The organism is Stutzerimonas balearica DSM 6083, from assembly GCF_000818015.1.
Taxonomy (GTDB): domain Bacteria; phylum Pseudomonadota; class Gammaproteobacteria; order Pseudomonadales; family Pseudomonadaceae; genus Stutzerimonas; species Stutzerimonas balearica.
Genome location: NZ_CP007511.1, coordinates 2,470,988 through 2,920,684, shown reverse-complemented (window position 1 = coordinate 2,920,684; position 449,697 = coordinate 2,470,988). Strand labels below are relative to the sequence as shown.

421 protein-coding genes, 15 tRNA genes, 1 other RNA gene and 6 pseudogenes (2 of these 443 only partly in view) are annotated in these 449,697 nt (G+C 65.0%); 279 read left to right on the top strand and 164 right to left on the bottom strand.

Features of this window, described 5'->3' with window-relative positions; all coding sequences use genetic code 11:
• On the top strand, positions 1 to 708 hold the 3' end of the coding sequence (locus CL52_RS13340; RefSeq protein WP_041106556.1) for a DNA recombination protein RmuC. Its footprint begins 780 nt before the window's first position; the window shows 708 of its 1,488 coding nt (coding positions 781-1,488); its start codon lies beyond the left edge, outside the window; its stop codon occupies positions 706 to 708.
• Between the two features lie 10 nt (positions 709 to 718).
• On the opposite strand, the gene CL52_RS13335 is transcribed toward CL52_RS13340, so the two are convergent.
• Entirely contained in the window at positions 719 to 1,963 is a 1,245-nt protein-coding gene (locus CL52_RS13335) for an MgtC/SapB family protein (protein WP_043223183.1), read from the bottom strand.
• A 64-nt stretch (positions 1,964 to 2,027) separates the two neighbouring features.
• On the bottom strand, positions 2,028 to 5,489 hold the full coding sequence (locus CL52_RS13330) for a hybrid sensor histidine kinase/response regulator (RefSeq protein ID WP_043221209.1): 3,462 nt from the start codon (positions 5,487 to 5,489) through the stop codon (positions 2,028 to 2,030).
• Between the two features lie 229 nt (positions 5,490 to 5,718).
• On the opposite strand from CL52_RS13330, the gene CL52_RS13325 reads away from it, so the two are divergent.
• The 4 genes from CL52_RS13325 (at position 5,719) to CL52_RS13310 (ending at position 8,866) form a co-directional block, all read left to right on the top strand.
• Positions 5,719 to 6,282: a GNAT family N-acetyltransferase gene (locus tag CL52_RS13325; protein WP_043221207.1), complete on the top strand. Its 564-nt coding sequence runs from the start codon at positions 5,719 to 5,721 to the stop codon at positions 6,280 to 6,282.
• 133 nt (positions 6,283 to 6,415) lie between these two features.
• Positions 6,416 to 7,132 (top strand): AzlC family ABC transporter permease, encoded by a 717-nt coding sequence (locus CL52_RS13320; RefSeq protein ID WP_041106550.1) that lies wholly within the window; start codon positions 6,416 to 6,418, stop codon positions 7,130 to 7,132.
• Positions 7,129 to 7,455 carry an AzlD domain-containing protein gene (locus CL52_RS13315; RefSeq protein ID WP_043221204.1) on the top strand — a complete coding sequence of 109 codons (327 nt, stop codon included), beginning with the start codon at positions 7,129 to 7,131 and terminating at the stop codon, positions 7,453 to 7,455. The genes CL52_RS13320 and CL52_RS13315 overlap by 4 nt, the downstream gene beginning before the upstream one ends.
• A gap of 55 nt (positions 7,456 to 7,510) precedes the next feature.
• Complete coding sequence (locus tag CL52_RS13310; RefSeq protein WP_143008619.1) at positions 7,511 to 8,866, top strand: MFS transporter; 1,356 nt, start codon at positions 7,511 to 7,513, stop codon at positions 8,864 to 8,866.
• A 36-nt stretch (positions 8,867 to 8,902) separates the two neighbouring features.
• Here CL52_RS13310 and rdgC read toward each other — a convergent pair whose 3' ends face one another.
• Positions 8,903 to 9,823 carry a recombination-associated protein RdgC gene (gene rdgC / locus CL52_RS13305; RefSeq protein WP_043221199.1) on the bottom strand — a complete coding sequence of 307 codons (921 nt, stop codon included), beginning with the start codon at positions 9,821 to 9,823 and terminating at the stop codon, positions 8,903 to 8,905.
• A 202-nt stretch (positions 9,824 to 10,025) separates the two neighbouring features.
• Here rdgC and CL52_RS13300 point away from each other — a divergent pair.
• The 4 genes from CL52_RS13300 to CL52_RS13285 all read left to right on the top strand — a co-directional run bounded on the left by CL52_RS13300 (position 10,026) and on the right by CL52_RS13285 (position 11,697).
• Positions 10,026 to 10,101 (top strand) — tRNA-Val (locus CL52_RS13300).
• Between the two features lie 13 nt (positions 10,102 to 10,114).
• Positions 10,115 to 10,191 (top strand) — tRNA-Asp (locus CL52_RS13295).
• Between the two features lie 243 nt (positions 10,192 to 10,434).
• Complete coding sequence (bamJ, locus tag CL52_RS13290) at positions 10,435 to 11,187, top strand: BamJ family beta-barrel-assembly machinery protein (RefSeq protein WP_041106542.1); 753 nt, start codon at positions 10,435 to 10,437, stop codon at positions 11,185 to 11,187.
• 138 nt (positions 11,188 to 11,325) lie between these two features.
• Entirely contained in the window at positions 11,326 to 11,697 is a 372-nt protein-coding gene (locus CL52_RS13285; RefSeq protein WP_043221196.1) for a VanZ family protein, read from the top strand.
• Between the two features lie 379 nt (positions 11,698 to 12,076).
• On the opposite strand, the gene CL52_RS13280 is transcribed toward CL52_RS13285, so the two are convergent.
• Both CL52_RS13280 and CL52_RS13275 read right to left on the bottom strand, forming a co-directional pair.
• Positions 12,077 to 12,152, bottom strand: a tRNA-Asn gene (locus tag CL52_RS13280).
• A gap of 98 nt (positions 12,153 to 12,250) precedes the next feature.
• Positions 12,251 to 13,447 carry an amino acid aminotransferase gene (locus CL52_RS13275; protein WP_043221193.1) on the bottom strand — a complete coding sequence of 399 codons (1,197 nt, stop codon included), beginning with the start codon at positions 13,445 to 13,447 and terminating at the stop codon, positions 12,251 to 12,253.
• Between the two features lie 226 nt (positions 13,448 to 13,673).
• Here CL52_RS13275 and uvrB point away from each other — a divergent pair, with 226 nt between their 5' ends.
• The gene (gene uvrB, locus CL52_RS13270) at positions 13,674 to 15,689 is read left to right on the top strand and encodes an excinuclease ABC subunit UvrB (protein WP_043221192.1); all 2,016 of its coding nucleotides are present in this window, start codon (positions 13,674 to 13,676) and stop codon (positions 15,687 to 15,689) included.
• A gap of 22 nt (positions 15,690 to 15,711) precedes the next feature.
• Here uvrB and CL52_RS13265 read toward each other — a convergent pair whose 3' ends face one another.
• Positions 15,712 to 17,265, bottom strand: a complete 1,554-nt coding sequence (locus CL52_RS13265; protein ID WP_043221189.1) for an MDR family MFS transporter — start codon at positions 17,263 to 17,265, stop codon at positions 15,712 to 15,714.
• A complete protein-coding gene (locus tag CL52_RS13260; RefSeq protein ID WP_043221186.1) occupies positions 17,255 to 18,289 on the bottom strand; it encodes an HlyD family secretion protein in 1,035 nt (344 codons plus the stop codon). The genes CL52_RS13265 and CL52_RS13260 overlap by 11 nt, the downstream gene beginning before the upstream one ends.
• Positions 18,290 to 18,392: 103 nt before the next feature.
• On the opposite strand from CL52_RS13260, the gene CL52_RS13255 reads away from it, so the two are divergent.
• The 7 genes from CL52_RS13255 (at position 18,393) to CL52_RS13225 (ending at position 22,176) form a co-directional block, all read left to right on the top strand.
• Complete coding sequence (locus CL52_RS13255; protein ID WP_043221184.1) at positions 18,393 to 19,322, top strand: LysR family transcriptional regulator; 930 nt, start codon at positions 18,393 to 18,395, stop codon at positions 19,320 to 19,322.
• Between the two features lie 53 nt (positions 19,323 to 19,375).
• Positions 19,376 to 20,860 (top strand): glutamate--tRNA ligase, encoded by a 1,485-nt coding sequence (gltX, locus tag CL52_RS13250; RefSeq protein WP_043221181.1) that lies wholly within the window; start codon positions 19,376 to 19,378, stop codon positions 20,858 to 20,860.
• A gap of 143 nt (positions 20,861 to 21,003) precedes the next feature.
• Positions 21,004 to 21,079: transfer RNA gene (locus CL52_RS13245), tRNA-Ala, on the top strand.
• Positions 21,080 to 21,134: 55 nt separating this feature from the next.
• A tRNA-Glu gene (locus CL52_RS13240) sits at positions 21,135 to 21,210 on the top strand.
• Positions 21,211 to 21,261: 51 nt separating this feature from the next.
• Positions 21,262 to 21,337, top strand: a tRNA-Ala gene (locus tag CL52_RS13235).
• Positions 21,338 to 21,382: 45 nt separating this feature from the next.
• Positions 21,383 to 21,458: transfer RNA gene (locus CL52_RS13230), tRNA-Glu, on the top strand.
• Positions 21,459 to 21,726: 268 nt separating this feature from the next.
• Positions 21,727 to 22,176: an acyl-CoA thioesterase gene (locus CL52_RS13225; RefSeq protein WP_041106916.1), complete on the top strand. Its 450-nt coding sequence runs from the start codon at positions 21,727 to 21,729 to the stop codon at positions 22,174 to 22,176.
• 6 nt (positions 22,177 to 22,182) lie between these two features.
• Here the strand turns inward: CL52_RS13225 and CL52_RS13220 are convergent, their stop codons facing one another.
• Entirely contained in the window at positions 22,183 to 22,455 is a 273-nt protein-coding gene (locus tag CL52_RS13220; RefSeq protein ID WP_052264570.1) for a hypothetical protein, read from the bottom strand.
• A gap of 88 nt (positions 22,456 to 22,543) precedes the next feature.
• Here CL52_RS13220 and dinB point away from each other — a divergent pair, with 88 nt between their 5' ends.
• The 17 genes from dinB to CL52_RS13135 all read left to right on the top strand — a co-directional run bounded on the left by dinB (position 22,544) and on the right by CL52_RS13135 (position 40,483).
• On the top strand, positions 22,544 to 23,605 hold the full coding sequence (gene dinB, locus CL52_RS13215; protein WP_041106914.1) for a DNA polymerase IV: 1,062 nt from the start codon (positions 22,544 to 22,546) through the stop codon (positions 23,603 to 23,605).
• Between the two features lie 229 nt (positions 23,606 to 23,834).
• Positions 23,835 to 24,755 (top strand): type IV pilus biogenesis protein PilM, encoded by a 921-nt coding sequence (locus CL52_RS13210; protein WP_041106912.1) that lies wholly within the window; start codon positions 23,835 to 23,837, stop codon positions 24,753 to 24,755.
• On the top strand, positions 24,755 to 25,357 hold the full coding sequence (locus tag CL52_RS13205; RefSeq protein WP_043221178.1) for a PilN domain-containing protein: 603 nt from the start codon (positions 24,755 to 24,757) through the stop codon (positions 25,355 to 25,357). Before CL52_RS13210 ends, CL52_RS13205 begins: the two co-directional genes overlap by 1 nt.
• Positions 25,347 to 26,030, top strand: a complete 684-nt coding sequence (locus CL52_RS13200) for a type II secretion system protein GspM (RefSeq protein ID WP_043221176.1) — start codon at positions 25,347 to 25,349, stop codon at positions 26,028 to 26,030. Before CL52_RS13205 ends, CL52_RS13200 begins: the two co-directional genes overlap by 11 nt.
• Entirely contained in the window at positions 26,023 to 26,349 is a 327-nt protein-coding gene (locus tag CL52_RS13195; RefSeq protein WP_234292930.1) for a Type II secretory pathway component, read from the top strand. Before CL52_RS13200 ends, CL52_RS13195 begins: the two co-directional genes overlap by 8 nt.
• Entirely contained in the window at positions 26,346 to 27,947 is a 1,602-nt protein-coding gene (mshL, locus tag CL52_RS13190) for a pilus (MSHA type) biogenesis protein MshL (protein WP_043221171.1), read from the top strand. Before CL52_RS13195 ends, mshL begins: the two co-directional genes overlap by 4 nt.
• Positions 27,948 to 27,951: 4 nt before the next feature.
• The gene (locus CL52_RS13185) at positions 27,952 to 28,878 is read left to right on the top strand and encodes an ExeA family protein (protein ID WP_043221169.1); all 927 of its coding nucleotides are present in this window, start codon (positions 27,952 to 27,954) and stop codon (positions 28,876 to 28,878) included.
• Positions 28,875 to 30,251 carry a tetratricopeptide repeat protein gene (locus CL52_RS13180; protein WP_043221166.1) on the top strand — a complete coding sequence of 459 codons (1,377 nt, stop codon included), beginning with the start codon at positions 28,875 to 28,877 and terminating at the stop codon, positions 30,249 to 30,251. The genes CL52_RS13185 and CL52_RS13180 overlap by 4 nt, the downstream gene beginning before the upstream one ends.
• Positions 30,248 to 31,975: a GspE/PulE family protein gene (locus CL52_RS13175; RefSeq protein ID WP_043221165.1), complete on the top strand. Its 1,728-nt coding sequence runs from the start codon at positions 30,248 to 30,250 to the stop codon at positions 31,973 to 31,975. The genes CL52_RS13180 and CL52_RS13175 overlap by 4 nt, the downstream gene beginning before the upstream one ends.
• A gap of 172 nt (positions 31,976 to 32,147) precedes the next feature.
• Positions 32,148 to 33,386 (top strand): type II secretion system F family protein, encoded by a 1,239-nt coding sequence (locus CL52_RS13170; RefSeq protein ID WP_043221162.1) that lies wholly within the window; start codon positions 32,148 to 32,150, stop codon positions 33,384 to 33,386.
• A complete protein-coding gene (locus tag CL52_RS13165; protein ID WP_280137044.1) occupies positions 33,386 to 34,015 on the top strand; it encodes a type II secretion system protein in 630 nt (209 codons plus the stop codon). Before CL52_RS13170 ends, CL52_RS13165 begins: the two co-directional genes overlap by 1 nt.
• Before the next feature lie 19 nt (positions 34,016 to 34,034).
• Positions 34,035 to 34,484 (top strand): pilin, encoded by a 450-nt coding sequence (locus tag CL52_RS21665; protein WP_041106894.1) that lies wholly within the window; start codon positions 34,035 to 34,037, stop codon positions 34,482 to 34,484.
• A 180-nt stretch (positions 34,485 to 34,664) separates the two neighbouring features.
• Positions 34,665 to 35,117, top strand: coding sequence for a prepilin-type N-terminal cleavage/methylation domain-containing protein (locus CL52_RS20350; RefSeq protein WP_052264569.1), 453 nt, complete (start codon positions 34,665 to 34,667; stop codon positions 35,115 to 35,117).
• 280 nt (positions 35,118 to 35,397) lie between these two features.
• The gene (locus CL52_RS13150; RefSeq protein WP_041106892.1) at positions 35,398 to 35,808 is read left to right on the top strand and encodes a prepilin-type N-terminal cleavage/methylation domain-containing protein; all 411 of its coding nucleotides are present in this window, start codon (positions 35,398 to 35,400) and stop codon (positions 35,806 to 35,808) included.
• Entirely contained in the window at positions 35,799 to 36,707 is a 909-nt protein-coding gene (locus CL52_RS13145; RefSeq protein WP_080773375.1) for a PilW family protein, read from the top strand. Before CL52_RS13150 ends, CL52_RS13145 begins: the two co-directional genes overlap by 10 nt.
• A 49-nt stretch (positions 36,708 to 36,756) precedes the next feature.
• A complete protein-coding gene (locus CL52_RS13140; protein WP_224110139.1) occupies positions 36,757 to 37,113 on the top strand; it encodes a pilus assembly protein MshP in 357 nt (118 codons plus the stop codon).
• A gap of 1 nt (position 37,114) precedes the next feature.
• Complete coding sequence (locus CL52_RS13135; protein WP_041106888.1) at positions 37,115 to 40,483, top strand: LamG domain-containing protein; 3,369 nt, start codon at positions 37,115 to 37,117, stop codon at positions 40,481 to 40,483.
• A 242-nt stretch (positions 40,484 to 40,725) separates the two neighbouring features.
• On the opposite strand, the gene CL52_RS13130 is transcribed toward CL52_RS13135, so the two are convergent.
• The 5 genes from CL52_RS13130 to CL52_RS13110 form a co-directional block, all read right to left on the bottom strand.
• Positions 40,726 to 41,130 carry an META domain-containing protein gene (locus tag CL52_RS13130; protein WP_041106886.1) on the bottom strand — a complete coding sequence of 135 codons (405 nt, stop codon included), beginning with the start codon at positions 41,128 to 41,130 and terminating at the stop codon, positions 40,726 to 40,728.
• On the bottom strand, positions 41,130 to 41,564 hold the full coding sequence (locus CL52_RS13125; RefSeq protein ID WP_041106884.1) for a hypothetical protein: 435 nt from the start codon (positions 41,562 to 41,564) through the stop codon (positions 41,130 to 41,132). The genes CL52_RS13130 and CL52_RS13125 overlap by 1 nt, the downstream gene beginning before the upstream one ends.
• A 78-nt stretch (positions 41,565 to 41,642) precedes the next feature.
• On the bottom strand, positions 41,643 to 42,062 hold the full coding sequence (locus CL52_RS13120) for a DUF6306 domain-containing protein (RefSeq protein WP_041106882.1): 420 nt from the start codon (positions 42,060 to 42,062) through the stop codon (positions 41,643 to 41,645).
• Between the two features lie 126 nt (positions 42,063 to 42,188).
• Positions 42,189 to 42,743, bottom strand: coding sequence for a peptidylprolyl isomerase (locus CL52_RS13115; protein WP_041106880.1), 555 nt, complete (start codon positions 42,741 to 42,743; stop codon positions 42,189 to 42,191).
• 24 nt (positions 42,744 to 42,767) lie between these two features.
• The gene (locus CL52_RS13110) at positions 42,768 to 43,685 is read right to left on the bottom strand and encodes a LysR family transcriptional regulator (RefSeq protein WP_043221158.1); all 918 of its coding nucleotides are present in this window, start codon (positions 43,683 to 43,685) and stop codon (positions 42,768 to 42,770) included.
• A 64-nt stretch (positions 43,686 to 43,749) separates the two neighbouring features.
• Here CL52_RS13110 and CL52_RS13105 point away from each other — a divergent pair, with 64 nt between their 5' ends.
• Positions 43,750 to 44,073, top strand: a complete 324-nt coding sequence (locus CL52_RS13105; protein WP_043221156.1) for a hypothetical protein — start codon at positions 43,750 to 43,752, stop codon at positions 44,071 to 44,073.
• Between the two features lie 6 nt (positions 44,074 to 44,079).
• Here CL52_RS13105 and CL52_RS13100 read toward each other — a convergent pair whose 3' ends face one another.
• Positions 44,080 to 44,496: an anti-virulence regulator CigR family protein gene (locus CL52_RS13100; RefSeq protein ID WP_043221152.1), complete on the bottom strand. Its 417-nt coding sequence runs from the start codon at positions 44,494 to 44,496 to the stop codon at positions 44,080 to 44,082.
• A gap of 153 nt (positions 44,497 to 44,649) precedes the next feature.
• Between CL52_RS13100 and CL52_RS13095 the strand changes: the two genes are divergently transcribed.
• Positions 44,650 to 45,972: a DEAD/DEAH box helicase gene (locus tag CL52_RS13095; RefSeq protein WP_043221150.1), complete on the top strand. Its 1,323-nt coding sequence runs from the start codon at positions 44,650 to 44,652 to the stop codon at positions 45,970 to 45,972.
• Positions 45,973 to 45,987: 15 nt separating this feature from the next.
• Here the strand turns inward: CL52_RS13095 and CL52_RS13090 are convergent, their stop codons facing one another.
• Complete coding sequence (locus tag CL52_RS13090; protein WP_043221149.1) at positions 45,988 to 46,275, bottom strand: hypothetical protein; 288 nt, start codon at positions 46,273 to 46,275, stop codon at positions 45,988 to 45,990.
• Between the two features lie 122 nt (positions 46,276 to 46,397).
• Between CL52_RS13090 and CL52_RS13085 the strand changes: the two genes are divergently transcribed.
• Positions 46,398 to 46,781 (top strand): hypothetical protein, encoded by a 384-nt coding sequence (locus CL52_RS13085; RefSeq protein WP_041106868.1) that lies wholly within the window; start codon positions 46,398 to 46,400, stop codon positions 46,779 to 46,781.
• Positions 46,782 to 46,795: 14 nt separating this feature from the next.
• On the opposite strand, the gene CL52_RS13080 is transcribed toward CL52_RS13085, so the two are convergent.
• Both CL52_RS13080 and egtB read right to left on the bottom strand, forming a co-directional pair.
• The gene (locus CL52_RS13080; protein ID WP_043223180.1) at positions 46,796 to 48,556 is read right to left on the bottom strand and encodes a S8/S53 family peptidase; all 1,761 of its coding nucleotides are present in this window, start codon (positions 48,554 to 48,556) and stop codon (positions 46,796 to 46,798) included.
• Between the two features lie 83 nt (positions 48,557 to 48,639).
• Positions 48,640 to 49,935, bottom strand: coding sequence for an ergothioneine biosynthesis protein EgtB (gene egtB / locus CL52_RS13075; protein ID WP_043221148.1), 1,296 nt, complete (start codon positions 49,933 to 49,935; stop codon positions 48,640 to 48,642).
• Between the two features lie 133 nt (positions 49,936 to 50,068).
• Between egtB and CL52_RS13070 the strand changes: the two genes are divergently transcribed.
• Positions 50,069 to 50,884, top strand: a complete 816-nt coding sequence (locus CL52_RS13070) for an OBAP family protein (RefSeq protein WP_043221145.1) — start codon at positions 50,069 to 50,071, stop codon at positions 50,882 to 50,884.
• Positions 50,885 to 50,886: 2 nt separating this feature from the next.
• Here the strand turns inward: CL52_RS13070 and CL52_RS13065 are convergent, their stop codons facing one another.
• The gene (locus CL52_RS13065; RefSeq protein WP_043221143.1) at positions 50,887 to 51,582 is read right to left on the bottom strand and encodes an SDR family oxidoreductase; all 696 of its coding nucleotides are present in this window, start codon (positions 51,580 to 51,582) and stop codon (positions 50,887 to 50,889) included.
• Between the two features lie 8 nt (positions 51,583 to 51,590).
• Complete coding sequence (locus CL52_RS13060; RefSeq protein ID WP_041106860.1) at positions 51,591 to 51,902, bottom strand: hypothetical protein; 312 nt, start codon at positions 51,900 to 51,902, stop codon at positions 51,591 to 51,593.
• A 115-nt stretch (positions 51,903 to 52,017) separates the two neighbouring features.
• Between CL52_RS13060 and CL52_RS13055 the strand changes: the two genes are divergently transcribed.
• On the top strand, positions 52,018 to 56,289 hold the full coding sequence (locus tag CL52_RS13055; protein WP_043221141.1) for a DEAD/DEAH box helicase: 4,272 nt from the start codon (positions 52,018 to 52,020) through the stop codon (positions 56,287 to 56,289).
• Between the two features lie 7 nt (positions 56,290 to 56,296).
• Here the strand turns inward: CL52_RS13055 and CL52_RS13050 are convergent, their stop codons facing one another.
• The gene (locus tag CL52_RS13050) at positions 56,297 to 57,160 is read right to left on the bottom strand and encodes a DUF6279 family lipoprotein (RefSeq protein WP_043221139.1); all 864 of its coding nucleotides are present in this window, start codon (positions 57,158 to 57,160) and stop codon (positions 56,297 to 56,299) included.
• Between the two features lie 146 nt (positions 57,161 to 57,306).
• Between CL52_RS13050 and CL52_RS13045 the strand changes: the two genes are divergently transcribed.
• Positions 57,307 to 57,495, top strand: coding sequence for a hypothetical protein (locus CL52_RS13045; protein ID WP_041109621.1), 189 nt, complete (start codon positions 57,307 to 57,309; stop codon positions 57,493 to 57,495).
• Positions 57,496 to 57,511: 16 nt separating this feature from the next.
• Here the strand turns inward: CL52_RS13045 and CL52_RS13040 are convergent, their stop codons facing one another.
• The 4 genes from CL52_RS13040 to CL52_RS13025 all read right to left on the bottom strand — a co-directional run bounded on the left by CL52_RS13040 (position 57,512) and on the right by CL52_RS13025 (position 59,970).
• Positions 57,512 to 58,057, bottom strand: a complete 546-nt coding sequence (locus tag CL52_RS13040; RefSeq protein ID WP_043221135.1) for a hypothetical protein — start codon at positions 58,055 to 58,057, stop codon at positions 57,512 to 57,514.
• 80 nt (positions 58,058 to 58,137) lie between these two features.
• The gene (locus CL52_RS13035; RefSeq protein ID WP_224110133.1) at positions 58,138 to 58,908 is read right to left on the bottom strand and encodes a transporter substrate-binding domain-containing protein; all 771 of its coding nucleotides are present in this window, start codon (positions 58,906 to 58,908) and stop codon (positions 58,138 to 58,140) included.
• Positions 58,909 to 58,995: 87 nt separating this feature from the next.
• Positions 58,996 to 59,721: an RNA pseudouridine synthase gene (locus tag CL52_RS13030; RefSeq protein ID WP_043221133.1), complete on the bottom strand. Its 726-nt coding sequence runs from the start codon at positions 59,719 to 59,721 to the stop codon at positions 58,996 to 58,998.
• A gap of 66 nt (positions 59,722 to 59,787) precedes the next feature.
• Positions 59,788 to 59,970, bottom strand: a complete 183-nt coding sequence (locus tag CL52_RS13025) for a PFL_1563 family small protein (protein ID WP_041109617.1) — start codon at positions 59,968 to 59,970, stop codon at positions 59,788 to 59,790.
• Positions 59,971 to 60,156: 186 nt separating this feature from the next.
• Here CL52_RS13025 and CL52_RS13020 point away from each other — a divergent pair, with 186 nt between their 5' ends.
• From CL52_RS13020 to CL52_RS13010, 3 genes are all read left to right on the top strand, one after another.
• The gene (locus CL52_RS13020) at positions 60,157 to 61,299 is read left to right on the top strand and encodes a PQQ-dependent sugar dehydrogenase (protein WP_043221131.1); all 1,143 of its coding nucleotides are present in this window, start codon (positions 60,157 to 60,159) and stop codon (positions 61,297 to 61,299) included.
• A gap of 102 nt (positions 61,300 to 61,401) precedes the next feature.
• Positions 61,402 to 63,735, top strand: coding sequence for a membrane-bound PQQ-dependent dehydrogenase, glucose/quinate/shikimate family (locus tag CL52_RS13015; RefSeq protein WP_043221129.1), 2,334 nt, complete (start codon positions 61,402 to 61,404; stop codon positions 63,733 to 63,735).
• 49 nt (positions 63,736 to 63,784) lie between these two features.
• On the top strand, positions 63,785 to 64,621 hold the full coding sequence (locus CL52_RS13010) for a CvfB family protein (RefSeq protein ID WP_043221125.1): 837 nt from the start codon (positions 63,785 to 63,787) through the stop codon (positions 64,619 to 64,621).
• A 2-nt stretch (positions 64,622 to 64,623) separates the two neighbouring features.
• On the opposite strand, the gene CL52_RS13005 is transcribed toward CL52_RS13010, so the two are convergent.
• Both CL52_RS13005 and CL52_RS13000 read right to left on the bottom strand, forming a co-directional pair.
• A complete protein-coding gene (locus tag CL52_RS13005) occupies positions 64,624 to 65,214 on the bottom strand; it encodes a DUF488 domain-containing protein (protein WP_043221123.1) in 591 nt (196 codons plus the stop codon).
• Positions 65,211 to 65,420, bottom strand: coding sequence for a hypervirulence associated TUDOR domain-containing protein (locus CL52_RS13000; RefSeq protein ID WP_041109378.1), 210 nt, complete (start codon positions 65,418 to 65,420; stop codon positions 65,211 to 65,213). The genes CL52_RS13005 and CL52_RS13000 overlap by 4 nt, the downstream gene beginning before the upstream one ends.
• Positions 65,421 to 65,935: 515 nt before the next feature.
• On the opposite strand from CL52_RS13000, the gene CL52_RS12995 reads away from it, so the two are divergent.
• The 5 genes from CL52_RS12995 (at position 65,936) to CL52_RS12975 (ending at position 70,495) form a co-directional block, all read left to right on the top strand.
• Entirely contained in the window at positions 65,936 to 68,026 is a 2,091-nt protein-coding gene (locus CL52_RS12995) for a glycoside hydrolase family 5 protein (protein WP_041109376.1), read from the top strand.
• A gap of 401 nt (positions 68,027 to 68,427) precedes the next feature.
• On the top strand, positions 68,428 to 69,162 hold the full coding sequence (locus CL52_RS12990; RefSeq protein ID WP_043221121.1) for a hypothetical protein: 735 nt from the start codon (positions 68,428 to 68,430) through the stop codon (positions 69,160 to 69,162).
• Complete coding sequence (locus tag CL52_RS12985) at positions 69,159 to 69,596, top strand: phage holin family protein (RefSeq protein ID WP_041109372.1); 438 nt, start codon at positions 69,159 to 69,161, stop codon at positions 69,594 to 69,596. Before CL52_RS12990 ends, CL52_RS12985 begins: the two co-directional genes overlap by 4 nt.
• The gene (locus CL52_RS12980; RefSeq protein WP_043221119.1) at positions 69,583 to 70,344 is read left to right on the top strand and encodes a DUF3618 domain-containing protein; all 762 of its coding nucleotides are present in this window, start codon (positions 69,583 to 69,585) and stop codon (positions 70,342 to 70,344) included. Before CL52_RS12985 ends, CL52_RS12980 begins: the two co-directional genes overlap by 14 nt.
• A 75-nt stretch (positions 70,345 to 70,419) precedes the next feature.
• Positions 70,420 to 70,495 (top strand) — tRNA-Thr (locus CL52_RS12975).
• Between the two features lie 323 nt (positions 70,496 to 70,818).
• On the opposite strand, the gene CL52_RS12970 is transcribed toward CL52_RS12975, so the two are convergent.
• The gene (locus tag CL52_RS12970; RefSeq protein ID WP_043221116.1) at positions 70,819 to 71,151 is read right to left on the bottom strand and encodes a con-10 family general stress protein; all 333 of its coding nucleotides are present in this window, start codon (positions 71,149 to 71,151) and stop codon (positions 70,819 to 70,821) included.
• A gap of 286 nt (positions 71,152 to 71,437) precedes the next feature.
• Here CL52_RS12970 and CL52_RS12965 point away from each other — a divergent pair, with 286 nt between their 5' ends.
• From CL52_RS12965 to CL52_RS12945, 5 genes are all read left to right on the top strand, one after another.
• Entirely contained in the window at positions 71,438 to 72,313 is an 876-nt protein-coding gene (locus CL52_RS12965) for a YihY/virulence factor BrkB family protein (RefSeq protein ID WP_043221113.1), read from the top strand.
• A 156-nt stretch (positions 72,314 to 72,469) separates the two neighbouring features.
• Complete coding sequence (gene gpgS, locus CL52_RS12960) at positions 72,470 to 73,585, top strand: N-acetylglucosaminyl phosphatidylglycerol synthase (RefSeq protein ID WP_043221111.1); 1,116 nt, start codon at positions 72,470 to 72,472, stop codon at positions 73,583 to 73,585.
• On the top strand, positions 73,578 to 74,339 hold the full coding sequence (gene gpgD / locus CL52_RS12955) for an N-acetylglucosaminyl phosphatidylglycerol deacetylase (protein ID WP_041109308.1): 762 nt from the start codon (positions 73,578 to 73,580) through the stop codon (positions 74,337 to 74,339). Before gpgS ends, gpgD begins: the two co-directional genes overlap by 8 nt.
• A complete protein-coding gene (gene gpgF / locus CL52_RS12950) occupies positions 74,336 to 75,334 on the top strand; it encodes a glucosaminyl phosphatidylglycerol flippase (RefSeq protein WP_041109306.1) in 999 nt (332 codons plus the stop codon). The genes gpgD and gpgF overlap by 4 nt, the downstream gene beginning before the upstream one ends.
• A 56-nt stretch (positions 75,335 to 75,390) precedes the next feature.
• Entirely contained in the window at positions 75,391 to 75,582 is a 192-nt protein-coding gene (locus CL52_RS12945) for a CsbD family protein (RefSeq protein ID WP_041109304.1), read from the top strand.
• Between the two features lie 51 nt (positions 75,583 to 75,633).
• Here CL52_RS12945 and fdxA read toward each other — a convergent pair whose 3' ends face one another.
• Positions 75,634 to 75,957, bottom strand: coding sequence for a ferredoxin FdxA (fdxA, locus tag CL52_RS12940; protein ID WP_003285709.1), 324 nt, complete (start codon positions 75,955 to 75,957; stop codon positions 75,634 to 75,636).
• Positions 75,958 to 76,097: 140 nt separating this feature from the next.
• Positions 76,098 to 78,677 (bottom strand): DNA mismatch repair protein MutS, encoded by a 2,580-nt coding sequence (gene mutS / locus CL52_RS12935; protein ID WP_043221107.1) that lies wholly within the window; start codon positions 78,675 to 78,677, stop codon positions 76,098 to 76,100.
• A 225-nt stretch (positions 78,678 to 78,902) separates the two neighbouring features.
• Between mutS and CL52_RS12930 the strand changes: the two genes are divergently transcribed.
• From CL52_RS12930 to recX, 3 genes are all read left to right on the top strand, one after another.
• Complete coding sequence (locus CL52_RS12930; protein WP_043221104.1) at positions 78,903 to 79,400, top strand: CinA family protein; 498 nt, start codon at positions 78,903 to 78,905, stop codon at positions 79,398 to 79,400.
• 85 nt (positions 79,401 to 79,485) lie between these two features.
• Positions 79,486 to 80,538: a recombinase RecA gene (gene recA / locus CL52_RS12925; RefSeq protein ID WP_041104415.1), complete on the top strand. Its 1,053-nt coding sequence runs from the start codon at positions 79,486 to 79,488 to the stop codon at positions 80,536 to 80,538.
• 5 nt (positions 80,539 to 80,543) lie between these two features.
• The gene (gene recX / locus CL52_RS12920) at positions 80,544 to 81,005 is read left to right on the top strand and encodes a recombination regulator RecX (protein ID WP_043221101.1); all 462 of its coding nucleotides are present in this window, start codon (positions 80,544 to 80,546) and stop codon (positions 81,003 to 81,005) included.
• 98 nt (positions 81,006 to 81,103) lie between these two features.
• On the opposite strand, the gene CL52_RS12915 is transcribed toward recX, so the two are convergent.
• A complete protein-coding gene (locus tag CL52_RS12915) occupies positions 81,104 to 82,195 on the bottom strand; it encodes an LOG family protein (RefSeq protein WP_043221099.1) in 1,092 nt (363 codons plus the stop codon).
• 60 nt (positions 82,196 to 82,255) lie between these two features.
• Positions 82,256 to 83,665, bottom strand: coding sequence for an MBL fold metallo-hydrolase RNA specificity domain-containing protein (locus CL52_RS12910; RefSeq protein WP_043221097.1), 1,410 nt, complete (start codon positions 83,663 to 83,665; stop codon positions 82,256 to 82,258).
• A 130-nt stretch (positions 83,666 to 83,795) separates the two neighbouring features.
• Here CL52_RS12910 and CL52_RS12905 point away from each other — a divergent pair, with 130 nt between their 5' ends.
• Positions 83,796 to 86,201, top strand: a complete 2,406-nt coding sequence (locus CL52_RS12905; protein ID WP_041104422.1) for a phosphoketolase family protein — start codon at positions 83,796 to 83,798, stop codon at positions 86,199 to 86,201.
• A gap of 19 nt (positions 86,202 to 86,220) precedes the next feature.
• Here CL52_RS12905 and CL52_RS12900 read toward each other — a convergent pair whose 3' ends face one another.
• Positions 86,221 to 86,619, bottom strand: a complete 399-nt coding sequence (locus tag CL52_RS12900) for a quorum-sensing-regulated virulence factor family protein (protein ID WP_082041989.1) — start codon at positions 86,617 to 86,619, stop codon at positions 86,221 to 86,223.
• A 119-nt stretch (positions 86,620 to 86,738) separates the two neighbouring features.
• Here CL52_RS12900 and CL52_RS12895 point away from each other — a divergent pair, with 119 nt between their 5' ends.
• Positions 86,739 to 87,449 (top strand): tRNA-uridine aminocarboxypropyltransferase, encoded by a 711-nt coding sequence (locus CL52_RS12895; RefSeq protein ID WP_041104425.1) that lies wholly within the window; start codon positions 86,739 to 86,741, stop codon positions 87,447 to 87,449.
• Position 87,450: 1 nt separating this feature from the next.
• On the opposite strand, the gene CL52_RS12890 is transcribed toward CL52_RS12895, so the two are convergent.
• On the bottom strand, positions 87,451 to 88,359 hold the full coding sequence (locus CL52_RS12890; protein WP_043221090.1) for a DMT family transporter: 909 nt from the start codon (positions 88,357 to 88,359) through the stop codon (positions 87,451 to 87,453).
• A gap of 236 nt (positions 88,360 to 88,595) precedes the next feature.
• Between CL52_RS12890 and erdR the strand changes: the two genes are divergently transcribed.
• Positions 88,596 to 89,246, top strand: a complete 651-nt coding sequence (gene erdR / locus CL52_RS12885) for a response regulator transcription factor ErdR (protein ID WP_041104429.1) — start codon at positions 88,596 to 88,598, stop codon at positions 89,244 to 89,246.
• Between the two features lie 12 nt (positions 89,247 to 89,258).
• Here the strand turns inward: erdR and CL52_RS12880 are convergent, their stop codons facing one another.
• The gene (locus tag CL52_RS12880) at positions 89,259 to 90,185 is read right to left on the bottom strand and encodes a LysR family transcriptional regulator (protein ID WP_043221088.1); all 927 of its coding nucleotides are present in this window, start codon (positions 90,183 to 90,185) and stop codon (positions 89,259 to 89,261) included.
• Between the two features lie 119 nt (positions 90,186 to 90,304).
• On the opposite strand from CL52_RS12880, the gene fpr reads away from it, so the two are divergent.
• On the top strand, positions 90,305 to 91,081 hold the full coding sequence (gene fpr, locus CL52_RS12875; RefSeq protein ID WP_041104433.1) for a ferredoxin-NADP reductase: 777 nt from the start codon (positions 90,305 to 90,307) through the stop codon (positions 91,079 to 91,081).
• A gap of 49 nt (positions 91,082 to 91,130) precedes the next feature.
• Here the strand turns inward: fpr and CL52_RS12870 are convergent, their stop codons facing one another.
• Together CL52_RS12870 and CL52_RS12865 are read right to left on the bottom strand one after the other, a co-directional pair.
• Positions 91,131 to 91,619: a YchJ family protein gene (locus CL52_RS12870; RefSeq protein ID WP_043221086.1), complete on the bottom strand. Its 489-nt coding sequence runs from the start codon at positions 91,617 to 91,619 to the stop codon at positions 91,131 to 91,133.
• A 2-nt stretch (positions 91,620 to 91,621) separates the two neighbouring features.
• The gene (locus CL52_RS12865; RefSeq protein WP_043221084.1) at positions 91,622 to 92,116 is read right to left on the bottom strand and encodes a DUF6231 family protein; all 495 of its coding nucleotides are present in this window, start codon (positions 92,114 to 92,116) and stop codon (positions 91,622 to 91,624) included.
• Positions 92,117 to 92,243: 127 nt separating this feature from the next.
• On the opposite strand from CL52_RS12865, the gene CL52_RS21635 reads away from it, so the two are divergent.
• The gene (locus tag CL52_RS21635; RefSeq protein WP_479685647.1) at positions 92,244 to 92,882 is read left to right on the top strand and encodes an OmpA family protein; all 639 of its coding nucleotides are present in this window, start codon (positions 92,244 to 92,246) and stop codon (positions 92,880 to 92,882) included.
• Positions 92,883 to 92,933: 51 nt separating this feature from the next.
• Here CL52_RS21635 and CL52_RS12855 read toward each other — a convergent pair whose 3' ends face one another.
• Positions 92,934 to 93,398, bottom strand: a complete 465-nt coding sequence (locus CL52_RS12855; protein ID WP_041104440.1) for a CopD family protein — start codon at positions 93,396 to 93,398, stop codon at positions 92,934 to 92,936.
• 83 nt (positions 93,399 to 93,481) lie between these two features.
• Here CL52_RS12855 and dinG point away from each other — a divergent pair, with 83 nt between their 5' ends.
• The 4 genes from dinG (at position 93,482) to pdxH (ending at position 98,463) form a co-directional block, all read left to right on the top strand.
• The gene (gene dinG / locus CL52_RS12850; protein WP_043221080.1) at positions 93,482 to 95,626 is read left to right on the top strand and encodes an ATP-dependent DNA helicase DinG; all 2,145 of its coding nucleotides are present in this window, start codon (positions 93,482 to 93,484) and stop codon (positions 95,624 to 95,626) included.
• A 96-nt stretch (positions 95,627 to 95,722) separates the two neighbouring features.
• Positions 95,723 to 96,871 carry an EstA family serine hydrolase gene (locus CL52_RS12845; RefSeq protein WP_043221076.1) on the top strand — a complete coding sequence of 383 codons (1,149 nt, stop codon included), beginning with the start codon at positions 95,723 to 95,725 and terminating at the stop codon, positions 96,869 to 96,871.
• A 124-nt stretch (positions 96,872 to 96,995) separates the two neighbouring features.
• Complete coding sequence (locus CL52_RS12840; RefSeq protein WP_041104446.1) at positions 96,996 to 97,640, top strand: OmpA family protein; 645 nt, start codon at positions 96,996 to 96,998, stop codon at positions 97,638 to 97,640.
• A 175-nt stretch (positions 97,641 to 97,815) separates the two neighbouring features.
• Positions 97,816 to 98,463 carry a pyridoxamine 5'-phosphate oxidase gene (gene pdxH, locus CL52_RS12835; protein WP_041104448.1) on the top strand — a complete coding sequence of 216 codons (648 nt, stop codon included), beginning with the start codon at positions 97,816 to 97,818 and terminating at the stop codon, positions 98,461 to 98,463.
• Between the two features lie 55 nt (positions 98,464 to 98,518).
• Here pdxH and CL52_RS12830 read toward each other — a convergent pair whose 3' ends face one another.
• Positions 98,519 to 98,755, bottom strand: coding sequence for a hypothetical protein (locus CL52_RS12830; RefSeq protein WP_041104450.1), 237 nt, complete (start codon positions 98,753 to 98,755; stop codon positions 98,519 to 98,521).
• A 139-nt stretch (positions 98,756 to 98,894) separates the two neighbouring features.
• On the opposite strand from CL52_RS12830, the gene CL52_RS12825 reads away from it, so the two are divergent.
• The 7 genes from CL52_RS12825 (at position 98,895) to CL52_RS12795 (ending at position 105,257) form a co-directional block, all read left to right on the top strand.
• Complete coding sequence (locus tag CL52_RS12825) at positions 98,895 to 99,356, top strand: outer membrane lipoprotein (protein WP_043221073.1); 462 nt, start codon at positions 98,895 to 98,897, stop codon at positions 99,354 to 99,356.
• A 195-nt stretch (positions 99,357 to 99,551) separates the two neighbouring features.
• A complete protein-coding gene (locus tag CL52_RS12820; protein ID WP_043221071.1) occupies positions 99,552 to 102,344 on the top strand; it encodes a monovalent cation/H+ antiporter subunit A in 2,793 nt (930 codons plus the stop codon).
• Complete coding sequence (locus CL52_RS12815) at positions 102,344 to 102,673, top strand: Na+/H+ antiporter subunit C (protein ID WP_043221069.1); 330 nt, start codon at positions 102,344 to 102,346, stop codon at positions 102,671 to 102,673. The genes CL52_RS12820 and CL52_RS12815 overlap by 1 nt, the downstream gene beginning before the upstream one ends.
• Entirely contained in the window at positions 102,670 to 104,169 is a 1,500-nt protein-coding gene (locus tag CL52_RS12810; RefSeq protein ID WP_043221067.1) for a monovalent cation/H+ antiporter subunit D, read from the top strand. Before CL52_RS12815 ends, CL52_RS12810 begins: the two co-directional genes overlap by 4 nt.
• Positions 104,166 to 104,663: a Na+/H+ antiporter subunit E gene (locus tag CL52_RS12805; protein WP_043221064.1), complete on the top strand. Its 498-nt coding sequence runs from the start codon at positions 104,166 to 104,168 to the stop codon at positions 104,661 to 104,663. Before CL52_RS12810 ends, CL52_RS12805 begins: the two co-directional genes overlap by 4 nt.
• Entirely contained in the window at positions 104,648 to 104,917 is a 270-nt protein-coding gene (locus CL52_RS12800; RefSeq protein WP_041104462.1) for a K+/H+ antiporter subunit F, read from the top strand. The genes CL52_RS12805 and CL52_RS12800 overlap by 16 nt, the downstream gene beginning before the upstream one ends.
• 10 nt (positions 104,918 to 104,927) lie before the next feature.
• Positions 104,928 to 105,257: a Na+/H+ antiporter subunit G gene (locus CL52_RS12795; RefSeq protein ID WP_043221062.1), complete on the top strand. Its 330-nt coding sequence runs from the start codon at positions 104,928 to 104,930 to the stop codon at positions 105,255 to 105,257.
• Between the two features lie 16 nt (positions 105,258 to 105,273).
• On the opposite strand, the gene CL52_RS12790 is transcribed toward CL52_RS12795, so the two are convergent.
• Together CL52_RS12790 and map are read right to left on the bottom strand one after the other, a co-directional pair.
• Positions 105,274 to 107,976: a [protein-PII] uridylyltransferase gene (locus CL52_RS12790; protein ID WP_041104466.1), complete on the bottom strand. Its 2,703-nt coding sequence runs from the start codon at positions 107,974 to 107,976 to the stop codon at positions 105,274 to 105,276.
• 42 nt (positions 107,977 to 108,018) lie between these two features.
• Positions 108,019 to 108,801 (bottom strand): type I methionyl aminopeptidase, encoded by a 783-nt coding sequence (gene map / locus CL52_RS12785; protein ID WP_041104468.1) that lies wholly within the window; start codon positions 108,799 to 108,801, stop codon positions 108,019 to 108,021.
• A 261-nt stretch (positions 108,802 to 109,062) separates the two neighbouring features.
• Between map and rpsB the strand changes: the two genes are divergently transcribed.
• From rpsB to ispD, 24 genes are all read left to right on the top strand, one after another.
• Complete coding sequence (gene rpsB / locus CL52_RS12780; RefSeq protein ID WP_041104470.1) at positions 109,063 to 109,803, top strand: 30S ribosomal protein S2; 741 nt, start codon at positions 109,063 to 109,065, stop codon at positions 109,801 to 109,803.
• Between the two features lie 119 nt (positions 109,804 to 109,922).
• On the top strand, positions 109,923 to 110,792 hold the full coding sequence (tsf, locus tag CL52_RS12775) for a translation elongation factor Ts (protein WP_041104472.1): 870 nt from the start codon (positions 109,923 to 109,925) through the stop codon (positions 110,790 to 110,792).
• Between the two features lie 198 nt (positions 110,793 to 110,990).
• Positions 110,991 to 111,734 carry a UMP kinase gene (gene pyrH, locus CL52_RS12770; protein ID WP_041104473.1) on the top strand — a complete coding sequence of 248 codons (744 nt, stop codon included), beginning with the start codon at positions 110,991 to 110,993 and terminating at the stop codon, positions 111,732 to 111,734.
• Positions 111,731 to 112,288, top strand: coding sequence for a ribosome recycling factor (gene frr, locus CL52_RS12765; RefSeq protein WP_041104474.1), 558 nt, complete (start codon positions 111,731 to 111,733; stop codon positions 112,286 to 112,288). Before pyrH ends, frr begins: the two co-directional genes overlap by 4 nt.
• Positions 112,289 to 112,410: 122 nt before the next feature.
• Positions 112,411 to 113,172, top strand: coding sequence for a polyprenyl diphosphate synthase (uppS, locus tag CL52_RS12760; RefSeq protein WP_043221059.1), 762 nt, complete (start codon positions 112,411 to 112,413; stop codon positions 113,170 to 113,172).
• Complete coding sequence (locus CL52_RS12755) at positions 113,166 to 113,981, top strand: phosphatidate cytidylyltransferase (protein WP_041104476.1); 816 nt, start codon at positions 113,166 to 113,168, stop codon at positions 113,979 to 113,981. Before uppS ends, CL52_RS12755 begins: the two co-directional genes overlap by 7 nt.
• A complete protein-coding gene (ispC, locus tag CL52_RS12750; protein WP_200889398.1) occupies positions 113,978 to 115,165 on the top strand; it encodes a 1-deoxy-D-xylulose-5-phosphate reductoisomerase in 1,188 nt (395 codons plus the stop codon). Before CL52_RS12755 ends, ispC begins: the two co-directional genes overlap by 4 nt.
• 13 nt (positions 115,166 to 115,178) lie before the next feature.
• Positions 115,179 to 116,531, top strand: a complete 1,353-nt coding sequence (rseP, locus tag CL52_RS12745; protein WP_043221053.1) for an RIP metalloprotease RseP — start codon at positions 115,179 to 115,181, stop codon at positions 116,529 to 116,531.
• A gap of 69 nt (positions 116,532 to 116,600) precedes the next feature.
• Entirely contained in the window at positions 116,601 to 118,952 is a 2,352-nt protein-coding gene (gene bamA, locus CL52_RS12740; protein WP_043221051.1) for an outer membrane protein assembly factor BamA, read from the top strand.
• A 50-nt stretch (positions 118,953 to 119,002) separates the two neighbouring features.
• A complete protein-coding gene (locus CL52_RS12735) occupies positions 119,003 to 119,506 on the top strand; it encodes an OmpH/Skp family outer membrane protein (protein WP_043221048.1) in 504 nt (167 codons plus the stop codon).
• Position 119,507: 1 nt separating this feature from the next.
• Positions 119,508 to 120,566, top strand: coding sequence for a UDP-3-O-(3-hydroxymyristoyl)glucosamine N-acyltransferase (lpxD, locus tag CL52_RS12730; RefSeq protein ID WP_043221045.1), 1,059 nt, complete (start codon positions 119,508 to 119,510; stop codon positions 120,564 to 120,566).
• Between the two features lie 93 nt (positions 120,567 to 120,659).
• Entirely contained in the window at positions 120,660 to 121,100 is a 441-nt protein-coding gene (gene fabZ / locus CL52_RS12725; protein WP_043221042.1) for a 3-hydroxyacyl-ACP dehydratase FabZ, read from the top strand.
• Positions 121,097 to 121,873, top strand: a complete 777-nt coding sequence (lpxA, locus tag CL52_RS12720) for an acyl-ACP--UDP-N-acetylglucosamine O-acyltransferase (protein WP_043221040.1) — start codon at positions 121,097 to 121,099, stop codon at positions 121,871 to 121,873. Before fabZ ends, lpxA begins: the two co-directional genes overlap by 4 nt.
• A gap of 1 nt (position 121,874) precedes the next feature.
• A complete protein-coding gene (gene lpxB, locus CL52_RS12715) occupies positions 121,875 to 123,008 on the top strand; it encodes a lipid-A-disaccharide synthase (protein WP_043221039.1) in 1,134 nt (377 codons plus the stop codon).
• Positions 123,008 to 123,646: a ribonuclease HII gene (rnhB, locus tag CL52_RS12710; protein WP_041104490.1), complete on the top strand. Its 639-nt coding sequence runs from the start codon at positions 123,008 to 123,010 to the stop codon at positions 123,644 to 123,646. The genes lpxB and rnhB overlap by 1 nt, the downstream gene beginning before the upstream one ends.
• A gap of 87 nt (positions 123,647 to 123,733) precedes the next feature.
• On the top strand, positions 123,734 to 125,161 hold the full coding sequence (locus tag CL52_RS12705) for an alanine/glycine:cation symporter family protein (protein WP_043221037.1): 1,428 nt from the start codon (positions 123,734 to 123,736) through the stop codon (positions 125,159 to 125,161).
• Between the two features lie 93 nt (positions 125,162 to 125,254).
• On the top strand, positions 125,255 to 128,785 hold the full coding sequence (gene dnaE, locus CL52_RS12700; RefSeq protein WP_043221036.1) for a DNA polymerase III subunit alpha: 3,531 nt from the start codon (positions 125,255 to 125,257) through the stop codon (positions 128,783 to 128,785).
• A 185-nt stretch (positions 128,786 to 128,970) separates the two neighbouring features.
• Complete coding sequence (locus CL52_RS12695) at positions 128,971 to 129,918, top strand: acetyl-CoA carboxylase carboxyltransferase subunit alpha (RefSeq protein WP_043221035.1); 948 nt, start codon at positions 128,971 to 128,973, stop codon at positions 129,916 to 129,918.
• Between the two features lie 110 nt (positions 129,919 to 130,028).
• Positions 130,029 to 131,342: a tRNA lysidine(34) synthetase TilS gene (gene tilS, locus CL52_RS12690; protein WP_043221034.1), complete on the top strand. Its 1,314-nt coding sequence runs from the start codon at positions 130,029 to 130,031 to the stop codon at positions 131,340 to 131,342.
• 160 nt (positions 131,343 to 131,502) lie between these two features.
• Entirely contained in the window at positions 131,503 to 133,134 is a 1,632-nt protein-coding gene (pyrG, locus tag CL52_RS12685; protein WP_041104499.1) for a CTP synthase, read from the top strand.
• Positions 133,131 to 133,976 carry a 3-deoxy-8-phosphooctulonate synthase gene (kdsA, locus tag CL52_RS12680; RefSeq protein ID WP_041104500.1) on the top strand — a complete coding sequence of 282 codons (846 nt, stop codon included), beginning with the start codon at positions 133,131 to 133,133 and terminating at the stop codon, positions 133,974 to 133,976. Before pyrG ends, kdsA begins: the two co-directional genes overlap by 4 nt.
• A 33-nt stretch (positions 133,977 to 134,009) precedes the next feature.
• Positions 134,010 to 135,299, top strand: coding sequence for a phosphopyruvate hydratase (eno, locus tag CL52_RS12675; protein WP_041104501.1), 1,290 nt, complete (start codon positions 134,010 to 134,012; stop codon positions 135,297 to 135,299).
• A 133-nt stretch (positions 135,300 to 135,432) separates the two neighbouring features.
• Positions 135,433 to 135,711 (top strand): cell division protein FtsB, encoded by a 279-nt coding sequence (gene ftsB, locus CL52_RS12670; RefSeq protein ID WP_041104612.1) that lies wholly within the window; start codon positions 135,433 to 135,435, stop codon positions 135,709 to 135,711.
• Positions 135,708 to 136,412: a 2-C-methyl-D-erythritol 4-phosphate cytidylyltransferase gene (ispD, locus tag CL52_RS12665; RefSeq protein ID WP_043221032.1), complete on the top strand. Its 705-nt coding sequence runs from the start codon at positions 135,708 to 135,710 to the stop codon at positions 136,410 to 136,412. The genes ftsB and ispD overlap by 4 nt, the downstream gene beginning before the upstream one ends.
• A gap of 57 nt (positions 136,413 to 136,469) precedes the next feature.
• Here the strand turns inward: ispD and CL52_RS12660 are convergent, their stop codons facing one another.
• The 3 genes and pseudogenes from CL52_RS12660 to CL52_RS12650 all read right to left on the bottom strand — a co-directional run bounded on the left by CL52_RS12660 (position 136,470) and on the right by CL52_RS12650 (position 139,012).
• Entirely contained in the window at positions 136,470 to 137,633 is a 1,164-nt protein-coding gene (locus tag CL52_RS12660; RefSeq protein ID WP_043221030.1) for a baeRF3 domain-containing protein, read from the bottom strand.
• 46 nt (positions 137,634 to 137,679) lie between these two features.
• A pseudogene (locus tag CL52_RS12655) lies at positions 137,680 to 137,982 on the bottom strand (HPF/RaiA family ribosome-associated protein); the annotation flags it as partial.
• Between the two features lie 136 nt (positions 137,983 to 138,118).
• Positions 138,119 to 139,012 carry a LysR substrate-binding domain-containing protein gene (locus CL52_RS12650; RefSeq protein WP_043221028.1) on the bottom strand — a complete coding sequence of 298 codons (894 nt, stop codon included), beginning with the start codon at positions 139,010 to 139,012 and terminating at the stop codon, positions 138,119 to 138,121.
• A gap of 109 nt (positions 139,013 to 139,121) precedes the next feature.
• Here CL52_RS12650 and CL52_RS12645 point away from each other — a divergent pair, with 109 nt between their 5' ends.
• Positions 139,122 to 140,237, top strand: a complete 1,116-nt coding sequence (locus CL52_RS12645; RefSeq protein ID WP_041104511.1) for an S-(hydroxymethyl)glutathione dehydrogenase/class III alcohol dehydrogenase — start codon at positions 139,122 to 139,124, stop codon at positions 140,235 to 140,237.
• 86 nt (positions 140,238 to 140,323) lie between these two features.
• Entirely contained in the window at positions 140,324 to 141,169 is an 846-nt protein-coding gene (fghA, locus tag CL52_RS12640; RefSeq protein WP_043221025.1) for an S-formylglutathione hydrolase, read from the top strand.
• Between the two features lie 445 nt (positions 141,170 to 141,614).
• Here fghA and CL52_RS12635 read toward each other — a convergent pair whose 3' ends face one another.
• Positions 141,615 to 142,664: an alkene reductase gene (locus CL52_RS12635; RefSeq protein WP_041104516.1), complete on the bottom strand. Its 1,050-nt coding sequence runs from the start codon at positions 142,662 to 142,664 to the stop codon at positions 141,615 to 141,617.
• 49 nt (positions 142,665 to 142,713) lie between these two features.
• Positions 142,714 to 143,016: an ArsR/SmtB family transcription factor gene (locus CL52_RS12630; RefSeq protein WP_041104518.1), complete on the bottom strand. Its 303-nt coding sequence runs from the start codon at positions 143,014 to 143,016 to the stop codon at positions 142,714 to 142,716.
• 172 nt (positions 143,017 to 143,188) lie between these two features.
• Between CL52_RS12630 and ispF the strand changes: the two genes are divergently transcribed.
• The 8 genes from ispF (at position 143,189) to CL52_RS21235 (ending at position 149,686) form a co-directional block, all read left to right on the top strand.
• Positions 143,189 to 143,662 (top strand): 2-C-methyl-D-erythritol 2,4-cyclodiphosphate synthase, encoded by a 474-nt coding sequence (ispF, locus tag CL52_RS12625; protein ID WP_043223175.1) that lies wholly within the window; start codon positions 143,189 to 143,191, stop codon positions 143,660 to 143,662.
• Complete coding sequence (gene truD / locus CL52_RS12620; protein ID WP_043221023.1) at positions 143,659 to 144,699, top strand: tRNA pseudouridine(13) synthase TruD; 1,041 nt, start codon at positions 143,659 to 143,661, stop codon at positions 144,697 to 144,699. The genes ispF and truD overlap by 4 nt, the downstream gene beginning before the upstream one ends.
• On the top strand, positions 144,699 to 145,448 hold the full coding sequence (gene surE / locus CL52_RS12615) for a 5'/3'-nucleotidase SurE (RefSeq protein ID WP_041104524.1): 750 nt from the start codon (positions 144,699 to 144,701) through the stop codon (positions 145,446 to 145,448). Before truD ends, surE begins: the two co-directional genes overlap by 1 nt.
• Before the next feature lie 38 nt (positions 145,449 to 145,486).
• Positions 145,487 to 146,122 carry a protein-L-isoaspartate(D-aspartate) O-methyltransferase gene (locus CL52_RS12610; protein ID WP_041104615.1) on the top strand — a complete coding sequence of 212 codons (636 nt, stop codon included), beginning with the start codon at positions 145,487 to 145,489 and terminating at the stop codon, positions 146,120 to 146,122.
• An 18-nt stretch (positions 146,123 to 146,140) separates the two neighbouring features.
• Positions 146,141 to 147,076, top strand: a complete 936-nt coding sequence (locus CL52_RS12605; protein WP_043221019.1) for a polyprenyl-phosphate transporter — start codon at positions 146,141 to 146,143, stop codon at positions 147,074 to 147,076.
• An 11-nt stretch (positions 147,077 to 147,087) separates the two neighbouring features.
• Positions 147,088 to 147,951 carry a peptidoglycan DD-metalloendopeptidase family protein gene (locus CL52_RS20735; protein ID WP_369804669.1) on the top strand — a complete coding sequence of 288 codons (864 nt, stop codon included), beginning with the start codon at positions 147,088 to 147,090 and terminating at the stop codon, positions 147,949 to 147,951.
• 96 nt (positions 147,952 to 148,047) lie between these two features.
• Positions 148,048 to 149,040 carry an RNA polymerase sigma factor RpoS gene (rpoS, locus tag CL52_RS12595; protein WP_041104529.1) on the top strand — a complete coding sequence of 331 codons (993 nt, stop codon included), beginning with the start codon at positions 148,048 to 148,050 and terminating at the stop codon, positions 149,038 to 149,040.
• A gap of 505 nt (positions 149,041 to 149,545) precedes the next feature.
• Positions 149,546 to 149,686, top strand: a complete 141-nt coding sequence (locus CL52_RS21235) for a hypothetical protein (protein WP_158485399.1) — start codon at positions 149,546 to 149,548, stop codon at positions 149,684 to 149,686.
• Positions 149,687 to 149,693: 7 nt separating this feature from the next.
• On the opposite strand, the gene CL52_RS12590 is transcribed toward CL52_RS21235, so the two are convergent.
• Entirely contained in the window at positions 149,694 to 150,506 is an 813-nt protein-coding gene (locus CL52_RS12590; protein WP_043221017.1) for a GNAT family N-acetyltransferase, read from the bottom strand.
• A gap of 156 nt (positions 150,507 to 150,662) precedes the next feature.
• Here CL52_RS12590 and CL52_RS12585 point away from each other — a divergent pair, with 156 nt between their 5' ends.
• Positions 150,663 to 152,585, top strand: coding sequence for a sodium:solute symporter family protein (locus tag CL52_RS12585; protein WP_043221015.1), 1,923 nt, complete (start codon positions 150,663 to 150,665; stop codon positions 152,583 to 152,585).
• On the opposite strand, the gene CL52_RS12580 is transcribed toward CL52_RS12585, so the two are convergent.
• Positions 152,586 to 153,026 carry a group II truncated hemoglobin gene (locus tag CL52_RS12580; protein ID WP_043221012.1) on the bottom strand — a complete coding sequence of 147 codons (441 nt, stop codon included), beginning with the start codon at positions 153,024 to 153,026 and terminating at the stop codon, positions 152,586 to 152,588.
• Between the two features lie 123 nt (positions 153,027 to 153,149).
• On the opposite strand from CL52_RS12580, the gene CL52_RS12575 reads away from it, so the two are divergent.
• Positions 153,150 to 153,581, top strand: a complete 432-nt coding sequence (locus tag CL52_RS12575) for a universal stress protein (RefSeq protein ID WP_041104537.1) — start codon at positions 153,150 to 153,152, stop codon at positions 153,579 to 153,581.
• Positions 153,582 to 153,614: 33 nt separating this feature from the next.
• Here CL52_RS12575 and CL52_RS12570 read toward each other — a convergent pair whose 3' ends face one another.
• From CL52_RS12570 to CL52_RS12560, 3 genes are all read right to left on the bottom strand, one after another.
• Positions 153,615 to 153,956, bottom strand: a complete 342-nt coding sequence (locus CL52_RS12570; protein ID WP_043221010.1) for a YajD family HNH nuclease — start codon at positions 153,954 to 153,956, stop codon at positions 153,615 to 153,617.
• A 21-nt stretch (positions 153,957 to 153,977) separates the two neighbouring features.
• Positions 153,978 to 154,676, bottom strand: coding sequence for a YebC/PmpR family DNA-binding transcriptional regulator (locus tag CL52_RS12565; protein WP_041104540.1), 699 nt, complete (start codon positions 154,674 to 154,676; stop codon positions 153,978 to 153,980).
• A 92-nt stretch (positions 154,677 to 154,768) separates the two neighbouring features.
• Complete coding sequence (locus CL52_RS12560) at positions 154,769 to 154,963, bottom strand: hypothetical protein (protein WP_043221008.1); 195 nt, start codon at positions 154,961 to 154,963, stop codon at positions 154,769 to 154,771.
• 119 nt (positions 154,964 to 155,082) lie between these two features.
• On the opposite strand from CL52_RS12560, the gene dgt reads away from it, so the two are divergent.
• From dgt to CL52_RS12535, 5 genes are all read left to right on the top strand, one after another.
• On the top strand, positions 155,083 to 156,561 hold the full coding sequence (gene dgt / locus CL52_RS12555; protein WP_043223173.1) for a dGTPase: 1,479 nt from the start codon (positions 155,083 to 155,085) through the stop codon (positions 156,559 to 156,561).
• 350 nt (positions 156,562 to 156,911) lie between these two features.
• Positions 156,912 to 158,120: an ammonium transporter gene (locus tag CL52_RS12550; protein WP_041104543.1), complete on the top strand. Its 1,209-nt coding sequence runs from the start codon at positions 156,912 to 156,914 to the stop codon at positions 158,118 to 158,120.
• Between the two features lie 234 nt (positions 158,121 to 158,354).
• Positions 158,355 to 159,170 carry an inositol monophosphatase family protein gene (locus tag CL52_RS12545; protein ID WP_043221006.1) on the top strand — a complete coding sequence of 272 codons (816 nt, stop codon included), beginning with the start codon at positions 158,355 to 158,357 and terminating at the stop codon, positions 159,168 to 159,170.
• A gap of 131 nt (positions 159,171 to 159,301) precedes the next feature.
• Complete coding sequence (locus CL52_RS12540) at positions 159,302 to 159,562, top strand: hypothetical protein (protein ID WP_041104545.1); 261 nt, start codon at positions 159,302 to 159,304, stop codon at positions 159,560 to 159,562.
• A 265-nt stretch (positions 159,563 to 159,827) separates the two neighbouring features.
• On the top strand, positions 159,828 to 160,238 hold the full coding sequence (locus CL52_RS12535) for an HPF/RaiA family ribosome-associated protein (RefSeq protein WP_041104546.1): 411 nt from the start codon (positions 159,828 to 159,830) through the stop codon (positions 160,236 to 160,238).
• A gap of 53 nt (positions 160,239 to 160,291) precedes the next feature.
• On the opposite strand, the gene CL52_RS12530 is transcribed toward CL52_RS12535, so the two are convergent.
• A complete protein-coding gene (locus CL52_RS12530; protein ID WP_041104548.1) occupies positions 160,292 to 160,756 on the bottom strand; it encodes a DUF3597 domain-containing protein in 465 nt (154 codons plus the stop codon).
• Positions 160,757 to 160,900: 144 nt separating this feature from the next.
• Between CL52_RS12530 and CL52_RS12525 the strand changes: the two genes are divergently transcribed.
• Together CL52_RS12525 and CL52_RS12520 are read left to right on the top strand one after the other, a co-directional pair.
• Positions 160,901 to 161,806 carry a prenyltransferase gene (locus tag CL52_RS12525; RefSeq protein ID WP_043221003.1) on the top strand — a complete coding sequence of 302 codons (906 nt, stop codon included), beginning with the start codon at positions 160,901 to 160,903 and terminating at the stop codon, positions 161,804 to 161,806.
• A gap of 79 nt (positions 161,807 to 161,885) precedes the next feature.
• Positions 161,886 to 162,146, top strand: a complete 261-nt coding sequence (locus tag CL52_RS12520) for a DUF2789 domain-containing protein (protein ID WP_041106538.1) — start codon at positions 161,886 to 161,888, stop codon at positions 162,144 to 162,146.
• A 41-nt stretch (positions 162,147 to 162,187) separates the two neighbouring features.
• Here CL52_RS12520 and CL52_RS12515 read toward each other — a convergent pair whose 3' ends face one another.
• On the bottom strand, positions 162,188 to 162,469 hold the full coding sequence (locus CL52_RS12515; RefSeq protein WP_041106536.1) for a peptidylprolyl isomerase: 282 nt from the start codon (positions 162,467 to 162,469) through the stop codon (positions 162,188 to 162,190).
• A 159-nt stretch (positions 162,470 to 162,628) separates the two neighbouring features.
• Here CL52_RS12515 and CL52_RS12510 point away from each other — a divergent pair, with 159 nt between their 5' ends.
• Together CL52_RS12510 and CL52_RS12505 are read left to right on the top strand one after the other, a co-directional pair.
• Positions 162,629 to 162,856, top strand: a complete 228-nt coding sequence (locus CL52_RS12510) for a hypothetical protein (RefSeq protein WP_041106614.1) — start codon at positions 162,629 to 162,631, stop codon at positions 162,854 to 162,856.
• Positions 162,853 to 163,143: a cell division protein ZapA gene (locus CL52_RS12505; protein ID WP_043221000.1), complete on the top strand. Its 291-nt coding sequence runs from the start codon at positions 162,853 to 162,855 to the stop codon at positions 163,141 to 163,143. Before CL52_RS12510 ends, CL52_RS12505 begins: the two co-directional genes overlap by 4 nt.
• 4 nt (positions 163,144 to 163,147) lie before the next feature.
• On the opposite strand, the gene glpD is transcribed toward CL52_RS12505, so the two are convergent.
• From glpD to CL52_RS12470, 7 genes are all read right to left on the bottom strand, one after another.
• Positions 163,148 to 164,683: a glycerol-3-phosphate dehydrogenase gene (glpD, locus tag CL52_RS12500; RefSeq protein WP_043220998.1), complete on the bottom strand. Its 1,536-nt coding sequence runs from the start codon at positions 164,681 to 164,683 to the stop codon at positions 163,148 to 163,150.
• A gap of 148 nt (positions 164,684 to 164,831) precedes the next feature.
• Positions 164,832 to 165,590, bottom strand: coding sequence for a DeoR family transcriptional regulator (locus CL52_RS12495; protein WP_043220995.1), 759 nt, complete (start codon positions 165,588 to 165,590; stop codon positions 164,832 to 164,834).
• 132 nt (positions 165,591 to 165,722) lie between these two features.
• Entirely contained in the window at positions 165,723 to 167,231 is a 1,509-nt protein-coding gene (glpK, locus tag CL52_RS12490) for a glycerol kinase GlpK (protein WP_043220993.1), read from the bottom strand.
• A gap of 11 nt (positions 167,232 to 167,242) precedes the next feature.
• Positions 167,243 to 168,124, bottom strand: a complete 882-nt coding sequence (locus tag CL52_RS12485) for an MIP/aquaporin family protein (protein ID WP_041106524.1) — start codon at positions 168,122 to 168,124, stop codon at positions 167,243 to 167,245.
• Between the two features lie 196 nt (positions 168,125 to 168,320).
• Complete coding sequence (locus CL52_RS12480) at positions 168,321 to 169,085, bottom strand: YoaK family protein (RefSeq protein WP_043220991.1); 765 nt, start codon at positions 169,083 to 169,085, stop codon at positions 168,321 to 168,323.
• A gap of 50 nt (positions 169,086 to 169,135) precedes the next feature.
• The gene (locus CL52_RS12475; protein ID WP_043220989.1) at positions 169,136 to 171,505 is read right to left on the bottom strand and encodes a helicase-related protein; all 2,370 of its coding nucleotides are present in this window, start codon (positions 171,503 to 171,505) and stop codon (positions 169,136 to 169,138) included.
• 94 nt (positions 171,506 to 171,599) lie between these two features.
• Positions 171,600 to 172,397 carry an ion transporter gene (locus CL52_RS12470; RefSeq protein WP_041106518.1) on the bottom strand — a complete coding sequence of 266 codons (798 nt, stop codon included), beginning with the start codon at positions 172,395 to 172,397 and terminating at the stop codon, positions 171,600 to 171,602.
• An 86-nt stretch (positions 172,398 to 172,483) separates the two neighbouring features.
• Between CL52_RS12470 and CL52_RS12465 the strand changes: the two genes are divergently transcribed.
• Positions 172,484 to 173,230, top strand: a complete 747-nt coding sequence (locus CL52_RS12465) for a DUF72 domain-containing protein (RefSeq protein WP_043220986.1) — start codon at positions 172,484 to 172,486, stop codon at positions 173,228 to 173,230.
• On the opposite strand, the gene CL52_RS12460 is transcribed toward CL52_RS12465, so the two are convergent.
• On the bottom strand, positions 173,217 to 173,813 hold the full coding sequence (locus tag CL52_RS12460) for a hypothetical protein (protein ID WP_043220983.1): 597 nt from the start codon (positions 173,811 to 173,813) through the stop codon (positions 173,217 to 173,219). The two genes, CL52_RS12465 and CL52_RS12460, sit on opposite strands and share 14 nt — an antisense overlap.
• Before the next feature lie 378 nt (positions 173,814 to 174,191).
• Here CL52_RS12460 and CL52_RS12455 point away from each other — a divergent pair, with 378 nt between their 5' ends.
• Positions 174,192 to 175,817, top strand: coding sequence for a methyl-accepting chemotaxis protein (locus CL52_RS12455; protein ID WP_043220981.1), 1,626 nt, complete (start codon positions 174,192 to 174,194; stop codon positions 175,815 to 175,817).
• 79 nt (positions 175,818 to 175,896) lie between these two features.
• On the opposite strand, the gene CL52_RS12450 is transcribed toward CL52_RS12455, so the two are convergent.
• From CL52_RS12450 to CL52_RS12405, 10 genes are all read right to left on the bottom strand, one after another.
• A complete protein-coding gene (locus tag CL52_RS12450; RefSeq protein ID WP_043220979.1) occupies positions 175,897 to 177,900 on the bottom strand; it encodes a peptidase U32 family protein in 2,004 nt (667 codons plus the stop codon).
• A gap of 99 nt (positions 177,901 to 177,999) precedes the next feature.
• The gene (locus CL52_RS21660) at positions 178,000 to 179,313 is read right to left on the bottom strand and encodes a methyl-accepting chemotaxis protein (RefSeq protein WP_043220975.1); all 1,314 of its coding nucleotides are present in this window, start codon (positions 179,311 to 179,313) and stop codon (positions 178,000 to 178,002) included.
• Between the two features lie 87 nt (positions 179,314 to 179,400).
• Positions 179,401 to 179,736: a DUF3325 domain-containing protein gene (locus tag CL52_RS12440; RefSeq protein WP_052264567.1), complete on the bottom strand. Its 336-nt coding sequence runs from the start codon at positions 179,734 to 179,736 to the stop codon at positions 179,401 to 179,403.
• Positions 179,733 to 181,274, bottom strand: coding sequence for a PepSY-associated TM helix domain-containing protein (locus CL52_RS12435; RefSeq protein ID WP_043220973.1), 1,542 nt, complete (start codon positions 181,272 to 181,274; stop codon positions 179,733 to 179,735). Before CL52_RS12435 ends, CL52_RS12440 begins: the two co-directional genes overlap by 4 nt.
• Positions 181,271 to 181,573: a hypothetical protein gene (locus tag CL52_RS12430; RefSeq protein WP_052264566.1), complete on the bottom strand. Its 303-nt coding sequence runs from the start codon at positions 181,571 to 181,573 to the stop codon at positions 181,271 to 181,273. The genes CL52_RS12435 and CL52_RS12430 overlap by 4 nt, the downstream gene beginning before the upstream one ends.
• Before the next feature lie 112 nt (positions 181,574 to 181,685).
• A complete protein-coding gene (locus tag CL52_RS12425; RefSeq protein ID WP_043220970.1) occupies positions 181,686 to 183,740 on the bottom strand; it encodes a TonB-dependent receptor domain-containing protein in 2,055 nt (684 codons plus the stop codon).
• 125 nt (positions 183,741 to 183,865) lie between these two features.
• On the bottom strand, positions 183,866 to 185,203 hold the full coding sequence (locus CL52_RS12420) for a sensor histidine kinase (RefSeq protein ID WP_043220967.1): 1,338 nt from the start codon (positions 185,201 to 185,203) through the stop codon (positions 183,866 to 183,868).
• Positions 185,203 to 185,904: a response regulator transcription factor gene (locus CL52_RS12415; RefSeq protein ID WP_043220965.1), complete on the bottom strand. Its 702-nt coding sequence runs from the start codon at positions 185,902 to 185,904 to the stop codon at positions 185,203 to 185,205. The genes CL52_RS12420 and CL52_RS12415 overlap by 1 nt, the downstream gene beginning before the upstream one ends.
• Positions 185,905 to 185,976: 72 nt before the next feature.
• Positions 185,977 to 186,378 carry a hypothetical protein gene (locus CL52_RS12410; RefSeq protein WP_041106608.1) on the bottom strand — a complete coding sequence of 134 codons (402 nt, stop codon included), beginning with the start codon at positions 186,376 to 186,378 and terminating at the stop codon, positions 185,977 to 185,979.
• A 261-nt stretch (positions 186,379 to 186,639) separates the two neighbouring features.
• The gene (locus CL52_RS12405) at positions 186,640 to 187,770 is read right to left on the bottom strand and encodes an aminotransferase class V-fold PLP-dependent enzyme (protein WP_043220962.1); all 1,131 of its coding nucleotides are present in this window, start codon (positions 187,768 to 187,770) and stop codon (positions 186,640 to 186,642) included.
• A gap of 72 nt (positions 187,771 to 187,842) precedes the next feature.
• On the opposite strand from CL52_RS12405, the gene CL52_RS12400 reads away from it, so the two are divergent.
• The 3 genes from CL52_RS12400 (at position 187,843) to CL52_RS12390 (ending at position 189,837) form a co-directional block, all read left to right on the top strand.
• Positions 187,843 to 188,463, top strand: a complete 621-nt coding sequence (locus CL52_RS12400) for a TetR/AcrR family transcriptional regulator (RefSeq protein WP_041106499.1) — start codon at positions 187,843 to 187,845, stop codon at positions 188,461 to 188,463.
• Between the two features lie 184 nt (positions 188,464 to 188,647).
• Positions 188,648 to 189,253: a DUF4823 domain-containing protein gene (locus tag CL52_RS12395; RefSeq protein ID WP_041106497.1), complete on the top strand. Its 606-nt coding sequence runs from the start codon at positions 188,648 to 188,650 to the stop codon at positions 189,251 to 189,253.
• 17 nt (positions 189,254 to 189,270) lie between these two features.
• Positions 189,271 to 189,837 carry a DUF1285 domain-containing protein gene (locus tag CL52_RS12390; RefSeq protein ID WP_043220959.1) on the top strand — a complete coding sequence of 189 codons (567 nt, stop codon included), beginning with the start codon at positions 189,271 to 189,273 and terminating at the stop codon, positions 189,835 to 189,837.
• 45 nt (positions 189,838 to 189,882) lie between these two features.
• Here the strand turns inward: CL52_RS12390 and CL52_RS12385 are convergent, their stop codons facing one another.
• A complete protein-coding gene (locus CL52_RS12385) occupies positions 189,883 to 191,538 on the bottom strand; it encodes an electron transfer flavoprotein-ubiquinone oxidoreductase (RefSeq protein ID WP_043220956.1) in 1,656 nt (551 codons plus the stop codon).
• A 325-nt stretch (positions 191,539 to 191,863) separates the two neighbouring features.
• On the opposite strand from CL52_RS12385, the gene CL52_RS12380 reads away from it, so the two are divergent.
• From CL52_RS12380 to CL52_RS12350, 7 genes are all read left to right on the top strand, one after another.
• Positions 191,864 to 192,613 (top strand): electron transfer flavoprotein subunit beta/FixA family protein, encoded by a 750-nt coding sequence (locus CL52_RS12380; protein ID WP_041106491.1) that lies wholly within the window; start codon positions 191,864 to 191,866, stop codon positions 192,611 to 192,613.
• Entirely contained in the window at positions 192,613 to 193,557 is a 945-nt protein-coding gene (locus tag CL52_RS12375) for an electron transfer flavoprotein subunit alpha/FixB family protein (protein WP_043220954.1), read from the top strand. The genes CL52_RS12380 and CL52_RS12375 overlap by 1 nt, the downstream gene beginning before the upstream one ends.
• Before the next feature lie 110 nt (positions 193,558 to 193,667).
• Positions 193,668 to 194,471, top strand: coding sequence for a substrate-binding periplasmic protein (locus CL52_RS12370; protein WP_043220951.1), 804 nt, complete (start codon positions 193,668 to 193,670; stop codon positions 194,469 to 194,471).
• Between the two features lie 10 nt (positions 194,472 to 194,481).
• Positions 194,482 to 194,838, top strand: coding sequence for a DUF4398 domain-containing protein (locus CL52_RS12365; protein ID WP_041106606.1), 357 nt, complete (start codon positions 194,482 to 194,484; stop codon positions 194,836 to 194,838).
• The gene (locus CL52_RS12360; RefSeq protein ID WP_041106486.1) at positions 194,835 to 195,638 is read left to right on the top strand and encodes an OmpA family protein; all 804 of its coding nucleotides are present in this window, start codon (positions 194,835 to 194,837) and stop codon (positions 195,636 to 195,638) included. The genes CL52_RS12365 and CL52_RS12360 overlap by 4 nt, the downstream gene beginning before the upstream one ends.
• A 109-nt stretch (positions 195,639 to 195,747) precedes the next feature.
• Positions 195,748 to 197,208 (top strand): aminotransferase-like domain-containing protein, encoded by a 1,461-nt coding sequence (locus CL52_RS12355; RefSeq protein WP_043220949.1) that lies wholly within the window; start codon positions 195,748 to 195,750, stop codon positions 197,206 to 197,208.
• Entirely contained in the window at positions 197,205 to 197,696 is a 492-nt protein-coding gene (locus tag CL52_RS12350) for a hypothetical protein (protein WP_043220947.1), read from the top strand. The genes CL52_RS12355 and CL52_RS12350 overlap by 4 nt, the downstream gene beginning before the upstream one ends.
• Before the next feature lie 10 nt (positions 197,697 to 197,706).
• Here the strand turns inward: CL52_RS12350 and CL52_RS12345 are convergent, their stop codons facing one another.
• Together CL52_RS12345 and CL52_RS20730 are read right to left on the bottom strand one after the other, a co-directional pair.
• Complete coding sequence (locus CL52_RS12345; protein ID WP_052264565.1) at positions 197,707 to 200,292, bottom strand: bifunctional diguanylate cyclase/phosphodiesterase; 2,586 nt, start codon at positions 200,290 to 200,292, stop codon at positions 197,707 to 197,709.
• A gap of 121 nt (positions 200,293 to 200,413) precedes the next feature.
• On the bottom strand, positions 200,414 to 200,581 hold the full coding sequence (locus CL52_RS20730) for a DUF2897 family protein (protein WP_071222523.1): 168 nt from the start codon (positions 200,579 to 200,581) through the stop codon (positions 200,414 to 200,416).
• Between the two features lie 136 nt (positions 200,582 to 200,717).
• Here CL52_RS20730 and pyrF point away from each other — a divergent pair, with 136 nt between their 5' ends.
• Positions 200,718 to 201,413, top strand: a complete 696-nt coding sequence (gene pyrF, locus CL52_RS12340; RefSeq protein ID WP_043220945.1) for an orotidine-5'-phosphate decarboxylase — start codon at positions 200,718 to 200,720, stop codon at positions 201,411 to 201,413.
• 39 nt (positions 201,414 to 201,452) lie between these two features.
• Here the strand turns inward: pyrF and CL52_RS12335 are convergent, their stop codons facing one another.
• Positions 201,453 to 202,457, bottom strand: a complete 1,005-nt coding sequence (locus CL52_RS12335) for an NADP-dependent oxidoreductase (RefSeq protein ID WP_043220942.1) — start codon at positions 202,455 to 202,457, stop codon at positions 201,453 to 201,455.
• Between the two features lie 215 nt (positions 202,458 to 202,672).
• Here CL52_RS12335 and CL52_RS12330 point away from each other — a divergent pair, with 215 nt between their 5' ends.
• On the top strand, positions 202,673 to 203,434 hold the full coding sequence (locus CL52_RS12330; protein ID WP_041106601.1) for an SDR family oxidoreductase: 762 nt from the start codon (positions 202,673 to 202,675) through the stop codon (positions 203,432 to 203,434).
• Positions 203,435 to 203,911: 477 nt separating this feature from the next.
• Here the strand turns inward: CL52_RS12330 and CL52_RS12325 are convergent, their stop codons facing one another.
• Positions 203,912 to 205,099: a benzoate/H(+) symporter BenE family transporter gene (locus CL52_RS12325; protein WP_043220940.1), complete on the bottom strand. Its 1,188-nt coding sequence runs from the start codon at positions 205,097 to 205,099 to the stop codon at positions 203,912 to 203,914.
• 224 nt (positions 205,100 to 205,323) lie between these two features.
• On the opposite strand from CL52_RS12325, the gene fliE reads away from it, so the two are divergent.
• The 18 genes from fliE to flhB all read left to right on the top strand — a co-directional run bounded on the left by fliE (position 205,324) and on the right by flhB (position 220,784).
• Positions 205,324 to 205,653: a flagellar hook-basal body complex protein FliE gene (gene fliE / locus CL52_RS12320; RefSeq protein WP_041106474.1), complete on the top strand. Its 330-nt coding sequence runs from the start codon at positions 205,324 to 205,326 to the stop codon at positions 205,651 to 205,653.
• A 13-nt stretch (positions 205,654 to 205,666) separates the two neighbouring features.
• Positions 205,667 to 207,451, top strand: a complete 1,785-nt coding sequence (gene fliF, locus CL52_RS12315) for a flagellar basal-body MS-ring/collar protein FliF (RefSeq protein WP_043220937.1) — start codon at positions 205,667 to 205,669, stop codon at positions 207,449 to 207,451.
• Positions 207,444 to 208,460, top strand: a complete 1,017-nt coding sequence (gene fliG, locus CL52_RS12310) for a flagellar motor switch protein FliG (protein WP_041106470.1) — start codon at positions 207,444 to 207,446, stop codon at positions 208,458 to 208,460. Before fliF ends, fliG begins: the two co-directional genes overlap by 8 nt.
• Positions 208,461 to 208,467: 7 nt before the next feature.
• Positions 208,468 to 209,241 carry a flagellar assembly protein FliH gene (gene fliH, locus CL52_RS12305; protein ID WP_043220935.1) on the top strand — a complete coding sequence of 258 codons (774 nt, stop codon included), beginning with the start codon at positions 208,468 to 208,470 and terminating at the stop codon, positions 209,239 to 209,241.
• Positions 209,231 to 210,589, top strand: a complete 1,359-nt coding sequence (gene fliI / locus CL52_RS12300) for a flagellar protein export ATPase FliI (RefSeq protein ID WP_041106466.1) — start codon at positions 209,231 to 209,233, stop codon at positions 210,587 to 210,589. The genes fliH and fliI overlap by 11 nt, the downstream gene beginning before the upstream one ends.
• A gap of 63 nt (positions 210,590 to 210,652) precedes the next feature.
• Positions 210,653 to 211,102 (top strand): flagellar export protein FliJ, encoded by a 450-nt coding sequence (gene fliJ / locus CL52_RS12295; protein WP_043220932.1) that lies wholly within the window; start codon positions 210,653 to 210,655, stop codon positions 211,100 to 211,102.
• A 217-nt stretch (positions 211,103 to 211,319) separates the two neighbouring features.
• Positions 211,320 to 211,625: an STAS domain-containing protein gene (locus CL52_RS12290; protein WP_041106464.1), complete on the top strand. Its 306-nt coding sequence runs from the start codon at positions 211,320 to 211,322 to the stop codon at positions 211,623 to 211,625.
• A gap of 2 nt (positions 211,626 to 211,627) precedes the next feature.
• On the top strand, positions 211,628 to 213,313 hold the full coding sequence (locus CL52_RS12285) for an ATP-binding SpoIIE family protein phosphatase (protein ID WP_043220929.1): 1,686 nt from the start codon (positions 211,628 to 211,630) through the stop codon (positions 213,311 to 213,313).
• Positions 213,314 to 213,340: 27 nt separating this feature from the next.
• Positions 213,341 to 213,691, top strand: a complete 351-nt coding sequence (locus CL52_RS12280; protein ID WP_041106462.1) for an Hpt domain-containing protein — start codon at positions 213,341 to 213,343, stop codon at positions 213,689 to 213,691.
• Between the two features lie 61 nt (positions 213,692 to 213,752).
• A complete protein-coding gene (locus CL52_RS12275) occupies positions 213,753 to 215,012 on the top strand; it encodes a flagellar hook-length control protein FliK (protein ID WP_043220927.1) in 1,260 nt (419 codons plus the stop codon).
• Positions 215,013 to 215,329: 317 nt separating this feature from the next.
• Entirely contained in the window at positions 215,330 to 215,863 is a 534-nt protein-coding gene (gene fliL / locus CL52_RS12270) for a flagellar basal body-associated protein FliL (RefSeq protein ID WP_041106460.1), read from the top strand.
• Positions 215,864 to 215,875: 12 nt separating this feature from the next.
• Positions 215,876 to 216,847 (top strand): flagellar motor switch protein FliM, encoded by a 972-nt coding sequence (gene fliM, locus CL52_RS12265; RefSeq protein ID WP_041106458.1) that lies wholly within the window; start codon positions 215,876 to 215,878, stop codon positions 216,845 to 216,847.
• A 33-nt stretch (positions 216,848 to 216,880) separates the two neighbouring features.
• The gene (fliN, locus tag CL52_RS12260; RefSeq protein WP_041106456.1) at positions 216,881 to 217,360 is read left to right on the top strand and encodes a flagellar motor switch protein FliN; all 480 of its coding nucleotides are present in this window, start codon (positions 216,881 to 216,883) and stop codon (positions 217,358 to 217,360) included.
• A 2-nt stretch (positions 217,361 to 217,362) separates the two neighbouring features.
• Positions 217,363 to 217,782, top strand: coding sequence for a flagellar biosynthetic protein FliO (gene fliO / locus CL52_RS12255; protein WP_043220925.1), 420 nt, complete (start codon positions 217,363 to 217,365; stop codon positions 217,780 to 217,782).
• Positions 217,782 to 218,558 (top strand): flagellar type III secretion system pore protein FliP, encoded by a 777-nt coding sequence (gene fliP / locus CL52_RS12250; protein ID WP_043220924.1) that lies wholly within the window; start codon positions 217,782 to 217,784, stop codon positions 218,556 to 218,558. Before fliO ends, fliP begins: the two co-directional genes overlap by 1 nt.
• A 10-nt stretch (positions 218,559 to 218,568) precedes the next feature.
• The gene (gene fliQ / locus CL52_RS12245; protein ID WP_043220922.1) at positions 218,569 to 218,838 is read left to right on the top strand and encodes a flagellar biosynthesis protein FliQ; all 270 of its coding nucleotides are present in this window, start codon (positions 218,569 to 218,571) and stop codon (positions 218,836 to 218,838) included.
• Positions 218,838 to 219,614: a flagellar biosynthetic protein FliR gene (gene fliR / locus CL52_RS12240; protein WP_041106449.1), complete on the top strand. Its 777-nt coding sequence runs from the start codon at positions 218,838 to 218,840 to the stop codon at positions 219,612 to 219,614. Before fliQ ends, fliR begins: the two co-directional genes overlap by 1 nt.
• Before the next feature lie 33 nt (positions 219,615 to 219,647).
• Positions 219,648 to 220,784, top strand: coding sequence for a flagellar biosynthesis protein FlhB (gene flhB / locus CL52_RS12235; protein ID WP_041106447.1), 1,137 nt, complete (start codon positions 219,648 to 219,650; stop codon positions 220,782 to 220,784).
• Between the two features lie 43 nt (positions 220,785 to 220,827).
• On the opposite strand, the gene sodC is transcribed toward flhB, so the two are convergent.
• A complete protein-coding gene (gene sodC / locus CL52_RS12230; protein ID WP_043220920.1) occupies positions 220,828 to 221,349 on the bottom strand; it encodes a superoxide dismutase family protein in 522 nt (173 codons plus the stop codon).
• Between the two features lie 163 nt (positions 221,350 to 221,512).
• Between sodC and flhA the strand changes: the two genes are divergently transcribed.
• The 15 genes from flhA to CL52_RS12155 all read left to right on the top strand — a co-directional run bounded on the left by flhA (position 221,513) and on the right by CL52_RS12155 (position 236,115).
• A complete protein-coding gene (gene flhA / locus CL52_RS12225) occupies positions 221,513 to 223,633 on the top strand; it encodes a flagellar biosynthesis protein FlhA (RefSeq protein WP_041106444.1) in 2,121 nt (706 codons plus the stop codon).
• Positions 223,634 to 223,648: 15 nt separating this feature from the next.
• On the top strand, positions 223,649 to 224,932 hold the full coding sequence (gene flhF / locus CL52_RS12220; RefSeq protein WP_043220918.1) for a flagellar biosynthesis GTPase FlhF: 1,284 nt from the start codon (positions 223,649 to 223,651) through the stop codon (positions 224,930 to 224,932).
• Positions 224,933 to 225,017: 85 nt separating this feature from the next.
• Positions 225,018 to 225,848, top strand: coding sequence for a flagellar synthesis regulator FleN (gene fleN / locus CL52_RS12215; protein ID WP_043220914.1), 831 nt, complete (start codon positions 225,018 to 225,020; stop codon positions 225,846 to 225,848).
• Between the two features lie 17 nt (positions 225,849 to 225,865).
• Positions 225,866 to 226,591 (top strand): RNA polymerase sigma factor FliA, encoded by a 726-nt coding sequence (fliA, locus tag CL52_RS12210; RefSeq protein WP_043220912.1) that lies wholly within the window; start codon positions 225,866 to 225,868, stop codon positions 226,589 to 226,591.
• 72 nt (positions 226,592 to 226,663) lie between these two features.
• Positions 226,664 to 227,038, top strand: a complete 375-nt coding sequence (locus tag CL52_RS12205; RefSeq protein WP_173425371.1) for a chemotaxis response regulator CheY — start codon at positions 226,664 to 226,666, stop codon at positions 227,036 to 227,038.
• Between the two features lie 23 nt (positions 227,039 to 227,061).
• Positions 227,062 to 227,856, top strand: a complete 795-nt coding sequence (locus tag CL52_RS12200) for a protein phosphatase CheZ (protein WP_041106434.1) — start codon at positions 227,062 to 227,064, stop codon at positions 227,854 to 227,856.
• Between the two features lie 12 nt (positions 227,857 to 227,868).
• Positions 227,869 to 230,100 carry a chemotaxis protein CheA gene (locus CL52_RS12195; RefSeq protein WP_041106432.1) on the top strand — a complete coding sequence of 744 codons (2,232 nt, stop codon included), beginning with the start codon at positions 227,869 to 227,871 and terminating at the stop codon, positions 230,098 to 230,100.
• Between the two features lie 44 nt (positions 230,101 to 230,144).
• Entirely contained in the window at positions 230,145 to 231,248 is a 1,104-nt protein-coding gene (locus CL52_RS12190) for a protein-glutamate methylesterase/protein-glutamine glutaminase (protein WP_041106430.1), read from the top strand.
• An 18-nt stretch (positions 231,249 to 231,266) separates the two neighbouring features.
• The gene (locus CL52_RS12185) at positions 231,267 to 232,007 is read left to right on the top strand and encodes a flagellar motor protein (protein ID WP_041106428.1); all 741 of its coding nucleotides are present in this window, start codon (positions 231,267 to 231,269) and stop codon (positions 232,005 to 232,007) included.
• 10 nt (positions 232,008 to 232,017) lie between these two features.
• A complete protein-coding gene (motD, locus tag CL52_RS12180; protein WP_041106426.1) occupies positions 232,018 to 232,833 on the top strand; it encodes a flagellar motor protein MotD in 816 nt (271 codons plus the stop codon).
• A gap of 85 nt (positions 232,834 to 232,918) precedes the next feature.
• A complete protein-coding gene (locus tag CL52_RS12175; RefSeq protein WP_041106424.1) occupies positions 232,919 to 233,707 on the top strand; it encodes a ParA family protein in 789 nt (262 codons plus the stop codon).
• 87 nt (positions 233,708 to 233,794) lie between these two features.
• Positions 233,795 to 234,604 (top strand): CheW domain-containing protein, encoded by an 810-nt coding sequence (locus CL52_RS12170; protein ID WP_041106422.1) that lies wholly within the window; start codon positions 233,795 to 233,797, stop codon positions 234,602 to 234,604.
• 74 nt (positions 234,605 to 234,678) lie between these two features.
• Positions 234,679 to 235,158, top strand: coding sequence for a chemotaxis protein CheW (locus tag CL52_RS12165; protein ID WP_041106420.1), 480 nt, complete (start codon positions 234,679 to 234,681; stop codon positions 235,156 to 235,158).
• Between the two features lie 3 nt (positions 235,159 to 235,161).
• Entirely contained in the window at positions 235,162 to 235,575 is a 414-nt protein-coding gene (locus CL52_RS12160; RefSeq protein ID WP_041106418.1) for a DUF2802 domain-containing protein, read from the top strand.
• Between the two features lie 102 nt (positions 235,576 to 235,677).
• Positions 235,678 to 236,115, top strand: a complete 438-nt coding sequence (locus tag CL52_RS12155; protein ID WP_041106416.1) for a rhodanese-like domain-containing protein — start codon at positions 235,678 to 235,680, stop codon at positions 236,113 to 236,115.
• Here the strand turns inward: CL52_RS12155 and CL52_RS12150 are convergent.
• The gene (locus tag CL52_RS12150) at positions 236,096 to 236,428 is read right to left on the bottom strand and encodes an EscU/YscU/HrcU family type III secretion system export apparatus switch protein (RefSeq protein ID WP_043220908.1); all 333 of its coding nucleotides are present in this window, start codon (positions 236,426 to 236,428) and stop codon (positions 236,096 to 236,098) included. The genes CL52_RS12155 and CL52_RS12150 overlap by 20 nt on opposite strands.
• Positions 236,425 to 237,954: a flagellar hook-length control protein FliK gene (fliK, locus tag CL52_RS12145; RefSeq protein ID WP_043220905.1), complete on the bottom strand. Its 1,530-nt coding sequence runs from the start codon at positions 237,952 to 237,954 to the stop codon at positions 236,425 to 236,427. The genes CL52_RS12150 and fliK overlap by 4 nt, the downstream gene beginning before the upstream one ends.
• Before the next feature lie 135 nt (positions 237,955 to 238,089).
• Between fliK and ccmA the strand changes: the two genes are divergently transcribed.
• From ccmA to CL52_RS12070, 15 genes are all read left to right on the top strand, one after another.
• Positions 238,090 to 238,725, top strand: coding sequence for a cytochrome c biogenesis heme-transporting ATPase CcmA (gene ccmA, locus CL52_RS12140; RefSeq protein WP_043220903.1), 636 nt, complete (start codon positions 238,090 to 238,092; stop codon positions 238,723 to 238,725).
• Complete coding sequence (ccmB, locus tag CL52_RS12135; protein WP_041106409.1) at positions 238,722 to 239,393, top strand: heme exporter protein CcmB; 672 nt, start codon at positions 238,722 to 238,724, stop codon at positions 239,391 to 239,393. Before ccmA ends, ccmB begins: the two co-directional genes overlap by 4 nt.
• A 53-nt stretch (positions 239,394 to 239,446) precedes the next feature.
• Complete coding sequence (locus CL52_RS12130; protein WP_043220900.1) at positions 239,447 to 240,202, top strand: heme ABC transporter permease; 756 nt, start codon at positions 239,447 to 239,449, stop codon at positions 240,200 to 240,202.
• The gene (gene ccmD / locus CL52_RS12125; protein ID WP_041106406.1) at positions 240,199 to 240,375 is read left to right on the top strand and encodes a heme exporter protein CcmD; all 177 of its coding nucleotides are present in this window, start codon (positions 240,199 to 240,201) and stop codon (positions 240,373 to 240,375) included. The genes CL52_RS12130 and ccmD overlap by 4 nt, the downstream gene beginning before the upstream one ends.
• Complete coding sequence (ccmE, locus tag CL52_RS12120) at positions 240,372 to 240,839, top strand: cytochrome c maturation protein CcmE (RefSeq protein ID WP_041106404.1); 468 nt, start codon at positions 240,372 to 240,374, stop codon at positions 240,837 to 240,839. Before ccmD ends, ccmE begins: the two co-directional genes overlap by 4 nt.
• Positions 240,836 to 242,809: a heme lyase CcmF/NrfE family subunit gene (locus CL52_RS12115; RefSeq protein WP_043220898.1), complete on the top strand. Its 1,974-nt coding sequence runs from the start codon at positions 240,836 to 240,838 to the stop codon at positions 242,807 to 242,809. Before ccmE ends, CL52_RS12115 begins: the two co-directional genes overlap by 4 nt.
• Before the next feature lies 1 nt (position 242,810).
• Positions 242,811 to 243,344, top strand: a complete 534-nt coding sequence (locus CL52_RS12110) for a DsbE family thiol:disulfide interchange protein (RefSeq protein WP_041106400.1) — start codon at positions 242,811 to 242,813, stop codon at positions 243,342 to 243,344.
• Positions 243,341 to 243,814 (top strand): cytochrome c-type biogenesis protein, encoded by a 474-nt coding sequence (locus CL52_RS12105; protein ID WP_043220896.1) that lies wholly within the window; start codon positions 243,341 to 243,343, stop codon positions 243,812 to 243,814. Before CL52_RS12110 ends, CL52_RS12105 begins: the two co-directional genes overlap by 4 nt.
• Entirely contained in the window at positions 243,811 to 245,016 is a 1,206-nt protein-coding gene (gene ccmI / locus CL52_RS12100) for a c-type cytochrome biogenesis protein CcmI (protein ID WP_043220894.1), read from the top strand. Before CL52_RS12105 ends, ccmI begins: the two co-directional genes overlap by 4 nt.
• 26 nt (positions 245,017 to 245,042) lie before the next feature.
• Positions 245,043 to 245,477 (top strand): hypothetical protein, encoded by a 435-nt coding sequence (locus CL52_RS21465; RefSeq protein ID WP_074519898.1) that lies wholly within the window; start codon positions 245,043 to 245,045, stop codon positions 245,475 to 245,477.
• A gap of 111 nt (positions 245,478 to 245,588) precedes the next feature.
• Positions 245,589 to 245,885, top strand: a complete 297-nt coding sequence (gene fliT / locus CL52_RS12090; protein WP_041106392.1) for a flagellar protein FliT — start codon at positions 245,589 to 245,591, stop codon at positions 245,883 to 245,885.
• A gap of 375 nt (positions 245,886 to 246,260) precedes the next feature.
• On the top strand, positions 246,261 to 247,727 hold the full coding sequence (locus CL52_RS12085; RefSeq protein WP_041106391.1) for a sigma-54 dependent transcriptional regulator: 1,467 nt from the start codon (positions 246,261 to 246,263) through the stop codon (positions 247,725 to 247,727).
• An 89-nt stretch (positions 247,728 to 247,816) separates the two neighbouring features.
• Positions 247,817 to 249,025 (top strand): sensor histidine kinase, encoded by a 1,209-nt coding sequence (locus tag CL52_RS12080; RefSeq protein WP_082041988.1) that lies wholly within the window; start codon positions 247,817 to 247,819, stop codon positions 249,023 to 249,025.
• Positions 249,015 to 250,391, top strand: coding sequence for a sigma-54-dependent transcriptional regulator (locus CL52_RS12075; RefSeq protein WP_043220888.1), 1,377 nt, complete (start codon positions 249,015 to 249,017; stop codon positions 250,389 to 250,391). The genes CL52_RS12080 and CL52_RS12075 overlap by 11 nt, the downstream gene beginning before the upstream one ends.
• Before the next feature lie 53 nt (positions 250,392 to 250,444).
• Entirely contained in the window at positions 250,445 to 251,101 is a 657-nt protein-coding gene (locus tag CL52_RS12070; protein ID WP_043220886.1) for a thiopurine S-methyltransferase, read from the top strand.
• 14 nt (positions 251,102 to 251,115) lie between these two features.
• Here the strand turns inward: CL52_RS12070 and CL52_RS12065 are convergent, their stop codons facing one another.
• The 4 genes from CL52_RS12065 to CL52_RS12050 all read right to left on the bottom strand — a co-directional run bounded on the left by CL52_RS12065 (position 251,116) and on the right by CL52_RS12050 (position 254,484).
• Positions 251,116 to 251,769 (bottom strand): DUF2959 domain-containing protein, encoded by a 654-nt coding sequence (locus CL52_RS12065; RefSeq protein WP_043220883.1) that lies wholly within the window; start codon positions 251,767 to 251,769, stop codon positions 251,116 to 251,118.
• An 80-nt stretch (positions 251,770 to 251,849) separates the two neighbouring features.
• On the bottom strand, positions 251,850 to 252,722 hold the full coding sequence (gene htpX / locus CL52_RS12060) for a protease HtpX (RefSeq protein WP_041106387.1): 873 nt from the start codon (positions 252,720 to 252,722) through the stop codon (positions 251,850 to 251,852).
• Positions 252,723 to 252,802: 80 nt separating this feature from the next.
• Complete coding sequence (locus CL52_RS12055; RefSeq protein ID WP_052264564.1) at positions 252,803 to 253,267, bottom strand: hypothetical protein; 465 nt, start codon at positions 253,265 to 253,267, stop codon at positions 252,803 to 252,805.
• A gap of 5 nt (positions 253,268 to 253,272) precedes the next feature.
• Positions 253,273 to 254,484, bottom strand: a complete 1,212-nt coding sequence (locus CL52_RS12050; RefSeq protein ID WP_041106383.1) for a pyridoxal phosphate-dependent aminotransferase — start codon at positions 254,482 to 254,484, stop codon at positions 253,273 to 253,275.
• Between the two features lie 186 nt (positions 254,485 to 254,670).
• On the opposite strand from CL52_RS12050, the gene msrB reads away from it, so the two are divergent.
• Genes msrB through CL52_RS12035 form a run of 3 tightly spaced genes read left to right on the top strand, consistent with a single transcriptional unit; the run spans position 254,671 to position 256,505 of the window.
• On the top strand, positions 254,671 to 255,069 hold the full coding sequence (msrB, locus tag CL52_RS12045; RefSeq protein ID WP_043220877.1) for a peptide-methionine (R)-S-oxide reductase MsrB: 399 nt from the start codon (positions 254,671 to 254,673) through the stop codon (positions 255,067 to 255,069).
• A gap of 16 nt (positions 255,070 to 255,085) precedes the next feature.
• On the top strand, positions 255,086 to 255,568 hold the full coding sequence (locus CL52_RS12040; protein ID WP_043220873.1) for a glutathione peroxidase: 483 nt from the start codon (positions 255,086 to 255,088) through the stop codon (positions 255,566 to 255,568).
• A gap of 46 nt (positions 255,569 to 255,614) precedes the next feature.
• Positions 255,615 to 256,505, top strand: coding sequence for an ATP-binding protein (locus CL52_RS12035; protein WP_043220869.1), 891 nt, complete (start codon positions 255,615 to 255,617; stop codon positions 256,503 to 256,505).
• A 22-nt stretch (positions 256,506 to 256,527) separates the two neighbouring features.
• Here the strand turns inward: CL52_RS12035 and CL52_RS12030 are convergent, their stop codons facing one another.
• Together CL52_RS12030 and CL52_RS12025 are read right to left on the bottom strand one after the other, a co-directional pair.
• Positions 256,528 to 257,202 carry a glutathione S-transferase family protein gene (locus tag CL52_RS12030; RefSeq protein ID WP_043220867.1) on the bottom strand — a complete coding sequence of 225 codons (675 nt, stop codon included), beginning with the start codon at positions 257,200 to 257,202 and terminating at the stop codon, positions 256,528 to 256,530.
• Positions 257,203 to 257,238: 36 nt separating this feature from the next.
• Complete coding sequence (locus CL52_RS12025) at positions 257,239 to 258,006, bottom strand: hypothetical protein (protein ID WP_043220864.1); 768 nt, start codon at positions 258,004 to 258,006, stop codon at positions 257,239 to 257,241.
• 222 nt (positions 258,007 to 258,228) lie between these two features.
• Between CL52_RS12025 and CL52_RS12020 the strand changes: the two genes are divergently transcribed.
• Together CL52_RS12020 and CL52_RS12015 are read left to right on the top strand one after the other, a co-directional pair.
• Positions 258,229 to 258,304, top strand: a tRNA-Glu gene (locus tag CL52_RS12020).
• A 6-nt stretch (positions 258,305 to 258,310) separates the two neighbouring features.
• Positions 258,311 to 258,386 (top strand) — tRNA-Gly (locus tag CL52_RS12015).
• A gap of 99 nt (positions 258,387 to 258,485) precedes the next feature.
• Here CL52_RS12015 and CL52_RS12010 read toward each other — a convergent pair.
• Positions 258,486 to 258,761 carry a metal-sensing transcriptional repressor gene (locus CL52_RS12010; protein ID WP_041105764.1) on the bottom strand — a complete coding sequence of 92 codons (276 nt, stop codon included), beginning with the start codon at positions 258,759 to 258,761 and terminating at the stop codon, positions 258,486 to 258,488.
• Between the two features lie 162 nt (positions 258,762 to 258,923).
• Between CL52_RS12010 and CL52_RS12005 the strand changes: the two genes are divergently transcribed.
• From CL52_RS12005 to CL52_RS11990, 4 genes are read left to right on the top strand one after another with little or no spacing between them, the layout of a single operon-like run.
• On the top strand, positions 258,924 to 259,253 hold the full coding sequence (locus CL52_RS12005; RefSeq protein ID WP_043220862.1) for an ArsR/SmtB family transcription factor: 330 nt from the start codon (positions 258,924 to 258,926) through the stop codon (positions 259,251 to 259,253).
• A complete protein-coding gene (locus tag CL52_RS12000) occupies positions 259,250 to 259,684 on the top strand; it encodes a YeeE/YedE family protein (protein WP_041105760.1) in 435 nt (144 codons plus the stop codon). Before CL52_RS12005 ends, CL52_RS12000 begins: the two co-directional genes overlap by 4 nt.
• A 2-nt stretch (positions 259,685 to 259,686) precedes the next feature.
• Positions 259,687 to 260,106, top strand: coding sequence for a YeeE/YedE family protein (locus CL52_RS11995; RefSeq protein ID WP_043220859.1), 420 nt, complete (start codon positions 259,687 to 259,689; stop codon positions 260,104 to 260,106).
• Between the two features lie 15 nt (positions 260,107 to 260,121).
• Positions 260,122 to 260,313, top strand: a complete 192-nt coding sequence (locus CL52_RS11990) for a YgaP family membrane protein (protein WP_043220857.1) — start codon at positions 260,122 to 260,124, stop codon at positions 260,311 to 260,313.
• Positions 260,314 to 260,354: 41 nt separating this feature from the next.
• Here CL52_RS11990 and CL52_RS11985 read toward each other — a convergent pair whose 3' ends face one another.
• The 7 genes from CL52_RS11985 to CL52_RS11955 all read right to left on the bottom strand — a co-directional run bounded on the left by CL52_RS11985 (position 260,355) and on the right by CL52_RS11955 (position 267,094).
• On the bottom strand, positions 260,355 to 260,774 hold the full coding sequence (locus tag CL52_RS11985) for a DUF2141 domain-containing protein (RefSeq protein ID WP_041105754.1): 420 nt from the start codon (positions 260,772 to 260,774) through the stop codon (positions 260,355 to 260,357).
• 28 nt (positions 260,775 to 260,802) lie between these two features.
• A complete protein-coding gene (locus tag CL52_RS11980) occupies positions 260,803 to 261,183 on the bottom strand; it encodes a rhodanese-like domain-containing protein (protein ID WP_043220853.1) in 381 nt (126 codons plus the stop codon).
• The gene (locus CL52_RS11975) at positions 261,167 to 262,963 is read right to left on the bottom strand and encodes a SulP family inorganic anion transporter (protein WP_082041987.1); all 1,797 of its coding nucleotides are present in this window, start codon (positions 262,961 to 262,963) and stop codon (positions 261,167 to 261,169) included. Before CL52_RS11975 ends, CL52_RS11980 begins: the two co-directional genes overlap by 17 nt.
• 31 nt (positions 262,964 to 262,994) lie before the next feature.
• On the bottom strand, positions 262,995 to 263,858 hold the full coding sequence (locus CL52_RS11970) for an MBL fold metallo-hydrolase (protein ID WP_041105751.1): 864 nt from the start codon (positions 263,856 to 263,858) through the stop codon (positions 262,995 to 262,997).
• A gap of 136 nt (positions 263,859 to 263,994) precedes the next feature.
• Complete coding sequence (locus CL52_RS11965; RefSeq protein WP_041105749.1) at positions 263,995 to 264,729, bottom strand: ABC transporter ATP-binding protein; 735 nt, start codon at positions 264,727 to 264,729, stop codon at positions 263,995 to 263,997.
• Positions 264,722 to 265,942 (bottom strand): ABC transporter permease, encoded by a 1,221-nt coding sequence (locus CL52_RS11960; RefSeq protein ID WP_041105748.1) that lies wholly within the window; start codon positions 265,940 to 265,942, stop codon positions 264,722 to 264,724. The genes CL52_RS11965 and CL52_RS11960 overlap by 8 nt, the downstream gene beginning before the upstream one ends.
• A gap of 3 nt (positions 265,943 to 265,945) precedes the next feature.
• Positions 265,946 to 267,094, bottom strand: coding sequence for an efflux RND transporter periplasmic adaptor subunit (locus tag CL52_RS11955; protein ID WP_376752653.1), 1,149 nt, complete (start codon positions 267,092 to 267,094; stop codon positions 265,946 to 265,948).
• A 226-nt stretch (positions 267,095 to 267,320) separates the two neighbouring features.
• On the opposite strand from CL52_RS11955, the gene CL52_RS11950 reads away from it, so the two are divergent.
• On the top strand, positions 267,321 to 268,250 hold the full coding sequence (locus tag CL52_RS11950) for a ZIP family metal transporter (RefSeq protein ID WP_041105746.1): 930 nt from the start codon (positions 267,321 to 267,323) through the stop codon (positions 268,248 to 268,250).
• Between the two features lie 9 nt (positions 268,251 to 268,259).
• Here the strand turns inward: CL52_RS11950 and CL52_RS11945 are convergent, their stop codons facing one another.
• The 3 genes from CL52_RS11945 to CL52_RS11935 form a co-directional block, all read right to left on the bottom strand.
• A complete protein-coding gene (locus CL52_RS11945; RefSeq protein WP_041105744.1) occupies positions 268,260 to 268,976 on the bottom strand; it encodes an OmpA/MotB family protein in 717 nt (238 codons plus the stop codon).
• A gap of 1 nt (position 268,977) precedes the next feature.
• Positions 268,978 to 269,790, bottom strand: a complete 813-nt coding sequence (locus tag CL52_RS11940; protein ID WP_041105743.1) for a motility protein A — start codon at positions 269,788 to 269,790, stop codon at positions 268,978 to 268,980.
• Positions 269,791 to 269,904: 114 nt separating this feature from the next.
• Positions 269,905 to 270,891 (bottom strand): NAD(P)/FAD-dependent oxidoreductase, encoded by a 987-nt coding sequence (locus CL52_RS11935; RefSeq protein WP_043220850.1) that lies wholly within the window; start codon positions 270,889 to 270,891, stop codon positions 269,905 to 269,907.
• Between the two features lie 260 nt (positions 270,892 to 271,151).
• Between CL52_RS11935 and ffs the strand changes: the two genes are divergently transcribed.
• The 3 genes from ffs (at position 271,152) to efp (ending at position 273,126) form a co-directional block, all read left to right on the top strand.
• Positions 271,152 to 271,248: signal recognition particle sRNA small type (gene ffs, locus CL52_RS20415), an RNA gene on the top strand.
• Positions 271,249 to 271,380: 132 nt separating this feature from the next.
• Positions 271,381 to 272,517 (top strand): elongation factor P maturation arginine rhamnosyltransferase EarP, encoded by a 1,137-nt coding sequence (gene earP, locus CL52_RS11930; protein WP_043220849.1) that lies wholly within the window; start codon positions 271,381 to 271,383, stop codon positions 272,515 to 272,517.
• Between the two features lie 42 nt (positions 272,518 to 272,559).
• Positions 272,560 to 273,126 carry an elongation factor P gene (gene efp / locus CL52_RS11925; RefSeq protein ID WP_041105737.1) on the top strand — a complete coding sequence of 189 codons (567 nt, stop codon included), beginning with the start codon at positions 272,560 to 272,562 and terminating at the stop codon, positions 273,124 to 273,126.
• A gap of 98 nt (positions 273,127 to 273,224) precedes the next feature.
• Here the strand turns inward: efp and CL52_RS11920 are convergent, their stop codons facing one another.
• Positions 273,225 to 274,673, bottom strand: a complete 1,449-nt coding sequence (locus tag CL52_RS11920; RefSeq protein WP_043220846.1) for an SLC13 family permease — start codon at positions 274,671 to 274,673, stop codon at positions 273,225 to 273,227.
• 146 nt (positions 274,674 to 274,819) lie between these two features.
• A complete protein-coding gene (locus CL52_RS11915) occupies positions 274,820 to 276,169 on the bottom strand; it encodes a class II 3-deoxy-7-phosphoheptulonate synthase (RefSeq protein ID WP_041105734.1) in 1,350 nt (449 codons plus the stop codon).
• A 109-nt stretch (positions 276,170 to 276,278) separates the two neighbouring features.
• Between CL52_RS11915 and CL52_RS11910 the strand changes: the two genes are divergently transcribed.
• From CL52_RS11910 to CL52_RS11900, 3 genes are all read left to right on the top strand, one after another.
• Positions 276,279 to 277,028 (top strand): spermidine synthase, encoded by a 750-nt coding sequence (locus CL52_RS11910; RefSeq protein WP_043220844.1) that lies wholly within the window; start codon positions 276,279 to 276,281, stop codon positions 277,026 to 277,028.
• Positions 277,029 to 277,233: 205 nt separating this feature from the next.
• Positions 277,234 to 279,393 carry a methyl-accepting chemotaxis protein gene (locus tag CL52_RS11905; RefSeq protein WP_043220842.1) on the top strand — a complete coding sequence of 720 codons (2,160 nt, stop codon included), beginning with the start codon at positions 277,234 to 277,236 and terminating at the stop codon, positions 279,391 to 279,393.
• Positions 279,394 to 279,735: 342 nt separating this feature from the next.
• Positions 279,736 to 281,412 carry a DEAD/DEAH box helicase gene (locus tag CL52_RS11900; RefSeq protein WP_041105730.1) on the top strand — a complete coding sequence of 559 codons (1,677 nt, stop codon included), beginning with the start codon at positions 279,736 to 279,738 and terminating at the stop codon, positions 281,410 to 281,412.
• A 137-nt stretch (positions 281,413 to 281,549) separates the two neighbouring features.
• On the opposite strand, the gene CL52_RS11895 is transcribed toward CL52_RS11900, so the two are convergent.
• Positions 281,550 to 282,782, bottom strand: a complete 1,233-nt coding sequence (locus CL52_RS11895; RefSeq protein ID WP_043220839.1) for a DUF2254 domain-containing protein — start codon at positions 282,780 to 282,782, stop codon at positions 281,550 to 281,552.
• A gap of 305 nt (positions 282,783 to 283,087) precedes the next feature.
• Here CL52_RS11895 and acs point away from each other — a divergent pair, with 305 nt between their 5' ends.
• A complete protein-coding gene (gene acs / locus CL52_RS11890) occupies positions 283,088 to 285,046 on the top strand; it encodes an acetate--CoA ligase (RefSeq protein WP_043220838.1) in 1,959 nt (652 codons plus the stop codon).
• A 31-nt stretch (positions 285,047 to 285,077) separates the two neighbouring features.
• On the opposite strand, the gene CL52_RS11885 is transcribed toward acs, so the two are convergent.
• Both CL52_RS11885 and CL52_RS11880 read right to left on the bottom strand, forming a co-directional pair.
• The gene (locus CL52_RS11885; protein WP_041105724.1) at positions 285,078 to 286,172 is read right to left on the bottom strand and encodes a mechanosensitive ion channel family protein; all 1,095 of its coding nucleotides are present in this window, start codon (positions 286,170 to 286,172) and stop codon (positions 285,078 to 285,080) included.
• 283 nt (positions 286,173 to 286,455) lie between these two features.
• Positions 286,456 to 286,818, bottom strand: a complete 363-nt coding sequence (locus CL52_RS11880; RefSeq protein ID WP_043220835.1) for a rhodanese-like domain-containing protein — start codon at positions 286,816 to 286,818, stop codon at positions 286,456 to 286,458.
• 365 nt (positions 286,819 to 287,183) lie between these two features.
• On the opposite strand from CL52_RS11880, the gene CL52_RS11875 reads away from it, so the two are divergent.
• Positions 287,184 to 287,636: a hypothetical protein gene (locus CL52_RS11875; protein ID WP_043220833.1), complete on the top strand. Its 453-nt coding sequence runs from the start codon at positions 287,184 to 287,186 to the stop codon at positions 287,634 to 287,636.
• Here the strand turns inward: CL52_RS11875 and mapR are convergent.
• Both mapR and ccoG read right to left on the bottom strand, forming a co-directional pair.
• Positions 287,633 to 289,064 (bottom strand): annotated as a pseudogene (gene mapR / locus CL52_RS11870) (GntR family transcriptional regulator MpaR). The gene CL52_RS11875 and the pseudogene mapR sit on opposite strands and share 4 nt — an antisense overlap.
• Before the next feature lie 61 nt (positions 289,065 to 289,125).
• Positions 289,126 to 290,536 (bottom strand): annotated as a pseudogene (gene ccoG, locus CL52_RS11865) (cytochrome c oxidase accessory protein CcoG).
• 225 nt (positions 290,537 to 290,761) lie between these two features.
• On the opposite strand from ccoG, the gene CL52_RS11860 reads away from it, so the two are divergent.
• The 3 genes from CL52_RS11860 (at position 290,762) to CL52_RS11850 (ending at position 292,131) form a co-directional block, all read left to right on the top strand.
• Complete coding sequence (locus CL52_RS11860; RefSeq protein ID WP_041104774.1) at positions 290,762 to 291,133, top strand: CidA/LrgA family protein; 372 nt, start codon at positions 290,762 to 290,764, stop codon at positions 291,131 to 291,133.
• Positions 291,130 to 291,822 (top strand): LrgB family protein, encoded by a 693-nt coding sequence (locus CL52_RS11855; RefSeq protein ID WP_043220831.1) that lies wholly within the window; start codon positions 291,130 to 291,132, stop codon positions 291,820 to 291,822. The genes CL52_RS11860 and CL52_RS11855 overlap by 4 nt, the downstream gene beginning before the upstream one ends.
• A gap of 93 nt (positions 291,823 to 291,915) precedes the next feature.
• Entirely contained in the window at positions 291,916 to 292,131 is a 216-nt protein-coding gene (locus CL52_RS11850; RefSeq protein ID WP_043220829.1) for a hypothetical protein, read from the top strand.
• A gap of 58 nt (positions 292,132 to 292,189) precedes the next feature.
• Here CL52_RS11850 and CL52_RS11845 read toward each other — a convergent pair.
• A tRNA-Ser gene (locus CL52_RS11845) sits at positions 292,190 to 292,279 on the bottom strand.
• Between the two features lie 286 nt (positions 292,280 to 292,565).
• On the opposite strand from CL52_RS11845, the gene CL52_RS11840 reads away from it, so the two are divergent.
• The 3 genes from CL52_RS11840 (at position 292,566) to CL52_RS11830 (ending at position 294,938) form a co-directional block, all read left to right on the top strand.
• Positions 292,566 to 293,258 carry a crotonase/enoyl-CoA hydratase family protein gene (locus tag CL52_RS11840; protein WP_043220827.1) on the top strand — a complete coding sequence of 231 codons (693 nt, stop codon included), beginning with the start codon at positions 292,566 to 292,568 and terminating at the stop codon, positions 293,256 to 293,258.
• 123 nt (positions 293,259 to 293,381) lie between these two features.
• Positions 293,382 to 294,602, top strand: coding sequence for an aspartate aminotransferase family protein (locus CL52_RS11835; RefSeq protein ID WP_043220824.1), 1,221 nt, complete (start codon positions 293,382 to 293,384; stop codon positions 294,600 to 294,602).
• Positions 294,603 to 294,656: 54 nt separating this feature from the next.
• Positions 294,657 to 294,938 (top strand): hypothetical protein, encoded by a 282-nt coding sequence (locus CL52_RS11830; RefSeq protein ID WP_041104781.1) that lies wholly within the window; start codon positions 294,657 to 294,659, stop codon positions 294,936 to 294,938.
• A 10-nt stretch (positions 294,939 to 294,948) separates the two neighbouring features.
• On the opposite strand, the gene CL52_RS11825 is transcribed toward CL52_RS11830, so the two are convergent.
• Both CL52_RS11825 and CL52_RS11820 read right to left on the bottom strand, forming a co-directional pair.
• Positions 294,949 to 295,311: a YgaP-like transmembrane domain gene (locus CL52_RS11825; protein WP_043220823.1), complete on the bottom strand. Its 363-nt coding sequence runs from the start codon at positions 295,309 to 295,311 to the stop codon at positions 294,949 to 294,951.
• Between the two features lie 76 nt (positions 295,312 to 295,387).
• Positions 295,388 to 297,421, bottom strand: a complete 2,034-nt coding sequence (locus CL52_RS11820) for a S9 family peptidase (protein ID WP_043220821.1) — start codon at positions 297,419 to 297,421, stop codon at positions 295,388 to 295,390.
• Between the two features lie 409 nt (positions 297,422 to 297,830).
• Between CL52_RS11820 and fadB the strand changes: the two genes are divergently transcribed.
• The 6 genes from fadB (at position 297,831) to CL52_RS11790 (ending at position 305,454) form a co-directional block, all read left to right on the top strand.
• On the top strand, positions 297,831 to 299,978 hold the full coding sequence (fadB, locus tag CL52_RS11815; protein ID WP_043220819.1) for a fatty acid oxidation complex subunit alpha FadB: 2,148 nt from the start codon (positions 297,831 to 297,833) through the stop codon (positions 299,976 to 299,978).
• 18 nt (positions 299,979 to 299,996) lie between these two features.
• A complete protein-coding gene (gene fadA / locus CL52_RS11810; RefSeq protein WP_041104787.1) occupies positions 299,997 to 301,172 on the top strand; it encodes an acetyl-CoA C-acyltransferase FadA in 1,176 nt (391 codons plus the stop codon).
• 123 nt (positions 301,173 to 301,295) lie between these two features.
• Positions 301,296 to 301,523: a DUF1653 domain-containing protein gene (locus CL52_RS11805; RefSeq protein ID WP_041104789.1), complete on the top strand. Its 228-nt coding sequence runs from the start codon at positions 301,296 to 301,298 to the stop codon at positions 301,521 to 301,523.
• 237 nt (positions 301,524 to 301,760) lie between these two features.
• On the top strand, positions 301,761 to 304,358 hold the full coding sequence (topA, locus tag CL52_RS11800; RefSeq protein WP_043220818.1) for a type I DNA topoisomerase: 2,598 nt from the start codon (positions 301,761 to 301,763) through the stop codon (positions 304,356 to 304,358).
• Positions 304,359 to 304,472: 114 nt separating this feature from the next.
• Positions 304,473 to 304,994, top strand: a complete 522-nt coding sequence (locus CL52_RS11795; protein WP_043220815.1) for a DUF6586 family protein — start codon at positions 304,473 to 304,475, stop codon at positions 304,992 to 304,994.
• A 223-nt stretch (positions 304,995 to 305,217) separates the two neighbouring features.
• The gene (locus tag CL52_RS11790; protein WP_041104795.1) at positions 305,218 to 305,454 is read left to right on the top strand and encodes a hypothetical protein; all 237 of its coding nucleotides are present in this window, start codon (positions 305,218 to 305,220) and stop codon (positions 305,452 to 305,454) included.
• A 49-nt stretch (positions 305,455 to 305,503) separates the two neighbouring features.
• Here the strand turns inward: CL52_RS11790 and sulA are convergent, their stop codons facing one another.
• Both sulA and lexA read right to left on the bottom strand, forming a co-directional pair.
• Complete coding sequence (gene sulA / locus CL52_RS11785) at positions 305,504 to 305,974, bottom strand: SOS-induced cell division inhibitor SulA (RefSeq protein WP_041104797.1); 471 nt, start codon at positions 305,972 to 305,974, stop codon at positions 305,504 to 305,506.
• Between the two features lie 14 nt (positions 305,975 to 305,988).
• A complete protein-coding gene (lexA, locus tag CL52_RS11780; RefSeq protein WP_041104799.1) occupies positions 305,989 to 306,597 on the bottom strand; it encodes a transcriptional repressor LexA in 609 nt (202 codons plus the stop codon).
• Positions 306,598 to 306,791: 194 nt separating this feature from the next.
• Between lexA and CL52_RS11775 the strand changes: the two genes are divergently transcribed.
• The 8 genes from CL52_RS11775 (at position 306,792) to CL52_RS11745 (ending at position 313,705) form a co-directional block, all read left to right on the top strand.
• Positions 306,792 to 307,499 carry a TetR/AcrR family transcriptional regulator gene (locus CL52_RS11775; protein WP_043220813.1) on the top strand — a complete coding sequence of 236 codons (708 nt, stop codon included), beginning with the start codon at positions 306,792 to 306,794 and terminating at the stop codon, positions 307,497 to 307,499.
• A gap of 39 nt (positions 307,500 to 307,538) precedes the next feature.
• Positions 307,539 to 308,063: a L,D-transpeptidase gene (locus tag CL52_RS11770; RefSeq protein WP_043220810.1), complete on the top strand. Its 525-nt coding sequence runs from the start codon at positions 307,539 to 307,541 to the stop codon at positions 308,061 to 308,063.
• A gap of 14 nt (positions 308,064 to 308,077) precedes the next feature.
• Positions 308,078 to 309,073 (top strand): beta-N-acetylhexosaminidase, encoded by a 996-nt coding sequence (gene nagZ, locus CL52_RS11765; protein ID WP_043220807.1) that lies wholly within the window; start codon positions 308,078 to 308,080, stop codon positions 309,071 to 309,073.
• A gap of 19 nt (positions 309,074 to 309,092) precedes the next feature.
• On the top strand, positions 309,093 to 309,827 hold the full coding sequence (locus CL52_RS11760; RefSeq protein WP_043220804.1) for an S-methyl-5'-thioinosine phosphorylase: 735 nt from the start codon (positions 309,093 to 309,095) through the stop codon (positions 309,825 to 309,827).
• A gap of 117 nt (positions 309,828 to 309,944) precedes the next feature.
• Positions 309,945 to 310,442, top strand: coding sequence for an LEA/WHy family protein (locus tag CL52_RS11755; RefSeq protein ID WP_041104808.1), 498 nt, complete (start codon positions 309,945 to 309,947; stop codon positions 310,440 to 310,442).
• Between the two features lie 9 nt (positions 310,443 to 310,451).
• Positions 310,452 to 310,637, top strand: coding sequence for an SEC-C metal-binding domain-containing protein (locus tag CL52_RS20720; protein WP_074519896.1), 186 nt, complete (start codon positions 310,452 to 310,454; stop codon positions 310,635 to 310,637).
• Positions 310,638 to 310,644: 7 nt separating this feature from the next.
• A complete protein-coding gene (locus CL52_RS11750; RefSeq protein WP_043220802.1) occupies positions 310,645 to 311,109 on the top strand; it encodes a DUF2489 domain-containing protein in 465 nt (154 codons plus the stop codon).
• A gap of 61 nt (positions 311,110 to 311,170) precedes the next feature.
• Positions 311,171 to 313,705: a penicillin acylase family protein gene (locus CL52_RS11745; RefSeq protein ID WP_043220801.1), complete on the top strand. Its 2,535-nt coding sequence runs from the start codon at positions 311,171 to 311,173 to the stop codon at positions 313,703 to 313,705.
• A 6-nt stretch (positions 313,706 to 313,711) separates the two neighbouring features.
• Here the strand turns inward: CL52_RS11745 and tsaA are convergent, their stop codons facing one another.
• Positions 313,712 to 314,404 carry a tRNA (N6-threonylcarbamoyladenosine(37)-N6)-methyltransferase TrmO gene (gene tsaA / locus CL52_RS11740; protein WP_043220799.1) on the bottom strand — a complete coding sequence of 231 codons (693 nt, stop codon included), beginning with the start codon at positions 314,402 to 314,404 and terminating at the stop codon, positions 313,712 to 313,714.
• Between the two features lie 101 nt (positions 314,405 to 314,505).
• Positions 314,506 to 315,714, bottom strand: coding sequence for a tryptophan synthase subunit beta (gene trpB, locus CL52_RS11735; RefSeq protein WP_043220798.1), 1,209 nt, complete (start codon positions 315,712 to 315,714; stop codon positions 314,506 to 314,508).
• Positions 315,715 to 316,130: 416 nt separating this feature from the next.
• Here trpB and CL52_RS11730 point away from each other — a divergent pair, with 416 nt between their 5' ends.
• From CL52_RS11730 to betA, 3 genes are all read left to right on the top strand, one after another.
• A complete protein-coding gene (locus tag CL52_RS11730) occupies positions 316,131 to 318,197 on the top strand; it encodes a choline transporter (RefSeq protein WP_043220796.1) in 2,067 nt (688 codons plus the stop codon).
• An 85-nt stretch (positions 318,198 to 318,282) separates the two neighbouring features.
• Entirely contained in the window at positions 318,283 to 319,755 is a 1,473-nt protein-coding gene (gene betB, locus CL52_RS11725; protein WP_043220793.1) for a betaine-aldehyde dehydrogenase, read from the top strand.
• Positions 319,756 to 319,769: 14 nt separating this feature from the next.
• Positions 319,770 to 321,443 carry a choline dehydrogenase gene (gene betA / locus CL52_RS11720; protein ID WP_043220791.1) on the top strand — a complete coding sequence of 558 codons (1,674 nt, stop codon included), beginning with the start codon at positions 319,770 to 319,772 and terminating at the stop codon, positions 321,441 to 321,443.
• Between the two features lie 119 nt (positions 321,444 to 321,562).
• On the opposite strand, the gene rimO is transcribed toward betA, so the two are convergent.
• The gene (gene rimO, locus CL52_RS11715; protein WP_043220788.1) at positions 321,563 to 322,888 is read right to left on the bottom strand and encodes a 30S ribosomal protein S12 methylthiotransferase RimO; all 1,326 of its coding nucleotides are present in this window, start codon (positions 322,886 to 322,888) and stop codon (positions 321,563 to 321,565) included.
• Positions 322,889 to 323,063: 175 nt separating this feature from the next.
• Positions 323,064 to 323,966 carry a dTDP-4-dehydrorhamnose reductase gene (rfbD, locus tag CL52_RS11710; RefSeq protein WP_043220787.1) on the bottom strand — a complete coding sequence of 301 codons (903 nt, stop codon included), beginning with the start codon at positions 323,964 to 323,966 and terminating at the stop codon, positions 323,064 to 323,066.
• Positions 323,967 to 324,233: 267 nt separating this feature from the next.
• Here rfbD and CL52_RS11705 point away from each other — a divergent pair, with 267 nt between their 5' ends.
• A complete protein-coding gene (locus CL52_RS11705) occupies positions 324,234 to 325,517 on the top strand; it encodes an arsenic transporter (RefSeq protein ID WP_043220785.1) in 1,284 nt (427 codons plus the stop codon).
• Here CL52_RS11705 and CL52_RS11700 read toward each other — a convergent pair.
• Entirely contained in the window at positions 325,509 to 327,104 is a 1,596-nt protein-coding gene (locus tag CL52_RS11700) for a sensor domain-containing diguanylate cyclase (RefSeq protein WP_052264563.1), read from the bottom strand. The two genes, CL52_RS11705 and CL52_RS11700, sit on opposite strands and share 9 nt — an antisense overlap.
• 96 nt (positions 327,105 to 327,200) lie before the next feature.
• Entirely contained in the window at positions 327,201 to 328,067 is an 867-nt protein-coding gene (locus CL52_RS11695) for a helix-turn-helix domain-containing protein (RefSeq protein ID WP_043220784.1), read from the bottom strand.
• A gap of 265 nt (positions 328,068 to 328,332) precedes the next feature.
• Here CL52_RS11695 and CL52_RS11690 point away from each other — a divergent pair, with 265 nt between their 5' ends.
• The 14 genes from CL52_RS11690 to CL52_RS11625 are packed head-to-tail and all read left to right on the top strand — an operon-like array spanning position 328,333 to position 340,929.
• Entirely contained in the window at positions 328,333 to 328,524 is a 192-nt protein-coding gene (locus CL52_RS11690; RefSeq protein ID WP_043223159.1) for a Flp family type IVb pilin, read from the top strand.
• Between the two features lie 10 nt (positions 328,525 to 328,534).
• Positions 328,535 to 329,029 carry an A24 family peptidase gene (locus CL52_RS11685; protein WP_043220781.1) on the top strand — a complete coding sequence of 165 codons (495 nt, stop codon included), beginning with the start codon at positions 328,535 to 328,537 and terminating at the stop codon, positions 329,027 to 329,029.
• A gap of 10 nt (positions 329,030 to 329,039) precedes the next feature.
• Complete coding sequence (locus CL52_RS11680; protein ID WP_063613250.1) at positions 329,040 to 330,464, top strand: DUF8689 domain-containing protein; 1,425 nt, start codon at positions 329,040 to 329,042, stop codon at positions 330,462 to 330,464.
• Positions 330,371 to 331,159, top strand: a complete 789-nt coding sequence (gene cpaB / locus CL52_RS11675; RefSeq protein WP_043220779.1) for a Flp pilus assembly protein CpaB — start codon at positions 330,371 to 330,373, stop codon at positions 331,157 to 331,159. Before CL52_RS11680 ends, cpaB begins: the two co-directional genes overlap by 94 nt.
• A 49-nt stretch (positions 331,160 to 331,208) precedes the next feature.
• Positions 331,209 to 332,714: a type II and III secretion system protein family protein gene (locus tag CL52_RS11670; protein ID WP_043220777.1), complete on the top strand. Its 1,506-nt coding sequence runs from the start codon at positions 331,209 to 331,211 to the stop codon at positions 332,712 to 332,714.
• A 13-nt stretch (positions 332,715 to 332,727) separates the two neighbouring features.
• A complete protein-coding gene (locus CL52_RS11665; protein ID WP_041104832.1) occupies positions 332,728 to 332,994 on the top strand; it encodes a hypothetical protein in 267 nt (88 codons plus the stop codon).
• 10 nt (positions 332,995 to 333,004) lie between these two features.
• Positions 333,005 to 334,333: a pilus assembly protein TadG-related protein gene (locus CL52_RS11660; protein WP_041104834.1), complete on the top strand. Its 1,329-nt coding sequence runs from the start codon at positions 333,005 to 333,007 to the stop codon at positions 334,331 to 334,333.
• Positions 334,334 to 334,342: 9 nt separating this feature from the next.
• Positions 334,343 to 334,807, top strand: coding sequence for a TadE/TadG family type IV pilus assembly protein (locus tag CL52_RS11655; RefSeq protein ID WP_041104836.1), 465 nt, complete (start codon positions 334,343 to 334,345; stop codon positions 334,805 to 334,807).
• The gene (locus CL52_RS11650) at positions 334,807 to 335,301 is read left to right on the top strand and encodes a TadE/TadG family type IV pilus assembly protein (protein ID WP_041104838.1); all 495 of its coding nucleotides are present in this window, start codon (positions 334,807 to 334,809) and stop codon (positions 335,299 to 335,301) included. The genes CL52_RS11655 and CL52_RS11650 overlap by 1 nt, the downstream gene beginning before the upstream one ends.
• A complete protein-coding gene (locus tag CL52_RS11645; RefSeq protein ID WP_043220776.1) occupies positions 335,295 to 336,512 on the top strand; it encodes an AAA family ATPase in 1,218 nt (405 codons plus the stop codon). Before CL52_RS11650 ends, CL52_RS11645 begins: the two co-directional genes overlap by 7 nt.
• Before the next feature lie 3 nt (positions 336,513 to 336,515).
• Positions 336,516 to 337,946 (top strand): TadA family conjugal transfer-associated ATPase, encoded by a 1,431-nt coding sequence (locus CL52_RS11640; protein ID WP_041104842.1) that lies wholly within the window; start codon positions 336,516 to 336,518, stop codon positions 337,944 to 337,946.
• Positions 337,943 to 338,929 (top strand): type II secretion system F family protein, encoded by a 987-nt coding sequence (locus CL52_RS11635; RefSeq protein ID WP_043220773.1) that lies wholly within the window; start codon positions 337,943 to 337,945, stop codon positions 338,927 to 338,929. Before CL52_RS11640 ends, CL52_RS11635 begins: the two co-directional genes overlap by 4 nt.
• A 19-nt stretch (positions 338,930 to 338,948) precedes the next feature.
• Entirely contained in the window at positions 338,949 to 339,917 is a 969-nt protein-coding gene (locus CL52_RS11630; protein WP_043220772.1) for a type II secretion system F family protein, read from the top strand.
• Position 339,918: 1 nt separating this feature from the next.
• Positions 339,919 to 340,929, top strand: coding sequence for a tetratricopeptide repeat protein (locus CL52_RS11625; RefSeq protein ID WP_043220768.1), 1,011 nt, complete (start codon positions 339,919 to 339,921; stop codon positions 340,927 to 340,929).
• Here the strand turns inward: CL52_RS11625 and CL52_RS11620 are convergent.
• The 18 genes from CL52_RS11620 to CL52_RS11535 form a co-directional block, all read right to left on the bottom strand.
• Positions 340,923 to 341,996, bottom strand: coding sequence for an acyltransferase family protein (locus CL52_RS11620; protein WP_043220765.1), 1,074 nt, complete (start codon positions 341,994 to 341,996; stop codon positions 340,923 to 340,925). The two genes, CL52_RS11625 and CL52_RS11620, sit on opposite strands and share 7 nt — an antisense overlap.
• 14 nt (positions 341,997 to 342,010) lie before the next feature.
• Entirely contained in the window at positions 342,011 to 343,009 is a 999-nt protein-coding gene (locus tag CL52_RS11615; protein WP_043220762.1) for a glycosyltransferase, read from the bottom strand.
• A 56-nt stretch (positions 343,010 to 343,065) separates the two neighbouring features.
• The gene (locus CL52_RS11610) at positions 343,066 to 343,263 is read right to left on the bottom strand and encodes a hypothetical protein (RefSeq protein ID WP_043220760.1); all 198 of its coding nucleotides are present in this window, start codon (positions 343,261 to 343,263) and stop codon (positions 343,066 to 343,068) included.
• A 16-nt stretch (positions 343,264 to 343,279) separates the two neighbouring features.
• On the bottom strand, positions 343,280 to 343,561 hold the full coding sequence (locus CL52_RS11605; protein ID WP_043220758.1) for a hypothetical protein: 282 nt from the start codon (positions 343,559 to 343,561) through the stop codon (positions 343,280 to 343,282).
• Positions 343,562 to 343,592: 31 nt separating this feature from the next.
• Positions 343,593 to 344,783 carry a glycosyltransferase family 4 protein gene (locus CL52_RS11600; protein ID WP_043220755.1) on the bottom strand — a complete coding sequence of 397 codons (1,191 nt, stop codon included), beginning with the start codon at positions 344,781 to 344,783 and terminating at the stop codon, positions 343,593 to 343,595.
• A 91-nt stretch (positions 344,784 to 344,874) separates the two neighbouring features.
• Positions 344,875 to 345,978, bottom strand: coding sequence for a glycosyltransferase family 4 protein (locus CL52_RS11595; RefSeq protein WP_043220752.1), 1,104 nt, complete (start codon positions 345,976 to 345,978; stop codon positions 344,875 to 344,877).
• 62 nt (positions 345,979 to 346,040) lie between these two features.
• Positions 346,041 to 347,339, bottom strand: a complete 1,299-nt coding sequence (locus tag CL52_RS11590) for a glycoside hydrolase family 113 protein (RefSeq protein WP_043220750.1) — start codon at positions 347,337 to 347,339, stop codon at positions 346,041 to 346,043.
• On the bottom strand, positions 347,336 to 348,637 hold the full coding sequence (locus CL52_RS11585) for a hypothetical protein (RefSeq protein WP_052264562.1): 1,302 nt from the start codon (positions 348,635 to 348,637) through the stop codon (positions 347,336 to 347,338). The genes CL52_RS11590 and CL52_RS11585 overlap by 4 nt, the downstream gene beginning before the upstream one ends.
• Positions 348,531 to 349,835 (bottom strand): glycosyltransferase family 4 protein, encoded by a 1,305-nt coding sequence (locus CL52_RS11580; protein WP_043220749.1) that lies wholly within the window; start codon positions 349,833 to 349,835, stop codon positions 348,531 to 348,533. Before CL52_RS11580 ends, CL52_RS11585 begins: the two co-directional genes overlap by 107 nt.
• Before the next feature lie 50 nt (positions 349,836 to 349,885).
• Positions 349,886 to 350,377: a transcription/translation regulatory transformer protein RfaH gene (gene rfaH / locus CL52_RS11575; RefSeq protein ID WP_043220748.1), complete on the bottom strand. Its 492-nt coding sequence runs from the start codon at positions 350,375 to 350,377 to the stop codon at positions 349,886 to 349,888.
• A 51-nt stretch (positions 350,378 to 350,428) separates the two neighbouring features.
• Positions 350,429 to 351,172: a WbqC family protein gene (locus CL52_RS11570; protein ID WP_043220746.1), complete on the bottom strand. Its 744-nt coding sequence runs from the start codon at positions 351,170 to 351,172 to the stop codon at positions 350,429 to 350,431.
• Positions 351,173 to 351,185: 13 nt separating this feature from the next.
• Complete coding sequence (locus tag CL52_RS11565) at positions 351,186 to 353,387, bottom strand: polysaccharide biosynthesis tyrosine autokinase (RefSeq protein WP_043220738.1); 2,202 nt, start codon at positions 353,385 to 353,387, stop codon at positions 351,186 to 351,188.
• 48 nt (positions 353,388 to 353,435) lie between these two features.
• Positions 353,436 to 354,368: a glycosyltransferase family 2 protein gene (locus CL52_RS11560; protein ID WP_043220731.1), complete on the bottom strand. Its 933-nt coding sequence runs from the start codon at positions 354,366 to 354,368 to the stop codon at positions 353,436 to 353,438.
• 3 nt (positions 354,369 to 354,371) lie between these two features.
• On the bottom strand, positions 354,372 to 355,901 hold the full coding sequence (locus CL52_RS11555; RefSeq protein ID WP_043220730.1) for a lipopolysaccharide biosynthesis protein: 1,530 nt from the start codon (positions 355,899 to 355,901) through the stop codon (positions 354,372 to 354,374).
• 15 nt (positions 355,902 to 355,916) lie between these two features.
• Entirely contained in the window at positions 355,917 to 357,086 is a 1,170-nt protein-coding gene (locus CL52_RS11550; protein WP_043220727.1) for a DegT/DnrJ/EryC1/StrS family aminotransferase, read from the bottom strand.
• 57 nt (positions 357,087 to 357,143) lie between these two features.
• Positions 357,144 to 357,920: a hypothetical protein gene (locus CL52_RS11545; protein WP_043220725.1), complete on the bottom strand. Its 777-nt coding sequence runs from the start codon at positions 357,918 to 357,920 to the stop codon at positions 357,144 to 357,146.
• A 600-nt stretch (positions 357,921 to 358,520) separates the two neighbouring features.
• Positions 358,521 to 358,597, bottom strand: a tRNA-Met gene (locus CL52_RS11540).
• Between the two features lie 127 nt (positions 358,598 to 358,724).
• Positions 358,725 to 358,801, bottom strand: a tRNA-Met gene (locus tag CL52_RS11535).
• 391 nt (positions 358,802 to 359,192) lie between these two features.
• Between CL52_RS11535 and CL52_RS11530 the strand changes: the two genes are divergently transcribed.
• Both CL52_RS11530 and CL52_RS11525 read left to right on the top strand, forming a co-directional pair.
• Positions 359,193 to 359,519 (top strand): hypothetical protein, encoded by a 327-nt coding sequence (locus CL52_RS11530; RefSeq protein ID WP_052264561.1) that lies wholly within the window; start codon positions 359,193 to 359,195, stop codon positions 359,517 to 359,519.
• Between the two features lie 68 nt (positions 359,520 to 359,587).
• The gene (locus CL52_RS11525; RefSeq protein ID WP_043220722.1) at positions 359,588 to 360,568 is read left to right on the top strand and encodes a tRNA dihydrouridine synthase; all 981 of its coding nucleotides are present in this window, start codon (positions 359,588 to 359,590) and stop codon (positions 360,566 to 360,568) included.
• A 9-nt stretch (positions 360,569 to 360,577) separates the two neighbouring features.
• Here CL52_RS11525 and CL52_RS11520 read toward each other — a convergent pair whose 3' ends face one another.
• Positions 360,578 to 361,324 (bottom strand): SDR family oxidoreductase, encoded by a 747-nt coding sequence (locus CL52_RS11520; protein WP_043220719.1) that lies wholly within the window; start codon positions 361,322 to 361,324, stop codon positions 360,578 to 360,580.
• A 126-nt stretch (positions 361,325 to 361,450) separates the two neighbouring features.
• Between CL52_RS11520 and CL52_RS11515 the strand changes: the two genes are divergently transcribed.
• Entirely contained in the window at positions 361,451 to 361,894 is a 444-nt protein-coding gene (locus CL52_RS11515) for an Hsp20 family protein (protein WP_041104882.1), read from the top strand.
• Between the two features lie 40 nt (positions 361,895 to 361,934).
• Here the strand turns inward: CL52_RS11515 and CL52_RS11510 are convergent, their stop codons facing one another.
• Positions 361,935 to 364,880: an EAL domain-containing protein gene (locus CL52_RS11510; RefSeq protein WP_052264560.1), complete on the bottom strand. Its 2,946-nt coding sequence runs from the start codon at positions 364,878 to 364,880 to the stop codon at positions 361,935 to 361,937.
• Between the two features lie 32 nt (positions 364,881 to 364,912).
• Entirely contained in the window at positions 364,913 to 365,812 is a 900-nt protein-coding gene (locus CL52_RS11505; RefSeq protein ID WP_043220717.1) for a LysR family transcriptional regulator, read from the bottom strand.
• Positions 365,813 to 365,965: 153 nt separating this feature from the next.
• Between CL52_RS11505 and leuC the strand changes: the two genes are divergently transcribed.
• The 14 genes from leuC (at position 365,966) to CL52_RS11435 (ending at position 382,374) form a co-directional block, all read left to right on the top strand.
• Complete coding sequence (gene leuC, locus CL52_RS11500; RefSeq protein WP_041104884.1) at positions 365,966 to 367,390, top strand: 3-isopropylmalate dehydratase large subunit; 1,425 nt, start codon at positions 365,966 to 365,968, stop codon at positions 367,388 to 367,390.
• An 11-nt stretch (positions 367,391 to 367,401) separates the two neighbouring features.
• A complete protein-coding gene (gene leuD / locus CL52_RS11495; RefSeq protein WP_043220715.1) occupies positions 367,402 to 368,049 on the top strand; it encodes a 3-isopropylmalate dehydratase small subunit in 648 nt (215 codons plus the stop codon).
• Positions 368,050 to 368,155: 106 nt separating this feature from the next.
• The gene (gene leuB, locus CL52_RS11490; protein ID WP_043220712.1) at positions 368,156 to 369,238 is read left to right on the top strand and encodes a 3-isopropylmalate dehydrogenase; all 1,083 of its coding nucleotides are present in this window, start codon (positions 368,156 to 368,158) and stop codon (positions 369,236 to 369,238) included.
• Between the two features lie 53 nt (positions 369,239 to 369,291).
• The gene (gene asd, locus CL52_RS11485) at positions 369,292 to 370,404 is read left to right on the top strand and encodes an aspartate-semialdehyde dehydrogenase (protein WP_041104889.1); all 1,113 of its coding nucleotides are present in this window, start codon (positions 369,292 to 369,294) and stop codon (positions 370,402 to 370,404) included.
• Positions 370,405 to 370,611: 207 nt separating this feature from the next.
• Positions 370,612 to 371,610, top strand: a complete 999-nt coding sequence (locus tag CL52_RS11480) for an aspartate-semialdehyde dehydrogenase (protein ID WP_043220708.1) — start codon at positions 370,612 to 370,614, stop codon at positions 371,608 to 371,610.
• 147 nt (positions 371,611 to 371,757) lie between these two features.
• On the top strand, positions 371,758 to 374,427 hold the full coding sequence (locus CL52_RS11475) for a motility hub landmark protein FimV (protein ID WP_043220707.1): 2,670 nt from the start codon (positions 371,758 to 371,760) through the stop codon (positions 374,425 to 374,427).
• 2 nt (positions 374,428 to 374,429) lie between these two features.
• Entirely contained in the window at positions 374,430 to 375,302 is an 873-nt protein-coding gene (gene truA, locus CL52_RS11470) for a tRNA pseudouridine(38-40) synthase TruA (RefSeq protein ID WP_043220703.1), read from the top strand.
• A 59-nt stretch (positions 375,303 to 375,361) separates the two neighbouring features.
• Positions 375,362 to 375,979: a phosphoribosylanthranilate isomerase gene (locus CL52_RS11465; protein WP_043220702.1), complete on the top strand. Its 618-nt coding sequence runs from the start codon at positions 375,362 to 375,364 to the stop codon at positions 375,977 to 375,979.
• A gap of 191 nt (positions 375,980 to 376,170) precedes the next feature.
• Complete coding sequence (gene accD / locus CL52_RS11460; RefSeq protein WP_041104899.1) at positions 376,171 to 377,064, top strand: acetyl-CoA carboxylase, carboxyltransferase subunit beta; 894 nt, start codon at positions 376,171 to 376,173, stop codon at positions 377,062 to 377,064.
• Positions 377,061 to 378,332, top strand: coding sequence for a bifunctional tetrahydrofolate synthase/dihydrofolate synthase (gene folC / locus CL52_RS11455; RefSeq protein ID WP_043220701.1), 1,272 nt, complete (start codon positions 377,061 to 377,063; stop codon positions 378,330 to 378,332). The genes accD and folC overlap by 4 nt, the downstream gene beginning before the upstream one ends.
• A gap of 6 nt (positions 378,333 to 378,338) precedes the next feature.
• Positions 378,339 to 378,938, top strand: a complete 600-nt coding sequence (locus CL52_RS11450; protein ID WP_043220699.1) for an SPOR domain-containing protein — start codon at positions 378,339 to 378,341, stop codon at positions 378,936 to 378,938.
• A gap of 102 nt (positions 378,939 to 379,040) precedes the next feature.
• Positions 379,041 to 379,553: a CvpA family protein gene (locus CL52_RS11445; RefSeq protein ID WP_041104904.1), complete on the top strand. Its 513-nt coding sequence runs from the start codon at positions 379,041 to 379,043 to the stop codon at positions 379,551 to 379,553.
• 67 nt (positions 379,554 to 379,620) lie between these two features.
• Entirely contained in the window at positions 379,621 to 381,129 is a 1,509-nt protein-coding gene (purF, locus tag CL52_RS11440) for an amidophosphoribosyltransferase (RefSeq protein ID WP_041104905.1), read from the top strand.
• Between the two features lie 33 nt (positions 381,130 to 381,162).
• Positions 381,163 to 382,374 carry an O-succinylhomoserine sulfhydrylase gene (locus CL52_RS11435; protein ID WP_043220698.1) on the top strand — a complete coding sequence of 404 codons (1,212 nt, stop codon included), beginning with the start codon at positions 381,163 to 381,165 and terminating at the stop codon, positions 382,372 to 382,374.
• 66 nt (positions 382,375 to 382,440) lie between these two features.
• On the opposite strand, the gene CL52_RS21730 is transcribed toward CL52_RS11435, so the two are convergent.
• From CL52_RS21730 to CL52_RS11425, 3 genes and pseudogenes are all read right to left on the bottom strand, one after another.
• Positions 382,441 to 382,674 carry an SPOR domain-containing protein gene (locus CL52_RS21730; RefSeq protein ID WP_376746296.1) on the bottom strand — a complete coding sequence of 78 codons (234 nt, stop codon included), beginning with the start codon at positions 382,672 to 382,674 and terminating at the stop codon, positions 382,441 to 382,443.
• 75 nt (positions 382,675 to 382,749) lie between these two features.
• Positions 382,750 to 384,681, bottom strand: a pseudogene (gene gspD / locus CL52_RS11430) (type II secretion system secretin GspD); the annotation flags it as partial.
• A gap of 3 nt (positions 384,682 to 384,684) precedes the next feature.
• Entirely contained in the window at positions 384,685 to 385,308 is a 624-nt protein-coding gene (locus tag CL52_RS11425; RefSeq protein ID WP_043220696.1) for a type II secretion system protein N, read from the bottom strand.
• Between the two features lie 220 nt (positions 385,309 to 385,528).
• Here CL52_RS11425 and CL52_RS11420 point away from each other — a divergent pair.
• Both CL52_RS11420 and CL52_RS11415 read left to right on the top strand, forming a co-directional pair.
• Positions 385,529 to 385,604, top strand: a tRNA-Val gene (locus CL52_RS11420).
• A 37-nt stretch (positions 385,605 to 385,641) separates the two neighbouring features.
• A tRNA-Asp gene (locus tag CL52_RS11415) sits at positions 385,642 to 385,718 on the top strand.
• Between the two features lie 506 nt (positions 385,719 to 386,224).
• On the opposite strand, the gene soxR is transcribed toward CL52_RS11415, so the two are convergent.
• From soxR to CL52_RS11400, 3 genes are all read right to left on the bottom strand, one after another.
• The gene (gene soxR, locus CL52_RS11410) at positions 386,225 to 386,701 is read right to left on the bottom strand and encodes a redox-sensitive transcriptional activator SoxR (protein ID WP_043220692.1); all 477 of its coding nucleotides are present in this window, start codon (positions 386,699 to 386,701) and stop codon (positions 386,225 to 386,227) included.
• 86 nt (positions 386,702 to 386,787) lie between these two features.
• Positions 386,788 to 387,384 (bottom strand): LysE family translocator, encoded by a 597-nt coding sequence (locus CL52_RS11405; protein WP_043220691.1) that lies wholly within the window; start codon positions 387,382 to 387,384, stop codon positions 386,788 to 386,790.
• 67 nt (positions 387,385 to 387,451) lie between these two features.
• Positions 387,452 to 388,060, bottom strand: coding sequence for a GNAT family N-acetyltransferase (locus CL52_RS11400; protein ID WP_074519894.1), 609 nt, complete (start codon positions 388,058 to 388,060; stop codon positions 387,452 to 387,454).
• 632 nt (positions 388,061 to 388,692) lie between these two features.
• Between CL52_RS11400 and CL52_RS21630 the strand changes: the two are divergent.
• The 4 genes and pseudogenes from CL52_RS21630 to CL52_RS11385 all read left to right on the top strand — a co-directional run.
• Positions 388,693 to 389,868, top strand: a pseudogene (locus tag CL52_RS21630) (TonB-dependent receptor domain-containing protein); the annotation flags it as partial.
• Positions 389,869 to 389,932: 64 nt separating this feature from the next.
• Positions 389,933 to 390,694, top strand: a complete 762-nt coding sequence (locus CL52_RS21625) for a TonB-dependent receptor domain-containing protein (RefSeq protein ID WP_305809520.1) — start codon at positions 389,933 to 389,935, stop codon at positions 390,692 to 390,694.
• A gap of 148 nt (positions 390,695 to 390,842) precedes the next feature.
• Positions 390,843 to 391,376 carry an AAA family ATPase gene (locus CL52_RS11390; RefSeq protein ID WP_200889396.1) on the top strand — a complete coding sequence of 178 codons (534 nt, stop codon included), beginning with the start codon at positions 390,843 to 390,845 and terminating at the stop codon, positions 391,374 to 391,376.
• Positions 391,377 to 391,667: 291 nt separating this feature from the next.
• Positions 391,668 to 392,723, top strand: a complete 1,056-nt coding sequence (locus CL52_RS11385) for an asparaginase (protein ID WP_043220690.1) — start codon at positions 391,668 to 391,670, stop codon at positions 392,721 to 392,723.
• Positions 392,724 to 392,930: 207 nt separating this feature from the next.
• On the opposite strand, the gene CL52_RS11380 is transcribed toward CL52_RS11385, so the two are convergent.
• The gene (locus CL52_RS11380) at positions 392,931 to 394,355 is read right to left on the bottom strand and encodes an MBL fold metallo-hydrolase RNA specificity domain-containing protein (protein WP_043220689.1); all 1,425 of its coding nucleotides are present in this window, start codon (positions 394,353 to 394,355) and stop codon (positions 392,931 to 392,933) included.
• Between the two features lie 284 nt (positions 394,356 to 394,639).
• Between CL52_RS11380 and CL52_RS11375 the strand changes: the two genes are divergently transcribed.
• From CL52_RS11375 to CL52_RS11355, 5 genes are all read left to right on the top strand, one after another.
• A complete protein-coding gene (locus CL52_RS11375; protein WP_043220687.1) occupies positions 394,640 to 396,775 on the top strand; it encodes a dihydrolipoyl dehydrogenase family protein in 2,136 nt (711 codons plus the stop codon).
• A gap of 261 nt (positions 396,776 to 397,036) precedes the next feature.
• The gene (zigA, locus tag CL52_RS11370; RefSeq protein WP_041104921.1) at positions 397,037 to 398,239 is read left to right on the top strand and encodes a zinc metallochaperone GTPase ZigA; all 1,203 of its coding nucleotides are present in this window, start codon (positions 397,037 to 397,039) and stop codon (positions 398,237 to 398,239) included.
• Positions 398,239 to 398,847 (top strand): DUF1826 domain-containing protein, encoded by a 609-nt coding sequence (locus CL52_RS11365; protein WP_041104923.1) that lies wholly within the window; start codon positions 398,239 to 398,241, stop codon positions 398,845 to 398,847. Before zigA ends, CL52_RS11365 begins: the two co-directional genes overlap by 1 nt.
• A 213-nt stretch (positions 398,848 to 399,060) precedes the next feature.
• Positions 399,061 to 401,022, top strand: coding sequence for a methyl-accepting chemotaxis protein (locus CL52_RS11360; protein WP_043220685.1), 1,962 nt, complete (start codon positions 399,061 to 399,063; stop codon positions 401,020 to 401,022).
• An 83-nt stretch (positions 401,023 to 401,105) separates the two neighbouring features.
• Positions 401,106 to 401,750 (top strand): hypothetical protein, encoded by a 645-nt coding sequence (locus CL52_RS11355; RefSeq protein WP_043220684.1) that lies wholly within the window; start codon positions 401,106 to 401,108, stop codon positions 401,748 to 401,750.
• 25 nt (positions 401,751 to 401,775) lie between these two features.
• Here CL52_RS11355 and CL52_RS11350 read toward each other — a convergent pair whose 3' ends face one another.
• Entirely contained in the window at positions 401,776 to 402,069 is a 294-nt protein-coding gene (locus CL52_RS11350; RefSeq protein ID WP_041104929.1) for a GNAT family N-acetyltransferase, read from the bottom strand.
• A 163-nt stretch (positions 402,070 to 402,232) separates the two neighbouring features.
• On the opposite strand from CL52_RS11350, the gene CL52_RS11345 reads away from it, so the two are divergent.
• The 3 genes from CL52_RS11345 to CL52_RS20715 are packed head-to-tail and all read left to right on the top strand — an operon-like array spanning position 402,233 to position 404,848.
• On the top strand, positions 402,233 to 403,672 hold the full coding sequence (locus tag CL52_RS11345) for a cytochrome ubiquinol oxidase subunit I (protein ID WP_041104930.1): 1,440 nt from the start codon (positions 402,233 to 402,235) through the stop codon (positions 403,670 to 403,672).
• Positions 403,673 to 403,674: 2 nt separating this feature from the next.
• A complete protein-coding gene (gene cydB, locus CL52_RS11340; RefSeq protein ID WP_043220680.1) occupies positions 403,675 to 404,682 on the top strand; it encodes a cytochrome d ubiquinol oxidase subunit II in 1,008 nt (335 codons plus the stop codon).
• Between the two features lie 16 nt (positions 404,683 to 404,698).
• On the top strand, positions 404,699 to 404,848 hold the full coding sequence (locus CL52_RS20715; RefSeq protein WP_074519892.1) for a DUF2474 domain-containing protein: 150 nt from the start codon (positions 404,699 to 404,701) through the stop codon (positions 404,846 to 404,848).
• Between the two features lie 263 nt (positions 404,849 to 405,111).
• Here the strand turns inward: CL52_RS20715 and CL52_RS11335 are convergent, their stop codons facing one another.
• Entirely contained in the window at positions 405,112 to 406,149 is a 1,038-nt protein-coding gene (locus CL52_RS11335; RefSeq protein ID WP_041104934.1) for an AraC family transcriptional regulator, read from the bottom strand.
• Positions 406,146 to 407,153: a carbon-nitrogen hydrolase family protein gene (locus CL52_RS11330; RefSeq protein WP_043220679.1), complete on the bottom strand. Its 1,008-nt coding sequence runs from the start codon at positions 407,151 to 407,153 to the stop codon at positions 406,146 to 406,148. Before CL52_RS11330 ends, CL52_RS11335 begins: the two co-directional genes overlap by 4 nt.
• Before the next feature lie 185 nt (positions 407,154 to 407,338).
• On the opposite strand from CL52_RS11330, the gene CL52_RS11325 reads away from it, so the two are divergent.
• From CL52_RS11325 to CL52_RS11315, 3 genes are all read left to right on the top strand, one after another.
• Positions 407,339 to 409,369, top strand: coding sequence for an NADPH-dependent 2,4-dienoyl-CoA reductase (locus CL52_RS11325; protein ID WP_143008641.1), 2,031 nt, complete (start codon positions 407,339 to 407,341; stop codon positions 409,367 to 409,369).
• Between the two features lie 351 nt (positions 409,370 to 409,720).
• Positions 409,721 to 411,079, top strand: a complete 1,359-nt coding sequence (locus CL52_RS11320; protein ID WP_043220675.1) for a chromosome partitioning protein ParA — start codon at positions 409,721 to 409,723, stop codon at positions 411,077 to 411,079.
• Positions 411,079 to 412,086, top strand: coding sequence for a 1-aminocyclopropane-1-carboxylate deaminase/D-cysteine desulfhydrase (locus tag CL52_RS11315; protein WP_063613249.1), 1,008 nt, complete (start codon positions 411,079 to 411,081; stop codon positions 412,084 to 412,086). Before CL52_RS11320 ends, CL52_RS11315 begins: the two co-directional genes overlap by 1 nt.
• Here CL52_RS11315 and chrA read toward each other — a convergent pair.
• Positions 412,083 to 413,288, bottom strand: a complete 1,206-nt coding sequence (gene chrA / locus CL52_RS11310; protein ID WP_043220673.1) for a chromate efflux transporter — start codon at positions 413,286 to 413,288, stop codon at positions 412,083 to 412,085. The two genes, CL52_RS11315 and chrA, sit on opposite strands and share 4 nt — an antisense overlap.
• Before the next feature lie 70 nt (positions 413,289 to 413,358).
• Positions 413,359 to 414,276 (bottom strand): DUF1853 family protein, encoded by a 918-nt coding sequence (locus CL52_RS11305; protein WP_043220671.1) that lies wholly within the window; start codon positions 414,274 to 414,276, stop codon positions 413,359 to 413,361.
• Positions 414,277 to 414,465: 189 nt separating this feature from the next.
• On the opposite strand from CL52_RS11305, the gene CL52_RS11300 reads away from it, so the two are divergent.
• From CL52_RS11300 to CL52_RS11265, 8 genes are all read left to right on the top strand, one after another.
• On the top strand, positions 414,466 to 415,353 hold the full coding sequence (locus CL52_RS11300; RefSeq protein WP_041104946.1) for an NAD(+) kinase: 888 nt from the start codon (positions 414,466 to 414,468) through the stop codon (positions 415,351 to 415,353).
• Positions 415,354 to 415,371: 18 nt separating this feature from the next.
• Positions 415,372 to 416,331: a metallophosphoesterase gene (locus CL52_RS11295; protein WP_041104948.1), complete on the top strand. Its 960-nt coding sequence runs from the start codon at positions 415,372 to 415,374 to the stop codon at positions 416,329 to 416,331.
• 9 nt (positions 416,332 to 416,340) lie between these two features.
• On the top strand, positions 416,341 to 417,207 hold the full coding sequence (locus tag CL52_RS11290; RefSeq protein WP_043220669.1) for a rhomboid family intramembrane serine protease: 867 nt from the start codon (positions 416,341 to 416,343) through the stop codon (positions 417,205 to 417,207).
• A gap of 67 nt (positions 417,208 to 417,274) precedes the next feature.
• Positions 417,275 to 417,553: a YeaC family protein gene (locus CL52_RS11285; RefSeq protein ID WP_041104950.1), complete on the top strand. Its 279-nt coding sequence runs from the start codon at positions 417,275 to 417,277 to the stop codon at positions 417,551 to 417,553.
• Positions 417,553 to 418,386, top strand: coding sequence for a DUF2797 domain-containing protein (locus CL52_RS11280; RefSeq protein ID WP_043220666.1), 834 nt, complete (start codon positions 417,553 to 417,555; stop codon positions 418,384 to 418,386). Before CL52_RS11285 ends, CL52_RS11280 begins: the two co-directional genes overlap by 1 nt.
• Before the next feature lie 293 nt (positions 418,387 to 418,679).
• Positions 418,680 to 421,340 carry an aminopeptidase N gene (gene pepN, locus CL52_RS11275; RefSeq protein WP_043220664.1) on the top strand — a complete coding sequence of 887 codons (2,661 nt, stop codon included), beginning with the start codon at positions 418,680 to 418,682 and terminating at the stop codon, positions 421,338 to 421,340.
• Between the two features lie 225 nt (positions 421,341 to 421,565).
• On the top strand, positions 421,566 to 422,660 hold the full coding sequence (locus CL52_RS11270) for a WD40/YVTN/BNR-like repeat-containing protein (RefSeq protein WP_052264558.1): 1,095 nt from the start codon (positions 421,566 to 421,568) through the stop codon (positions 422,658 to 422,660).
• Positions 422,661 to 422,678: 18 nt separating this feature from the next.
• Positions 422,679 to 425,054 carry an efflux RND transporter permease subunit gene (locus CL52_RS11265; RefSeq protein ID WP_041104957.1) on the top strand — a complete coding sequence of 792 codons (2,376 nt, stop codon included), beginning with the start codon at positions 422,679 to 422,681 and terminating at the stop codon, positions 425,052 to 425,054.
• Between the two features lie 343 nt (positions 425,055 to 425,397).
• Here CL52_RS11265 and nuoN read toward each other — a convergent pair whose 3' ends face one another.
• From nuoN to CL52_RS11200, 13 genes are all read right to left on the bottom strand, one after another.
• On the bottom strand, positions 425,398 to 426,867 hold the full coding sequence (gene nuoN / locus CL52_RS11260; RefSeq protein ID WP_043220659.1) for an NADH-quinone oxidoreductase subunit NuoN: 1,470 nt from the start codon (positions 426,865 to 426,867) through the stop codon (positions 425,398 to 425,400).
• 7 nt (positions 426,868 to 426,874) lie between these two features.
• Entirely contained in the window at positions 426,875 to 428,407 is a 1,533-nt protein-coding gene (gene nuoM, locus CL52_RS11255; RefSeq protein WP_043220658.1) for an NADH-quinone oxidoreductase subunit M, read from the bottom strand.
• A gap of 21 nt (positions 428,408 to 428,428) precedes the next feature.
• Positions 428,429 to 430,273 carry an NADH-quinone oxidoreductase subunit L gene (nuoL, locus tag CL52_RS11250; RefSeq protein ID WP_043220656.1) on the bottom strand — a complete coding sequence of 615 codons (1,845 nt, stop codon included), beginning with the start codon at positions 430,271 to 430,273 and terminating at the stop codon, positions 428,429 to 428,431.
• Positions 430,270 to 430,578 carry an NADH-quinone oxidoreductase subunit NuoK gene (nuoK, locus tag CL52_RS11245; protein WP_041104965.1) on the bottom strand — a complete coding sequence of 103 codons (309 nt, stop codon included), beginning with the start codon at positions 430,576 to 430,578 and terminating at the stop codon, positions 430,270 to 430,272. Before nuoK ends, nuoL begins: the two co-directional genes overlap by 4 nt.
• Before the next feature lie 3 nt (positions 430,579 to 430,581).
• Positions 430,582 to 431,082, bottom strand: a complete 501-nt coding sequence (gene nuoJ, locus CL52_RS11240) for an NADH-quinone oxidoreductase subunit J (RefSeq protein WP_043220653.1) — start codon at positions 431,080 to 431,082, stop codon at positions 430,582 to 430,584.
• A gap of 86 nt (positions 431,083 to 431,168) precedes the next feature.
• The gene (nuoI, locus tag CL52_RS11235) at positions 431,169 to 431,717 is read right to left on the bottom strand and encodes an NADH-quinone oxidoreductase subunit NuoI (protein ID WP_041104969.1); all 549 of its coding nucleotides are present in this window, start codon (positions 431,715 to 431,717) and stop codon (positions 431,169 to 431,171) included.
• Positions 431,718 to 431,729: 12 nt separating this feature from the next.
• Positions 431,730 to 432,722, bottom strand: a complete 993-nt coding sequence (gene nuoH, locus CL52_RS11230) for an NADH-quinone oxidoreductase subunit NuoH (protein WP_043220650.1) — start codon at positions 432,720 to 432,722, stop codon at positions 431,730 to 431,732.
• The gene (gene nuoG, locus CL52_RS11225) at positions 432,719 to 435,448 is read right to left on the bottom strand and encodes an NADH-quinone oxidoreductase subunit NuoG (RefSeq protein ID WP_043220648.1); all 2,730 of its coding nucleotides are present in this window, start codon (positions 435,446 to 435,448) and stop codon (positions 432,719 to 432,721) included. The genes nuoH and nuoG overlap by 4 nt, the downstream gene beginning before the upstream one ends.
• A 123-nt stretch (positions 435,449 to 435,571) precedes the next feature.
• On the bottom strand, positions 435,572 to 436,921 hold the full coding sequence (gene nuoF / locus CL52_RS11220; RefSeq protein WP_043220647.1) for an NADH-quinone oxidoreductase subunit NuoF: 1,350 nt from the start codon (positions 436,919 to 436,921) through the stop codon (positions 435,572 to 435,574).
• Entirely contained in the window at positions 436,918 to 437,412 is a 495-nt protein-coding gene (gene nuoE, locus CL52_RS11215) for an NADH-quinone oxidoreductase subunit NuoE (protein WP_041104975.1), read from the bottom strand. Before nuoE ends, nuoF begins: the two co-directional genes overlap by 4 nt.
• 1 nt (position 437,413) lies before the next feature.
• Complete coding sequence (nuoC, locus tag CL52_RS11210; protein ID WP_041104977.1) at positions 437,414 to 439,195, bottom strand: NADH-quinone oxidoreductase subunit C/D; 1,782 nt, start codon at positions 439,193 to 439,195, stop codon at positions 437,414 to 437,416.
• Positions 439,196 to 439,263: 68 nt separating this feature from the next.
• On the bottom strand, positions 439,264 to 439,938 hold the full coding sequence (locus CL52_RS11205; RefSeq protein ID WP_041104979.1) for a NuoB/complex I 20 kDa subunit family protein: 675 nt from the start codon (positions 439,936 to 439,938) through the stop codon (positions 439,264 to 439,266).
• A 10-nt stretch (positions 439,939 to 439,948) separates the two neighbouring features.
• Entirely contained in the window at positions 439,949 to 440,356 is a 408-nt protein-coding gene (locus CL52_RS11200) for an NADH-quinone oxidoreductase subunit A (protein ID WP_041104981.1), read from the bottom strand.
• A gap of 499 nt (positions 440,357 to 440,855) precedes the next feature.
• Here CL52_RS11200 and CL52_RS11195 point away from each other — a divergent pair, with 499 nt between their 5' ends.
• Together CL52_RS11195 and CL52_RS11190 are read left to right on the top strand one after the other, a co-directional pair.
• On the top strand, positions 440,856 to 441,164 hold the full coding sequence (locus tag CL52_RS11195; RefSeq protein WP_043220644.1) for a hypothetical protein: 309 nt from the start codon (positions 440,856 to 440,858) through the stop codon (positions 441,162 to 441,164).
• A gap of 63 nt (positions 441,165 to 441,227) precedes the next feature.
• Positions 441,228 to 442,154 (top strand): 1-phosphofructokinase family hexose kinase, encoded by a 927-nt coding sequence (locus CL52_RS11190; RefSeq protein ID WP_043220643.1) that lies wholly within the window; start codon positions 441,228 to 441,230, stop codon positions 442,152 to 442,154.
• Positions 442,155 to 442,162: 8 nt separating this feature from the next.
• On the opposite strand, the gene cobA is transcribed toward CL52_RS11190, so the two are convergent.
• From cobA to CL52_RS11165, 5 genes and pseudogenes are all read right to left on the bottom strand, one after another.
• Positions 442,163 to 442,915 (bottom strand): uroporphyrinogen-III C-methyltransferase, encoded by a 753-nt coding sequence (gene cobA, locus CL52_RS11185; protein ID WP_041104986.1) that lies wholly within the window; start codon positions 442,913 to 442,915, stop codon positions 442,163 to 442,165.
• A 39-nt stretch (positions 442,916 to 442,954) separates the two neighbouring features.
• A complete protein-coding gene (locus CL52_RS11180; RefSeq protein WP_043220642.1) occupies positions 442,955 to 445,666 on the bottom strand; it encodes a nitrate reductase in 2,712 nt (903 codons plus the stop codon).
• A gap of 32 nt (positions 445,667 to 445,698) precedes the next feature.
• Positions 445,699 to 446,919, bottom strand: a pseudogene (locus CL52_RS11175) (NAD(P)/FAD-dependent oxidoreductase); the annotation flags it as partial.
• Positions 446,920 to 447,189: 270 nt separating this feature from the next.
• Entirely contained in the window at positions 447,190 to 448,860 is a 1,671-nt protein-coding gene (locus CL52_RS11170; protein WP_043220641.1) for a bifunctional protein-serine/threonine kinase/phosphatase, read from the bottom strand.
• Between the two features lie 67 nt (positions 448,861 to 448,927).
• A protein-coding gene (locus CL52_RS11165) for a nitrate/nitrite transporter (RefSeq protein ID WP_043220638.1) crosses the window boundary here: on the bottom strand, positions 448,928 to 449,697 show its 3' portion. It continues 442 nt past the right edge of the window; 770 of the gene's 1,212 nt are visible here — the last part of the coding sequence; its start codon lies beyond the right edge, outside the window; it ends in the stop codon at positions 448,928 to 448,930.

The window sequence follows — 449,697 nt, the reverse complement described above, 5'->3', positions numbered from 1 at the left end:
GAATACCAGACCCAGGTCAGCCTGAAAAGCGCCGACGGGCAGCGCTTCCAGCCGGACGTGTTGATCCGCCTGCCCGGAGAGCGTCAGGTTGTGGTCGACGCCAAGGTCAGCCTCACCGCCTATCAGGCCTTGCTCAGCGCCCCGGACGAAAACAGTCGCTCGACGGCGCTCAAACAGCACGTGCTGTCACTGCGCAACCACCTCAAGGGCCTTTCCGCCAAGGACTATCAGCGCCTCGAGGGCCTGCAGAGCCTGGATTTCGTGTTGCTGTTCGTGCCGGTGGAGGCAGCGTTCGCGGCAGCCCTGCAGGCCGACCCGGAGTTGTTCCAGGAGGCTTTCGGGCGCCATGTGGTGATCGTCAGCCCGACCACGTTGCTGGCCACGCTGCGGGTCATCGACAGCCTCTGGCGACAGGAGCGGCAGAGCCAGAACGCGCGCGAGATCGCCGAGCGCGCCGGCGCCCTGTACGACAAGTTCGTCGCCTTCCTGCAGGACCTCGACGAAGTGGGTGGCCGGCTGCAGCAGCTGGACAAGGCTTACCAGGCGGCGCGCAACAAGCTTGTCGACGGGCGCGGCAACCTGGTGGGGCGCAGTGAACAGTTGCGCCAGCTCGGCGCGCGGGCGAGCAAGCGGCTGCCAGCCGACTGGCTGGAGCGGGCCGGGGTCAGCGAGGCGGAGCCGGTCGATCTGCCGCAGGTCGACCTGTAGCGGTGTGCGGTTAGGCGAACTGCAGGGCGAATGCGCCTGCCAGCAGGCCGCCCAGCATCACCGGCGCGGTGCGCAGTGCCAGTGCGCGGCCGCCAATGACGGCGATCAGCGCCGCCTTGACCAGGCTGTTGCTGACCACGGCGATGAAGATGCCGCGAACGGCGATCGGTGCCGCCAGCCCGTCGTTGGCGCTGCGCGACAGTGACAGGGTGATCGCGTCGACGTCGGTCAGGCCGGAGATCAGCGACACCAGATAGACGCCCATGTCGCCCAGCCAGTGACGGGCGCCCTCGACCAGCAGCAGGATGCCGACCAGCAGCGCGGCGAAGCGCAACGCCGGCAGGAGCTCGAACGGGTTCTTCAGCGGTGGTTCGGTGGCTTCGTCCGGCTGCTCTGCCGCGCGCAAATAGAAGAACAGCGCGCCAGCGGCGTAGACCGCGGCGGCCGTCAGTACCGGCAGCAGCAGGCGGTCGAGCAGGGCCGGATTGACCACGCCGACTTCCAGCAGCACGCGCGGAAACATCAGCGCCGAGGTCGCCAGCAGGCCGGCAGCCAGCGCGGCCCGCAACCGCGTGGCGTCCAGCCGCGCGAGGGTCAGCGTCATCGCCGTCGACGAGACCATGCCGCCGAGCAGGGCGGTGACCAGCAGGCCGTGGCGCGTACCCAGCAGGCGGATCGCCGCATAGGCCGCAAAGCCGATGCCGGCGATCAGCACCACCATCAGCCAGGTCGTGTAGGGATTGATCGCCTGCCACGGGCCGTAGCCTTCGTTGGGCAGCGCCGGCAGCAGCACCACCGAGATGAACAGCAGCTTCAGCGCGCCGCTCAGCTCGGCCTGGCTGAGGCGCTGCAGGGCGCCGTGCAGCTGGCCCTTCAGGCTGAGCAGCAGGGCCACGACGATGGCGCAGCCGCCGGCCAGCAGGCGGCTCTCGGCGACGGCCAGGCTGCCGAGCACAAAGGTCAGGAGCAGGGCGACCTCGCTGGTCATGCCGTGATCGCCGCCGCGGGCATCGATCAGGTAGCCGGCAATCACCAGTAGCGCCAGGAGCACGAACAGGGCGATCCAGGCGGCTACGCCGAAGTGGCTGGCGGCCAGCGTCGCCAGGCCGCCGAACAGGCCGGCCAGGCCGAAGGTGCGGATACCGGCGACCAGCTCGGGGGCCACCTCGTGGCGTCCGCTCCAGCCCCGCTCGGCGCCGATCAGCAGGCCGAGGCCCAGGGCGGTGGCAAGGTTGAGCAGCAGTTCCTGGGTCATGGGCAGCCTTGGCGACAGCAGCATTGGGCCATCAGTGTAGCGCCGCCGCCGCGGACGGGCGCGGCTAGCGCAGCGTCAGATGGCGGCTCATCAGGGCGCGCAGGGCCGCCGGCTTGACCGGCTTGGGCAGGAAGTCGAGGCCGGCCGCATGGATTTCGGCGACCAGTTCGGGGCGCGCATCGGCGCTGATCACCACGCCTGGCACCGGTTCGCCGAGCCGGCTGCGCAGCCAGCCCATCAACTCGGTGCCGGTGTGGCCGTCGTCGAGGTGGTAGTCGACCAGTACCAGCTGGGGACGCACGTCTTCGGCGAGCAGGGCCTGGCATTCGGTACGGTCGCGCGCGGTCCAGACCTGGCAGCCCCAGCGCGACAGCAGGCTGTTCATGCCAATGAGAATGCTGTCCTCGTTGTCGATGCACAGTACCTGGGTGCCGGTCAGGGCGCTGTGCGACGTCTCGCGAGGGGCTGGCGTCTTGCGCGTCGGCGCGGCCGGGGCAATCGGCACGGTCACGCTGAACACGCTGCCCTTGCCGAGCCAGGAGCGCACCTCGAGCTTGTGTCCAAGCACGTGGCAGAGGCCGTCGGCGATCGCCAGGCCCAGGCCCAGGCCCTTCTCGGCGCGGGTCTGGTGGCTGTCCAGGCGCTTGAACTCCTCGAAGATGACCTTGAGCTTGTCCTGCGGGATGCCCGGGCCACGGTCCCACACCTCCAGGCGCAGCGCATTGCCCTGGCGGCGCGCACCGAGGACCACGCGGCCCTTGGCATAGCGGAAGGCGTTGGTGAGGAAGTTCTGCAGCACCCGTCGCAGCAGGCGAACGTCGCTGTCCACGCGCAGCGTGCTGCCGTGCACGCGGAAGTCCACGCCCTGTTCGCGGGCCAGGGCGGTGAACTCGGTACCGAGCGTCTCGAACAGCGCTGAAAGCGCGAAGGGGTTGCGATCCGGCGTGACGCGACCGCTCTCCAGACGCGAGATATCCAGCAGGTCGGTGATCAGGTCTTCGGCCGAACGCAGTGAGCTGTCCAGATGCCGCACCAGGTCGCGTGCCTCGGCAGGCAGCGTGTCCAGCTGGTGGGAGAGGGCGGCGGAGAACAGGCGCGCCGCGTTGAGCGGCTGCATGAGGTCGTGGCTGACCGCGGCGAGGAAGCGCGTCTTGGACTGGTTGGCCGCCTCGGCGGTGCTCTTGGCCTCGATCAGCGCCTGGTTGAGCTGCGACAGCTCCTGGGTCCGCTCGCTGACGCGTTGCTCGAGGCCTTCGTTGGCATCCTTCAGCGCGCGTTCGGCCTCGCGGTAGGCGGTGATGTCACTGAAGCTCATGACGAAGCCGCCGCCGGGCATGGGGTTGCCGATCAGTTCGACCACGCGGCCGTTGGGGAACAGCCGTTCGGACGTGTGCGCGCGGCCCTGGCGCATCCAGTACAGCCGCTTGGCGACGTGGGTGTCCGGGTCGCCCGGGCCGCAGAGGCCGCGCTCGGCGTTGTAGCGGATGATGTCGGCGATCGGCCGGCCGATGTAGACCAGCCCGTCGGGGTAGTCGAACAATTCCAGGTAGCGGCGGTTCCAGGCCACCAGGCGCAGCGACTGATCGACCACGCTGATGCCCTGGGTGATGTTCTCGATCGCGCCCTGCAACAGCGCGCGGTTGAACTGCAGGACCTCACTGGCCTCGCCGACGATGCGCACCACGTCGTCGACCTGCATGTCGCGCCCTTCCAGCGCGGCCTTGACCACCGCGCGGGTCGAGGAGGCGCCGAGCACCCCGGCCAGCAGGCGTTCGGTATGCGCGATCCACTGGCCGTCGGCTTGCTGGCGCAGGGAGAACTCCTGGCCATGACGGCGGGCGAAGCGGTGGAAACTCTGCTCGGCGCGCTCGGCACCGACGAAGCGCGAGGCCAGCGAGAGCAGGTCCTCGACGTGCACGGCGAGCAGGCGCCGGGTGCTGGTGCTCGGGGTGATTTCCTGGCCGATGAAACGGCTGGCCTGCCAGTGCTCGGCGACACGGGTCTGGGTCAGGATCGAGACCCAGAAGAACAGCGTCGCGTTGCCCATCAGCGACAGCGTGACCCCGAGCGTCAGCCCGCTGATGCCGAACCCGGGGCCGCCACGGTACATCCAGTCCAGACCCGGGAACATCTCCAGCGGCCAGCCCAGCACCGGCAGGATCAGCGTGTAGAACCAGATCGCCGCACCGGCGGCGAGGCCGGCGAACACGCCGCGCCGGTTGGCCTGCTTCCAGTAGAGCGCGCCGATCATCGCCGGGGCCAGCTGGGTGATCGCGGCAAAGGCGATCTGGCCGATGGTCGCCAGGCTGGTGGTCGAGCCCAGCAGCCGATAGCTGACGTAGGCGAGCAGGAGAATGACGATGATGCTGATGCGCCGCACCGAGAGCATCCAGTGGCGAAAGGCCTCGAACGGCTGCTCCGTTTCCTGCCGCCGCAGCAGCCAGGGCAGCAGCATGTCGTTGGAGACCATGGTCGAGAGCGCGACGCTGGCGACGATGACCATGCCGGTGGCGGCCGAGGCGCCGCCGATGAACGCCAGCAGGGCGAGCCAGGGGTGCGTTTCGGCCAGCGGCAGGCTGATGACGAAGGAATCGGGCGTGATGCCGGCCGGCAGCAGCATCTGTCCGGCCAGGGCGATCGGCACCACGAAGACCGCGGCGAGCACCAGGTACAGCGGAAACACCCAGCGCGCCAGGCGGAAGTCGCGGGGCTCGTTGTTTTCCACCACGGCAACGTGGAACTGCCGTGGCAGGCAGACCAGCGCCAACATCGCGACGACTGTCTGCACCAGCATCGACGGCCAGTTCACCGTTTCCGCCCAGAATGAGGCGAGCTCCGGCGAATCGTGCGCCTGGTTGAACAGGTCGCCAAAGCCGTCGTACAGCCCGAAGGTGACGAAGGCTCCGACGGCGAGAAAGGCCAGCAGCTTGATCAGCGATTCGAAGGCGATCGCCAGGACCATGCCGCGGTGGTGCTCGGTGACGTCCAGGTTGCGCGTGCCGAACAGGATGGTGAACAGCGCCAGCACCATCGAGACGATCAGCGCGGTATCCCGCGTGCCGGTGCCGGTGGCGTCGACGTTGGTGCCGATCAGCAGGTTGACGCCCAGCACGATCCCCTTGAGCTGCAGTGCGATGTAGGGCAGTACGCCGACCAGGCAGATGACCGTGACGACCACGGCGAGCAGCTGCGACTTGCCGTAGCGTGCGGCAATGAAGTCGGCGATCGAGGTAATGTGCTCCTGCTTGCTGATGACGATCATCTTCTGGATGACGTGCGGGGCGAACAGCATCAGCAGGATCGGCCCCAGGTAGATGGGCACGAAGGCCCAGAGCTGCTCGGCGGCCTGGCCGACCGAACCGAAGAAGGTCCAGCTGGTACACCACACCGCCAGCGACAGGCTGTAGACCCAGGCGCGCAGGCGCGGCGACATCTCCCCGCTGCGATCGCCGTAGAAGGCGATGGCGAAGAGGATGGCCATATAGATGAGGGCGACCGCCGCGATCAGCCCGCCGGACAGGGTCATGCAAACTCCGAGCGAAAGCAGTGTCGACAGCCATGCGCCGGATCCCCGGGCGAGGTTCCGCAGCGCGCGACTGACGTGTGAAAGAAGAGAATCGGCGCAGTTTGGCAGCAATCGACCGGGCTTGGCCATGGCTGCGACCAAGGTCGGATGTAGGGCCAGCGGCTCTGCCATCACCCTTGCAGCCGGGCGATAGGGCATCATCGCCACCCGGATTCTGTTGGAGATCGATATGTTCGTACCGAGCCCCGTCACCCTGCAGCGTGGCGCCCTGCGCCTCGACCCCCTGGCGGAGGCGGACATTCCCGTGCTGGCGGCGCTCGCCGAGCGCAACCGCGAGCAGCTGGTGTACATGAACGGGCCGTTGCGCCCGGACTGGTATCGGCAGGCGCTGGCCGACCAGCGCGACGGCCGCGCGGTCGCCTTTACCCTGCGCCTGGCCGACAGGGTCGTGGGCACGACGCGTTTTGCCGATTTCCTGCCCGGGCTGCCGGCCGCTGAGCTGGGCTGGACCTGGCTGGACCAGGCCGAGCATGGCACCGGCCTGAATGCGTCGGTGAAGTTCCTGTTGCTGCGCCATGCCTTCGAGGAGTGGCGGCTGGTGCGTCTGCAGTTGAAAACGGCGGCGGGCAATCTGCGCTCGCAGCGCGCCATCGAGAAACTTGGTGCGCAGCCCGAAGGCCGGCTGCGCAATCACCGCCGGCTGGCGGACGGGCGCCTCGACGACACCTTGCTCTACAGCATCACCGACGAGGACTGGCCGGCCATTCGCGAACGCCTGCTCGCTGCCGGCTGAGGCCGACATCAGGCTGTCATGCGCATCGCCGAAAACGATGACTTCGGTTAAGGTTGGCGGTTTGCGCGTGCGCCGCCACGGCCGGTCTGCTCTAGGGGCGACCGGCGCGTCGGCCGGTCGTTAAGGAGCCCTGATGTCGCGTTCGCAAGAATTCCTTCACGGGTGCCGGGACATCCTGCCGTTGATTCTGGGTGCCATTCCCTTCGGCATCATCTTCGGCACGCTGGCGGTGGCCGCCGGTTTCAGCGCCTGGCAGACGATGGGCATGTCGGCGCTGGTGTTCGCCGGCTCGGCACAGTTCATTGCCGTGACGCTGGTCGGCGGCGGGGTCGGCGCGGCCGTGGTGTTGCTTACCACCTTTGTGGTCAACCTGCGTCATGCGCTCTACAGCGCCGCCCTGCAGCCATTCGTCAGGCATCTGCCGGGGCGCTGGCGGGCTCCGCTGGCGTTCTGGCTTACCGATGAAGCCTACGCCGTGGTCCAGCATCGCTACGCACGTGATGATGACTCGCCCTACAAACACTGGTTCTTCCTGGGCGCGGCGCTGACGATGTACGTCAATTGGCAGCTGTCGACGCTGGTGGGCGTGCTGTTCGGCCAGGCGGTGCCGGACGTCGCGGCCTGGGGCCTGGATTTCGCCATGATCGCGACATTCATCGGGATTGCCGTGCCGATGATGCGCACCCGGCCGCAGGTCGCCTCGGCCGTGGTCGCCGCGGTTGTGGCGCTGGCGACCTGGCACCTGCCCTACAAGCTCGGCCTGCTTGCCGCGGCACTGGCCGGCATCGTCGTCGGCGTATGGCTCGAGCGGCGTGCCGAGCGCATGGCCAGCCAGGAGGTGCGGTCATGAGCTTGTGGTGGCTGATCCTCGGCATGCTGGCGATCACCTTTCTTACGCGCTTCAGTTTCTTCGCCTGGCCGGATCTGCGTTTCGCGCGGGCGATCGAGCAGGGCCTGCACTATGTGCCGGTGGCCGTCCTGACCGCCATCGTGGTGCCCGGCATGCTGATGCCCGAGGGCGAGTTGTGGCTGGACTGGCGTAACGCCTACCTGCTGGCCGGCGTCCTGGCGATCGTCGTGGCCGCCTTGACGCGGCACCTGTTGGCGACGATCGCGCTCGGTCTGCTGAGCTTTTTCCTGCTGCGCTGGGCCCTGGGCCAGCTGCCGCTCTGAGTGAGGGCCTGACGATGCCATTACTGCCGTGCCCCGCATACCCGGGGCGAGCCCTGTGAGCCAGCATTCGCAGTTCCGGCTGCTCGGTACGCGGCGCTTTCTGCCGTTCTTCCTGACGCAGTTCCTCGGCGCCTTCAATGACAACGTGTTCAAGCAGGCACTGGTCCTGGCGATTCTCTTTCGCCTGGGCATCGAGGCGGACAAGAGCCTGCTGATCAACCTTTGCGCACTGCTGTTCATCCTGCCGTTCTTTCTGTTCTCCGCCTTTGGTGGCCAGCTGGGCGAGAAGTACGAAAAGGCCTGGCTGATCCGCCGGATCAAACTGGCCGAGATCCTGATCATGCTGCTGGGGGCGGCGGGGATGCTGTTCGGCAACCTGGCACTACTGCTGCTGGTGCTGTTCTGCATGGGGTCGCAGTCGGCGCTGTTCGGCCCGGTGAAGTACGCGATCCTGCCGCAGCAGCTGGCCAGTGACGAGCTGGTCGGCGGCAATGCGCTGGTGGAAATGGGCACCTTTCTCGCCATCCTGGGCGGCACCATCGGTGCGGGGGTGCTGCTGGGTGGTGAACATTACGCCGCGTCGGTATCCATTGCGGTGGTCGCGCTGGCGCTGGCGGGCTACCTCGCCAGCCTGGGCATTCCGCGGGCGAAAGCCGGGCTGCCGGACCTGCCGCTGGATTGGCACGTGCTGCGTGAGTCACTGCGAGTGTTGCGCCTGGGCTTCGGCCAGCCGCGCGCCGTGTCGCGGGCGATGCTCGGCAACTCCTGGTTCTGGTTTCTTGGTGCGACCTACCTGACGCAGATTCCGGCACTCTCGAAAGACTACCTGGGAGGCGACGAGAGTGTGGTGACGCTGATCCTCACCCTGTTTTCGGTGGGCATCGCGCTGGGTTCGCTGCTCTGCGAGCGGCTCTCGCGGCACCGTCTGGAGATCGGCCTGGTGCCGCTCGGGGCGATCGGCCTGAGCCTGTGCGGGGTGCTGCTCTGGTGGCATGCCAGTGCGCATCCGCTGCCTGCGGCCAGCGTTGACTGGCGGGCGCTGCTCGGCGAGCCCTCGGCCTGGTGGGTCCTGGCAGACATCCTCGGGCTGGGTGTCTTCGGCGGCGTTTACATCGTTCCGCTGTACGCGCTGATCCAGTCGCGCAGCGTGGTGCACGAGCGCTCGCGGGTGGTGGCGGCGAATAACATTCTCAACGCGCTATTCATGGTCGCCTCGGCGATCTTCGCGATCGTGCTCTTGGTCGTGCTGAAACTGTCGATACCGCAGCTGTTCCTGGTCGTCTCGCTGCTCAGCGTGCTGGTCTGCGGCGCGCTGTTCGTCGATGCGCCGGAGTTCACCGAGCGTTTCCTGCTCTGGTCGCTGGGCGAGCGGCTGGGAGGGAAATTGCTGACGCAGATCGGGTTGCGCTGAGGCGGGGACGGGGCGCCGAGCGGCGCCCCGTGCGGGTCAGATGCCCTGCGGAACCTCTTCGCCACCGAACGCTTCGAACAGCGCCGGCAGGAATTCGCGGAAGGTCATCATCATCAGCAGGAAGCTCGCATCCTGCTGGGCGAGGGCATCGTCGCCGCCATCCTGTTCGGCCTGGTCCTGCAGCAACTCCTCGAAGCGCAGGCGCTTGATGATCAGCTTGTTGTCCAGCACGAAGGACAGCTTGTCCTGCCAGGCCAGGGACAGCTGGGTGACCTGCTTGCCGGCTTCCATGTGCTGCTGGATCTCATCGCTGGTCAGGTCCTGGCGCTTGCAGCGCACCACGCCGCCATCCTCATGGGTGTCGCGCAGCTCGCATTCGTCGAGCACGTAGAAATCGTCAGCGGCCTTCTGCGTTTTCACCCAATCGGTGAGCGTGGCGCTGGGCGCGATCTTCACGGTCAGCGGGCGCACCGGCAGCGAGCCGATCGCCTCGCGCAGGGTGGAGAGCAGGTCTTCGGCCTTCTTCGGGCTGGCCGAGTTCACCAGGATCAGGCCGCGCTCGGCATCGATCGCGGCGAAGGTGCCGGACTTGCGAATGAAGGCACGCGGCAGGAAGGCCTGGATGATCTCGTCCTTGATCTGGTCGCGCTCCTTCTTATAGACCTTGCGCATCTGCTCGGCCTCGATCTCGTCGACCTTCTCCTTCACGGCGTCCTTGACCACGCTGCCGGGCAGAATGCGTTCTTCCTTGCGCGTGGCGATCAGCAGAAATCCCTGGCTGGCATGCACCAGCGGGGCGTCTTCGCCCTTGCCAAACGGCGCGACGAAGCCGTAGGTGCTCAGTTCCTGGCTGGCGCAGGGGCGGGCGGGTTTGGCGGCCAGTGCAGCTTCGAGCGTCTCCGCATCTAGCGCGACATCCTGGGTGAGACGGTATACGAGCAGGTTGCGAAACCACATGACGAGCAAACTCCGGAAAAAGCAAAGCGCGCATTATTCCCATCCATCCCTGTCAGGCCAACCCTCGGATGGAAGCGACGCGGAAATTGCCCGGAAAAAGCGGGCTCGCCTAAGTCTTTGAAACTTTCCAAATTTTTTTTTCATTTGGGGGTTGCCAAGGTTGGGAGGCGTCTCTAGAATGCGCCCCACTTCGAGAGCAAATGGGTGGTTAGCTCAGCCGGGAGAGCATCTGCCTTACAAGCAGAGGGTCGGCGGTTCGATCCCGTCACCACCCACCACTCGAGGTAAAGCGCAGCGGTAGTTCAGTCGGTTAGAATACCGGCCTGTCACGCCGGGGGTCGCGGGTTCGAGTCCCGTCCGCTGCGCCACATAGCTTCTCGGGAATACTGAACGCCCGAGATAACGAAAAAAGCGACCTTAGGGTCGCTTTTTTCGTTTCTTCCTGCGCGGCCCCAGTCCTTGTGTCGAAAGCGGGCCGACTGCGCAACATCGCAATCTTTGCGTTGTCTTTACCCATCGCTGCCCCGTGGCGCATAGCCAGGGCTCGTGGGCGCCTGATAAGCTCGTCCGCCTTATATATGCCTCACCATTCCCGGACAAAAGGAAACAGCATGAGACGCACGCATCGTTTGGCACCGGCAGTCGCCCTGGTCGGCCTGGTATTGGCCGGCTGTGACTCGCAGACCAGTGTCAAGCTCGACACTCCGGCGCAGAAGGCGTCCTACGGCATCGGCCTGAACATGGGCAAGAGCCTGGCGCAGGAGGGTATGGATGATCTCGATTCGAAGGCTGTGGCCCTGGGGATCGAGGATGCCATCGGTAAGAAGGAGCAGAAGCTGACCGATGAGCAGCTGATGGAGGCTTTCTCCGCACTGCAGAAGCGTGCCGAAGAGCGCATGGCTGAGGCCAATGCCAAGGCTGCCGAGGCCGGCAAGAAGTTCCTCGAAGAGAATGCCAAGCGCGAAGGCGTCAAGACCACTGCCTCCGGTCTGCAGTACGAAGTGATCAAGTCTGCCGAGGGCCCGCAGCCCACTGCCGATGACATCGTGACCGTGCACTACGAGGGGACTCTGACCGACGGCACCGTGTTCGATAGCTCGATCAAGCGTGGCACTCCGATCGATCTGCCGGTTGGCGGCGTGATTCCGGGCTGGGTCGAAGGCCTCCAGCTCATGCACGTGGGTGAGAAATACAAGCTCTATATCCCGAGCGATCTGGCCTATGGCGAGCAGAGCCCCAGCCCGCTGATTCCGGCCAATTCGGTGCTGGTGTTCGAGCTCGAGCTGCTCGACATCAAGGGTGATTCCCAGGAGCAGGCTGCCGAGCAGCCTGAGGCTGCGACCGAAGCCGACGCCCAGCAGTAAGCTGTCTTCTCGTACCAGGCGCCCCCTCATTGGGGGCGCTTGCGTTTCCGCGGTTTGAATGTGTCGCGCAAGTCGTGGTCAGAGCGAAGGGCTCGGGTTCGCCGGGTCCGTCTGGCTGACTTAAATGGATGAGGTGATATGCGGTATATGCGGGCGCTGCCCTTCTTGCTGGTGCTGCTGATCGTGCTGTTCGCGGGGCTCAAGCCCGACCCTGTGCCGCAGATGTTTCACCATCAGGACAAGCTGCATCACCTGGCGGGATTCGCCGCACTGGTCTTCACCCTGAGGTTCGCCTTCATGCGGCTGCACTGGGGCGTTGTCGTGATCGGCTCGCTTGCTGCTGCGCTGGCGATCGAATTGCTGCAGGGCGCATTGCCGTATCGCACGCCATCGCTTGGCGACATGCTGGCCAACGGTCTCGGCGTGGGCTGTGGCTTGCTGGCTTCGCTGATGCTGCGCGGCTGGTTGGCGCGCGTCGAAGGGCGCCTGGTTGCGGCAAGCGGTGCCTGATTCGCCCGTTTGGCGAGGCCTGGTGAGGGGGCGCAGGCCCAGAAAGCGGTAACTATCGTGGCTTTTGAATCTGGCTCCACGACCTGGACTCGACAGCGCAGCTGAACGCGCTTTGGCGTGGCCCCGAAGGGGTGAGGCCGTAGGCCGAATAACCTGGGGCGGGGTCCCTGGTGAGAGTCCGCAGGCAATAAAAAAACCCCGGTATTGACCGAGGCTTTTGAAATTTGGCTCCGCGACCTGGACTCGACAGCGCAGCTGAACGCGCTTTGGCGTGGCCCCGAAGGGGTGAGGCCGTAGGCCGAATAACCTGAGGCGGGGTCTCTGGTGAGAGTCCGCAGGCAATAAAAAAGCCCCGGTATTGACCGAGGCTTTTGAAATTTGGCTCCGCGACCTGGACTCGAACCAGGGACCCAATGATTAACAGTCATTTGCTCTACCGACTGAGCTATCGCGGAACAACGGTGCGTATCCTACTGTTTCCAAAGGGGAAGTCAACCCCCTTGTCGCACGGCCCAGAGCCCTGCGCGCCGGTGCGGCGTGCAGGGCCTGGCGGTCAGAGGACCTGGACGATTGCGTCGGTCACGTAGCCCAGGTTGCGCTCGTTCAGTGCGGCAGCGCAGATGCGCCCGGTGCTGATGGCATAAACGCCGAACTCCACGCGCAGGCGTTCGACCTGCTCGGCGGTCAGCCCGGAATAGGAGAACATGCCGCGCTGACGCGCTACGAAGCTGAAGTCGGTTTTCGCGCCCTTGGCTGCGAGCTGCTCGACCATGCCCAGACGCATCTTGCGGATGCGTTCGCGCATTTCGCCCAGCTCGGTTTCCCACATCGCCCGCAGTTCCGGGCTGTTGAGCACCGAGGCCACTACCGTTGCGCCATGGGTCGGCGGGTTCGAATAGTTGGTGCGCACCACGCGCTTGACCTGCGAGAGCACGCGTGCGGACTCGTCACGGTTGCCGGTGACGATCGACAGGGCGCCCACGCGCTCACCGTAGAGCGAGAACGACTTGGAAAACGAGCTGGAGACAAAGAAGGTCATGCCCGTCTCGGCGAACAGACGCACTGCCGCCGCGTCTTCCTCGATGCCGTCACCAAAGCCCTGGTAGGCAATGTCGACGAACGGGATGTGGTCCTTTTCCCGTAGCACCTCGATCACCTGCTTCCAGTCGTCGATACCCAGGTCGACGCCGGTCGGGTTATGGCAGCAGGCGTGCAGCACGATGATCGAGCGGGCCGGCAGCGCCTTCAGGTCGGCCAGCATGCCCGCGCGATCCACGCCATGGCTGGCGGCGTCGTAATAGGCGTACTGGTGCACCGGGAAGCCGGCCGACTCGAACAGGGCGCGATGGTTTTCCCAGCTCGGGTTGCTGATGGCGACCGTGGCATCGGGCAGCAGGCGCTTGAGGAAGTCGGCGCCGACCTTCAGCGCGCCGGTGCCGCCGAGCGCCTGGATGGTGACGACGCGGCCATCGGCAAGCAGCGCGGAGTCGGCGCCGAACAGCATCTTTTGCACGGCGCCGTCATAGGCCGCGATGCCTTCGATCGCCAAGTAACCGCGCGGCGCGTGCGCGGCGATGCGGGCCTGTTCGGCTTCGGCGACCGCGCGCAGCAGCGGGATCCGGCCATCTTCGTTGTAGTAGACGCCCACCCCGAGGTTGACCTTGTTCGGCCGCGTGTCGGAATTGAAAGCTTCGTTGAGGCCGAGGATGGGATCGCGCGGCGCCATTTCGACGGCAGAGAACAAACTCATGGTGGAGGGGCTCTGAAAGAGAAGGTGACAGGATTTCACCGCCCTCGCTTCGCGCGGAGGGGGTGCGCAAACGGGGCGATAGTATAGCCATCAAGCGCGGCCGCCGCGATATGCTATCCCGAGCTTTTTGCCCCGGTTCGACGTGCTGTCATCCGCGCGGCGAGTGTTTCCTAGCTCGGTGCCACGCGCACCGATCGAGCCAGAACCGAGTACGCAGAGGTCGCCCATGTCCCAGTTCGAACTGGTCACCCGATTCAAGCCGGCAGGGGATCAGCCCGAAGCCATCCGTCAGATGATCGAGGGCCTGGAGGCGGGTTTGTCGCACCAGACGCTGCTGGGCGTCACCGGCTCGGGCAAGACCTTCAGCATTGCCAACGTGATCGCTCACGTGCAGCGCCCGACCCTGGTGCTGGCGCCGAACAAGACGCTCGCCGCGCAGCTGTACGGCGAGTTCAAGGCGTTCTTCCCGCACAACGCTGTCGAGTATTTCGTCTCCTATTACGATTACTACCAACCCGAGGCGTATGTCCCGTCCTCCGACACCTTCATCGAGAAGGACGCCTCGATCAACGACCATATCGAGCAGATGCGCCTGTCGGCGACCAAGGCGCTGCTCGAGCGGCCGGATGCGATCATCGTCACCACCGTGTCCTGCATCTACGGTCTGGGCGACCCGCAGTCGTATCTGAAGATGGTGTTGCACGTCGACCGCGGTGACCGGCTCGACCAGCGCGAGCTGCTGCGCCGCCTGACCGGCCTGCAGTACAGCCGCAACGACATGGATTTCGCCCGCGCGACCTTCCGCGTGCGCGGTGACGTGATCGACGTGTTTCCCGCCGAATCGGAGCTGGAGGCGGTGCGCATCGAGCTGTTCGACGACGAAGTGGAGAGCCTGTCGGCCTTCGATCCGCTGACCGGCGAGGTGATCCGCAAGCTGCCGCGCTTCACCTTCTATCCGAAATCCCACTACGTCACCCCGCGCGAGACGCTCATGGATGCGGTCGAGCAGATCAAGGCCGAGCTGCGCGATCGCCTGGACTACCTGCGCGGGCAGAACAAGCTGGTCGAGGCCCAGCGCCTGGAGCAGCGCACGCGCTTCGATCTGGAAATGATCATGGAGCTGGGCTACTGCAACGGCATCGAGAATTACTCGCGCTACCTCTCCGGGCGCGGGCCGGGCGAGCCGCCGCCGACGCTGTTCGACTACCTGCCGGCCGACGCGCTTCTGGTGATCGATGAATCCCACGTCTCGGTGCCGCAGGTGGGGGCGATGTACAAGGGCGACCGCTCGCGCAAGGAAACCCTGGTCGAATATGGCTTCCGCCTGCCGTCGGCGCTGGACAACCGGCCGATGCGCTTCGATGAGTGGGAGGCGATCTGTCCGCAGACCATCTTCGTCTCGGCCACTCCCGGGCCCTACGAGGCCGAGCATGCCGGGCGGGTGGTCGAGCAGGTGGTGCGTCCGACCGGTCTGGTCGACCCGCAGGTCGAGGTGCGCCCGGCGCTGACCCAGGTCGACGACCTGCTCTCGGAGATCCGCAAGTGCGTGGCGGTCGACGAGCGCGTGCTGGTTACCACGCTGACCAAACGCATGGCCGAGGACCTGACCGACTACCTGGGCGATCACGATGTGCGCGTGCGCTACCTGCACTCGGATATCGACACCGTCGAACGCGTCGAGATCATCCGCGACCTGCGACTGGGCGCCTTTGACGTGCTGGTGGGCATCAACCTGTTGCGTGAGGGCCTGGATATGCCCGAGGTGTCGCTGGTGGCGATCCTCGATGCGGACAAGGAGGGCTTCCTGCGTTCGGAACGGTCGCTGATCCAGACCATCGGCCGCGCCGCGCGCAACCTCAACGGCCGGGCGATCCTCTACGCCGACAACGTCACCGGCTCCATGCAGCGGGCCATCGACGAGACCGAGCGCCGCCGGGCCAAGCAGATCGCCTTCAACGAGGCGCACGGCATCGTGCCCAAGGGCGTGAAGAAGGACGTACAGGACATTCTCGAAGGCGCCACCGTGCCCGGGTCGCGTTCGCGCAAGCGGCGCAGCGAGGCGAAGGCAGCCGAGGAGAACGCGCGTTACGAGAACGAGCTGCGTTCGCCGAGCGAAATCAACAAGCGCATCCGGCAGCTCGAGGAAAAGATGCTGTTGCTGGCGCGTGATCTGGAGTTCGAAGCCGCTGCCGAGGCGCGCGACGAGATTCACAAGCTGCGCGAGCGGCTGCTGCAGGTCTGAATGCGACCGCAGCCGGCGGGCATCAGTGGCCGCCGGCTCCGGTTTGCATGTTCTGTGGCAGGCCTCGGGTCAGCATCACGGCGACCATGCTGATCGCCAGCGCGATGCCGACGAAATGGAAGGCATCGTTGTAGGCCATGATCATCGCTTGCTGGTGGGTGATCTCGCTGAGCCGCCCCAGCGCCGCCTGCTCGCTGCCCAGTTGCCGGGTCAGCGTCGCCAGGCGCTCGGCGACGGCCGGGTTGGTCGGTACCAGGGCTTCACGCAGGTAGTCGAAATACACCTTGCTGCGGCTGTCGAGCAGGGTGGCCAGCAGGGCGATGCCGATGGCACCGCCCAGGTTGCGCAGGATGTTGAACAGGCTGGATGCCGAGCCGGCGTCCTGCGGTTGCACATAGGCCGTGGCGATCAGCGAGACGGTGACCATGATCATCGGCTGGCCAAGGGCGCGGATGATCTGGATCGGATGGAACTGGTCGCCGGCGAAGTCCGGATTGAGCGCGCCGGAGGCGAAGCTGGACAGGCCGAACAGTGCGAAGCCCGCGGCACACAGCCATTTCGGCGCGATCACCTTCATCAGCTTCGGGACAAACGGGATCAGGAACAGCTGCGGGATACCCATCCACATGATCACCTGGCCGATCTGCAGCGCGTTGTAATGCTGGATTTGCGCCAGATACAGCGGCAGCAGATAGATCGAGCCGTACAGCCCGAGGCCCATGCCGAGGCTGGCAATGCTGGTCAGGCCGAAGTTGCGCTCGCGCAGAATGCCGAGGTTGATCAGCGGATTGGGGCGTGACAGCTGCAGGATCACGAACAGGATCAGGCTCAGCAGGGCGACCACACCCAGCTCGACGATCAGGCTCGACTCGAGCCAGTCCTTGCGGTGGCCTTCCTCGAGAAACACCTGCAAGCAGCCCAGCCCCATGGCCAGCGTGACGATGCCGGCATAGTCGGTGCGCTTGAGCAGTTCCCAGTGCGGCGGCTTTTTCTCAAGGCCATAGAGCAGGCCGGCGATCATCAGCAGCCCGGGCGGCACATTGATGTAGAAGATGTATTCCCAGCCCCAGCTCTCGGTGAGCCAGCCGCCCAGCGTGGGGCCGATCGAGGGCGCAAAGGTCGCGGTGATGGCGAACAGTGCCATGCCTTTGGCGCGGTGATGCTCCGGCAGCTTGATCAGCGTGAGGGTAAAGGCCAGCGGAATCAGTGCGCCGCCGGTGAACCCCTGCATCGCGCGGAACACGATCATGCTTTCGAGATTCCAGGCGAAGGAGCAAAGCAGGGAAGAGATGAGGAAGCCGACCGACACCCAGACGGCCAGGCGACGGGCGGACAGCAGCTGCACCAGCCAGGCGGTCAGCGGGATCATGATGATCTCCGCGACGAGGTACGACGTGGAAATCCACGAGCCTTCCTCGAGGGTGGCCGAGAGCGCGCCCTGGATATCCTTGAGCGACGAGTTGGTGATCTGGATATCCAGCACCGCCATGAAGGCGCCGAGCATGGCGCTCATCACGGCGATCCAGTCGCGACGGCTGGGTTCGCCCTCGGGGCGGATCAGCGCATCAGCGGCCACGGAGATCGACCTTCACGTCCACCGACATTCCGGGGCGGATGCGGCCCTTGAGCGGATTGTCGGGCGCGAAGGTGAGCTTGACGGGAATGCGCTGGACCACCTTGGTGAAGTTGCCGGTCGCATTGTCCGGTGGCAGCAGGCTGAACTGCGCACCGGATGCCGGGAACAGACTCTCGACGCGACCTTCAATGGGCGTGTCGGGAAAACTGTCGAAGGTCAGCTCTGCCGTCTGGCCTTCGTGCATCCGGCCGATCTGGGTTTCCTTGAAGTTGGCCTGCACCCAGATGTCCTCGTCCGGCACTACCGACATCAGGTAGGCGCCGACCGACACGTATTGCCCGGCGCGTGCGGAGCGCTGGCCAACGATGCCGCTGATCGGCGAGCGGATCTCGGTGCGCCCGAGGTTCAGCTCGGCTTGCTCGATCTGCGCGCGCGCGCTGCCGATCAGTGCCTGCAGACGCTGCACCTCGGCTTCAAGGGTGTCGACCTGCTGACGCTGGGCGCTCAGGTCCGCCTCGGCCTTCTGCCGTTGGGAGCGGGCCACGCGCGCGTCAGCCGACAGGGTGGTCACGCGTTCTTCCGAGACGAAGCCGGGCTTGCGCAGGGCTTCGACGCGCGAGAGGTCGAGCTGGCTGCGCTCGAGATTGGCCTGGGCCGCCGCCAGTGCCGCCTGGCTGGCGGCGATCAGGCTGTTCTGCTGGGTCAGACGGCTGCGCGCCTGGGCGAGTTCGGCCTCGTGGATCGCCAGGTTGGCGCGCGCCTGCTCCAGCGCCAGACGGAAATCGCCGGCTTCGAGCGTCACCAGCAGATCTCCGGGTTCGACGTGCTGATTGTCCTCGACATGCACCTGTTCGATACGGGCGGCCAATTGGCTGGAGATGCGGGTGATCTCCCCTTGCACGTAGGCGTTGTCGGTGTGCTCGTAGTGCCGGCCGACGAAGTACCAGTGCGCGAAGAAGGCGGCGGCCGCCAGCAGGACAATGGTGACGAACAGAAACAGTCGGCGTTTCAACTTGGCGGGCATGGAAGGCTCGTTGCCGTGAAGGTTGGCCAGGCAATCTAGCAGCGTTCCGTCCGAGAAATAAGCCGTTACAATCGCGAAACTTTGTTGCATTCAAGGAACAATCATGGGTTTGGATGACGCGCTGATCTTTGTTCGTGTGGTCGAGACGCACAGCTTCACCCAGGCTGCGCTGGGCCTGGGCATGCAGAAATCCACGGTCAGCCGGCGCATCGTGCAGCTCGAGGAGCGTCTTGGCGTGCGGCTGATCAACCGCACCACTCGACGGCTGCGCCTGACCGAGGTTGGCGAGGCGTACTACGAACGCTGCCGGCAGATCCTCCTCGACTTCGCCGAAGCCGAGCGGGCGGTCATGCAGCTGCAGCAGGCGCCGGCTGGCCTGTTGCGCATCAGTGCGCCGATCGAGTTCGGCCAATGGGTGCTCGGGCGCGTGGTCGGTGCGTTCATGCGGCAGCATCCGCAGATCACTGCCGAGGTCGAGCTGGCCTCGCGCTCGGTCGATCCGGTGGAGGAGGGCGTCGATATCGCCATCCAGGTCGGCCCGCCGAACGAGGCGACGCTCGTCGCGCGCAAGCTGTTCGAGACCCGGCGGCGGCTTTGCGCGAGCCCCGCCTACCTGGCCGAGCATGGCATTCCCACCTGCGCGCAGGCGCTGGTCGAGCATCGCGCGATCGGCCTATCGCACGATCCGGCGCGCTACTGGCCGGTGCGCGAGCGCAACATTCCCTGTCGCCGGGTGCTGACCTGCAACAACATCACCTTTGCCCGTGAGGCCGCGCTTGCCGGTGCCGGCATCGCGGCGCTGCCGCGGATGATCACCGAGCGCGAGGTGCGAGCCGGGCAATTGATCGAATTGCTGCCGGAGACCGAGCTGCCGACCAGCGACATCTATGCGGTCTACCCGTCGCGGCGCTTTCAGGCGATGAAGGTCAAGGCCTTTCTGGATTTCCTCATGCAGGCGCTGCCGGTTACGGACGGTCGCTTGGTGGAGCCGGAAGAGGCGCGCCTGCTAACATCGCGGCTTTATTCGCGCTGACCAGCCGGCTGACTGGTCGCCGTGTTTCATTCGTGGCCTGCTTCGAGACCAACATGACCACCGTTCGCACCCGTATCGCGCCGTCACCGACCGGCGACCCGCATGTCGGCACCGCCTACATCGCGCTGTTCAATCTGTGTTTCGCCCGCCAGCACGGCGGCCAGTTCGTCCTGCGTATCGAGGACACCGATCAGGTGCGCTCGACTCGCGAGTCCGAGCAGCAGATCTATGATGCGCTGCGCTGGCTGGGCATCGAGTGGGACGAGGGGCCGGATGTCGGCGGTCCGCACGGGCCCTACCGGCAGAGCGAGCGCGGCGCGATCTACAAGCGGTATTCGGACGAACTGGTCGCCAAGGGGCACGCGTTTCCGTGCTTCTGCAGTGCCGAGCGCCTGGATCAGGTGCGCGCCGAGCAAATGGCCAACAAGGAAACCCCGCGCTACGACGGCCACTGCATGCACATCGCGGCGGAAGAGGCGCAGCGTCGCATCGCCGCCGGCGAGTCGCACGTGGTGCGCATGAAGGTGCCGAGCGAAGGCGTCTGCGTGGTCAAGGACATGTTGCGCGGCGAGGTCGAGATCGGCTGGGACCGCATCGACATGCAGGTGTTGATGAAGGCCGATGGCCTGCCGACCTACTTCCTGGCCAATGTGGTCGACGATCACCTGATGGGTATCACCCACGTGCTGCGCGGCGAGGAGTGGCTGCCGTCGGCGCCCAAGCTCCTCAAGCTCTACGAATACTTCGGCTGGCAGGCGCCGGTGAACTGCTACATGCCGCTCTTGCGCAATCCGGACAAGAGCAAGCTGTCCAAGCGCAAGAACCCGACCTCGATCACCTTCTACCAGCGCATGGGCTTCCTGCCACAGGCGATGCTCAACTACCTCGGGCGCATGGGCTGGTCGATGCCGGACGAGCGGGAGAAGTTCACGCTCGACGAGATGATCGCCAGCTTCGATATCACCCGCGTTTCGCTGGGGGGACCGATCTTCGACCTGGAGAAGCTCTCCTGGCTCAACGGACAGTGGTTGCGCGAGCTCTCGGTGGAACAGTTCGCCGCCGAAGTGCAGAAGTGGGCCTTCAATCCGGGCTACCTGATGCAGATCGCCCCGCACGTGCAGCAGCGTGTGGAAACCTTCAGCCAGATCGCGCCACTGGCGGGCTTCTTTTTCTCCGGTGCGTTGCCGCTCGACCCGGCGCTGTTCGTCCACAAGAAGCTCGACGAGACCCAGGTTCGCCAGGTATTGCAGCTGGTCCTGTGGAAGCTCGAGGCGCTGCGGCACTGGCAGAAGGAAAACATCACCGGCTGCATCACGGCAGTGGCCGAGCACCTCGGACTGAAGCTGCGTGACGTGATGCCGCTGATGTTTGCCTCGATCACCGGCCAGGCCAGCTCGGTGTCGGTGCTCGATGCGATGGAGATTCTCGGCCCGGACCTGACGCGCTTCCGTCTGCGTCAGGCGTTGGAGTTGCTTGGCGGCGCCTCGAAAAAGGAAGCCAAGGAGTGGGAAAAGCTGCTGGCAGCGATCGCCGGCTGAAGCGGCTCGGCGGCCGTCATTTCGGCGGCTGCCGTTCGTCGTGGTAAGTGATTGTTCCTAATGCCAAAAATTCTTCGTCAACGACGGATAATTGTGTTGACACCGCCCAGGGGCGCCCCTAATATGCGCCCCGTCCTCGAGTTGGGGCTATAGCTCAGCTGGGAGAGCGCTTGCATGGCATGCAAGAGGTCGACGGTTCGATCCCGTCTAGCTCCACCAAACTCGATGAGATTTGCCACCAGCCCGTGTTGACGGGTTGCGTAGAAGGGATTGCGTCCCCTTCGTCTAGTGGCCTAGGACACCGCCCTTTCACGGCGGTAACAGGGGTTCGAGTCCCCTAGGGGACGCCACTTTCCAGCCGCACCGCCCAGGCGTTGCGCTCGTCGGAAGACGTTAAGTTCGGGGCTATAGCTCAGCTGGGAGAGCGCTTGCATGGCATGCAAGAGGTCGACGGTTCGATCCCGTCTAGCTCCACCAATTTCCACGCGCTTCGGCTCCTTGCCGGACCGTATCGAAGGTTACGTCCCCTTCGTCTAGTGGCCTAGGACACCGCCCTTTCACGGCGGTAACAGGGGTTCGAGTCCCCTAGGGGACGCCATTTTTTAGCCCGCCTTGGGCACTCAGGGGTCATCTCTCGCGAGGTGGCCCTTTTGTTTTTCTGTCATATGGTTTTCGGCTGCCGTCCGGTCCTGCGTGAGCAGGCGCCGTCGCGCGCACGCGGCGGCATGACGGCGGGCGCTGGCGGAACGGCGGCACGCCGGGTGTGTCGGAGTTTGAGCAGCCTGGGGCGTCGTAATGGGTGCAGACGCGTGACAAAGCGCGTCGCTCGGGTTCTCATGCTGCGAATCTTGATTGGGAGATCTGTCATGAGCTGGGATAGGGAAGGGGCCTACGTCATCGATGTCCAGGTGTCGGCAGAGCACATCGACGAGCTGGGTCACGCCAATAACGCCGTCTATGTGTCCTGGCTGGAGCGCTGCGCCTGGAGTCATTCGCAGAGCCTGGGGCTGGGCATCGAGGATTATCGGCGGCTGGACCGTGCGATGGCGGTGCTGCGGCACGAGATCGACTATCTGGCCAGTGCATATGAAGGTGACCGGCTGCAGCTGGCCACCTGGATCTGCGAATCGGATCAGCGTCTGCGCATGAAGCGCCAGTTCCAGCTCGTTCGCCCGGCCGACGGGGCCACGCTGCTCCGCGCGCAGACGACCTTCGTCTGCATCGAGTTATCCAGTGGAAAGCCGAAGCGCATGCCCCCCGAGTTCGTCGAGGGGTACGGCAAGGCGCTGGTCGAGCCCTATCCCCTCGAGCTGTGAGGGCTGTCAGCCGCCCTGTTCGGGTCTGCGAACGTCGGACTCGCGGCGCTCTTCGGCGTCCTCGCGCCACTGCTCCTGGACTTCTTGCTTCATCTTCGGATCGGCTTGATGCTTGCCATCGTAATGCGTGTCGTCGCCCATCTGCTGCTGGGTGTTGTCGTGAACGTTCTGCGGGTCTTTCGCATGCGGCTGCATATGGTCGTCGGCGGCCGCGTTGACGGCGATGCCGCCCGCGAGCAGGGTGCCGAACAGAAGTGACGTCAGCTGCGTTGGTTTCATGCCAGCCTCCACATATGTCGAAAAGAATCGGAACTGCGCCTAGTAACGACCCCCGGTCGAGCATCATCGTTCACCTGGTGAGGCGGCCATGAGCGCACACCAGCGCAAGATCATCCACGTCGATTGCGACTGCTTTTTCGCCGCCATCGAGATGCGCGACGACCCGACGCTGGCACAGCGGCCGATCGCCGTCGGTGGCGCGGCGGATCGGCGTGGCGTGATCGCGACCTGCAATTACGAGGCGCGGGCCTTTGGCGTGCGCTCGGCGATGGCGTCGGCCCATGCGCTGCGGCTGTGTCCCGACTTGCTGATTCTGCGGCCGCGCATGGATGTCTACCGCGAAGCCTCGCAGGAGATTCACGGCATCCTGCGCAGCTACACCGATCTCATCGAGCCGCTATCGCTGGACGAGGCCTACCTCGATGTCTCCGCGTGCACGCAGTTCAACGGCAGCGCCACGCGTATCGCCCAGGACATCCGTCGGCGCGTCTGGCAGCAGTTGCGCATCACGGTGTCGGCCGGGGTCGCGCCGAACAAGTTTCTCGCCAAGATCGCCAGCGACTGGAACAAGCCGGACGGCCTGTTCGTCATCACTCCCGCCGAGGTTGGGGCCTTCGTCGCCAGCCTGCCGGTCAAGCGCCTGCATGGTGTCGGGCGGGTCACGGCGGAAAAGCTCGATCGCCTGGGTATTCGGACCTGTGCCGACCTTGGGCAATGGAGTCGGCTGGCGCTCGTGCGCGAATTCGGCGCTTTCGGTGAGCGCCTCTGGGGGCTGGCACAGGGTATCGACGAGCGCCCGGTTCAGGTCGAGCGCAGGCGCCAATCGGTCAGCGTCGAGCAGACCTTCGACCGCGACCTGCCCGACCTGGCCGCTTGCGAAGCGCAACTCGCCGAATTGTTGGCGCAGCTCGAGCGGCGGATCGCCCGGCTGGAGGCGGACTACCGGCCGGGCAAGCCATTCGTGAAGCTGAAATTCCACGATTTTACCCAGACGACCGTCGAGCAGGTTGGCGTCGGCGCGACGCTCGAAGGTTTCACCTCCCTGCTGGCGGGCGCCTACGCCCGCGGCGAACGGCCCGTGCGGCTGATCGGCATAGGCGTGCGTCTGAGCAGCCGACGCGAGCAGGTCGAGCAACTGCGTCTGTTTTGATCCCGACGAAGCGCACTCTCGGCACGCTTCGTGCTGCCGATAGCGAAAGAAGTGTGACGGTGCGCATATTTTGATGCGCGACATCGGCGCACAGGCAGACGACGGTATTTGGACACCCTCAACCATTGTTGTTAAAGTCCCGTCGCCACTGATGGCAAATTGATATCGGTCATTGTTAGCCGTTCTTCAGCTGAACGCGCAGTGGCTTGTGGGCAAGGGGAGCCGGTGAGTGGGGCTGTTTTCGAGAAAGCGTGATAGCCGGGCGGCGGGGTTGCTCGGCCTTGAGAGCAGCCCGCACGGCATGAGCCTGGCGCAGGTTCTGCGCGAAGCAGGCGCGCCGGCGCAGTTGCGTCTGTGCCAGTACCACGCCGCCGACACTGCCGGCCAGGGTGAGCTGCTCAAGCGGCTGGTCGCTGAACACCGCCTCGAAGGCGCGGCAGTCAACGTGCTGCTGCATCCCTCCGAATACCAGATGTTCCTCCTGGAGGCGCCCGAGGTGCCCGCGGCCGAGCTGCGCGACGCCATGCGCTGGCGCGTCAAGGATTTGATCAGCGAGTCGCTGGAAGAGGTCATCGTCGACTGCTTCTCGCTACCCGAAGACGCCTACCGCGGACGCAACCGCATGGTGTACTGCATCGTCTTCAGCAAGCCGCGCATGCAGCACTACCTGGCGCTCGTCCGGCAGGCCGGCCTGCACTTGCAGAGCATCGACATCACCGAAATGGCGTTCCGCAATCTGGGGCTGCTGGCCGGCGCCGGCAGCGTCAACCTTGCGCTGCTGCGCCTGCGCACCAGCGAAGGCCTGATCAGCGTGCAGAACGGCGCCGACATCTATATGGCCCGGCGTATCGAGAACGGTCTGGCGCGCGCGGCGCAGGACCTCTCCGGGATGACGCTGGAAATCCAGCGCTCGCTCGATTACTTCGAAAGTCAGCTCGGCAAGGGTTACATCAGCCGACTCCTGCTGCTGCCGATGAAGCAGAACGGCGAGGCGACTTTTCAGGCGCTTTCCACGGGCCTGGCCGTCAATCTGCAGCGGCTCGACCTGCGCGAACTATTCGCCGGCCAGACCGAGGCCGACCTGCCGGAAGCCACGCAGGCCTTCTGCATCGGCGCCGTTGGCGCGGCCCTGCGTCAGGAAGTGCAGTGATGCAGAACGTCAACCTTTTCCAGCAGGAGCAGCGCCGTCACGGCGGGCCGAAGCCGCGTCAGATGGCGCTCGGCTTGGCTTTGCTGCTGATCGGCGTAGTGCTGCACGGCGGCTGGTCCGCCTGGCAGTGGCATGCTGCCGGGCAGGCCGCGGAGCGGGCCCAGCAGCTGGCCGAGGCCGAACAGGCGCGACTCGCACAGTTCAAGGCCAGTTACCGCGAACCGGTGCTCGACCGGCAACTGCCCAAGCAGCTCGCCGAGCGCGAGGCGCAGAACGGTCAGCTGCTGCAGCTTGCCGAGTATCTCGGCAAGCTCGATGCCGAGCGTGCCGAAGGCTTCGTGCCGATCCTCACGGCGCTCGCCGACCGCCACCCGCCGGCCGGCCTGTGGCTGACAACGATCCAGCTGCGCGCCGGCGGTCATGACATGAGCCTGAAAGGGCAGAGTCGCGATCAGGAGCTGCTTCCGCTCTATCTGCAGAGCCTCGGCGTGAGCCCGGCCTTCGCCGGCCGCGAGTTCGCCCGCTTCGACGTGCAGCGCGACGAACGCCAACTGCTCGAATTCACCCTCTCCTCACATGCCGGAGCAGACGATGGCGAATAGCTCCCTTGCTGCGCTGATGCTGCGGTGGCGAGCGCTCGCCCCACGTGAGCAGTGGCTGACCTATGCGGTCGGCCTGGCGCTGCTCGGCCTGCTCTACCTGCTGACGGTAGTCGATCCGCTGACCGAGCGCCGCGAAGCTCTCGACGCCGGGCGCCGCCAGGCCGAGGCCAGCCAGCTGGAAGCTCAGGCGAGCCTGCGCGAACTCGAGGCGAAGCTGGCCGCCGACCCCAACCGGCCTTATCGCGAGGCGCTGGACAAGGCGCAGCTGGAACACGAGGCGCTGTCGCAGCGTATCGACGCGCAGACCCGTGCACTGGTTTCGCCGGCGAAGATGAAGCTGTTGCTGCAGGACCTGTTGCGCAATCAGCCGAAGCTGCGTCTGGTCGAGCTGGAGAGTTTCACCGCGCCGCTCCAGCCGCCGGCTGCCGAAGCCGAAGCGGCCGGCGAAAGCAAAGCCGCCGCCGCGGTCAGCTTTTATCGCCACGGTCTGCGGCTGCGCCTGGAGGGTGGCTACTTCGACCTGCTGAATTACCTGCAGGCGGTGCAGGCCTCCGGTTGGCGGCTGCACTGGGACAGCCTCGACTATCAGGTCGAGGAGGCCGGCCCTGCGCAGGCGCGGATCCTTATCGAGTTGCATACCTTGAGTCGCCATGCGGGGTGGGTCGGTGTCTGATCGCGTTCGAATCTTCTGCCTGCTGCTTGCCTGCCTCGTCGGTGATGCCCAGGCCATCGATCCGACGCTGCCAAGCGCCGATCCGCTGCGTGTCGAGGCGGGCGCCGCGCCTGCCAGCGAGGTTCTGCAGCTGCAGGCGATCCTGCGCCTGCCGGGCGCGCCGCGCGCCGTAGTCAATGGCCGCTCGTTGAAGATAGGCGAGCGCCTGGGCGATGCCCGTGTACTGAACATCTATTCGAATTCCGTCCTGATCGAGCGCGAGGGCCGTCGTGAAACGCTGCGCCTCGCCGTCCCGGTCGCCACTCCGAGCAAGCCATGATGTCGATTATCAAGCCACGCCTTGGGCTGCTGAGCCTGATCTGCCTGCTGAGCGCCTGTCAGACTTTCAAGGACGGCGACCGACAGCTCTACGAGCAGAGCGACCGCCTGTTCAAGGAGAGCCTCGAGCAGACTCAGGCCAAGGTGGCGCCGCCGGCGTCGGTCCAGGCTGCACTGATTCCGCCGCTGGCACTCGACGCGCCGGTGCAGGCCGGGCCGCGCTTCGATGTCGCCGCCAACGACATGCCGGCACGCGAATTCTTTCTCAGCCTGATGGACAGCGCCGGGCAGAACCTGCTGGTACATCCCGAGGTGACGGGCAACATCACCTTCAGCCTGCGCAACGTCACCCTCGAGGAAGTGCTCGCGGCAGTGCGCGACAGCTACGGCTATGACTTCCGCCGCACGAGCTACGGCTACCAGGTCCTGCCCAATCGCGTGGTCACGCGCACCTATGACCTCAACTATCTCAACCTGCAGCGCCAGGGCATGAGCGATACGCGGGTCAGCTCCGGGCAGGTCGCGGTCAGCGACAACACCGGCACCGCCGCGACCGGAACCACCACCAGCACGACCTCGTCCACGGTCAACGCCAGCCAGTTGCTGACCACCAGTAATGTCGATTTCTGGGGCGAGGTGCGCGAAGTCGTCGCGATGATGATCGGCGGCGAGGAAGGCAACAGCGTGGTGGTCAACCCACAGGCCGGGCTGCTCGTGGTACGTGCGCCGGCGAGCGACCAGCAAGCCGTCGAGCACTTTCTCGAACAGGCACAGCGCAACCTGCAGCGCCAGGTGATCCTCGAGGCGAAAATCCTCGAAGTGAATCTCTCCGATGGCTTCCAGGCGGGCATCAACTGGTCGCAGCTGGGCAGCTTCGGCAACGCCGACATCACCCTCGGGCTGCAGGGCGATGCCCTCGCTGGCGCGCAGGGCATCGGTGGCGTATTCAGCGCCATCGTGCAGAACGGTGATTTCACCGGCGTGCTGCAGCTGCTCGAGACCCAGGGCGACGTGCGCGTGCTGTCCAGCCCGCGCGTGTCGACCCTGAACAATCAGAAAGCGGTGATCAAGGTCGGCACCGACGAATTCTTCGTCACCGACGTGTCCACCACCACCACGACGCTGGCCGGCGGCACCACCGCCCCGGATCTGGACATCACCCTGACGCCGTTCTTTTCCGGGATCTCGCTCGACGTGACGCCGCAGATCGACGAAAACGACCAGGTCACCCTGCATGTCCGGCCCACCGTCAGCCGGGTCCAGGACCAGAACAAGACCATTCAGCTCGGTAGCGACGACAACGTCTTCAACCTGCCGCTGGCGCTGTCGACCACGCGCCAGTCCGACTCGATCGTGCGCGCACGCAGCGGACAGGTCGTGGTCATCGGCGGCCTGATGGAAAACCGCAACACCAATACCGACGCCAACGTGCCCTGGGCATCGAAGCTGCCGGTGGTTGGCGCCCTGTTCCAGCAGCAGCGCAAGGCGCTGCAGCAGACCGAACTGGTGATCCTGCTGCGCCCGCAGGTGATCGATGACCGCGTCTGGCTCGACGACCTGCGCAAGAGCGCCGAGTCGTTCAATCAGGTGGTGAGGTAAGCCCGTGTACGAGGCGTTCTTCGGCCTGCGCGAGAAGCCGTTCGCGCTCACGCCGAACACCGGCTTCCTGGTGCAGCTGGCGCCCTATCAGGCGTGCCTCAACCTGCTGCGCGTCGCGCTTGCCGAAGGCGAGGGCTTCATCAAGATCACCGGCGAGGTCGGCACCGGCAAGACGCTGCTGTGTCGCGCGCTGCTCAACGAGCTGGACCCTTCGCGCTACCAGCTCGCCTGGTTGCCCAACCCGTCGCTCAGCCCGCTGGCGCTGCGCCAGGCGCTGGCCCACGAGCTGCACGTGCCCGATGTCGAACAGCTGGATACGCACGGGCTGCTCGCCGCGCTGCATGCCCGGCTGATCGAGCTGGCTGGCGAGGGGCGCAGCACCGTCCTGCTGATCGATGAGGCACAGGCGCTGCCAGTCTCGACGCTGGAGGGGCTGCGCCTGCTGACCAACCTGGAAACCGAACAGAGCAAGCTGCTGCAGGTGGTGCTGTTCGGCCAACCCGAACTCGACCAGACGCTGGCGCGCCAGGACCTGCGTCAGCTGCGCCAGCGCATCACCTTTTCCTATGCGCTGCGACCGCTGGATGTGGCCGATGCGACGCGCTATCTCACCGAGCGCCTCGCGGTGGCGGGCTATCGCGGCGAGCCGCTGTTCGAACCTTCGGCGGTGCGCCTGCTGGTGCAGGGCAGCCGTGGCATCCCGCGGCTGCTGAACATTCTGGCCAACAAGTGCCTGATGGCCGCCTTCGGCGAGGGCAGCCGATGCGTGGGCGTTCGCCATGTGCGCCGCGCGCTGGCCGATACCGAGGGCAGCGCTTTGCCGCAGGGCTGGTCGCGGCATCTGCGCTGGCCGTTGGCGGTGGCCGCCTCGCTGGCTGCGCTGGTCAGCGCCTGGCCATGGCTTTCGCAACTTGGCGAGGTGCTGCCATGAGTCTGGTCAACGACATGCTGCGCGATCTCGAAGCGCGCCGGGCGGCGCCGACCGAGCGCGAACGTCTGGACGGCATGCACGCGGTCGACGAGAGCGCCGCGCGGCGGCGCGAGCGTCATGCCCGGTTCAGACGCTGGGGTCTGCTCGCCACGGGCGCGCTGATGCTGGCTCTGCCGGTCGCCTGGCTCGTCGGTGGGCGCCTCGAGGCCCCCGAGCCTCCGGCGCTGGCCACGGCGGCAGTCGCCGTGCCGAGTGAACCCGCCGACGCGGCGGTGCCGGTTGCCGGCAATCGCCTGCTCGAGGTTCTGCCGCAGAACGAAGGCACGCGTTTTGTCCTGCAATTGCTGCTTGAGCGCTCGGTGAGTTACCAACGCGTCGACCAGCAGGGCTTCGTCAGCCTGCGCCTGCCGGGCGTCGAGATGGCCGGCGAGCCGCGCAGCGGGCGAATCGAGCGCGAGGGGCAGAGCCTGTCCTGGCGGGTCGAGGCGCGGGGAGCGGATGTCGAAGTCGTGCTCATGGGCCTGGGCGACCGGCTCGACGTGCGTGATCGTCTGGAAATGGCCGGCGATCGCTGGCAGCTGTGGCTCGACGTGCCACTGACCGGCACCCCCGAGGCCAGCACCGAAGCCGAGCTACCGGTGGCCGAGGAAAGCGCCGAAGCGGTGCCGCAACTGCCCGAGTGGGTGACCCGGCCGGCGCCGGTCGAGCAGGGGTCATCGCCTGCACCGCGGCCGATGGACGAGCAGGCGCCTGCGGTCAAGACCGAGGCACGCCCCGTCGAGCCGCGGGTCGCGATTGGCAGTCACCGACCGGCGCCGCTGGAGCAGGCGCGCGCCGCGCTCGAGCGCGGTGACCTGCCGCAAGCGATCACCGAGCTGGAAGCGCTGCACAAGGCGCGGCCTAAGGACGGCGAGGTGAGCCGCTGGCTGGCCAGGGCGTACCTGGCGGCCAATCGCTCGGATCGTCTGCTGGCCTGGCTGCCCGGTGTGCTGCAGCAGCACCCGCAGGACAGCGAGCTGCGCATGCTGCTCGCACGTGGCCAGTTGCAGAGCGGCGATCAGCTCGGCGCCATCACCACCCTGAAGGGCAACCTGCCGCCGGTGCAGCGCGACGCCGCCTACCACGCACTGCTGGCCGCGCTTTACCAGCAGGTCGGCGAGTGGGGGGCAAGCGCCGATACCTATCGCCGGCTGGTCGCCCTGCGGCCGGCGCAGGCCACCTGGCAGCTCGGTCTGGCCATCGCGCTCGAGCAACTGGACCAGCCGGCGCAGGCCGCTCGCCATTATCGACTCGCGCTGCAGGGCCAGGGCCTGGATGCCGACGCCCGCCGTTTCGCCACCGAGAGGGCCGGTGCCCTGGGAGGTATCCGATGACCGTACTCGACAACCGTCAGCGCAAGATTCGCCTGGGGGACCTGCTCGTTCAGGCCGGGCTGATCAGCGAAGAACAGCTGCAGCTTGCCCTGCAGGACCAGAAGCGCACCGGCTCAAAGCTCGGCCGCACGGTGCTCGACCTCGGCTTCATCGACGAAGGCCGGCTGCTGCGCGCGCTCTCAGAACAGCTGCAGATCCCCTTCGTCGAACTCAAGCACTACAAGTTCGACAACGGGCTCACCCAGAGCCTGCCCGAGGCGGTGGCCCGGCGTTTCCGCGTGATCGTGCTGTCGCGCCATGCCGATGGCGTGCTGGTGGGCATGACCGACCCGCTGGACCTGTTCGCCCAGGACGAGATGGAGCGCCTGCTCGGCAAGCGCGTCTACCCGGCGGTGGTGCGTGAGAGCGAGTTGCTCGGCGCGCTCGACCAGCTGTACCGGCGCACCAGCCAGATCGCCTCGCTGGCCGGCGAACTCGAAGGCGAGCTGCAGGAAAGCGACTTCGACCTGGCGCGGCTGGGGGCTGAGAGCAACAGCGATGCGCCAGTGGTGCGCCTGCTGCAGACACTGTTCGAGGACGCGGTACAGATGAAGGCCTCGGACATCCACATCGAGCCGGATGAAGGCGTGGTGCGCATCCGCCAGCGTATCGACGGCGTGCTCAACGAGCAGGTGATGAAGGAGCACCGAGTGGCCTCGGCGCTGGTCATGCGCCTGAAGATCATGTCGGGCCTGGACATTTCCGAGAAGCGCCTGCCGCAGGATGGGCGCTTCAACATCCGGGTGAAGAACCGCAGCCTCGACGTACGGGTCTCGACCATGCCGGTACAGTTCGGCGAGTCGGTGGTCATGCGCCTGCTCGACCAGAGCGGGGCGATGTTCCAGCTCGACGGAACCGGCATGCCACCGGTCATACTCGAGCGCTTCCGCCGCCTGCTGCAGCGTCCGCACGGCATGGTGCTGGTCACCGGCCCGACCGGCTCGGGCAAGACCACCACGCTCTATGCCGGGCTTTCCGAGCTGAACAGCCCGGAGAAGAAGATCATCACCGTCGAGGACCCGGTCGAATACCGGCTGCCGCGGGTCAATCAGGTGCAGGTCAACGCCAAGATCGAACTGACCTTCGCCCGCGTGCTGCGCGCCGCGCTGCGTCAGGACCCGGACATCGTGCTGGTCGGCGAGATCCGCGACCAGGAGACCGCCGAGATCGGCCTGCGCGCCGCGCTGACCGGTCACCTCGTGCTCTCGACGCTGCACACCAACGACGCCCTGACCTCGGCCATGCGCCTGATCGATATGGGCGTCGAGCCTTTCCTCGTCGCCACCGCGCTCAACGCCGTGCTGGCTCAGCGGCTGGTGCGCCGGGTGTGCGAGAACTGCATGGAGGACGACACGCCCGATCCGCGCCAGCTGGCCTGGCTGCAGAGCCTGCATGACGCGCCGCTCAGTGACTACCGCTTCAAGCGTGGCAGCGGCTGCCACCACTGCCACAACTCCGGCTATGCCGGTCGCGTCGGTGTCTACGAACTGCTCGAACTCGATGAGCCGATGGTCGCCGCCCTGCGTCGCGGTGATCCGCAGGGCTTCGCCGAGGCCGCGCGCCAGCAGCCGCACTATCGGCCGCTGGCCGCCTGCGCGCTGGATTATGCGATCGCCGGCGTGACCAGTATCGAAGAGGTACTCAAGGTCTGCGCCACCCTGGCGGACGACGAGGTGACCGCGTGAACAGCGCGCCAGTGCCGCGCCGCCTGGATGCCGTTGTGAGCTTCCAGGGTTTGACCCAGGCGCTCCCCGCCATTGCGGTTGGAGCCAGCTTGCTGGCGAACCCGGGGTGCCCGGCCGCGGAGAGTCTTCGCGAGTGGGCGCGCACCTGCGGTCACGGCGGAGGGAAGGCCTGATGCCGGCGTTCCATTACACCGGGCGGAATGCTCAGGGCGCCAAGGTCAGCGGTGCGCTGGAAGGCGCCAGTGCCGATGCAGTCGCGAGCGAGCTGCTGGCTCAGCAGATCACGCCGCTGACCATCGAAACAGGCCCGCTCGACAGCGGTGCTGGCGATGTCCTGGCGGTGCTGCGCGAGAAGCTGCGGCGCAAGCGCGTCGACCTGGACGAGCTGATCATTTTCAGCCGGCAGATGTACAGCCTCAGCAAGGCTGGCGTGCCGATCATCCGCGCCATCGGCGGGTTGGCCGAGTCCAATCGCAACCTGTATTTCCGCGAAGTCCTGCAGGATGTGCGCGCCAGTCTGGAGAGCGGCCAGCCGATGGCCGTGGCGCTCAACGCACATCCCAGGGTGTTCAACAGCCTGTTCGTCAGCATGGTCAGCGTCGGCGAGAACACCGGCCAGCTCGACCAGGCCTTCAAGCAGCTGTCGGTCTACCTCGAGCTCGAGCGCGAGACGCGCAAGCGCATCAAGCAGGCCACGCGTTACCCAATCTTCGTGCTGGTGGCCATGGGCGTCGCGCTGGCAGTGATCAACCTGCTGGTGATCCCGGCGTTCGCCAAGGTGTTCGCCCAGTTCCACGCCCAGTTGCCATGGGCCACGCGGCTGCTGATCGGGACCTCGAACTTCATGCGCGACTGGTGGTGGCTGTTGCTGCTCGCCCTCGTCGGCAGCCTTTACGCCTTCATCAAATGGAGCGAGACCGACGCCGGTTCGCTCAAGTGGGACCGCATCAAGCTGCGCCTGCCCATCGTCGGCGGCATCTTCGAGCGAATCGCCCTGGCGCGCTTCACCCGCACCTTCTCGATGATGTACCGCGCCGGCGTCCCGTTGCTGCAGACGCTGTCGATCAACAGCGCGAGTGTCGGCAACCGCCACATCGGCCAGGCCATTCTTGGCATCCGCGAAAGCGTCGAGCGCGGCGAAGCGCTGACTCGCTCGGCATACAACTCCGGTCTGTTCACGCCACTGGTCCTGCAGATGATGGCCGTGGGCGAGGAAACCGGCGCACTCGATGACCTGTTCATCGAAGTCGCCGACTTCTACGAGCAGGAGGTGGACTACGACCTCAAGCAGCTGGCCGACGCCATAGAACCGATTCTCATCGTCTGCATGGGCGTGATGGTGCTGATTCTGGCGCTGGGCGTGTTTCTGCCGATGTGGGAGCTGGGTAGCGCGGCGCAGGGGAGGGGTTGATGCAGCAGGGCTATGAAATGGCAACTAACAGCAAGCGATTGCGCACGGCGATTGCTAAAGCACGGCAAAGCGAGGGTGACATGACGGCAAACCGACAATCAGGCAGGCACGGGCAGGCAGGCTTCACCATGATCGAGCTGGTCGTGGTCATCGCCATTCTCGGCATTCTCGCCGCCGTGGCGCTGCCGCACTTCATTGACTCGGCCAAGGACGCCCATCGCTCCACCGTGCGTAGCGCCGGCGGCGCCTACACCTCGGCAGTCTCCATGGTGCGCGGCCAGTACGAACTGAACCGCAACGGCGGCCACAATAGCTGTGTGGCCGGCAACTGCCAGATCAACGTGATCGGCTATGGCAACGGCACCGTAGACGTCAACACCCTCGGCTGGCCCGTCGGCACCGAACGCAGCGGTAACCCCGGTGCCATCACCAGCATGAGCCAGCAGGAATGCATGAACCTCTGGGCCAACCTGCTGCAAGCCTCGGCGGCCAGCGTCACCGGCACCAACCCCACCTTCCGCGCCGAGGCCCAGGGCCACCGCTGCCTCTATCGCTACACCCTTGATGGAAACAACGATTTCATCGAGTACAACAGCAACACCGGCGAAGTCGCCGTAACTTTTGAATAAGGCAAAAAGGAGCAACACCATGAAAAAGCAACAAAGCGGCTTCACCATGATCGAGTTGATTATGGTTATTGTGATTTTGGGGATTTTGGCGGCGTTTGCGTTGCCGAGGTTTGCGGATTTTGGGGCGGATGCGAGGCTCGCAGCAATGCAGGGCGCGGCTGGAGCAGTTAAATCAGCTTCAGCAATTGTCCACTCTGCTGCTTTGATGGATCCGGCGGCAGTAACTGCGGGGGAGGTGGAGGTTGAAGTGGATATTGACCTGGTAGGGACATATGCTGCTCCTACTAAGGCAGGGATAGGGCTTGCTGCTCAAATTAGTGATGTGGATTTCTCCGTCACAGAAGGGACTGACATTCTTACAATTGCCGACAAGAGCAAGAGCGTTTGTCAATTTACTTATAAAATGGCCGCAGGAGACAGTGCGCCAACAATTGTGACCTCAGCTTTGACGGCTGCGAACTGTAATTGATTCAACTTCTAGTCATATAGTTGGGCGTAAACCGCCACACCCGAAGGCCGCTGAGGCCAATGACTGACGCGTTTAGCGTCGTACGCTGCACCGCAACCCGGCTTCTGGCCGGGTTGCCACAAATTTCCGGAGGCGGGTCGATTCCCGCCACCAACCCGCTTCTATAAGAAGGGCAGGCCAATGGTTGAACAACGCGGTTTTACAATCGTCGAGTTGATCATGGTGATCGTCATCATCGGCATTATTTCCGCTGTGGCCCTCCCGCGCTTTTTCGATCGCCAGACCTTCGATAAGCGCTTTTATTTCGAAGAAACACTCTCAGCCGTTCGTTATGGACAGAAGCTGGCAGTGGCGAGTGGTTGCCCAGTCCGGTTCAAACTTGATAGCAATGGCTATGCGCTGAGTTATCGCGGTAGTGATTGCACTTCGGAAATTAGTAAAGATTACTCAAAGGCGATTCCGCCGGGAGTAACAACCAACGAGTTGGATATCACGTTCAATTCCCTTGGTTGTATTGTGGCCGATATCGCAGTGCTCTCCATATGTGCATCCAGTGGCACGGATACTGCGAATGTGGGCGGCCATATCTTCACCGTTCACGCCGCCACCGGCTTTATCGAGGTGGGGCAATGACTCGGTTCCGGACTGTAGATTGGGTTGAGCCTGCGAAGCCCAACGAGCAGAGTATCGGTACGCTCCGGTCATTGCTTCGATGCGCATTAAACGTCGCCGCCATTTGCCCCCACAGCCTAGCGGGCTTCAACGTAGGGTGGATGACGCTTCACCCATCCACGGACGTGCCTTATGCCACCGGTCATAATCCGAATTCGCGGTGGAAAGCGATGCGTGGCTTTCCGCCATACGGCCGTGTCACTGGACCGAGGTATCAGCCGTGATCCGACCTCAACGCGGAATGACTCTGGTCGAGCTGATCATCACCATCGTCATCATCGGCATCGCCGCAGCGGCATTGTTTTCCGCCATGGCCAGCATCACCGCGCGCTCGGCCGATCCGCTGCTGCGCCAGCAGAGCCTGATGATCGCCGAAAGCTATCTTTCGGCGGCGCTGGCGCTGCCTTATGACCAATTAAACAGCGCGGCGCAATCGCCCGCTGCCCCACGGGATCTTGCCGGCGCACCGGTTAACGAACTGGCCGGCTACTCGGTCGCGCTGACGGTCGATGGTGCTGCCAAGCTGAACGGTGTTGACGCCACCCGCATCGAGGTGACGGTGACCGATCCGCAGAACCAGTCGTTACAGCTCTCCGGTTGGCGCACCTGCTACGGCGAGTACGATGCGGCGGGGAATGCTTTATGCCCCTGATACGAATGCCGAGGCGCCAGGGCAGTCAGCGAGAGGGGACGGTTGCGGGCCCTGGCTCGGTGTTGCCCCGCCAGGACTTCAGGCAAGCCGCGGGCAGTATCAATGGATTCACGTTGGTCGAGCTGATCACGGTGATTGCGTTGGCTGGCGTCGTTGCGGTAATGGTCGGTACGGTGATGTCGCGGCCGTTGCAAGGCTTCGCCGACCATAGTCAGCGGGCCGAACTGACCGATCTTGCGGCAATCGCGCTCAACCGGATGGCGCGCGACATTCGGCTAGCCGTACCAAACTCCGTCCTTGTAGCCAACACGGGCGATGAAATCAGGCTCGTTCCGATTGCGGCCGCCGGACGCTATCGGGCCAATCTGCCTGTGTCCGATGGGCCACGTCAGGATCCACCGGCCTGTACGCAGACATCCGGCCGCTGCGTGATCGATATCCTCAGCCCGATAGCGCCGGCAGATAGCGGAGAAAACAAGCATTGGCTGATTATCTATAACACCGGTTCGCTCGTCGGGCGCCCCGAGCCCGTCGATGGGGCGGTTTCGCCGATTTCACCCAAGTCCTTCACCTGGAAGAACGGCGTGCTTGAGGCTGACCTCTCGGCTTTCCGCTTCGAGTTTGCCTCTCCGCAACATCGGTTTTTTCTGGCCGACCGGGTCGTCGGCTATCGATGCCGAAATGGTTCGCTGGTGCGCGCTGAATTTGGCGAACTGGCCGCGTCTGATTATTCCGGTGCCGCCACCTTGGTCGATCGTGTCGATTGCGGCCAGAGCGAGTTCAGCTACGACCCCGGCAACAACACGCGCAACGGCCTTGTGACGCTCAAACTGGTACTGACTGGCGCTGGCGGAACCATCACCCTCTTGCGGCAGGTCCAGGTCGATAATGCGCCCTAATTCTTCCTTCCTACAGGGTCGCCAGGGCGGCTTCGGGCTAGTCGCCGCGATGTTCGTCATTATCGTCATCGCCGGCGCGGTCGCGGCCATGGCGCGGATGTCCGCAACCCAGAGCGCCACCAGCAGCATGGCGATCCAGCAGGCGCGGGCCTATCAGGCAGCGCGGGCCGGGATTGAGTGGGGGATCCATAGAGCAATGGCCGATCTTTCTTGTGAAGATCAGTTCATGCTGGAGGGCTTCAAGGTAGAGGTGAAGTGCGACAAGTCCGCTACTACCGTTTCCCTGCCTGAGGAAGACCGTAGCCTGCGCTTCATCTCGCTGCAGGCCAGCGCACAATACGCCTCGCCGGGCAGCCCGGATTATGTGTATCGGCAGTTGAGTGCGGTGGTGGAAAAGGATGACTGACATGCCCGAGAGAATACGGGGCGGCTGGCAACTACTGGCTGGCCAGGCGTGGGCCAGGGCATCGTCGCTCGCGGTGCTCTGCCTCCTGGTTACTGTCTGTCTTGGCAGCCCAACCGCGTCGGCGGCGCTCTGCTCAAATGTCTTTCCCCAGGACGCGACACCGGATACTGGCGCGAAACTCGACCTTGCCGTAATGGATCGCCAGGCCTACGGTCCCTTTCCCTCCCGCGGCGCGTCGTACGCCGCCGCTGGGGATTATTTCTACAACGCTGGCAAGCTGAACAATGGCGAGACCATCTCGGTAACGGCTGGCCGGCCCGTACGGATGTTCGTCGACGGCGATCTCGAGCTTGCGCCACATAGCAGAATCAACCCGAACGGTTCGGCGTCCGACTTGCTGATTGTCGTGCGCGGCAATCTGAGCATCGGCACCAAGAACGATATCAATGCCTTGGTATATGTGACCGGCGATGTCACCGCCAATCCGAGCGCCCACATAGAGGGCGCCCTAACAGCCGAAGGCAGCATCGATACCAAGGTCAAGGACACCATTACCTACGACGAAGTGGCCGCCTCGGCCTTTGCCCAAGGCGATCTTTGCCAGGATTCGGAGAACATTCCGCTCTACCTGCGCTTCGACGAGGCGAGCTGGGGCGTACCGGCCAATACCGGGCGAGGGGCGTTCGACATCCAGGTGCTTGGCGGGGCGGTTACCGCCGGGGTTGACCCGGCCTGGCCCGTGGATCGTCTGGGCGAAGGTACGTGTCGATATGGGCGATTCGATGCCCCCGGCGACGGGTTACTGATACATGACCAGAACGCGTTAGATTTGGACCGCGAGTTGAGTGTCAGTTTCTGGCTAAAGGTGGAGGCTGCGCCCAGAGGCGGGGTTGCTCTCCTGGCGAAGGGCGATACCTACCGGATCGAACTGAATAGTGAGCTCAAATTGGTGTTGAGTTCGCGTGTTCCAGGCTGGTTCGGGGCCAGTACTGAGACGTTGTCCGTCGCGTCGGCGCCTCTGTCGATCGGGAAGTGGGTGCATGTCGGATTCACCCTCAAGTTGCGCTTGATACCACTTTGGATCGATGCGCTTGAAGGCAACCTGTACGTCAACGGTGTCAAGCAGTCGTCTGGCATCAGTTACTTCATATTTGGTGTGCCACCGGACGACAATGCTCCCTTGTTGGTAAGCGCAGATCCCACCCAGGGTCTGGTTGGCGCCATCGATGAAGTTCGGCTGCAGCAAACGATATGGAGCGCGGCGGATTTTCAGCTTCAGATGGCATCGCGGCACCCGTGTGGCGAGACAGCGGGCATCGACCACTTCGAGTTCACCACCAGTGCCTTGGCACATACCTGCAGCCCCCAAACCGTCACGCTCATGGCCTGTACCAATGCAACCCCCGGGGCCTGCCAGCCTTACCAGGGCGACGTGTCGGTAACGCTCAGGGGGGACGGCTGGCTCGGCGGCAACCAGCAGACGCTCAGAGGTGGCGTCGGGACCTTTAAGTTGCAGGGGCTACAGCTGCAGATGCCCTTGGCGGTCGACGCTTCAGAGCCCGACGCCTCGCCATTGACGCTTTGCCGCATTGGCGATGCGCCGCTTTCTTCCGCCTGCCTGCTGAACTTCGCGCAGAGCGGCTTCATCTTCGATGTGCCTGATATGCAGGCCGGCCGTGTGCAGGCGGGTGTACCCATGCGTGCGGTCATCGACGTCGGTGACGAAGGAAGCCCACGCTGCGAGCCGGCGTTCACCGACAGCACGCGTGAGGTGCGTTTCTGGAGCAGCTTCGTCACTCCGTCAGTCAGCGAGCTGTCGGACAGCTCGAAACCAGTTCAGGTGAATGCCGAATCGGTCGGGCAGAACTTTGCAGAGGCTCGGCCGCTCGCGCTTCGTTTCGATCAGAACGGCGCCACCTCGCTCGATGTGAACTACGCCGAAGCCGGCCGGATGCTGCTCAACGCCTACTATCCGGGCAGCGCGGAGGAGGGTGACAGCGGGCCGATGAGCGGCAGCGATGACTTCGTTTCCGCACCGGCGGGGTTCTGCATCGAGCCATCGCAGACCTGTTCGGCGGGAGACAGCAGCTGCGATGTGTTCCGGAAGGTTGGGCAGGCATTTTCAACAACGATCAGACCGGTAGCCTGGCGTGCCGATGGCGAGCTCTGTAAGGCGAGCACGACAAGAAACTATCGGCAGGATCAGCTGCAGCTACGCCCGGTGGTGCTAGCCCCCTCTCCAGTTGTCGGTGGGGTGGCTGGGCAGGTACTCACACCGGTAGACGGGAGCTACGATCATCTGCCTTCCGGCTCGCCGGCAAACTGGGATGGAACGATTGTCGAGGATGTGGCGCTCTCGGAGGTTGGCGTGTTTCGCCTGCGCGTCGAGCCGCCTCCCTATCTCGGCGTGGCAGTGCCAGCCAGCGATTCGGCTCCGATCGGGCGGTTTATCCCGCGATACCTGAAGGCAAGTATCGAGGGCGCGCTGAAGGCGGGGTGCGGCGTGTTCAGCTATCAGGATCAGCCAGTCGCCGTGACTACGCCGCCTGCGCTGACGATCACCGGCTACGGCGTTGCCGACGGGGCGGAGTACCGCACCGAGAACTACGATTTCGATGGCTTCTGGGGGTTCGCTAGCAGCCCAGTCCCGAGTTGGTTGGCGGCTGGCGGGAATCTGGACCTCACCCCTCGACTGGACCAGGGAAGGGGCATGCCGGAGGCGCTGACCTGGCAGTCCATCAAAGACCTCGTGCCCAGCCAGAGCGGGGATAACGACGGTGACGGGCAGCGCACCTATACCTGGGATGCGGACTGGTTACGCTACCTTCGCGCTGAGCAACCGGATGCCGACGATCATCCATTCCAGATGCTCCTGCGCTTCACTGCGCAAGAGCTGACCGACAGAGACGGTGTCTGTAACGGCAGCACTTGCCAGGATTCCGAGGTAGTTCTGGAGCAGAGCGAGTTCCGCTTGGGGCGGCTACGCATCGGCAACGGCCATGGCTCGGAGTTGCAGGACTTGAGCCTGCCTTGGGTCATCGAGACCTGGCGGGCATCGAATATCTTTCTCCCTGAAGCCGGTGATACCTGCAGTGCTCCGATTTGGGGGAACGCGCAGGCATTCGAACAGGTGGGCAACCTGGCGAGTCAGAGCCTTCAGATCGAGGGCGGACAGACGGGGTATGAAGGCAGCCTGGTGATCGGCAAGCCGGAAGCCACCGGCGAAGCTCGTATTGGGTTTCCAAATGTGCCGGAATGGCTCTGGTATGACTGGCAGGGCAAGGGGCTCGAGGCGAGTCGGGGGCTTGCCAGCTTTGGCATCTACCTCGGCCCCAAACCCCTCATCTTCCGCCGCGAAGTCTATCGCTAGAAGACACAAAGGCCGCTCACCTGAGCGGCCTTTGTGTCTTGGCATAAAAGAGGGGATTCCCGGCCTGCCTGTACCGAGGTCCCCGAAACTGGTCGCTAGAGTCTATGCACTGCGTGTGCCAGTTTCGTTTCAACGGTGGGAGGGGGATTTTGATGCGGTTTTCGGGCTTCGGCTGGCGCTGGAGAAGGCCGCCGATGTGCAGCGTGGTGCAGCGCCCGGCTGCCTTGCCCGGTTATGGCGCGTCAGTCCTGTTCGGGCCAGAAGCGCAGTGGCTCGCCCTGGGCGGGCCACAGGCGCAGCTGATCGATACGCGAGACGTCCCAGCGCTGTACCTGGCCGAGCAGCTCGAGGAAGCGCTGCTCCTGGCGCATGATCGGTTCCGCGCACATCTTGCGGGTGCTGCCGATGTTCTCGAAGCGCAGGTTTTCACCTTCCAGGCGGTAACTGGCGAACCAGTGGTTGCAGCCGGCGTTGCCGTAGGCCCGGTCACCGGAGAGCGTCAGCGAAACCGGGGTGCGCCCGACGACCGCGTCGTCGCCGATCCATTCGGCGACATAGGTAACGTCGTTCTCCAGCGTCAGCGGTTCTACCGCGCAGCCAGTAGAGGCCAGTGCGGCAGCGATCAGCGGCAGGGTGTAGCGATGCATCAGTGAGCTTCCTTGCAGGTGGGACAGAAATGGTGGCCGTTGCGGCTCGCCCAGCCAAGCTCGGCGATGCGGGCTTCGGCGGCCGGGGCCTGGGCCGCTTCGCCCAGCGCGGCGTCAACGGCGAATTCGAAGTCCAGACGTTTGCCGCAGCCGTTGCAGCCGACCTGCCACTGATGGATCGCCAGTTCGCGGAACACCGGCCCGCTGGCCACGGCCATCCATTGCCCGGGCGGGTTGATGAGGTGGCGGACCTTCTCGACCGTCAGGCGTTGTGAAAGGTCACGGCTGCCCTTGAGCGTGACGAGCAGGGTGTCGCCGATGCGGATCGAGCCGCCGTTGCCGGTGACCTGATAGCGCCCCGGCGCCAGCGCTCGACATTCGGTGAGCGTATGCGCGGGGCTGAGAAGGGAGTAGCGGAAATCGTGTTCGGCCATCGGAGCGTTGCCTGGCTGCTGGAGCTGCGGCCGGTAATGCTAGCACGGTCGCCCGGGCGACGTGACGACGGGCACGTTTCAGTGCGAGGCGGCGGAGTTCACCTCGTGGATTTCCAGCATGCGTTCCAGCTCGCTGCGCAGCAGCGGGTCCTGGCAGCCGGGCAGATATTCGCGCAGCTTGCGGATGACCCACTGCTGGCCCTTGTCGATGAACGGGATGCGCTCGTCGAGCGACTCGATGGCCATCGCCTTGCCGTAGAACGCGCCGGTTTCCTTGTTCGGTTCGAGACCGAGGTGCTTGAGGCAATCGAGCAGCAGCTTGCAGCTCTCGATTTCGCCCTGGCGGACCTGTTCGAGCAACTGCCGCTGGACCGGGTCGGAGGTCTGCTGCAGCGAGTCTCCGGCGACTTTCGCGCCGGCGCGCTCGGCGCTGAGCAGGTCCTGTAGCAGTTGCGCTTCGCCTTCGGGCGTATTGAGCGGGCTGTGTGGAGCGGTCATGTCTCGTCTCCTGTCGGACGCCGACGGCGCCAAGGCGCCGCGGCAGGGGAAGGGCAAGGCCGGCTTGCCGGCCTCGAGGATCGTCGGCCGCAAGCCTGCTGGCGCCGCCATCGGCGGCATCGGTACTCAGAGCTTTTTCGCGGAAAGAATCTTCACCGGCTCGAGCGGGACGTTCTGCATCATGCTGCGGTTGCCGGTCGGTACCTGGGCGATCTGGTCAACCACATCCATGCCGCGCACGACCTTGCCGAACACCGCATAGCCGAAGTCGCGCGAACCGTGGTCGAGGAAGTCGTTGTCGCGGTGGTTGATGAAGAACTGGCTGGTGGCCGAGTCGACTTGCTGGGTGCGCGCCATGGCGACCGTGCCGCGCACGTTGTGCAGGCCATTGTCGGCCTCGTTCTTGATCGGCGCGCGGGTCGCCTTCTGGTTCAGCCCTTCGCTGAAACCACCCCCCTGGATCATGAAGCCCGGGATGACGCGATGGAAAACGGTGTTGTCGTAGAAGCCGCTTTCAACGTAGCCGAGGAAGTTCTCGACGCTGATCGGCGCTTTCTCGGACTCGAGTTCGATCTCGATTTCACCGAGGCTGGTGGTGAGCAGCACATGGGGCTTTTCAGCCGCCAGCAGGTTGCCGGCGAGCAGCATGGAGCAGGCAACGAGGGCTAGACGTTTGAGCATGGCGGGTTTCCTGATGGTTGCGATTCAATCAGCCTTGCCCTTGGTGGGCGAGGATTGCTCGGCATCGTACGTGCGGATCAGGTCGATGAGAATCCGCGTGGCCGGGCCGAGCGGCTTGTCGGGGTTAGTGTAGAGATAGAACAACGGCCTGCGGATGCTACCTTGGATCAGCGGCAGCGGTTTGAGCACGCCTTCGGCGAGCTCGCGTTCGATCATGTGCCGTGGCAGCCAGGCGAAGCCCAGGCCGCTGCTGACGAAGGCTACCGAGGTCGCCAGGCTGCCGACCGTCCAGCGCTGTTCGGCGCCGAGCCAGCCGGCATCGCGCGGCTGGCGCACGCCGGTATCGCGAACCACCACCTGCATCTGGCTCTGCAGGTCCTGCACGCTGAGCTTGCGGCCGAGCTGATGCAGCGGGTGCTCGGCCTTCGCGACCGCGATGAACTCCACGCTGCTGAGCTCGGCGCCCAGATGCCCGGTGATGTCCAGTGCGCTGATGGCCAGGTCGGCACTGCCGTCCTTGAGGGTTTCCTCCACGCCGGACAGCACTTCCTCGCGCAGTCGCACGCGACAGCCTCGGCTTTTGGGCATGAACGCCGTCAGGGCGCGAATGATCTTCTGGTTGGGGTAGGCGGCATCGACCGACAACCGGACCTCCGCTTCCCAGCCTTGCTCCATGTGGTGGGCGAGTTCTTCGAGCTGGCTGGCCTGGTTGACGAGCTGGCGCGAGCGCCGCAGCAGCACTTCGCCGGCTTCGGTGAGCACCGCCTTGCGCCCGTCGATGCGCAGCAGCGGCACGCCGAGTTGCTCCTGCATGCGCGCCACGGTGTAGCTGACCGACGATTGCGAGCGATGCAGTACTTCGGCCGCCTGGGCGAAGCCGCCACTGTCGATCACCGCTTGCAGCGTGCGCCATTGCTCGAGCGTCACACGTGGCACTTTCATCTACGTCGGTTCCCCTGCCTCTGGTCTGCTACGCTGGCTGCCCGCCTGGTCAGGAGACAGCCGAATGAAAAAGATCCGCTACAGCCTGCTTGCCCTGCTACTGCCGCTGACGGCTTCTGCAGCGACTTACCCGATCGAGGTCGACGAGCAGCTCAATGGCGCGGAAATCATGGCGACGCCGCAGGCCATCGACCGTGATCTGGCCGCTGTCGAACTGCACAACTACGGCCAGCGTGCCGCGGTCTGCACGCTGGTATTCCGCAACGGGCCGGAGACACCACGCACCCGTCGCACCGAGCTCGAACCCGGTGAGCGCAAGGCGCTGTCGAGCAAGTTCAAGCGCGACATCATCCGCCTGCGCATCCAGCTCACCTGCGAGCCCAAGTAGGGCGGCTCAGTCGAGTACGTTTTCCAGTATTTCGTAGATCGCGCCGCTGGCGGCGATAAGCAGGAGATCGCGGCCGACCTGGCGCCATTCGTAGCCGGCGTAGTGCGGCAGCCGGTCGAGCAGGCGCTGGTCGAGCTTCATCGCGATCCCCGGCGGCAGCGGCTTGCCGCGGGCCAGATTCTTGCGGATGCCCGGTGGCAGGGAGCTGGCCGGTTGCCAGAGGTCGCGGTGGCGCTCGAGCGTGCGGCGGACGTCGCGGACATCGATCGTCGGGCCGTGCAGGTCATGGGTATAAGCCGCGCCGGGCTTGCCCTGGCCCGGCATGCCGTGTTTCAGCTCGGCGATCGCCAGGTTGGCGCTGCAGGCAACGGCCAGCACGGCAGCGCTGGCAAAGGGGCTGATCCACTTGTTCATCGAGTTCATCGGCTGACTCCCGGGAATTAATTCCCCGTTTCGATTGTTTCCAGCTTAGCGCCTGCGCGCGGGTTGGAACATGCTGGCCATTGCAGAACGCGCCTTTGCCCGTCGAAGCGGTTAACCTATGGCACTCGTCTTCACGTTTCTCCGAGGTTGCCCTTGTTTGATCAATTCGCCCTGCACGAACGCCTGCTCAAGGCGGTAGCCGAACTCAAGTTCGTCGAGCCGACCGCGGTGCAGGTCGCGGCCATCCCGCCGGCCCTCGAAGGCCGCGATCTGCGGGTGACGGCACAGACCGGCAGCGGCAAGACCGCCGCGTTCGTCCTGCCGATGCTCAACCGGCTGATCCGCGATGCCCAGCCGCGTACCGATGTGCGCGCACTGATTCTGCTGCCGACCCGTGAGCTGGCACAGCAGACGCTCAAGGAAGTCGAGCGCTTCGCCCGCTTCACCTTCCTCAAGGCCGGGCTGATCACCGGCGGCGAGGACTTCAAGGTGCAGGCCGCCATGCTGCGCAAGATTCCCGACGTCCTGATCGGCACGCCGGGCCGGCTGATCGAGCATCTGGAGGCGGGCAATCTGGTGCTGGGCGACGTCGAGATCGTCGTGCTCGACGAGGCCGACCGGATGCTCGACATGGGCTTTGCCGAAGACGTGCAGCGTCTGGTCGACCAATGCCCGCGGCGCCAGCAGACGCTGCTGTTCTCCGCCACCAGTGGCGGCGCCGGCCTGCGTGAAATGGTCACGAAAGTGCTGCGCGAGCCGCTGCACCTGCAGCTCAACCGGGTCAGCGAACTCAATGAGGCGACCCGTCAGCAGATCATCACGACCGACGACGTGGCGCACAAGGAGCGGCTCGTGCATTGGCTGCTCGCCAACGAGACGTACCAGAAGGCGGTGATCTTCACCAATACCCGGGCCCAGGCCGACCGTCTTTACGGCCACCTGGTGGCGAGCGACGTCAAGGTCTTCGTGTTGCACGGGGAGAAGGACCAGAAAGAGCGCAAGCTCGCCATCGAGCGGCTCAAGCAGGGTGGCGTCAAGGTGCTCGTGGCCACCGACGTGGCGGCGCGCGGCCTGGACATCGAAGGCATGGATCTGGTGATCAACTTCGATATGCCACGTTCCGGCGATGAATACGTGCACCGCATCGGCCGCACTGGCCGTGCCGGTGGCGAGGGGCTGGCCATTTCGCTGATCGGCCACACCGAGTGGAACCTGATGTCGAGCATCGAGCGCTATCTGAAGCAGCGCTTCGAGCGTCGCGTGATCAAGGGCCTGAAGGGCCACTACCAGGGGCCGAAGAACCTGAAAGCCTCCGGCAAGGCCGCGGGAACCAAGAAAAAGAAGGTCGACAAGAAGAAGGGCGCCACCGAGAAGAAGGTTCGGCCAGCCGCCAAGCGGCCTAAATCGGCGCCCTCAGCGGTGGTCAATGTCGACGGCACGGCGCCGCTGCGCCGCAAGAAGCCGGCCGCCGAGTAAGGCGGCCGCGCGCATTCACTTGTCCGACGGCATGTCCGCCTGCCGTTCGGCCTCTTCCAGCTGGCGCATGCGCCGGTCATAGGCCTCGCACTCGTCACCCAGTTGCTCGGCGGTGCGACGGTCCTCGTACTGGCGGATTTCCTCGTTCAATTGTCTGGCGCGCTCCGGGTCGTTCTGAGTCAGCTGGTTGACCCGCTCGGCGAGCTGCTCGGCCTTGGCGGTGATTTCGTCGGGCGTACAGGCCGCCTGCACGGCAGGGCTGGCCAGCAGGGCGGCGGCGAGGGGCAGGAACAGCGCTTTCATGGGCCTATCTTCATTCGGTTGCGTTGTACGGTGGATCGCCCGGCGGCCGCTTTAGTTCAGCGAACCGGGCGCCGCGGGCACGGTCGGAACTAGCAAGACCGGCACCTTCTGAGGAGATCGCCATGAGCTACGACTGGGAACTCGTCCTGCGCCTGCTGCATGAGGTACAGCAGTCGGCCAACCACAACTTCCAGCCACGTCGCTACGCCGAGGAGCATGCACTCGACCTGGAGAACCGCGGCCAGCCGATGCCCAACCTCGACAGTCTGCGTGCCGAAGCGGCGAACTACGAGAGCATCCTGTTCGAAGGCGGGTTCATGGTCGCGCGACCGGAAGAAGAGGGCGGCACGGGCGAGAATTTCGTGCTGACCGAGCGCGGCCAGCAGCTGCTCGACGTGCTCGATGGTCGCCACCCTGACAGCGCCAATTTGCGCCAGCGCATGACCGACCAGGGCGCTGCGGCGCTGGTGCCGGAAACCTTCGATGCGCTGATCGCCCGGCGCTGAGTACGGCGCCGGGCTCAGCGTGGCTGGTCGAGGCTCTTGACCGTCAGCTCCAGCGCCCGGCGCATGTCCAGCCGCGCCGAGCGGCCGACGTCCTGATCGTCGATGCGGAAGTTGCGCTCGGACGGCAGGATCGGCGCGGTCAGGTCGTCGGCGTCGGCGGGCTCGAAGTCCGACTCGCCGCCGATGGTCATCGCGCTGCGCCGCAGCAGCTCGCGCAGCTGCTCGGGCTCTAATTGCGGGTTGATCGAGCGCATCGCCGCGAGCGTGCCGGCCACCAGTGGCGTGGCATAGGAGGTGCCGCAGTGCACATCGCCGGTCAGGCCGGACTCCAGGGTCGCGGCGCGGGTACAGGCCGAGGCGGTGATGTCCACGCGCATGTCGACATTCGAGGACGGCCGTTTGTCGACGTAGCCGGGATGCTCGACCGGGACGTCGCGATCAAGGTCGCGCTGGTGGCCACCGACCACCAGCAGTTGCTCGGTGATGAACGACGATGGCAGGCGGTAATCGTCGCTGCCCGAGCGCGCCGAGCCGTTGCCGGCGGAATTGACGACCACCACATCCGGATGCTCGCGGCGCAGCCAGAGAAAGAACTCCTCGAGCAGCTCTTCGTAGCCGCTCATGGCGATGCCGGAGCGCAGCAGGGAGTCCACCGGCTCGCCATGCACGTCGACCGTGCCGATGCGATGGATACCCCAGCTCCAGTTGAGGATGCGCGCACCGTCCTCGACCAGGTTCACCGAGGCCGCGACATTCGCCGTGATGCCGGCGTCTGAATTGCGCTCGACGATCACCTCGAAACCCGGGCCGGTGCCATCCAGGGCGCTGAGAAAACCCTGGTCGCGGCTATCGTCGCCACGCGCGGCGAGGATGCCGGCCACGCTGCTGCCGTGGCCATCCGGCCGGTCGGCATCGCGGCCATAGAGACAGGTGCGCCGCGCGGCCGGTTTGCAAGGTTCGAGGTAGCCGGCAAATGCGGCGGCGTCGAAATCCAGGTCGCGCTCGATCACCCCGATGCGCACCGGCGTAGTCTTGATCGGCGCGTCGCGCGCCGGGATTCGATGGCGGTAGTAGGCGACCGCATCGAGAAAACGGTTGGCTGCCCACTCCTGGTCCTGCGGCCGCCGGGCTCCGCGGTCCTGTTCGACGGGTTCGGCGCTGCTTTCCTCGACCACCACGGCGTCGACCCCGGTTTCGCTGCCCAGGCGCAGCACCAGCGCGTCGCGCTCGGTGAGGTCCTTGACCGGCAGACGCAACTGGTAGGTGTTGAGCGGCGCGATGGCGCCCACCACTTCCGCCCCGTAGCGCTTGGCCAGGCGGCGCGCGGTCGGCAGGCCCTCGAGGTCTTCCTCGATGATCAGGCTGACCAGGTCGATGTAGCTGGGCAGACCGTCCATGTTTTCGGTGACCCGCTCTTCGCTGGCGGCGACCACCTGGCTGCGCCCCAGCGAAAGCCAGGCCGCATTGCTGCGTCGGCCAGCGTGCTCCAGCCACAAGGGGCCGCTGCGGTGCCGTTCGGCGTCGAGGGTGAAACGCAGGTTGGCGCCGCTGCGCTGGATGTGCGAGGCGCTGATCTCCTTGCCGGCCAGCTTCAGGCGCACGGGCTGATCGCCGGCGCCCTCGCTGCGCAGGCAGAAGGTCAGTTCGCGTTCGGCGAGCAGGTCGCCACAGCGTTGCAGCTGCTTGAGCCGCAGCGCCGGTTCGGCCAGCGCCGAGGCGCTCAGCAGCATGAATACGGACAGGCCGAGGAGCGGCCGCGAGATCGAGGCGGACATGGCGGGAATCTGCAAGGGAAGGCTCGGTTGGTCGAAGAGGTCTCGAAGGTGGCGGCCGGCGCCGATACAGGGCCGGCGCGGTGTTACAGGTCCCGGGCCAGGCGCAGGCCGCCGAACTGCCAGCGCATCGCCGGTTGGAAGAAATTGCGGTAGGTGGCGCGGATGTGCGAGGCCGGGGTCGCGCAACAACCGCCACGCAGGACCATCTGCCCGGACATGAACTTGCCGTTGTATTCGCCAAGGCTGCCCGGCAGCGGCCGGAACCCGGGATAGGGCAGGTAGGCGCTGGCTGTCCACTCCCAGACATCGCCGAACAACTGGCTCGGTGCCTGGCCGGCCGCGCCGCCGGCGACCGGCTGCAGGTAGTCGCTCTCGAGGAAGTTGCCGACCTGTGGCACGCCGCTGGCCGCCAGCTCCCACTCGGCCTCGCGCGGCAGCCGTGCGCCGGCCCAGCGGGCAAAGGCATCGGCCTCGTAATAGCTGACATGGCACACCGGGGCCTCGAGGTCGAGCGCGCGCAGGCCGCCAAGGGTCATCTCGTGCCAGGCGTCGTCCAGATGTTGCCAGTACAGCGGCGCGTGCCAGGCGCTCTGCTGGATCAGCGACCAGCCGTCGGCCAGCCAGAGTTCCGGGCGTGCGTAGCCGCCGTCGGCAATGAAGGCCAGGTACTCGCCGTTGGTCACCAGTCGCTCGGCGAGCTGGAAATCCTCGACGAACGCGCGATGGCGCGGCGTCTCGCAGTCGAACGAGAAACCGTTGCCGTCATGCCCGATGGTCACCACGCCGCCGGCATAGTCATGCCACTGGCGACGTTGGGGGGCGCGCTTGGGGGCCGCCCGCAGATCGGCGCGGTAGACCGGGTGCAGCGGGTTCTGCGCGAGGATGTGCTTGATGTCCATGAGCAGCAGCTCCTGATGCTGCTGCTCGTGCTGCAGGCCGAGCTCCACGCGCCGGATGATCTCGTCCAGATGCTCGGCCGGCGACTGGGCCAGCAGCTCGGTCATCGCCTGGTCGACATGCGCGCGAAAGCGGTACACCTCGTCGACCCCTGGGCGCGACAGCAACCCGCGGCGCGGTCGCGGAAACGGCGTGCCATGGGTTTCGTAATAGGAGTTGAACAGGTGGTCGAAGGCTGCGTTCGGTGTTCGGTAGCCGGCGAAATAGGGCTTGAGGATGAACGCCTCGAAGAACCAGGTGACATGCGCCAGGTGCCACTTCGGTGGGCTGACGTCGGGCATGCTCTGGATCACGTAGTCCTCGGTCTGCAATGGCGCGCAGATGGCCTCGCTGGTCGCGCGCACCTGCGCGAAGCGCGCCTGCAATGCCGCCAGCGCCGTCTCGGCGGCCGGCTGTTTCGGCTGTTCTGCCAGATTGCCCATGGCTCCCCCTTCGCCCGTTGTTCGCGGCAGACGCCGCTTGCATAGCGACCGGCTGCGCTACGCAAAGTTTCTGCCCGCCGGTATGAACCATCGTCGGCTTGCACGACTCGGCAAGAGGAACCGGAGGATTCCCATGAAACGAACTTTGCTACTGGGCTCGAGCCTGCTGCTCGGCGCCTGTACCCAACACGACACCGCGTCCTATACCGAGGCGGCCGGTGCGCCGAAGCGGGCCGAGACGCAAGCACTGGAGGCCGGCGCCCGGCTGCTGCAGGGCAAGGCGCCGCTGAACGCGGTGAGCGCCTACCTCAACGGCTTCCACTTCTACAGCGGCGACATGGACGGCCAGATGGAGGCGCACCACTACGTGACCCGGCTCAACGAGGACGTGATGCAAGCGGTGATCTACGACGGCAACGGCCGCGATGCCAAGCTGATGGGCGTCGAGTACATCATCAGTGCACGCCTGTTCCAGGGCCTGCCGGACGAGGAGAAGAAGCTCTGGCACAGCCATGACTACGAGGTGAAGTCCGGCACCCTGGTGGCCCCGGGGCTGCCGCAACTCGCCGAGAAGGCGCTGATGGAACAGCTGGTGACCACCTACGGCAAGACCTGGCACACCTGGCATACCGACCGCGACAAGGCCCTGCCGTACGGCATTCCGGCGCTGATGATGGGGTTCACCGCCGATGGCCAGCTAGACCCGGCGCTGGAGGCGGCGCGCGATCGGCGCCTGGGCGTCGATACCGGGGCCAGCCGTCGAGCGCGGGCGTCCATCGCGCAGCCGCCGGTCGACCCGCTGGCCAACGCCTGGGAGCATGGCGAGGTCATCCGCCTGCAGCGCGTGCGGCTTTCTGCCGAACCGCCGCAGGCCGACGAGATAGGCCCGGCCGAGGTGCACGAGCGTGGCAAGCTCGGCGAGCAGCTGCAGCGCAGCGGCGCGTGCTGAGTTCAGCTTTCGGCCAGCGACGGCGTCGGGCGGATGAGTATCTCGTTGAGGTCGACGTGTGCCGGCTGGCTGAGCGCATAGACCACCGCTCGGGCGATGTCCTCGGGCTGCAGGGCATAGGCCGGCGGTTCGTCGAACAGCGGCGTGTCGACCATGCCCGGCTCGACCAGGGTGACGCGCACGCCGGTGCCGCGCAGCTCCTCGCGCAGGTTCATGCCGATACCGGTGACCGCCCACTTGCTGGCGCCGTACATGGAGCCGGGAATCACGAAGCGACCGGCCGCCGAGCCGGTCAGCAACACGTGGCCGCGGCTGGCCTTGAGCGCTTCGAGCGTGTAGCGCAGGGTCAGCGCAACGCCATAGACGTTGGTCAGCAGCATGGCTTTCCATGCCTCGGGATCGGCGCCGCTGAAGCCGCCTTCGCTGCCAGGAATGCCGGCGTTGGCGTAGACCGCGTCGAGCTGGCCGAAATGCGCCAGCGTGTGCGCGACCATGGCCTGCTGGTCCTCGATCGATTGCACATCGCAGCGCAGCGCCACGGCCCGCTCGCTGCCGCCGAGTTCGTCCACCAGCTCCGCCAGCCTGGCTTGCGAACGCGCCGCCAGGGCCACGCGGTAACCGTTTGCCGCGGCCAGCCGGGCGGTAGCCGCACCGATGCCGGACGAGGCGCCGGTAATCAGCAGAACCGGATCGCTCATGTCGGCTCCTAGTAGTTCGGCGTGGTTTCAGGAATCCCGCTGGCGTCGGTGATGAAGGGCATCGACCAGTCCTCCAGCTGGCAGCCTTTGAGGCGCAGCTCCTGGCGGGTGCGTTCGATCGTCTCGGCCAGGCGCAGCGGGTCGGCGTAGGCCTCGCGCTCGATCTGGGCGACACGCAGCACCTCGGCGCCGTCGCCGTTCATCACGGTGAAGCCGAAGCTGTCGCCGTCCGGGTTGGCTCCGGTCACGCAGCCATAGGGCAGAAAGGCTTCGGCGGCGATCTTCATGGCGTTGTCCAGGGTCAGCGCAGTCGTGGTCATCGCGGCATTCTCCAAAAGGGTTACAGGCGGGTAGACCGACGCCGGCGCCAGCCGTTTCCCTTCAGGCGACCGGCTGTCGCTTGTGCGCGGCACCGGCCGGCACCATATTCGAGCGATGACCGATAGCACTCTCGATGCCTTGGCCGGCTTCCATCCCGCGGTCGCCGGCTGGTTCACCCGCACCTTCGGCCAGCCGACGCCGGCGCAGGCGCGCGCCTGGCCGCTGATTCGTGCCGGCCGCTCGACCCTGGTCGCGGCACCGACCGGCTCGGGCAAGACGCTCACCGCCTTTCTCGCGGCGCTCGACGCCCTGGTGCAGCAGAGCCTTGCCGATGGCGGGCTGCCGGACGAGACCCGGGTCGTCTACGTGTCGCCGCTCAAGGCGCTGTCGAACGACATCCACCTGAATCTCGAGGCGCCGCTGGCTGGCATCGCCGAAGAACTGGTGCGGCTCGGCCTGCCCGCACCGGGCATCCGCACCGCCGTGCGCACCGGCGACACCCCGCAGGCCGAGCGCGCGGCGATGCGCCGGCGGCGGCCGCACGTGCTGGTCACCACGCCCGAGTCGCTTTACGTGCTGCTTGGCTCGGCGTCCGGCCGCGAGATGCTCAAGGACGTGCGCAGCCTGATCGTCGACGAGATCCACGCGGTGGCCGGCAACAAGCGTGGCAGCCACCTGGCGCTGACCCTCGAGCGGCTTGAGGCGCTGTGCGCGCGACCGCTGGTGCGGGTCGGGCTGTCGGCCACGCAGAAGCCGGTCGAGGCGGTGGCCGGTTTTCTCGTCGGCGCCGGGCGCACCTGCGAGATCGTCGACATCGGCCACGGCAGGGCGCGCGATCTGGCGCTGGAAGTGCCGCCGGTGCCGCTCGAGGCGGTGATGAGCAATCAGGCCTGGGAAGCCGTCTACGACCGCCTCGCCGAGCTGGCGCGCGAGCACCGCACCACGCTGGTATTCGTCAACACCCGGCGCATGGCCGAACGCACCGCGCGGCATCTGTCCGAGCGCCTCGGCCAGGCGGTGGTCGGTGCGCACCACGGCTCGATGGCGCGCGAGCACCGCTTGCGCGCCGAGCAGCAGCTCAAGGCCGGCGAGCTGCGCCTGCTGGTCGCCACCGCCTCGCTGGAGCTGGGCATCGACATCGGCGAGGTGGAGCTGGTCTGCCAGCTCGGTTCGCCGCGCTCGATCTCGGCCTTCCTGCAGCGCGTCGGCCGCGCCGGGCACCAGGTCGCCGGGGTGTCGAAGGGGCGCCTGTTTCCCACCTCGCGCGACGACCTGGTCGAGTGCGCCGCGCTGCTCGACGCGGTGCGCCGCGGCGAGCTGGATCGCCTGCAGATTCCCCGCGCGCCGCTGGATGTGCTGGCCCAGCAGATCGTCGCCGAGGTCGCCTGCGCCGAATGGGGCGAGGACGAGCTGCTTGCGCTGATCCATCGCGCCGGGCCCTATCGTGAACTCGACGTCCGGCATTACCAGGCACTGCTCGAGATGCTCGCCCAGGGCTACAGCACCCGCCACGGGCCGCGTGGCGCCTACCTGCACCGCGACAGCGTCAGCCGCAGCCTGCGCGGCCGGCGTGGCGGGCGCACCACGGCGCTGACCTCCGGGGGCACCATCGCCGACAACGCCGACTACGCGGTGCTGCTCGAACCCCAGGGGCTGAACATCGGCACGGTCAACGAGGACTTCGCCGTCGAAAGCCTGGCCGGCGACATCTTCCAGCTTGGCAACACCTCCTACCGCATCCTCAAGATCGAGTCCGGCCGGGTGCGCGTGGAGGATGCCCGCGGCCAGCCGCCGAATATCCCGTTCTGGATCGGCGAGGCGCCCGGGCGCAGCGACGCGCTGTCGCTGGCCGTGGCGCGGCTGCGTGAGGAGGTCGGGCAACGTCTGGCGCAGGCGGCCGGCGAGCTGCAGGTGGCGCTCGCCTGGCTGGTCGAGTCACTCGGCCTGCCCGAGGCCGGCGCACGGCAGATCGTCGAATACCTGGCGCGCGCACGCGCTGCGCTCGGCGAGCTGCCGACCCAGCAACGGCTGGTCATGGAGCGCTTCTTCGACGAATCCGGCGGCACCCAGCTGGTTATTCACTCGCCGTTCGGCAGCCGCCTAAACCGCGCCTGGGGCCTGGCCTTGCGCAAACGGTTCTGCCGCACCTTCAACTTCGAGCTGCAGGCGGCCGCGACGGAGGACGCCATCGTGCTGTCGCTGTCGACCAGCCACAGCTTCCCGCTCGAGGAGATCTGGCGCTATCTGCATTCGGCCACGGCCGAGCACGTGCTGATCCAGGCGCTGCTCGATGCGCCGCTGTTTGCCGTGCGCTGGCGCTGGAACGCGGTCACCGCGCTGGCCCTGCCGCGCATGAGCGGCGGCCGACGGGTGGCGCCGCAACTGCAGCGGATGAAGAGCGAAGACCTGCTGGCCACGGTGTTCCCCGACCAGGTCGCCTGCCTGGAGAACATCGTCGGCGAACGTGAGATTCCCGAGCATCCGCTGGTCGCCCAGACCCTCGACGACTGCCTGCACGAGGCGATGGACAGCGAGGGCTGGCTGGCCCTTCTGCGGCGCATCGAAGGCGGCGAGGTGGAGCTGCTGACCCGCGACCTGCCGGCGCCCTCGTCGCTGGCGATGGAAGTGCTCGGCGCGAGGCCCTATGCCTTCCTCGATGATGTGCCGCTGGAAGAGCGGCGCACCCAGGCGGTGCTGGCGCGACGCTGGAGCGAGCCGCAGGGCAGCGAGGACATGGGTGCGCTGGACGCCGAGGCGATTGCCGCGGTACGCGAACAGGCCTGGCCCGAGGTACGCAGTTGCGACGAGATGCACGAGGCGCTGGTCGGGCTGGGCTGCCTCGCCGAAAGCGAGCTGCAGGACGGCTGGCATGCCTGGCTGCAGACCTTGGCGCAGGGCGGCCGGGCCACCTGCCTGGCGGTCGCCGAGGGGCGCAGCCTGTGGGTTGCCCGCGAGCGACTGGCCCTGCTGCGCCGCTTGTACCCGAACGCGCCTGCCGAGCCGGCGCTGGACGTACCGGCCTGCGCCGATGACGAGGACGCTGCGGGGGTCGAGCTGCTGCGCGCCCGGCTCAGCGGCTTCGGCCCGCTGCCGTTGCCGCTGATCGCGCGGCCGCTGGCGCTGCCGGCCTCGCAGGTGGCGCAGGCGCTGCTGGCGCTGGAGCGCGAGGGCTACGCCATGCGCGGGCGCTTCAGCCCCGCTGCGAGCCAGGACGAGTGGTGCGAGCGGCACCTGCTGGCGCGTATCCACCGCTACACGGTCAAGCGCCTGCGTCGCGAAATCGAACCGGTGGAGCCGGCCGCCTTCATGCGCTTTCTCATCGACTGGCAGCACCTTGGCGCGCAGACGCGGCTGCGCGGGCGCGAGGCGCTGGCCCTGGTGCTCGACCAGCTCGAGGGCTTCCAGGCCGCTGCCGGCGCCTGGGAAAGCGACCTGCTGCCGGCGCGGCTGGATGAGTACAGCCCGCTCTGGCTGGATGAGGCCTGCCGCTCCGGGCGCATCGTCTGGGCGCGCCTGGCCGGGCGAACCCGCGCCGCGGCCGGCCCGGTGCGCGGCACGCCGATCGTCCTGCTGCCTCGCCGTGCGCTGAGTGCCTGGCAGGCGCTGTCGAGCGGAGAGGGCGAGGCCGAGCCTTCGCCGCGGGCGGCCAAGGTGCGTGACGCGCTGGCCCGGCACGGCGCGCTGTTCTTCGACGAACTGCAGCATGAGGCGCACCTGTTGCGCAGCGAGCTGGAGGACGCCCTCGGCGAGCTGGTCGCCCTTGGCCTGGTGAATGCCGACGGCTTTGCCGGGTTGCGTGCGCTGCTCGCCCCGGCGAGCCGACGCAGCCGCGAATCACGGCGGCGCCACGGCGGGGCCTTCATCGGCGGCATGGCGGATGCCGGCCGCTGGGCCTTGCTGCGCGGCGGCGGTGAAGCGACGAGCGAAGACGAACGCCTGGAGCAGGTCGCCCGCGTGCTGCTGCGGCGCTATGGCGTGGTGTTCTGGCGCCTGCTCGAGCGCGAGGCCGACTGGCTGCCGCCCTGGCGCGAGCTGCTGCGCGTCTATCACCGCCTGGAAGCGCGCGGCGAAATCCGTGGCGGGCGCTTCGTCGCCGGCATGTCGGGCGAGCAGTTCGCCCTGCCCGAAGCGCTCGGCCCGCTGCGCGAGGCCAGGCACTCGGCTGCGGCGGAGCAATGGGTGGTGGTCTCCGCGGTCGATCCGCTGAATCAGCTGGGCACCCTGTTGCCGGGCAGCCGCGTCGCTGCGCTCCCTGGCAATCGCATTCTCTACCGCGATGGGGTGGCCCAGGCGGTGCTGGTCGCCGGCGAGGTGCACTGGCTGGCCGAACTGGACGAGGCCGGGCAGCAGCAGGCGCGCCGCAGGCTGATCGTCACACGGCGCTAGCACGGGCTCAGCCGGTGCATTGCAGCGCGGCAAGGTCCTGGCGCAGCGCGGCCAGCCGCTCGGCCAGCTGGCGCTGCTGACGCTCGCTGGCCTCGGCGTGGATGTCGCGCAGCAGCGCCAGGGTCGCGTGTTCGGCCTGGGTGAAGGCGGCGCGATCCGCCTCGCTCCAGAGGGCCTGGCGGTCCTGCAGCAGTGGCGCGAGGCGGGTGGCGAAATCGGCTTGCTGGCGATGCTCGAGCGCCTGCAGCAGCGCGGCCTGCCATTGGCGTCGGTTCTCCAGCCAGCGGCGATTCTGCTCGCCAAGGCTGTATGACCAGGCCAGCACTCGCTGACGCTGCGCCGCTTCGAGCGGCCCGAACCAGTTTTCCAGGCGCTCGGTACTGCGCTCGGCGCGTTCGCGAATCTGGCGCTCCAGCGGTGGCTGCAGATAGCGCTCCGTGTCTTCGCGTTGGCGCTCGGCCAGTTCGCGGCGCAAGTGTGCGACCTGCTCATCGTCCAACTCGCTCAGCAACTCGACGGCCGACGGGGTGATCTGCCGGCCGATCTGCTGCAGGCTCTGGCGCAGCTCGGCAAAGGCCTGCTGCAGGAGGCCTTCGTCCACGGGCTGATCGCCGAGGTGGGCGCGCAACGCGTCGAGCCGGTCGACGTAGCGCGGCAGCTGGGTGCTGCAGTGCCAGTCGAGGTGGCGCTCGAGGCGCTCGGCCAGCAGGCGGCGCTGCGGGCCATCGAGGTCGAGGTAACGGTCCAGCGTCCAGGGCACCAAGAGGTCGAGGTTGCGATAGGCCAGCTCGACCCGGTTGCAGCTGGTCAATACCGATATCAGCAACGCCGCCAGCAGCCACGGCCGGCTCCAGGCACGGAACGATCGCATGCGAATTGCCCTCCCTACGACTCCAGTAGAGCGTAACGGACCCTGACGGTTCGCCGCGCAGCGGGATTCAGGCGAGCAAAAGCGGCGACGCTGCGGTCAGCATATCGAGGCCGCACGAAATGGCGGCGCACGAACGGGAGATGTCCATGAGCCTGCAGATCAAGCATTTGAGTGGAGACGACGTGCCCAAGGCCTGGCGCCCGACCTGGGCCGTGTGCTGGGTGGTCGAGCTGGACGGCACGGTGGTCGGCGGACCTTACCGGACGGAGGAGGAGGCACGCGCGGTGGCCGACGGTGAAAGCGAACCGCGCATCCTGCAGACGCCGGCGCCCTGAGACGCCGTATGCCGGGTCACTGGCTGCGGCAATATTCCGGGCAGCGCGGTTCGTAAGCGGCGCTTGGCGGTGGTGCCTCGACCAGTTGCGAGACCAGCGCCAGTGCCTTCTCGAATGACGGATAACCGCTCTGGGCGACGTCGAGCCGGGTATAGGCCTCGCGGTAGGCGTCGGCCTTGTCGAGGTCACGCGACTCGATCAGGTAGGGCTCCTGATGGATCTTGTAGAGCAGCGCCACGGCGTGCGGATGGCCCTTGTTGGCGGCCTTTTCCAGCAGGCGCACGACTTCCGACGGCTCGGGGCCCTGACGGATCAGCAGCAGCGCCTGATAGAACTCGATTTCGCCGCGCTCGTCCTGCGGCGCGCTGCGCTCGAGCAGGGCATGAGCCAGCTCGTAGCCGTCTTCCTGGCCGGCGGCGATGAGGATCTTGGCCTGCAGCAGGTCGTTCTGGTAGAGCAGACGATCGGCGCGGCAACTAGTGCCGCTCCAGGGTTCGTCGCAGGAGTGGGACGCACAGCCGGCGAGGCCCAGCGCCGTGATGATCACCAGTGCTTTGTTCATTGCCTTCTCGTTGTGTGAGCTAGTCGGCAGTATGTCTGCGCCGGCTTCGATTCGCCATACGCCGTTGCGTTCCCCGCCGCTCAGGGCTTCAGGCTGATCGGCTCCAGCCCATAGCGGCCGATCAGGGCCTGCCATTGGCGGTACTGCGGCAGTTCGCCCACCTGTTGCTGGAGCGCATCGCAGGTCGCCGCGGGCAGGGCCGAGGTACAGAGCAGCCGGCGCTCGATCGGGTACAGCGGTCGTGACGACAGGTACAGCTGCTCGGCGTCGACCCCGTTCTGGCTGTAGTACAGCCAGGCCGAGCGCGGCATCAGCACCACGTCGAGACGGCCGGCGAGCAGCTTTTCCAGGTTCTGCAGGTCGCTTTGCACGTCTTCGCGATGGATGCGCCCGGCGGCGATCTGCTCGTCGAGTTCGGGGTAGCGATGCCCCAGTACGCCGCCCAGGCGCAGGCCGAGCAGGGACTGCGGACCGTCGTATTCGACCGGCGCGTCGCGGCGGGAGATCACGTCCTGACGGTCGAGCAAAAGCGGCGCCGACCAGCGCATGCCCTCGACGCTGGCCGGTTCGAAGAAGCGTGGCGTGGCCCAGAGCACGATGCCCGGCCTGCCGCGCTGGAGATTCAGGTCCAGGCGTTTGCGCGGCAATTCGTGCAGGAAGAAATCGAGATGGCCGTCGTTCGCGGCGTGCTGGTTGAGCAGGTCGACGAGGGCGGAGGAAAGGCCTTGCCCGTCACTGAGGTGAAACGGCGGCGACAGGTTGTAGGACCAGACCTCGACGCGCTCGGTGGCATGCAGGGGCAGCGACAGGCTTGCCAGCAAGGCGAGGCAGAGGCGCATCGTCATTGGCATCGGGAGACTCCTGGCAGCCGCGCGGGATGAACTCAGCGTGGATCGCAAGGGCCGGCGGCGCAAGTCGCCGCGCGTCGTATCGCCGGCTCAGAAGCGTTCATGCTCGCCGAGCAGGCGCCACTGGCCAACGGGCAGCTTGCCCATCGGCAGGCGCCCCAGGCGGATACGCCGGTAGCCCTGCAGCTGCAGCCCGAGCGCCGCGCACAGCCGGTCGATATCGCCGGGCCGGGCGCCCTTGAGAACCAGGCGCAAGTGCTGCTCGCTCTGCCAGCTGGCCTTCGCACGAGGCAAGGCCAGCCCGCGATGGACGAGGCCTTTGGCCAGCCGCGCCAGGGCGTCGCCGCTTGCCGTGCCGCTGACCTGGACGACGTACTCTTCTTCGGGCGCGCGCCGGTTGTCGCCGAGCAGGCGAATCACTTCGCGCTGCTGGCTGCAGACCACCAATCCGCTCGCCGCCTGCTCCAGCGGCAGCACCAGCTGCTGGCGCAGCAGGTGTCGCTTGAGCGGGGCAATCGCGGCCGGGGCCTCGGCCCAGTGCGTGGCCTGGCATAGCCAGTCGAACAGCTCGCCGGCGTCGCCTGGCAGTTGGCACCCGGCCGGCTTGTTCAGCAGCAGGGTCACCGCGGGGACTTCCTGAGCCGCCGCGCCATCGAGCAGCTCGACCTGCTGCGCCGGGGCGACCTTGTGAAAGGGCGCCTCGATGATCTGCCCGTCGACGCGGACCCAGCCACCTTCGATGTATAGCTCGGCTTCGCGCCGCGAACAGCCGAGTTGGTCGGCAAGGCGCTTGGACAGGCGGATGGCATCGGTCATGACGGGACTCGGGAGGAAAAGGGTGCTGGCGAGCGGGGCTCGCCAGATATTCACAACGGGGAGGGCTTACTGCTTGCGGCTGATGGTGATCTGACGCGACGGCGTCTGGCTCTGGCCGCTGACACCAGTGGGGATCTGCTGGATCTCACCGCCAGCCTTCAGGTACGCGGCCATCTGGGCTGCGAGCGATTCGCTGGTTTCGACGGCGGGTTCGGACTTGCGGTTGGCCGCTGAAGCTTTGGACGCCATGGTTTCGGTCTCTGTCTGTGAAAACGAACCGGCCATTATACAGATCTGATCAAAATTTGTTCGCCTATCGTCTGTGCGGTCATTTTTTGAAGCGTATCGGCACGCGCAGGCGCCCGGGTTTTGCGCTTGACTGAACGCGGGGCGGCCCCGGCCCCGGTCATCTATCGAAGCGTCGGAGGACAGCTGATGTTGCGTCATGCCTTGCGCGCCGCGCTCTGCGGCCTGGCCCTGGTGGCCTTGCCCGGGCTTGCGGCCGAGCGTTACCCCAGTGAACAGGGCACGGTACTGGTCCGTGAAATCGCCAGCGGTCTGGAACACCCCTGGGCGCTGGCCTTCCTACCGGACGGGCAGCACCTGCTGGTCAGCGAGCGGCCCGGGCGGCTGCGCCGGGTTTCGCTGGACGGCCAGATCAGCGAGCCGATCGCTGGGGTGCCGGACGTCTTCGCCCAGGGGCAGGGCGGCCTGCTCGATGTGCGGTTGTCGCCTGACTTCGAAAGCGATCGCCTGGTCTATCTCAGTTATGCCGAGCAGGGCCGCGACGGCTTGGCCGGCACCGCGGTCGGTCGCGGCCGCCTGGACGCCCAAGGCCGCCGCCTGGAGCAGTTCGAGGTGATCTTCCGCCAGCAGCCCAAGCTCTCCAACGGCGTGCATTTCGGTTCGCGGCTGGTATTCGATGGGCAGGGGCATCTGTTCATCGCCCTGGGCGAGAACAACCAGCGGCCGACGGCACAGGCGCTGGACAAGCTGCAGGGCAAGCTGGTGCGGCTGTACCCCGACGGTCGCGTGCCGGAGGACAACCCTTTCGTCGAGCGCAAGGGCGCGCGGCCGGAGATCTGGTCCTATGGCCACCGCAACCAGCAGGGCGCGGCGCTCAACCCCTGGACCGGGCAGCTCTGGACGCACGAACACGGCCCGCGCGGCGGCGACGAGATCAATATCCCGCAAGCCGGTGCCAACTATGGCTGGCCGCTGGCCACGCATGGCATCAACTACAGCCTGTTGCCGATTCCCGAAGCGGAGGGCAAGCACGTCGAGGGCACCGTCGCGCCCCACTATGTGTGGGCGAAATCCCCGGCCATCAGCGGCATGGCCTTCTACGACGCCGAACGTTTCCCGGCCTGGCAGCACAACCTGTTCATCGGGGCGTTGGTTGGCCAGGCGCTGATCCGGCTGCAGCTCGACGGCGATCGCATCGTCCATGAGGAGCGCTTGCTGGCGTCGATGGGCGAGCGCATTCGCGACGTCCGTCTCGGGCCGGATGGCTATCTGTACCTGCTGACCGACGACAGCGACGGGCGGGTGCTGCAGGTGGGGCTGGAGCCGAAGTGAATTTTCGACTGTTCAGGGAGCGATTGCGCCGCTCGTCGGTCCACTGACCAGTGGTCGTCGTGGCGGCGGCCGATTGCGCAATCCACTGGAAAGGAGGCAGCGGTGGCCGTCGTCATCAGTGGTGTGTTCGGCATTCTTCTCGGGCTGGTGCTCGTCGCCGGCGGTATACGGGTGTTGGATCTCGGTGGTACCTGGTATTTCGCCGCCGTCGGGGCGGGGTTCCTGCTGGTGGGCATCCTGCTGCTCAAGCGTCGACGCACCGCGCTCTGGCTGTATGCGCTGTTGATGCTCGCGGCGCTCGGTTGGGCGCTTTACGAGGTCGGCCTGGACTGGTGGCAGCTGGCGCCGCGCGGCAGCCTCATCGCACCGTTCGGCCTTTGGCTGCTGATGCCCTGGGTCGTGCAGCGCCTGAGCTGGCAGCACTTCGGTTGGCGTGCCTGGGGTGGCGCGGCGCTGCCGCTGCTGCTGGCGGTCGTGCTCTGGGGCGTGACCGCGGTCCTGGCAATCGGGCGCGACGCGAACGACCTCAAGGGCATGCTGCCGCCGCCGCTGGCCGAGGCGCCGGCAAACGGGCAGGGCGAGGTGCCCGACGGGGATTGGCAAGCCTATGGTCGCACCCAGCTGGGCCAGCGCTATTCGCCGTTGGCGCAGATCACGCCGCAGAACGTCGAACGGCTCGAGCCGGTCTGGCACTACCACACCGGTGATCTGCGCCGGCCCACCGACCCCGACGAGACCACCTACGAAGTCACGCCGCTGAAGGTCGACGACGCGCTCTACCTCTGCACGCCGCACAACCTCGTCATCGCGCTCGACGCCGAAACCGGCCAGGAGCGCTGGCGCTTCGATCCGCAGGTGCCCGACTCGAGCAATCGCCAGCATCTGACCTGCCGTGGCCTGTCCTATCACGTCGAGCGCCAGGCGCCGCCCGGGCAGCAATGTCGCCAGCGGCTGTTCATGCCGACCGCCGATGCGCGCCTGCTGGCGCTGGACGCCAAGACCGGCCAGCTGTGCTCCGGGTTCGGGGAGAACGGTCAGGTGAACCTCTGGGCCAACATGCCCAACGTCAAGGAAGGCTTCTATTACTCCACCTCGCCGCCGGTCGTCGCGCGTGGGCTGGTCATCGTCGGCGGGGCGGTGAACGACAACGTGCGCACCGACGAACCGTCCGGCGTGATCCGCGCCTACGACGTGCGCAGCGGCGAGCTGCGCTGGAACTTCGACCCCGGCAACCCGGAGCGAACCGAGCCCATCGCGCCAGGCCAGACCTACAGCCAGAGCACGCCGAACAGCTGGAGCATTTCCAGCGCGGACGAAGCGCTGGGGTTGATCTACGTGCCTTTCGGCAATCAGGTGCCCGACCAGTGGGGCGGTCGGCGCAGCGAGAACAGCGAGCGCTTCTCGTCCTCGGTGGTCGCGCTCGAGATCGAGACCGGGCGCCTGCGCTGGGTGTTCCAGACGGTGCATCACGACCTCTGGGACATGGACGTACCGGCGCAGCCGAGCCTGGTCGACATCCAGACCGAGGCCGGGCCGGTGCCGGCGCTGGTGGCCCCGACCAAACAGGGTGACATTTACGTGCTGGATCGTCGCACCGGCGAGCCGATCCTGCCGGTACGCGAGCAGCCGGCGCCGCAGGGCGCGGCCGAGGGCGACTGGACGGCACCGACGCAGCCGGTGTCGGCGTTGTCCTACCAGCCGCCGAAGCTGACCGGAGAGGACCTCTGGGGCGTCACGCTGATCGACCAGATGCTCTGCCATATCCAGTTCCATTCGCTGCGCTATGAAGGCCGCTATACGCCGCCTTCGACCCAGGGCTCGCTGGTCTATCCGGGCAATTTCGGCGTGTTCAACTGGGGCGGGGTGGCTGTGGACCCGGTCCGGCAGCTGGTCTTCAGTGCGCCCGCCTACCTGGCCTTCACCTCGACGCTGGTGCCGCGCGAGGACGACAGCAGCACGCTGGTGTCCGACAAGCCGCCCTATCTGAATGAGAACTTCGGCGCGCCCTACGCCGTTGAGCTCAAGCCGTTCGTCTCACCGATCGGGCTGCCCTGCAGCGCACCGCCGTGGGGTTATGTCGCCGGCGCGGACCTGCGCACCGGCAAGACCCACTGGCTGCGCAGGAACGGCACCGTACGCGACCGCGCGCCGCTGCCGTTGCCGTTCAAGATGGGCATGCCGAGTCTCGGCGGGCCGATGCTCACCGCGGGCGGCGTCGCTTTTCTCAGCGGCACGCTGGACTACTACCTGCGCGCCTACGACAGCACCACTGGGCGCGAGCTGTGGAAGGCCCGCCTGCCGGCCGGCGGGCAGGCGACACCGATGACCTACCGCAGCCCCTCGGGGCGGCAGATGGTCGTGGTGGTCGCCGGTGGCCATGGCTCGCTGGGGACCGAGGCCGGGGATTCGGTGATCGCCTACGCACTGCCGCGCTGACCGCGCGGCGCTGCTAGAATCGCCGCCTTTGTACAGACAGGGCAGGACCATGGCCGCTATCGGGCGCTACAACAGCATGCAGGTCGTCAAGCACACCGGCTTTGGCCTTTATCTCGACGGTGGCGCCGACGGCGAGATCCTGCTGCCCAAGCGCTACATCCCTAAGGATGTGCCAAGCGAGGTGGGCGACTGGTTGAACGTTTTCGTCTACCTGGACAGCGAAGACAAGCTGATCGCCACGACCGACAAGCCAAAGGCGCAGGTCGGCGAGTTCGCCAGCCTCAAGGTGGTGGAGATCAACCGTATCGGACTGTTTCTCGACTGGGGCCTGCCCAAGGACCTCTTGTTGCCGCATTCCGAAGAGAAGCGCCCGCTGCAGGTCGGCGATTACTGCGTGGTGTTTCTCTACGTGGACCCGCGTACCCGGCGCATCACCGCCACGGCCCGGCTCGACCGCCACCTGGACAAGACGCCGGCGCGCTATCGGGTCGGCGACCCGGTCGACCTCCTGGTCGTCGAGCAGACCGACCTCGGCTTCAAGGCGATCATCGAGGGTCGGCACTGGGGGCTGATCCACAAGAACGAAGTCTTCAAGTTTCTTCGCCCGGGCCTGCGCGAGCGCGGCTACATCCGCGAGCTGCGCGCAGACGGCAAGATCAGCCTGAGCCTGCAGCCGCTCGGCAACGAGGCGGCCGATGCGCTGCAGGCGCTCATTCTGCAGAAGCTGGAAGAGCAGGGCGGGGTGCTGCCGCTGAGCGACAAGAGCCCGGCCGAGGCCATTGCACGGGCCTTTGGCGTAAGCAAGGGCAACTTCAAGAAGGCCATCGGCGGGCTCTACAAGCAGGGCCGCATCGTCATCCATGCCGACCGCATCGAGCAGGCCTGAACTCAGAGATCCAGCCGGCCCTGGCGCTCGGCGCGCGCCTCGCGCCCCAGCGGCTCACCCTTGCCCGGCTCATAGGTGATCCTGCCCTCCGCCAGGCGGGCGGGCGCGGTGTAGGGGTGCGGTTCGGCCGGCCCCTCGTTCTGGATGTGTAGGACCTCCACGCCACGCGCCTTCAGCACATCCGAAACCAGCGAGCGGTGACAGCGCCACCACAGCACCTCGGCGCACATCATCGCGGTGGGCCGGCGATCGGCCAGTTCCAGCAAGCGCCGCAGGCCCAGGGCGAATTCCTCGCTGGCGAGGTGATCGGCGTAACCGCGAAACGACGTGTTGCGCCAGGCGCCGTTGGGCGAATCCGCTAGCGGCCGACGTCGTCCGCCCAGTTCGCCGATCCACAGATAGTCGATCCCGGACGCGGCCAGGCTCTCGCGTAGCGCCTGCTCGCCGAACTGTGGCAGCCGGCGCGAGCCCGGGAAACGGCGTACATCGGCGATCGCTTCGATGCCATGGGCCTGCAGCAACTCGATGAACGCTTCGATCGAGCGCGTCGAGTGGCCGACCGTCCAGACGCATCGCACTGGCCCGGCGGTCATTCGAGCTTCCTGAGTGCGCCTTCCTTGTGCATCGCGATGTGCTCGGTCTTGTCGCTGCGAATCTCGTATTGCGGCTCTTGCGGGCTGGCACGACGCGTATGGCCTTTGTACTCGGTATCGCGGGTATGGACCTTGATGATCACGCCGCTGACGTGCCCGGCTTCGGAGTTCCATCCGACGTGATCGCCCACTTTGTACTTGGTCATTGGTTGGCCTCTTGAAGAGAGAACACAACGGTTGACCCGTTCGATGCACCGGGGGTTCTGCTGTCTTTTTGCTATTAGCCTGAACCCTGTACCACTCGTCGGAAGTTGCTTGTAAACAAGCGAAACGGCAAATAACGGATATTCAAAAAACTGACGCCTGAAACATGCAAGAAAGCGCTCTGTACGGCGCGCTTGCAACGCCAACTAATACTGGCTAAAAGCCGCATAGTGATAGCATTGCGATATCCTTTCGGGAATTTGACGGCTTTTCGACGCCAATTCGACGCCAAATAAATTTTGTCTGACGCCAGAAACCTATTATAAAGCCGCCACGCAACGGGAATTACCGAGTTGTTCAGGTGAACAGCGGAGCTTCTCGGTGCTGCGGATCGTTCAGTTGTGTGCAAGTGGTTCCTCGTCGAGCAAGCACTTTTCCCCACGGCTCAATGACCTCCCGACAACTTTTTTAAAGGCAGCCGACGGCGCCTTTAGTCGTATTAAGTTCGGAGAGACACATGTCTATCAATGTCTTCGCTGGCGCTCGCAAGGCCCTGGCTGCTTCCATCACCATCGCCGTACTGGGCTCCTTCGGCGTCGTCGCCCCGGTCCAGGCAGCTACCACCACCCTGACGGCATCGCAGACCGCTGCTACCGCCAAGATCAATGCCTTCACCAATACCGACTGGCTCAACGGCGTGTTTCGTCGTGCGCCGGCCGTCTCGATTCCCAATACCGCGAGCAACAAGACGGCCTTCGGTATCGGCGCCTCGGTTCGTCTGGCCGACGGCCAGGTCCGCAAGGTGACCAAGGTGTACGAAGTTGGCAGCAACCTCAGCGTCTTCTTCGATGGCGCCTTGCTCGATGGTGGCAAGGTGGGCGCACCGAACAGCGTGAGCGCCGGCAGCACGGGCACCTCGACGCCGAGCACTTCGACAGGCAGCACGGGCACCGTCGGTGTTGTGCAGAGCGCCGCGATCAATGGCTTCACCAACACCGACTGGCTGAACGGCGTGTTCCGCCAGAAGCCGGGCTTCTCGATTGCCGCTACCGAAGCCAACAAGGCCGCGTTCAAGGTTGGCGCATCGGTCAAGCTGGCTGATGGCCAGGTCCGCAAGATCACCGTCGCTCAGGTCGTCGGGAGCAACATGAGCGTGTTCGTCGACGGCGCGGCGGTAGACGGCAGCGTAGTTGGCGCGCCGAAGAGCCTCAGCGTGCTCGGCACCACCACCAGCGCCGATGCGAGTCCGGCCCCCATTGCTCCGGCGCCCGCTCCGGCACCGAGCACCCAGACGAGCACCGCGCTGAACAGCTTCACCAATACCGATTGGCTGAACGGCATCTACCGCAAGGCGGCCGGGTTCTCGATCAGCGCGAGCGCAGCCAACCAGGCCGCCTTCAAGGTTGGTGCCTCGGTCAAGCTGGCGGACGGCCAGGTCCGCAAGATCACCCGCGCCCAGGTGGTTGGCAGCAACATGGCCATCTTCGTCGATGGCGCGCTGCTCAACGGCTCGACCGTCGGCTATCCGAAGACCATCAGCGTGATCAGTGCGACCACCACGACGCCTTCGGTGAGCGAGCCCAGTGCTCCGGTGGTCAGCCAGCCGGCACCGGCGCCGGTACCGACTCAGCCGGGCAACGGCACGCCGATCAAACTCGTCGGCGTGAACCTGTCCGGTGCCGGTTTCGGCCCGTCGGTGGTTCCCGGTACGCACGGCACCAACTACATCTACCCGGCCGAGTCGTACTACAAGAAGTACGCCGATAACGGCATGAACCTGGTGCGCCTGCCGTTCCTCTGGGAGCGTATCCAGCCGCGCCTGAACACCGAGCTGAACGCCACCGAGCTGGCGCGCCTGATCCAGTCGCTCGACTTCGCACAGAAGCATGGCGTGAAGGTCATCCTCGACCTGCACAACTACTATCGCTACTTCGGCAAGCTAATCGGTTCGCCGGAAGTGCCGATCAGCGCCTTCGCCAACGTCTGGCAGCGCCTGGCACAGAAGGTCCTGAACCATCCGGCGGTCTATGGCTACGGTCTGATGAACGAGCCGTACTCGACCAACGGCCTGTGGCCGCAGGCGGCCCTGGCAGCGGCCAAGGCCGTGCGCCAGGTGGACGGCAGCCGCTGGATCTTCGTTGCCGGCGACCGCTGGTCGAGTGCCTGGCACTGGCCGCACTACAACGCCAAGCTGATCGCCGATCCGTGGATGCGCGATCCGAAGAACAACCTGGTGTACGAAGCGCACATGTACATCGACAAGGACTTCTCGGGTAACTACTTCGACAAGAGCGAGACCTACGCCCCGAACATCGGTATCGAGCGCGTCAAGCCCTTCGTCGAATGGCTGAAGACCAACAAGCTGCGCGGCTATATCGGCGAACACGGCATTCCGGATTACTCCAGCTCGGCCCTCGTGGCGATGGACAACCTGCTGGGCTACCTGCGCCAGAACTGTGTGCCGATGACCTACTGGGCCGGTGGCCCGTGGTGGGGTGAGTACGCCCTGTCGCTGGACGTGGCGAGCAACAAGTACCGGCCGCAGTTGCCGATCCTGAAAAAGCATGCCACGGCGACCAGCTGCACCACGATCGGGCCGCTGATGTAAGAAGCATCACGTGCCGAAGTCGTAACTAATGAAGAAACGGGCCTCTATGGCCCGTTTCTTTTTTTGTTTGTTTTTCTTCGCAAGCTGAGGCATTTGGCTCGTCCGCAATAGTTCGAAGTCAGGCAATTACCGTTTCGCTTGAAGTTGCCTGCTTAGTGTTCTTCCTGTCTTGCTAGAAGAGCATGGAGGCCTTGCGCGCACTGGCTTTGCGCCATCCATGACAAGGCGGCTGCTCAAGTTTCGCGGTGCCGTACCGTTCGCCGAACCGATGGAACTCGAATATGACCACCCGGTCCCCTTTTATGTGCGCACCGAAGTTGATCGGTTAGCGATTAAGTTCGCTTGGCCGTCTTTCAACGGACCGTGGGCTTCCGGCCAACCAGTCAAGAAAGGTGGATCAAATGACGACACCCGATGAAGAAATCACAGGTTACGGCGGCATAGCCAGTACCGGTTCCACGACGACTTCAACCGAACAGTCGGCCGGCACGGGCGGTACAACGCTGCAGGGTTCGGCGAAGGGCGACCGGCACGCTGGCTCGCCAGTCGGCGAGGATCTCAAGGGCAAGGCGCGGCAAGCCGCCGAGCAGGTTCAGCAGCAGGGCAAGGCGCACCTGGACAGCTACCGCGGCACCGCCGCAGACGAGCTGGAAAAGGTCGCGCAGAGCGCCAAGGCTGCTGCGGAGGAACTCGAGAATCAGGATCGCGCGGGGCTGTCGCGCTACGTCTCGGATATGGCGCAAGGCATGGTTCGCTTCGCCGACGATCTTCGCGGGCGCAATGTCGATGAACTCGTCGGCGATCTCAACCGCATGGCCCGCAACAACCCGGGCCTGTTCATCGCCGGCAGCATCGCGCTGGGCTTTGGCCTGACGCGCTTTGCCAAGGCCTCAGGGCGCCGCGCCGAGCAGGACTACGACCGGCCCGGGCAGCACGATGAGCGCTACTCCGGCGCTTACGGTGACAGCAGCCATCTGCCCAGCCAGCGTGAACTAGACCAGCACGTCGCAAGCGGCGAGCCCAACGGCAACGTGGGGAGTGTCGGCAACGTCAGTGGCACGACCTCGGCCAGTACCACCACCCGCACCTCGCTCGGCGCCAATGGCAAAAGCACAGACGGAGGGCTGAACCCATGAACGAGCAACGCAAATTCGAGACGCATTACGAGCCGGCACATGCCGACACCGATCATTCGGTAGGCGGGCTGCTGCGTCAGCTGACGCGCGAAGTACCGGCACTGTTCACCAAGGAGCTGGCGCTGGCCAAGGCCGAGCTCGGCGAGTCGTTGCGCGCGACCAAGGCAGGCATGGCCAGCGTTGCCACGGGCGGCGCGGTATTGCTCGCGGGTTTCATCGTCCTGCTGTTCGCCGGGGTCTACGGCCTGGCGACGATGATGCCGGCCTGGCTCGCCGCACTCATTGTCGGCGGCATCGTGGTGATCATCGGGCTGGTGATGGTGTCGGCGGGCAAGAAGAAGTTCGAGGCTTCCTCGTTCAAGCCTGATCGCACCCTGCACTCGATCAACAAGGACAAAGAAGCCGTAAGGGGGCACGCACATGAGCACGCATAATCAGATCGACGCCGAAGCGCGCAAGGACCCGGAAACCCTGGAGCGCGAGATCGACCAGCAGCGCGCCGAGATTGGCAACATCGTCGAGGAGCTGGAGAGCAAGTTCTCGCCGGGTCAGCTCATCGATACCGCCCTGGGTTATGCCAAGGGCAATGGCGGCGAGTTCCTGCACAATCTGGGCGATACGCTCAAGGCCAACCCCGTCCCGACGGTGTTGACCTCCATCGGTCTGGTCTGGCTCATGGCCGGCCAGAACCGACGCCCGGACTACGGCACCGGCGACAGCGCCAGCGGCCCCTCGGTCGGCGATCGGCTGTCGGCCAAGACCGATGGGCTGAAGAGCCGGGGTGCAGAGATGCGCAACCGTGCCGGGCAGATGCGCCAGGACCTCTCGTCATCATTGGGCAGCGCCCGTGCGCGCGTGAGCGAAACCGGCCGCAACGCCAGCGACAGCCTCAAGCACACCGCTGGCCGTGCGCGTGGCGGCTTCAATCAGTTACTCAACGAGCAACCGCTGGCGTTGGGCGCAATGGGCATTGCCCTGGGCGCGCTGTTGGCCGCCGCGGTCCCGCCGACCCGCCGTGAAGACGAGTTGATCGGCAGCCGAAGCGACCAGATGACCGATCGTCTCAAGCGCAAGGCCGAGGAGGGCTATCAGCAGGCCAGCGCAAAGGGCGAGGAGGCGATGCACCATCTCAAAGAGGAGAGCGCTCATTCGGAGCGCCCGTCGGCCTCAGGGCCCCATTGAGCCTGGCGTTTTTTCAGGGAAATGCGCGGCCGGGCTTGAGTCCGGCCGCGTAACCCCGGATAATCCGCGCCCGGCGCCGGTGTAGCTCAGTCGGTAGAGCAGCGCATTCGTAATGCGAAGGTCGCAGGTTCGACTCCTGTCTCCGGCACCAGTGTTTCAAAAGGCTCGCAGCGATGCGGGCCTTTTTTGTTTCTCGAGCTCTGAGACGGGCAGCTCCGTGTAAGGCACTGCTGGCGGTGCCGATATGAAGTGCCAGCAGTAGTCTTCAAGGCGAAGATAATTGTCTTGTTTGTTTGGTATGCGCCAAGTAGTTTCGCTATATATTAGCCAGTGGTCTTGGTCTGCGGTTTTTATTGCTGTGGCGGCAAGTTGGTGGCGGTCTCGTTAGTTGTTGTTCATGTGCCGCTCTGCTTTTCGATTATAAAAATAAAAAACGGGAGCCGAAGCTCCCGTTTTTATTTGCCTTAAGGCTGCTTAGCTGCGGCCACCGCCGTGGCTGTTTTCGCCACCCTTGCGGCCGGCTTCGGAGGCTTTTTCGCGGTCGTTTGCGAAGTTGCCGCCACTGTTCTGGCCGCCCTTGCGCCCAGCTTCGGACGCGCGTTCCGGGTCGTTGGCGAAATTGCCACCGCTCTGCTTACCGCCCTCGCTGCCTATCTCTTGATAGAACTCCTTGCCGTGGCTCTCCGAGGTCGCTTCGCCGCCTTTCTTACCAATGTCCTGGTAAAACTCTTTGCCATGGGTTTGGGAGGTAGCGTCACCACCTTTCTTGCCCGCTTCGTTTACGCTCATATTGCCTTTATCAGCCATCGGGTGGTCTCCTGTGCTGTTTCGTACAATAGGCGATCGATTTGCTCGGCAGAACAAACTCGCCCCTCGTGATATACGAAAAATGCCTGCAGCGAGAGTTCAGCGAAGTTAGCTAATGAGCGATGAGTGGAAGAAATAGAATCAAGCCGCCAGTATTACCTAGTTGCCGCTTGCTTACTTCGCTTTTGAGCGTTTGACGTCTGGCCTGTGGCAAGCAGTTCGGTGGGCTGGCGAACTCTTCGCTCGCCCAGCCGTCGGAAACTTCGATAGGTTTCGGGGGTGAGGTATGCCAATTTTCGACACGCGTGGCATCGGCGCCACGACGTTACTGAAGAAGACGTTCAAGGAATTCAGCAGCGATGACATGTCGACCTATGCGTCGGCACTGGCCTACCGCGCACTGTTTTCGCTGTTTCCCTTTCTGCTGTTTCTCCTGGCGCTGCTTGGCTTCTTGAACCTGTCGGATTTCTTCGACTGGATTCGCCAGCAGGCGGCCTTGGCGTTGCCACCGATGGCAATGGAGCAGGTCAACCCGGTGATCGACCAGTTGCAGCGGCAGCAGGGCGGCTTGTTGTCGTTCGGTATTCTGGCCGCGCTGTGGACGGCATCGGTTGGGTTCCGTTCGTTGATGAATGCGATGAACAGGGCCTACGACGTGCGCGAGGGGCGGCCGACCTGGAAGCTCATGCTGCTGTCGGTGCTCTATACCGTCGGCAGCGCAGTGCTGCTGCTGGCCTGCGCGATGCTGATGGTGCTCGGGCCGCAGGTGATGGGATGGCTGGCTGACCTGGTCGGCCTGCGCGACGTGGTGGTGGTGCTCTGGGCCTGGCTACGCTGGCCGGTGGTGATTTTTCTGATGATGCTGCTGGTCGCGGTGCTGTACTACGTCACGCCGGACGTGGAGCAGAAGTTTCGCTTCATCACGCCCGGCTCGGTGCTCGCAGTAGTGGTCTGGGTCGCCGCATCGCTTGCCTTCGGCATTTACGTGCAGAACTTCGCCGACTACAACGCCACCTACGGCAGCATCGGCGCCATCATCGTGCTGCTGCTGTTTTTCTATATCTCCGCCGCCGTGCTGCTGCTGGGCGCTGAGCTGAATGCGGTGATCGAGCACCATTCGGTGGACGGCAAGGACAAGGGCGACAAGGAGATCGAGCCCTGAGCCACGATGCGCTTGCAAATGAAACATTCGTAAGACCGGAACAGTCCTAAGCTCATTACAAAGTGCTTCAGACAAGGCGAGGGACGCTGGGCGGTCGAAGCGACCAGTCGTTGCCCAGGGAAGGGCGTGAAGCGAAGACGGACGGAGACAGTCACCTTGCATATCGCTGATATGACCATGTTCTATGCGCCGGCCAGCGGCGGCGTGCGCACCTATCTCGAGGCCAAGCATCGTCGGTTGCAGCTCTATTCGGGCGTTCGCCACAGCATTCTCGTACCCGGCGGCGCCTATCGGCATAGCGGCGGCATCTATGAAGTGCCCGCGCCGCCCTTGCCATTCGGCAAGGGCTACCGCTTTCCGGTCCGCCGCGCGCCCTGGTGCAATCTGCTGCGCTCGCTGCATCCGGACCTGATCGAGGTCGGCGATCCCTACATGACCGCCTGGGCTGCGCTGGAGGCCGGGCGACGCCTGGACGTTCCGGTGATCGGCTTCTATCACTCGGACCTGCCGCTACTGGTGAGCAATCGCATCGGCAACTGGCTGGGCACCAACCTCAATGGCTATGTGACGCGTCTTTATGGCAGCTTCGATCGGGTCCTGGCCCCGAGCCAGGTGATGGCCGAAAAGCTGCTCGCGCTCGGCGTCGACAATGTGTTCGTGCAGCCGCTGGGCGTGGACCTGGAAACCTTTCGCCCGCAGCGGCGAGATCCGCAGCTGCGCCGTGAGCTCGGCCTGCCCGAGGACACCCGGTTGATGATCTTCGCCGGCCGTGGCTCGCGCGAAAAGAACCTGCCGATTCTGCTGGAGACGGCACGTCAGCTCGGCAAGCCCTATCACCTGTTGCTGGTGGGCTCGAGCATGCCGCACCGGGTACCGGACAACGTCACGGTGATCGATCGCTTCTGTCCCGCTGCGGAGGTGGCGCGCCTGATGGCCAGCAGCGATGTGCTGCTGCACGCGGGCAACCAGGAAACCTTCGGGTTGGTGGTGCTGGAGGCCATGGCCAGCGGCATCCCCGTCGTCGCGGCGCGTGCCGGCGCGTTGCCGGAACTCGTGCCGTTTCACGCCGGGCGCCTGTGCCGGCCGCTGGATGCCCGGGCCATGGCGCAGGCGGTGCAGGAGCTGTTCGAGGATCGCCCGACATTGCTTGGCGCCCAGGCGCGTCAGCATGTCGAGCTGCATCATGCCTGGGATGCCGTGGTGGCTGGGCTGCTTGCCCATTACCACGCGGTGCTGGGCACGGTCGAGCTGCCGGTGGCCGTCCATGGCTGAGCGCGCCGTGATGATGGTGTTGCACGACGTGGCACCTGAAACCTGGCCCGACTACCGTGGCTTCGTCGAAAGGGTCGATGCCCTGGGCAATGTGCCGATGACCTGGCTGGTGGTGCCGGATTTCCACGGTCGCAACGCGCTCGAACGTCACCCGCAGTTCTGCGCGATGCTCGAAGGGCGCCTGGCCCGGGGCGATGAACTGGTGCTGCACGGCTGCTATCACGCCGATGACGGGCCAGCGCCGCGAACGCCACGGGAGTGGTTCATGCGCCGGGTCTACACCCACGAAGGCGAGTTCTATGCACTCGACAGCGGCGAGGCGCGCCGTCGGCTGGCGCATGGCATCGGCTTGTTCGAGCGCCACGGGTGGCCGCTGCACGGGTTTGTCGCGCCGGCCTGGCTGATGAGCGAGGGTACCCGTGCTGCGCTGCGCGAGACCGGACTCAGCTATACCAGCGATCCGCAGCATTTCTACCAACTGCCCGACTTCACGCCGATTCGCGCGCCGGGTCTGGTCTGGAGCGCGCGCAGCAGCTGGCGTCGCGGCGTCTCCTGGGCCGTGTCGGAACGCCAGCTACAGGCCAGTCGGGCGGCGCCGCTGATACGGCTGGGGTTGCATCCGGTCGACATGCGCCACGCGTTTTCCCGGGACTATTGGCTGAAGGTGCTGGAGCGGCTGCTGCGCGAGGGCCGTGAGCCAATGACCAAGATCGACTGGCTGCGGCGACATCGGCCGGCGAGCGCCGCTGCATGAGCCGCGGCTGGTGGCTGCTTGGCGGCGCGCTTGTGGGCGCGGCGTTGATTCCTCTGCTGCTCGGCGGCACCGGCCTGTTCGAGCGATTGCTCCAGTTTTCCCCGCAACTGCTGTTCATGATGCTGGGTATGGTGTTGCTCGGTTGGTACCTCAATGCCTTTCGCCTGCGTCTGCTCGTCGGTCGGCGGCTGCTTGGCCAACGGCGCGCCTTCGGCATCGTGATGGCCACCGAGTTCGCGATTTGCGCTACGCCCGGTGGTGCCGGCGGGCCGATCACCCTGATGGCGCTGCTCATGCGCCAGGGCGTGACGCCTGCGAAGGGGACCGCGACCTATGCCGTGGAGCAGCTCAGCGATCTCCTGTTCTTCGCCTGTGCGCTGGTCGGTGTGCTGATCTATGCGATGACGCACGCGCTCAATGCGCAGATGGCCAGCCTGCTGGGCGTGAGTGCAGCTCTGCTGCTCGGTGTCATCGTATTGCTCGGACTGCTGGGGCGCTTCCATCGTCAGGTGTTTCGGATCAACGGCTGGATCGTGCGGCGCTTCGGCATGCAGGCGCAGCGCAGGCGTCACTGGGCGCGCAAGGTGTTGCGCTTTCGCAATGCGCTGCTGGAGTGCTTCAGCCTGCCGCGCCGCGTCCTGCTGGGGGTGTTCGGGCTCACCACGTTGCACTGGCTTCTGCGTTTCAGCGTGCTCTATCTGACACTGCACGGCCTGGGCAGCGATCTGGCGTGGGCCTGGACCTTTCTGGTGCAGATGCTCGCCTTGACCGCCGGCCAGCTGAGCCTGCTGCCCGGCGGGGCCGGCAGCGCCGAACTGGCTTCGGCGGCGTTGCTGACACCGTTGGTGGGCAAGTCCACCTCGGCCGCTGCGATCCTGATCTGGCGCTTCGTCACCTATTACTTCTACCTGATCGCCGGGGCGCCGGTGTTCCTGCACCTGGCCGGTCGTCCGCTGTTCAACCGTCTGGTGCGTGCGCGCCAGTGCCAGGGCTGAACCATCGGCCGGAACGGGGAGTCCACTGGTTACATGGACCAATGGAGGAACGACGCATGAGCAGTACTGAAGACAAAATGAAAGGCAACGCCAACGAAGCCATGGGCAAGATCAAGCAGGGCGTTGGCGGCGCGATGGGCAACGAACGTCTGCGCCGCGAAGGCGAGAATCAGGAGATCAAGGGCGACGCCCAGCAGGTCAAGGGCGATGCCAAGGATACGATCAAGAAGGGCGTCGACCGGGCCTGACCGGCGCGCAGAAAAAAGCCCGCATCGCGCGGGCTTTTTTTCGGCTGGAGATCAGCGCTCCAGGTACTGCAGCTTGTCCTTCACACCGTCCCACTCTTCGGCGTCGGCCAGCGCATCCTTCTTCTCGGTGATGTTCGGCCAGACTTCCGCGAGGTCCGCGTTCAGCTCGATGAATTCCTGCTGGTCCTCCGGCACCTCGTCTTCCGAGAAGATCGCCTGGGCAGGGCACTCCGGCTCGCAGAGTGCGCAGTCGATGCACTCGTCCGGGTGAATGACCAGAAAGTTCGGGCCTTCGTAGAAGCAGTCCACCGGACAGACTTCCACGCAATCGGTGTATTTGCATTTGATACAGTTGTCGGTGACGACGAAGGTCATGTCGTATCTCTCTCCTCAGGCGACGGCTGGGCTGGTCTATGCCAGGCTCCCGCTCGAAACAGGGACCGCCGCGGCTCAGGCAACCGGGCAAGCTCCGAAACAAAAGCGCGCGGGATTCTAGCAGCTCCCGCGCGGCGCAGTTATATCCGAGTCTTCCACGTATATAACAAATCGAGGGCCTGACGCGGGCTGATGGCGTCCGGGTCGAGCCGCCCGAGCTCGTCGATCACGGGGTGTGGCAGGGCCGCGAACAGATCGGCCTGTTGAGGTGCGACCGATTGTCCCGGCCCGCCCTGGGGAGCGTCATGCGGCAGGCTGGTGATCTCCAGGCGCGCCAGGTGCTCGCGTGCGCGGGCGATCACCGGCCCCGGAACGCCGGCTAGCTGTGCCACCGCCAGGCCGTAGCTCTGGCTCGCGGGGCCGGGCAGCACGTGATGCAGGAACACGATGCGCTCGTTGTGCTCGGTGGCAGACAGGTGAACGTTCGCCACCACCGGCTGGCTTTCCGGCAGTACGGTCAGCTCGAAGTAGTGCGTGGCAAACAGGGTGAAGGCGCGGAGTCCGGCCAGGTGTTCGGCCGCCGCCCAGGCCAGCGAGAGGCCATCGAAGGTGCTGGTGCCGCGGCCGACCTCGTCCATCAGCACCAGGCTGCAGTCGGTGGCGTTGTGCAGGATGTTCGCCGTTTCGCTCATCTCGACCATGAAGGTCGAGCGCCCTCCGGCCAGATCGTCGGACGAACCGATGCGCGTGAAAATGCGATCGACCAGCGACAGCTCGCAGGCGGCTGCCGGAACGAAGCTGCCGATCTGTGCGAGCAGTACGATCAGCGCGGTCTGCCGCATATATGTGGATTTACCGCCCATATTCGGACCGGTGATGACGAGCATGCGCCGGCCATCGTCGAGCGCCAGGTCGTTGGCCACGAAGGGGGTTTCCAGCACCTGCTCGACCACCGGGTGGCGGCCCTGATCGATTTTCAGGCACGGTTCTTCGACGAAGCGCGGCCGATTCAGATCCAGCGTCAGCGCCCGCTCGGCCAGGTTGCTCAACACATCCAGTTCGGCCAGTGCGGCGGCGCTTTCCTGCAGCGGCGCAAGGACTTCGATCAGCTGTTCCAGCAGCGCTTCGTACAGGGCCTTTTCCCGCGCCAGCGCCCGGCTCTTGGCGGACAGGGCCTTGTCTTCGAACTCCTTGAGTTCCGGGGTGATGAATCGCTCGGCGCCCTTGAGCGTCTGTCGACGGATATAGTCGGCCGGCGCCGATTCGGCCTGCTTGCTGGGCAGCTCGATAAAGTACCCGTGCACGCGGTTGTAGCCCACCTTCAGGTTGGCCAGGCCGGTACGCTCGCGCTCGCGTACTTCGAGGTCCATCAGGTATTGCCCGGCGTTCTCGCTGATCGACAACAGCTCATCCAGCTCGGCGTCGTAGCCGGTCTTCAGCACGCCGCCGTCACGAATGACCGCCGGCGGGTTGTCGACGATTGCGCGGGCCAGGAGATCCGCCAGTTCCGGGTAGGTGCGGATGCTCGCGGCCAACGCGCTGAGATGCGGCGCGACCAGGTCCTGCATGGCCTGCTGCAGTTGCGGCAGCGCCGCCAGCGCATCGCGCAGGCGTGCCAGGTCGCGCGGGCGGGCGTTGCGCAGGCCGATGCGGGCGAGAATCCGCTCCAGGTCGCCGATGTCCTTGAGCTGCGGCTGGATCTGCTCGAACCGGTAGTGCTCGAGCAGGCAGGTGATTGAGTCCTGACGCGCTTCCAGCATGGCGCGGTCGCGCAGCGGGCGATGCAGCCAGCGGGTCAGCAGGCGCGAGCCCATGGCAGTCTGACAGCGGTCGACGACGGACTGCAGCGTGTTATCGTGGCCGCCGGAGAGGTTGATGTCCAGCTCGAGGTTGCGCCGGCTGGCTCCATCGAGGATCACCGTCTCGTCGAGCCGCTCATGACGCAGGCTGCGCAGGTGCGGCAGGGCCGTGCGCTGGGTCTCCTTGGCGTAGCTCAGCAGGCAGCCCGCGGCGCCGATCGCCAGAGTCAGCTTTTCGCAGCCGAAGCCTTTGAGGTCCTGAGTGCCGAACTGCTGGCAGAGGCTTTTGAATGCGGAGTCGCGATCGAAATCCCAAGGCGCACGACGGCGGACGCCGCGTCGCTTTTCGACCGGCAAGCCCTGCGGCCAGTCGTCGGGAATCAGTAGTTCCGCGGGGCTCAGGCGCTCGAGCTCGGCGAGCAGGTTCTCCCAGCCGCCAAGCTCCTGCACGCTGAAGCGGCCGCTGGCGATGTCGAGTACCGACAGGCCAAACAGTCGCTCGTCGCCCAGCACCGCTGCCAGCAGGTTGTCCCGGCGCTCGTCGAGCAGGGCTTCATCGCTCACCGTGCCCGGCGTGATGATGCGCACGACCTGGCGCTCCACCGGCCCCTTGCTGGTCGCCGGATCGCCGATCTGCTCGCAGATCACCACCGATTCGCCGAGCTTGACCAAGCGGGCCAGGTAGCCCTCGGCCGAATGAAAGGGTATGCCGGCCATCGGGATCGACTTGCCGGCCGACTGCCCGCGCGCCGTCAGGGTGATGTCCAAGAGCTTGGCGGCTTTTTGCGCGTCCTCGTAGAACAGCTCGTAGAAGTCACCCATGCGGTAGAACATCAGCTGATCGGGATGCTCGCGCTTGAGCTTCCAGTACTGTTGCATCATGGGGGTATGGGCGGAGAGATCGGTGTTCGACTTGGTCATCGGTTGCTTCGGCTTGGCGCGTGAATCGGTGTGCCCGACAGGCGGCGGTGGCTGGCGTCGCCAGACGAAGGCGACGCACGCAAAGCGGCAAAGGGTAGCACGGAAGACGGGGGCGCTTTGCCCCTATCCGGGGCCCGCGGATCGCACGAGGTGGCGGTCGCCTGCCGCTGTTTCGAGTGCCATCCTGGTGTAGGGTATCGGGCCGACACATAGGTTGAGGGCACCATGGATATCACGGAGCTGGCACAACGGCTGGGCGACGAGCTGGCGCTGCGTGGTGCGCAGGTGACCACGGCCGAATCCTGTACCGGTGGTGGCATCGCCGAAGCGATCACGCGGATCGCCGGTAGCTCGGCCTGGTTCGAGGCAGGCTACATCACCTATTCGAATGCGCAGAAAACCAGCCAGCTGAACGTTCCGGCAGCGCTTTTCACAAGCGTCGGTGCGGTCAGCGACGAAGTCGTGCGCGCCATGGTGGCCGGGGCACAGGCCCGTAGTGGTGCACGCTATGCGGTCGCGGTCAGCGGCGTGGCGGGGCCAGGCGGAGGGTCGCCGAACAAGCCGGTTGGCACCGTGTGGATTGCCTGGGGCGACGACGAGCGGCAGTTCAGCTGGCGCTACCAGTTCGCCGGCGACCGCTGCGCCGTGCGCAGACAAACGGTCGAGGCGGCGCTGCAGGGGCTGATCGCGCTGGTCGTCGGAGAAAATCCCCAGCGGGGCTAGGCGAGTAAAACGGCCTATGCTCTAATACTGTCTACTTATACAGTTGTTCGTGGCCTTTGGCCCTCTTGATCAAGTGAGGAATTGAATGGACGAGAACAAGAAGCGTGCCTTGGCTGCGGCTCTGGGCCAGATCGAAAAGCAGTTCGGCAAGGGTGCGGTCATGCGCATGGGCGATCATGATCGCCAGGCCATTCCGGCTATTTCGACCGGCTCGCTCGGGCTCGATATCGCGCTGGGCATCGGCGGCTTGCCAAAAGGCCGTATCGTCGAGATCTACGGTCCCGAGTCGTCCGGTAAGACCACGCTGACCCTGTCCGTCATTGCTGAAGCCCAGAAGAAGGGCGCGACCTGCGCCTTCGTTGACGCCGAGCACGCGCTCGACCCCGACTATGCCGCCAAGCTGGGCGTCAATGTCGAGGACCTGCTGGTTTCTCAGCCGGATACGGGTGAGCAGGCGCTGGAAATCACCGACATGCTGGTGCGCTCCAATGCCGTCGACGTGATCATCGTCGACTCGGTTGCGGCGCTGGTGCCCAAGGCCGAGATCGAGGGCGAAATGGGTGACTCCCACGTCGGTTTGCAGGCGCGCCTGATGTCTCAGGCGCTGCGCAAGATCACCGGCAACATCAAGAACGCCAACTGTCTGGTCATCTTCATCAACCAGATCCGCATGAAGATCGGCGTGATGTTCGGCAGCCCCGAGACCACCACCGGTGGTAACGCACTGAAGTTCTATGCCTCGGTTCGTCTGGACATTCGCCGCACCGGTGCGGTGAAGGAGGGCGACGAGGTGGTTGGCAGCGAGACCCGCGTCAAGGTGGTGAAGAACAAGGTGGCGCCGCCGTTCCGCCAGGCCGAGTTCCAGATCCTGTACGGCAAGGGCATCTACCGCAGTGGCGAGGTCATCGACCTGGGCGTGCAGCAGGGCCTGGTCGAGAAATCCGGCGCCTGGTACAGCTATCAGGGCAGCAAGATCGGGCAGGGTAAAGCCAACGCGGCCAAGTTCCTCGAGGACAACCCGGCTGTAGGCGAAGAGATCGAGCGGCTGGTTCGTGAAAAGCTGCTGGTGGTCTCCTCGAACAGCAAGGCGGCGGCCGGTGCTGTGGCCGAGGATGATCTGGTCGAAGCCGACTACTGATCGCCATGCCGGTCATCCTGGATAGCCCCGCCGCCGTGCGGCGGGCTGCCATGGATCTGCTGGCTCGGCGCGAGCATGGGCGCGCCGAGCTGACCCGCAAGTTGCGCCAGCGCGGCGCACCCGCAGAACTCATCGAGGCGGCGCTCGAGCGTCTGGCGGACGAAGGCTTGCTGTCCGAGTCGCGCTACATCGAAAGCTTTATCCGGGGACGGGCCAGCAGCGGTTATGGCCCGCTACGGATCCGCGAAGAGCTGACGCAGCGCGGCCTGCCGCGTGGCGAAGTCGAGCAAGCCTTGCAGGCCTGCGGTTACGACTGGGGCGAGCAGCTCGAGGCGCTGTGGCAGCGTCGTTTCGGCGTGCTTCCGGGCGACCCGCGCGAGCGCGCCCGGCAAACAAGGTTCCTGGTCTACCGGGGCTATCCACTCGAGTTGATCGGGCGGCTGCTGCAGCGCGGCCGGCTCGACTGATTGGGCACTGATCAGCCCGGCACCGTTCGAAGATGCCTCACTTCGGGTTCCGTTACGACTGGCTGCTGCGTAGCGCTGCGCTGGTCTCGAATGGGTGTTCAGTCTTCCGTGGGTAGCGCGGCGGCCCAGCTTTCGGTTTCGTTGAGATAGTCGATCAGCTCGCGCAGGCGACCGTAATTGCGTCCGTTGAAAACGAAGCTGAGCCGGGGCAGGCGCTGCAGTTCAGGCTCGTCGAGCTCCAACGAGCAACAGGGTTGCTGCTCGAATTCGCCGCTTGTGCACAGATCGGCATAGGCCTCGTTGATGTGCTCCAGCGCCTCGTTGCTCAGTGCATGGTTCATGCGGATCACGAAGCGATCCTGCAGCCAGCGGCTGGAGTGGAAGTTGCGGTAGAAATTGGTGATCTCCCGCGTGGCCTGTTCCGCACTGTCGGCCAGCCGCATGAGCCGCAGGTCGCTCGGCAGGATGTAGCGGTTTTCTTCCAGCTGGTGCCGCATGAACTGCAGGGCATCGCGCCAATAGGTGCCGCCTGGCATGTCGAGCAGTACTACCGGAACCAGCGGGCTTTTGCCGGTCTGGATCAGGGTCAGGACTTCCAGCGCCTCGTCCAGCGTGCCGAAGCCGCCGGGGCAGAGCACCAGGCCGTCGGCCTCCTTGACGAAGAACAGCTTGCGCACGAAGAAGAAGTGAAACGACAGCAGGTTGTCGGTGCCATCCACCGTCGCGTTGGCGTGCTGCTCGAATGGCAAGGTGATATTCAGCCCCAGGCTGTTGTCGCGGCCGGCACCTTCGTGGGCGGCCGCCATGATGCCACCTCCCGCGCCGGTGATGACCATCATGTCGCAGCGCGCCAGGCGTTCGCCCAACTCGCGCGCGAGCCCATACAGCGGATGCTCCATCGGGGTGCGCGCCGACCCGAACACGGTGACCTTGCGGCGTCGCTTGAACTGCTCCAGGCGGCTGAATGCGTGCTCCATCTCACGCAGGGTCTGTAGCATGATCTTGGCGTCCCAGCGGTTGCGGTCCGCCTGTGCCATGCGCGTCACCGTGACAAACATTTCCCGGTACAGCGCCAGATTCGGGCTGGTTTCCGAGACGACCAGCGCGACCAGTTCATCGATCCGTTTCGCGAGATCGGCGCCGCCAGTCTTGAAGTGTCGGGACAGGTAATCGTCTGCTTCGAAGGGCATGTGCCATCCTCCATGTCTTGCGGCCGTCGCAGGGCCTGGACCGCGACGGCCAGATGGCTGTCAGAGGGCGATACGATCGCCAGGTTCCGGAATGTTCGCCTCCCAGCCCAGGCGATCGAGCAATACCTGCTGCAGGGTCTGCATCTTGTCTTGCTCGCCATGGACGAGATACAGCTCGGGGCGCTTGTCGAAGTGGCTGACCCACTCGACGAGCTGCGATTGCCCGGCATGGGCCGAGAACCCTCCCAGCGTGTGCACCTTGGCGTTGACGGCGATGCGCTGGTGCAGAAGCTTGACGCTGCGTGCCCCCTCGACGATGGCCCGGCCGAGAGTTCCGCGCGCCTGGAAGCCCGGAATCACCACGTGACACTCGTTGCGCCACAGGTTGTGTTTGAAGTGGTGCAGGATGCGTCCGCCGTTGCACATGCCGCTACCGGCGATAATGATCGCGCCGCTCTTGAAGCGGTTGATCGCCATGGATTCCTCGGGCGTCGGGGTCGCGCGCAGGATTGGCAGCCAGCGCTCGGCGTAGCGGCCGGTGCTGTCTGCGCCGAGGCTGCCGGCGATGCCGTTGAGGTCCAGCTGATCCTTGAAGTGTGAATAGATGGCGTTGGCGCCGATGGCCATCGGGCTGTCGAGAAACACGGCCTGCTGCGGCAGGCGGCCTTCGCGGTAGAACTTGCCCAGGTAGTAGATCAGATCCTGCGTACGGCCGACGGCGAACGACGGCATCAATACGTTGCCGCCGTCACGGTGCGCTTGCTGGAGGATGTCGGCCAGCTCCTCGAGCGTCGCTGCATGGCTGCGATGGTCGCGGTCGCCGTAGGTCGACTCCATCAGCACCACGTCGGCCTCGCGCAGCACGGCCGGCGCAAACATCAGTGGCGAGCAGGTATTGCCCAGGTCGCCCGAAAACACCAGGCGACGCGTCTGGCCGAGATCCTCGACATCGACCTGGACGATTGCCGAGCCCAGAATGTGGCCGGCATCGTGAAAGGTGGCGGTGACGCCGGGCGCGACCTCGATGGCGACGCCGTAGTCATGTGCCTCGCGACGACCAAGCATGCGCTCGGCATGCAGGCGCGTGTAGAGCGGCTGAATCAACGGCTTGCCGATCCGTGCCCGCCAGCGGTTTTCCCACTCGGCGTCCTTTTCCTGGATCTGCGCGGCGTCCAGCAGCATCAGTTCCAGCAGTTCGGCGGTCGCGGCAGTGCAATGAATGCGCCCGCGAAAGCCCTCGGCGACCAGGCGCGGCAGCAGACCCGAGTGATCGATATGGGCGTGCGATAGCACTACCGCGTCAATGCCCGCAGGATCGAAGGCGAAGGGCTGGCGATTGCTGTCTTCCTCTTTGCGTCGGCCTTGACGCATACCGCAATCGAGCAGAACCCTGGCACCGGCATGGGTCTCTATCAGATAGCAGGAACCGGTGACTTCCCGTACAGCACCTAGAAAACTGAGCAGCGCCATGGATGACTTCCTGTTCGGTAGGATGAGGCCAGCATGCCCGTCCTTGGCCCGGAAGGCCTTGATACACGTCAGCGAGCATCCGGCAGGTACTGGCTAGACTATCGCACAACCTCAAGCGACGGAGTGACCCATGAGCCAGCTATTGCCCAGCCTTGCAGAACTGGAACAACACGCCCAGGCGCAACCGGAGTTCGCCAGCTGGCGCCAGGGTTATGGGCCGTTCGAGCACAAGCTGGAGACCCAGGCGGCGGTGTTTCGGCTGGCGCACCAGCTGGTTCAGGCGGGGCATCAGGCGGACCTGGCCGCCGTCTACCGGCTGCTGCAGGCGATCGATCGAATCGCGAGCGCGGGCTTGTGGCTGGTGGTGCACATGACCTACGCCGAGCGCGTCCGGCTGGATGGTTCGGCGCTCGCCGCCGAAGACTTCAAGCCCCGGCCTGAAGGGCATACCGGGGGCGCGCTGAACATGGTGCCGGCCTACGCCGGTTATCTCGGCCTGAATGCGCTGACCGGCAAGACCCGTGCGTGGATGATGGGGCAGGGGCACTGCGTGGCAGCGATCGAGGCCCTCAATGTCCTGACCGATAACCTGCATCCGGAACAGGCGCAGGCCTACGGTGGCGGCGAGGAAGGGCTCAATCGCCTGCTGCAGGATTTCTATGGCTACCGTCTGGCCAGCGATGGCAGCCCGCTCGCGCCCTTGGGCAGCCACGTCAATCCGCATACCGCAGGTGGCATTGCCGAAGGCGGCTATCTCGGCTTCGCCGAACTGGAGTATGCGCACATGCCGCTGCCAGGCGAGACGCTGGTGGCGTTTCTCTCCGATGGGGCGGCCGAGGAACAGCGCGGTAGTGACTGGATTCCGCGCTGGTGGCGCGCCGAGGATTGCGGCGTGGCGCTGCCGGTGATGATCGCCAATGGACGGCGGATCGAGCAGCGTACGCAGCTGGGTACCCACGAAGGGCTGGAAGGCTTCCGTCAGCACCTGAGCCATTGCGGCTTTGACCCGATCCTGTTCGATGGCACCGACCCGGCCGCGTTCATCGCGACGCTCTGGGAGATGGAAATGCGCCTGAGCCATCGGGTCGATGAAAAACAGCGCGGCATCCTGCGCTATCCACTGCCGATCCCCTACGGCATCGCCCAGACGCAAAAGGGCTTCGGCTTCTACGGAGCGGGCAGCAATGCGGCGCACAACCTGCCGCTGCCGGCCAACCCGCGAGACGACGAGCAGGCCCGCCAGCTGTTCAATCAGCACAGCGCACAGCTGTTCGTTCCCCAAGACACATTGCAGGACGCCCTGGCCACCTTTGGCCAGCATCGTCGGGGGCGGCCGTTGGAGCGCGACAACCCTCTGGCGCTGCGTTGCCCGGCATCGCCCAGGTTGCCGACGCTGGCCTATCGCGACGATGCCTGTTCGCCGATGACGGCGGTCGATCGTTTCTTCGTCGATCTCACCGCAGCCAATCCGCAGCTGCGCCCGCGCGTCGGTAATCCGGACGAGCTGGCCAGCAACCGCCTGGGTGAAGTGCTCAAGGTGCTGAAGCACCGGGTCAACGAGCCGGAAAGCGACCTGGAAGCCATTGACGGGCGCATCATCACAGCGCTGAACGAAGAGGCCGTGGTATCGGCCTGCCTGGCCAACCAGGGTGGGTTGAACCTGGTCGCCAGTTACGAAGCCTTCTGCGTGAAAATGCTCGGCGCCGTGCGGCAGGCGATCATCTTTGCGCGACAGCAGAAAGAGGTCGGCCGACCTGCGGGCTGGCTGGGCTGGCCGCTGATCGCAACCTCGCACACCTGGGAGAATGGCAAGAACCAGCAGTCGCATCAGGACACGACCTTCTGCGAAGCGCTGCTCGGCGAGATGAGCGACATGGTTCGGGTGGTCTTTCCTGCTGACCACAACAGCGCGCTGGCCCTGCTGCCGAGTATCTATCAGGCACGCGGCACGCTCGCCTGCATGGTCATGCCCAAGCGGGAGAGGCCGCGCTATTTCGATGCGCAGCAGGCCGAGCAGCTCGCGCGCGATGGGGCCATTGTGGTCGAGGACTTCCCCGGTGAAGAAGCGTTGTTGCTGATTGCCAATGGCAGCTACCAGCTCGGCGAAATGCTGCGCGCCGCCGAGCGCCTGCGAGAAGCCGATTGTGCGTATCGCCTGGTCTATTTGCAGGAGCCGGGGCGCTTCCGCGCGCCGCGCGACCACTGGGAAGTGGAGGCACACATCGACGAAGCGGTCGCCGCGCGACTGTTCCCGGATCAGATGGAGATGCGCGTGTTGCTGACGCACATGCGGCCTGAGGTGGCGCGTGGCCACCTCTGGCCGATCCTGCCGGATGCGCGGCGCAGTTCGGTGCTCGGCTATCGCAATCGTGGCGGTACGCTGGATGAGTTCGGCATGCAGTTCGCCAACAGGGCCTGTTGGGCCAACGTGTTGGCGGCCTGTGCGCGTCTGCGCAACGTACCGCGCACTGCGCTGTTAACGCGCGAGGAGGCCGCTGCGCTGGCCGGCAAGGGCGACCCGGAGGCCTTGCGCTAGTGCGGGTGCTATCGGGCGACTAGAGACCGCAGTCTCCGGCATCGTAGCGTTCGCTGGTGATAGGCCGATCGCTCTGGTACTCGCTGAACTCGAAGCGCAGCGTCGCGCCCCGGCTGAGCAGCGCTCGCAGCCCATCGTTATTGCAGACGCTGGCCGCGAGCTGCTCGCGGACCTTCGCCGGGTTGTCGCGCATCTGCGCGGCATGGCGGGGCTGCACGCTCAGATGGTTCACGAGCGTGTGGCCATCGACCGAGTAACCCCGGTCGAGAATGTCTTCGTTGATGGCTCTCGGGGTGCCGACGCTGCTCTTGCGCGCGACGTCATCGAGCAGCTGGTCCAGCTGCTGCTCCTTGAGCGATGCGGCGCCGGCGAAGGCAGGCGCCAGGCCGAGCATCAGCACGGCGACTAGACGGTACATAGCGGTCTCCTGTGGCTTGCGCAGGTTCGACCGGCTGCGCGACGCGCCGTTCAACCGTAGCGCCACCCGGCCGCGGAGGCTGCTAGACTGCCGCGCCTTCGTACAGCCCAGAAATGCCGATGTCACACGCCGTTGCCCAACTTCGAGAGGAGCGCCTGGCGCGCAGCCTGAAACCCTTCGTGGCGCGCGGATCGCGCATGCCGCGCTGCGATCGTTGTCGTGTCGCGGCCACGCATTGCCTGTGCGCCTGGCAGCCAAGCGTGGAGACGCGCGCGGGGTTCTGTTTGCTCATGCATGATATCGAGCCGCTCAAACCAAGCAACACGGGTTGGCTGATCGCCGATGTCGTGCAACGCACCCATGCCTTCGGTTGGGATCGAACGGCAGTCGATGAACGATTGCTGGCGTTGCTGGCCGACCCGCAATGGCAGCCGGTTGTGGTGTTCCCGGGCGAATATGCCGAACCCTCGCGGGTCATCGACGAGGTGCCTGTGGCCTCGCAACGCCGGCCGCTGTTCGTGGTGCTCGATGCGACCTGGACCCAGGCGCGCAAGATGTTCCGCAAGAGTCCCTATCTCGACGGGTTGCCAGTGCTCGGCCTGCGTCCCGACCAGCTATCGCGGTATGGCCTGCGTCGCTCCTGCCGGGGTGAGCATTTGTGTACCGCTGAGGTGGCCGCACTCTGTCTCGAGCTGGCAGGTGAGCAGCAGGCGGCGACAGCGCTGGATGACTGGCTGGACCTGTTCAGCGAGCACTATCTGGCCGCCAAGCACCACCGGGCCCTGGACTGCAACGACGAACGCCATCGTCGCCTGGCCGCATTGCGCTGATTCACGCGGCGCTCGACGCTTTTACGGTGACGTTGCGTCGCTGCGGCCAGAGCTGTGCGATCAGCATGCCGGCGAACATCATTGCGCAGCCCAGATAGCCTCGCAGGCTGAGGCTCTCGCCCAGGATCAGCGCGCCGGCAATCGCGGCAAATACGGCTTCTAGCGAAAGAATGATGGCGGCGTGCGAGGCGATGGCATGCTTTTGCGCGACGACCTGTAGCGTATAACCGACCGCCACGGCGACCAGTCCACCATAGATCAATGCCGGGGCCGCCAGCCAGACGGCCTGCAGGGTCGTCGTTTCGAACGCGGCCGCGAGCATCAGGCTGACCACGGCGCAGGTGGCGAACTGCAGGAACGCCAGGCGGATGGCATCGTGCCGGCTGACGAAAAAGCCCACCAGCAGCACGTGGATGCCCCAGATGAACGCGCCGGCCAGTTGCAGCCAGTCCCCGGAAGCGACCTGAAAGTCTTCGCCGATGCTCAGCAGGGCCATGCCGACCACGGCGAGGATCGCACCCAGCCAGGTGCCCAGCCCGGTTCGATTGCCGACCACCAGGCCCAGCAGGGGGACGACGATCACGTACAGGCCGGTGATGAATCCGGAATTGGTGACGCTGGTGAACAGCAGGCCGACCTGCTGCAGGTTGATGCCAATGGTGAGCGCCAACCCCATGGCGAATCCGCCGAGCAGCACGCCCTTCTGCAGGAAAGGTTCGTAGCGCGCCTCGTGCCGTCCCCGCCAGATCACCAGGGGCAGCAAGGCAAGCGCGCCGAGGGCGAAACGCAGTCCGGTGAAGAGAAACGGTCCGATATTGTCCATTCCGATTCGCTGCGCAACGAACGCCGTTCCCCAGATCATTGCGGTGATCAGCATGAGGACGTCGGCGCGGAGGGCTTGGCTACGCATGATTGGCTCGCTTGGCGCAAAAAAAGCGCAGACTTTGCTACAAAGCGCTGCGCTTGACCACTTATTCCCGTGTCGGCATGCTTGCGCGGCTAGATTGTTGTAGCGGGCAATCGAAGCCGATATGTCGGACCACAGCGGTCATCGGCATATTTCCCGTTTACTCGGGAGGGCGCCGCCTCAGTTCGGTAAGCCGATCGGGTCGGTGATGAAGCGCCAATAAAAAATACAGGTCTGCCATGGCTGCTTATCAAATAATCATTGCCGATGATCATCCGCTGTTTCGTAGTGCGCTCCAGCAGGCGCTGACCATGGGGCTGGGGGAGAACGTCCGGCTCGTCGAAGCGGCCAGTATTGCCGAGCTGGAAACCTGCCTGACGCAAGGGAGCGACTGGGATCTTGTTCTGCTGGATCTGAACATGCCGGGCGCCTATGGCTTTTCCGGTCTGGTGCTGCTGCGTGGACAATATCCCCATCTGCCGGTCGTGATGATCTCCGCGCAGGAGGATGCCGCGGTGGTGGCCCGCTCGCGCGAGTTCGGTGCCAGCGGCTTCATCCCGAAGTCCAGTTCGCTCGAGACCATTCAAGAAGCTGTTCGCGCCGTGCTCGACGGCGATGTCTGGTGGCCGGCGAACATTCAGGAGGAGGCCGGCGTCAGTGCCGAAGCCAAGGCGGCGAGTGCAGGGCTGGCCAGCCTGACACCGCAACAATTCCGGGTTCTCACGATGGTCTGTGATGGCTTGCTGAACAAGCAGATCGCCTACGAGCTGAACGTTTCCGAGGCGACCATCAAGGCACACGTGACGGCCATCTTCCGCAAGCTCGGCGTTCGCACGCGCACTCAGGCCGCGTTGCTGCTGCAGCAGATGGGCTCCATTCCGACTGCCTGACCAAAAACGCCATCAGGCGATCGGCGGCAGGTCGATCTGGTCGCTTCGCTGGACGCCTTGCGTGAGTTGTTGGCACAGTTCGATGAACTCGCGCATCGCGGCCGTCTGGTACTTCTGTGAATGCCAGATGAAGTTGAACTGGCGGCTCAGATCGAGCTCTGGCGTGGCGACAGGCACCAGGCTGCCGCGCCGAAAGGCGTCGCGCAGCGCCAGGCGCGAGATACAGCCGATGCCCAGGCCGGACTCGACCGCGCGCTTGATCGCCTCGGTGTGCTCCAGCTCCAGCCGCACATTCAACCGGCCGGAAAGATGACGCATCGCATGATCGAACGTCAGCCGAGTCCCCGAACCCTGCTCACGAAGAATCCAGGCCTGCCGGGCAAGCTCGTCGAGCCCGACCGCATCGCGTCTGGCCAGGGGGTGCTGCGGCGCGCAGAACACGGTCAACTCGTCGGCGATCCAGGGTTGCACGATGAGTTCCGGCTGCTGGCAGCTGCCTTCGATCAGACCCAGATCAAGTTCGTGATGTGCGATCTGCTGCACGATGTGCGCGGTGTTGTGCACGCGCAGCTTCACCCGGCACTCGGGGTGGCGCTGCATGAAGCGCCCGATCAGCAGGGTGGCCAGGTAGTTGCCAATGGTCAGCGTGGCGCCGACCGCGAGTGAGCCGAAGCCGCTTTTCCCGTTGAGCAGGTCTTCGATTTCGCGCGCCTGGTCCAGCAGGGCGACCGCCTGGGGCAGCAATTGGTGTCCCAGCGAGTTGAGGCACAGCCGCTTTCCGGCGCGGTCGAACAGTCGGCAGCCTGACTGCCGCTCCAATTCCGCCAGCGATGTGCTGGTTGCCGATTGTGATAGCGACAGGCTGGCCGCGGCCCGGGACACGCTTTCCTGACGCGCCACTGCGGCGAAGACTTCGAGTTGTCTGAGTGTGAAATGCATATCTATATAACTGATAACTGATATCTTTAATATTTAATTAACAGATAAGTTGAGCATCTATACACTGCCGGTCCAAAGGGCACCAGGTGCCTGTTGGGTCTCAAGAGGAATAGGCAAGCATGAGCAATCTGAACGTTGAGCGTGTTCTCAGTGTGCATCATTGGAACGACACGTTGTTCAGCTTCAAGACCACGCGCAATCCCGGCCTGCGCTTCGAGAACGGCCAGTTCGTGATGATTGGGCTCGAGGTCGAAGGCCGGCCGCTGATGCGCGCCTACAGCATCGCCAGTCCGAACTACGAAGAACACCTCGAGTTCTTCAGCATCAAGGTGCCGGATGGTCCGCTGACCTCGCGTTTGCAGCATTTGCAGGAAGGCGACTCGCTGATGGTCAGCCGCAAGCCTACCGGCACGCTTATCCTTGGCGACCTGCTGCCGGGCAAGCACCTGTATCTGTTGAGCACCGGGACGGGCCTCGCTCCGTTCATGAGCGTCATCCAGGATCCGGAAACCTACGAGCGCTTCGAGAAAGTCGTACTGGTGCACGGCGTGCGCTACGTCAACGAGGTGGCCTACCGGGAGTTCATCACCGAGCTGTTGCCGCAGAACGAGTTCTTCGGTGACGCGGTGCGCGAGAAGCTTATCTATTACCCCACCGTCACCCGCGAGCCGTTCGAGAATCAGGGCCGGCTGACCGACCTGATGCGCAGTGGCAAGCTGTTCAGCGATATTGGCCTGCCGCCGATCAATCCGCAGGACGACCGCGCGATGATTTGCGGCAGCCCGAGCATGCTCGACGAAACCAGCGAAGTGCTCGACAGCTTCGGCTTGAAGGTTTCGCCTCGCATGGGCGAGCCTGGCGATTACCTGATCGAGCGGGCGTTCGTGGAAAAGTAGCGTCGACTCGGGTGCACACAGCGAGCGGCTTCGGCCGCTCGTTTCGTTTTCAGATAAAGGGCGCGCAGCACTTCTTGAATTTCTCCCCGCTCTCGCAAGGGCAGGGGTCGTTGCGGCCTGCCTTCAGCGGAACCGTCGGATCGATGAAGTACCAGCGGCCATTGCGCTGTGCGAACGCCGAGCGCTCGTGATGAGCGTGGTCCCCTTCGCCGTCGTGCCAGCGCGCGATAAAGCTCACCAGTGCATGCTCCGGCTTGCCGCCGAGCACGGTGCTCTGCTCGATTTCCAGCCCCAGCCAGATACTGTTTGCGCTCCATTGCCGCATGCTCTCGAGGTCGAGTGCCGCCTGCTGGACAGGCAGCGTTGTCGCCTTCAGATAGCCGATCAGGCCCAGCACGTAGGCGCTGTAGCGCGAACGCATCAGTCGCTCGGCGCTGGGCGCGGGCGTCCCGGCGTGATAGTGGCCACAGCACAATGCCAGCTCGTCTCCGCTGCCGCAGGGGCAACTGATCGACCCGGCTTGATCGCTTGCCTGCATGTTCACCACCAGTATTTGCCGAAGTTCTGCGGGTTGGCCCAGAACTTGGCGTTCAGCCAGTTTGGAACCTGCTTGTATTCGAACAGGTCGTAGCTCAGGAGTGTCAAGGTCTGTTCGTCGCGCTGAAAGCGCTGGCTGACTTGCAATGCCAATGCATAGAAGTCGGTCAGTTGCCAGTCGGCTACGGCGAGGTCGACCAGCACCGCCAGGCGATTGCTGTTCAGGTTGCGCAGGCCGCCAAGCAATTGGCGGCCGTTGTGCCTGGGCAGGTGCTCGAGGCAGTCCACCACGATGGCCATATCGTAACGTTGCGTGGCCATTTCAGTGGGAAGAGCGGGGGGCTCGCAGTGATCCACGCGAACCTCGGGGTGGCTGGCGGCGTAGGCTTCGATGGCAGGCTGGGCGCTGCGGCTGACCAGCAGGATTCGGTCGGGGCAGTGCTGTTCGAGCAGGGCCGCGAGGGCCTGCTGTGGTGTGGGGGGTTGATGTAGGGTCAATCCAGATTCCTCTCGCAGTGGCAAGAGACTAGCGCGCTTTGTTATGAGCACCTAGTCTGAATAAAACCGGGCCGCCGAGCGACCACGAGTGCGGCACCTGGAAGAACCCAAAGTGGAGATTTGATCGATGAGTACTTTACGGACAGCTGTACCCTTGATTGTCATGACTAGCGTTCTGGCCGGTTGTGCCGGTGTGCAGAAGCAGGACTGGCCCACCTGTGCCGCAGTCGGCGGTGTGAGCGGTGCGGCCCTTGGTGCTATCGAAAGCTCCACCTATGCCGGTTGGGGCGCATTGATCGGTGGCGGTGTCGCTGCAGCCTACTGCTGGGCCAACGGTACGGAAGAGCAGACCGTCGCCGTGGTCGAAACCGTCGAGCCGATGCCCGAGCCGACCGAGCCAGAGCCCGCGGCCGAGCCGGTCCGTGTTGAGCTGGACGTCAAGTTCGACTTCGACCGCGCGGTTGTGCGGCCCGAAAGCTACAACGACATCGAGAACCTGGCTGATTTCATGAAGCAGTATCAGCAGACCACCACGGTGCTCGAGGGTCACACCGACTCGGTGGGTACCGATGCCTACAACCAGCGGCTGTCGGAGCGTCGCGCGCAGGCCGTGCGTGAGGTGCTGGTCAACCAGTACGGAGTGGCCGGCAGCCGGGTTGATTCGGTCGGCTACGGTGAGTCCCGTCCGGTCGCCGACAACTCGACCGAGGAAGGCCGTGCAATCAACCGTCGCGTAGAAGCCGAAGTCGAGGCGCGTCCGGAGTAACGCGCAGCAGCCTCTTCCAAGCCGGGCCCAGTGCCCGGCTTTTCATTGCCTTCAAAACGACAGTCGGGTGCTGGCGATCACAACGGTAGCCAGGCCGAGCAACAGGTTGATGCCCACCAGGCGGCGAATCCGCGCGAGTACCTGGCCGCCATCGGCCCAGGCCTGGCTTTCGACCGCACGGTTGAGCGCCGGCAGAAGCAATAACTGGAGGCGCAGAAATATGGCCAGCATCGCCAGAAAGGCTCCTGCCATCAGATGCACATAGCGTGGCGCCGCTTCCATCGCCCCGAAACGCAGATGCCACAGCGCAACGCCGCTGAGCGCCAGGACTAGTAACGCGACCCAGACCCAGGCAAAGAACCGGCGCAATACCTCGCTCCACAGGCGCAGCCGCTCGGCTGGCTGTAGCGCACTGCCCGCAGCGGGGCGCAACACCATCCAGGCGAAAAACATCCCTCCGACCCAGATCACGGCGGCCAGGACATGGAGGGCATAGGGCAGGGCGACGAAAGGCATGGGAAATCTCCACTGGCGATCAGGGCGGGGCGCGTTATCATAGCCGCCCTGCGAAACACCTGAAAATATATACAGTCCCGCCCATGCTCAGCACCGAACTCAAGTCCCAGATCCAGGGCGCCTACAGTCGCTTCCTCGAGGCCAAGCAGCTCAAACCGCGCTATGGCCAGCGGCTGATGATCGCCGAGGTGACGAAGGTGCTGGGCACCATCCAGGCCGACGACGAGGGACGGCGCAGCAGCGAGCCGGCCGTGGTGGCCGTCGAGGCGGGTACGGGGACGGGCAAGACCGTGGCATACAGCATCTCGGCCATTCCCACGGCCAAGGCCGCCGGCAAGCGGCTGGTGATCGCCACGGCTACGGTGGCCCTGCAGGAGCAGATCGTTCACAAGGACTTGCCCGATCTGATGCGCAACAGCGGGCTGAACTTCAGCTTCGCACTGGCCAAGGGGCGTGGCCGCTACCTGTGCCTGTCACGCCTCGACCTGTTGCTTCAGGAGGGGCAGGCGCAAAACGCGACAGCTCAGTTGTTTCAGGAAGAGGGCTTCGCCATCGATGTCGATGAGCGCAGTCAGAAGCTGTACACCTCGATGATCGAGCGCCTGGCCGGCAATCGCTGGGATGGCGACCGGGACAGCTGGCCGGAGGAACTCGATGATGGCGACTGGGCGCGCCTGACCACCGACCACAGCCAATGCACCGGGCGGCATTGCCCGAACTTCCAGCAGTGCGCGTTCTACCGCGCCCGCGAGGGGATGACCAAGGTCGATGTCATCGTCACCAACCACGACATGGTGTTGGCCGACCTGGCGCTAGGTGGGGGCGCCGTGCTGCCCGATCCACGTGAGACCTTGTACGTCTTCGACGAAGGCCACCATCTGCCGGACAAGGCGATCGGCCATTTCGCCCACTTCACCCGTTTGCGCTCGACCGCCGATTGGCTGGCACAGATCGACAAGAACCTGACCAAGCTGCTCGCGCAGCATCCGTTGCCCGGTGAGTTGGGCCGTCTGGTCGAGGCGGTGCCGGAAATCGCTCGTGACCTGCGTGCACAGCAGCAGTTCATGTTCAGCGCCTGCGAGCAGGTCGCCGACTTCCGGGCCGGCGAGGACATGGAAGGGCGCGAACGGCCGCGGCATCGCTTCGTTGGGGGTGTCGTGCCCGAGCATCTGGTCGAACTCGGCAGTGAGCTGAAGAAAGGCTTCGCCAAGCTGACCGATCTGTTCACGCGCATCGCCGAAGTGCTCAAGGAGGCGATGGATGGTGAGGGTTCGACGGGGATTGCCAGTCACCAGGCCGAGGAATGGTATCCCCTGTTCGGGAGCCTGCTGACGCGCGCGCAAGGCAACTGGGACCTCTGGCTGGCATTCACCGCACAGGACGCCGAGGACAGTCCGCCGATGGCGCGTTGGCTGACGCTGGCCGAGGGCGGGGCGCTGTTCGATATCGAGGTCAACGCCAGCCCGATCCTCGCGGCCGAGACGTTGCGCCGCAATCTCTGGAACGTGGCCTATGGCGCGCTGGTTACTTCAGCGACGCTGACCGCGCTGAACAGCTTCGATCGCTACCGTATGCGCGCCGGCCTGCCGAAAGCCACGGTCACCGCCGTGGTGCCGAGCCCTTTCCATCATGCCGATGCCGGTGTGTTGCGCGTACCGGATTTGCGTGCCGATCCGCGTGACGCGGCAGCGCATACCGCCGCGATAGTCCGCGAGCTGCCGGCGCTGGTCGAAGGTTCGCGCGGTACGCTGGTGCTGTTTTCGTCACGCAAACAGATGCAGGACGTGTTCGATGGCCTTGAGCGCGACTGGCGTCGGCGTGTGCTGATCCAGGGCAACCTGTCCAAGCAGGAAACACTCAACAAGCACAAGGCGCGGGTCGATGGCGGCGAGCCGAGCGTGCTCTTCGGTCTGGCCAGTTTCGCCGAGGGGGTGGATCTGCCCGGGGCCTACTGCGAGCACGTGGTGATTGCCAAGATTCCCTTTGCCGTACCGGATGATCCGGTCGAGGCTGCGCTGGCCGAATGGATCGAGGCGCGCGGCGGTAATCCCTTCATGGAGATCGCCGTGCCCGACGCCTCGCTGCGATTGGTGCAGGCGTGTGGCCGGTTGCTGCGCACCGAGCAGGATAGGGGCACCATCACGCTGCTCGATCGCCGGGTGGTGACGCAGCGTTACGGCAAGGCCATTCTCAACGCGCTGCCACCTTTCCGCCGGGAAATCCAATAGTTCGCCCCAGACCTGGCCATTCGCCGGGCGAATGCGGCTTGCCTGGCTGGAATACGCTGGAACAGTGCCTGAAACCGATCGCCAGGAGGATCACGCGTGCAGATACAAGGCTATTTCGACCTGCGCTTCGAGGCTGTCCGGGACGGCTTCGCCGAACTCTTCTCCACAACCCAGACACGCGGCGCAGCGCTCTGTATCCAGGTCGGTGGCGAAACGGTTGTCGATCTCTGGGCCGGAGTGGCCGACAACGCCGGGGAACAGGCCTGGCAGGATGACACCTTGGTCAATCTGTTTTCTTGCACCAAGGCGTTCACCGCCGTTGCCGCACTGCAGCTGGTGGCCGAAGGCAAGTTGGAGCTTGATGCGCCTGTCGCCCGTTACTGGCCCGAGTTCGCTGCAGCCGGCAAGGCCGCTATCACGCTGCGCCAGTTGCTCTGTCATCGCGCGGGGTTGCCAGCCATCCGTCGGCCTTTGCCACCGGAGGCGCTGTACGACTGGGCGGCAATGACGGCTGCGCTCGCTGAGCAGGCGCCTTGGTGGACGCCGGGAACGGATCAAGGTTATGCGGCCATCACCTACGGCTGGCTGGTTGGCGAGCTGCTGCGAAGGGTGGATGGACGCGAACCGGGCGCCTCGATCGTTTCGCGCGCCGCCACCCCGTTAGGGCTGGACTTCCACGTTGGCCTCGATGATCGCGAGTTTCATCGAGTGGCTTACCTGACCCGTGCGAAGAACGAATTCGGCGATGCGGCGGCGCAGCGGCTGTTCCGCGCGACGCTGGGCGAGCCGGAGTCCATCAGTGCGTTGGCCTTTACCAATCCGCCATCGATCATGACCAGCGGCAACAAGTCCGAATGGCGACGTATGGCTCAGCCTGCTGCCAATGGCCATGGTCATGCGCGGTCGCTGGCTGGTTTTTATGCCGGTCTGTTGGACGGGCGCCTGCTGGACGGCGCGCTGGTCGACGAGATGACCCGCGAGCACAGCTTGGGCGTCGATCGGACGCTGCTCGCGCAGACGCGCTTCGGCCTCGGTTGCTGGCTCGACCAGCCGGCGGTGAGCAACGCCACCTTTGGTGCGGGCCCGCGTGCGTTCGGGCACCCGGGTGCCGGCGGCAGTGTCGGCTTCGCCGACCCTGAGCGTGAGCTTGCTTTCGGCTTCGTCACCAATACACTCGGCCCCTACGTGCTGATGGATCCTCGGGCACAGGCGCTGGCGCGATGCGCGACGGCCTGCCTGGCTTGAACCGCTCGTCACTTTGAAACGTGGATGCTTTGCAGAAGAGGCACTTGCGTCCACAATTTGAACACCTGTCTGAACACCTGCGGTGGCTGCTCCAGTTGCCGCACCAAGCCTGATGGAAGCGTCCATGATTCTGCCGAAAAGCGCTGCTGCCCTGATCGTCTTGCTGGCCCTTGCCGGCTGCAGTTCGAATGAAGAGAAGCCCGCAGAAACAGCGGCTGCTCCGGCTACCGTCAAGGTCGATGCGGCATGGATGGATGCGTACGAGGCGCGCCTGCGCGATGCGCTGAAGGACAGTCGCTTCGAGGTGGAACGTCGCGACGAGGTGTTGGTGGTTACCGCGCCGGTCGATTCGTCATTCAATCCGGATCGCCCGGGGATGTTGCTGCCGGTCACGCTCGGCCCGATCAGCCGAGTAGCCAAGCTGGTTGAGGATGACGAGAAGACCGCGGTGATGGTGCTTGGTCATGCCGACAGTACCGGCTCCCAGGACATCAACCGAACCATCAGTCGTGACCGGGCCAGCGCCGTTGCGGCGATCTTCCGCCTGAGCGGGCTGAAGCATGACCGGCTGCGCATACGCGGGCTGGGTTCGGACATGCCTCGCGCTGCGAACGATAGCCAGGAAGGACGTGCGCTGAATCGGCGGGTCGAGATGGTGCTCGCGCCCCAGGCCAGTATGCTCGCGCTGCTGGCACGCTACAGTCTGCCGGCGCCGGCTGCTCAGGTGGCGGTCGCGAAGGTCGACGACAAGGCTGCGAAAAAGGACTGAGCGCCTTGGTGGATCGCTCAAAACGAAACGGGCCCGTGCAGGGCCCGTTTCGTTTTGCCTTGAATCAAGCGCGAGGCCGCCTGCTGCGGATAAGCTAGGCAGCCCTAATCGTGGCAAGAGGCCTTCGGAGCAGCGCGCTGTGCTGCGCCGGTCGGCACCGTACAAGGAGCATTCGATGATCAAGTCCCTGGCCGATATGCGCCGTGACTACACCCGTGACGGGCTGAGCGAGGCCAATGCGCCGCAGGACCCGTTCGTGCTGTTCCATCAGTGGTTCGAGCAGGCCGTGCAGACCGAGCAAGCGCCGGTCGAACCTAACGCCATGTCCTTCGCCACCGTCGACGAGCAGGGGCGGCCGCACTGTCGCGTGCTGCTGCTGAAGGCGCTGGACGAGCGCGGTTTTACCTTCTTCACCAACTACGACAGTGCCAAGGGCGCTCAGTTGGCGCACAGTCCGTTTGCGGCGATGACGTTCTTCTGGCCTGCCCTCGAACGGCAGGTCCGTATCGAAGGCCGCGTCGAAAAGGTCTCGGCTGAGGAGTCCGATGCCTATTTCCACGTTCGGCCGTTGGGCAGCCGGCTTGGTGCCTGGGCTTCACCGCAGAGTCAGGTCATTCGCGATCGTGCGGAGCTCGAGCGGCTGTTGGCCGAAACCGAGCAGCGCTTTCTCGACAAGGCTCCGCACTGCCCGCCGCACTGGGGCGGCTACCGCTTGCTGCCCGAGCGCATGGAATTCTGGCAGGGCCGGGCCAGCCGTCTGCATGACCGCCTCGACTACCGCCTCGAGGCTGGCGGTTGGGACCGCCAGCGATTGGCCCCCTGATTTCTTCCGGGCCCGCGCATCAGTTGACGGGCGGGCCGCCTCCGTACACGCCCGGTCAATGCCCCGGGTATTCCAGCGCCTTGCGCTCCAGCCAAGCCTGCAAGTCGCCGCGGCGAACCTTCTGCGCCTTGGCGTCGGCCAATCTATCCAGCATCCAGCTGCGCCTGTCGGGGTCGCTTCCGGCGATCGAGAGCGCCAGGTCGCGATCAGCCCATCGACGAAAACGAACGAAAAGCCAGGCGTGGAAGGCCAAGCCGGCAATCGTGGTGATGGCTATGATGAAATAATCCATGTCAGTGTCTATTGCAGTCATCGGGAGAGATTCTGGGCTTGCGTAGGGTACAGACGCAGGCCGCCATGTACCATGCGGCTAACAGCCAGCCCGCTGCTCGTCGCGGTAGCGGTTCAAATCGTCCGTCAGGAGGTTCTCCATGCGCCATTCGATTCTGCTTGCTTCGTTCACGGCCGTCGCGCTTGCGGTTAGCGGTTGTGCATCCAGCCTCACGGGGGATACCTACTCGCGCGACGAGGCGCGCGCGGTTCAAACGGTTCGCTATGGCACCATCGAGTCGCTGCGGCCGGTGAAGATCGAAGGTACCAAGACGCCGATCGGCTCCGGCGCCGGTGCCATCGTAGGTGGCGTGGCCGGCAGCGGTGTCGGCGGCGGCCGCGGTAGTGCGGTCGCAGCGGTGATCGGTGCGGTGGCTGGCGGGATGCTCGGCGCCGCTGCGGAAGAGGGGATCACCCGAGCCCAGGGCGTCGAGATCACGGTCCGTGAGGATGACGGCACCACCCGCGCCTATGTTCAAGAGGTGGAGCCGAACCAGGTGTTCCGCGTGGGGCAGCGGGTGCGCATTCTGACCGTTAGCGGTACCAGTCGCGTCGCCCCCTGACGCAACGGGTACCCCGTGGTGCAAGTTGCCGAGCAAGTTGGCGGCCGGCCCAATAGCTTTTAGAAATATATCCACGCGTGGCGCTGCGGTCTCCGATATGGATAATCGGCTGCCCATTCATGATGACCGGCATGTCGGGTTGACTTATCTGGAACTGCATCGCCACCCGCTTGGGGTGCTTAAGGGGGCTCGCTCATGGCGCTTGCGCTGATCATTGCTCTGCCGTTTGCGGGGATCTTCCTGCCGCTACTGCTTGAGCGATTCGGCCGATCGGCCTGTGCCTTCGGCGCGGGCGTGGCGCCTTTGGCTGCCCTGTCGATCCTGCTCGCGCAGCGTGAGTCGGTATTCGCCGGGGAAGTCCTGATCGCCCGGCAGGGCTGGCTGCCCGACCTCGGGCTCGATCTGGCGCTACGCCTCGATGGCCTGGGCTTTCTGTTCGCCCTGCTGATTCTCGGCATCGGCCTGCTGGTGATTCTCTACGCGCGCTATTACCTGTCGAAGAAAGACCCGATGGGACGTTTCTTCGGCTTCTTCCTGCTGTTCATGGGCTCGATGCTGGGCGTGGTGCTTTCCGAGAACCTGCTGCTGATGCTGATGTTCTGGGAGCTGACCAGCCTTTCATCGTTCTTGCTGATCGGCTACTGGAACCATCGCGCCGACGCCCGGCGCGGTGCTCGGATGGCACTGGCCATCACCGGCGGAGGAGGCCTGGCGCTCCTGGCCGGCATTCTGCTGCTTGGCCATATCGTCGGCAGCTTCGAACTGAGCAAGGTGATCACGGCAGGCGATCAGATCCGCGCGCACGCGCTGTATCCACTGACGCTGGTGCTCGTCTTGCTCGGCGTGTTCACCAAGTCGGCGCAGTTTCCCTTCCACTTCTGGTTGCCACAGGCGATGGCCGCGCCGACGCCGGTGTCGGCGTTCCTGCATTCGGCGACGATGGTCAAGGCCGGCGTATTTCTGCTGGCCCGCCTGTACCCGGCCCTGTCGGAGTCGGAGTGGTGGTTCTACATGGTCAGCCTGACGGGGCTGGCGACCCTGCTGATCGGCGCCGTGATGGCACTGTTCCAGCACGATCTCAAGGGGCTGCTGGCCTACTCGACCATCAGTCACCTGGGCCTCATTACGCTGCTCTTCGGCCTTGATTCGCGCGTTGCTGCCGTGGCGGCGGTGTTCCATATCATCAACCACGCCACATTCAAGGCCTCGCTGTTCATGGCCGCCGGCATCATCGATCACGAGACCGGTACGCGGGACATGCGCAGGATCAACGGCATGTGGAAATACATGCCGCATACCGCGGCGCTCGCCATGGTCGCTTCGCTGGCGATGGCCGGCGTGCCGCTGCTGAACGGTTTTCTCAGCAAGGAAATGTTTTTCGCCGAGACGCTCGAGCAGCACCTGTTGGGCAGCTTCTACTGGACCATTCCGGTCCTTGCGACCGTTGCCGGGGCCTTCTCGGTCGCCTATTCGGTACGCTTCATTCACGACGTGTTCTTCAACGGCGAGCCGATCGACCTGCCGAAGTACCCGCCTCACGAGCCGGCGCGCTACATGAAGATCCCGGTGGAAGTCCTGGTGCTGCTGTGTCTGGTAGTCGGCATGTTGCCGGGCTATACGGTCGCCTCGCTGCTCGCCGCGGCGGTCGGTGCCACGCTCAATGGCGACGTGCCGGCGTACAGCCTGTCGATCTGGCATGGCTTCAACCTGCCGCTGCTGATGAGCTTTGTAGCACTCGCCGGCGGGCTGGGTATCTATGCGACGCGCAGATGGCTGTTCAGCTGGTACGAAGGCCTGCCAAGCATCGATTCGGTGCTGGTCTTCGAACGCATGATGAAGGCACTTACCGAGACGGTGCGGCGGCTGGACGCCCTGGTGGACGGCGGTTCGCTGCAGCGTTACCTCCTGCTGATGCTGGTGGCCGTTCTGGTCCTGGTGATCTATGCGTTGACGCCGCTGGCGCCGCTGGAGGGGCCGGTCGCGCTCACTCCGCTCGATGCTGTGACGGTCGGCGGCATGACGCTGCTGGCGCTGGCCGCGCTGTTGACGGTCGTCTATCACCGGCGCCGGTTGGTTTCGCTGATGATGCTCAGTACGGTCGGCTTGCTGGTTTCGTTGGCCTTCGCCCGCTATTCCGCCCCCGATCTTGCGCTCACTCAGCTGTCGGTCGAGGTGGTGTCCATCATCCTGCTGGTGCTCGCCCTTCTGTTCATGCCAGCGCATACGCCAGCCGAGTCGAGTAGCTTGCGGATGTTCCGAGACGTGCTCATTGCGGGTGGTTGCGGCGTCGCCATCGCCTTGTTGACGTTTGCTGCGCTGACCCGGCCATACGACAGCATCGCCTCGTTCTTCCTGGAAAACAGCGTTTCCGGTGGCGGGGGTAAGAACGTCGTCAACGTGATTCTGGTGGACTTCCGTGGCTTCGATACGCTCGGCGAAATCACCGTGCTGGCGATCGCCGCGATCGGCATCTTCGGGCTTTTGCATGGGTTGCGCCTGGCGCCGCCGCGCCGTGACTATGTCGGTCGCTTCTGGTCGGCCGATCGCCACCCAATGATCCTTTACGTGCTGGCCAGGGCGTTGCTGCCGATGGCGCTGATGGTCTCGGTGTTCATCTTCCTGCGTGGGCACAACCTGCCGGGTGGTGGCTTCATTGCCGGCCTGATCACGGCGGTAGCGCTGATTCTGCAGTACATCGCCCACGGCGTTGCTTGGGCCCAGGAGCGGCAGCCGGTGAGCTACCACCTGGTCTGTGGGGCCGGCCTGTTGATCGCCGGGTTTACCGGGCTTGGCAGTCTGGCGCTCGGTTATCCGTTTCTGACCTCGGCCTTCGGCCACTTCCATATCCCGCTGATCGGCGATGTCGAACTGGCCACGGCGATGCTGTTCGATCTGGGCGTGTATCTCGTGGTTGTCGGCGCCACCTTGCTGATGCTCTCCAACATCGGACATGTCAGCCAGGATGCGACCTGCAAGGAGGTGTTGTAATGGAGGCGGTGCTGGCTGTGACACTTGGCGTCATGGTGTTCAGCGGGGTGTATCTGCTGTTGCGCGCGCGCATCTTTCCGGTCGTGGTTGGCCTTACGCTGATTTCCTATGCGGTCAATCTGTTCATCTTTTCCATGGGGCGCCTGGTGACCGGCGCGCCGGCGGTGATCGGCCAGAGCAAGGATTATGTCGATCCATTGCCGCAGGCCTTGGTCCTGACGGCGATCGTCATCGGTTTCGCCATGACCGCCTTCGTGGTGGTGCTGGCGCTGCGCGGTATCGGTGAGCTCGGAACCGATCATGTCGACGGGCGGGAGTCGCGCGAATGACTCACGCGTTGATTTTCCCCATCCTGTTGCCGCTGTTTACCGGTGCGCTGTTGTTGCTGGCGCACCGCATGCCGCTGGCCGCCAAACGCGGGCTGTCGGTGCTGGCGGCAGCGCTGCTGGTGCCTTTGGCGGCTTGGCTGGTCGTGCTGGCGGGCGATGGCGAGCTGCGTCTCTACGCGCTGGGCAACTGGCAGCCACCGTTTGGCATCATCCTGTTGCTCGATCGGCTGAGCGCGATGCTGCTGCTGCTGACCGCCGTGCTCGCCAGTCTTTCCCTGCTGTACGCCTGCCGCGGCGATGACGAACGCGGGCCGAACTTCCATGCGCTCTATCAGTTTCAGCTGCTCGGCATTAACGGCGCCTTTCTGACGGGCGACCTGTTCAACCTTTTCGTGTTCTTCGAGATCCTGCTGATCTCCTCCTATGCCTTGCTGCTGCATGGCCACGGACAGCGGCGGGTTCGCTCGGGTATCCATTACGTTGTGCTGAACCTGCTGGGCTCGGCGCTGTTTCTGATCGGCGTCAGCCTGCTTTACGGGGTGCTCGGCACGTTGAACATGGCCGACCTGGCGCTGCGTGTCGCCGAGATGGATGAAGCCCTGGCGCCTCTGGTCGCCGCGGCCGGCTATCTGCTGCTCGTGGTATTCGCCCTGAAGGCCGCCATCTTGCCGCTGCACTTCTGGCTGCCACGGGCCTACGCAGCAGCGACGGCGCCGGTGGCGGCACTGTTCGCGATCATGACCAAGGTGGGGCTGTATGCCATCCTCCGGGTCTTCTCGCTGATCTATGGCAGTGAGGCCGGTCCGCTGGCGAACATGGTCGCTGACTGGCTGTGGCCGCTCGCCCTCGTGACTCTGCTGGCAGGCGTGCTGGGAGCGCTCGCCAGTCGCAATCTGCAGACCACGCTGGGCTATCTGGTGATTGTCTCGGTGGGAACCCTGCTGGCTGGCCTGGCCTTCGGTAGCGAAGCCGGCTTGAGCGCTGCCCTCTATTACCTGCTGCACACCACGCTCGTCAGCGGCGGGCTGTTTCTGCTCGCCGACCTGGTCGCGCGGCAGCGCGGCAACGTGGGGGGCGAACTGATTCCAGGCCCCGCATTGCGCCAACCGCTGCTACTCGGTGTGCTGTTTTTCATCGGCGCGATCTCGGTGGTGGGGCTGCCACCGTTTTCCGGCTTTTTCGGCAAGTTGATGCTGCTCCGGGCTGTGCCGCCGGGCCCTTCGGCCCTGATGTTCTGGCCGGTGCTGCTGATCGGTGGGCTGGGTATGCTGATTGCGCTCAGCCGCTCGGGAAGCCTGGTTTTCTGGCGCGGCAGCGGTGAGCCGGCCGGGGCAACGGCCGATGGTGTCCGTCTGCTGGCGACGTGCGGGTTGTTGGCGGGGAGTGTCGCGCTAGTGGTTTTCGCTCAGCCCATCATCGGCTATCTACAGGCAACCGCGGCGCAGCTGCTCGAACTCGGGCCCTATCTTGCAATCATCCGGGGGGCGCAGGCATGAAACGATGGCTGCCCAATCCGGCGCTGACCTTGCTGCTGGCGCTGCTGTGGTTGCTACTGGCCAATACGTGGTCGTTCGGCCAGCTTTTGCTGGCGCTGTTTCTCGGCTGGGCGATTCCGCTGCTCGCTAACGGCTTCCTCGTTCCGGTGCCAGCGGTGCGTCGGCCGTTGTGCCTGCTGCGCTTCGTCGGGCGAGTGGTAGGCGATATCGTGATGGCGAACCTGCACGTCGCCAAGCTGGTGCTCGGGCCGAAGAATCGTCTGCATCCGGCGTTCGTCGAGGTGCCGATGGACATCGGCGATGAGTTCGTCCTCGCCGTGCTGACCAGCATCGTCTCGCTTACGCCCGGGACAGTCTCGGCCGGCCTCAGCCCTGATCGCCGGGTGCTGCTGCTGCACGTGCTCGACGCTCCGAATCCCGACGAAATCGTCGAGCAGGTAAAGACGCGTTACGAAGCCCCGCTGCTGGAGATATTCGAATGCTCGCGTATGTGATTCCGCTGTGCTTCGTGCTGCTCAGCATCGCGGTCGTGCTCAACATGCTGCGGTTGATTCAGGGGCCGGACATGCCGGACCGCATCCTGGCGCTCGACACGCTCTACATTAACGGTCTGGCCCTGATCATCCTGTTCGGTGTGTGGCTGGCTTCGGACATCTTCTTCGAGGCCGCGCTGCTGATAGCCGTGATGGGCTTCGTCAGTACCGTGGCAGTGGCCAAGCACTTGCTTCACGGCGATATCATCGACTGAGGTTTAGAACATGCCGCTCTGGTTGGAAATCGTCATCAGTCTTTTTTTGCTCGGCGGCAGCCTGTTTGCCCTGATCGGTGCGATCGGGCTCTATCGTTTACCCGATTTCTATACGCGTCTGCACGGGCCAACCAAGGCCACCACGCTGGGGGTCGGCGGCATCGTCGTGGCATCGGGCATTTTCTTCGGTGTGCAGCGGGGCAGTATCAGCCTGCACGAGGTACTGATCATCCTGTTCCTCCTGCTCACCGCGCCGGTCAGTGCACACATGCTGGCCAAGGCCGCGATGCAGCAGAAGCTCGATCGCACCGAGCGAACCCAGGGCAAGCCCTGGGACTGAACCGGCGAGCCGTGGCTCAGAATTCGATGGAGCTAGGAGAGATCTGCTGCTGGTTGTCCTGCTGCAGTTGATCGACCAGCGCCTGTTGCAGGCGCGCACAGAGTTCCGGGTCGGACAGCGGCTGGTTGTCTTCGGTGGTCACGAAAAACACGTCCTCGACCCGCTCGCCAAGCGTGGCGATCTTGGCGTTCTGGACGGACAGATCGAACGCCAGGAACAGCTGACCGACACGCGCCAGCAGGCCTGGGCGGTCCGGCGCGATGATCTCGATGATGGTCTGGGGGCGCTGGGTGTCGTTGAGGATCGTTACCTGCGGCGCGAAGGCGAAGTGCTTGAGCTGCCGAGGAACGCGACGCTGAATGATGGTCAGGTACTCGTCGGGGTTGCGCAGGGCGTCGATCAGGCCCTGGCGGATTTCTTCGATGCGCTCCGGGTTATCGCCGATCGGCGTGCCATCGGCGTCGAGCACGATGTAGGTGTCGAGGGTGAACTGGCTGGTGGAGGTGATGATCCGGGCGTCGTGGATATTCAGGTTGAGCTGGTCCATTGCCGCCACGGTTACCGCGAAGAAGTCGTGCTGGTCCGGCGCGTAGATGAAGATCTGCGTGCCGCCTTCGAACTCCCGCTGGGTGGTTTCCTTGATCAGTACCAGCGGGCCGCCATCGCTCGGGTGGTCGATGATTGCCTCGGTGTGCCAGGCGATATCGCTGGCGGTGTGACGCAGAAAGTAGTCGTCGCCCAGTTGCGCCCAGAGCTGCTCTGCATCGTCCGGGTCGGTGCCGTTGCGTACCAGGGTATCCAGCGCGGCGCGCTGGCTCTGGCGGATCTGTTCTTCGCGCCCCAGCGGGTTCTCCAGGCCACGCCGGAGCGCGCGTTTGGTTTCCGTATACAGCTGGCGGAGCAGGCTGGCGCGCCAGGAGTTCCACAGCGTCGGGTTGGTCGCGTTGATGTCGGCGACCGTCAGCACATAGAGATAGTCCAGATGTGTCTCGTCGCCGACGATCTGTGCGAAATCATTGATGACCTGGGGGTCGGAAAGGTCCTTGCGCTGCGCGGTGGTCGACATCACCAGATGGTTCTGTACCAGCCAGACCACCAGTCGCGTGTCCCAGGCGGGCAGCTTGTGGCGGCTGCAGAACTGCTCGGCGTCGACGGCGCCCAGCTCGGAATGGTCGCCACCGCGCCCCTTGGCGATGTCGTGATACAGGCCGGCAATGTAGATGAGTTCCGGCTTGGGTAGTCGCTCGACCAGCTTGCTCGCCAGTGGGTACTTCTCTGCGACTCCCGGTTTGGTGAGCTTGCGCAGGTATTTGATGACGTTCAGCGTGTGCGCATCGACCGTATAGATGTGAAAGAGGTCGTGCTGCATCTGCCCGACGATGTGACCGAACTCCGGCAGGTAGCGACCGAGGATGCCGTAGCGATTCATGCGTCGCAGGTTGCGGTGAATGCCTTCCTTGCACTTGAACAGTTCGATGAACAGGCTGGTGTTGCGGATATCACAGCGAAAATCGTCATCGATCAGGTAGCGGTGATCACGTAGCAGGCGAATCGTCGTCGCCCTGACGCCTTCGATCTCCGGGTGCTGGGCAAGCAGCACGAAGGTTTCCATGATCGCGAACGGGGTGCGCTTGAAGATCGAGGGATGGCTGACTTCCAGATACCCGTCGCGCACCAGGAATCGGCTGTTGAGCGGAATGCTCGGGCCGGAGTCGCCTTCCCAGAGAATGACCTCGGCGAAGTGCTGGCCCACCAGGTCGCTCAGCTCGGCGATGCTCATGACGACCCGGTAATACTTCTGCATGAAGCGCTCGATGGCCAGCTTGGCGTCGTTGTCTTCGTAGCCGAGCAGGGCCGCCAGCTTGCGCTGGTGATCGAACAGCAGCCGGTCCTCGGCGCGCCCTGCCAGCAGGTGCAGACCGTAGCGGACCTTCCACAGGAACTCCTGGGCCGATACCAGTAGCTGGTATTCGCCCTCGGTGAGAAAGCCCTGATCGACCACGGCCTGTAGATTCAGGGTGCCGAACTGGCGCCGGGCGATCCAGAGGATCGTCTGGATGTCTCGCAGTCCGCCGGGGGAGCGTTTGACGTTGGGCTCCAGGTTGTATTCGGTGTTGTTGTACTTGGAATGGCGCTGCCGCTGCTCGTTGCGCTTGGCGAGGAAGAACTCCTTGCTCGGCCACATTTCGGCAGGGCTGGTCACCTGCAGCATGCGCTGGCGAAGCTGCTCGGGGCCGGCGATGGTCCGGCTCTCCATAAGGTTGGTGATGATGGTCAGGTCCGCACGGGCCTCCTCGGCGCATTCGGCCACCGAGCGGACGCTTTGGCCAACCTCAAGGCCAATGTCCCAGAGAAGGGTGAGAAAACCCTCGATCGCGTCGCGAAACAGCTCGTGGTCGTCCCCGTCGAGCAGGATCAGCAAATCGATGTCGGAGAAGGGGTGCAGCTCACCGCGGCCATAGCCGCCGACGGCGACCAGCGCGATATCCGCGCCCTTGTCCCAGTCGAAGCGCTTCCAGGCGGCGCGCAGGATCTGATCGACGAACCAGGCGCGATCTTCGATCAGGCGGCGGATGTCGCGGCCGGCGAGAAAACGCTTGTCGAGCACTTCGCGCGCCTGGCGAATGGCCTTCTTATATGCCGGGATGGGGCTGGCCTTGAGCGCCAGCTCTGCCTGGAACTGGCTGAGATCGAACAGCTCGGGGTCCACTTGGGGCATGCGAGATCCTCTGTCTGGGCCAGGGCAGGGTGGCGGCTAAGGTCAGGCCGGAACGCGTGGAATGGTGTCGTCGCTACGTAGCGTGAGGATCTCGTAGCCGTCCGCGGTGACGAGGATGGTGTGTTCCCACTGCGCCGAAAGCTTGCGGTCCTTGGTGATCGCGGTCCAGCCGTCGCCGAGCAGGCGGGTTTCGGCGCGACCCTGGTTGATCATCGGCTCGATGGTGAAGGTCATGCCTTCTTTCAGTTCTAGCCCGGTGCCAGCGCGACCGTAATGCAGCACCTGCGGCTCTTCGTGGAAGACCTTGCCGATCCCGTGGCCGCAGTATTCGCGTACGACCGAGAAGCCGTTCTTCTCGGCGTGCTTCTGGATCACCTCGCCGATGTCACCCAGACGAGCGCCCGGACGAACCAATTCGATCCCTTTATACAGGCACTCCTGGGTGACCTTGCACAGGCGCTCGGCCCATTCGGCCGCCTTGCCGACGATGAACATCTTGCTCGTGTCGCCGTGATAGCCGTCCTTGATGACGGTAATGTCGATGTTGAGGATGTCGCCATCCTTCAGCGGCTTGTCGTTCGGGATGCCATGGCAGACGACATGGTTGATCGACGTGCAGATCGACTTCGGAAAGCCCTTGTAGTTGAGCGGTGCCGGGATGGCTTGCTGTTCGTTGACGATGTAGTCGTGGCAGAGGCGGTCGAGCTCTTCGGTCGTCACGCCCGGCTTCACGTGCGCCTCGATCATTTCCAGGACTTCGGCGGCCAGACGGCCGGCGATGCGCATTTTCTCGATGTCTTCGGGCGTCTTGATGGTGACAGTCATGCAAACCCTCGGGCGCCCACCGGCGCAAGGCAAAAATCGGAAGCGGCGATGATAAACGAAAGCAGAATGGACTGCAGAAATCGCCGTCCTGCGTCGGCGTGCTAGCCTGCAGAAGGCGACTGTGCTATAAAACGCGCCGCTCAGCGGGGGACCACCCGGTGGGCTTAACCCACACACGCGTCGACACGCCTATCCTGGGTGCTCGCAAGAGTTGGATAGCGGGACGTGTGGAGGCCTAACCCGACTATTCGAGGACAAATCATGTCTCAAGTCACCATGCGCGATATGCTGAAGGCCGGTGTGCACTTCGGCCACCAGACCCGTTACTGGAACCCGAAAATGAACAAGTACATTTTCGGCGCGCGCAACAAGATTCACATCATCAACCTGGAAAAGACCCTGCCGATGTTCAACGACGCGCTGCGTTTCGTTGAAAAGCTGGCAGCTGGCAAGAACAAGATCCTGTTCGTCGGTACCAAGCGTTCCGCCGGCAAGATCGTTCGCGAAGAAGCCGCTCGCTGCGGCCAGCCGTACGTCGACCACCGCTGGTTGGGTGGCATGCTGACCAACTACAAGACCATTCGTGCTTCGATCAAGCGTCTGCGCGAACTGGAAACCCAGTCGCAGGATGGTACTTTCGACAAGCTGACCAAGAAAGAAGCGCTGATGCGCTCGCGCGATCTCGAAAAGCTCGAGCGCAGCCTGGGCGGTATCAAGGATATGGGCGGCCTGCCGGACGCCATGTTCGTCGTCGACGTTGAGCATGAGCGCATCGCGATTTCCGAAGCCAACAAGTTGGGCATTCCGGTGATCGGCATTGTCGATACCAACAGCAGCCCCGAAGGTGTCGACTACATCATCCCGGGTAACGACGACGCCATCCGCGCCGTGCAGCTTTACCTGAGCTCCATGGCTGACGCCGTGCTGCGCGGCCGTCAGGCCACCGCTGGCGGTGCCGACGAGTTCGTCGAGGAAGTGGCCTCCGAGGCTGCTCAGGGCTGAGCCGTCGCGCCTTAGCGTGAGACCCGATGGACAAGAAGGGGGCTAGGCCCCCTTCTTTGTCACTCCGAATTGATCGTCCGAGAGGGCGACTGGTTAGAAACCTATCAGAGGATTCGAACATGGCAGAAATTACTGCGGCCCTGGTCAAGGAACTGCGCGAGCGTACCGGCCTGGGCATGATGGATTGCAAGAAGGCGCTGACGGCAGCGGGCGGCGACATCGAAAAGGCAATCGACGACATGCGTGCGGCTGGCGCCATCAAGGCCGCCAAGAAAGCCGGTAATATTGCCGCCGAAGGTTCCATCGCAGTCAAGATTGCAGCGGACAACAAGTCTGGCGTGATCATCGAAGTCAACTCGCAAACCGACTTCCTGGCGCTGCAGGATGACTTCAAGGCGTTCGTTGCGCAGAGCCTGGACAAGGCTTTCGATCAAGGGCTGACCGATGCTGCCCCGCTGATCGAGTCGCAGGAAGAGTCGCGCCTGGCGCTGGTCGCCAAGTGTGGCGAGAACGTCAACATCCGTCGCCTGACTCGCGTCGAGGGCGACACCGTTGGCGCCTACCTGCACGGTCACCGCATTGGCGTTCTGGTTGTGCTCAAGGGTGGTAACCCTGAGCTGGCCAAGGACATCGCCATGCACGTTGCGGCCAGCAACCCAGCGGTGCTGACGCCAGCTGACGTTTCCGAAGAGCTGATCGCCAAGGAAAAGGAAATCTTCCTGCAGCTCAATGCTGAGAAGATTGCCGGCAAGCCCGAGAATATCGTCGAGAACATGGTCAAGGGCCGTATCAACAAGTTCCTGGCCGAGGCGAGCCTCGTCGAACAGGCTTTCGTCAAGGATCCGGAAATCAAGGTCGGCGACCTGGCCAAGAAGGCCGGTGCGGAAATCGTCTCCTTCGTGCGCTACGAAGTGGGTGAGGGCATCGAGAAGGCCGAGGTCGACTTCGCTGCAGAGGTTGCTGCTCAGGTAGCGGCAAGCAAGCAGTAACGTTTCAGGCCGTCCGGTACGAAGAGGCTGCCCGCTAACGCGCGCGGCCTCTTTGTCAAACTGGTGGCAGCAAAATACTGGCTCTACACGATATAGTCTCGCTGGCACTTATCGTTCGTTCGTTGGTCCAAGCGCAGATTATTCTTCTATGCCCAATCAATACCGTTTTCTTTCGAACGCCGTGGGAGGCGCACGCCAATGGCTCAGCAGATGAGTGCTCGAAATCCTCGCTACAAACGAATCCTGCTCAAACTGAGCGGCGAAGCGCTGATGGGCACGGAGGACTTCGGCATCGATCCCAAAGTGCTGGATCGCATGGCGCTCGAGGTTGGCCAGCTGGTGGGCATTGGCGTGGAAGTGGGCCTGGTGATCGGTGGCGGCAACCTGTTCCGGGGGGCGGCGCTGTCCGCCGCCGGGATGGATCGTGTAACCGGCGACCATATGGGCATGCTTGCCACGGTGATGAACGGCCTGGCGATGCGTGACGCGCTGGAGCGTTCGAACATTCCGGCGCTGGTTATGTCGGCCATCTCGATGGTTGGGGTGACCGATCACTATGACCGACGCAAGGCGATGCGCCATCTCAAGAGCGGTGAGGTTGTGATCTTCTCCGCCGGCACGGGCAACCCGTTCTTCACCACGGACTCGGCGGCCTGCCTGCGGGCGATCGAGATTCAGGCCGACGTGGTGCTCAAGGCGACGAAGGTCGACGGCGTATACACGGCCGATCCTTTCAAGGATCCGAATGCCGAGAAGTTCACCGAGCTCAGCTACGACGAGGTGCTGGACCGCAAGCTTGGGGTTATGGATCTGACGGCCATCTGCCTCTGTCGTGACCACAATATGCCGCTGCGTGTCTTCAACATGAACAAGCCCGGTGCCCTGCTCAATATCGTGCTGGGGGGCGCCGAAGGAACTCTCATCGAGGAATCGAACGAATGATCAACGAGATCAAGCAAGACGCGCAGGAGCGCATGAAGAAGTCCCTCGAGTCGCTGGAACACGCTTTCGCAAAGATTCGTACCGGGCGTGCTCATCCCAGCATCCTCGACGGTGTCATGGTGTCCTATTACGGCGCTGACACCCCGTTGCGCCAGGTGGCCAACGTGGTGGCCGAAGACTCGCGCACGCTTGCGCTGACCGTGTTCGACAAGAGCATGATCCAGGCGGTGGAAAAGGCGATCATGACTTCCGATCTGGGGCTCAACCCGGCAACTGCCGGCACGACCATTCGCGTGCCGATGCCGGCCCTGACCGAGGAAACCCGCAAGGGTTATACGCGCCAGGCGCGTGCCGAGGCGGAAAATGCTCGCGTGGCGGTGCGCAATATCCGTCGCGACGCACTGGCCCAGCTCAAGGACCTGGTCAAGGAAAAGGAAATCAGCGAGGACGAGGAACGCCGTGGCCAGGACGATGTTCAGAAACTTACCGACAAGTTCGTTGCCGACATCGACAAGGCGCTAGAGGCGAAGGAAGCGGACCTCATGGCAGTCTGATTCTTCAGTCTGTTCTGCGAAGCGCATTGCCATTGGCGGTGCGCTTCGGTCGATGAGCTCGAGCTGGCGCTTGCAGCGTCTTGTATTCATCGCAGCGTTTGATAGCGCAAGTAGAGTTGGTCATGGAAAACGGCAAACAGATCGCGCGGGGGGCCGTCCCCCGCCACGTCGCGATCATCATGGACGGAAACAATCGCTGGGCCAAACGCCGGCTGTTGCCTGGTGTGGCGGGCCACAAGGCGGGTGTCGATGCGGTGCGAGCCGTCATCGAGGTGTGTGCCGAGTCGGGCGTCGAAGTGCTGACGCTGTTCGCCTTTTCCAGTGAGAACTGGCAGCGGCCCGCCGATGAGGTGGGGGCGCTGATGGAGCTGTTCCTTTCTGCGCTACGCCGGGAAGCGCGCAAGCTGGACGATAACGGCATTCGTCTGCGGATCATCGGCGATCGCAGCCGCTTCCATCCGGAGCTGCAGGCGGCGATGCGGGACGCCGAAGAGACCACTGCGCATAATCGGCGCTTCATCCTGCAAGTGGCTGCCAACTACGGTGGTCAATGGGACATCCTGCAGGCCACGCAACGCCTGGCGCGCGAGGCGCAGGCGGGCAGGTTGAATCCGGACGAGATCACACCGGCACTGTTCGAAGGCTATCTGGCGACGGGCGAGCTGCCCCCGCCCGACCTGTGCATTCGCACCGGTGGCGAACAACGCATCAGCAATTTTCTGCTCTGGCAGCTCGCCTATGCGGAGCTGTATTTTTCCGATCTGTTCTGGCCCGACTTCAAGCGGCAGGCGATGCGTAAGGCGCTTGCCGATTTCGCCTCCCGGCAGCGTCGTTTCGGCAAGACCAGCGAGCAGGTGGAGCGCGAGGCCAAGGTCGAATGCTGAAACAACGAATCATCACCGCGGCGATTCTTCTGCCGATCGCCCTGATCGGTTTCTTTCTGCTCGAGGGGCTGGCGTTCGCCATCTTTATCGGCGTTGCAGTTACCTTGGGGGGCTGGGAATGGGCCCGGCTCGCGGGTTTCTCTTCGCAGTCGGTGAGAGTTGGCTACGCGGCAGGCGTGGCGTTGCTGCTTGCGGTGCTCTATGCCAATCCGGCTCTCGCCGCCTGGGTGCTTGCTGCGGCAATTGCCTGGTGGGTTTTTGCGACCTTCCTGGTGCTGGGTTATCCGCAAAGCCGTCGTTACTGGGGAGGGGCAGGCGGCAGCCTCGCCTTTGGTTTCCTGGTGCTGCTGCCTGCCTGGCAGGCCTTGGTGCTGCTCAAACAGTGGCCGATGGGGAACTGGTTGATCGTGGCGGTGATGGTGCTGGTGTGGGTTGCCGATATCGGTGCGTATTTTTCCGGGCGGCGCTTCGGTCGGCGCAAGCTCGCTCCCGAGGTCAGTCCCGGCAAGAGCTGGGAGGGCCTGTTCGGCGGCCTGGTAGCGAGCCTGCTTGTTACCGTTGGCGTCGGGTTGTACCGCGATTGGGCTCCGCGTGAGCTCGTACTCGCGTTGCTTGGGGCGGCGGTGGTGGTGTTGATCTCGGTGATCGGCGATCTCACCGAAAGCATGTTCAAGCGCAATGCGGGCATCAAGGACAGCAGTCAGCTGCTTCCGGGTCACGGCGGTGTCATGGACCGGATCGACAGCCTGACGGCCGCGGTGCCGGTGTTTGCCGTGCTGTTGTGGTTGGCTGGGTGGGGGGCGCTGTGACGACCCTCAAGGTCACCGTCTTGGGTGCTACCGGCTCCATTGGCCTAAGCACGCTCGATGTCATTGCCCGTCATCCTGAGCGCTACTCGGTCTTCGCGCTTACGGCCTTCAGCCGGGTTGCTGAACTCAAGGCGCTGTGCCTGCGGCATCGTCCCCGCTTCGCGGTGCTGGCCGATGAGGCCCAGGCCCGAGTGCTGCAGGCCGATCTTCATGCGGCCGGGTTGGCAACGCGCGTGCTCGTCGGTTGCGGCGGGCTATGCGAAGTCGCCGCTCATCCCGAGGTCGATGTAGTCATGGCGGCCATCGTCGGTGCAGCCGGTCTGCGTCCGACGCTATCCGCCGTGCAGTCAGGCAAGCGAGTGCTGCTGGCAAACAAGGAGGCGCTGGTGATGTCTGGCGCACTGTTCATGCAGGCTCTGCAGCAGAGTGAAGCGGTACTGCTGCCGATCGATAGCGAGCACAACGCGATATTCCAGTGCCTGCCGACCGATTACTCGCGAGGGATGGCTGCGGTCGGGGTCCGGCGCATTCTGCTGACCGCCTCCGGCGGGCCATTCCGGAAAATGCCAGCCGAGGCGCTGGTCGATGTGACGCCCGAGCAGGCCTGTGCGCATCCGAACTGGTCGATGGGGCGCAAGATTTCCGTCGACTCGGCGAGCATGATGAATAAAGGGCTCGAGTTGATCGAGGCATGCTGGTTGTTCAATGCGCGTCCGAGTCAGGTCGAGGTCGTTGTTCACCCACAGAGCGTCATCCACTCGATGGTCGACTATGTCGATGGATCGGTGTTGGCGCAGCTTGGCAACCCTGACATGCGCACCCCCATCGCGCATGCCCTTGCCTGGCCCGAGCGCATCGATTCGGGCGTGTCGGCACTCGATCTGCTGCGCATCGGTCAGCTCGAATTCCAGGCACCGGACGATGCGCGCTTTCCCTGCCTGCGTCTGGCTCGAGAGGCAGCCGAGGCCGGCGGTACCGCGCCGGCCATGCTCAATGCCGCGAATGAGGTCGCCGTTGAGGCGTTTCTGGGGCGGCGCATCCGTTTTACCGAGATCGCGAGTATCATCGCCGATGTGTTGGAGCAGGAGGCGGTCGGTGCGGCCGGCTGTCTCGACGATGTGTTGATGGCGGATCAGCAGGCTCGCCGGCTTGCGGGTGACTGGCTGGGCCGCCACGGGCGTTAGCCCGGAGGACCTTATGAGCGCGCTTTACATGATTGCCGGTACCCTGATAGCACTCGGGGTGCTGGTCACGTTTCACGAGTTCGGTCATTTCTGGGTCGCCAGGCGCTGCGGTGTAAAGGTGTTGCGCTTCTCGGTCGGTTTTGGTTCGCCACTCCTGCGTTGGCATGACCGGCATGGTACCGAGTTCGTCGTGGCTGCCATTCCGCTCGGTGGCTATGTGAAGATGCTCGACGAGCGCGAAGGTGAGGTGCCTGACGAACTCTTGGGGCAGGCGTTCAACCGCAAGTCCGTCCGCCAGCGCTTTGCCATCGTAGCCGCTGGCCCTATCGCGAATTTCCTTCTGGCTCTGCTGTTCTTCTGGTTGTTGGCGATGCTGGGCAGTCAGCAGTTGCGTCCGGTGGTCGGTAGCGTAGCGCCCGGTAGCCTGGCCGTGCAGGCTGGCATTGGGCCGGATCAGGAGCTGATCGCTATCGATGGCAAGGCGGTTTCGGGCTGGGGCGATGTGAATCTGCAGCTGGTGCGCCGCCTCGGCGAGTCCGGCTCGTTGGAGATGGTGGTTCGCGATCTCGGCGACTCGCTCGAGCGCAAGGTCGAGGTTCCCCTGCGGGAATGGCTCAAGGGGGCAGAAGAGCCCGATCCGCTGGCTGCACTCGGGATCCGGCCCTGGCGCCCTCGCATTGCGCCGATCATTGCGCAGCTCGATCCGGAGGGGCCGGCTCAGGCGGCTGGTCTGAAGCTCGGTGACCGATTGCTGGCTGTTGAAGGGCGCTCCCTGGATGACTGGCAGGATGTCATCGATGCCGTTCGTCCCCTGGCGGGCGAAACCGTGACCCTGTCGGTCGAGCGCGATGGTCGGACGCAGGATCTGTCGGTCACCTTGGCCGCAAGGGGTGAAGGCCAGGCGCGCAGAGGCTATCTGGGCGCAGGCGTCGAAGGCGGTGAGTGGCCGGCTAACATGCTGCGCGAAGTAAGCCATGGGCCGCTCGAGGCGGTCGTCGAGAGCCTGCGCCGAACCGGCACGATGACGCTGCTGACGCTTGATTCGCTGAAGAAAATGCTCTTCGGCGAGCTGTCGGTAAAAAACTTGAGCGGCCCGATAACGATTGCTAAAGTGGCCGGCGCTTCTGCCCAGTCCGGTGTCGGGGATTTCCTCAATTTTCTCGCCTATCTGAGCATAAGCCTGGGGGTTCTCAATCTGCTGCCAATCCCGGTGCTTGATGGCGGGCACCTGCTTTTTTACGCCATCGAATGGCTTCGCGGCCGACCGTTGTCCGAAAGAGTGCAGGGATGGGGTGTTCAGATCGGCATCAGTCTGGTCGTCGGGGTGATGCTGCTTGCGCTGGTCAATGACCTGGGCCGCCTGTAACGCAGAATCCGTATTGTTGCCGCGCTAGGCGTCGGCTCATCCGTCAGGTCTGAAATAAGAAAGGACTTCATGAAACGTCTGCTGCTTCCCGCGGTGATCTCCGCTTTGATGATCGCCGAAGTCCACGCTGAGTCCTTCACCATTTCCGATATCCGGGTCAACGGCCTCCAGCGGGTCTCTGCAGGCAGCGTGTTCGGTGCTCTGCCGCTCAATGTGGGCGAGCCGGCTGATGACCAGCGCCTGGTAGAGGCCACGCGGGCCTTGTTCCGTACCGGTTTCTTCCAGGATATCCAGCTCGGCCGCGAAGGCAACGTGCTGGTGATCAGTGTCGTGGAGCGACCGTCCATTTCGGCCATCGAAATCGAGGGCAACAAGGCGATCAAAACCGAGGATCTGCTGGCGGGTCTCCAGCAGTCGGGCTTGGCCGAAGGCGAGATTTTCCAGCGCGCAACGCTCGAGGGCGTACGTAACGAGCTGCAGCGCCAGTACGTCGCGCAGGGGCGTTACTCGGCCAGCATCGAAACCGACGTCGTCAACCAGCCTCGAAATCGCGTAGCACTGAAGATCAAGATCAATGAAGGCTCGGTCGCCGCGATCAAGCACATCAATGTGGTCGGCAATACGGTGTTCTCCGATGAAGAGCTGACCGATCTGTTCGAACTGAAGACGACCAATTGGCTGTCGTTCTTCCGTAATGACGACAAGTACGCTCGCGAAAAGCTGTCCGGCGACCTCGAGCGGCTGCGGTCCTATTATCTGGACCGTGGCTACATCAACATGGACATCACCTCGACCCAGGTGTCGATTACCCCGGATAAGAAGGATGTCTATGTCACGGTTAACATCGCCGAAGGCGAGCGTTACACCGTTCGCGACGTGAAACTCAGCGGCGACCTCAAGGTGCCGCGTGAAGAGGTCGAAGCTCTACTGCTGGCCAAGCAAGGCCAGGTTTTCTCGCGCAAGGTGATGACCACGACATCCGAGCTGATCACGCGCCGGCTCGGTAACGAGGGCTACACGTTCGCCAACGTCAACGGCGTACCGGAGCCGCACGACGAGGACAACACCGTCTCCATCACGTTCGTCGTCGACCCGGGCAACCGTGCCTACGTCAACCGCATCAACTTCCGTGGCAACACCAAGACCGAGGACGAGGTGCTGCGTCGCGAGATGCGCCAGATGGAAGGTGGCTGGGCGTCGACCTACCTGATCGACCAGTCCAAGACCCGTCTGGAACGGCTGGGCTTCTTTAAGGAAGTGAACGTCGAGACACCGCAGGTGCCGGGAACCGAGGACCAGATCGACGTGAACTACAGCGTCGAGGAGCAGCCTTCGGGCTCGATCATGGCCAGCGTCGGTTTCGCGCAGAATGCCGGCCTGATTCTCGGTGGCTCGATCAGCCAGAACAACTTCCTCGGCACCGGTAACCGCGTGAGCCTGGGGTTGAATCGCAGCGAGTACCAGACGCGCTACAACTTCGGCTTCGTCGATCCCTACTGGACCGAGGATGGCGTCAGTCTCGGCTACAACGCGTTCTACCGGACGACCGACTACGACGAGCTCGATTACGACGTGTCCAGCTACTCGGTGGATAGCTTGGGTGGGGGTGTCAACATCGGTTATCCGATCAGCGAGACGGCGCGCCTCTCCTTCGGCCTGTCCGTTCAGCAGGACAGCATCGATACCGGTCTCTATACGGTCGACGAAATCTTCGATTTCATGGAGAAGGAAGGCGACAGCTTCCTCAACTTCAAGGGCTCGGCCGGCTGGTCCGAATCGACGCTGAACCGCGGCGTACTGGCTACTCGCGGTCATTCGCAGAGTCTGGTCTTCGAAACCACCATTCCCGGTAGCGACCTTTCGTTCTACAAGCTCGACTACAACGGCCAGCTGTTCGTGCCGATGACGAAGGATTACACGCTGCGCATGCATACCCGACTGGGCTACGGTGATGCCTATGGCTCGACCGAGCGCCTGCCGTTCTACGAGCATTACTACGCTGGCGGCTTCAACTCGGTACGCGGCTTCGAAGACAGCAGCCTCGGGCCGCGCAGTACACCAAGCGACGGTACGCGCCCGGGAACGGTGAAGGATCCGGATCAGGATCCGCTGCCGTTCGGTGGCAACGTGCTGGTGCAGGGCGGTCTCGAGGTGTTGTTCCCGATGCCTTTCGTCAAGGACCAGCGCTCGCTGCGGACCTCCCTGTTCTGGGATGTGGGTAATGTGTTCGATACCAACTGCCCGTCGGGTTCGAACAATTGCAGCGACATCGATATCGGTGACATGGCCAGTTCGGTAGGTGTGGGCCTGACATGGATTACCGCGATGGGCCCGTTGAGCTTCAGTCTGGCGATGCCCGTCGTGGAGCCGGATGACGCCGATACCCAGGTGTTCCAGTTCTCCCTGGGGCAGACGTTCTAACACTAGCCGAGCATCTTGCTTCGGTAACCTTTGCAGGAGTGGTATTCACCGTGCGTAAGTTGACCCAGATGTTTCTCGTTCTCGCCGCTCTGGTGGCGACGCCCGCGTTCGCCGAGATGAAGATTGCGGTTCTGAACTACCAGATGGCGCTGCTCGAGTCCGATGCCGCGAAGCGTTACGCCGTCGACGCCGAGAAGAAGTTCGGCCCTCAGTTGAGCAAGCTGAAGAGCCTGGAAAGCGAGGCGAAGCGCATTCAGGACCGCCTGGTCAAGGATGGCGACAAGATGCAACAGGCCGAGCGCGAGCGCCTCGAACTGGAATTCAAGCAGAAGGCGCGTGACTTCCAGTTCCAGTCCAAGGAGCTCAACGAAGCCAAGGCCGTTGCTGACCGCGACATGCTCAAGCAGCTCAAGCCGAAGCTGGACAAGGCTGTCGAGGAGGTCCTCAAGAAGGGTGACTACGACATCGTTCTGGAGCGTGGTGCCGTGGTCGACGTGAAGCCAACGTACGACATCACGCGTCAGGTCATCGAACGTATGAACCAGCTGCGTTGACATGTCCTGCCACGAATACTCGCTCGGCCAACTGGCCGAGTTGCTGGGCGGCTCGGTGCGCGGCGATGCCCAGCGAGTCATCACCGGCCTTGCGACACTTCAGGATGCCGGGCCAGGCCAGCTGAGCTTTCTCGCGAACAGCCAGTACCGCAAGTACCTCGCCGAGACGCGGGCGGCCGCCGTGCTGCTCACGTCGGAAGAGGCCGAGCGGTATCAGGGAGCTGCGCTTATCGTCAGCAACCCCTACCTGGCCTACGCACAGCTTTCGCATCTGTTCGAAACCCGTCCTGCCAGCGTCCCGGGCGTCCACCCCTCCGCGGTGATCGCCGCCAGCGCGCAGGTTCACCCCTCGGCGCGCATCGGCGCTTACGTGGTCATCGAGGCCGGCGCCTGCATCGAGGCGGATGTCGAAATCGGGGCGCAGTGCTTTATCGGTGCGCGTAGTCGGATCGGCGAAGGCGGACGGCTCGCGCCACGGGTCACGCTGTATCACGACGTCGTCATCGGCAAGCGCGTGGTGATTCAATCCGGTGCAGTAATCGGTGGCGAAGGCTTCGGCTTTGCCAACGAAAAGGGCAGTTGGCAAAAGATCGCGCAGATCGGTGGAGTCCTTATCGGCGACGACGTCGAGATCGGCTCGAATACCACCATCGACCGAGGAGCATTGGCAGACACGCTCATCGGCAATGGCGTCAAGCTCGATAACCAGATCATGATCGCGCACAACGTACAGATCGGTGACAACACCGCCATGGCTGGTTGCGTGGGCATCTCGGGCAGTACCAAGATCGGGCGTAACTGCATGATCGCAGGCGGCGTTGGCATGGTCGGTCACATCGAAGTGTGCGACAACGTGTTCGTCACCGGGATGACCATGGTGACCCGCTCGATCTCCGAGCCAGGCAGCTATTCGTCCGGCACGGCGATGCAGCCGGCGGCTGAATGGAGAAAGAGCGCGGCACGGATCAGGCAGCTCGACGATATGGCGCGACGCCTGCAACAGCTGGAAAAACAGCTCGCGGCCGTGACCTCGGGCGGCGATTCGTCTTCTGATGCCTGACCCTTTCTGCTGAGTCGCTGACTGGCGCTGCGCGCGCGTCGACGAGGCGGGGCATTGGTTGCCCCTTCATATTTCTACAGGCTCCTTGCTGACATGATGGATATCAACGACATTCGCGAATACCTGCCGCACCGCTACCCCTTCCTGCTGGTGGACCGGGTGGTCGAGCTGGACACGGAGGCCAAGCGCATTCGCGCATACAAGAACGTGACCATCAACGAGCCGTTCTTCACTGGGCATTTCCCCCAGCATCCGATCATGCCCGGTGTACTGATCATCGAGGCGATGGCGCAGGCAGCGGGTATCCTCGGCTTCAAGATGATGGATGTGAAGCCCTCCGACGGCACGCTCTACTATTTTGTCGGTTCGGACAAGCTGCGCTTCCGCCAGCCAGTCCTGCCGGGCGATCAGCTGATCCTGGAAGCCAAATACCTCAGCGTTAAGCGCGGCATCTGGAAGTTCGAGTGCGAAGCCAGTGTCGACGGTAAAGCGGTCTGCTCGGCCGAAATCATCTGTGCGGAACGCAAACTATGAGTTTGATCGACCCTCGTGCCATCGTCGATCCATCGGCCCGTCTTGCAGATGACGTGCAGGTCGGTCCTTGGTCGATCATCGGGCCGAATGTCGAGATAGGCGAGGGAACGGTGATCGCGTCGCACGTGGTCATCAAGGGGCCGACCCGTATCGGCCGACACAATCGTATTTTTCAGTTTTCCTCGGTTGGCGAGGACACTCCTGACCTGAAGTACAAGGGGGAGCCAACCCGGCTGGTGATCGGCGATCACAACGTCGTGCGCGAAGGGGTAACGATCCATCGCGGGACCATTCAGGACCGTCACGAGACCACGATCGGCAATCACAACCTGATCATGGCCTACGCTCATATCGGTCATGACAGCGTCATTGGTGACCACTGCATCCTGGTAAACAACACCGCGCTGGCCGGGCATGTGCATGTGGGTGACTGGGCCATTCTCTCCGGCTACACCCTGGTCCATCAGTTCTGCAGGATCGGTGCGCACAGTTTTTCCGGTATGGGGACGGCGATCGGCAAGGACGTACCCGCTTTCGTTACCGTTTTCGGCAATCCGGCCGAGGCGCGCAGCATGAATTTCGAGGGCATGCGCCGGCGGGGCTTCAGCGACGCGGCGATCCATGCCCTGCGGCAGGCCTACAAGGTCGTCTATCGCAAAGGCCTGACGGTGGAGGCTGCGCTTGGTGAGCTTGCCGAAGCGGCTGAGCAGTTCCCCGAGGTTGCGGTATTCCGCGACTCCATCAAGGCCTCGACGCGCGGCATTACACGCTGAGATGAACAGGCCGCTTCGAGTTGCTTTGGTAGCCGGGGAGGCATCGGGCGATATCCTCGGCGCCGGGCTTATGCAGGCATTGCGCAAGCGCTGTCCCGATGTCGAGTTCATCGGTGTCGGCGGCAAGCGCATGGAGGCCGAGGGGCTGCAGTCGAGCTTCCCGCTCGAGCGTCTTGCAGTGATGGGCCTGGTGGAAGTGCTTGGCCGTCTGCCGGAGCTGCTGGCACGCCGCCGCCGGCTGACTGCCGAGCTGATCGCGGCCAGGCCGGACGTGTTCATTGGCATCGATGCGCCGGATTTCAACCTGGGCCTCGAGCTTCGCCTGCGGCGCGCCGGCATTCGCACCGTGCACTATGTCAGCCCGTCCGTCTGGGCGTGGCGGCAGAAGCGCGTGCTGAAGATCCGCGAAGCCTGCGATCTGATGCTGACGCTGTTTCCATTCGAGGCGCGCTTCTATGAAGAGCAGGGCGTGCCGGTGCGTTTCGTTGGCCACCCACTGGCCGATGCCATTCCGTTCCAGGCCGACCGGGCCCTAGCGCGTGCCGAGCTGGGTTTGCCCGAGCAAGGTGCTGTCGTGGCGCTGCTGCCTGGAAGCCGCGGCGGGGAGGTGGCCCGTCTGGGTGAGCTGTTTCTCGAGGCGGCTCAGCGGATCCACGCAAAACGACCGGATGTGAGCTTCGTACTGCCATGCGCCAGCCCGGAGCGGCGCGCGCAGATCGAGCAGATGCTTGCCGGGCGGGCCCTGCCGTTGCGGCTCGTCGATGGCCGCTCGCACGAGGCGCTGGCCGCCTGTGACGCGGTGCTGATTGCGTCGGGCACGGCAACGCTCGAAGCGCTGTTGTTCAAACGGCCGATGGTGGTGGGCTACCGGGTGGCTCCGATGACCTATCGCATCCTGCGGCGTTTGGTGAAGAGCCCTTACGTGGCGCTGCCGAATCTGCTCGCTCAGCGCTTGCTGGTGCCGGAGTTGTTGCAGGATGCCGCCACACCCGACGCGTTGGCCGCGGCATTGCTGCCACTGCTGGACGATGGCGAACCTCAGGTGAAGGGGTTCGATGCCATTCACCGGGCGCTGCGCCAAGACGCCTCGGTGAAGGCCGCCGAAGCAATATTGACGTTGGTTGAGAGGCCCTGATGCAGTTCGGACTGGATTTCGGTTTGGTCGAAGAACTGGTCGCCGGCGTCGACGAGGTCGGCCGAGGGCCGCTCTGTGGTCCGGTTGTGACCGCGGCGGTGATCCTAGATCCGGCTCGCCCGATCGAGGGGCTCAACGACTCGAAAAAACTCAGTGAAGCCCGCCGCGAAGCGCTGTTCGACGAGATCTGCGAAAAGGCGCTAGCCTGGTGCGTGGCGCGCGCTGAAGTCGAGGAGATCGACCAGCTGAACATTCTGCATGCCACCATGTTGGCGATGCAGCGCGCCGTGGAAGGGCTCAGCGTGGTGCCGCGGCTGGCGCTGATCGACGGCAACCGCTGCCCGCAACTGGCGGTACCGAGCGCACCGGTGGTACAGGGTGATGCACAGGTCCCGGCGATTGCCGCGGCGTCGATCCTAGCCAAGGTCAGTCGTGATCGCGAGATGCAGGCGCTCGATCTGGTTTATCCCGGCTACGGCCTGGCCGGTCACAAGGGCTATCCGACACCGCTGCACCTCGAGGCATTGCAGCGACTCGGCCCCACCCCCATCCATCGGCGCTCCTTCGCGCCGGTGCGTACACTGATCGAGCGCGCCGAGCTCAGCGTAACGGCGCTGGCGCCCGCAGCGTTGGTCTAGCGGCACCCTGATTCAGCTGAGCTGTCCATAGCTGACGGAGCCGCCGCGTCGCGCGCGGCGGTACGTCACTGCCGATGGAGAGCGCTGATGCCAGAGTTTGCCACCCAAATCGTCGATCTGCTCAACGGGCTCATATGGGGCAAGATCCTCATCTGGATGCTGGTCGGTTGCGGCCTGTTGTTCACGTTCCGCCTGGGCTTCATCCAGTTCCGCCACTTCGGCCATGCGTTCGGCATCCTCAAGGGCAGCGGCAAGAGCGATGACTCAGGTATCTCGCCGTTCCAGGCGCTCTGTACGTCACTCGCCGCGCGGGTGGGCACCGGCAACGTCGCCGGGGTGGCGGTCGCCATCACGCTCGGTGGCCCGGGCGCGGTGTTCTGGATGTGGGTAATCGCCTTGGTCGGTATGGCGACCGGTTTCGTCGAAGCGACGCTCGCGCAGCTGTTCAAGATTCGTGACGACCGCGGGCAGTACCGCGGCGGGCCTGCCTATTACATGGAGAAGGGGCTGGGCGCCCGCTGGATGGGTTCTCTGTTCTCGGTGTTTCTCATCCTTGCCTTCGGCTTCGTCTTCAACTCGGTTCAGGCCAACACCATTACCGGGGCGATGCAAGGCGCCTTTGGCGTGCCTGCCTGGCTTTGTGGCATCGGCATCGTGCTGCTGACCGCGCCGATCATCTTTGGCGGCCTGCGCTCCATCGCGCGCTTCTCGCAGCTGGCGGTGCCCTTCATGGCTGCGGCCTACATGCTCGTTGCGCTGGCGCTCATCCTGATCAATATCACCGAGCTGCCTGGCGTCTTCGCACTCATCTTCAAGAGCGCGTTTGGTTTCGAGGAAGCCGCCGCCGGTGGGCTCGGCGCTGCGCTGTTGAACGGCTTCAAGCGCGGCCTGTTTTCCAACGAGGCGGGCATGGGCTCGGCGCCGAACGCCGCTGCGGCGGCTGTGCCCTATCCGCCGCATCCTGCTTCGCAGGGCTATGTGCAAATGGCCGGCGTGTTCATCGATACGCTGATGATCTGTACGGCGTCGGCGGCGATCATCCTGCTGGCCGGCCCCCAGGAAGGCGAGGGGATCGAGCTGGTGCAGAATGCGCTGGTCGACCATGTCGGCGGCTGGGGGCAGTATTTCCTGGCGATCATCGTGCTGTTCTTCGCGTTCACCTCCATCGTCGCTAACTACTTCTACGCAGAGAACTGCCTGGTCTTTCTCGAGCGTAACCATTCGGCCGGCCTGCTGGTGTTTCGTCTATTGGTGCTGGCGATGGTGATGTTTGGCGCGCTGGCCTCGCTACCCTTCGTCTGGAGCCTGGCCGACGTCTCCATGGGGCTGATGGCGATCACCAACCTGATCGCCATCGTCCTGCTGTCGAAGACTGCGGTGAAACTCTCGCGCGACTACCGGCAGCAGCTGAGTGCCGGCAAGGTTCCGCAGTTCGACGCGCGCGACTATCCGGAAATCCGCGCGAAGCTCGAGCCCGGCATCTGGGACGACGGCAACGGCGGCATCAAGCCCTGAGTATCGTGCCGCAGGCAGGGCGAACGGCGGACCTGCCTCGGCCGCTTTTCGGTACAATCGCGCGCTTGTCGTTTTGCCCGCGCAGGTTTGTCCATGTCCGTTTCCTTCGTTCACCTCCGTCTGCATACCGAGTACTCGCTGGTGGATGGGCTGGTCAGGGTAAAGCCGTTGGTCAAGGCCGTTGCGGGAGCCGGTATGCCGGCGGTTGCCGTTACCGACATGAGCAACATGTGCTCGTTGGTGAAGTTCTACAAGACGGCGCTGGGCGGTGGCATCAAGCCCATCTGCGGCGCCGACATCTGGCTGGCCAGCCGCGACGAGGACGGCCCACTGAGCCGTCTGACGCTGCTGGCGATGGATGCCAAGGGCTATCGCAATCTCACCGAGCTGGTCTCGCGGGGCTGGACCGAAGGCCAGCGCAACGAGCTGGTGATCATCGAGCGCGATTGGGTGAAGGCAGCAGCCGAGGGCCTGATCGCACTTTCCGGCGCGAAAGAGGGCGAGATCGGCCTGGCCCTGCTCGAGGGCGACGAGAGCGGTGCCGAGGCGCTCTGGCAGGAATGGAGCGCCGTTTTCCCGGGGCGCTTCTATCTGGAAGTACAGCGCACTCATCGGGTCAACGACGAGGAATACCTGCACGCCGCGGTGGCTCTGGCCGGGCGCTGCGGTGCGCCGCTGGTGGCGACCAACGACGTGCGCTTTCTCAAGCAGGAAGACTTCGAAGCCCACGAAACGCGTGTATGCATCGGCGAAGGCCGTACGCTCGATGACCCACGGCGTCCGCGCAACTATTCGGACCAGCAATACCTCAAGACGCCCGAGGAGATGGCCGAACTGTTCAGCGATCTGCCGGAGGCGCTGGAGAATTCCGTGGAGATCGCCAAGCGCTGCAACATCGAGGTGCAGCTGGGCAAGTACTTCCTGCCGGATTTCCCCACGCCCAATGGCATGGGTATCGACGACTACCTGCGGCATGCCTCGTACGAAGGCTTGGAAGAGCGTCTGAAGGTACTGTTGCCGGCGGACACCCCGGATTACGAGGCGAAGAGGCAGCTCTATGTCGACCGCCTGGAGTTCGAGCTCGGCACCATCATCCAGATGGGCTTTCCCGGCTACTTCCTCATCGTTGCCGACTTCATCCAGTGGGCCAAGAACAACGACGTGCCGGTAGGCCCCGGGCGTGGTTCGGGTGCCGGCTCGCTGGTCGCATACGTGCTGAAGATTACCGACCTCGATCCGCTGGCCTACGACCTGCTGTTCGAACGTTTCCTCAACCCCGAACGGATCTCCATGCCCGACTTCGACGTCGACTTCTGCATGGATGGCCGCGACCGCGTGATCGACTACGTGGCCGAAAAGTACGGGCGCAATGCCGTGAGCCAGATCATCACCTTCGGCTCGATGGCGGCCAAGGCCGTGGTGCGCGACGTGGCGCGGGTGCAGGGCAAGTCCTACGGACTCGCTGACCGCCTGTCGAAGATGATCCCCTTCGAAGTCGGCATGACCCTGGAAAAAGCCTACGAGATGGAGGAGCCGCTGCGCGACTTCCTCAAGACCGACGAAGAGGCCGCGGAAATCTGGGAAATGTCGCTCAAGCTCGAGGGCATCACCCGCGGCACCGGCAAGCACGCCGGTGGTGTGGTGATCGCGCCGACCAAGCTGACCGACTTCGCGCCGATCGCCTGCGACGAGGAGGGCGGCGGCCTGGTTACCCAGTTCGACAAGGACGACGTCGAGCAGGCCGGCCTGGTGAAGTTCGACTTCCTCGGCCTGCGCACCCTGACGATCATCAAGTGGGCGATGGAGACCATCCACCGCGAGCAGCGGCGCAAGGGCGTCGACGAGAAGGACCTGGTCAACATCGACTTCATCCCGCTGGATGACAAGAAAACCTACGACATGCTGCAGAAGGCCGAGACCACGGCGGTCTTCCAGCTCGAATCGCGCGGCATGAAGGAGCTGATCAAGAAGCTCAAGCCCGACTGCCTGGAAGACATGATCGCACTGGTGGCGCTGTTCCGCCCCGGCCCGCTGCAGTCGGGCATGGTGGACGACTTCATCAACCGCAAGCACGGCCGCGAGCCGATCTCCTATCCGCACCCGGACTACCAGTACGCCGGGCTCGAGCCGGTGCTCAAGCCCACCTACGGCATCATCCTCTACCAGGAACAGGTGATGCAGATTGCCCAGGTGATGGCCGGCTATACGCTGGGCGGCGCCGACATGCTGCGCCGCGCGATGGGCAAGAAGAAGCCCGAGGAAATGGCCAAGCAGCGCGGTGGTTTCATTGAGGGCTGCGCCAACAACGGCATCGACGGCAACCTGGCGGGCAACATCTTCGACCTGGTGGAAAAGTTCGCCGGCTACGGCTTCAACAAGTCGCACTCGGCAGCCTACGGCCTGGTCTCCTACCAGACTGCCTGGCTCAAGGCGCACTACCCGGCGCCGTTCATGGCGGCGGTACTGTCGGCGGATATGCACAACACCGACAAGGTGGTGATCCTGGTCGAAGAGTGCCGCAGCATGAAGCTGCGCATCGACCCGCCGGATGTGAACGTCTCCGAATTCAAGTTCACCGTCAACGACGACGGGCGCATCGTCTACGGCCTGGGCGCGATCAAGGGCGTCGGCGAGGCGCCGGTCGAGGCCATCGTTGAATGCCGCGAAGCGGGCGGGGCGTTCAAGGACCTGTTCGACTTCTGCAACCGCGTCGATCTCAAGCGCATCAACAAGCGCACCCTGGAAGCGCTGATCCGCTCGGGTGCACTGGATCGCCTGGGCCCCTACTACCAGGACGAACTCAAGGCCTACCAGGCCAGCGTCGACCTCAACCGCGCCGTGCTGCTGGCTTCCATGGAAGAGGCCGTGCAGGCCGCCGAGCAGACCGCGCGCAGTGAAGAGAGCGGCCACATGGACCTGTTCGGGGGGCTGTTCGCCGAGCCGGAGGCCGATGTCTACATCAATCACCGCAAAGCGCGCGAACTCTCGCTCAAAGAACGTCTCAAGGGCGAAAAGGACACCCTCGGCCTCTACCTGACCGGTCACCCGATCGACGAGTACGAAGGCGAGGTCCGCCGCTTCGCCCGTCAGCGCATCATCGACCTGCGTCCGGCGCGAGATACCCAGACCGTCGCCGGCCTGATCGTCAATCTGCGTGTGATGAAGAACAAGAAGGGCGACAAGATGGGGTTCATTACCCTGGACGACCGCTCCGGTCGTATCGAAGCGTCGTTGTTCGCCGATGCCTTCGCCAGCGCCCAGGCGCTGCTGCAGACCGATGCGCTGGTGGTGGTGGAGGGCGAGGTCAGCAACGACGATTTCTCCGGCGGGCTGCGTCTGCGCGCCAAGCGGGTGATGAGTCTCGAGGAGGCGCGCACCGGCCTGGCCGAAAGCCTGCGCGTGCGGGTCGCGGCCGATGCGCTCAAGGGCGACCGCATGCGCTGGCTGGCCGATGTGTTCGGTCGCCATCGCGGTGCCTGCCCGATCACCGTCGAATACACCGGCAGCGACGCGCGTGCGGTGCTGCAGTTCGGCGAAAGCTGGCGAATCGACCCGGCCGATAACTTGATTCAGGCATTGCGTGACCAGTTCGGGCGCGACAACGTCTTTCTCCAATACCGATGACCGGGCGGTACTTGCGCCCGGACGCAAGAGGCGTCGCCCCGGCGGCGCTCGATCGGCCCGGTCGCCGACCGGGTTGTTGGTGCTGAACGATTTCGTTCGACCTGAATGCGCCCGTCCCGTAAGGTATGGCGCAAAAAACGGAACAGCCTCCCGGCCGCCTGGCCGTCGACGCATGACGGATGCCTATGAACCCGAATTTTCTGGATTTCGAACAGCCGATTGCCGACCTGCAAGCCAAGATCGAAGAGCTGCGCCTGGTAGGCAATGACAATGACCTGAATATCGGCGACGAGATTGCCCGCTTGCAGGAAAAGAGCGAGTCGCTCACTGCAAGCATCTTCGGCAACCTCAGCAGCTGGCAGATCGCCCGCCTGGCCCGCCACCCGCAGCGCCCCTACACGCTGGACTACATCAGCCACCTGTTCACCGAATTTGAAGAGCTGCATGGCGATCGTCATTTCTCCGACGACGCAGCGATCGTCGGTGGGACCGCACGCCTGAATGGCCAGCCGGTCATGGTCATCGGCCACCAGAAGGGCCGCGAGGTGCGCGAGAAGGTCCGCCGCAACTTCGGCATGCCGCGCCCGGAGGGCTATCGCAAGGCCTGCCGCCTGATGGAAATGGCCGAGCGCTTCAAGATGCCGATCCTCACCTTCATCGATACGCCTGGTGCCTACCCCGGCATCGATGCCGAGGAACGCAACCAGAGCGAAGCCATCGCCTGGAACCTGCGCGTGATGGCGCGCCTGAAGACGCCGATCATCGCCACGGTGATCGGTGAGGGCGGATCGGGCGGTGCGCTGGCCATCGGTGTCTGCGATCAGCTGAATATGCTGCAGTATTCGACCTATGCAGTGATTTCTCCGGAAGGCTGCGCCTCGATCCTCTGGCGCACCGCCGAGAAGGCGCCGGAAGCCGCCGAGGCCATGGGCGTCACCGCCGAGCGCCTGAAGGACCTGGGCATCGTCGACAAGGTGATCAACGAGCCGCTGGGCGGCGCGCACCGCAATCCGGCGGCGATGGCCGAGTCCGTGCGCGAGGAACTGACTCGTCAGCTGGACATGCTCAAGTCGCTGGATACCGACAAGCTGCTCGCGCGTCGCTACGAGCGGCTGATGAGCTACGGCGTCTGAGCCGGCTCAGGTGATCCAGCTGCGGTATGACAGGGTGCCTTCCGGCACCCTGTTTCGTTTTCGGCGGATAGCGCTTGGCGGGGCGGCTCGGTCTTGTCGGGAGGCGGGACATGTCGCTTGAGCGGGAATTGCTGAGCGCACTGGCGCCGTGGCGTGACGCGCCGCGCTGGTTCGTCGCCTTTTCCGGCGGGCTGGATTCCAGCGTGCTGTTGCACCTGCTGAGCCGTCTGCGCCAGACGCAGAAGCTGCCGCCCCTGGTCGCGGTGCATGTCGATCATGGTTTACAGGCTGCCGCGGGTGACTGGGTCAGGCATTGCCGTTCCCGTTGTGGCGAGCTGGCGGTGCCGCTCGAGGTCAGGCAGGTCGAGGTCGAGTCGGGAGCCAGTCTCGAGCGCGCGGCACGGCAGGCCCGCTACGCCGCCTTTGAAGCGTTGCTCGAGCCGGAAGATGTGCTGCTCTGCGCCCATCATCGCGACGACCAGGCGGAAACCTTACTGTTTCGATTGTTGCGTGGTTCCGGGGTGCGCGGCCTGGGGGCGATGGCGCCGGCGCGTCGACTCGGGCGTGGCTGGTTGGTCAGGCCCTGGCTGAGCGTGTCCCGCGAAACGCTGGAAGGTTATGCGCGGCAGTTCGGCTTGACCTGGGTGGAAGACCCGAGCAACCGTCAGGTGGATTTTGCGCGCAACTATCTGCGCCATGAGGTGTTCCCGGTTCTCGAGCGGCGCTGGCCGCAGGCCAAGCGCGTGATCGGACGTGCCGCGGCCCATTTTGCGGAGGCCGATGCCTTGCTCGGTGAGCTGGCTGAGGACGATCTACGCAATGCGGCCGGGCAGGGGGTGCCTGGGTGGCTGCCCTTGCCTAGTCTCGACCTCGCGGCATTGGGCCGTCTCAGTCCGGCGCGCCAGCGCAACGCGCTGCGCCATTGGCTGCGAGCCTGGACGCTGCTACCCGACAGCGAGCACTGGGCGGGTTGGCGAAACTTGCTCGATGCGAGCGAGGATGCCTGCCCCATCTGGCGTCTGACGGGCGGTGAGCTGCGCCGGGCCAATGGCCGCGTCTGGTGGCTTTCTGGCCAATGGTTGGCGCCTTGGCCAGCCGAAGCCTTGGCGATTCGAGCGTCGGAAACACCATTGCCGAACAATGGTCAGCTGACCCTAACCATCGGCGGCAAGGCGCCGTCCGGCGTTGAGCTCGGGGCGCTCACCCTGCGTTATCGCCAGGGCGGAGAGCTTATGCACGTGGGCTCGCGGGGTAGGCGCGACCTGAAGCGCCTGCTCAACGAGGCGGATGTTCCCTGGTTTGTCCGCCAGCGGCTGCCGCTCGTTTATCGCGATGGCGAGCTGCTCGCCGTTGCCAATCTGCCCGGGCTCTGCCCGCCGGGATGGGAGGTGCGTTGGCAGCCCCCAGCGGTGACGGCGGTTTGAGCTGATTGGGGGTTTCGGGTAGACTACGCTCCCGTCTTAATACAGCTTCTGCGGCCTTCCTCGAAAGCCGTGGTGGTTACGCTATTGCCGCCTTGCGGCCAATGGCATCTTCGCTTCCCCCGGCGGCGCCGGCCGCTTAACGCAGACTTCTAGGGTTCTTATGACGCGCTACATCTTCGTCACGGGTGGTGTTGTTTCTTCATTGGGGAAAGGCATCGCCTCGGCTTCATTGGCGGCCATCCTGGAGGCGCGGGGCCTGAAGGTCACGATGCTGAAGCTGGACCCTTACATCAACGTTGATCCGGGCACCATGAGCCCGTTCCAGCACGGCGAAGTGTTCGTCACCCACGACGGCGCCGAGACCGACCTCGACCTGGGCCACTACGAGCGGTTCATCCGCACCCGCATGACCCAGAACAACAACTTCACCACCGGTCGCGTCTATGAGGACGTGCTGCGTCGCGAGCGTCGCGGCGACTACCTGGGGGCGACCATTCAGGTCATCCCGCACATCACCGACGAGATCAAGCGCCGCATCATCAAGGGCGCCGGCGATGCCGACGTGGCCCTGGTGGAAGTCGGCGGTACTGTCGGCGATATCGAATCGCAACCCTTCCTCGAGGCGATCCGCCAGCTGCGCGTGGAAGTCGGTGCCAAGCGTGCGATGCTGATGCACCTGACGCTGGTGCCTTACATCGCCACCGCCGGCGAGACCAAGACCAAGCCGACCCAGCATTCGGTCAAGGAGCTGCGCTCCATCGGCCTGCAGCCGGACGTGCTGGTCTGCCGTTCCGATCATCCGATCGATGTCTCCTCGCGGCGCAAGATCGCCCTGTTCACCAACGTCGAAGAGCGTGCGGTGATCAGCCTGCCGGATGCCGACACCATTTACCGGATCCCCGGCATTCTGCATGCACAGGGACTGGATGATTACGTCGTCGAGCGCTTCGACCTCAAGTGCGGTGGAGCGGACCTCTCCGAGTGGGATCGTGTGGTCGATGCCAAGCTGCATCCGGAGAAGGAAGTCACCATCGCCATGGTCGGCAAGTACATGGAACTTCTGGATGCCTACAAGTCTCTGATCGAGGCCATGAGCCACGCTGGCATCCAGAGCCGCACGAAAGTGAACCTGCGCTACATCGACTCCGAAGACATCGAAAACCAGGGCACCAGCCTGCTCGAAGGTGTCGACGCAATCCTCGTTCCCGGTGGTTTCGGGCTGCGCGGCGTCGAGGGCAAGATCGCCACGGTGAAATACGCTCGCGAGAACAACATTCCCTATCTGGGTATCTGTCTGGGTATGCAGGTCGCGGTCATCGAATACGCCCGCGATGTGCTCGGCTGGAGCGATGCCAATTCGACCGAGTTCGACAAGGACAGCGGTCATCCGGTAGTGGGCCTGATCACCGAGTGGGCCGATGCCTCCGGTAATACCGAAGTGCGCACCGAAGCCTCGGACCTGGGCGGCACCATGCGTCTGGGGGCACAAGAATGCACGCTCGAGCCTGGTTCGAAGGTATTCGAATGCTACGGGCAGGAGCGCATCATCGAGCGCCATCGCCATCGCTACGAAGTGAACAACAATCTACTGCCGCAACTGCAGGCGGCTGGCTTGAAGATCACTGGCCGTTCCGGCGACGGCGCATTGGTCGAAGTGGTCGAGGCGCCGGAGCATCCCTGGTTCGTTGCCTGTCAGTTCCACCCCGAATTCACGTCCACCCCGCGTGACGGACATCCGCTGTTCAGCGGTTTCGTCAACGCAGCGCTGGAATACAAGGCGAAGAAGGCATGAGCCAGAAGACCATTCGCGTAGGCAACATCGAGATCGCCAACGACAAGCCGTTCGTGCTGTTCGGCGGCATCAATGTCCTCGAATCGCGGGATCTGGCCATGCAGGCCTGTGAAGAATATGTGCGGGTGACCGAGAAGCTCGGCATTCCCTACGTGTTCAAGGCGAGCTTCGACAAGGCCAACCGCTCCTCGATCACCTCCTTCCGCGGCCCGGGCCTGGAAGAGGGCATGAAAATCTTCGAGGAAGTGAAGAAGACCTTTGGCGTGCCGGTCATCACCGACGTACACGAGCCATGGCAGGCCCAGCCGGTCGCTGAGGTCTGTGACATCATCCAGCTGCCGGCCTTCCTCTCGCGGCAGACCGACCTGGTGGTGGCCATGGCCAAGACCGGTGCGGTGATTAACATCAAGAAGGCGCAGTTCCTCGCGCCGCAGGAGATGAAGCACATCCTGAAGAAGTGCGAGGAGGCCGGTAACGACCAGCTGATCCTCTGCGAACGTGGCTCGTCCTTCGGCTACAACAACCTGGTCGTCGACATGCTTGGCTTCGGCATCATGAAGCAGTTCGAGTACCCGGTGTTCTTCGACGTCACCCATGCGCTGCAGATGCCGGGCGGTCGTGCCGACTCGGCTGGCGGTCGTCGTGCCCAGGTCACCGACCTGGCCAAGGCCGGCCTTTCCCAGGGGTTGGCCGGACTCTTCCTCGAGGCGCATCCGAACCCCGACCAGGCCAAGTGCGACGGCCCCTGTGCCCTGCGCCTGGACAAGCTCGAGCCCTTCCTCACCCAGCTCAAGCAGCTGGATGACCTGATCAAGAATTTCCCGCCAATCGAAACTGCTTGAAGCCTTGCAGCTATCTACGGAGTGTTAATAACAATGGCAAAGATCGTCGATATCAAGGGACGTGAGGTGCTCGATTCCCGCGGCAACCCGACAGTGGAAGCCGACGTGATCCTGGACAACGGCATTGTTGGCAGTGCTTGTGCACCGTCCGGCGCCTCCACGGGTTCGCGCGAGGCGCTCGAGCTGCGCGACGGCGACAAGAGTCGTTACCTGGGCAAGGGCGTGCTGAACGCCGTAGCCAACGTCAACGGTCCGATCCGTGACCTGCTGCTGGGCAAGGACCCGGTCGACCAGAAGGCGCTGGACCAGGCGATGATCGAGCTGGACGGTACCGAGAACAAGGCCAAGCTGGGCGCCAACGCGATCCTCGCCGTGTCCCTGGCAGCTGCCAAGGCAGCTGCACAGGCCAAGGGCGTACCGCTGTATGCGCACATCGCCGACCTGAATGGCACCCCCGGCCAGTATTCGATGCCGGTGCCGATGATGAACATCATCAATGGCGGCGAGCACGCCGACAACAATGTCGACATCCAGGAATTCATGGTCCAGCCGGTCGGCGCCAAGACGTTCGCCGATGCGCTGCGCATGGGCGCCGAGATCTTCCACCACCTGAAAGCGGTGCTCAAGGCTCGTGGCCTGAATACCGCAGTGGGCGACGAGGGCGGCTTTGCGCCGAACCTGGCCTCCAACGAGGATGCGCTGGGCGCCATCGCCGAGGCGGTCGAGAAGGCCGGCTACAAGCTGGGCAGCGACGTGACCCTGGCCCTGGACTGCGCTTCCAGCGAGTTCTACAAGGACGGCAAGTACGACCTGGCCGGTGAAGGCAAGGTGTTCGACGCCGAAGGCTTCGCCGATTACCTGGCGGGCCTGACTCAGCGCTACCCGATCATCTCCATCGAAGACGGCATGGACGAGTCCGACTGGGCAGGCTGGAAGGCGCTGACCGACAAGATCGGCGAGAAGGTTCAGCTGGTCGGTGACGACCTGTTCGTGACCAACACCAAGATCCTCAAGGAAGGCATCGACAAGGGCATCGCCAACTCGATCCTGATCAAGTTCAACCAGATCGGCTCGCTGACCGAGACCCTCGAAGCCATCCAGATGGCCAAGGCGGCGGGTTACACGGCAGTGATCTCGCACCGTTCCGGCGAGACCGAAGACAGCACCATCGCCGACCTGGCGGTTGGTACTGCCGCTGGTCAGATCAAGACCGGTTCGCTGTGCCGCTCCGACCGCGTGTCGAAGTACAACCAGCTGCTGCGCATCGAGGAGCAGCTGGCCGGCAAGGCGCCGTACAACGGCCGCGCCGAATTCCGCGGCTGATCGGAAGATCGGGAAAAGGGCGGCGTAAGTCGCCCTTTTTTGTTTCAATCGTTGCGGCGACAATGGCGAGACTTGCTGCTCCCGTAGTGCATCCTTCTTTTTCGAACCGCGACCGATACCGTTCATGCCTTCATTGCGTAGCCCATACTGGCTGTTCGTCGTGCTGATCCTGCTGCTGGGCGGTCTGCAGTACCGCTTGTGGGTGGGCGAAGGGAGCCTGGCGCAGATCAGCAGCCTCAACAAGCAGATCGAGGAGCAGCAAGGCGAGAACAAGCGCCTGCTCGAGCGCAATCGCATCCTCGAGGCCGAGGTGATGGAGCTCAAACAGGGCATGGAAACCGTCGAGGAGCGTGCCCGCCATGAGCTGGGCATGGTCAAGGAAGGCGAAACCCTCTACCAGCTCACCGAATGAACAACCGACCGACCTCTTTCTGGGTGGTGATTCCTGCTGCCGGCATTGGCAGTCGCATGGCTGCTGACCGCCCCAAGCAATACCTGCAGCTCGGTGACCGCACGATTCTTGAACATACCCTTGGCTGTTTTCTGGGCCGTGCCGGCGTTCGAGGTGTGGTGGTCGCCCTTGCACCGGACGATCCCTGGTGGCCGATGCTGGGCTGCGCGGCTGACCCGCGGATCAGTCGCGCAGCAGGCGGGAGAGAACGTGCCGACTCGGTACTGGCCGGTCTCGAGCGGCTGAAAGACCTCGGCGCCCTCGATGGGGACTGGGTATTGGTGCACGATGCGGCACGCCCCAATCTTGCGGATGAAGACCTGCAGCGGTTACTCGACCAGCTCGGCGAGGATCCGGTCGGCGGGTTGCTGGCCGTTCCGGCGAAGGACACGCTCAAGCGCGTCGCGGCCGACGGTCGCGTCGAGCAGACGGTCGACCGCCGCCCGATCTGGCTGGCCTATACCCCGCAGATGTTTCGCCTGGGCTTGTTGCGCCAGGCACTGACCGGGGCGGCCCAGGCGGGTGCGGAAATCACGGACGAGGCCTCGGCGATCGAGTGGCTCGGCCATCGTCCGCGGGTAGTGGAAGGGCGCGCGGACAACATCAAGGTCACCCGTCCGGATGACCTCCAGTGGTTGCAGTTGCAGTGGGGTCCACGCTGAGGTGACAGGCGTGCCCCGCAGCCCGGCCTGAGCCGGTCTGCGGGGCTGGGTTCTGACCTAGAACCGATACAGCGCCGCCGCTCCGCTTTGCGTCGGTATGCGCTCGGCCGGCACCGCGATGACTTCACCGCCCTGTTCCAGCGTCCAGACGGTCAGTTCGTCGAGCAGATCGGGTGTCGAGGCGTCGGCCTCTTCGGCAGGCAGGGCCTTGGCCTCATCCTTGTCGACCTGGCCCGGAATGCGGCGGTCCGCCTCGACCAGCAGCGTGGCGACGCGCCCCTCACGGGTCGCGCGACCGATTTCCTCGATGGCCTCGCTGGCCAGTCCCTGACCGAGCGATTCCCCGAAGCGATCGATGAAGCCTTCCAGGCGCTTGATGTAGCGCGGCTGCATCACCAACCAGCTCTTCTCGCGCAGCTCGTTCTGGCTAAGCAGGGACGGATCGTTGTCGATGCCCTCGGCGAGCAGGTGCGGGTTATGGCTGAGCTTGCGGAAATGCGCCTGGTGATCCGGCAGCGCCGCCAGTATCAGCGGCAGGCCAGAACGCTTGGAGTGATGTTCGAGGATGGCCCGGTCCACTTCGCGGAAGAAACGCTCACGGTCACGGTCCATCTCGGCTTGACGCCCGGCACCACCGGCCTCCACCTGCATCGGGTCGCCCCGCTCACCGGCGCGGCTGTAGCCCTGCGGGAAACCGCTCTGGCCCTTGTCGGTCAACTCGCGGCCCAGCGCCTGCTCGAGCGTGGCGGGGACGCCGTCGGCCAGTCGAACCTGATCGATGCCGTCCCGGTTGCCCTCGTAGAGCCGTACCGAATCCATCGTCAGCGCCAGAATCTGGTAACGGTCGGCGGACTGGGCGATACGCAGTAGTGGCTTGACGTGCATGCGCTCGTTCGCCACGGCCAGTTCGGCGACCCGACGCTGCGGGCGAAAGATCTTGAAATAGCCCGGCGCGGCGAAGATGGCCAGGCCGTCGCGGCTGTTATTCCAGAAATCGGCGTCGTCGATCAGCGCCCGGAAAGGCGCGAGCAGCGTCTCGGGCTGGTCGCAGTGCTGCTGTTTAAGGGCGTCCTCCAACTGACGTACCAAGTGTTTGAAACGAATGGGGTCCTGCTCTCGCTCGGGAAAACTCCTGTGGGTCGGCTGATACAGCGACAGACATGGACGCTGGCGCACCGCCAGCAGCTCCTTCAAGGTGTCTCGGTTCAGATCGCTTGGCATGGGGTACCTCGCAACAGGGGCCGGTGAAAGGGTGAGGTCAGCGGCTGAGCTTGCCGGTGAGATGGTCGAGCGCGTGCAGCATCTTCTCCGCTGCGCCGTCGATGGCCAGGTCCAGCGACTCGGCCTTGTGCGTTACCGATAGCGGTTCGTGGTGCTTGAGACGGGCCTCGATCTGGCAGCGCTTGTCCTGCGGGCCGCTCTTGCTGCCGTTCTCGTCGTTGAGGTGAACCTCCAGACGCGTCAGGTATTCGTCGAATCGCTCCAGCTCGTCTTCCAGGGTGGCGCGGACGCGGTCCTCCAGGCCCTGGGACATTTCGATGCTGTGATTGCTGTTTACCTGGATGAGCATGGAATTCTCCTGATGGCATGGCTTGGCAAAAACCAGACGCCGACGCTCTGGCTTTCCAGTTACGACGGGGCCAGCAGGGCAGGGTTCCAACGCCCGTCCGGACGCCGGACAGACGACCGAACAGGCGAAACGGCGCTCATCTACGGGCGTATTCCGGCGCGGCGGCCAGTCCCGCTTTCAGTGCCTCGATCAGGCCACCGACCTTCGCGGACAGCAGCCGGCGCTGCGGATAAACGGCCCAGACGGCGGTGTCCGGCGGCTGGTGCGCCGAAAGCAGCGCAACCAGTTCGCCTCGGCGTAGCGGTTCCTGAACGTAGTAATCAGGCAGTTGGCAGATGCCGAAGCCGCGCAGCGCTGCATCGAGCACGGCATGGCCACTGTTGCAGCGCCAGTTGCCCGAAGGCTTGAAATGCTGCTCGCGGCCGTCGACCTGCAGCATCCAGGTGTCGCTGGTGCCGATCAGGCAGTTGTGCCGTGCCAGCTCGGAGAGCGTGTGCGGGCGGCCGTAACGTTCCAGATACGCCGGTGCGGCACACAGATACATGACGCGAGGTGCGATTCGTGTTGCGACCAGCCGCGATTCGCCCAGCCGACCTAGGCGGATCGCGAGATCGAAGCCTTCCTGGACCAGGTCGAGCGTGCGATTGGACAGCTCGATCTCCACCCGCAGCTGCGGATGACGCGCCATGAAGTCGTTCACCAGTGGCACGATGAACCGCTCTCCATAGGCGACGGCAGCGGTCATGCGCAGCAGGCCGCTGGGCACGCTGTTCTGATCGCTGACGGCGCTGAAGGCATCGTCGCGTTCCTCGATCAGGCGCTGGCAACGGGCGAAGAAGTGATGACCGGCATCGGTCAGTGAAACGCGACGGGTGGTGCGATATAGCAGGCGCGTCTGCAGGCGTTCCTCCAGGCGTGCGACCTGGCGGCTGACATGCGACGACGACACGCGCAGCTTCTGCGCGGCGGCCATGAAGCTGCCCTGTTCGGCAACGGCAACGAACTCGTCCAGACCTTCCCAGCGGCTCATGCGGCCCTCGATTATTGCTTTGCAGCACTAATGTTTTGAGAAAAAACGAGATTATCCCTACCTGAAGAGAAATTATACTCACCCGACTGCAACCCATCGAGAGTGAGCCATGACCATCAAGTCCCGTGCTGCCGTCGCCTTTGCCCCTAACGAGCCGCTGAAGATCGTCGAGGTGGACGTCGAGCCGCCCAAGGCGGGTGAAGTGCTGGTGCGTATCGTCGCCAGCGGCGTTTGCCATACCGATGCCTACACCCTGTCCGGCCAGGACAGCGAAGGCGTGTTTCCCTGCATTCTCGGCCACGAGGGAGGTGGCATCGTCGAGGCCGTGGGCGAGGGCGTGACCTCGGTGAAGGTCGGTGATCATGTGATTCCGCTGTACACGGCTGAATGTCGAGAGTGCAAATTCTGCAAGTCGGGCAAGACCAACCTGTGCAGCTCGGTGCGTGCGACCCAAGGCAAGGGCCTGATGCCGGATGGAAGCACGCGCTTTTCCTACAACGGCCAGCCGGTTTACCACTACATGGGCTGCTCGACCTTCTCCGAATACACCGTGCTGCCGGAAGTATCCGTAGCGGTGATTCCCAAGGAAGCGCCGCTGGAGAAGGTCTGCCTGCTCGGCTGCGGCGTTACCACCGGAATCGGTGCGGTGCTCAACACCGCCAAGGTCGAAGAGGGCTCCACCGTCGCCATCTTCGGTCTGGGTGGCATCGGCCTGGCGGCCATCATCGGCGCCAAGATGGCCAAGGCCAGCCGCATCATCGCCATCGATATCAACCCGGAAAAGTTCGCTGTAGCGCGCGAGCTGGGCGCCACCGATTTCGTCAATCCCAAGGACCATGCGCGACCGATCCAAGAGGTCATCGTCGAAATGACCGATGGCGGCGTGGACTACAGCTTCGAGTGTGTCGGCAATGTGCAGCTGATGCGCGCCGCACTGGAGTGCTGCCACAAGGGCTGGGGCGAGTCGACCATCATCGGCGTGGCCCCTGCTGGCGCCGAGATCAGCACGCGGCCGTTCCAGTTGGTCACCGGCCGGGTCTGGCGCGGCAGCGCGTTCGGCGGCGTCAAGGGGCGCACGGAACTGCCCGGCTACGTCGAGAAATCGCAGAAGGGCGAAATTCCGCTGGACACCTTCATTACCCACACAATGGGCCTGGACGACATCAACAAGGCCTTCGATCTGATGCACGAAGGCAAGAGCATTCGTACCGTCATCCACTTCTGAGCCAGATCGGTGAGCTGCACGGGCGCTCACCGGCTTCTTGCGCACCCTGGATACCGGTGCGCAAGGCGCATTCTACGGAGGTTCGCATGGCCCTTGAGATCGTTTCCAGCAACAAGAGCTTTGGTGGCTGGCACAAGCGCTACCGACACCGCTCCAGCAGCCTGGGATGCGACATGGTGTTTGCCGTATACCTGCCGCCGCAGGCTGAGCAGGGAGAGAAGCTGCCGGTACTCTACTGGCTCTCCGGCCTGACCTGTACCGATGAGAACTTCATGCAGAAGGCGGGCGCCCAGCGACTGGCGGCCGAACTCGGTCTGGTCATCGTGGCGCCGGATACCAGCCCGCGCGGCGACGGCGTGCCGGATGACCCGGACGGTGCCTGGGATTTCGGCCTGGGCGCGGGGTTCTATCTGAACGCCACCGAGGAGCCCTGGGCACAGCATTACCGAATGTACGACTACGTGGTGGACGAGCTGCCGGCGTTGATCGAGGCCAACTTTCCGGTATCCGACCGGCGTGGCATCAGCGGACATTCCATGGGCGGGCATGGCGCGCTCGTCTGCGCCCTGAAGAACCCCGGGCGTTATCGCTCACTATCGGCTTTTGCGCCCATCAGCAATCCGATGGCCTGTCCCTGGGGCGAAAAGGCATTCTCCCGCTATCTGGGGGCGGATCGTTCCCGCTGGCGCGCATGGGACGCCTGCGCGTTGCTCGCCGAGGCGAAGGAGCGCCTGCCGCTACTGGTCGATCAGGGCGACCGTGACGACTTCATGCACGGCCAGCTAAAGCCCGACGCGCTCCAGGCAGTCGCCGACGCGGCCGGCCATCCGCTACGGTTGCGCATCCAGCCGGGCTACGACCATAGCTACTACTTCATCGCCAGCTTCATCGATGACCACCTGCGCCACCACGCCGAGGCGCTGAAGGCGTAGGGGAGGGCGGCCCAGCCCCCGTCCACGAATCTGCTCCGACGCGGCGCTTTCGCCGCCGGGTTTGCATGCTGCGCTGGCGGCGTGGAGAACGCTGGGCGGTTTTCCATCCGGCGGAGGCGGTGCTTTGCAGGGCGCGTAGGGTGGATGACGGCGCAGCCTCATCCACGCGTCTGCTCCGGTTCGGTGCTGGTGCTGGTGCTGGTGCTGCGGCGTTTGCGTGGTGCTGCGGCGTGGAAAACGCTGGCGGTTTTCCACCCTACGGAAGCGGTGCTTTGCAGGGCGCGTAGGGTGGATGACGGCGCAGCCTCATCCACGCGTCTGCTCCGGTTGGTGCCGGGCCAACCGGGCTTCGCGGCGATGCGACGACCCGGCGGCGGCGCTATTGAATCGAACGCACAAAAAAGGCCCGGCCGGTTTCCCGGTCGGGCCTTTCCGTCGCAAGGAGCTAGAGCGACGGGTAATCGGTATAGCCTTCGGCGCCCTTGGCATAGAAGAGCTCGGGCCGCGGCTCGTTGAGCGGCGCGTCCCGGCGCAGGCGTTCGACCAGATCCGGGTTGGCGATGTAGGGAATACCAAAGGCCACGGCGTCGGCCTTGCCTTCCGCGAGCCAGGTGCCGGCCTGCTCCTTGGTAAAGCGCTCGTTGGCGATGTAGACACCCCCGAACAGTTGCTTGAGCTGCGGGCCTAGGCTGTCTTCGCCGGCCTTCTCGCGGGTGCAGATAAAGGCGACGCCGCGTTTGCCCAGTTCGCGGGCAACGTAGCCAAAGGTTTCGGCGCGGTTGGAATCACCCATGTCGTGGGAATCGGCACGCGGCGCCAGATGTACGCCGACGCGTCCGGCGCCCCAGACCGAGATGGCGGCGTCGGTCACCTCCAGCATCAGGCGTGCGCGGTTTTCCAACGAGCCACCGTACTGGTCGGTGCGCTGGTTGGTGCTGTCCTGCAGGAACTGGTCGAGCAGGTAGCCATTGGCGCCATGGATCTCCACGCCGTCGAAACCGGCTTCCTTGGCATTTTCCGCGCCCTTGCGGTAGGCCTCGATGATCCCCGGGATCTCGGCTGTCTCCAGCGCGCGCGGGGTCTCGTAGTCCTTCATCGGACGGACCAGGCTGACATGCCCGGCAGGCTTGATGGCGCTCGGCGCGACCGGCAGCTGGCCGTCCAGGTAGATCGGGTCGGAGATGCGCCCGACGTGCCATAGCTGCAGGACGATCTTGCCGCCCTTGGCATGTACGGCTTCGGTGATCTTCTTCCAGCCCTGAACCTGCTCGGCCGACCAGATGCCGGGGGTGTCCGGGTAGCCGACGCCCATGGGCGTGACCGATGTGGCTTCACTGATGATCAGCCCGGCATCCGCGCGCTGGCTGTAGTACTCCACCATCAGGTCGCCCGGCACACGTCCCGGTTCGGCACGGCAGCGCGTCAGCGGCGCCATGATGATGCGGTTGGACAGTTCCAGGTCGCCGATCTTGATCGGGTCGAAGAGTGTGGGCATCAGAGTGCTCCTTGAACGTGGATGATTCATCGGTTGAAGCGCGGCTCGATCACAGGGATTGCCGCAGTTGCGTGAGAAAGCGCTCGATGGCCGCATCGTTGCGCCTGAAGAAGTGCCATTGCCCCACCTTGCGACTGCTGACCAACCCGGCACGCTGGAGCGTGGCCAGGTGCGCCGAGACAGTGGACTGCGACAGGCCGGCGCGCTTGTCGATCTGGCCGGCGCAGACACCCAGGTCCAGCGGGTACTGTTGCTCGGGGAAATACCGCTCGGGTTCTCGCAACCAGCACAGGATTTCGCGGCGCAACGGGTGGGCCAGGGCCTTGATGGCATCGTCCAGGGTAGGTTGCATGGCGCTGCTCGTTGCATATCGGGATGTGGCGAACTCTATATCGTCAAAAGGCGATATGGGATCGATTCGGTCGATAGTGCTCATCGCCGTGGTCGATCCTGGGCGCCGGAATCACCACAGCCCTGCGCTCCTGTAGAATCGCCACTTTCAATTTCTCGAAAGGGTTGTGCGCATGCGTATCGGCCATGGTTACGACGTCCACCGCTTCGGCGAGGGCGACTTCATCACGCTCGGTGGCGTGCGGATTCCTCACAGATTCGGCCTGCTGGCGCATTCCGATGGCGATGTACTGCTGCATGCCCTGGCCGATGCGCTGCTCGGTGCCGCGGCACTGGGCGACATCGGCAAGCATTTCCCGGACACCGATCCGCGCTTCAAGGGCGCCGACAGTCGCGTGCTGCTGCGCCACGTGCTCGAACAGGTCCGGTCCAAGGGCTGGAAGGTGGGCAATGTCGACGCCACCATCGTCGCCCAGGCGCCGAAGATGGCGCCGCATATCGAGACGATGCGTGCATTGATTGCCGAGGACCTGCAGGTCGACCTGGACCAGGTCAACGTCAAGGCCACCACGACCGAGAAGCTCGGCTTCACCGGGCGGGAGGAGGGCATTGCCGTGCATGCGGTCGCTCTGCTGGTCGCGGTATGACCGAAGAGCAGCTGCTTGGACCACATGCGCACGGTGAGCCCTGCGGTCGCGCGTTGCTGAAGGCCGTGGCCGAAGACTTCCAGGTCGATGAGGTGCTGGACATTCCGCTATCCGGCGAAGGCGAGCACCTCTGGCTGTGGGTCGAAAAGCGTCAGCTGAATACCGAGGAGGCGGCACGACGTATCGCCAGAGCTGCAGGTGTCCCGCTACGTCAGGTCAGTTATGCCGGCCTCAAGGACCGTCAGGCGCTGACCCGCCAGTGGTTCAGCCTGCACCTGCCGGGCCGCCCTGACCCGGACTTGAAACGGGCCGAGGACGAGAGCCTGCGGGTGCTCCGCTCGGTACGCCATCAGCGCAAGCTGCAACGCGGTGCGCACTCGGCGAACGGCTTCACGCTGCGCCTGACCGAACTCGACGCTGACCATGCGCTGCTCGAGGCAAGGTTGCGCCAGCTCCAGGCGCAGGGTGTGCCGAATTACTTCGGCCTGCAGCGTTTCGGTCACCAGGGCAATAACGTGCAGGGTGCGCGCGACTTCGCCGGCAGGGGCGAACTACCGGAGCAGCGCAACCTGCGCTCGCGGTTGCTCTCGGCCGGGCGCAGCTATCTGTTCAACCGCGTGCTGGCCGAGCGTGTCGCCGACGGTACCTGGAACCAGGCGCTGGTCGGGGACCTGCTGGCCTTCACTGACAGTCGCAGCTTTTTCGCGGCCGGTGAGGACGAGTGTCAGGATCCTCGCCTGGCGATTCTCGACCTGCATCCCACGGGGCCACTCTGGGGCGCGGGCGACGCGCCGACGACCGGCCGTATCCAGGCGCTTGAGCAGCGGGTGGCGGCAACCGAGCCGGCCATCGCCAAGTGGCTTGCGGATGCTGGAATGAAGCATGAACGGCGGGTGCTGCGCCTCCCCATTGGCAACTTGTCGTGGCATTATCCCGAGCCTGACATTCTGCAACTGGAATTCGTCCTGCCGACCGGGTGCTTCGCCACAGCCGTGGTGCGTGAACTGGTCAGCCTGGCAGGGCAGACGGAAATCTGATGCGTATTCTGATCGCCAACGACGACGGGGTGTATGCACCTGGGCTCGCCGCGCTCTATGACGCGCTGGCCGACTATGCCGAGTGCCGAGTAGTCGCCCCCATCCAGGACATGAGCGGTGCCAGCAGTGCGCTGACACTCGACCGGCCACTGCACCCGGTGACCATGCCCAACGGCTTCATCGGGCTGAACGGCTCGCCGACCGATTGCGTCCATCTGGGGCTCAACGGTCTGCTGGAAGAGACGCCCGACATGGTGGTCTCCGGGATCAACCTCGGTGCCAATCTGGGCGACGACGTGCTCTATTCAGGGACCGTCGCGGCGGCGATCGAGGGGCGCTTCACCGGTCGTCCGGCCTTTGCCTTCTCGCTCGTTTCGCGTTCCCCGGACAACCTGGCAACCGCGGCGCATATCGCCCGTGTGCTGGTGGAGAAGCACGAGCAGCTCGAACTGCCTCCGCGCACCGTGCTGAGTGTCAACGTGCCGAACCTGCCGCTGGACCATATCCGTGGTATCCGCCTGACCCGTCTCGGGCATCGAAGCCGTGCCAAGCCGCCGGTGCGCCAGGCCAATCCTCGAGGCAAGGAGGGCTACTGGATTTCCGTCGCGGGCGACGTCGAGGATGGCGGCCCGGGCACTGACTTCCACGCCATCATGCAGGGCTACGTTTCGATCACGCCGTTGCAGCTGGATCGTACCTTCCATGAGGCCTTCCAGGGGCTGGATCGCTGGATGGAGGACATCTTGTGAACCACCGCGTACCGACCGATCTGCTGCATGGCACCGGGATGACGTCGCAGCGTACGCGCGATCGCCTGATCCAGCGCCTGTACGAGGAAGGCCTGTCCAATCCGCACGTGCTCGAGGTGATCAGGCGTACGCCACGCCACCTGTTCGTCGACGAAGCGCTGGCGCATCGTGCCTACGAGGATACGGCGCTGCCCATCGGCCACAACCAGACGATCTCGCAGCCTTTCATGGTGGCCAGGATGAGCGAGCTGCTGCTGGCTGACGGCCCTCTGGACAAGGTGCTGGAGATCGGTACCGGCTCCGGCTACCAGACTGCCGTGCTGGCGCAGTTGGTCGAGCGGGTGTTCTCCGTCGAACGAATCCAAGCGCTGCAGGAGCGAGCCAAGGAGCGTCTCGGCGAACTCAAGTTGCGCAATGTGGTCTTTCGCTGGGGCGATGGCTGGGAAGGCTGGCCGGCACTGGCACCTTACAACGGCATCATCGTCACCGCAGCGGCAGCCGATGTGCCGCAGGCCCTGCTCGATCAACTGGCTCCCGGAGGGCGGCTGGTGATTCCGGTCGGGGCCGGCGACGTTCAGCAACTGATGCTGATCATCCGAGAGGAAAACGGATTCTCCCGTCAATTGTTGGATACCGTTCGCTTCGTGCCGCTACTCAATGGACCTGTGATCTGATCATCAGCGGAAGGAAGCATGAAAAACGCTTTGTTGTTGTACGCCAAGGGCATGGCCATGGGCGCGGCCGACGTCGTGCCTGGCGTTTCGGGCGGTACGGTCGCGTTCATTACGGGGATCTATGACGAGCTGCTGCGCTCGATCGCATCGCTTCCCTCCGCGGTAGGTCCGCTGTTGCGCGGGCGTGTTGCCGAGGCCTGGGCGCGCGCCAATGCATCCTTTCTGCTCGTTCTGTTCGCCGGCATTCTCACCAGCGTCTTCACGCTCGCCAAGGTGATCACCTACCTGCTGGAGCGACACCCGATCCCGGTCTGGTCGTTTTTCTTCGGTCTGATTCTGGTGTCGGTCTATCTGGTCGGGCGCGAGATCAAGCAGCGCAACCTGCCGCTGCTGCTGGCTTTCGCCGCCGGCATCGTTTTCGCGTTCTGGATTACCGTGGCCGCGCCGGTGCAATGGGGCAGCGACATGCTCAGCCTGTTTCTGGCGGGCGCGATCGCCATCTGCGCGATGATCCTGCCGGGTATTTCCGGCAGCTTCATACTGGTGCTGCTGGGCTTGTATCCGGTAGTGCTCGGCGCGGTGAAAAGCCTTGATGTCGCCGTGCTGGCGGTGTTCGCGCTGGGTTGCCTGGTGGGCCTGCTGAGTTTCGCCAGGCTGCTGAGCTGGACGCTGCGTCGCTGGCGTGACCTCACGCTCGGTTTTCTGACCGGCCTGATGCTCGGCTCGCTGAACAAGGTCTGGCCGTGGAAGCAGACCTTGACCTGGCGTCTCGATTCGCACGGGCAAAAGACCCCGCTGCTGGAGCAGAACCTGTTGCCGGGCGCCTTTGGCGATCTGACCGGGCAAGACCCGCAATTGCTGCTGGCGGTCGGCCTGGCAATCGCTGGTATCCTGCTGGTTCTCAGCCTGGAGTGGGTTGCCGGCCGACGCCAGCCCGCCACCCAAGGCGCCTGAACACCGATTACATCCCTAGGGAGCGAGCATTGAGGCTCATGGGCTATCGGCGGTGGTTTCGCCTCTTTTCGTCGTACGCGCTGTATCCGGTGGCATGTGCCGCCATCTTTCTCGCCGGGTGTGCCTCGTCGCCGCCAGGCGGCGTGCAGGTGGTCGATCGAAACAGCCGGCCGCCAGTGACCAGCGGCGCCTACACGGTTCGGCGCGGCGACACGCTTTCGTCTATCGCAGGCCGGCATGGCTGGGACTGGCGCAGCCTGGCGCGGCTGAACGGGATTTCTGCGCCCTATGTGATTCATCCGGGGCAACGCATCCGCTTCTCTGGCGCAGGTTCGACGACCGCGGCACGGCCGGCTGCGCCGTCCCCTGGACAGCGCCCGGCGCAGCCGGCGCCTCGGCCGAGCACGCCTGTGGTGGTTGCCAATCCGGTACCTCGGCCGCCGGCGATCAGCAAGGAGCCAGTGGCGTCCGCCCCCGTCAAGGTGACGCCTGTAACCCGTTCGGCAAGCGGCTGGGCATGGCCCTCGAATGGTCAGGTAATAGGCCGTTTTTCCTCAAACGGCAGTTTGAATAAAGGCATTGATATCGCCGGTGAATTAGGACAGCCTGTTCTCGCTGCTTCTGATGGGACTGTGGTGTACGCCGGTAGTGGTTTGAGGGGTTACGGCGAACTTGTAATCATCAAGCACAGCGATACTTATGTAAGCGCCTACGGTCATAACCGCAGGCTGCTGGTACGGGAGGGCCAACGAGTCAAGGCTGGGCAGAGCATTGCCGAGATGGGATCTACAGGTACCGACCGGGTGAAGCTGCACTTCGAGATTCGTCGCCAGGGTAAGCCCGTCGACCCACTGCAATACCTGCCAAAGCGTTGACTCCAAGCCACCCGTGCCGCCACTAATGGGCTCGGGTTTCGTGCATGGACGCGCGTGTCTTGAGCCCGTTGTCGAACTCGGAACGGGACAAGAATAATGGCACTCAAAAAAGAAGCGCTGGAGTTTGACGTCGAGGATGCGGTTTTGCTCATGGAGCCGGGCATAGACTTCGACCGTGTCAGCACAGTGCAGCATGCGACCAAGGCTCCCAAGACCAAGCCTGTCGCCAAGCAACACAAGTTCATCGACTACAACCGGGCGCTCGACGCGACCCAGTTGTATCTCAACGAGATCGGCTTCTCCCCCCTGCTGACGCCCGAGGAAGAAGTGCACTTCGCACGTCTGGCTCGCAAGGGGGATCCCGCCGGGCGCAAGCGCATGATCGAGAGCAACCTGCGCTTGGTGGTGAAGATTGCGCGTCGCTACGTCAATCGAGGCCTGTCGCTGCTCGATCTGGTCGAAGAGGGCAATCTCGGGTTGATTCGCGCCGTGGAGAAATTCGACCCGGAGCGGGGATTCCGCTTTTCGACCTACGCCACCTGGTGGATTCGCCAGACCATCGAGCGCGCGATCATGAACCAGACGCGGACCATCCGCCTGCCGATTCATGTGGTCAAGGAGCTGAACGTCTATCTGCGCGCGGCACGCGAGTTGACCCAGAAGCTGGATCACGAACCGAGCCCTGAGGAAATCGCCAACCTGCTCGAAAAGCCGGTTGCCGAGGTCAAGCGCATGCTTGGGTTGAACGAGCGGGTCACTTCGGTCGACGTGTCGCTCGGGCCGGACACCGACAAGACGCTGCTCGACACCCTGACCGACGAAAAGCCCAACGATCCCTGCGACTTGTTGCTGGACGATGATCTGTCGTCAAGCATCGATCAATGGCTGTCCGACCTGACCGAAAAGCAGCGCGAGGTCGTCGTGCGCCGATTCGGCCTGCGTGGGCACGAAAGCAGCACGCTCGAAGAGGTGGGACAGGAGATAGGTCTCACTCGCGAGCGGGTGCGGCAAATTCAGGTCGAAGCGTTGCGCCGTATGCGTGAGATCTTCGAGCGCAACGGGCTGTCGAGCGAAGCGCTGTTCCACTGAGGCGTCCCGGTCGCCGAAACGGGCCTGATTTCAGGCCCGTTTCGTTTTTGGCCTCACTAAACCGAACGGACTAATCCACGCGGGCCAATTGCTCAGCAAGATGTAAGCATTTGCTTACATTTGCTGTAGGTAAAGCCTGGTTGAGCCTGTCGAATGGTTTCGTGGACTATAAATAAAACATTGATTTATAAGGTATTTTAATCGCAGGGCTGCGGTGATTTGTCGCTGTTGCCCGGTGCCGGGGCCAGTTGCTCCGGGGCGGGTGATCATTAATATCGCCCCTGTGCTGACGGACAAGCACGAGGCCACAAGGATGGGGCCAGGACAGCCGCAGGATGCGGTTTCATCAGGATGATGATCAGGAATACAGGGAGCATGGAAGAAGCCGGGCGGGGTATACCCCGCCCCTTTTTTTGTCCGTAGAAAAGTGCGGCCGACCGAGTAGCCCGAACTGTTGCTGGCCGACGCACACTAATGTTCTGACGACGCCCCAGAGGTTGGAAACATGATTGGCCAGAACCTTTCAGACAAAGATCCCATTCCCGATGAAGGTGAAGTGGAGCGCAAGCCCGATGAGGCTGATGAAGAGCAGCTGGACGAGGCCATCGAGGAAACCTTTCCCGCCAGCGACCCCATTTCGCCCTGAGTTCGCTTTACCTTCGAACTGCCAGTGCCGGGAGAATCTGTTCCGCGAGTAACGGCGCCAGCTCAATTCGCGTAACGGCTGGCAGCTCGAGCCAGCACGCCTCCTCGATTTCGGCGCGCGTCTCAACCGCTTCATGCAGTTTGCCCAGAAAGACCTTTGCATTGACGCGGTGGCCTGGCTCGTTGGCGGCGGCCGCCTGGAACCGCCCGAGCGGTTCGACGTCTTCCGCTGGCAGTGCAAGACCCAGTTCCTCCTCCAGTTCCCGGCAAAGGGTCTGCAAAGAGGTCTCGCCTGCTTCGCGTTTGCCACCGGGCAGCATGAAGAAGCGGCTGCCGCGTTTGCGCACCACGAGCAGGCGCCCCTCTGCATCGAACAGGGCGGCCGCGACAATATCGATCGTTGGCGTGTCCATCTCTTTCTCCTTGCGTCGCATGGCGACCAGTGCCTTGGTCTGCCGGTAGCGCTCCAGACGAGCGCAAAGCTCTCTCGGCAGCTCCTCCGTCGCTCCAAACCCTCGCTGCTCGTAGAAGCCAACCAGCGAAGGGCGGCAGAACAACCAGATCGGCGCAGCCGTTTGCATCTGCACTTGAGTGAGCAGGGCGGACGCCATACCGGTACCGCGGTGTTCCGGCGCGACCAGGAGATTGGTCAGCCAGTAGCCCTCGGCGACGGGCGTCAGGCACAACCCCGCTACGATTTCGCCCTGGCGGACTACCCAACATTCTGCGAGCGGCGCGATGCGCGCGCGACTGCCATGGCTGCGATAGAACTGTTTGAGCAACGGATGAAGGGGGCTGGCGAGGCGTTGAATGTCGAGCACAGGAGGATTCGATTGGCCCTAGGCCCGGCGATTCTAGCGCGTGCCGGCCATGCGAAGCAGCCGGGCCGGATCGCTGCCGTTCATCCGGCCGGCGGCATTTTTATCGCCAGGAGGTGCTCTCAACCTTAAGCAGATTCCAACGACAGGAAAAACAATATGTTGGACCTACTGATCGTCGTGGCCTTCATCGTTTACGGGTTGATGTCGGGCCTGCGTGCGCGAAGCAAGGCGTCCCAGAGCCTGGATGAGTATTTTCTCGCTGGCCGGACCATCAAGGGTTGGCGGGCGGGGGTATCGATGGCGGCGACACAGTTTGCCGCCGACACGCCGCTGCTGGTGGCAGGCCTGGTCGCCACTGCCGGTGTGTTCGCAGTGTGGCGGTTGTGGATCTACGGTCTGGCGTTCCTGCTGCTGGCCTGGTTGTTCGCCAGCAACTGGCGGCGTGCCGGCGTTCTGACCGATGCCGAGGTCACTCGCGTGCGCTATAGCGGCAGGGCCGTCGCGCCGCTGCGGCTGTTCAAGGCGGTCTATTACGGCACGGTGATCAACTGTGTGGTGCTGGCGATGGTGCTGGTTGCGGCCATCCGCATCGCGGAGGTCTTTCTACCCTGGCATGAATGGCTGCCAGCGGAGCTTTATCAGGTCGTCGCTAGCTTTATCGAGGCCAGCGGCATACGCCTGGGCGAAAGCATTACGGGCCTCGACCCAATCACCACCAGTGCCAACAACCTCATCTCCATCCTGCTCATCCTGGTATTCACGGCGACCTATTCGATCACCGGCGGGCTGCGCGCCGTGGTGCAGACGGACGTCATGCAGTTCGCCGTGGCGATGCTGGGCACGGTCGCCTATGCCTGGTTCGTGGTCGATGCGGCGGGCGGGCTCGGGGGACTGACCGACCGGGTCGTCGAGCTGTATGGCATGGAGCAGGCAAGCAAGCTGCTCTCTTTCTCGCCGCCCTCGAATGTAGGGGAGGCTGTGCTGCCGTTTCTGGTGATCGTTGGCATGCAGTGGCTGTTCCAGATGAACTCCGATGGCACCGGGTATCTGGCACAGCGCAGCATGGCCTGTCCGACCGACCGTGAGGCGAGGATCGCAGGCCTGGTGTTCACCTGGTTGCAGATTCTCGTGCGCAGCCTGTTTTGGCTGGCAATCTCGATCGGCCTGCTGGTGCTCTATCCATTTTCTCCAGCAGAGGCCGGCGCCGATGGCTTCACCGCAGCCCGCGAGGCGCTCTTCGTGACCGGCATCGATGAGCTCATGCCGCCCGGCCTGCGCGGCCTGATGCTGGTGGGCTTGCTGGCGGCGCTGGCCTCTACCGTCGACACGCATCTCAACTGGGGCGCCTCGTACTGGAGCAATGACGTCTATCGCGCGGTGGTGGCGCCGAAGCTGCTCAAGCGGGAGGCCAAGGATAAGGAGCTGGTGTTGGTAGCGCGGATATCCAACGTGGTGATTCTGCTCATCGCCATGGTCATCATGGCCAACCTCGGTTCGATCCAGACGGCCTGGTTCATCTCGCTGCTGTTCGGGGCCGGAATGGGCGCCGTGCTGGTGCTGCGTTGGTTGTGGGAGCGGATCAACCTCTATTCCGAATTGGCCGCGATGCTCGTCTCGCTGATCCTGGCGCCCGTCCTGCTGTACTACTTCGGTACCGACCCCGGTGAGGAGTGGATCCGGCTGGGCCTGATGTCGTTGATTACTTGCGCGGCGGCGGTACTGATCACCTTCGTCACGCCACGCACCGACGATGCGACGCTGCAGCATTTCTATCGCAAGGTTCGCCCGTTCGGCTTCTGGGGGCGCACGGCGGTGCTTTGTGGCGATCAAGGTCGTGCGCGTGGGGCCTTTGGAAGTCGCGTTCTGGCGGTAGTGGTCACCGCGGTGTCGCTCTACAGCCTGCTGGTCGGAATCGGTCGCCTGGCATTCCCGCCCCCCGAGGGCGGCGAGTGGCTCAGTTGGCTGAGCCTGGGCGTGGGTCTGGTGCTCTCACCCGTGTGGCTGCGGATGGCGCTGAGCGACAGGTTCGAGCAACGTCCCGATCCGGCGCTCGGTGTAGCCGAAGCCGAGCACCGTTGACTATCGGCTCCGCGGGCAGCCAGGCGGTTGCTGGACCTGGCGGATGCGCTCGGCCGGCACGCGCAGCTGGGTCAAGAGGTACTGCGCGAACGCGGCCGAGTAGGGCTGGCGCTCGATGGCCCAGGCCATGCAGCTCAGCCAGGCATCGCGCTCCGCCTCGCCGACGTTCCAGCGCGTATGGAACTGCGGAATGCTGATCGGGCCGAAGCGCTCTGCATAACGCCGCGGGCCGCCCAGCCAGCCGCAAAGAAAACTGGTCAGTTTCTCCTGCGCCAGGCCCAGGTCATCCGGATACATGGCGCGTATCGTCGCCGCCTCCGGCAGGCTGTCCATCGCCCGGTAGAAATCCGCTACCAGGCGCTTGAGCCCGGCCTCGCCGCCGGCCGCCTGGAACGAGGCATCGCCCACGCCGAACACCGGCTCCTGCTGTTGACCGATCATTTTCGTCCTCCATTGCAGGCGCCGATGATCGCGGCTTGTGCCAGATCAACACAAGCGCGGCGGTGCGCCCTGCGTCGCGTTGGCCTGCGCTATGCTCTAAACCTCACATCAAGGGAGGTGACTATGCGCAAGCTTCTTGTGGCTTTCGATGGTTCGGACAATGCCCGGCGGGCCCTGCAGTACGTGGTCGACCTGGCAGGCGAGCTCAAAAGCGTGCCGCAGGTGCACGTGATCAACGTCCAGCAGGAGCCGGTGCTCTATGGCGAGTACGTCAGTGCCAGCATGATCGAGGAGATCAACAACGGCTTGATGGCCCAGTCGCGCGGCCTGCTCGACGAAGCCTCGAAGACCCTGAACGCGGCCGGCATCCAGGCCGAGACGCACACCGTCATGGGCAATGCGGCCGACCAGATCAGTGCAGCGGTCAGCCGCCTCGGTTGCGACACGCTGGTGATGGGCACCCGCGGGCTTGGCAACTTCACCGGCCTGGTGATGGGCTCGGTGACCAACCGGGTCGTGCACGAGTCGGCTATCCCGGTCGTACTGGTCAAATGACCGGCAACTGAGAACAGGGGCGAGGCAAGGGCCTCAGCCCTTGTCCTTGAGCAGCTCTGCCAGGCCGGCGAGGGCCTTGAAGGTTTCCTTGCGCCCCAAATCGGCACCGGCGCGCGGCGCAGCCTGGTATTGCGCGTCGGTATAGCGAGCATGCTCGTTGTCGTGGCAATACAGGCAGAGCAGCTCCCAGTTCGATCCGTCCTCGGGATTGTTGTCGTGGTTGTGGTCCTTGTGATGGACCGTCAACTCGCTCAAACGCTTGCCCGAAAACTCCCGTGCGCAACGACCGCACACCCAGGGGAACATCTTCAGGGCCTTCTCCCGGTACCCTTGCTCGCGCTGGCTATAAGGAATGTCCGGCTTCTTCGCTGTCATGCTGCCTGCCTCCCAATGCTCTCAGCCGGCAAGGCCGACATAGACGTTCTGCACATCGTCGTGCGAGTCGATCGCCTCGAGAAAGGCTTCCACTTCTTCCAGCTCCGCACCGCTGAGTGACACCGGGTTCTTCGGGCGGTAGCCGAGCGTGGCGGATTGCACGGTAAAGCCGAAGTCGGGCAGGGCCTTGCATACCGCGTCCAGGTCAGTGGGCTCGGTAATGAACAGCGTTGCGCCTTCGTCGGCGGCCTCGAAATCCTGGGCGCCGGCCTCGATGGCGGCCAACTCGGCGTCCGCGCCGGCTTCGGGCGTCGCCTCGATCATGCCGACGTGGTCGAAGTCCCAGCTCACCGAGCCGGACGAGCCGAGCTGGCCCTTGCGGAACAGCACGCGAATTTCCGCGACCGTGCGGTTGAGGTTGTCAGTCAGGCACTCGACGATCACCGGCACCTGATGCGGGGCGAAACCCTCGTAAAGGGTGCGCTCGTAATGGACCACCTCGCCGGTGAGGCCGGCACCCTTCTTGATGGCGCGCTCGAGCGTGTCCTTGGGCATCGAGGCCTTCTTGGCCTGGTGCACGGCCAGGCGCAGCTTGGCGTTGGTCTCCGGATCGGCGCCGTTACGCGCGGCGATCATGATTTCCTTCACCAGCTTGCCGAAGATCTTGCCCTTGGCATTGGCGGCGGCTTCCTTGGGTTTGGCTTTCCACTGTGCGCCCATGGTTCATCTCATGTGATGGTCGATGTCGCGCGGATTCTAGCCCCTTGGCGAGGCGCCGGCACCTGCCGGCGAGCGATTCACGCGACGCCCGCTCAAGCGCTTGCCTGGGTCAGGCGCTGCAGTTCGCGGCGCACCATGGCGGCATAGGCCGGCGGGCTGAGCCGATAGAGTTCGGTTGCGACCCAGGCCAGCCAGCGAGACCCCAGGCGGGCGCGCTCATCCAGCAGGCGCTGTGCTTCGGCCGTGGCACGCTCGGCATGCGCGCGGTGAAAATCGGCTCGGGACATGGCAGTGCTCTTCGCTCGCGAGGGTTGAAGCGGCCAGCCTACGCCAGGTGCGCTGCCTTGGTAATAGTGGTGCGACAGGTTAGGCTCGGCAGCTTCGGAGGTCTTTCGGATTGCATCTCTTGGCTATCGATTTCAAGTGCAGGGTGACTCGTCAGCGGCCATACGGGCGCGCGGAGCAGGGAGCGGCCGGTGGCCTGTCGGCGATCGTCGATCAGCTGGAAAGCGATCGCGGCCGCATCATCAACTCCGCCGCCGTCCGTCGGCTGCAGCAGAAAACCCAGGTGTTCCCGCTCGAGCGCAATGCGGCGGTACGCAGCCGGCTGACTCATTCGCTGGAAGTGCAGCAGGCCGGGCGTTTCATCGTGCGCACCTTGTACAAGCAGCTCGGTGAGCGGGCCGGCGAGGTCGGGCTCGATGGGCTGGAGGGCGCACTGGAGACGCTCGTCGAGATGACCTGCCTGATGCATGACATCGGCAATCCGCCATTCGGACACTTTGGCGAGTACGCCATCGGCCAGTGGTTCGACCAGCATCTGGACGCGCTCTTCGACCAGGCGCTTGGCCAGCGGGGCGACCCGGCGCTGCGTCATCGCATGCTTTGCGATCTCAAGCAGTTCGAAGGCAATGCCCAGGCGGTTCGCCTGGTGGTGACCCTGTTACGCCTGAACCTCACCTATACCCAGACGGCCGGGCTGCTCAAGTACGTGCGTGCGGCCTATGCACCCAAACCGGATAAAGGTACGCCGGGCGCCTACCTGCGCAAGAAGCCGGGCTTCTATCTTTCCGAGGAAGGTTTCGTCGCTGAACTGCACGAGGCGCTCGGCATGGCACCGGGCACTCGCCACCCGGTCGCCTACATCATGGAGGCGGCGGACGACATAGCCTACTGCCTGGCCGATATCGAGGACTCGGTCGAGAAGGGCATCTTCAGCATCGAGCAGCTGGCGCAGCTGCTGGTCGAGCGCTTCGCCACGCATGCCTCGCCGGATTCACCGATCCCGGGCAGCAATCGCAGTTTCGCCAGCATGGTCGGTTACGCACTCGAGCGCGCGCACAGGGAACCGATCAACAGGAACGGCGAGTTCTTTATCTGGCTGCGCGTCAATCTGGTGCATCCGTTGGTGCAGCATGCCGCGCGGCAGTTCATCGACAACATCGAGGCGATCTTCCACGGCACGCTGGACCGTGCGCTCCTGGAGGATCGGAGCCTGCCCAACGCGATAGTCGCCACCTTCAAGGATGTGGCCATGGCCCGGGTGTTCTGCCATCCGGAAGTCGAGACGCTACAACTGCAGGGCCACCGGATCCTGCAGGGCTTGCTCGATCACTACGCGCCGTTGCTGCGAGTAAGCCCAGCGCTCTTCGAGCAGTTGACCGTAGGCAGCTGCCGCGAGGAGCCTCATCTGCAAATGCTGGCGCGCCGCCTGCCGAGCCTGCTGATCAAGGCCTATCACGAAGCCCTGCGCGGCGCAGACCCGGATGCGCCCGATTGGCCGCTATGGGAGTTCTACCATCGCACCCGCATGCTGCAGGACTTCGTCAGCGGGATGACCGACCAGCACGCCTGGGACGAATACCGCACGTTGCAGGTGATCTGAGTCTTCGCAGCGCCGACGTCCGAATATGCTTTGCGCCAACGCAGTGCCGCGGGACGGCGCCTGCCCCGATGTGCAGCATCGAGCCGAGGCAATACCGGCTCGCTTGGTACGCGCGTTGCATTGCTTCGGTGCAGGAAATACCTGATCAGCTCCAACTTGGCGCGATCCGGTTTTCCAGAATTGGCAGCAACCTGTTAAAAATCAAATACTTGCCTGATTTCCATCAGCGAGCCCTCGCCACGGCGGGCCGGGGATGCGGTCTTGGAAAAGATGGCAGCGACGCATCTTGGTGCGGTGGGGTTTTCGAGGTTGCCGTTTTGGTGCGATTTCTCCTGAGGCAGTAGCGAACCATGGAAAACCTCGATAGTGCCGTGCAGTCCCTGGTGCACGGCTCCAACACGCTTTTCATCCTGATCGGTGCCGTGATGGTGCTGGCGATGCACGCCGGCTTCGCCTTTCTGGAGGTGGGTACGGTGCGCCTGAAGAACCAGGTCAACGCACTGTCGAAGATCATCACCGACTTCGCCGTCTCGACCCTGGCCTACTTCTTCATCGGCTACTGGATCGCCTACGGCGTCACCTTCATGAACCCGGCCGATCAGTTGGTGGCCGATCACGGCTATGCGCTGGTGAAGTTCTTCTTTCTGCTTACCTTTGCCGCGGCCATCCCGGCGATCATTTCCGGTGGTATCGCCGAGCGCGCCAAGTTCGGCCCGCAGCTATGCGCCACGCTGCTGATCGTTGCCTTCGTCTATCCCTTCTTCGAAGGCCTGATCTGGAACGGCAACCTGGGCCTGCAGGCCTGGCTGGAGGCGACCTTTGGCGCGGCCTTCCATGACTTCGCCGGCTCCGTGGTGGTGCATGCCATGGGGGGCTGGCTGGCCTTCGGTGCGGTGATCCTGCTCGGCCGGCGCAACGGTCGCTACCGTGATGGCCGCCTGGTTGCCTTTGCGCCCTCGAACATCCCGTTCCTGGCGCTGGGCTCGTGGATCCTCATCGTCGGCTGGTTCGGCTTCAACGTGATGAGTGCGCAGTCACTCGAGGGCATCAGCGGCCTGGTCGCCGTCAACTCGCTGATGGCGATGGTCGGCGGTACGGCCTCGGCCTGGCTGGTTGGCCGCAACGACCCGGGCTTTCTGCACAACGGGCCGCTGGCCGGGCTGGTAGCCGTTTGCGCCGGTTCCGACCTGATGCACCCGGTGGGTGCGCTGGCCACCGGAGCGATCGCCGGAGCACTGTTCGTCTGGGCGTTCACCGCCACCCAGAACAAGTGGAAGATCGACGACGTGCTCGGCGTCTGGCCGCTGCACGGCCTGTGTGGTGTCTGGGGCGGAGTCGCTTGCGGCCTGTTCGGCCAGCACTGGCTTGGCGGCCTGGGCGGCGTCAGCCTGGCCAGCCAGTTGATTGGCTCGCTACTGGGCGTTGGTGTGGCGCTGGTCGGCGGTTTTGCGGTTTATGGTCTGCTGCGCGCCACGCTCGGTATCCGTTTGTCGCAGGAAGAGGAATTCAACGGCGCGGATCTGTCGATTCACCGCATCGGTGCGCTTAATCAGGATTGACGCGGCGCGGGCGAACGCCAGTCGTTCGCCCGCAGTCGGCCCGTTGTGAGCAGCGCCCGGTTACTGGAGCAGGAATGCCGCAAGCGGGGCAGGTGGGTGCAGCGCGATGAAGGGGGCAGCGAGCTGAGCCGGTGCGACGCTCTGCTCCCTCGTGTCAGGAAAACCGGCCTGGCGGCGGTGTCTCTTGCCTGGCAGCTTGTCTAGAATCGCGCCTCCGCCTACAGGAAGCCCGCCATGACGCCTGCCGACCAGCCGCTCGATATCGACGCCCGTTACGCCTTTGCCTGCTCCCTGGCGCGCGAAGCGGCGCAGATGGGCATGGCACTGTATCGCTCGCGCGCGACGCTGACGGTCGAACACAAGGGCGGCGACCGGCAGGATGTCGTCAGCGTCGCGGACCAGCGGATCGAGCAGTTCCTGCGCTCGCAGCTGGCCGAACGGTTTCCCGAAGACGGTTTTCTCGGCGAGGAAAGCGGCGCCGCCGACCTCAAGGCCCGTTGCGTGTGGGTGATTGATCCGATCGACGGAACCGCCTGCTTCCTGCATGGGCTGCACAACTGGTGCGTATCGGTTGGCCTCTTGGTCGATGGCCAACCCTGTGTTGGCGCCATCGCCGACCCCAACCACGACGAACTCTTTCATGGCTGCCTGGGACGCGGCGCCTATGTCAATGAAGAGCCGCTAAAGGCCAGTGCGGCGACCCACGTCAGTGAGGGGCTCACCGGGGCGGGTACCTTCCATCCGCGCGGCAAGGAGCACTTCATTCCCTTCCTCGTGCAGTTGCTTGCCGAGGGCGGAATGTTCCTGCGCAACGGCTCTGGCGCGCTGATGACGGCCTATGTCGCCGCCGGACGCCTGATCGGTTACTACGAGACCCAGCTCAAGAGCTGGGATTGCCTCGCCGGGTTGGTCCTGGTGAAGGAGGCCGGCGCGCTGGCGAACGACTTTCTGCGCGGCGATGGGCTGCTCGAGGGCAACCCCTATCTCGTGGCAGCCCCCGGTGTGTATGCGCAACTGTCGCGCATGATCGGGCCCTCGCTGGACGCCTGAGCCGAGTCGGCGCGTTCGTCGGTACGGCTTGCGTCGGCCGAACTCTGCGCGCAGCCTTGGACAGACCCCGGTGCGGCAGCCGCCGAGCGGTCGCCGGGGGCAAAGCCAAGGCTGATTGCGAGGTAACGACCATGAGCACCATGCAATGCACCTACCGCGACCACACCATCGTCGCCGACGTCATGGAGTACCCGGGGGCTCCTACTCCCTGGGCCCTGGGCTGTCGGATCACCGATCCCGCCGGACATACCACTCGGCGCTTGCCGGTTTCGGGTAGTCACGGCTTCGTCAGCGAACTGCAGATCGCCCAGCGGCTGTCGCTGGCACACGGGCGCTGGCTGGTCGATCAGGCGCTCGATCACGGGCATGCGCTGTTTTCGCAGGCGGCCTGAGACCGTCTGCAAACGACCTTCCCGGGCCGCCGATCGCGCGGCCCGCATTTTCTTACAGTTTGTTGTCTCGGGCGTTGGCGTTGCGAACGGCATCGCAACGGCTACGAACCGCTGCTAGCGGGCTGCACCCTGCGCCGAACCTGTTCGTGCTCCGGCAGCCGCTGCGCGATTTTGCCCATTGCGCATCGGGCCGGACGGTGGCATAGCTGGTGCCAGGCCACTCGACGACGGTGGCCGTGTCCACAAGCCAAGGTAAGGACGACTTATGCAAATCCAGGTTCACAGCGATAACCATATCGACGGCAGTGCCCGGCTTGCAGACTGGGTGAGTGCCAGTGTCGCCAGCAGACTGGAGCGCTACGACGACGATCTGACGCGGATCGTCGTGCATCTGAGTGATGAGAACGGAGACAAGGCTGGCGCCCAGGACAAGCGCTGCCAGATGGAGGCGCGGCCCAAGGGGCTGCAGCCGGTTTCGGTGACCCACAAGGCCGAGTCGCTGGAACTGGCCATCGACGGCGCCATGGAAAAGCTCGACAAGGCCCTCGGCCATCAGTTCGGCAAGGCGCGTGCGAAGCGCAATGCAGTCGCCGCGCAGCCGCTGGGTTCCAGCGCGGCGAGCGATGCTCTGCTGGAGGAGGACTTCCTCGCCGATGAGCAGGCCCGCCTGGCCTGAGCGCTAGCAAGTAGCCGGTAATGAGGGCCGCCGTGAGGCGGCCCTTTGCATTTCTAGTGCAGCAGTTCGGGCGGAACGCTACCGCCGTGATCGGCGACCCGCTTGAGTACTTCACGGTGCAACCACATGTTCATCTGCGCCGAGTCGCTCATTTTCTCGGCCGGGCAGCCCAGCTCGACGGCCAGCTCGCGGCGCGATTCCAGGCTGCTGTCCAGGCCGAGCAGCTTCATCAGGTCGACGATCGATGTCCGCCAGTTGAGCTTTTCGGCATGACTGGCAGCCATCGAATCGAGCTTGGCTGCTACGTCCACCTGGGACAGGTGGGCGGGGGCCGCGTTAAGGTCCTGGCCCGGTGCCAGGGTCGCATTATCGGTGGCGGATGGCCGATTGGTAGTCAGCGTCGCGCCTTGTTCATTGCTGGTCGAGGCGCTGGTGGGCGCGGTGCTGGTCGGCTTGTGTGCTTCGTTGGAAACGCCACCAAGGCCCAGTTTCTCTTTGATGCGGTCGAACAGTCCCATGGCAAGACCCTCTTGCGGTGAATGGCTTCGCGTTGGACCGCCGAATCAGGCAAAGCGCTCGGCTGCGCCGTGCTGACCTGAGTCAACGGGCCTGGCGACGGACCGTTCCACCATGGCGGGGCCATCTTCGTGGGAGCCAGGCAAATGCCGGAATTTCTGGCCGGACTGGGCGTGATCCGGTTTCGCTTTCTGCTGCAAGCCGTCACCTGTGTGGCGTTGGGCGTCGCGCTGGCCATACGGCAGGTCGGCAGCCAGATCGCGTTGTGGGACGTGCTGGCGGTACTGATCGGCGCAATCGCCGCGCATGCGGCGGTGAATGCGCTGAACGAATATGCCGATTTTCGTAGCGGGCTGGATCAACAGACTCGACGCACGGCGTTCAGCGGCGGCAGCGGGACACTTCCTGCACAGCCGGGGCTCGCACCCGTGGCGCTCTGGCTGGGCATCGGCAGCCTGGCGCTTTGCGCTGCCAGCGGCGCCTGGCTTCTCTGGCGCGATCCGACCCTGGCCCTGCGCCTGGGGCCGCTAGGATTGCTCGGGCTGTTGCTGGTCGTTGCCTATACTCCTTGGGTAACGAGACGGCCTTGGTTGTGCCTGGTGGCGCCTGGCCTGGGCTTCGGACCGCTGATGGTGCTCGGAACGCAGTTGGCGCTGGCAGGCAGGGTCGATGGCACCGGGTTGGCGCTTTCGCTGGTGCCTTTTGCGCTGTGCAACAACCTGCTGTTGCTCAACCAGTTTCCAGACATCGAGGCGGACCGGCGGGTTGGCCGGCGCACATTGCCCATGGTCCTCGGTTGCGCCCGCTGTGTGCGACTGCTCTGGCTGCAGTGGTTCGCCACCTATCTGCTGCTGGTGGCGGTGGTAATGGCAGGCGTCGCACCCATGGCGGTGCTGCTGGGTTGTGCGACCCTGCCGCTGGCTGTGCGCGCTGGCTGGCTGCTCCGCGGCGAGCCCTGCCGCGAGCGTGCTTTGCTGCCGGCGATGGGCTTGAACGTGGCGATCAGCGTGACGACGCCATTGCTGGTCGCGATCGGGCTGTCGCTCGGTTGATCGTGGAACCGCAGCGGGTTGGCGGCTCTCTATTGTGCAACGCCACGGTAATGCCGCTTCGATTCGAAAGGAGACTTCTATGGAACCGGTAAGCAAAACCCTCGAACTGCTTTTCGAGCAGCTCGGCCTGCCTTCCGATCAGGCGGGAATCGACGCGTTCATCGCCGAACACTACCCACTGCCCGACGACGTCAAGCTCACCGAGGCATCGTTCTGGAGCCCCGGCCAGGCGCAGATGCTGCGTGAGGCGCTGGCGAGCGACGACGCCTGGGAGCCGGTGGTCGATGAACTCAATGTGCTCCTGCACGAGAACCGTGACAGAGCCGGCGAACCGCGCTGAGCGCTACATAGAAAGGCCCGGGAAACCGGGCCTTTTCGCGTTCAGTCCTGGCGGCTGGTGACTTCCAGCAGGTGATAGCCGAACTGCGTCTTCACCGGGCCTTGCACCTGATTGAGCGGCGCGCTGAATACCACGGTATCGAACTCGCGGACCATCTGCCCCGGGCCAAAGGAACCCAGATTGCCGCCGTCACGGCCGGACGGACAGGTGGAGTGCTGACGGGCCAGCTCGGCGAAGTCGGCACCGCCTTCGATGGCGGTTTTCAGTTCATTGCACTTGGCTTCGGTGGAAACCAGGATGTGGCGGGCGGTAGCGCGTGCCATGGGAATACTCCTCTGCGAATAGGCCGCCGAGGCTACCGCAAACGTCTTCCCTTGGCGATGGCCGCCGCCGTGAGCGTTGAAGGCGTAATGAAGGCCCCTGGCAATCATCGTTTCGGGTACTCTCGCGCGCTTTTTCAAGCCGACCTGGAAACCTTTCCCATGCTCGAAGCCACCCTGGCGCAACTCGAAACCGTTATCGATGACCTGCTGCAGCGCAACCAGCAGCTCAGCGAACATTGCACGTTGCTCGAACAGCAGCTGCAGCAGGCCCGCGAGGAGAACGACAACCTGCAGCTCGCCGCACTGGAGCAGGAAGACCGCCAGGGCGCCACCCTGGCACGCCTGCAGGCCCTGCTGGACCGTGCCGCCAGTAGCTCAGCGGCATGAGTGCCGATGGGGTGCAGGTGCTGAAGGTATTCGGCCGCGAGTACTCCTTCCGCGCCCCGCCCAGCCAGGAAGCGCTGCTGCAGGATGCTGCCGCGCTCCTGCAGCAGCACCTGGCCGAGAGCCAGCGGCAGTTCCCCAACGCGACTGGCGACAAGCTGCTGGTGCTGACGGCCCTGAACCTCTGCGTACCCTTGCTGAAACAGGACGAGCAGTTACAGCGCGTCGAGCAGCGCATCGCGGCCAGCCTGGCGCGGATCAACCGGCAACTCGATGCAACCCGCGATTGACCGCTCAGGCGGCGTCGCTGCTGCGTCCGGGTTGCAGCAGCGGATGATCGGCCAGGTAACGCTGCAGCTGTGCGACCTGCTCGGGGCTGCAGACCAGGCCGAGCTTGGTGCGCCGCCAGAGGATGTCCTCGGCCTGTGTGGCCCATTCCTCGGCGAGCAGGTAATCCACTTCGGCCCGGTACAGGCCGTGGCCAAGTTCTTCACCCAGCTCGCTGCGTGAACGCGCGTCGCCCAGCATGTGCCAGACGCGACTGCCGTAGGTCGTGGCCCAGCGGTGGGCCAGCTCTGGCGTGATGTCGACGACTCGCTCGGTGAGCCGCGCAGCCAGCTCGCTGATCGAGCCGAAGCTCTCCGCGCCGGGCAATGGCGACGATGCAGTCCAGCTGTCGCCCATCTGCGTAAAGAACGGCTTGAGCTGCGCGAGCGCGGACTCGGCCAGCTTGCGGTAGGTGGTCAGCTTGCCGCCGAACACCGAAAGCAAGGGAGCCTGGCCTGGGTCAGCCGAGAGCGACAGGGTGTAGTCGCGGGTTACCGCCGAAGGGTTGTCCGATTCGTCATCGCACAGCGGCCTGACGCCGGCAAAGGTGTGCAGGATGTCCTGCGCTGCCAGCTGCTTGCGGAAATGCGCGTTGGAAATGGCCAGCAGGTAGGCGATCTCCTCTTCGCTGATGCTGACCTGCGCCGGGTCGCCCCGGTACTCGCGGTCGGTGGTGCCGATCATGGTGTAGCGATCCAGATAGGGAATCGTGAACACGATGCGGCGATCTTCGTTCTGCAGAATGTAGGCCTGTTCACCTTCGAACAGGCGCGGAACGATGATGTGGCTGCCCTGGATCAGGCGTATGCCATAGGGCGAGCGCTGCTTCAGGTTTTCGCCGATGAACTGTGCGACCCATGGGCCGGCCGCATTGACCAGCGCCTTGGCGCGTAGGGCGAAACGGCTGCCGTCGGCGCGCTGCAGCTCGACATGCCAGATGCCTCCCGCCCGCCTGGCGCTCAGGCATTGCGTGCGGGTGTGGATATGCGCGCCGTGCTCGCGTGCAGCCATGGCGTTGAGCACCACCAGCCGTGCATCGTCAACCCAGCAATCGGAATATTCGAACCCTCGGCTGATCGTCGGCTTCAGCGCGCTGTCCTGACCGAAGCGCAGGCTGCGCGAGGCGGGCAGTCGCTTGCGTGTGCCGAGGTGATCGTAAAGGAACAGCCCGGCGCGGATCATCCAGGCCGGGCGGAGGTGCGGCCGGTGCGGCAGCACGAAGCGCATCGGCTTGACGATGTGTGGCGCCTTGTTCAGCAGCACCTCGCGCTCTGCCAGCGCCTCTCGGACGAGACGAAACTCATAGTGCTCCAGGTAGCGCAGGCCACCGTGGATCAGCTTGCTGCTGGCCGAAGAGGTATGGCTGGCCAGGTCATCGCGTTCGCAAAGAAACACCGAAAGCCCACGACCGGCCGCGTCGGCAGCAATGCCGACGCCGTTGATTCCGCCGCCGATTACGGCGACGTCATAGAGCTCGGAGACGGGTTGGGGGAGATGGGGCACGGGTTCCTCCTCGAATGCGAAAGATCATGTTCGGTTTTGAACATGCTATTCGCAAAAGAATCCGCGCGAAAGGGAAAAAATGTTCGAATTCGATAAAAGGGAAAATATTTGAAAACGCGGCGCGGCTGCCCGTTAAAAATTGCGCCGTCTACTCGGCGACCTCTAGCTGTACCTTGTGTCGGGCCAGCAGCTCGACGAATACATCGGATGGCGGCGTGTCGGTGAACAGGCAGTCGATCTGTTCCAGCGAGCCCAGGCGCGTCATGGCGCTACGGCCGAACTTGCTGGAGTCCGCTGCCAGAAACACCTTGCGTGCGTTATGGATGATCGCCTGGGAGACGCGGACTTCCTGGTAATCGAAGTCGAGCAGGGTGCCGTCCTCGTCGATACCGCTGATGCCGATCAGCGCGAAATCGACCTTGAACTGGCTGATGAAATCCGCGGTGGCCTGGCCCACCACGCCGCCGTCGCTGCGCACGTTGCCGCCGGCGATCAGCACATCGAAATCTTCCTTGGTGCTGAGGATGCTCGCCACGTGCAGGTCGTTGGTGATGATCTTCAGGTCGCGATGGTTGAGCAGGGCGCGGGCGATGGCCTCGGTAGTGGTGCCGATATTGATGAACAGCGAAGCCTGATCGGGGATGCGCGCGGCCATGGCGGCGGCGATGCGCTGCTTTTCATCGCGCATCTGGTGCGCGCGCTGGTTGTAGGCAGTGTTCTGCACGCTGGAGTCGTAGGCCGCGCCGCCGTGGTAGCGCCGCAGCAGGCCGGCTTCGCCGAGCTGGTTGATGTCGCGGCGGATGGTCTGCGGGGTCACGGTGAAGTGCCGGGCCAGTTCGTCGATGCTCACATAGCCGCGTTCGCGCACGAGTTCGAGGATGTTCTGCTGCCGGGGCGCCAGGCTCATGGGGCTTCCTTGTTCGCTGTTTGGCGGGAAGCATGCCGGAGTCTGGCGTTCGGTTAAAGCGTAGCCTGTTCGGATTCGCGCATGACCGCGCCTGCCAGCGAGCCGGTCGCCGGCAGGCGTGGGCGCGTCCGCTCAGTCCTCGGCCCAGTTGCGGGTGCGCTCGACCGCCTTCTGCCAGCCGCGATAGAGCGCTTCGCGCTGTTCGCTGCCACACGCCGGTTCGAACACCCGCTCGATGCTGCTCTTGCTGCGCAGCTCGTCGAGATCGCTCCAGAAGCCTGTCGCCAGTCCGGCCAGGTAGGCTGCGCCGAGGGCGGTGGTTTCCTTCATTTGCGGGCGCTCGACCTGGGTGCCGAGCAGGTCGGCCTGGAACTGCATGAGGAAGTTGTTGGCCACCGCGCCGCCGTCCACGCGCAGGGCGCGCAGCCGCTCGCCGGCGTCCTGCTGCATGGCATCGAGCACGTCGCGGGTCTGGTAGGCGATGGACTCCAGCGCCGCACGGATCAGATGGTCAACCTTGACCCCACGGGTCAGGCCGAACAGTGCGCCGCGGGCGCGCGGATCCCAGTAGGGCGCGCCAAGACCGGTAAACGCCGGCACCAGGTAGATGCCGTTGCTGTCCGGCACCTTGGTGGCGAAGTACTCCGAGTCCAGCGATTCGTTGAGTACCTTCAGCTCGTCACGCAGCCACTGCACGGTGGAGCCGCCATTGAAGATGGCGCCTTCCAGCGCGTAATTCACTTCGCCACGTGGCCCGCAGGCGATGGTGGTGAGCAGGCCATGTTCGGATTGCACTGCCTTGGTCCCGGTGTTCATCAGCAGAAAGCAGCCGGTGCCGTAGGTGTTCTTGGCCTGCCCAGGCTCGACGCACATCTGGCCGAACAGCGCGGCCTGCTGATCCCCGGCGATACCGGCGATGGGAATGCCGGTGCTCTGGCCGGAACCGATGTAGGCGTGGCCGTAAATTTCCGAGGAGGAACGCACCTCCGGCAGCATCTCGCGCGGGATATCCAGCGCTTCGAGCATCACCGGATCCCAGTCCAGCTTGTGGATGTCGAACAGCATGGTGCGCGAGGCGTTGGTGTAGTCGGTGACGTGGGCCTTGCCCTGGGTCATCTTCCAGATCAGCCAGCAGTCGACGGTGCCGAACAGCAGTTCGCCGCGGCGGGCGCGCTCACGGCTGCCCTCGACGTGGTCGAGAATCCACTTGATCTTGGTGCCGGAGAAATAGGGGTCGATCACCAGGCCGGTGGTCTTGCGGATGTGATCGTTCATGCCGTCGCGCTTGAGCTGGTCGCAGATCGGCGTGCTCTGGCGGCTCTGCCAGACGATGGCGTTGTAGATCGGCCGGCCGCTGACCTTGTCCCAGACGATGGCGGTCTCACGCTGGTTGGTGATGCCGATGGCCGCCACCTGCTCGTTGCTGATGCCGGCCTGGGCCAGGGCTTCGACGAACACGCCGCTCTGGGTCGCCCAGATTTCCATCGGGTCGTGCTCGACCCAGCTCGGCTGCGGGTAGATCTGCGCGAACTCGCGCTGGGCGATGGTCACCACGTTGGCGTTGCGGTCCAGCACGATGGCGCGGGAGCTGGTGGTGCCCTGGTCGAGGGCTACGACGTATTGCTTGTTCGAGTTGCTCATGGCGACGTTCCTCAGCGGGCTTTGCTGACTTCGGGTTGCGCGGAATTGATTTCGGTCGGGGTGTTTTCTCGGGCGGCCGGCACTGCGCAGGCGGCTGAGCCGACTCCGGGCAGGTGCCGGCAGATCAGTGCCTTGTAGCCGGCGGCGCCGAGGCAGGCACCGAGAATCGGGGCGAACACCGGCACCAGAAAATACGGCACGCTGCGCCCGCCGGTGAGGGCGACCTCGCCCCAGCCGGCCAGAAAGGTCATCAGCTTGGGTCCCAGGTCACGCGCCGGATTCATCGCAAAGCCGGTCAGTGGTCCCATCGAGCCGCCGATGACGGCAATCAGCAAGCCGATCAGCAGCGGTGCCAGCGGCCCCCGTGGCAGGCCGTTGCCGTCGTCGGTGATGGCCATGATCATCGCCAGCAGAATCGCGGTGATCACCATTTCCACGAGAAACGCCTGGCCGAACGACAGCGAAGCGTGCGGATAGGTGGAGAAGATCGAGGCCAGCGCCAGGCTCTCCGTGCTGCCGCGGATCATCTGATGGCTCTGTTCGAAATCGAAAAACAGGCTGCTGTACAGCCCGTAGACAAGCGCCGCGGCGCAGAAGGCGCCGGCCAGCTGCGCCAGGATGTAGGCCGGCACCCGGTGGCGCTCGAAAGTGCCGAACAGCCACAGGGCGATGGTCACTGCCGGGTTCAGATGGGCACCGGAGACGCCGGCAGCCAGATAGACCGCCATCGATACACCGATACCCCAGATGATGCTGATCTCCCACAGGCCCAGATCGGCACCGCCGAGCTTGAGCGCGGCGACGCAGCCGGTACCGAAGAAGATGAGAAGGGCAGTGCCGAGAAATTCGGCGATGCATTGTCCCTTGAGCGTAGGGACGATGGGCGTACTCATGCGCGAGGCCTCGTTCAGTTGTTTTTGTTTTATTCCGAGCACTGCGGTTCGTTCGGAATTGTTCGGAAACGAAAACTTAGAGGCAAAGAAAGGCGCTGTCAAAGTAAAAAATCGAACATTTTCCTGCCATCCGTCGGAACCAAATGGCTGAGCGATTGTCCGGCACCGAGGTGTGCGGCGAGCGTTCTTGCCCGGCTCAGTGCCGACGCCGCCACAGCCGCCAGCCGAGCAGCAGGTCGTCGGACAGTGGCACCGTCGCCAGCGCCAGCAGCACGGCCGCCAGCGGTACGGTGAAAAGGAAGCCGATCAGCTTGAAGCCCAGCGCACCGACGACACCGCCCCCGAAGAAGCAGCCCACCAGCAGGCTGTTGATCAGCAGGCGCTCCCGGTTGGCGCGCACCCGAGGCAGGTCTTCGCGCCGCGAGCGGTTGACATAGAGCAGCTTGCCCAGCTCGATACCGATGTCGGTGATCATGCCGGTGACATGGGTGGTACGTACCTCGGCGTTGGAAAGCTTGGTCACCATGGCGTTCTGCAGGCCCATCATGAAACTCAGCAGCATCACGGTCAGCGGCACGAAGAAGCCCGGCACCTCCATCAGGCGCGCGCCAAGCACACCAAAGGCCAGCAGCAGCCAGGCCTCGACAGCCAGCGGCGCGGCATAGACGCTGTGCAGCCGGCGCCGACGGGCGAAGTTGATCATCAGCGTCGAGCACATCGCCCCGAGCACAAAGGACAGCAGCGCGCCCAGGCCGGCCAGCACCAGCTGGTAGCGCCCGAGCGCCAGGGCGTCGGCCATCGTCGAAACGATGCCGGTCATGTGCGACGTGTATTGCTGCACCGCCATGAACCCGCCGGCGTTGGCGGCACCGGCGACGAATGCCAGGTACAGGCCGAGCTGGCGATTGCTCCGCCGGGAGCGACGGCGATCGGTAAGGCGGCGCACATAGTGGATGGGCACGAGACCTCCGCGACAGGAAACTGCAGAGGGCCAGCAGTATACGCCTCTCGTCAGCGTCGGGCCTGGCGCTCGCGCCGCAGTGGGCCGCCCGTGCGCTGCTTGGCGTGGCGCGGCCGCCGCTGGCGCGACAGTTCGCGGGTGATCGCCTGGTTGAGCAGGGTGCGCTGTTCTTCGGCCTGCTCGACCTGCGCAAACCGGTCTGGCAGCGTGCGCGCCAGGTGCAGGTAGGTTTCGACCACGTGCAGCGAAGTCTCCAGGGAGCTCAGGTCGTTGCGCAGCAGCAGGCGCGGCAACTCGACCGAGCGGCCTGCGGCGACCCGCTTGAGCCACTGCTGCGCGGCATGCGCGGCCGGCCCCTCGAGCCCGCCGCGAATCGGCGTGCAGGCGAAGATCCAGCGCAGCCAGAGGGGGATTTTCGGATCGTCGATCAGGCCGATCCACTCGGCCAGCTCGTCGGGCAGCACCGAGACGAACTCGGCGCCGTAGTTGATGTTGCGGTTGAACGTCAGCCAGGCACGCAGCAGCGACGGCTCGTTCATCTGCTCGGAAATTGCCGAGAGGTGTTCGATGGACGGACGAACCTGAAACTGCGCGAGGCTCACCGGGCGGTCCGGGCTGTGAAACAGCTGGCGGATCGCGCGCAGCGTCTGCGGATCGAGCGCGGTGATGGTGCCTTCGTCGTGATGGCCGAAACGACCGGCACGCCCGCCGATCTGCTTGACCTCCTGGACGTTGAGCTGGCGGTTCTGGATGCCGTCGAACTTCTCCTCGGTATAGAAGCACAGGGTGTGCGCCGGGAGATTCAGGCCCATGCCCACCGCGTCGGTGGCGACCATCAGGTCCGCCTCGCCCTCGCGGAAGCGCCGTGCCTGCTCGCGGCGCACCTCTGGCGACAGCGCGCCGTAGACCACCGAGACGCGCTTGCCGGTGGTTTCGAGCATGCCCTTGAGTTCGAGCACGGTCTTGCGGCTGAAGGCCACCAGCATCGAGCCCGGCTCGAGGCCGTTGAGTGTGGTGGCCCGGCGTGCGACCTCCACCGGCGAAAGGCGTCGGGTGCGCTCGATCTTCAGCTGATCGCCACACAACGCGCAGAGCGTACGCAGCGAGGGTTCGATCAACGCCGGGCCGGTCATCAGCAGGCGTGGCGTATAGGCGCTGACCAGCGCATCGACCCAGGCCCAGCCGCGCTGGCCGTCGGCAAGCATCTGCACTTCGTCGACCACCACCGCGTCCCAGTGCTGGCCGCGAAAGCGGGCGAACTCCTCCACCGTGCAGCAGAAGTGCGTCGCACCTTCGCGGATGATCTGCTCCTCGCCGGTGACCAGCGAGCAGGGCACGCCCATGGCTTCCAGGCGCTCCTGATTCTCCAGCGCCATCAGCCGCAGCGGCGAGAGGTAGATGCCGTGCCTGACCGCCGTCATCGCCTCGATCGAGCGATGGGTCTTGCCGCTGTTGGTCGGCCCCAGGTAGGCGACCCACTGGCGGGTCAGCCGGCGCGCCGGGTACAGCTCGTGGTAGTGGGCGAAGCGCGGGTCGTTCTCCAGCAGCACGGCAAAGGCCATGCGCTCGGCGTGCTCACGGCGAGCGAGGGTAATGGCGCGGCGCAGTTTGCGCGGCTCCAGCTGGAGCAGTTCGATCAGCCGCTTGTGGCCCAGTTGCAGGAGGTCGAAGTCGCCGGCGTGCTCGCGCATCAGGGCGAACTTTTCCTCCAGCATCTGGCGGTCGTCGGCCTTGTAGCGGGCCACTTCGGCGTCGCTCAGGAGCTGATCGTGGCGGGGCACACGCCGCTGGATTTCCAGGCGCAGATCGCCCTGGCGCAACTCGACGACATAGCGCAGCTCATGACGGGTCTCGTTGACGATCTCGATGGCCCGCGCGAGGAATTCGTCGAGCCGCTCGACTTCCGGGCGGACCCGCGCCAGGCAGCGCTGGCGGCTGTCCTCGTCCATCTCGGCGAAGGGCCTTTCGAGCAGTTGCAGGCGGCTCCGCACATGGCTCTGCACGGCCCGCTGCAGCGTGCCGGGGAAGTCGCCGCGCCGGGGGCTGTCTTCCAGGCGCAGGGCCCATTCGGGCTCCAGCAGGTGTGCCGGCGAGCCCAGGGTGAAGGTCTTGGTGGTCCCGAACACGTCGACGTCGCAGGCGATTTCGCCGAGGTCGCGGGCGACGACGCGGTCGAGCAGTTCGTCCGCGTCGGGTTCGGCCATCAGCGCGTCCACCGCCTCGGCGTGCAGGCCCAGCCAGAAGGCTTTTGCCGCGCGCCCCAGGCCCGGCATCGGGTAGCCGATGTAGGGCATGTACCACTTTTCCTGATGGTGCTTCTTCGCGACGAAATCCGGATGGCGCGCGCTGGCCCACTCGATGAAGCGCGCAAGACGCTCGAGCCTGACGGATTTGTACGGCTTGCCCCCGGCCTTGGCCATGATCGACACCTTTACTGATCAGTGTTGTGTTTCGACCCGCAGCGCAGCAGATCGCTCAGTGCGCGCGGTCGCGCCTGTCCGTACCGGCCGGGCGCTAAGGCACCGAGCGCGGTGGCTCTGCCTCATCGGCGGCACCGTGACCCTGGTCCTGTAGCTGCCGTTTCAGGCTGCGCACTTCCTCGGTCAGGCTTTCCATTTGCAGCAGCAGCCGTTGCAGCGTTTCACGATCGGCCTGTTGGTCGCGGTCGTCCTGCTCGTTCTTGTCGGCGACGAACAGCGAGCCGATGTAGGCCGCGAAGCTGCCGAACAACCCGACGCCCGAAATCATCAGCAGCACCGCAACGATCCTCCCCAGGGTCGTGACCGGGTAGAAGTCGCCGTAGCCGACCGTGGTCACCGTGACAAAGGCCCACCACAGAGCTTCCTCCGGCGTGTTGATCGAGCTCTGCGGATTGGGCGCCTCCACCAGCAGCATGGTCAGTGCACCGAACGCCACCAGCAGCATGGTTGCGGTAGCGGCCGAGGCGACGATGCCTTCGGCGCGGTTGCGGAACAGGATCCGCCAGATCAGGCGCATCGACTTGATCGCCCGCAGCACGCGCAGAATCTGCAGGACGCGGAACAGCTTGGCCGCCTGCAGGCCCGCGGCCGGTACGCTGGCCAGCAGGTCGATCCAGCCCCAGCGCATGAAACGCAATTTGTCCTCGGCCTGTTGCAGGCGCATCCAGAAGTCGAGGAAGAAAAAGAAGCAGACGATGTTGTCCAGATAACCAAGCAGCGTCGAAACGTCTTCTGGCAGTTCGAACAGAAGGTCGGCCACCAGCGCGCCGATCACATAGACGGAAAGCACCAGGATCAGGATCTGGAAGGGCGTAACGGGTTGCTGCTTCATGACAATGGCCGCTGAGGACGTCAGACAGCGCGCAAGTCTAAAACACCTGGCCGGCCTCGCGCTGGCACAGTCGAACCGGAGGGGCAATGAGCGCGAATGAGGGCATCCGCCTCGGTTGCGCCGGCTGGAGCCTGCCACGGGCAGCGTGGCCCGAGTTTCCGAGCGAAGGAACACACCTGCAACGCTACGCCGGGCGGTTTTCAGCGGTGGAGATCAATTCGTCGTTCTATCGCCCGCATCGTCCGACGACCTACCGGAGATGGGCGGCAGCCGTACCGGAAGGCTTCACGTTCAGCGTCAAGTTGCCTCGGCTGATCAGCCATGAGCGGCGTCTGCGCGACTGTGAAGGCGAACTGCAGCGCTTTCTCGACGAAATCGCCGAGCTGGGAGGGCGGCTGGGTTGCCTGTTGCTGCAGTTGCCGCCTTCGCTGGCGTTCGAGCAAGCCTTGGCCGACGATTTCCTCGGCCAGTTGCGGGCGCGCTACGACGGCGCTCTGGCGCTGGAAGCGCGGCATGCCAGCTGGCTGGACGCCGAGCCCTTGTTGCGACACTGGCAGCTGGCGCGGGTCGCTGCCGACCCATCGCCGATTCCTGGCGGCGACCAGCCTGCTGGCTGGTCGGGCTTGCGCTACTACCGCCTGCACGGCTCGCCACGCATTTACCACTCTGCCTATTCGCCTGACTGGCTCGCACGGCTGGCGGGCGAGCTGCGCCAGTGCCGGCAGGCGGGTATCCCCTGCTGGTGCATCTTCGACAACACCGCCAGCGGCGCCGCCGTGGCCAATGCCTTGACCCTGCAGGCGCTGCTGTCTGTTCGAGTCAACGCGGAATGATGCGCACCCGGCCGGCCGTGTTGTCGCGCCGCGCTGCCCGGGCGTTCTCGGCGCGGCCGGGAATGCTGCCCTGCGCCTGGCCGCGCTCCGGCGTGCTGCTGCCGTCCAGTTCGCGCGCGTCCACGCCGATGGAGGTGGCATCCGGGTAACCGCTGGTCAGCGTTTCGGTGCTGGCCGTCACCGGCGTCGCATCGCCATCCGCCCAGCTGGCGCTGCGCTCGTCTATGTCGATGGCGCCGTGACGCTCCATGACCTGCTCGACCATGGAGACCGGTCCCTCGTCGCTCAGCGATACCGTCACCACCGTCGACCCCCGCCGCGCAGCTTCCGGGTAACGCCCGGCATGGGCAGGTGCGTCGTCGCCGAATACCCGGCGAAAGAAACTGCCCATCCTGTCGACGACACCGGCATCGGCATCCGGCTCTTCACCGACGACCTCGACGCGGCTGCTGGCGATGTTCTCGGGGTTGAAGGATGCCGAGAGCTGGATGTCGTCCGGCGAAATACCCTGGCTCACCAGCTCGGCTTTGACTTGCTCTGCTTCGGTGTACCGGTCGAACGCCGCTATGAGTATCTGGGTCATGGTTTCACCTTGTTGAATTGCGCGTGCTACAGGCGAGCGGGCCAGAAGCCCGGCGAGCCGGCACGCCTCCGATCGTCTGTGCTGAGTGTTGGTGGCGGCGAGCCTGCCGATGGTTCCTCGCAGGGTGCGCCTGCGAGCCTCGCCTCGAGACCGGTACGCAACGGACCGCAAGATGTCCGCATGCCTGCTCCGGGTGCTCGCCGGGGCAATCCGGACGAACTCGGCTCCCGCTTTCGGCCCGGAAAAACGGCCTACTGCTTTGGTCTGATATTGCGCTGATATCGCTGGACGAATCTTGTACAGCCTCGCCGCTTGGTGAAACACTCTGTATCAATTTCGGAACAATCCTGTCCGAAGCCTACCCTCAGGGTGCCTCCCATGTTTCGCTCAATGAACGTGTCTGCCCGAGCAGCGCTCAGCTTCTCGGCCATCGCCTTGCTGTTGCTGTTTGTTGGGTGTTTTTCGCTGGTCCAGGTGCAGGCCCTGCGGGAAACGGAGCAGGTCATGGAAACCAACTGGCTGGCCGGCGTCCGCGATTCCGGTGGGCTTCGGAGCGATGTACTGGAGTTGCGCCTGATGGTGGCGCGATCACTCATCCCCTCGGCCGATGAGTCGGCAGCCGATGCCCGGCGCGATATCGGCGAGCGTCGTTCGCAGATCGAACAGCGGGTCAGCAGCTACCTGGCATCGCCGTTGATCGACGAACAGGAGCGGCGGCTCGTGGGCCAAGTCCAAACCGCCGTCCATGGCTACGAACAGTCGCTCGAACAGCTGCTCACGTTTCTTTCGGGTAGCGATGCGCCCGCGGCGATCGCGTTGTTCAACGGCGGCATGCGCCAGCAGGGCAGCGATATCAACGAGGCACTGGCGGCCCTGACGGCCTATAACGACGAGGGCGCCAAGGCCTCCAGACTGTCTGCCGGCTCAGTCTATTCGCGCAGCCTCTGGGTGCTGCTCGGGGTAATGGCGGTTGCCGTCGTCGCTACGGTGGGCCTGGCGATCGGCTTCACGCGCAGCATCACCCAGCCGCTCGGGCAGGCGCTGCGAGTGGCCGAACGCATCGCCGGATCGGACCTGAGCCAATCGGTCGAGGTTGACGGTAGAGACGAGCCGGCCCGCCTGTTGTCGGCGCTGGCCACGATGCAGGCGACCCTTCGCGCGACGCTCAAGCACATCGGCCACTCCTCGACGCAGCTGGCCACGGCCACCGAAGAGATGACCAGTGTGGCCCACGAAGGCAAACGCGGGTTACAGCGGCAGAACGAGCAGGTCGAGCTCGCCGCGACGGCGGTCAATCAGATGACCGCGGCCATCGAAGAGGTCGCCAGCAATTCGGCCTCGACGTCGGACAGCGTGCGGGACTCGACGGCCGCCGCCGAGGCCGGGCGCCGCCACGTCAACGACACGGTCAACGCAATCGATAGCCTGTCGGCGCGCATCGGCGAGACGGGCGGGTTCGTCCAGGGGCTCGCCGGCCAGGCGCGCGACATCAGCAAGGTGCTCGACGTGATACGCACCATCGCCGAACAGACCAATCTGCTGGCGCTGAACGCGGCTATCGAGGCAGCCCGTGCCGGCGATCAGGGGCGTGGCTTCGCCGTGGTCGCCGACGAGGTGCGGGCGCTGGCGCACCGTACCGGGCAATCGACCCAGGAAATCGAGCAGATGATTGCCGCGATCCAGTCGGGCACCGACAGCGTTGTGAAAGCGACGGCGCTGAGCACGCAGGAGGCCGACAGAACCCTCGGCGTGGCTCGCGAAGCCGGGGCCATGCTCGACAACATCGCGGCCTCGGTGGCGATCATCAACGAGCGCACCGTCATGATCGCGGCTGCGGCGGAACAGCAGGCGCAAGTGGCCCGCGAGGTGGATCGCAGCCTGATGACCATTCGGGACCTGTCGATTCAGTCGGCGGCGGGGGCCGACCAGACGGCGGTTGCCAGCGATGAGCTGGCCAGGCTGGCAACCGATCTCAACCAGATGGCGCTGCGCTTCAGGACCTGAAGCGAGCCGGCTGCGATGAGCCAGGACCGAGCCTGCAGGCGCTCGGTCCTCTGGCATCGGCCTGCGGCGGGGCCGCGGGTCAGTGCGCCGGCTTGCTGCGGATGGTCTTGAGCAGCTCTTCCGGCGTGATCTGGCCAACCACGCTGGCGGCCGAGCCGGGTTGCGGCAGGCCGAGAATATGGCTCTTGATCTTGCCGACCACGTGCATCTCGCAGGGCTTGCAGTCGAACTTCAGGGTCAGCACCTCGTCACCGTGGACCAGCTGCATCGGCGCCACCTTGGTGCGCACGCCAGTCACGCCCTTGGCCTGTTTCGGGCAGAGGTTGAAGGAGAAGCGCAGGCAGTGCTTGGTGATCATCACCGGCACCTCGCCGGTCTCTTCGTGGGCCTCGTAGGCCGCATCGATCAGCTGCACGCCGTGGCGGTGGTAGAACGCGCGCGCCTTGTGGTTGTAGACGTTGGCCAGGAACGACAGGTGCGCCTCGGGATACACCGGCGGCGGCACGCTCTCGGCCTTGCGCGCGGCGCGCGGGCGCAGGGCGGCGCGGGCCTCGTCGAGCGCTTCGATGGCTTCGCGGCGCAGCGCCTTGAGCTGGGAATTGGGGATGAAAAACAGCTCCGGCGCGTCCAGTTCGACGGACTCGGCATGGTAGAGCGTGGTGCCCAGCTGGCTGAGCAGGTCCTGCAGGCTGGCGCGCGCCTGTTCGGGCTTGTTCGCCGGGGCGAAGGGGCCATCCAGACGCACCGAGGCCACGGCGCCTTCCTCACTGGTGGCGGTCAGCTGCAGGCCGTCGCGGCGCAGGCTGGCCTGCCAGGCGAGGCCGATGCGGCGCTCGGCCGAGGGCCTGAGCAGCGCCTGCTGCCAGTTGTGGTCCAGGTTGCGGTTCAGCGGGTGATGCGGGCGCAGGCGATGCAGGCCTTCAGGCAGCCCGTCGTTCGGCTCGACGCGGTAATGCAGCCAGCGCTCGCCGTCTTCTTCCTGCTCGCCGCGCGGTTCCACCACGCTGGCACGAAAGCCGAGTACCTCGCGCTTGACCAGCACGTTCAGGCCGTCGCCGTTGGACAGCGGCTCGCGGGTGCGTACCTGGAGGTCACGCTTGCCGACCTTGAGTACCTCGCCGACCGCCAGCCCGGTAAAGGTCGGCGAGTCGAACGCGCCGATGTCGACCTTGCGCTCGGTGACGAAGTAATCGGTGCTGCCGCGGTGGAAGGTGCGCTCCGGGTCCGGCACGAAGAAGTGCTCGGTGCGGCCGCTGGAGGCGCGGGCCAGGTCCGGGCGGTCGGCAAGGATCTCATCCAGGCGCTGCCGGTAGTAGGCGGTAATGTTCTTGACGTAGCTGACGTCCTTGTAGCGCCCCTCGATCTTGAACGAGCGCACGCCGGCCTCGACCAGCTGGCGCAGGTTGGCGCTCTGGTTGTTGTCCTTCATCGACAGGAGGTGCTTCTCGAAGGCGACCACGCGGCCCTGGTCGTCCTTGAGCGTGTAGGGCAGGCGGCAGGCCTGCGAGCAGTCGCCGCGGTTGGCGCTGCGCCCGGTCTGCGCGTGGCTGATGTAGCACTGCCCGGAGAAGGCCACGCAGAGCGCGCCGTGGATGAAGAACTCGATGGCCGCATCGGTGGCATCGGCGATGCCGCGGATCTCGGCGAGGTTCAGCTCGCGCGCCAGCACCAGCTGGGAGAAGCCGGCCTGGTCGAGAAAGCGCGCGCGCTCGAGCGTGCGAATGTCGGTCTGGGTGCTGGCGTGCAGCTCGATCGGCGGGATGTCCAGTTCGAGGATGCCCATGTCCTGCACGATCAGGGCATCGACGCCGGCGTCGTATAGCTGCTGGATCAGTGCGCGTGCCGCTTCGAGTTCGTCGTCGTGAAGGATGGTGTTGAGGGTGACGAATACCCGCACATGAAAGCGATGGGCGAAGGCCACCAGCTCGGCGATCTCCGCCACGCTGTTCTCGGCGTTGTGCCGGGCGCCGAAGCTCGGCCCGCCGATATACACCGCATCGGCCCCGTGCAGAATGGCCTCGCGGGCGATGTTGACATCGCGGGCCGGGGCGAGCAGTTCGAGGTGATGCTTGGGCAGTGACATGGGCGGGGACCGGTCGGAACGAAACCGCGCATTGTAATGGCTCGGCGGTTTTTTGCAGCGACCGTTCGTGCCCGCTGCGACGGGCACGTGCGAAGGCTGTCAGTGCAGTTCGTTGGCGAAGCGGCCGACGGCGCTGACCACCTGTTTGGCGCCGTCCTGGATCTCGACGATCACGGCGCCGGCCTGATTGGCCAGCGCCAGACCCTGCTCGGCCTGTTCCCGGCTGGCGGCCATCTGCGCGGTGGCCTGCTCGGCGAGCTTCTGGTTCTGCTGAACCACTTCGACGATTTCCTCGGTGGCCGCGCTGGTCCGACCGGCCAGCTGGCGCACCTCGTCGGCGACTACCGCGAAGCCGCGGCCTTGCTCGCCGGCACGGGCCGCCTCGATTGCGGCGTTGAGGGCGAGCAGGTTTGTCTGCGCGGCGATGCCGCCAATGGTCTGCACGATCGAGCTGATCAACTGCGATTGCTGGCCGACCGCGTCGATGCTGGCCGTGGCGCCCTGCATCCGTTCGGCGATCCTGTGCATGGTGTGCATGGTCTGCTGCACCACGGCGGCGCCGCGCTCGGCGCTGACGTCGGTCTGCTGCGACACCTCGAAGGCAATCGCCGCCGCCTCGCGCACCTCGCTTTCGCGATGAACCTGGTCGGTCACCACGCTGGCGAACTTGACGACCTTGCACAGCTTGCCCTCGGCGTCATGCACCGGGTTGTAGGTCGCCTCCAGCCAGACTTCCTGGCCGCGGCTGTCCACGCGCTTGAAGCGGTCGGCGACGTACTCGCCGCGATTGAGCGTTTGCCAGAAGGCCTCGTATTGCGGCGAGGCGGCTTCGTCGGGCGTGCAGAACTGGCGATGGTGCTTGCCGACGATCTGCTCGAGGCGGTAGCCCATCGCCTGCAGGAACTGTTCGTTGGCGGTGATCACGGTGCCGTCCAGGTTGAACTGGATGACCGCCGTGGAGAGGATCAGCGCATCGATGAAGGCTTCGCTCTCACGGGCTTTTTCGATCTGCGCCGTGACGTCGTTAGCGTACCCCTGGATGTAGGCCAGCGCGCCGGACGCCGCGCGGATCGGCAGCCAGTGCACGCGCAGCCAGGCAAGGCTGCCGTCGGCGCGCAGGTAGCGGTAGTCGTCGCTGACGGGGTCGAAACGGGCGATGGCGGCCTGGAAGTTATGAAAGCAGGGCAGGTGCTTCACATAGGGCGGAACGATCTCGGCCAGCGGGCGGCCGATGAGCTGTGCTTCGCGATAGCCGAGTGTCTCGGCGAAGCGGTTGTTGCAGGCGCAGATGCGCGCGTCGGCGTCCAGGCGCAGGGAGAGCATCTGGCGCTCGAGCTGGTCGCCGAGCTGGCGCAGCAGGGCCAGTTCGCCATTCTGTTGTTCGAGTTGTTGTTTGAGGCGTCCGTTGAACATGCACAAGCACTCCATGGCGAGTCGGTAAAGCGTTTTCGGCTTGCCAGGAAGGTTCTTGAGTGTTGTGGTCGGGCAAAAGAACGGTATTCAGCCGATGGCGCTGATGCCGGCCAGAAGAGCACCGAGCAGCGGCATCGCCAGTGCCAGGCGTGGCCGGTAGGGTAGCAACAGCAGCAGGCCCAGCCCGGTTAGCGAGAGCATGGCGAGCCAGGCGACGACAGCCATGCCGCCCGGCCACAGCCGACCGGCGAACCAGACCGAGGCGGCCAGCAGAAGCAGGCCCGATGGCATGCAGGCACGCCTTGCCGCGGCTGGCAGGCGGGGGCTGGCGAGCTGTTTCCAGTGTCGTTGCATGCCCAGGCACAAGCCCAGCATGCCGGCGTAGGCGAGGCTCAGCGCGATCAGCAGGTGGGGCGCATTCATGTCAGGGCTCCTGCGCAGCGTGGCCGCCGTTGGGCCGCCGGCGCGCGCGAGACGGTTTTCCAGCCGACCCAGGCGAGCAGCGCACCGATCACGACGGCGGCCAGGTCGACGCCGAGCCGGCGGCCATCGAGTTCGCCGGTCGTGGCGAAGTCCAGCAGCGGCAGGCCCGCGCAGAGCAGCGCCGCGGTGAACAGTTGCTCGCGCCATGCCTTGAGCGGCCGGCGTAAGGCGGCGTGCAGCAGGCTGGCCAGCCCGACGGCGAAGAACACCCGCGTCTCCCAGCCGCTGCGCCCGACCATGTCGGCCGGCAGCAGCCGGTTGGCCCAGAGCAGCGCGATGCAGGCCAGGCCAAGCCCGGCGACGGTCATCACGTTCAGCCGCTCGACGATTTCCAGGAAGCGCCGCGAGCCCTTGGCCTGCTTGCGCTGTTTGACCGTGTAGAGCACCAGGCCGGTGGCGATCATCGCGCAGCTCGCCAGGCCGCACAGGAAGTACAGCCAGCGCATCGGGTAGCCGCCGAACTGGGCGAAATGCAGGCCGGCCATCACCCGCTGGGTGAGGTGGCTGGCGCGCGAGGCGGCCGGGGATTGCAGCAGCGCGCCGCTGACCCCGTCGAACACCAGCGCTTCGCCCTTGGTCAGCTCGATCCGGCTGCCCAACATCGGCCTGACCGTGACCCGCGCGTCGGCCCGCCCCGGATGGCTGACCTGCAGCCCGGCCAGCATGCCCGGACCGTAGTGCGCCTCACCCTTGGCCACGAAGTCGGCCAGCGGCAGCAGGGTGGCCGGCGCCGCGCGGCTGGCAGTGGGGCGCTCACCACGGGCGCCGGCCTCGATGCGCTGAGGCGAGCCGCCGGCCTCGCGCAGCATGGCGTTGCGATCGCCGTCATACAGCGCCTGGAGCGCGGCCGGCATGTAGATCAGAAAGAAGATCACCAGCCCGGTGTAGGTGATCATCAGGTGAAACGGCAGCAGCAGGACGGCGCTGGCATTGTGGCCGTCGAGCCAGGAGCGCTGGCCCTTGGCGGGGCGAAAGGTGAAGAACTCCTTGAAGAGCTTCTTGTGGATGACGATGCCGCTGATCAACGCGACGAGCATCGCCATGGCGGCGAACCCCACCAACCACACGCCCAGCGTACGCGGCATGTGCAGGGTGAAGTGGAAGCGGAAGAAGAAGTTGCCGCCGACCGTCTGTCTTGGCTCGAGCGTTTCGCCGCTGACCGGGTCGATCGGGGTGCCGCCACCACGCCGCTGTTCACCGGCCGCTACGGTCAGCGTCGGCGTACGCTCGGTGGGCAGGCCTATGTTCCACGCGTGGGCCTCGGGGTGGCGAGCCTGCAGCCATTGCTGCGCCGTGTTGGCCGCCAGGCTCGGGTCGACGGCGCGGCTCGGCAGCTCCGGCTGCATCCAGCCATTGAGTTCCTTGTCGAACACCGCCAGCGTGCCGGTCAGGAAGATGGCGAAGAGCACCCAGCCGAGCAGCAGCCCGCACCAGGTATGCAGCCAGGACATCGACTGGGTGAATGTCCGGCCTTTCATCCGAGACGCTCCAGTAGCTGTGGCCAGAAGCCGATCAGGGCCAGACCCAGCGTACCTGTCGCGGTGACGAGGGCCAGCCGACGCAGGCTGACGCCGGCAAAGCTCCATAGCAGGTACGCCAGATAGACGATGAAGGCGATCTCGGTGGCAATCATCACCGCGTCGAAGCGCGGCAGCGGCAGCAGCCTCGCCAGCGCGGCGGTGAAGGCATAGGTGAAGGCATAGCCGCCGAGGATCGCCAGGGCGCTGCGCAGTGCGATGTCCAGCCAGGGCCGGCTGAGAAACGTCGATCGAGACACGGGTGGTCTTCCGTCAGTTGGTCTTCACGAGCGTCGCCCGGCGGGCAAGCGGCCGACCGGGCGACGGGTAACGCGGTGCTCAGACGGCCAGGGACGCGACCGCCTGCGGGCTTCAGAAATCGACGCTGACGCCTACCACCAGCCGGCGACCGTCGAGTACCACTTCGTAGTCCTCGTTGGTGATTTCCTTGTTGGCGACGTTGTACAGCCCGGCCTTCAGGTCGACGCTCTCGGTGAGCCGATAGACGCCGCCGATATCGACGAAGCCGTAGCCGGGCGTGCCTTCGGACATGCTGGTGCGGCTGATGTAGTCCGATGTCTCGCTGCGATAGTTCCCCTGGACCCAGGCCGACAGCCGATTGTTGATCTGCCAGTCGAGCAGGGCATTGGCCATGTGCTTGGGCTGCTTGTTCAGCGGCTCGCCCTTGAACTCGCCGGACTTCTGCTCGGATTCGGTGTAGGTGTAGCTGGAGGTCAGGCGCAGCGACGGCAGGATGTCGTAGTCGAGCGTCCACTCGATGCCCTGGATGATGGCTTCGGAGATGTTCTTGCGCGTGCTGAGGAAGTACCAGCGCTCGCCACCGTAATTGCACGACCAGGCCGCGTAGTTGTTGCGATTGGCGTTACCGCTGGCATCGGTCGAGCAGAAGCGGTCCTCGGCGATCTTGTCCTTGTATTGGGTATGGAAGGCCATGACGCTGGTGCTCAGGCCGGACGCCCGGTCGGTGTAGTTGAAGCCGACTTCGTAGTTGGTGCTGGTTTCAGGCTGCAGGTCGGGGTTGCCGATGCTGATCGCCCGCGAGTGCGGCGCGATCGCCTGCCAGCCGCCGCCACCGGTGGTGCCGCCGAAGCCTTCGGTGGCATCGGTCAGCGAGGGCTGCTTGTAGCCGGTAGAGATGCCGCCCTTGAGGGTCAGTTCGGGAGTGAAGGTATAGACGCCATAGATGCGCGGCGAGACCTGACCGCCAAAGAACTCGTCATCGTCGTAGCGGACCCCGGTGGTCACCCGCAGGTCATCGCTGACGCCCCAATCGATCTCGCTGTAGACCGCCGCGATCCAGCGGTCCATCTCGCCGACCGCGTCGGGCAGGAAACTCAGCAGGCCGTTGTCCTTGCGGGTCAGTTGCTCTTCCTTGTAGCGACCGCCAAGCGTGATGACGTGCTCGCCCCAGAAGTAACTGGCCTGGGTGTTGAACGTGGTGACTTCTTCCTTCTTCGTCAGCTCCTGCACGCGCTCGGAGATGTCCTTCTGCAGGTAGGTGTTGATCTGCAGGTTCTCGTAATGGCCCTCGTGGCTGAGCACGAAGATGTCCTTGTCGTACTCGGTGGAGCTGGCCACGGCCGTCGGGCTGTAGGCGACGCTCTTGCCCGGATGTGCGCTCTCGTCCAGCCGCGCCGCCTCGTAGCTCAGGGCGAAACGGTTGCTGGCATCGGGGGTGAGGAAGAGTTCGGCGCCACCCTGCTTGCGCTTGCCGTCCGGCGTGCTCGCGGCGCTGTCGTCCCCGCCGATGTACTCGGCCTCCTGGGTGCGGGTAAAGCCGCCATTCAGGCGCAGGCCGAGCAGGTCGGGAACCAGTGCGCCGGCGAGATAGAGGCTGGTATAGCTCTCGTCTTCCTGCAGATCGTTGAGCGAATGCGTGTATTCGGTGGAAAGGGTCCCGCCCCACTCGTTGGCGCCCTTGCGGGTGATGATGTTGATGACCCCGCCCATGGCTTCGGAGCCGTACAGCGAGGACATCGGGCCGCGGATGACCTCGATGCGCTCGATCATCGACAGCGGAGGCAGGCCGATCTGCTTGCCGCCGTCGCTGCCGTTGGTATTGACCGAACGGCCGGCGGAGATCGGTCGGCCATCGACCAGATACAGGGTGTAGGAAGACGTCATGCCGCGGATGCTGATGTCCTGCATCTGGCCGCCCCCGGTGACGTAGACGCCGGGAATGTTCTTCACCGCATCGACGATATTGCTGTACGACTGCTTCTCCAGCTGCTCACGGGTAATGACCGAGATACTGGCCGGCGCCTGGGCGATGTTCTGCTCGTAGCCTGCGGCGCTCACTACCGTGGTGGGCTGCAACTCCAGCGCCTGTTCAGCCCGGGCCTGTGTGGCGGTGAGGGTCGCCAGGGCGATTGCACCCGCCAGGCGATGCCGTGTGTAAATAGCCATTTACTGCCGTCTCCGTGAAAAGCATCAGTCGTTGCGGGGCCGAGGCGGCCACTCGCCTGTGAGCGTCGAGCGATCGCTTACAGCGAGACGAATGCTAGTCATTCGCAACTAACAGTAAAGCGCATTTACAATCTATACATTCTCAGCAGCAGGTTGACCCGCAGCCCTGGGCCGCGGTTCTCCGCCCAGATCCGCCCGCCCTGCAACGTGACCATACCCGCGGCGATCGCCAGGCCGAGGCCGAAGCCGTCCCCGCCCGGGCGCGCGGCACTGAGCCGGGTGAACGGACGAAACATTGCCTGCAACTGATCCTCCGCAACGCCGGGGCCCTGGTCGTCGATGCACAGGCGCCAGTGTTCGCCGTCGCGGTAGGCGCCCAGGCTGACCGTGCCGTCGGGCGGCGAATGGCGGATGGCGTTGCGCAGGATGTTCTCCATCGCCTGCGCCAGTGCGTTCAGATTGCCCTGCACCAGGCAGGCGTCGGGCAGCTCACTGCGCAGGCGCTCACGTGGCCAACCCGACTCGAAGCAGGCGTCCTCGCACAGCAGGTTCCATAGGGTCTGCACATCGACCGGCTCGCAGTCGAGGCGGGTCTGCTTGCTGTCCAGCCAGGCCAGCGCGAGCGTATCGTCGACCAGGCGTCCCATGCCGGCGACCTCGCGCTCGACCCGCTCGCGCAGCTCGGCGGGTGGCAGCTCGCTTTCGCAGGCGACCCGCAGCCGGCTCAGTGGCGTGCGCAGCTCGTGCGACAGGTCGCGCAGCAGTTGCTGTTGCTGGGCGATGGAGTCGCGCAGGCGGCGGGTAAGGTATTCGATCGAGCGGCCCAGTTCGCCCAGCTCGTCGTTGCGATCGGTCAGCAGCAGCGGTGCAGGCGGGTCGAGGCGATCGCCGCGCAAGGCGTTGGCCTGGCTGCGCAGGCGGTCGAGCGGTGAAATGAGCTGGCGGTACAGCAGCCAGCAGAACAACAGGGAAAACAGCACGGGCGGCACGTAGACGGTCGTCAGCACCAGCAACAGGTGATGGCGCCAGGGGCTGAACTGCTCGGGCAGCTCCACCACCAGTTGGTTGTCGCTGCCCTCCAGCGGCACGAGTACGGTCGGCCGCGGCCCCGAGCGCCTGCTCATCGGGGCGTCGTAAGGACGGGCGAAGCGCAACTGGCGGCGGATTTCATCGCTTGGTGCCTGTTCGAAGAGCGGTTGCAGATGGCCGTTCACCACCAGCAGGACGCCCGAATCATCGTGCTGTCGCTCGGTGAGCCAGCGTTCCAGCGCGGCGGGGCCCTGTGCGACGGCCTCGCTGGCCTGCCTGGCATGCGCCTCGAGCGCCTCGAGCGCTGCCTGCGAGAGAAAGGAGTTGCGATAGCTGACCTGGCGGCCGATATGGTCGCTGACCCAGATCATCGCCAGACAGAACCCGGCGACCAGCAGGGCCAGACGCCAGAACAGCGAGTGGCGGCCGGGCATCAGTCGGGCAGCCTTTCCAGCACATAACCCTTGCCCCATACCGATTCGAGCCGCAGCGCTTCTACCTGGTGCCGGGCGAGCTTGCGGCGAATGTTGCTGATATGCATGTCCAGGCTGCGGTCGTGCTGTGAATAGCCGCGGTGGAGCACCTGCTGATAGAGAAACGGCTTGCTCAGTACCTCGCCGCAGGCATCCTGCAGCACCTTCAACAGGCGGTACTCCGTAGCCGTCAGCCCGAGCCAGCGCTGCTCGTAGCGCACGTCGTTGCGCTGGTCGTCGTACAGCAGCCGATCATCGGACTGATTGGCCGCGGGCGCACGTTCGTAGGCGACCCGGCGCAGGATCGCGGCGATCCGCACCTGCAGTTCCTCGATGCTGAAGGGTTTGGGCAGGTAGTCGTCGGCGCCGTTGTCGAAGCCCTGGATGCGGTGGGCTTCATCGCCCAGTGCCGAGATCATCAGCACCGGCGTGCTGCGGCTGGCGCGCAGCCGGGTGAGCAAATCCATGCCGTTCATTCCCGGCAACAGCACATCAAGCAGGATCAGGTCGAACTCGGCTCCGGCCGCCAAAGCCAGGCCGCTGGGGCCCTGCTCGGCAAGGGTGACGCGAAAGCCGCGTTCTTCGAGCGAGGTCTTCAGGTGGGCGCCGAGAATCGGATCGTCTTCGATGGCGAGAATCTGCCGCGGGGTACAGGGTGGCATGCCGAGGGCTCGTTACAAATAGGAATTATTGTAATTTGATAGCCGGGTGCAACGGCAAGCCTCTCCCACCGTTCAGGCGTCGCGCAGCAGGTCGTGTGCATCGAGCAGACGCCAGGCAATTTCCGGGTGACGTTCGAGCGCACGGCGGATCGCGATCGGCAGATTACGGCGGGTTTTGCGGCACAGCCCAGGTTGCTCGGCGAACTCGATGGCAATGCCGCGCATGCTCCGCACTTCGCTTGCGCCGGGCTTGATCGACAGGCGAATGCCGAGCTGTTCGTCCATTCGCCGCCGCAGGTGCTCGAGTTCGGCCAGGCTGGCGATGCTTTCCAGCCGCTGCAGCAGTCGTTTCTCTTCATGCTGGGTGAGGCGCAGGATGCGAAGATCGGCGCCGGGCGTCGCGAGCAGGTCGTCTCGCCGACAGGTGCAAGTGCCGGGCGGGCAGGGCTGGCGAAGGGTGGGTGTGCTACGCATGGCCCGGATCATAGCCAGCTTTCTGACGCAATGGCCATCGTGCGGTGGACCGGCACCGATGGCAAAAAAAACCCGGCCTGAGGGAGCCGGGTCAAGACCATTAGGAGTTTCGAGAACGCGGTCCTCACGGTCTCGACTGGCCAGACAGTGGGGGGAATGTCTCGCCAGTGATTTCAAGTATTAGTCCGTTTTTCGGATTCTGCCGACCGGATCTGCCGGGCCGTTAAACCGAATTGGAATACTTTTCCGTTAGCTGATTCCTCAGCCGGCGAGGCTTCGCAGCAACGCAAGCGTGTCGTCGATCACCTCGGCCGGTGTATAGAAGTGCGGCGAAAGACGAATCCCGCCGCCGCGCAGGGCGCATACGACCTGCTCGGCCCTGAGCTGTTCGAACAGGGCCTGGTTTGCGCTCCCGGCCAGACGAAACGTCACGATGCCTGCACTGCGCTCCGGTTGCGCCGGGCTCAGCAGTTCGATGCCGGGCAACTGGCGCAGGCCGGCACGCAGCCACTCCATACGCTCGTTGAGGCTCGCTGCGACCTGATGCATGCCGACCTCTTCGAGCAGCGACAGGCTGGCCTCCAGCGCTACGGCGCCGAGCATGTTCGGGCTGCCACATTCGAAGCGCCGTGCGCTGCGGGCTGGTTGCCAGTCGCTGCGGTCATAGTCGCCGGCATGCTCGAGCATGTGCCAGCCATACTCGTGCAGCTTCAGCTGCGGTCGCAGATCGCTGCGGCAATAGAACACGCCCAGACCTTCCGGGCCGAGCATCCACTTGTGCCCGTCGGCCATGGCGAAGGCGCAGCGGCTCTGCTGGACGTCGAAGGGCAGGGCACCGAGCTGCTGTATCGCATCGATGCACAGCAGTACACCGCGCTGCTCGCAGCCGTGCCCCAGGCGGTCCAGATCCAGACGGATGCCGCTGGCATATTGCACCGCGCTGATCGCCAGCAAGCGTGTGCGGGGTGTGCAGGCGGCCAGCAGATCGGCTTCCGGGTCGGCACCCGCCAGGCTGACCTGGATGACCTCTACCCCCTGCGGCTGCAACGCTTCCCATACCACGCGGTTGGAGGGGAACTCCTCGTCGCTGATGACGATCTGGTCGCCGGCGCGCCAGTCGAGGCCGAAAGCGACGAAGGACAGCGCCTCGGAGGTGTTCTTGACCAGCGCCACATCCGCGCTGGTCGGCGCGTTGAGCAGCCGTGCCAGGCGCTCGCGCAGACGGTTTTCGATCTTCAGCCACTGCGGATAATCGCGGGCGCCGAGGGTGGCGTTCTGTTCGGCGAACTGGCTGACGGCGCTGCTCGCGCGTCGAGGCCAAGGTGCGACGGCCGCATGATTCAGGTATCGCAAGCCGGGCGCCTGCGGGAATTCGTTCTCAAGTTCGAACATTAACGATGTCCCCGTGCAATTCATGACCGAATAGGCATAATGAGTGCCTTCTTTTTTCGCCCGTCGCCAGATATGCAGAATGAACCCCGGAAGGTTCGCGAGTTTCGTCGCCGCGAACAGGAAATCCTCGATACCGCATTGCAACTGTTTCTCGACCAGGGCGAGGACAGTGTCACCGTCGAGATGATCGCCGATACCGTGGGCATCGGCAAAGGCACCATCTACAAGCACTTCAAGTCGAAGGCCGAGATCTATCTGCGCCTGATGCTCGACTACGAGCGCGATCTCAATGCGCTGTTCCACTCCGAGGATGTGGACCGCGACAAGGAGGCCCTGTCGCGTGCGTACTTCGAGTTCCGCATGCGCGACCCGCAGCGTTATCGCCTGTTCGATCGCCTCGAAGAAAAGGTGGTCAAGGGCAACCAGGTGCCCGAGATGGTTGAGGAGTTGCACCGTATCCGCGCGTCCAACTTCCAGCGGCTCACCCAGCTGATCGAAGGCCGGATTGCCGAAGGCAAGTTGGAGGACGTACCGCCGTATTTCCACTACTGCGCAGCCTGGGCTCTGGTACACGGGGCGGTGGCGCTCTATCACTCGCCGTTCTGGAGCAACGTGCTCGAGGATCAGGAAGGGTTCTTCCAGTTCCTCATGGATATCGGCGTGCGTATGGGTAACAAGCGCAAGCGCGACTGAGCCGGCTGCTTGCCCGATGCGGCCGGGAGGCCTGCGGTCGCCGGCTCGACGCCTGTAAAGTGCTGGGGTCGAGCCGAGAAGGCGCCTGCTCGTCTTCGCTGTTCAGTCGCGCCGGAGTGATTGGCTTGGATGCTGCATCGGCGGCCGCGACCGCCGGATTTCCGGCAACAGTGGGGATCTCTTTATGCGTTGGTTGAGCATGCTTGTGGCGATCTTGGCCCTGGGCGGCTGCATGCGGGTAAGTGATATGGCTGAAGGCGCGCGCGAGCACCTGAGCGACGCCGGAATACTCGACCATAGCCAGACCCAGCGCTCCAGTGGTTGGCGCCTGCAGCCCGACTCCTTCATCTATATTGCGCAAGGGCATTTCGTTCCGCCGGGTAATGGCTATCCGCGTCCGAATGTCGTGGCCGAAGAGGCCTTCGAGGCTTTCGTCGAGTATTTTCCGGTTGTGCGCCGGGCGCCGCAGCCGCTGGGGCTGGAAGAGGCCATGGCGCAGGCGCGCGGCGCTGGAGCGCACTATCTGCTCTATACCCGCTTTGCCGCCGCCGACGACCGTATCGGCAGTTTCGACGAGCTCAACGAACAGCGCGCGCTCGACCGGCTGGGCGTCGACAGTGGCGTGGTCCAGCTTATGCTGATCGAGACGGGGACGCGCTACCTCGTGGACACCGCGCGCATCCGCAGTCGCGGCGGCCTGTTGAACCTGTACGATGCCAAACCAGACCAACTTCTGGGGCCGGCGATGCACGACTACGCACGTCGTCTGCTGGGGCTGGCCGAACGATAGCGGCGACGGGAGGGTATATGAGCGATACGGGAAAGGCAGCGGATCTGCTGGCGCAGATCCCGGCCGGCGAAAAGCGCGGCCTGCCGCCGGTGCATCTGTGGAACCCGCCTTTTTGCGGCGATCTCGACATGCGTATCGCGCGCGATGGTACGTGGTACTACCTGGGTACACCGATCGGCCGTCCGGCGATGGTCCGGCTGTTTTCCAGTGTGTTGCGACGTGACGACGACCGCTACTTTCTGGTGACGCCCGTCGAGAAGGTCGGTATCCAGGTCGAGGATGCGCCGTTCGTTGCCAACCGGCTCGACGTGCTCGGTGAGGGGGAGTCCCAGGTGTTGCGCTTCTTCACCAACGTCGATGACGAGGTCGATGCCGGTGTCGAGCACCCGATACGTGTCGAGTTCGATCCGGTCACTGGCGAGCCCGCGCCTTACGTGCACGTTCGTGCCAACCTGGAGGCGCTCATCCACCGTAATGTCTTCTATCAGCTGGTCGAGTTGGCCGTGCCGGGCGAAGCCGATGACGGTGAATGGCTCGGCGTCTGGAGTGGCGGTCGGTTCTTTCCGATCGGACGTGACGAATAACGGCGCTGAGACGAGAAAGGCTCCCGAGGGAGCCTTTTCTGTTTCTTACATGTTGGGGTAGTTCGGCCCGCCGGTACCTTCCGGCGCCACCCAGGTGATGTTCTGTGACGGATCCTTGATGTCGCAGGTCTTGCAGTGCACGCAGTTCTGCGCGTTGATCTGGAAGCGCTGGCTGCCATCGTCGTTGCTGACCACCTCGTAGACGCCGGCCGGGCAGTAGCGCTGCGCCGGTTCGTCGTACAGCGGCAGGTTCTTCTCGATCGGGATGCTCGGATCGATCAGCTTGAGGTGGACCGGCTGGTCTTCCTCGTGGTTGGTGTTGGAGAGGAACACCGAGCTGAGCTTGTCGAAGCTGAGCTTGCCGTCCGGCTTGGGGTAGTCGATCTTGCGCGCCTGGTCGGCATGCTTCAGGCAGGCGTAGTCCGGCTTGGTGTCGTGCAGCGTGAAGGGGATCTTGCCGCCGAAGATGTTCTGGTCGATGAAGTTGAACGCGCCGCCCTTGACCGCACCCCACTTGTGGATGGCGGCGCCGAAGTTGCGGCTCTTGTAGAGTTCGTCGTAGACCCAGCTGTTCTTGAAGTTCTCTTCGTAGGCGGTCAGTTCATCGCCGCCCTCACGGCCGGCGGCCAGCGCTTCGGCAATCGCCTCGGCGGCGAGCATGCCGGACTTCATCGCCGTGTGGCTGCCCTTGATCTTGGCGAAGTTCAGGGTGCCGGCGTCGCAGCCGATCAGGGCGCCGCCCTTGAACACCATCTTCGGCAGGCAGTTCAGGCCGCCCTTGGCGATGGCGCGGGCACCGTAGGAAACACGCTTGCCGCCTTCGAGATACTGCTTGATGACCGGATGATGCTTGTAGCGCTGGAACTCATCGAACGGCGACAGATACGGGTTGCTGTACGACAGGTCGACGATCAGGCCGACGACCACCTGGTTGTTCTCCAGGTGATAGAGGAACGAGCCCCCGGTGTTCTCGTCGTCCAGCGGCCAGCCGGCGGTGTGCACCACCAGGCCCTGTTCGTGCTTGGCCGGATCGATGTCCCAGAGCTCCTTGATGCCGATACCGTAGTGCTGCGGGTCGACGTTGGCGTTGAGCTGGAAGCGGTTGATCAGCTGCTTGCCGATGTGGCCACGGCAGCCTTCGGCGAACAGCGTGTACTTGGCGCGCAGCTCCATGCCCGGGGTGTACATGCCTTCCTTCGGGTTGCCTTCGCGGTCGACGCCCAGATCACCGGTGACGATGCCGCGCACGATACCGTCTTCATCGATCAGCGCTTCCTGAGCGGCGAAGCCCGGGTAGATCTCGACACCCAGGTTCTCGGCCTGCTGGGCCAGCCAGCGGCACAGGTTGCCCAGGGAAATGATGTAGTTGCCTTCGTTGTGCATGGTCTTGGGGACCAGCATGTTCGGCAGCTTGCTGGCGGCCTGCTCGTTCTTCAGCAGGTAGATGTCGTCACGCGTGACCGGGGTGTTCAGTGGGGCGCCGAGCGCTTTCCAGTCAGGGAACAGCTCGTTCAGCGCGCGCGGCTCGAAGACCGCTCCGGAGAGGATGTGGGCGCCCACCTCGGAACCCTTCTCGACGACGCAGACACTGATCTCCTGACCGGCGTCGGCGGCTTTCTGCTTCAGGCGGCAGGCAGCGGATAGGCCTGCGGGGCCGGCGCCGACGACCACCACGTCGAATTCCATGTATTCGCGTTCCATAGGCGTTCTCCTAATCAAGGCTGGGTTTTTTATAGAAGTGAGAGAAGGCTGTGATCGTTCCCTGACCGAGCCGGGCGGGGCGCATTATATATAGCTGCCGAAAACGGTCCAATACAAACGTTTGTTTGAATTTTCTGCAAGCCTGCTAGAATCGAGCGCCTGAGGGCTTATGGCGGGCCATATGCGTTGTTGACCCGCTACAGGCCTGCAGTCAAGATACGGGACAGTTTGCGCTCGCCGAACAGCCAGAAGGGCAAAGGAACCCAGGCCTGTGGCCGGTTCGCCTCGGCGAATAAATCTAATCTCCGGAGAGAACGAGGAATCCATGAAGGTTCTTGTAGCTGTCAAACGAGTGGTTGACTACAACGTCAAGGTCCGCGTCAAGGCGGACAACTCCGGCGTTGACCTGGCCAACGTCAAGATGTCGATGAACCCCTTCTGCGAAATCGCCGTGGAAGAAGCCGTGCGCCTGAAAGAGAAAGGCGTGGCCAGCGAAATCGTGGTCGTCTCCGTCGGCCCGAGCGCTGCCCAGGAGCAGCTGCGTACCGCCCTGGCGCTGGGCGCCGACCGCGCCGTACTGGTCGAGTCCGCTGATGAGCTCAATTCCCTGGCGATCGCCAAGCTGCTCAAGGCCGTGGTCGACAAGGAGCAGCCGCAACTGATCATCCTGGGCAAGCAGGCGATCGACAGCGACAACAACCAGACCGGGCAGATGCTCGGCGCGCTGACCGGCTACGCCCAGGGCACCTTCGCCTCCAAGGTGGAAGTGGCTGGCGACAAGGTCAACGTCACCCGCGAGATCGACGGCGGCCTGCAGACCGTCGCGCTGAACCTGCCGGCGATCGTCACCACCGACCTGCGCCTGAACGAGCCGCGCTACGCGTCGCTGCCGAACATCATGAAGGCCAAGAAGAAGCCGCTGGAAACCCTGACGCCCGAGGCGCTGGGTGTGACCACCACCTCGACCGTGAAGACCCTCAAGGTCGAAGCGCCGGCTGCCCGCAGCGCCGGTATCAAGGTCAAGTCCGTGGCTGAACTGGTCGAGAAACTGAAGAACGAGGCGAAGGTGATCTGATGGCTATCCTGGTTATCGCTGAACACAACAACGCGGTCCTGGCGGCTGCAACCCTGAACACCGTGGCGGCGGCCACCAAGATCGGCGGCGACATCCACGTGCTGGTCGCCGGCAGCGGCTGCGGCGCCATCGGTGAAGCAGCGGCCAAGATCGAGGGCGTGTCCAAGGTGCTGGTCGCCGACGACGCGGCCTACGCCAACCAGCTGCCGGAAAACGTCGCGCCGCTGATCGCGCAGCTTGTAGAGGAAAGTGGGGCCAAGAATTACAGCCACGTGCTGGCCCCGGCCACCACCAACGGCAAGAACTTCCTGCCGCGCGTGGCGGCGCTGCTGGATGTCGACCAGATCTCCGAGATCATCGCCGTTGAAAGCGCCGACACCTTCAAGCGCCCGATCTACGCCGGCAACGCCATCGCCACCGTGCAGTCCAGCGCCCCGATCAAGGTCATCACCGTGCGTGCCACCGGCTTCGACGCGGTGAACGCCGAGGGCGGCTCGGCGGCCGTCGAGCAGGTCTCCGGCAGCGGTGACGCCGGCAAGTCCGCCTTCGTCGGCGAAGAGCTGGCCAAGTCCGACCGCCCGGAGCTGACCGCGGCCAAGATCGTCGTTTCCGGCGGCCGCGGCATGCAGAACGGCGACAACTTCAAGCACCTGTACTCGCTGGCCGACAAGCTCGGCGCCGCGGTCGGTGCCTCGCGTGCCGCCGTCGACGCCGGCTTCGTGCCGAACGACATGCAGGTCGGCCAGACCGGCAAGATCGTCGCGCCGCAGCTGTACATCGCCGTCGGCATCTCCGGTGCGATCCAGCACCTGGCAGGCATGAAGGACTCCAAGGTGATCGTTGCGATCAACAAGGACGAGGAAGCGCCGATCTTCCAGGTCGCCGACTACGGCCTGGTCGGGGATCTGTTCGAGATCCTGCCGGAGCTGGAAAAGCTCGTCTGAGCCTTTTCGCTCGTGAAAGAACCCGCCTTGTGCGGGTTTTTTCATGGGCGCCTGTCAGGCGGGGCGATGATAAGATCGCCCGGCTTCCCACTCAGCAGAAGGTGTTCTCGATGCGTCTTGCCAAACCGCTCAACTGGGGGCTGGCCGTGCTGGCCCTCGTTTCGTCGGCGGCTACCCTGGCGGCGGGCAAGTGCGATCGGCTGATCGCAACCGGCTCGGCAAACAATCCGCCGTTCATCTGGCGTGACGCGCAGAACGGCAAGCGGCTGATAGGTGCCAACGTCGACCTGCTCGAGCAGTTGGTCGCCAAACTAGGCGTAAAGGTCGAATTGCTGCATACCGGCGACGCCAAGAAGGCGCTCGAAGAGGTTCGCAGCGGTCGGGTCGACATTCTCCTCGATACGCCGTTGCAGGCCGAGCGGCTCGGCGAACTGGATTTCGTCCATCCGGCGATCACGCAGCTGGAGACCTTCGCCTGGGTGCGCAACGAGCCGGGCTTTCTCTATAGCTCGCCTGCCGATCTCGCAGACCGCCGTGGCATCCGCACCGCCGATGGCCCGGTCGAGGAGCCTGTCGCCGAGGGGCTGCCGCTCGCCAAAACGATGCGGCAGGCGCTCAAGCAGCTGCGCAAGGGCGAGGTCGATTTCGTGCTGCACGAGCGCTACAGTGCGCTGGCCAGGCTCGATCGAGCCGCGCTCGAGCAGGTCCAGCGCCTGACGCCCGCCGTCGCGCAGCGCGGCATGCATCTGGCCATCTCGCATGATTCGGCGTGCAACGACCCGTGGCTGCGCGGCCAGCTGGCTTTGCAGATGACCGAGCTGCAAGCGGCCGGCGTGCCTGAGCGACTGCTGGTCGATAACCTGGCGCTCTGGAAGCAGCAGCGCCTGGCACGCGAAGCGTCAACACAGAAATAGGTTGCCTCCGTTGAACAAGTTTTTTTCTCCGACACTGTTACTGCTGGCTGGCCTTTTGTCGGCTTGCGCCAGCGACCCGGCACCCAATGAGCAGCTGCGCCTGACCAGCGAGGCGGTCCAGCAGGCCCAGGCGGTCGGTGCCACCGATGAGGTCGCTGAACTGGCCCTGGCACAGGCCAAGCTGCGCGAAGCCCACCAGGCGATGAAGGAGGGCGATCATCGGCAGGCTCGGCTGCTTGCCGAGCAGGCCGAGCTCGATGCGCGGCTGGCCGAAGCTCGCGTGCTGAATCAGAAGAGCACGGCGCAGCTCGCCGAACTCAAACGCAGCATCGAGCGCGTTCGCGAGCAATTGGGGAGCCTGCAATGAAGGTCACTCGTTCCGCCCTCGGCCTGCTCGCCCTGTCGGTGTCGCTCGCCGGCTGTGCCGATAAAGCGCTGCGCGAGCAGCTCGACCAGGCGTCAGCCGCTTACGAACAAGTCAGCCACGACGCCGATCTGGTGCGTACTGCGCCCAAGGATGTGGCTCGCGCCGGTGAGACGCTCGAGCGCGCCCAGCGCTTTTCTCATTACATCGGGGGGGCTGAGGACGCCCGTCACTACGCCTACCTGAGCCTGAGTTACAGCGAGATCGCCCGGCAGCACGGCGCGTTGCTGGCCAATCAGCAGGAGGCGGTACGCCTGCAGATGGATCGCGAGCGCTTGCGGCGGATGCTGCAGGACGCCCGCCTGCTGAATCTGCAGCAGGGGCAGTGGATGGAAGATCAGCTGATCAGCCTGGCGGCTACTGAAACCGATCGTGGGCTGGTGATGACCCTCGGCGATGTGCTTTTTCGCGCCGGCAGCGATCGTCTGGGCCCGGAGGCCAACCGCACGCTGCTCAAGCTGGCACATTTCCTCCAGCTCAACCCGCAGCGCAAGGTGCGCATCGAAGGCTATACCGACAGCCGCGGCGATGCTCAGGAGAACCTGGAACTGTCTCGAGCGCGGGCCCAGGCGGTGGCCTCGATCCTCACCGATCTGGGAATCGACGCGCAGCGGATCGATGTGCGCGGCTACGGTGAGCAGTTCCCAGTTGCGGAGAATGCCTCGGCGCGTGGACGCGCTCAGAACCGGCGCGTCGAGATCCTGTTCTCCGATCCGCAAGGGCGCTTTGCGCCGGATCGCTAGGCCACGGACGCGTCTAGCGCACTGTTTCGGCCAGATTCGGCGCAACTGTATTGGTGAAAGGTCGTCTGCCTGAGCTACTGTTACGGTTCAGTTGGCGGAGGCAGGGACCATGACCAATCTGTTGCTGTATCAGCGCATCGCGCAACAACTGGCCGAAGATATACGTCGGGGCGTCTATCGGCCCGGCGAGCGTGTGCCCTCGGTGCGCAAACTGAGCATGCAGCTCAACGTCAGCCACGCCACGGTGTTGCAGGCCTACGCCAATCTCGAAGACCAGGGGATGATCAAGGCGCGCCCGCAGTCGGGGTTCTACGTCCATCAGACTCCGATGCTGACGGCCCCCACGCCCGATATTGCGCGTGTCGAGCGGCCCAGCCTGGTCACGCGCAGCAGCATCATCAACCAGGTGCTCAGCGAATGCCGTCGTGAAGGTCTGGTGCCCTTCGGGGCGGCGGTGCCTCACGTCGACTACCTGCCGGTACGCGCGCTGCATCAGCAATTGGCCAAGGTCACCCGCTTTCACAGCCCGCGCGCCTTCAGTTACATGTTCAGCCCCGGTTACGAGCCGCTGCGCAGGCAGGTGGCCATTCGCATGCGCGATGCAGGCGTGGTGGTCGATCCCTCCGAAATCGTCATCACCCATGGCTGTGTCGATGCGTTGCAGATGTCACTGCGCGTCCTGACGCGCCCGGGTGATCTCATCGCCGCCGAATCGCCGACCTACTACGGCCTGCTGCAATTGGCGGACCTGTTGGGCTTGAAGGTCATCGAAATACCCAGCGACCCGGAAACGGGCATGAGCCTGGAGGCGCTCCAGCTGGCGGCGAGCCAGTGGCCGATCAAAGCGCTCGTGCTGACCGCGCGTCTGAGCAATCCGCTGGGTGTGAGCATTCCCGACGGTCGACAAAAGCAGCTGCTGAGCCTGGCGGCTCGCTTCGATATCCAGATCGTCGAGGATGACATCTATGGCGAGCTGCTGTTCGAACAGGGCACCTACAAGGCGCTGAAATCCAATGACCGCGACGGCCGGGTGATCTACTGCTCGAGCTTTTCCAAGACGCTGTCCCCCGGCGTGCGCATCGGCTGGATCGTCGCCGGGCGGCATCAGCCCGAAATCGAGCGCCTGCAGACATTCAGTACCCACTCCGCCTGCAGCGTGACGCAGATGGGCGTTGCCGCCTATCTGGAGAACGGCGGTTACGACCGCCACCTGCGCTTCATTCGCCAGGAGTACCGCAAGAACCTGTCGGCCTTTCAGCTCGCCGTGCAGCGCTACTTTCCCGAAGGCACGCAGATGACTCGGCCCAAGGGCAATTTCATTCTCTGGGTCAGTCTGCCGGCACCGGTCAACACCAAGGAACTGCACGGCCACGCGTTGGAGCAGGGGATCAGCATTGCGCCTGGCCTGATCTTCAGCAACACCGAACAGTTCAACCACTGTATCCGGCTCAATTGTGGCCTGCCCTGGAATGCCGAGACCGAGCGCGCCCTGCGAACCCTTGGACAGCTCGCCCGCCAGCTGTGCGAGAGGGCACAGGTCTCCCGGCAGGATGAGCGAGCGCTGGCATGAGGCGAGCGGTTCTCGGGGGCGGGCTGGTGCTGCTGCTGGCAGCCTGTGACGAGCAGGCTCGGGATGACGTGCCCGCTGCGGTGGAGCGTCCGCCTCGGCCTGCGGCCGAGGAAGGCGCGCCGCCGAGCCTGCGTATCAGCGTGCCGCCGATCGAGCCCGCAGGCAAAGCGAAGCCGCCGGTCGAGATCAGCCTGCCGGAACCGGCCGAGCGTACGCCCGAGCCGCCACCTGCAGCGGAACCCTCGCCGCCCAAACGCAGCGTGGAGGAGGTCGAGCTGGCGGCGCCAAAGCTGGATCTGAGCTTGCCCGAGGCCTGGCCCGAGGCCCTGGAAGAGCCCAGTGGTGAACCTCCGGCCACGCTTCTGCCACCGATGTTCGGGCCCCCGGAGGGGCCTGCCGTGCACATGAGCGGGCGGTTGATCCCGGGAGAGCAGGAGAGCGAGCAGGCTATCGACGGCGCCGAAATCCAGTTCGAATTTCGACGCTGATCCGGCGGCGCTAAGCCTGTGGGCTCGCGCCCGGTTCGCCGTGGTCGAGGAGCATCGCGGCCAATGCCCCGGTGCTCAGCGGCTCGCTCATGTGAAACCCCTGTACCTCGGTGCAACCGTCGTCGAGCAGCAGCTGCAGCTGCTCTTCAGTCTCGACGCCCTCAGCCGTGACACCAAGCTGCAAACCGCGGCCGATCTCGATCAGCGCGCGGACGATGGAGTGGTCCTGCGGGTTGTGCTCGATGGTGCCGACGAAGCTGTCGTCGATCTTGATCACGTCGAAAGGGTAGTGGCGCAGACTGCGGATCGACGAATAGCCCGTACCGAAATCGTCCATGGCCAGGCGCACGCCGAGGGCCTTGATCTCGTTGAGCAGCGAGAGGATGTCATCACTGTTCTGCAACAGGGCGGTTTCGGTGATCTCCAGCTCCAGCCGCTGCGCCGGCAAACCACTGTCGGCCAGTGCGCTACGGAGGTCGTCGAGAAGCCGATCGTGCAGCTGCTGCGGCGACAGGTTCACCGAGACTACCGCATCGCCGGGCCACTGGCGTGCATCGTGGCAAGCCTGGCGCAGCACCCAGCGGCCCAGCGCGACGATCTGCCCACTGTGTTCGGCCAGGGGGATGAACTGCTCAGGCAGCAGCAGGCCGCGTTCGGGATGCTTCCAGCGGACCAACGCCTCGGCGCCGGCGATCCGCAGGTTGTGACTGCGAAACCTTGGCTGGTAGTGAATTTCGAACTGCTGCTCGGCAATCGCGTTGCGCAGCTCCTCTTCGCGTTCGAGGCGTTGCTGCAGGCTCTTGTCCAGTTCATGGCCGTAGAAGCGCCAGGTACCGCGGCCGTCGGCCTTGGCCTTGTACAGGGCCACGTCGGCGCAGCGCAGCAACTCGCTGGCGCTGGTCGCATCGTTCGGCGCGATGGCGATACCGATGCTGGCGCCGACAAAGACCTGGTTGCCGTCGATCTGGAAAGGGCTGGCAACGGTCTTGATTATGCGCGCGCAGAGCTGGTCGATGGCCTGGCGTTCGACCAGTCGGCCAAGGATCATGACGAACTCGTCGCCACCGACCCGCGCGACCAGGTCCTCCTCGCGCGTGCAGCGCTTGAGACGGTGTGCGATGCCGTTGAGCACTTCGTCTCCGGCAGCGTGGCCGAGCATGTCGTTCACTGGCTTGAAACGATCCAGGTCGATATAGAACACCGCCAGCTGGGACTCGCCGCGCTTCTGTGCGGCCAGGCGCGACTCAAGGTACTCGTGCATGCGCGAGCGGTTCGGCAGCCCGGTCAGCGCGTCATGCTGGGACAGGTAGGCAATGCGTGCCTGGGCGCGGGTCTCTTCGGTGATGTCACTGGCCGTGCCGCGGTAGCCGGCCAGCTGCCCGCCGTGCCGAATCGGCCGTGCGACCAGCCGGCAAATGCGTTCGCAACCGTCGGCCGCCCGGTAGCTGCAGCGCAGGGGATGGCGGGGGGCGGCCAGCCATTGCTCGATGGCGGCGTTGTCGGTGATCAACAGGTCGATCAGTGGGCGACCGAGCCACTCTCCGGTCGGGTGCCCGGTGATCTCCTTGAAGCGGTCGGAGAGGTAGCTGAGTTGCGTCTGGGCATCGGTCTCCCAGATCCAGTCCGACGCCGCTTCGGCAACGTCGCGAAAGCGCGCCTCGCTTGCCGCCAAGGCGCGACGGCTGTTTGCCAGGTTCGCATAGCTTTCGTTCATCAGCTCGATGGTGCGCATGGCCTGGCGTGACAGCAGCCAGGCCAACAGCCCAAGGCCAAGGGCGACAAGCAACAGGATCGGCAGGGCGCCCCACAATAACAGCCTTCCCGGGCGCTCGGGTGTCCAGGTCAACAGCAACGGCGCGCCGTTGGCGAAGTCGATGCGCTGGCTCGGTTGTGCACGCGCATCGGCCGGCGAGAGCAGGCGCAGGCCTTCGATGCCGTAATGATGCCCAAGTTTGTCGAGGCGCTCGGCATCGAGCAGGTCGACGAACAGCACCACCGGCGCAGGGCCGGGATCGGCCTCGATCCCGCTGTCGCCCGGGGTGAGCTCGGCGGCGACCACCATGGCCGGCAGTCCTTCGGCCGAGAGCAGGCCAGCGGCAGCGCCATCGTCCGCCGCCGCCGCGTGGGCATTCTCGAGCAGGGCGTCGACCCCGGCGCCGAGCCACGCCTTGAGTTCGATCTGCTGCAGCTCTCCGCGTATGACCGCGTAGCTGACCTTCCCGGAGGGCTGCACGATCAGCAGCGCTTCATAGCCGAAATCGGCATAGAGCGACGGCCCGAAGTTGGCTTGCTGGTAGGCCCAGTCGAGGTCGGGGCTGGGGCCCTTGAGGTGCAGGTAGGCGTCGCCCCAGAAGGCATAGTCGACAATCGAGCGCAGCAGCCAGTCGCGCTCGGTGGCAATGGCCTTGTCCGCGAGGAAGCGCGTCTGGGCGTCGGCGTCGTGGTCGATGCGCAGCGCGATATGCACGATGGCGAATGCCGCAGCCAGGAGCGTGAAAGCGAGCAGGCTGACCATGGCGGGGAGGATACGGCGAGCGAAGGTGGCGTGTAGATCGGGAGGCAGATCGCTGCCGTCGGTATGGGCGGGTACTGACATGAAGAGTTCCAACGAAGTGGCGTATATGATCGCGCCAATGCAGGCCTTTTGCCATCATTCGATGCCGTCGTTCGGCCTTGGCCTGACCGGCGGCTCGGGTACAGGCGACTTCCGCCAGGGCTCAGCGGTCGCGTGCGTCTTCGGCATCGGCCTTGGCATTACGCTCGGCGATACGCTTCTTCTGCTCTTCGGTCAGGGGAATCTTGCGTGCGCCATCGCGCAGCAGCAGCAGGCTGCCAACGATTGAGCCGAGCGCGACCGCCAGAATCAGCCAGAAATACCAGGACATGCACTCACCCTCTGCCAGTTCGGTTCTTTCCGCACTCTAACGTGAGCGCGGAAATCCGGCCATCGCCGGCTGCCCGAAGCGTCGCTGGAGTCGTTTTCTGCGACAATGCGTGGCGAACTCTTCACAAGGCTCTGCCATGACCTGCAAGACTCCCATCATCGTTGCGCTCGACTTCCCTTCCCGCGAGACGGCTCTGGCGCTGGCCGACCGCCTCGATCCGGCGCTCTGCCGCGTCAAGGTCGGCAAGGAGCTGTTCACCCGCTGTGGACCGGCGATCGTCGAAGCGCTGCGTCACAAGGGTTTCGAGGTATTCCTCGACCTGAAGTTTCACGATATCCCCAACACCACGGCGATGGCGGTCAAGGCGGCTGCCGAGCTCGGTGTCTGGATGGTCAATGTGCATTGCTCGGGCGGGTTGCGGATGATGGCCGCCTGCCGGGAAACCCTGGCCGGGGTGAGCGGGCCGGCGCCTCTGCTGATCGGCGTCACCGTGCTGACGAGCATGGAACAGGCGGATCTGGCCGATATCGGACTGGATGTCGAGCCGCAGCAGCAGGTGCTCAGACTGGCCGGGCTGGCAGCTCGCGCAGGGCTCGACGGCCTGGTCTGTTCGGCGCAGGAGGCGCCGGCGCTCAAGCAGCAGTTCGCCCAGCTGAAGCTGGTCACCCCTGGCATTCGGCCGGCCGGCAGCGCGCAGGACGATCAGCGCCGCATTCTCACGCCGGCCCAGGCGATGGCGGCCGGCTCGGACTACCTGGTAATCGGCCGGCCGATCAGCCAGGCGGCCGATCCTGCTGGGGCGCTTGCCGCGGTCGCCGCGGAACTGGCCTGAGTCGACCGGGGCCGGCAGCAGCGCCGGCCCCGCTGAGCATCAGCTCACCTTGAGAATCAGCTTGCCGAAGTTTTCGCCGGTGAAGAGCTTCATCAGGGTGTCCGGGAACGTCTCCAGGCCCTCTACGATGTCCTCGCGGCTCTTGAGCTGGCCGCTCGCCAGCCAGCCGGCCATCTCGCGCAGCGCTTCGGGGTAGCGCTGTACGTAGTCGGTCACCACCATGCCCTCCATCCGCGCGCGGTTGACCAGTAGCGACAGATAGTTCGACGGGCCCTTGATCGCTTCCTTGTTGTTGTACTGGCTGATCGCGCCGCAGATCACTACGCGCGCGCCTACGCTGATCCGGCCGAGCACGGCATCGAGAATGTCGCCACCGACATTGTCGAAGTAGACGTCCACGCCCTTGGGGCATTCACGCTTGAGGCCTGCCGCCACGTCCTCGTGCTTGTAGTCGATCGCGCCGTCAAAGCCGAGCTCGTCGATCAGGAAGCGGCACTTGTCGGCCCCGCCAGCGATGCCGATCACGCGGCAGCCCTTGAGCTTGGCGATCTGGCCGGCGACGCTGCCGACCGCACCTGCAGCGCCGGACAGCACCACGGTCTCGCCGGCCTTCGGTTGGCCAACGGCGAGCAGGGCGAAGTAGGCGGTCATGCCGGTCATGCCCAGCGCCGAGAGGTAGCGCGGCAGGGGTGCCTGCTGCGGATCAACCTTGTAGAAACCCTTCGGCTCACCGAGGAAATAGCGCTGCACGCCCAGCGCGCCATTGACGTGGTCGCCGACGGCAAAGCCGGGATGCTGCGAGGCCACGACCTCGCCCACGCCGAGCGCGCGCATCACCTCGCCGATTCCGACGGGGGGAATGTAGGACTTCGCATCGTTCATCCAGCCACGCATTGCCGGGTCGATGGACAGATATTTGACCTTGACCAGGACCTCCCCGGGGCCAGGCTCGTGCAGGTCCGTCTCGACCAGCTCGAAGGTGTCGCGGGTGGGCGCGCCAACCGGGCGGGTGGCGAGCAGGTATTGCTGATTCTTGTCGTTCATGGCTGCCTCGCGGGTTCGAAAGTGGGTGGTTTAGCCCGCCGGGCGGACCGCTGCAAGCTGATCGCGTCGGTGCGTATGCGTTGGCATCCAGAGCGGTTATATCGACACCGTGGTCCTTATCGAGGCGCGGCGGCGGGCGTATAAACATGACCGATTCGCCGTGCCCGGTCACGTTCGAGACGCGGCGCAGGTTGGACTTTCATAAGGATGACAGCATGAGCATGAAATTCTCCGGCCAGGTTGCGCTGGTCACCGGCGCTGGCGCCGGTATCGGGCGGGCGACTGCCCTGGCGTTTGCCGAGCAGGGGCTGAAGGTGGTGGTCGCCGACATCGACCTGGCGGCGGCCGAGGCGGTGGCAAAGACCATTGTCGACGCTGGGGGCCAGGCATTCTGCGTGCGCTGCGACGTCACCCGTGACGCCGAGGTCCAGGCCATGCTCGATGCGGCCAGGGAACGTTTCGGGCGCGTCGACTATGCGTTCAACAATGCGGGCATCGAAATCGAGAAGGGCAAGCTGGCCGAAGGCAGCGAGGCCGAGTTCGACGCCATCATGGGCGTCAACGTCAAGGGCGTCTGGCTGTGCATGAAACACCAGCTGCCACTGATGCTCGCCCAGGGTGGCGGGGTGATCGTCAATACCGCTTCGGTGGCCGGGCTGGGCGCTGCGCCGAAGATGAGCATCTATTCGGCTTCCAAGCACGCGGTGATCGGCCTGACCAAATCGGCGGCGATCGAGTACGCCAAGAAGGGCATTCGGGTCAATGCGGTATGTCCGGCAGTGATCGATACCGACATGTTCCGCCGCGCCTACGAGGCGGACCCGCGCAAGGCCGAGTTCGCTGCGGCGATGCATCCGGTCGGACGGGTCGGCAAGGTCGAGGAGATCGCTGCGGCGGTGCTTTATCTGTGCAGCGACGGGGCGGCCTTTACCACGGGGCATGCGCTGGCGGTCGATGGCGGGGCGACGGCCATTTAGGTGAAGGTCTTTGGGGTGGGCTGATACTGGGGTGGCAAGAATGGATGAGGATGCTGTTCGGTTCAGTTCCTGATGTTGAACCGATCTCCTAGGGCAACTGAGTTGCCTGGAAAATCAGCATCTTTTCTTCGGCTTTTCAGTCGATTGCACGACCCGTCAGGCGGCTCCAAATGCCCCATCAGGAGGGTGAGCGCAGTCGTTGCGTAGAGGGGCGAGCCGCAGGGACGCGGCGAGAGTCGTAAAGGGCCAAGGATGGCCCTTGTACGACGACCCTCGGAGCGGCGATGGAGCGAACGAACCCTGCGCAAAGCGCAGGGCCGGATGCAGGGGCAAGCGTTTTTGCTTACTTTTTTCGCGACTGAAAAAAGTGAGTCGCCCAGCAGGGCGAAACCAAGCTTACAGGCAGATCGCCAGCAGCTAGTGAAGCAGAGCTTTCATTCGACACACTAAGTGGCCAGCTCGATTGCCTACCCCGCCTCAGCCCCGCTTGCTAAGAATCACCAAGGTCAGCACCCCTGCAATCAATCCCCATAGCGCCGCCCCGATACCGAACAGCGTCAGTCCGGACGCGGTGACCATGAAGGTGATCAGCGCCGCCTCGCGCTCCTGAGGCTGCTGCATCGCCTGGGTCAGCCCCGAACCGATCGAGCCGAATAGCGCCAGTGCGGCAATGGACAGCACCAGCGCCGCAGGAAAGGCTGCGAACAGCGCCGCCAAGGTGGCGCCGAAAATACCGGCGATGCCGTAGAACACCCCGCACCAGACGGCCGCCGTATAGCGCTTGCTACGATCGGCGTGGGCCTCGGGGCCGGCGCAGATGGCCATGGTGATCGCTGCCAGATGGATGCCATGCGAGCCGAACGGTGCCAGCAGCAGCGAGGCGATGCCGGTGACCGAGATCAACGGCGAGGCCGGTGCGTCATAGCCCTCGGCGCGCAACACCGCGAGCCCCGGCATGTTCTGCGAAGCCATGGCGATGACGAACAGCGGAATGCCGATGCTGAACACGGCCGCGAAAGACAGCGACGGGGTCGTCCAGACCGGGACCGCAACTTGCAGGCTGAAGCGCTGGAAATCGAGCAGGCCCGCCAGGCCGGCGATGAGGCAGCCGACCAGCAGCGCGGCGAGCACGGCGTAGCGCGGCAGCAGGCGCTTGCTCAGCAGGTAGGTGAAGAACATGCCGAGTACCAGTGCTGGCTGAACCTCCACTGCGCGAAAGATCTCGATGCCGATATTGAACAGCACCCCGGCGAGCAATGCCGCGGCCAGCGAGGCGGGGACCCGGCGCATCAGGCGCTCGAAGCTGCCGGTCAGGCCGCACAGCACGATCAGCGCCGAGGCGAAGATGAATGCACCGATGGCTTCCGGGTAGGGCACGCCCGGCAGGCTGCTGATCAGCAGGGCTGCGCCGGGCGTTGACCAGGCCACGACGACGGGCGTGCGGTAGCGCAGTGACAGGCCGATGCTGCAGATCGCCATGCCGATCGACAGCGCCCAGATCCAGGACGAGATCTGCGCCTCGCTCAGTCCGGCGGCCTGCCCGGCCTGGAACATGAGCACGAGCGAACTGGTATAGCCGGTCAGCATGGCGATGAACCCGGCCACCACGCTTGAGGCTGAGCTGTCGGACAGGGGGCGCAGGGCAGTCTGGGGGGCTTCGGGCATGAGGTGTCGTCTGCTGGGTGGTCGATGGGTTGCGGCGTTAGCCTAAGTGCCGAAGTGTTGCCTCGTCCCGGTACAGCCGGCGGGGCAATGGCCGTAACAGTGTCACGCTCGGCGACAAAAGGCGGGCGGCCGAGCTGCCCTGTCTGCTCTTCTGGCACCCTTGTTGCTATCTACCCCGTGCCTGTCGCGATGCGTCAAAAAAACCGCGGCTGTGGAGGAGATCGATGAGTCAGGGTGTTCAATTCAATCGCTTGATGCTGGAAATGCGGGCCATGCAGACCGATGCCATGGCGCGTACCCGGCCCACGCCCGAGCCGCAGGAGGTCGGTGCGCCGAGCTTCTCGGAGATGCTCGGCGCCGCGGTGAACAAGGTACACGAGACCCAGCAGTCCGCCAGCCAGATCGCTTCGGCGTTCGAGATGGGGCAGGGCGGTGTCGACCTGACCGAAGTGATGATCGCCTCGCAGAAGGCCAGCGTTTCCTTTCAGGCCCTGACCCAGGTTCGCAACAAGCTGGTCCAGGCCTATCAAGACATCATGCAGATGCCGGTGTGAGGCGGTTTGAATTATGGCTGACGCGGTGAGCAACGTTCCGGTACCGGCAGGCGGCGGCGAAGAGAAGAAGCCGCTGCTGGGCTTGTCGTTTCTGGAAAATCTCTCCGAGATGTCGATGCTGCGGCAGATCGGCCTGTTGGTCGGCCTGGCCGCCAGCGTGGCCATCGGCTTTGCCGTGGTGCTCTGGTCGCAGCAGCCCGACTATCGTCCGCTGCTCGGCAGCCTGGCCGGGATGGACGCCAATCAGGTCATGGAGACCCTCGCCGCTGCCGATATCGCCTATACCGTCGAACCCAATTCCGGCGCTCTGCTGGTCAAGGCCGATGACCTGGCTCGCGCTCGCCTGAAGCTTGCCAGTGCCGGCATCGCGCCGACCGACAGCAATGTCGGCTTCGAGATTCTCGACAAGGATCAGGGGCTCGGCACCAGCCAGTTCATGGAGGCGACGCGCTACCGTCGCGGCCTGGAAGGCGAGCTGGCTCGCACCATTTCCAGCCTGAACAACGTCAAGGGCGCCCGCGTGCACCTGGCGATCCCGAAGAGTTCGGTGTTCGTGCGCGACGAGCGCAAGCCGACGGCCTCGGTGCTGGTCGAACTCTATCCGGGGCGGACGCTGGAGCCGAGCCAGGTGATGGCGATCATCAACCTGGTCGCGACCAGCGTGCCCGAGCTGGGCAAATCGCAGGTCACCGTGGTCGACCAGAAGGGCAACCTGCTCTCCGACCAGCAGGAACTCTCCGAGCTGACCATGGCCGGCAAGCAGTTCGACTACAGCCGTCGCATGGAAGGTCTCTACACCCAGCGCGTGCACAACATCCTGCAGCCTGTGCTCGGCAGTGGCCGCTACAAGGCCGAGGTGTCGGCGGACGTCGACTTCAGTGCCGTGGAGTCCACCTCCGAGACCTTCAATCCGGATCAGCCGGCGCTGCGCAGCGAGCAGAGCGTCGACGAGCAGCGCCAGAGCAGCCTGCCGCCGCAGGGCGTGCCCGGTGCCCTGAGCAATCAGCCGCCCGGCCCCGCTTCGGCGCCCGAAAAGGCCAATCAGGCCGCGGCAGCCGCCGGTGCGGTCGCCCCGGGGCAACCGCTGCTCGACGCCAATGGCCAGCAGGTCATCGACCCGGCTACCGGGCAGCCGATGCTCGCCCCCTACCCGGCGGACAAGCGCAAGCAGTCGACCCGCAACTACGAGCTGGACCGTTCGATCAGCTACACCAAGCAGCAGCAGGGGCGGCTGCGTCGGTTGTCCGTCGCCGTGGTGGTGGACGACCAGGTCAGCCTCAACGACGCCGGCGAAACGGTGCGCAAGCCCTGGAGCGCCGACGATCTGGCGCGCTTCACGCGGCTGGTGCAGGACGCCGTAGGCTTCGATGCCAGTCGCGGCGACAGCGTCAGCGTGATCAACACACCGTTCGTCCCGGATACCTTCGACGAGAGTGCGCTGGAGATACCCTTCTACTCGCAGCCGTGGTTCTGGGATGTGGTCAAGCAGGTGCTGGGCGTACTGTTCATCCTGGTGCTGGTGTTCGGTGTGCTGCGTCCGGTGCTGAAGAACCTGACCACGACCGCGCAGAGCAAGCAGCTGCAAGCGGCCGTGGGCGGCGCGGAGCTGGGTGAGGGCGATGACGTCGATTCGGCCCTGTCCAGCGACCGGGTCAGCCTGAGCGGCCCGCAGAACATCATGTTGCCAAGCCCGAGCGAGGGATACGAAGCCCAGCTCAACGCGATCAAGAACCTGGTAGCCGAAGACCCCGGACGGGTGGCGCAGGTGGTCAAAGAGTGGATCAACGCCGATGAGTGACAATCGCATACCGACCAAGCTCAACAAGGTCGACAAGGCCGCCATTCTCCTGCTGTCGCTGGGGGAGACCGACGCCGCCCAGGTGCTGCGTCACCTCGGGCCGAAGGAAGTGCAGCGCGTCGGCACCGCGATGGCGCAGATGCGCAATGTGCAGAAGGCGCAGATCGAGCAGGTGATGGGCGAGTTCGTCGAGATCGTCGGCGACCAGACCAGCCTTGGCGTGGGCTCGGACAGCTACATCCGCAAGATGCTCACCCAGGCGCTCGGCGAGGACAAGGCCGGCGGCCTGATCGATCGCATCCTGCTCGGTGGCAACACCAGCGGCCTGGACAGCCTGAAATGGATGGAGCCGCGCGCCGTGGCCGATGTGATCCGTTACGAGCACCCGCAGATCCAGGCCATCGTCGTGGCCTACCTCGACCCGGACCAGGCCGGCGAAGTCCTGAGCCACTTCGATCACAAGGTCCGCCTGGACATCATCCTGCGCGTGTCCTCGCTCAATACCGTGCAGCCGGCCGCGCTCAAGGAACTGAACCTGATTCTCGAGAAGCAGTTCTCCGGCAATACCAGCACCAGCCGCGCCAGCCTGGGCGGCGTCAAGCGCGCCGCGGACATCATGAACTACCTCGACAGCTCCATCGAAGGCCAGCTGATGGACTCGATCCGCGAGGTGGACGAGGACCTGTCCGGGCAGATCGAGGATCTGATGTTCGTCTTCGACAACCTGGCCGACATCGACGACCGTGGCATCCAGGTGCTGCTGCGCGAGGTGTCCTCGGACGTGCTGGTCATGGCCCTCAAGGGGGCCGACGAGGCGATCAAGGAAAAGATCTTCAAGAATATGTCCAAGCGCGCCGGCGAGCTGCTGCGCGACGACCTGGAGGCCAAGGGGCCGGTCCGCGTCAGCGACGTGGAGAACGCACAGAAGGAAATCCTCACCATTGCCCGCCGCATGGCCGAAGCCGGGGAAATCGTCCTGGGCGGCAAGGGCGGCGAAGAGATGATCTGAGGCGCCGATGGCTAAAGACAATCCGAGCGAGCTGATCCGCGCGCGCGACGTCAGCGTCTTCGATCGCTGGGCGCTGCCGAGCTTCGATCCGGAACGCGAGCCCGACGAACAGCCGAGCGAGGCTCCGGAGCCGCCGCCCGAAGAGACCGCTCACAGCGAAGAGGTCCCGGTCGAGGAAGTCAAACCGCTGACGCTCGATGAACTCGAGACCATCCGCCAGGAGGCCTACAACGAAGGGTTCAGCACGGGCGAGCGGGACGGCTTTCATGCCGGACAGCTCAAGGCCCGGCAGGAGGCCGAGGCGACCCTGGCCAGTCGCCTGGAAAGCCTGGAAAAACTCATGGCGCAGCTGCTCGAGCCGATCGCCGAGCAGGATCGCAACCTCGAGCATTCGCTGGTCACGCTCGTCAGTCATATGGCGCGCGAAGTGATCCAGCGCGACCTGCTGATCGACTCCAGTCAGATCCGCCAGGTCCTGCGCGAGGCGCTCAAGCTGCTGCCGATGGGCGCCTCCAATGTGCGTATCCACGTCAATCCGCAGGATTTCGAATCGGTCAAGGCGCTGCGCGAGCGGCACGAGGAGAGCTGGCGGATTCTCGAGGACGCCAGCCTGCTGCCCGGCGGCTGCCACATCGAGACCGAGCATAGCCGTATCGATGCCAGCATCGAGACGCGCCTGTCGCAGGCGATCAAGCAGTTGTTCGAGCAGCAGCGCGAGAACGCCACGCATCCCCCGGAAGCGGATCTGCAGCTGGACCTGGGGAGCCACGATGCGTCTTGAACGGGTCAGCTTCGCCAAGCGTCTGTCGACCTATGGCGAGGCGATCGCGCTGCCAAGTCAGCCGATTCTCGAGGGGCGGCTGCTGCGCATGGTCGGCCTGACGCTGGAGGCCGAGGGCTTGCGGGCGGCGGTCGGCAGCCGCTGCCTGGTGATCAACGACGACAGCTATCACCCGACCCAGGTCGAGGCCGAAGTCATGGGCTTCTCGGCCGGCAAGCTGTACCTCATGCCGGTTGGCAGCCTGGCCGGAATCGCTCCGGGAGCGCGCGTGGTACCGCTGCCGAACACGGGCCGCCTGCCGATGGGTATGTCGATGCTCGGCCGCGTGCTAGATGGCGCCGGCCGCGCGCTGGATGGCAAGGGCGGCATGCGTGCCGAAGACTGGGTGCCGATGGATGGCCCGGTGATCAACCCGCTCAAGCGCCACCCGATCAGCGAGCCGCTGGACGTCGGCATTCGCAGCATCAACGGCCTGCTGACGGTCGGGCGCGGCCAGCGGCTGGGCCTGTTCGCCGGTACCGGTGTCGGTAAGTCGGTGTTGCTGGGCATGATGACCAAGTTCACCGAGGCCGACATCATCGTCGTCGGGCTGATCGGCGAGCGGGGCCGCGAGGTGAAGGAATTCATCGAGCACATCCTTGGCGAGGAGAGCATCAAGCGTTCGGTGGTGGTGGCCTCGCCAGCCGACGATGCGCCGCTGATGCGTCTGCGCGCTGCGCAGTACTGCACGCGCATCGCCGAATATTTTCGCGACAAGGGCAAGAACGTCCTGCTGCTCATGGATTCGCTGACCCGCTATGCCCAGGCCCAGCGCGAGATCGCCCTGGCCATCGGCGAGCCGCCGGCGACCAAGGGTTATCCGCCTTCGGTGTTCGCCAAGCTGCCGAGCCTGGTCGAGCGCGCCGGCAACGCGGAAAAGGGTGGCGGCTCGATCACCGCCTTCTACACCGTGCTTTCCGAGGGCGACGATCAGCAGGACCCCATCGCCGATGCCGCGCGCGGCGTACTCGACGGGCACATCGTGCTGTCCCGGCGCCTGGCCGAGGAGGGGCACTATCCGGCGATCGACATCGAGGCCTCGATCAGCCGCGTGATGCCGGCGGTGGTCGGCGTCGAGCATCTGCGCAGCGCGCAACGCTTCAAGCAGCTCTGGTCGCGCTATCAGCAGAGCCGCGACCTGATCAGCGTCGGCGCCTACGTGGCCGGCGGCGATCCGGAGACCGATCTGGCAATCGCCCGCCAGGCCGACATGGTGCGCTACCTGCGCCAGGGGTTGGACGAGAGTGAACCGCTGGCGACCAGCGTGGCGCAGCTGTCGGCGGTATTCGGCCCGCGGCCGGCCGGTTGATGGAGCGAGGGCGCATCATGCTTGCAGCCGGCACTCGGCCAGACGCGCTAGCGGAGTTGAGTCGTGGCGCCTAGTCGGGCCGACCGCATGGCGCCGGTCGTCGAGATGGCCGAGAAGGCCGAGCGCGAGGCTGCGCGGATGCTCGGCCAGGGGCAGGCCCAGCTCAATCAGGCCGAAGGCAAGCTCGCCGAGCTCGAACAGTATTTCAGCGACTATCAGCAGCAATGGCAGCGCCAGGGGAGCCAGGGTGTGTCCGGGCAGTGGCTGATGAACTACCAGCGCTTTCTTTCCCAGCTCGAATCGGCAATCGCCCAGCAGCGCCGCAGTGTCGCCTGGCACCGCGATAACCTGGGCAAGCTGCGCGCCCAGTGGCAGCAGCGCCATGCCCGTCTGGAGGGGCTGGGCAAGCTGGTCGAGAGCTATCTGCGCGAAGCGCGCGTCGCGGCCGACAAGCGCGAGCAGAAGCTGCTCGACGAATTCGCCCAGCGGCTGGCGTCGCGCAAGCAGGAATGACGCTTGCCGCTGCCGGGCACGGAGTGATAAATGTGTCCCGCTTCATTGCAGCAGCCCGCGACAGGTCGTTGAAGAGAACAGAGCGAGCCCATCCGCTGAGCAGTGAGCCTGCCGCTGCGCGGCGCAGGTCGCCCGCTGTTTTCGAATGACAGAGTGAGCGAAGCCCGTCGGACCGTGCCGACCTGCCAAACCTCGTACCGCATCAGAGGGATGCTACATGACCATAACTTCCCAGCCATCGGCGGATGGCCGCGAGCTGACGATCGTCATTAACGGTCGCTTCGACTTCAACGCGCACCAGGCCTTTCGCGAGGCCTACCTGCGCTCCGACGTCCAGCCGCAACGCTATGTGCTCGACCTGCAGGGTGCCAACTATCTCGATAGTTCGGCGCTTGGCATGCTGCTGTTGCTGCGCGACCACGCCGGCGGCGACGAGGCCGATATCCGGCTGCTCAACTGCAACCCGGATGTCAGGCGCATTCTGCAGGTTTCCAATTTCGAAAAGCTCTTCGTGATCGCCTGAGCATGAGCAGCGGGCTGACCATTCTGGTTGCCGAGGACAGCCCGGTCGATCGCATGCTGCTGTCGACCATCGTCTCGCGACAGGGCCATCGCGTACTGACGGCAGCCAATGGCCTGGAGGCGGTCGCGCTATTCGAGCAGGAGCGCCCGCAGCTGGTCTTGATGGATGCGTTGATGCCGGTGATGGACGGCTTCGATGCGGCCCGCACGATCAAGACGCTGGCCGGCGACGAGCTGGTGCCGATCATCTTTCTCACCTCGCTGAGCGAGAACGAGGCGCTGGTGCGCTGCCTCGAGGCGGGCGGCGACGACTTCATCGCCAAGCCCTACAACCCGATCATTCTCGAAGCCAAGATCAAGGCGCTGCATCGTCTGCGTCGCCTGCAGGCCACGGTGCTGGAGCAGCGCGACCTGATCGCCCGGCGTAACCAGCAGTTGCTCGACGAACAGCGCGCCGCCAAGGCGATCTTCGACAAGGTCGCGCATGCCGGCTGTCTGGGGATTCCGAACATCCGCTATCGGCAGTCACCGCGGGCACTGTTCAACGGCGATCTGCTGCTGGCGGCGCAGGCGCCGGCCGGGCACATGTTCGTCCTGCTCGGCGACTTCACCGGGCACGGCCTGCCGGCGGCGATCGGTGCGATGCCCCTGGCCGAAACCTTCTACGGCATGACTGCCAAGGGGCACTCCAGCGGCGACATCCTGCGCGAGCTGAACGCCAAGCTGAAGCTCATCCTGCCGGTTGAGATGTTCTGCTGTGCGGCGCTGCTGGACATCGACTTCGATCGTCGCGTCCTGCGCGTCTGGAATGGCGGGTTACCGGACGGCTACCTGGTTCACGCCGACGGCTCGCGCACCGCGCTGCGCTCGCGTCATCTGCCGCTTGGCGTGCTCCCGGCGGCGAAGTTCGACAGTCATTGCGAGACGTTGCCGCTGCTGGATGGGGATCGGCTGCTGCTGCTGTCCGATGGCGTGGTGGAAAGTCGCAATGCCCGCGATGAACTCTTTGGCGAAGCGCGGCTGCTCGAGTTGCTCGACAGCGCCGCGCCGGATCGGCTGTTCGATCACATCGAGCAGGCGCTGGCAGCGTTTCACGGCCAGGCCCAGGACGACGTGAGCCTGGTCGAAGTCAGCCTGGGTGAGGTTCCCCTGCGTGGCGGCGCGTTCTCGACGCTGGCCGCCACGGCCCCTCGTGCGATCGATTGGTCGGCGCAATTCGAATTGCGTGCCGACAGCCTGCGCACGTCCAACCCATTGCCGTTGCTGTTGCAGGTGCTGCTGCAAACGCCACAGCTGCGACCGCGCGCCGGCGAGGTCTACTCGGTGCTGGCCGAGCTCTACTCCAACGCGCTGGAGCATGGTGTGTTGGCCCTGGATTCGGCGATCAAGCGCGACGCCGAAGGCTTCGCGCGCTATTACGAGCTGCGCCGCCAGCGCCTTGCCGAACTGGCCAGCGGCTGCATCCAGCTGAGCCTGGCAGTGTGCAGCGATGAGCAGGGTGGGCGGTTGCGCATTGGCGTGCGCGACAGTGGCAGCGGCTTCGACGTCGCGCGGGTGCTGGACGACAGCCATAGTCCGGCGGGGTTGGGCGGCCGCGGCCTGCGCCTGGTTCGGCAACTGAGCGACGCGCTCTACGCGACCGCCGACGGTGCCTTGAACGTGGAGTTTCGCTGGGGCGCTCATGCATAATCGCGCCTTTGCCTGAAGGAGGTGCCAGTGGCAGACGAGCATCTGGACAGCGCTGTCCTGGCCACCCTGCAGGACGTGATGGAGGCCGAGTATCCGGTATTGCTGGATACCTTTCTCATCGACTCGCAGGATCGCCTGCGCACCATCCAGGATGCCCTGGCTCAGGGTGAGGGCGAAGCCTTGCGGCGCGCCGCGCACAGCTTCAAGGGCAGTTGCAGCAACCTGGGTGCGCTGCGCCTGGCCGAGCTCTGCTTCGAACTCGAGGAAATCGCCCGGCAAGGCGCGCTCGAACAGGCGGCGGTCTGCGTCGAGCGAATCGAGCGTGAGTTCGCGATCGTCGGCATTCTCTTTCGTGCCGAGCGTCAGCGATTCGCCTGATTGGCAGCTGGCGCGAAACTTGCTCTGACTCGGCTGTAATACTCTGCGAGCGTAACCCGCCATGGCCGTTTCCCCGGATTTCCTGCTGCAAACCTCGACCCTCGATGCGCGACCGAAGGCACCTGCACGTACCTCGGAAGCTTCCCGCGAGCCCGCGGATAACGGGCGTTCCAGCTTTTCCGACGTGTATGCCCGTGAACGTCAGGCCAAGCCGGCCGAGCGCCCGGCTGCGCCGGCGCGCCGCGAAGCGGACAAGCCCGCCGAGACGCGTGAAGCGGCAAAAGGCGAAAGCGCCGAAAAGCCGACGGTTGCCGAGAGCGGCAAACCCTTGCCTGCCGACGAACAGCCGTCGCCGGATGAGCCGGTGGCCGAAGGTGAGCTCGATCCGCTGCTGTTGTTCGGGCTTGGCGGCGGGCAGCTGCCGGTCGAGGACGCGGCGTCAGAAACAGCCGAGGACGCTGCCTCGGACGTCCTGACAGAGCCCGAGGGGCTCTTTGCCAGCCCGACCTTGCAGGCGCCGGTGCTCACCGATGCCGGCGCGCCCGAAGGCGAGGCGGCGCTGAACGTCGGCCTGCAGGTCGACGCCCAAGACAAGAAAGCGATGGTGCCTGGCGGCGTGCAGCCCGCCGACCTGAGCGCTGGCACGGGTGAGGCGGTCGAGGCCGAAAGCGTGCTCGAAGAGGCGGCCCTGAAGGGTGAGACAACACCGGAAGAGCAGGCGGGCAGCTTCGCCGAGCTGCTCGAAAGCGCCGAAGGCCCGAAAGAATCGCGCCAGAGCGCTGGCGAGCCGAACGCACCGCGCTTCTCGGCCGCCGCGGCCCAGGTCGCCAGCCCGCAGCCTGTGGCGCAGGCCGCGCGGCCAATGCTGGTTCCCGGGCAGCCGGTACAGATGCATCAGGCCGGCTGGAGCGAGGCCGTGGCCGACCGGGTGATGTGGCTGTCGAGCCAGAACCTGCAGTCCGCGGAAATCCAGCTGGACCCGGCTGAGCTCGGGCGCATGGAAGTGCGCATCGACATGAACCGTGACCAGGCGCAGATCACCTTCCTCAGCCCGCATGCCGGTGTGCGCGATGCGCTGGAAGGCCAGATGCAGCGGCTACGCGACATGTTCGACCAGCAGGGCCTCGGGCTGATGAACGTCAACGTCTCCGACCAGTCACTGTCGCGCGGCTGGCAGGGCCGTGAACAGGGCGAGGCGACCGCGGGGCGCGGCGGCGCTGGCGGAGCGGCGGCGGACGACAGCGAGGTTGTGCTCGGCAGCAGCGAAATTTCCGCCAATCGGGCGGCTGGCAATCGCGGGCTGGTCGACTACTACGCCTGATCTCCCGCGCCCGGCGCAGCGCGTGGCGTGCCCGCTCGCTTGCGTCGCCGCTGTGTCGTCGCGCCACGCGCCTGCCTGAGCGCCCATCGCGGCCCGCATCGGGGCCTTCGCCACTCCAGGGCGCGTGCCCGGCCCGAACTCCGCACTTTTCCGCTTGCCTCCGGCGTCGAGCGGCGCGAGCCTTGTCCCGCTCCAACGGCCTCATGGCCTGACACCTCGGCGAGGCGCGACTGGCAGGTGGCTCTGGTCACTTGGCACAGCAGTTGCTCTTTGCCTTGGCAACCGAGCTCACACGAGCAAGATGACGGAATTTTGGCATGGCAAAGAAACCGGTACCCCCAGGACCGCCGATTCCCGGCGCGGAAGAGGCAGGCGGCGGCAAGGGCAAGCTCAAGCTGATCATCGCCATCGCCGTGGCGTTTCTGCTGGCCATCGGCCTGTCGATCGGCGGAACGCTGTTCTTCCTCGGCCGCGACGCCGACGAGCCGAAGGCAGAGGCCGAGCAGGCCGCCACCACGCCGGCAGGCAAGGCGCCGGCGATCTACGAATCGCTGATGCCGGCATTCGTGGTCAACTTCAATCACAACGGGCGCCAGCGCTACATGCAGGTGAGCGTCGCACTGATGTCACGCGATCAAGTGGCGCTCGATGCACTCAAACAACATATGCCGTTGCTGCGCAATCGCTTGGTGATGCTCTTCTCCGGCCAGGATTTCGCCACGCTGATGACGCCCGTCGGCAAGGAGATGCTGCGGCAGCAGGCAACCAGTACCGTGCAGGAACTGGCACAGAAGGAAATCGGCAAGCTTGCCGTCGAGCAAGTGCTGTTCACCAACTTCGTACTGCAATAGAAGGCCCGGCGCATGGCTGTTCAAGACCTGCTTTCGCAAGACGAGATCGATGCGCTGCTGCATGGCGTCGACGACGGTCTGGTGGATACCGAGAGCGACGCTGAACCGGGTTCGATCAAGAGCTACGACCTCACCAGCCAGGACCGTATCGTCCGCGGCCGGATGCCGACGCTGGAGATGATCAACGAGCGCTTCGCCCGTTACACCCGCATCAGCATGTTCAACCTGTTACGGCGCTCGGCCGACGTGTCGGTCGGCGGTGTGCAGGTCATGAAATTCGGCGAGTACGTGCATTCGCTGTATGTGCCGACCAGCCTCAATCTGGTGAAGATGAAGCCGCTGCGCGGCACGGCGCTGTTCATCCTGGACGCCAAGCTGGTGTTCAAGCTGGTGGACAACTTCTTCGGCGGCGACGGTCGTCACGCCAAGATCGAGGGCCGCGAGTTCACTCCGACCGAGCTGCGCGTGGTGCGCATGGTGCTCGATCAGGCCTTCAACGACCTCAAGGAAGCCTGGCACGCGGTGCTGGATGTCAATTTCGAGTACATCAACTCGGAGGTGAATCCGGCGTTGGCGAACATCGTCAGTCCCAGCGAGGTGGTGGTGGTCTCGACCTTCCACATCGAACTGGACAGCGGTGGCGGTGACCTGCACGTGACCATGCCGTATTCGATGATCGAGCCGATCCGCGAGATGCTCGACGCCGGCTTCCAGTCCGATGTCAGCGACCAGGACGAGCGCTGGGTCAAGGCGCTGCGCGAGGACATCCTGGATGTCAACGTGCCGCTCGGCGCGACCGTGGTACGGCGTCAGCTCAAGCTGCGCGACATCCTGAACATGCAGCCCGGCGACGTCATTCCGGTCGATATGCCGGAGGAGATGATCATGCGCGCCAATGGCATGCCGGCCTTCAAGGTCAAGCTGGGCGCACACAAGGGCAACCTGGCTCTGCAGGTGCTCGAACCCGTGCAGCGCCCGCGCTGACGGTCAAACCATTTGTAGCCTCGAGGAACCGCGATGGCAGACGAACACGACAACACTTCCCCCGAGGAACAGGCGCTGGCCGACGAATGGGCCGCAGCCCTGGCTGAAGCCGGCGACGCCAGCCAGGATGACATCGATGCCCTGCTCAACCAGGGTGGGGCGCCCGCGGCGGCGGCCCCGGCTGCGCCGCGCGCGCCGCTGGAGGATTTCGACAATCCGCCGAAGTCCAACGGCCCGCAGCTCGGCCTCGAAGGGCCGAACCTGGATGTGATCCTCGACATTCCGGTCTCCATTTCCATGGAGGTGGGCAGCACCGAAATCAGCATCCGCAACCTGCTGCAGCTCAACCAGGGCTCGGTGGTCGAGCTCGACCGCCTGGCGGGCGAGCCGCTGGATGTGCTGGTCAACGGCACGCTCATCGCGCACGGCGAGGTGGTGGTTGTGAACGAGAAGTTCGGCATTCGCCTGACGGACGTGATCAGCCCCACCGAACGCATCAAGAAGCTGCGCTGACCATGCGTGCGTTTGGCGTTCTCGCGCTGTTGTTCAGCCTGTCGGCCGCCGCGGCCGAGCCGGCGAGCGGCATGACCAGTACCGACATGGGCGCCCAACTGGGCAAGCTGCTGCTCGGATTGTTGCTCGTCATCGGCCTGATCTTCCTGCTTGCCTGGCTGCTGCGCCGGGTGCAGCAACTCAATCCGCGCGGGCCGCAGGCGATCAAGCTGATCTCCAGCCAGGCGCTGGGGCCACGCGAGCGGCTGGTGCTGGTGCAGGTTGGCGGCGAGCAGGTGCTGATCGGCCTCGCCGGTGGACGCATCACCCCGCTGCACGTGCTCAAGGAGCCGGTGCTGATGCCGGATGCCGAGCCGGCCAATCCCGAATTCGCTCAGCGGCTGATGGACTTGCTGGGCAAGGACAACAAGGACAAGAGCTGATGCTGCGCATATTGCTGACGGTGCTGCTGTTGACCGTCGCACCCCTGACGCTGGCGCAGGATGCCGGAGGGCTAGTCGGTCGCGGCGACAATCGCTTGTCGATTCCCGCCATTACCCTGAGCACCGACGCGCAGGGCCAGCAGGAATACTCGGTCAGCCTGCAGATCCTGCTGATCATGACGGCGCTGAGCTTCATTCCGGCGTTCGTCATGCTGATGACGAGCTTCACGCGGATCATCATCGTCTTCTCGATCCTGCGGCAGGCGCTGGGCCTGCAGCAGACGCCGTCGAACCAGATTCTCATTGGGCTGACGCTGTTTCTGACGCTGTTCGTCATGGCGCCGGTGTTCGACCGCATCAATCGCGAGGCGCTGCAGCCCTATCTGGCCGAACAGCTGCCGGCGCAGGACGCGATCGCGCGCGCCGAAGTGCCGATCAAGGCCTTCATGCTGGCGCAGACGCGCGAGAGCGACCTGGACCTGTTCATGCGCCTGTCCAAGCGCACCGATATCCCGAGCCCCGAGGCGGCGCCATTGACCATCCTGGTGCCGGCGTTCGTCACCTCGGAGCTGAAGACCGCCTTTCAGATCGGCTTCATGATCTTCATTCCCTTCCTGATCATCGACATGGTCGTCGCCAGCGTGCTGATGGCGATGGGCATGATGATGCTGTCGCCGCTGATCATTTCGCTGCCGTTCAAGATCATGTTGTTCGTCTTGGTCGATGGCTGGGGGCTGATTATCGGCACCCTGGCCGGCAGCTTCGGCACCCTGTAGGAGCCCTCCGATGACCCCAGAAGTCGCAGTGGACATATTTCGTGAAGGCCTCTGGATGACCGCCGTGATCGTGGGCGTGCTGGTGGTGCCGAGCCTTGTGGTCGGGCTGGTGGTGGCGATGTTTCAGGCTGCCACGCAGATCAACGAGCAGACCCTGAGCTTCCTGCCGAGGTTGTTGGTGATGTTGCTGACGCTGATCTGGGCCGGGCCCTGGCTGGTGCGTGAGCTGATGGAGTACACGCAGAATCTGATCACCAACATCCCGCTGATCATCGGCTGATGCTCGAACTGTCCGACGCGCAGATCGGCGCCTGGGTGGCGCAGTTCATGCTGCCGCTCTTTCGCGTCGGCGCGTTGCTGATGAGTATGCCGATCATCGGAACGCAGCTGGTCCCAGTGCGTATCCGCCTGTATCTGGCAATGGCGATCACCCTGGTGATCGCACCGAGCCTGGGGCCGATGCCCGAGGTGGAGGCGCTGAGCCTGCGCGCGATGCTGCTGATCGCCGAGCAGATTCTCATCGGGGTCATGCTCGGCTTCGTCCTGCAGCTGTTCTTTCATCTGTTCATCGTCGCCGGCCAGCTCTTGGCGATGCAGATGGGGCTCGGTTTCGCATCCATGGTCGATCCGGCCAATGGCATCTCGGTGCCGGTGCTCGGCCAGTTCTTCAACATGCTGGTGATCCTGCTGTTCCTGGCGATGAACGGGCACCTGGTGGTGTTCGAGATTCTCACGGAGAGCTTTGTCACCTTGCCGGTCGGGACGGGGTTGTCGACCAATCACTACTGGGAGGTCGCCAGCAAGCTCGGCTGGGTGCTGGGCGCGGGATTGTTGCTGGTCTTGCCGGCCATCACCGCGCTGCTGGTGATCAACCTGGCATTCGGCCTGATGACCCGGGCAGCGCCGCAGCTCAACATCTTTTCCATCGGCTTCCCGCTGACCCTGGTGCTCGGTCTGATCGTCGTCTGGATCGGCATGGCCGATATCCTGGCGCAGTACCAGACTTTCGTGGGCGAGGCGCTGCAGATGCTGCGCGAACTGGTAGGGCTGCGCTGATGAGGCGCGCGCCGAGCAGGGTGGAGGTCGCCGATGGCCGAGAATGAAAACGGCGCGGACAAGAGCGAAGAGCCAACAGAGAAACGCCTGCGCGAGTCGCGCGAGAAAGGGCAGATCGCCCGTTCCCGCGAGCTGAGCACCGTGGCGGTGACTGTCGGTGGCATCGGTGGGCTGCTGGCCTCTGGCGGCGGCCTGGCGCAGGCGTTGATGACGCTGATGCGTGGCAGTTTCGAGCTGAACCGCGAAACGCTGTTCGACCAGGGCAGCATGGTCTTGCTACTGCTCTCGGGCGGCTCGCTCGCGCTCAAGGCGGTGCTGCCGCTGCTGCTGGTCCTGCTGATCGCATCCATCGCCGGCCCTATTGCCCTGGGCGGCTGGCTGTTCTCGGCCAAGGCCATGGCGCCGCAGTTCAGCCGGATGAATCCCGCATCGGGCCTGAAGCGGATGTTCTCCACCAAGGCCCTGGTGGAGCTGCTCAAGGCATTGGCCAAGTTTTCCGTGGTGTTGCTCGTCGCGCTGGCCGTGCTGTCCGCCTACGAGGACGATCTCTTGTCGATCGCCAAGCAGCCGCTCGATCTGGCGATCATGCACAGCGTGGAGGTGGTCGGCTGGAGCGCCTTGTGGATGGCTTGCGGGCTGATTCTCATCGCTGCAGTGGATGTGCCGTTCCAGCTCTGGGATCACAAGCAGAAGCTGATGATGACCAAGCAGGAGGTCAAGGACGAATACAAGGATTCCGAAGGCAAGCCCGAGGTGAAGTCACGCATTCGCCAGTTGCAGCGTGACGCGGCGCAGCGGCGCATGATGCAGGCAGTACCTGAGGCCGACGTGGTGATTACCAACCCGACCCACTTCGCCGTGGCGCTGAAGTACGACGCCGACAAGAGCGGCGCACCGATGCTGGTAGCCAAGGGTGGCGACTTCCTGGCGCTGAAGATCCGCGAGATCGCGCAGGAACACCGGGTGACGGTGCTGGAGTCGCCGGCCCTGGCGCGTGCCGTGTTCTACTCGACCGAGGTCGACCAGGAAATCCCGGCCGGGCTCTACCTGGCAGTGGCGCAAGTGCTGGCCTACGTCTATCAGCTGCGTCAGTACCAGGCGGGCAGGGCACGGCGCCCGGCGCCGCTGAACGATCTGCCGATTCCGCCGGATCTGCGCCGCGACGCCTGATCGCAGGCAGAAGAGGCCGGCGCTCGCCGGCCTCTGGCGGGGCTTACTTGATCAACCCGCAGGCAACGCGGGCACCGCCGCCGCCCAGCGGTTGCGGATGGTCGGCATGGTTGTCGCCGCCCTGGTGCACCATCAGAGCCAGGCCCTTGATGTCGCCGAGGCTCTTGAGTCGCGGTGCGAGCACCGGCTGCTTGGCTGTGCCGCCGCTCTCGACGTAGAGCGCCGGCAGGTCGCCCATATGGCCGTCGCCCCAGGGCTCGCCGTGCTTGCCCGTGTTCTTCGGATCCCAGTGGCCGCCTGCCGCGCCGGCCGGCGTGGTCTTGCCGTCGATCTCGGCCGTTTCGCAACTGCCCTTGGCGTGGATGTGGAAGCCGTGCACGCCAGGTTGCAGGTCCGACAGCTGCGGGCGGAACACCAGGCCGTAGTCGCTGGTTTCGATGCTGACCTGGCCGACCGACTTGCCGACGCCATCGGCGCCGACGGCGTTCATTTGCACGTTGAGCGTTTCAGCCTGTGCCGCTGCGGCCACGCAGCTGGCCAGAGCGGCGATGATCCACTTGTTCATGGCGGTCTCCTTCTTCGGTTCGGGTTGTGTGGATGCAAGTCAGCGTGTGACTGCCGTTTGGGCGACGGGTTCGCCCGCTGCACCTGAGTTGGACCCCTTCTTGCTATAGCCGGGGCAGAGCGTTTCGTCGCGTCAATTTTTCTCTGTTTCGCTGGGGGCCACGTTGGATCGCACGCAACTGATCAATATGCGCAACAGCCTGACCGGTGTCGGCCGCGGCAACCTGGGGGTGCCGCTGCTGCTGCTGGTGATGCTGGGCATGATGATGCTGCCGGTGCCGCCGTTCCTGCTGGACGTGCTGTTCACCTTCAACATCGCATTGTCCATCGTCGTGCTGCTGGTCAGCGTCTATGCGTTGCGGCCGCTGGATTTCGCGGTCTTCCCGACGGTGCTGCTGGTCGCCACCCTGCTGCGCCTGGCCTTGAACGTCGCCTCGACGCGGGTGGTGCTGATCCACGGACACGACGGCGGCAGTGCCGCAGGCCATGTGATCGAGGCCTTCGGCAACGTGGTGATCGGCGGTAACTACGTCGTCGGTATCGTGGTGTTCGCGATCCTGATGATCATCAACTTCGTGGTGGTCACCAAGGGTGCCGGGCGTATCTCCGAGGTCAGCGCGCGCTTCACCCTCGATGCCATGCCGGGCAAGCAGATGGCGATCGACGCCGACCTCAACGCCGGGTTGATCGACCAGGCCGAAGCCAAGAAGCGGCGCGCCGAGGTCTCTTCGGAGGCGGACTTCTACGGATCGATGGACGGTGCCAGCAAGTTCGTCCGCGGTGATGCCATCGCCGGCCTGCTGATTCTCTTCATCAACCTGCTCGGCGGCATGGGCATCGGTATGGCCCAGCACGGCATGAGCTTTGCCGAGGCCGGCCAGGTCTACGCGCTGCTGACAATCGGTGACGGCCTGGTGGCGCAGATCCCGTCGCTGCTGCTGTCCACCGCAGCGGCGATCATGGTGACGCGGGTCACCAGCTCCGAGGACATGGGCCAGCAGGTCAATCGGCAGATGTTCTCTTCGCCCAAGGCGCTGGCGGTGTCGGCGGCAATTCTGATCGCCATGGGTCTGGTGCCGGGCATGCCGCATTTTTCCTTCGTCGGGCTCGGTGCCCTGGCTGCGGCCGGTGCGTACTGGATCTGGTATCGCCAGAAGCGCACGGAGAAGCAAGCCGAGCAGGAGGTGCAGAAGCAGCAGGAGATGTTGCCGGCCCAGCGCGCCACCGAAGCCAAGGAGCTTGGCTGGGATGACGTCACGCCCGTCGACATGGTCGGGCTGGAGGTGGGCTACCGCCTGATTCCGCTGGTCGATCGCAACCAGGGTGGGCAGTTGCTCGGACGAATCAAGGGCGTGCGCAAGAAGCTGTCGCAGGATCTGGGCTTTCTCATGCCGTCGGTGCACATCCGTGACAACCTCGACCTGATGCCTAACGCCTACCGGCTGACCCTGATGGGGGTCAGCCTGGCCGAAGCCGAGGTCTATCCGGACCGGGAGCTGGCAATCAACCCCGGGCAGGTGTTCGGTCCGCTCAACGGCATCGCCGCCAAGGACCCGGCCTTCGGCCTGGAGGCGGTCTGGATCGAGGGCAGTCAGCGCGACCAGGCTCAATCGCTTGGCTACACGGTGGTCGATGCCAGCACGGTGATTGCTACGCACCTGAACCAGGTGCTCTACAAGCATGCTCACGAACTGCTGGGGCATGAGGAGGTCCAGCAGTTGCTGCAGCTGCTGGCCAAGAGTTCGCCCAAGCTCGCCGAGGAGCTGGTGCCGGGCATGGTGTCGTTGTCTACGCTGCTCAAGGTGCTGCAGACGCTGCTGCAGGAGCAGGTGCCAGTTCGTGACATTCGCACCATTGCCGAGGCCATCGCCAATGTCGCCGGCAAGAGTCAAGATCCCGCCGCGATGGTCGCGGCAGTGCGTGTCGCGCTGTCGCGTGCAATCGTGCAGAACGTGGTGGGACTAGAGCCGGAGCTGCCTGTCATCACGCTCGAGCCCCGGTTGGAACAGATATTGCTCAACAGTCTGCAGAAGGCCGGACAGGGTGCCGAAGATGGCATCCTGCTGGAGCCGGGAATGGCCGAAAAGTTGCAACGCTCCCTCGTGGAGGCCGCGCAGCGTCAAGAAATGCTCGGCAAGCCGGCGATTCTCCTGGTGGCGGGTCCGGTTCGTGCGATGCTCTCGCGCTTCGCGCGGCTCGCGGTGCCGAACATGCATGTGCTGGCCTACCAGGAAATTCCGGACAACAAGCAGGTCACCATCGTTTCGACGGTGGGACAGAATTAATCGAGGGTGCAGGCCATGCAGGTCAAACGTTTCTTCGCCGCCGATATGCGCATCGCCATGAAGATGGTTCGCGACGAGCTGGGCGCCGATGCCGTGATCATCGGCAACCGGCGCGTGGCCGGCGGCGTGGAGCTGACGGCTGTGCTCGATTATCCGGTGCAGGCCGCGCCCGAAGCGAAGAAGCCCAATCCCGCGCTCGAAGCCGAGCTGCGCAAGACGCAGACGCGCATCGCCAGCGCGCATGCAGAACTGTCCGGTGCCCGGCCGCAGCCGGCACAGAATCGTCAACTGCTTGACGAGCCCAAGCCGGCGCCGGCACCCGAGCCGGTGTCGAACGGCGCGGCGCCGGCGCTCGACAGCCGGGCCATCGAGAGCATGTACAGCGAGCTGCAGGGGCTGCGTGAGCTGATCGAAGTACAGCTCGGCTCCATCGCCTGGGGCCAGGAGCAGAGCCGTCGTCCGCAGCAGGCCAGCCTCTGGCGCCGCCTGCAGCGCGTCGGCCTGCCGGCCGAGCTGTCGCGCAGCCTGCTGGAAAAGGTCTCCACCGTCAGTGATCCGCGGCAGGCCTGGCGCATGCTGCTTGCGCACCTGGCGCAGTCGATCAAGGTCAGCAAGAACGAGCCGCTGGAAGAGGGTGGCGTGATTGCCCTGGTCGGCCCGGCAGGCGTCGGCAAAACCACTACCCTGGCCAAGCTGGCCGCGCGCTACGTGCTCAAGCACGGCGCGCAGAGCATTGCCCTGGCGAGCATGGACAACTATCGCATCGGCGCGCAGGAGCAGCTCAAGACGCTGGGGCGAATCCTCGACGTGCCGGTGGTGCAGATCGATCCCGCCAAGCCATTGGCCAGCTCGCTGGCGTCGCTGGCACGCAAGCGGGTCATCCTTATCGATACCGCCGGCCTTCCGGCCAGCGATCCGACCCTGCGTCAGCAGCTGGCCGCGCTGTCGGACCGAGGCGTGAAGTCACGCAATTATCTGGTACTGGCCGCGACCAGCCAGAGCCAGGTGCTCAAGGCGGCGTGGCACAACTATCGCCGCTGCGGCCTGAGTGGCTGCATCCTGACCAAGCTGGACGAGGCTGGTTCGCTCGGTGATGTGCTGGGGCTCACGATCAGCCAGCACTTGCCGATAGCCTACCTGGCCGACGGGCCGCGTATTCCGGACGACCTGCATCTGCCGCGCAGCCACCAACTGGTCAGTCGCGCTGTCAGTTTGCAGTCGGACGAAGAGCCGAGCGAGGAAACCATGGCGGACATGTTCGCCGGCTTGTACAACGAATCGTCGCGGCGGGCGGGTTGAGCGCGCGCTGGCAATCGAATAAACCTGATGCGTCCGCAAGGCGCATCGTCGGCCCCTTGGGCCTGCTACATATGGGCGTTTGAAGATGGGTATGCATCCCGTACAGGTGATTGCGGTGACCGGCGGCAAAGGTGGCGTCGGCAAGACCAATGTGTCGGTCAATCTGGCACTGGCCCTGGCCGATCTCGGTCGCCGCGTCGTATTGCTCGACGCCGACCTCGGCCTGGCCAACGTCGATGTGCTGCTGGGTTTGACCAGCAAACGCACGCTGGCCGATGTGATCGCCGGTGAGTGCGACCTGCGTGACGTGCTCATCCAGGGGCCAGGCGGCATCCGCATCGTGCCGGCCGCCTCCGGTACCCAGAGCATGGTCCAGCTCTCGACCCTGCAGCATGCCGGTCTGATCCAGGCCTTCAGCGAGCTGGGCGATGAGCTCGATGTGCTGATCATCGACACCGCAGCCGGTATCGGCGACGCCGTGGTGAGCTTCGTGCGTGCCGCCCAGGAAGTCTTGTTGGTGGTCACCGATGAGCCGACGTCCATCACCGACGCCTATGCGCTGATCAAGCTGCTCAATCGCGACTACGGCATCAGCCGCTTCCGTGTGCTGGCCAACATGGCCCACGCGCCGCAGGAAGGCCGCAACCTGTTCGCCAAGCTGACCAAGGTCACCGAGCGATTTCTCGATGTCGCGCTGCAATATGTCGGCGCGATTCCCTACGATGAGTCGGTGCGCAAGGCCGTGCAGAAGCAGCGCGCCGTCTACGATGCCTATCCTCGGGCGAAGTCCTCGCTGGCGTTCAAGGCCATTGCGCAGAAGGTCGATACCTGGCCATTGCCTGCCACCCCGCGTGGGCACCTGGAGTTCTTCGTCGAGCGACTGATCAATCCAGGCACTGCCGGGAACCACGAATGAAAACTGCCGGATCCGCTATGTATTACAGCAAGGCACACGAAAAGGATGCGCAATATCGCCTGATCGATCAGTACGCCCCGCTGGTCAAGCGCATCGCCTACCACCTGTTGGCCCGCCTTCCGGCGAGCGTGCAGGTCGACGACCTCATCCAGGCAGGGATGATCGGGCTGCTGGAAGCGGCAAAGAAATACGACTCGGGCAAGGGCGCCAGCTTTGAAACCTACGCCGGCATCCGCATCCGCGGCACCATGCTCGACGAGGTGCGCAAGGGCGACTGGGCGCCCCGTTCGGTGCATCGCAACTCGCGCATGGTCAGCGAGGCGATCCGCGGCATCGAAGCCAGAACCGGGCGTGACGCTAAAGATCACGAGGTTGCGGCCGAACTTAAGTTGAGCCTCGACGAGTACTACGGGATTCTGGGCGATACGCTTGGCAGCCGGCTTTTCAGCTTCGACGATCTGCTGCAGGAAGGCGAGCACGGCGAACTGAACGAGGATGCCGGCAGCGCGCACCCGGAACCCTTCCGCGACCTCGAAGACGAGCGTTTTCAGCAGGCCCTGGCCGATGCCATCGCCAATCTGCCCGAGCGGGAAAAGCTGGTGCTGTCGCTGTATTACGACGAAGAGCTGAATTTGAAAGAAATCGGTCAAGTGCTGGGCGTCAGCGAATCGCGCGTAAGCCAGCTGCATAGCCAGTGTGCCGCGCGTCTGCGGGCGCGCCTTGGCGAGTGGCGTGCCGCCTGATCGACTGTATTGCTGCGAGACGTGCTCGGTTGCCGAGATTTTGGAATTACGGAGGTCGACTTGGACAAGAACATGAAAATCCTCATCGTCGATGACTTCTCGACGATGAGACGCATCATCAAGAACCTCTTGCGTGATCTGGGGTTCACCAATACGGCCGAGGCCGACGACGGCACCACGGCCTTGCCGATGCTCAAGAGCGGCAGTTTCGATTTCCTGGTGACTGACTGGAACATGCCCGGCATGAGCGGCATCGACCTGCTGCGCCAGGTGCGTGCCGATGAGCGCCTCAAGCATCTGCCGGTACTGATGGTCACCGCTGAAGCCAAGCGCGACCAGATCATCGAAGCGGCCCAGGCCGGGGTCAACGGCTATGTGGTCAAGCCCTTCACCGCCCAGGTGCTCAAGGAAAAGATCGAGAAGATCTTCGAGCGCGTCAACGGCTGAAGCAGCAACGCCGCGAGGGCACTATGACGCAAGCAGATCAAAGCCTGGCAGAGTTCGAAGCGACTCTGAAGGCCAACGCCCCCAAGTTGATTGAAAGCCTGCAGCAGGGTCGTTTCGACGAAGCGACGCAGATGTTCAATGAGCTCAGCCAGGCGCGCAACCACAGCCTTTATCAGGAAGTCGGCAAGCTCACCCGCGAGCTGCACAACGCCATCGTCAAGCTCGAGATGGATACCTGTGCCACTGGCGGCGATCCGTCACCGATAACCGATGCCACCGACCGGCTTTCCTATGTCGTGGAAATGACCGAGAAGGCCGCCAATCGCACCATGGACCTGGTGGAGGAGTCCGCGCCGCTGGTCAACTACGTGAGCTACGAGGCCCAGAGTCTGACGGCGGACTGGCAGCGCTTCATGCGCCGCGAAATGGACGCCGACCAGTTCCGCAGCCTGGTCAAGCGCATCGACCAGTACCTCAAGCGCAGCATGAACGACGGCAGCCTGTTGTCGCAGAACCTGAGCGAAATCATGCTTGCCCAGGACTTCCAGGATCTGACCGGACAGGTCATCAAGCGCGTCACCCGACTGATCACCGAGCTCGAAAGCAACCTGCTCAATCTCGTCTTGATGGCGGGTCAGGTGGACCGTGTTGCAGGCATCCAGCATGACCGCGATGCCATGCGCGCCGAGCAAGAGAAGAAAAAACAAGAAAAATCACCGTCCAACGGTGAAGGTCCGCAGATGCATGCCGATAAGCGTGAGGACGTCGTGTCGGGACAGGACGACGTGGATGATCTGCTTTCGAGCCTGGGTTTTTAGGGGAACAGGAATATGAGCTTCGACGCCGATGAAGAAATTCTCCAGGACTTCCTGGTAGAGGCCGGCGAGATTCTCGAATTATTGTCTGAGCAGCTGGTGGAGCTGGAAAGCAGCCCCGATGACATGGCCCTGCTCAATGCGATCTTTCGCGGGTTCCACACCGTCAAGGGCGGCGCAGGCTTTCTGCAGCTGCACGAGCTGGTCGAGTGCTGCCACGTTGCCGAAAACGTCTTCGATACGCTACGCAAAGGCGAACGCCGCGTAGATTCCGAGTTGATGGACGTAGTGCTGCAGGCCCTGGACTCGGTCAACGCCATGTTCAATCAGGTCCGTGAGCGCGTCGAGCCGACCCCGGCATCGCCGGAGCTGCTGGCCGCGCTGTCGCGTCTGGCCGAGCCGGCAGGCGCCGAAGAGGCCGCACCGGCGGCCGAACCTGCTCCCGAGCCGGTCGTAGCGGCTGCCGAGGACTCGGTAGATAACGAGTACGAGCAGCTGCTCGATGCGATCCAGGCGCCGGCGGCCGAGCCGACGGCCGAGTCGGGCGCAGCTCCTGATGAGATCACTGACGACGAATTCGAAGCACTGCTCGACCAGCTGCACGGCAAGGGCAGCTTCAGTGGCGCTTCCGACGCCGCGCCGGCTGGCACGGCGCCCGCTGCCGCAGCCCCAGAGCCGGCATCCGACGAGATCACCGACGACGAATTCGAAGCGTTGCTCGACCAGCTGCATGGCAAGGGGCAGTTCGCCCCGGACGCTGAAAAGCCGGCCGCGCAGCCAGGCAAGCCGGTCGAACAACCGGTTGCTGCCGCGAGCGAAGCCACCGGCGGCGAGCACATCACCGACGACGAATTCGAGGCGCTGCTCGATCAGCTGCACGGCAAGGGCAAGTTCGAGCCTGCCAGCGTGAGTTCCAGCGCCGCCGAGGCGACGCCGCCAGCGGCACCGGCCAAGCCCGCGGAAAAAGCCACCAAGCCGGCGGCGGCCAAGGCGCCGGCGGCTGCTCCGACACGCGCCGAGGCACCAGCCCGTGGCACGCCTGCCGCGGCGAGCGCCACGGCGGAGAAACCGGCCAGCGAAGCGGAAACCACCGTGCGGGTCGATACCGCACGCCTGGACGAAATCATGAACATGGTCGGCGAGCTGGTGCTGGTGCGTAACCGCCTGGTACGCCTGGGTGCCAGCAGTGGCGACGAAGCCATGGCCAAGGCCGTGTCCAATCTCGACGTGGTGACGGCCGATCTGCAGAGCGCGGTGATGAAGACGCGCATGCAGCCGATCAAGAAGGTATTCGGTCGCTTCCCGCGCCTGGTCCGCGACCTGGCGCGCAGCCTGAAGAAAGAGATCAACCTCGAGCTGGTCGGTGAAGAGACCGACCTCGACAAGAACCTGGTCGAAGCGCTGGCCGATCCGCTCGTGCACCTGGTGCGCAACGCGGTCGACCACGGCATCGAGACTCCCGAGGATCGCGAAGCCGCAGGCAAGCCGCGCACCGGCCGGGTAGTGTTGTCCGCCGAGCAGGAGGGTGACCACATCCTGCTGATGATCACCGACGACGGCAAGGGAATGGACGCCAATGTCCTGCGCGCCAAGGCCGTCGAAAAGGGCATGCTGGACAAGGATGCTGCCGATCGCCTGAGCGATCTGGAATGCTACAACCTGATCTTCGCCCCGGGTTTCTCGACCAAGACCGAGATTTCCGATGTGTCCGGCCGCGGGGTCGGCATGGACGTGGTGAAGACCAAGATTTCCCAGCTCAATGGCACGGTGAACGTCTTCTCGACGAAGGGGCAGGGCTCGAAGGTCGTGATCAAGGTGCCGCTGACGCTGGCGATCATGCCCACGCTGATGGTCATGCTTGGCAACCAGGCATTCGCCTTCCCGCTGGTCAACGTCAACGAGATCTTCCACCTCGACCTGTCGCGTACCAACGTGGTCGATGGCCAGGAAGTCATCATCGTCCGGGACAAGGCGCTGCCGCTGTTCTACCTCAAGCGTTGGCTGGTGCACGGGGCGGCGGACGAGGAGCAGGGCGAGGGGCATGTCGTCATTCTCAGCGTAGGCAACCAGAGCATCGGTTTTGTCGTCGACCAGCTCGTCGGGCAGGAGGAGGTGGTGATCAAGCCCCTGGGCAAGATGCTGCAGGGCACGCCTGGCATGTCCGGCGCCACGATTACCGGCGACGGACGCATTGCGCTCATCCTCGATGTTCCCAGCATGCTCAAGCGCTACGCGCGTAGGGCCTGATCAGTAGGGCGGGGGTCTGCGGACCACCGCCGCTAGGAGTGTTTATGGCAGTCAAGGTCCTGGTGGTGGACGACTCCGGCTTCTTTCGCCGGCGCGTCACCGAAATCCTCTCATCGGACCCCGCAATCCAGGTCGTCGGCACCGCGACCAACGGCCGTGAAGCCATCGACCAGACGATGGCACTCAAGCCCGACGTCATCACCATGGATTACGAGATGCCGATGATGGACGGCATCACCGCGGTACGTCAGATCATGCAGCGTTGTCCGACGCCGGTCCTGATGTTCTCCTCGCTGACGCACGAGGGCGCGCGCGTCACGCTCGATGCGCTGGATGCCGGCGCCGTCGACTACCTGCCGAAGAACTTCGAGGACATCTCGCGCAACCCGGAAAAGGTCAAGCAGCTGCTCTGCGAGAAGGTGCACACCGTCTCGCGCAGCAATCGGCGCTACAGCGGCCTGGCCCACTCCAGCCATGCTGCGCCGATGCCGGCTGCACGCAGTTCGAATTTTTCTTCGCCTGCCGCAAGCCCGGCGCGCAGCGCCAGCGCTGCGCCGGGCGCGACTGCCGCGAGCCCGAAGCGCAAGGCCTACAAGCTGGTTGCCATTGGAACTTCGACGGGTGGGCCGGTGGCGCTGCAGCGCGTGTTGACTCAGTTGCCGTCCAGCTTCCCGGCTCCGATCGTGCTGATCCAGCACATGCCGGCGGCCTTCACCAAGGCGTTCGCCGATCGCCTCGACAAGCTCTGCAAGATTCGCGTCAAGGAAGCCGAAGACGGTGACCTGCTGCGTCCGGGGCTCGCGTTGCTGGCGCCAGGCGGCAAGCAGATGATGGTCGATGGGCGTGGCTGTGTGCGCATCCTGCCCGGCGACGAGCGGCTGAACTACAAACCCTGCGTGGACGTGACCTTCGGCTCGGCCGCCAAGGCCTATCACGACAAGGTTCTGGCCGTGGTGCTGACCGGCATGGGCGCCGATGGTCGTGAGGGCGCGCGCCTGCTCAAGCAGAGCGGCAGCCAGGTCTGGGCGCAGGATGAGGCGAGCTGCGTGATCTATGGCATGCCGATGGCCATCGTCAAGGCGAACCTCAGCGATGCCGTGTACGGCCTCGACGATATCGGGCGCCATCTGTCCGAGGCCTGCATCTAGATGAAGGCGGTTCTCTAGATGGATGTGCTCAGCCTTATCGGGCTGACCCTCGCGTTTGTTGCCATCGTCGGTGGCAATTTTCTCGAAGGGGGGCATGTCTCGGCGTTGCTCAACGGGCCGGCGGCACTGATCGTGATCGGCGGCACGCTCGGCGCGGTCCTGCTGCAAACCCCGGTGGCGGTGTTCATGCGCGCGGTGAGCATGGTCGGCTGGATCTTCTTTCCGCCGCGGATCGACATGATCGGCGGCATCTCCCAGGTGACCGGCTGGAGCAATACCGCGCGCAAGGAAGGATTGCTCGGCCTCGAGCCGGTGGCGGAAACCGAAGCCGATCCCTTTGCGCGCAAGGGACTGCAGCTGCTGGTCGACGGCGCGGAACCGGAAGTCATCCGCGGCGTGTTGGAGGTCGATCTGTACACGCAGGAGGCACGTGATCTGCGTGCCGCGAAGGTCTACGAGAGCATGGGCGGCTATGCACCGACCATCGGCATCATTGGCGCGGTCATGGGCCTGATCCATGTCATGGGCAACCTGGCCGACCCGAGCCAGCTGGGTAATGGCATTGCGGTCGCCTTTGTCGCCACGATCTATGGGGTAGGCATGGCCAACCTGTTGCTGCTGCCCATCGGCAACAAGCTCAAGAGCCTCGTGCAGCGCCAGACGACCTACCGTGAAATGCTGCTCGAAGGCGTGCTGTCCATCGCCGAAGGCGAAAACCCGCGTTCCATCGAGATGAAGCTGCAAGGCTTCATCGACTGAGGCGATCACCATGCCACGCCGTCGCGCTGCCGAGGAACACGAAAACCACGAACGCTGGCTGGTGTCCTACGCGGACTTCATCACCCTGCTGTTCGCCTTCTTCGTGGTCATGTACGCGATCTCGTCGGTCAACGAGGGCAAGTACAAGATCCTTTCCGAGTCGCTGGTTGGCGTGTTCAATCAGCCGGATCGCGCGGTCAAGCCGATTCCGATCGGCGAAGAGCGCCCGCGTACCACCGACCCGGCACGCTCGCAGGTCGATCAGCCCTCGGGTGATTCGCTGCTCGACCAGAATGCTTCCGATCCGCTGCAGAACATTGCTCGAAGCATGCGCGAGGCCTTTGGCGACCTGATCGCCAAGGAGCAATTGACCGTTCGTGGCAATGAGCTATGGGTGGAAATCGAGCTCAATTCGAGCCTGCTGTTTCCCAGTGGCGATGCGATTCCCAACAACGCAGCCTTTGCCTTGATCGAGAAGGTCGCCGCCATCCTGGCCCCCTACGAAAACCCGGTGCACGTCGAAGGCTTCACCGACAACCTGCCGATCGCGACCGCCAAGTATCCGACCAACTGGGAGCTGTCGGCTGCGCGCGCGAGCAGCATCGTGCGCATGCTGGCGGCCGACGGTGTGGCGCCGCAACGGCTTGCCGCGGTTGGCTATGGGGAGTTCCAGCCCGCGGTATCGAACGATACGGTCGAAGGGCGAGCGCGCAATCGACGGGTCGTGCTGGTGGTTTCACGCAATCTGGACGTGCGTCGCAGCGTGGCGGGCATGGGCAGCAATGGCCGAAGTGGCATGCAAACTGCACCTGCGGCAGGCAGGTAGGCGCCCGATGGCGCGTTCGTCAATTCATCGTCGTTGCTTGCAGACCGTGAACGTCGGTCTGGTCTGAACCGGGTGGAACACTGAAATGAGAGTCTGGGCAGTAGCCAATCAGAAAGGCGGAGTCGGCAAGACCACGACTTCCGTGGCCCTTGCTGGTCTGCTCGCCGATTCCGGCAAGCGGGTCGTCGTGCTCGACCTGGATCCGCATGGCTCGATGACCAGCTATTTCGGCCACGATCCGGACAACCTGGAGCACAGCGTCTTCGACCTGTTCCAGCATCAGGGCACGGTGCCCGAAGGCCTGCCGTGGCAGTTGCTGCTATCCACCAGCCATGAACGCATATCGCTGCTGCCGTCGAGCACGGTGTTGGCCACCCTGGAACGTCAGTCACCAGGCCAGAACGGCCTGGGCCTGGTCATCGCCAAGAGTCTGTCGCAGATGTGGCAGGACTTCGATTACGCGATCATCGACAGCCCGCCGTTGCTTGGCGTGCTGATGGTCAACGCGCTCGCCGCTAGCCAGCAGCTGATCATTCCGGTACAGACCGAATTTCTCGCCATGAAGGGCCTGGAGCGGATGGTCGGCACGCTGGCGATGATCAATCGTTCGCGGCGCCAGCCGCTGCCCTACGTCATCGTTCCGACACTCTTCGATCGCCGGACGCAGGCGTCGATGAATACGCTCAAGGTGCTGCGGGCGGGCTACGAAGAGAATCTGTGGCCGGCATTCATTCCGGTCGATACCCGCCTGCGTGATGCCAGCCGTGCCGGCGTCACGCCTTCGCAGTTCGATCCCGGCAGCCGGGCCGTACTCGCCTACAAGGCGCTGCTCAAGCATCTGCTGGCGCGCCAGGCGTCGCCGCAGGTGGCCTGACGTGTCGACGAACTGCCATGCGCCTCGCTCAAGTTCGCCGCGCCAGCGGCCGATAGCCTGTAACGAATTCCATAGCGGACTGATTCGATGAGTCGCCCCGTCATAGCCGAAACGCGCTCCCAGCTGGCCCTGCAGTCCTATCTCGACGCGCTGTTGCAGGATGCGACGCAGGAACTCGAGCAGGCTCCGCTGGCCTCGGTCACCCTTGACGAGTTCCAGGCGGCGGTGCTCGAAGAGCAGCAGCGCGACCACCAGCGTCAGCAGACCGTGCCGCCCGCTGCGCAGCCGCCTGTAGCCCCGGCCCCCGTCGAGCCGGTGCATTTGCGGGTGGTGGAGGAGGTTGTCGTCGCACCGGTGGTGCCACTGGTGCAGCCCGAACCAGAACCCGCGGAGCCCGCCGGGCCAGCGCTCGATGGTCAGCCAGACTGGGCGCGGGAGCCCTTCGAGTGCCTGCTGTTCGACGTCGCCGGACTGACCCTTGCCGTACCGTTGGTCTGCCTGGGCTCGATCTATCCGCTTGAAGGACAGGAGCTGACGCCCTTGTTTGGCCAGCCCGACTGGTTCCTCGGCATCCTGCCCTCGCAGGCCGGCAACCTCAAGGTGCTCGACACGGCGCGCTGGGTGATGCCCGACCGCTACCGAGACGATTTCCGCGAAGGGTTGCAATACGTCATTTCCGTGCAGGGCTACGAGTGGGGCTTGGCAGTGCATCAGGTCAGCCGCTCCATTCGCCTCGACCCGAGCGAGGTCAAGTGGCGCACGCAGCGTACGCAAAGACCGTGGCTGGCCGGGACGGTGATCGAGCACATGTGTGCACTGATGGACGTGACGGCGCTGGCCGAGCTGATCGCCAGTGGCGCGATTCGTCAGTTGCGTCCCTCAGCTGCAAGGCACTGAGTAACCCATTTGCCGCGGGCACTGCCCGCCCCCGATAAGACGACCGCCGTTGCGGTTCTGGAGAAGGTGAGACTATGAAGATGACTTCCGCGCAGGGTGCCGAAGATCCCGTACTGCAGTGGGTGACGTTCCGTCTGGATAACGAGACCTATGGCATCAACGTGATGCAGGTCCAGGAAGTGCTGCGCTATAGCGAAATCGCGCCGGTCCCCGGTGCGCCGAGCTATGTGCTGGGCATCATCAACCTGCGTGGCAACGTGGTGACCGTGATCGACACCCGTCAGCGCTTCGGCCTGGCGCCGGCCCCGGTCAGCGACAATACTCGTATCGTCATCATCGAGGCCGACCGCCAGGTGATCGGCATCATGGTCGATAGCGTCGCCGAGGTGGTCTACCTGCGGCAGTCGGAGATCGAGACGGCGCCGAACGTCGGTAATGACGAGTCGGCCAAGTTCATCCAGGGCGTGTGCAACAAGAACGGCGAACTGCTGATTCTGGTCGAACTCGACAAGATGATGAGCGAAGAAGAATGGGCGGAACTTGAGAGCATCTGATACATGCTGATCCTGTCGCTGGTCGCGTCGGTCGTAGCCTTGGCGGTGGGGTGCCTGGGCTTGCTCGGCTTCTGCCTGTGGCTGCTCAAGCAGCAGCGGCGCCAGGCGGAGGAGCAGGCCAAGCGCGACGCGATCCGCGATCGACGGATCAAGGAGCTCGCCCAGCAGCTGGAGGTATTCGCCGAAGGCAGCATGCGCATGGGCGAGCGGCTCGATGAACTCAATCGTGTGGTGTCGCCGCTGCCCGAGCGGATGGTCCAGCTCGAGCAGCGTGACCCGAACAATTTTTCCTTCTCCCAGGCCGCCAAGCTGGTTGGCATGGGCGCCAGCGTCGATGATCTGACGCAATCCTGCGGGCTGTCGCAGTCCGAAGCCGAACTCATGAGCAAGCTGCACAAGGCCCGACAAAAGCCCTGAGCCATCGGATTCCCCGTAGTGCGGAACCGTGGCTGCTGCGTCACCCTCCAACGCATATCGACCCTTGGTCCGCTGCCCCCTGATCAACAGGGAGGAGGAGCGATGCTGCGTATTCTGATGCTGTTCTTCGTGCTGGTACCGGCTGGCGTCCAGGCCGGCGAGGCGCCGGATTCGGTGGCCGGTGCGCTGACCGTGAATATCGCCCAGGCCAGGCAGCTGCACGAGCTGGGCGCAATCTTCGTCGACGTGCGGCCGGAGCGTGAGTGGGCCTGGGGACACATTCAGGGGGCCCTGCATCTGGATCTGGCGACCCGTTTCCAAAGCCTTGCCTCGGCAGACCTGCCGCGCCATGCGCCGCTCGTTGTCTATTGCGACAGCGAAGTCTGCCCCAGCGGTGCGCTGGCAGCGCAGATGGCGGTCGCCTGGGGCTACGAGCAGGTGTTCTACTTCCGCGAAGGCTATTTCGCCTGGCAACTGGCCGACCTGCCGCAGGCCAGTGGGGCAGAGGAACTGACCTACTTCAGTGCTTTGGGCCCGTGAGCATAGGACGCTGAGGCGCTGCCGGCTCGCCAGGATTGGGTTCGAACCCGGCAGGGCACTTGCCCTTGAGGTACCAGGCGAACGCGATGATTTCGGCGATGGTGCGATAAAGCGACTCGGGGATCGCGTCCCCCAGTTCCATGCGCGCCAGCAGGCGCACCAGGTCAGCATTTTCGTAGATGGGAACCTCATGTTCGCGCGCCAGCGCGAGAATGGCCTCTGCCAACTCGTCGTCACCCTTGGCGGTTAGCGTCGGGGTGTTCTGGCCATCGTAGTTAAGGGCGATGGCCTGGCGGGGCGGGGAGGTGGTCATGCGGTTTCGTCCACGAAGCGTTGCTCCAGCGAAGTGCGTGGGCCTTGGGGCGGCGTACCTTGGCGGCAGTCGAGCTGGCCGACTTGCAGGCCCGCTGACAGCAGGCGTTCGCGCAAGTGTTCGAGCTCGGCGCTGACCAGGCTTGCGGTGCTCGCCCGTTCCGCCCAGAGCTGGCTGGACAGGCAGCCGCGCTGGAGTTGAGCCTGGACCTGCAGCGGGCCCAGCGGCGCGAGATCAAATGCCAGTTCCACACGCCACAAGGGCTCAGGCTGCTCCTTGCTGTTTTCGCGCGCTGGCGCCTCACGTTGTAGCTTGATCTGCAGCGGCACGACGTCCTGGCGATCGCGCATGGGCAACTCCAGTTGCCAGGTGGTCAACTGGCTGCCGTCCGGGGTGACGTGCGTTTGCGCCAGGCTCGAGAGCTGGTGGGTCTGCAGACGCGAAACGGCGGCGGCGGCCAGTTTGAGAAGCATTTCCAGGTCGGCTTCTTCTTCCATGCCGGCCGGGAGCCTGGCGCCCAAGGGGAAATTGAGGGCCAGTTGCTGGGTGTTGGCCTGGCCGAGGGCGCCGAGCGCCTGACGCGCGAAGGCGGGCAACGCCTGACCGAAGCCGGCGCCTGATTGCGCCGCCAGCTGCGGCGTGCTGGTTGGCTGGGTTGGCAGCTGCGCCAGCAGCCGGAGCAGCAGTGCCTTGACATCGGCCGGGGCGCTACCTGTGAGTCCGGCGAGCAGGCGCGCCTCGAGGAAGACGCCGCTCGCGCTCAATGTCTGGGCGAGGGTTTTCGGGTCGCCGAGCTGTTCGACATCGGGCACGAGCCCGAGCAACTGCGACACCGTGCTGCGCAAATTTTCCGGCAGGTTGTTGCCCATGCCCTGCAGGGCATGGAAAACCCCTTCGAGCGAAGCCTGTCGACCTTGCTGCGCCGCGAGGTGCTGGGATAGCTGCAACTGGTCAAGCAGGCCGCCGAGCGGAATGAAGTTCAGCGCCTGCCCGCCCTGAACCTGAGCGGTCATCAGGCTGCCCAGCGCCAGCGGGCGGCTGGACTCGATCAGCATCGTCTGCCCGGACAGCGGGGTGTCGAGCAGCTTGAACGCAATCTGAAAGCTGGGACGACCACTGGCATCGGTCAGCTGGGCGCTGCCGACGACCTTGCCCTGAATGACCGTGCCGACCGGCAGCAGCGAGAGGTCAATACTCTGCAGCGGCTGGCTGCGCCCAGGTTGCAGTTGTGCCATGAGTCGGCTGTCGGAGAGCGCCGCGACTGCGTAGGTCGCGCCGGGCAGGACGGGCTTGGTGCTGGTAGCCTCAAGCGTGGTCTGCCGACCGTTCTCCTGTGTCAGGCGCAGTACCAGCTGAAAGCTCTGCAGCGCTTCCTTGATCGATACGACCTCGGCCTCAGCGGTCTCGCCAGGACCGAGCAGACCTTGCATGGGCTGTAGCAGGCGCAAGGCGAGATCCACGGCTGCCGTGCTGTTGCGCACGGCAGCTGCCGGCGGCATGGCCTGGACGCTCTTGATCTCGGTCATCTTCCCCTCAAATGCGCTTACAACCTTTCGCGTTCGCTGCCTTCGGCACGAGAGCCTGGCATGTATAATCGCGACCGCCCGGCCAGCCGCCAGAGTATAGCGGCTGAGCTTTTTCCATCTTGAGGTGCCGCCAGCGTGACAACACCCTTTCTCGAAGCCGTGGCGCTCGCCTGCGAGCGGGACTGGCGTCTGTTGTTCGAGCGGCTGGATCTCCGCCTGGATCGTGGCGACATGCTGCAGATTGCCGGGCCCAACGGCAGTGGCAAGACCAGCCTGTTGCGCTTGCTCTGCGGTCTGATGCAACCGACTGCCGGCGAGGTGCTGCTCAAGGGCGCGCCGTTACAGGCCCAACGGGGCGAGCTGGCGCGCAACCTCCTGTGGATCGGGCACGCAGCCGGTATCAAGGGGCTGCTCACCGCAGAAGAAAACCTCAGCTGGCTCTGTGCGCTGCATCAGCCCGCCGAGCGAGAGGCCATCTGGCAGGCGCTGGCCAACGTCGGACTGCGTGGTTTCGAAGATGTGCCCTGTCATACCTTGTCGGCCGGCCAGCAGCGTCGAGTCGCGCTGGCCCGACTCTATCTCGCGCCGCCGCCCTTGTGGGTCCTCGACGAGCCCTTTACCGCGCTGGACAAGCTCGGGGTCGCCCAGCTCGAGGCGCACCTGACCCAGCACTGCGAGGCGGGCGGACTGGTGGTGCTGACCACCCATCACAGCCTGGCGCAGACGCCCTCCGGCTACCGTGAACTCGACCTGGGGCAGCGCGCGGCATGAGTAACGTCTTCACGCTACTGCTGGCACGCGAAAGCCGCCTGTTGTTCCGTCGGCCGGCAGAGCTGGCCAACCCCTTGGTGTTCTTCGCCATCGTCATCGCGCTGTTCCCTCTGGCTGTCGGCCCGGAGTCGCAACTGTTGCAGAGCATTTCGCCGGGCCTGGTCTGGGTAGCGGCATTGCTGGCCGTGCTGCTCTCGCTGGACGGGCTGTTCCGTAGCGATTTCGAGGATGGCTCTCTGGAGCAGTGGGTCGTTTCGCCGCACCCTCTGCCGCTTCTGGTGCTTGCCAAGGTGCTGGCACACTGGGTCTTTTCCGGTCTGGCGCTGGTTTTACTGGCGCCGCTGCTCGGCATGATGCTGGGCCTGCCGCTTCGCACCCTGCCGGTGCTCCTGCTGTCGTTGCTGCTGGGAACGCCCATTCTCAGCCTGCTCGGCGCGGTTGGTGCGGCACTGACCGTCGGTCTCAAGCGGGGCGGCCTGTTGCTGGCCTTGCTGATTCTGCCGCTGTATATCCCGGTACTGATTCTTGGCAGCGGGGCACTCCAGGCGGCGCTGCAGGGATTGCCGGCGGCCGGTCATCTGTTGTGGCTGGCCAGCCTGACCGCCCTGGCGGTTACTCTGACCCCCTTTGCAATCGCCGCTGGCCTGAGAATCAGCGTCGGCGAATGAGGTTTTCCGACAGTCGGAGGCCCTGAGAGCCTCCCCTAGCGATGAGTCTTGCGATGAATTGGACGTGGTTTCACAAGCTGGGTTCGCCCAAATGGTTCTACGAAATCAGTGGCCGCTGGTTGCCCTGGTTCGCCTGGGCAGCCGGGGTTCTGATCGTCGTTGGTACCGTTTGGGCCTTGGCCTTCGCGCCGCAGGACTACCAGCAGGGCAACAGCTTTCGGATCATCTACATCCATGTGCCCGCCGCGTTTCTCGCCCAGTCGGTCTACGTAATGCTCGCCGTGGCGGGTGCGGTCGGGCTGATCTGGAAAATGAAACTCGCCGATGTCGCCCTGCAGCAGGCTGCGCCGATCGGCGCCTGGATGACCTTCATCGCCTTGCTCACCGGCGCGGTGTGGGGCAAGCCGACCTGGGGCGCCTGGTGGGTCTGGGATGCTCGGCTGACCTCCATGCTCATCCTTCTGTTCCTGTACTTCGGTGTCATTGCGCTCGGTCAGGCGATCAGCAACCGTGACAGTGCGGCGAAGGCCTGCGCGGTCCTGGCGATCGTCGGCGTGGTGAATATCCCGATCATCAAGTATTCGGTCGAGTGGTGGAACACACTGCACCAGCCGGCGACGTTCAAGATCACCGAAAAGCCGGCGATGCCCGTGGAAATGTGGCTGCCGCTGCTGATCATGGTGATCGGCTTCTACTGCTTCTTCGCCACGGTGCTGTTGATGCGCATGCGTCTGGAAGTGCTGCGACGCGAGTCGCGCAGCAGCTGGGTGAAGTCCGAGATCAGAACGCTGGTGGGGAAAGACGCGTGAATTTTTCATCCTTCGCCGAATTCGTCGCCATGGGCAACCATGGCGTCTATGTCTGGACATCCTACGGCATCAGCCTGGCGGTCCTGCTGCTCAACGTCGCGCTGCCGCTGCTGGCGCGTCGGCGTCACCTGCAAGAAGAGGCGCGCCGTTTGCGCCGGGAGGAAGTGAAGTGAATCCGGTGCGCAAAAAGCGGCTGTTCATCGTCCTGGCGATCCTGGCCGGGGTGGGCATCGCGGTGGCCCTGGCCTTGTCGGCGCTGCAGCAGAACATCAACCTGTTCTACACGCCAAGCCAGATCGCGGCCGGCGAGGCGCCGCAGGGAACGCGTATTCGAGCAGGCGGCCTGGTCGAGAACGGGTCGGTACAGCGCAGCAATGATTCGTTGAGCGTGGCCTTTCGCGTAACCGATGGCGCCGCCACGGTGACCATCCGCTATCAGGGCATCCTTCCTGACCTGTTCCGTGAAGGTCAGGGCATCGTCGCGCTCGGACGGGTGAACGAGGAGGGCGTGTTGGTCGCCGATGAGGTGCTGGCCAAGCACGATGAAAACTACATGCCGCCGGAGGTCAGTCAGGCCCTGGAAAAGAGCGGCATGATGAAACACTACGAAGGCGGCAAGCAGGAGTATCAGAAATGATTCCGGAGCTCGGCCATCTGGCCATGATCCTTGCCTTGTGCCTGGCGGCCGTGCAGGCGACTCTGCCGCTGATCGGCGCTTGGCGTGGCGACCGTATGTGGATGGGGCTGGGGCAGCCGGCGGCCTATGGCCAGTTCGTTTTCCTCGCCTTCGCCTTCGTTTGCCTGAGCTATGCGTTCATGGTCGACGACTTCTCAGTCGCCTACGTGGCGCAGAACTCCAACAGCGCATTGCCCTGGTATTACAAGTTCAGTGCGGTGTGGGGGGCGCACGAGGGTTCGCTGCTGCTCTGGGCGTTCATTCTGTCCGGCTGGACCTTTGCCGTGGCGGTCTTTTCGCGGCAATTGCCGGAGGACATGCTGGCGCGCGTGCTCGGCGTAATGGGGTTGATCAGCGTCGGCTTCCTGCTGTTTCTCATCGTCACCTCCAACCCGTTTACCCGCCTGTTGCCGCAGGCGCCGGGCGATGGGCGCGATCTCAATCCGCTGCTGCAGGATTTCGGCCTGATCGTGCACCCGCCGATGCTCTACATGGGTTACGTCGGCTTTTCGGTGGCCTTTGCCTTTGCCATCGCCGCTTTGCTGGGCGGCCGCCTCGATGCCGCCTGGGCGCGCTGGTCGCGTCCCTGGACGCTGGTGGCCTGGGCCTTCCTCGGTGTCGGCATCTCGCTCGGTTCGTGGTGGGCCTACTATGAACTCGGCTGGGGCGGCTGGTGGTTCTGGGATCCGGTGGAAAATGCCTCCTTCATGCCCTGGCTGGTCGGTACCGCGCTGATCCACTCGCTGGCAGTGACCGAGAAGCGCGGAGTGTTCAAGAGCTGGACGGTCCTGCTCGCCATCGCCGCGTTCTCCCTCAGCCTGCTGGGCACCTTCCTGGTCCGTTCCGGCGTGCTGACCTCGGTGCACGCGTTCGCCACCGATCCGGAGCGCGGTGTGTTCGTCCTGGTATTCCTGCTGCTCGTGGTCGGCAGCTCGCTGACCCTGTTCGCGCTGCGCGCGCCGGTGGTCAAGAGTCAGGTTGGCTTCGGGCTCTGGTCGCGAGAAACCCTGTTGCTAGTGAACAACCTGCTGCTGGTCGTGGCCACTGCGATGATTCTGCTCGGCACGCTTTACCCGCTGCTGCTGGACGCCATTTCCGGTGCCAAGCTGTCGGTCGGGCCACCCTATTTCAATGCCATGTTCGTGCCCTTGATGGCGGCACTGATGCTGACGCTCGGTGTTGGCGTGCTGGTGCGCTGGAAGGATACGCCGCTGAAATGGCTGCTGGGCATGCTCGGTCCGGTGCTGATCGCGGCCGTGGTGCTTGGAGGCCTTGGTTCGCTGGTCTTCGGTGACTTCAATTTCGCTGTGCTGGCGGTCTGTCTGCTGGCGGCCTGGGTCGTCCTGGCTGCAGTGCGCGACCTGCTCGACAAGACTCGTCACAAGGGACTGGTCAAAGGCGCACGCGGCCTAAGCCCGAGCTACTGGGGCATGCACCTGGCGCACCTGGGCCTTGCGGTCTGCGCGATTGGCGTGGTGCTGACCAGCCATCAGAGCGCGGAGCGGGACCTGCGTCTGGCGCCTGGCGAGTCGCTCGAGCTGGGTGGCTACCATTTCGTCTTCGACGGTGCCGAGCACCACGAAGGGCCGAACTTTACTTCCGATCGGGCTACGGTCCGCGTGTTCGATGGCGAGCGCCAGATCGCGACGTTGCATCCGGAAAAGCGGCTTTACACGGTGCAGCAGATGCCGATGACCGAAGCAGGTATCGACCCTGGATTTACCCGCGATCTCTACGTGGCGCTCGGTGAGCCACTGGGCGATGGTGCCTGGGCGGTGCGCGTGCACATCAAGCCCTTCGTACGCTGGATCTGGCTCGGCGGTCTGATGATGGCATTCGGCGGCGTGCTGGCGGCGAGCGACCGGCGTTATCGAGTGAAGGTCAAGACCCGGGTGCGTGAAGCGCTGGGGCTGGCAGGACAAGGAGCCTGATGTGAGAAGACTGCTGTTGTTGCTACCGCTGGTGATATTCCTGGTGGTAGCGGTGTTCCTCTACCGGGGGCTGTTCCTCGATCCGTCCGAATTGCCGTCGGCCCTCATCGGCAAGCCGGTGCCTGCTTTCTCGCTGCCTTCTGTGACCGACGAGCAACAGCTGCTCACGCAGGATGATCTCAAGGGCAAGCCGGCGCTGCTCAACGTATGGGCGACCTGGTGCGTGTCGTGCAAGGTCGAGCACCCTGTGCTGAACGCGCTGGCAGAGCAGGGCGTGGTGATCTACGGCGTCAATTACAAGGACGACAATGCCGCTGCGCGCAAGTGGCTGCGCGAGTTTCACAATCCTTACCAGCTCGACATCCGTGATGAGCAGGGCTCGCTCGGGCTCGATCTGGGTGTCTACGGCGCGCCCGAGACGTTCCTGATCGACAAGCAGGGCGTCATTCGCCACAAGTTCGTTGGCGTGATTGACGAGCGCGTCTGGCGTGAGCAGCTTGCGCCGCTTTACCAGGCGCTGGTGGACGAAAAATGATGCGCTCGCTCCTCGCCGTGTTCGTCGGCTTGCTCATCAGTCTCGTGGCCTATGGTGCAATCGATACTTACGAGTTTCGTGATGAAGCCGAACGTGAGCGCTACCGGACGCTCACCGAAGAGCTGCGCTGCCCCAAGTGCCAGAACCAGAACATCGCCGACTCAAACGCGCCGATTGCAATGGATCTTCGCAAGGAGATCTTTCGCATGCTGGAGGAGGGCCAGAGCAACGACCAGATCATTGATTATCTGGTTGCCCGCTACGGTGACTTCGTTCGCTATCGGCCGCCGGTAACCAAAACCACGCTGCTGCTCTGGTACGGGCCCGCCGCGCTGCTGACCCTCGGGCTTGGCGTGCTGGCGTTCATCATCGTGCGCCGCCGTCGCGTGGACAGCACGCCTGCGGCCCAAACTCTCACCGAAGCCGAGCGCCAGCGCCTGGCCTCCCTGCTGGACAAGAAAGAGCCATGACCGATTTCTGGATCGCTGCCGGCCTGTTGCTGCTGGCGGCCCTTGCCATTCTGTTGCTGCCGATCATGCGTGGCCGCAAGGCGCAGGCCGAAGAAGACCGTACTGCACTGAACGTCGCGCTCTATCAGGAGCGCCTGGACGAACTGTCCGCGCAGTTCGCGGCAGGTACGCTTACCGAGGCGCAGTACGAGGCAGGCAAGGCCGATGCTGCGCGCGAGTTGCTGAGCGATACCGAAGGGGCTGAGCCACAGCGTAGCGGTCGCCTTGGACGCGCGGTGCCGCTGATCCTGGCGTTTCTGGTGCCCTTGCTGGGCTTCGGTCTGTATCTGCATTGGGGCGCCAGTGACAAGGTGCTGCTGGCTCGCCAGTTCTCCGAGCAACCTCGTTCGATGGAGGAGATGGTCGTGCGTCTCGAGCAGGCCGTCGAAGCCCAGCCGGATTCGGCCGAGGGGTGGTACTTCCTCGGGCGCGCCTACATGAGTCAGGAGCGCCCTGCCGACTCGGCCAAGGCATTCGAGCGGGTGATCGCACTGGCGGGGCGGCAGCCTGAGCTGCTTGGACAGTTGGCTCAGGCGCGTTACTTCGCCAATGACCGTCAGTGGAGCGAGGAACTCCAGGCTTTGACCGACGAGGCGCTCAAAGGCGATCCGCAGGAGGTTACGACCCTCGGCTTGCTCGGTATCGCCGCATTCGAGGAGAAGCGCTACGCCGACGCCATCGGCTACTGGGAGCGCCTGGTGGCGACGCTGCCTGAGCAGGACCCATCGCGCGAGGCCATACAGGGCGGGATCGCTCGTGCGCGACAGGAGCTGGGGGACGCGGCGCCAGCTGTGCCACCGGCGGTTGCCCAGCAAGCGGTCACATTGCAGGTGCAGGTAGACCTTGCGCCGGAGCTCAAGACCAAGGTCGATCAGCAAGACAGCGTGTTCGTGTTCGCCCGCGCCGTGTCCGGGCCGAAGATACCCTTGGCCGTCAAGCGGCTCAGCGTGGCTGACTTGCCCGCGAAGGTCAGCCTTGGTGACGCCGATGCGATGATGCCGCAACTCAAGATGTCGAATTACTCCCAGGTTCAGCTCACCGCGCGTATTTCACGCGAGGGGAATGCAACCAAAGGGCAATGGATCGGTCAGAGCGAGGTGCTTGAGCCGGCTGCGGATGCGCCTGGCGTGAGCCTGGTGATCGACAGCCCCGACGGACAGTAAATGCGAGAAATGCAAGGCGAGCGAGCATGAACAACAGGGAATCCGGAATCGACCGAGTTGCCAGACTGGCCGGTGTAGTCGGCATTGCGCTGCTTCTTGGCGCTTGCGCCGGGTCGCCTTATCGGAGTGAGAAGGCGCCTGTTGAGCCGAGCGAGCCGCCTGCGCGGACCGCGCCGCCGCCGAGCGGGCCGGTGATCACGCCGCCGCCCATGCCGTCTCCGGAGGCGCCGCGCGCGCCGAGCGTTCAGCGTAGCCACCCGCGCTATGCCCCGCCGCCTTACGGACAGGCGCATTGGGACAACCGCCTGGGTGTCTATGTGGTTGAAGGGACCGAGCTGTTCTACCGCGATCGCCTCTACTATCGGTGGGATGGCGACTGGTTTTGTGCCGGTCGTCCGGATGGCCCCTGGGAGCCGGTCGCGCCTCCAAGTGTTCCGCCAGGGTTGCGTAGTTACCGCTGAGCCTCGCATCGACCGATCGCACTAAAGCCTCGTTTGCCGTTGCCGATAAGAGAAGTGTCCCGGGCAACTGCCCATGACTCAGTCACTGATCGCCCAACCGGAGTCGACTCCATGAATGCTTCCGTCAAACGTCTCGAGGAAACCGGCAGCGCCTTGCGCAATGCACTGGCGGAACAGGACTGGGCGGCCATCAGTGTGCTCGATCGGGAATGCCGGCTGGCGGTCGAAGAAGCCATGCACGAGCCGCAGCGCGATGAGGCGCTGGTGCGTCAAAGCATGCAGGCTCTGCTCGAGCTCTACCGTGATCTGGTTTCAACCTGCCAGGCCGAGCGGCACCGGATCGCGTCGGAACTGCTCCAACTGAATCAGTCCAAACAGGGCGCCAAGGTGTACCAGCTCTTCGGTTGATCCGTATTTCCCCTCGCGACGCAATGCCGCATGTCCTTCCGTCTGCCTTAGGCAAACGTAACGGAACTTTTCTATCAGTCTCGCGGCTCATAGGTTTATCAGGGCAGAGAGTTGGCGCTATATCCCTGCATTTTGTGCTTTTAATTGCTGTTATTTTGACTTTTTGAGGCGCTGGATTTCACGCGCTCAGATCCCGGCCAAGCTGACAGTCGACACATAAGGGGCGGAGACCGTTACGCCTTTAGGCGCATTGGCACGTCATTAATTTGACTCAGTTCCCTTTTTCTAATTAACTAGCGGCTCGCTGCCGTTGGTGGTCGTTTCTCAAGGATTCGAGCGCAGGCATCCTCTAGAAATCAGGGCCCTATAGACAAGATGTGGCGTGATACCAAGATTTTGTTGATAGACGATGACTGCGATCGTCGGCGGGATATGACCGTCATCCTGAACTTCCTCAGCGAGGATCACCTGGCTTGCGCAAGCGACGACTGGCGTCGGGCCGTCGAAGGGCTTGAGTCGAGCGGCAGTATTCTCGGCGTGCTGGTCGGCCAGATCGACTCTAAGGGGGGCGCGGCCGAGTTGCTCAAGCAGCTGGGGCAGTGGGACGAACAACTGCCGTTGATCCTGCTTGGCGAGCCGGCCCCGGCCGATTGGCCAGAGGATGCGCGACGTCGTGTTCTTACCAGCCTGGAAATGCCACCGAGCTACAACAAGCTACTCGACTCCCTGCACCGCGCCCAGATCTATCGGGAGATGACCCAGGCGAAGGGGCGCGGGCGCCAGCGTGAAACCAATTTGTTCCGCAGCCTGGTCGGGACCAGTCGTGCCGTCCAGCATGTGCGGCAGATGATGCAGCAGGTCGCCGACACCGAGGCCAGCGTGCTGATCCTTGGTGAATCCGGCACTGGCAAAGAAGTCGTCGCGCGCAATCTGCACTATCACTCCAAGCGCCGGCAGGCGCCTTTTGTGCCGGTCAATTGCGGTGCGATCCCGGCCGAGCTGCTCGAAAGCGAACTGTTCGGTCATGAGAAAGGCGCCTTCACCGGGGCGATCACTGCGCGAGCCGGGCGTTTCGAATTGGCCGAAGGCGGCACGCTGTTTCTCGATGAGATCGGCGACATGCCGTTGCCGATGCAGGTCAAGCTGTTGCGCGTACTGCAGGAGCGGACGTTCGAGCGCGTCGGCAGCAACCGTACCCAGCAGGCGGACGTTCGCATTATCGCGGCGACCCACAAGGACCTGGAGAAGATGATCGAAGAGGGGACGTTCCGCGAGGACCTCTACTATCGATTGAATGTGTTCCCTATCGAAATGGCGCCCTTGCGCGAGCGGGTCGAAGACATACCGCTGCTGCTCAACGAACTCATTTCAAGGATGGAGCACGAGAAGCGCGGCTCCATTCGATTCAACTCAGCCGCAATCATGTCGCTGTGCCGTCACGACTGGCCGGGCAACATCCGCGAGCTGGCCAACCTCGTCGAGCGCATGGCGATCATGCATCCGTACGGCGTCATCGGCGTCATGGAACTGCCGAAGAAATTCCGCCATGTCGATGACGACGACGAGCAATACGCCAGCGCCTTGCAGGACGAAATGGAGGAGCGGGCAGCGATCAACGCGCCCATCGCCGTCGCTGATGCCCACGCGATGCTGCCGGCCGAAGGCCTCGACCTCAAGGAATACCTGGGCAACCTCGAACAGGGCCTGATTCACCAGGCGCTCGAGGATGCCGGTGGCGTGGTTGCGCGTGCTGCCGAGCGTCTGCGCATCCGGCGGACCACCCTGGTCGAAAAGATGCGCAAGTACGGGATGAATCGCCGCGACGACGACATCGCCGAGTGATCTCCCGCGGGCGTTGGCGCGAAGGCGCCGACGCCCGGTCAATCCCGTCAAGGCACGAACATTGCTCCGGCTCCGCAGACGTCCAATCCTTGACGGAGTCGAGCGGAGCCGTGAGTACAACCGCCCACCACGCCACAACCAGTCCACCCGTTGCCACGCCGAAAGAGCGGGCGCTTGACGATCTGGCGCGCCTGGCCAGGCAGCTGGATGTCTCCTATGGCCAAGTCGAAGCGCGTGTCGCTGAGCTGACCGGCCAGCTCGAGGCTGCCAGCTTGCTGCGCCAGCAGGAGATCGCCGAGAAAGAAAGCCTTGTGCGAAGGCACCAGAGCCTTTTGGATCTGTTGCCCGGTGGGGTAGTGGTGATCGACGGACGCGGCATTGTCGACGAGGCCAATCCGGCTGCGCTGGACCTGTTGGGTGCCGATCTGCTCGGCCGCCTCTGGCGTGACGTTATCGCCCAGCGCTTCGCCCCTCGCGGCGACGATGGCCATGAGGTATCGCTGCGCGACGGACGGCGTGTTGCCATTGCCACGCGCTCGCTGGAGAGCGAGCCAGGGCAGCTGGTGCTGCTGACCGACCTCACGGAAACCCGCCGGCTGCAGGAGCAGCTTGCTCGGCACCAGCGCCTCTCGTCGCTGGGGCGCATGGTCGCTTCGCTCGCCCATCAGGTGCGGACGCCTCTGTCGGCCGCACTCATCTATGCCAGCCACCTGCAGCAGGGCGCGCTGAACCCCGACCAGCAAAGCCGTTTCGCCGGCCGACTGAAGGCCCGTCTCGAAGACATGGAGCGGCAGGTGCGCGACATGCTGGTCTTTGCCCGTGGCGACCTGCCGCTGACTGACCGGCTGACCCCCACAGCATTGCTCGCCGCACTGCGTTCAGCGGCCGAGCCTTTGCTCCAGGGCATCGAGGTGCGCTGGCAGTGCGACGTCGCGGCGGGCGAGCTGTTGTGCAATCGAGACACCCTTGTCGGTGCCCTGTGCAACTTGCTGGACAATGCCAGGCAGGCGGCCGGCGAGCCGGCGCGATTGAAAGTGCATGTCTACCGTCGCCGAAGTGTCGTGCGCCTGTGTGTGAGCGACAACGGGATGGGCATCGCGCCCGCCGTGCTGGCCCGTCTGGGCGAACCGTTCTTTACCACCAAGGCGAGCGGGACCGGGCTTGGTCTGGCTGTCGCCATGGCTGTCGCACGTGCGCATCACGGCGAACTTCAGGTGCGCTCACGGCTCGGGCGCGGGACCTGCGTGCGGTTATCCCTGCCGCTGATAGCGGTGCAGGAGCTTGCCGATGACCGCTGATGATCGGTTGTTGCTGGTCGAAGACGATCCCGCATTGCGCGAGGCGCTGGGCGACACGCTCGAGCTGGCCGGCTACGCGTACACCGCAGTCGCGAACGCCGAGGAGGCACTGGCGGCGCTGCGGTCGGAACACTTTGCCCTGGTGATCAGCGACGTGAACATGCCGGGAATGGACGGCCACGGACTGTTGCGTACTTTGCGCGAGCGGCATCCCGGCGTGCCGATGGTGCTGATGACCGCCTTCGCCCAGGTGGAGAGGGCGGTCGACGCGATGCGCGAAGGGGCGTTGGACTACCTGGTCAAACCCTTCGAACCCTCCAGGCTGCTCGATCTGCTGGCGCGCTACCTCGATACGGCGTGTCGGCCGGCACAGGACTCGGGCCCTATCGCCTGCGAGCCTGCCAGTCGGCAGTTGCTGGCTTTGGCCGCCCGCGTGGCACGCAGCGATTCCACCGTGTTGATCTCCGGCGAGTCCGGAACCGGCAAGGAAGTGCTGGCGCGCTATATCCACGTCTGCTCGGCGCGCGCTGAGCAGCCGTTCGTGGCGATCAACTGTGCCGCGATTCCGGATTCGATGCTCGAGGCCACCTTGTTCGGGCACGAAAAGGGCGCCTTCACGGGCGCCTTGCATTCTCAGCCTGGCAAGTTCGAACAGGCCAACGGTGGCACCTTGTTGCTGGACGAGATTTCCGAGATGCCGCTCGCGCTACAGGCGAAGCTTCTACGTGTTCTGCAGGAGCGCGAGGTGGAGCGGGTCGGTGGTCGGAGGCCGATTACCTTGGATATCCGCGTGCTGGCCACGACCAACCGGGACATTCAGGGCGAAGTGGCCGCTGGGCGCTTTCGCGAGGACCTCTATTACCGGCTGTCGGTATTTCCCCTGCGCTGGGCCCCGCTGCGAGAGCGGCCCGCGGATATTCTGCCCCTGGCCGAGCGCTTGCTGGCCAGGCACGCGCAGCGTCAGGGCCTGGGGCCGGCGCGTTTATCCGAGCAGGCGCGGCGCAGCCTGCTCGAGCACGCCTGGCCCGGCAACGTGCGGGAACTGGACAATGCCATTCAGCGTGCGCTGATCTTGCAGCAGGGCGGCGTGATCGAGGCGGCGGATCTGTTTATCGACCGGCCGGGAGAGGCGCACGGCAGGCCTGCCATGCCTGCCGTGGGGGGCGAGACTGACGAGCCATCCGGCGCACTGAATGATGATCTGCGCCACCGCGAATATCGGCTCATTCTCGACACCCTGCGTGCCGAACGCGGCCGGCGCAAGGAAACCGCCGAGCGCCTGGGCATCAGTCCGCGGACGCTGCGCTACAAGCTCGCACAGATGCGCGAGGCCGGGCTTGATATCGACGGCTCGCTGTTCGGCTGAATTCAACGCTGGGCCGGTGTAGGCTGCGTCAGTCATTCACTGGAGAGGCGGCTGTGAACGAGGCTTTCTGGCACGAGCGCTGGGCGCGTAACGAAATCGGTTTCCACCTGGGCGAAGTCAATCCCTATCTGCTGCGGCACTGGTCGTCGCTTGCGCTGCCGAATGGTGCTCGCGTGCTGGTTCCGTTGTGTGGCAAGTCGCTGGACATGGCCTGGCTGGTGGAGCAGGGCTTCACCGTGGTGGGCGTCGAGCTGAGCGAAAAGGCCGTGCGTGCGTTTTTTGACGAGCAACGGCTGGTGCCGCAGGTGGAGCGGCGCGGGGCTTTCCAGCGCTTCGTCGCCGGCCGGCTGGAAATACTCTGCGGTGATGTGTTCGCCTTGGGCGCCGCGGAGCTCGAAGGTTGCGTTGCGATCTATGATCGAGCGGCGCTCATCGCGCTGCCACTGGCGCTCCGGCAGCGATACGTTGACCACCTCACTTCGCTGATGCCTACGGGGGCCGAGTTGTTGCTGGTGACCGTCGAATACGATCAGGCCGAGATGAGCGGTCCGCCATTCTCGGTACCCCAGCAGGAAGTTGTGCAGCTTTACGCAGGATGCTGGGAGCTCGAATTGCTCGCCAGGCACGACGTGCTGCAGCAGAACTGGAAGTTTCTCCAGCGGGGCCTCAGCCGACTGGAGGAGTGCGTCTATCGCATGCGCCGCCGCTGAATCGGTCGAATGGCTCAGCTGGGCGAACGGGACGACTGCAACCGTTTGACGAAACCGTCGGCCTCATCGATCGAACGCTGCATGTCCTGCAGCAGTCGGTCGACGTTGCTCTGCAGGTTGCGGTATTCCCCATGCAAGGCACCGATGGCGCGCGCGTTCAGGTTGTGCTTGAGGTAAAGCACCTGGTCGTGCAGCACATTGAGTACAGGGTCGATGCGCTTCTCGGCGGCCTTCATGCGTTCGATCAGAGTGCGATACTCGGCCCGTGTGCGGCTCAACTGGCGTGCACTGGCTTGCTTCAGGTTACGATCGGAATATTGCTCGATCTCGTCAGCCCACTCGTCGAACAGCGCCTGAGCGACATCTTCCACTGCGGTGATTCGCTCGCGCACTTCTCGTGCACTGGCTGCGCTGGCTTCGTATTCGCGGCTCAGGGCGTCGTAGCGTTGCTCCAGTTCGCCGCCCTTGACGGTGACCACGCTGCGATATTGTTCGAGCGCATCCTTGAATTGCTGCTTGGCTTCGAGTTGCGAGTCACGCGCATCTTCGACGCGATCGACGAGGATGTCGCGCTTGTGGATGCCGACCTTTTCCATCGCCGCGTAATAGGCGTTCTGGCAGCCGCCCAGGGTGAGCAGGGCGAGGCAGGTGATCAGCAAGCGGCGCATGGGCAGGTTCCTTATCTGACAGGTGCGCTATAGACAAAAGAAAAGGGCGACTTGCGTCGCCCTTTTCCGCTCTGCAAGGCTTACCCGCGCTGGCGTAGCGCCTCGATGCGGTCGTCCAGCGATGGGTGGGTCATGAACAGGCCGGCCAGGCCGTGTTTGAGGGCGCCGTTGATGCCGAATGCCTTCAGGCTGTCCGGCATCTGCACCGGCACGCCTTGTTCTACCTGCAGGCGGCGCAGGGCACCGATCATCGCCTGAGTGCCGGCCAGGTCGGCGCCCGCTTCGTCGGCACGGTACTCGCGCTTGCGCGAGAACCACATGACGATGATGCTGGCGAGAATGCCCAGGACCAGTTCGGCGAAGATGGTCGCGACGAAATAACCGATCCCCTGACCTTCCTCGTTCTTGAGGATGGCCTTGTCGACGAAGTTGCCGAAGATGCGCGCGAAGAACATGACAAAGGTGTTCACCACGCCCTGGATGAGGGCAAGGGTGACCATGTCGCCATTGGCCACGTGGCCGATCTCGTGCGCCAGCACGGCGCGGACCTCGTCCGGGGAGAAGCGCTCTAGCAGACCCTGGCTCACGGCAACCAGCGCATCGTTGCGATTCCAGCCGGTGGCGAAAGCGTTGGCTTCGTACGCCGGGAAGATACCGACTTCCGGCATCTTGATTCCTGCCTCGCGCGACAGTTGTTCGACCGTCTGCAGCAGCCATTGCTCGTGACGCGTGCGCGGCTGGCTGATGATCTCGGTGCGAGTGCTCATCTTCGCCATCCACTTGGACAGGAACAGCGACACGAGCGAGCCGGCGAAGCCGAATACCGCACAGAACACCAACAGGCTGCCGTAATTCTGGCCAGTGTAGCGATCGACCCCCAGGACCTTCAGGGTGATGCTGGCGATCAGCAGCACCGCAAGGTTGGTGGCCAGGAACAGGAAAATGCGCATCATGTTGCGGCTGACTCCAGCGGATAGAGAGAACGATAGGCTATATAAGGCCCGGTCCCGGGCTATTCAACCGAGCGACTATTTCAAGCTATGTCGCTTGGCCGGCGCGATGATGATGCCGCGGTGCCGTGCAGCAGCTGATGCGAGAGCTGCGCTATCCGTTCGCTGTCGCCACGGGCCAGGGCCTCGCGTAGCTGGTTGGCCAGATTGCCGCGGATGCGACGGATCGCGGCGGGCAGGGCAGCGAGCTGCTTGTCGGCGTCGGGCGCCGCAGCGCTCAGTCGCAGGAAACCCTTTTCGCTGAGGACGGCCTGATCCAGCGCCTCGAAACGAATGGTCGTCTCGAAGCGCAGATAGCCTTCTTCGGCCAGCCAGAGCAGTGCGCCAAGGCAGCTCTGGTGGCGTTTGCTCGGCAGGCCGAACTCATCCGGTTCTTCGCGGCCGATCAGATCTTCGACATAGAGCGCCGTCTTGCGCGGAAAGGCCTGATACAGCATGAGCAGGCCGGCCGCGGCGTCTCGGTAGAAGTCGTCGATGTGCAGGTCCATCGTGCCTACTGCTGATAGGTCCTGAGGAAGTTGCCGATGCGTCCGATCGCTTGCTCGAGGTCATCGACGCGCGGCAGCGTGACGACGCGGAAGTGATCCGGCCAGGGCCAGTTGAACGCGGTGCCCTGGACGATCAGGAGCTTTTCCGAGAGCAACAGATCGAGCACGAATTTTTCGTCGTTGTGAATCGGGCAGATTTTCGGGTCGATGCGCGGAAAGGCATACAACGCACCCATCGGCTTCACACAGCTGATGCCGGGGATGTCGTTGAGCAACTCCCAGGTGCGGTTGCGCTGCTCGAGCAGGCGGCCCGGAGGCAGCACCAGGTCGTTGATGCTCTGGTAGCCGCCCAGCGCGGTCTGGATCGCGTGCTGCGAAGGAACGTTGGCGCACAGCCGCATGTTGGCCAGGATATCGAGGCCTTCGATGTAGCTCTGTGCCCTCTGTTTCGGCCCGGAAATCGCGACCCAGCCGGAGCGGAATCCGGCGACGCGATAGGACTTGGACAACCCGTTGAAGGTCAGGCAGAGCACGTCCGGCGCCAGCGAGGCGGTCGAGATGTGTACCGCATCGTCATACAGGATCTTGTCGTAGATTTCGTCCGAAAAGATCACCAGGCGATGCTGGCGGGCCAGCTCCACCATGCCCTCGAGCACTTCCTTCGGGTAGACCGCGCCGGTCGGATTGTTCGGGTTGATCAGCACCAGAGCCTTGGTGTTGGGGGTGATCTTGGCCTTCATGTCCTGAAGGTCCGGCCACCAGTTGGCCTGCTCGTCGCACAGATAGTGCACCGGCTTGCCGCCGGCCAGGCTCACGGCTGCGGTCCACAGCGGGTAGTCCGGCGCCGGGATGAGCACCTCATCGCCGTTGTTCAGCAACGCTTGCATGGACATCACGATGAGCTCGGACACGCCGTTGCCCAGGTAGATGTCCTCGATGCCGATGCCTTCGACCTGCTTCTGCTGGTAGTACTGCATGATCGCCTTGCGGGCGCTGAACAGACCTTTCGAGTCGCTGTAGCCCTGGGCGGTCGGCAGGTTGCGGATGACGTCCTGGAGGATTTCCTCCGGGGCCTCGAAACCGAAGGGTGCCGGGTTGCCGATGTTCAGCTTGAGGATACGATGGCCTTCCTCTTCCAGGCGTTTGGCGTGCTTGAGCACCGGCCCGCGAATGTCGTAGCAGACATTGGCAAGCTTGTTCGATTTGCTGACCTGCATGATTCCAGAGTGTCCCGAAGTGAAGCGCACCCGTCCCGAGCTAGGCTGCGCTGGTTGAACCCGGGCGCCTTGGCAGCGAGAAACCCCGCTGCCAGACTAGGCGTCGAAGAAGGAACGCATCATACGTGCGGCCCGATGGGCGGAAAAGGTACAGATCGGGCTTTTTTCCACAGACGAGGTGTATCGATGGACAAGCTGGACAAGCCGCTCGAAGCCTGGCGCGCGGAGCTATCCGACGAGCAGTTCCGCATCTGCCGACTCGGCGCCACCGAGCGTCCCTTCACGGGGCGTTACAACGACACCAAGACACCGGGGACCTATAAATGCGTCTGCTGCGGCGAGCCGCTGTTCGATTCGTCCAGCAAGTTCGATTCCGGCTGTGGCTGGCCGAGCTATTCGGCGCCCATCAACGAGGCGGCCATTACCGAGCTGGATGATTTCAGCCATGGCATGCATCGCATCGAGGTGCGCTGCGCCCGTTGCGAGGCGCACCTGGGGCACGTTTTTCCCGATGGGCCGCCGCCGACAGGGCTGCGCTACTGCATCAATTCCGCTTCGCTCGAACTTCAGCCACGCGAGGCCTGAACCCTCAGGGCAACGTATGCACGACGCGCTTTTCGACCTGCCTTGCACCACCATCGATGGGCAGCTCCGCACGCTGGCGGACTACCCGGCCAAGGTGTTGCTGATCGTCAATACCGCCAGCCAGTGCGGCTTTACTCCGCAGTACAAAGGTCTCGAGCAGCTCTGGCGCACCTATCGTGACCGCGGTCTGGTGGTGCTTGGCTTTCCCTGCGACCAATTCGGCGGCCAGGAGCCGGACAGCGAGTCCGAAATCGCCGCATTCTGCGAGCGCCGTTTCGGCGTCAGCTTCCCGCTGTTCGCCAAGGTGGAGGTCAACGGCGGTGAGGCTCATCCGCTGTTCGTCGAGTTGAAGAAGCGGGCGCCCGGCCTGTTGGGAAGCAAGGCGATCAAGTGGAACTTCACCAAGTTTCTGGTGGCTGACGGGGGGCGCACGGTGCGGCGCTATTCCTCGCGAACCCCGCCGGAGACGCTGGGCGCTGTGATCGAACAGTATCTTTAGCCCGCATCAACGCGGGCCCTCAATCTCATGATCGGAGTGGTATCGAATGGATGCCGAGTTGAGCGCTTTTCTGCGGCGCGCTGAAGCGGTGCTGGCGCGTGTCGAACCCCTGCTGCCCGAGCCTTGCCCGGAGATCGACTGGTCGCAGACCTTGGCCGCGCGCTGGCAGCGCAATGGGGCTAGCGGCTTTCTTGCGCCGCTGAAAGTCAGTCTCGATCTTTCGCTGGATGACCTGATCGGGGTAGACCGGCAGCGTGATTTGCTCGAAGCCAATACACGCCAATTCATCGCCGGCATGCCGGCCAACCATGCGTTGCTGTGGGGCGCACGCGGCACCGGCAAATCGTCGCTGGTTCGTGCGTTGCTGGCCAGGCATGCCGAGGACGGGCTGCGGCTGGTGGAGATCGAACGGGATCATCTCGCCGATCTGCCGCGCGTGGTCGAAGCGCTCTCGGGGCAGGCGTTTTCTTTCGTGCTGTTCTGCGACGATCTCTCGTTCGAGTCGGGGGAGGGCGACTATCGAGTGCTCAAGAGCGTGCTCGATGGCTCTCTGGAGCGGGCGCCTGAAAACGTGTTGCTGTATGCCACCTCCAACCGTCGCCACCTGGTGCCCGAGCGACAGAGCGATAACGAGAACTGGCAGATGGTCGACGGCGAACTGCACCCCAACGAGGCCGTCGAGGACAAGATTGCCCTGTCGGATCGATTTGGTCTCTGGCTGTCGTTCTACCCATTCAGTCAGCCGCACTATCTGGACGTCGTGCGCCACTGGGTCGGTGCGCTGGCAGGCGAGGCTTCGCTGCGCTGGGCGTGGGACGACGAACTGGAGAAGGAGGCGGTTCGCTGGGCGACCGGGCGAGGCAACCGCAACGGACGTTGTGCCTATCAGTTCGCGCGCCAGTGGGTCGGTAGGCAGCTGCTCGGTACCGCCCGCTGAGGTGGGCGATACCGATGCGGTTTCAGGCTTTGGCGGCTTTGCCCATCTCGATGAGCTTGGTATTCATCCGCTGTTCGCCCGGCAACACGCTTGCCAGGGACTCGGTCGCCTTCATGCGTGCATAGTGCGCGGCCAGCCGCGGCCAGCGTGAGGCATCGAGTTGCTCGCCGCCGTGCTCCATATTGACCAGCTGGCAGGCGACTGCGATGTCGGCCATCGATAGCTCGTCGAGGAAATACGGCCCCGCCCCGAGCTGCTGTTCCAGGTAATCGAAATGGCGCGGCAACTTGTCGTGCAGCGTCTCCTGTACCGCCTGCTCATTACAGGCCTGCCCCGCGCTGGGCTTGAGAATGCGGTTGCGGAAGACGGTGAAGGTGCACAGGGGCGCCAACTCGTAGTCGGCGTACTTTTCCAGCCAGCGCACACGGGCCCGATCAGCCGCGCTGGCACCATAAAGAGGAGTGGTCTGCGGATAGGCTTCTTCGATGTACTGGCAGATGACGCTGGAGTCGGCGAGGCTGAGGTCGCCATCCTTGAGAGCGGGAATGCGTCCCAGCGGGTTGAGCGCCAGGTACCACTCCGGTGGTGTGAAGGGCATGACCACTTCAAGCGTGTAGTCCAGGCCCTTCTCCTGAAGGCAGAGGCGGGCTTTGCGCACGAAAGGTGAAAGCGGCGCACCGAAGAGCGTCAGTGACATGATGTTCTCCCTCTTTGTTATCGTCAGGCACGAGGCTTAATAGACATTGTTCTTCTTCCAGAGATCATCGTCGTCAAAGCTCTTCATGCCTTCGGCGAGGATGCTTGGCTCGGTGGGCTGTGGCGTGCCCTGGCGCAGTACCAGCGCCTCGGCATGTGCCAGGGCGGCCTCCAGCTGGCGCAGCTGGCTCTGGTATTCGACAGGCTTGGGCTGCTTGCGGATGTAGTTGACCGCGCGTTCAAAGGCCAGCCGCGCGCGCTGCGGCAGGTTCTGCTGCAGCGCCTGCTTGCCCAGGTTGTTGAAGTAGTCGATGTGCAGCCTGACCAGCAGGCGTTGGATTTCGCGCAGCCACTGCTTGGCTTCGTCCTGCTTCAGGACGCCATCCTTGGCGCCTCGGACGACCTGAGCGTGCAGGTCCTCGAGCATGAAGCGAACTTCCTTGGCCTGCGCCTCGGTAACGATCTGGCAGGGCGCATTGCGCACTTCGACCGATTCGCCTTTTTCCCGCTCGGCGCGCAGGGTTTGCAGCCTGCTCTGCAGGGCGTCGTCGGTCTTGTCCAGTGGCAACAGCTTTTCACCGGCGTCCAGCTCGAGGCGCGTCAGGAGTTGCTTGAGGGCTGGCGTCATCAGCTGGCCAGGGAAGCTGTCGGATAGCTGTTGGCAGCGCCGACGACGATCGTTCAGTTCGGCTTTGAGCCTCGCCTTCTCCAGCTTGTGACGCTCGACGACCTGGTTGATATAGCCGATGGCGATCAGAAGCAGGACGCCGCCAATGACCAAAGCTGCAATCAAGACTGGGGACATGCGTGGCTCCTTCTCGGGCCGTTTTTTGCGTTCGAGTGTATAGGCTGAGATGGCAAGCTGATACCTCCACACCGCCTGGAGAAGAACGGGCAAAAAAAATTTCTCATGAGGGTTGACGGTCCTGGGAGGCGTCCATAGAATGCGCGCCACTTGCAGCGATTACCGCGAAGCGGAAGCGGCAGGTTAGAGGAATCCCTTGTAAAACAAGAGGTTCCGGGCAATGTCCCCTTCGTCTAGTGGCCTAGGACACCGCCCTTTCACGGCGGTAACAGGGGTTCGAGTCCCCTAGGGGACGCCAAGTTCTGCGGGAATAGCTCAGTTGGTAGAGCACGACCTTGCCAAGGTCGGGGTCGCGAGTTCGAGTCTCGTTTCCCGCTCCAAACATGGCCTTCGCAGTTGATGAGGGCAAGAAAAAAGCGACCAGACGGTCGCTTTTTTCGTTTCTGCCAGAGGCGCTCGCCGTGAGGGCCTCGGTTCGTTCAGGTGTACTTGGTGAAAATGGTGCGTACCCGCTCCAGGGCTTCGCCGGTCGCCTGGCTGCCGTCGGTCAGCGCCTCTTCCAGCAGGCAGGTCAGCATCAGCCGATAACTCTTGTCCAGCGCGCTTCGAGCGGCAGAGAACTGCTGTGCGATCGCTTCGCAGTCCTCTCCACGTCGGATCATCGCCTGAATGCCGCGAATCTGGCCTTCGACCCTGGCTAGGCGCTTGAGCATCGCCTGTTGTTGCTCGGGTAGCTTGGAAGGCTGGTCGTTCATCTGGATATACCTTGTCAGGGTGGCGGAAGAGCAGGCGCCAGGTCGCCTGGCGATCGTCGGCGTTCGCGCATCCTAGCGGCAGTGTCGAGCTGTGGCTACGGCCAAGTTGACACGCGTCGCGTCTATCGATATATAAATAAATATATTATTTATGGTGAATGTATGAGTGACCATTCTTCGCCGAGTCTCGACATGGCACAGCTGCGGGCCAATGCGGCGATGGCCGGCCAACTGCTCAAGGCGCTAGCCAACCCCGATCGCTTGCTGCTGCTGTGTCAGCTCTGCCAGGGCGAGCGCAACGTGAGCGAACTCGAAGCCTTGCTCGGCATTCAGCAGCCCACGTTGTCGCAGCAGCTCGGTGTGCTGCGCCGGGAAAAACTCGTTGCCACGCGGCGCGAGGGCAAGCAGATCTATTACCGGATCAGCAGCGCGCCGGCGCTGGCTGTCATCGAAACGCTCTATCAACAGTTCTGCGAGGGCAAAGAGTCATGACACTTGATTGGGCGGGCTTCACGCCGGTGACGGCCTTGTCGGGCGGTCTACTGATCGGCCTGGCGGCGGCTATCTTCGTGCTGTTCAACGGACGTATCGCCGGTATCAGTGGGTTGCTGGGTGGGCTGCTGGAGCGGCAGACGGAAGGACGCGAGGAAAAGGCGCTGTTCTTGCTCGGCTTGCTCGTGGCTCCGCTGATCTGGGGGCTTTTTGCGCAACAGCCAGCGCCGGAATTTCAGGTCGGCTGGCTGGGGACTCTGATTGCCGGACTGCTGGTCGGCGTGGGCACGCGCTTCGGCTCTGGCTGCACGAGTGGCCACGGGGTTTGCGGCATCTCCCGCCTGTCGCCGCGCTCGATCGTGGCCACACTCGCCTTCATGCTGGCCGGATTCGTCACCGTCTTTGTTCTACGTCATCTTTTCGGAGGCTGAGCATGCGCAGACTCATGGCATTCGCTGCCGGGCTGATTTTCGGCTTCGGGCTGCTGCTGTCCGGCATGGCGGATCCGGCCAAGGTCGTGGGATTTCTCGATCTGGCCGGGCGCTGGGACCCGTCGCTCGCGCTGGTCATGCTCGGCGCTATCGGCATGGCGATAGTCCCCTTTGCCTGGGCCAAGCGCCGATCGCGCAGCCTGCTGGGGGCTCCGATGGCCTTGCCGAGCAAGCGTGAGCTGGATGGCCGGCTAATCGGTGGCAGCCTGTTGTTCGGTGTGGGCTGGGGGCTAGCCGGCATTTGCCCGGGGCCAGCCCTGGTCCTGTTGCTGACCGGCTACTGGCAGGTCGTGCTGTTCGTCGCAGCCATGCTGGCTGGCATGGCGCTGTTCTCTGCGCTGGAGCACCGGCGCAATCACTGACCTCGGGAGGTCATCATGAAAACCAACGTGGGAACCATCGATCGTGCCGCGCGGATCGTTATCGGCCTGGTGCTGATCGTGCTTGCCTTGACGGGCGTCATCGGTGCCTGGGGCTGGATCGGCCTGCTGCCGCTGGCCACCGGCGTGTTCCGAGTCTGCCCGGCCTATTCGCTGCTTGGCATCAATACCTGCGGGCGCAAGGCCTGACCGCTAGGGCTGCCGGCCATCCCGCCGGCAGCCTGCATGGCTCAATAACGCATCTGTAGCTCGAGGCGAGCCGGCTGCTTGCCGACGTCGAAGGCGCTGTCGTCGAAGGCTGGCGGCCCCATGACTTTCGGGTTGTTCGAAAGGGCATAGCCCTCGGTGGGAAACATCCCGAAGCGCCTGTCCAGCTCTCCATTCGAATTCTCGTCGTGATACGCCATGATGGCGTAACGCCCAGGGGGTACATCGTCGAACACGACGCTGACCTCACCCTGCTTGGCCGCAGCCTGCTGCGTGGCGAACGCCAGGCGCTCCTTGCGGAAGGTCTTCGGTTCGGCATACAGCCCGACGCGCAGCTGCCCCTTGTCGTGCTGAACGCCTTTGAGGACGACTTCCAGTTGCTCGGCATAGCTGGGCGAGGCGGCCAGCATGGCGAGCGCGCCGAGGATTAGCGTGGACTTCATGATCGCTCCGTTACGGTGGTCTGAGCGCTCAATCGAAATCGATGCTGGCCGGTTTGGCAATCGGCATTTCGGCGGCCGACCAGGCATCGAAGCCGCCTGCGAGCGAACTGACCTTCAGATAGCCCATCTCCTTGAGCGACAGCGCCGCAAGCGCAGCGCGGCCGCTGGTCTTGCAATAGATGAACAACTGGAGGTCGCGTGCGGCCAGCTCCGGCGTCGCCGTGAGCTTGAACTCAAGGACGCCGCGCGGAATGTTGATGGCGCCGGGGATATGGCCGTTGGCGTACTCGTCCGGCTCGCGGACATCGATCAGCACGTCGGCGGCATTGATCGTTGCTTGTGCCTCGCTGAGCTGTACCTCGTGGATCTGCGGCCTGGCCAATTCGACCAGATCATGAGCTGTGCGCATCGTTGACTCCTCGTTGAGCTATTCCGGCGGTTCGCTCGCCGGTGGCGGTATGCACGGAGGTGATGAAAGCGGGATCGAGTGCTTTCAGCGCTTCGTACTGGCTGATGAAGACCTGGCCACCGAAATGGTGCAGGAACGGCGCCTGACGCAGGCGATCCATCACCGGTCCCTTGACCTCCGAAAGGTGCAGCTGCACGCCGGCAGCGTGCAGGCGCTGGGCGATGGCTTCGAGGCTCTCCAGCGCGCTGGCGTCGATCAGGTTCACCCCAGGGCACATCAGCACCAGATGCCGTGTGCCCGGTCGCGCCTCGATCAACGCGGCGACACGATCTTCGAGATAGCGGGCATTGGGGAAATACAGGCTCTCGTCGACGCGCAGGCTCAGGACCGTTGGGCTCTGTCTGACCGGGAAGCGCTCGACGTTGCGAAAGTGTTCGGTGCCCGGCAGCAGGCCGACCACCGCCATATGAGGCTGGCTGGTGCGCCAGAGGAACAGCAGCAGTGAGAGCCCGACGCCGAGCACTATGCCCACCTCGACGCCGATCACCAGTACGCCGAGCATGGTGGCGATCATCGCGCTGGCATCCTGACGGGAGTACTGCCAGGTTCGTTTCAATGCCGTCAGGTCGACCAGGCTGAGCACCGCCACGATGATCGTCGCGGCCAGCACGGCGTGTGGCAGGTTGCGAAACAGGGGCGTGAAGAACAGTACGGCGATGCCAATGCCGATGGCCGTGAGGGCGCCGGCTAGCGGCGTCTGAGCTCCGGCATCGAAGTTGACTACCGAGCGGGCGAATCCGCCGGTCACCGGAAAGCCGCCGCTCAATGCGGCGGCGAAGTTGGCGCTCCCCAGCGCGATCAGCTCCTGGTTCGGCTCGATGCGCTCGCGGCGTTTGGCAGCCAGCGTCTGCGCGACCGATACCGACTCGACGAAGCCGATCAGGCTGATCAGCACGGCCGCCGGGAGCAGTGCCTCGGCCAGCTGCAGATCCAGCGGCGGCAGGGTGAACGTCGGCAAGCCCTGGGGGATTGCGCCGACGACCTTTACCCCTCTTTCGTCCAGATCCAGCAGGGTAACGACCGCGATGGCAACCAGTAGCGCGAATACCGGGGCGATGCGCGTCAGGGTCGCAGCCAGCCCTGCTCGCAGACCAAGCGCTTGCAGTAGGCGCCCGGCCCGCGTGCGGGCCAGGAACAGGAACAGCAGCGTGGTGCCGCCGATGGCCAGGGTGGGCGCGTGCGCCTGCGGCAATGCCGTCACCAGTTCGGCGAGCAGCGCCGGCGCGTTATCGCTCTGCAGCGAGACGCCGAGCAGGTGCTTGAGCTGACCCAGCGCGATCAGCAGGGCTGATGCGCTGATGAAGCCGGAGATCACCGGGTGGCTCAGAAAACTGGCGAGAAAGCCCAGACGCAGCAGCGCCATCAGCAGCAGGAAGGCGCCGGACAGTGCCGCCAGCAACAGTGCGGCACCGATGTATTCGGCGCTGCCGACGGGATACCAGGGGGCGATAGCGGTAGCGGTCATCAGCGACACCACCGCCACCGGGCCGACGGCTAGCGTACGGCTGGTGCCGAACAGGGTGTAGGCCAGCAGCGGCAGAATGCTCGCGTAGAGGCCGGAAACCGGCGGCAACCCGGCGAGCAAGGCATAGGCGAGGCTCTGCGGAATCAGCATCAGCGTAACGATCAGCGCGGCCGTCAGGTCCTTGCCCGCCGCCTGACGGTCGTAGTGGCGCAGCCAGCTCAGGCAGGGCAGCAGGCGGCTGGCTCTGACGTTCATGAACACACTCCCATGGGTGATCAGTGCGGGCCTAGAGTGCGTCCAGAGGGATTTTCAAGTAGCGCGTGCCGTTGCTTTCCGGCGCTGGTAGCTGCCCGGCGCGCATGTTGATCTGCACCGATGGCAGGATCAGCGCGGGCATGTCCAGCGTGGCGTCGCGCTCGTTGCGCATGGCGACGAAGGCTTCTTCGCTGATGCCATCACGCACGTGCACGTTGCGCTGGCGCTCTTCGCCGATGGTGGTCTCGAAGAGAAACTGCTCGCGTCCCGGAGCCTTGTAGTCATGGCACATGAATACGCGGGTGAAGTCCGGCAGCTGGAACAGACGCTGGATCGAACGATAGAGCGTCCGAGCATCGCCGCCGGGGAAGTCGCAGCGGGCCGTGCCATAGTCGGGCATGAACAGCGTATCGCCGACGAACACGGCATCGCCGATCAGGTAGCTCATGCAGGCGGGGGTGTGACCAGGCGTATGAATGGCGCGCGCGGCGATCTCGCCGATCTGAAAGCGCTCGCCGTCGTCGAACAAGTGATCGAACTGGCGGCCGTCCGTGCAGAAATCGGCCCCGGCATTGAACAACTTGCCGAAGGTTTCCTGCACTTGGGTGATGTGATTGCCGATGGCGATGCGGCCGCCCAGTTGCTCGCGGATATATGCCGCCGAACTCAGGTGGTCGGCATGCACATGCGTCTCCAGCAGCCACTGCAGGCTCAGCCCGTGCTCGCGGATGTAGCCGATCAGGCGGTCGGCGCTTGCGTGCGAGGTGCGACCGGCCGCCGGATCGTAGTCCAGCACCGGGTCGATCACGGCGCAGGCGCCTGTCTGCGGGTCGCTGACCACGTAGCTGTAGGTGAAGGTGGCGGTGTCGAAGAAGGCTTCGATCTGAGCAGTCATCTGGCGGCCTCGCGTGCTTCATACCCAAGGGGGTATCTGAGTGCTCCGAATGATAACTCGCAGTTTGGTTATATGCTTAGCTCGATTTTTCATTAGCAGCCGGACGGGGCTAGCGTGCGGATATTTGCGGCGAGGGTCAGCGTAAAGGGCCGCTTGTGCCGTCTCGAATGATCTGGCCATCGACCAGCTCGACTGTTCTCGGGCACGCCTCTGCCAGGCGCGGATCGTGCGTGACGACGAGAATGGCGCAGCCAAACTCGTCATTGATCCGGTGAAAGAGCTCGAAGACGCTCTGCGCGGTGCGGCTGTCGAGGTTGCCTGTCGGTTCGTCGGCCAGCAGCAGAGGCGGGCGGGTGACCAGCGCCCGAGCGATCGCCACCCGTTGTTGCTGGCCGCCCGACAGCTGCGTGGGTTTCTGCTCGGCGAAGCGCTCGAGGCCGACCTGGTCGAGCAGTTCACGCGCGAGCTCGGTCTGCTCGCGCCCCGGTTTGCCCTGGCGGATCATCAGCGGCATGAGCACGTTGTCGAGCACGCTGAAAGCCGAGATCAGGTGATGGAACTGGAACACGAAGCCGATCGCCTGGTTGCGCATGTGCGTGCGGGTGGTGTCGTCCGCGGTGGCGGTCGGCTGGCCGAGCAGGTAGAGCTCGCCCTCGGTCGGCGTGTCGAGCAGGCCGATGATATTGAGCAGCGTGCTCTTGCCCGAACCGGACGGGCCGATCAGCGCGGCCAGCTCGCCGCGCTCCAGCCGCAGGTCGATCCCATGCAGCACTTCGGTTTCCAGCGTTGTGCCGATATTGAACGACTTGCGCACGCCGGCCAGGCGCAGCACCGGAGCGGATGGCCTGGGCGCGAAGGGTTGTTCAGACATAACGGATTGCCACGGCCGGATCGTAATGTGCGGCGCGTCTCGCAGGTGCCGCGGCCGCGAGTACGCCAGTGAGGGTGGCCACCAGCATCGCCAGCGGTACCAGCGTCGGGTCTACCGGAATTTCGAATAGCCGAGGCCCGAAGAGGTTGAATACCTGCACCAGTGACCAGCCGACCGCGCCGCCACAGGCCGAGCCGACCAGCCCGAGCAGCCCGCCTTGCAGCAGGAACACCCTGAGAATCTGCCCGCGCGGGCTGCCCATGGCGCGCAGGATGCCGATCTCGCGGGTGCGTTGCACCACACTGACCGCCAGTACGCTGGCAATGCCGAAGGCCACCGAGATGCCGACGAAGATGCGGATCATCTCCGTGGTCATGCTCTGCGAGGCGAGGGCATTGAGCAGTTGGCCATTGGTCGCCATCCAGCTTTCGGCCTTCTGCCCGGTCAGCCGGGCGAGGCGGGCGGCGATGCGCTCGGCCTCGAACAGCTCGCCGATGCGCGTATCGATCACGGTGACGCCGCCGGGCAGGTCGAGCAGGGTCTGCGCCTGTTTCAGATCGAGATAGACGTAGCGCTCGTCCAGCTCGCGCACGCCGAGACTAAACACGCCGGCGATGTCCACCACAGCTTCGCGTCCATCGCCAGCGTCCAGGCGCAGCTTGTCGCCAAGCGCGAGGCCCAGGTCTTCGGCCAGCTCGGCGCCGATCACCGCGTGGCCGGCGCCGACGCGCAGCTCGCCGGCGATCAGGTCGTCACTCAGCGGGATGATGCGCTGATAACGCTCCGGGTCGATGCCGATCAGCGCGACCGAGGCGCGCGCCACGCCGCGGCGGGCGATGGCCGGGCCGCTGATGACCGGGGACACGGCGAGTACGTCGCGGTCGCGGTCGAGCACGTCGCGTACTTGCTGCCAGTTGAGGATCGAGCGCAGGCGCTGCGCGCGCGGGCTCTCCAACACCAGGTCATAGCTGCCTGGCGCCCCAGGCTGCACGCGGTTGGCTTCATCGGGCGGGAGGATGCGGATGTGCGCCTGGGTGCCGAGGGTGCGTTCGATCACGTTCGCCTGCAGGCCGGTGATCAAAGCGGTGATGAACACGATGACCGCCGATCCGACGGCGATGCCGAAAACGATCAGCAGCGTCTGCATGCGATTGTCGAAGAGAAAGCGCAGCGCGATACGCCATTCGGTCCAGAGCGAGTCGGCCAGGCGCATGTGTCAGCTACCGGCGCCAGGGATCGGCTGCTCGCGGATGCGCACCCGCTGCCCTGGCTCGGCCTCGCCGACGAGCACCAGCTGGCCCTCTTCGAGGCCTTCGGCGATCTCGCTCATGGCGGTACCGAGCAGGCCGAGGCGAACCGTGACAGGCTCGGCGTGGCCGTCGCGCACGCGCAGCACTTCAGCGGTCGAGCCGCTGCGCTGGCGCAGCGCATCGTTGGGCAGCACGAGAGCCTGCTCGCGACGCCCGGTCTCGATGTTCACCGACACCGTCATGCCCTGGCGCAGCGCTTCGGCAGGCTCGAGCAGTTGCAGGTGGACGTCGATGGTGCCGCGAGCGGTGTCGACGCTCGGTGCGATGAAGCTGACCTCGGCGCGGTACGGTCGGTCGGGATAGGCATCGGCGATGACCAATGCCTGCTGGCCGATGGCAACCGGTGCCAGATTCTTCTCATCCAGCGGCAGGAGGATCTCGCGGCTATCGACGCGGGCGATTTCCAGCAGCGTGCGGCCCGGCTGTACCAGGTCGCCGGGCTCGACGTTGCGTCGCTGCACGATGCCGTCGAAGCCGGCCAGGATGCGTGTACGCGCCAGGGCCGTGCGGGCGGCCTCGAGCCGCTCACGCAGGATGCGTTCTTCGCTGCCATCGGCGGCCAGCGCAGCGGCGGCCAGCCGGGCGCGATCGCGGATCACGCGCGCAGCCAGCTCGGCGCGGCGTGCCTGCTCCAGCGCCTCGGCCGATAGCAGCTTGCGCGCCTGCAATTTTTCGCGACGCGCGAGCTCGCGCTGCGCCTGCAGCAGGTTGCTTTGCGCGTCCTCCAGGGTTGCCTCGGCCTGCGGCCGGCTGGAGTCGACCAACTGGCGCAGCGCAGCCTCGGCCTCGCGCAGGCGAGCAGTCTGTTCCTCGTCGCGCAATTCGAGCAGCAGGTCGCCCTTGCGCACGCGGTCGCCCTCGCGCACATGTCGCGCGGTGACCACCCCGGTAATCTCGCTGCCGACCTGGGCGACGGACTGGTTGTCGACCTCGCCACTGGCCACCACGCGCTGGACCAGCGGGCGCATTTCCACGCGGTAGGCGGTCAGCAGCGGGCCGCGCCACTGCAGCCAGAAGAACCAGGCGGCCAGCAGCGCGAGCAGCAGGACGACCAGATAGGCGGGGCGGAGGGATTTGCTGAGCGGCAAGGTGGACGACTCCTGACGGATGCGCCGGTTGGATTTGGGCAAGCTTAAGAGCAAAACCGCCCGACGGTACACAGGGCGCTGGCCAGATGACGTCCGAGGCTATGTGAAGGCGGCGTCTATCACGGCCATAGGCGGTTTGCCGCGGACCTTCGTCGCTACAATGGCGCCACTCTCTCCGGTAAGGCAGTTCACCATGGCAAACACCCAAAGCCCCGCTTCGACACTGCGTGCAGCCTGGATCGCCCAGGCACAGGCCAGCCCCTGGGTCACCGCCGGCCTCGGTGGCTCGCTGCTCGCCGTGCTCGTGCTGCTGCTGGCCAGCGGCTACAACGCGCTCGACAACGGCGACCAGGGCAACCTGCGCTATGCCCTGGCCGGAGGATCGGCGGGGTTCGCCGCGACGGCGTTCGGCGCGTTGCTTGCCATCGGGTTGCGCACTGTCTCGCAGCGCACCCAGGACAGCCTGCTTGGCTTTGCGGCCGGCATGATGCTCGCGGCAGCCTCGTTCTCCTTGATCCTCCCGGGGCTGGCCGCCGGCGAGGAGATCCTGGGCAACAGCAGCCTCGCTGCGGTCACCGTGGTACTCGGCCTGGGCCTGGGGGCCTTGCTGATGCTCGGCCTGGATCGCTTCACCCCGCACGAGCATGCCAGTACCGGGCCGTGCGGGCCGGATTGCGAGCGGCTCAACCGCGTCTGGCTGTTCGTTTTCGCCATCGCCCTGCACAACCTGCCCGAGGGCATGGCGATCGGCGTCAGTTTCGCCAATGGCGACATGAGCGTCGGCCTGCCGCTGACCACGGCGATTTCGATCCAGGATATCCCCGAGGGGCTGGCGGTCGCGCTGGCGCTGCGAGCCGTCGGCCTTTCGGCTCTGGTCTCGGCGCTGGTCGCCGCCGCTTCGGGGCTGATGGAGCCGCTCGGTGCGCTCGTTGGCATGGGCATCTCGACCGGTTTTGCCATTGCCTATCCGGTCAGCCTCGGGCTGGCGGCCGGTGCGATGATCTTCGTCGTCTCCCACGAAGTCATCCCGGAGACCCATCGCAACGGGCACCAGACCCCGGCAACCATCGGCCTGATGATCGGCTTCGGCGTGATGATGTTCCTCGACACCGCGCTGGGCTGAGCGGGCGCCTCAGTTGCCGGGCGCGGTCTGCATCACCAGTTCCACTCGCCGGTTGCCGGCTCGGCCGGCAGCGCTGGCGTTGTCGGCCAGCGGCCGGGTATCGGCAAAGCCGGTGGCGCTCATGCGCGTGGCCGCGATGCCGTTGAGTTGCAGATAGCGCACGACGCTGCTGGCACGTGCCGAAGACAGCTCCCAGTTCGACGGAAAGCGTGCCGTGCTGATCGGCAGGTTGTCGGTATGGCCTTCGACGAGGATGCGATACGCGTTGCCGGCCAGTGTTGGCACCAGGCGGTCAAGTACATCCAGGCCGGCCTCTGCCAGCTCGGCCTCGGCGGAGGCGAACAGCAGCTCACTGCTGATGCGAAAGCTGATGCTGCCCTCGTTGACGATGACCTCGATACCCTCGCCGAGATCGGACGCGAGCGCGTGCTCCTGGGGCGGCGCGACCGGTTCCGGCGCAGGGGGCGTGGCGACGACGATCGGAGCGATCGCTGCACCGGGCAACGGTTGCGCGGCCAATGGCGTGCCGAGCGCCGCCGCGTCGGCTGCAGGCGGCTGCTCGGCATGCCCGTCGCCCTTGCCAGCCAGGGCAAGCAGCACCACCAGCATCACCAAGAGCAGGGTGATGGTGTCCAGGTAGGTCAGCAGCCAACCCTCCTGTTCTTCTTCGCGCGGGGCTTCGACATGCCACTTGCCGAAGCGACCTCCGCCGGCCGAGGGGCTCACCTCAGGCGCCCTCGACGCTGCGGGCGCGCGGGGGCGGCGCCTTGCCGTCGCGAATCTCGTCGTCATGGTGGGCGATGAACGACTTGAGCGTCTCGCGCATGTACGCCGGGCTGCGCTTGTTGCACATCATCGAGATGCCCTGCATCACCAGGTTCATCAGCGCGACGCGCTGCTCGGTACGTCGTTCGAGCTTCACCGCGACCGGCTTGAGGATCAGGTTGGCCAGCAGCACGCCGTAGAACGTGGTCATCAGGGCAACGGCGAGGCTGCGGCCGATCTCGGCCATGTCGCCGCTGCCGAGCAGGAACATCAGGTTGATCAGCCCGACCAGTGTGCCGATCATGCCGAACGCCGGCGCATAGCTGGCCATGGCGCGGAACAGCTGTGCCTCGGCGGCTTCCCGCGCGCGGAGGCGTGCGATACGCCACTGCATCAGATCGATGATGTCTTCCTCGGGCGTGTTGTCGATCACCAGCTGCACGCCCGTGCGCAGGAAGGGGTTGCCGACCTTTTCCAGCGCGCGTTCGACCGCTGGCAGGTCGCCGCCGATCCACAGCCGCGAGATCTGCACCAGTTCTTCCAGGTCCTGGCGGGTATACAGGCGCTCGTTGCGCAGCACTGTCCAGATCAGGCCGAAGACGCGCATCACTTCGCGCAGGGGGTAGCTGATGAAGGTGGCCGCCAGGGTGCCGACCACCACGATGCCGAGGCTGGGCAGGTCGACGAACAGCGCGGGCTCGCGCGCGGCGAAAAGCATCACCACGCTGAGCAGCGCAACGCTGGCGACGATGCCGATAAGGGTAGAGGGATTCATCAGGGCTCCGGGGCGGGCGCGCAGGCGCAAGCAGTCTTCCGGAGATTCGGCCGGGAACCGGGCAACTTTAGCCCGGCTTGGCCCGGCGCGGCGTGGCAGAGCCCTCGCGGTGGGTCAGAGGTGCTCCAGCAGCCGGCGAGCGGCCTCCTGCCCGCTGAGCCAGGCACCCTCGACGCGTCCGGACAGGCACCAGTCGCCGCAGGCATAGATGCCGAGCCCGGCGTCGGCCAGCGCTCCCCATTCATGGCTCTGTGCCGGTCGCGCGTAGAGCCAGCGGTGCGCCAGGGTGAAGGTGGGGGCGGGCACCACGCAGTCGATCAGCTCGGCGAAGGCGCCATGCAGATGCTCGATGATCGCCTCGCGCGAGTGATCCAGGTGCTGGCGACTCCAATTGCTGGTGGCATGCAACACCCAGGTATCAGGCTGCCCATCACGGCCGGGTTTGCTGCTGTTGCGGGCGAACCAGTCGAGCGCGTCGTCGCGCACGAAGCAGCCATCGACCTCGGTGGCCAGCGGCGTGGAGAAGCCCAGCGCGACGGCCCAGGTCGGCTCCATCGCCACGCTCGCGGCCACCGCGGCGAGTTTCGGCGCGCCCGCGAGCAAGGCACTGGCCTGCGGCGCCGGCGTGGCGACGATGACCTGGCTGAAGGGGCCGTGGCTCGCCCCGCTGGCGTCGACCAGGGTCCAGTTCTCCTCGCCGCGAAACGCCTCGGTGATGCGGCAGCTGAAGGTCACCGGCAGGTCGGCCAGCAGGCCGCGGGTGATGGCGCTCATCCGTGGTACGCCGACCCAGCGCAGCTGCTCGTCGGCAGACGGGGCGAGCTGGCCCTCACGGGCCTGGTGCAGATGCGGCGTCCAGGGCGCGGCCCAGCCTTCGGCCTGCCATAGCTGGACGACGTCGGTGAAGCGACGGTCACGGGCGGTGAAGTACTGGGCGCCGAGTTCGAAGGTGGCGCCCTCGGCGCTCTTGCTGCCCATGCGTCCGCCACTGCCACGGCTCTTGTCGAACAGATGCACCGCCTGGCCTGAGTCGTGCAGAAGCCGGGCGGCCGACAACCCGGCGATACCGGTGCCGATGATGGCGATGGGGGCCTTGCTCATGAATTACCTCTTCGCGGGTGGCACCGCGCCCAGGAAGAAAAGCACGGCACTAACATCAATGTATGACAGGCATTCGAACCTGTTGCTCATCCTCGAACAGACCACCCGTCCTTGCCTAGGGGGCATTTGCTCCAATTGGCTCAATGGACGACTTTGGCGAAGCCCGCGCCCAGCTGGAGGCCGCAAGCAGAGGTTGTAAGTTGGGAGCAAGCCGGTACAATGGCGCCGCTCGCCGCAAGGCGGGTTCGTTATGGTGGCCCTGCCGGTCCCCCCGCAACGATCAGCCGTGAACCCGGTCAGGCCCGGAAGGGAGCAGCCGCAGCGGTGACATTGTGTGCCGGGGTGTGGCTGGTGGGGTCACCTCCATAACGCCTTCTCGAAATCCCTTTCTCTTCGCGTTCGTCGGTCTTTGTCGGTCGGTGACGTGTTCGCATATCCTTACGCCCCTTTTCAGAGCGCACGCCGGCGGCGTGGCATCAGGAGCGATTCGTGTCGGTAAAGGCCTGCTGGGACATCTTCTGCGTCGTGGTGGACAACTACGGCGACATCGGCGTGACCTGGCGTCTGGCGCGGCAGCTGGTCGCCGAATACGACCAGCAGGTCCGGTTGTGGGTCGATGACCTGGAAACCTTTGCGCGCCTCTGTCCCGGCGCCAGCGCCGAGGCGGCGCAACAATGGCAGCAGGGCGTCGAGATTCGCCTGTGGCCGCAGCCCTGGTGCGATGCCGAGCCGGCCGATGTCGTCATCGAGGCGTTCGCCTGTGATCTGCCGCCGTCCTACATCAATGCGATGACCGCCAGTGGCAGACGGATTCTCTGGCTGAACCTCGAGTACCTCAGTGCCGAGGACTGGATCGTCGGCTGCCACGCGCTGCCTTCGCTGCAATCCGGCGGGCTGCAGAAGTACTTCTTTTTTCCGGGCTTCGAGGCCGCCACCGGCGGGCTGATTCGTGAGGCCGATCTGCTCGGGCGGCGTGACGATTTCCGTCGCGAAGGTCGTGCGGCGGCTTTCCTGGCGAGTCTCGGCGTGCGGCTGGAGCCCGAGGCGCGGCTGCTGTCGCTGTTCGCCTATGAAAACGGCGCGGTGGCCGGGTGGCTGGACGCCCTGGCCTGCGATTCGCGGCCCAACCAGCTGCTGGTGCCCGAAGGGCGCGTGTTGGGCGATGTCGCAGGCTGGCTGGGCGAGCCCGCCGCCGCGGCCGGCCAGCGCTTCGTTCGCGGCACACTGACGCTCGATGTGGTGCGCTTCATGACCCAGGAGGAATACGACCAACTGCTGTGGAGCTGCGATTTCAACGCGGTGCGTGGCGAGGAGTCGTTCATTCGCGCGCAGTGGGCGGGTCGTCCGCTGGTCTGGCACATCTACCCGCAGGAGGACGACGCCCACTGGGTCAAGCTCGGGGCGTTTCTCGACCTCTACTGTCACGGCCTGAGCGCGCCGGCCGAAGCGGCTCTGCGCGGGTTCTGGCGCGCCTGGAACAGTGGCGAGGGCAGCGCCGCGGCGTGGCGTGCCTTGCTGGGCCAGTACGACGAGCTGCTCGCACACGCCGAGCAGTGGACCGGCAAGCAGGTGGCCAATGGCGATCTGGCGGGAAAACTGGTGTTCTTCCATACCGATTGGCTATGATGTGCGGCCTGTTTTTGTCTCCCATTTTCTCCGGATATTCGTATGAAAACCGCACAAGAGTTTCGTGCCGGCCAAGTGGCCCTGATCAACGGCGAGCCCTGGGTCATCCAGAAAGCCGAATTCAACAAGTCCGGCCGCAACGCTGCCGTGGTCAAGATGAAGCTGAAGAACCTGCTCAACGGCCAGGCTACCGAAACCGTGTACAAGGCTGACGACAAGTTCGAGCCGGTCATCCTCGAGCGCAAGGAAGTGACCTACTCCTACTTCGCCGATCCGATGTACGTGTTCATGGACACCGAGTTCAATCAGTACGAGATCGAGAAGGAAGACCTCGGCGACGCGCTGAACTTCGTCGAAGACGGCATGCAGGACGTCTGCGAAGCCGTGTTCTACAACGATCGCGTGATCTCCGTCGAAATGCCGACCAGCATCGTGCGCCAGATCGCCTACACCGAGCCGGCCGTACGCGGCGACACCTCGGGCAAGGTGATGAAGACTGCCAAGCTGAACAATGGCTACGAGCTGAAAGTGGCCGAGTTCTGCGATATCGGCGACTACATCGAGATCGACACCCGCACCGGCGAGTACAAGTCCCGCGCCAAGGTCTGAGACCGGCGGCGACTGAACGATCGAAAAAGCCCGGCCATGTGCCGGGCTTTTTCTTGCCTGCCTTCCGGGCGGCCGCGGCGGAGCACGGCCGCCAACGGTCAAGAGGCCCAGATCAGGCCGATCAGGCCATAGCAGAGCAGGGTGACGAAGAACACGCCGAACAGGTTCAGGGCGAAGCCGGCCTTGATCATCGACTGGATACGCATCTCGCCGGTGCCGAAGACGATAGCGTTGGGCGGAGTCGCCACTGGCATCATGAAGGCGCAGCTGGCAGCGATTGCGGCCGGGATTGCCAGCATCTGCGGCGGCAGGCCCTGTTCCACGGCGAGCGCGCCGAGCAGCGGCAGGAATGCCGCGGCTGTTGCCGTGTTCGAGGTGATTTCGGTCAGAAAGGTGATCACCAGCGCGACCAGGCCGATCATCAGGATCAGCGGCAGCATGTCGAGGCCGCCGAGGCTCTGCGCGATCCATTCGGCCAGCCCGGAGGCGCCGATGACGCCAGCCAGCGACAGGCCACCACCGAACAGCAGCAGCACGCCCCAGGGCAGCTTGTTGGCGGTCTGCCAGTCGAGCAGGAAGGTACGCTCCTTGACGTTGGCCGGAATCAGAAACAGCAGCAGGGCGGCGCCGATGGCGATGCTGGTGTCGTTCAGCCCCGGGAGAGGCTCGGCCAGCAACGGTTGGAAGATCCAGGCGAGTGCCGCCAGGGTGAAGATCAGGGCGACCAGCTTTTCCTGGCGCGACATGGGCCCGAGGGCGGCCATCTCCTGTTGCAGCATGCTGCGACTGTCGCCACCGGACAGGCGGAAGCCGCCGCGTGTGAGCCACCACCAGGTAAAGAGCAGCATGCCGGCCGTTACCGGCACGCCGAGCAGCATCCACTGGCCGAAGCCGATGTGTACGTCATGGTTCTCGCGCAGGAACGCCGCGAGTAGCGCGTTGGGCGGCGTGCCGATCAGCGTGGCGATGCCGCCGACGCTGGCGGCATAGGCGATGCCCAGCAGCAGGGCGGTGGCGAAGCGTTCGCTCTGCTCTCGCGCGCTGCCCTCGGTCAGCAGGCCGATCACCGACAGGCCGATGGGCAGCATCATGATGCTGGTGGCGGTATTGCTCACCCACATGCTGATAAAGGCGGTGGCGATCATGAAGCCGGCAATCTGCCGGCTCGGCTGGTTGCCGACTGCCAGCAGCGTGGCCAGCGCGATGCGCTTGTGCAGGTTCCAGCGCTGCATCGCCAGACCGAGCAGGAAGCCACCGAGGAACAGGAAGATCGTCGGGTTGGCATAGGGGGCCGTGGCCTTGGCGAGGCTGTCGATGCCCAGCAGCGGAATCAGCAGGACCGGCAACAGCGAGGTGGCCGGAATCGGGACGGCTTCGGTCGACCACCAGACGGCCATCATGGCGGCCATGCCGACGGTGCGCCAGGCCGTTTCCGATAGGCCCGCCGGCGGGTCGGTCAGCAGGCAGGCGACCAGCAGCAGTGGCCCGAGGAACAGGCCGATCCAGGCGGCGAGGACCGCGGCCCGGTGTTGCGATGCATCAGACATTTGAAAGGACAACCTCTACAGCGATGAACAAAAGCGTGCACACCCGTGGTGTAAACACCCGGGGGCGGGATTGGTTCGCTCGGAAGGCTCCGCAGGGGGAGCGTGGTCGGCTGCCGGATGCGCTCCGGCAGCCGCGAAGGGGCGCGTCAGCCGACGCGCAGCTGCTTGAGTGTCTCGGCGATCATGAACGCCAGCTCGAGCGACTGGTCGGCATTCAGCCGCGGATCGCAGTGCGTGTGGTAGCGGTCGCACAGGCCGGCCTCGGTGACCGGGCGCGAGCCGCCGATGCACTCGGTGACGTTCTGCCCGGTCATTTCGATATGAATGCCGCCCGGGTAGCTGCCTTCGGCTCGGTGCACCTCGAAGAACTGCCGCACCTCGGCGAGGATGCGCTCGAAGTCACGCGTCTTGTAACCGCTGGACGCCTTCATGGTATTGCCGTGCATCGGGTCCGAGCTCCAGAGCACCTGGCGACCCTCGTTCTGTACGGCGCGGATCAGCCGTGGCAGATGATCCTCGACCTTGTCGGCCCCCATGCGCACGATGAGGTTCAGGCGGCCCGGATCGTTGTCCGGATTGAGCAGGTCGATCAGGCGCAAGAGATCATCGGTGGCGATGCTCGGCCCGACCTTGACCCCGATCGGGTTGCCTACGCCGCGCAGGAATTCGACGTGCGCGCCGTCGACCTGGCGGGTGCGGTCACCGATCCAGAGCATGTGCGCGGAGCAGTCGTACCAATGGCCGGTGAGGCTGTCCTGGCGCACGAAGGCTTGCTCGTAGTTCAGCAGAAGCGCCTCGTGGGCGGTGAAGAAGCTCGTCTCGCGCAGCTGCGGCGCATCGTCCAGACCACAGGCGCGCATGAAGCGCAGGGTTTCGTCGATGCGCGCGCCGAGCTGGTGGTACTTCTCGGCCATCAGCGAGTTGGCGATGAAGTCGAGGTTCCACTGATGGACCTGATGAAGATCGGCGAAGCCGCCCTGGGCGAAGGCACGCAAAAGGTTCAGCGTGGCGGTGGACTGGTGGTAGGCCTGTAGCAGGCGCTCGGGGTCCGGCACGCGGCTGGTGCTGTCGAAACCGATGCCGTTGACGATGTCGCCGCGGTAGGCCGGCAGAGACACCTCGCCAATGGTCTCGCTGCCGGACGAGCGTGGCTTGGCGAACTGGCCGGCCATGCGCCCGACCTTCACCACCGGGCAGCCGGCGGCAAAGGTCATGACGATGGCCATCTGCAACAGCACCTTGAAGGTGTCGCGGATCTTTGTCGCGGAGAATTCGGCGAAGCTCTCGGCGCAGTCGCCGCCCTGCAGCAGGAACGCCCGGCCCTGGGTGACTTCGGCGAACTGCCGACGCAGCTCACGGGCCTCGCCGGCGAACACCAGCGGCGGCAGCGCCGCAAGATTATTTTCGACGCGTGCCAGCGCGGCGGCGTCCGGGTATTCGGGTTGCTGCTCGATGGGCTTTTCGCGCCAGCTAGACGGGCTCCAGGAAGTGGTCATGGTCGTTCCGGGGTCAGAAGAGTGCGGCGATGTTAGCGCAACAAACCGGCGCCCGCTGATAGTCCACGCCTGGCGCTTGCTAACATTGCGCGGTCTCGAGGAGAACCTGATGCACAGAGAAGAGCGGCTGCTGGCCGAGGTAACCGATGAATACGGCCTGATCCGCGTGCTCGAGGTGGGCGACTACCGCTTTCTCGAATTCGGCGCCGAGGTCGAGCAGAGCTGTGTATTCAGCGCCGATCCCGCCTGGCTCGAATATGACTACACGCGGGCCATGCTGCTTGGCGCGCTGGCTCACGAGGCACCGGAGACCGCGCTGTTTCTCGGGCTCGGTGCCGGCAGCCTGACCCAGGCCTGCCTGAAATACCTGCCGCTCGAGGATGTCGAGGCCATCGAGCTGCGTCCGGCCGTGGTCGAGCTGGCACGCAGCCATCTGGGCCTGGCCGATGATCCGCGACTGTACATCCGCGTCGGCGATGCGCTGCAGCTGCTCGACAGCGCGGAAACGGCGGACCTGATCTTTCTCGATCTCTACACCGATACGGGGCCTGCCGCCGCGCACCTGGCCTGGGATTTCCTGCGTCGCTGCCAGGGCAAGCTCAATCCCGGCGGCTGGCTGGTGATCAATCAGTGGGGCACCTCGGAGAACAAGCCGCTTGGTGCGGCCTTGCTGCGTGGCCTGTTCCATCGCCACTACTGGGAATGCCCGGTCGCCGAAGGCAACGTGGTGCTGCTGGTGCCAGCCGAGCTGGAGCAATCCCTCGATCGGGCGCGCCTGCAGGCGCGCGTCGAGGCCCTGGCGCCGCGGCTCGGCTATTCGCTGCAGCCGCTGCTCGAGGTGCTGCGGCCGGCCAGCTGAGCTGCACCAGCCCGGGGCGCGCTTCGCTGAGCGCGTGCGACAGCTGCACATTTTCAGTGCGGCGTCTGCGCCAGGCCAGCGGACGCGAAGCGGAATCGTCGCGACGAGCCGGTAGCCGGAGGAGCTGGCCGACTAATTGCAAAGTGCCAGCTCTGTTTTCCGCGCAACCAGGAGCTCGCCAGTGCCCGACCTCAAAAGCCACCGTATGCATCTCTCGCCCGCCGAACGCGGCTGGCTGCCCTGGTTCGGGCGCAGCGGAAAGCTGGCGATGGGGTGGTCCTGCTGGCTCAATCGTGGTCGCTACGCCGGCGTCGAGCAGATCTTCGAGGGGATCGCCGAGACCCGGGTACGCTTGCTCCAGCAATGGGTGGCGGCGCACTGGGAGCATCTTGCCGACACCGTCGCCAGCTTCGGAGAGGAGGCCATACGCGCCGATGGCGCCTCGCTCGAGAGCAAGCGCGCACAGCTGCCGGACATCGCCGAGTTGTTCGTGGTCGACACGAATGGCTGCGTGATGGCCTCGACCCGCACTGCGCAGGTCGGTACCCGGGTCGATGCGCGGGCCCTGGCCGCCGGGCTGCGCGCGCCGTTCCTGCATGGACCGTACCTTGACCCTGCAACCCTGGCGATGGGGCCGACCACCTCGCGTTTCCATGATGCCGTGACGCTGATGTTCTACCAGCCACTGCAGGCGGGCGGGCAGACGCTTGGGTGCCTGTGCGCGCGGGTGCCGAACGACGTACTCGGCGACCTCATCCAGCGCGAGGCCGGACACATCTATCCGGAGTCCGGCGACAACTACCTGTTCATGGTCGAGTCGCGCTTCGACCGTGCGATCCAGCCGGGCACGGCACTGTCGCGCTCGCGCTTCGAGGATTCCACCTTCAGCCATGGCGAGAACCTCAAGAGCGGCGTGCATACGCGCTGGGGCACGGTGCGCGTGCAGGCGCATACCGAACTGGAGTTGCGTTTCACCGACCCGGCCACCGGCCAGCTGCATCCGGGTGTCCGCGAAACCATCGCCCAGGGCGAGAATCTTTTCGTCAGCTATCCGGGCTACTCGGACTACCGCCATATTCCCGTGGTCGGCAAGGGCGTGACCTTTCAACTGGCGGGTTCGCCCGATCGTTGGGGCATGATGTGCGAGGCGGACCTGGAAGAGGTCTATCGACGCCGCTCGCTGTCGGTCGGGCTGATGCGCACCTACCTGGTCACCGTTACCACGCTGTTCTGCCTGGGTACGCTGCTGCGCACCTTCAGCGGCCTGCCGGAGCTGGTGCTGACGCTCCTCGAAGCGGTACTGCTGCTCACCGGCGCCTCGGTGTTCGCCGCCTTCGGCCCGCGCCGGCTGGCGGCACGCATGCAGGCGCTGACCGATGTCATCCGCACGCTTGCAGAGGGCGAGGGCAATCTGCGCCAGCGCGTCGACGTGCAGCACCTGGCGCACGATGAAAGCGGCGAGCTGGGGCGCTGGCTGAACAGCTTCGTCGACAGCCTGGACACCGTGGTCGGCCAGGTGATCCACGTCTCGCAGCATGTACGTCACGACAACGAGCAGATGCTCCGGCGCAGCGGTGAAGCGGGGCAGACCACGCGTGAGGTGGCCGACTCCGTTCACCAGCTCCTGGTGCTGGTCGAGCAGCAGCTCGGTGAGATCCAGCAGGCGTCGATGACCGCCGAAGAGATGAAGGCGGCCATGGATGATGTGGTCGCGCGCGCTCGCGAGCGCTTCGAGACGGTGCGGCAGGGCACCGAGTCGATTCGCGACGTGGTGTCGCGCTCGGCGCGCAGCGTCAAGCAACTCGACAGCCGCATGTCGGAGATCGACGAGATCGTCGGACTGATCAGCGACATCACCACCCAGACCAACCTGCTAGCGCTCAATGCGGCCATTGAGGCGGCTCGTGCGGGCGAACACGGACGCGGCTTCGCGGTGGTGGCCGGCGAGGTGCGTTCGCTGGCCCAGCGTACCGCTGGCGCCGCCGAAGACATTCGCCACAAGGTCGAGAGCCTGCAGGCCGAGACCCGCCAGGCGGTGTCCTTCATGGAAGGCGGCGTGCAGGACGTCGACAGCAGCCTGAGGCTGACGGAGGAAGCCTCCTCGGAAAACCTGCACCTGCACCAGACGGTCGAGCGCATGTTCGAGATCATCAAGCAGCTCAACGAGCGCAGCCTGCACTACGGCCAGACCATTCGCGGTGTCGACCAGGCCTCGGGCGAGATGGGCCAGACCCTCGGCGTGCTGCAGGACAGCGCCGAGCGGGTTCGGCATACCGCGGGCAAGCTGCAGCAGCTGGTCGGCCGCTTCCGGGTCAGCGCCGCCAACGAGGCGCCAGGCGAGCCTCGCCGCGGCTCGTTTGGCTGATAATCGCGCCGGCAGATAAAGGGCCGGCGCCAGGGGCGTGCGGGTCGCCAGGGCGCGGCCGCTGCCTCCGGGGAGCGGCGTGACCGTTCAAGCAAAATACGCGCACAGCTTCGCGTTAATCCGGTATAGTACGCGCCGGCTGAAACCCAGCCTGCGTTCAGGTACTGCAACACACGAAGCGCTGCTTCGGCTGCTGTCCGCCCCGCGCGGACTATCCTTGACGATTCATCATCCATACGTTTTCGCAACCCCGCCGACCAGGCTGCCAGGGTGACCTTCGGGTTTTGCACGGCATGCGCAGCTTCGGAACATGGGTCTTGCGGAGCATCAGAGACAAGACCCATGACCCAGGAAATCGGCGGCTTTGCCGCACTCGGTATTCATTCCGCTGTTCTGGCTGCGATCAGCGCAGTCGGCTATGAAGAACCATCCCCTATTCAGGCCCAGGCGATCCCGGTGATCCTCGATGGCCACGACATGATCGGCCAGGCCCAGACCGGCACCGGCAAGACCGCGGCCTTCGCGCTGCCGATCCTGTCGAAGATCGACCCGGCCAAGCGTGAGCCGCAGGCGCTGATCCTCGCACCGACCCGCGAGCTGGCGCTGCAGGTGGCCACCGCCTTCGAAACCTATTCCAAGCAGCTGCCGGGTGTCGGTGTCGTCGCCATCTACGGCGGTGCGCCCATGGGCCCGCAGCTCAAGGCGATCCGCCAGGGCGCGCAGATCATCGTCGCCACCCCGGGCCGTCTGGTCGACCACCTGAGCCGCAACAGCGAGCTGCTGTCGACCATCCGCTTCATGGTCCTCGACGAAGCGGACGAAATGCTCAAGCTCGGCTTCATGGACGACCTCGAAGTGATCTTCGAGGCGATGCCGGAAAGCCGTCAGAGCGTGCTGTTCTCCGCGACCCTGCCGCATTCGATCCGCGCGATTGCCGAAAAGCACCTGCGCGAGCCGAAGCACATCAAGATCGCCGCCAAGACCCAGACCGTCGCGCGCATCGAGCAGGCGCACCTGATGGTCCACGCCGACCAGAAGATCCCGGCGGTGCTACGTCTGCTGGAGGTCGAGGATTTCGACGCACTGATCGCCTTCGTGCGCACCAAGCAGGCCACGCTGGACCTGGCCGCTGCGCTGGAAGCCAAGGGCTACAAGGCCGCTGCACTCAACGGTGATATCGCGCAGAACCAGCGTGAGCGCGTGATCGAGTCGCTCAAGGATGGCCGTCTGGACATCGTCGTGGCCACCGACGTCGCCGCCCGCGGCATCGACGTACCGCGCATCACCCACGTGTTCAACGTCGACATGCCGTACGATCCGGAATCCTACGTTCACCGCATCGGTCGTACCGGCCGCGCCGGTCGCGAAGGCCGCGCGCTGCTGCTGGTCACTCCGCGCGAACGGCGCATGCTGCAGGTCATCGAGCGCGTCACCGGGCAGAAGGTCGCCGAGGCGCGTCTGCCCGATCCGCAGCAGGTGCTCGACGCCCGCATCCGCCGGCTGACCGAGAGCCTGACGCCGCTGGTCGCTGACGCCGAGGCCAGCCACGGTGAATTGCTCGACCGCTTGATCGCCGACATCGGCTGCACGCCGCGCGCGTTGGCCGCGGCGCTGCTGCGCAAGGCCACCAACGGCCAGGCGCTGACGCTCGCCGAGGTGCAGAAAGAGCAGCCATTGGTGCCGGTCGGCGGCCCGCGCGAGCGCTCCGAGCGCAGTGATCGTGGCGAGCGCTCCGAGCGTGGCGACCGCGAGCGTCGTGCGCCGATGCCGTTGGCCGAAGGTCGCGTGCGCTGCCGCACGCCGCTGGGCGCGCGCGACGGTATCGCGGCGCGCAATTTGCTGGGCGCCATCCTCAACGAAGGTGGCCTGGCGCGCGATGCCATCGGCCGTATCCAGGTACGCGACAGCTTCAGCCTGGTCGAGCTGCCGGAGGACGGCCTCGAACGTCTGCTCGGCAAGCTGAAGGACACCCGCGTTGGCGGCAAGCAGCTCAAGCTGCGTCGTTATCGCGAAGACTGATCGGCGTCGCGCATCGGGAAAAGGCGAGCTTCGGCTCGCCTTTTTCGTTTCCGCGGTTCAGTGTTCGGGCTCCGGCGACAGCAGGCGGACCGGCGGCAGGCGCGGGCCAAGCTCGTTGAGGCGCTGCAGCGATTCGTTCACCACCTGGCGGTCAGGTTGCTGTCGGCATCGCTACGCAGCGCGCTGATTTCCGCGTGCAGCGCCTGCAGCTGCGCGGCGCTCTGCTCGCCATGGGCAGCGTTCTTCAGGCAGCGTAGCAGGGCGACGATCACCAGGGGGGCGTGGTTGCCATAGGTGCGCAGCGGGCCGAGCATTTCCACCAGCAGGCGTTCGGTGCCCAGCTGTGGGTAGAACAGCCGCGGCCGGCCGTTTTCCAGGCAGCCGACGTCAAAGGCGGGCACACCGCCGATTCGACCCAGGATCACTCCGAGCAGGTTGCACACGCGAATCGCCGTGCCCGGGTCGTTGATCGAAGGGCTGATCGCCTTGACGGCTACTTCGGTCATCTGGCGCATGGCGAACGAAACGTTGGACCGGGCGAATTCGTCGTCATGGAAATCGAAGCAGCTGAGCAGGGCATTGCACTGCTCCGCCTGCAGCGGCCTGCTCAGCTTGATCAGTGGATGCCCCTCGACGAGAAAGAAGCCGGGTTCGACCTGGATGACCGCCAACAGGTCGTGCTTTCGCAGCAGTTGCCCGAGTTGCCGCTCATTCACCCGGCGCAGGTAACCCGGCTGCCGGGCTCGCACGCACCACCAGTCGCTGTCGTCCGGCGGCAGCTGGAGTTCGCCCAGCCGCGCGACACGCGTGTCGAGCGCGTCGGTCGCCTCGCGATAAAGCTGGCGCACGACCCAGTCCGGCTGGATCGACTGCGACACCGAGCGGATGAACACCACGAACAGCACCATGCTGTTGAGGCCGGCCAGCAGGGCGAGCAGGGCGCCGAAGCTCGGGACGCTGCTCGGCTGGCTGGTGTTCACCTGGCTGATCATCAGCAGCAGGTAGAGGATGTTGCCCAGGTAGGCGCCAAGGATGACGCTGTTGCGCCTGTCGCTGATCAGCTGCGGCAGCACCCGCGGCGACAGGCGCGCGGCGGCGCCGTTGAGCACGACCATGACCATGGAGAAGGAAAACACCATCAGCGAGACGACCGCGGCGATCAGCGTGCCGAGGATCTCGCGCACATTGTCCGGGTCGTCCAGGCCCGCCGGCAGCGCAGGGCGCAAGCGGTCGGCGAGCGAGCTGCCGTCGAACGCCAGCAGCGCGATGCCGAAGAGCAGATGCGCCGAGGCGATCAGCGCCGGGTAGAACGCGATGCTCTGATGGATGCGGTCGAGCAGGCGAAACAGGCGGTTCGTGGCAGGAGGCATGCCGGGCTCCGGAGGCGCGTGGTCTGCCGGATATCTGACCGCGATGCAGGGTCAAATACGCAATCTCGGCGATTTCGAGCTAAAGGAGAGATGACACCCCGGCTCGCTTTGGCGAGCTGTCTGTCGGGCGCCGGTGGCCTTCGGCCTCCGTTGCGGTGCGGCGACCAGCGCCGTTATCTGCAGCGACGCCGCCGCTATCCGGTTGGCGCTTGCCGCACAGGCCTGTGGCAAGCGCTCGGGTTGATATGGGTACGCCTGAAGGACGCGGGGGTTCCAGCTGCAAGCAGACAGACAGAGGTGATGCCATGAGTGCTGCATCCGTGTATCCCGTGCAACCGGAGGTGGCTGCCCGGTCGTTGACCGATGAAGCCACTTACAAGGCCTTGTATCAGCAGTCGGTGGTCAACCCGGAAGGGTTCTGGCGCGAGCAGGCGGCGCGTCTGGACTGGATCCGTCCGTTCAGCGAGGTCAAGCGAACCTCGTTCGACGACCACCATGTCTCGATCAAATGGTTTGCCGACGGCACGCTGAACGTCTCGGCCAACTGCCTGGATCGCCACCTGGCCGAACGTGGCGATCAGGTGGCGATCATCTGGGAAGGCGACGACCCCTCGGAGCACCGCGAGCTCACCTACCGCGAGCTCCACCAGGAGGTCTGCAAGTTCGCCAATGCCTTGCGTGGCCAGGACGTGCATCGCGGCGATGTAGTGACGCTCTACATGCCGATGATCCCGGAGGCGGCCATCGCGATGCTGGCCTGCGCCCGCATCGGTGCCATCCACTCGGTGGTGTTCGGCGGTTTCTCCCCGGAGGCATTGGCCGGGCGCATCATCGACGGGCAGTCGAAGGTGGTGATCACCGCCGACGAAGGCATACGCGGCGGCAAGAAGGTCCCGCTCAAGGACAACGTCGACGAGGCGTTGACCAATCCGCGCACCCATTGCGTGCAGAAGATCATCGTGGTGCGGCGCACGGGGGAGCGCATCCGCTGGCACCCGCATCGCGACGTCTGCTATGACGATCTGATGCGGGTGGCCGGGGAAACCTGCGCGCCGAAGGAAATGGGCGCCGAGGAACCGCTGTTCATCCTCTACACCTCCGGTTCGACCGGTCGGCCCAAAGGCGTATTGCACACCTGCGGCGGCTACCTGCTGTACGCCGCCCTGACGCACGAGCGGGTGTTCGACTATCGGCCCGGCGAAATCTACTGGTGCACCGCCGACATCGGCTGGATCACCGGCCACAGCTACCTGATCTACGGCCCACTGGCCAACGGCGCGACGACGCTGATGTACGAGGGGGTGCCCAATCATCCGGACGTCAGGCGCGTGGCGCAGATCATCGACAAGCACCGGGTCAACATCCTGTACACGGCGCCCACGGCGCCCACGGCGATTTGCGCGATGATGGCCGAGGGCGCTGCCGCGGTCGAAGGCGCCGACGGTTCGAGCCTGCGTCTACTCGGCACGGTCGGCGAGCCGATCAATCCGGAGGCCTGGCACTGGTACCACGAGACCGTCGGCCAGTCGCGCTGCCCGATCGTCGACACCTGGTGGCAGACCGAGACCGGCGGCATTCTCATCAGCCCGTTGCCGGGCGCCACTGCGCTCAAGCCGGGTTCGGCAACCCGGCCGTTCTTCGGCGTGGTGCCCGGGTTGGTGGACAACCTGGGCAATCTTCTCGAAGGGGCGACCGAAGGCAATCTGGTGATCCTCGATTCCTGGCCGGGCCAGGCGCGCACGCTGTACCGCGACCACGACCGCTTCGTCGATACCTACTTCAAGACCTTTCGCGGCATGTACTTCACCGGCGACGGCGCCCGGCGCGACGAGGACGGCTACTACTGGATCACCGGGCGGGTCGACGACGTGCTGAACGTCTCCGGCCACCGGCTGGGCACCGCGGAGATCGAGAGCGCGATGGTCGCGCACCCGAAGGTGGCCGAAGCGGCGGTGGTCGGCGTGCCGCATGCGGTCAAGGGGCAGGCCATCTACGTGTTCGTGACGCTGCTGGCGGGCGTCGAGCCCAGCGAAGCGCTGCGTGACGAGCTGTGCCACTGGGTGCGCCAGGAGATCGGCCCGATCGCCATGCCGGATGTCATCCAGTGGGCGCCAGGGCTTCCGAAGACCCGTTCGGGCAAGATCATGCGCCGCATCCTGCGCAAGATCGCTACCGACGACTACGAGGCGCTGGGCGACATTTCGACCCTCTCAGAGCCTGGCGTGGTGCAACAGCTGATCGCCGATCGCAAGGCCATGGGGTGAGGCGACGCCGCCGCGACGGCGTCGCGCTGGCTTAGCCATTGGCCGCCGGCTTGGCTTCGGCCACGCCGGCGACGCTGAGCTCCGGCAGGCGGCCGCCGACGAATTCGACGCTGCGGGTCGGGAAGGCGAAGCTGACGCCCATCTCGCGCAGGCCGTCGAGCAGACCCAGGTTGATCTCCTGCTGGGCATCCATGTACTGGTTGTAGTCGGAGGTCTGCATGATGTAGACGACCTCGAAGGTCAGCTGGCTGTCATCGAAGGCAAGGAAGTGGGCGCGGTCGAACTTGGCCTGTTCGACCCCATCGATGATGCGCTTGACCAACTGGCCGATCTCCCGAACCTTGTCGCTCGGCGTGTCATAGGTGACGCCGAACTTGAAGACGATGCGCCGCGTGTTCATGCGCTTGTAGTTGTGCACGGTCTGCTGGAGCAGGTCGGCGTTGGAGCAGACGATCTGCTCGCCGCTCAGCGAGCGGATGCGCGTGCTCTTTAGGCCGATGTGCTCGATGTTGCCGGCGACGTCGCCGAAGACGACGAAATCGCCGATCTCGAACGGCTTGTCGATGCCGATCGACAGCGAGGCGAACACGTCGCTGAGCAGCGTCTGCACGGCCAGGGCGATGGCGATACCGCCGACACCGAGGCTGGCGACCATCGCCGTGATGTTCACTCCGAGGTTGGCCAGGATCGACAGCAGCATCATGGTCCACACCACGATACGCAGCATGATGCCGATGATGGTGGTGGTGACCGGGTTGCGCGCCTTGCCGTCGCGGGTCAGGCTTTCCATCCACAGGCGAACGGCGGTGTCCATCCACAGGGCGATCTGAAAGGCCAGCGCGATGAACCAGCCATGCGCCATGGTCAGCTCCCAGCGCGGGGGTAGCTCGACCACCTTGAGGCCGATCAGCAGGGAAAAGGCGAACAGCAGCAGGTTGCTGGTGTGCTCGAGCATTTCTGCGGCGATGCCGCTGAATCCGCTGGTTGAACCATGGGCCAGCTTGCGCAGGCGCTTCTTGATCAGGGCCAGCGCGCTGCGCAGCACCCAGAAACTGACGAAGGTAACGGCCGCCACGATGGCGACGTCGATCCACAGGGTATTGTCCAGCAGAACTTCCCAATTCATTGCCTCGAACCTCCAGGGCGGCAAATGTGCCTAGGCACGGAAGGATTTGTCGGGAGCGCGCCTGCCCGAAGCCCGTTCAGGTCATGCGCAAGGCTGGGACGACCCCGAGCGGGGGCCGGCCCAGGCTCAGGTTAGCCCATGGCAGGTGATGTCAGTCGAACGTCAGGGCCTGCGCTGATGCGGCGCAAGCCCTGGCAAGGGAGAAACGCGCCCTGGGTTTTCGAGTCCGTCGGGGGCGATAAGTTCCATCGGCGGGGCGCCTGGGAGCTGCGGCGCAGGCGCTTCAGTCGGCGTCGAAGGCCGGTAGCAGGTCGCTGTAGCCGCCGGCGTTGATCACCTGGCGATAGCCCATCGATTCCAGCACCTGCTGCGCCTCGCCGGCGCGCCGGCCGCTGCGGCAGTAGAGCACCACCGGGGCGTCCTTGTCCGGTGCGACCTCGGCGATGTGCGCGGAGAATTCGGAGGTTTCGAGGTTGACTGCGCCAGGCAGGGCGCCCTCGGCGAATTCCTCGGGCGTGCGAACGTCGATCAGCGTCGCATTGGGCTGCGTCAGTGCCTGCATGGCGGCTTCCCGGTTGACGTCGCCGGCCATGGCCGACAGGTTCAGCAGGCTGGCGAGCAGGACGGCAAGTAGCACTTGGCGCATGGTGGTTACCTTATGGAACGCTCAGCCGAACAGGCGGCTGAGGTTGGGCAGAATCAGCACGACCGCAGTGGCCAGAAGTATAAGCGTCGCCTGCCTGAATTTCTTGTGTTTGAACATGGCTCAACCCTTTGTTGTTTTCGACGCTGCCGGCCGCTATGGGGCGGTTTTGAGCGCGCGGCGTCCGATTCGACGGGGGCCGTAGGTCCGCTCTCGCCAAAGCACGAAGTGGTCGAGCTGGGCCGTCTGCCGGAGGTTGTTGCCTTCAGGTCAGGCAAGTTCCGTACCGCCGAATGGCGCATGAGTGTCGCACTCCCCGCCGCTTGCTGTGGTCCACCGCCTACCAGCAACCCCTCGGAGGCGCCAGCATGATCAGACCCATCCATCTCCCGTTACTGCTTGTGGCGGCGGTCGCCGGCCAGGCCATCGCCCAGCAATCGCTGGAACAGGAACGCCACCGCATCGGTGAGGAACTGACGCAAAGCCGTGAGCAGACCGATCGCGACATCAACCGCATCCGCGAGGATGCGCTGGACCGGACCAACCGACTCGATGACGGGGCCCGCTCAACGCTCCCCGGGCAGCTCGGGCGTGGCAGCGGCAGCACCGTTCGCCAGCCCGACCGGCCGGTAGCGCCGGCCACGCACAGCGAACCCGGGCGGCCGCTGACCACGCCTCAACCTCGCCCCGCTGGCGACGGCACGACGATTCCCGGCACGCCGGACGCCGGCACGGGCATGCCTTCGGGCAATGGCGGTGCGGCGTCCGGCGCCGGTGGTGCCAGCACGGGCGGGGCCATGGGTGGCGGCGCCGATCGCTAGCTGCCGCGCTGCGCCGGCCCCAGGGTGCGCAGGATGCGCCCCAGCACGGCCATGGCTTCCTCGCTCTGCGCCGTCCATGGGTGGCCATGGTTGAGCCGCGCGCAGTGGCCGAAACGGCGGCTCGCCGAAAAGATCGGCCCTGGCGCCAGGCTGATGCCTTGCGCCAGGGCGAGGCGGAAGAGCTGTAGCGAATCCACCTGCTCGGGGAACTCGAACCACAGGAAATAGCCGCCGGCCGGCCGGGTGACACGCGTCTGCTGCGGGAAATGCCGGGCGGCCGAGGCGAGCATGGCGCTTTGCTGCATCTCCAGCGTGTGGCGCAGGCGTCGCAGGTGGCGGTCGTAACCGCCGTGCTGCAGGTAGTCGGCGATGGCTGCCTGGGCTGGTACGGAGGGTGACAGGGTGGTCATCAGCTTCAGCCGGCTGATCGATTCGGCGAATCGCCCCCCGGCGACCCAGCCGACCCGATAGCCGGGCGCCAGGCTTTTGGAGAACGAGCCGCAGTGCATCACCAGTCCCTCGCGGTCATGGCTCTTCACCGGCCGGGGCGGCTGCTTGCCGTAGTACAGCTCTGCATAGACGTCGTCCTCGATCAGCGGTACCTGATGCCGCTGAAGCAGAGCGTACAGCGCTTCCTTGTTCGCTTCGCTCATGCTCGCGCCGAGCGGATTCTGCAGGCTGCTCATGAACCAGCAGGCGCGAATCGGCAGCCGCTCGAGGCTGTCGGCCAATACCGCAAGGTCGATGCCCTCGCGCGGCTGCACCGGAATCTCCACTGCACGAAGCTCGAGGCGTTCGAGCACCTGCAGGCAGGCATAGAACGCCGGTGATTCGATCGCCACCAGATCGCCGGGCCGGGTGACGCTCTGCAGGCACAGGTTGAGCGCCTCCATCGCGCCGTTGGTGATCACCAGCTCGTCCATCGGCAGCAGCACGCCGCTGGTCATGTAGCGCAGGGCGATCTGCCGGCGCAGGTCGGGATTGCCGGCGGTCCATGTCGGCAATGACTTCGTGCGGCGAAAGCGTGCGCAGGCCATGCGCCATGGAGCGCGCCAGGCGTGCCAGGGGAAACAGATCGGGGCTGGGAAAGGCCGAGCCGAAGGGCACCGTCTGCGGGTCCTTCAGCGAACCGAGTACCGAGAACACCAGCTCGCTGACATCCACTTCGGTGGCCTGCGCGGACAGGCTGCGCGGCTCCGGTTCGGGAAGGGGGCGCTGGGCGTGCTCGCGAACGAAGTAGCCCGAGCGTGCCCGGGCCTGAATGAGCCCGCGATCCTCCAGCAGGTAGTAGGCCTGGAACACCGTCGACGGGCTCACGCCGTGCGAGCGACTGGCCTGGCGTACCGAGGGCACTCGTTCACCCGCGGCGAGCACACCGCTGCGGATCAGTTCGGCTATTTCCTCGGCAAGTTTCTCGTAGCGCTTCATCGACGGTCTCTGGGGCAGGGCAGGCACACTCTACGTCGGCCGCCTGCCCTTGTGCATGGCCTCAGCGCGGCGGCGCGATAAAGGTGCTGTCGGTGACGGCGCGCTGCTCCGCCGCGCCGGTGGCGGCAACCTCGAAGTACAGGGTGCGCGTACTGCGTGGCGCAGGCTCACTGAGCTGGACGACGCTGACGGCCAGATCGCGGATTTCGCCCCCGGCCAGCGCGAGTTCGTCGGGCCCCTGCAGCGCCAGGCCGTCGGCTCCGCGCAAGGCGAGTCGGTAGCGCTGGGGGAGCTGCGATTTGTTGATGATCTTCAGGCTGTAGACGTTCTCGATCTGACCGGCGGCGTTTTTCGCGGAACAGACCGCGGTCACGGGTGACATCGAGCGATACCAGCGGCCGGTCGGCCAGCGCCCAGGCGAAGGCGCCGATCATCACTGCCAGGGCAGCCACGTAGCCGAGCAGGCGTGGCCGCAGCCAGCGCGTCCGGCCACCCGCCAGCTCGCGCTCCGAGCCGTAGCGCACCAGGCCTCGGGCATAGCCCAGCTTGTCCATCACCTCATCGCAGGCGTCGATGCAGGCGGCGCAGCCGATGCACTCGAGCTGCAGGCCGTCGCGGATGTCGATCCCGGTGGGGCATACCTGGACACACAGGGTGCAGTCGATGCAGTCGCCCAGACCCTGGGCGCGGGCGTCGCTGTCCTTGCGTCGCGCACCACGCGGTTCGCCGCGCGCGGCATCGTAGGCGATCGTCAGCGTGTCGCGGTCGAACATCACGCTCTGGAAGCGCGAGTAGGGGCACATGTCCCGGCAGACCTTCTCGCGCAGCCAACCGGCATTGAGGTAGGTCGCTGCCGTGAAGAACAGCACCCAGAATGCCGTGGAGCCGTCCAGCTGCAGCCTGGCCAGGTCCGCGATCAATGCGTGGATCGGCGTGAAGTAGCCGACGAAGGTCACCGCGGTGACGAGCGAGATGGCCAGCCATAACGCATGCCGTGCGGTGCGTCGGCCCAGCTTCTGGAACGACCAGGGTGCGGCATCGAGCTTCAGCCGCTGGCCGCGGTCGCCTTCGGTGATGCGTTCGGCCCACATGAACAGCCAGGTCCAGACGCTTTGCGGGCAGGCGTAACCGCACCACACGCGACCGGCAAATACGGTGACGGCGAACAGGCCGAAGGCGCAGATGATCAGCAGCGCGGACAGCAGAATGAAATCCTGTGGCCAGAATGTCGCGCCGAAGATGTGGAACTTGCGTTCCGCCAGATCCCAGAGCACCGCCTGGCGTCCCTCCCAGTTCAGCCAGGCGGTGCCGAAGAACAGCGCCATCAGCGAACCCGCGCCGAGCAGGCGCAGGTTCCGGAAGCGGCCGCGAAAGCGGCGGGTGTGGATCGGCCCACCGGCCTGAGCCGGGGTCAGGCGCAAGGGACGGTGATCGAGCGTTTCAATCGCGCGGACGGGAATGCGGTCGTTCATGGGGCAGGTCCAGCAGGCCGGTTCGGATGCGCCGCATCTTCCGGTAGCCGTGGTGTGCATAACAGACTCAGCTCCGTGTGCAAAAAGCAGATCAGATAGAGGGCGACTGGCTGATCGAAGAGCCTGATACGGTCTCTTCGAGTGCAACTGATCCTGTCTCCGTCGCGCATGCATGCGGCATAGTCGCGGGTCGCGCATTCCGGGCCGGCTCTCGATGTCGGCTCGATGAAGAGGAGAACAGATGTGCTGAAAGGGCTTTTCGTGTTGGTGCTGTTACAAATTGCAGGGACGACGCTGAGCAGCCTGTGGCTGCCGATGTTGCCGGGCCCGATCGTCGGGCTGGTCCTGTTGCTGCTGGGGCTGGCGTTTCTCGGTGCAGTGCCCGAGTCCCTGCAGAAGGCGGCTTCCTTGCTGCTGCAGTACCTTCCGCTGATGCTGATGATCCATGCCGCGGGCATCATGACCAGCTACGAACTGTTGTTCGACGAGTTTGCCGTGGTGATTGTTGCGCTGCTGGCTTCGCTGCTGGTGACCATTCCGGTCTGCGGCTGGCTGCTGCAGTTTCTCGCGCGTCGGATGGGAGGTGAGCAGCCATGACGGCCTGGCACAGCTTCATCGGTCATCCGCTGTTTTCCGTGGGCCTGACGCTGCTGGCATTCCAGTTGGCCGTCGCGCTCTATCGTCGCTCGGGGTGGCTGCTCCTGCAGCCGGTACTGGTCGGCATGTTGTTGATCGTCGCGGTGTTGGCGCTGTGTGGCATCGACTACCGCGACTATCGCCGCGACGCCGAGCCCATCGCCTGGCTGCTCGGCCCGGCGACAGTCGCCCTGGCCGTGCCGCTGCGCGAGAACCTCGCGCGCATTCGTCAGCTGTTCTGGCCGATCGTCATCACGCTGGCGGTCGCCGGGGTGCTCACGGTGCTGATCACGCTGCTGGTGTGCTGGTTGCTCGGCGCCAGCGAGGCCCTGTCCATGAGCCTGGCGCCAAAGTCGGTGACCATGCCCATCGCCATGCTGGTCGCCGACCAGCTGGGCGGCGTCGCGGCGCTGGCGGCAGTGATGGTCATGCTCACCGGCGTCATCGGTACGGTGCTCGGGCCGCCGCTGCTACGCCTGGCGCGGGTCGACCATCCTGCTGCGCGCGGCTTCAGCTATGGCATCAACGCCCATGCGATCGGCACCGCCCATGCGCTGCATGAGAGCCGGGAATGCGGTGCTTTCGCCGCCCTGGCGATGAGCCTGCTGGGTGTCGCCACGGCGCTTTTGATGCCCTGGTTGTTGAGCTGACAGGTGCAGCAGGCCGTTCATGAGCCGGACGGGCGGCCGGAACGGCGGCCCGGCGGCGCTCTCGAAAGCTGAAACAGCGAGCGAGGAAGAACGATGGCCAGCGAAGACAGCAAGCGAGACCCGATCATTCCCGGCCGCCCCGAGCTGCCGGGGCGTGGGCGCACCGATCTCGAGCCGAGCGACGAAGCCGGGATAGACGAGCTTCCGGACAACGACGGCGCGCTCCCGCACGGGCGGCGGCGGAACGAGCAACTCCCCGATACCGACCCGGACAACGCCGAGCGCGATGGCGTCATCAACCCGCGCTGAATAAATGAAGGCGCAACGAAAAAGCCCCTGAGTCGCAAGACTCAGGGGCTTTTTTAACTGGCGGTGAGGAAGGGATTCGAACCCTTGATACGGTTTCCCGTATACACACTTTCCAGGCGTGCTCCTTCAACCACTCGGACACCTCACCGGATCTCAACGGGCGTGCTGTCCGTCGAGGCGCGCTAATTTAGCCGAAGGCTTTTCGAATGGCAAAAACTTTTTGAGTTTTTTCATGCATTTAAGCCGGCCGTCTTCGCGCAGGGCTTGACCGAGCGCCAGGCGCGGCAACTCTGCGGGAGCTCGCAGCGGTAGCGCTGGAACAGCGGCGAAATGCGGCAATCGGTGACCGAACGGTCAGTCAAGGCGCTTTACCGAGCGAGTTCCGGTGAGTAACGTCGGCGCACTTGCGTAAAAGACAAACAAAGGGATGGGGCATGAGTGAGCTGATTTCGTACCAATTCGACGATGGCGTTGCCACGCTGACGCTGGCCAACGGCAAGGTCAATGCGTTGTCGCCGCAGATGTTCGAAGCGCTGAATGCGGCGCTCGATCGCGCCGAGCAGGATCGCGCCGTGGTGATCCTGACTGGCCAGCCGGGCATCCTCTCCGGGGGCTACGACCTGAAGGTAATGACCTCCAGCGCCGAAAACGCGATGAGCCTGGTGGCGACCGGCTCGGCCTTCACCCGGCGCATGCTGGCCCACCCTTATCCGATCATCGTGGCCTGCCCGGGCCACGCCATCGCCAAAGGGGCCTTTCTGCTGCTGGCTGCGGACTACCGCATCGGTGTTGAGGGGCCGTTCAACATCGGCCTGAACGAGGTGCAGATCGGCATGACCATGCACCATGCCGGTATCGAACTGGCCCGTGATCGCCTGGGCAAGGCCGCGTTCCAGCGCTCGGTCATCAACGGCGAGCTGTTCGATCCGCAGGGGGCCGTGCTGGCCGGGTTCCTCGATCGCGTCGTTTCCGCCGAGGCCTTGATGGAAACGGCACTGGCGGTGGCCGCCCAGCTGAAACGCATCAACATGGTGGCGCACAGGAATACCAAGCTGAAGGTGCGCAAAGCGCTGCTCGAGACGCTCGATCAGGCCATCGAGCTGGACAAGCAGCATTTCGGCGCCTGACAGCGAGTTTTTTTCTCGCGACCGCTCAAACGGGGCGGTCCTGCGTTTACACTGCGCCTTGTGACGCCCCGCCGCTGGCGGGGCGTTTTCTTTCCTAATTCCGACGCATCGCAGGAGAGCCCGATGTCCGCCCCGCATATCCCGGTTGAACGTGCCGATTTCGATCAGGTCATTGTTCCGAGCTTCGCCCCCGCCGCCTTCATTCCGGTGCGAGGCCAGGGGTCGCGAGTCTGGGACCAGAGCGGGCGAGAGCTGGTGGACTTCGCTGGTGGCATCGCGGTCAATGCCCTGGGGCACGCGCACCCGGCGTTGGTTGCTGCGCTGACCGAGCAGGCCGGCAAGCTCTGGCACATCTCCAATATCTTCACCAATGAGCCGGCCCTGCGTCTGGCCAAGAAGCTGGTGGCAGCGACCTTCGCCGACCGCGCGTTCTTCTGCAACTCCGGAGCGGAGGCCAACGAGGCCGCCTTCAAGCTGGCCCGCCGCTATGCGCATGACGTCCACGGGCCGCAGAAGTACGAGATCATCTCGGCGATCAACAGCTTTCATGGCCGTACGCTGTTCACCGTCACGGTAGGTGGTCAACCGAAGTACTCCGATGGTTTCGGGCCGAAGATCGAGGGCATCACCCACGTGCCCTACAACGATCTCGAGGCGCTGAGAGCGAAGATGTCCGAACGCACCTGTGCGGTGGTGCTCGAGCCGATCCAGGGCGAAAGCGGGGTGCTGCCGGCCGATCAGACCTACCTCGAGGGTGTGCGCGAGCTGTGCAACGAGCATGGCGCCTTGCTGATCTTCGACGAAGTACAGACTGGCATGGGCCGTACCGGCGACCTGTTTGCCTACATGCATTCGGGAGTGGTTCCGGACATCCTGACCAATGCCAAGAGCCTCGGCGGCGGTTTCCCGATCGGCGCGATGCTGACCACCCACGAGATCGCCGCGCACCTGAGCGTGGGCACCCACGGCACCACCTACGGGGGCAACCCGCTGGCCTGCGCGGTGGCCGAGACGGTGGTGGACATCGTCAATACGCCCGAGGTGCTGGAAGGCGTGAAGCAGCGTCATGCGCTGTTCCGCACGCGCCTCGAGGCGATCGGCGAGCGTTATGGCGTGTTCCGCCTGGTGCGTGGCCGCGGCCTGCTGATCGGCTGCGTCCTCAGCAACGCCTGGAAAGGCAAGGCGGCCGCCTTCTGCGCGGCGGCGGAACGGGAAGCGCTGATGATCCTGCAGGCCGGCCCCGACGTACTGCGCCTGGCGCCGAGCCTGATCATCGAGCAGGCCGACATCGACGAAGGCCTCGACCGCCTCGAGCGTGCCGTTGCCGCGCTGGTGCAGGCCTGACTCGTCCCGGGGGGCGGCTTGCCGCCCCTCAATTTTCCAGAAGAGCGAATGTCCATGAGCGATAGCCTGCAACTGATTCTCGAAGACGTCGACGGTACCCAGTTGGTGACCTCCTGCACCCGTTTTGCCGTGATGTGGCAGGGGCGTGAGGTCTGGATCCAGCAGGTCGGTAATGGCCAGCTGATGATCGGAGTGGATGTCGAGGAGGGCGACACCGAATACGCCAACCTGCTGCTGCGCCCCTTGGCGACCAATCTGGTCAGCCTGCAGCTGGAGATGGAGCCGGTCGAGGGCGAGGACGACGAACACGTCCACGGCCCCGATTGCAACCACTGAAGCACTGCGTTCAAGGGTTGGTCGGCGGACTGTCCAACCCCTGATTGCCCGTCACCGTGACGGTCGACGTGGCTGCTTGCGCACTGCTGCGCAAGCGCTCGCGTTCGGCCGGCGTCTGCTCCAGCGGCATGTGGCTGGAATCGATCACCGCGTTCTGCGCCTGTTCGCCGACTTCCTGCAGCACGCGCTTGGCCTCGCAGCGGCCGCTGATACCGCGCGCCAGCGCCAGGGCGCCGATTCCCACCTGGAGCAGGCCTCCAAGCCCCCCGTGGCGCAGACCTTTACCCAGAAGATACAGGCCGCCGGCCAGCGAGGCGGCGCGCTCCCAGCCATGGACGTTCTGCGCGGGTCGGTCGGAAGAGGTTCGGTTCATCGCATCAGCTCCTGAAGGTGTCCTCAATGAGTGACTGCCGGCGGCGATCCCGGTTCGCCGCCGCAGGTCGGCTGCGTCAGCCGGCCATGCCGAACACCTTGAGCACGAAGGCGTACTCCAGCGCCACATCCTTGAGCGCCTGGTAGCGACCGCTCATGCCACCGTGACCTGCGCCGAACTCGGTCTTGAGCAGCAACAGGTTGTCGTCGGTGCGGGTGGCGCGCAGCTTGGCAACCCACTTGGCGGCCTCCCAGTACTGCACACGGCTGTCGTTATAGCCGGCCACGGCAAGCAGCGGCGGATAGGCCTGGGCCCGGACATTTTCATAGGGCGCATAGGCCTTGATGCGCTCGTGCACCTCGGGCTGATTCGGGTCGCCCCATTCGTCGTACTCGGTCACGGTCAGCGGCAGGTCGGCGTTGAGCATGGTGTTGAGCACGTCGACGAAGGGCACCTCGGCGATCGCCGCACCGAACAGCTCCGGACGCAGGTTGAGCACGGCACCGATCAGCAGGCCGCCGGCACTACCGCCGCTGATGGCCAGGCGTGGCGATGTGGTGTAACCGTCGGCCAACAGCTGCTCGGCGCAGGCGATGAAGTCGTTGAAGGTGTTCGGCTTGTGCTCCAGCTTGCCGGCGCGGTACCAGGCCTCGCCCAGATCACCGCCGCCACGCACATGGGCGATGGCGAAGATGAAGCCGCGGTCGAGCAGCGACAGCCGCGCGTGGGAGAACCAGGGGTCGAGACTGTGACCGTAGGCGCCGTAGCCGTAGAGATAGAGCGGTGCGGGCTTGCCGAAGCTGTCGCGGCGGCCGACCAGGCTGATGGGAATCTGCGTGCCGTCCTGGGCGGTGGCCCAGATGCGCCGACTTTCATAGGCGTCCGCATCGAAGGGGCCTTCCACCGGGGTTTCCTTGAGCACCTCCTGCGTGCCGTCGGCCAGGGTCAGCTGGCGGATCTGCGCCGGGCGATTCAGCGCCTCGTAGCGCAGGCGGATCACCGTGCTGGTGAATTCCAGCGAGTTTTGCACGTGCAGGCTGTAGGCCGCATCGGGCAACTGCAGGCGATAGGGCTGGACGCCCTGTGGCCGCACCTCGATCACCGGCAGGCCGCTTTCGCGCAGGGTCAGGGTAATCGCCTCGGCGTTCAGGCTGACGTCCTCGAGCATCACCGCGTCATCATGCGGGACCAGCTCCTGCCAGTGCTCGCGGCCTGGCTCGGCCTCGCTGGCGTGATAAAGGGCGAAGTTGATGCCCGCCTGGTTGCTGCGGATCAGCCAGCGCCACTGGCCCTCGTACAGGCCATGATCGGGGAAGTATTCGTGATCCTCCTGGCGCGCTGCCAGACAGGTCCAGCTGCCCTCCGGCTGGTCCGCCGACAGCACCCAGGCTTCGCTGGTGGTCTTGCTGTGGGAGAGGATGACCAGCTGGCGGTCGGAGCTGGCGCGGTAGCAATGCACGAAGAAGCGCCCGTCCGGGTCATGGAATACCGCGTGGCTGCCGGTTTCGCCCAGGCGATGGCGGTAGATACTGTGTGGTCGGTGGGTCTCGTCCAGCTCGCCATAGAACAGGGTCTGGCTGTCGTTGGCCCAGGTCATGCTGCCGTCGCAGTTGTCGAAGGGCAGCTCGGTGACCGAGCCGCTGGCCAGGTCCTTGACGTACAGCCGGTAGATCTCGTCGCCTTCGCGGTCGAGGCTGTAGGCGAGCTTGCTGTGGTCCTGGCTGACGCTGAAGGCGCCCAGCGAAAGAAAGCCGCCACCGGCCAGCTCGTTGGGGTCGAGCAGCAGCTGTTCGGCGCTTTCATTGACGGTCAGCGAACCATCCAGCGGGCGCGGGCAGCGGTAGTGCCGCGGATACTCGTCGCCCGCGGTGGTGCGCTGGTAGTACAGCCACGGCCCCCAGGGGGAGGGCAGCGATAGATCGGTTTCGCGGATGCGGCTCTTGATCTCCTGAAACAGCGCTTCACGCAGTTCGGCCTGATCGGCGAGCTGCTCTTCGAGGTAGGCGTTCTCCGCCTTGAGATAAGCGAGCACTTCCGGGGCGTCGCGTTTTTCCAGCCAGCGATAGGGATCGGTACCGGCGTCGGCGCGAGCGATGGGGGGACGGGACATGCTGGGCTCCGAGCAAAGAGGGCGGGCGCCAGAGGTCGGCGCATTGTGGCTGCAGTGTACCTGCTGGTCCCCCGATTGACCTGCGCCTGCCGGCTTTGTTTGCGCGCCCCAGGCGCGAATGATCGATGTACTGAATGGTCAGGCATTGTCCCTGGGAGGGCCAGTCGTGCGCCATCGCTGCGCTGGTGCCCAGCGCAGCGAAGAGCGCGTGCGACCGATTGACAAGGCGACGCTTTTCCTCGAAGGTGTGCCGACCCAAATCAAACGGGCGTATGAATCGAGCGTTTGCCAGCGAACCTCGAGTGCCCGATGTATCGTGTCGGTGGGTGTCGTCGCCGCAAGGCGCGGTCGAGGAAGGCCGAAGACGTGCGACGCGTAACGTTCAGCTTCCATTCCTGGAGATCAGTTGATGATTTACGAAGGTAAAGCCATCACGGTTAAGGCTCTTGAGAGCGGCATCGTCGAATTGAATTTCGACCTCAAGGGTGAGTCCGTCAATAAATTCAATCGCCTCACTCTCAACGATCTGCGCCAGGCAGTCGATGCCATCAAGGCCGACGCTTCGGTCAAGGGTGTCGTCGTCACCAGCGGCAAGGATGTGTTCATCGTCGGCGCCGACATCACCGAGTTCGTCGACAACTTCAAGTTGCCCGATGAAGAGCTGGTTGCCGGCAACCTCGAAGCAAACAAGATCTTCAACGATTTCGAAGACCTGGGCGTGCCCACCGTGGTCGCCATCAACGGCATCGCCCTGGGTGGCGGTTTCGAGATGTGCATGGCCGCTGACTATCGCGTCATGTCCACCGCCGCCAAGGTCGGTCTGCCGGAAGTCAAGTTGGGCATCTACCCGGGCTTCGGCGGCACCGTGCGTCTGCCGCGCCTGATCGGTGTGGACAACGCCGTCGAGTGGATCGCCTCCGGCAAGGAGAACCGCGCCGAAGACGCCCTCAAGGTGCACGCGGTCGATGCCGTCGTCGCTCCGGAGAAGCTGCAGGAAGCTGCACTGGATCTGGTCAAGCGCGCCATCTCCGGCGAACTGGACTACAAGGCCAAGCGCCAGCCGAAACTGGACAAGCTCAAGCTCAATGCCATCGAGCAGATGATGGCGTTCGAGACCACCAAGGCGTTCGTCGCAGGCCAGGCCGGCCCGAACTATCCGGCTCCGGTCGAGGCCATCAAGAGCATCCAGAAAGCGGCCAACTTCGGCCGTGACAAAGCGCTGGAAGTCGAAGCTGCCGGCTTCGTCAAGCTGGCCAAGACTTCGGTCGCCGAGAGCCTGATCGGCCTGTTCCTCAATGATCAGGAGCTGAAAAAGAAGGCCAAGGCCTACGACAAGCAGGCGCGCGACGTGAAGCTCGCTGCCGTACTCGGCGCCGGCATCATGGGTGGCGGCATCGCCTACCAGTCGGCTGTCAAGGGTACGCCGATCCTGATGAAGGATATCCGTGAAGAGGGTATCCAGATGGGCCTGGACGAAGCCTCCAAGCTGCTCGGCAAGCGTGTCGAGAAAGGCCGTCTGACGCCGGAGAAGATGGCTCAGGCGCTCAACGCCATCCGTCCGACCATGTCCTATGGCGATTTCGGCAACGTCGACATCGTCGTCGAAGCCGTGGTCGAGAATCCGAAGGTCAAGCACGCCGTGCTGGCCGAGGTGGAAGGCCACGTCCGTGAAGACGCGATCATCGCGTCCAACACGTCCACCATCTCCATCAGCTACCTGGCCCAGGCGCTCAAGCGTCCGGAAAACTTCTGCGGCATGCACTTCTTCAACCCGGTGCACATGATGCCTCTGGTTGAGGTTATCCGCGGCGAGAAGACCAGCGAAACCGCCATTGCCACCACCGTCGCCTACGCCAAGAAGATGGGCAAGAGCCCGGTCGTGGTCAACGATTGCCCGGGGTTCCTGGTCAACCGCGTGCTGTTCCCGTACTTCGGCGGCTTCGCCCGCGCCATCGCTCATGGTGTCGACTTCGTTCGTGCCGACAAGGTGATGGAGAAGTTCGGCTGGCCCATGGGCCCGGCCTACCTGATGGACGTCGTCGGCATGGACACCGGCCACCACGGCCGTGACGTGATGGCCGAAGGCTTCCCGGATCGCATGAAGGATGACAGCAAGACCGCCGTCGATGTCATGTATGAGGCCAATCGCCTCGGCCAGAAGAACGGCAAGGGCTTCTATGCCTACGAGATGGACAAGAAGGGCAAGCCGAAGAAGGTCGTCGATCCTCAGTCTTACGAGCTGCTCAAGCCGATCGTCAGCGAGACCCGCGAGCTGTCCGACGAGGACATCATCAACTACATGATGATCCCGCTGTGCCTGGAAACCGTGCGCTGCCTGGAAGACGGCATCGTCGAGACCGCTGCCGAAGCCGACATGGGCCTGATCTACGGCATTGGCTTCCCACCCTTCCGCGGTGGTGCGCTGCGCTACATCGATTCGATCGGCGTCGCCGAGTTCGTTGCGATGGCCGACAAGTACGCCGACCTGGGCCCGCTGTACCACCCGACCGCGAAGCTGCGTGAGATGGCTGCCAACGGCCAGCGCTTCTACGGTTAATCGAGGGAGAGAGAATTCATGAGCCTGAATCCAAGAGATGCAGTCATCGTCGACTTCGGTCGCACCCCGATGGGGCGCTCCAAGGGCGGCATGCACCGTAACACCCGCGCCGAGACCATGTCCGCACTGCTGATCGACGGCCTGCTGGCGCGCAATCCGAAGATCGACCCGGCCGAGGTCGAGGACGTGATCTGGGGCTGCGTCAACCAGACCCTCGAGCAGGGCTGGAACATCGCCCGTATGGCCTCGCTGCTGACCCGCATTCCGCACACCAGCGCCGGCCAGACCGTGAGCCGTCTGTGCGGTTCGTCCATGAGCGCCCTGCACACTGCCGTGCAGGCCATCCAGACCAACAACGGCGACGTGTTCGTCATTGGTGGCGTGGAGCACATGGGCCACGTCAGCATGATGCACGGTGTCGACCCGAACCCGCAGCTGTCGCTGCATGCGGCCAAGGCCTCGGGCATGATGGGCCTGACCGCCGAGATGCTCGGCAAGATGCACGGCATTACCCGTGAAGCCCAGGATCAGTTCGGCTACCGCTCGCACCAGCTGGCCTGGAAAGCGACTCAGGAAGGCAAGTTCAAGGACGAGATCATCCCGATGGAAGGTCACGACGAGAACGGCTTCCTCAAGGTCTTCGACTACGACGAAACCATCCGCCCGGAAACCACCCTCGAGGGTCTGGCTGAGCTCAAGCCGGCGTTCAACCCGAAGGGCGGCACCGTGACCGCCGGTACGTCTTCGCAGATCACCGACGGTGCGTCTTGCATGATCGTCATGTCGGCCCAGCGCGCCAAGGATCTCGGCATCCAGCCGATGGCCGTGGTTCGCGCCATGGCGCTGGCTGGTGTTGATCCGGCTATCATGGGCTACGGCCCGGTGCCGTCGACCCAGAAGGTGCTCAAGCGCGCCGGTCTGACCATGGACGACATTGACTTCGTCGAGCTCAACGAGGCCTTCGCCGCCCAGGCACTGCCGGTGCTCAAGGACCTCAAGCTGCTCGACAAGATGGAGCAGAAGGTCAACCTGCACGGTGGCGCCATCGCGCTGGGCCATCCGTTCGGCTGCTCCGGTGCGCGTATCTCCGGCACCCTGCTGAATGTGATGAAGCAGAACAACGGTACGCTGGGTATCGCCACCATGTGCATTGGCCTGGGCCAGGGCATCAGTACGGTGTTCGAGCGCGTCTGAAGACGGCATGACTGACAGTGACGGGCGACTGGGCTAGGCTGTGGCCTGTCGTCCGATGCTGCAGATTGGTGTCAATGAAAGCCGGGGCCGCAAGCCCCGGTTTTCCTTTTTGTGGAGGCTCTCATGCAGGTCCAGCCGGGGCGTTATCGCCATTACAAGGGGCCGGAATACCGGGTGTTTGCTGTGGTGCGCCACTCCGAGACGGAGGAGCCACTGGTGTTCTACCAGGCGCTTTACGGCGAGCGAGGGCTGTGGGTGCGCCCGTTGTCGATGTTCGTCGAGTCGGTGGAAGTCGACGGCGAGCGTGTACCGCGCTTCGCACTGGTGGAGGCCGAGCCAAGCCGTTTCTGACGTTGCCCGGTTGGCAGCTCTGTCGACTGCCGGCTTGACCTGTCATCCGTCACCACTATATATAGCGGTGCTTTTCAGGCAGAGCGATCATGCAGCCTCGTCGCGACCCTTTGCCGTGGGCCGCTCGGATCGGTGCCGAGGTCCTGACTCCAGCTCGCCTGGCGTATCCGGCAAGCGCACTTCCGAGCTCCGCAAGCTCTCCTTCGTTCACTTCTCGATTCAGGAAATCTCCACTCCATGGGTAAATCGCTGGTCATCGTGGAATCACCGGCCAAGGCCAAGACCATCAACAAGTACCTGGGTAACCAGTACGTGGTGAAGTCGAGTATCGGCCATATCCGCGACCTTCCTACCAGCGGCTCTGCGAGCAAGGAGCCGGCCAAGCGCGGCAAGGCTGCCGAAGCCTCGTCGCTGTCGCCGAAGGAAAAGGCCAAGCGCCAGCTGTTTGCCCGAATGGGAGTGGACCCTGAGCACGGCTGGAAAGCCAAGTACGAGATCCTGCCGGGCAAGGAGAAGGTGATCGAGGAACTTCGACGCCTGGCCAAGGAAGCCGACACCATCTATCTCGCAACCGACTTGGATAGAGAGGGAGAGGCCATCGCCTGGCACCTGCGCGAATCCATCGGCGGCGACGACGAGCGCTACAAGCGCGTGGTGTTCAACGAGATCACCAAAAAGGCCATTCAGGAAGCCTTCGCCCAGCCCGGCGAGCTGGACATCAACCGGGTAAACGCCCAGCAAGCGCGGCGCTTCCTCGATCGGGTGGTGGGCTACATGGTCTCGCCGCTGCTCTGGCAGAAAATCGCGCGTGGGCTTTCCGCCGGTCGCGTACAGTCGGTGGCGGTCAAGCTGGTGGTCGAGCGCGAGCGCGAGATTCGCGCTTTCGTGCCCGAAGAGTACTGGGAAGTGCACGCCGATCTGGCGACCGCGCAGCAGGCCAAGGTGCGCTTCGAAGTCGCCCGCGAGAAGGGTGAGGCGTTCAAGCCGCTGAACGAGGCGCAGGCCAAGGCCGCGATGGAAAAGCTCAAAAGCGCGACGTACAGCGTCAGCAAGCGCGAGGACAAGCCGACCTCGAGCAAGCCGTCGGCCCCCTTCATTACCTCGACGCTGCAGCAGGCGGCGAGCAATCGCCTGGGCTTCGGCGTAAAGAAGACCATGATGATGGCCCAGCGCCTGTACGAAGCTGGCTACATCACCTACATGCGTACCGACTCGACCAATCTTTCGGCCGATGCGCTGGTCATGGCCCGCGGGTTCATTGAAAGCGAGTTCGGCAGCCAGTACCTGCCGGAGAAGCCCAACTTCTATTCCAGCAAGGAAGGCGCCCAGGAGGCCCACGAGGCGATTCGTCCATCGGACGTCAACCTGCGGCCCAACCAGTTGTCGGGCATGGAGCGCGACGCCGAGCGCCTCTATGAGCTGATCTGGCGCCAGTTCGTCGCCTGCCAGATGCCGCCTGCACAGTACCTGGCGACCAGCGTGACCGTGACGGCCGGTGATTTCGAACTGCGTGCCAAGGGTCGCATCCTCAAGTTTGACGGCTACACCCGCGTGCTGCCGCAGCAGAGCAAGACCGGCGAAGATGACGTCTTGCCGGAAATGAAGCAGGGCGAGGCGATGGATTTGCTCGCGCTCGACCCCAGCCAGCACTTCACCAAGCCGCCGGCGCGTTATTCCGAGGCGAGCCTGGTCAAGGAAATGGAAAAGCGCGGCATCGGCCGGCCGTCCACCTACGCGGCGATCATTTCGACCATTCAGGATCGCGGCTATGTCTCGCTGCATAACCGCCGCTTCTACGCCGAGAAAATGGGCGAGATCGTTACCGAGCGCCTCTCCGAGAGCTTCGAGAACCTGATGGACTACGGGTTCACCGCCGGCATGGAAGAGCATCTGGACGATGTCGCGCAGGGCGAGCGGGAGTGGAAGCACGTGCTTGACGAGTTCTACGGTGACTTCCGCCGCAAGCTCGAGATCGCAGAGTCGCCGGATAGCGGCATGCGTGCCAACCAGCCGACCCTGACCGATATTCCGTGCAAGGTCTGCGGGCGGCCAATGATGATCCGCACCGCCTCGACCGGCGTGTTCCTCGGTTGCTCCGGCTACAGCCTGCCGCCGAAGGAGCGCTGCAAATCGACTATCAATCTGATTCCGGGCGACGAAATCGCAGCCGATGACGAGGGCGAGTCCGAATCCCTGGTGCTCTTGGGCAAGCGCCGCTGCCCCATCTGCAGCAATGCGATGGATGCCTACCTGCTCGACGAAAAGCACAAGCTGCATATTTGCGGTAACAACCCCGACTGCGCGGGCTACGAAGTGGAGGAGGGGCAGTTCCGCATCAAGGGCTACGAGGGCCCTAGTCTGGAGTGCGACAAATGCGGCAGCGAAATGCAGCTCAAGACCGGCCGGTTCGGCAAGTTCTTTGGCTGCACCAATGCGGAATGCAAGAACACCCGCAAGCTGCTGAAGAATGGTGAGCCGGCGCCGCCGAAGATGGATGCGGTGAAGATGCCGGAACTCAAATGCGAAAAGGTCGACGATACCTACGTGCTGCGCGACGGGGCGTCCGGGCTGTTCCTGGCCGCCAGCCAGTTCCCGAAAAACCGCGAAACGCGCGCGCCGTTGGTCAGCGAGCTGATCCCGCACAGGGATGAGATCGATCCCAAGTACCACTTCCTGCTCCAAGCGCCGCAGCAGGATCCCGAAGGACGCCCAGCGGTCATTCGCTTCAGTCGCAAGACCAAGGAGCAGTACGTGCAGTCCGAGGTCAATGGCAAGCCCACCGGCTGGAAGGCGTTCTACGACGGCGGTAAGTGGAAGGTGGAAGACAAGCGCTGATGCGCCGCTGCGACGGCGCCCGGTTCGAATGAGCGGGGCGCCCGTCGGGCATGTGCTGGTTTTGTCGCCGCAGGCGGTCCATTCTTGCGGCAATCCTGCTTTGCGGAGAGCACCATGGCTCACGAACGCTACACCCGTACCAACCAGAAACTGTTCTTTGCCGGCCTTTCGCTGGAAAACTGGCGCAAGGCTGACGCACTCGGCACCCTGAATGCTCAGGGGCAGGTCCAGGCCGAGCGTGAGGCGAGCCTGTTTCACCTATACGGGGCCGTGCTCGGCCTGTGCCATGAAATCGCTGGTTTCTACCGGTCGCCAGGTGCTGATGCGCCTCGCGCCGAGGCGTTTCTGAATCGCCAGGCGCTGGAGCAGGCGCCGAGCCAGGAGCTCGCCGAGCTGGTCGAACTCGCCGAACAGCCGGACACTTGGTTAGCCCGGTTGCTGTCGGCTCATGCCGCGTTGTTCCAGCCGCCTCAGGCGCCAACGAAGGCCAAAGTCGATCCACGGCAGCCGCTGATCGAGGCGGTGACGCTCGAGGAGGACCAGCCAGAAGCCTTGTCGCGAACCGAGCTGGAGCTCTGGCGCACGAACATCAAGGAGCTGGTGCTGCGCTTCCGCGAGACCATGACTGAGTGGTGACGTCCGGCTTGAATTGATTCGCGTCGTTTCCGTCGTGTCGTTCGTGCCTCACGGGTGGCCGGCGGCAAGGCATCAGGCCAGGGCTCGCTATGCCGGCGCGGCAGGTGGCGAGCTGAGATGCCTATGGCCGCGTTCATCGGCCTCATGGCTGAGCGCGGGGTACAAGCCTTTTCTCATGGCACTCCACTGGTACAATGCGCGCCTTTCAACGAGAGCCAACCGAATGCCTACGTCTTTTCTAGAGATTGTCGAGATGCCCGATGGGCGCATCGTGCTCCGCCGCGCCGAAGACGAGGAGGTGCTGGTCACGCTGGATTTCTCCGAGGAGGCCAGGCTGTTCCTGCAGGGACAGCACGTCGAGGTGGCTAAGGCGATGTTCAACGTCGGCGTGCAGATGGCGGGGAAAATGGCCGAAGGCGATTTCGAATACGAGGATGAGTCGCCGCGCGTCTTGCATTGATACGAAGCGGCTTGCCGGCACGATCCCTGTGCCGCCGAGAGGGAAGGGCCTAGCAGCCCAGGCGGATATTCAGCCCTTTGGCCTGGCCCAGGCTGGCCGCCGCACGAAGCTTGTTACGCTCAGCGTTGCTGAGCTTTTCCTGCCAGGTGATCACGGTGTGACTGCAGCCCGAGCCGAGTGCCTTGCAGGCCAGTTCGAGCGCGCTTTGGTCATTACGAGGGTGCAGAACGATCACACGTTGGCGGTTCAGGCCGCTGTCACGCAGCCAGTTGCCGCTCAGTGAGCCGGGGGGCGCAATCAGTGTCAGCCAGCGTTTGTCGTCCGCCTCGCTGAGATCCCTCAGGATAGGCGTCAACAACAGGTGGCAGTGTTCGCTGTTGCCGCTCAGGCTAAGCTCGCTAAGGTACTCGGGGCGAGGCTCGACAGAAGCAGGGGCTGCACAGAATGGCATGGCGCGCTGGGCCATCATGCCTTCGAAAAGTGACAGCTGTGGTCGCATGGTTTCGGAACGGTACTGCATGATCCTTCTCCTGTTTAGCGGCGAATGACACCGACGCTCAACCCTTCGATGACCAGCTCCTGCTCTTCGAGGTCTACCTCGATCGGCGCGAAGTCCTCGTTTTCGGCCAGAAGCCACACCTTGTTGCCCTCACGCTTGAAGCGCTTGACTGTGACTTCATCGCCGACTCGAGCGACTATCACTTGCCCGTTGCGTGCTTCGCGCGTGGTATGGACGGCAAGCAGGTCGCCATCGAAGATGCCGATGTCCTTCATGCTCATGCCGCGCACCCGTAGCAGATAATCGGCTTTCGGATGGAAAAAGGCGGGGTTGATCTGGCAGGATTCCTCGACATGCTGTTGCGCCAGGATGGGCGCACCGGCCGCGACCCGGCCAATGATAGGTAGCCCGCTCTCGTGCGTGGCTGGCTCGAAATCGGGGATGCGGATGCCGCGTGAGGCGCCCGGTGTCATTTCGATGGCGCCTTTGCGCGCCAGGGCCTTGAGATGCTCTTCGGCTGCGTTGGGGGATTTGAAGCCGAGCTCCTGCGCGATCTCCGCTCGCGTTGGCGGGTAACCGTTGTCTTCGAGGCAGCGTTTGATGAAGTCGAGGATCTGAGACTGGCGGGGCGTGAGCTTGATCATGGCGGTCTCTGTTCTTTTATACAGTGCCTGGGATTATATACAGTGCATGCGGGTTGGCAATCGCCTCGCGTCGCGCCTTTTCCTCTTAACAGGCCGGTTGCGACAAAGCGGCACAACCGCCGAAGCGGATGCAGGTTGACTTGGTAGACACTGAAACGTAAGTTTCAAACACTTGTTTGTCTTCTGGAGGGGGCATGGCGCAGTCGGAAACAGTTGAGCGCATTCTCGATGCTGCGGAACAGCTGTTCGCGGAAAAGGGCTTCGCCGAGACTTCGCTTCGTCTGATCACCAGCAAGGCCGGGGTGAACCTGGCGGCGGTGAACTATCACTTTGGCTCGAAGAAGGCGCTGATTCAGGCCGTGTTCTCACGGTTTCTCGGTCCATTCTGCGCGAGCCTCGAACGCGAACTCGACCGCCGAGAGGCGCTTGCCGGCAAGCCGGACACCCTTGAGGAGCTACTCGGTATCCTGGTCGAGCAGGCGCTGGCTGTGAAGCCGCGCAGCGGCGACGACCTGTCCATCTTCATGCGCTTGCTCGGCCTGTCGTTCAGCCAGAGCCAGGGACACCTGCGGCGTTATCTCGAAGACATGTACGGCAAGGTGTTTCGCCGCTACATGCTGCGGGTACACGAGGCGGCTCCGTCGCTGCCGCCGATCGAGCTTTTCTGGCGTGTGCATTTCATGCTGGGTGCAGCAGCCTTCAGCATGTCCGGCATCAAGGCGCTCAGGGCCATCGCCGAGAACGATTTTGGCGCGCGCACATCGATCGAGCAGGTCATGCGGATGATGGTGCCGTTCCTGGCTGCCGGTATGCGCGCCGACAGTGCCATCGCCGATACGCCACTGGCCGAGGCTCAGCCGTTGGCCCGGCGCAATGCGGTGGCGGTTCCTGCCAAGGCTTGAGGTTCAAGCCTGTGGCTGCTTGGGCTAAGCTAGCGGCCCATGGCCGACCTCGATTTGCTCCTCGTTTCCCTCGCTGACCAGTGCCTGTACGGGTTCACCCGCGACAGGCTCTGTTTTCGTGCCTCTGTTTCCACTGCCGTGAACGGGCCGGGCGAACACAATGGTTCGGGCTGTACGCCGCGCGGCTTGCACCAGGTGCGTGCGAAGGTCGGTGCGGGTCTGCCGGCCGGGGCAGTATTGCGCGGCCGACGCTGGACCGGAGAGGTCTGGACGCCGCAGTTGCACGAGCAGTTTCCGGGGCGCGACTGGATCCTCAGTCGGATCCTCTGGCTGAGCGGCTGCGAACAGGGCGTCAACCGCCTCGGAAGCGTCGATACGTTCCGACGCTACATCTATATACACGGCACACCCGACACCGAGCCAATGGGTGTGCCGCTATCCCACGGCTGTGTGCGCATGCGCAACGAAGAGCTGATAGCGCTGTTCGCACGGGTGCCGTTGCACTGCGCCGTTCGCATCGACGAAGCCTCTTATCCTCAGTGGGCTCACGCCAAACTCGATTAAGGATTCTGTGCCTCATGCAAGGTTCATTGATGCTGGATATCGGCGGCACCTGGCTGACTGCCGAGGATCGCCAGTTGCTGCGCCAGCCGCAGGTCGGCGGCTTGATCCTGTTCGCGCGCAACATCGACCATCCTCGCCAGGTGCTGGATCTCTGCCGGGCCGTGCGCGCCGAGCGCCCGGACTTGCTGATTGCCGTCGATCAGGAAGGTGGTCGCGTCCAGCGCTTGCGGCAGGGCTTCGTCAGATTGCCGGCGATGCGCGAGTTCGCCCACCACTCGGATGCCGTCGAGCTTGCCCGGGCCTGCGGCTGGTTGATGGCCACGGAGGTACTCGCGGCCGGCCTCGATTTCAGCTTTGCTCCGGTGCTCGATCTCGATCATCAGCGCAGTGCGGTAATCGGTGCGCGGGCGTTCGAGGCGGCACCCGAGCGTGCGGCCGATCTGGCCGCCGCCTTTATCGGCGGGATGCATGCGGCGGGCATGTCGGCGACCGGAAAGCACTTCCCCGGCCACGGCTGGGCCGAAGCCGATTCGCACGTGGCGATACCGCGTGACGAGCGTAGCCTCGAGGAGATTCGTCAGTGCGATCTGCTGCCGTTCCGGCGGCTGGCGCCTACGCTGGACGCAGTGATGCCCGCGCACGTGATCTATCCACAGGTAGATTCCCAGCCGGCGGGCTTCTCCCAGCGCTGGCTGCAAGAGGTGTTACGCGGCGAGCTGGGTTTCTCCGGCGTGATCTTCAGCGACGATCTTTCCATGGCCGGCGCCCATGTAGCGGGCGATGCTGCGGCGCGCATCGAGGCCGCGCTGAGCGCCGGCTGTGACATGGGGCTGGTGTGCAACGACCGGGCAGCCGCCGAGCTGGCCGTTTCGGCATTGCAGCGGCTGGCTGTAAAGCCCTCGCCGAGGCTGGCCCGGATGCGCGCCCGTTCCGTGATTGCGCAGGACTACAAGCAGAACCCGCGTTGGCTTTCCGCGCTCGGTGCGTTGCGCGGCGCAGGTCTGGTATGACCCCCTCAGAGAACCAAGCATGACTGTACACGCCATCATTGGCGGAACCGGGCTGACCCAGCTGGATGGCCTGGTGCTGCGCGATGCCAAGCGCATTGAAACCCCGTATGGCCTACCGTCGGCAGACATTCTCCATGGCCGTTACGCCGGCGGTGAAGTGCTGTTCCTGGCGCGCCATGGCCACCCCCACCGCATCCCACCGCACGAGGTCAACTATCGAGCAAATCTCTGGGCGCTGAAGGAGGCCGGGGCTGAGAGCGTCGTGGCGGTCAACGCGGTGGGCGGCATCCACGCTGCGATGGGCGCGGGGCACTTCTGCGTACCGCACCAGATCATCGATTACACCTATGGTCGAGCGCATACGTTTTTCGAAGGTGAGCTCGAACAGGTGACGCATGTCGACTTCAGCTATCCCTACGACGAGTCGTTGCGCCAGCGCCTAGTCACCGCCCTCGCCGCCGAGGGCTTTGCCTTCAGCAGCCATGGCGTATACGGCTGTACCCAGGGCCCGCGCCTGGAGACGGTGGCGGAGATCGCGCGGATGGAGCGTGACGGCTGCGACATCGTCGGCATGACCGGTATGCCGGAGGCGGTGTTGGCGCGCGAGCTGGAGCTTCCCTACGCCTGCCTGGCACTGGTGGTCAATCCGGCAGCAGGAAAGTCCGGCGGGATCATCACCATGGCGCAGATCGAGGCCGCGCTGGCCGAGGGTGTCGGCAAGGCACGTGCGGTGCTGGCTCGCATTCTGGGCTAAAGCACCCGGCTGCAACAGGGCTGTCATGCCGGCGCGTGACACTGGCAATTTGCAACTTGCCCCCATTGCGGCTGCCGGACCGCTTGCTACACTGAGCCGTCCTTTGGAGTACTTGGAATGTTCGATCAGCGGCGCACAATAACAATACTCAGAACGGTGCTATTGCTGAGTCTGCTCGGTTCGCTAACTGCCTGTTCAACCTGGTTCAGCAACAATTTCGTCGACCCCAAGGTTCAGTTGACGAAGGTCGAGGTGGTCAAGGCCCGCTTGCTGGAGCAGCAGTTCATGCTGCGTTTTCGCATCGATAACCCCAACGATCACAGCCTGCCGGTCCGCGGCCTGCGCTACAAGGTACATCTCAACGAGGTGGAGCTGGCCGACGGCGAATCGAGTGGCTGGCTGACGGTGCCCGCGCACGGGTTCGAGTACTACGAAGTCACCGTGCACACCAACTTGTGGAAGCACATGAAGTACATCGTGCGGCTGCTGGAAAAGCCTGATCGGGCCATCCGCTACAGTCTCGATGGTGAGCTCAAGACCGGCCTGATGCTTGGACGTGCTGTGCAGATCTCCACCAAAGGAGAGATAATCCCCGGCAACTTTATCCCGGAGTGACGCAGCAACATGACTCAAGAACCTCACGTACACGGCCCCGACTGCAATCACGACCACGAGCATCATCACCATGTCCATGGTCCGCACTGCAATCATGCGTCGGAGCCGGTTCGCAACCCGCTGAAGGACGTCGGTCGCAACGACCCATGCCCATGCGGCAGCCAGAAGAAATTCAAGAAGTGTCACGGGGCCTGATTGTCCCATGTCGCCCGTCGTGCTCGTGCTGCTGAGTCTGGGTGCGTTGGTGATTGCCGCGCTGGGCGGTTATGCCTTGTATCTCTGGCGCCGCGTCTGGCGCGTTGAACGCGAACAGCAGGCGCAGCAGACCAAGCGGCAGATTGCGCTGGCTGAGGATTTGCGGATCCTGGCTGGCAGCCTGCTCGACGAGCAGCTGCCACTGATCGAAGGTGCGATTCGCATCAAGGTTCTGCTCGATCACTACGATCCTGTTCTGGGGCAAGACCCTCGCTGCCAGGTGTTCCATCAGCTCTACGAGGCGACCGAGCAGGTGCCGACCCACGGCGCCTGGAAAGCGCTGGAGCGCAGTGAGCGACGTCGCTACGAGGCGACCTTCAGTGCGCTGGAACTCAAGCACAAGGCCGAGGCTCGGCGCTGTGCACGCTGGCTGCTCGACGAAGCGCTGCCAGCATCCGGCCGAGCGGCCTGATCAGCAAAGCTCCCTAACTGTCTACCACCTGTCTGTCGGCTCGCCCCGCGAGGAGTTATCCATGTCGACGCGTTTGCCTGTCTCCTTGTCTCGCATTGCCATTGGCGCAGCGCTTGGGTTGTTCGGCCTGGCCGGGTGTCAGGCCTATCTGGATAGCCGTTACGCCGACAGTGTCGCACCGGCGCACGGTGTCCAGCCGCTGAAGGGGCTGGCAGGCAGTGTCAGTGTGCGGCGCAATGCACTGGGCATGCCGCTGATCGAAAGTCAGTCATTGCACGATGCGATCTTTGCCATGGGCTACGTGCATGCCAGCGACCGGCTCGGGCAGATGATCAGCCTGCGCCTGACGGCCCAGGGGCGGCTGGCTGAAATGGTCGGCCCCGGGGTGCTGGACATCGACCGCTTCATGCGTGCGGTGAATCTGCGCCAGAGCGCCGAACTCTTCTACCGCGAAGCATCGCCGCGCATGAAGAAGATCTTCGAGGTCTACGCGCGCGGCGTGAACGCCTATCTGTATCGCTATCGCGACCGGCTGCCGATGGAGCTCGCCGAGTCGGGCTATCGACCCGAGTACTGGAAGCCGGAAGACTCCGTACTGATCTTCTGCCTGCTCAATTTCGGCCTTTCGGTGAACCTGCAGGAAGAGATCGCCGCACTGGCGCTGGCCCAGCAGGTGGGCAGCGACAAGCTGGCCTGGCTGCTGCCGACCTACCCCGACGAACCGCTGCCGTTCGATGAAGCCGCCAAGCTGGACGGGCTTTCGCTCGGCGGGCAGATTCCGGGGCTGGACAGCGTCGCCGAGACGACCCGTCGCGTTGCCGCTTTCAACATGCTAGGCGTTGCCGCCTCGAACAACTGGGCCGTCGCGGCGAGCCGCAGCCGCAGCGGCAAACCCTTGTTCGCCAACGACACGCACTTGCCGTTGTCGATGCCCTCGTACTGGAATTTCATGCAAATTCGTTCGCCGAAGTTCCAGGCTGCCGGCGTAACGGTCGCCGGGGTGCCGGCCGTGGTCGCCGGCTTCAATGGCAAGCTCGCCTGGGGCATGACGATGGTCATGGGCGACAATCAGGACCTGTTTCTCGAAAAGGTCCGCCGAGATGGCGACCGCATGCTGTACCTGGCCGACGGGCGCTGGGTGCCGGCCCAGGTGCGCCACGAAACCTACTTCATCAAGGGCGCGCGGCCTGTTCGCGAAACCCTCTACGAGACGCGTAACGGCCCCCTGCTGAACACTGTGCTGGGCCCGCGCAAGCACTCGCTGCAACCGCTGGAACTCAAGAGCGGCTACGGCCTGGCACTGAAGAGCACGCTGCGCGAGGCCGATCGATCGCTCGATGCGTTCTTCGACCTGTCCCGCGCCGGCTCCGTCGAGCAGGCTTTCGAGGCCAGCGGGCGCATCGGTGCCATGCCGTTGAACATGCTGTTCGCCGACGAACGCAGTATTGGCTGGCAGGTCACCGGGCGTTACCCGAACCGTCGTGAGGGGCTGGGCCTGGTGCCGTCGCCCGGCTGGGACGGGCGCTATGACTGGGATGGTTTCGCCGATTCGATGCTGCATCCCTACGACCAGGACCCGGCCCAAGGCTGGCTGGGCACCGCGAACCACCGTACCGTGCCTCGCGGCTATGGCATGCAGCTGTCGAGTTCCTGGTATTACCCAGAACGCTACGAGCGGCTGGCCGAGCTCGCCGGCAGCGGCCGGCATGACACGCGCAGCATGATGGCCATGCAATACGATCAGCGCACGCCGTTCGCCGCCAAGCTCCAGACGATGTTGCAGGGGCCGGGCATGGCGCAGCCGCTGAAGGCGGCTGTCGCAGCGTTGCCAGCCGAGCAGCGGGTGCGCGCCGAAGAAGCATTGCGCCGTCTGCTGGCGTTCGATGGCGAGCTGGCCGCCGACTCGGCGGACGCGGCACTCTATGGCGCTTTCCTGCAGGAGAGCGCGCGGCAGATCTTCCTCGATGAGCTCGGCCCGGAAGACCGACCGGCCTGGCAGGCGCTGATTCAGGCCTCCACCTTGTCCTACTCGGCGCAGGCCGATCACTTGCTCGGCCGCGACGACAGCCCGTTCTGGGACGACCAGCGCACCGCCACCGTCGAGGACAAGCCCACCATCATTGCGCGCAGCCTGGCAGCGGCGGTGAGCTCGCTGGAAACCCGCCTCGGCCCCGATCGTCAGGCCTGGCAGTGGGGTAAGCTGCATCGCTACGAGTGGGTCAGCGGAGCCACCCAGCTGGCGCCTCATATGCCGGCCGGTCAGCGCCGCGCCATCGAAGCGCTGGACGGCTACCTCAATCGCGGGCCTTACCCGGCCGGCGGCGATCACTCCACGCTCAACGTATCGGCTTACCACTGGGGCGCGGATTTCGACACCTGGCTGATTCCGGCAATGCGCATCATCGTCGATTTCGGGCGCGACGAACCGATGATCGGGCTGAACAGCTCCGGACAGTCCGGCAACCCGGCCAGTGAACACTATGCCGATGGCATCGACGCCTGGCTAAAGGGGGCGTATCAGAGCTTTCCGCTGAAGCCTGCCAATCTGGACAAGGTGTACGGCACGCAGCGCCTGCTGCTGACCCCGGCTCGCTGAGCCGCGTCAGGCGGGTACGACCTCGAGCACGCAAATCGTGTCGGGCTCGGGGTAATGCCAGCGTACCTGCACGTCCCACAGCCGAGTGCCGTAGCGGCGCTCCGGCCGCGGCTGCTGGTAGGCCGGCCGCGGGTCCTGCGCCAGGCACTGTTCGATCAACTGCACCAGGGGCTCGCCGAGGCGCTCGGCGTGGGCCTGTGCCTGCTGCAGCGCAGCGGGTAGCCACCGCACCCTGATCGGCTCGGGGGCGGCATCGGCGATGTCGTTGCGCGCCTCGGGCAGCGCATCGGCATAGGGCACGTAAGGCTTGATGTCGAGCACCGGCGTGCCGTCCAGCAGGTCGATACCGGAGACGAAGAGGCGGCCGGGCTCGACCCTGTCGAGCCGTACGACCGACTGACCAATGCCGTTCGGCCGATGTGTGGAGCGAGTCGCGAACACGCCCAGCAGGCGGTTGCCGCCCAGTCGGGGCGGGCGTACACGCAGGCGTGGTTTGCTTTCCAGGGCCTGGTGAAAGAGAAAAAGCAGCCAGACGTGGCTGACCTGTTCCAGCCCGGCGACCGCCTCGGCGCAATCGTAGGGTGGCATCAGCTCGAGCACGCCGCGCGCCGCCGGCGCCAGGCTGGGCTGGCGCGGGATGGCGAATTTCTCCTTGAAGCAGGAGTGCAGGATGCCGACGGGGCTGACACTGTGAGGCATACGGGTGACCGGCAGAGGGCAGGGGAGCGCGATGATACGCCGCCCGCGCTCGCGTTGCTCAGCGGCGCGGGCGGGGAGCGCCCGGTTGCCGGGCCGAACCGTCAGAGGCCGAGCAAGCGGGCGACGTAGTCGGCGTCCTTGTCGCCACGGCCGGACAGATTTACCAGGATATGTTGCTCACGGCCCAGCGCTGGTGCGGCACGCATGGCCCAGGCCACCGCATGGGCGCTTTCCAGCGCCGGAATGATGCCCTCGGTGCGCGACAGGGTCATGAAGGCCTCGAGGCATTCCTGATCGGTGACCGACTGGTAATCCACCCGGCCGATATCCTTCAGGTAACTGTGCTGCGGGCCGACCCCGGGGTAGTCGAGCCCGGAGGCGATGGAGTACACGGCGGCCGGGTTGCCTTCGGCATCCTCCAGTACGTAGCACGCCATGCCGTGGAGTTCGCCCGGCTTGCCCTGCGACAGGGTCGCCGCATGGCGGCCGGGCCGGTCAACGCCTTCGCCGGCCGGCTCGATGCCGACCAGCCGGACTGCGCCGTCATTGAGGAAGGCGCTGAAGATGCCCATGGCGTTCGAGCCGCCGCCGACGCAGGCAGCGACATGGTCGGGCAGCCGCCCATGCCGGGCGAGAAACTGTTCGCGGGCCTCGCGGCCGATGATCGACTGGAAGTCGCGGACCATTTTCGGGAACGGATGCGGCCCGACGACCGAACCGATGGCATAGATGAAGCTCTGTGGGTCCTTGAGGTATTCCTCGAAGGCGCTGTCTACCGCTTCCTTGAGCGTCGCGGCGCCCCTGGTGACCGGCACCAGCTTGCAGCCGAGGATCTTCATCTTGGTGACGTTGGGGTGTTCTTTCTCGATATCCACCTGGCCCATGTGGATCTCGCAGGGGATGCCCACCAGCGCGCAGGCAGTGGCGAGGGCGACACCGTGCTGCCCGGCGCCGGTCTCGGCGATGACCTTCTTCTTGCCCATGAACTTGGCCAGCAGCGCCTCGCCCAGGCAGTGGTTGATCTTGTGCGCACCGGTGTGATTGAGGTCTTCACGCTTGAGGTGGATCTGCGCACCGCCGAGTTTTTCCGATAGCCGCCTGGCGTGGAAGATCGGGCTTGGCCGGCCCACGTAATCGGCGAACAGGCTTGCCAGTTCCGCCTGGAAATCCTCGCGCTGGCGGATTTCCTCATAGGCGAGGTTGATGTCGTCCATCGCCTGCTTCAGGTGCGGCGGCACCAGCTGCCCGCCATAGGGGCCGAAGTAACCGTTGGCATCGGGCATCGAGGCAAAAACAGGTTCGGACGACATGAATGCTTCTCTCCATGAAAAGGCAGCGCCTGGCTGGCGGGGTTGCCGATCATAGCCAGCGCCGGCGCCGCTGAAAACGCACGGCGATGTGCGCCAAGGCCGCATCACCGGGGCCGTTGCGTCTTAGCAAAGGTGGCGCGGCAGGTGGTCACGTTTGGCGGTGGAAGGGCGCAAATTGGCGAAATTGACGTTAATCGTGTAGGATGCGCGCCCAATTCGAGTTTATTGGAGCAAATAACCTCTTAATTGAACGTCGGTATGATCTGCCGACCGGGGCCTGGCTGTCATCAGCACAGTCGTCTGCAGGCCCTTCCCGCCATCGGGTCGCTGCGTTCCCCTGCGAACCGCTCTCGACCTGCCGCAATTCGTCGCCTAGCGATGTCATAAAGCCAGAACAAGTTCAGGAGATAGAACTTATGAACGAGGCTGAGCTGTCGCCCCATGATTCCGACGCGCCACGCGACCGGATCAACCCCGTGGTCTTCTACGGTTCCGCCATTGCGATCGTCGTGTTCGCCGTGTGGACGATGTTCTTCACCGACCGCTCGCTGGCGGTCATCAACACGGTACTCGGCTGGATTTCCGACACCTTCGGCTGGTTCTACTTTCTCGCCGTATTGCTCTACCTGGTGTTCGTCGTGCTGGTCGCATCCAGTCGCTACGGCAAGATTCGCCTCGGCCCCGATCATTCCAAGCCCGAATTCAATGTCCTGACCTGGGCGGCGATGCTGTTCTCCGCCGGCATCGGCATCGACCTGTTGTTCTTCTGCATTGCCGAACCCATCACCCAGTTTCTCGAGCCGCCGGTAGGTGAGGGCGGCACGACCCAGGCCGCACGCCACGCGCTGGAACTGACCTTCCTGCACTGGGGGCTGTCCGGTTGGGGCGTCTATACGCTGGTCGGGATGTCGCTGGCGTATTTCAGCTTTCGCCAGGGCCTGCCGTTGTCGATCCGCTCGGCGCTGTATCCGATCTTCGGCAAGCGCATCCATGGGCCGATCGGTCACACCGTCGACTCGGCGGCCGTGCTCGGCACCGTGTTCGGCATCGCCACGAGCCTGGGCATCGGCATCATCCAGCTCAACTTCGGCCTGAACTACATCTTCGGCATCCCGGATGGCACCCTCACCCAGGCGGTGCTGGTGGTGCTCATCGTGGCTTTCTCGGCTGTGTCGGCAGCCACCGGCGTCGAGCGCGGCATCCGCCGGCTTTCCGAATTCAACATGCTGTTGGCGGTTCTGCTGCTGCTGTTCGTGCTGGTGGTCGGCGATACGGTGTTCCTGCTCAACGCGCTGGTGATGAACGTCGGCGACTACTTCTCCAACTTCATCAGCCTGTCGCTGGACACCTACGCCTACCGCCGGCCGACCGACTGGCTGAACGCCTGGACGGTGTTCTTCTGGGCCTGGTGGATTGCCTGGGGCCCCTTCGTCGGCCTGTTCCTGGCACGCATCTCCCGGGGGCGGACCATCCGCGAGTTCGTCGTCGGTACGCTGCTGCTGCCGCTGGCGTTCATGATGGCCTGGATGTCGATCATGGGTAACAGCGCCATCGAGATGGTCATGGGCGGCGCCCTGGAGTTCGGCCAGCAGGCGGTAAGCAACCCGGGCTCGTCGATCTATCTGTTCCTGCAGAGCTTGCCGTGGTCGGGCCTCACTACCATCGTGGTGACGATCCTGGCCATTGTCTTCTTCGTCACCTCCGGCGACTCCGGTTCGCTGGTGCTGTCGAACTTCACTTCGATCCTCAAGGATGTGAACAGCGATGCGCCGGTGTGGATGCGCATCCTCTGGGCCGCGATCATCGGCATTCTCACCCTGGCGCTGCTGATTGCCGGCGGCCTGACCGCGCTGCAGGGCGCCGTGGTGATCATGGGGCTGCCGTTCTCCATCGTCCTGCTGTTCATGATGGTGGGGCTGTTCAAGGCGCTGCATGTCGAAGGTGTGATGGCCGACAGCTACCAGAAGAGCCTCGCCGGCTACCTGTCCGGGCGCGCCACCCTGGAGCACACCCAGATGAACTGGAGCCAGCGGCTGTCGCGGGCGATGAGCTTCCCCAGCCTGTCGCAGATTCGCCGCTATCTGAAGGAGGTCGCCAGGCCGGCCATGGAAGAGATCAAGAAGGCGCTGGGCGAGAAGGGCGTACCGGTGGAGATCCTCGAGGGCGAGCCGGGCAACGAGCATCTGATCCTCAACGTCAACCTGGGCAGCGAACAGGATTTCACCTATCAGATCTGGCCGGTGCGCAGCACCATGCCGTCGTTCGCCATGCGCACCCAGAGCAGCAAGGCCGATTACTACCGGCTCGAGGTGCACCTGCGTCAGGGCAGCCTGGGTTACGACCTGATGGGCTACTCGCGGCGCCAGCTGATCGAGGACGTCCTCGACCACTACGAACACCACATGCACTTCCTGCATCTGCAGCGCGAGAACGGTGGGGGTGAAAGCGGCATGCCCAACCCGGGCGCGACACCGACGCCCTGACCACACACGTTCGGGCGATCCCCGGACGTTCATTCACGTCGCGGCAGCGTCGATCCGCTGTCGCCTCGATCACAGGAGCTAGAACATGGCCCGTTTTCCACGGCAGCAACTCTATATCCATGGCGGCTACGTCGACGCCAGCAGCAACCAGACCTTCCAGAGCATCAACCCGGCCAACGGCGAAGTCCTGGCCGAAGTGCCCGAGGCTGGCGCGGCCGATCTGGAGCGCGCGGTTGAAAGCGCCGAGCAGGGCCAGCGCATCTGGGCGGCGCTGACCGGTATCGAGCGGGCGCGAATCATGCGGCGCGCGGTCGATCTCTTGCGCGAGCGCAACGACGAGCTGGCGCTGCTGGAAACCCTGGATACCGGCAAGCCGCTGAGCGAAACCCGCAGCGTCGACATCGTCACCGGCGCCGACGTGCTGGAGTACTACGCGGGCCTGGCTCCGGCCATCGAGGGCGAGCAGATTCCGCTGCGCGACAGCAGCTTCGTCTATACCCGGCGCGAACCGCTGGGCGTGGTGGCCGGCATCGGTGCCTGGAACTATCCGATCCAGATCGCCCTGTGGAAGGCTGCTCCGGCGCTGGCCGCGGGCAACGCGATGATCTTCAAGCCCAGTGAGGTCACGCCCTTGAGCGCGCTCAAGCTGGCAGAAATCTTCAGCGAGGCCGGGCTGCCCGATGGCGTGTTCAACGTGCTGACCGGCAGTGGCGCCGGCGTCGGCGCGCTGATCACCGAGCACCCGCGCATCGCCAAGGTGTCCTTCACCGGCGGTGTGGCCACCGGCAAGAAGGTCATGGCCAGCGCGGCAGGCTCTTCGCTGAAGGACGTGACCATGGAACTGGGCGGCAAGTCGCCGCTGATCGTCTGCGAGGACGCCGATCTGGATCGCGCGGCCGATATCGCGGTCATGGCCAACTTCTTCAGCTCCGGCCAGGTGTGCACCAACGGCACCCGGGTGTTCGTCCCCGCGGGCCTGAAAGCGGCCTTCGAGGCCAAGCTGCTGGAGCGCGTGCAGCGCATTCGCCTGGGTGATCCGCAGCAGGAAGGGACCAACTTCGGCCCACTGGTCAGCTTCGCGCACATGAACAAGGTGCTCGACTACATCGCCCAGGGCAAGGCCGCTGGCGCGCGGCTGCTCTGTGGCGGTGAGCGGGTGACCGAGGGCGAGTGCGCCAGGGGCGCCTTCGTCGCACCCACCGTCTTCAGCGACTGCAGCGACGACATGACCATCGTGCGCGAAGAGATCTTCGGCCCGGTGCTGAGCCTGCTCGAATATCAGGACGAAGACGAAGTCATCCGTCGCGCCAACGACACCGAATATGGCCTCGCCGCCGGCGTGGTCACCACCGATCTGGCGCGGGCGCACCGCATCATCCATCGCCTCGAGGCTGGCATCTGCTGGATCAACACCTGGGGCGAATCGCCGGCGCAGATGCCGGTCGGTGGCTACAAGCAGTCCGGCATCGGTCGCGAAAATGGCATTGCCTCGCTGGCGCACTACACGCGGGTCAAATCGGTACAGGTGGAGCTGGGCGAGTTCGCCTCGGTGTTCTGAGGGAGGTTGAAAGCATGGAATATGACTACATCATCATCGGCGCCGGCTCGGCCGGTAACGTGCTCGCCGCACGCCTGACCGAGGACACCGACGTCAGCGTGCTGCTGCTGGAAGCCGGCGGCCCGGACTACCGGCTGGACTTCCGCACCCAGATGCCCGCCGCGCTCGCCTATCCGCTGCAGGGCACGCGCTACAACTGGGCCTACAAGACCGACCCCGAGCCGCACATGAACAACCGTCGCATGGACTGCGGCCGCGGCAAGGGCCTGGGTGGTTCCTCGCTGATCAACGGCATGTGCTACATCCGCGGCAACGCGCTGGACTACGACAACTGGGCCAAGATCCCCGGCCTGGAGGACTGGACCTACCTCGACTGCCTGCCGTACTTCCGCAAGGCCGAATCGCGCGACATCGGCCCCAACGACTACCACGGCGCTGTCGGCCCGGTCAGCGTGACCACGCCGAAGGCCGACAACAACGAGCTGTTCCACGCCATGGTCGAAGCCGGTGTGCAGGCCGGCTATCCGCGTACCGACGACCTCAACGGCTATCAGCAGGAAGGCTTCGGCCCGATGGACCGTACCGTGACGCCCCAGGGCCGGCGCGCCAGCACGGCGCGCGGCTATCTGGATCAGGCCAGGGAGCGGCCGAACCTGACCATCGAAACGCACGCGGTGACTGATCGCGTCCTGTTCGAAGGCAAGCGCGCGGTGGGCGTGCGCTACCTGCGCGATCGCAAGGCCCCGTACATCGTGCGGGCGCGTCGCGAGGTGCTGCTGTGCGGCGGGGCGATCGCCTCGCCGCAGATCCTGCAGCGCTCGGGCGTCGGGCCGGGCGAGCTGCTGCGCCGGGTCGGCGTGAAACTTGTCCACGAGCTGCCCGGCGTTGGCCAGAACCTGCAGGACCATCTGGAGATGTACCTGCAGTTCGAGTGCCTGAAGCCGGTTTCGCTGTATCCGGCGCTGAAGTGGTGGAATCAGCCGGCCATCGGCGCCGAATGGCTGTTCCTCGGCAGCGGCATCGGTGCCAGCAACCAGTTCGAGGCGGGCGGCTTCATCCGCAGCAGCGACGAGTTCGAATGGCCGAACATACAGTTCCACTTCCTGCCGGTGGCGGTCAGCTACAACGGCAGCAACGCCCATGACGGTCACAGTTTCCAGGCCCACGTCGGCTCGATGCGCTCGCCCAGCCGCGGGCGTATCGAGATCCGCTCGACCGACCCGGCCGAGGACCCGAGCATCCTGTTCAACTACATGGCCCACGAGCAGGACTGGCGGGAATTCCGCGATGCCATCCGCATCACTCGCGAGATCATCGCCCAGCCGGCGCTCGACCCTTACCGCGGTCGCGAGCTGAGCCCGGGTATCGATGCGCAGAGCGATGCCGAGCTGGACGCCTTCGTCCGCGAGCACGCCGAGACGGCCTATCACCCGTCCTGCTCCTGCAAGATGGGCAGCGACGACATGGCCGTGGTCGACGGCCAGGGCCGGGTGCATGGGCTGGAAGGGTTGCGCGTGGTGGATGCCTCGATCATGCCGCAGATCATCACCGGCAACCTCAACGCGACCACCATCATGATCGCCGAGAAGATCGCCGATCGGATTCGTGGTCATGAGCCGCTGCCGCGCAGCACGGCGAAGTACTACGTGGCAGGCAATGCGCCGGTGCGGCAACCGCCGCGGCGTTGACGAACCCGCAGCCCGGTGGTGGAAAAGGCTTCGCCGTTTTCCACCCTGCGCGTCGAGGACTCCTCACGCCGAAATGAAAACGCCCCGCAGAAGCGGGGCGTTTCATGTAGCGGTTCAGCTCAGATCACTTCGGCCCAGAGGTCGTACTCGTCGGCGTTGGTGACGCGCACGCGCACCTTGTCGCCCGGCTGCAGCGGCTGTTCGCTGTCGACGTAGACCATGCCGTCGATCTCCGGAGCGTCGGCCCAGGAGCGGCCGATGGCACCGTCTTCGTCCACTTCGTCGATCAACACGTCCAGCTCCTTGCCGACCTTCAGCTGCAGGCGCGCGGCGCTGATGGCCTGCTGGTGCGCCATGAAGCGGTCCCAACGGTCCTGCTTGATCTCGTCCGGTACCGGTTCCAGGCCCATGGTCTCGGCCGGTGCGCCTTCGACCGGCGAATACTGGAAGCAGCCGACGCGGTCGAGCTGGGCTTCGGTCAGCCAGTCGAGCAGGTACTGGAAGTCTTCCTCGGTCTCGCCGGGGAAGCCGACGATGAAGGTCGAGCGGATGGTCAGCTCGGGGCAGATCTCGCGCCACTGCTTGATGCGCGCCAGGGTCTTGTCCTCGAAGGCCGGACGCTTCATGGCCTTGAGCACCTTCGGGCTGGCGTGCTGGAAGGGGATGTCCAGGTACGGCAGGATCTTGCCGGCGGCCATCAGCGGGATCACGTCGTCGACGTTGGGGTAGGGGTAGACGTAGTGCAGGCGCACCCAGACGCCCATCTTGCCCAGCTCCTCGCACAGCTCGAGCATGCGCGTCTTGACCGGCTGGCCGTTCCAGAAATCCAGCTTGTACTTGAGGTCGACGCCATAGGCGCTGGTGTCCTGGCTGATCACCAGGACTTCCTTCACGCCAGCCTTGACCAGGCGCTCGGCCTCGCTGAGCACATCGCCCACCGGGCGGCTGACCAGCTTGCCGCGCATGGAGGGGATGATGCAGAAGCTGCAGGTATGGTTGCAGCCTTCGGAAATCTTCAGGTAGGCGTAGTGGCGCGGGGTGAGCTTGATGCCCTGCGGCGGTACCAGGTCGACGAAGGGATCGTGCTCGATGCTCGGCGGCACCACTTCGTGCACCGCATTGACCACCTGCTCGTACTGCTGCGGGCCGGTAACCGCCAGCACGCTGGGGTGCACGCCACGGATGTTGTTCTCGTCCACGCCCATGCAGCCGGTGACGATCACCTTGCCGTTCTCGGCGATCGCCTCGCCAATGGCGTCCAGCGATTCGGCCTTGGCGCTGTCGATGAAGCCGCAGGTGTTGACCACCACCACGTCGGCGTCCTCATAGGACGGCACGATCTGGTAACCCTCCATGCGCAGCTGGGTGAGGATGCGTTCGGAGTCGACCGTGGCCTTCGGGCAGCCGAGCGAGACAAATCCTACGGTAGGGGCGTTTTTCGACATGACGGGCCGGACCTCGGGTGATGCGGCGGGGAAAAATGGCGCGAGAGTATACAGCGATTCACGCCGGGCAGTCGCTCGGCGGGATGCCGGCCGTCAGCCGATGCGAGGGGAGCAAGGATGGCAAGCGCGGCCGCACCAGGCGCGACAGCGGAGTGCGGGGCTGGCGGCAGGAGGCTCAGACCGCCATGCGGCTGGGCGCCTGCTCGCCGAGTACATCCAGCAGCGCCCTGAGGTCGGCCTGCCAATCGATCGTGTCGAGTTCGAAGGCACTCTCGAAGCGGCTGCAATCGAGCACCGACCATGCGGGGCGGCGGGCCGGCGTCGGGTACTCGCTGGTCGGAATGGGCGACAGGTTCGGCAAGCGGTGGATCAGGCCAACCTCCTTGGCCTGGCGGAAGATCTCGCAGGCGAACGCATACCAGGAGCAGGCCGAGCGACCGCTGTAGTGGTAAAGGCCCCACGCCAGCTCGCCGGTCGTGGCGTAACGGCGGGCCAGTTCGAGGAGGACCGAGGCGATTCGCTCGGCGCTGGTCGGGCAGCCGATCTGATCGTCGACGATACGTAGCTCCGGCCGGGCGGCCAGGCGCAACATGGATTTGACGAAGTTGCCGCCATGCTCGCCGTAGACCCAGCTGGTCCGCAGGATGAGGTGACGGTCGAGCTGCTCGGCGATGGCGCGCTCGCCGGCCAGCTTGCTCGCGCCGTAAATGCCCAGCGGTGCGGTGGTGTCGTTCTCCTTGTACGGCCGGCGCGCCTGACCGTCGAACACGTAGTCGGTAGAAAGATGGAACAGTGGCGCGCCGAGACGTTCGGCCACCTCGGCCAGCACGGCGGCGCCGTCCCGGTTGACTGCATAGGCGAGTCTGGAGTGCTCTTCGGCGGCGTCGACCTGGGTATAGGCGGCAGCGTTGATGACGAGCGCGGGGCGAAGCTGCTCCAGGGTCCGCCTGACGCGCCAGGCGTCGGTGAGGTCCAGCTGAGCGTGTGACAGGCCGACTACCTCCAGGCCGTACGCTGATCCTTGCATGACCAGACTGCGGCCAATTTGTCCCGTGGCACCACAAACTAGAATTTTCAATGGGGGTTCCTCGACCTTACAACTTCTCACGATTCCCTATGAGTGCGATCGTGCTCGAATGTTCCTCGGCTGCGGGCAATTAGACGAAGCGGGCAGCGCGTCTGGAACGCGCCGGGTAGAGCAGTACCCCGCTGCAGGGCGATTGCGTATAGTGCCGCCGCACCGGGCATCGCCCCGGTTCCCCGCCGGCGGCAGGCGTCGAAGCCCGACGATGACGGCGAACGCCAACCGCTTTCGTTTCGACAATTTCCGGAGGCTTCGAGGCCCATGTTCGCCGCCCTGGCCATCTTCGTCGTCACTATCGTGCTGGTCATCTGGCAACCGCGCGGGCTGGGCGTCGGCTGGAGCGCCAGCTTCGGCGCGCTGCTGGCGCTCGGCACCGGTGTGGTCCAGTTCGACGACATTCCCCTGGTCTGGGCGATCGTCTGGAACGCCACGGGCGCCTTTATCGCGATCATCATCATCAGCCTGTTGCTCGATGAGGCCGGCTTCTTCGAATGGGCGGCGCTGCATATGGCGCGTCTGGCCCAGGGCAGCGGGCGCCGGCTGTTCGTACTCTGCGTGCTGCTCGGCGCCGCGGTGTCGGCGCTGTTCGCCAACGATGGCGCGGCGCTGATCCTCACGCCCATCGTCATCTCGATGCTGCTGGCGTTGCGCTTCTCGCCGCCGGCCACGCTGGCCTTCGTCATGGCCGCGGGCTTCATCGCCGACACCGCCAGCGTGCCGCTGGTCGTCTCGAACCTGGTCAACATCGTTTCGGCCGATTTCTTCGGGCTTGGGTTTGCCGAATACGCATCGGTCATGCTGCCGGTGAACCTGGTGAGCGTCGCGGCCTCGCTGGCGGTGCTGTTCGTCTGCTTCGGCCGCGACATCCCGCGGCACTTCGATGTCGACACGCTGAAGATGCCCGCCCTGGCGATCCGCGACCGCGCGACCTTCAGGGCGGGTTGGGTGGTGCTCGTGGTACTGCTGCTCGCCTTGTTCGCCCTCGAGCCGCTCGGTGTACCGATCAGCCTGGTGGCAGCGCTATGCGCCGGCGCGCTGCTGGCGGTCGCTGCGCGTGGGCGGGTGATCGGTACGCGCCGGGTATTGCGCGGTGCGCCCTGGCAGATCGTGGTGTTCTCGCTGGGCATGTACCTGGTGGTCTACGGGCTGAACAACGCGGGCCTGACGCGCCATCTCACCGCTCTGCTCGATGCCTTCGCCGAGTACGGCGTTTGGGGCGCCGCGCTCGGCACCGGCCTGCTCACGGCGCTGCTGTCGTCGCTGATGAACAACCTGCCGAGCGTACTGGTCGGCGCGCTCGCCATCGACGCCAGCCAGACCGAGGGCGTGGTGCGCGAGGCAATGATCTACGCCAACGTCATCGGCTGCGATCTCGGGCCGAAGATCACGCCCATCGGCAGCCTGGCCACGCTGCTCTGGCTGCACGTACTGGCGAGCAAGGGCGTGCGCATCGGCTGGGGCTATTACTTTCGCGTCGGCATCGTGCTGACCTTGCCGGTGCTGCTGGCCACGCTCGCGGCCCTGGTGCTGCGCCTGTCACTGTGACGCCGGCGGTTCCGCGTTGCCCGAGGGGGCGACCAGCAGGCGGTTGCGCCCGGCCTGCTTGGCCCGGTAGAGCGCCTCGTCGGCACGCTTGAAGACCTGTTCGGCGGTCTCGCCGTGGGTTGGCCATTCCGCTACGCCAAGCGAAATGGTGACGGCGCCGACGGTGTCGATCTTTGCCTGCTCCACGCAGTGGCGCAGCCGCTCACCGACCTGCGCCGCGGAATGGCAATCGGCATTCGGCAGCAGGACCAGGAACTCTTCGCCACCGAACCGGCAGAGCACGTCGCTGTCACGCGAGCAGCTGCGCATCAGGTCGGCGACCTGGCGGATCACCTGATCGCCGACGTCATGGCCAAAAGTGTCGTTGATGCGCTTGAAGTGATCGATGTCGAGGGTGATCACCGCGAAATGGCGCTGCTCGGCGCGGAGCATTTCCACCGCGGTGGTCAGCCCGCGGCGATTGCGCAGCCCGGTGAGTGGGTCGGTCTGCGCATCCAGGTTGAGCTTGCCGATCTTCTGGTGCAGCAGGCTGATGCCCAAGAGCAGCGCGCGCTTGAGCTGCGCCGCTTCGAAATACCAGGAACGGATGCGATGGATCCGCTCGGGCGTTTCCGGGGCGTCCATCTCGCTGGCGGCCTGGGCCAGCTGCCAGAGCGGACGGGCGATCAGGCTGGCCAGCATGCCGACCAGCAGCAGCGTAAGCACGGCCATCGGCGCCGTCTCGCGCAGCACCTCCATCATCAGCCCCTCAAGCGCGCTGAGCGTGACCTCGGTAGGGCGCTGCGCGACGATGCCCCAGCCGACGCTGGGCACCTGGGCATAGCCGGCCAGCATGTCCACGCCCTGGCTGTTGATCAGGCGCTGGCTACCGCTCTCGCCGAGCAGCACCGCATCGATCACCGGATTGGTGCCGACCACCGTGCCGAGCCGCTCGGGCTGCGGGTGGTAGAGCAGCCGCCGGGTACGGTCCACCACGTAGATGTAGGAGCCATCCTGATAGAAATGCTCACCGAGCAGCGCCGCCAGTGGCCCGCTCTGCTTGAGGTGAATGGCGCCTGCCACATAGCCCAGGTACTGGCCGTCGGGGCCGAAGATCGGCTGTGATACCAGCACCACCAGATTGCCGCGTGGCGACATGTAGGGCTCGCTCACCGCCGCGCGGCGCAGCCGTAGCGCCTGCTGGCTGCCGGGGTTGTCCAGTTGCTCGCCCTTCAGATGCCGCGAAAGCGGCGACACGCCGCGCACGATCCCGCCGGCATCCACCACCATCACCGTGTCGTATCGGTTGGTTTGCATGCGCAGGTGCCGCAACTCTTGCTGCAGGTAGGCGTCATCGTCGAAACGCGTCGAGAACTGCGCCGAGGCGAAGCCGAGCTGCTGCCGCGCGCCGGCAAAGGACTGCTCGGTGATGTCCGCCAGCTTGGCCGCATAGACGCGGTTGGCCTCCAGCGTGTTGTCGATCAGCATCTGCCGCTGGACCTGCGAACTGGCATAGAAGCCGATCACCAGCGTGACGAGGGTCGCGGCTACCGTGAGCAGCACCACCGACCGCCGCAGATCGATGCGGAACATCCGGGTGAGGGGCATGACTACCTGACATCTGAGCACGTCGAACCAGCATGGTAGGCGCTTCGAGGATCAGGCTCCAGCCCGCCGGCCGCACTTGGCGCAGGTCAGGCCAGGCTAGCCGGCGCGCGGCAGCCCGCTGCGCAGCGGCGGGCGCAGCAGCTCCAGCCGCGAGGCTTCTTCCAGCTCCAGCACCGCGCCGCGTGCGGCCGGCTGGCAGGCATCGCGGTACTCGCTCGGTGTGCAGCCGGTGAACTGCTTGAAGGCGCGGGCGAAATAGGAGGGGTCGCGAAAGCCGGCGGCGTAACCGATGCTGGTGATCGGCATCTGGCTGTTGGCCAGGCGCTGCTGGGCGAAGGTCATGCGTTTGTGCTGGATGTAGTCCTGGTAGCTCATGCCAAAGGCTTCCTTGAACAGGCGGCTGAAGCGCGAGGGCGTCATCTTGCACAGCTCGGCCAGTTCCTTCTGCTCGATGTTCGAGCGGTACTGCGCCTCGATATGGCGCAGCGCCGGCGCCAGCCGTTGATGACGATGCGAGTCGGCGGTCAGGCGGATACTGTCAGGCAGCGTCGGCAGGTGGTCGATGCCCTGGTGCCGGCCCTGCTGCCGCACCTGGCAGAGCTGCGCCAGGCAGCTGCGATAACGGCGCAGCTCGTCGGCATCCAGCGGCAGCACCACGTATTCCCAGATCCGCGCACGCATCGCCCAGACGGCGAGCTCTTCGGAATGCTGCACCGTGAACATGGTGATCGGCAGGGCCGGCCGGGCACGCTTGAGTTCGAGTGCCAGGTTCAGCCCGCGCGAGTCCGGGCGGTCGTAATGCAGGCAGACCATGTCGGCGAAGGTGCCGGCATCGCCGAGCGCTTCGAAGGTCGTGAGGCTGCAGTGGCAGTCGCTGAAGTGGGCCATCAGTTCGGTCGTCGAACCGTCATGGGTCAGATCGACCCAGCGCAGCACCGGATACATCGTGGCGTTGGACATCATGCTTCGCTCGTTGTGACCACTCGGTCAGTATTGGCGAAGTGCCATCGCATGCCAGGTATTAAGCCTGATTAAAGATCAAAAGTTCTTTACCGGGCCTGCCGCACGGCCGCCAGCGCCGCCTGCACCGGGTTCGCACGCTTCGCGCAGAAAAGTCCTAGCGATACGCAACTGACTCCTAACCCCCACCAGTACCCGCTCACTAGTCTCGAAACCAGGCAACGCAGCGATGCGTTCCACTCGGGAAATCACACGAAAGGTGAGCGACATGAATATTCAGTCAATCAAGGAAGCAGTCAGGAAGTTCGCCCGGGATGAGGATGGGTTGACCATCGTCGAGTACGCCGTGGCGGGAGGCCTTATAACCGCAGGTGTTGTAGGTGCCTTCACATTACTTGGCGACACGGTGGAGGAGGTCATCGAAGGAATCATCACCGCCCTAGGCGGCACCCCTACTTAGTAAACAAGCCATGATCTGGCTACTGATCCCCCTGCTCTCGGCCGCGCTGGTCAGCGACCTCTGGCAGCGCCGTATCCCCAACACGCTGGTACTGCTGGGGATCGTCGTGGCGCTCGGGGGGCAGTACCTGACCACCGGCCTGGCCGGGCTGGGCAGCGGTGGGCTGGGCATGCTCATCGGCTTCGCGCTGTTTCTGCCGTTCTACGCCCTGGGTGGCATGGCGGCAGGAGACGTCAAGCTGATGGCCATGGTCGGGGCCTTTCTCACACCGACGCTGGCCCTGCAGGCGGCGCTCGCCAGCCTGATCGCCGGGCTGCTCTGTGCGTTGGTGCTGATTGCGGTGCAGGGGCAGGCGTGGCAGTTGGCGGCGCGTTACTGGCTGATGTTGCGGACCCGAAGCTATCTGGCGCCGCAAGCCGGGGAGGTGGCCGCCAAGCCATTTCCCTACGCGCTGGCGATCTGCCTGGGCACCGCGGCGAGCGGAATCTGGCACTGGGCGGGCTGAGGAGGTCGATATGCAGGACGCGAACGAGCAGGCCGATGGAGCGACGTTGCGCGAACGCGTGCAACGCCTGGCGCCCTCACCCCGCTGCATTGCCGATACAGGGCTCGGCGAGACGCTGCTGGCCGAGCTCTTGTGCAAACACCTGCTGGACGCCGGTGCGCTGGACCTGCCAAGGATGGCGTCTCGTCTACGCCTGCCAGGGATAGTGCTGGACGAGGTGCTCAACGGGCTGCGCCAGGACGGTCGCATTGAAGTGCTGGGCCAGGGACAGGGTCAGACGCTGCGCTACGGGCTTACCGAGCGAGGCCGCGAGGCCACGCGCGATGCCCTGCAGCGCAGCGGCTACCTGGGCCCGGCGCCCTTTGCCGTGGACGCCTATCGATCGCTGCTGCGGCTGCAGACGGTGCACGCCTCGCGCGTCGACCGCCAGGCCATCCGCGAGGCGATGCGTGACGTGGTGCTGAGCGACGACATGCTCGACCGGCTCGGAGTCGCGCTCAATTCCAACCGGGCGCTGATGCTCTACGGGCCGCCCGGTACCGGCAAGACCTTTATTGCCAGCCGCCTGATCAGGCTTTTCGAAGAGGCGATCTGGGTGCCCCACGCGATCGCCATCGACGATGCGATCGTGCCCATCTACGACGCACAGATCCACCGGCGTCTGGAAGACGATGCCACGCGCAACAACCTGCTGCTCGGCGAAGGCATCGACCGGCGTCTGGCCTGCTGCCTGCGTCCGCAGCTGCGGGTGGGCGGCGAGCTGGGCATGGATCAGCTGGACATTCGCCACGACCCGGTGGCCCGGCTGTTCCATGCGCCGTTGCAGCTCAAGGCGGCCAACGGCCTGTTCGTGATCGACGACTTAGGTCGCCAGCGCATGCCGCCCGAGCAGCTGTTCAATCGCTGGATCGTGCCGCTCGAAGAGCGCGAAGACTTCCTCAACCTGGGCGGCGGGCGTCATTGCAGCCTGCCGTTCGACGTGCTGCTGGTGTTTTCGACCAACTTCGACCCGCTGGATCTGGCCGACGGCGCCTTCCTGCGCCGGATCGGCCACAAGCTGCACTTCGGCCACCCCGATGCGCAGGCCTTCGAGCGCATCTGGCGCATGGAGTCGACGCGCCTTCACATCGACTTCGACCCGGCGTTACTGGCCTATGTCCTGAACGAGCTTTACGCACCCAGCGGCATGCCGCTGTCGCCGTGCCACCCGCGTGACCTGCTGAACATGGCCTGCGACCGCAGGCGCTACTTCCATGGAGCTGGCGGGCCTCGTTGCGAGGACCTTGCCTGGGCCTGGCAGAACTACTTCATCCAACACGAAACGGAACAAGGAGAACGGCCATGGGCTCGCGCAGCTTCAGCCTCGTCGCACTTTCGTTGTTGTTCGGACTCGGCGCAGCCTGGCTCGCCAACGACTGGCTCAACAGCCGTCTGAACGCCGCGCCCGACGACGCCCAACGCAATGTGGTGGTCGCCACCATGGAGATCCCCTTCGGCCAGATGATCGAGGCACGTCAGCTCGCCCTGGTGCGCATGCCGCGCGACACCGTGCCGGATGACGCCTTCGAGTCGATCGAGCAGGTCGCCGGCAAGATCGCCACCTTTGGCATGCTGCGCGGCGACATGGTCCGCCAGCCGCGCGTCGCCGAGCACCTGGGGGGCAGCACGCTGGCCTCGCTGATCGACAAGAGCAAGCGCGCGGTGTCGGTACGGGTCGACGATGTGGTCGGGGTCGGTGGCTTCCTCCTGCCGGGCAATCGCGTCGACGTGCTCGCCACACGGCGCGTCGGCAACGGCGAGGAATCGCAGGCGCGGACCATTCTCGAGGACCTGCGGGTGCTCGCCGTCGACCAGACCGCCAGCACCGACAAGACGCAGCCGGTCGTGGTGCGCGCCGTCACCCTGGAAATGGCGCCCGAGGAAGCGGAAAAGCTGGTCAAGGCGATGAGCGAAGGCCAGCTGCAACTGGCGCTGCGCAACCCGCTGGACAACTCGCGCAAGGCCGTCCAGCCGGTCGCCGTGGCCCAGCCGGTCGCCGCGCCGGTCAAGGCGCCGGCGCGCCCGCGTCCGGCCCAGCCGGCCGGGGTGACGGTCATCCGTGGCACCGATGTGAACAGAGTCAGGTTGTAGCTCGCTCGGCGCCCGCCGCGGCGGGCCGGAATCGACAAGGAGAATTCACATGAAACCTGTGCGAAACGCCGCCGTAGTCGCCGTAATGCTTGCAGGCGCGATCCTGCCGTCCCTGGTCGTGGCCGCCGAGCCGCAAGCGGCCGTCCGCGCGCTGCCGGCGGCCAACACCGATGCGGTCAAGGTGCCGATCTATCAGTCGCGGGTGCTGACCACGCGGGCGCCGGTCAAGCGCATCTCGGTCGGCAACCCGGGGATTGCCGACATTCTCATCACCACGCCGACCCAGCTGTATCTGCTGGGCCGCTCGCTGGGCAGCACCAATGTGCTGCTCTGGGACGCGCGCGACCGCCTGATCGACAGCCTCGAGTTGCAGGTCGTGCATGACCTGGGCGGGCTCAAGGCACGGCTGCACGAGGTGCTGCCGAAGGAAACCATCGAAGTGGCCAGCGCCCAGGGCGCGCTGGTTCTGCGTGGCCAGGTCAGCAGTGCGGCAGTGATGGACACCGCGCTGAAGCTGGCGACCAGCTACGCGGCGGCCAGTGCGCCGCAGGTCGAGGAGGGCAGTAGCGCGGCCGGCCGCAGCAAGAGCAAGGGCCCGGAAGTCATCAACCTGATGTCGGTCGGCGGCAGCCAGCAGGTGATGCTCGAGGTGAAGGTCGCGGAAATGCAGCGCAACCTGTTCAAGAACCTCAACGTGCGCTTCAACGCGCTGGACTTCGGCTCGTCCTCGCGCTGGTCCAGCGGCGGTTTCAACAATGGCGCCGGGCTCGGCTTCAACGGGGATGGCAACCTCGACCCGACTACCCTGTTCGGTGACGGCAAGGGCATCTTCGGCCAGTTCCTCTCCGACGAATTCCTCTTCAACGTGGTGCTCGAGGCCTCGAAGGACAACGGCACCGCCAAGGTGCTCGCCGAGCCCACGCTCACCACGCTGACCGGACAGCAGGCCGAGTTCATCTCCGGCGGCGAATTCCCGGTGCCGATCACCGAAGACGACGGCATCACCATCGAATACAAGGAATTCGGCGTCGGCGTGAAGTTTCTCCCGGTAGTGCTCGACAGCGGGCGCATCAACCTCAACCTCAACGTCTCGGTCAGCGAGCTTTCGAACACCAACGCGCTGGTGCTCGATACCGGCCTGGAGAGCGTGCTCGGCGATGGCGTCGCCCAGGTCATTCCCTCGCTGACCAAGCGCAGCGCGCAGTCGACCGTGGAGCTGCGCGATGGCCAGACCATCGCCATCGCCGGCCTGATCAGCGAGAACAGCCGCGACTTCGTCAGCCGCTTCCCCGGGCTGGGCGACCTGCCGGTGCTCGGCATGCTGTTTCGCAGCCAGCAGTTCATCAATGGCGAAACCGAACTGGTGATCCTGGTTACCCCGCATCTGGCCACGCCGGTCGATGCCAAGGCGGTGCGCCTGCCGACTGACGACTTCGTGCCGCCGAGCGACCTGGAGTTCTACCTGCTCGGCAAGACCAAGGGCAGCCAGCCGGGCCGCACCGTGCCGGTCAGCCTGGGCGTCAGCGAAGGCCGCTTCGGCCACGATCTGCACTAGACGGAGAAACGCCATGAAAACCGTGTTCGTACTGGGTTGCGCGGCGCTGGTTGCCGCCTGCACCACCTATGAAGAGGCTCGCGTCGGCCCGCTGGGCTCGACCGTCCAGGCCGTGCACTACCAGCAGATCGCCGACAAGACGACGGCCGCCGAACCCGGAACGGCGCTGCCACCGGCCGCTGACGGGCCGCGTACCGAGCGGGTGCTCAAGGGCTACCGCGAGGCGCACGGTGACGCCGAACGCGTGGCCGAACCGATCCGGATCCGCTTCGAGCGCTGAGGCAAATGCCATGAACAGTCCACGCGCCATTTACCGGGGGCCGGCCCACCAGCGGGGCGCTGTCATGGTGCTGGTGACGGTCGCCATGCTCGCGATCCTGGCGATGGCGGCGCTGGCCCTGGACGGCGGCCACATGCTGCTGAACAAGGCGCGCCTGCAGAACGCGGTCGATGCTGCCGCGCTCAGCGGCGCGCGCACGCTGCTGCAGGTGTCCGGCACCGGCAACGCCGCCAGCCTGACCCGTGACGCGGCCGTCGGCACCTTCACCTTGAATGCGCAGGCCGATGGCAACGACGAGTTGGCCACCGCGCTGGCCGAGGACGGCACGGGCTTCGTGCAGGTCGAACTCGCCACGAGCGTCTACGGGCCGTTCTCCTATCCAGGGCCGGTGGCCGCGCGCTATGTCCGTGTCTCGGTGGCCAACGAGCCGCTGCAGGGGTTCTTCTGGCCGATCCTCTCCCTGCTCGCCGACGACACGCCGGACAAGGCCGTCTCGGCCATCGCCACCGCCGGCCCGAGCCCGACCACCCCGTGCCAGGTGGCACCGCTGATGATCTGCGGCGACCCCAATGGCAACGACCCGACGGCCGGGCAGTTCTGGGGCTACCGTTTCGGCGATCTGGAAGTGCTCAAGAGCGGGGCGGGCAACACCTCGCCGATCGGCCCCGGCAATTTCCAGCTGATTCGCCTGGGCAGCAACAGCGGGGCGGCGGACGTCCGCGCCGCGCTGGCCGGCGACATCGAGCAATGCAACCAGGTCGGCGAGGCGGTGGAGACCGAGCCGGGCAATACCGTCGGCCCCGTCGCGCAGGGGCTGAACACCCGTTTCGGTGAGTACAAGGGCTCGCTGGCCGGCTCGGCGGCGAGCTACCCGCCAGATCAGATCATCAGCCACTCGACGCCGCTGATCGAATGGGACGAAGGCGCCGAGCAGGCCACCTATGATGGCCAGCCGGTGCAAGCGCGCGATGGCAACCTGTTCACCGGGCAGGGCGCGCTGCTCGATTACAACGACTGGCGCCGGGCAACGGCGGCCTGCCCGTCAGGCTGCACCGCCGGCGGTGTGGCGGAGCGGCGCGTGTTGCGCATCGTGGTGGGCGACTGCACCGGCAAGCAGAACGGCCAGACCTCCGTGCCGGTGCTGGGGTTCGGCTGCTTCTTTCTCGTCCAGCCGCTGCCCGCCGGCGGCAAGGACGCGCAGATATTCGGCCAGTTCCTGCGCGAATGTGCCGGTGACAACCAGCCGGACATCGACCCGAGCGACGACAGCGGCCCGCAGATCATCCAGCTCTACAAGACCTACATCGATAACGCCCGTACCCCCAGTGACGATTCGTGAGGAGGGAGCATGAGAGCGCCTCTTTATCGCTCGCGCAAAAGCCAGCAAGGCCTGGCCATGGTGGAGTTCGCCATTGCCCTGCCGCTGTTGCTGCTGTTGCTGCTGACCGTCGGTGAGCTGGGCCGCCTGCTATTGCAATACAACACCCTGGTGCAGGCCAGCCGCGACTCGAGCCGCTACCTCTCGGCGCACGCCTGGAACCGCACCCTCGGCCAGCTGGACCTCAACGCCGAGCTGACCGGGCAAACGCGCAACCTCGCCCTCTATGGCTCGCCCGCGGCCGGCGGCCAGCCCCGGCTCGAGGGGCTCGACGGCAGCGCGGTCGAGATTGCCGCGGTGGGCAGCCAGCACGTCCGCGTGACCCTGCGCTACCTCTACCAGCCGGTTATCGGCACCGAGCTGCCGGCACTGATCGGCGAGGCCATTCCGCTGCAGTTGACGCTGCAGGCGAGCACCGTGATGAGGGCCCTGTGATGAACGCCAAACGGATGCGCGGCGCCTACGTCGTGGAGTTCGCCATCGTCGGCCTGCTGCTGTTCGTCACCCTGTTCGGTGTGCTCGAACTGGGGCGCCTGGCCTTTACCGTCAATGCGCTGAACGAGTCGGTCCGCCGCGGTGCGCGACTGGCTGCGGTGTGCGACATCCAGGATGCACGCGTACTGCGTCGGGCGATGTTCAACGAGGCCGATGATGACGGTGCCAGCCGTCTGATCGGCGGCCTGGACGGCTCGCAGCTGAGCCTGGCCTATCTCGACGGCAACGGCGCGGAGATCGCCGGCCCGGGGCTGGCAAGCGGCTTTGCGCAGATCCGCTATGTGCGCCTGCGCATCGAGGGCTTCGTCTTCGACCTGTTGATTCCAGGCATGCAGACGGGGCTCACCCTGCCGGTGTTCGAGTCGATCCTGCCCCGGGAAAGCCTGGGCCGCCAACCCGATCCCAATGAAGTACCGGAGATAACGCCATGCTGAAACTCGTCGACAGCGACGCCCCGACCCGGGCCGAGACGCAGGCCCTGCAACTGCTGTTCTGCGGGCGCGACGCCGATGCGCTCGCCGGTTTCAAGAGCATGGTGCAGGGCCTGCCGGACTACCGTGTGGCGACCCGCCTGGTCAGCAACGGTCATACCGATCCGCTGTACAACGTCGACCCGCTGCCGGACGTGCTGGTGCTGCATCTCAGCCAGCTGTGGCGCGACGAGCTGGGCGCGCTGCTGCAACGCGAGCGTGGCCAGCGCCCCGCACTGTTGATCTACGGGCCGCTGGACAATCGTGAGGCGGTGCGCCTGGCGATGCAGGCCGGGGCAAGGGATTTTCTCCCCGAGCCGGTCGCGCCGGGCGAGCTGCGTGCGGCGCTGCTGCGGCAGGTGGCCGAGGCACGCAGCAGCGCGACCGAAGGCGGACGGCTGGTGGCGGTGATCAACGCCAAGGGCGGTGCCGGCGCGACGCTGATCGCCTGCAACCTGGCGCACCAGCTCAGCGTGCAGGGTGGCAAGACCCTGCTGCTGGACATGGACCTGCAATTCGGCAGCGTCGCCCACGCGTTCGACGTCAACCCCGCGCACGGCCCGGTGGAGGTTCTGCAGCGCGTCGACAGCCTCGACGGCGTGGCGCTGCACGGCTTCTGCAACCATTTCAGCGCGACGCTGGATGTGCTCGGCGTGCGCACCGGCGAGCTGTGCCTGAGCCAGGACGTGCGCCTGGAGCAGCTCGAAGCGCTGCTCGACCTGGCGCGCACCAGCTATGACTGGACCGTGGTCGACCTGCCGCGGCACATCGACCACCTGACCGGCGTCACCCTGGAAAAGGCCGATCGCATCTACCTGGTACTGCAGCAGAGCGTCGGCCATCTGAAGGACGCCGCGCGGCTGTGGCGCATCCTGCGCGATGACCTCGGGGTGCAGGCCGGGCGCATCGAGGTTGTGGTCAACCGCTACGAGAAATCCGCGCCGGTCAGCACGCGCGACATCGTCGAGGCCCTGCGCTGCGAACGCGTGCTGACCCTGCCCAACGACTACGCCACCGTCAGCGAATGCCAGAACGCCGGCATTCCGCTGGAGTTGCAGGCGCCGCGCGCCGGCATCACGCGCGGGCTGCGCCAGCTCGGCCAGCAACTGGTCGGCGAGCAGCGGCGCGATCCGGGCCTGTTCAAACGCACCATTGGCCGACTGTTCGGGGGATAGACCATGTTGAGCGAATTTCGCAGCCGCCTGCAGCGCGCACGACCCACGACCGAAGCCGCGGCGACGCCGCCCGAGGCGCTTGTCGCCACGCTTGGCATGCCCTGGGAAGCCGAGGCCCCCGAGGACCGTTACGAGACGCGCAGCCAGCTCGGCGGGCTGGAGTGCGAGTGGCGCGAGCGCATCTACCAGCTGCTGCTGAAGGTCATGGACCTGTCGCTGCTCGACTCGCTGGAGCCGGACGAGGCAAGCCGGCAGATCCGCGACATCTGCCAGCGGCTGCTCGACGAGCAGAACGCGCCGGTCAGCGTGGCGGTGCGCCAGGCGATCATTCGCCAGATCACCGACGAGGTGCTCGGCCTCGGCCCGCTCGAGCCGCTGCTGGCCGACCCGAGCGTGTCGGACATCCTGGTCAACGGCCACGCCTCGGTATACGTCGAGCGCCACGGCAAACTGCAGCGCACCGATGTGCGCTTTCGCGACGACCGTCATCTGCTCAACATCATCGACCGCATCGTGTCCTCGCTGGGCCGGCGCATCGACGAGTCCTCGCCGCTGGTCGACGCCCGGCTGAAGGACGGTTCGCGGGTCAACGCGATCATTCCACCGCTGGCCATCGACGGGCCGAGCCTGTCGATCCGCCGCTTCGCCGTCGACCTGCTCAACGCCGATGCGCTGGTGCAGATGGGGACGCTGACGCCGGCCATCGCGCTGGTACTCAAGGCCATCGTGCGCGGCCGGCTCAACGTGCTGGTCTCCGGCGGCACCGGCACCGGCAAGACGACCCTGCTCAACGTGTTGTCGAGCTTCATCGGGCACAACGAGCGGATCGTCACCATCGAGGACTCGGCCGAGCTGCAGTTGCAGCAGCCGCATGTGGTGCGGCTGGAAACGCGCCCGGCGAACATCGAAGGGCGTGGCGAGATCAACCAGCGCGAGCTGGTGCGCAATGCGCTGCGCATGCGCCCGGACCGCATCGTCATCGGCGAGGTGCGCGGCGGCGAGGCGCTGGACATGCTGGCCGCGATGAACACCGGCCACGATGGCTCGCTGACCACCGTGCATGCCAACAGCCCGCGCGATGCGCTGGGCCGCATCGAGAACATGGTGTCGATGACCGGCGCGACCTTTCCGATGAAGGCGCTGCGCCAGCAGATCGCCTCGGCCATCGACGTGGTGGTGCAGCTCGAGCGGCAGGAGGATGGTCGCCGGCGGCTGGTCAGCGTGCAGGAAATCAACGGCATGGAAGGCGACATCATCACCATGACCGAGATCTTCAGTTTCGAGCGCCGCGGCATCGGCGAGGCCGGCGAGGTGCTCGGCGACTATCGCCCGAGCGGCATGGTGCCGGTGTTCCGCGACGGGCTGAGCAAGCGCGGCATCGAGCTGCCGCTGGGCCTGTTCCGGCCGGACTGGATGGAGGCCTTGCAGTCATGAACGCGCTATCCGGCGACTTTCTGCTGATCTTTCTCGGCATGGTGTTTCTGGCGGTATTCCTGCTCAGCCAGGGCCTGACGATCCCGGTGTTCGGTGAAGCGGGGCAGGTGCGCAAGCGGATTCGCCAGCGCCTGCGTCTGCTCGAGCAGAGCGGTGACGGGCAGAGCATGCAGGTGCTGTTGCGGCAGAAGTACCTCAAGCGCCTCTCGCCGCTGGAGGCCTGGCTCGAGCAGCTGCCGGGCATGGAGCGCCTCGGGCGGACCATCGAACAGGCCGGGCGCCGTCATCTGGCGTACCGGGTGGTCCTGCTCGGCCTGCTCCTGGGGCTGGTCACGGCGATGCTGGTGTGGGTGGTGACGAAGCTGGCATGGCTGGCGCTGGGCCTCGGCCTGCTGGCGAGCGGGCTGCCGGTCCTGCGCATCGTCAGTGCGCGTGCGCGTCGCTTCGCGCAGTTCGAGGAGGGCCTGCCCGATGCGCTGGACGCCATGTGCCGGGCCATGCGTGCCGGCCACCCGTTCAACGAGACCCTGCGCCTGGTCGCCGAGGAGCAGAAGGGGCCGGTGGCCGAGGAGTTCGATCTGGCCTTTGCCGACATCGCCTACGGCAATGACGTGCGCCGCGCGATGCTCGGGCTGCTCGAGCGCATGCCAAGCATGACGGTCATGCTGCTGGTGACCTCGATCCTGATTCACCGCGACACCGGCGGCAACCTCACCGAGGTGCTCGAGCGCCTGAGCCGGCTGGTGCGCGAGCGCTTCCGCTTCCAGCGAAAGGTGCGCACGCTGTCGGCCGAGGGGCGCATGTCGGCCTGGGTGCTGGTCTCGGTGCCCTTCGTGCTCGCCGCCGGAATCATGCTGACCACGCCCGGCTACCTGCCGATGCTGATCAACGAACCCCTGGGGCGCAAGCTGGCCCTGGCGGCCTTCGTCGGCATGCTGCTGGGGATCTTCTGGATACGCCGGATCGTGCGCATCCAGGTGTAGCGCCTCGAGGAGACGGATCATGGACTATCTGCTGAGCCTGATCGGCGAAACCGTCAAGGACGAGCGCCTGGTGCGCCTGATCTTCAGCGCCGCGGTGGGCGTCAGCCTGGTGCTGGTCATGATCGCCCTGGGGCTGGTGGTCATCGGCTTGCAGGACCCGGTGCGCCGGCGCCTGCACGCCATCGGCCGCGGCCAGGCCGGTGCGGCCGTCGCCAGCCAGCCGCCGGGCGGGGTGCAACTGCTGCTGGCGCGGCTCGGCCAGCGCTTCGTCAGTGGTGACCAGGCGGCGCCGAGTGCGACGCGGCTGCAGCTGATCCAGGCCGGCTACCGTTCGGTGTCCGCGCCGCAGCTCTACTGGGCCTTGCGCCTGCTGCTGCCGCTCGGCCTGGGCAGCGCGGCGGTGCTGTTGCTGCCGCTGCTCAGCGGTCTGGCCCTCAAGCACGTCGCGTTGCTGGCGGCGGTGCTGGCGGGCGTCGGCTGGCTGTTGCCGGCGCTGGTGGTGGAAAAGCGCCGGGCCGCGCGGATCGCCCGGCTGCGCAGGGCATTTCCCGATGCACTGGACCTGATGGTCGTCTGCGTCGAGTCCGGGCTGGCCTTGCCGCAGGCCATCGAGCGCGTGGCCGAGGAACTCTCGGTCAGCCATGGCGAACTGGCCGAGGAGCTGGCGCTGGTCAATGCCGAGATCCGCGCCGGCATCAGCAGTGCCGATGCGCTGCGCAATCTCGCCGAACGGACCGGGCTGAAGGACATCGGCGGGCTGATCAGCCTGCTGGCGCAGAGCATCCGCTTCGGCAGCAGCGTGGCGGACACGCTGCGCATCTATGCCGAGGAGTTTCGTGATCGTCGTACCCAGGCGGCCGAAGAGCAGGCGGCGAAGATCGGCACCAAGCTGGTCTTCCCGCTGATCTTCTGTCTCTGGCCGAGTTTTTTCCTGGTGGCCATCGGGCCGGCCATCGTGGGTGTACTCAAGGCCTTTGGGAGGCTGTGACATGAACAAGCTCGTATTACTGGTGGCGGCGACCGGCGTGCTCGCCGGTTGTCAGAGTTTCGAGCCGACGCAGCAGGGCGTGCGCTCGGTCTACTCGGGTGACAACTCGGTGCTCTATCAGGTGAGAAAGCAGGCCGGCAGCGCCAACCAGGCGATGCTGATGGCCGACGCCGCCTACCGCGCGGGTGATCTCGACCAGGCGCTGTACCTCTACCTGCGTACGCTCGAGCTCGAGCCCAAGCATTACGCCGCACTGGTGGCGATCGGCCGGATCCACCGCGAGCGGGGCAACCTGCAGCTGGCCGAGATGGCCTTGAACGAGGTGCTCGCCGCGACCCCGGATGACATCGAGGCGCTGGCCGAACTGGGTTTGCTGCGCCTCGAGCAGCGCGACCTGGGCCAGGCGCGTACCGCGCTCGAGCGGGCGCTGACGCTGGATCAGCAGCGCCTGGGCAAAGCGCTGGGCGCAGGCGCGCTGCAGCCGGGCGAGCTGAGCGTGGACCGCGCTTCGCCGGTGCGCCTGTACAACGCGATGGGGGTGCTGGCGGACCTGGGGTCGTCGTTCGCCGAGGCCGAGGGCTATTACCGCCTGGCCCTGCAGATCGACCCGCGCTCGCCGCTGGTGAACAACAGCCAGGCCTATTCGTACTACCTCGCCGGCCAGTGGGACGCGGCCGAGCGGCTCTACCGCCGGGCCATTGACCTGTCGCCCGGGTATTCGCCGCTGCTACGCAACTTCGGCCTGCTGCTGGCGCGCAGCGGGCGCTACGAGGAAGCGATCGCGGTCTTCGAGCGTGGCGGCAGCCGGGCCCAGGCGAGCAATGACGTGGGCTACATCTGCCTGGTCGAGGGCCGGCTGGACCAGGCCGAGCAGTTCTTTCGCAGTGCGCTGGAGCTGTCGCCTTCGCACTACGCCACGGCGGCGGAAAACCTCGAGCGGGTCCGCCAGCTGCGCCTGCTGCGGGAAATGGAACTGCAGCGCGACGGGCTGGCCGCCTCCACGGTTCACTGAGCCGCCCGATCGCTGCCGGCCGGCAGCGGTGCGCTGGGCGGGCGGGGCAGGTAGCGCTTGAGCGCCAGGGCGGGCGCTTCGACCAGGTGCCAGGACAGCCAGGCCAGCGCCAGGCTGGCCACGAGGCTCACGGCGATCATGCTGCCCAGGCCGATCTGCCCCTGCGTCCAGTGCACGATCAGCTGCTGCGTCGGAAAGCTGAAGATGTACAGACCATAGGAAAAGTCGCCGTGCCGGCCGATGTTCGACAGCACCGGCAGCGGGCGCTGGGCGAGGTAGAGCGTGAGGTAGGGCAAGGTCAGCACCTGCACCGGGTTCCACAGCGTACTGCCGCCGGTGACCAGGCTCAGGACGAGCAGGGGCAGCGCCAGTTTCCAGGTCCAGGGGACTTGCGCGCGATAGAGGTAGAGCGTGGCCCCGGCGAGAAAGAACAGCCCCAGGCGGGTGAACTTGAACAGCACCTCGCTCGTCAGGCCCAGCCGATCGATGGCGAGGAAATGCACGACGAACAGCAGCCCCAGCAGCGGCAGGACTACGCGCCGGCGCAGCAGGCCGAACAGGCCGAGCGTCAGCAGGGTCGCGTACATGCCGACCTCGAATGGCAAGGTCCAGAGCGAACCGTTGACCGTATCGGGAAAGGGGTTGGCGGCGAACACGCCAGGCAGGTGAAAGCGCGTCACCAGCAGCATGTTGGCCAGGTAGCCGGTGGTGAGCTCGTGCCGCAGGTAGTCGCGCAGTGGCAGCTCGGTGGCCAGCGGGCCGACCACCAGCAGGGCGAACAGTGTGGAAACCAGTAGGGCAGGAAAGATCCGCAGCGCGCGCTTGCCGGCGAACTCGATCAGGCTGCGGCTGTGCAGCCAGGACGCGGCGATCAGGTAGCCGCTCATCACGAAGAACACATGCACCGCCACGTCGGCCATGTCGTAGCCGCCGGAAAAGCGTCGGATCGGCTCGCGCTCGGGCTGGCCGGTCAGCCAGTAGCTGTGCCCGATCACCACCATCGAGGCGGCGAGCAGGCGCAGGCAGTCGAAGTTGTTGCCGCTGCGTTGCAGGCTTTGCTCACTCATGGCGCAGGCCTCCCTCAGCGCAGCGGAAAGGTGGTGCTGACGCCCAGCTGGCGCCCTTCGCCGTCACGAATCGCCCGCTCGAGCAGTTGCAGCCGCTCGCCGGCGTGGTGGCGATGGGCGACCCAGCGCAACAGCAGCAGGAAGACGGCGCGGTTGAGGCGGTAGAGCCAGGGCGATTCGGCCCAGACGTGGGCGTCGAACCAGGCCTGGTTGCGCGCGCTGTAGTAGGCACGGAAATCCGAGTCGCCGAGCAGGAAGGCCTCGAAGATGTTGCGGGTGCGCGCCTTGATGTTCCACGACAGCTCCAGCTCGTCGATCAGCGCCTCGCTGAACAGGTACAGCGAGCCGCCGTTGGCACTGATGCGCCGGGTGTACTCGGTGTCGTCGGCATACAGCACCAGTTCGCGCAGCGGTACGCCGATGCGCTGGTAGAGGCTGCGGTGGGCGAGCATGCCGCCATAGGGGGCGAACGGCAGGGCGATCGTCTGTGGTGCGTGCCCGGTCGGCCGGCCCCACGGCAGCCGGCGCCAGAACTTGTAGGGCACCTGCGCGATATGGAAGCCGAAGGAGCTCGAACGCGGCTGGCGGACGAAGCGCGCCGGTACGCCCTGGGCGATGTCGGCCTGCTGCGTGGGCCGGAAGCCGAGCACCGCGACTTTGTCCAGCCCCTGCGCCTGGCCCAGGCGCGCGAGTTCGCGGTGGAGGATGTCGACCGCGGCGGCGGTTGGCGCGTTGTCGTCATCCATCAGCCAGATGTACTCGGCGCCGCTGGCCAGCGCGGCCTCGATGCCTTCGGCGTAGCCGTTGGCCGAGCCGGTATTGCGCCCCAGTTCGAGCAGTTCGACGCGCCCGGGCGCGCGCTCGACGAGGCGCGCCAGCGGCGCGGTCGAGGCGTTGCTGACGATCAGCACCCGGTCGATGGCGGCAAAACCCAGCGCGCGCTCGACCAGTTGTTCCAGATAACGCAGGCGGTCGCCGTAGGTGACCGTGACAATGGTGGTGGTGCCTTGCATGACATCCTCGATGGCGGGTGACGCCGTTGACCGCTGTGCCAGGGCCGCCGCGCCGCTCATGACGGCGCGGACTCGCGCGTGGCCTGTGGCGACGGGTCGTCGTCGGGGTGGGCGGGGCTGAGCAACGCGTGGAACACCATGCGTGGCACGACGGGGGGGTGGCCGTCGGCGTCGGCCGGTTCGTGGAATATTTCGACATAGGAGTAGCCGTCGGCCAGGATCGTCGAGGCTTTGGGCGCGCGATCGTTGCTCATGGTTTGGTCTCGCGGATCAGAACGAATACCGGCGCGTATCCACCGGCCTGGGCAGTACCTGCTCGGCGGTCGGTTCGGCGATCACCCGCTGCGTCGGCTGTGGCGGCTGAACGGTTCTTGGTTGCCCGGCCGCGGGCTGGCAACTGGGTGGCGGGGCGCCCAGGTAGCGCGCCGTGGCCGGCGGTGCCTGCAGGCAGGGTGCGGTTGGCGGTGGCGGATCGGCCAGGGCGAACTGGCCGAACAGAAGTCCGATGGCGATCAGCCCGACGGGCCGGGTCCGTTGCGATATGCGGTTCATCCTTGAGTCCTCCCATGCTGTGCCCGATCCGTCAGGCGTGTCTGGCAGCGCTATAGATCGGGGAGACCAGGCGGCTGGCGCTCCCCGTTTGAACATCCTGCAGAGATGCCTCGCGCAGACGCATCTCGACGAACAGGCGGATTTCTTCCTTGAAGCGCTCGGCGGCGAAACGCTCGGCACTGCGTCGGCAGGCCTGCGGCGTGATCCGGCCCTGCTCGCGCTCGAACAGCTCGACGCCGGCGATGATCGAGGCCTGGCTCTGCTCGGCGTAGAACACGCCGGTCGGCTGCTCGTGCTCGAGCCCGCGCACGGTTTCCAGCACGCCGCCGCGGGCAAAGGCGATCACCGGGGTGCCGCAGGCCTGTGCCTCGATGGGGGCGATGCCGAAGTCCTCCTCGGCGGCGAAGACAAAGGCGCGCGCACGCTGCATGTGGTCGAGCAACACCTCGAACGGCTGGTAGCCCAGCAACGTCACGTTGGGCCCGGCCGCCGCGCGGGCCCGCTCCAGCTCCGGGCCGGCGCCGATCACCACCAGGCGTTTGTCGGGCATCGCCGCGAAGGCTTCGACGATCAGCGGAATCTTCTTGTAGGGCACCATGCGCGAGGCGGTCAGGTAGAAGTCTTCCTTGGCTTCATGCAGTGCGAAGGCGCTGGTATCGACCGGCGGATAGATCACCGTGGAGCTGCGCCGGTAGCTCTTGTTGATGCGCCGGGCGATGAAATGCGAGTTGGCGATGAATTCGTCGACGCCACTGGCGGTGCGCTGGTCCCACAGGCGCATGTAGTGCAGCAGGGTGCGCGCCAGCTTGGCCTTCAGGCCACGCTCCAGGTGGGCCTCGTGCAGGTACTGGTGCTGCAGGTCCCAGGCGTAGCGGATCGGCGAATGCACGTAGCTGATGTGCAGCTGGTTGGGCCCGGTGAGCACGCCCTTGGCCACGGCGTGGCTGCTGGAGATCACCAGGTCGTAGGGCGACATGTCCAGCTGCTCGATGGCCAGCGGCATCAGCGGCAGGTACTTCTGGTAATGCGTGCGCGCCTTCGGCAACTGCTGGATGAAGCTGGTGGTGGCGCGCTTGCCGCCCAGGCGCGCGCGGTCCTCGTCGGAGAGAAAGTCGATCACGGCGAACAGATCGGCCTCGGGAAACACTTCGAGCAGCGCTTGCAGTACCCGCTCGGCACCGGCAAAGGTCACCAGCCAGTCGTGGATGATCGCTATTTTCATGGGCAGGTCCTGGTGGGTGGCTGTTGGGCGCACGGCAAGGGGCGGTGCGGCGTGCTTGCGCTCGCCGCATCACGCTGCCGGGCGCGGACGGTCAGTGGCGGGTGGCGCTCAGGCCTACCAGCTGGCGGGGGCTGCGCTTGCCGGTCAGCACCTGGTCGATCAGGTCGGAAACCTTCAGCGCCGAGCTCTTCCAGGCGAAGCGGGCGACGTTGGCACGCCCCAGTACGCGCAGGTCGTTGCGCAGCTCGGCGTTCTCCAGGATGCGACGCATGGCCAGGGCCATCGAACTCAGGTTCAGCGGGTCGAAATACAGCGCGCTGCGGCCAAGAACTTCGGGGATCGACGCGCTGTTGGCGGCGATCACCGGGCAGTCGCAGGCCTGTGCTTCGAGCGGCGGTATGCCGAAACCCTCGTACAGCGAAGGGAAAACGAATGCGGTCGCGCCCTGGTACTGCTCGACCAGCTCCTCATCAGTCAGCCGGCCGAGCAGGCGGATGCGTGGATGCTGCGCCAGGTCGGCGTTCAGGCCGGCAAACACGCCATGGGCGTCGCCGACGATGTGCAATTGCACATCGTCAAAGCCCTGCAGGCTGAGAAACGCGTTGACCATGCGTGCGAAGTTCTTGTGCGCGTTGTGCGAGGACACGGCCAGCAGGTAGGGCGTGGGTTCGTGGCAGCCGCTGGCACAGAACGGCCGGAAGGCCTCGGACACGGCGTTGGGCACGATGCTGATCTTGTCGAACGGGTAGCCGTAGTGGGCGCTGATCTCCTCACGGGAGAACTCGCTGACGGTCATCAGCGCGCGGGTGCGCCGCAGCAGCAGCGGCATGATGTTGCAGTAGAGCAGGCGAAAGGCGCGCGAGTAGCTCTCCGGGTAGCGCACGTAGGTGATGTCGTGGTGCGTGACGATCTGGTTGGCATAGGCCAGCGGCGCGGTGTTGCACAGCGAGACCAGGGGTGGGCGGCCGTTGCGCAACAGCCACAACGGCAGGTCGAGCTGTTCCCAGAGGTGGCCGCGGTTGTGGCCGATGACGCGGGCGTTGAGCCGCTCGGCGGTCTCGTGCCGGGTGATGTTGGCCGGCGTGACGAATACCAGGTCGTCACGCAGGCTGGCGAGCTCCAGGCTGATCTGTTCGGCGAAGCGTTGCACCCCGCGGGTCTGCTGGGTGAGAAAACGCGCGTTGATGACGATCATCTCGTCTACTCCCTGTCGTTTTTATGGTGGCGGCACGTCCCTGTGCCACCTCCAAACCGGTCCTATTCGTCGCCTTCCGTTAGCGGATTCAGGCTGAACACTTTCGGAAAGGCGCCGAGCTCGACCTTGACCGAGCAGGCACTGCCGTCCGCTGGGCAGTTCCATTGCGCCTGCCCGCTGTGGCGGCCGAGCAGCGGCTGCGCGGTGTCGATCAGTTGCAACCGTCCGCGGCGTGCCGCCGGCGCTTCGAGCAACAGGCTGGTAGGCTCACCGGCGCTCCAGCCGACCAGCACCTCGTCACCTTCGTGGCGGAAGCGCAGCAGAAACACGTCCCGGCTGCGGCGCCGCTCCTGGCCGAGGTATTCGTAGTCGCGCACGATGGGGCTGATGGCGGTGAGCACGCGGTAGGCCGGCTTGGGCTGGTAGTCGTGGCGCAACAGGCCGAAGTTGTGCTCGCGCTCGCGGCGGTCGGTGCCGTCGTTGCGCAGGTCGTACCACCACATGCCGCGGATGCTCGGCAGCGTGCGTGCGAGGAAGAAGCTGCGCGCCAGGTAGGCAGCCTGGGTCTGTTCGTCAACGCCGCAGGCACCCTGGTGCGACGGCCAGGCCATCTCGGTGAGGTACAGCGGCGCCGGCCGGCCGGCGGCGAGGGTCAGCTCGCGGTCGACATCGTCGAGCCAGTCGATCCAGGCCTCTGGCGTGTTGCGTCCACGGCCGCGGCAGTGCACGTAGGGATGCAGCGACAGCCCGTCCACGCTGTTGAGCACACCGTTGTCGATCAGGCGGCGGGCAAAGCCGCTTTCGATGCCCAGGCTGGTGACCGCGCCGGCCAGCACTCTGGCCTGTGGATCACGCTCGCGGATGATGCCGGCAGCATCGGCGACCAGCCGCGCATAGTCCTCGGTGAAGGCGGGGCTGACCGGGTCTTCGACGTCCCATTCGTTCCACACCTCATAGAAGCTCACCTGCCCCTTGAGCGCCTCGCCGACGAAGCCCACGTAACGATTGAACGCGGCGCGCACCGGTTCGCTGCGTGGCTTCTGGCCCTCGGCATGAAAGGAATTGCCATAGCCGAGGATGAACAGGCTCTGCAGCCCGCTGGCCTGGGTGTCTTCGAGGTAGCGATACCAGTGGCGCTCGATTTCCAGTTGGTCGCGCTGGCGCTCGACGAACGCCCAGTGCGCATCGGTGCGCACCGACTCGATGCCGGCGCGCTGCATCAGGCGGTTGGCCGGGCTGTCTGGCTGGCCACGGTGCAACTCGTGCGAACAGACGCCGACGATGAAGGCGTCCTGCGCCAGCGCCATCGGCGCCAGGCTCAGCGCGGCTGCCAGCAACAGCGGGTTGAACCGGGTGCTCATGAGCGCTCTCCCTGCCACTGCGCCGCGGCCGGCAGCGTCCCCAGGCGCAGCCCTGTGCGGGTGGGGGCCAAGGCATGCGCGGCGGCGAGCCCGAGGAACAGGGTGGCGACCGTGACTTCAGGGATGTCGGTGGCCCAGCCGATCAGGCATACGCAATAGGCGCAGCCAAGCAGCGCATTGCGCAGCCGTGTATCACGCGCCTGCAGCCGTAGCAGCAGGCCGAACTGCAGCAGGTACAGGCCGATGCCGAACACCCCGAGCATGCCCCAGAGGTAGAGCGCGGTATTGTCGGCGATTGCCAGCAGCTCGATGCCGGGAATGGGAAAGGTCGCCGCGCCACTGCCGACCGCGCCGAAGCCTGCGCCCAGCCAGCCCCAGCCCGAGCCGACCAGCTCGGCGATGAAGTTCGGCCAGCTGTTGACCAGCCGATCGGCAAAGGAAGCCAGCATGCTGCGACTGGCGGCCGTATGGGGTTCAAGGTTCAGCACCAGGCTGGCGAACGGCAGGGCGATACCGCCGAGCACGGCGAACAGAAAGGCCGAGGCGCTGGCGAAGCGATAGGCGGCGATCACCAGCATCAGCAGGGTCAGCACATAGGCCGCCATGGTCGATTTGTTGGTGCTCAGCACGATTGCCGCCAGCGAAGCCGCATAAAGCAGCAGCCGCGCCAGCCGTGAGCGGGTGAAGGCGGCGAGGAACAGGCTGTACATGGCGATCATGACCGACAGGCTGGTAGACATCCTGGCGAAACCGCCGATCCGGTCGATGTCCTCCATGCCCCAGGAACGGTTGCCGCTCAGCTCGACATTACCCAGCAGGTAGCTGTAGCCCTTCCAGGGCACGCTGGTGAACAGATCGAGCGCGATGCCGACGAACGAGGCCAGCAGGCAGAAGCCGATCACTCGCACCAGCAGCTTCAGGCGTGTCTCGAGGTGGCGCCCGCAGAACAGGCCGAACAGCAGCGGCAGGTACATGAACAGGGCGAAACCCAGGTTGCGGATGTCCGCCCCGTGCAGCATGGCCAGCTGCGTCGAGAGCAGCAGGCCAAGCAGCGCCAGCCACAGCAACGGGTTGGCCCGGTAGCTCGGCAGCTCGACGGCGATGGCCGCCAGGCAGGCGAGCTTGGGCAGGTACAGCAGCCAGGACACCCCGGCCATGTCCAGGTAGTAACGCAGCGCGCCGGAAAAGGTTTCAGTCAGCAGCAACGACGCAGCGATCAAGGTGTACAGGCTCGACTTGTCGAACGCCAGCGGGTTCGGCTGGGCTGGGCTGGGGCTCAGTGGAGGGCTCTGATTCATGGCGGGCACTCGTTCCTTGAAGTGTGCGCAGCAGGATGTCTTGGTACTCGTCGAGCATGCGTTCGGTGTCCAGCAGCGGCAGCACGCTCTCGCGCGCCTGGCTGGCCAGGCGCGCCCGCAGGTCGGCGTCGAGGTACAGCCAGAGCATGGCGATGGCCAGCGAGTTGGGTTCGTCCGGGTCGCAGAGCAGCCCGTTGAGCTGATCGACGACGATCTCCGGCAGGCCGCCGCGCCGCGTGGCGATCACCGGCACGCCACTGGCGCAGGCCTCCACGGCAACCAGCCCGAAGGGTTCTTCCCACAGCGAAGGCACCACCAGCACGTCGATGCCCTGCAGGAAGCTGGCGCTGTCGCGATAGCCGACGAAGCTCACCTTGGCCGGGTCGGCGAGCGTCTTGAGCTCGGCTTCGTAGTCGAGCTTGCCGCGCCCGGCGATCACCAGGCGCGCGTCGATGCCCAGCTCGTTGAACTGTTGCAGCAGCCAGCCGACACCCTTGTTCGGCGACAGGGTGCCGATGTAGCCGAAACGCAACGGGCCGTCGGCGCGCGGTTCGCTGGCCACGACGGCCGGCGGCCGGGCGCGGTTGTGCACCACGTGGCGCTGCGCGCTCTCGAAATAGCCGTGCGCGCAGACCCGCTCGAGCAGCGCCTGGCTGACTGCGATCACCGCGGCCACCTGGGCCGAGGCCTGCATGTGGCCCAGGCGCAGCGCCCTGCAGGTCAGGCACTGGCGGGCACAGGAGTGGCCGTTGGCGAACATGGTGTCCTTCGGGCAGAGCAGGTAGTGATCGTGCAGCACCTGGACGATCGGCAGGCCCGCGGCGCTGATCTCGTCCCAGGCCGACACCGACCAGCCGGTGAGGTTGTTGCTGAGCACGATGTCCGGCCGCTCCAGTTCGAGCACCTGGCGCAGGTGCTGGCGCATGCGCGAGTTGTAGCGGTCCAGGTAGTGCCAGCGCAGCCGGGCAAGACGGTTGGGGCGCTTCTGCGTGTAGTGCCAATAGAGGTTCTCCAGGCCGGCGCGGTAGACGCGCACGTCGCCCTCGGTGCCCGCGTGCAACCCCGGCGTCGGGGCGGTCGCCAGCACGCAGACGCCGCAGCCCCGGCGCTGCAGGCCCTCGGCCAGCTGGCGCACCACGATTTCGGCGCCGCCGCCGATGTGCGGGGCATAAAGCGTATTGAGAATGAGGATTTTCATGTCGCGCTACTCATGGTGCGCCAGCGGCCGGCGTGCGAGGGCAGCCGGGGCTAGGCGCTCGAATGCAGGAAATGGTTGGGCACGCGGACTTTCTGTTGTCGTTGCAGCAGATTCAGCAGGATCACCGAACGCTGCTCACCGTCGGGGGCGACGAAGATCGCTTCGAGGTCGTGAAAGCTGTCGCCGCTGACCTGTACGCGATCGCCGGCCTTGAACGCCGCCGGGGTGCGTTGCCGTGCATGCCGCTCGACGCGCTCGCGCAGCTCACCGATCAGCGCATCCTGCACCGGGGTCGGCTGACCGCCGAATGCGACGATTCGCGCGACGCCGCGGGTGGAGCGGATCGGATACCAGTTGTCCTGCAGGTGGTCGAGACGGATGAACAGATAGCCGGGAAACAGCGGTTCGCTGCTGCCCTGGCCACGCTCGATGAGCGGTCGGTAGCACTCGAATGCCTGGCGCTGGAGGTTTTCCTCGGCGCGTGCCTCCTGTCGCGGCCTGGTCTGCACCAGATACCAGCGGGGTTGTGCGGTGGCGGTCATGGTCGTCCTTCTCCGTGTGATACGGCGTCCTTGCCTTGACGTTGGCAACATTCAGGCCACGCGGCCCTCCGGTTCGGTCTCGCGCCCCTCGAGCGCGGTAAAGCGGGGCAACAGCCGCTGGATCTCCTGGCGACTGTTGAACATCAGCACATCGATGATCGACAGCGCCGGCACGAACGGATGGCCCAGCTGCGGGTAGCTGATGTCATCCATCTTCAGGAAGCGCAGCAGCAAGCCGTGCCGGCGAAAATGGGCGGGGCTGTACAGCTCCATCCCGCCGATCGGGTTCAGGTAGAGGTCGCCGCGAAGGCGATGCATGAGCTGCACGACGCGGTCCTGCTTGTCGGTCGGTGGCGGCAGGTCGAATTCCGATGCGCGATGGATCGGCGTGCGGATGTCCAGGTAGCGGCAGATCTCGCGGATCGAGTTTTCCGCGAACAGCGCCAGGTTGGGTTCGGCGAAGGCCAGTATCCGCTCGACCTGTTCGACCACCGCATCGCGGTGCGGCGCGCGCGCATAGGCATTGCGCAGCAGGCGCAGAAAGCTCGCCGATTCATGCGCGAAGTGCTCGCTCAGATAACGCTCGTTGATCGGCGTTTCGATGCTGGCCTTCTGCAGGCCGAAGCTGAACAGCTTGGGTTGGCCCTGGCAGAGCACCCGGTTGCGATTGACCCACGAGCCCTTGGAATACTGCAGGTTGTCGCCGAGCACGAAGGCGTCGGAGGCGGCGATCAACTGAAAGTAGCCGAGGTAAGGGAACAGGTACGGCTGCATCATTCCGATGGTTCTGAACATGTCCGCTCCTTGGTCAGGCTTTCTGAGCATAGCTGTAGTAACCGTAAGCGCCGGTGTCGAACGCCGAGTTCGACGCGCGCCGCTTGACTCCGTTGAGGATGGCCCCCTTGACCAGTACGCCGTTCTGGCTGAGCCGCCGCTTGGCTGCCTCGATCTGGGCGGCCGTGCTCAGGCCGAAACGGGTCACCAGCAGCGTGGTGCCGGCCAGTTGCGCGACCAGGACCGCGTCGGTGACCGCCAGTACCGGCGGCGTATCGACGATGATCAGGTCATAGAAGGCTTCGGCCTCCTTCAGCAGGCGCGCGAAGTTCTGGTGCATCAACAGTTCCGATGGGTTGGGTGCGGCAAAGCCGCAGCCGAGCAGGTGCAGGTTGGGCTGTTCGGTCTGGCTGACCACCTGCGACAGCGCCAGCCCGGAGGCCAGCGCCTCGGACAGCCCGCGCGTGGGCTCCAGGCCGAACGCCCGGTGCAGGAAGCCGCGGCGCATGTCGGCATCGATCAACAGGACGCGCTGCCCGGCCTGCGCGACGACGCAGGCGAGGTTCGCCGAGACAAAGGACTTGCCCACGCCCGGGGTCGGGCTGGTGATGGTCAGCACAGGGTTGCGTGCTTCGAGCATGGCGAACTTGAGGCTGGTGCGCAGGCTGCGCATGGATTCGATGGCCAGGTCGTCGGGGCTGCCGATGCCGAGCAGTTGCGCCCGCCCTTTGCGCTGCCGGCGCGCCTGTTGCTGCTGCACGGAGAAGGGCGTGGCGGCGTACACCGGCAGGCCGAGCTTTTCGATGGCGTCCGGGCTTTCCACGCCGCGGTAGAACGCCTGGCGTACCAGGACCACCAGCGCCGAGACGAACAGGCCGAGCAGCAGGGCGATGGCCACGACCAGCGGGCGGATCGGTCGCGCCGGTTTTTCCACGGGCGCGTAGGCCGTGTCGATGACCCGCACGTTGCCGATGGTGCCGGCGCGCAGCACGTCCTGCTCCTGGGCCTGGTTCATCAGCAGTGTGTAGGTCTGGGTCGTCACTTCGACGTCGCGCTTGAGGCGCAGCAGCTCCTGCTGGGTTTCCGGCAGGGCGTCGACCTTCTTCAGCAGCTGGGCCTTCTGCGCCTGCAGCTGGGCGATCTGCTTCATCAGGGTCTGGAAGATGGGGTGTTCGGGCGTGTACAGGCGGTTGTATTCGACCCGCTTGAGGTTGTGCTCCGACAGCACCGCATCGAGCGCGACGATCTGGTCGAGCACGGCCTTGGTCTCGATGCTGATGTCCACCGACTTGGAGCTGGTCTGGTAGTCGTTCAGCGCCGCCTCGGCCTTTTCCAGCTCGGCGCGCACCACCGGCAGCTGCGAGCGCAGGAAGTCCAGGCGCTGTGCGGCTTCGGCCGAGCTGCGCTCGACGTTCTGGCGCACGTAGAGGCGGCTGATTTCGTCGAGGATGCGGTTGGCGCGATCCGGGTCCGGGTCGCGCAGGCTGAGCTGCATGATTCCCGAGTCCTTGCCGGCTTCGCTGACCTTCAGGCGCTTCTGGTATTTCAACGCGGTGGTTTGCGGGCGTTCGCGCATGAGGTCGAACTCGGTGCCCGGGCGGGCCTCGAGCGCGGCGACCTGCACCGTGAAGCCGGCGTTGTGCACGCTCTGGCCGACATTGCCGCGCAGCAGGAACTCGTCGTCCTCGTCGTACAGGCTGAAGGCCCCGTCGCGGCCGGCGACGAGCGTCAGCTCTTCGCCGTAGTAAGCGTCGGGCACGTCGAGCTGGAACACGTCGATCTTCTCGCCACCCCAGGCGAAGGCGTCCAGGCCCAGCGGTGCCTTGGCCAGCGGGCCGTCTTCGAGCGGGTCGTGATGGCGCGACAGGTAGCCGCCGATCAGCGGCACCTGCCTGGGTTCGGCGGTGATGTACAGCTTGAGGTTTTCCACCGCCTTGCCGAGTACGGCCCGCGATTTGAGCAGCGAGATCTCGGTCATCGCCTGCGAGACCGAATCGGGCCGCGGGATGATCTCCGGCTGGGCGGTGATGCCGACCTTTTTCGTTTCGATCTGGATCATGCCGCTGGCTTCGTACACCGGCGTGGCCAGGATGGCGTAGACGATGCCGAGTGCGGTGAACAGGCCGGTGATGCTGCCGATCAGCAGCTTGTGGTCAAAGGCGGTACGCGCGATTTGCGCCAGATCGATCCGATTGTCGGTTTCGTAATCCAGCGGAGAGCGAGTCAGAGCTGTCATGGATTCGTCCTTGCAGGGGTTGGGCCGGGGGCGGCAGTCCTTGGGGTGTCAGCCTTGTGCCGTGCCAGGGCTGAGCCGGCGCAGCAGGTTGGTGGCGGTGTTGCGCGCCGCATCGAGCAGCGCGCGGGCCTTTCGCGCAGGCGAGAGGAGGGCGAGCGAATGGGTGATGACCTGGGTGAGGAAATATTCGTGGAGCTCCTGGTTGCCGATGCGCTGGTAGTAGCGGGCCAGGCTGTAGTACGCATGCAGCGACATGCGGATGCGCTGTTTGCTGCTGCGCATCGAGAAGATGCCGCCTTCGTGGACGCGATAGGCCGCCGGGGCGATCTCGGCGATGAACTTGCCCTTGCCGTGGGCGCCGAGCAGCGACCACCAGCAGATGTCCAGTACATGCACGTCGTGCAGTTCGGCCGGCAGTTCGTGGATGAGGTTGCGAAAGCAGGTCGTCAGGGTCGATACATGTCGCGCACGCATCAGCTCGCCGGCTCTGGCGTCGCCGCGCAGGCGGCCGGTGAGCTGGGGCGTCTTGAGCACGCCCTGGCTGTTGAACATGAAGGCATCGTGATAGGTCATCACGTAGTCACGGTGGGCTTCGAGGAAGTCCACCTGGATCTGCAGTTTGCGCGGGTCGGTCCAGTAATCGTCGCCTTCGCAGTAGGCGATGTATTGCCCCGCGGCGCGGGCGAACAGGCCGGTGGCGAAGGGCACGCCAAGGGAGAACTGGTTCTGCTGCTGGAGGATGGGCTTGATGATCGTCGGGAAGCGGGCGGCGTACTCGGCGATGATCGTGGGCGTTTCGTCCGTGGACGCATCGTCATGCACGATGATCTCGAACGGAAAGCGGGTTTCCTGCATGAGGAAGCCATCCAGCGCCTGACGGATGAAGGCCGCGTGGTTGTAAGTCAGGCAGACGATGCTCAGCAGCGGGGCGGTCTGGCCATTCCAGCGTGCCAGCAGCGTGTTTTCGTCGATCGATTCCATTCGTCATACGCTCGGTCTGGTGAATGTCAGGTAGAGGCGGTGGCGCAGCGGAGCGAAGCTCGCCGCGACCAGCAGCAGGCAGAGGCTGCCGCTGACCGACAGCGCCAGCAGCGTGTGCAGGCGGTCGTCATCGGCCAGCAGTGCGAACAGCGGCTCGCCCAGCAACAGGCCCAGTGCGGTCATCACGCTGATGCGCAGCACATCCTTCATCCAGGTAATGTGCAGGCCTGGCGCGAAGCGCCGATGGACCACGGCCGGCCAGATGAGGAACGCCAGCAGACGCAGCGCGAACCAGGTGAGCGCGGCGCCCAGTGCGCCATGGGCGAACACCGCCCAGACCACCAGTGGAATGCTCAGCGCCGTGGAGATCAGGCTGTACCAGACGTGCATGCGCAGCTGCCCGTAGGCGTACTGCAGGAAGAACTGGAAGGTGCCGACCGCCATCACGGCACTGCCCAGCGCGTACCAGGCCAGAATGGTCTGGCTCCAGTCGGCGGCGGCGGCGTCCCCGGTCCAGGCCAGCACCAGCTCGCGGGCATGGAAGGCGATCACGGCGGCCAGCGGGAACAGCACGCTGCAGACGAAGCGGGTGGCGTTGAGGTACAGCGCGTGCATTTCGTCGACACGCTGTTCGGCCAGCATCACGGTCATGCGCGGCAGCAGCGCCTGCACCAGCGGGTTGATCAGCGTCAGCAGGCCGTTGCAGATCAGCGCCACCAGTGAAAAGTAGCCGTACTCCTCGAGCAGCAGCTCTTTGGACAGAAGCACCTTGTCCAGCTGGGTCAGCACGACCCAGAGCACCGAGGTCAGCGAGATGCCGGCCGCGAACGGCAGTACCGGGCGCACCACGCGCCAGTCGAAGCCCGTCAACCAGCGTCGGCCGAGCAGTTGCCGATAGGCGCGAGTGGCGAAGATCAGCGTCTCGACAACGGCGACGGCAACCTGGAAGCGGAAGAAATCCAGCGGGTCCTGGCTGATCTCGGCGACCAGCAGCAGGCCGCCGAAATAGCGCAGGGTGGCGATGAGGATGTTCGCACCGTTGATCCAGCCATGCTGCTCCAGGCCCTGCAGGCCGCTCTTGTACAGGGTTGCGTAGAGCCGCAGGGCAACCATCAGGCCCATCAGCCCGACGCATTGGGCGATGGTCGCGGTGTCCAGTTCCTGCGCCTGCAGCCAGTGTTCGGCAATCCAGCGGCTGGACAGACCGATGGCCAGGCAGGTGGACAGGGCGATCGGCAGGAACAGGATCTCGAATGAGCGCAGCAGCCGGCCGGATTCGTCGGCAGGCGGCGACAGTGCCTGCTGGCCCCGGTAGTGCGCCACCTGCCGGACCAGGGCGGGCGACATTCCGGCGTCGAGCAGCTGCAGCCAGGCCTGCAGTACGGCGAAGAATCCGATCAGGCCGTAGGCCTCGGCGCCCAGGTGCCCCAGGTAGAACGGCAGGATCAGGATGCCCACCAGCACGGCATAGGCCTGCCCCAGGTAGTTCAGCCCGCTGTTGCGCAACACCGACAGGCGTTTCGAGTCGTTCATTGGCACGCCCACTGCTCAGGAAATCTGCTTGACCGCTGTCGGGGTGGCGGCCAGCAGGCTGACCGCGTCGACCAGCGGCCGCAGGTAGGCACGGCTGGCCTGCTCGCGCTGGATGGCTTCCTCGATGAGCACCTGCATCACGCGGTTCTGCACCTTGCGCGGCAGGCCGGGATAGATCGGCAGGCACAGCACGCGCCGGCTCAGCGAGCGCGAATGCGGCTGTGGCTCCTGCGGCTGCAGGTAGTCGAGCGTATCGAGCGAGGGGTAGAAGTAGCGTCGCGGATTGATGCCGTGCTTGTTCAGCTGGCTGCGGCTGGCCAGCAGCTGCGCCTCGTCGCCGAGGGCGATCGGGGCGTAGCTGAAGTTGCGTGAGACGCCTGGCTGAATGCGCTGTAGCTGAAAATGGCCCTGCAGATGCCGCTCGTAATGGTGGCTGATCTCGGCGCGACGCTCGAGAATCGACTCGATGTCATCGAGGATGCACAGGCCCATGGCGGCGGCGAACTCGTTGAGTTTCGCGTTGATGCCGATGCCCTGGATGATGTCGGTGTCGACGATGCCGAAGTTGCACAGCAGCCGCACCCTGGCCGCCAGCGCGTCGTCGTCGGTGACGATGGCGCCGCCTTCGATGGTGTGAAACAGCTTGGTGGCATGAAAGCTCAGGGTGCTGATGTCGCCCCAGTTGAACACCGACCGGTCCTTGTAACGCACGCCGAACGCATGGGCGCCGTCGTAGACGACCTTGAGGTTGTGGCGCCGGGCGATCTGCTCGATGCGCTCGACGTCGCAGGGGTTGCCGAACACATGGGTGGCGACGATGGCGCTGGTGTCCGGGGCGATCCGCGCTTCGATCTCCCCGGGGTTCAGGTTCCAGGTGTCGGGGTCGATGTCTGCGAAGATCGGGCGAATGCCTTCCCACTGCAGCGAACTGGTGGTCGCCACGAAGCTGAAGGGGGTGGTGATCGCGCTGCCCGTGATACCCAGCGCGCGGTAGGCGATCTGCAGCGCAATGGTGCCGTTGTTCGTGAGTATCACGTGGCGCACGCCGAGGTAGTCCTTCAGGCGCTCCTCCAGCGCCAGCGACAGCGGCCCATGGTTGGTCAGCCAGCCGCTCTGGTAGATGCGGTCGACGTAAGCCAGGAATTTGCTCTTGTTGCCCAGGTACGCCTTGGTCACGTTGATCATGGAAGAGTCCTTTCCATCAGCGAGTGCCGAACGGTCGATGGGGTGTGGTGCGTGAGATCAGGCGGCTTGTTGGCTGGATTGCGTCGCCCGGCGCGCCCGATGCTGGTTGAACGCGAGAATCAGCGCCGTGGCCAGGCTGCCGGCATGCGGGTCGCCGTAATGGAAGATCAGCGTGCTGCGGCGGGTGGTAGGCGGGCACGGTTCGCTCGCATGCAACGAGCGGTAACCCCAGAACAGGTAGAGGTTGCCGGGCACCAGGCGAATGCGCTGCGGCCGCAGCAGGTGCAGGCGGATGCCGAGGGTGATCAGGCGTTTGGTAAAGGCATTCTGGATAAGCGTTTTCTCGATGACGTTGGCCAGGACGGTGCGGCGAATCCGGCGCCGGTTGGCGAACACCAGGAGGTTGCCCTGTTCACCGGGGGTGGTTGCATCCGGCACCTCGATCGGCAGCAGCGCTGTGACGAAGCTTGCGTCGAAGTGGAAACGATTGGATTCGCTGCGCCCTGATTCGCCTTGCACGCAGCGCAGCACCGGGTGGATGTCATCGGTAAAGGCGGGCTGGCCGGCGCCCTGCTGATACAGGGCGCCGAGCAGACGGAGGAGTTCCGCCGATTCGCTCAGGCCGCGGATGTCGCCCATCGCGACCGCCTTGCTGCCGTGGTAGGCGAAGTACCCGCCCGGATGTGTATCGGCTTCCCGCGCGACGAAGTCACGTAAACGCGCAAGTTGTTCTTCGCTAATGAAATTCTGAATTACCGTAAAGCCGTTATCGTTTATTCCGCTCGCATATTTGGCTGCATTCCGGAATAACTCTGGATTTTCTAAAGAGCGCACGATGACTCTCCGCGGTTCGCAGATGGATGAAGGGCAGGACAGTTTTAATTAAGTAAAAAATCTGTACTTCCAATTAATCGGCGCAAAGCTACCGCCACCCCCATTCATCAAGCGGGGCAATTCAGGAAGTTTCAGGTACTGCTGCCTGGCTCGCCTGCAAGCCACGGGTTTCGGGAGCCTGACCAATCGAAAGGCCATAGCTACCGCACTCGTTACTTCGTCGAGATCTTGTCTGCTGACCAGGAACGTCACGATTCGGCAGGGGGCGAAAGCATGAATGCCTCGCTGGAATCGTTACTACTGCGGAACTTGACCTCTCCCGTTGGTCTTAACTGTCGCGCAGGTCGTTACTCCGTTTTGCGGATATAGGTATCTTGCAAAATGTGACGAAAGTCAACAATGAAGCGCAAAAAATTGTCGCGGCAGTGCAAAGAGCCCGTTTAGCGTTTGTAACGTATTGATTGATAAGTAATAGATCGAATGATCTAGGGCAGCATGTCGCACCTGCCGGCGAACCGGCTGATGGAGCGGCGAGAGAGGGGGAGCCGTAGCGAGCCGAAACGAAAAAAGGCCACTCGATCGAGTGGCCTTTTTCGTATTTGGTTGCGGGAGCTGGATTTGAACCAACGACCTTCGGGTTATGAGCCCGACGAGCTACCAGACTGCTCCATCCCGCGTCTGTGGGGCGGCATTCTACAGCCTCGAAGGCTGCTGTCAACCATCCTGTGCGAAAAACTCATTTTGCCTCAGTCACTTAGGCAGAAATGAAAAAGGGCCGCTATTTCGAGCGGCCCTTCGTGAAACTGGTTGCGGGAGCTGGATTTGAACCAACGACCTTCGGGTTATGAGCCCGACGAGCTACCAGACTGCTCCATCCCGCGACGGCCATTGTACAGCTTTGAGTCTGGCTGTCACGCAAAGAATCCAACGAGGCACGAATCGCGGCATAGCGGTGGGTGGCGTCAGGGGCTCGCAACGGTCCTCGAGGAGAGGGCCGGGCTCGGATAGGCGCGCGTGTCGCCGTCGGGTGATCCGCAGCATGCCCCAGAGCATGGCGGACGCTACTGAGAGCCAACCGAATACCATCACGATAATCATCACCGCGGGCGTCATGCTTCTCGCCTCCATTGAGCCATTCCATCGTCCCTGGGAAATGGACCCCTGCCGAGCGAGACGGTTCAGCTTGCCATCGGTCGTAAAGCGGCGCGCACCGTGCCACTTTCATTGCGGCGCCATTGCCCAAAGGGCAGGGCGTATCGACAGGAGGCACGCATGAAGACTTCTCTAATCGGGCTGCTGGTCTGCACGCTGATGACAGGCGCCATCGGCTATGCGCAGGCCGCCCCGGCCAATGGCTTGCTCGCGCAGAGCATGCGGGGAGCGCCGGTAGACCGGGCCGCCGGCAACGGCTCGATGGGCGCGGGCGAAGGCATCGAGCGGCTGGAGCGCCAATCGATGCCCGATGAGCGCGACGCGCGAGACGACGACGAGAAACGGCGAGCGGCGTCGACCTCGATCGATGATCCGGGGCACGGTGGCAACGAGACCGACATGGAACATCGCCGGCGGCCACACCTGGGTGACGATCGGCGCCCCTGAGCAGGGTGCACGAGCGTCGGGCGAATCCTTACAATGCCGGCCCTTTTCTGATGCTGGCTTGAGATTTCATGCAGATCGCCCTGGCGCCAATGGAAGGTCTTGTCGACGAGATCATGCGCGACGTGCTGACGCGCGTCGGTGGGCTGGACTGGTGCGTCACCGAATTCATCCGTGTCTGCGACCGTCTGCTACCCGAGAGCAGCTTCCACAAGCTTGCGCCGGAGCTGGCCGACGGCTCGATGACGCGCTCGGGTACGCCGATGCGCCTGCAGTTGCTGGGCTCGGACCCGGCATGCCTGGCCGATAACGCTGCCCTGGCCTGCACCCTGGGGGCGCCGGTCATCGACCTGAACTTTGGCTGCCCGGCCAAGACCGTCAACAAGTCGCGAGGCGGGGCGGTCCTGCTTCGTGAGCCGGAGCTGCTGCATGCGATCGTCCGCGAGGTGCGGCGCGCCGTGCCGGCCTCGATCCCGGTGACCGCCAAGATGCGCCTGGGCTACGACAGCCCGGACGGTGCGCTGGATTGCGCGCGCGCGCTGGCCGACGGCGGTGCTGCGCAGTTGGTAGTGCATGCGCGAACCAAGGTCGATGGCTACAAGCCGCCGGCGCATTGGGAATGGGTCGCCAGGGTAGCCGAGGTGGTGCAGGTGCCGGTGCTGGCCAATGGCGAGATCTGGACCCTGGCCGACTGGCAGCGTTGTCGCGAGATCAGTGGCGTGGATGACGTCATGCTCGGTCGCGGGCTGGTGTCGCGCCCTGATCTGGCCCGGCAGATCGCCGCCATGCGTGCCGGCGAGGCAGTGAGCGAGATGACCTGGCAGGCGTTGTTTCCGCTGCTCGCCGATTTTTGGCAACAGGCGCGGCGCAAGCTGGCGCCGCGCTATGCGCCGGGGCGTCTCAAGCAGTGGCTGGCGATGTTGACCCGCAGCTATCCGGAGGCCGTGGCGCTGTTCGCCGAGATCCGCCGCGAAAACGACTGCCAGCGTATCGATCGGCTGCTCGGTGCCGGCGACTCCATGGCGCACGCGCCGGAGCAGGCGCTGGCCTGACCGGGCGAGCTAGCGCCCACCGGCGACATCCAGCAGCGCGCCGCTGGTGTAGCTGGCCTGGTCGCTGGCGAGCCAGAGCACGGCTTCGGCAATTTCCTCGGGCTGGCCGCCCCGTGCCATCGGCACGCTGGCACGCACCCGCTCGACCCGATCCGGCTCACCGCCACTGGCATGGATGTCCGTATAGACGACGCCGGGGCGCACGGCATTGACCCGAATGCCCTCGGCGGCCACCTCCTTGGCCAGGCCGATGGTCATGGCATCGATGGCGGCCTTGGCGGCGGCGTAGTCGATGTACTCGTTCGGCGCGCCGAGGCGAGCCGCCACCGATGACAGGTTGACGATCGCGCCGCCGCGCCCGCCGTGGGCGGTCGACATGCGCTTGATCGCCTCGCGTGCGCAGAGAAAGCTGCCCTGCACGTTGGTGGCGAACACGCGTTGCAGGCGCGCGGCATCCATCTCCTCGAGACGCATCTGGCGCTCGAGCATGCCGGCGTTGTTGACCAGCACGTCGAGGCGGCCGAACTCGCGGTCGATCGCCGCGAACAGGGCGGCAACCTGTTTTTCGTCGGCCACATCGGCTGCGAGCGTGATCGCTCGGCCACCGGCCTGGCGAATCCGCTGCGCCAGCTGTTCGGCCGCGTCGGCGCGTTGCCGATAGTTCAGGCACACCGCATAGCCGCGACGGGCTGCCAGTTGGGCGGTGGCGGCGCCGATCCCGCGGCTGGCACCGGTGATGAGCATGACCTTGTCCATTTCGTCCTCCGATGAATGGTTGTTCGATGCGCCCTTGAAATCTGTCTGGTGGTTCCTATCTAGAGTCGCGTGGGATGCCGAAGTCGGGTCCCGCCAATCACTCGCTGAAATTCAGGAGATACGATCATGACCAGCTTTTCCATGGCTCCGTTGTTCCGTCAGTCCGTTGGTTTCGACCGCTTCAACGATCTGTTCGAATCGGCCTTGCGCAACGAGACCGGCAGCTCCTACCCGCCCTACAACGTCGAAAAGCACGGCGACGACCACTATCGCATCGTAGTGGCGGCAGCCGGCTTCAACGAGGCCGACCTCGAACTGCAGGTCGAGCGTAGCGTGCTGACCATTGCCGGCGGCAAGCGTGAAAAGGACGACGACAACGTCACCTATCTGCATCAGGGCATCGCGCAGCGTGCCTTCAAGCTGTCGTTCCGCCTGGCCGACCACATCGAAGTGCGCAATGCCGCGCTGAGCAACGGCCTGCTCAATATCGATCTGGTGCGCGTCGTTCCGGAGGAAGCCAAGCCCAAGCGCATTCCGATCAATGCTGACCGGCCCGCGCTGGAGGGCTGATCGCTCCAGGCGAAGCTGAATAAGGGTGCCTCGGGCACCCTTATTCGTTCCGGCGGTCACCCAGGAGCAGCTGCTGGAACTGCGCGACCGGTACCGGCGGGCTGAACAGGTAGCCCTGGTAGCGGTTGCAGCCCTGGCGCTGCAGCATTTCCAGCTGGGCCGGAAGCTCCACGCCTTCGGCCACCACCGAAAGCCCCAGGCTGTCCGCCATGCTGACGATTGCGCGAATGATCTCCGCATCGTTGCCATCTGCTAGCGCGTCTCTGACGAACGACTGGTCGATCTTCAGCACGTCCACCGGCAGGCGCTTGAGGTAGGTGAGCGAAGAGTAGCCCGTGCCGAAGTCGTCCATGGCGAAGCCCACCCCCAGCTGGCGTAGCCGCCGCATCTTGGCGATGGTGTCGTCCAGGTTCTGGATGACGATGCTCTCGGTGATTTCCAGCGTGATCATCTGCCTCGGCAGGTCGCTGTGCTCGAGCGCACGCACCACGCGCTCGACGAAATCGGTCTGGCGGAACTGCCGCGGGCTGATGTTGATGCACAGGCTGAACGCCTCGGCGGTGACCAGCCGCTCGTCGCGCAAGGCGGCGACGATGCGGCAGGCCTCCTCGATGACCCAGGCGCCCACTTCGATGATCAGCCCGCTTTCCTCCAGCACGGCGATGAACGACTGCGGCGACTGCATGCGGAGCTGCGGGTGGCGCCAGCGCAGCAGTGCCTCGGCGCCGATGATGCCGCCGCTTTGCGCATCTACCTGTGGCTGCAGATGCAGCTCGAATTCGCCACGCAGCAGCGCCTGACGCAGCTCCTGTTCGAGCCGCAAACGGTTGCTGGCGGCGTCCTGCATCGTCTTGCGAAAGATCTGGATCGCGTTACGGCCGGCGTCCTTGGCCCGATAGAGAGCAATGTCCGCGCGCTTGAGCAGGTCGGCCGGCGAGTCGCCATGATCCGGGATCAGGGCGATGCCGATGCTGGGCGTCACGCGCAGGTGGTGACCATCGAAGAGCATCGGCTCGGCCAGAACCTGGCGCAGTTTCTCGGCGACCATCCTGACCTGGCGCGTGACCTCCGAACGCTTGCCGGAGAGACCGGTGAGCAGCACCACGAACTCGTCGCCACCCAGGCGCGCGACGGTGTCCTCCTGGCGCACGCTGGCCTCCAGACGGGCCGTGATCATCTTCAGTACCGCGTCACCCACCGGATGGCCGAGCGAATCGTTGATGTGCTTGAAGTGGTCGAGATCCAGGAACAGCAGGGCGCCACGCATGTCGTGACGCTTGAGCAGCGCGCCCTGCTGGCTCAGGCGGTCCATCAACAGGGTGCGGTTGGGCAGGTTCGTCAGCGGATCGTGGTAGGCCATGTGCAGCACCTGCGCCTGCGCGGCCTTGAGCTGGCTGACGTCGCGCGCGGTTAGCAGCAGGCACTGTTGGCCGTTGAGTTCGATGGGTTCGGCCGACACCGCGATGCTCTTGCTCTGCCCGCTGCGATCCAGGCCGAGCAGCTCCATGTTGGTCACGCGGCCGTCCTGACGTATGCGTTCGAGCAGGATTTCACGCTGCGGCCCGGGCCAGAGCCGCAAGTCTGCCGCGGTGCGCCCGATGACTTCCTCCGGTCGGTAGCCGGTCAGGCGGTAGAAGCCATCGTTGACCTCGATGAAACGCCCGCTGTCACGCTCGCTGATGGTGATGGCGTCCTGGCTCGAGCGAAACGCCTTGGCGAACTTGGCCTCGCTGGCGCGCAGCGCGGCCTCGGCTTGCTGCCGTTTGCTGATGTCGCGAAAGGTGGTGATGATGCTCAGCCGGCGATCGATCCGGATGAAACGCGAGGAGACGACACAGGTCACGATGCGGCCGTCACGGGTATGGAACTGCGCCTCGGCGTTGTCCAGGCCGTGCTGTTCGCGCAGTTGGTCATAGAGCTCGGCGCGCCGCCCTTCATCGACCCAGAAACCGACCTCCGGCGCATTTCGACCGACGATCTCGCTTGCCTGCCAGCCGAAGGTTCGGGTGAAACTCGGATTGATCTCGAGAAAGTTGCCGTCGCGGATCAGGGTCAGGCAGATCGGATCGGGGCTGGCCTGGAACAGCGTGGCGAACTTTTCCTCGGAGGCAGTCAGGCGCTGCTCGCGCTGTACCCGCTCGGTGATGTCCATGATGATGCCAGCCATGCGCAGCGGCTGGCCCTGTTCGTCGCGATACAGCTTGGCGGTGCTTTCCAGATGGCGCGTCTGGCCGTCCTCGCCGGTGGCGCGGTAGACCACCTGGTACTCCTGCCGCAGCCCGGCGACGAGGTCCTGGTACGCGCGGCGCATCTTGTGCCGGTCTTCTTCCGGAACGCAGGCGAAAAAATCGCCAAAGGGCCCGTGATACGGACCGCTCACCACCCCTTGCAGGTCGGAAGCGCGCGCCGAGGCGTAGAGCATGTTGCTTGGGATGTGCCAGTCCCAGGTGCCGAGCCGGACCGATTCGAGGGCCAGTTCCAGGCGCTCCTGGCTTTCCAGAAGCGCCTCGGCCTGGCGGTGCTGCTCGGTGTTGTCCCGGATGACGCCGATGTAGACGGGGCCGTGCGGTGTCTGATGCCGCTGGCCGGTGATCTCCAGCCAGCGCGGCGCGCCATCCGCGCCCTGCACCCGGTGTTCCAGGCGCAGGTGCTCATCGGCGTTGCGCACCGCAGACTCGAACGCCGCGGCGACCGTTCTGCGGTCTTCGCGCAGTACCAGGTCGATGTAGTCCGCGTGCTGGTCGGCCATTGCATCGAGATCCACGCCGAACAAAGCCTGAGCCTGCCGCGACCAGAGGACTCGACCACTGCGCAACTCCCAGGACCAGACGCCGAAATGCGCCTCGCTGAGCACCGAGAGCAGATAGGAGGTGTCATGCCAGGGTTGTTCATGCTGCGCGGGAATATAGGCGTGAATGCGCGGGCGAGGAGGGGTGTCGTTCGCTTGCCCTGCTAGACCGGATGAGGCGGGGAAATCTTCGCTCATGGCGTACTTCGCTTTCTTGTTATGCCCGGACGTTAGCGCTTGCCTGCTTTGGGGTGCAAGCTGCGGCGATCTTCATCGAGCAGCGCCATGAAGGCCATCGCGGCATTGGATAGCGTCCGCTCGCTGTGCCGAATGTAGCCGAGCTGGCGTGACAGTCTGACACCGGGTAGCGGCAGGCTCACCACCTGGGCGTCGAGCATGGTGCGCGGCAGCACGCTCCAGGCGATGCCGATGGAGACCATCATCTTGATCGTTTCCATGTAGTTGGTGCTCATGGCGATGTTTGGCGCCAGGCCTTCGCGCTCGAACAGCCGCTGGGCGATGTGATGGGTGAAGGTGTTGCCGCCCGGGAAGACCGCCGGATAGCCGGCCACGTCCGCCAGCGAAACGCCCATCTTGCTGGCCAGAGGATGCTCCGGGGCCACGACGAATTCGAGCGGGTCGTCCCACACCGGCGTCGCGCGGATCGGCTCGCTGGTATGCGGCGCCAGGGTGATGACGGCCAGCTCCGCGCGGCCGTGCAGCACTTCTTCGTAGGCGACCTCCGAATCCAGAAAGCGTATGTCCAGCGTCACGTCCGGATACTGGCGCGTGAACGAGCGCAGCAGCGGCGGCAGGCGATGCAGGCCGATGTGGTGGCTGGTCGCCAGGCAAAGGCGACCGCCGACTTCGCCGTTGAGGTTGGTCAAGGCGCGGCGGGTATCGTCCAGTACGTTGAGGATCTGATAGGCACGCGGCAGCAGTGCGCGACCGGCCTCGGTCAGCCCGATCTCGCGACCGAGACGATCGAACAGGCGCACGTCCAGCTGTTGCTCCAGTGCGGCGATGCGTTTGCTGATCGCCGGTTGGGTCAGGTGCAGCCGGTCGGCCGCCAGCGAGAAACCACCGGTTTCGGCAACGGCGATAAAAGCGTTGAGGTTGGCAAGATCCATGCGCGCGCCCAAAGGTCGAGGTTGGTTTCGATTCCTTAATGGAATCCATTGGATGAAAAATATGAATTTGAGTAATTGAGTGCAAGCCCCTAGCATTTGCCCACATAAAGCAAGGGCATCAGCCCCGCGTAGCACCTAGATGAGGAAAGTCCGATGGCCGGCAAGACGCTGTACGACAAGCTCTGGGAAATGCATGAGGTCAAGCGCCGCGATGATGGTTCGTCGTTGATCTACATCGACCGCCACATCCTGCACGAAGTGACTTCGCCGCAGGCGTTCGAAGGCCTGCGCCTGGCCGAGCGCAAGCCCTGGCGCATCGACGCCAACATCGCCACCGTCGACCATAACGTGCCGACCACGCCGGACCGCAAGGCGGGCGTCGATGCCATTGCCGACGAAACCTCGCGCATCCAGGTGCAGACGCTGGATGAGAACTGCGACGACTTCGGCATCCTCGAATTCAAGATGAACGATGTTCGTCAGGGCATCGTCCACGTGATTGGCCCGGAGCAGGGCGCAACCCTGCCGGGCATGACGGTGGTCTGCGGCGACTCGCACACCTCGACCCACGGCGCCTTTGGTGCACTGGCTCACGGCATCGGCACCTCGGAGGTCGAGCACGTGCTGGCCACCCAGTGCCTGATCGCCAAGAAGATGAAGAACATGCAGGTGCGTGTCGAAGGCCAACTGCCGTTCGGCGTGACCGCCAAGGACATCGTGCTGGCGGTGATCGGCAAGATCGGCACCGCCGGCGGCACCGGCTACGCGATGGAATTCGCCGGCAGTGCCATCCGCGAGCTGTCCATGGAAGGCCGCATGACGATCTGCAACATGTCGATCGAGGCCGGTGCGCGGGTCGGCATGGTGGCGGTCGACGAGAAGACCATCGCCTACGTCGAGGGGCGCCCCTACGCGCCTAAGGGTGCGCAGTGGGAGCAGGCCGTGGCGCAGTGGCGCGATCTGGTTTCCGATGCCGATGCGCAGTTCGACGCGGTGGTCGAGTTGAAGGCCGAAGAGATCAAGCCGCAGGTTTCCTGGGGAACCTCGCCGGAAATGGTTCTGGCCGTCGACCAGCGCGTGCCGGACCCGGCCGCCGAAGTCGATCCGGTCAAGCGTGGCTCGATCGAGCGCGCGCTCAAGTACATGGGGCTGCAGGCCAACCAGCCGATCACCGAGATCAAGCTGGATCGCGTGTTCATCGGCTCGTGCACCAACTCGCGTATCGAGGATCTGCGTGCCGCCGCCGAAGTCGCCAAGGGCCGCAAGGTCGCGGCCAACGTCAAGCAGGCGCTGGTGGTACCGGGCTCTGGCCTGGTCAAGCAGCAGGCCGAGCAGGAAGGGCTGGACCGCATCTTCATCGAGGCTGGCTTCGAATGGCGCGAGCCGGGTTGCTCCATGTGCCTGGCGATGAACCCGGACAAGCTGGGTAACGGCGAGCACTGCGCGTCCACGTCCAACCGCAATTTTGAAGGCCGCCAGGGCGCTGGCGGGCGGACTCATCTGGTCAGCCCGGCGATGGCCGCGGCTGCCGCGGTGACCGGCCACTTCATCGATGTACGCGAGCTGATCCAGGCCTGAGGAGACGAGACATGAAAGCCTTTACCCAACACACCGGCCTGGTCTGCCCGCTCGATCGCGCCAACGTCGACACCGACCAGATCATCCCCAAGCAGTTTCTGAAGTCCATCAAGCGCACCGGCTTCGGCCCGAACCTGTTCGATGAGTGGCGCTACCTGGACGAGGGCATGCCCGGCCAGGACTGCTCGCAGCGCCCGCTGAACAAGGACTTCGTGCTCAATCAGCCACGCTACCAGGGTGCCAGTGTGCTGCTGGCGCGCGAGAACTTCGGCTGCGGTTCCTCCCGCGAGCATGCGCCCTGGGCGCTGGACGAGTATGGCTTTCGCGCGATCATCGCCCCGAGCTTCGCCGACATCTTCTTCAACAACAGCTTCAAGAACGGCCTGTTGCCGATCGTGCTGAAGGAAGAGGAGGTCGACGCGCTGTTCGAGCAGGCCGAGGCCGCCGAGGGTTACCAGCTGACCGTTGATCTCGCGGCGCAGACCGTGACGCGCCCCGATGGCGTGCAGTATCGCTTCGAGATCGATGCGTTCCGCAAACACTGCCTGCTCAACGGCCTGGATGACATCGGCCTGACGCTGCAGGACGCGGACGCGATCAAGGCGTTCGAAAGCCGGCATCAGCACAGCAGCCCCTGGCTGTTCGGCGCGATCAAGTAAGCGAGCGTGTCGGCAGGATGGAAAGCTGCGCAGTGTTTTCCATCAGAGGATTCCGGTGGTTAGGGCCGAGGGCCGTTATCCACCCTACGAAAGATAGAGGAATGTGATGAGCAAGCAGATTCTGGTTCTCCCGGGTGACGGCATCGGCCCGGAAATCGTGGCCGAAGCGGTCAAGGTTCTGGAGCTGGCCAATGAGAAGTACGACCTTGGCTTCGAGCTGAGCTACGACGAGCTGGGCGGTGCGGCTGTCGACAAGTACGGCGTGCCGCTGGCCGACGAGACCCTGGTGCGTGCCCGTGAGGCCGACGCCATCCTGCTGGGCGCCGTGGGTGGGCCTAAGTGGGACAAGATCGATCCTGCGATCCGTCCCGAGCGCGGGCTGCTGAAGATTCGCTCCGAGCTCGGCCTGTTCGGTAATCTGCGCCCGGCACTGCTCTATCCGCAGTTGGCCGACGCCTCTTCGCTCAAGCCCGAGATCGTCGCCGGGCTGGATATCCTGATCGTGCGCGAGCTGACTGGCGGCATCTATTTCGGCAAGCCGCGCGAAAGCAAGGTGCTCGACAATGGTGAGCGCATGGCCTACGACACCCTGCCGTACAGCGAGAGCGAGATCCGTCGCATCGCCAAGGTCGGTTTCGATATGGCCATGGTGCGTAACAGGAAGCTCTGCTCGGTAGACAAGGCCAACGTGCTGGCCTCCAGCCAGCTGTGGCGCGCGGTGGTCGAGGAAGTGGCCAAGGACTACCCGGAGGTCGAGCTGTCGCACATGTACGTGGACAATGCCGCCATGCAGCTGGTCCGCGCGCCTAAGCAGTTCGATGTGATGGTCACCGATAACATGTTCGGTGACATCCTCTCGGACGAGGCTTCCATGCTCACCGGGTCGATCGGCATGCTGCCGTCCGCTTCGCTGGACGCCAACAACAAGGGCATGTACGAGCCTTGCCACGGCTCGGCGCCTGATATCGCCGGCCAGGGCATCGCCAATCCGCTGGCGACCATCCTCTCCGTGTCGATGATGCTGCGCTATAGCTTTGGCCAGGTTGCTGCGGCCGACGCCATCGAGCGGGCCGTCAGCGATGTGCTGGATCAGGGGCTGCGCACCGGCGACATCTGGTCCGAAGGCTGTACCAAGGTCGGTACCCAGGGCATGGGTGATGCGGTGGTCGCGGCGCTCGCGAAGTTGTAATCTTTCTGGCCCGTCCTCGTGGCGGGCCACTCTATTTATAGGTGTAGTCAGTGATGAAACGTGTAGGTCTGATCGGTTGGCGCGGCATGGTCGGTTCCGTGCTCATGCAGCGAATGCTGGAAGAGCGTGACTTCGACCTGATCGAGCCGGTGTTCTTCACCACGTCCAATGTCGGCGGGCAGGGGCCCAGCATTGGCAAGGAAACCGCTCCGCTGAAGGATGCTTACAGCATCGACGAGCTGAAAACGCTCGACGTGATCCTCACCTGCCAGGGCGGCGACTACACCAACGAAGTGTTCCCCAAGCTGCGCGAGGCAGGCTGGCAGGGCTACTGGATCGATGCGGCCTCGGCGCTGCGCATGCAGGACGATGCGGTGATCGTGCTCGACCCGGTCAACCGCAAGGTCATCGACCAGCAGCTCGACGCAGGGACCAGGAACTACATCGGTGGCAACTGCACCGTCAGCCTGATGCTGATGGGCTTGGGCGGCCTTTTCGAAGCCGGTCTGGTCGAGTGGATGAGTGCCATGACCTACCAGGCGGCCTCCGGTGCCGGTGCGCAAAACATGCGCGAGCTGATTCGCCAGATGGGAGTGATCAATGCCTCGGTGGCCGAGGAGCTGGCGAATCCGGCGAGCGCCATCCTGGATATCGATCGCCAGGTGGCTGAAACCCAGCGCAGCGAAGCCTTTCCGGTCGATAATTTCGGTGTGCCGCTGGCCGGTAGCCTCATTCCTTATATCGACAAGGAGCTGCCCAATGGTCAGAGCCGTGAGGAGTGGAAGGCGCAGGCTGAAACGAACAAGATCCTTGGTCGCTTCAAGAGTCCGATCCCGGTTGACGGCATCTGTGTTCGGGTCGGTGCCATGCGTTGTCACAGCCAGGCGCTGACCATCAAGCTGAACAAGGATGTACCGATTTCGGACATCGAAGGGCTGATCAGCCAGCACAACCCCTGGGTGAAGCTGGTGCCTAACCATCGAGACGCGAGCATGCGTGAGCTCAGCCCGGCGGCCGTGACCGGTACGCTGACGGTGCCGGTGGGGCGCCTGCGCAAACTGAACATGGGCTCGCATTACCTAGGGGCCTTCACGGTCGGCGATCAGTTGCTGTGGGGCGCCGCCGAGCCGTTGCGTCGCATGTTGCGCATCCTGCTCGAGCGCTGAGTTCTGCGCGGGCCATGCCTGCGCTTGATCAGCCAAGGCCCGGGGCGGCGTTCGTCGTCCCGGGCCTTTCGTTTGTTCGGTGGCGGTGCGTGGAGAAAGGCTTGGCTGCAGTGGCGCGCCCCTTTGTCGCTTACCGCGCGAGAGGCTGCCACGAGGTCCGGTCATTCAGTTAAAGTGCCGAACGTTTTTTCGGGAAGGAGCGCAAGCGTGATCGATGTCGCCATCGTGGGAGCGGCTGAGCTGGAAGGCGAAGCGCTGCTGGAGCTCATGCAGGAGCGGGCATTTCCGGTCGGCGAGTTGCATTTGCTGGCCGATGACGACTCGATAGGTCAGTCGCTTCCGTTTGGGGCGCGAAATCTGCGTATCCGTGCTGCAGCGTCCTTCGACTTCTCGCGAGTGGCTCTCGCGTTCATCGCCGGTGCGGGGCTTGGTCCGGCTGCTCGCGAGGCGCTACTGGCCGCCAGCTGCGACGTAGTCGATATGGTCGGCGCGCTGGGGCAGCAGGCCACGTCCTGCCTCTTGCCCGGCATCAATGACGCAACCCTCGCCGAGCGCTGCCCGCCACGGCGGCTGCGTTGCCCGATGCCTACGTCGGTTGCGCTGGTCACGGTTCTGGCACCGCTGGCGCGACTGCAGACACTGAAGCGCTTGGTTGTCACCGTCTGCAGACCGGTTTCAGTGCGTGGTCGCTCCGGGGTCAAGGAGTTGGCTCGTCAGACGGCTGAGTTGCTCAACGCGCGGCCCTTGGAGCCGCGCTTGTTCGATCGTCAGGTCGCCTTCAACCTGCTGGCGCAGACCGACGAGCCGGACCAGCTAGGTCATGGCGCCGCCGAACGTGCCTTTGCCGAGGAGTTAACGGACTTGCTTGGCTTGCCACAACTTCAGGTCTCTTCCACCTTCGTGCAGGCACCCGTTTTCTTCGGTGAAAGTCTCAGCGTTTGCGCGCTGTTCGACGCGCCGCTCGATATTGTCGGCGCTTATGCAGCGCTGGATATGGTTGAAGGGCTTGAACTGGTCGATTCGCCAGACTACCCGACCGCCGTTGGTGACGCGCTTGGGCAGGACCTGGTGTACGTGGGCAGGCTGCGTTCAGGCCTGCGCGACGCCAGCGAAGTCAATTTGTGGATTGTGTCTGATAACGTGCGAAAAGGCGCGGCGCTCAATGCCGTGCTGTCTGGCGAGTTGTTGATAAAAGACTATCCGTAAAAGATACTTGCCCGAAATTCGAAGAACTGTTCTAGCTCGAATTGCTGGAGCGGCTTATCACTGGTTGGGGGCGCCAATGCGGCGCGGGCAGTGGCTTTGAGACCCTTCTCGAAGTTCGAGAAAAAGGATAAACAAGGGAAGTAGATAATGGTTCGGGTTCGAAATCTGGTGCTGGCAATCGCAGCGGCTACTGCGCTGACCACCGAAATGGCCCACGCCGTGGGGCTAGGCGAAGTCACGCTGCAGTCGTCGCTGAATCAACCGTTGGTGGCAGAAATCGAACTGCTGGACGCGAAGAACCTTGGCCCTGGTGAGGTGATTCCGGGCCTGGCTTCGGTGGAAGAATTCAATCGTGCCGGAATCGATCGACAGTACTTTCTCACTGATCTGAAGTTCACGCCGGTAATGCGCCCAGATGGCAAGAGCGTGATTCAGGTTTCCTCCAATAAGCCGGTCCGTGAACCCTATCTGAATTTCCTCGTCGAGGTGGTCTGGCCCAGCGGCCGGCTGCTGCGCGAATACACACTGCTTCTGGATCCACCGCTCTATTCACCGGAAACCGTGGCGGCCGTTGCCCCGCAGTTGCCGATTGCGGCGCCGCAGCCTGCTCGTGTCCCGGCGCCACGGCCTGCTGCTTCCGCTGGCACCACCTCGGCTCCCGCGGTTGGGCAGTCTGGCGAGGAGTATCGCACCACGGCTGATGACACCCTTTGGCAGGTAGCTGAGCGGGCCCGGCGTGGCGGAACGGTTCACCAAACGATGCTGGCGATCCAGGAGCTCAATCCGGGCGCCTTTATCGACGGCAACATCAACCGGATGAAAAGTGGTCAGGTGCTGCGCTTGCCGACCGCCGAGCAGATCGCCCAGCGCAGTCAAAGCGATGCAATTGCCGAGGTCGCCAGACAAAATGCTGTCTGGCGCCAAGGCAGAGCAGGGGGCGCTTCGGCTCGTCAACTCGACGCCACGCGGCGGACTGGCGCAGGTGACGCGCCGGCGAGAAGCGAGAGCCGCGACAGCCTGCGTCTGGTCGCTGGCGAAGCGGGCAAGGCGACTTCCGGCTCCGATAGCGGTGCGGCAAGCGATGCAGCGGCGCTCCGTGACAAGCTGGCGGTGACGCAGGAAAACCTCGATTCCAGCCGGCGCGAGAACGCAGAGCTCAATGATCGTCTCAGCGATCTGCAAGGCCAGCTGGACAAGCTGCAGAAGCTCATGCAGCTCAAGGACGACCAGTTGGCCAAGCTGCAAGCTCAACTGGCGACCGATGGCCAGGCGGCCGAAGCGTCACAGCCCACGGTTGCGCCGACAAGTGCGCCGGAGAGTTCGCAGTCCACCCCGGCAAGTACCGACAAACCCTCGGAAGCTAAGATCGAGCAATCTGCAGGCCAGCAGCCGGCCCCAGCCAAACCTGCCCAGCCAGCCAAGGCGCCCAAGCCAGCCGCAGCGGTTCCGGCGCAGGCGCCCGAGGAGCCGGGGTTGCTGGATCAATACACGGACAACCCGATTCTGCTCGGCGTGTTGGGCGGAAGTGCGTTGTTGCTCCTGCTGGTCGGCCTGATGGCTTTGTCGCGTCGCAACGCGATGAAAGAAGCGGAGCTGCAGGAGAGCCTGCTAGCGAGCCAGCGCGAGGATGACCTCGGGCTGCCTGGCAATTATCCGGCCGAGCCCGTCGATCTCGGCGCGCCGATTGCGGACGCCGATGCTGCGCAGGAAAGCGTCGAACCCGTTTCGCCGGCCACTGCCGACCCTCTTGCCGAAGCGGATATTTACATCGCCTATGGGCGCTTCAACCAGGCTGCTGAGTTGTTGCAGGCAGCACTCAATGACGAGCCCCAGCGAACCGACCTTCGGCTGAAGCTGATGGAGGTCTACGCCGAACTTGGCGACCGTGATGGTTTCGCTCGGCAAGAGGCAGAGTTGCGGGACATCGACGCCGTCGGCAGCAGCGCTCAGGTGGAACAGCTCAAGTTCAAGTACCCGGCCATGGCGGTCGGCGCGGTGGTCGCTGGCGCGGCGGCTTCGCAGACTGAGCTGGACAGCCTCGATCTGGATGAGCTGCAGCTGGATGACCTGCCCGCTGCACCCGGACAGGACCTGGATGACGCTTTCGATCTCAGTCTTGATGATCTGGATGCTGAGCTCAGTGCCCAGGGCGCTGGTGCCGCAGAATTGGATACCAGCTCCGACCTCTTCCTTGAAGAGAGTGCTTCGGCCGACGCTTCCAGTCGTACAGATGAGCAGGAGCTCGATGCCTTCTCCTTGGAGCTGCCGGAAGAAAGCGCGGCGTCGTCCAGCCTCGACGAAGAGCTTGGTGACTTCTCTTTCGATCTGGATGACACCCAGCGACCGGCCAGTGATCTGGGAGAGGTGAGCGAACCTGTGACGTTGGATGACCTCACGCTGAGCTCGGAATCGGAGACAGAGGATTTCGACTTCGGCCTGGTCGAAGAAGAGAAAGCGCCAGAGCCTTTGTCCGATGCCTTCGATCTTTCCCTCGATGAACTCTCGTTCGACGGGGACGAGGTGGCTGGCGCCTCGAGTGCCGCCGAAGCGGGTGACGAAGAGATGCTATCTCCTGTCGAAGAACAGAAACATGAGTCTCCAGCAGCGGCCGAAGAGCCGATAGCTGCCGCTTCGGACGAAGAAGACTTCGACTTCTTCGCTGACACCGATGAGGCAACAACCAAGCTGGATCTGGCGCGCGCCTATATCGACATGGGTGATGCCGAGGGGGCTCGCGATATTCTCGATGAAGTACTGGCGGAGGGTAACAGTGCCCAACAGCAGGAGGCGCGTGAAATGCTCGCCAAGCTAGCTTGACGATGAACCACGCAGTCAGCACAGAAACGGCAGCCGATATGGCTGCCGTTGCCGTTTCCAGGATTGCACTGGGCGTCGAGTACAAGGGCGCCCGATACCGTGGCTACCAGCGCCAGGTGGATGGTGTGCCTTCTATCCAGGAAACCCTTGAGCGCGCGCTTTCGCGCGTGGCGGGCGGGCAGCCGGTCAGCCTCACTTGCGCCGGCAGGACCGATGCGCTGGTGCATGCGAGCGGTCAGGTCGTCCATTTCGATACCACGGTGCAGCGCAGCCCGCACGCCTGGGTGATGGGGGCAAACGCCAACCTGCCCGCCGATATCAGCGTCACCTGGGCGCAGCAGATGCCGATGGGGTTCGATGCACGTTTCAGTGCGGTATCGCGCCGTTACCGTTATGTCATCTACAACGACCCTATACGTCCGGCGCACCTTGCCCAGGAAGTGACTTGGAATCACCGCCCACTCGATATCGTGGCAATGCGCGAAGCCGCGGCGATGCTCGTCGGTACTCACGATTTCAGTGCCTTTCGTGCGAGCCAGTGCCAGGCCAAGTCGCCGGTCAAGACGGTTCATCATCTGGAATTGCTGGAGTTCGGACGGTTGATTGTCATCGATATCCGCGCCAATGCATTTCTCCATCACATGGTGCGAAATATTGCGGGTGTTCTGATGACGATTGGGGCAGGAGAGCAGCCGGTCGATTGGGCGCGCCAGGTGCTCGAATCGCGTCGTCGGGAGCAGGGTGGGGTAACCGCCCATCCGTACGGTCTGTATTTGGTTCACGTCGAATACCCAGCGCAGTTCGACGTCCCCGAGCGCTACCTCGGGCCGCACTTTCTTTCGGGCTTGCCGGATTGCCTCCAGCTGAGCGGCTAGTGCGGTTGCAGTAGGGGCCGCTTTTGTTACCATCGGCGATCATTTCAAGGTGACCCCCTTTGAACGTACGCAGCAAAATCTGTGGCATCACCCGCGTGGAAGATGCGCTGGCGGCGGCTGAGGCTGGTGCCGATGCGATCGGTCTTGTCTTCTATGCCGCCAGCCCTCGGGCCGTCAACGTGGCCCAGGCGCGCCAGATCGTCGAGGTTTTGCCGCCGTTTGTCAGCAAGGTCGGCTTGTTCGTCAATGCGAGCCGCTGCGAGATTGGCGAGGTGCTCGATGCCGTCTCGCTCGATGTGCTGCAGTTTCATGGTGACGAGACGCCTGAGCAGTGCGAGGGGCACGGCCGTCCCTGGTTCAAGGCGCTTCGTGTGGGTCAGGAGGACGATCTTGCCGGGCGGATCGAACGCTACGGAAATGGCTGTGCGATCCTGCTCGACAGTTACGTCCCGGGCGTGCCAGGTGGGACCGGCGAGCGTTTCGACTGGACGCGTATTCCACAAGACCTTCCACTGCCTCTGATCCTGGCCGGTGGCTTGACGCCGGAGAATGTGCGCCAGGCAATCGAGCAGACTCGACCCTATGCGGTCGACGTGAGCGGAGGCGTTGAACAAAGTAAAGGCGTCAAGGACCTGGCCAAGGTTCGTGATTTCGTGGCCAGGGTGCGCGCGGTGTGACGCCGATGCGGTCGCAGCCGTCCAGTTACGAGTTGCCGGAGATCGGTACGGTATTTATCGGGTCGAGCTGACCCTTGGCGATGCCCACGAGCGCGTCGCATAAGCGGGGTGAATCGAGCCTTCGATCCGCCTTGGAAAGAATCTGCCTGGCATCACAGCATGCCGAATTGAAGTTCTGGAGAACAACAAGCATGAGCAACTGGCTGGTAGACAAGCTGATCCCTTCCATCATGCGCTCCGAGACCCGCAAGAGCTCGGTGCCGGAAGGTCTGTGGCACAAGTGCCCTTCCTGCGAAGCCGTTCTGTATCGCCCGGAGCTGGAAAAGACCCTCGACGTCTGCCCCAAGTGCCAACATCACATGCGTATCGGCGCGCGTGCGCGTCTCGACATCTTCCTGGACGCCGAAGGCCGCGAAGAGATCGGCGCCGATCTCGAGCCGGTGGACCGCCTGAAGTTCCGCGATAGCAAGAAGTACAAGGATCGCCTGGTGGCGGCTCAGAAGCAGACCGGTGAAAAGGATGCACTAGTTGCCATGCGGGGCACGCTGCACAAATTGCCAGTTGTCGCGTGTGCCTTCGAGTTTTCCTTCATGGGGGGCTCGATGGGTGCGATCGTGGGCGAGCGTTTCGTTCAGGCCGCCAATGTGGCCTTGGAGTTGCGCTGCCCACTGGTGTGTTTCTCCGCGTCCGGCGGTGCACGCATGCAAGAAGCGCTCATCTCGCTGATGCAGATGGCCAAGACATCGGCAGTTCTGGCTCGGATGCGTGAAGAAGGCCTGCCGTTCGTGTCGGTACTGACCGACCCGGTTTATGGTGGTGTGTCGGCCAGTCTGGCCATGCTGGGCGATGTGATTGTAGCCGAGCCGAAGGCCCTCATCGGTTTTGCTGGCCCTCGCGTGATCGAGCAGACCGTGCGCGAGAAGCTACCGGAAGGATTCCAGCGCAGCGAATTCCTGCTTGATCATGGTGCGATCGATCTGATCGTTCCGCGTGCCGAACTGCGTTCGCGCCTGGCGCGCCTGCTCGCTCAACTACAGCGTCTGCCTAGCCCGGTGGAGTCGGCCCCGGTTGCCGCAACCGCATGAGCCGAACTCTGGCCGACTGGCTGAGCTACCTGGAGCAGTTGCACCCGACCGCGATCGACATGGGGCTCGAGCGGGTCAGGGTAGTGGCGGATCGGCTGGGGCTTACCCGTCCCGCACCCAAGGTCATCACGGTCACCGGTACCAACGGCAAGGGCTCGACCTGTACCTTCCTGGCGGCTCTGCTCTCGAAGCAGGGCCTGCGGGTCGGGGTCTACAGCTCGCCCCACCTGCTTCGCTATAACGAGCGTGTGCGAATCGCTGGCGAGCAAGCCGGCGATGACCAGCTATGCGAGGCGTTCCAGGCTGTCGAGCAAGCGCGTGGCGAGGTGTCGCTTACGTACTTCGAGATGGGCACGCTCGCAGCATTCTGGTTGTTCGAGCGCGCGCAGCTGGATGCGGCTGTCCTGGAGGTGGGGCTGGGTGGTCGGCTCGACGCAGTCAACCTGGTGGATGCCGATGTCGCCGTGATCACAAACGTCGGGCTCGACCATGCGGAATGGCTCGGCACTACCCGGGACAGTGTCGCTACCGAAAAAGCTGGCATCATGCGCACCGGCAGGCCCGTGGTTTGTGGCGACCTGCAGCCTCCGTTGCCATTGCTGCAGCGCGCACGACAGCTTGGCGCGCCGTTGTCGCTGCGGGGGCGGGATTACGACCTGGCCGTCACCGACCAGGGCTGGGATTGGCGGGGTATTGATGCGCAAGGGGGAACTCTCGAGCTGCACGGCCTCTCGCAACCCTCATTGCCTCTGGAAAATGCCGCTCTGGCGCTGCAGGCCTTCGCATTACTCGGCCTGCCATGGCAGGAGCGTTCGATCAGGCAGGCGCTTTCAGCTGCCCGGCTGCTTGGCCGGATCGATCGGCGGTCGCTCTGCTGGCGAGGCCGCGAACTTGCTCTCCTGATGGATGTGGGGCACAACCCACACGCCGCGCAGTACCTGGCTGGGCAGCTGACAGAACGCCCCGTGACTGGTCGTCGGCTGGCCGTCTTCGGGCTGCTGGCCGACAAGGACCTTGAGGGTGTCATCGAGCCACTGCTGCCGCTGATCTCGCATTGGGCGGTCGCGCCGCTGCCTACCGGGCGCTCGAGAAGCGTGGCCGATTTGCGTACCGCGCTGCTTGAGCACGGCGCAGCGGTAAGCGAACATGCCGATGTTTGTGCGGCGCTTGAGGCGCAGTGCGAACGAGCCCTGCCGGGCGATGAAATCGTGCTGTTCGGATCCTTTTATACCGTTTCCGAAGCGCTGAACTGGCTCAATCGACGCTGAGGTGGCATGCCCATGCTGGACAGAGGTCTGAAGCAACGTATGGTCGGGGCGCTGGTGCTCGTCGCACTGGCCGTCATCTTCCTGCCGATGCTGCTCAGCAGCAAGGACGAACGTCGTCCCGTCGAGGTCGATGCACCACCGATGCCAGCCCCCACTGCACAGATCGATGTTGCCGAACCGCAGCCTGGCTCTGTTCCCGAAGGCTTTGAAATCGTCGAGGACGACGCTCTCGAATCCTCCAACGGCGAGGCGCCGGCGATCACTGCTCCTGGCCCCGTTACCCCACCAACGGCAAGCGCCGAACCGACTGCGCCCGAGGCGAAGCCAGAGCCTGAGCCAGAGCCGAAGCGGCTGGATGCGGCCAACCTGCCCGTCAGCTGGTCTGTCCAGTTGGCCAGCCTCTCTAACCGCCAGAGCGCCGAAGCACTGCAGGCGCGTCTGCGTGCGCAGGGCTACAACGCCTACGTCCGGACGGTGGATGGTATGAATCGTGTGTTCGTCGGGCCGCTCATCGAACGCGACGAGGCCAACAAGCTGCGTGATCAGCTGCATCGCCAGCAAAAGCTCGATGGTTTCGTGGTGCGCTTCAAGCCTGAGGCCGGCTGATTCAAACGAGGCCAGCGGTTTGCAGGAGGTCGCCTGACGCTTACTCGTTCCGAGGGTGTCTGCTAAACTCCGCGGCCTTTATCTCTCCTGTTCGAAGGCGTCGTGGCTCTTACCTGGGTTGACTGGGGCATCATCGCTGTCATTGCGGTGTCCAGCCTGATTAGCTTGAAGCGGGGCTTCGTCAAGGAGGCCTTGTCGCTTCTGACCTGGATCGTTGCCGGTGTCGTTGCCTGGATGTTCGGCGGTGCGCTCTCGCATCATCTGGAGGAATTCATCGCAACGCCCTCAGCAAGGGTCATCGCGGCGTGCGCCATTCTGTTCGTGGCGACATTGCTGGTCGGAGCGCTGGTCAACTTTCTCATCGGTGAGCTGATTCGCGTAACCGGGCTGTCCGGTACCGACCGATTTCTCGGCATGGTCTTTGGTGCGGCACGCGGAGCCCTGCTTATCGTCGTGGTGGCGGGGCTGGTGAGCCTGGCGCCTGTCCATGAGGATCTATGGTGGCGCGAATCCGCTCTGCTGCCGCATTTCCTGCTGGTCGCTGACTGGTCTAAGAATCTGATCCTTGGCATGAGTGGCCAGTGGCTGGCCGGGTCGCTCAATCCGCCGGGTTGAGTGAGTTATCACGGAGAGGGCGGCAGACGTCGTCTCCGGTTCCTGTAGAAACTGAGAGGTTCCTTGCATGTGTGGCATTGTCGGCATCGTCGGTAAGTCGAACGTCAATCAGGCGCTCTATGACGCGCTTACCGTGCTGCAGCATCGCGGCCAGGATGCCGCCGGCATCGTGACCAGCCACGATGGGCGCCTGTTCCTGCGCAAGGACAACGGGCTGGTTCGAGATGTGTTCCAACAGCGGCACATGCAACGGTTGGTGGGCAACATGGGGATTGGTCATATCCGCTACCCCACCGCTGGCAGCTCCAGCTCCGCCGAAGCCCAGCCTTTCTATGTGAATTCGCCCTACGGGATCACCCTGGCGCACAACGGCAATCTGACCAATGTCGAGCAGCTGACCAAGGAAATCTACGAGTCGGATCTGCGCCATGTGAACACCAACTCCGATTCCGAGGTACTGCTCAACGTCTTCGCTCATGAGCTGGCCGTGCGCGGCAAGCTGCAGCCCACCGAAGAAGACGTTTTCGCCGCTGTCAGCAAGGTGCACGAGCGCTGCCGGGGCGGCTATGCCGTGGTCGCCATGATCACCGGCTACGGAATTGTCGGCTTCCGTGACCCGAACGCCATCCGGCCGATCGTCTTCGGCCAGCGGCACACCGACGAGGGCGTCGAGTACATGATCGCCTCGGAAAGCGTTTCGCTCGATGTGCTGGGCTTCACGCTGATCCGTGACCTGGCCCCGGGCGAAGCGGTGTACATCACCAATGACGGCCGGCTGTTCACCCGTCAGTGCGCCGAGAATCCGAAGCTCACGCCGTGCATCTTCGAATACGTCTACCTGGCGCGTTCGGATTCGCTGATGGACGGTGTTTCGGTCTACAAGGCGCGGTTGCGCATGGGCGAGAAGCTGGCCGACAAGATCCTCCGAGAGCGTCCCGAGCACGACATCGACGTGGTCATCCCGATCCCGGATACCAGTCGGACCGCCGCGCTTGAGCTGGCCAACCGTCTCGGCGTGAAATTCCGCGAAGGGTTCGTCAAGAACCGCTACATCGGCCGGACCTTCATCATGCCGGGTCAGGCGGCACGCAAGAAGTCGGTGCGCCAGAAGCTCAACGCCATCGATCTCGAGTTCCGTGGCAAGAACGTGATGCTGGTCGATGACTCCATCGTCCGCGGCACCACCTGCAAGCAGATCATCCAGATGGCGCGTGAAGCGGGCGCCAAGAAGGTCTACTTCTGTTCCGCCGCGCCGGCGGTGCGCTACCCGAACGTTTACGGCATCGACATGCCGAGCGCGCATGAGCTGATTGCCCACAACCGCAGCACGGAAGAGGTCGCGGAGCTGATCGGTGCGGATTGGCTGGTCTATCAGGACCTGCCCGACCTGATCGATGCGGTCGGTGGCAGCAAGGTCAAGATCGAGCAGTTCGATTGCGCCGTCTTCGACGGTCACTACGTGACGGGCGACGTGGACGAGGCCTATCTGCACAAGATCGAACAGGCGCGAAACGATGCGAGCAAGGCGAAGACCAATGCGGTCAGCGCCATCATCGACCTGTACAACACCAACTGAACCGCGAACGCCGTATGGGTCTGAGGAACGAGCATGACAATTGAATGGGAAGCCGGGCGCCTGGACAGCGACCTGGCGGATGTCGGGCAGGATACGCTGGCGGTGCGTGCCGGTCAGCGCCGTACCCCTGAAGCCGAGCATGGCGAGCCGCTGTTTCTGACCTCCAGCTATGTGTTCCGCAGCGCGGCCGATGCAGCCGCGCGGTTTGCCGGCGAGCTGCCCGGCAATGTCTATTCCCGTTACACCAACCCGACAGTGCGCACCTTCGAAGAGCGTATGGCGGCGCTTGAGGGAGCCGAGCAGGCCGTCGCCACCGCGTCGGGCATGTCGGCGATCCTGGCCATGGTGATGAGTCTGTGCTCGGCGGGCGACCACATCCTCGTATCGCGCAGCGTGTTTGGCGCCACCGTCTCGCTGTTCGACAAATATTTCAAGCGTTTCGGCGTAGAGGTCGACTACGTCCCGCTGACCGATTTCAGCGCTTGGCAAGCCGCCTTCAAGCCCAATACCAAGCTGGTATTCGTCGAATCGCCGTCCAATCCGCTCGCCGAGCTGGTTGATATTGCCGCCCTGGCCGATCTCTGCCACGAACGGGGCGCGCTGCTGGCGGTGGACAACTGCTTCTGCACGCCGGTGCTGCAGCGACCGCTGGCGCTGGGCGCCGATATCGTCATTCACTCGGCGACCAAGTACATCGACGGGCAGGGGCGCTGTCTGGGTGGTGTCGTCGCTGGGCGAAGCGAGCAGATGAAAGAGGTCGTCGGTTTTCTGCGCACCGCCGGGCCGACTCTCAGCCCGTTCAATGCCTGGGTGTTCCTCAAGGGATTGGAGACGCTGCGGCTGCGCATGCAGGCGCATTGCGCCTCCGCGCAGGCGCTGGCCGAATGGCTGGAGCAGCAGCCAGGTGTGCAGCGGGTCTACTACGCTGGGCTGCCCAGCCACCCGCAGCATGAGCTGGCGCGGCGCCAACAGAAGGGCTTTGGCGCTGTGCTCAGCTTCGAGGTCAGCGGCGGCAAGGAGGGCGCCTGGCGCTTCATCGACGCTACCCGGCTGATTTCGATCACCGCCAACCTGGGCGACAGCAAGACCACCATCACCCACCCGGCTTCGACCACCCATGGCCGCCTGGCGCCCGAAGAGCGCGCCAAGGCCGGTATCAGCGATAGCCTTGTGCGTGTCGCTGTCGGTCTGGAAGAGCTCGATGATCTCAAGGCGGATCTTGCGCGCGGGCTCGCTGCACTCTGAGCCCCGCTGTTGCCATTACGCACCTGCAGCCCGCCGAATCGGCAGGTTGCAGGTGCGTCTGGTCCGTCAATCGTCGCCGATACGCACCACGATGCCGTCCAGCCGCTGCTCGGCGGAGAGGCGATCACGCAACCGGTTGGCCTCATCGCGGTCGGCAAGCGGGCCGGCATAGACCAGCGTCATCGCACCTGCGTCCCCAATGAATGCGTCATAGCCTTCGGCGCGCAGCCGTTCCTGCAGGGCTTCGGCGGTATTGCGGTTGCTGACGCGCGCCACCTGGACGACCCAACCAGTACGCACCGGGGTACTGGCCGCCTCGGTGGTCGCAGGTGCGCTCGTCGGTGCCACCGGGCGCACGGAAGATTGCGGCGCGGCGCGCAGATCGATCGCCGGCGCCGGCTCGCCCTGGCCGTCGAACAGCCGCGTCGGATCGGCCGGCAGGATGCTCGGATAGCCCGCATCGGTTTCGATCACCCGGATGTCGCTGTACTTCTTGCCCGACAGCGCTGCCAGGCCGGCACGGTCGCGCACCACCGTCGGCCGGAGAAAGACCATGAGGTTGCGCTTGATGCGCGTTTCCTCGGTCGAGCGGAACAGCCCGCCAAGCAGCGGTATATCGCCGAGTAACGGTACCTTCGACGCCGTGCGCGTCACGTCGTCCTGAATCAGGCCGCCAAGCACGATGACCTGGCCATCCTCGGCGAGGATGGTGCTCTTGATCGAGCGCTTGTTGGTGACCAGGTCGACGGCCTGTGCGGCAAGCGTGGCGCTTGGGGCGATCGAGGAGATCTCCTGCTCGATCTGCAGGCGTAGCGTTGCGCCTTCGTTGATGTGCGGCGTTACCTTCAGCGTCACACCGATGTCCTGCCGCTCGATGGTGGTAAACGGGTTGTTGGCCCCGGCCGAGTCGGTGGTGTAGCTGCCGGTCTGGAAGGGCACGTTCTGGCCGACCAGTATCTCCGCCTCCTGGTTGTCCAGGGTCAGCAGGCTCGGCGTCGACAGCAAGTTGCTGTTGCTGTTGGAGGACAACGCGGTGATGAGGGCGCCGAAGCTGCGCGTGCCCACACCGATGATCGCGCCATCGGGCAGGTTGTTCGGGATCTCGTTGTCGTTGATGGCGTTGAGTACGCTCCCGATCGAAATACCGGTATTGCCGAAATTGACCCCCCCGACGCCACCGGTGCCGCCTCTGGCATCGACCGCCCACTGCACGCCGAGCGCGTCGCTGATATCGCCTGACACCTCGACGATGGCGGCTTCGACCATGACCTGCGCGCGTGGCACATCGAGCTGCCGGACGATGCTTTCCAGCGTGCCCACCAGTTCCGGATCGGCCAGCAGAACGAGCGCGTTGAGGCTTTCGTCGGCGCGAATGAGAATCTGCTGATTGCGTGTCGTGGTGTTGTCCCCCTCGGCGGGTGCTGCCAGCCCTTCGGAAATGTCGCCCAGGGTCTCGGCCAGCGACTTGGCGTCGTTGTGGCGCAGGCGGATGACACGGGTGTTGGCCGAACGCGTGGCGGGGGAGTCGAGCGATTGCGCGAGCGCCGCCAGCTTGCTGCGTGCTTGCGCCGGGCCGATGAAGATCAGTCGGTTGGTGCGCGAGTCGGCGATGATCTGCAGGCCGGCGCTGGTTTTCGCTTCACCGCGCAGCAGCGAGTTGCGCAGCACCTCGGCGATGTCCACCGCCCAACCGTGGCGCAAATTCAACACCGTGTAATCGTCGCTCTCGGCGCGATCGAGCTGGCGCACCAGGTCGCGGACGCGTGCGATATTGGCGCTGCGATCGCTGATGATCAGTGCGTTGGCCGAGCCGACCGCCGCCAGATGCCCGTACTGGGGCACCAGAGGACGGATCAGTGGAATGAGCTCGGTGGCTGAGGTGTGCTGCACCTGGATGACCTGCGTCTCCAGCTGATCGCCGCCGGTCGGCCCGCCCCCTGGCTCGGCCTTGGCCTCGGCGTTGGGCACGATGCGTGTCACGTCGCCCTGCGACAGGACGCTGTAGCCATGGGTGGCCATCACCGAAAGGAACAGTTGGTACACCTCTTCGGTGTCCAGCGTCGCGTTCGACACCACGGTGACCTGGCCTTTGACCCGCGGGTCGACGATGAATGTCTGCCCGGTGAGCTGGCTCATCTGGTCGATGTAGGCGCGGATGTCGGCGTCCTTCAGATTGATCGTCCAGCCATTCATCTGGGTCTGGCTTGGCTCGATGCCGGGCTCGGCAACCTGGGCCAGCGCCGGAGCGCCGACGAGCAGGCCGGCGGCGGCCAGCATGATTAGCGGGCGAGAGAGAAGCGGCGGCATCGTTCAGTCTTCTTCCATAGGCTGGTCATTGGTGGGCGTGTCTTGCGGCTGGTCGATCGCTTGCTCCAGCTGCTGGCGCAGCGCTTCCATCTGCTGCTGCATCTGTTCAGCCGCCGGGTCAGGTGCGTTTGCAGGCGGCTCGGAATAGGGCTCTGGCGCGTAGAGGGGCGAGCGGGACTTGGGAAACATCAGCTGCTCGATTCGCCCGTTGCGCATGATCTGCACGCCGTTTGCGTTGACCTGCTGCAGGGTGACGCCCTGCTCGAGCTCATCGCCAGTGAACAGCAGACGCGGCGGTTGCCCGTCAATTTGAATGATCGCGCTCGAGCGCGCCGGGTCGGCGCTGACGAAGCTGCCGTGCAGTGTCAGGTTGGCCGCAGCGGTGGTCGACGCACCTTCCGCTGGCAGGGCAGGGGAGCCAAACACGCGCTGCAACTGTTCGACCTCGGGGCGCGCCAGGGCCTGGGTGTCTTGCGGCGTGCCAGCGGGGGGGGCGGTGGTATCGGTCAAGGCCAGCCATTCGTTCACACGGCCGACCAGGTAGACGGCGAACAGGGCGACCAGCAGCGCGCTCAGGGCTAGCGGTAAGTAGGGCCGGTATTTGCGCAAGACGTCAGGCAAAGACAAGCGTTGCTCCTTGGCCTTTTATGGTTCTGATATCCATCGAATCGAGTTGCCGGGTTTTGCCGCCGGTCTGAGCAGTGACAGCAGCAAGCGGCAAGAGTGCCCGGCGAAGATGACAGGCTGAACGGTGATGACGGTGGACCACGCGTTCCGCAAAAAAATCCAACGCTGGTGTTGACTTGCCTGTGGCTCGCCAGTAAATTGCGCGCCTCGCAAGGCGAACGGCTGATTAGCTCAGCTGGGAGAGCACCTGCATCACACGCAGGGGGTCGGCGGTTCGATCCCGTCATCAGCCACCAACCTTTGCGAAATTACGGACGAAAGTCCGGCCGACGCGCAGCGGTAGTTCAGTCGGTTAGAATACCGGCCTGTCACGCCGGGGGTCGCGGGTTCGAGTCCCGTCCGCTGCGCCATACAAGTCCCTCCTTTTCTTAAAAGGGTGGAACGAGAGAAGCTGCCAAGGGCAGCTTTTTTTGTGCCCGCCGAAAACCCGTGCGGAAGATTTGGCGCATCAGCTGAAGCCAGAGGTTGCGTCGCTTCAGAACGTGATGACCGGTCCCTGGTTCGCCTGCGACATGAGCCGCCACCTGTTCCGGACCTGGACTGGCGCTGTGCCGGAGGCAAGGTCACGGGGGCGCGCTGGATCTGGACTACACCTCGACGTCGGCTTGTGCCTACTTGTTCCGCTGACCACCCTTGCCTGGATGTTCGAAACCACGCCGCGCTGGAGCCTGTGTCCTGCCCATAGTGGGGACAGGGTGCGGGGGCTGGCTACCACCAGAGTTCCCAACGGATCTGGGCAATGGCAAGGGAAACGGTTACGAGGCGAGGGTGGTGGCTTTCTGACGGGCAAAACAAATCGCGCCCAGCATGGACGTCGATCAGTAGCTCCGGATCGGGAACTGAAATTGATGCGCTTTTACTCGTGCTCGGGCATCTCGTCCGCGAGCCATCGCAGAGGGCCGGACCCATAGTTGCCGGCCAAGTCGTTGGGGTTGGCCAGCTTGCAGCGCTGCAGCGAGAGACAGCCGCAGCCGATGCAGTGATCGAGATCCATATCGAGTCGCTGCAATTCCCTGATGCGCTGGGCAACCTGCTGCTTCCAGCCGCGAGATAGCGCCTGCCAATCCCTGTTCGTCGGCAGCTTGTCGGTGGGCAGGCAAGCCAGCTGTTGACCGATTGCCTCGAGCGAGTAGCCGATCTTCTGGGCAAAGATGATGAACGCCACGCGGCGCAGCGTCGAACGCGGGAAATAGCGCCGGCTGGTGCCCTGGCGGGACGAACTGATCAAGCCGAGCGATTCGTAATAGCGCAGGGCCGAGGCGGCAACTCCGCTGCGTTTGCTGATTTCGCCAATCGGTAGCAAAGGGTCCTTGTGGGTGGCTTTCCCGGCCATCGCTTGGTCCTCCCGAATCGGATCCGAAGACGCTGATTGGTGGTTCAGCCATGGGCAGGCAGCCGCATGAACCGACCGATACGCCCTTACCCGAGCAGCAGTGGGTGCAGCGACAGTACGAGCAGTAAGGCCATCGCGATATTGAAGAGCCGTAAATGGCGCGTATCGGTCAGCCAGCGGCGTAGCGTGGTGCCAAAGGTGACCCAAACCACCACGCTGGGCGCGTTGACGAGGGCAAAGAGCAGCGCGAGCACCACGACCGCCTGCACGCCGCCACCGGCCGGCAGATAGGCCGTGATGGCTCCGATAGCCATGATCCAGGCCTTGGGATTGACCCATTGGAAGCCCGCCGCTTTCCAGAAGCCGAAAGGACGCCCCGGCGCCGAAGCATCCTGCATCGGTGCGGCCGTCGCGATCTGCCAGGCCAGATATAGCAAGTAGGCCGCGCCAACGATCCGCAGCAGAGCGTACAGCGCAGGGAAGGCCTCGAAGAGGCGCCCCAGGCCCGCGCCCACGCCCATCACCAGTACCGCAAAGCCGATACTGATGCCCAGGACGTGCGGCAAGCTGCGGACGAAACCGTAGTTCAAACCGGACGCCAGCAGCATGGTGTTGTTCGGGCCGGGGGTGATTGAGGTCACGAAGGCATAGGTCACAAAGGCAAGCAGGGTTTCCGAGGGCATGGGTTCCTCCGGGTGCGGTCGACCGGAAACGACGGGCTTTCGACTGACAGCCATGAGCCAGGAAGTCTCAGCCATCGACTGACTGCGATCCATGCACAGTCATCATCGAATCGACCCGGTCAGTACCGCTGCCCGGGCATTGATCGCTTGCGCCGGGGCGCACCCAGCGCATGTCGATATGGGTGCGCGCCTCGTGCGTAGCGGTGAACCCCTGGCGCTCATAGAACCGCCTGGCTGCCAGGTTCGTCCTGAACACGCTGAGCGTCAGGGGGATGCGGCGTGCTGACGCCTTCGTCTTGAGGGCCTCCACCAGCCGGGTACCGACTCCCCGCCGTTGGTACGCCGGTACCAGTGCGATGTTGCGCAGGTAGATTCGCCGGGCCTGTTCCTCGAACTGCAGATAGCCGGCGATGCCCGAATCGCTCTCCACGACCCAGGTGCTGGCCGTGGCCACCTGCTCTAGAAAATTGGCGCGCTGCCAACGTTCATCCCAGCCCCAGAGCCGGGCGATGTGCGGCAAGAACAGCGCCCGGTGAATCGCGAACAAGGCGAGCAGATCGCGACACGCCGCCCGGCGGACCCTCATACCGCCATCTGGCATGGAGGCCGGCGAGACAATGGAGGGCGCGGGCGACAGGTCGCCGGTATCCAGGAATATCTCATTTAAATCGCACATCGGCGCTTTGATCCTGATCCACAAGCAGGGAAGGCAGGCAACGGTTGCCAGGCCCGACGCGAGCGACTCTAGGACTTCAAGTGAACTTGAGGTCAATAGGCCGGCACGATGGCTCGCTCAGCGCTAATCGCGGGTCTAACTGCGGACCGATCGCAGGGCTACGGCGGGCTCGATTCGGGGGTGTCGCCGTTGCGATTGGGTTGCTACGCCCGCGATGGCGCGGCGTTGCGCGGTCCATGGGCGTCGAGGTTGAAGCGACGTGTCGCAACCTGACCGTTCACGGCGGCGACAGCTGTCGCGTCGCTACGGGGACGCGGCGACTCCTGACCCGCTTCCCGCAGACTGCTTGCAGAACCGAGCGATTAAGAACGACGTGCCCACGTCAGCAGGACCGGTGGCCGTTGGGCCATGTCGAATACGCGAACCGCAGTTGGTGGTGGCTCAAGTGGCTTGGCATGTGCGTTGCCTTGATGACGCTAAGGGAGGATTCCCCGCTTCAGGTCGTTTCTGTAGTTTGAAACCGGTGTGCCGGAGCGCTGGGCGCCAAGGCGGCCCAATCGCGTTCTTCTGGTCAGGCTTTTTTCACAGAGGTCGGCGACAGCAACGTCACTCCATAACAACAAGGCTCAACCATGTATCGACTGTTTCTTGCCGGATCGCTCTCGTTGGCGACCGCACCCTTGCTCGCGCAGACGAGCGAACCGCTCACGCTCGACCCCCTGGTAGTGAGCTCACCCCGGACGGAATCCGACTGGTTTACCTTGCCGATGGCGGTGTCCGCCGTGTCGGCGCAGGACCAGCCCGGCGAGCAGTTGCTCACCCTCGACAGCCTGCTCGGGCCTGTGCCGGGCGCGCTTTCGCAGAGCCGCTACAACCTGGCGCAGGGCATGCGCTTGTCCATTCGCGGCTTCGGGTCGCGCTCCAGTTTTGGCGTTCGCGGCGTGCGGGTGCTGGTCGACGGGGTGCCGCTGACCATGCCTGACGGGCAGACCGAGATGGATGGGCTGGATACCGCGTTGGTCGAGCGCATCGAGGTGATTCGCGGTCCGTCGTCCACCATCTACGGCAATGCCGCCGGTGGCGTCTTGGCGATCCAGACGCGAGAACCGGGCGACACGCCGTTCACGCAGGTCGAGGTGACCGGCGGCGAACTGGGCTATCGCCGCATGCGTGCGGAAACCAGTGGCAGTGCCGGCTCGCTGGGTGCCTTGCTCGCCGTCAACGCCACACAGCTCGACGGCTACCGCACGCACGGCACCGCCGAAACCAACCACCTCACTGGCAAGCTGCGCTGGCAGGGGGAGGGCGGCACGCTCGGGCTCACCCTCCATGCAATCGACAACCGCGCCGAAGATCCCGGTGGCCTGACGCTGGATCAGGTCCGGGCGGACCGTTCCCAGGCACGGCCGCAGAGCCTGCAGTACGATTCCGACGAGACTGTCGAGCAGCAGCGCGTCTCGCTGGTCTGGGATGGACAGGCCGCAGGCGACGATACCTACCAGCTGCGCAGCTATTACGGCCAGCGCGAGTTCAGCAACCGCCTCCCGTTGCAGAACAACGGCCAGACCGCCTATGACCGCTGGTTCGCCGGGCTGGGCGCGCAGCGCACTTTTCACCGTGAACTGGCGGGCCTGCCGCATCAGTTAACGGTCGGCATGGACCTGGAAAGCCAGCGCGACGAGCGCTCACGCAACGACAACCTGCCCGGCGGCATCACCGGCGCCCTGACTCAGCGCCAGCGCGAAACGGCGGACAGCCGGGGTGTGTTCGTCGAGGATCAGCTGAGCCTCGGCGATGCCTGGCTGCTCACCGCCGGCGTGCGCTATGACAGCGTGCGGCTCGAGGCGAAGGACCGTTACCTGAGTGACGGCGATGCCTCGGGCGAGCGCAACCTTGGAGGACTGGAACTACAGCCTGGGCCTGAGCCGGCAACTGGACGCCCATCATGTGGCGTACATGCGTTACGCGACCTCGTTCGAGACGCCGACGATCAACGAAATGGCCAACCCGAACGGGGGCGGCTTCAATCCCTCGCTCGGTCCGGCGCAGTCGGTCAATCGCGAGATTGGCTTGAAAGGCGAGTACCCGGGATTGCGCTACGAAGCGGTGCTCTACAGCATGCGCATCGAGGACGAGCTGGTCCCGGAAGTCGACGGACGCACCTTCTACACCAACGCCGGCCGCTCCAGTCGCGACGGTGTCGAGCTGAGCGGGGACTGGCTGGTGGGGCGCTTCTGGCGACTGACCGGGGCCTGGAGCTACAACCACTACCGTTTCGACCAGTTCGAGGGCTACGACGGCAACCGCATCCCGGGGATTCCGCGGCAGAGCCTGTTCGCCGAGGTCAGCTATGACCGTGACGATTGGTATGCGCGGGTCAACGTCAACGCCTACGGCGACCAGTACGCAGACAACGCCAACCGCGATCGCGTGGCCGGTTACGCGGTCACCAACGCCCGCCTGGGCTGGCGAATGGCGTGGGGCGATCAGCGCTGGGAGCCCTACGTCGGCATCGACAACCTGCTGGACCGCGACTACTACGACAACCTGCGCATCAACGATAACTTCGGCCGCTACTACGAGCCCGCGCCCGGGCGGACGATTTATGCGGGGGCGAAGCTGACGTTTGACTGATGGTCGGCCAGCGGGCCGGAAGCCGGTCGCACGCCCTGGCTCGCTGGGCAACGCGTGCTTGCGGCCGGCGCGCCATGGTAAGTGAGCACCTGGCCGGCCATTGCGGTGTCCGGTGCGGTCGGGTAGGGCTACGCAGCAGGATGAGCTGATGCGAGTGCAGCAATTGGTGGTCATCTCCGGGTGCTCCGGCGGCGGCAAGTCGACCTTGCTCGAGGCGCTACGCCGGCGCGGGTATGCCGTGGTCAAGGAACCCGGCCGGCGGGTCATTGCCGAGCAGAGTCGAAATGCTGGCTTGCCTTGGGTAGATATGGCCGCGTTCCTCCACGAGGCGCTGCGCGTCGCCAGGCTGGACCTCGAGCGCGTGGCATCGGCCAGCGGGCCGGTGTTCTTCGACCGCGGGCTCATAGATGCCGCGGCTGCCCTTCAGCGGCTCTGCGGACTGTCGATGTCATACACCCTGGGCGACCTCCAGCCTTACGGGCGGCTCGTCTTTCTGACCCCGCCCTGGCCGGACATCTATCGTGTCGACGAGCAGCGACGGCATGGTTTCGCCGAGGCCGTGGCCGAATACACTCACCTGGAAGCCACGTACAAAACCCTCGGATACGACGTCCGGATACTCCCAAGGGCCAGTGTTGCCGACCGCACTGACTTCGTTCTGCAGGCACTCCACCGAGGCTGAAGCAGATCGGCTCGGCAACAGCTGCCCTAGCGCTGCGCACCCGAAGGGCATGCCGTCGGCTGCTTCCGCAGCATTGGACCAGGCTCGCTCGAGCGGGCACGCGTGCTGCTCGTTGAACTCGATGGCAGGCAGCTTCCGCTAGCCAGGGTTGCGATGGCCTTGTTCGATGAGGTTCAGTGGGCATAACCAGCGGACGCCGAACACCTCGGCTTGCTGGCTGCAACTTCAACGAAACGGCCGACCGGCTGTCAGTTCCCTTGCCCCATAAAAATTGATTGGCAAGGAACTGACATGAAGAAGAAAAAAACACTTTTGCTGGCCGGGCTTTGTGCGGCCCTGATCGGCAGCGCCAACGCGCAAGAGAAGCCGACCGTCCAGTTCATTGCCACGGGCGGCACGATCGCCATGAAGATCGACCCGATCAAGAAGGCGCCCGTGCCTGCCATTTCCGGAGATGACCTGCTCGCCACGGTGCCGGAGGTGGCCGAATACGCGAAGATCGAGGTCGACAACCTGTCGAACGTGCCTTCGGACTACATGGATCCGCCGCGCTGGATCGAACTGTCCAAGGCGGTCAACGCTGCGCTGCAGCGCCCGGAGGTGTCAGGCGTCATCGTCTCGCACGGCACCGATACGCTGGAGGAAACCGCTTTCTGGCTTGACCTGACTGTCGAGTCCGAAAAGCCGGTCGTGGTCATCGGCGCACAGCGCAACGCCTCCTCGTCGGACTTCGATGGCCCGCGCAACCTGCTCAACGCGGTGCGTATTGCCGTCGATGAGCAGGCGAAGGACAAGGGCGTCCTGTTGGCCATGAACAACCAGATCAACGCCGCACGTCACGTGACCAAGACCCATACGGCGAACGTGGAGACCTTTCAGTCGGGTGATTACGGGTTGCTCGGAGAGGTCTATCCCGATCGCGTGATCTTCGCGCGGGAGCCGCTGCGTCGGCAGCATATCGCGATCAAAAGCGACGCCATGCCAAAGGTCGAGATCGTTGCCATGTACGGCGGTGCCGATGGTGCCTTGCTGCGCAGCGCGGTCGACCAGGGGGCGAAAGGAATCGTGGTCCAGGCGCTGGGCATGGGCAACATGAACCAGCCGATGTTCGAGGCCGTCAAGTACGCGCTGGGCAAACAGATCCCCGTGGTGATCTCGACGCGCGTCCATAACGGTCGGGTCATGGCCAACTACGGCTTCGAAGGCGGTGGCAAAACCACCGCAGATGCCGGCGCCGTCATGGCAGGGGATCTCAGCCCACAGAAGGCGCGCATTCTGCTCATGCTGCTTCTGCAAGACGGGAAGACGGAGCAGGACGAGCTGCAGGCGGCATTCGACGCGATATAAAACGGCAGCGCATCGCGGCGTAGCGCTGGACGGGGCACTCCAGGGCTACGCCGCCTCGCGGGACAGTGGCCGATACCGAGCGCAGTGCTCTAGAGCTGCTCCATACGCAAGTGCGAAATCCACGGGCTGCCGAGCTGGAACTGTCGGCTCAGAGCGGGTGGACCCGCATTGGCTTCTTATGAGCACATCCATCGGCCCGGCCGTTGCTCAGGGAATCGTTACCTCGCCTGGCTGGCCGGCCTCGCGATAGCGTGCCCGCAGCAGCTCGGCGAGGCGCTGCTTGGCCTGGGGCTCTCCGTGAATCAGCCGAATCTCGCCTGGCCACTGCTTCATCCGGGTGACGAAGCCGACCAGGTCGGCCTGGTCCGCGTGCGCCGAGTAGCCACCAACCGTATCGATGCTGGCGCGGATGTCGATGCGCTCGCCGTCGAGGTCGACGTACCCGCCTTCCGGGCCGTAAGTCTGAATGTCCCGGCCCGGCGTGCCCTTGCCCTGATAGCCCACGAACAGCACATGGTGGCGCGGGTCACCCAGCATGGCCTTGAGATAGTTGACGATGCGCCCTCCGGAACACATGCCGTTGCCTGCGATGACGATCGCCGGGCGCGCCGTGGCGGCCAGGTGTTCGACGACGCGCAGGTGCTCGTCATGACTGTCCACGGTCACCAGCTGGCGGAACGATAGCGGCTTGCGACCTTCCTCCAGGCGACGTCGCGCGTCGTCATCCCAGAATACCTGCAGGTCCTTGTAGGTACGGGTGAACCGGCTGGCCAGCGGTGAGTCGAGAATGATGGGCAGCTCGGGCCAGTCGATCGGGTCATTGCTCGACGAGCCGGAGTCATCGTCGGACTGGCTATGTTCGAAGAGGATCTCCTCCAGTTCGTAGAGCAGTTCCTGGGTTCGGCCGATGCTGAAAGACGGAATGAGCACGCTACCCTGGTCGGCCAGCGCACGTTCGATCGCGGCTTGCAGGCGCTCGCGCCGGTGCGTGCGATCTTCGTGGCGGCGATCGCCATAGGTGCTCTCCAGCACCAGCAGGTCGGCCCGCTCCGGTGGCGCCAGGTCCGGCAGGATGGGCGAATGGGGCGCGCCGAGATCGCCGCTGAAGACGATTCGTCTGCTGTCCCGCGCCGGCGTCTGCAAGTCGAACTCCACGTACGCCGAGCCCAGCACGTGCCCGGCCGGCTGCAGGCGCACCTTGCATACGGCCGTGTCGGTGTCGTGGAGGCTGAACCAGTGGTCATAGGGCAGCGCGATGATGCGCTGCTCGACGATCTTCAGGTACCGCTCGAGATAGGCCTGGTCGCGGCTTATGGTCAGGCGGAACGCATCTTCGAGCACGATCGGCAATAGCCGGGCCGAGGGCTCGCTGCACAGAATCGGGCCTTCGAAACCGGCGGCCAGCAGGTTGGGAATGCGCCCGACGTGGTCGATATGCACGTGGGTGATGATCAGGGCCTTGATGCCATCGATGGCGAAGTCCAGCGCCAGCTCGTCGTCGTCCGGCGCATCCGCTCCCTGGAACTGTCCGCAGTCGATGAGCACGCTGCTGTCTTCGTCCATCCACAGCTGATGGCAGGAGCCGGTAACGCCTTCGCGGGCACCATGGTGGATAAGCCTGGGTTGCTTCATCGGTAATCCTTGTCAGGGCGAGTGCAGGTCATGTGGTTACGGTCTTTGGCTCCGCGACGGGAGACATAGTTTCCGCTCGCGCGAGCGCACTGGCACGCCTGCACCATCCCAGGCGCCCGGGAACGTAGGCGAAGCGGGGGGCTCAAAGCCGAGAAGCCCACAGAGCAGCGCCCGATGTTCCGACCTCCCGCCGCGCGTCATCCGTTCCATATCCGCGACCTCCCGCCCGACGACGGGCGCACAGATGCCGGAGCCGGCGCTGCCATGGCCTGGGAGTGCGCGCGATGAGCTCGTCGCGGCTGCTGCTTCTGGCGATTCTGGCGGCGGCGGTGGCCGCTTTCTTCGCCTTCGATCTCGGCCAATACCTCACCCTGGAATCGATCAAGGCCAACAGCGGCGCGCTGCATGCGCAGGTTCAGGCGCACCCCTGGTGGGCGCGCGGCCTGTTCTTTGCCGGCTACGCGCTGCTCACCGCGCTGTCGTTCCCCGGTACCGTGGTGCTGACGCTGCTGGCCGGTGCCCTGTTCGGCCTGGTCGAAGGCACCGTGCTGGTGTCGTTCGCCTCGAACGTCGGCGCCGTCGTGGCGATGCTGATCAGCCGGTTCATGCTGCGTGGCTGGATCCAGCGCCGCTTCGGGAGGCAGATCACCGGGATCAACAAGGGGCTGGCGCGCGACGGCAGCCTTTACCTCGTCTCGTTGCGGCTGATTCCCTTGATTCCTTTCGTGCTGTTGAATCCCGCGCTCGGGTTGACGCGGGTCGGCTTCTGGACCTTCTGGTGGACGACGCAGCTGGGCATGCTGCCGGGGCATGCGATCTACGTGAACGCCGGCCTGCAGCTGGTCAGGATCGACTCGCTGTCCGGCATTCTTTCCCCGGCCATGATCGGCACGCTGGTTCTGCTGGCGGTATTCCCGCTGGTGGCCACGCGCCTGCTGACTTCCTACAAGGCGCGGCGGGCCTACCGCGGCTGGGACAGGCCCAAGCGCTTCGAGCGCAACCTGGTGGTGATCGGCGGTGGCACCGGGGGCCTGGCGACGGCGCGTATCGCCGCCTCGTTGAAAGCGCAGGTCAGTCTGGTCGAGCGTGGCCGCCTGGGTGGCACGACGATGCATGAGGGGGGTGTGTTGGCCCGTGCGTTGGCGCGCTCGGCGGCTTTCGCCAGGGCCGCGCGGCAGGCGGGCGTCGACCGTGCGGCCGACGCGCTCGACTTTGCCGAGGTGATGAGCCGTGTGCAGCGCCAGGCCAGCAGCGCGCGCAAGGGGGCATCGGTAGCGGAACTCGAACGGCTCGGTGTCGAGGTGATCAGCGGCGAAGCCAGGCTGCGTTCGCCCTGGTCGGTGGAGGTGCAGGGGCGCATCCTGACCGCGCGCGCCATCGTCATCGCCGTGGGAAGCCGCCCGCGACTGCCCGCGATTCCCGGTCTCGAGTCCGTCGAGCCGCTGACGTGCGACAACCTTTGCGAACTCCGCGAACGGCCCGCCCATCTGCTGGTGTACGGCAGCGGTGCGGGCGCTTGCGAATTTGCGCAATCGTTCCGGCGCCTGGGCTGCCGCGTCACCTTGGTCAGCGAGCGGGAGGCGCTGCTCGAACAGGAAGACCCGGAGGCCGTCGAGGCGGTGACCGCGGCACTGCGCGAAGATGGTGTCGAGCTGCGCCTTGGCCTGGTCGCGCAACGTGTCGAAGTCGCTGACGGCGAGCGCAGGTTGATCTGCCGGGCCGGTGACGAGGCCGAGCAGGCGCTGCCCTTCGAGCGCATTCTGCTGGCGCTGGGGCAGAGCGCCGATGTCGCCGGTCTGGGCCTCGAGGCGCTTGGGCTGCAGTGCGCGGAGGATGGCAGCCTGGAGGTCGACGAATACCTCTCGACCCGCTATCCGAACATCTATGCGGTGGGCAGCGTTGCCGGCCCCCAGGGCGCGCCCCATGTGGCCGAGCATCAGGCCTGGTACGCCGCGGTGAATGCCTTGTTCGGCGACTTCAAGCGATTCGCGGTGAGTGAGCGCGTGCTGCCGCGGGCAGTGTTCACCGCTCCCGAGATCGCCACGGTGGGGCTGACCGAAGCCGAGGCCAAGGCGCAGGGCTTCGAGCTGGATATATCGCGGCTCGAACTCGCCACCTTGCCGGGCGCGCTTGGCGGCGCCGATGCGGGGTTCGTCAAGGTGCTGACCGAGCACGGCAGCGATCGCATCGTCGGCGTCACCATCGTTGGCGAGCAGGCCAGTGAAACCCTGTCCGGTTTCGTGGTGGCGATGAAGCACAAGCTGGGTATGAACAAGCTGGCCGATATCGTCCAACTCGATGCCACCCTGGGTGAAGCCAGTCGGCTGGTGGCCGAAGCCTGGCAACAGCGGCGGCGCCCGGCCCGCACGCTGAAGTGGGCCCAGCGCCTGCATCGTTGGCGGCTGGGCCGCCAGCGCTGAGACGGCTTTCCCACGCCGGCCGGCCCGGCCGGCTTTCGGCGTTTCCGTTCGATGCCACCGCATCGCTGAGTCCCGCCACGTCCTGCCGCGGCGCCGCGTAGCGTTGCCACTCGAGCGGCTGGCTAATACGATAAACAAGTTATAACATAACATTCGCTGTCGGGCCGAGTGGCCGAGCTGCATGGCTCGGCAGGCATGGGCCCGGTTGCCCGGCCCCGCAACAGGCCGATCGATAACCTCTTCTCGTCAAGGAATTTGCCAATGGCTGCGTCACGCCTGCCTGTCACCGTGCTGTCCGGCTTTCTCGGAGCTGGCAAGAGCACGCTGCTCAATTATGTGCTGAAGAACCGTGAACATCGCAAGGTCGCCGTCATCGTCAACGACATGAGCGAGATCAACATCGATGCCGGCGAAGTGCAGCGCGAGGTGAGCCTCAACCGCGCCGAGGAGCGCCTGGTGGAGATGAGCAACGGTTGTATCTGCTGCACGTTGCGCGAAGACCTGCTCGAGGTGGTCAGCGAGCTGGCACGCGAAGGCCGCTTCGACTACCTGCTGATCGAATCGACCGGCATTTCCGAGCCGCTACCGGTCGCCGAGACCTTTACCTTTCGCGACGAAGGCGGGCGCAGCCTTTCGGATCTCGCACGCCTGGACACCCTGGTCACGGTGGTCGACGGGGTGAACTTCCTGCGCGATTTCCATGAGGCGCAGACGCTGGCAGAGCTTGGCGCAGACGAGGACGACGAGCGCTCGATCACCGACTTGCTGATCGAGCAGGTCGAATTCGCCGACGTCATTCTGATCAGCAAGATCGACCTGATCGCCCGGGCCGAGCGCGACGAACTCACGGCCATCCTGCGGGGGCTCAATACGCACGCGCGGATTCTGCCGATGACCATGGGCCAGGTGGCGCTTGCAGACATACTCGACACCGGCCGTTTCGACTTCGAGCGTGCTGCCCAGGCACCTGGCTGGCTGAAGGAAATGCGTGGTGAACACCTGCCCGAGAGCGAGGAGTACGGTATCGCGTCGACTGCCTATCGGGCCCGGCGACCCTTTCATCCGGAGCGCTTTCATGCGTTTCTCAGCCGCCCGTGGAGCAATGGCCGGCTGCTGCGTTCGAAGGGCTATTTCTGGCTGGCCAGCCGTTATCGCGACGCCGGCAGCTGGTCGCAGGCCGGCGGGCTGATGCGTCACGGCTTTGCCGGGCGCTGGTGGCGTTTCGTGGATCGACGGCATTGGCCGCAGGATGACGAAAGCCTGCAGAGGATTCTCGGCCAGTGGACGCCGGCGACCGGCGATTGCCGCCAGGAGCTGGTTTTCATCGGCCAGAACATCGACTTCCCGCAGTTGCGAGCCGAACTCGATGCCTGCCTGCTGGATGATCGGGAGATGGCCGCCGGCGCGGACGCCTGGCAGCGCCTGCACGACCCGTTCGATCCCTGGCAGGAGGACGAAGCCTGATGCCGGCAGAACCGAACCGGGCTTCGCCGCGGCAGGTACTGGGCTCGACGCCCGAGGTCCTCGCCGAGGCCCTGCGCGAGGAAACGAACCTTGCCGTCTGGCGCCGGCAACTGCCCGGCGCGGTACAGGCGTTCGTGGCGCAACTGGCCGCTCAGCCGGGTCCGCTGGCCGAGAGCATCGCGCTGCACTGTGGCGCAGAGGATGCCGCGCCCGACTTGAGCCACCTGCTCGCCGGCCATACGGCGCTGGAGGGTTACGCCGAGTTCATCGCCGATGTCGCCTGGCTGGTGAGCGCCTACGGTTGCCTGCTGGGTGCCAGGCGTATCGGCTTGCGTTTGCGCCTGCTCGAATGCGCCATGTGCCCGCGTTTTCATGTCGACCAGGTTCCGCTGCGGCTCGTCACCACCTATTTCGGCCCAGGCAGTCAGTGGTGCGATGGCCGGCCCGAGGCGACGGGGACGTCGGTACACGCGCTGAGCTGTGGCGATGTCGCGCTGCTCAAGGGCGAGCGATGGGCCGGTAACGAGGGCAGGGGGCTGCTGCATCGCTCGCCTCCCGTTGCAGCCGGCGAGCGCCGGCTGTTGCTGACGCTCGACTGGCTCGCCTGAACGCCCTCGGCCTGTCCTCTTTTGGTGCGCTCCGTGTGCCGGTTCTACCGCTTGTCGCCAGCGCCGCGTGTCGCTTCAACAAAGCCCGGTCACCGTCGATACGCATGCCATGGCGGGCATGCGTATGCCCTTTGCCGGTCGCTGAACGACCGCGGCAGAGGATGAGTGGGCTCCGGGACATGCCGACCGGAGCCGCACAACGAGGTCAGATCAATGCTTAGGAATGTGCCACTGCGACTGAAGCTGGCGATGATTCTCCTGCTTCCCCTGCTCGGTTTTCTCTGGTTGGCCGGGCAGCTCGTCGTGGGCAGCTACGAGACGCTGCGGGCGATGGAAAAGACCGTCTCGGCGAGCGCCGCTGCACACCAGGTCAGCCGGCTGATCACCACGCTGCAGCGCGAACGCGGCGCCAGTGGCGTCTACCTGGGCAGCCAGGGCCGCGTAATGAAGGACCGTCTGCCGCGTCTTCGTGCCGACACCGATGAGGCGACCCGGGCCGTGCAGGCGCTTGCCGCCGCTGGCGACGCGCGGGTCGGCAAGGCGATTGCGGCGCTGGGCGGTTTGCAGGCCACCCGCAGCCAGGTGGACGCCCTGGCCATCAGCGGCCGCGACTCGGGCGCCCGTTACACCGAGCTGATCCAGGCGCTCATCGGTTTCACCTATGAACTGGAACTCAGCGTTGACGACGTCCGCCTGTTCCAGGCGCTCAACTCGCTGAACCAGTTCATCGAGATGAAGGAGCGGGCAGGGCGCGAGCGTGCCGTGCTTGGGGTGGTTTTCAACCAGGGCCATTTCGATGCCGGCCTGGTGTCGACGTTCAGTCGCAACCTTGGCGAGTTTTCCGCCTACCAGGAGAACTTCCGGCGTGCCGCATCGGATGACTTCGTCCGTCAGCTCGACGAGCGACTGCAACGTCCCAGTGCGCAGGAAGTGGCACGGCTGCAGCGGCTGGCCTTCGAGGTGCCGCTGGGCGAGGCGCTGGATGTCAAGCCAGAGGCCTGGTTCGAGCTGGCAACCCAGCGGATCGACCTGCTCAACGAAGTCGAGGAGGCGTTGGGCCAGCACGTCGGTGAGCTGGCCGCGCAGGCGCGCGACCGTGCACGCCTGGCCTTGTGGACGGCCCTGGCGGCTATCGTCGTCGCACTGGCGCTGGTCTCGCTGCTGTCCTACCTGATCATCCGCAACATCAACCTCGCCGTGGGCGAGGTGAACCGAGCGCTGCTCGCGCTATCCGGGCGCAACCTCACGGCGCGGGCGCGTTATCAGGGCAGCGACGAGTTCGGTGTGATCGCCGCCAACCTCAACGCCATGGCGGGCGAGCTCGCGCAGATCGTCGAACAGATCGGCAACGCCACCGGCCAGCTGGCTACCGCTGCCGAGGAATGCTCGGCGGTCACCACGCAGACCAGCCAGAGCGTCGAGCAACAGCGCGAGGGCACCGAGCAGGTCGTGACCGCGATTAACCAGATGAGTGCCACGGTGCGCGAGGTCGCGCGCAGCACCAGCGACGCGGCGGAGCTGTCGCAGCAGGTCAGCGCCAGCACCTTGCAGGGCAAGGCCGAGATCGACGGGACCATCGAACTCATCCGTCGATTGTCGACGCAGGCGGAGCAGACCGCCGGGATCATTGCCGACCTGAAGAGCGAGACCGACTCGATCTCCTCGGTGCTCGATGTGATTCGCGGCATTGCCGAGCAGACCAACCTGCTGGCGCTGAACGCCGCGATCGAAGCGGCCCGTGCCGGCGATCACGGGCGCGGCTTCGCGGTGGTGGCGTCGGAAGTCAGGGTGCTGGCGCAGAAGACTCAGGAGTCGACCGGCGACATCCAGCAGATGATCGCCAACCTGCAGGCGGGCTCCGATCGTGCTGCCCGCTCCATGCAGGACACCCTGGGTACGGTGCAGACCGGCGCGAGCAACGTGGTGCGCGCCGGCGAGCTGCTGGCACGGATCGCCGAGGGCGTGACCGGCATCAGCGATCGCAACATGCAGATCGCTTCGGCCACCGAGGAGCAGAGCCTGGTCGCCGAAGACATCAATCGCAACGTCATGCAGATCAACGACGTCGCGATCCAGGTCAGCGCAGGCGCCGAGCAGACGGCTGCAACGAGCCTGGAACTGGCACGGCTAGCCGAGCAACAACAGCAACTGGTGGGGCGCTTCACGCTGGCCTGAGGCTGCCAGGCGCGGCTGTCCGATTCCCGGCACGACCCGACACCGGCGCTGTCACAGCGACAAACCGTGTGTCGAGGTCGTTCATGTTGGATTGGATCAAGGAGCACCAGCCGCTCATCTCTCTGGGCATTTCACTCAGCACCCTGCTGGTCTGGGTGTTCTACGCCCAGCTGCTGCTGCGCAGCTTCCAGCGCCAGCGCAAGCCGAGCCTGATCATCAACCGCGGGGCGGGAAAGGGTATCGGCGCGCTCTGCCTGATCTCGAACATGAGTGCCGAACCCATGTTCATCAATCAGCTGGTGGTCTCGATCGACAGCTCGCGCGGCCCGCTGGATGTCGATGTCACCGACATTCGCCAGAGCGTCGGCGACGACGCCACGCCGGATCTGGCGGTCCACCAGACCACGCACCAGGGCCCGCTGCGCGGCGGTGACTGCATCCACATCGGCACTTTCCGCGGGATGTTGCGCCGGGTGGCCGAATGCAACGGCATCGAACTCGAGGGCGACCGTCCCGTCGGCGACGTCGCGTTTCATCATCTGGAGGTGCGCGCGGTGGCGTTCTATGGCCCGGAGCGCCATCCGCTGGGCGTCATTCGCCGCTTTCGTCTGCTGGACATGGCCAACCCCGAGTGCCGCCTGGTTCCGGAAAGCCCCTACACGCACCAGCTGACCTCGCGCAGGGAGCGCCGTCAGGTGCGCCGCTGGCTGACGGCATCGCTGGATTAGCCGGCCCGGTGCGGGCGCGGGTGGTTCAGGCGTCGGGCAGCAGATCCTGCCATTGCGGGTGCCGCGCGATGTACTCGGCGATGAAGCTGCAGCGGGCGACCACCCGCCGGTTCCGGGCGCGGACGTCTTCCAGGGCGCCACTGGCCAGGCGGCTGCCGAGCCCCTGCCCGGACAGGCTCGGATCGACGTCGGTATGCGTGAAGATCGTGCAGTCGCCTTCCTCCTGATAGCGCGCTGTGCCGCAAGGCTGCCCGTTGACGATGAGTTCGTAGCATTGGGCTTCGTCGTTGCGACGGACCTGGGTATCGGCGCTCGTCATCGTGCGTCTCCTGCGTGATTTGCCTGTTCTTACGAGTGACGGGCTGGGGCAAGGGTTCAGCGGTTCGCGGGCCAGGCGACTGCACCCTCGCGCGTCTGCGCTGTCAGTTGTGCTGGAACGCAGGTTAACCGCAGGGAGCGAGCAGCTGACGAGGATTGGCTTCATGTTCGGATTGGAAGCTCTGGAACTCGCGCGAATCCAATTCGCCTTCACGATTTCCTTTCACATCATTTTTCCCGCCATCACCATCGGCCTGGCCAGCTACCTGGCGGTGCTCGAAGGGCTCTGGCTCAAGACCCGCCGTGAGGTCTACCGCGACCTCTATCACTTCTGGCTGAAGATCTTTGCGGTCAATTTCGGCATGGGGGTGGTCTCGGGCATTGTCATGGCGTACCAGTTCGGCACCAACTGGAGCGCCTATTCCGAATTCGCCGGTAGCGTCACCGGGCCATTGCTGACCTATGAGGTGCTCACCGCCTTCTTTCTCGAGGCGGGTTTTCTCGGCGTCATGCTGTTCGGCTGGAACCGCGTGGGGCCGGGCCTGCACTTCTTCGCCACGCTGATGGTGGCGCTGGGCACGTTGATCTCGACGTTCTGGATCCTCGCCTCCAACAGCTGGATGCATACACCCCAGGGCCACGAGATCATCGATGGCGTGGTGGTGCCGGTGGACTGGCTGGCGATCATCTTCAATCCCTCGTTTCCCTATCGCCTGGCGCACATGGCGGTCGCGGCCTTTCTTGCCACGGCTTTCTTCGTCGGCGCCTCGGCGGCCTGGCACCTGCTGCGCGGCAACGACAACCCCGGCATTCGCAAGATGCTCTCGATGGCGATGTGGATGGCGCTGCTGGTGGCGCCGGTGCAGGCGGTGATCGGCGACTTCCACGGGCTGAACACGCTGGAGCACCAGCCGGCAAAGATCGCCGCCATCGAGGGGCACTGGGACAATTCGTCGGGCGAGCCGACGCCATTGCTGCTGTTCGGCTGGCCGGACATGGAAGCCGAGCAGACGCGCTACAAGCTCGAAATTCCCTACCTGGGCAGCCTGATCCTCAAGCACAGCCTGAGCGAGCCGATCCCGGCGCTGAAGGACTTCCCGCCCGAGGACCGGCCCAACTCGACCATCGTGTTCTGGTCGTTTCGCATCATGGTCGGGCTCGGCCTGCTGATGATCGCTACGGGGTTGTGGAGCCTGGTGCTGCGTCGTGGCGACCGCCTCTATCAGTCGCGGCCCTTCCTGCGCCTTGCCGTACTGATGGGGCCTTCCGGGCTGCTCGCCATCCTCGCCGGCTGGTTCACCACCGAAATCGGCCGTCAGCCCTGGGTGGTGTATGGCGTCATGCGCACCGCCGACGCAGTCTCCGATCACGGCGCCGGGCAGCTCGGCCTGACACTGGCGATGTTTGTGCTGGTGTACTTCGCGGTGTTCGGCGTCGGCATGCTCTACGTGTTGCGCCTGGTGGCCAAGGGGCCGGTGCCCTTCGAGGGGCGTTCCACCGGCGTCGGCGGCTATGGCCAGCAGCGCACCCCGCTGCGACCGATCTCGGCGGCGGACGAGAACCTCGAACACGAGCAGGGCGACCATCTGGGCGAGAGGAACTGAGCATGGGTATCGATCTTTCACTGATCTGGGCCGTCATCATCATCTTCGGGATCATGATGTACGTGGTCATGGACGGCTTCGATCTCGGCATCGGCATCCTTTATCCGTTCGTCAACGACAGCTCTCACCGCGACGTGATGATGAACACGGTAGCGCCGGTCTGGGACGGCAACGAAACCTGGCTGGTGCTTGGCGGCGCCGGGCTGTTCGCGGCGTTTCCGCTGGCCTACTCGGTGGTGTTGTCGGCGCTCTACCTGCCGATCATCTTCATGCTGATGGGGCTAATCTTTCGCGGCGTGGCCTTCGAGTTCCGCTTCAAGGCCAGCAAGCAGCGCCAGCACATCTGGGACAAGGCGTTCATCGGTGGTTCGCTCGCTGCAACCTTCTTTCAGGGCGTGGTACTCGGCGCCTTCATCAACGGTCTGCCGGTCGAGGGACGGTCCTACGCCGGCGGCCCGCTGGACTGGCTGACGCCGTTCTCGCTGTTCTGCGGCGTGGCGCTGGTAGTCGGCTATGCCTTGCTCGGCAGCACCTGGCTGATGATGCGTACCGGCGGCGAGTTGCAAAAACGCATGCATGACCTGGGCGTGCCGCTGGTCTGGGCGACATTGCTGGTGATCGGCATCGTCAGCCTGTGGACGCCGCTGGCGCATCCGAACATCGCCGAACGCTGGTTCAGCCTGCCGAACCTGTTCTGGTTCATGCCGGTGCCGATTCTGGTGGTGCTCTGCACGCTGGGCCTGCTGCGTGCGATCAAACGCTACGCCAACTACCAGCCCTTCCTGCTCACGCTGGCGCTGATCTTTCTCGGCTACAGCGGGCTGGGCATCAGCCTGTGGCCGAACATCATTCCGCATCAGGTGGATATCTGGGCCGCCGCCGCGCCCCCGCAGAGCCAGGGCTTCGCGCTGGTCGGCGCGCTGCTGATCCTGCCGATGATCATGATGTATTCGGCCTGGAGCTATTGGGTGTTCCGCGGCAAGGTCAGCGCCGAGGATGGCTATCACTGAATCAGGGAGCACGCTTATGCATGATCGCGATCCGGGGCCGCAGCAACGCCCGCTCTGGCAACGCATGGCCTGGCTGGTTGCGATCTGGAGTGCCAGCGTGCTGGCGCTCTCGGTCGTCGCCTGGCTGCTGCGCCAGGCCATGACCGCGGCCGGCCTGACGGTCTGAGCGCACCGCCCGCGCCCGTCTGCAGGCCGGCCTGCACCAGCAGGCAGCATGATCCTCGTCATTTATCGGTAAGACATCCCCTTTAAGCTGGCACGGACCTTGGAACACGAAGCCAGCGAGCGGCGACGGCGCCGCCACCATGAGGGGAAAGAACAATGGAAGACTATCAGGACGAACTGCTCGAGCAGCACGCCGCGGAGCAGGACTTTACCGATGCCGCCGAGGATGCCTTCGAACTGTAGGCCCGTCGAAGGGCTGGCCGGTCAGCCCGCGCGACGCTGGGCGCGCCGGTAGTCCCCGGGCGTCTGCCCGCTCCAGCGGCGAAACGCGCGCTGGAAGGCCTCGGCAGAGGAGAAGCCGAGCAGCCAGGCGATTTCGCCAAAGGCCGAATCGGTATCACGGATATAGGCCATCGCCAGGTCGCGGCGGGTGTCGTTGAGAATGGCTCGATAGCTGGTGCCTTCTTCGTCCAGCTTGCGGCGCAGCGTCCAGGCCGGCATCTGCAGGCGGGCGGCGATCTGCGCCAGGGCGGGCTCCTGCCCCTTGAGCATCGGGCCGAGCAGCTGGGTGACGCGTTCGCGCAGGCTGCGGGTGCGCGTTAGCCGCTCCAGTTCGCCCTCGCAGAGTTGCAGCAGGTGGCGCCAGGTGCTCGGGCAGTGCTCGGGGTTGCGCAGCGCCAGCGTCGCGTGATCCAGATGCAGCTCGTTGGCTTCGGCCGCGAAGCCGATGTGCTGGCCCAGCAGCGGCTCGTAGCGCTCGGCGTATTCCGGCGCGGCGAATTCGATGTGCACGACGCCGGGTGAAAGCGCCGTGCCGGTCAGGTGACGGAGCTGGGCCACCCAGCCTGCCAGGACGGTATCGACGACGAAACGGTTGTAGGCGTTGTAGGGGCTGATCGAATAGAAGCGCAGCCATGCGCCCGTCGTGTCTTCGTGGAAACTGGAATGGCCACGGTAATTGGACGCATACAGCGGTTCGAAGCGAATCAGCGCACGCGCCGCTTCTCGCGCATTCGGTGCCTGCATTGCGGTAAGCCCGGCCAGCCCGAGATGGGCTGCCTTGCGCAGACGCGCCATGTCCAGGCCGAGCGCAGGGTCGCCGGCCAATTGGATCGCCGCATGGCCGAGACGCATGTAGCGAGGGATCGACAGCCGGCCGAGCGGCTCGGCCAACCGCGCGCTATCCAGGCCATAGGCGGCAAGCAGTGGCAGCGGGTCGATAGCGCGCTCGGCCAGCGCCTCCGCCAGGCTGTGCACGAAGCCGACCGACAGGTCGCCCAGGCGCACCGGCTGATGTTTCATGGACGCTCCGGCAGCCAGTGATTGGTGATGCGTACCGGCTCGCTGTGCGTTGTGCTCGCCGGGCGTCGCGGTGAACCAAGCAGGTTCCAGGGCATGCCGAGCGTGCGAACGGCGACATGTGGCAGCGTCGGGCGCACGCCATCGGGGCACCCGGTGGCGAGTTCGTCGGGCGCACCCGGCACGGCGAGCATGTCGGCCCCCGGCGGGACTGGCTGGCGGTAGGCATCGCAGCCGAGCAGGACGGCGAGTGCACCGGCGGGTGTCGGCAGCAGCGTCGGGCGATAGTCCTGCGGCGCGACGCTGTAGCGCCGTTCGTAGCGGCCCAGGTGCTGCTTGTACTGCAGTGGCGCGAGCGGGCGACCCTGCGGGTCGAAGGTCAGGCTGACCTGCCGCAGCGGGCCATCGTCCAGGCGCAGGCGACCCTCCTCGAGGCGTGGCTCCGGCAGTACGATCGAGCCGGCTACCAGCGTCACGCCGAACTCGCGCGCCAACTCGCCGAAGATCGCCTGGTAGTCGGCGGCCATGCGCTCGGCCTTGAGCAGCAGGACGGCTTCGGTTCGGCGGTCGTCGCGCGGATTGCCGCCGCTCAGTGCGCGCAGGTACTGCCAGGGGTTGCTCAGTGCCATCCACTGCATCGCATCGCGCAGCGTGCGCGCCTGCTGCACCTCGGGCTTTTCACCCAGGGCAAACAGGCCGGTGCCGACATGCTCGGGCAGGACGACAATGGTCTTGTCCGTGAGCAGGCCGGCGTCGCGTGCCTGAGCCAGGTAGGTGGCGAACTTGAGCTTGAGTCGTTCGCGGCTCTGGTAATCGGCGGGCTGCAGGCGGGTCTCGATACCGATGAGGTTTCCGCGGCCAATTGCTACACCGAGGCTCTCGATAGGCAGGGTGCGCAGGTCGGAGAGCAGCGGGCCGCTACGCCGGTCGCCGGTCCAGTCCAGATAGATCACCAGGGCAACGAGCGCCACCGGTACGAGCAGGAGCAGTTTGAGACGGGTTTGCATCGGCGGCCGACAGCGAAGCGATAGGTGGGCCAAGCCTAGGCAATGGCTGCTGGCTTGCCAAGCGCTGCGCGCAGTAGAGTCATAAAGTTGTGTGTTTGGATCATTGAGCGAGTGCGGCGGCCCCGCTATCGTCCCGTTCTATCGATCGCGTCCGCAGAGACGCGCCTAGCCGAAGAGGAATGATCATGATTGCCTTCCCGCACCTGTTGGCCCCGCTGGACCTGGGTTTCACCACGCTACGCAACCGCACGCTGATGGGGTCCATGCACACCGGGCTGGAGGAAATGCCCAATGGCTTCGAGCGCATGGCCGCGTTTTTCGCCGAGCGCGCGCGCGGCGGGGTCGGCCTGATCGTTACCGGTGGTGTCGGGCCGAACGAGGAAGGCTCGGTGCGCGCGGGTGCCGCCAAGCTGTCCACGCCCGAGGAAGCGGAGGAGCACAAGGTCGTGACCCAGGCGGTGCACGAAGCGGGCGGCAAGATCTGCCTGCAGATCCTGCATGCCGGGCGATATGCCTACAGTCCGAAGCTGGTCGCACCGAGTGCTATTCAGGCGCCGATCAACCCCTTCACTCCGCGCGAGCTGGACGAAGCGGGCATCCAGAAGCAGATCGACGACTTCGTCAATTGCGCCTCGCTGGCGCAGCGTGCCGGCTATGACGGCGTCGAGATCATGGGGTCCGAAGGCTATTTCATCAACCAGTTCCTCGTCGCCCATACCAACCACCGTAACGATCGCTGGGGCGGCAGTTACGAGAATCGCATGCGCCTGCCGGTGGAGATCGTGCGCCGTGTACGCGAGGCGGTCGGCGCGCAGTTCATCATCATCTATCGCCTGTCGATGCTCGACCTGATCGAGGGTGGCAGCACCTGGGAGGAGGTCGTGACGCTGGCCAAGGCGATCGAGGCGGCCGGGGCGACGCTGATCAATACCGGCATCGGCTGGCACGAGGCGCGCATCCCCACCATCGCCACCAAGGTGCCGCGCGCGGCCTTCACCAAGGTCACCGCCAAGCTGCGCGGCGAGGTCGGGGTGCCGCTGATCACCACCAATCGCATCAATATGCCGGAGGTGGCCGAGCAGGTGCTGGCCGAGGGTGACGCGGACATGGTCTCGATGGCGCGGCCTTTCCTGGCCGACCCGGAATTCGTCAACAAGGCCGCAGCCGGTCGCAGCGACGCGATCAATACCTGCATCGCCTGTAATCAGGCGTGCCTGGACCACACCTTCAGCGGCAAGCTGACCAGCTGCCTGGTCAACCCGCGCGCTTGCCACGAAACCGAGTTGAACTACATCCCGACGACCCAGGTGAAGCGCATCGCGGTGGTCGGTGCCGGGCCGGCCGGCCTGGCGGCCGCCACCGTGGCGGCCGAGCGGGGCCACCAGGTCACGCTGTTCGATGCGGCGGCCGAAGTCGGTGGCCAGTTCAACGTGGCCAAGCGAATCCCCGGCAAAGAGGAGTTCCACGAAACGTTGCGCTATTTCCGCAAGCGTATCGAGGAGACCGGCGTGCAGGTGCGCCTGAACACGCGCGTCACCGCGCGCGAGTTGCTCGAAGGCGGCTACGACGAGGTCATCCTGGCCACCGGGATCGTGCCTCGCGTGCCGGATATCCCGGGTATCGATCATCCCAAGGTCATCAGCTACCTGGATGCGCTGCTCGAGCGCAAGCCGGTCGGCCAGCGGGTGGCGGTTATCGGCGCTGGCGGGATCGGCTTCGACGTTTCGGAATACATCACCCACGACGGCGAGTCGACCAGCCTCGATCGCGAAGCCTTCTGGAAGGAGTGGGGCATCGACCTCGGTCTCGAGGCGCGTGGCGGGATCGCCGGCATTCAGCCGGCACCGCATGCGGCCAAGCGGCAGGTCTATCTGCTGCAGCGCAAGAAATCCAAGGTGGGCAGCGGTCTGGGCAAGACCACGGGCTGGATTCACCGCACCGGGTTGAAGAACAAGCATGTGCAGATGGTCAGCGCGGTCGAGTATCTGAAGGTCGATGACGAGGGGCTGCACATCCGCATCGCCGACGGCGCGCCACAGGTGCTGCCAGTCGACACGGTGATCCTCTGCGCCGGGCAGGAGCCGCTGCGCGAGCTGCAGGCGGCCCTGCTCGAAGGCGGTGCCCAGGTGCATCTGATCGGTGGCGCCGATGTCGCCGCCGAGCTCGATGCCAAGCGGGCGATCGATCAGGGCTGCCGGCTCGCCGCTCAGCTCTGAGTTCCCGTCCGGCCGTTGACGAGCGGCCGGGCGGGGCCTGACAGCCCGGCCAGGAACGCGAAGTGACCCCGCTGGCTGCGCTTCTTGTCCGGGTGCGCTGCGTTCGCTGGTCTCCCTCCGGCTGCAGAGCGGCGGCGTCTGCCGCGCTGGCTGGCGCGCTTTAGCCAAGCCGATCGCATTTCCGATGACCGCCCGACCAACGCGGCAGATGCGGCGGACCGCTGCCAACCTAATCACATTGCCCGTTTCGGCTTTTCTCCTAAACTTGGCGCTCCCAACAGTCGCTGCCCGAATCCTGACGGCAGCCGCAGAGAAAGCCACTCCTACCGCGGGTGGCCAAGGATGCCGAGCATGCAGAACAAACCGCAGATGGTCGAGGCAGTCGTGTTCTTCAGGGGCCCCGGTATCTGCAAGGAAATGCTGTTTCCCGAGTTCGAGGCGGTGCTCGATGGGGTGGTCAACCTGCAGGAGTTCGCCGATCAGCAGATCCGTGCCGCCTACGTCCTGATCAGCCCACGGCTGTTGATCCGTGCGGCCGTGTTCTTCTGCATCGATTTCGATGAAGACGGCTCGGCCGACCGCGGCTGGAACATCCCGCTGCGTCATCTGGCCGAACGTACCGGCCGCGGGCCTGACCTGGGCGCCGGGCCGATCCGTCTGGCCTGCCGCAGCCAGTGCCCGGTGTCCTGGCATCAGATGCACCTCTGGGACCCCAAGCTCACCGGCGCAGACAGTGAACTGATCCAGCTACGTGATCGAATTGCCGGCAATCCGCTCGGGCTGTTGATCGACGAAGACATCGTGCCGCCGGTGCCGACCGAGCGCTTGCAGGTGGTGGCCGAGGATGCCTGGTACGCCGAACAGTCGCGGCAGAAGCCGGCCGGAGGCGCCAAGCTCAGCGATCAGGAGCAGCGGCAGAAGGCTGCGTTGCTGATCAAGCAACAGCGCCAGCGCATCGCCAATCTGGAGCGCCTGCGCGAGGAAGAGGTCTCTCGTCTGCGGCAGGTGGCCGAGACCCAGCAGGCCGAGGCGCGCGCGCAGGTTCTCGACCTGCAACGCAAGCTGCAGGAACAGGAGGCGCTCAATACCAGCCTGCATAGTCAGCTGGCGGCCGAGGCCGAGCACTTCCAGAAGGCCCGTGAAGAGATGGGCGCGCAGCTGCGCGCGCTCGAGGCCAGCGGCCAGCAGGAGGCCGGAGCCCTGCGCGAGCGTCTCGAACGCGAGGCGGAGGCGCGAATCGCCGCGGCGGTGGCCGAGCTCAAGGAGCAGGTCGCCATCCGTGATGTGGAGCTGGCCTATCGCAACGAGCTCGATGCCCAGCTCGAGGAGGAGATCGCTCGCCTGACCCGCGAGCGCGATGAGCTGGCCAGCCGCATCGATGGCCTGCAGCTGCTCGAAAAGCTGTCGCAGCAGGGCGTCGCGTTCACCGCCTACCATCCGGGCGTGGGGCACCTGACGCTCGCGCCGACGGATATCCTGCGCTACCACGAAAATCCGATCGCCTTTGTCGCCGCGCGCTGTAACGTCGCCGAGGAACAATACCGGCAGTGGCTGCAGCACTACCAGGCGCCAGTGTGCGTAGCGACGCTGCCCAGTGGCGAGCGCTGCGCAATTCCGCTGGACAAGGTCGACTCGCCGGCACGTTTCGTCGTCGGCCAGTCCAACTGCTGTGCACGGCATCGCCAGGCCGCCCAGCGAACCGGTAGTTGATGGCGCCTCCTTCGCCGTATTTGGCGGGCGCGCCCATCCAGTTGCAGCCGCTGTCTTTCACCTGGCTGGACGGGCACGCGATCGAGCTCGCCGCGCTGCGCCTGGACCAGGTCGATCCGGAGCTCTCGGGCAACAAGTGGTTCAAGCTACTGCATCACCTGGAGGCGGCTGCGGCGGCCGGGGCTGAGGGGCTGATCAGTTTGGGCGGGCCTCATTCCAACCACCTGCATGCGCTGGCCGCAGCCGGGCGCCGGTTCGGGTTGCGTACGGTCGGCTTGCTGCGCGGGCACCCGCAAGACACGCCGACCGTGCAGGATTTGCTCGACTGCGGCATGGCGCTGCACTGGCTCGGCTATGGCGGCTACCGGGAGCGTTATCAGCCGGAGTTCTGGGCACCCTGGCAAGCCCGCTACCCTGGCTTTCACTGTGTCCCCGAAGGTGGCGGCGGCCTGCTTGGTGCGCTCGGGTGTGCCGAACTGGTCGCAGAGCTTCAGCAGCCACTCGAGGCATTTGGCTGGGGCGATTACCACGGCTGCTGGCTGGCCGCCGGCACCGGCACGACCTTGGCTGGCCTGGTGCTTGGCGAAGCAGGCCGGCACCCGGTCTATGGTGCGCTAGCCGGCCCCGGTGAGCATGCCGTGGCGGCGACAGTCGCCACGCTGTTGCAGCAGGCGGGACGGGACGACACCGGGTATCGACTGTTCGACGCCAGTCGCCGGGGCTTCGGTCGCTTCGACCCCGAGCTGGTGCGCTTCATGCGTGACGCGGAACGCGAGGGCGGCATGCCGCTCGAACCGGTCTACACGGCAAAAGCCCTGATGGCGCTACGCGAACAAGTCCGGGCGGGCTTCTTTGCGCCTGGTTCGCGTCTGGTATTCGTTCATACCGGAGGATTGCAAGGGCTACGAGGCGCAAATCTGGACGCCGTTCTGCAAGCGGAGCCTGGCCCGGGTGCCGCTGAAACCGGGCGAGAGAAGCGGCCCGCGGCGAGTCGCAGGCAGGGCTAGCCAAGCCCCGACAGTAACAGGCCCACGCCGGCGCCAACCGCCACCACCAGCCACGGGGCTAATTGCCAACGCATCAGTGCGATGAGCGCGAGCAGGGCAGCGAGCACATCCCAGGGGCCCGCGACTGCACGTGTGAAGACTGGATCGTAGAGTGCGGCGAGCAACAGACCGACAACTGCGCAGTTGGTGCCGGCGAGGGCGCCGGCGGCCCAGCGGCTGGCTCGCAGGCGGGTCCAGAAGGGCAGCGCGGCATAGACCAGGAGAAACGACGGTAGAAAGATCGCCACCAGTGCGACGGCGGCTCCCGTCCAGCCACTGGGCTCGACGTCAAGCGCGGCGCCGAGAAAGGCAGCAAAGGTAAACAGCGGGCCAGGCACGGCCTGCGCGGCACCGTAACCGGCTAGGAAACGATCGGCATCGAGCCAGCCATTGCCGACGACCTCGGCCTCCAGCAGCGGCAGCACGACATGGCCACCACCGAAGACCAGCGCTCCGGCTCGGTAGAAGCCGTTGAACACCTTGAGCCAGGAAACCTCGGTCCCGGCTGAGATCAAGGGAAGCACGATCAGCAGAGCGCCGAACAACGCCAGGCAGGCGAGTGCGGTATTTATCCCGGTTCGGAGCGCCAGGGGAGATGGCGAGATAGCTTCGGCCGGGCGAAACAGCAGCAGGCCCAGCAGGCCTCCGGCGAGGATGACCGCGACCTGGTAGCCGGGGCCTGGCAACAGCAGAACCAGGCCGGCCGCGGCCACCGCAATGAGCGCCTTCGGAAGGCCGGCGCAAAGGCTGCGGCCCATCCCCCAGACGGCCTGGGTAACCACCGCCAGGGCGACGATTTTCATGCCATGCAGCAGCCCTTGTGGCAGGGCGCCCGGCCAGGCATCAAGGCCGATCGCGAGCAGAGCCAACAGCAGCGCCGAGGGCAGGGTGAAACCCAGCCATGCCGCGAGCGAACCACGATAGCCAGCGCGCAGCAAGCCGATGGCCAGGCCCACCTGACTGCTTGCCGGCCCCGGCAGGAACTGGCAGAGGGCAACCAGGTCGGCATAGGCGCGTTCGTCGAGCCAGCGCCGTCGTTCCACGAACTCCTGACGGAAGAACCCCAGGTGGGCAATCGGGCCGCCAAAGGAGGTCAGGCCGAGGCGCAGAAAGATGATGAATACCTGCCAGGGCGTTTCCCGGGCACCGAGCTGCGTCGACATGCCTCTTCCATAGTCTTGCCGGTGGCGGGTCAGGTTAGTCTGCAGCGATGACAGGATAAAGACCGCGAGCTCAACCCGGCCAATCGTCGGCGACCAGGAACAGGCGCTCCTGTTCGCGCCAGGCACCCTGGCTATCCGGCGCAAGATGCACGAGCATCCGTGCGTGCGACTCGGGGTCGTGGAGCCAGGCTTCCGCTTCGCGCTCGGGTAGCAGCTCCTCGGCGGTCAGGCGCGCAGGTGCGAGCCAATTGGCGCGCGGCAGCGGCCGCCAGAGCGACGACGGCTGCTGCTCGCAGAAGCGCGGCCAGGCGCTGCGGTGAAGCCAGCGGCCGGCCAGGTGTCCGGGATGTGCGCCCCGAGGGCCTGGCCCGCGGTCGGGCCAGGGGCGAAACAGGTAGCCGCCGAGCCAGAAACGGCTGTGCACCTTCTCGCGGGTGATTTCGGCCAGCAGTTCACGGGTCGGTGCGGCATTGCCCAGCGGCAACTGGCGCTGGCACAGATGGGCAATCTTGAGATCGAGCCGATCCTGGCTGTCGGGGCCGAGCCAACGGTCATGCGCCTGGCCATCTCCGGCCAGCCCGAGGTAGAACTTGACCGCCAGTTCCAGGTGGAACACGCCCTCGGCATCGCGCAGCAGCAGATCGAGTTCGCCAAGCGTATGGCCTGCCTGGCGCACGGGCAGATTGGCGGCCAGCAGTTCGACGCCCGGTGCATTGAGCAGAGCGAACTGCCAGAGCCGCTCGTAGTACAGGCCCAGCCGGCGAATGCTGTGCCGCGCCAGCCAGTCCTGCAAAGGTGCCGGTTGACGATCCAGTTGGCGCAGCCAGTCGGCCAGCAGATCTGGCGAGGCCCACCAGGCGCTGGCGCTCAAGGGATGACGCTGCTGCCAGCCCTCATCCAGCAAGGGCGGCGAGAGCAATACCCAGGCCAGATCGCGGACCGGTTGCTGGGTCAGCGCGGCGTTGATTTCGTCCAGGCTCAGAGTCATGCCAGAAGCATAGCCGGCCGCGCCGTTTGCCGCTGGTTTGGCGTTTCGCCCATAATCGCCGGACCCTGCGGAAATCTGCCGCGATCGGCGCGTCTAACGTCCAGAGCCCTTGCCAGCGTCGTTGCCTGTGCGCGCTGCGCGCCGAACTGACCTCAGGCCCTGCCGCCGCCATGTAAACAGGGAATTTCAATGGAGCAATTCCGCAATATCGGCATCATCGGTCGCCTGGGCAGCTCCCAGGTGCTGGACACCATCCGCCGGCTGAAGCGGTTCCTCGTCGAGCGCCACCTGCACGTCATCCTCGAAGAGAACATTGCCGAGGTGTTGCCAGGCCACGGCATGCAGACGTCGTCACGCCAGCGTCTCGGTGAAACCTGCGACCTGGTCATCGTGGTCGGCGGCGACGGCAGCCTGCTCGGTGCGGCGCGTGCCATGGCCAAGCACCGTGTGCCGGTGCTGGGGATCAACCGCGGCAGCCTGGGCTTTCTGACCGATATTCGGCCGGACGAGCTGGAGGAAAAGGTCGCCGAGGTCCTCAACGGCCAGTACACGCTGGAGAACCGCTTCCTCCTCGAAGCGCATGCGCGACGCAACGAAGAGCCGATCGGGGCAGGGGACGCGCTGAACGACGTGGTGCTGCACCCGGGCAAGTCCACCCGCATGATCGAGTTCGAGTTGTACATCGACGGCCAGTTCGTCTGCTCGCAGAAGGCCGATGGCCTGATCGTCGCAACGCCCACCGGCTCGACCGCATACGCGCTGTCGGCCGGCGGCCCGATCATGCATCCGCGGCTGGACGCGATCGTGATCGTGCCGATGTACCCACATACGCTGTCGAGTCGGCCGATCGTGGTCGATGGCAACAGCGAGCTGAAGATCGTGGTTTCGCCGAACATGCAGATCTACCCGCAGGTTTCCTGCGACGGTCAGAACCACTTCACCTGTGCGCCGGGCGACATCGTCACGGTGCGCAAGAAACCGCACAAGCTGCACCTGATTCATCCGCTCGACCACAACTATTACGAGGTCTGCCGCACAAAACTCGGCTGGGGCAGCCGCCTCGGCGGCGGGGACTGAGCGCAATGGGCGAGCATCATGCAGATTGATCCCGGGCGAAGTTACGACCTGATCGGCGACGTGCATGGCTGTGCGCATGCGCTGGCTCGTCTGCTCGAAGGGTTGGGCTATCGGCGCCAGGGCGGGATCTGGCGACACCCATGGCGGCAGGTGATCTTTCTCGGTGACATCATCGATCGCGGCCCGCACATCCGCGAGGCCCTGCACCTGGTGCACGACATGGTCGAACGCGACCAGGCCCTGTGCATCATGGGCAATCACGAGTTCAGCGCGTTGGGCTGGTACATGCCCGCGCCGCCTGAGAGCGGCAGACAGTTCGTGCGGGATCACTCGCCGCGCTATGCGATGCTGCTGGGCGAGACGTTTCGCCAGTTCGAGCAGCATCAGGATGAATGGCGAGCCTTCCGCGACTGGTTCTATGAGCTGCCCCTGTTCCTCGAGAGCGAGCGCTTCCGTGTCGTCCACGCCTGCTGGGACACGGAGGTGATCGAACAGCTGCGACCGCGCCTGCAAGAGGGCTGCATCGACCCGCAGCTGCTGCGTGAGGCCGGTAACGAGAAGGGCTTTACCGGTCGCGCCATCGACCGGCTGCTGCGCGGCACCAACATGCCGCTGCCCGATGGGCTGACGCTCACCAGCGAGGAAGGCTTCGTGCGCACGTTCTTCCGCACCAAGTTCTGGGAGGAGAACCCGCGCACCTACGCCGATGTGGTCTTCCAGCCCGATGCGCTGCCGGAGGAGGCCGCTCGCCGCCTGCTTACCGAGCAGCAGAAAAATCGGTTGTTCCTCTATGGTCCCGACGAGCCGCTGCTGTTCATCGGTCATTACTGGCGGCGCGGTCGGCCTAAGCCGATCCGGCACAATCTTGCCTGCCTGGATTACAGCGCGGTTAAGAGTGGCAAGCTCGTGGCTTACCGGCTGGATGCGGAAAACCGCCTGGACCCGGGCAAGTTCGTCTGGGTCGATGTCGAGCGCTAGGAGAGTCCGTTGGCTGTAGAAGCATTGCGCCTGCCGCTGTCGCAGGATCTGAGCGGGTTCGTCGCCCTGTTGCGCCGGCTCGGCGTGCCCTTTCGGGTGAGCGAAGAGGCCGGCGAGCAGGTCCTGCGTGTGCCGGCCGATCTGGTCGAGCAGGTGCGCGATCTCTACCAGCGCTATCCACAGGGCGACGAAGCCGCGCCCGATCCGCGGCAGGCTGCCAAGGGCGGCTTCCTCCGGGCACTGCGAGCCTGCCCTCTGACCGCTGCAGTGCTGGTGCTGACGCTGATGGCCGCGGCGCTGACCCAGCTCGGCGAGAACTTTGCCGTCATCCGCTGGCTAAACTTCGTCGATTTCCGAATCGACGGCGACTACATCTATTTCGCCACCTTGCCGCAGATGATCGACGCCGGTCAGTGGTGGCGCCTGCTGACGCCCATGCTGGTGCATTTCGGCATCCTGCACCTGGCCATGAACGGCATGTGGTACTGGGAGCTGGGGCGGCGCATCGAAAGCCGGCAGGGCGGGCTCATGCTGCTGGGGCTGACCCTGCTCTTCGCACTGGTTTCCAATCTCGCGCAGTACCTGTTTGGTGGTCCCGGCATCTTCGGTGGGCTGTCCGGCGTGCTCTACGGGCTGCTCGGGCATTGCTGGCTGTTCCAGATGCTCGCGCCGAACGCCGCCTACCGCTTGCCGCCGGGCGTCGTCGTGCTGATGCTGGTCTGGCTGGTGATCTGCCTGACCGGCGTGGTCGAAGTGCTCAGCTTCGGAGCCCTGGCCATCGCCAACGCCGCTCATGTCGGCGGACTCGTCAGCGGCTGCCTGACCGGGGTGCTGGGCGGCTGGCTGGCGCGCCGAAGCGTTCGGTCGGAGCGGTAGCGCAACGGCTTCGAGCATTGCGACGCAATTCCGCTAGAATGGCCGCTCGTTTCTCCGGGAGTCGGCCATGTCATCCTTTATCGAAGCCATCGAAAACATCACCCCTGAAATCTACGAGAACCTCAAGCAGGCCGTTGAACTCGGCAAATGGGGCGATGGGCGCAAGCTCACTCAGGAGCAGAAGGAAACCTGCCTGGCGGCGATGATCGCCTGGGAAATGAAAAACCTGCCCGAAGAAGAGCGCACCGGCTTCATGGGTGGTCAGGAATGCGGCTCCAAGAGCAAGAAGGCCGAGGCCCCGGTCGACACCAGCCTGTTCGCCCCGGCATCGGGGACCCGCCACTGATGCAGGAGCTCGGACGCGGCGCCCTGGACAAGATGGCCGTCGAACTGGGCGCCACGGCTCAGTATCACTTCCGCCTGGGCGATAGCCGGGTGCCGGTGAATCCGCTGATCGGCAAGCGGCTGAAGCTCGAGTATCTGGGCGCGATCCACTGCACGCACTGCGGGCGCAAGACCAACAAGAGTTTCAGCCAGGGTTACTGCTATCCCTGCTTCAAGAAGCTGCCCCAGTGCGACACCTGCATCGTCAGCCCGGAAAAATGCCACCACGAGCTTGGCACCTGCCGCGATCCGGACTGGGGCACGCAGTTCTGCATGACCGATCACGTGGTCTATCTCGCCAATTCGTCCGGCATCAAGGTCGGTATCACCCGCGCGACCCAGTTGCCCACACGCTGGCTCGATCAGGGGGCCAGCCAGGCCCTGCCGATCATGCGCGTCGCCACCCGGCAGCAGTCCGGGCTGGTCGAGGACCTGCTGCGCAGTCAGGTGGCCGACCGCACCAACTGGCGTGCGTTGCTCAAGGGCGACGCGGAACCGCTGGACCTGCCCGCCGTGCGCGAGCGCATCTTCGATGCCTGTGCCGAGGGCCTCGATTACCTGCAGCAACGCTTCGGCCTGCAGGCCCTGCAGCTTTTGCCCAGCGCCGAGGTGGTAGAGATCCGCTATCCGGTCGAGGCCTATCCGACCAAGGTGGTCAGCCTCGATCTGGACAAGACGCCGGTGGTGGAAGGCACGCTCAAGGGCATCAAGGGTCAATACCTGATCCTCGATACCGGCGTGATCAACATCCGCAAGTTCACCGCCTACCAGGTAGCCGCCAGCAGCGTGGCGTAGGGTGGAAAACGCGCGAAGCGCTTTTCCACCACCGCCTGACGCCGGCTGCCAGCGTCAAGCCCAGGCTGCTGCCGACGCCGGGCCCAAGCCGTCGCCAGCGCCGTCGCCAGCGCCAGGCTCGGGGTGAGCGGGGCGGAGCAGCCGCGTGGAAAAGGCTTCGCGCGTTTTCCACCCTACAAGTCCCCCGCGACAGGCGTTAAGCTCGAGGCATTGCGGCGCGGCCCCCAGGGCTGGCGCCATCGCCACTTTCCTGCTTGAAGCTTGCCGCTTGAAGCTCAGCCGACGAGGTTTCCATGCGCACCGAACAACCGAAAGTCATTCATCTCAAGGATTACCAGGCACCCGAGTACCTGATCGACGAGACCCATCTGACCTTCGAGCTGCATGAGGACCGCACCCTGGTGCACGCTCAGCTGGTGATGCGGCGCAACCCCGCGCAGGCGGCCGGCGCGCTGCCGCCGCTGGAGCTGCACGGCCAGGACCTGGAGCTGTTGTCGCTCGCGCTCGATGATCGGGAACTCGGCCTGGGCGATTACCAGGTCAGTGCCGACAGCCTGACGCTGCAGCCGCAGGCCGAACAGTTCGTCATCGACAGCACGGTGGTGATCCATCCCGAGAGCAACACGGCACTCGAGGGGCTGTACAAGTCCGGCAAGATGTTCTGCACCCAGTGTGAGGCCGAAGGCTTCCGCAAGATCACCTATTACCTGGATCGGCCGGATGTGATGAGCCGGTTCACCACGACGGTCAGCGCGGAAAAGCAGCGCTATCCAATCCTGTTGTCCAACGGCAACCCGATCGCCAGCGGCGAAGAGGACGATGGCCGGCACTGGGCGACCTGGGAGGACCCGTTCAAGAAACCGGCCTATCTATTCGCCCTTGTTGCGGGCGACCTCTGGTGCGTCGAGGACAGCTTCACCACCATGAGCGGACGCGAGGTGGCGCTGCGCATCTATGTCGAGCCGGAAAACATCGACAAGTGCCAGCACGCCATGGACAGCCTCAAGCGTTCGATGAAGTGGGACGAAGAGGCCTATGGCCGCGAATACGATCTGGACATCTTCATGATCGTCGCGGTGAACGATTTCAATATGGGCGCCATGGAGAACAAGGGGCTCAACATCTTCAACTCCAGCGCGGTGCTGGCACGTGCCGAAACCGCCACTGACGCGGCGCACCAGCGCGTCGAGGCGATCGTCGCCCACGAGTATTTCCACAACTGGTCCGGCAACCGCGTGACCTGCCGCGACTGGTTCCAGCTGTCGCTCAAGGAAGGCTTCACCGTGTTCCGCGACTCGCAGTTCTCCGCCGACATGAACTCGCCGACGGTCAAGCGCATCGAGGACGTGGCTTATCTGCGCACCCATCAGTTCGCCGAGGATGCCGGTCCCATGGCCCATTCGGTGCGCCCGGAATCCTTCATCGAAATCTCCAACTTCTACACCCTGACGGTCTACGAGAAGGGTGCCGAAGTGGTACGCATGATCCAGACGCTGCTGGGCAAGGAGGGCTTTCGCAAGGGCAGCGACCTGTACTTCGAGCGCCACGACGGCCAGGCGGTGACCGTCGATGACTTCGTCAAGGCGATGGAGGATGCCAACGCGGCCGACCTCAGCCAGTTCAAGCGCTGGTATAGCCAGGCCGGCACACCGCGTCTGGCCGTCAGCGAGGAGTACGACGCGGCTGCGCAGACCTATACCCTGACCTTCCGCCAGAGCTGCCCGCCGACGCCCGGCCAAGCGACCAAGGAGCCCTTCGTGATCCCGGTGGAGCTGGGGCTGCTCGCCGCGGATGGTGCCGACATACCGCTGCGCCTGGAGGGCGAGGCGTCGGCCAGGGGCACCAGTCGGGTGCTCGCGGTGAGCGAGGCCGAGCAGCGCTTTACCTTCGTCGATGTCGCCGAGCGTCCGCTGCCGTCGTTGCTGCGCGGGTTTTCCGCACCGGTGAAGCTGGAATTCGCCTATGACCGCGACCAGCTGATGTTCCTCATGCAGCACGATTCCGATGGTTTCAACCGCTGGGAGGCCGGGCAACAGCTGGCGGTGCAGGTGCTGCAGGAGCTGATCGGCCAGCAGCAGCGTGGCGAGGCGCTGGCGATGGACGAGCGTTTGGTCGAGGCGCTGCGCACCCTGTTGGGCAACGAACGACTCGATCCTGCGATGGTTGCCGAGATGCTCTCGCTGCCCGGCGAGGCCTACCTTACCGAGATCGCTGAAGTGGCCGACGTCGATGCCATCCATGCGGCCCGCGAGTTCGCCCGCAAGCGTATCGCCGAAGCCCTGTTCGAGCCGCTCTGGCAGCGTTATCAGGCCAATCGCGCGGTTTCGCGGGAGACGCCCTATGTCGCCACGGCCGAGCATTTCGCTCGTCGCGCGCTGCAGAACATCGCGTTGTCCTACCTCATGCTGAGCGAAAAAGCCGAGGTGCTCGAGGCCTGCCTCGAGCAGTTCGAGCAGGCCGACAACATGACCGAGCGACTCATGGCGCTGGCCGTGCTGGTCAACTCTCCGTTCGAGGCCGAGCGCGACAAGGCGCTGCAGGCATTCGCCGAGCACTTCAAGGACAACCCGCTGGTCATGGATCAGTGGTTCAGCGTGCAGGCCGGCAGCCCGTTGCCGGGCGGCCTGGAGCGCGTTCAGCAGCTGATGAACCACCCGGCCTTCACCTTGAAGAACCCGAACAAGGTCCGCGCCCTGATCGGTGCGTTCGCCAACCAGAACCTGGTCAATTTCCACCGGGCCGACGGCGCCGGGTACGCCTTCCTGGCCGACCAGGTGATCACGCTCAACGCGATGAACCCGCAGATCGCTTCCCGGCTGCTGGCGCCGCTGACCCGCTGGCGCAAGTACGATTCCGCTCGCCAGCTGTTGATGAAGGGGCAGCTCGAGCGAATCCTCGCGTCCGGCGAGCTCTCCAGCGACGTGTACGAAGTGGTCAGCAAGAGCCTGGCCTGAATCACCGTTACCGGCCGGTCGTGCAACGCGGCCGGCCGGCGCGCTGGCCTGTCCAAATCCCCGCACGGTGGGCCCTGCATAACCGGCCCTGATGGCCCGCCAATCGCCACGTCAGAGTTAACAAAACATAACGTCCCGCCAATTGTAAGGCTTCCTGAAAGCTGGCTAGATGATGCTGCCTGGTAAAAACCGGGCCTTACCTAAATAAGAATAAAGGGGGTATGTATGCGTGAGCCCGTTTCGCGGCGCGCTTTGTCCGGCCGCGCTCTGGCTATCGCTCGCCATGCGGTTCCTCGGGGCCCGGCGATAGGCGTGCTATCGCTGTGTGGCGTCATTTCGTTCTCGCTGCTGGGGGCAGCCTCGATCGCCCAGGCGCAGGCGGTTGCCGATCCGCAGGTTCGCTATTCCATCGAATCGCCCAAGGCCGTTTCCAGCCTGTTGCTCGACGTCGTGCGTGCCGGCAAGCGCCTGGTGGCCGCCGGTGATCGCGGGCACATCCTCTATTCCGATGACGAAGGTCGCAGCTGGACCCAGGCCAAGGTGCCGACCCGGCAGATGCTCACGGCCGTCTATTTTGCCGACGAGCAGCATGGCTGGGCGGTTGGCCACGATGCGCTGATCCTCGCTACCGCCGACGCGGGGCAGACCTGGACCGTGCAGTACGAGGAGCGCGAGCGCGAGGCCCCCCTGCTGGACGTCTGGTTTGGCGATGCGCAGCACGGCATCGCGGTTGGTGCCTATGGTGCCCTGCTGGAAACCACCGACGGTGGCCAGCACTGGAACGATGTCAGCGACCGGCTGGACAACGAAGACGGCTATCACCTGAACGCTATTGCCCAGGTCGGCGACCGCGGCCTGTTCATCGTCGGCGAGATGGGCGGCATTTTCCGCTCGCGTGACCTTGGCCAGTCCTGGGAACGTGTCGAATCCCCCTATGACGGTTCCTTCTTTGGCGTGCTCGGCGGCAACGACCCGGAAGTCGTCCTCGCTTACGGCTTGCGCGGCCACTTGTTCCGCTCGACCGACTTCGGTGACAGCTGGCAGCAGATCCGCCTGCAGAACGGCGGCGGCAACGTCCTGGAGGCCGGCCTGGCCGATGGCGCACGGCTGCCGGACGGGCGTGTCGTGGTCGTCGGGCATGGCGGCAGCGTACTGACCAGCGCCGACCAGGGGCGGACATTCTCCTACCACGCGCGTCCCGATCGCCTGTCGCTCGCCGGCGTCGCGGCCGACAACGGCGGCAACCTCGTTCTCGTCGGGCAAGGCGGCGTCCATCTCGCCTCGCCGACCGGCGCAGATCTGGCACAAAACAATAAGTAAGCCGGGAGTTATCTACGCATGAGCCAACATCAGCAACGACCGGCGTCCTTTCTCGAGCGCCTGGTGTTCAACAATCGACCGGCGGTCATCTTCATCTGCCTGCTGATCAGCATCGTGCTGTTCTACCAGGCCGCTCAGGTGCGTCCGGAAACCAGCTTCGAAAAGATGATTCCGCTGGGGCATCCGTACATCCAGAAGATGCTCGAACACCGCAACGACCTGGCCAACCTCGGCAACACGGTGCGTATTTCCGTCGAAGCGGTCGACGGCGACATCTTTACCAAGGAGTACATGGAGACGCTGCGGCAGATCCATGACGAGGTGTTTTACATCCGCGGGGTCGATCGCTCCAACCTCAAATCACTGTGGAGCCCGAGCGTCCGCTGGACCGCGGTGACGGAAGAGGGCTTCGCCGGTGGCGAGGTGATACCGCAGACCTATGACGGTTCGCCGGAAAGCCTCGACGATCTGCGCGACAACGTGTTGCGCTCGGGCCAGATCGGTCGCCTGGTGGCGAACAACTTCAAATCCAGCATTGTCGACGTGCCGCTGATGGAGTCCTACCCGGACCCGGAAAACCCCGCACGGCAGATCAAGCTGGACTACCAGCAGTTTTCCCACGAACTCGAGCAGAAGATCCGCGACAAGTACCAGGCGCAGAACCCGAATGTGCAGGTGCACATCATCGGTTTCGCCAAGAAGGTGGGTGACCTGATCGACGGCCTGGTCGACGTGGCGCTGTTCTTCATCGTCGCCATCGGCGTCACCTTCTTCCTCTTGCTGTGGTTCACCCGCTGCGTGAAGAGCACGGTCGCCGTACTGGTCACCACGCTGATCGCGGTGGTCTGGCAGTTGGGCCTGCTGCACACCCTGGGCTTCGGTCTCGATCCCTATTCGATGTTGGTGCCGTTTCTGGTATTTGCCATCGGTATTTCCCACGGCGTGCAGAAGATCAACGGCATCGCGATCGCCTCGGGGCAGACCACCGATCCGCTGGCCGCAGCTCGCATGGCGTTCCGCCAACTGTTCGTGCCGGGCATGGTCGCGCTGCTCTCCGATGCGGTGGGCTTCGTGACTCTGCTGCTGATCGATATCGGGGTGATCCGCGAGCTGGCCATCGGCGCCTCGCTGGGTGTGGCGGTGATCATCCTGACCAACCTGATCCTGCTGCCGGTGACCATTTCCTACCTGGGCATCAGCCAGAAGGCGATCAAGCAGAGCCGCGAGGAAGCCGCCAAGGATCATCCGTTCTGGCGTCTGCTGTCGAACTTCGCCAATCCGACGGTCGCACCGATTTCGATCTGCATCGCCGTGCTCGCGCTGGCCGGTGGACTCTGGTACGGGCAGAACCTGAAGATCGGCGACCTCGATCAGGGCGCGCCGGAGCTGCATCCCGATTCGCGCTACAACCTGGACAACGACTTCGTCATCCGCAACTACTCGACGAGCTCTGACGTCCTGGTCGTGATGGTCAAGACCGCGCCCGAAGGCTGCGCGCATTACGACACGCTGTCGGCGATGGATGAGCTGATGTGGCGCATGGAGAACACCGAAGGCGTGCAGTCGGCGGTCTCGATGGTCACGGTCGCGCGGCAGGGCATCAAGGGCATGAACGAGGGCAGCCTCAAGTGGGAAACCCTGTCGCGCAACCCCTTCGTGCTGAACAATTCCATTGCCCGTGCCGAGGGCATGTACAACAGCGACTGCTCGCTGGCGCCGGTGCTGGTGTTCCTCAACGATCACAAGGCCGAGACGCTGCAGCACGTGGTTGCGGTGGCCAAGGAATTTGCCGAGGAAAACAACCGCGAAGGGCTGGAGTTCGTGCTGGCGGCCGGTAATGCCGGGATCGAGGCGGCGACCAACGAGGTGATCGCCGAGTCCGAGATCACCATGCTGATCGCGGTGTATGCGGCGGTCAGCTTCATGTGCCTGCTGACGTTCCGTTCCGTCGCGGCGACCTTGTGCGTGATCCTGCCGCTGGTGCTGACCTCGATCCTCGGTAATGCGCTGATGGCCTTCATGGGGATCGGCGTGAAAGTCGCGACCCTGCCGGTCATCGCCCTGGGTGTCGGTATCGGCGTCGACTACGGCATCTACATCTACAGTCGTCTGGAGAGCTACCTGCGCCAGGGCATGACGCTGCAGGAGGCCTACTATCAGACGCTGAAGTCGACCGGCAAGGCGGTGGTGTTCACCGGCATCTGCCTGGCCATCGGCGTGGTCACCTGGGTGTTCTCGGCGATCAAGTTCCAGGCGGACATGGGGCTGATGCTGACCTTCATGTTCCTCTGGAACATGGTCGGCGCCATCTGGCTGCTGCCGGCGCTGGCGCGCTTCCTGATCAAGCCGGAGAAGCTCGCCGGCAAGGTGGGCGACCCCGCACTGGCGGGCTGATCGCAGCCGCTGCACGCAGAGGCCCGCATCGGAAGATGCGGGCCTCTTTGCTTTGTAAGGCACAAGAGGGTCAAAGGGCGCGGTCCGACGCTGCTACCTGAACGGAGGAGGGGCGAAGCGCTGTGCGTCGAATGCTGGCCGATCAGCACAGTGCTGTCTGGCTGCGTGGCGCGTCGGTCCAAGCGGTAAATGCGTGACGGCATTGCCTCGTTGAAACAAGGGGACGCCGGGCGAGCCGCCTGCGCTTCACCTGGTGGCAGGATGACGGGGTAACGGCAGCGGGGCTGATGCGTAAAGCAGAACGCCCCGACGGGCGGGGCGTTCTGGCTGCAGCGCGGGTGAATCAGAGGGCCGCGAGACCCGCCTGCTGCACCAGTTCCAGCAGCGGCTGGGGATAGACGCCAAGGAAGAACGCCAGCAGTGCGATGGCCAGCAGCATCACGCCACCGGCACGCTGGCCCCAGTCGAACGGCGCATCGTGACGGCGCAGCCCCGGCTCGACGAGAAACAGCGTGACCATCACCCGCAGGTAGTAATACAGGCCGATGGCGCTGCCGGCGATGAGCGCACCGATCAGCCACCACTGGCGCGACTCGACACCGGTGGCCACCACGTAGAACTTGCCGATGAAGCCAGCCGTCAGCGGAATACCGGCCAAGGACAGCATCATCACCGTGAGCACTGCGGTCAGGTAAGGGCGGCGCCAGAACAGCCCGCGGTATTCGTACAGGGCATCGGCGTCGCGGCCCTTGAACGGGCTGGACATCAGGGTGATCACACCAAAGGCTCCGAGGCTGGTAAGCACATAGGTGGCCAGGTAGACGCCGATGGCCTCCACCGCCAGGCCATCGCTGGCGATCAGCGCCACCAGCAGGTAACCGAAGTGGGCGATGGAGGAGTAGCCGAGCAGACGCTTGAGGTTGCTCTGGTTCAGCGCCAGCAGGTTACCGCCGAGGATCGAGGCAATGGCGATGAGGCTCAAAGCATCGTTCAGCCAGCCGCCGCTGGTGGCCGGTGAGAGCTGATACAGGCGCAGCAGCACGGCGAACACCGCGACCTTGCTGGCCGTGGCCAGGAATGCCGAGACCGGCGCCGGCGCGCCCTCGTAGACGTCCGGCGTCCACAGGTGGAAGGGCACGAGCGAGAGCTTGAAGCCGAGGCCGATCAGCATCAGGCCAATGCCGGCCTGGACCAGCGGCGAGGCGCCCTGCGCGGCGAGGCTGGCGCCGATCTCGACGAACGCCAGGCTGCCGGACTCGGCATACAGCAGCGCCATGCCGAACAGCAGGAACGCACTGCCGGCGGCCGACAGCACCATGTATTTGATGCCGGCCTCCAGCGAGCGCCTGTTGAAGAAGGCATAGGCGACGAGCCCGTAGACCGGCACCGAAAGCAGCTCCAGGCCGATGAACAGGCCCGCCAGGTGCCGTGCGCAGACCAGTACCAGGCCGCCGGCCGCCGACAGCAGCATCAGCAGATAGAGCTCCTCGCGGTTGCCGGGAAAACCCTCGGCACCGGGCTTCTCGCCCAGGTAGGCGTGCGCCAGGGTCACGCAGGCAAGCGTCGCCAGCAGGATCAACGCCATGTAGAAGTAGGCGAAGCTGTCGAACTGCAACAGGCTGGTGACCTGCAGCGCCACCGGCTGATGGGCGACGGGGATCGAGAGCAGCGCGAGTACCAGGCCAGCGGCACTGAGCACGAAGCTCAGGCCATGGTTGCGCCGCCAGGCGATCGCCAGCATCACCACCACCAGGGTGGCGCTGACGACCAGCAACGGCAGCAGGGCGATGAAGTGTTGTGCAGTGAATTCCATAGCGCGACTACCGGGCCGAAACGAGAGGGGAGAGGGTGGATCCGATCCACTGCTGCACACCGTTCATGGTCGCCAGCGAGGTATCGAAGACCGGCTGCGGATAGACGCCGAGCAGTACCAGCAGCGCGGCGAGCAGCAGGATCATGCCGACCTCGCGGGCGTCCATGCCGGCCAGTGCGGCGTCGCTACGGGCCGGGCCGAAATGTGCGCGATGAACCATCGCCAGAGAGTAGATCGAGGCCAGCACCACGCCGAACGTCGCCATTACCACCACCCAGGGCGCCTGGGCGAAGGCACCGAACAGCACGACGAACTCGCCGACGAAGTTGCCGGTGCCCGGCAGGCCGAGCGAGGCGGCGGCGAAGAACAGGCTCAGCGCCGGCAGCCACGGCAGCCGAGACCAGAGGCCGCCCATCTCGCGCAGGTCACGCGTATGCAGGCGCTCGTAGAGCTGGCCGCAGAGGATGAACAGCGCGGCGGCCGACAGACCGTGGGCGATCATCAGTACGACCGCGCCCTGCAGCGCCAGCTCGCTGCCCGAGTAGATGCCAATGAGCACGAAGCCCATGTGCGAAATGCTCGAGTAGGCCACCAGGCGCTTGATGTCGCTTTGCGCGAACGACAGCAGGGCGCCATAGAAGATGCCGATCAGGCCCAGCGCCATGGCGATCGGCGCGAACTCCACCGAGGCATTGGGGAACAGCGGCAGGGCGAAGCGGATCATGCCGTAGGCGGCGGTCTTGAGCAGGATGCCGGCCAGGTCGACGGAGCCTGCGGTCGGCGCCTGGGCGTGGGCGTCGGGCAGCCAGGCGTGCAGCGGGACGATGGGAAACTTCACCGCAAAGGCGATGAAGAAGCCGAGCATCAGCAGGTACTCGATCGCCGGGGCGAGCTGGGCTTTGAGCAGCAGGGCGTAGTCGAAGGTCAGTACCCCGGTGTTGCTGTAGTTGACCAGCACCAGGCCGAGGATGGCGACCAGCATGATCAGGCCGCTGGCCTGGGTATAGATGAAGAACTTGGTCGCCGCGTTGATCCGCGAACGCTTGTTTTCGTTGGAGCTGTGACCCCAGAGCGCGATGAGGAAGTACATCGGCACCAGCATCATTTCCCAGAAGAAGAAGAACAGGAACAGGTCGAGCGCAAGGAACACGCCGACCACGCCGCCGAGAATCCACATCAGGTTGAGGTGGAAGAAGCCGACGTGGCGCTGGATCTCCTTCCACGAACAGAGCACCGAGAGCACGCCGAGCACGCCGGTGAGCAGGATCATTAACAGCGACAGGCCGTCCAGCGCCAGGTGCAGGTTGATGCCGAAACGCTCGATCCAGACGTGCTTGAACTCCAGCGGCCAGCTGGCGGCGGCGTCCGGGCGCGGGGCGAAGCTGTAGTCACCCGAGCCCCAGAGCCAGAGGCCCAGGCCGAACAGCAGGGCCATGGTGAACAGGGCGATCCAGCGCGGCAGGGTCTGGTCGAAGCGCTCGACCAGCCAGCAGAGCAGGCCACCGATGAAGGGAATCAGGATTAGCCAGGGCAGAATCACGATTGATGGTCCTTGGGCAAGTCAGAGCAGAACGATGCCGAGCAGTAGCACTGCTCCGCCGACGAGGGACACCGCATACCAGCGCAGTCGGCCGGTTTCGCTGCGGCTGAGCAGCGTGTGGCTGCCTTGCGCGGTGCGCGGAACCAGGCCGATGGTGGCGTCGATCGGGTCGCGCGCCAGCAGCCGGCAGAGCAGCAGGTAGGGCTGCACGAAGAGCTTGTCGTAAAGCCAGTCGAAGCCCCAGGCGGCATACCACCAGGCACCCAGCAGACGGCCGGGGGCACTCTGCGCGACGGCGTTGACCAGGCTGCGCCGGCCGAGGAACAGCAGCGCCGCGAGGACGATGCCGGCCAGGGCGATGGCGCCGGAGGCGATCTCCAGGCTGTGCTTGGCCTCGCCACCGGCATGGCCGAGGCTCTCGGGCAGCACGCCGGCCAGTGGTGGCGCGATCCAGGCACCGACGAAGGTCGACAGCACGATCAGCACCGCCAGCGGAAGGTTGTGGGCCAGGCCGTGGCCGGCATGCGCCTGGGTCTTCGCCTCGCCGTGGAAGGCGGTGAAGATCAGCCGGAAGGTGTACAGCGAGGTCAGGAAGGCACCGGCCAGGCCCGCATAGAGCAGGCCCTGGTGGCCGCTGGCGAAGGCCTCCCAGAGAATCTCGTCCTTCGAATAGAAGCCGGCGGTGACCAGCGGCAGCGCGGCCAGTGCGCAGCCGCCGACGACAAAGCTGGCGTAGGCCAGCGGCAGCTTCTTCCACAGCCCGCCCATGTTGAAGATGTTCTGCTCGTGGTGGCAGGCGTGGATCACCGCACCCGAGGCGAGGAACAGCAGCGCCTTGAAGAAGGCGTGGGTCATCAGGTGGAAGATCGCTGCATCCCAGGCCTGCACGCCAAGGGCGAGGAACATGTAGCCCAGCTGGCTCATGGTCGAGTAGGCGAGGATGCGCTTGATGTCGGTCTGCACCAGCGCGGCGAAGCCGGCCAGCACCAGCGTCACCGCGCCGACCAGGCCGACCAGTTCGAGCACTTCGGGCGCCAGCAGGAACAGGCCGTGGGTGCGGGCGATCAGGTATACGCCGGCGGTCACCATGGTCGCCGCGTGGATCAGCGCCGAGACCGGAGTCGGGCCGGCCATGGCGTCGGCCAGCCAGGTCTGCAGCGGCAGCTGGGCGGACTTGCCCACCGCACCGCCGAGCAGCGCCAGGGTCGCCAGGGTGATCCACAGGTCGCCTTCGGCGAAGCGCTGCGGCGCCAGCGTCAGCAACTCCTGGATGTTCAGCGTGCCGAGCTGGACGAAGAGGATGAACAGGCCGAAGGCCATGAACACGTCACCGACGCGGGTGACGATGAAGGCCTTCATCGCCGCGTTGCCGTTCTTGCGTTCCTTGAAGTAGAAGCCGATCAGCAGGTACGAGCACAGGCCCACGCCTTCCCAGCCGAAGTACAGCAGCAGCAGGTTGTCGCCGAGTACCAGCAGCAACATGCTGAAGATGAACAGGTTGGTGTAGGCGAAGAAGCGCGAGTAGCCTTCCTCGCCGCGCATGTACCAGCTGGCGAACAGGTGGATCAGAAAGCCGACGCCGGTGACCACGCCGAGCATGGTCAGCGACAGGCCATCCAGGTGCAGGCCGATGTCGGCGCGAAAGCCCGCGACATCGAGCCATTGCCAGAGCAGCTGGGTATGCACGCCCGCGGCGGGCGGCGCGACATTGAACTGCCAGATGATCCAGGCGCTGGTCAGGGCCGAGAGGCCCACCGAGCCGACGCCGATGATCGCCGCAAGGTTTTCCGACAGCCGCCCGCGCGAGAAGGCGAGCAGAAAGTAGCCCAGCAGCGGGAACGCGAAGGTCAGGGGTAGTAGGTTCATCCGTGCATCTCGCTTGCGGCGTCGACGTCGAGGGTGTTGAAGCGGCGGTACAGCTGCAGCAGGATCGCCAGGCCGATGGCCGCCTCGGCCGCGGCCAGGGTGATTACCAGGATGAACATGATCTGCCCATCCGGCTGGCCCCAACGGCTACCGGCCACAACGAACGCCAGGCCCGCGGCGTTCATCATGATTTCCAGGCTCATCAGCATGAACAGGATGTTGCGGCGCACCATCAGGCCCACCAGGCCCAGGCAGAACAGCACGGCGGCGACGGCCAGGCCGTGTTCGAGCGGTATGGCTTGCATGCGTTACTCCTTCGCCTCGTGACGGCCCAGGTGATAGGCGGCGACCAGCGCGCCGAGCAGCAGCAGCGAGGCCAGTTCGACGGCCAGCAGGTAGGGGCCGAACAGGGCGACGCCAACCTGCTTGGGCTCGATGCTGGTTGCGGCCAGGGTGGCGTTGCTCGGCTCGCTGAACAGCACATAGAGCAGTTGCGCGAGCAGAACGGCGGACAGCAACGAAGGTCCCAGCCAGACCTTTGGCGTCAGCCAGGCGCGTTCCTGCTGCGCCACCGCTGGGCCGAGGTTGAGCATCATCACGACGAAGACGAACAGCACCATGATGGCGCCGGCGTAGACGATGATCTCCAGCGCGCCGGCAAAGGGCGCACCGAGGGAGAAGAAGCACATGGCCACCGCCAGCAGCGAGATGACCAGATAGAGCAGGGCATGCACCGGGTTGCTGGCGCTGATCACCCGAAGGGTGGCCACCACCGCCGCGCCGGAGGCGAAGTAGAAGGCGAATTCCATGGGTCAGGTCCTCGACGCGAAGGCCACAGGCGCACCCGGTGCGGGGCGCCTGACGGAGCGGAGCAGGCAAGCGATACGGCACGGGGTCATGGCAGCAACCCCTTGACGTTGATCGGCTCGGCCTCGGCCTGGGCCGCGCCCTTGGGCTTGCCGGCGATGGCCATGCCGGCGACGCGGTAGAAGTTGTAGTCCGGGTTCTTGCCGGGGCCGGAGATCAGCAGGTCTTCCTTTTCGTAGACCAGGTCCTGACGCTTGTACTCGCCCATCTCGAAGTCCGGGGTCAGCTGGATCGCGGTGGTCGGGCAGGCCTCCTCGCACAGGCCGCAGAAGATGCAGCGCGAGAAGTTGATGCGGAAGAATTCCGGGTACCAGCGGCCGTCCTCGGTCTCGGCCTTCTGCAGCGAGATACAGCCGACCGGGCAGGCCACCGCACAGAGGTTGCAGGCCACGCAGCGCTCCTCGCCGTCGGGGTCGCGGGTCAGCACGATGCGACCGCGGTAGCGTGGCGGCAGGTAGACCGGTTCTTCGGGGTATTGCAGGGTGTCGCGCTTGCGGAAGGCATGGCCGAAGACCATCACCAGGCTGCGCAATTGGGTGTAGGTGCCGTGCAGCACCTCGCCGATGTACTTGAACATTGCGTCCTCTCCTTACTGCGCGGCCAGCACGAGCGCGCCGGTCACCAGCAGGTTGATCAGGGTCAGCGGCAGGCAGAACTTCCAGCTGAAGGCCATCACCTGGTCGTAGCGCGGCCGCGGGATCGAGGCGCGCAAGAGGATGAAGACCATGATGAAGAAGCCGGTCTTGAGCGCGAACCAGAAGAACGACAGCCAGGGCAGCGCCTCAAGGAACGGGCCGTGCCAGCCGCCGAAGAACAGCGTGGTCAACAGCGCTGAGACCAGCACGATGCCGATGTACTCGCCGACGAAGAACATGCCCCACTTCATGCCCGCGTATTCGATGTGGTAGCCGTCGGCGAGCTCCTGCTCGGCCTCGGGCTGGTCGAACGGGTGGCGGTGGGTCACCGCGACACCGGCGATGAAGAAGGTCGCGAAGCCGAGGAACTGCGGGATGATGAACCACAGGTGCTGCTGCTGGTACTCGACGATGTCGCGCATGTTGAACGAGCCGACCTGGGCGACGATGCCCATCAGCGACAGGCCGAGGAACACCTCGTAGGACACCGTCTGCGCCGAGGCGCGCAGGCTGCCGAGCAGGGCGAACTTGTTGTTGCTCGACCAGCCGGCGAAGAGCACCGCATACACCGTCAACCCGGCCATGGCGAAGAAGAACAGCAGGCCGATGTTCAGGTCCGCCACGCCCCAGGTCGGCGTCACCGGCACCACGGCGAAGGCGATCAGCAGCGAACTCATCGCCACCACCGGCGCCAGGGTGAAGATCGGCTTGTCGACGAAAGGTGGCGTCCAGTCTTCCTTGAAGAACATCTTCAGCATGTCCGCAGCGAGCTGGAACAGGCCGAACGGGCCGACCCGGTTCGGGCCGTAGCGGTCCTGCCAGAGGCCCAGCAGGCGGCGCTCGACGAAGCTGAGCAGTGCGCCGGCGACCACCACCACCAGAAGGATGACGATGGCCTTGAGCACCTGGACGATCACGGCGATGAGTTCGGGCGTGAGCCAGCTCATTGGGCAGCCTCCTCGAGTGCGGTGACGGTCGCGCCGGCGAAGGCCGCGGGAACGCCCGGCAGGCCGACGGGTAGGCCGACCAGCCCGAGCGGCAGGTCGTCGAGGACGCGCAGCGGCAGACGCAGGCGCTGGCCGCGCAACTCGAAGCTGAGCAGCGCGCCCTCGTTCACGCCCAGGCGTGCGGCCTCGGCGCCGTTCAGGGCCACATAGGGCTTGGGCATGCGCGCCTGGATCGGCGCGGCCAGGGCCGAGGTTTCGTCGCTGCCGAACAGATGATGGAGGGCGACCGCCTGCCACTGGCCGCGAGCCGGGGCGAAGGGTGCATTGACCGCAAACCAGCCCAGGCGGCCACTGCCGGCGGGAATCAGGCGCACGCCAGGATCACCGGCGCGCAGGTGGCCGCCGACCTCGTCCTGGAACTTGTTCCAGGCCTGCGGCGAATTCCAGCCCGGGGACCAGGCGAAGGGAATCTGCTGTCGGTCCTCGGCGCTGCCGGCGTAGCCTTCCATGGAAAAGGCGAAGGCCGAATCCGGGTCCTGCGGCTGGCGCGGCTCGTGCACGCTGATGTTGGCCCGCATCGCCGTACGGCCGCTGTAGCGATGCGGCTCGCGGGCGAGCTTCAGGCCCTTGATGCGGAAGTCCGCCTTTGGCGCGGCGTTGCGGATGCCGGCCAGCTGCGGATGGGCGGCGGCGCAGGCCTCGGTGACCTGGTCCAGCTGCGTCCAGTCCACCGGGCGGTGCTGGCGCGTCGAGTGCAGCGCATGCAGCCAGCGCCAGCCTTCGCGCACGCGGATGTCGGCGTTGTAGTAGCTCGGCTCATAGACCTGGAAGAAGCGCTGCGCGCGACCCTCCTGGCTGACCAGGGTGCCGTCGCCCTCGGCGAAGCTGGCCACCGGCAGCAGCAGGTCGGCGCGCGCGGCGGTCTCGGTCTGCTGGTGGTCGGCGACGATGACTACTTGGGCCGCATCCAGCGCGGCATCGACGGCGGCGCGATCCGCGCGGCGGTAGAGGTCGTTTTCCAATACCAGTACAGCGGCGGCCTGGCCGCCGACCAGCGCGCGCAGCGCGGCGTCGAGCGAGCGATCGGTGCTGTCGCCTTCGAGCATCAAGGCCAGGCCCAGGCTGTTGGCCTCGGGCACTACCAGGCTGAGCGAGCCGGCCTTCGCGCGGTTGGCCAGGGCCTGGGCGATGTTCGCGGCGGCTTCGATCAATGCGCGCGAACCGAGCGAAGCGCCGGAGACCACCAGCGGGCGCTTGGCCGCGAGCAGGGCTTCGGCGATGCGCCCGGCCAGTTGCCGTGCCTCCTCGTCGAGCCCGGCGACGGCCGGGGCGCTGGGGTCGATGGCATGGGCAACGGCAAAGCCCAGACGGGCCAGGTCGTCGGGGGCGGCCTGGACCGTTTCGCAAGCCACATCGTCCAGCCGCGTTTCGCTGACGCTGGCGATGAACAGCGGGCTCAGCGCGTGCTGGGCGACGTTCTGTACCGCCGCCTGGTGCCACTCGGGGATCTTCGCCTGGGCGGCGATTTCGGTGGCCTTGCCCTTGACGGCCTGGCGCAGGGCCAGCGCCAGGCGCGCGGCGGTCTGGGTCAGGTCTTCGCCGAGGACGAACACGGCATCGTGCTCCTCGATTTCACGCATCGACGGCGTCGGCAGCGGGCCGTCGCGCAGGATATCGCGGATCAGCAGCAGGTTCTCCAGCTCGGCGGCGGCGATGCCGGAATAGAAATGCTCAGCGCCAACCAGCTCGCGCAGGGCATGGTTGCTCTCCAGGCTGGCGCGCGGCGAACCGATGCCGATCAGACGGTGGCGGGCCAGCAGGTCGGCGGCCTTGTCCAGGGCGGCGTCTACGCCCAGCACCTGGTTCTCCTTGACCAGCAGCGGCTGGCGCGGACGGTCCTTGCGGTTGACGTAGCCATAGCCGAAGCGGCCGCGGTCGCAAAGGAAATAGTGGTTGACCTCGCCGTTGAAGCGGTTTTCGATGCGGCGGATCTCGCCGTAACGCTCGCCGGGGCTGATGTTGCAGCCGGCTGCGCACTGCTGGCAGATGCTCGGCGCGAACTGCATGTCCCACTTGCGGGTGTAGCGCTCGGAGTGGGTCTTGTCGGTAAACACGCCGGTCGGGCAGACCTCGGTGAGGTTGCCGGCGAACTCGCTTTCCAGCACGCCATCCTCGACGCGGCCGAAATAGACGTTGTCATGCGCGCCGAAAACGCCGAGATCGGTGCCCCCGGCGTAATCCTTGTAGTAGCGCACGCAGCGGTAGCAGGCGATGCAGCGGTTCATCTCGTGGGCGATGAACGGGCCGAGCTCCTGGTTCTGATGTGTGCGTTTGGTGAAGCGGTAGCGGCGCTTGTTGTGGCCGGTCATCACCGTCATGTCCTGCAGGTGACAGTGGCCGCCTTCCTCGCACACCGGGCAGTCATGCGGATGGTTGATCATCAGCCACTCGACGACGCTGGCGCGGAAGGCCTTGGCTTCCTCGTCGTCGATGCTGATCCAGGTCTTGTCGGTCGCAGGGGTCATGCAGGACATGACGAGGCGACCGCGGGTGTCGTTTTCGTCCTGGTACTGCTTGACCGCACACTGTCGGCAGGCGCCGACGCTGCCGAGCGCCGGGTGCCAGCAGAAATAGGGAATGTCGAGACCGAGCGACAGACAGGCCTGCAGCAGGTTGTCCGCCCCGTCGACCTCGTAGGCTTTGCCGTCTACGTGGATGGTGGCCATTGGATCTTCTTCTTACCCGCAAGGCGGGCCAGGCTAATGGGAAAGGCTTGGCCGGTGGCGCCGGCAGGCGAGGCAATGGCCTGGGCCAACTTCTCGCCGATGCGTGCGCTCACCGGATCGATCTCAGCTACCGAGGGCCGGCTCGGGGCGGGCGCTCGCCTGTCTGGCGACGCCGGCCTCGAACTCGTCCCGGAAATACTTCACCGCGCTGCCCAGCGGCTCGACGGCACCCGGTGCGTGGGCGCAGAAGGTGCGCCCCGGGCCGAGGAAGTCGACCAGCTGCAGGAGCGTGGCGATATCCTGTTCGCTGCCCTGGCCGCGCTCGAGCGCACGCAGGATCTTCACGCTCCAGGGCAGGCCGTCGCGGCAAGGGGTGCACCAGCCGCAAGACTCGCGGGCAAAGAACTCCTCCATGTTGCGCAGCAGCGACACCATGTTCACGGTCTGGTCGACCGCCAGCGCCAGGCCGGTGCCCATGCGCGTGCCGACCTTGCCGATACCGCCGGCGTACATCTGCGCCTCGAGGTGCTCGGGCAGCAGGAAGCCGGTACCGGCGCCGCCGGGTTGCCAGCATTTGAGCGTATAGCCGTCGCGCATGCCGCCGGCGTAGTCGTCGAACAGCTCGCGGGCGCTGATGCCGAACGGTACTTCCCAGATGCCGGGGGTCTTCACCTTGCCGGAGAAGCCCATGAGCTTGGTGCCCATGTCTTCGCTGCCGGGGCGGGCGAGCGATTTGTACCAGTCGACGCCGTGGCCGATGATCGCCGGCACGTTGCATAGCGTCTCGACGTTGTTCACGCAGGTCGGCTTGCCCCAGACGCCGACGGCGGCGGGGAAGGGCGGCTTGGCGCGCGGGTTGGCGCGGCGGCCTTCGAGCGAATTGATCAGTGCGGTTTCTTCACCGCAGATGTAGCGCCCGGCACCGGTGTGCACGAACAGCTCGAAATCGAAGCCGCTGCCGAGGATGTTCTTGCCGAGCAGGCCGGCGGCCTTGGCTTCCTCGATGGCGCGGTTGAGGTTGCGCGCCGCGTCGACGTACTCGCCACGCAGGAAGATGTAGCCGCGGTAGGCCTTCAGCGCGCGGGCGCTGATCAGCATGCCCTCGACCAGGAGGTGCGGCAGCTGCTCCATGAGCAACCGGTCCTTCCAGGTGTTGGGCTCCATCTCGTCGGCATTGCACAAGAGGTAGCGGATGTTCAGCGATTCGTCGGCGGGCATCAGGCCCCACTTCACGCCGGTGGGGAAACCCGCGCCGCCGCGACCCTTCAGGCCGGATTCCTTGACCTGCTGGACGATGTCGGCCTGAGCCATTTCGGCCAGCGCCTTGCGTGCGGCGGCGTAGCCGTTCTTCTGCTGGTATTCCTCGAGCCAGACCGGCTGGCCGTCGTCGCGCAGACGCCAGGTCAGCGGATGGGTTTCCTCGTGGCGGGCGGCGCGGTTGGCCGGGCCGAGGGAGGCGAGCGCTCGGGTCATGGGTAGGCCTCCAGCAGGGCGGCGACGCCGGCGGCGCTGACGTCGCCGTAGGTGTCGTCGTCGATCATCAGCGCCGGGGCCTTGTCGCAGTTGCCCAGGCAGCACACCGGGATGAGGGTGAAGCGGTTGTCGGCGGTGGTCTGGCCCGGCGCGATGCCGAGCTGCTGCTCGATGGCGCCGAGGATCGATTCGTGGCCGCCGATGTAGCAGGTCATGCTGTCGCAGACGCGGATGATGTGGCGCCCGACCGGCACGCGGAATATCTGGCTATAGAAGGTGGCCACGCCCTCGACGTCGCTCGCCGGAATGCCGAGCAGCTCGCCGATGGCATCGGCGGCGCCGTCGGGCACCCAGCCGCGCTGCTTCTGCACGATCTTCAGCGCTTCGATGCTGGCCGCGCGCGGGTCTTCGTAGTGGTGCATCTCGTGCTCGATGGCCGTGCGCTCGGCGTCGCTGAGAACGAAACGGTCGGTCTTGATAAGCGTGCTCATATCAGCGGTCCACGTCGGCCATGACGAAATCGATGCTGCCCAGGTAGGCGATCAGATCCGCGACCATGCTGCCGCGGATCACCGAGGGAATCTGTTGCAGGTGCGGGAAACTGGGCGTGCGGATGCGCGTGCGGTAGCTCATGGTGCTGCCGTCGCTGGTCAGGTAGTAGCTGTTGATGCCCTTGGTCGCTTCGATCATCTGCAGGCTTTCGTTGGCCGGCATTACCGGGCCCCAGGAGACCTGCAGGAAGTGGGTGATCATGGTCTCGATGTGCTGCAGCGTGCGCTCCTTCGGCGGCGGCGTGGTCAGCGGATGGTCCGCCTTGTACGGCCCCTCGGGCATGTGCTTGAGGCACTGCTCGATGATCCTGAGGCTTTCGCGCATCTCGCCCATCTTCACCATGCAGCGGTCGTAGGCATCGCCATTGGCGGCCAGCGGTACCTCGAACTCGAAGTGCTCGTAGCCCGAATACGGCCGCGTCTTGCGCAGGTCGAAATCCAGCCCGGTGGCGCGCAGGCCGGCGCCGGTGACGCCCCATTCCAGCGCTTCCCTGGTGTTGTAGGCGGCCACGCCGATGGTGCGCCCGCGCAGGATGCTGTTCTTCAGCGCCGCCTTTTCGTACTCGGCCAGGCGCTTGGGCATCCAGTCGAGGAACTCGCGCACCAGGCGGTCCCAGCCACGCGGCAGGTCGTGGGCGACGCCGCCGATGCGATACCAGGCCGGGTGCATGCGAAAGCCGGTAATCGCCTCGATCACCTTGTAGGCGCGCTGGCGGTCGGTAAAGGTGAAGAACACCGGCGTCATGGCGCCGACGTCCTGGATGTAGGTGCCCAGGTACAGCAGGTGGTTCTGGATGCGGAAGAACTCGGCCATCATCACGCGGATGAAATCGACGCGCGCAGGCACCTTGATACCGGCGAGCTTTTCCACCGCGAGCACGTAGGGCAGGTTGTTCATCACCCCGCCGAGGTAGTCGATGCGGTCGGTGTAGGGGATGAAGCTGTGCCAGCTCTGCCGCTCGGCCATCTTCTCGGCGCCGCGGTGGTGGTAGCCGATCTCCGGCACGCAATCGACGATTTCCTCGCCGTCGAGCTGCAGGATGATGCGGAAGGCCCCGTGTGCCGAGGGATGGTTCGGGCCGAGGTTGAGGAACATGTAGTCCTCATGCTCGCTGCCGCGCTTCATGCCCCAGTCCTCGGGCTTGAAGCGCAGGGCTTCCTGCTCCAGGTCCTGCTTGGCGGCGTTCAGCGCGTAGGGGTCGAACTCGGTGGCGCGCGCCGGGTAGTCCTTGCGCAGCGGGTGGCCTTCCCAGGTCGGCGGCATCAGCATGCGCGCCAGGTGCGGATGGCCGCGGAAGTCGATGCCGTACATGTCCCAGACTTCGCGCTCGTACCAGTTGGCGTTGGGCCAGACGGACGTGGCAGTCGGCAGGCTGAGGTCGCTTTCCTTCAGTGCCACCTTGATCATCACGTCGCTGTTACGTTCCAGCGACATCAGGTGGTAGAACACGCTGAAGTCGGCGTCGGGCAGGCCCTGGCGGTGCGTACGCAGGCGCTCATCGACGCCATGCAGGTCGTAGAGCATCACATAGGGCTTGGCCACCTGGCGCAGGAACCCGAGCACTTCGAGCAGGCGCTCGCGCGGCACCCAGAGCACCGGCATGCCGGTCAGCGACGGCTGCAGAGTGAAGGTCTCGGCGCCGAAGCGCGCGTTCAGTTCGACGACGATATCCTGGTCGTCAGCCTTGTAAGGCGGGATGTACAGAGCACGGTCTGCAGTCATGGTCTCGGTCGCTATGGGTCAACGTCGGGGTGCGAGCCGGCCTTGCCTTGCGGGCAGGCCGGTGGGGTTCACACGTCGTCGGGGCTGCGCAGGTTGGTAACCTGGATGCGCTGTTCGCGTCGCTGTTCCTTCTGCGAGGGCATCTCGGCACGATAGATGCCTTGATCGCCGACGACCCAGGACAGCGGTCGCCGCTCCTTGCCGATGGATTCCTGCAAGAGCTGCAAGCCTTGCAGGAACGCCTCGGGACGGGGCGGACAGCCCGGTATGTACACGTCCACGGGGAGGAACTTGTCGACCCCCTGAACGACCGAGTAGATGTCGTACATACCACCGGAGTTGGCGCAAGAACCCATGGAAATGACCCACTTGGGCTCGAGCATTTGTTCGTAGAGGCGCTGGATGATCGGCGCCATCTTGATGAAGCAGGTACCGGCAATGACCATGAAGTCGGCCTGACGCGGCGAGGCACGAATCACTTCGGCGCCGAAGCGGGCGATGTCATGGGGCGCAGTGAAGGCAGTCGTCATCTCCACGTAGCAGCACGACAGGCCGAAGTTGTACGGCCACAGGGAGTTCTTGCGTCCCCAGTTGACCGCATCGCTCAGCACGTCCTCGAGCTTGCCCATGTAGATGTTGCGATGGACTTGTCCTTCTAGCGGGTCGGCAACAGTCTCCTGCTGGCCGATCGGATAGCGGTCGACGACCGCATCCGGATCGATCCGGGTGAGTTTGTATTGCATGTGAAGAGCCTCATTGTTTTAGCTTCGCCTGCCGCGCACGACGGCTCGCCGGCGCCCAATCGAGCGCGCCGATCCGCCACAGGTAGACAAGACCCGCCAACAGAATTGCTATGAATACGGTTGCTTCAATGAGGCCCGCCCAGCCGCTTTCGCGTACCGAGACAGCCCAGGCAAAAAGGTAGAGCGCTTCGACGTCGAAGATCACGAAGAGCATGGCGACCAGGTAGAACTTCGCCGACAGGCGCAGGCGCGCACCGCCTGTGGGGACGATACCGGATTCGAAGGGTTCGTTCTTGCTACGACCCCAGGCCTTGCTGCCGAGCAGGCTGGAGACGCCGAGCATGAAGGCGCACAGACCGAAGACGCCGAGGAGAAAGACTGCAAAGCCCCAATGATGGGCCAGGGATACATCAGGCATGCCGGGCTCCTTAAAGGAACGGCTTATGTATGTCCAGTTCGCGACTGCGGCTATGCGTCGCAACTCTTTGATGGGCGGGCATTCTATGCGCAGACAAAAAGTAAGTACATGTTTCTGTATGAATCTTATTGAACTATTTTTATCGGCTGATTGATTTAAGCAATAAGGCCTAAACGGTTCTCCAGGCGCTTTAGCGCGCCGGTAGCAGGCCGGGCGCGGGTTTGCCCGCTCCGATGCGGCAAGCGTAGTCGGCCAATGCCAACCCGAAAGTAGTAGCGCCTATCCTCCGGACGAACGGAGCGTCGGCCAGGCTCGGCAGGTGGCACCTGGCCGTTGACAGCCGCCGTGGCGGCTGCCTACAGTTCCGCCTTGCGCCGATTTAGTCAGCTACTTGCGGGGCGCCAGGGACCGACCGGTTCCGAAATACCGCTAAAGCGCTGGTTCCGGTGAAGCCTCCCACCGCTGTCCAGCGGAACAGGTGAGGCGGAATTCCTTCAGCATGAATGCATCACACGCACAACTTCGTCTGGCCCCCATCACCAGCGGGCTCGTTCGCAGCAATCCCAAGGTTCTTCTCGGCGGCTCGCACCAGCCTTCGTTGCTGCGCTATCTGGATGGCTGGCCGCGGCGCAACAGCCGCTCCCGTGCGCTGCTCATCCAGTTTGCCGGTGCCGACGAATCGCTCGCCCGTTTTGCTGATGACAGTTTCGACCTGGCGGTGGTCCAGGCGCCTTCGGCCGAGCGCCTGGAGGAATGCATACGCGACCTGACCCGCATCGCACGGCAAGGCCTGATCACGCGTCGCTGAGGGGCCCTGCGCTGATCGAGCTGATAGGCTTGAGCCTATCGCCGCCAGCCAATGGAGCGCTCGATGACGCGCATCGCAACCTTGACGTTAAATCCGGCCATGGACCTGGCGGTGCGTACGCCGCGGGTCGTCGCGACCGAGAAGCTGCGCTGTTCCGCGCCCCGACACGATCCCGGCGGTGGTGGGATCAACGTCGCGCGGGTGGTGAGCACGCTGGGCGGCGACGCGCTCGCCGTTTACCCGGCCGGTGGCCCATTCGGGGAGATGTTGCGCCGAGCGCTGGACGCCATTGGCCTGGCGCACCTTCCGGTGGCGATCAGCGGCGACACGCGCGAGAGCTTTACCGTCGATGAGCAGGCGAGCGGGCTGCAGTACCGCTTCGTGCTGCCCGGGCCGCGCCTGAGCGAGCAGGAACGGCTCGGTTGTCTGGCCGCCTTGCGTGGGCTGCATCCGGCGCCGGCCTATCTGGTGGTCAGCGGCAGTTTCACGCCGGGCATCGAGCCCTCTTTCTTCGACGAGTTACTGGCCCTGGCCGGGCAGGTCGGCGCCCGCCTGGTCGTCGATCTCTCCGGCGAGCCGCTGGCGTATGCCGCGCGACGGGGTGGCGCCTACCTGATCAAGCCCAGCCTGAACGAACTGGCCTCGCTCATCGGGCGAATGCCCGAGAGTGAGCGCGAGCAGGAGGGGGCGTTGCGCGAGCTGATCGCCGCCGGGGCCGCCGAGGTCATCGTGCTTTCCCTGGGCGCCGCTGGCGCACTGTATGCCACGGGCGACCGGCTGGAGCGGATCGCTGCTCCCTCGGTGCCCATGGTCAGCGCAGTGGGAGCCGGCGACAGCATGCTCGGCGCCGTCGTACTCGCCCTGGCGCAGGGGCGCGAGCTGGGCGATGCAGTGCGCTACGGCGTGGCGGCCGGTGCGGCCACGGTGATGCGACCGGGCACGCAGCTGTGCTTGCGCGAAGACGTCGAGCGCCTGTTCCGTGGTGGCTGAGCGCGACCTCAGGAAGCCGCGCGCGTCGCCAGCGAGGCGCCAGTCGCGTCGCTGAGGGCCGCGACCTCGCCGATGACCAGCACGGCCGGGCTCTTGAGCGACGATGCCAAGGCGTCCTCGTGCATCCGCACCAGGGTCGAACGCACCTCGCGCTGCTGCGGCAGCGAGGCATTCTCGATCATCGCCACCGGTGTGTCTGGCGCCAGGCCGCCGGCCAGCAGGCCGCTGCGGATCTGCTGCAGGCGCGCGACGCCCATGTAGACGACCAGGGTGGTGCCGCTCTGCGCCAACGCCTGCCAATGCAGTTCGCTGTCGTCCTGGGTATGCGCGGTGACCAGCGTGACGCCGCGGGCTACGCCGCGGTGGGTCAGCGCAATGCCGCAACGGGTGGCGCCGGCCAGTCCGGCGGTAATGCCGTTGACCACTTCGACCTCGATGCCGCGTGCTTCCAGCCACTGGGCTTCCTCGCCGCCACGCCCGAAAATGCAGGGGTCGCCGCCCTTCAGGCGTGCCACGCAGCGACCCTGGCGCGCGTAGCGCAGCATCAGACGGTGGATGAACGCCTGGGGCGTCGAACGACAGCCGCCGCGCTTGCCGACCGGAATCACCCGTGCCTGCGGGCAGTGCGCCAGCACCGCCGGGTTGACCAGATCGTCGATCAGCACCACCTGCGCCTCGGCGAGCGCGCGTACCGCCTTGAGCGTCAGCAGTTCCGGATCGCCCGGGCCGGCGCCGACCAGCCAGACTTTTGCACTGTTCATTTCTGCCTCTCTTGCCCGGCCATCCGGGCACTGTGTCGTTCAGGCGCTCTCGGCCAGGGGTAGTTGCGCCAGCAGGCGCTTGATTTCCGGTACGCAGGAGCCGCAGCGGGTACCGCACCCCAGGCTGCGCTGCAGCTCGAGCAGATCGAGGCCACGGGCAATGCCGTCGCAGATGCTGCGTCGTCCGATGTTCAGGCAATTGCAGATCGTCGGATCGCGCTCGGGCAGTACGCCGGGCGGAGTGCTGAGCGGAGCGAGCAGCCAGCGACGCAGACCGGGCTCGATGCTGCCGCGCGCCCACAGCGCCTTGAGCCAGTCGCGCGCAGCGGTCTCGCCGGCCAGGCGCAGCGCCACCAGACGCCCGTCGCTCAGACGCAGACGCTTGCCGACGCCGCGTTGCGGATCCTCGTATACGAGCACCGGGTCGTCGACCAAGCCCAACTGCTGGTCGATCGCGGCGAGCAGGGCTGCCGCTGGAGCCGCTTCGGCCGCGGCGCGGATCACCAGCGCCGGGCGTTCACGGCCAGCCAGGCTGAAGCTGGCGTAGGCCAGCCCTCTGAACAGCGGGCGCAACGCCTCCAGGCGCCGCTGCACGTCGCCCTCGACCAAGGCGAAGAATGCCCAGGGCAGGGCGACCGGCTCGATCGCGACCGCGGCGTGCTTGAGTTCCGGCTGGCGCGACAGCGGATCGCAGGCCGCCGAACTCAAGGCATTGACGCCCAGGCCCTCGAGAAAACGGTCGCCCCAGTGCATCGGCACAAAGGCCTGGCCTGGCTGCAGGCTGGCGTCCACCTGTACTGGCAGCACCAGGCTGGCGCGTCGGCTGCGTACGCGGACCAGATCGCCCTCAGCCAGGCCCGCCCGGGCCAGATCGTCGGGATGCAGGCCAAGCAAGGCCTGTTCAACGTGGCCGAACAGCTGCGCTGCGGTGCCGGTCCGGCTCATGCCGTGCCATTGATCGCGCAGTCGGCCGGTATTGAGCACCAGCGGAAAGGCCGAATCGGCGCCTTCGGCCGCCGACACGAAGGGGTCGGCCACGAAGCGCGCGCGCCCCGACTCGGTGGGGAAGCGGCCGTCGGCGTACAGGCGTGGCGTACCGCGTTCGGCACTGGCGGGAAACGGCCATTGCTGCGGGCCGAGACGCTCGAGCTGGGCCCGCGACAGGCCGCTGTAGTCCAGATCGCGCCCGGCGGTCAGCTGGCGATACTCGTCGTAGAGCTGCTCGGCACGTTCGAAGGCGAACAGGCTCGGCCGCCCCGGACGCAGGTGCCGCTCCAGGCGGCGGGCGAAATCGCAGGCGATGGCCCAGTCCGGGCGCGCCTCGCCGGGTGCGCTGACGGCTGCACGCACTGGGCTGATGCGGCGCTCGGAATTGGTCACGGTGCCTGCCTTCTCGCCCCAGCTCGCCGCCGGCAGCAGCAGATCGGCATAGCGACAGGTTTCGGTGGTGGCGAAGGCTTCCTGCACCACGACGAAAGGGCACGTGGCCAGCGCCTGATGGACGGCGTGCTGGTCCGGCAGCGACTGCGCAGGGTTGGTACAGACGATCCACAGGGCCTTGATTCGCCCGCTGCGGACCGCATCGAACAGCTCGACGGCAGGCAGGCCGGGCACCTCCGGCAGGCGCTCGATTCCCCAGTACGCCGCAACCTCGGCGCGGTGCCTGGGGTTGGCCGCATCGCGATGACCGGGCAACAGGTTGGCCAGGGTTCCGGTCTCGCGTCCGCCCATGGCGTTCGGCTGGCCGGTGAGCGAGAAGGGGCCGCAGCCGGGGCGGCCGATCTGTCCGGTGGCCAGGTGCAGGTTGATCAGCGCACTGTTCTTCGCGCTACCGGCGGTGGACTGGTTCAGCCCCATGCACCACAGCGAGAGAAAGCTCGGTGCCAGGCCGATCATCCTGGCGCAATCGAACAATTGCTCAGGCGTGATACCGCACAGCTCGGCGACGCGGGCCGGAGGGTAGTCGTGTACCAGGGCGGCAAGCGATCCGAAGCCCTCGGTGTGCGCCGCGATGAAGGCGCTGTCGATCCAGCCTTCGCGCAGCAGCAGGTACAGCAGGCCATGAAACAGGGCCACGTCGGAGCCCGGGCGAATGCTCAGGTGCAGGTCGGCCAGCTCGGCGGTGTCGGTGCGGCGTGGATCGACGACGATGACGCGCATCTCCGGCCGCGCCGCCTTCGCTGCCTCCAGGCGACGGAACAGCACCGGGTGGGCATAGGCCATGTTGCTGCCGGCGATGAGCAGCACGTCGGCCTGCTCGATGTCCTCGTAAGAGCAGGGTGGGGCGTCGGCGCCGAGGCTGCGCTTGTAGCCGACCACTGCCGAGGACATGCACAGCCGTGAATTGGAGTCGATGTTGTGGGTGCCCACCAATGCCCGGGCCAACTTGTTGAACGCGTAGTAGTCCTCGGTCAGCAGCTGGCCGGAGACGTAGAACGCCACGCTGTCCGGCCCATGCTCGGCCAGGGTGCTGGCGAAGACTGCGGCGGCGTGCTCCAGTGCGTTGTCCCAGCCGGTGCGGTTGCGCCCGAGGCCCTTGCCCAGGCGCAACTCGGGGTATAGCGCGCGGGCGTCCCGGTCGCCGGTCAGGTGCAGGGTCGAACCCTTGCTGCACAAACGACCGAAGTTGGCCGGGTGCGCCGGGTCGCCAGCGACGCCGAGGATGCGCTGCCCGTCGTGCTCGATCAGCACGCCGCAACCGACGCCGCAGTAACAGCAGGTCGAGGCCGTCGTCTGGGTGCTCGAACTCATGCGCAGGCCTCGCCAGGGCAGTTGGAAGGCACGCCGAGGGCCGCGACCGCCTGCTCGCCGAATGCGAGCACGTCGCGCAACTGGCCGAGGCGGCGGCCCTCGCGCAGCTGGTCCAGGTACCAGGCGCAGTCGGTGGTGTCGCCATACAGGCAGGCGCCGACCAGCACGTCATCCTTGAGCACGAGCTTCTTGTAGATGCCCTCGAACGGGTCGCTCAGGCTGATCGTCTCGGTACCCTCCGCCCCCATGAAGTCGCCTGCGGAGAACAGTTCGATGCCGGTGACCTTGAGCCGGGTGGCCGTCACCGAGCCTGCGTAGCGAACATGGCCGAGGCGTGCCAGGTGGTTGGCGCAGACGCGCGCCTGCTCGTAGAGCGGCGCCACCAGGCCATAGGCCACCCCGCGATGGCTGGCGCACTCGCCGACGGCATAGATGCGCGGATCGAAGGTCTGCAGCGTGTCATCGACCAGAACTCCGCGCGAGCAGGGCAGGCCGGCGCTTTCGGCGAGCGCGCTGTTCGGCCGGATGCCCGCGGCCATCACCACCAGATCGGCCGGCAGCTGCTCGCCATCGCCCAGGCGTACCGCGGTGACCTGGCCGTTGCCATCGTCCAGCAGCGCCTCGGTCTGCGCAGCGAGACGAAAGCGCAGGCCGCGGGCCTCGAGCGACTGCCGGAGCAGCTCACCGGCGGTGCGGTCGAGCTGGCGTTCCAGCAGCCAATCGCCCAGATGCACCACGGTCACCTGCATGCCGCGCTGCGCCAGGCCATTGGCCGCCTCCAAGCCCAGCAGGCCGCCGCCGATGACGACCGCGTGGCGGCCGGTGCGCGCGGCGTCGAGCATCGCCTGGGTGTCGGCGATGTCGCGGTAACCGATGACCCCGGCCAGCGTGTTGCCCGGGATCGGCAGGATGAAGGGGCTCGAGCCGGTGGCGATCAGCAGCCGGTCGTAAGCGGCTTCGCTGCCATCGTCGGCGATGACGCGGCGGCGTGCGCGGTCGATCCGGATGACACGCCGGCCCAGGCGCAGGTCGATGCCGTGATGGCGATACCAGTCCAGGTCATTGAGCACGATGTCGTTGAAGCCCTGTTCGCCGGCCAGTACCGGCGAGAGCAGGATGCGGTTGTAGTTCGGGTGCGGCTCGGCACCGAATACGGTGATGTCGTACAGCTGCGGTGCCAGGGCGAGCAGCTCTTCGAGGGTGCGCACCCCGGCCATGCCGTTGCCGATCACCACGAGTCTGGGTCTGTTCATGCCGTTCTCCGTAAGCCCGTGCCTGCGAAGGCGAAAAACAAAAAGGCGTCCCACCGGTTTCCCGGTAGGACGCCTTTGTCCGTCCCCGTCGAAGGGGGCGCCATGCTTCACCGTTGAAGCGCGGCGCGATGTCTGTCTGCTCTGACCAAGCAGAACCTGTGCCAGTTGGCCAAAGCGCCGCAAATCAGGCCTTTGCGCCGACCGCTGCGCATTTTTTACGCCTGGCGCGCACTCTTTTGAGGCCCGTTGAGCCGAGCTGGTGCGTGGCCTTCAGACGCGCCCGGCAAGAAGGATCAGCAGTGCCAGGTTACCCAGCAGCGATAGCAGGGCCAGCGTGCGCCAGACCTTCAACGGCTCCCGCTCGAGCAACGGCCGTGGCCGGTTGCTCAGCGCCTTGCGCTCCCCCTGCTCGAGTTCCAGCAGCCCTTGCTCGGCGGTTTCGAAGCGTGCGCCCGGGTCGCTTGCGACCGACCTGGCGAGCCATTCGTCGAGCCAGCCGGGCAGGTCGGGGCGGTAGCGGCTGGCCGGTACGGGTTGGCCGAAGCGCGGGCGCTGGAATGGCTCGACCTCGCCATAGGGGTAATGGCCGGTCAGCAGGCGGTACAGGGTCACGCCCGTGGCATAGAGATCGCGCGCGGTGGTCGGAGCTGCGCCGGCAAAGGCTTCCGGGGGCAGGTAGCTCGGGGTGCCGGGCAGAGCGTTGGGCGGATCGGTCGACAATCCGGGGCTGTAGGCCAGGCCGAAATCGAGCAGGCGCAGCTCGCCGTCGTCGCCCAGGTGCAGATTCTCCGGCTTGATGTCGCGATGCAGGATGTTGCGCCGGTGCAGCAGCCCGACGGCGCTGATCAGACGCGGCGCCAGAGCCAGCCAGTCGGCCAGCGGCAAGGGGCCTTCGAGTAGCCGCTGTTCCAGCGTGGCACCCGCATATTCGCGCTGCACGTAGTACAGGTGCTGGCGTTGGGGCAGGCTGTGCAGCTCCGGCACGCTGCGCCCGGCCACGCGGCGCAGAAACCATTCCTCCTGCAGCAGGGCCGGGCCGGCTTCCGCTTCGTCGTGGCGGCTGGGTGGCAGCGTCTTGAGCAGCCACGGCTGCCCGGCCGCGTCCCGAACCCGGTACAGCAGCGACTGGCGCGACTCGGCGAGCAGCCGCTCGACCCGCCAACCCTCGAACAACTGCCCCGGTTTCAGTAAAGGCGGTAACGGCCACTGTACGAGGCGCGCCAGGGCGTCGGCGAGTGCCGCCTCGGGCAGCGAATCGATGCGCACCAGCAAGGCGCTGGCGTTGTCCTGGCTACCCTGGCTGTGCGCCAGGTTGACCAGTGCCGCAGCGGCGCGCGACAGATCCGGCTGGTCACGCAACAGGTGCGCGATGTCGGTCTCGGCCAGGCTGGCCCAGACGCCATCGCTGAGCAGTGCGAAGCAGTCGCCGGCGGCGAGGTCGCCGTCCCGGTAGTCGACCACCAGATGCTGATCTAGCCCCAGCGCGCGTTTGAGCACGTGCTGCATGTCTGGTTGTTCCCAGACATGGTCTTCGCTGAGTCGCTCCAGCCGTTGGCCATCCCAGCGATAGGCCCGGCAGTCGCCGACGTGCGCGAGGGTGAAGCGCCGGCCGCGCAGGACCAGCGCCGTGAGTGTGGTGAGCAGTGGCCCGCCGTTGCCGTTGGCTTGCAGCCAGCGGTTCTGCGCGACCAGGATGCGATCGAGCGAATGCGCCACCGCCCAGGTATCGGGCGTGGCGTAGTAATCCTGAGCCAGTGCCTGCAACGTCGCATGGGCCGCCAATCCACCATCAAGGCACTGGCTGACGCCGTCGGCCAGGGCAAACAGACACCCCTTGGCGACCGCCTGGGGCGGTGCCGGAGTGACGATGCGCATGGCGTCCTGGTTTTCGTGGCGTGGTCCGGTGGCGGTGGCTTCGCCAATGCTCAGCTGCAGGGGCATGGAAAGGTTCCGTCAGGTCGGGAAGGATCGAGGGTGCGCAGTGCGCACCCTCGGCTCGCGCAGGCGGCTAGACCCGCGCCGCGGTGACTGCCGCCGAGCCCCAGGTGGTGCGCCAGCGACGCTTGACGCCATGCAGGCCGAACCAGGCCAGCACGCCGAGGGCCGCGAACAGCCAGAGGCCGAGCTGGTAATCGCCGGTGGACTGCTTGACCGCGCCGAGCCCGGCGGTAAGCAGGAAGCCGCCGATGCCGCCGGCCATGCCGACCAGGCCGGTCATCACCCCGATCTCCTTGAAAAAGCGCTGCGGCACGAGCTGGAACACCGCGCCGTTACCGGCGCCGAGGCTGAGCATGGCGACCACGAACAGCACCAGCGCAGCGGTCGCGCTGGGCAGGTTGAAGCCGACCGCCGCGATGCAGATGGCCGCCACGGTGTACATCACCAGCAGGGCACGAATGCCGCCGATGCGATCGGCCAGCGCGCCGCCCAGCGGGCGTAGCAGGCTGCCGGCGAACACGCAGGCGGCCGTGTAGTAGCCGGCCTTGACCGGGTCGAACCCGTACTGATCGTGGAAGTAACCGGGCAGGGTGCTGGCCAGGCCGAGAAAGCCGCCGAAGGTCACGCTGTAGAAAAACATGAACCACCAGCTGTCGCGGTCGCCGAGCGCTTTCAGGTAATCCGCCACGGACTTGGGGGCCGGCCGGTTCGGTGCGTTTCTTGCCGCCAGGGCGAAGATCGCGAAGGTCAGCGTCAGCGGAATCAGCGCCAGGCCGAAAACGTTGTTCCAGCCGAAGGCCGAGGCCAGCACCGGTGCGAACAGCGCTGCCAGCACCGTGC

Coding starts and splice junctions, on each gene's coding strand:
- ispF (WP_043223175.1), top strand. CDS start 143,189: ATGCGTATCGGCCATGGTTACGACGTCCACCGCTTCGGCGAGGGCGAC.
- CL52_RS11315 (WP_063613249.1), top strand. CDS start 411,079: ATGGCGCCTCCTTCGCCGTATTTGGCGGGCGCGCCCATCCAGTTGCAG.
- betA (WP_043220791.1), top strand. CDS start 319,770: ATGGAATATGACTACATCATCATCGGCGCCGGCTCGGCCGGTAACGTG.
- CL52_RS12800 (WP_041104462.1), top strand. CDS start 104,648: ATGCTCGCGTATGTGATTCCGCTGTGCTTCGTGCTGCTCAGCATCGCG.
- flhB (WP_041106447.1), top strand. CDS start 219,648: ATGGCCGAGAATGAAAACGGCGCGGACAAGAGCGAAGAGCCAACAGAG.
- CL52_RS12025 (WP_043220864.1), bottom strand. CDS start 258,006: ATGTCCCCAGTCTTGATTGCAGCTTTGGTCATTGGCGGCGTCCTGCTT.
- CL52_RS13275 (WP_043221193.1), bottom strand. CDS start 13,447: ATGAGTTTGTTCTCTGCCGTCGAAATGGCGCCGCGCGATCCCATCCTC.
- rseP (WP_043221053.1), top strand. CDS start 115,179: ATGAGCGCGCTTTACATGATTGCCGGTACCCTGATAGCACTCGGGGTG.
- CL52_RS11335 (WP_041104934.1), bottom strand. CDS start 406,149: ATGAAACATCAGCCGGTGCGCCTGGGCGACCTGTCGGTCGGCTTCGTG.
- CL52_RS12065 (WP_043220883.1), bottom strand. CDS start 251,769: ATGCGCCGCTTGCTGATCACCTGCCTCGCCCTGCTCACCCTGGGCGGC.
- CL52_RS13115 (WP_041106880.1), bottom strand. CDS start 42,743: ATGCTCAAACGTCTAGCCCTCGTTGCCTGCTCCATGCTGCTCGCCGGC.
- nuoG (WP_043220648.1), bottom strand. CDS start 435,448: ATGGCCACCATCCACGTAGACGGCAAAGCCTACGAGGTCGACGGGGCG.
- CL52_RS12895 (WP_041104425.1), top strand. CDS start 86,739: ATGTCACACGCCGTTGCCCAACTTCGAGAGGAGCGCCTGGCGCGCAGC.
- CL52_RS12105 (WP_043220896.1), top strand. CDS start 243,341: ATGATGCGCTCGCTCCTCGCCGTGTTCGTCGGCTTGCTCATCAGTCTC.
- CL52_RS12565 (WP_041104540.1), bottom strand. CDS start 154,676: ATGGGCGCACAGTGGAAAGCCAAACCCAAGGAAGCCGCCGCCAATGCC.
- CL52_RS11195 (WP_043220644.1), top strand. CDS start 440,856: ATGAATGCATCACACGCACAACTTCGTCTGGCCCCCATCACCAGCGGG.
- ispD (WP_043221032.1), top strand. CDS start 135,708: ATGAACAACCGACCGACCTCTTTCTGGGTGGTGATTCCTGCTGCCGGC.
- fliG (WP_041106470.1), top strand. CDS start 207,444: ATGAGTGACAATCGCATACCGACCAAGCTCAACAAGGTCGACAAGGCC.
- rfaH (WP_043220748.1), bottom strand. CDS start 350,377: ATGACCGCCACCGCACAACCCCGCTGGTATCTGGTGCAGACCAGGCCG.
- CL52_RS11555 (WP_043220730.1), bottom strand. CDS start 355,901: ATGAACGACTCGAAACGCCTGTCGGTGTTGCGCAACAGCGGGCTGAAC.
- CL52_RS11330 (WP_043220679.1), bottom strand. CDS start 407,153: ATGCAAACCCGTCTCAAACTGCTCCTGCTCGTACCGGTGGCGCTCGTT.
- CL52_RS13050 (WP_043221139.1), bottom strand. CDS start 57,160: ATGCGATCGTTCCGTGCCTGGAGCCGGCCGTGGCTGCTGGCGGCGTTG.
- recA (WP_041104415.1), top strand. CDS start 79,486: ATGGACGAGAACAAGAAGCGTGCCTTGGCTGCGGCTCTGGGCCAGATC.
- CL52_RS12325 (WP_043220940.1), bottom strand. CDS start 205,099: ATGCCCGAAGCCCCCCAGACTGCCCTGCGCCCCCTGTCCGACAGCTCA.
- topA (WP_043220818.1), top strand. CDS start 301,761: ATGGGTAAATCGCTGGTCATCGTGGAATCACCGGCCAAGGCCAAGACC.
- CL52_RS11265 (WP_041104957.1), top strand. CDS start 422,679: ATGAGCCAACATCAGCAACGACCGGCGTCCTTTCTCGAGCGCCTGGTG.
- CL52_RS11965 (WP_041105749.1), bottom strand. CDS start 264,729: ATGTCTGAACAACCCTTCGCGCCCAGGCCATCCGCTCCGGTGCTGCGC.
- CL52_RS12840 (WP_041104446.1), top strand. CDS start 96,996: ATGATTCTGCCGAAAAGCGCTGCTGCCCTGATCGTCTTGCTGGCCCTT.
- CL52_RS11820 (WP_043220821.1), bottom strand. CDS start 297,421: ATGTCCCGTCCCCCCATCGCTCGCGCCGACGCCGGTACCGATCCCTAT.
- CL52_RS11770 (WP_043220810.1), top strand. CDS start 307,539: ATGGCCGACCTCGATTTGCTCCTCGTTTCCCTCGCTGACCAGTGCCTG.
- CL52_RS13205 (WP_043221178.1), top strand. CDS start 24,755: ATGCAGAACGTCAACCTTTTCCAGCAGGAGCAGCGCCGTCACGGCGGG.
- CL52_RS21235 (WP_158485399.1), top strand. CDS start 149,546: ATGATTGGCCAGAACCTTTCAGACAAAGATCCCATTCCCGATGAAGGT.
- CL52_RS11355 (WP_043220684.1), top strand. CDS start 401,106: ATGTTGGATTGGATCAAGGAGCACCAGCCGCTCATCTCTCTGGGCATT.
- CL52_RS20350 (WP_052264569.1), top strand. CDS start 34,665: ATGGTTGAACAACGCGGTTTTACAATCGTCGAGTTGATCATGGTGATC.
- CL52_RS13325 (WP_043221207.1), top strand. CDS start 5,719: ATGTTCGTACCGAGCCCCGTCACCCTGCAGCGTGGCGCCCTGCGCCTC.
- CL52_RS13055 (WP_043221141.1), top strand. CDS start 52,018: ATGACCGATAGCACTCTCGATGCCTTGGCCGGCTTCCATCCCGCGGTC.
- CL52_RS13120 (WP_041106882.1), bottom strand. CDS start 42,062: ATGACCGCTCCACACAGCCCGCTCAATACGCCCGAAGGCGAAGCGCAA.
- CL52_RS12395 (WP_041106497.1), top strand. CDS start 188,648: ATGCGTTGGTTGAGCATGCTTGTGGCGATCTTGGCCCTGGGCGGCTGC.
- CL52_RS12035 (WP_043220869.1), top strand. CDS start 255,615: ATGGATGCCGAGTTGAGCGCTTTTCTGCGGCGCGCTGAAGCGGTGCTG.
- CL52_RS12540 (WP_041104545.1), top strand. CDS start 159,302: ATGAGCACCATGCAATGCACCTACCGCGACCACACCATCGTCGCCGAC.
- rimO (WP_043220788.1), bottom strand. CDS start 322,888: ATGTCGAAAAACGCCCCTACCGTAGGATTTGTCTCGCTCGGCTGCCCG.
- CL52_RS12000 (WP_041105760.1), top strand. CDS start 259,250: ATGACACTTGATTGGGCGGGCTTCACGCCGGTGACGGCCTTGTCGGGC.
- bamA (WP_043221051.1), top strand. CDS start 116,601: ATGAAACGTCTGCTGCTTCCCGCGGTGATCTCCGCTTTGATGATCGCC.
- truD (WP_043221023.1), top strand. CDS start 143,659: ATGACCGAAGAGCAGCTGCTTGGACCACATGCGCACGGTGAGCCCTGC.
- CL52_RS13140 (WP_224110139.1), top strand. CDS start 36,757: ATGTTCGTCATTATCGTCATCGCCGGCGCGGTCGCGGCCATGGCGCGG.
- msrB (WP_043220877.1), top strand. CDS start 254,671: ATGGACAAGCTGGACAAGCCGCTCGAAGCCTGGCGCGCGGAGCTATCC.
- nuoF (WP_043220647.1), bottom strand. CDS start 436,921: ATGACCCGAGCGCTCGCCTCCCTCGGCCCGGCCAACCGCGCCGCCCGC.
- CL52_RS12810 (WP_043221067.1), top strand. CDS start 102,670: ATGACTCACGCGTTGATTTTCCCCATCCTGTTGCCGCTGTTTACCGGT.
- CL52_RS12195 (WP_041106432.1), top strand. CDS start 227,869: ATGAGCTTCGACGCCGATGAAGAAATTCTCCAGGACTTCCTGGTAGAG.
- uppS (WP_043221059.1), top strand. CDS start 112,411: ATGGAAAACGGCAAACAGATCGCGCGGGGGGCCGTCCCCCGCCACGTC.
- CL52_RS12805 (WP_043221064.1), top strand. CDS start 104,166: ATGAAACGATGGCTGCCCAATCCGGCGCTGACCTTGCTGCTGGCGCTG.
- glpK (WP_043220993.1), bottom strand. CDS start 167,231: ATGAGCAACTCGAACAAGCAATACGTCGTAGCCCTCGACCAGGGCACC.
- CL52_RS11915 (WP_041105734.1), bottom strand. CDS start 276,169: ATGACCACTTCCTGGAGCCCGTCTAGCTGGCGCGAAAAGCCCATCGAG.
- fliE (WP_041106474.1), top strand. CDS start 205,324: ATGAGTCAGGGTGTTCAATTCAATCGCTTGATGCTGGAAATGCGGGCC.
- CL52_RS13000 (WP_041109378.1), bottom strand. CDS start 65,420: ATGACCAAGTACAAAGTGGGCGATCACGTCGGATGGAACTCCGAAGCC.
- CL52_RS13335 (WP_043223183.1), bottom strand. CDS start 1,963: ATGACCCAGGAACTGCTGCTCAACCTTGCCACCGCCCTGGGCCTCGGC.
- CL52_RS12050 (WP_041106383.1), bottom strand. CDS start 254,484: ATGCAGGTCAGCAAATCGAACAAGCTTGCCAATGTCTGCTACGACATT.
- CL52_RS13180 (WP_043221166.1), top strand. CDS start 28,875: ATGAGTCTGGTCAACGACATGCTGCGCGATCTCGAAGCGCGCCGGGCG.
- eno (WP_041104501.1), top strand. CDS start 134,010: ATGGCAAAGATCGTCGATATCAAGGGACGTGAGGTGCTCGATTCCCGC.
- CL52_RS11595 (WP_043220752.1), bottom strand. CDS start 345,978: ATGATCGTCATCAACGCGCGTTTTCTCACCCAGCAGACCCGCGGGGTG.
- CL52_RS12075 (WP_043220888.1), top strand. CDS start 249,015: ATGACCGCTGATGATCGGTTGTTGCTGGTCGAAGACGATCCCGCATTG.
- CL52_RS11995 (WP_043220859.1), top strand. CDS start 259,687: ATGCGCAGACTCATGGCATTCGCTGCCGGGCTGATTTTCGGCTTCGGG.
- fghA (WP_043221025.1), top strand. CDS start 140,324: ATGGCCCTTGAGATCGTTTCCAGCAACAAGAGCTTTGGTGGCTGGCAC.
- CL52_RS11990 (WP_043220857.1), top strand. CDS start 260,122: ATGAAAACCAACGTGGGAACCATCGATCGTGCCGCGCGGATCGTTATC.
- CL52_RS13165 (WP_280137044.1), top strand. CDS start 33,386: ATGCAGCAGGGCTATGAAATGGCAACTAACAGCAAGCGATTGCGCACG.
- CL52_RS21465 (WP_074519898.1), top strand. CDS start 245,043: ATGAACAACAGGGAATCCGGAATCGACCGAGTTGCCAGACTGGCCGGT.
- CL52_RS11325 (WP_143008641.1), top strand. CDS start 407,339: ATGATTGCCTTCCCGCACCTGTTGGCCCCGCTGGACCTGGGTTTCACC.
- cpaB (WP_043220779.1), top strand. CDS start 330,371: ATGGGCTCGCGCAGCTTCAGCCTCGTCGCACTTTCGTTGTTGTTCGGA.
- CL52_RS13025 (WP_041109617.1), bottom strand. CDS start 59,970: ATGGCGTCCAAAGCTTCAGCGGCCAACCGCAAGTCCGAACCCGCCGTC.
- CL52_RS12370 (WP_043220951.1), top strand. CDS start 193,668: ATGCGTCTTGCCAAACCGCTCAACTGGGGGCTGGCCGTGCTGGCCCTC.
- CL52_RS12485 (WP_041106524.1), bottom strand. CDS start 168,124: ATGAGTACGCCCATCGTCCCTACGCTCAAGGGACAATGCATCGCCGAA.
- CL52_RS11320 (WP_043220675.1), top strand. CDS start 409,721: ATGCAGAACAAACCGCAGATGGTCGAGGCAGTCGTGTTCTTCAGGGGC.
- CL52_RS13150 (WP_041106892.1), top strand. CDS start 35,398: ATGACTCTGGTCGAGCTGATCATCACCATCGTCATCATCGGCATCGCC.
- CL52_RS12205 (WP_173425371.1), top strand. CDS start 226,664: ATGAAAATCCTCATCGTCGATGACTTCTCGACGATGAGACGCATCATC.
- CL52_RS12530 (WP_041104548.1), bottom strand. CDS start 160,756: ATGGGACTGTTCGACCGCATCAAAGAGAAACTGGGCCTTGGTGGCGTT.
- CL52_RS11840 (WP_043220827.1), top strand. CDS start 292,566: ATGAGTGAGCTGATTTCGTACCAATTCGACGATGGCGTTGCCACGCTG.
- CL52_RS12465 (WP_043220986.1), top strand. CDS start 172,484: ATGAGCGCGAATGAGGGCATCCGCCTCGGTTGCGCCGGCTGGAGCCTG.
- sulA (WP_041104797.1), bottom strand. CDS start 305,974: ATGCAGTACCGTTCCGAAACCATGCGACCACAGCTGTCACTTTTCGAA.
- CL52_RS11625 (WP_043220768.1), top strand. CDS start 339,919: ATGAACAAGCTCGTATTACTGGTGGCGGCGACCGGCGTGCTCGCCGGT.
- CL52_RS12995 (WP_041109376.1), top strand. CDS start 65,936: ATGTCTATCAATGTCTTCGCTGGCGCTCGCAAGGCCCTGGCTGCTTCC.
- pyrF (WP_043220945.1), top strand. CDS start 200,718: ATGACCTGCAAGACTCCCATCATCGTTGCGCTCGACTTCCCTTCCCGC.
- CL52_RS11975 (WP_082041987.1), bottom strand. CDS start 262,963: ATGAACGTCAGAGCCAGCCGCCTGCTGCCCTGCCTGAGCTGGCTGCGC.
- leuB (WP_043220712.1), top strand. CDS start 368,156: ATGAGCAAGCAGATTCTGGTTCTCCCGGGTGACGGCATCGGCCCGGAA.
- CL52_RS12155 (WP_041106416.1), top strand. CDS start 235,678: ATGCTGCGTATTCTGATGCTGTTCTTCGTGCTGGTACCGGCTGGCGTC.
- CL52_RS12385 (WP_043220956.1), bottom strand. CDS start 191,538: ATGGAACGCGAATACATGGAATTCGACGTGGTGGTCGTCGGCGCCGGC.
- CL52_RS11790 (WP_041104795.1), top strand. CDS start 305,218: ATGCCTACGTCTTTTCTAGAGATTGTCGAGATGCCCGATGGGCGCATC.
- fliP (WP_043220924.1), top strand. CDS start 217,782: ATGCTGCGCATATTGCTGACGGTGCTGCTGTTGACCGTCGCACCCCTG.
- CL52_RS12815 (WP_043221069.1), top strand. CDS start 102,344: ATGGAGGCGGTGCTGGCTGTGACACTTGGCGTCATGGTGTTCAGCGGG.
- CL52_RS13255 (WP_043221184.1), top strand. CDS start 18,393: ATGGGTTTGGATGACGCGCTGATCTTTGTTCGTGTGGTCGAGACGCAC.
- CL52_RS11375 (WP_043220687.1), top strand. CDS start 394,640: ATGAGCTCGTCGCGGCTGCTGCTTCTGGCGATTCTGGCGGCGGCGGTG.
- CL52_RS12190 (WP_041106430.1), top strand. CDS start 230,145: ATGGCAGTCAAGGTCCTGGTGGTGGACGACTCCGGCTTCTTTCGCCGG.
- CL52_RS12870 (WP_043221086.1), bottom strand. CDS start 91,619: ATGCAGGCAAGCGATCAAGCCGGGTCGATCAGTTGCCCCTGCGGCAGC.
- truA (WP_043220703.1), top strand. CDS start 374,430: ATGAACCACGCAGTCAGCACAGAAACGGCAGCCGATATGGCTGCCGTT.
- CL52_RS11620 (WP_043220765.1), bottom strand. CDS start 341,996: ATGAGTGAGCAAAGCCTGCAACGCAGCGGCAACAACTTCGACTGCCTG.
- CL52_RS11550 (WP_043220727.1), bottom strand. CDS start 357,086: ATGATCAACGTGACCAAGGCGTACCTGGGCAACAAGAGCAAATTCCTG.
- tsaA (WP_043220799.1), bottom strand. CDS start 314,404: ATGCCTCACAGTGTCAGCCCCGTCGGCATCCTGCACTCCTGCTTCAAG.
- CL52_RS13175 (WP_043221165.1), top strand. CDS start 30,248: ATGACCGTACTCGACAACCGTCAGCGCAAGATTCGCCTGGGGGACCTG.
- CL52_RS12890 (WP_043221090.1), bottom strand. CDS start 88,359: ATGCGTAGCCAAGCCCTCCGCGCCGACGTCCTCATGCTGATCACCGCA.
- fleN (WP_043220914.1), top strand. CDS start 225,018: ATGGGTATGCATCCCGTACAGGTGATTGCGGTGACCGGCGGCAAAGGT.
- CL52_RS11985 (WP_041105754.1), bottom strand. CDS start 260,774: ATGAAGTCCACGCTAATCCTCGGCGCGCTCGCCATGCTGGCCGCCTCG.
- fliN (WP_041106456.1), top strand. CDS start 216,881: ATGGCAGACGAACACGACAACACTTCCCCCGAGGAACAGGCGCTGGCC.
- erdR (WP_041104429.1), top strand. CDS start 88,596: ATGGCTGCTTATCAAATAATCATTGCCGATGATCATCCGCTGTTTCGT.
- CL52_RS13085 (WP_041106868.1), top strand. CDS start 46,398: ATGAGCTACGACTGGGAACTCGTCCTGCGCCTGCTGCATGAGGTACAG.
- CL52_RS11475 (WP_043220707.1), top strand. CDS start 371,758: ATGGTTCGGGTTCGAAATCTGGTGCTGGCAATCGCAGCGGCTACTGCG.
- CL52_RS11650 (WP_041104838.1), top strand. CDS start 334,807: ATGAACGCCAAACGGATGCGCGGCGCCTACGTCGTGGAGTTCGCCATC.
- fadA (WP_041104787.1), top strand. CDS start 299,997: ATGAGCCTGAATCCAAGAGATGCAGTCATCGTCGACTTCGGTCGCACC.
- CL52_RS21625 (WP_305809520.1), top strand. CDS start 389,933: ATGCCTCGGGCGAGCGCAACCTTGGAGGACTGGAACTACAGCCTGGGC.
- rpoS (WP_041104529.1), top strand. CDS start 148,048: ATGGCACTCAAAAAAGAAGCGCTGGAGTTTGACGTCGAGGATGCGGTT.
- CL52_RS11830 (WP_041104781.1), top strand. CDS start 294,657: ATGAGCGATAGCCTGCAACTGATTCTCGAAGACGTCGACGGTACCCAG.
- CL52_RS11910 (WP_043220844.1), top strand. CDS start 276,279: ATGCACAGAGAAGAGCGGCTGCTGGCCGAGGTAACCGATGAATACGGC.
- CL52_RS12575 (WP_041104537.1), top strand. CDS start 153,150: ATGCGCAAGCTTCTTGTGGCTTTCGATGGTTCGGACAATGCCCGGCGG.
- CL52_RS12400 (WP_041106499.1), top strand. CDS start 187,843: ATGCAGAATGAACCCCGGAAGGTTCGCGAGTTTCGTCGCCGCGAACAG.
- CL52_RS13040 (WP_043221135.1), bottom strand. CDS start 58,057: ATGAACAAAGCACTGGTGATCATCACGGCGCTGGGCCTCGCCGGCTGT.
- CL52_RS11365 (WP_041104923.1), top strand. CDS start 398,239: ATGCCGGCAGAACCGAACCGGGCTTCGCCGCGGCAGGTACTGGGCTCG.
- CL52_RS12830 (WP_041104450.1), bottom strand. CDS start 98,755: ATGGATTATTTCATCATAGCCATCACCACGATTGCCGGCTTGGCCTTC.
- CL52_RS13010 (WP_043221125.1), top strand. CDS start 63,785: ATGGCCGCTATCGGGCGCTACAACAGCATGCAGGTCGTCAAGCACACC.
- CL52_RS12115 (WP_043220898.1), top strand. CDS start 240,836: ATGATTCCGGAGCTCGGCCATCTGGCCATGATCCTTGCCTTGTGCCTG.
- CL52_RS12525 (WP_043221003.1), top strand. CDS start 160,901: ATGCCGGAATTTCTGGCCGGACTGGGCGTGATCCGGTTTCGCTTTCTG.
- CL52_RS12545 (WP_043221006.1), top strand. CDS start 158,355: ATGACGCCTGCCGACCAGCCGCTCGATATCGACGCCCGTTACGCCTTT.
- trpB (WP_043220798.1), bottom strand. CDS start 315,714: ATGTCGTCCGAACCTGTTTTTGCCTCGATGCCCGATGCCAACGGTTAC.
- fdxA (WP_003285709.1), bottom strand. CDS start 75,957: ATGACCTTCGTCGTCACCGACAACTGTATCAAATGCAAATACACCGAT.
- CL52_RS13035 (WP_224110133.1), bottom strand. CDS start 58,908: ATGCCAATGACGATGCGCCTCTGCCTCGCCTTGCTGGCAAGCCTGTCG.
- CL52_RS12570 (WP_043221010.1), bottom strand. CDS start 153,956: ATGACAGCGAAGAAGCCGGACATTCCTTATAGCCAGCGCGAGCAAGGG.
- CL52_RS20730 (WP_071222523.1), bottom strand. CDS start 200,581: ATGTCCTGGTATTTCTGGCTGATTCTGGCGGTCGCGCTCGGCTCAATC.
- CL52_RS13070 (WP_043221145.1), top strand. CDS start 50,069: ATGAAACGAACTTTGCTACTGGGCTCGAGCCTGCTGCTCGGCGCCTGT.
- CL52_RS11745 (WP_043220801.1), top strand. CDS start 311,171: ATGTCGACGCGTTTGCCTGTCTCCTTGTCTCGCATTGCCATTGGCGCA.
- nuoL (WP_043220656.1), bottom strand. CDS start 430,273: ATGAACCTACTACCCCTGACCTTCGCGTTCCCGCTGCTGGGCTACTTT.
- pyrG (WP_041104499.1), top strand. CDS start 131,503: ATGACGCGCTACATCTTCGTCACGGGTGGTGTTGTTTCTTCATTGGGG.
- bamJ (WP_041106542.1), top strand. CDS start 10,435: ATGAGACGCACGCATCGTTTGGCACCGGCAGTCGCCCTGGTCGGCCTG.
- CL52_RS11895 (WP_043220839.1), bottom strand. CDS start 282,782: ATGCCTCCTGCCACGAACCGCCTGTTTCGCCTGCTCGACCGCATCCAT.
- CL52_RS12150 (WP_043220908.1), bottom strand. CDS start 236,428: ATGACCACCTCCCCGCCCCGCCAGGCCATCGCCCTTAACTACGATGGC.
- CL52_RS12275 (WP_043220927.1), top strand. CDS start 213,753: ATGGCCGTTTCCCCGGATTTCCTGCTGCAAACCTCGACCCTCGATGCG.
- kdsA (WP_041104500.1), top strand. CDS start 133,131: ATGAGCCAGAAGACCATTCGCGTAGGCAACATCGAGATCGCCAACGAC.
- CL52_RS11525 (WP_043220722.1), top strand. CDS start 359,588: ATGCAGATCGCCCTGGCGCCAATGGAAGGTCTTGTCGACGAGATCATG.
- map (WP_041104468.1), bottom strand. CDS start 108,801: ATGACTGTCACCATCAAGACGCCCGAAGACATCGAGAAAATGCGCATC.
- CL52_RS11400 (WP_074519894.1), bottom strand. CDS start 388,060: ATGTGCGATTTAAATGAGATATTCCTGGATACCGGCGACCTGTCGCCC.
- CL52_RS11345 (WP_041104930.1), top strand. CDS start 402,233: ATGTTCGGATTGGAAGCTCTGGAACTCGCGCGAATCCAATTCGCCTTC.
- CL52_RS12175 (WP_041106424.1), top strand. CDS start 232,919: ATGAGAGTCTGGGCAGTAGCCAATCAGAAAGGCGGAGTCGGCAAGACC.
- CL52_RS12970 (WP_043221116.1), bottom strand. CDS start 71,151: ATGGCTGATAAAGGCAATATGAGCGTAAACGAAGCGGGCAAGAAAGGT.
- dinG (WP_043221080.1), top strand. CDS start 93,482: ATGCTCAGCACCGAACTCAAGTCCCAGATCCAGGGCGCCTACAGTCGC.
- pepN (WP_043220664.1), top strand. CDS start 418,680: ATGCGCACCGAACAACCGAAAGTCATTCATCTCAAGGATTACCAGGCA.
- CL52_RS13060 (WP_041106860.1), bottom strand. CDS start 51,902: ATGACCACGACTGCGCTGACCCTGGACAACGCCATGAAGATCGCCGCC.
- CL52_RS11695 (WP_043220784.1), bottom strand. CDS start 328,067: ATGATGTCCAACGCCACGATGTATCCGGTGCTGCGCTGGGTCGATCTG.
- fpr (WP_041104433.1), top strand. CDS start 90,305: ATGAGCAATCTGAACGTTGAGCGTGTTCTCAGTGTGCATCATTGGAAC.
- CL52_RS11885 (WP_041105724.1), bottom strand. CDS start 286,172: ATGAATTGGGAAGTTCTGCTGGACAATACCCTGTGGATCGACGTCGCC.
- CL52_RS12040 (WP_043220873.1), top strand. CDS start 255,086: ATGCACGACGCGCTTTTCGACCTGCCTTGCACCACCATCGATGGGCAG.
- fliM (WP_041106458.1), top strand. CDS start 215,876: ATGGCTGTTCAAGACCTGCTTTCGCAAGACGAGATCGATGCGCTGCTG.
- cydB (WP_043220680.1), top strand. CDS start 403,675: ATGGGTATCGATCTTTCACTGATCTGGGCCGTCATCATCATCTTCGGG.
- CL52_RS11705 (WP_043220785.1), top strand. CDS start 324,234: ATGTTCGCCGCCCTGGCCATCTTCGTCGTCACTATCGTGCTGGTCATC.
- recX (WP_043221101.1), top strand. CDS start 80,544: ATGCCGGTCATCCTGGATAGCCCCGCCGCCGTGCGGCGGGCTGCCATG.
- cobA (WP_041104986.1), bottom strand. CDS start 442,915: ATGAACAGTGCAAAAGTCTGGCTGGTCGGCGCCGGCCCGGGCGATCCG.
- CL52_RS12660 (WP_043221030.1), bottom strand. CDS start 137,633: ATGCCAAGCGATCTGAACCGAGACACCTTGAAGGAGCTGCTGGCGGTG.
- CL52_RS11795 (WP_043220815.1), top strand. CDS start 304,473: ATGGCTCACGAACGCTACACCCGTACCAACCAGAAACTGTTCTTTGCC.
- nuoJ (WP_043220653.1), bottom strand. CDS start 431,082: ATGGAATTCGCCTTCTACTTCGCCTCCGGCGCGGCGGTGGTGGCCACC.
- htpX (WP_041106387.1), bottom strand. CDS start 252,722: ATGATGCGCATTTTCCTGTTCCTGGCCACCAACCTTGCGGTGCTGCTG.
- gltX (WP_043221181.1), top strand. CDS start 19,376: ATGACCACCGTTCGCACCCGTATCGCGCCGTCACCGACCGGCGACCCG.
- nuoN (WP_043220659.1), bottom strand. CDS start 426,867: ATGGAATTCACTGCACAACACTTCATCGCCCTGCTGCCGTTGCTGGTC.
- leuC (WP_041104884.1), top strand. CDS start 365,966: ATGGCCGGCAAGACGCTGTACGACAAGCTCTGGGAAATGCATGAGGTC.
- surE (WP_041104524.1), top strand. CDS start 144,699: ATGCGTATTCTGATCGCCAACGACGACGGGGTGTATGCACCTGGGCTC.
- nuoE (WP_041104975.1), bottom strand. CDS start 437,412: ATGAGCACGCTTATCAAGACCGACCGTTTCGTTCTCAGCGACGCCGAG.
- CL52_RS12165 (WP_041106420.1), top strand. CDS start 234,679: ATGAAGATGACTTCCGCGCAGGGTGCCGAAGATCCCGTACTGCAGTGG.
- CL52_RS11640 (WP_041104842.1), top strand. CDS start 336,516: ATGTTGAGCGAATTTCGCAGCCGCCTGCAGCGCGCACGACCCACGACC.
- CL52_RS11560 (WP_043220731.1), bottom strand. CDS start 354,368: ATGGAATCGATCGACGAAAACACGCTGCTGGCACGCTGGAATGGCCAG.
- CL52_RS11700 (WP_052264563.1), bottom strand. CDS start 327,104: ATGCCCCTCACCCGGATGTTCCGCATCGATCTGCGGCGGTCGGTGGTG.
- flhF (WP_043220918.1), top strand. CDS start 223,649: ATGCAGGTCAAACGTTTCTTCGCCGCCGATATGCGCATCGCCATGAAG.
- CL52_RS11970 (WP_041105751.1), bottom strand. CDS start 263,858: ATGACTGCTCAGATCGAAGCCTTCTTCGACACCGCCACCTTCACCTAC.
- CL52_RS11520 (WP_043220719.1), bottom strand. CDS start 361,324: ATGGACAAGGTCATGCTCATCACCGGTGCCAGCCGCGGGATCGGCGCC.
- CL52_RS11405 (WP_043220691.1), bottom strand. CDS start 387,384: ATGCCCTCGGAAACCCTGCTTGCCTTTGTGACCTATGCCTTCGTGACC.
- egtB (WP_043221148.1), bottom strand. CDS start 49,935: ATGGGCAATCTGGCAGAACAGCCGAAACAGCCGGCCGCCGAGACGGCG.
- CL52_RS11600 (WP_043220755.1), bottom strand. CDS start 344,783: ATGAAAATAGCGATCATCCACGACTGGCTGGTGACCTTTGCCGGTGCC.
- gpgD (WP_041109308.1), top strand. CDS start 73,578: ATGGCTGAGCGCGCCGTGATGATGGTGTTGCACGACGTGGCACCTGAA.
- CL52_RS11190 (WP_043220643.1), top strand. CDS start 441,228: ATGACGCGCATCGCAACCTTGACGTTAAATCCGGCCATGGACCTGGCG.
- CL52_RS20720 (WP_074519896.1), top strand. CDS start 310,452: ATGACTCAAGAACCTCACGTACACGGCCCCGACTGCAATCACGACCAC.
- purF (WP_041104905.1), top strand. CDS start 379,621: ATGTGTGGCATTGTCGGCATCGTCGGTAAGTCGAACGTCAATCAGGCG.
- CL52_RS11645 (WP_043220776.1), top strand. CDS start 335,295: ATGCTGAAACTCGTCGACAGCGACGCCCCGACCCGGGCCGAGACGCAG.
- asd (WP_041104889.1), top strand. CDS start 369,292: ATGAAACGTGTAGGTCTGATCGGTTGGCGCGGCATGGTCGGTTCCGTG.
- zigA (WP_041104921.1), top strand. CDS start 397,037: ATGGCTGCGTCACGCCTGCCTGTCACCGTGCTGTCCGGCTTTCTCGGA.
- CL52_RS12965 (WP_043221113.1), top strand. CDS start 71,438: ATGCCAATTTTCGACACGCGTGGCATCGGCGCCACGACGTTACTGAAG.
- CL52_RS12560 (WP_043221008.1), bottom strand. CDS start 154,963: ATGTCCCGAGCCGATTTTCACCGCGCGCATGCCGAGCGTGCCACGGCC.
- CL52_RS13020 (WP_043221131.1), top strand. CDS start 60,157: ATGTTGCGTCATGCCTTGCGCGCCGCGCTCTGCGGCCTGGCCCTGGTG.
- CL52_RS13130 (WP_041106886.1), bottom strand. CDS start 41,130: ATGCATCGCTACACCCTGCCGCTGATCGCTGCCGCACTGGCCTCTACT.
- CL52_RS12755 (WP_041104476.1), top strand. CDS start 113,166: ATGCTGAAACAACGAATCATCACCGCGGCGATTCTTCTGCCGATCGCC.
- nuoK (WP_041104965.1), bottom strand. CDS start 430,578: ATGCAAGCCATACCGCTCGAACACGGCCTGGCCGTCGCCGCCGTGCTG.
- motD (WP_041106426.1), top strand. CDS start 232,018: ATGCCACGCCGTCGCGCTGCCGAGGAACACGAAAACCACGAACGCTGG.
- lpxD (WP_043221045.1), top strand. CDS start 119,508: ATGTCCTGCCACGAATACTCGCTCGGCCAACTGGCCGAGTTGCTGGGC.
- CL52_RS12405 (WP_043220962.1), bottom strand. CDS start 187,770: ATGTTCGAACTTGAGAACGAATTCCCGCAGGCGCCCGGCTTGCGATAC.
- CL52_RS12900 (WP_082041989.1), bottom strand. CDS start 86,619: ATGTACCGTCTAGTCGCCGTGCTGATGCTCGGCCTGGCGCCTGCCTTC.
- CL52_RS21635 (WP_479685647.1), top strand. CDS start 92,244: ATGAGTACTTTACGGACAGCTGTACCCTTGATTGTCATGACTAGCGTT.
- CL52_RS12285 (WP_043220929.1), top strand. CDS start 211,628: ATGAGCAGCGGGCTGACCATTCTGGTTGCCGAGGACAGCCCGGTCGAT.
- fliQ (WP_043220922.1), top strand. CDS start 218,569: ATGACCCCAGAAGTCGCAGTGGACATATTTCGTGAAGGCCTCTGGATG.
- CL52_RS12005 (WP_043220862.1), top strand. CDS start 258,924: ATGAGTGACCATTCTTCGCCGAGTCTCGACATGGCACAGCTGCGGGCC.
- CL52_RS12085 (WP_041106391.1), top strand. CDS start 246,261: ATGTGGCGTGATACCAAGATTTTGTTGATAGACGATGACTGCGATCGT.
- CL52_RS11805 (WP_041104789.1), top strand. CDS start 301,296: ATGCAGGTCCAGCCGGGGCGTTATCGCCATTACAAGGGGCCGGAATAC.
- CL52_RS11305 (WP_043220671.1), bottom strand. CDS start 414,276: ATGACTCTGAGCCTGGACGAAATCAACGCCGCGCTGACCCAGCAACCG.
- dnaE (WP_043221036.1), top strand. CDS start 125,255: ATGTCCGTTTCCTTCGTTCACCTCCGTCTGCATACCGAGTACTCGCTG.
- CL52_RS12030 (WP_043220867.1), bottom strand. CDS start 257,202: ATGTCACTGACGCTCTTCGGTGCGCCGCTTTCACCTTTCGTGCGCAAA.
- tsf (WP_041104472.1), top strand. CDS start 109,923: ATGGCAGAAATTACTGCGGCCCTGGTCAAGGAACTGCGCGAGCGTACC.
- CL52_RS13030 (WP_043221133.1), bottom strand. CDS start 59,721: ATGACCGATGCCATCCGCCTGTCCAAGCGCCTTGCCGACCAACTCGGC.
- CL52_RS12415 (WP_043220965.1), bottom strand. CDS start 185,904: ATGCCACCCTGTACCCCGCGGCAGATTCTCGCCATCGAAGACGATCCG.
- CL52_RS21665 (WP_041106894.1), top strand. CDS start 34,035: ATGAAAAAGCAACAAAGCGGCTTCACCATGATCGAGTTGATTATGGTT.
- rdgC (WP_043221199.1), bottom strand. CDS start 9,823: ATGTGGTTTCGCAACCTGCTCGTATACCGTCTCACCCAGGATGTCGCG.
- tilS (WP_043221034.1), top strand. CDS start 130,029: ATGTCGCTTGAGCGGGAATTGCTGAGCGCACTGGCGCCGTGGCGTGAC.
- CL52_RS13260 (WP_043221186.1), bottom strand. CDS start 18,289: ATGCCCGCCAAGTTGAAACGCCGACTGTTTCTGTTCGTCACCATTGTC.
- CL52_RS11435 (WP_043220698.1), top strand. CDS start 381,163: ATGACAATTGAATGGGAAGCCGGGCGCCTGGACAGCGACCTGGCGGAT.
- CL52_RS11580 (WP_043220749.1), bottom strand. CDS start 349,835: ATGAAAATCCTCATTCTCAATACGCTTTATGCCCCGCACATCGGCGGC.
- CL52_RS12510 (WP_041106614.1), top strand. CDS start 162,629: ATGCTCGAAGCCACCCTGGCGCAACTCGAAACCGTTATCGATGACCTG.
- CL52_RS12915 (WP_043221099.1), bottom strand. CDS start 82,195: ATGCCCTTCGAAGCAGACGATTACCTGTCCCGACACTTCAAGACTGGC.
- CL52_RS12855 (WP_041104440.1), bottom strand. CDS start 93,398: ATGCCTTTCGTCGCCCTGCCCTATGCCCTCCATGTCCTGGCCGCCGTG.
- CL52_RS11825 (WP_043220823.1), bottom strand. CDS start 295,311: ATGAACCGAACCTCTTCCGACCGACCCGCGCAGAACGTCCATGGCTGG.
- fliA (WP_043220912.1), top strand. CDS start 225,866: ATGTATTACAGCAAGGCACACGAAAAGGATGCGCAATATCGCCTGATC.
- CL52_RS11860 (WP_041104774.1), top strand. CDS start 290,762: ATGAAGAGGAGAACAGATGTGCTGAAAGGGCTTTTCGTGTTGGTGCTG.
- CL52_RS13105 (WP_043221156.1), top strand. CDS start 43,750: ATGAAAAAGATCCGCTACAGCCTGCTTGCCCTGCTACTGCCGCTGACG.
- nuoI (WP_041104969.1), bottom strand. CDS start 431,717: ATGTTCAAGTACATCGGCGAGGTGCTGCACGGCACCTACACCCAATTG.
- CL52_RS13200 (WP_043221176.1), top strand. CDS start 25,347: ATGGCGAATAGCTCCCTTGCTGCGCTGATGCTGCGGTGGCGAGCGCTC.
- CL52_RS11775 (WP_043220813.1), top strand. CDS start 306,792: ATGGCGCAGTCGGAAACAGTTGAGCGCATTCTCGATGCTGCGGAACAG.
- CL52_RS11300 (WP_041104946.1), top strand. CDS start 414,466: ATGGAGCAATTCCGCAATATCGGCATCATCGGTCGCCTGGGCAGCTCC.
- fliL (WP_041106460.1), top strand. CDS start 215,330: ATGGCAAAGAAACCGGTACCCCCAGGACCGCCGATTCCCGGCGCGGAA.
- CL52_RS11755 (WP_041104808.1), top strand. CDS start 309,945: ATGTTCGATCAGCGGCGCACAATAACAATACTCAGAACGGTGCTATTG.
- CL52_RS12330 (WP_041106601.1), top strand. CDS start 202,673: ATGAGCATGAAATTCTCCGGCCAGGTTGCGCTGGTCACCGGCGCTGGC.
- CL52_RS13125 (WP_041106884.1), bottom strand. CDS start 41,564: ATGGCCGAACACGATTTCCGCTACTCCCTTCTCAGCCCCGCGCATACG.
- CL52_RS12645 (WP_041104511.1), top strand. CDS start 139,122: ATGACCATCAAGTCCCGTGCTGCCGTCGCCTTTGCCCCTAACGAGCCG.
- CL52_RS13145 (WP_080773375.1), top strand. CDS start 35,799: ATGCCCCTGATACGAATGCCGAGGCGCCAGGGCAGTCAGCGAGAGGGG.
- CL52_RS12605 (WP_043221019.1), top strand. CDS start 146,141: ATGAAAAACGCTTTGTTGTTGTACGCCAAGGGCATGGCCATGGGCGCG.
- CL52_RS12380 (WP_041106491.1), top strand. CDS start 191,864: ATGAAGGTTCTTGTAGCTGTCAAACGAGTGGTTGACTACAACGTCAAG.
- CL52_RS11855 (WP_043220831.1), top strand. CDS start 291,130: ATGACGGCCTGGCACAGCTTCATCGGTCATCCGCTGTTTTCCGTGGGC.
- CL52_RS12130 (WP_043220900.1), top strand. CDS start 239,447: ATGAATTGGACGTGGTTTCACAAGCTGGGTTCGCCCAAATGGTTCTAC.
- gpgF (WP_041109306.1), top strand. CDS start 74,336: ATGAGCCGCGGCTGGTGGCTGCTTGGCGGCGCGCTTGTGGGCGCGGCG.
- sodC (WP_043220920.1), bottom strand. CDS start 221,349: ATGAACAAGTGGATCATCGCCGCTCTGGCCAGCTGCGTGGCCGCAGCG.
- CL52_RS11760 (WP_043220804.1), top strand. CDS start 309,093: ATGACTGTACACGCCATCATTGGCGGAACCGGGCTGACCCAGCTGGAT.
- mutS (WP_043221107.1), bottom strand. CDS start 78,677: ATGACCAAGTCGAACACCGATCTCTCCGCCCATACCCCCATGATGCAA.
- CL52_RS13315 (WP_043221204.1), top strand. CDS start 7,129: ATGAGCTTGTGGTGGCTGATCCTCGGCATGCTGGCGATCACCTTTCTT.
- leuD (WP_043220715.1), top strand. CDS start 367,402: ATGAAAGCCTTTACCCAACACACCGGCCTGGTCTGCCCGCTCGATCGC.
- CL52_RS11905 (WP_043220842.1), top strand. CDS start 277,234: ATGCATCTCTCGCCCGCCGAACGCGGCTGGCTGCCCTGGTTCGGGCGC.
- CL52_RS11510 (WP_052264560.1), bottom strand. CDS start 364,880: ATGAGCGAAGATTTCCCCGCCTCATCCGGTCTAGCAGGGCAAGCGAAC.
- fliO (WP_043220925.1), top strand. CDS start 217,363: ATGCGTGCGTTTGGCGTTCTCGCGCTGTTGTTCAGCCTGTCGGCCGCC.
- CL52_RS11565 (WP_043220738.1), bottom strand. CDS start 353,387: ATGACAGCTCTGACTCGCTCTCCGCTGGATTACGAAACCGACAATCGG.
- CL52_RS12170 (WP_041106422.1), top strand. CDS start 233,795: ATGAGTCGCCCCGTCATAGCCGAAACGCGCTCCCAGCTGGCCCTGCAG.
- CL52_RS12010 (WP_041105764.1), bottom strand. CDS start 258,761: ATGAACGACCAGCCTTCCAAGCTACCCGAGCAACAACAGGCGATGCTC.
- CL52_RS12410 (WP_041106608.1), bottom strand. CDS start 186,378: ATGCGTAGCACACCCACCCTTCGCCAGCCCTGCCCGCCCGGCACTTGC.
- CL52_RS12185 (WP_041106428.1), top strand. CDS start 231,267: ATGGATGTGCTCAGCCTTATCGGGCTGACCCTCGCGTTTGTTGCCATC.
- CL52_RS11665 (WP_041104832.1), top strand. CDS start 332,728: ATGAAAACCGTGTTCGTACTGGGTTGCGCGGCGCTGGTTGCCGCCTGC.
- CL52_RS13065 (WP_043221143.1), bottom strand. CDS start 51,582: ATGAGCGATCCGGTTCTGCTGATTACCGGCGCCTCGTCCGGCATCGGT.
- fliT (WP_041106392.1), top strand. CDS start 245,589: ATGAATGCTTCCGTCAAACGTCTCGAGGAAACCGGCAGCGCCTTGCGC.
- lpxA (WP_043221040.1), top strand. CDS start 121,097: ATGAGTTTGATCGACCCTCGTGCCATCGTCGATCCATCGGCCCGTCTT.
- CL52_RS11935 (WP_043220850.1), bottom strand. CDS start 270,891: ATGAGCAAGGCCCCCATCGCCATCATCGGCACCGGTATCGCCGGGTTG.
- CL52_RS12535 (WP_041104546.1), top strand. CDS start 159,828: ATGCAAATCCAGGTTCACAGCGATAACCATATCGACGGCAGTGCCCGG.
- CL52_RS21660 (WP_043220975.1), bottom strand. CDS start 179,313: ATGTTCAACGGACGCCTCAAACAACAACTCGAACAACAGAATGGCGAA.
- CL52_RS11875 (WP_043220833.1), top strand. CDS start 287,184: ATGATCAGACCCATCCATCTCCCGTTACTGCTTGTGGCGGCGGTCGCC.
- CL52_RS13170 (WP_043221162.1), top strand. CDS start 32,148: ATGCCGGCGTTCCATTACACCGGGCGGAATGCTCAGGGCGCCAAGGTC.
- CL52_RS11730 (WP_043220796.1), top strand. CDS start 316,131: ATGAACGAGGCTGAGCTGTCGCCCCATGATTCCGACGCGCCACGCGAC.
- fliR (WP_041106449.1), top strand. CDS start 218,838: ATGCTCGAACTGTCCGACGCGCAGATCGGCGCCTGGGTGGCGCAGTTC.
- CL52_RS11280 (WP_043220666.1), top strand. CDS start 417,553: ATGCAGGAGCTCGGACGCGGCGCCCTGGACAAGATGGCCGTCGAACTG.
- CL52_RS11940 (WP_041105743.1), bottom strand. CDS start 269,790: ATGAATCCCTCTACCCTTATCGGCATCGTCGCCAGCGTTGCGCTGCTC.
- CL52_RS11670 (WP_043220777.1), top strand. CDS start 331,209: ATGAAACCTGTGCGAAACGCCGCCGTAGTCGCCGTAATGCTTGCAGGC.
- nagZ (WP_043220807.1), top strand. CDS start 308,078: ATGCAAGGTTCATTGATGCTGGATATCGGCGGCACCTGGCTGACTGCC.
- CL52_RS11880 (WP_043220835.1), bottom strand. CDS start 286,818: ATGCGCCAAGTGCTACTTGCCGTCCTGCTCGCCAGCCTGCTGAACCTG.
- CL52_RS12470 (WP_041106518.1), bottom strand. CDS start 172,397: ATGAAGCAGCAACCCGTTACGCCCTTCCAGATCCTGATCCTGGTGCTT.
- uvrB (WP_043221192.1), top strand. CDS start 13,674: ATGTCCCAGTTCGAACTGGTCACCCGATTCAAGCCGGCAGGGGATCAG.
- lexA (WP_041104799.1), bottom strand. CDS start 306,597: ATGATCAAGCTCACGCCCCGCCAGTCTCAGATCCTCGACTTCATCAAA.
- nuoH (WP_043220650.1), bottom strand. CDS start 432,722: ATGAGCTGGCTCACGCCCGAACTCATCGCCGTGATCGTCCAGGTGCTC.
- CL52_RS11605 (WP_043220758.1), bottom strand. CDS start 343,561: ATGAACCGCATATCGCAACGGACCCGGCCCGTCGGGCTGATCGCCATC.
- CL52_RS12695 (WP_043221035.1), top strand. CDS start 128,971: ATGAACCCGAATTTTCTGGATTTCGAACAGCCGATTGCCGACCTGCAA.
- rnhB (WP_041104490.1), top strand. CDS start 123,008: ATGCAGTTCGGACTGGATTTCGGTTTGGTCGAAGAACTGGTCGCCGGC.
- dinB (WP_041106914.1), top strand. CDS start 22,544: ATGAGCGCACACCAGCGCAAGATCATCCACGTCGATTGCGACTGCTTT.
- CL52_RS12790 (WP_041104466.1), bottom strand. CDS start 107,976: ATGCCCCAAGTGGACCCCGAGCTGTTCGATCTCAGCCAGTTCCAGGCA.
- CL52_RS11285 (WP_041104950.1), top strand. CDS start 417,275: ATGTCATCCTTTATCGAAGCCATCGAAAACATCACCCCTGAAATCTAC.
- CL52_RS11980 (WP_043220853.1), bottom strand. CDS start 261,183: ATGCGCACAGCTCATGATCTGGTCGAATTGGCCAGGCCGCAGATCCAC.
- CL52_RS13045 (WP_041109621.1), top strand. CDS start 57,307: ATGAGCCTGCAGATCAAGCATTTGAGTGGAGACGACGTGCCCAAGGCC.
- pdxH (WP_041104448.1), top strand. CDS start 97,816: ATGATCAAGTCCCTGGCCGATATGCGCCGTGACTACACCCGTGACGGG.
- CL52_RS11690 (WP_043223159.1), top strand. CDS start 328,333: ATGAATATTCAGTCAATCAAGGAAGCAGTCAGGAAGTTCGCCCGGGAT.
- CL52_RS11590 (WP_043220750.1), bottom strand. CDS start 347,339: ATGAGCACCCGGTTCAACCCGCTGTTGCTGGCAGCCGCGCTGAGCCTG.
- lpxB (WP_043221039.1), top strand. CDS start 121,875: ATGAACAGGCCGCTTCGAGTTGCTTTGGTAGCCGGGGAGGCATCGGGC.
- CL52_RS11205 (WP_041104979.1), bottom strand. CDS start 439,938: ATGCAATACAAACTCACCCGGATCGATCCGGATGCGGTCGTCGACCGC.
- CL52_RS13220 (WP_052264570.1), bottom strand. CDS start 22,455: ATGAAACCAACGCAGCTGACGTCACTTCTGTTCGGCACCCTGCTCGCG.
- CL52_RS12425 (WP_043220970.1), bottom strand. CDS start 183,740: ATGGCTATTTACACACGGCATCGCCTGGCGGGTGCAATCGCCCTGGCG.
- CL52_RS11835 (WP_043220824.1), top strand. CDS start 293,382: ATGTCCGCCCCGCATATCCCGGTTGAACGTGCCGATTTCGATCAGGTC.
- CL52_RS12650 (WP_043221028.1), bottom strand. CDS start 139,012: ATGAGCCGCTGGGAAGGTCTGGACGAGTTCGTTGCCGTTGCCGAACAG.
- CL52_RS11515 (WP_041104882.1), top strand. CDS start 361,451: ATGACCAGCTTTTCCATGGCTCCGTTGTTCCGTCAGTCCGTTGGTTTC.
- CL52_RS11850 (WP_043220829.1), top strand. CDS start 291,916: ATGGCCAGCGAAGACAGCAAGCGAGACCCGATCATTCCCGGCCGCCCC.
- pyrH (WP_041104473.1), top strand. CDS start 110,991: ATGGCTCAGCAGATGAGTGCTCGAAATCCTCGCTACAAACGAATCCTG.
- CL52_RS12635 (WP_041104516.1), bottom strand. CDS start 142,664: ATGCCCACACTCTTCGACCCGATCAAGATCGGCGACCTGGAACTGTCC.
- CL52_RS11180 (WP_043220642.1), bottom strand. CDS start 445,666: ATGAGTTCGAGCACCCAGACGACGGCCTCGACCTGCTGTTACTGCGGC.
- CL52_RS12375 (WP_043220954.1), top strand. CDS start 192,613: ATGGCTATCCTGGTTATCGCTGAACACAACAACGCGGTCCTGGCGGCT.
- folC (WP_043220701.1), top strand. CDS start 377,061: ATGAGCCGAACTCTGGCCGACTGGCTGAGCTACCTGGAGCAGTTGCAC.
- CL52_RS12435 (WP_043220973.1), bottom strand. CDS start 181,274: ATGAAAGGCCGGACATTCACCCAGTCGATGTCCTGGCTGCATACCTGG.
- CL52_RS12550 (WP_041104543.1), top strand. CDS start 156,912: ATGGAAAACCTCGATAGTGCCGTGCAGTCCCTGGTGCACGGCTCCAAC.
- CL52_RS11630 (WP_043220772.1), top strand. CDS start 338,949: ATGGACTATCTGCTGAGCCTGATCGGCGAAACCGTCAAGGACGAGCGC.
- CL52_RS13225 (WP_041106916.1), top strand. CDS start 21,727: ATGAGCTGGGATAGGGAAGGGGCCTACGTCATCGATGTCCAGGTGTCG.
- CL52_RS12515 (WP_041106536.1), bottom strand. CDS start 162,469: ATGGCACGCGCTACCGCCCGCCACATCCTGGTTTCCACCGAAGCCAAG.
- CL52_RS20715 (WP_074519892.1), top strand. CDS start 404,699: ATGCATGATCGCGATCCGGGGCCGCAGCAACGCCCGCTCTGGCAACGC.
- CL52_RS12980 (WP_043221119.1), top strand. CDS start 69,583: ATGAGCACGCATAATCAGATCGACGCCGAAGCGCGCAAGGACCCGGAA.
- CL52_RS12055 (WP_052264564.1), bottom strand. CDS start 253,267: ATGGACCTGCACATCGACGACTTCTACCGAGACGCCGCGGCCGGCCTG.
- betB (WP_043220793.1), top strand. CDS start 318,283: ATGGCCCGTTTTCCACGGCAGCAACTCTATATCCATGGCGGCTACGTC.
- CL52_RS12630 (WP_041104518.1), bottom strand. CDS start 143,016: ATGCAACCTACCCTGGACGATGCCATCAAGGCCCTGGCCCACCCGTTG.
- fliH (WP_043220935.1), top strand. CDS start 208,468: ATGGCTAAAGACAATCCGAGCGAGCTGATCCGCGCGCGCGACGTCAGC.
- CL52_RS12335 (WP_043220942.1), bottom strand. CDS start 202,457: ATGAACGACAAGAATCAGCAATACCTGCTCGCCACCCGCCCGGTTGGC.
- CL52_RS12160 (WP_041106418.1), top strand. CDS start 235,162: ATGCTGATCCTGTCGCTGGTCGCGTCGGTCGTAGCCTTGGCGGTGGGG.
- CL52_RS11200 (WP_041104981.1), bottom strand. CDS start 440,356: ATGCCTGATGTATCCCTGGCCCATCATTGGGGCTTTGCAGTCTTTCTC.
- CL52_RS12905 (WP_041104422.1), top strand. CDS start 83,796: ATGAGCCAGCTATTGCCCAGCCTTGCAGAACTGGAACAACACGCCCAG.
- CL52_RS12345 (WP_052264565.1), bottom strand. CDS start 200,292: ATGTCAGTACCCGCCCATACCGACGGCAGCGATCTGCCTCCCGATCTA.
- CL52_RS11685 (WP_043220781.1), top strand. CDS start 328,535: ATGATCTGGCTACTGATCCCCCTGCTCTCGGCCGCGCTGGTCAGCGAC.
- CL52_RS12460 (WP_043220983.1), bottom strand. CDS start 173,813: ATGACCCAGATACTCATAGCGGCGTTCGACCGGTACACCGAAGCAGAG.
- CL52_RS11270 (WP_052264558.1), top strand. CDS start 421,566: ATGCGTGAGCCCGTTTCGCGGCGCGCTTTGTCCGGCCGCGCTCTGGCT.
- CL52_RS13285 (WP_043221196.1), top strand. CDS start 11,326: ATGCGGTATATGCGGGCGCTGCCCTTCTTGCTGGTGCTGCTGATCGTG.
- CL52_RS12420 (WP_043220967.1), bottom strand. CDS start 185,203: ATGCCCGGCCGCCACTCGCTGTTCTGGCGTCTGGCCCTGCTGGTCGCC.
- CL52_RS12290 (WP_041106464.1), top strand. CDS start 211,320: ATGACCATAACTTCCCAGCCATCGGCGGATGGCCGCGAGCTGACGATC.
- fabZ (WP_043221042.1), top strand. CDS start 120,660: ATGATGGATATCAACGACATTCGCGAATACCTGCCGCACCGCTACCCC.
- nuoC (WP_041104977.1), bottom strand. CDS start 439,195: ATGACTGCAGACCGTGCTCTGTACATCCCGCCTTACAAGGCTGACGAC.
- CL52_RS12795 (WP_043221062.1), top strand. CDS start 104,928: ATGCCGCTCTGGTTGGAAATCGTCATCAGTCTTTTTTTGCTCGGCGGC.
- CL52_RS11750 (WP_043220802.1), top strand. CDS start 310,645: ATGTCGCCCGTCGTGCTCGTGCTGCTGAGTCTGGGTGCGTTGGTGATT.
- fliF (WP_043220937.1), top strand. CDS start 205,667: ATGGCTGACGCGGTGAGCAACGTTCCGGTACCGGCAGGCGGCGGCGAA.
- CL52_RS12945 (WP_041109304.1), top strand. CDS start 75,391: ATGAGCAGTACTGAAGACAAAATGAAAGGCAACGCCAACGAAGCCATG.
- efp (WP_041105737.1), top strand. CDS start 272,560: ATGAAAACCGCACAAGAGTTTCGTGCCGGCCAAGTGGCCCTGATCAAC.
- chrA (WP_043220673.1), bottom strand. CDS start 413,288: ATGTCGACGCAGCTCGGTGCCCGGGAAACGCCCTGGCAGGTATTCATC.
- CL52_RS11950 (WP_041105746.1), top strand. CDS start 267,321: ATGGCAAACACCCAAAGCCCCGCTTCGACACTGCGTGCAGCCTGGATC.
- CL52_RS13330 (WP_043221209.1), bottom strand. CDS start 5,489: ATGACCCTGTCCGGCGGGCTGATCGCGGCGGTCGCCCTCATCTATATG.
- fliK (WP_043220905.1), bottom strand. CDS start 237,954: ATGACCGAGATCAAGAGCGTCCAGGCCATGCCGCCGGCAGCTGCCGTG.
- frr (WP_041104474.1), top strand. CDS start 111,731: ATGATCAACGAGATCAAGCAAGACGCGCAGGAGCGCATGAAGAAGTCC.
- CL52_RS13080 (WP_043223180.1), bottom strand. CDS start 48,556: ATGTCCGCCTCGATCTCGCGGCCGCTCCTCGGCCTGTCCGTATTCATG.
- CL52_RS12820 (WP_043221071.1), top strand. CDS start 99,552: ATGGCGCTTGCGCTGATCATTGCTCTGCCGTTTGCGGGGATCTTCCTG.
- CL52_RS12455 (WP_043220981.1), top strand. CDS start 174,192: ATGTTTCGCTCAATGAACGTGTCTGCCCGAGCAGCGCTCAGCTTCTCG.
- CL52_RS12360 (WP_041106486.1), top strand. CDS start 194,835: ATGAAGGTCACTCGTTCCGCCCTCGGCCTGCTCGCCCTGTCGGTGTCG.
- CL52_RS13005 (WP_043221123.1), bottom strand. CDS start 65,214: ATGACCGCCGGGCCAGTGCGATGCGTCTGGACGGTCGGCCACTCGACG.
- CL52_RS11530 (WP_052264561.1), top strand. CDS start 359,193: ATGAAGACTTCTCTAATCGGGCTGCTGGTCTGCACGCTGATGACAGGC.
- fliI (WP_041106466.1), top strand. CDS start 209,231: ATGCGTCTTGAACGGGTCAGCTTCGCCAAGCGTCTGTCGACCTATGGC.
- CL52_RS12505 (WP_043221000.1), top strand. CDS start 162,853: ATGAGTGCCGATGGGGTGCAGGTGCTGAAGGTATTCGGCCGCGAGTAC.
- CL52_RS11635 (WP_043220773.1), top strand. CDS start 337,943: ATGAACGCGCTATCCGGCGACTTTCTGCTGATCTTTCTCGGCATGGTG.
- CL52_RS13320 (WP_041106550.1), top strand. CDS start 6,416: ATGTCGCGTTCGCAAGAATTCCTTCACGGGTGCCGGGACATCCTGCCG.
- CL52_RS12350 (WP_043220947.1), top strand. CDS start 197,205: ATGAGGCGAGCGGTTCTCGGGGGCGGGCTGGTGCTGCTGCTGGCAGCC.
- CL52_RS11570 (WP_043220746.1), bottom strand. CDS start 351,172: ATGTTCAGAACCATCGGAATGATGCAGCCGTACCTGTTCCCTTACCTC.
- CL52_RS11170 (WP_043220641.1), bottom strand. CDS start 448,860: ATGCCCCTGCAGCTGAGCATTGGCGAAGCCACCGCCACCGGACCACGC.
- CL52_RS11450 (WP_043220699.1), top strand. CDS start 378,339: ATGCCCATGCTGGACAGAGGTCTGAAGCAACGTATGGTCGGGGCGCTG.
- ccmB (WP_041106409.1), top strand. CDS start 238,722: ATGAGTAACGTCTTCACGCTACTGCTGGCACGCGAAAGCCGCCTGTTG.
- CL52_RS12930 (WP_043221104.1), top strand. CDS start 78,903: ATGGATATCACGGAGCTGGCACAACGGCTGGGCGACGAGCTGGCGCTG.
- CL52_RS11660 (WP_041104834.1), top strand. CDS start 333,005: ATGAACAGTCCACGCGCCATTTACCGGGGGCCGGCCCACCAGCGGGGC.
- CL52_RS13100 (WP_043221152.1), bottom strand. CDS start 44,496: ATGAACTCGATGAACAAGTGGATCAGCCCCTTTGCCAGCGCTGCCGTG.
- CL52_RS11295 (WP_041104948.1), top strand. CDS start 415,372: ATGCAGATTGATCCCGGGCGAAGTTACGACCTGATCGGCGACGTGCAT.
- CL52_RS11390 (WP_200889396.1), top strand. CDS start 390,843: ATGCGAGTGCAGCAATTGGTGGTCATCTCCGGGTGCTCCGGCGGCGGC.
- CL52_RS13110 (WP_043221158.1), bottom strand. CDS start 43,685: ATGAAAGTGCCACGTGTGACGCTCGAGCAATGGCGCACGCTGCAAGCG.
- CL52_RS12200 (WP_041106434.1), top strand. CDS start 227,062: ATGACGCAAGCAGATCAAAGCCTGGCAGAGTTCGAAGCGACTCTGAAG.
- CL52_RS12520 (WP_041106538.1), top strand. CDS start 161,886: ATGGAACCGGTAAGCAAAACCCTCGAACTGCTTTTCGAGCAGCTCGGC.
- CL52_RS12440 (WP_052264567.1), bottom strand. CDS start 179,736: ATGAATGCGCCCCACCTGCTGATCGCGCTGAGCCTCGCCTACGCCGGC.
- CL52_RS12450 (WP_043220979.1), bottom strand. CDS start 177,900: ATGTCACTGCCCAAGCATCACCTCGAACTGCTCGCCCCGGCCCGCGAT.
- CL52_RS12825 (WP_043221073.1), top strand. CDS start 98,895: ATGCGCCATTCGATTCTGCTTGCTTCGTTCACGGCCGTCGCGCTTGCG.
- CL52_RS11900 (WP_041105730.1), top strand. CDS start 279,736: ATGACCCAGGAAATCGGCGGCTTTGCCGCACTCGGTATTCATTCCGCT.
- CL52_RS12495 (WP_043220995.1), bottom strand. CDS start 165,590: ATGAGCCTGGCGCCCCGGCAGCAGAACATCCTCGAACTCGTGCGCGAA.
- CL52_RS12910 (WP_043221097.1), bottom strand. CDS start 83,665: ATGGCGCTGCTCAGTTTTCTAGGTGCTGTACGGGAAGTCACCGGTTCC.
- CL52_RS12990 (WP_043221121.1), top strand. CDS start 68,428: ATGACGACACCCGATGAAGAAATCACAGGTTACGGCGGCATAGCCAGT.
- CL52_RS11385 (WP_043220690.1), top strand. CDS start 391,668: ATGAAGAAGAAAAAAACACTTTTGCTGGCCGGGCTTTGTGCGGCCCTG.
- rpsB (WP_041104470.1), top strand. CDS start 109,063: ATGTCTCAAGTCACCATGCGCGATATGCTGAAGGCCGGTGTGCACTTC.
- CL52_RS12610 (WP_041104615.1), top strand. CDS start 145,487: ATGACGTCGCAGCGTACGCGCGATCGCCTGATCCAGCGCCTGTACGAG.
- CL52_RS12880 (WP_043221088.1), bottom strand. CDS start 90,185: ATGCATTTCACACTCAGACAACTCGAAGTCTTCGCCGCAGTGGCGCGT.
- CL52_RS11960 (WP_041105748.1), bottom strand. CDS start 265,942: ATGCGCCTGGCCGACTCGCTCTGGACCGAATGGCGTATCGCGCTGCGC.
- CL52_RS11655 (WP_041104836.1), top strand. CDS start 334,343: ATGAGAGCGCCTCTTTATCGCTCGCGCAAAAGCCAGCAAGGCCTGGCC.
- CL52_RS11505 (WP_043220717.1), bottom strand. CDS start 365,812: ATGGATCTTGCCAACCTCAACGCTTTTATCGCCGTTGCCGAAACCGGT.
- CL52_RS12985 (WP_041109372.1), top strand. CDS start 69,159: ATGAACGAGCAACGCAAATTCGAGACGCATTACGAGCCGGCACATGCC.
- CL52_RS11380 (WP_043220689.1), bottom strand. CDS start 394,355: ATGAAGCAACCCAGGCTTATCCACCATGGTGCCCGCGAAGGCGTTACC.
- CL52_RS12355 (WP_043220949.1), top strand. CDS start 195,748: ATGACCAATCTGTTGCTGTATCAGCGCATCGCGCAACAACTGGCCGAA.
- CL52_RS11585 (WP_052264562.1), bottom strand. CDS start 348,637: ATGAATCAGAGCCCTCCACTGAGCCCCAGCCCAGCCCAGCCGAACCCG.
- CL52_RS11680 (WP_063613250.1), top strand. CDS start 329,040: ATGCAGGACGCGAACGAGCAGGCCGATGGAGCGACGTTGCGCGAACGC.
- CL52_RS12475 (WP_043220989.1), bottom strand. CDS start 171,505: ATGGCCAAGGCCGGGGGCAAGCCGTACAAATCCGTCAGGCTCGAGCGT.
- CL52_RS12390 (WP_043220959.1), top strand. CDS start 189,271: ATGAGCGATACGGGAAAGGCAGCGGATCTGCTGGCGCAGATCCCGGCC.
- CL52_RS12705 (WP_043221037.1), top strand. CDS start 123,734: ATGCCAGAGTTTGCCACCCAAATCGTCGATCTGCTCAACGGGCTCATA.
- CL52_RS11350 (WP_041104929.1), bottom strand. CDS start 402,069: ATGACGAGCGCCGATACCCAGGTCCGTCGCAACGACGAAGCCCAATGC.
- CL52_RS13135 (WP_041106888.1), top strand. CDS start 37,115: ATGCCCGAGAGAATACGGGGCGGCTGGCAACTACTGGCTGGCCAGGCG.
- fadB (WP_043220819.1), top strand. CDS start 297,831: ATGATTTACGAAGGTAAAGCCATCACGGTTAAGGCTCTTGAGAGCGGC.
- CL52_RS11610 (WP_043220760.1), bottom strand. CDS start 343,263: ATGAGCAACGATCGCGCGCCCAAAGCCTCGACGATCCTGGCCGACGGC.
- accD (WP_041104899.1), top strand. CDS start 376,171: ATGAGCAACTGGCTGGTAGACAAGCTGATCCCTTCCATCATGCGCTCC.
- CL52_RS13090 (WP_043221149.1), bottom strand. CDS start 46,275: ATGAAAGCGCTGTTCCTGCCCCTCGCCGCCGCCCTGCTGGCCAGCCCT.
- mshL (WP_043221171.1), top strand. CDS start 26,346: ATGATGTCGATTATCAAGCCACGCCTTGGGCTGCTGAGCCTGATCTGC.
- acs (WP_043220838.1), top strand. CDS start 283,088: ATGAGTGCTGCATCCGTGTATCCCGTGCAACCGGAGGTGGCTGCCCGG.
- CL52_RS11360 (WP_043220685.1), top strand. CDS start 399,061: ATGCTTAGGAATGTGCCACTGCGACTGAAGCTGGCGATGATTCTCCTG.
- CL52_RS11920 (WP_043220846.1), bottom strand. CDS start 274,673: ATGTCTGATGCATCGCAACACCGGGCCGCGGTCCTCGCCGCCTGGATC.
- CL52_RS12580 (WP_043221012.1), bottom strand. CDS start 153,026: ATGATCGGTCAACAGCAGGAGCCGGTGTTCGGCGTGGGCGATGCCTCG.
- ccmI (WP_043220894.1), top strand. CDS start 243,811: ATGACCGATTTCTGGATCGCTGCCGGCCTGTTGCTGCTGGCGGCCCTT.
- CL52_RS12585 (WP_043221015.1), top strand. CDS start 150,663: ATGTTGGACCTACTGATCGTCGTGGCCTTCATCGTTTACGGGTTGATG.
- soxR (WP_043220692.1), bottom strand. CDS start 386,701: ATGGCCGGGAAAGCCACCCACAAGGACCCTTTGCTACCGATTGGCGAA.
- CL52_RS11615 (WP_043220762.1), bottom strand. CDS start 343,009: ATGCAAGGCACCACCACCATTGTCACGGTCACCTACGGCGACCGCCTG.